This window comes from Pengzhenrongella phosphoraccumulans (assembly GCF_045689905.1).
Classification (GTDB): domain Bacteria; phylum Actinomycetota; class Actinomycetes; order Actinomycetales; family Cellulomonadaceae; genus Pengzhenrongella; species Pengzhenrongella phosphoraccumulans.
This window is the reverse complement of record NZ_CP144210.1, coordinates 338,253-793,607: the sequence shown is the minus strand read 5'-3', so window position 1 is coordinate 793,607 and position 455,355 is coordinate 338,253. Positions and strand designations below refer to the sequence as shown.

At 71.4% G+C, this 455,355-nt stretch carries 425 protein-coding genes, 4 tRNA genes, 1 other RNA gene, 7 pseudogenes and 2 riboswitches (2 of these 439 running past the window's edge); of the genes and pseudogenes, 244 read left to right on the top strand and 193 right to left on the bottom strand.

Going from position 1 to position 455,355, the window contains the following annotated elements; all coding sequences use genetic code 11:
* From rsmD to mutM, 7 genes are all read left to right on the top strand, one after another.
* Nucleotides 1–191: the end of a 16S rRNA (guanine(966)-N(2))-methyltransferase RsmD gene (rsmD, locus tag VTA80_RS03845; RefSeq protein WP_407344091.1), read on the top strand. 475 nt of this gene lie to the left of the window's left edge; 191 of the gene's 666 nt are visible here — the last part of the coding sequence; its start codon lies beyond the left edge, outside the window; its stop codon occupies nt 189–191.
* A 14-nt stretch (nt 192–205) separates the two neighbouring features.
* Nucleotides 206–706 carry a pantetheine-phosphate adenylyltransferase gene (gene coaD, locus VTA80_RS03840; RefSeq protein ID WP_407344090.1) on the top strand — a complete coding sequence of 167 codons (501 nt, stop codon included), beginning with the start codon at nt 206–208 and terminating at the stop codon, nt 704–706.
* On the top strand, nt 706–1,221 hold the full coding sequence (locus VTA80_RS03835; RefSeq protein ID WP_407344089.1) for a hypothetical protein: 516 nt from the start codon (nt 706–708) through the stop codon (nt 1,219–1,221). Before coaD ends, VTA80_RS03835 begins: the two co-directional genes overlap by 1 nt.
* A gap of 123 nt (nt 1,222–1,344) precedes the next feature.
* Nucleotides 1,345–1,923, top strand: a complete 579-nt coding sequence (locus VTA80_RS03830) for a YceD family protein (RefSeq protein WP_407345675.1) — start codon at nt 1,345–1,347, stop codon at nt 1,921–1,923.
* A gap of 2 nt (nt 1,924–1,925) precedes the next feature.
* Nucleotides 1,926–2,120, top strand: a complete 195-nt coding sequence (rpmF, locus tag VTA80_RS03825) for a 50S ribosomal protein L32 (RefSeq protein ID WP_407344088.1) — start codon at nt 1,926–1,928, stop codon at nt 2,118–2,120.
* A gap of 19 nt (nt 2,121–2,139) precedes the next feature.
* The gene (rnc, locus tag VTA80_RS03820) at nt 2,140–2,853 is read left to right on the top strand and encodes a ribonuclease III (RefSeq protein ID WP_407344087.1); all 714 of its coding nucleotides are present in this window, start codon (nt 2,140–2,142) and stop codon (nt 2,851–2,853) included.
* Between the two features lie 10 nt (nt 2,854–2,863).
* The gene (gene mutM, locus VTA80_RS03815) at nt 2,864–3,781 is read left to right on the top strand and encodes a bifunctional DNA-formamidopyrimidine glycosylase/DNA-(apurinic or apyrimidinic site) lyase (protein ID WP_407344086.1); all 918 of its coding nucleotides are present in this window, start codon (nt 2,864–2,866) and stop codon (nt 3,779–3,781) included.
* Nucleotides 3,782–3,799: 18 nt separating this feature from the next.
* On the opposite strand, the gene VTA80_RS03810 is transcribed toward mutM, so the two are convergent.
* A complete protein-coding gene (locus tag VTA80_RS03810) occupies nt 3,800–4,738 on the bottom strand; it encodes an NAD(P)-dependent oxidoreductase (protein WP_407344085.1) in 939 nt (312 codons plus the stop codon).
* Between the two features lie 158 nt (nt 4,739–4,896).
* Here VTA80_RS03810 and VTA80_RS03805 point away from each other — a divergent pair, with 158 nt between their 5' ends.
* Complete coding sequence (locus VTA80_RS03805) at nt 4,897–5,526, top strand: response regulator (RefSeq protein WP_407345674.1); 630 nt, start codon at nt 4,897–4,899, stop codon at nt 5,524–5,526.
* Between the two features lie 69 nt (nt 5,527–5,595).
* Nucleotides 5,596–6,069 carry a hypothetical protein gene (locus VTA80_RS03800; protein ID WP_407344084.1) on the top strand — a complete coding sequence of 158 codons (474 nt, stop codon included), beginning with the start codon at nt 5,596–5,598 and terminating at the stop codon, nt 6,067–6,069.
* On the opposite strand, the gene VTA80_RS03795 is transcribed toward VTA80_RS03800, so the two are convergent.
* The gene (locus VTA80_RS03795) at nt 6,070–7,761 is read right to left on the bottom strand and encodes a GAF domain-containing sensor histidine kinase (protein ID WP_407344083.1); all 1,692 of its coding nucleotides are present in this window, start codon (nt 7,759–7,761) and stop codon (nt 6,070–6,072) included.
* Nucleotides 7,762–7,946: 185 nt separating this feature from the next.
* Between VTA80_RS03795 and VTA80_RS03790 the strand changes: the two genes are divergently transcribed.
* From VTA80_RS03790 to nadD, 10 genes are all read left to right on the top strand, one after another.
* Nucleotides 7,947–9,527: a stealth family protein gene (locus VTA80_RS03790; protein WP_407344082.1), complete on the top strand. Its 1,581-nt coding sequence runs from the start codon at nt 7,947–7,949 to the stop codon at nt 9,525–9,527.
* 340 nt (nt 9,528–9,867) lie between these two features.
* Entirely contained in the window at nt 9,868–13,131 is a 3,264-nt protein-coding gene (locus VTA80_RS03785; RefSeq protein ID WP_407344081.1) for an Rne/Rng family ribonuclease, read from the top strand.
* A 200-nt stretch (nt 13,132–13,331) separates the two neighbouring features.
* Complete coding sequence (rplU, locus tag VTA80_RS03780; protein ID WP_407345673.1) at nt 13,332–13,640, top strand: 50S ribosomal protein L21; 309 nt, start codon at nt 13,332–13,334, stop codon at nt 13,638–13,640.
* A gap of 69 nt (nt 13,641–13,709) precedes the next feature.
* On the top strand, nt 13,710–13,964 hold the full coding sequence (rpmA, locus tag VTA80_RS03775; protein ID WP_407344080.1) for a 50S ribosomal protein L27: 255 nt from the start codon (nt 13,710–13,712) through the stop codon (nt 13,962–13,964).
* Between the two features lie 106 nt (nt 13,965–14,070).
* A complete protein-coding gene (gene obgE, locus VTA80_RS03770) occupies nt 14,071–15,672 on the top strand; it encodes a GTPase ObgE (protein WP_407344079.1) in 1,602 nt (533 codons plus the stop codon).
* A 29-nt stretch (nt 15,673–15,701) separates the two neighbouring features.
* A complete protein-coding gene (gene proB, locus VTA80_RS03765; protein WP_407345671.1) occupies nt 15,702–16,811 on the top strand; it encodes a glutamate 5-kinase in 1,110 nt (369 codons plus the stop codon).
* Nucleotides 16,808–17,857 carry a GNAT family N-acetyltransferase gene (locus VTA80_RS03760; RefSeq protein WP_407344078.1) on the top strand — a complete coding sequence of 350 codons (1,050 nt, stop codon included), beginning with the start codon at nt 16,808–16,810 and terminating at the stop codon, nt 17,855–17,857. The genes proB and VTA80_RS03760 overlap by 4 nt, the downstream gene beginning before the upstream one ends.
* Nucleotides 17,858–17,910: 53 nt before the next feature.
* A complete protein-coding gene (locus tag VTA80_RS03755) occupies nt 17,911–19,242 on the top strand; it encodes a glutamate-5-semialdehyde dehydrogenase (RefSeq protein ID WP_407344077.1) in 1,332 nt (443 codons plus the stop codon).
* A 120-nt stretch (nt 19,243–19,362) separates the two neighbouring features.
* Nucleotides 19,363–19,515, top strand: coding sequence for a hypothetical protein (locus VTA80_RS03750; protein WP_407344076.1), 153 nt, complete (start codon nt 19,363–19,365; stop codon nt 19,513–19,515).
* A gap of 20 nt (nt 19,516–19,535) precedes the next feature.
* On the top strand, nt 19,536–20,153 hold the full coding sequence (gene nadD / locus VTA80_RS03745) for a nicotinate-nucleotide adenylyltransferase (protein ID WP_407344075.1): 618 nt from the start codon (nt 19,536–19,538) through the stop codon (nt 20,151–20,153).
* A gap of 172 nt (nt 20,154–20,325) precedes the next feature.
* On the opposite strand, the gene VTA80_RS03740 is transcribed toward nadD, so the two are convergent.
* Entirely contained in the window at nt 20,326–21,114 is a 789-nt protein-coding gene (locus tag VTA80_RS03740; protein ID WP_407344074.1) for a hypothetical protein, read from the bottom strand.
* Nucleotides 21,115–21,582: 468 nt separating this feature from the next.
* On the opposite strand from VTA80_RS03740, the gene rsfS reads away from it, so the two are divergent.
* From rsfS to VTA80_RS03725, 3 genes are all read left to right on the top strand, one after another.
* The gene (gene rsfS, locus VTA80_RS03735) at nt 21,583–21,978 is read left to right on the top strand and encodes a ribosome silencing factor (protein WP_407344073.1); all 396 of its coding nucleotides are present in this window, start codon (nt 21,583–21,585) and stop codon (nt 21,976–21,978) included.
* Nucleotides 21,975–22,637 (top strand): histidine phosphatase family protein, encoded by a 663-nt coding sequence (locus VTA80_RS03730; RefSeq protein ID WP_407344072.1) that lies wholly within the window; start codon nt 21,975–21,977, stop codon nt 22,635–22,637. The genes rsfS and VTA80_RS03730 overlap by 4 nt, the downstream gene beginning before the upstream one ends.
* Nucleotides 22,638–22,735: 98 nt before the next feature.
* A tRNA-Ala gene (locus tag VTA80_RS03725) sits at nt 22,736–22,808 on the top strand.
* Between the two features lie 74 nt (nt 22,809–22,882).
* Here VTA80_RS03725 and VTA80_RS03720 read toward each other — a convergent pair.
* Complete coding sequence (locus VTA80_RS03720; RefSeq protein WP_407344071.1) at nt 22,883–24,658, bottom strand: bifunctional metallophosphatase/5'-nucleotidase; 1,776 nt, start codon at nt 24,656–24,658, stop codon at nt 22,883–22,885.
* A 162-nt stretch (nt 24,659–24,820) separates the two neighbouring features.
* Here VTA80_RS03720 and VTA80_RS03715 point away from each other — a divergent pair, with 162 nt between their 5' ends.
* Together VTA80_RS03715 and VTA80_RS03710 are read left to right on the top strand one after the other, a co-directional pair.
* A complete protein-coding gene (locus VTA80_RS03715; RefSeq protein WP_407344070.1) occupies nt 24,821–25,735 on the top strand; it encodes a VOC family protein in 915 nt (304 codons plus the stop codon).
* Nucleotides 25,736–25,784: 49 nt separating this feature from the next.
* Entirely contained in the window at nt 25,785–26,363 is a 579-nt protein-coding gene (locus VTA80_RS03710) for a YdeI/OmpD-associated family protein (RefSeq protein WP_407344069.1), read from the top strand.
* 5 nt (nt 26,364–26,368) lie between these two features.
* Here the strand turns inward: VTA80_RS03710 and VTA80_RS03705 are convergent, their stop codons facing one another.
* Nucleotides 26,369–27,949: a CHAD domain-containing protein gene (locus VTA80_RS03705; RefSeq protein ID WP_407344068.1), complete on the bottom strand. Its 1,581-nt coding sequence runs from the start codon at nt 27,947–27,949 to the stop codon at nt 26,369–26,371.
* Nucleotides 27,950–27,967: 18 nt separating this feature from the next.
* On the bottom strand, nt 27,968–29,050 hold the full coding sequence (locus VTA80_RS03700; RefSeq protein ID WP_407344067.1) for a glutathione S-transferase family protein: 1,083 nt from the start codon (nt 29,048–29,050) through the stop codon (nt 27,968–27,970).
* 154 nt (nt 29,051–29,204) lie between these two features.
* Here VTA80_RS03700 and VTA80_RS03695 point away from each other — a divergent pair, with 154 nt between their 5' ends.
* The 4 genes from VTA80_RS03695 (at nt 29,205) to VTA80_RS03680 (ending at nt 33,872) form a co-directional block, all read left to right on the top strand.
* Nucleotides 29,205–29,978: an LLM class F420-dependent oxidoreductase gene (locus VTA80_RS03695; protein ID WP_407344066.1), complete on the top strand. Its 774-nt coding sequence runs from the start codon at nt 29,205–29,207 to the stop codon at nt 29,976–29,978.
* A gap of 48 nt (nt 29,979–30,026) precedes the next feature.
* Nucleotides 30,027–31,703, top strand: coding sequence for a metallophosphoesterase (locus VTA80_RS03690; RefSeq protein ID WP_407344065.1), 1,677 nt, complete (start codon nt 30,027–30,029; stop codon nt 31,701–31,703).
* A 53-nt stretch (nt 31,704–31,756) separates the two neighbouring features.
* On the top strand, nt 31,757–32,434 hold the full coding sequence (locus VTA80_RS03685) for a metal-dependent transcriptional regulator (protein WP_407344064.1): 678 nt from the start codon (nt 31,757–31,759) through the stop codon (nt 32,432–32,434).
* 178 nt (nt 32,435–32,612) lie between these two features.
* Nucleotides 32,613–33,872 (top strand): MFS transporter, encoded by a 1,260-nt coding sequence (locus VTA80_RS03680; protein WP_407344063.1) that lies wholly within the window; start codon nt 32,613–32,615, stop codon nt 33,870–33,872.
* On the opposite strand, the gene VTA80_RS03675 is transcribed toward VTA80_RS03680, so the two are convergent.
* Nucleotides 33,838–35,448: a helicase HerA-like domain-containing protein gene (locus VTA80_RS03675; protein ID WP_407344062.1), complete on the bottom strand. Its 1,611-nt coding sequence runs from the start codon at nt 35,446–35,448 to the stop codon at nt 33,838–33,840. The two genes, VTA80_RS03680 and VTA80_RS03675, sit on opposite strands and share 35 nt — an antisense overlap.
* Before the next feature lie 193 nt (nt 35,449–35,641).
* On the opposite strand from VTA80_RS03675, the gene VTA80_RS03670 reads away from it, so the two are divergent.
* The 6 genes from VTA80_RS03670 (at nt 35,642) to holA (ending at nt 44,533) form a co-directional block, all read left to right on the top strand.
* On the top strand, nt 35,642–36,742 hold the full coding sequence (locus VTA80_RS03670; protein WP_407344061.1) for a fatty acid desaturase family protein: 1,101 nt from the start codon (nt 35,642–35,644) through the stop codon (nt 36,740–36,742).
* 19 nt (nt 36,743–36,761) lie between these two features.
* Complete coding sequence (gene leuS / locus VTA80_RS03665; protein WP_407344060.1) at nt 36,762–39,683, top strand: leucine--tRNA ligase; 2,922 nt, start codon at nt 36,762–36,764, stop codon at nt 39,681–39,683.
* The gene (locus tag VTA80_RS03660; RefSeq protein WP_407345670.1) at nt 39,680–40,678 is read left to right on the top strand and encodes a DegV family protein; all 999 of its coding nucleotides are present in this window, start codon (nt 39,680–39,682) and stop codon (nt 40,676–40,678) included. Before leuS ends, VTA80_RS03660 begins: the two co-directional genes overlap by 4 nt.
* Nucleotides 40,679–40,831: 153 nt before the next feature.
* Nucleotides 40,832–41,857, top strand: a complete 1,026-nt coding sequence (locus tag VTA80_RS03655) for a helix-hairpin-helix domain-containing protein (protein ID WP_407344059.1) — start codon at nt 40,832–40,834, stop codon at nt 41,855–41,857.
* A gap of 2 nt (nt 41,858–41,859) precedes the next feature.
* A complete protein-coding gene (locus VTA80_RS03650) occupies nt 41,860–43,434 on the top strand; it encodes a ComEC/Rec2 family competence protein (protein WP_407344058.1) in 1,575 nt (524 codons plus the stop codon).
* Between the two features lie 148 nt (nt 43,435–43,582).
* On the top strand, nt 43,583–44,533 hold the full coding sequence (gene holA / locus VTA80_RS03645) for a DNA polymerase III subunit delta (RefSeq protein WP_407345669.1): 951 nt from the start codon (nt 43,583–43,585) through the stop codon (nt 44,531–44,533).
* On the opposite strand, the gene VTA80_RS03640 is transcribed toward holA, so the two are convergent.
* A complete protein-coding gene (locus VTA80_RS03640; RefSeq protein ID WP_407344057.1) occupies nt 44,516–45,253 on the bottom strand; it encodes an EAL and HDOD domain-containing protein in 738 nt (245 codons plus the stop codon). The genes holA and VTA80_RS03640 overlap by 18 nt on opposite strands.
* A gap of 242 nt (nt 45,254–45,495) precedes the next feature.
* On the opposite strand from VTA80_RS03640, the gene VTA80_RS03635 reads away from it, so the two are divergent.
* Nucleotides 45,496–45,636, top strand: coding sequence for a hypothetical protein (locus VTA80_RS03635; RefSeq protein ID WP_407344056.1), 141 nt, complete (start codon nt 45,496–45,498; stop codon nt 45,634–45,636).
* A 159-nt stretch (nt 45,637–45,795) separates the two neighbouring features.
* Nucleotides 45,796–47,127, top strand: coding sequence for a helix-turn-helix domain-containing protein (locus VTA80_RS03630; RefSeq protein ID WP_407344055.1), 1,332 nt, complete (start codon nt 45,796–45,798; stop codon nt 47,125–47,127).
* 104 nt (nt 47,128–47,231) lie between these two features.
* Here VTA80_RS03630 and rpsT read toward each other — a convergent pair whose 3' ends face one another.
* Nucleotides 47,232–47,492 carry a 30S ribosomal protein S20 gene (rpsT, locus tag VTA80_RS03625; protein ID WP_407344054.1) on the bottom strand — a complete coding sequence of 87 codons (261 nt, stop codon included), beginning with the start codon at nt 47,490–47,492 and terminating at the stop codon, nt 47,232–47,234.
* Between the two features lie 331 nt (nt 47,493–47,823).
* On the opposite strand from rpsT, the gene VTA80_RS03620 reads away from it, so the two are divergent.
* The 5 genes from VTA80_RS03620 (at nt 47,824) to hemW (ending at nt 54,445) form a co-directional block, all read left to right on the top strand.
* Complete coding sequence (locus tag VTA80_RS03620) at nt 47,824–49,419, top strand: circularly permuted type 2 ATP-grasp protein (RefSeq protein WP_407344053.1); 1,596 nt, start codon at nt 47,824–47,826, stop codon at nt 49,417–49,419.
* Nucleotides 49,413–50,339, top strand: a complete 927-nt coding sequence (locus tag VTA80_RS03615; protein WP_407344052.1) for an alpha-E domain-containing protein — start codon at nt 49,413–49,415, stop codon at nt 50,337–50,339. The genes VTA80_RS03620 and VTA80_RS03615 overlap by 7 nt, the downstream gene beginning before the upstream one ends.
* Nucleotides 50,336–51,178: a transglutaminase domain-containing protein gene (locus VTA80_RS03610; RefSeq protein ID WP_407344051.1), complete on the top strand. Its 843-nt coding sequence runs from the start codon at nt 50,336–50,338 to the stop codon at nt 51,176–51,178. The genes VTA80_RS03615 and VTA80_RS03610 overlap by 4 nt, the downstream gene beginning before the upstream one ends.
* Nucleotides 51,179–51,300: 122 nt before the next feature.
* Entirely contained in the window at nt 51,301–53,166 is a 1,866-nt protein-coding gene (gene lepA / locus VTA80_RS03605) for a translation elongation factor 4 (RefSeq protein WP_407344050.1), read from the top strand.
* A gap of 7 nt (nt 53,167–53,173) precedes the next feature.
* On the top strand, nt 53,174–54,445 hold the full coding sequence (gene hemW / locus VTA80_RS03600) for a radical SAM family heme chaperone HemW (protein ID WP_407344049.1): 1,272 nt from the start codon (nt 53,174–53,176) through the stop codon (nt 54,443–54,445).
* Between the two features lie 233 nt (nt 54,446–54,678).
* Here hemW and VTA80_RS03595 read toward each other — a convergent pair whose 3' ends face one another.
* The 3 genes from VTA80_RS03595 to VTA80_RS03585 all read right to left on the bottom strand — a co-directional run bounded on the left by VTA80_RS03595 (nt 54,679) and on the right by VTA80_RS03585 (nt 56,792).
* Nucleotides 54,679–55,260, bottom strand: a complete 582-nt coding sequence (locus VTA80_RS03595; RefSeq protein ID WP_407344048.1) for a DUF4870 domain-containing protein — start codon at nt 55,258–55,260, stop codon at nt 54,679–54,681.
* Entirely contained in the window at nt 55,257–55,787 is a 531-nt protein-coding gene (locus VTA80_RS03590) for a DUF4870 domain-containing protein (protein WP_407344047.1), read from the bottom strand. Before VTA80_RS03590 ends, VTA80_RS03595 begins: the two co-directional genes overlap by 4 nt.
* A gap of 141 nt (nt 55,788–55,928) precedes the next feature.
* Nucleotides 55,929–56,792, bottom strand: a complete 864-nt coding sequence (locus tag VTA80_RS03585) for a DUF3097 domain-containing protein (RefSeq protein ID WP_407344046.1) — start codon at nt 56,790–56,792, stop codon at nt 55,929–55,931.
* Nucleotides 56,793–57,047: 255 nt separating this feature from the next.
* Here VTA80_RS03585 and hrcA point away from each other — a divergent pair, with 255 nt between their 5' ends.
* The 3 genes from hrcA to VTA80_RS03570 all read left to right on the top strand — a co-directional run bounded on the left by hrcA (nt 57,048) and on the right by VTA80_RS03570 (nt 60,142).
* A complete protein-coding gene (gene hrcA / locus VTA80_RS03580) occupies nt 57,048–58,073 on the top strand; it encodes a heat-inducible transcriptional repressor HrcA (protein ID WP_407344045.1) in 1,026 nt (341 codons plus the stop codon).
* A 58-nt stretch (nt 58,074–58,131) separates the two neighbouring features.
* Nucleotides 58,132–59,262: a molecular chaperone DnaJ gene (gene dnaJ / locus VTA80_RS03575; protein ID WP_407344044.1), complete on the top strand. Its 1,131-nt coding sequence runs from the start codon at nt 58,132–58,134 to the stop codon at nt 59,260–59,262.
* 91 nt (nt 59,263–59,353) lie between these two features.
* Nucleotides 59,354–60,142, top strand: a complete 789-nt coding sequence (locus tag VTA80_RS03570; protein WP_407344043.1) for a 16S rRNA (uracil(1498)-N(3))-methyltransferase — start codon at nt 59,354–59,356, stop codon at nt 60,140–60,142.
* Nucleotides 60,143–60,180: 38 nt separating this feature from the next.
* Here VTA80_RS03570 and VTA80_RS03565 read toward each other — a convergent pair whose 3' ends face one another.
* Nucleotides 60,181–60,735, bottom strand: a complete 555-nt coding sequence (locus tag VTA80_RS03565; protein WP_407344042.1) for a Gmad2 immunoglobulin-like domain-containing protein — start codon at nt 60,733–60,735, stop codon at nt 60,181–60,183.
* 126 nt (nt 60,736–60,861) lie between these two features.
* On the opposite strand from VTA80_RS03565, the gene VTA80_RS03560 reads away from it, so the two are divergent.
* The 11 genes from VTA80_RS03560 to VTA80_RS03510 all read left to right on the top strand — a co-directional run bounded on the left by VTA80_RS03560 (nt 60,862) and on the right by VTA80_RS03510 (nt 73,512).
* Entirely contained in the window at nt 60,862–61,209 is a 348-nt protein-coding gene (locus VTA80_RS03560; protein ID WP_407344041.1) for an HIT domain-containing protein, read from the top strand.
* Nucleotides 61,210–61,333: 124 nt separating this feature from the next.
* A complete protein-coding gene (locus tag VTA80_RS03555) occupies nt 61,334–62,443 on the top strand; it encodes a PhoH family protein (protein WP_407344040.1) in 1,110 nt (369 codons plus the stop codon).
* The gene (gene ybeY / locus VTA80_RS03550) at nt 62,440–62,892 is read left to right on the top strand and encodes an rRNA maturation RNase YbeY (RefSeq protein WP_407344039.1); all 453 of its coding nucleotides are present in this window, start codon (nt 62,440–62,442) and stop codon (nt 62,890–62,892) included. Before VTA80_RS03555 ends, ybeY begins: the two co-directional genes overlap by 4 nt.
* 7 nt (nt 62,893–62,899) lie before the next feature.
* Nucleotides 62,900–64,237: a hemolysin family protein gene (locus tag VTA80_RS03545; protein ID WP_407344038.1), complete on the top strand. Its 1,338-nt coding sequence runs from the start codon at nt 62,900–62,902 to the stop codon at nt 64,235–64,237.
* The gene (gene era / locus VTA80_RS03540) at nt 64,234–65,124 is read left to right on the top strand and encodes a GTPase Era (RefSeq protein WP_407344037.1); all 891 of its coding nucleotides are present in this window, start codon (nt 64,234–64,236) and stop codon (nt 65,122–65,124) included. The genes VTA80_RS03545 and era overlap by 4 nt, the downstream gene beginning before the upstream one ends.
* A 35-nt stretch (nt 65,125–65,159) precedes the next feature.
* Nucleotides 65,160–66,653, top strand: a complete 1,494-nt coding sequence (locus VTA80_RS03535) for an alpha/beta hydrolase family protein (RefSeq protein ID WP_407344036.1) — start codon at nt 65,160–65,162, stop codon at nt 66,651–66,653.
* 65 nt (nt 66,654–66,718) lie between these two features.
* Nucleotides 66,719–68,254 (top strand): PQQ-binding-like beta-propeller repeat protein, encoded by a 1,536-nt coding sequence (locus VTA80_RS03530; RefSeq protein ID WP_407344035.1) that lies wholly within the window; start codon nt 66,719–66,721, stop codon nt 68,252–68,254.
* Between the two features lie 159 nt (nt 68,255–68,413).
* On the top strand, nt 68,414–70,171 hold the full coding sequence (gene leuA / locus VTA80_RS03525; RefSeq protein ID WP_407344034.1) for a 2-isopropylmalate synthase: 1,758 nt from the start codon (nt 68,414–68,416) through the stop codon (nt 70,169–70,171).
* Between the two features lie 98 nt (nt 70,172–70,269).
* Nucleotides 70,270–71,895 carry a diguanylate cyclase gene (locus tag VTA80_RS03520; protein ID WP_407344033.1) on the top strand — a complete coding sequence of 542 codons (1,626 nt, stop codon included), beginning with the start codon at nt 70,270–70,272 and terminating at the stop codon, nt 71,893–71,895.
* A gap of 58 nt (nt 71,896–71,953) precedes the next feature.
* Complete coding sequence (recO, locus tag VTA80_RS03515; protein ID WP_407344032.1) at nt 71,954–72,685, top strand: DNA repair protein RecO; 732 nt, start codon at nt 71,954–71,956, stop codon at nt 72,683–72,685.
* The gene (locus tag VTA80_RS03510; RefSeq protein ID WP_407344031.1) at nt 72,685–73,512 is read left to right on the top strand and encodes an isoprenyl transferase; all 828 of its coding nucleotides are present in this window, start codon (nt 72,685–72,687) and stop codon (nt 73,510–73,512) included. Before recO ends, VTA80_RS03510 begins: the two co-directional genes overlap by 1 nt.
* 22 nt (nt 73,513–73,534) lie before the next feature.
* Here the strand turns inward: VTA80_RS03510 and VTA80_RS03505 are convergent, their stop codons facing one another.
* From VTA80_RS03505 to VTA80_RS03490, 4 genes are read right to left on the bottom strand one after another with little or no spacing between them, the layout of a single operon-like run.
* The gene (locus VTA80_RS03505; RefSeq protein ID WP_407344030.1) at nt 73,535–74,113 is read right to left on the bottom strand and encodes a DedA family protein; all 579 of its coding nucleotides are present in this window, start codon (nt 74,111–74,113) and stop codon (nt 73,535–73,537) included.
* 39 nt (nt 74,114–74,152) lie between these two features.
* Nucleotides 74,153–75,031: a metal ABC transporter permease gene (locus tag VTA80_RS03500; protein WP_407345667.1), complete on the bottom strand. Its 879-nt coding sequence runs from the start codon at nt 75,029–75,031 to the stop codon at nt 74,153–74,155.
* A gap of 20 nt (nt 75,032–75,051) precedes the next feature.
* Nucleotides 75,052–75,831: a metal ABC transporter ATP-binding protein gene (locus VTA80_RS03495; RefSeq protein ID WP_407344029.1), complete on the bottom strand. Its 780-nt coding sequence runs from the start codon at nt 75,829–75,831 to the stop codon at nt 75,052–75,054.
* A complete protein-coding gene (locus VTA80_RS03490) occupies nt 75,822–76,727 on the bottom strand; it encodes a metal ABC transporter substrate-binding protein (protein WP_407344028.1) in 906 nt (301 codons plus the stop codon). The genes VTA80_RS03495 and VTA80_RS03490 overlap by 10 nt, the downstream gene beginning before the upstream one ends.
* Nucleotides 76,728–76,876: 149 nt before the next feature.
* Here VTA80_RS03490 and VTA80_RS03485 point away from each other — a divergent pair, with 149 nt between their 5' ends.
* Nucleotides 76,877–78,262, top strand: a complete 1,386-nt coding sequence (locus tag VTA80_RS03485) for a glycine--tRNA ligase (protein WP_407344027.1) — start codon at nt 76,877–76,879, stop codon at nt 78,260–78,262.
* A 160-nt stretch (nt 78,263–78,422) separates the two neighbouring features.
* Nucleotides 78,423–79,583, top strand: coding sequence for a tRNA dihydrouridine synthase DusB (gene dusB / locus VTA80_RS03480; protein WP_407344026.1), 1,161 nt, complete (start codon nt 78,423–78,425; stop codon nt 79,581–79,583).
* Here dusB and VTA80_RS03475 read toward each other — a convergent pair.
* Together VTA80_RS03475 and VTA80_RS03470 are read right to left on the bottom strand one after the other, a co-directional pair.
* Nucleotides 79,572–81,353, bottom strand: coding sequence for a glycoside hydrolase family 13 protein (locus tag VTA80_RS03475; protein WP_407344025.1), 1,782 nt, complete (start codon nt 81,351–81,353; stop codon nt 79,572–79,574). The two genes, dusB and VTA80_RS03475, sit on opposite strands and share 12 nt — an antisense overlap.
* Before the next feature lie 29 nt (nt 81,354–81,382).
* The gene (locus VTA80_RS03470) at nt 81,383–82,399 is read right to left on the bottom strand and encodes a LacI family DNA-binding transcriptional regulator (protein WP_407344024.1); all 1,017 of its coding nucleotides are present in this window, start codon (nt 82,397–82,399) and stop codon (nt 81,383–81,385) included.
* Between the two features lie 200 nt (nt 82,400–82,599).
* Here VTA80_RS03470 and VTA80_RS03465 point away from each other — a divergent pair, with 200 nt between their 5' ends.
* From VTA80_RS03465 to dnaG, 6 genes are all read left to right on the top strand, one after another.
* Nucleotides 82,600–83,826, top strand: a complete 1,227-nt coding sequence (locus tag VTA80_RS03465) for an extracellular solute-binding protein (protein ID WP_407344023.1) — start codon at nt 82,600–82,602, stop codon at nt 83,824–83,826.
* Between the two features lie 178 nt (nt 83,827–84,004).
* Entirely contained in the window at nt 84,005–85,657 is a 1,653-nt protein-coding gene (locus VTA80_RS03460; protein WP_407344022.1) for an ABC transporter permease subunit, read from the top strand.
* Between the two features lies 1 nt (nt 85,658).
* Complete coding sequence (locus VTA80_RS03455; protein ID WP_407344021.1) at nt 85,659–86,567, top strand: sugar ABC transporter permease; 909 nt, start codon at nt 85,659–85,661, stop codon at nt 86,565–86,567.
* 2 nt (nt 86,568–86,569) lie between these two features.
* The gene (locus VTA80_RS03450) at nt 86,570–88,447 is read left to right on the top strand and encodes a glycoside hydrolase family 13 protein (protein ID WP_407344020.1); all 1,878 of its coding nucleotides are present in this window, start codon (nt 86,570–86,572) and stop codon (nt 88,445–88,447) included.
* A gap of 110 nt (nt 88,448–88,557) precedes the next feature.
* A complete protein-coding gene (locus tag VTA80_RS03445) occupies nt 88,558–89,823 on the top strand; it encodes a deoxyguanosinetriphosphate triphosphohydrolase (protein ID WP_407345665.1) in 1,266 nt (421 codons plus the stop codon).
* A gap of 66 nt (nt 89,824–89,889) precedes the next feature.
* Nucleotides 89,890–91,869 (top strand): DNA primase, encoded by a 1,980-nt coding sequence (dnaG, locus tag VTA80_RS03440; protein WP_407344019.1) that lies wholly within the window; start codon nt 89,890–89,892, stop codon nt 91,867–91,869.
* 12 nt (nt 91,870–91,881) lie between these two features.
* On the opposite strand, the gene VTA80_RS03435 is transcribed toward dnaG, so the two are convergent.
* From VTA80_RS03435 to VTA80_RS03415, 5 genes are all read right to left on the bottom strand, one after another.
* A complete protein-coding gene (locus tag VTA80_RS03435; RefSeq protein WP_407344018.1) occupies nt 91,882–92,418 on the bottom strand; it encodes a YcxB family protein in 537 nt (178 codons plus the stop codon).
* Nucleotides 92,419–92,501: 83 nt separating this feature from the next.
* On the bottom strand, nt 92,502–92,900 hold the full coding sequence (locus VTA80_RS03430) for a PPOX class F420-dependent oxidoreductase (RefSeq protein WP_407344017.1): 399 nt from the start codon (nt 92,898–92,900) through the stop codon (nt 92,502–92,504).
* Between the two features lie 180 nt (nt 92,901–93,080).
* Nucleotides 93,081–93,156, bottom strand: a tRNA-Asn gene (locus VTA80_RS03425).
* Nucleotides 93,157–93,180: 24 nt separating this feature from the next.
* On the bottom strand, nt 93,181–93,705 hold the full coding sequence (locus tag VTA80_RS03420) for a hypothetical protein (RefSeq protein WP_407344016.1): 525 nt from the start codon (nt 93,703–93,705) through the stop codon (nt 93,181–93,183).
* 54 nt (nt 93,706–93,759) lie between these two features.
* Nucleotides 93,760–94,644, bottom strand: coding sequence for a carbohydrate kinase family protein (locus VTA80_RS03415; RefSeq protein WP_407344015.1), 885 nt, complete (start codon nt 94,642–94,644; stop codon nt 93,760–93,762).
* 34 nt (nt 94,645–94,678) lie between these two features.
* On the opposite strand from VTA80_RS03415, the gene VTA80_RS03410 reads away from it, so the two are divergent.
* The 7 genes from VTA80_RS03410 to VTA80_RS03380 all read left to right on the top strand — a co-directional run bounded on the left by VTA80_RS03410 (nt 94,679) and on the right by VTA80_RS03380 (nt 99,286).
* Nucleotides 94,679–94,752, top strand: a tRNA-Ile gene (locus tag VTA80_RS03410).
* Nucleotides 94,753–94,921: 169 nt separating this feature from the next.
* Nucleotides 94,922–96,286: a glutamate decarboxylase gene (locus VTA80_RS03405; protein WP_407344014.1), complete on the top strand. Its 1,365-nt coding sequence runs from the start codon at nt 94,922–94,924 to the stop codon at nt 96,284–96,286.
* Between the two features lie 38 nt (nt 96,287–96,324).
* Nucleotides 96,325–96,921 carry a hypothetical protein gene (locus VTA80_RS03400; RefSeq protein ID WP_407344013.1) on the top strand — a complete coding sequence of 199 codons (597 nt, stop codon included), beginning with the start codon at nt 96,325–96,327 and terminating at the stop codon, nt 96,919–96,921.
* A gap of 137 nt (nt 96,922–97,058) precedes the next feature.
* Complete coding sequence (locus VTA80_RS03395) at nt 97,059–97,265, top strand: three-helix bundle dimerization domain-containing protein (protein WP_407344012.1); 207 nt, start codon at nt 97,059–97,061, stop codon at nt 97,263–97,265.
* A gap of 428 nt (nt 97,266–97,693) precedes the next feature.
* Nucleotides 97,694–97,767, top strand: a riboswitch (cyclic di-GMP riboswitch).
* A 16-nt stretch (nt 97,768–97,783) separates the two neighbouring features.
* Complete coding sequence (locus tag VTA80_RS03390) at nt 97,784–98,023, top strand: BldC family transcriptional regulator (protein ID WP_407344011.1); 240 nt, start codon at nt 97,784–97,786, stop codon at nt 98,021–98,023.
* Between the two features lie 160 nt (nt 98,024–98,183).
* Nucleotides 98,184–98,672: a peptide deformylase gene (gene def, locus VTA80_RS03385; protein ID WP_407344010.1), complete on the top strand. Its 489-nt coding sequence runs from the start codon at nt 98,184–98,186 to the stop codon at nt 98,670–98,672.
* A 113-nt stretch (nt 98,673–98,785) separates the two neighbouring features.
* A complete protein-coding gene (locus VTA80_RS03380; protein ID WP_407344009.1) occupies nt 98,786–99,286 on the top strand; it encodes a DUF3145 domain-containing protein in 501 nt (166 codons plus the stop codon).
* Nucleotides 99,287–99,298: 12 nt separating this feature from the next.
* Here VTA80_RS03380 and VTA80_RS03375 read toward each other — a convergent pair whose 3' ends face one another.
* From VTA80_RS03375 to VTA80_RS03355, 5 genes are all read right to left on the bottom strand, one after another.
* Entirely contained in the window at nt 99,299–100,543 is a 1,245-nt protein-coding gene (locus tag VTA80_RS03375; RefSeq protein ID WP_407344008.1) for a beta-ketoacyl-[acyl-carrier-protein] synthase family protein, read from the bottom strand.
* A gap of 93 nt (nt 100,544–100,636) precedes the next feature.
* Nucleotides 100,637–100,885 carry an acyl carrier protein gene (locus VTA80_RS03370; RefSeq protein WP_130101090.1) on the bottom strand — a complete coding sequence of 83 codons (249 nt, stop codon included), beginning with the start codon at nt 100,883–100,885 and terminating at the stop codon, nt 100,637–100,639.
* Nucleotides 100,886–100,940: 55 nt separating this feature from the next.
* Nucleotides 100,941–101,945: a beta-ketoacyl-ACP synthase III gene (locus VTA80_RS03365; protein WP_407344007.1), complete on the bottom strand. Its 1,005-nt coding sequence runs from the start codon at nt 101,943–101,945 to the stop codon at nt 100,941–100,943.
* Nucleotides 101,942–102,919, bottom strand: coding sequence for an ACP S-malonyltransferase (locus VTA80_RS03360; protein WP_407344006.1), 978 nt, complete (start codon nt 102,917–102,919; stop codon nt 101,942–101,944). The genes VTA80_RS03365 and VTA80_RS03360 overlap by 4 nt, the downstream gene beginning before the upstream one ends.
* 78 nt (nt 102,920–102,997) lie before the next feature.
* On the bottom strand, nt 102,998–104,164 hold the full coding sequence (locus VTA80_RS03355; RefSeq protein ID WP_407344005.1) for a PucR family transcriptional regulator: 1,167 nt from the start codon (nt 104,162–104,164) through the stop codon (nt 102,998–103,000).
* Between the two features lie 124 nt (nt 104,165–104,288).
* Between VTA80_RS03355 and VTA80_RS03350 the strand changes: the two genes are divergently transcribed.
* A complete protein-coding gene (locus VTA80_RS03350; RefSeq protein ID WP_407344004.1) occupies nt 104,289–104,975 on the top strand; it encodes a hypothetical protein in 687 nt (228 codons plus the stop codon).
* Nucleotides 104,976–105,061: 86 nt separating this feature from the next.
* On the opposite strand, the gene aceE is transcribed toward VTA80_RS03350, so the two are convergent.
* Nucleotides 105,062–107,806, bottom strand: a complete 2,745-nt coding sequence (aceE, locus tag VTA80_RS03345) for a pyruvate dehydrogenase (acetyl-transferring), homodimeric type (RefSeq protein WP_407344003.1) — start codon at nt 107,804–107,806, stop codon at nt 105,062–105,064.
* Between the two features lie 286 nt (nt 107,807–108,092).
* On the opposite strand from aceE, the gene VTA80_RS03340 reads away from it, so the two are divergent.
* The 3 genes from VTA80_RS03340 to VTA80_RS03330 all read left to right on the top strand — a co-directional run bounded on the left by VTA80_RS03340 (nt 108,093) and on the right by VTA80_RS03330 (nt 109,198).
* Nucleotides 108,093–108,527 (top strand): DUF3052 domain-containing protein, encoded by a 435-nt coding sequence (locus VTA80_RS03340; RefSeq protein WP_407344002.1) that lies wholly within the window; start codon nt 108,093–108,095, stop codon nt 108,525–108,527.
* Nucleotides 108,528–109,004, top strand: coding sequence for a peroxiredoxin (locus tag VTA80_RS03335; RefSeq protein WP_407344001.1), 477 nt, complete (start codon nt 108,528–108,530; stop codon nt 109,002–109,004).
* 120 nt (nt 109,005–109,124) lie between these two features.
* Nucleotides 109,125–109,198: transfer RNA gene (locus tag VTA80_RS03330), tRNA-Val, on the top strand.
* Nucleotides 109,199–109,231: 33 nt separating this feature from the next.
* Here VTA80_RS03330 and VTA80_RS03325 read toward each other — a convergent pair.
* Together VTA80_RS03325 and VTA80_RS03320 are read right to left on the bottom strand one after the other, a co-directional pair.
* A complete protein-coding gene (locus tag VTA80_RS03325) occupies nt 109,232–109,705 on the bottom strand; it encodes a hypothetical protein (protein WP_407344000.1) in 474 nt (157 codons plus the stop codon).
* The gene (locus VTA80_RS03320; protein WP_407343999.1) at nt 109,702–110,994 is read right to left on the bottom strand and encodes a protein kinase domain-containing protein; all 1,293 of its coding nucleotides are present in this window, start codon (nt 110,992–110,994) and stop codon (nt 109,702–109,704) included. Before VTA80_RS03320 ends, VTA80_RS03325 begins: the two co-directional genes overlap by 4 nt.
* Nucleotides 110,995–111,205: 211 nt before the next feature.
* On the opposite strand from VTA80_RS03320, the gene VTA80_RS03315 reads away from it, so the two are divergent.
* The 3 genes from VTA80_RS03315 to VTA80_RS03305 are packed head-to-tail and all read left to right on the top strand — an operon-like array spanning nt 111,206 to nt 114,297.
* Entirely contained in the window at nt 111,206–112,387 is a 1,182-nt protein-coding gene (locus tag VTA80_RS03315) for a Nif3-like dinuclear metal center hexameric protein (protein WP_407345663.1), read from the top strand.
* A complete protein-coding gene (locus tag VTA80_RS03310; protein ID WP_407343998.1) occupies nt 112,384–113,130 on the top strand; it encodes a zinc ribbon domain-containing protein in 747 nt (248 codons plus the stop codon). Before VTA80_RS03315 ends, VTA80_RS03310 begins: the two co-directional genes overlap by 4 nt.
* A gap of 3 nt (nt 113,131–113,133) precedes the next feature.
* The gene (locus VTA80_RS03305) at nt 113,134–114,297 is read left to right on the top strand and encodes a bifunctional RNase H/acid phosphatase (protein ID WP_407343997.1); all 1,164 of its coding nucleotides are present in this window, start codon (nt 113,134–113,136) and stop codon (nt 114,295–114,297) included.
* 22 nt (nt 114,298–114,319) lie between these two features.
* Here VTA80_RS03305 and VTA80_RS03300 read toward each other — a convergent pair whose 3' ends face one another.
* Nucleotides 114,320–115,141, bottom strand: coding sequence for a YaaA family protein (locus VTA80_RS03300; protein ID WP_407343996.1), 822 nt, complete (start codon nt 115,139–115,141; stop codon nt 114,320–114,322).
* Between the two features lie 64 nt (nt 115,142–115,205).
* Between VTA80_RS03300 and rnpB the strand changes: the two genes are divergently transcribed.
* Nucleotides 115,206–115,598, top strand: an RNA gene (rnpB, locus tag VTA80_RS03295) — RNase P RNA component class A.
* A gap of 82 nt (nt 115,599–115,680) precedes the next feature.
* On the opposite strand, the gene VTA80_RS03290 is transcribed toward rnpB, so the two are convergent.
* Complete coding sequence (locus VTA80_RS03290; protein ID WP_407343995.1) at nt 115,681–116,022, bottom strand: hypothetical protein; 342 nt, start codon at nt 116,020–116,022, stop codon at nt 115,681–115,683.
* Nucleotides 116,019–116,912 (bottom strand): radical SAM protein, encoded by an 894-nt coding sequence (locus tag VTA80_RS03285; protein WP_407343994.1) that lies wholly within the window; start codon nt 116,910–116,912, stop codon nt 116,019–116,021. Before VTA80_RS03285 ends, VTA80_RS03290 begins: the two co-directional genes overlap by 4 nt.
* A gap of 179 nt (nt 116,913–117,091) precedes the next feature.
* Between VTA80_RS03285 and VTA80_RS03280 the strand changes: the two genes are divergently transcribed.
* Nucleotides 117,092–117,787 (top strand): helix-turn-helix transcriptional regulator, encoded by a 696-nt coding sequence (locus tag VTA80_RS03280; protein WP_407343993.1) that lies wholly within the window; start codon nt 117,092–117,094, stop codon nt 117,785–117,787.
* The gene (moaA, locus tag VTA80_RS03275; RefSeq protein WP_407343992.1) at nt 117,784–118,848 is read left to right on the top strand and encodes a GTP 3',8-cyclase MoaA; all 1,065 of its coding nucleotides are present in this window, start codon (nt 117,784–117,786) and stop codon (nt 118,846–118,848) included. The genes VTA80_RS03280 and moaA overlap by 4 nt, the downstream gene beginning before the upstream one ends.
* Here the strand turns inward: moaA and VTA80_RS03270 are convergent.
* Nucleotides 118,845–119,360 carry a DUF2249 domain-containing protein gene (locus VTA80_RS03270; RefSeq protein WP_407343991.1) on the bottom strand — a complete coding sequence of 172 codons (516 nt, stop codon included), beginning with the start codon at nt 119,358–119,360 and terminating at the stop codon, nt 118,845–118,847. The two genes, moaA and VTA80_RS03270, sit on opposite strands and share 4 nt — an antisense overlap.
* Nucleotides 119,350–120,105, bottom strand: a complete 756-nt coding sequence (locus tag VTA80_RS03265) for a DUF2249 domain-containing protein (RefSeq protein ID WP_407343990.1) — start codon at nt 120,103–120,105, stop codon at nt 119,350–119,352. Before VTA80_RS03265 ends, VTA80_RS03270 begins: the two co-directional genes overlap by 11 nt.
* Nucleotides 120,106–120,246: 141 nt before the next feature.
* Here VTA80_RS03265 and VTA80_RS03260 point away from each other — a divergent pair, with 141 nt between their 5' ends.
* The 3 genes from VTA80_RS03260 to VTA80_RS03250 are packed head-to-tail and all read left to right on the top strand — an operon-like array spanning nt 120,247 to nt 123,115.
* A complete protein-coding gene (locus tag VTA80_RS03260) occupies nt 120,247–120,585 on the top strand; it encodes a metal-sulfur cluster assembly factor (protein ID WP_407343989.1) in 339 nt (112 codons plus the stop codon).
* Nucleotides 120,582–121,709 (top strand): hypothetical protein, encoded by a 1,128-nt coding sequence (locus VTA80_RS03255; RefSeq protein ID WP_407343988.1) that lies wholly within the window; start codon nt 120,582–120,584, stop codon nt 121,707–121,709. Before VTA80_RS03260 ends, VTA80_RS03255 begins: the two co-directional genes overlap by 4 nt.
* Nucleotides 121,706–123,115 (top strand): multicopper oxidase domain-containing protein, encoded by a 1,410-nt coding sequence (locus VTA80_RS03250; RefSeq protein WP_407343987.1) that lies wholly within the window; start codon nt 121,706–121,708, stop codon nt 123,113–123,115. Before VTA80_RS03255 ends, VTA80_RS03250 begins: the two co-directional genes overlap by 4 nt.
* 26 nt (nt 123,116–123,141) lie before the next feature.
* On the opposite strand, the gene narI is transcribed toward VTA80_RS03250, so the two are convergent.
* The 5 genes from narI to VTA80_RS03225 form a co-directional block, all read right to left on the bottom strand.
* On the bottom strand, nt 123,142–123,894 hold the full coding sequence (gene narI, locus VTA80_RS03245; RefSeq protein WP_407343986.1) for a respiratory nitrate reductase subunit gamma: 753 nt from the start codon (nt 123,892–123,894) through the stop codon (nt 123,142–123,144).
* Nucleotides 123,891–124,559, bottom strand: a complete 669-nt coding sequence (gene narJ, locus VTA80_RS03240) for a nitrate reductase molybdenum cofactor assembly chaperone (RefSeq protein WP_407343985.1) — start codon at nt 124,557–124,559, stop codon at nt 123,891–123,893. The genes narI and narJ overlap by 4 nt, the downstream gene beginning before the upstream one ends.
* Complete coding sequence (gene narH, locus VTA80_RS03235) at nt 124,556–126,241, bottom strand: nitrate reductase subunit beta (RefSeq protein WP_407343984.1); 1,686 nt, start codon at nt 126,239–126,241, stop codon at nt 124,556–124,558. The genes narJ and narH overlap by 4 nt, the downstream gene beginning before the upstream one ends.
* Nucleotides 126,242–126,243: 2 nt before the next feature.
* Complete coding sequence (locus VTA80_RS03230; RefSeq protein WP_407345661.1) at nt 126,244–129,906, bottom strand: nitrate reductase subunit alpha; 3,663 nt, start codon at nt 129,904–129,906, stop codon at nt 126,244–126,246.
* 100 nt (nt 129,907–130,006) lie between these two features.
* A complete protein-coding gene (locus VTA80_RS03225; RefSeq protein WP_407343983.1) occupies nt 130,007–131,227 on the bottom strand; it encodes an MFS transporter in 1,221 nt (406 codons plus the stop codon).
* Nucleotides 131,228–131,394: 167 nt separating this feature from the next.
* Here VTA80_RS03225 and VTA80_RS03220 point away from each other — a divergent pair, with 167 nt between their 5' ends.
* Nucleotides 131,395–131,859, top strand: a complete 465-nt coding sequence (locus VTA80_RS03220) for an RrF2 family transcriptional regulator (RefSeq protein WP_407343982.1) — start codon at nt 131,395–131,397, stop codon at nt 131,857–131,859.
* Between the two features lie 7 nt (nt 131,860–131,866).
* Here the strand turns inward: VTA80_RS03220 and VTA80_RS03215 are convergent, their stop codons facing one another.
* The 5 genes from VTA80_RS03215 to VTA80_RS03195 all read right to left on the bottom strand — a co-directional run bounded on the left by VTA80_RS03215 (nt 131,867) and on the right by VTA80_RS03195 (nt 137,247).
* Nucleotides 131,867–132,142 (bottom strand): hypothetical protein, encoded by a 276-nt coding sequence (locus VTA80_RS03215; RefSeq protein WP_407343981.1) that lies wholly within the window; start codon nt 132,140–132,142, stop codon nt 131,867–131,869.
* On the bottom strand, nt 132,135–132,998 hold the full coding sequence (locus VTA80_RS03210) for a slipin family protein (protein WP_407343980.1): 864 nt from the start codon (nt 132,996–132,998) through the stop codon (nt 132,135–132,137). The genes VTA80_RS03215 and VTA80_RS03210 overlap by 8 nt, the downstream gene beginning before the upstream one ends.
* Nucleotides 132,995–133,804 (bottom strand): hypothetical protein, encoded by an 810-nt coding sequence (locus VTA80_RS03205; protein WP_407343979.1) that lies wholly within the window; start codon nt 133,802–133,804, stop codon nt 132,995–132,997. The genes VTA80_RS03210 and VTA80_RS03205 overlap by 4 nt, the downstream gene beginning before the upstream one ends.
* Nucleotides 133,804–136,200: a nitric-oxide reductase large subunit gene (locus VTA80_RS03200; protein ID WP_407343978.1), complete on the bottom strand. Its 2,397-nt coding sequence runs from the start codon at nt 136,198–136,200 to the stop codon at nt 133,804–133,806. Before VTA80_RS03200 ends, VTA80_RS03205 begins: the two co-directional genes overlap by 1 nt.
* Before the next feature lie 345 nt (nt 136,201–136,545).
* Nucleotides 136,546–137,247, bottom strand: a complete 702-nt coding sequence (locus tag VTA80_RS03195) for a helix-turn-helix transcriptional regulator (RefSeq protein ID WP_407343977.1) — start codon at nt 137,245–137,247, stop codon at nt 136,546–136,548.
* Nucleotides 137,248–137,300: 53 nt separating this feature from the next.
* On the opposite strand from VTA80_RS03195, the gene VTA80_RS03190 reads away from it, so the two are divergent.
* Nucleotides 137,301–137,672 (top strand): cupin, encoded by a 372-nt coding sequence (locus tag VTA80_RS03190; protein ID WP_407343976.1) that lies wholly within the window; start codon nt 137,301–137,303, stop codon nt 137,670–137,672.
* A 9-nt stretch (nt 137,673–137,681) separates the two neighbouring features.
* On the opposite strand, the gene VTA80_RS03185 is transcribed toward VTA80_RS03190, so the two are convergent.
* Nucleotides 137,682–138,386: a Crp/Fnr family transcriptional regulator gene (locus VTA80_RS03185; RefSeq protein WP_407343975.1), complete on the bottom strand. Its 705-nt coding sequence runs from the start codon at nt 138,384–138,386 to the stop codon at nt 137,682–137,684.
* A 325-nt stretch (nt 138,387–138,711) separates the two neighbouring features.
* On the opposite strand from VTA80_RS03185, the gene VTA80_RS03180 reads away from it, so the two are divergent.
* The gene (locus tag VTA80_RS03180) at nt 138,712–138,975 is read left to right on the top strand and encodes a cation transporter (RefSeq protein ID WP_407343974.1); all 264 of its coding nucleotides are present in this window, start codon (nt 138,712–138,714) and stop codon (nt 138,973–138,975) included.
* A 50-nt stretch (nt 138,976–139,025) separates the two neighbouring features.
* Nucleotides 139,026–140,987: a heavy metal translocating P-type ATPase gene (locus VTA80_RS03175; protein ID WP_407343973.1), complete on the top strand. Its 1,962-nt coding sequence runs from the start codon at nt 139,026–139,028 to the stop codon at nt 140,985–140,987.
* A 58-nt stretch (nt 140,988–141,045) separates the two neighbouring features.
* Here the strand turns inward: VTA80_RS03175 and VTA80_RS03170 are convergent, their stop codons facing one another.
* Complete coding sequence (locus VTA80_RS03170) at nt 141,046–141,825, bottom strand: YwiC-like family protein (protein ID WP_407343972.1); 780 nt, start codon at nt 141,823–141,825, stop codon at nt 141,046–141,048.
* Complete coding sequence (locus tag VTA80_RS03165) at nt 141,822–142,559, bottom strand: helix-turn-helix transcriptional regulator (RefSeq protein WP_407343971.1); 738 nt, start codon at nt 142,557–142,559, stop codon at nt 141,822–141,824. Before VTA80_RS03165 ends, VTA80_RS03170 begins: the two co-directional genes overlap by 4 nt.
* Nucleotides 142,560–142,648: 89 nt before the next feature.
* Here VTA80_RS03165 and VTA80_RS03160 point away from each other — a divergent pair, with 89 nt between their 5' ends.
* The 25 genes from VTA80_RS03160 (at nt 142,649) to VTA80_RS03040 (ending at nt 168,602) form a co-directional block, all read left to right on the top strand.
* The gene (locus tag VTA80_RS03160; protein ID WP_407343969.1) at nt 142,649–142,999 is read left to right on the top strand and encodes a DUF2249 domain-containing protein; all 351 of its coding nucleotides are present in this window, start codon (nt 142,649–142,651) and stop codon (nt 142,997–142,999) included.
* 96 nt (nt 143,000–143,095) lie between these two features.
* Nucleotides 143,096–145,681 carry a multicopper oxidase domain-containing protein gene (locus VTA80_RS03155; RefSeq protein WP_407343968.1) on the top strand — a complete coding sequence of 862 codons (2,586 nt, stop codon included), beginning with the start codon at nt 143,096–143,098 and terminating at the stop codon, nt 145,679–145,681.
* Between the two features lie 203 nt (nt 145,682–145,884).
* On the top strand, nt 145,885–146,247 hold the full coding sequence (gene fdxA, locus VTA80_RS03150) for a ferredoxin (RefSeq protein WP_407343967.1): 363 nt from the start codon (nt 145,885–145,887) through the stop codon (nt 146,245–146,247).
* Between the two features lie 608 nt (nt 146,248–146,855).
* Nucleotides 146,856–147,884 carry an amidohydrolase family protein gene (locus VTA80_RS03145; RefSeq protein ID WP_407343966.1) on the top strand — a complete coding sequence of 343 codons (1,029 nt, stop codon included), beginning with the start codon at nt 146,856–146,858 and terminating at the stop codon, nt 147,882–147,884.
* A 41-nt stretch (nt 147,885–147,925) separates the two neighbouring features.
* Entirely contained in the window at nt 147,926–148,609 is a 684-nt protein-coding gene (gene ligK / locus VTA80_RS03140) for a 4-carboxy-4-hydroxy-2-oxoadipate aldolase/oxaloacetate decarboxylase (protein ID WP_407345659.1), read from the top strand.
* Nucleotides 148,610–148,622: 13 nt separating this feature from the next.
* Nucleotides 148,623–149,588: a DUF1932 domain-containing protein gene (locus tag VTA80_RS03135; protein WP_407343965.1), complete on the top strand. Its 966-nt coding sequence runs from the start codon at nt 148,623–148,625 to the stop codon at nt 149,586–149,588.
* A gap of 1 nt (nt 149,589) precedes the next feature.
* Nucleotides 149,590–150,540, top strand: a complete 951-nt coding sequence (locus VTA80_RS03130; RefSeq protein ID WP_407343964.1) for an amidohydrolase family protein — start codon at nt 149,590–149,592, stop codon at nt 150,538–150,540.
* Between the two features lie 48 nt (nt 150,541–150,588).
* Nucleotides 150,589–151,884, top strand: coding sequence for a protocatechuate 4,5-dioxygenase subunit alpha (gene ligA, locus VTA80_RS03125; protein ID WP_407343963.1), 1,296 nt, complete (start codon nt 150,589–150,591; stop codon nt 151,882–151,884).
* A gap of 2 nt (nt 151,885–151,886) precedes the next feature.
* Nucleotides 151,887–152,849 (top strand): Gfo/Idh/MocA family oxidoreductase, encoded by a 963-nt coding sequence (locus VTA80_RS03120; protein WP_407343962.1) that lies wholly within the window; start codon nt 151,887–151,889, stop codon nt 152,847–152,849.
* Nucleotides 152,850–152,868: 19 nt separating this feature from the next.
* Nucleotides 152,869–153,891: an aldo/keto reductase gene (locus tag VTA80_RS03115; RefSeq protein WP_407343961.1), complete on the top strand. Its 1,023-nt coding sequence runs from the start codon at nt 152,869–152,871 to the stop codon at nt 153,889–153,891.
* Entirely contained in the window at nt 153,888–155,072 is a 1,185-nt protein-coding gene (locus VTA80_RS03110) for a 4-oxalomesaconate tautomerase (protein ID WP_407343960.1), read from the top strand. Before VTA80_RS03115 ends, VTA80_RS03110 begins: the two co-directional genes overlap by 4 nt.
* 50 nt (nt 155,073–155,122) lie before the next feature.
* On the top strand, nt 155,123–156,328 hold the full coding sequence (locus VTA80_RS03105) for a 4-hydroxybenzoate 3-monooxygenase (RefSeq protein ID WP_407343959.1): 1,206 nt from the start codon (nt 155,123–155,125) through the stop codon (nt 156,326–156,328).
* A 160-nt stretch (nt 156,329–156,488) separates the two neighbouring features.
* The gene (locus VTA80_RS03100) at nt 156,489–157,760 is read left to right on the top strand and encodes a cytochrome P450 (RefSeq protein WP_407343958.1); all 1,272 of its coding nucleotides are present in this window, start codon (nt 156,489–156,491) and stop codon (nt 157,758–157,760) included.
* A 2-nt stretch (nt 157,761–157,762) separates the two neighbouring features.
* The gene (locus tag VTA80_RS03095) at nt 157,763–158,878 is read left to right on the top strand and encodes a PEP/pyruvate-binding domain-containing protein (RefSeq protein ID WP_407343957.1); all 1,116 of its coding nucleotides are present in this window, start codon (nt 157,763–157,765) and stop codon (nt 158,876–158,878) included.
* A gap of 118 nt (nt 158,879–158,996) precedes the next feature.
* Nucleotides 158,997–160,301, top strand: coding sequence for a hypothetical protein (locus VTA80_RS03090; protein ID WP_407343956.1), 1,305 nt, complete (start codon nt 158,997–158,999; stop codon nt 160,299–160,301).
* The gene (locus VTA80_RS03085) at nt 160,262–160,768 is read left to right on the top strand and encodes a PEP-utilizing enzyme (RefSeq protein WP_407343955.1); all 507 of its coding nucleotides are present in this window, start codon (nt 160,262–160,264) and stop codon (nt 160,766–160,768) included. Before VTA80_RS03090 ends, VTA80_RS03085 begins: the two co-directional genes overlap by 40 nt.
* Nucleotides 160,761–161,516, top strand: coding sequence for an SDR family NAD(P)-dependent oxidoreductase (locus tag VTA80_RS03080; RefSeq protein ID WP_407343954.1), 756 nt, complete (start codon nt 160,761–160,763; stop codon nt 161,514–161,516). Before VTA80_RS03085 ends, VTA80_RS03080 begins: the two co-directional genes overlap by 8 nt.
* Before the next feature lie 28 nt (nt 161,517–161,544).
* The gene (locus VTA80_RS03075) at nt 161,545–161,865 is read left to right on the top strand and encodes a 2Fe-2S iron-sulfur cluster-binding protein (RefSeq protein ID WP_407343953.1); all 321 of its coding nucleotides are present in this window, start codon (nt 161,545–161,547) and stop codon (nt 161,863–161,865) included.
* 1 nt (nt 161,866) lies between these two features.
* Nucleotides 161,867–163,123, top strand: coding sequence for an NAD(P)/FAD-dependent oxidoreductase (locus tag VTA80_RS03070; protein WP_407343952.1), 1,257 nt, complete (start codon nt 161,867–161,869; stop codon nt 163,121–163,123).
* Between the two features lie 2 nt (nt 163,124–163,125).
* On the top strand, nt 163,126–163,794 hold the full coding sequence (locus tag VTA80_RS03065; protein ID WP_407343951.1) for an HD domain-containing protein: 669 nt from the start codon (nt 163,126–163,128) through the stop codon (nt 163,792–163,794).
* Nucleotides 163,791–165,251 (top strand): aldehyde dehydrogenase family protein, encoded by a 1,461-nt coding sequence (locus VTA80_RS03060; protein ID WP_407343950.1) that lies wholly within the window; start codon nt 163,791–163,793, stop codon nt 165,249–165,251. The genes VTA80_RS03065 and VTA80_RS03060 overlap by 4 nt, the downstream gene beginning before the upstream one ends.
* Before the next feature lie 160 nt (nt 165,252–165,411).
* On the top strand, nt 165,412–166,851 hold the full coding sequence (locus VTA80_RS03055; RefSeq protein WP_407343949.1) for an ABC1 kinase family protein: 1,440 nt from the start codon (nt 165,412–165,414) through the stop codon (nt 166,849–166,851).
* 6 nt (nt 166,852–166,857) lie between these two features.
* On the top strand, nt 166,858–167,112 hold the full coding sequence (locus tag VTA80_RS03050; protein ID WP_407343948.1) for a hypothetical protein: 255 nt from the start codon (nt 166,858–166,860) through the stop codon (nt 167,110–167,112).
* A gap of 109 nt (nt 167,113–167,221) precedes the next feature.
* Nucleotides 167,222–167,788 carry a DUF1269 domain-containing protein gene (locus VTA80_RS03045; protein ID WP_407343947.1) on the top strand — a complete coding sequence of 189 codons (567 nt, stop codon included), beginning with the start codon at nt 167,222–167,224 and terminating at the stop codon, nt 167,786–167,788.
* 211 nt (nt 167,789–167,999) lie between these two features.
* Nucleotides 168,000–168,602, top strand: coding sequence for a GAF domain-containing protein (locus tag VTA80_RS03040; protein WP_407343946.1), 603 nt, complete (start codon nt 168,000–168,002; stop codon nt 168,600–168,602).
* 242 nt (nt 168,603–168,844) lie between these two features.
* Here VTA80_RS03040 and VTA80_RS03035 read toward each other — a convergent pair whose 3' ends face one another.
* The 4 genes from VTA80_RS03035 to VTA80_RS03020 all read right to left on the bottom strand — a co-directional run bounded on the left by VTA80_RS03035 (nt 168,845) and on the right by VTA80_RS03020 (nt 171,732).
* A complete protein-coding gene (locus VTA80_RS03035; RefSeq protein WP_407343945.1) occupies nt 168,845–169,741 on the bottom strand; it encodes a dioxygenase in 897 nt (298 codons plus the stop codon).
* Nucleotides 169,742–169,781: 40 nt separating this feature from the next.
* The gene (locus tag VTA80_RS03030; RefSeq protein ID WP_407343944.1) at nt 169,782–170,357 is read right to left on the bottom strand and encodes an NADPH-dependent F420 reductase; all 576 of its coding nucleotides are present in this window, start codon (nt 170,355–170,357) and stop codon (nt 169,782–169,784) included.
* 314 nt (nt 170,358–170,671) lie between these two features.
* Complete coding sequence (locus tag VTA80_RS03025; RefSeq protein WP_407343943.1) at nt 170,672–171,106, bottom strand: DUF2809 domain-containing protein; 435 nt, start codon at nt 171,104–171,106, stop codon at nt 170,672–170,674.
* Nucleotides 171,022–171,732, bottom strand: coding sequence for a GNAT family N-acetyltransferase (locus VTA80_RS03020; protein WP_407345658.1), 711 nt, complete (start codon nt 171,730–171,732; stop codon nt 171,022–171,024). Before VTA80_RS03020 ends, VTA80_RS03025 begins: the two co-directional genes overlap by 85 nt.
* Before the next feature lie 218 nt (nt 171,733–171,950).
* Here VTA80_RS03020 and VTA80_RS03015 point away from each other — a divergent pair, with 218 nt between their 5' ends.
* Nucleotides 171,951–172,730: an SDR family NAD(P)-dependent oxidoreductase gene (locus VTA80_RS03015; protein WP_407343942.1), complete on the top strand. Its 780-nt coding sequence runs from the start codon at nt 171,951–171,953 to the stop codon at nt 172,728–172,730.
* A gap of 36 nt (nt 172,731–172,766) precedes the next feature.
* On the opposite strand, the gene VTA80_RS03010 is transcribed toward VTA80_RS03015, so the two are convergent.
* On the bottom strand, nt 172,767–173,906 hold the full coding sequence (locus tag VTA80_RS03010) for a glycosyltransferase (protein ID WP_407343941.1): 1,140 nt from the start codon (nt 173,904–173,906) through the stop codon (nt 172,767–172,769).
* 97 nt (nt 173,907–174,003) lie between these two features.
* Between VTA80_RS03010 and VTA80_RS03005 the strand changes: the two genes are divergently transcribed.
* Nucleotides 174,004–174,939, top strand: a complete 936-nt coding sequence (locus VTA80_RS03005; protein WP_407343940.1) for a DMT family transporter — start codon at nt 174,004–174,006, stop codon at nt 174,937–174,939.
* Here the strand turns inward: VTA80_RS03005 and VTA80_RS03000 are convergent.
* From VTA80_RS03000 to VTA80_RS02990, 3 genes and pseudogenes are all read right to left on the bottom strand, one after another.
* On the bottom strand, nt 174,893–175,309 hold the full coding sequence (locus tag VTA80_RS03000) for a cupin domain-containing protein (RefSeq protein ID WP_407343939.1): 417 nt from the start codon (nt 175,307–175,309) through the stop codon (nt 174,893–174,895). The two genes, VTA80_RS03005 and VTA80_RS03000, sit on opposite strands and share 47 nt — an antisense overlap.
* A 55-nt stretch (nt 175,310–175,364) precedes the next feature.
* Complete coding sequence (locus VTA80_RS02995) at nt 175,365–175,946, bottom strand: carboxymuconolactone decarboxylase family protein (RefSeq protein ID WP_407345657.1); 582 nt, start codon at nt 175,944–175,946, stop codon at nt 175,365–175,367.
* Nucleotides 175,862–176,131 (bottom strand): annotated as a pseudogene (locus VTA80_RS02990) (carboxymuconolactone decarboxylase family protein); the annotation flags it as partial. The gene VTA80_RS02995 and the pseudogene VTA80_RS02990, both read right to left, overlap by 85 nt.
* A gap of 172 nt (nt 176,132–176,303) precedes the next feature.
* Here VTA80_RS02990 and VTA80_RS02985 point away from each other — a divergent pair.
* The 3 genes and pseudogenes from VTA80_RS02985 to VTA80_RS02975 form a co-directional block, all read left to right on the top strand.
* Complete coding sequence (locus VTA80_RS02985; RefSeq protein WP_407343938.1) at nt 176,304–177,191, top strand: helix-turn-helix transcriptional regulator; 888 nt, start codon at nt 176,304–176,306, stop codon at nt 177,189–177,191.
* A 62-nt stretch (nt 177,192–177,253) separates the two neighbouring features.
* A complete protein-coding gene (locus VTA80_RS02980; protein WP_407345655.1) occupies nt 177,254–178,270 on the top strand; it encodes an aldo/keto reductase in 1,017 nt (338 codons plus the stop codon).
* A gap of 179 nt (nt 178,271–178,449) precedes the next feature.
* Nucleotides 178,450–178,731: pseudogene (locus VTA80_RS02975) on the top strand (hypothetical protein); the annotation flags it as partial.
* 70 nt (nt 178,732–178,801) lie between these two features.
* Here VTA80_RS02975 and VTA80_RS02970 read toward each other — a convergent pair.
* The 7 genes from VTA80_RS02970 to map form a co-directional block, all read right to left on the bottom strand.
* On the bottom strand, nt 178,802–179,206 hold the full coding sequence (locus VTA80_RS02970) for a hypothetical protein (protein ID WP_407345853.1): 405 nt from the start codon (nt 179,204–179,206) through the stop codon (nt 178,802–178,804).
* Nucleotides 179,207–179,215: 9 nt separating this feature from the next.
* The gene (locus VTA80_RS02965; protein ID WP_407343937.1) at nt 179,216–179,557 is read right to left on the bottom strand and encodes a hypothetical protein; all 342 of its coding nucleotides are present in this window, start codon (nt 179,555–179,557) and stop codon (nt 179,216–179,218) included.
* 194 nt (nt 179,558–179,751) lie between these two features.
* Complete coding sequence (locus tag VTA80_RS02960) at nt 179,752–180,624, bottom strand: SDR family oxidoreductase (protein WP_407343936.1); 873 nt, start codon at nt 180,622–180,624, stop codon at nt 179,752–179,754.
* Nucleotides 180,625–180,693: 69 nt separating this feature from the next.
* Nucleotides 180,694–181,506, bottom strand: coding sequence for a DUF6191 domain-containing protein (locus tag VTA80_RS02955; protein WP_407343935.1), 813 nt, complete (start codon nt 181,504–181,506; stop codon nt 180,694–180,696).
* 60 nt (nt 181,507–181,566) lie between these two features.
* A complete protein-coding gene (locus VTA80_RS02950; RefSeq protein ID WP_407343934.1) occupies nt 181,567–182,337 on the bottom strand; it encodes an MBL fold metallo-hydrolase in 771 nt (256 codons plus the stop codon).
* 23 nt (nt 182,338–182,360) lie between these two features.
* A complete protein-coding gene (ppgK, locus tag VTA80_RS02945) occupies nt 182,361–183,149 on the bottom strand; it encodes a polyphosphate--glucose phosphotransferase (protein WP_407343933.1) in 789 nt (262 codons plus the stop codon).
* On the bottom strand, nt 183,146–184,027 hold the full coding sequence (map, locus tag VTA80_RS02940) for a type I methionyl aminopeptidase (RefSeq protein ID WP_407343932.1): 882 nt from the start codon (nt 184,025–184,027) through the stop codon (nt 183,146–183,148). The genes ppgK and map overlap by 4 nt, the downstream gene beginning before the upstream one ends.
* Before the next feature lie 48 nt (nt 184,028–184,075).
* Here map and VTA80_RS02935 point away from each other — a divergent pair, with 48 nt between their 5' ends.
* A complete protein-coding gene (locus VTA80_RS02935) occupies nt 184,076–184,258 on the top strand; it encodes an SPOR domain-containing protein (RefSeq protein ID WP_407343931.1) in 183 nt (60 codons plus the stop codon).
* A 55-nt stretch (nt 184,259–184,313) separates the two neighbouring features.
* On the opposite strand, the gene VTA80_RS02930 is transcribed toward VTA80_RS02935, so the two are convergent.
* From VTA80_RS02930 to VTA80_RS02920, 3 genes are read right to left on the bottom strand one after another with little or no spacing between them, the layout of a single operon-like run.
* Nucleotides 184,314–185,360, bottom strand: coding sequence for an endonuclease/exonuclease/phosphatase family protein (locus VTA80_RS02930; RefSeq protein WP_407343930.1), 1,047 nt, complete (start codon nt 185,358–185,360; stop codon nt 184,314–184,316).
* Nucleotides 185,357–186,217 (bottom strand): 3-methyl-2-oxobutanoate hydroxymethyltransferase, encoded by an 861-nt coding sequence (gene panB / locus VTA80_RS02925; protein WP_407343929.1) that lies wholly within the window; start codon nt 186,215–186,217, stop codon nt 185,357–185,359. The genes VTA80_RS02930 and panB overlap by 4 nt, the downstream gene beginning before the upstream one ends.
* Nucleotides 186,218–186,239: 22 nt before the next feature.
* Nucleotides 186,240–187,916: an NAD+ synthase gene (locus tag VTA80_RS02920; RefSeq protein WP_407343928.1), complete on the bottom strand. Its 1,677-nt coding sequence runs from the start codon at nt 187,914–187,916 to the stop codon at nt 186,240–186,242.
* A gap of 85 nt (nt 187,917–188,001) precedes the next feature.
* Here VTA80_RS02920 and glnA (VTA80_RS02915) point away from each other — a divergent pair, with 85 nt between their 5' ends.
* Together glnA (VTA80_RS02915) and VTA80_RS02910 are read left to right on the top strand one after the other, a co-directional pair.
* On the top strand, nt 188,002–189,339 hold the full coding sequence (gene glnA / locus VTA80_RS02915) for a type I glutamate--ammonia ligase (RefSeq protein ID WP_407343927.1): 1,338 nt from the start codon (nt 188,002–188,004) through the stop codon (nt 189,337–189,339).
* Between the two features lie 103 nt (nt 189,340–189,442).
* Nucleotides 189,443–192,484 carry a bifunctional [glutamine synthetase] adenylyltransferase/[glutamine synthetase]-adenylyl-L-tyrosine phosphorylase gene (locus VTA80_RS02910; RefSeq protein WP_407343926.1) on the top strand — a complete coding sequence of 1,014 codons (3,042 nt, stop codon included), beginning with the start codon at nt 189,443–189,445 and terminating at the stop codon, nt 192,482–192,484.
* 144 nt (nt 192,485–192,628) lie between these two features.
* Here VTA80_RS02910 and VTA80_RS02905 read toward each other — a convergent pair whose 3' ends face one another.
* Nucleotides 192,629–193,354 carry a hypothetical protein gene (locus tag VTA80_RS02905; RefSeq protein WP_407343925.1) on the bottom strand — a complete coding sequence of 242 codons (726 nt, stop codon included), beginning with the start codon at nt 193,352–193,354 and terminating at the stop codon, nt 192,629–192,631.
* Nucleotides 193,355–193,754: 400 nt separating this feature from the next.
* Between VTA80_RS02905 and VTA80_RS02900 the strand changes: the two genes are divergently transcribed.
* From VTA80_RS02900 to VTA80_RS02865, 8 genes are all read left to right on the top strand, one after another.
* Complete coding sequence (locus tag VTA80_RS02900) at nt 193,755–195,047, top strand: FHA domain-containing protein (protein WP_407343924.1); 1,293 nt, start codon at nt 193,755–193,757, stop codon at nt 195,045–195,047.
* Nucleotides 195,044–196,561: a serine/threonine-protein kinase gene (locus VTA80_RS02895; RefSeq protein ID WP_407343922.1), complete on the top strand. Its 1,518-nt coding sequence runs from the start codon at nt 195,044–195,046 to the stop codon at nt 196,559–196,561. The genes VTA80_RS02900 and VTA80_RS02895 overlap by 4 nt, the downstream gene beginning before the upstream one ends.
* Nucleotides 196,549–202,443: an Ig-like domain-containing protein gene (locus VTA80_RS02890; protein WP_407343921.1), complete on the top strand. Its 5,895-nt coding sequence runs from the start codon at nt 196,549–196,551 to the stop codon at nt 202,441–202,443. Before VTA80_RS02895 ends, VTA80_RS02890 begins: the two co-directional genes overlap by 13 nt.
* A gap of 119 nt (nt 202,444–202,562) precedes the next feature.
* Nucleotides 202,563–203,525, top strand: coding sequence for an AAA family ATPase (locus VTA80_RS02885; protein ID WP_407345654.1), 963 nt, complete (start codon nt 202,563–202,565; stop codon nt 203,523–203,525).
* A gap of 1 nt (nt 203,526) precedes the next feature.
* Nucleotides 203,527–204,717: a DUF58 domain-containing protein gene (locus VTA80_RS02880; protein ID WP_407343920.1), complete on the top strand. Its 1,191-nt coding sequence runs from the start codon at nt 203,527–203,529 to the stop codon at nt 204,715–204,717.
* Nucleotides 204,714–207,062, top strand: a complete 2,349-nt coding sequence (locus tag VTA80_RS02875) for a transglutaminase family protein (protein ID WP_407343919.1) — start codon at nt 204,714–204,716, stop codon at nt 207,060–207,062. Before VTA80_RS02880 ends, VTA80_RS02875 begins: the two co-directional genes overlap by 4 nt.
* 93 nt (nt 207,063–207,155) lie before the next feature.
* Nucleotides 207,156–208,301: an RDD family protein gene (locus VTA80_RS02870; RefSeq protein WP_407343918.1), complete on the top strand. Its 1,146-nt coding sequence runs from the start codon at nt 207,156–207,158 to the stop codon at nt 208,299–208,301.
* Nucleotides 208,302–208,425: 124 nt separating this feature from the next.
* Nucleotides 208,426–208,938 (top strand): gamma carbonic anhydrase family protein, encoded by a 513-nt coding sequence (locus tag VTA80_RS02865; RefSeq protein WP_407343917.1) that lies wholly within the window; start codon nt 208,426–208,428, stop codon nt 208,936–208,938.
* 314 nt (nt 208,939–209,252) lie between these two features.
* Here the strand turns inward: VTA80_RS02865 and VTA80_RS02860 are convergent, their stop codons facing one another.
* Nucleotides 209,253–210,116: a hypothetical protein gene (locus VTA80_RS02860; RefSeq protein ID WP_407343916.1), complete on the bottom strand. Its 864-nt coding sequence runs from the start codon at nt 210,114–210,116 to the stop codon at nt 209,253–209,255.
* Between the two features lie 101 nt (nt 210,117–210,217).
* Here VTA80_RS02860 and VTA80_RS02855 point away from each other — a divergent pair, with 101 nt between their 5' ends.
* Nucleotides 210,218–210,973 (top strand): transcriptional regulator, encoded by a 756-nt coding sequence (locus VTA80_RS02855; RefSeq protein ID WP_407343915.1) that lies wholly within the window; start codon nt 210,218–210,220, stop codon nt 210,971–210,973.
* A gap of 13 nt (nt 210,974–210,986) precedes the next feature.
* On the opposite strand, the gene VTA80_RS02850 is transcribed toward VTA80_RS02855, so the two are convergent.
* Nucleotides 210,987–211,394, bottom strand: coding sequence for a toxin-antitoxin system YwqK family antitoxin (locus tag VTA80_RS02850; protein ID WP_407343914.1), 408 nt, complete (start codon nt 211,392–211,394; stop codon nt 210,987–210,989).
* Nucleotides 211,395–211,552: 158 nt separating this feature from the next.
* Here VTA80_RS02850 and VTA80_RS02845 point away from each other — a divergent pair, with 158 nt between their 5' ends.
* Nucleotides 211,553–211,996 carry a hypothetical protein gene (locus VTA80_RS02845; protein WP_407343913.1) on the top strand — a complete coding sequence of 148 codons (444 nt, stop codon included), beginning with the start codon at nt 211,553–211,555 and terminating at the stop codon, nt 211,994–211,996.
* Nucleotides 211,997–212,817: 821 nt separating this feature from the next.
* Here VTA80_RS02845 and VTA80_RS02840 read toward each other — a convergent pair.
* A complete protein-coding gene (locus VTA80_RS02840; RefSeq protein WP_407343912.1) occupies nt 212,818–213,162 on the bottom strand; it encodes a transcriptional regulator in 345 nt (114 codons plus the stop codon).
* The gene (locus tag VTA80_RS02835) at nt 213,155–213,733 is read right to left on the bottom strand and encodes a hypothetical protein (RefSeq protein WP_407343910.1); all 579 of its coding nucleotides are present in this window, start codon (nt 213,731–213,733) and stop codon (nt 213,155–213,157) included. The genes VTA80_RS02840 and VTA80_RS02835 overlap by 8 nt, the downstream gene beginning before the upstream one ends.
* Nucleotides 213,734–213,904: 171 nt before the next feature.
* Between VTA80_RS02835 and VTA80_RS02830 the strand changes: the two genes are divergently transcribed.
* The 3 genes from VTA80_RS02830 (at nt 213,905) to VTA80_RS02820 (ending at nt 216,637) form a co-directional block, all read left to right on the top strand.
* Complete coding sequence (locus tag VTA80_RS02830; protein WP_407343909.1) at nt 213,905–214,456, top strand: GNAT family N-acetyltransferase; 552 nt, start codon at nt 213,905–213,907, stop codon at nt 214,454–214,456.
* A gap of 441 nt (nt 214,457–214,897) precedes the next feature.
* Complete coding sequence (locus VTA80_RS02825; RefSeq protein WP_407343908.1) at nt 214,898–215,698, top strand: FadR/GntR family transcriptional regulator; 801 nt, start codon at nt 214,898–214,900, stop codon at nt 215,696–215,698.
* Between the two features lie 321 nt (nt 215,699–216,019).
* Entirely contained in the window at nt 216,020–216,637 is a 618-nt protein-coding gene (locus tag VTA80_RS02820) for a TetR/AcrR family transcriptional regulator (RefSeq protein ID WP_407345653.1), read from the top strand.
* A gap of 125 nt (nt 216,638–216,762) precedes the next feature.
* Here VTA80_RS02820 and VTA80_RS02815 read toward each other — a convergent pair whose 3' ends face one another.
* The 3 genes from VTA80_RS02815 to VTA80_RS02805 form a co-directional block, all read right to left on the bottom strand.
* Nucleotides 216,763–217,365, bottom strand: coding sequence for a hypothetical protein (locus tag VTA80_RS02815; RefSeq protein WP_407343907.1), 603 nt, complete (start codon nt 217,363–217,365; stop codon nt 216,763–216,765).
* Nucleotides 217,366–217,428: 63 nt separating this feature from the next.
* Nucleotides 217,429–217,899 (bottom strand): cytidine deaminase family protein, encoded by a 471-nt coding sequence (locus VTA80_RS02810; protein ID WP_407343906.1) that lies wholly within the window; start codon nt 217,897–217,899, stop codon nt 217,429–217,431.
* A gap of 388 nt (nt 217,900–218,287) precedes the next feature.
* Entirely contained in the window at nt 218,288–219,985 is a 1,698-nt protein-coding gene (locus VTA80_RS02805) for a diguanylate cyclase (RefSeq protein WP_407343905.1), read from the bottom strand.
* A gap of 6 nt (nt 219,986–219,991) precedes the next feature.
* Here VTA80_RS02805 and VTA80_RS02800 point away from each other — a divergent pair, with 6 nt between their 5' ends.
* Nucleotides 219,992–220,309: a hypothetical protein gene (locus VTA80_RS02800; RefSeq protein ID WP_407343904.1), complete on the top strand. Its 318-nt coding sequence runs from the start codon at nt 219,992–219,994 to the stop codon at nt 220,307–220,309.
* A 164-nt stretch (nt 220,310–220,473) separates the two neighbouring features.
* Here VTA80_RS02800 and whiG read toward each other — a convergent pair whose 3' ends face one another.
* Nucleotides 220,474–221,316 carry an RNA polymerase sigma factor WhiG gene (whiG, locus tag VTA80_RS02795; protein WP_407343903.1) on the bottom strand — a complete coding sequence of 281 codons (843 nt, stop codon included), beginning with the start codon at nt 221,314–221,316 and terminating at the stop codon, nt 220,474–220,476.
* Between the two features lie 728 nt (nt 221,317–222,044).
* On the opposite strand from whiG, the gene VTA80_RS02790 reads away from it, so the two are divergent.
* Entirely contained in the window at nt 222,045–222,530 is a 486-nt protein-coding gene (locus VTA80_RS02790; RefSeq protein ID WP_407343902.1) for a hypothetical protein, read from the top strand.
* Nucleotides 222,531–222,818: 288 nt separating this feature from the next.
* On the opposite strand, the gene VTA80_RS02785 is transcribed toward VTA80_RS02790, so the two are convergent.
* Nucleotides 222,819–223,856, bottom strand: a complete 1,038-nt coding sequence (locus VTA80_RS02785; RefSeq protein ID WP_407343901.1) for a LacI family DNA-binding transcriptional regulator — start codon at nt 223,854–223,856, stop codon at nt 222,819–222,821.
* A 291-nt stretch (nt 223,857–224,147) separates the two neighbouring features.
* On the opposite strand from VTA80_RS02785, the gene VTA80_RS02780 reads away from it, so the two are divergent.
* The 5 genes from VTA80_RS02780 to gtfA all read left to right on the top strand — a co-directional run bounded on the left by VTA80_RS02780 (nt 224,148) and on the right by gtfA (nt 229,740).
* Nucleotides 224,148–225,455 carry an ABC transporter substrate-binding protein gene (locus VTA80_RS02780; protein WP_407343900.1) on the top strand — a complete coding sequence of 436 codons (1,308 nt, stop codon included), beginning with the start codon at nt 224,148–224,150 and terminating at the stop codon, nt 225,453–225,455.
* A gap of 1 nt (nt 225,456) precedes the next feature.
* Nucleotides 225,457–226,416: a carbohydrate ABC transporter permease gene (locus tag VTA80_RS02775; RefSeq protein ID WP_407343899.1), complete on the top strand. Its 960-nt coding sequence runs from the start codon at nt 225,457–225,459 to the stop codon at nt 226,414–226,416.
* Entirely contained in the window at nt 226,416–227,240 is an 825-nt protein-coding gene (locus VTA80_RS02770) for a carbohydrate ABC transporter permease (protein WP_407343898.1), read from the top strand. The genes VTA80_RS02775 and VTA80_RS02770 overlap by 1 nt, the downstream gene beginning before the upstream one ends.
* A 158-nt stretch (nt 227,241–227,398) precedes the next feature.
* Nucleotides 227,399–228,196, top strand: coding sequence for an alpha/beta hydrolase (locus VTA80_RS02765; RefSeq protein WP_407343897.1), 798 nt, complete (start codon nt 227,399–227,401; stop codon nt 228,194–228,196).
* A 62-nt stretch (nt 228,197–228,258) separates the two neighbouring features.
* Nucleotides 228,259–229,740 (top strand): sucrose phosphorylase, encoded by a 1,482-nt coding sequence (gtfA, locus tag VTA80_RS02760; protein ID WP_407343896.1) that lies wholly within the window; start codon nt 228,259–228,261, stop codon nt 229,738–229,740.
* 285 nt (nt 229,741–230,025) lie between these two features.
* On the opposite strand, the gene glnA (VTA80_RS02755) is transcribed toward gtfA, so the two are convergent.
* Nucleotides 230,026–231,450 carry a type I glutamate--ammonia ligase gene (gene glnA, locus VTA80_RS02755; protein ID WP_407343895.1) on the bottom strand — a complete coding sequence of 475 codons (1,425 nt, stop codon included), beginning with the start codon at nt 231,448–231,450 and terminating at the stop codon, nt 230,026–230,028.
* A 139-nt stretch (nt 231,451–231,589) separates the two neighbouring features.
* On the opposite strand from glnA (VTA80_RS02755), the gene VTA80_RS02750 reads away from it, so the two are divergent.
* Nucleotides 231,590–232,072 carry an RDD family protein gene (locus tag VTA80_RS02750; RefSeq protein ID WP_407343894.1) on the top strand — a complete coding sequence of 161 codons (483 nt, stop codon included), beginning with the start codon at nt 231,590–231,592 and terminating at the stop codon, nt 232,070–232,072.
* Nucleotide 232,073: 1 nt separating this feature from the next.
* Here VTA80_RS02750 and VTA80_RS02745 read toward each other — a convergent pair whose 3' ends face one another.
* From VTA80_RS02745 to VTA80_RS02735, 3 genes are read right to left on the bottom strand one after another with little or no spacing between them, the layout of a single operon-like run.
* Entirely contained in the window at nt 232,074–232,799 is a 726-nt protein-coding gene (locus VTA80_RS02745; RefSeq protein WP_407343893.1) for a DUF4191 domain-containing protein, read from the bottom strand.
* Nucleotides 232,800–232,831: 32 nt separating this feature from the next.
* Nucleotides 232,832–233,833, bottom strand: coding sequence for a lipoyl synthase (gene lipA, locus VTA80_RS02740; RefSeq protein WP_407343892.1), 1,002 nt, complete (start codon nt 233,831–233,833; stop codon nt 232,832–232,834).
* Nucleotides 233,834–233,843: 10 nt separating this feature from the next.
* Nucleotides 233,844–235,124 (bottom strand): MFS transporter, encoded by a 1,281-nt coding sequence (locus VTA80_RS02735; protein ID WP_407343891.1) that lies wholly within the window; start codon nt 235,122–235,124, stop codon nt 233,844–233,846.
* Nucleotides 235,125–235,353: 229 nt separating this feature from the next.
* Between VTA80_RS02735 and VTA80_RS02730 the strand changes: the two genes are divergently transcribed.
* Nucleotides 235,354–235,902 carry a flavodoxin domain-containing protein gene (locus VTA80_RS02730; protein ID WP_407343890.1) on the top strand — a complete coding sequence of 183 codons (549 nt, stop codon included), beginning with the start codon at nt 235,354–235,356 and terminating at the stop codon, nt 235,900–235,902.
* A gap of 20 nt (nt 235,903–235,922) precedes the next feature.
* Here the strand turns inward: VTA80_RS02730 and lipB are convergent, their stop codons facing one another.
* A complete protein-coding gene (gene lipB, locus VTA80_RS02725) occupies nt 235,923–236,582 on the bottom strand; it encodes a lipoyl(octanoyl) transferase LipB (RefSeq protein ID WP_407343889.1) in 660 nt (219 codons plus the stop codon).
* A 9-nt stretch (nt 236,583–236,591) separates the two neighbouring features.
* Complete coding sequence (locus VTA80_RS02720; RefSeq protein ID WP_407343888.1) at nt 236,592–237,050, bottom strand: MarR family winged helix-turn-helix transcriptional regulator; 459 nt, start codon at nt 237,048–237,050, stop codon at nt 236,592–236,594.
* Between the two features lie 56 nt (nt 237,051–237,106).
* On the opposite strand from VTA80_RS02720, the gene VTA80_RS02715 reads away from it, so the two are divergent.
* The 4 genes from VTA80_RS02715 (at nt 237,107) to VTA80_RS02700 (ending at nt 241,878) form a co-directional block, all read left to right on the top strand.
* Nucleotides 237,107–239,413: an MMPL family transporter gene (locus tag VTA80_RS02715; RefSeq protein ID WP_407343887.1), complete on the top strand. Its 2,307-nt coding sequence runs from the start codon at nt 237,107–237,109 to the stop codon at nt 239,411–239,413.
* Between the two features lie 57 nt (nt 239,414–239,470).
* Complete coding sequence (locus VTA80_RS02710; protein ID WP_407343886.1) at nt 239,471–240,514, top strand: Gfo/Idh/MocA family protein; 1,044 nt, start codon at nt 239,471–239,473, stop codon at nt 240,512–240,514.
* Between the two features lie 77 nt (nt 240,515–240,591).
* Nucleotides 240,592–241,233 (top strand): dihydrofolate reductase family protein, encoded by a 642-nt coding sequence (locus VTA80_RS02705; RefSeq protein ID WP_407343884.1) that lies wholly within the window; start codon nt 240,592–240,594, stop codon nt 241,231–241,233.
* Between the two features lie 81 nt (nt 241,234–241,314).
* Entirely contained in the window at nt 241,315–241,878 is a 564-nt protein-coding gene (locus tag VTA80_RS02700; protein WP_407343882.1) for a hypothetical protein, read from the top strand.
* Between the two features lie 13 nt (nt 241,879–241,891).
* On the opposite strand, the gene VTA80_RS02695 is transcribed toward VTA80_RS02700, so the two are convergent.
* The 5 genes and pseudogenes from VTA80_RS02695 to VTA80_RS02675 all read right to left on the bottom strand — a co-directional run bounded on the left by VTA80_RS02695 (nt 241,892) and on the right by VTA80_RS02675 (nt 244,627).
* Nucleotides 241,892–242,257, bottom strand: coding sequence for a VOC family protein (locus VTA80_RS02695; protein WP_407343881.1), 366 nt, complete (start codon nt 242,255–242,257; stop codon nt 241,892–241,894).
* A 51-nt stretch (nt 242,258–242,308) separates the two neighbouring features.
* Entirely contained in the window at nt 242,309–242,848 is a 540-nt protein-coding gene (locus tag VTA80_RS02690; RefSeq protein WP_407343880.1) for a DUF6596 domain-containing protein, read from the bottom strand.
* A gap of 353 nt (nt 242,849–243,201) precedes the next feature.
* A pseudogene (locus tag VTA80_RS02685) lies at nt 243,202–243,387 on the bottom strand (RNA polymerase subunit sigma-70); the annotation flags it as partial.
* Entirely contained in the window at nt 243,387–243,770 is a 384-nt protein-coding gene (locus tag VTA80_RS02680; RefSeq protein WP_407343879.1) for a YciI family protein, read from the bottom strand. The pseudogene VTA80_RS02685 and the gene VTA80_RS02680, both read right to left, overlap by 1 nt.
* A gap of 98 nt (nt 243,771–243,868) precedes the next feature.
* The gene (locus tag VTA80_RS02675) at nt 243,869–244,627 is read right to left on the bottom strand and encodes an MBL fold metallo-hydrolase (protein ID WP_407343878.1); all 759 of its coding nucleotides are present in this window, start codon (nt 244,625–244,627) and stop codon (nt 243,869–243,871) included.
* A 149-nt stretch (nt 244,628–244,776) separates the two neighbouring features.
* On the opposite strand from VTA80_RS02675, the gene VTA80_RS02670 reads away from it, so the two are divergent.
* Entirely contained in the window at nt 244,777–246,270 is a 1,494-nt protein-coding gene (locus VTA80_RS02670; RefSeq protein ID WP_407343877.1) for a protein kinase domain-containing protein, read from the top strand.
* Here VTA80_RS02670 and VTA80_RS02665 read toward each other — a convergent pair.
* The 3 genes from VTA80_RS02665 to lpdA form a co-directional block, all read right to left on the bottom strand.
* Nucleotides 246,257–247,156 (bottom strand): TIGR01777 family oxidoreductase, encoded by a 900-nt coding sequence (locus VTA80_RS02665; protein ID WP_407343876.1) that lies wholly within the window; start codon nt 247,154–247,156, stop codon nt 246,257–246,259. The two genes, VTA80_RS02670 and VTA80_RS02665, sit on opposite strands and share 14 nt — an antisense overlap.
* Nucleotides 247,157–247,266: 110 nt before the next feature.
* Entirely contained in the window at nt 247,267–249,042 is a 1,776-nt protein-coding gene (gene sucB, locus VTA80_RS02660) for a 2-oxoglutarate dehydrogenase, E2 component, dihydrolipoamide succinyltransferase (protein WP_407343875.1), read from the bottom strand.
* Nucleotides 249,043–249,071: 29 nt separating this feature from the next.
* Complete coding sequence (gene lpdA / locus VTA80_RS02655; protein ID WP_407343874.1) at nt 249,072–250,457, bottom strand: dihydrolipoyl dehydrogenase; 1,386 nt, start codon at nt 250,455–250,457, stop codon at nt 249,072–249,074.
* A 187-nt stretch (nt 250,458–250,644) separates the two neighbouring features.
* Here lpdA and VTA80_RS02650 point away from each other — a divergent pair, with 187 nt between their 5' ends.
* Nucleotides 250,645–251,076, top strand: a complete 432-nt coding sequence (locus VTA80_RS02650; protein WP_407343873.1) for an oxidoreductase — start codon at nt 250,645–250,647, stop codon at nt 251,074–251,076.
* 25 nt (nt 251,077–251,101) lie between these two features.
* On the opposite strand, the gene VTA80_RS02645 is transcribed toward VTA80_RS02650, so the two are convergent.
* Nucleotides 251,102–252,589 (bottom strand): leucyl aminopeptidase, encoded by a 1,488-nt coding sequence (locus VTA80_RS02645; RefSeq protein ID WP_407343872.1) that lies wholly within the window; start codon nt 252,587–252,589, stop codon nt 251,102–251,104.
* A gap of 91 nt (nt 252,590–252,680) precedes the next feature.
* Between VTA80_RS02645 and VTA80_RS02640 the strand changes: the two genes are divergently transcribed.
* Genes VTA80_RS02640 through VTA80_RS02620 form a run of 5 tightly spaced genes read left to right on the top strand, consistent with a single transcriptional unit; the run spans nt 252,681 to nt 255,469 of the window.
* Nucleotides 252,681–253,040, top strand: coding sequence for a hypothetical protein (locus VTA80_RS02640; RefSeq protein WP_407343871.1), 360 nt, complete (start codon nt 252,681–252,683; stop codon nt 253,038–253,040).
* Nucleotides 253,037–253,465 carry a hypothetical protein gene (locus VTA80_RS02635; protein WP_407343870.1) on the top strand — a complete coding sequence of 143 codons (429 nt, stop codon included), beginning with the start codon at nt 253,037–253,039 and terminating at the stop codon, nt 253,463–253,465. Before VTA80_RS02640 ends, VTA80_RS02635 begins: the two co-directional genes overlap by 4 nt.
* 17 nt (nt 253,466–253,482) lie before the next feature.
* Nucleotides 253,483–254,544 (top strand): quinone-dependent dihydroorotate dehydrogenase, encoded by a 1,062-nt coding sequence (locus VTA80_RS02630; protein ID WP_407343869.1) that lies wholly within the window; start codon nt 253,483–253,485, stop codon nt 254,542–254,544.
* Complete coding sequence (locus VTA80_RS02625; protein WP_407343868.1) at nt 254,541–254,750, top strand: hypothetical protein; 210 nt, start codon at nt 254,541–254,543, stop codon at nt 254,748–254,750. The genes VTA80_RS02630 and VTA80_RS02625 overlap by 4 nt, the downstream gene beginning before the upstream one ends.
* Nucleotides 254,747–255,469, top strand: a complete 723-nt coding sequence (locus VTA80_RS02620; protein WP_407343867.1) for a YczE/YyaS/YitT family protein — start codon at nt 254,747–254,749, stop codon at nt 255,467–255,469. The genes VTA80_RS02625 and VTA80_RS02620 overlap by 4 nt, the downstream gene beginning before the upstream one ends.
* A 140-nt stretch (nt 255,470–255,609) precedes the next feature.
* Here the strand turns inward: VTA80_RS02620 and VTA80_RS02615 are convergent, their stop codons facing one another.
* Nucleotides 255,610–256,623 (bottom strand): aldo/keto reductase family protein, encoded by a 1,014-nt coding sequence (locus VTA80_RS02615; protein WP_407343866.1) that lies wholly within the window; start codon nt 256,621–256,623, stop codon nt 255,610–255,612.
* Nucleotides 256,624–256,668: 45 nt separating this feature from the next.
* Nucleotides 256,669–257,274, bottom strand: a complete 606-nt coding sequence (locus tag VTA80_RS02610; protein WP_407343865.1) for a DUF3043 domain-containing protein — start codon at nt 257,272–257,274, stop codon at nt 256,669–256,671.
* A gap of 41 nt (nt 257,275–257,315) precedes the next feature.
* Here VTA80_RS02610 and VTA80_RS02605 point away from each other — a divergent pair, with 41 nt between their 5' ends.
* Complete coding sequence (locus VTA80_RS02605) at nt 257,316–258,689, top strand: dipeptidase (protein WP_407343864.1); 1,374 nt, start codon at nt 257,316–257,318, stop codon at nt 258,687–258,689.
* A gap of 196 nt (nt 258,690–258,885) precedes the next feature.
* Here VTA80_RS02605 and VTA80_RS02600 read toward each other — a convergent pair whose 3' ends face one another.
* From VTA80_RS02600 to nadA, 3 genes are all read right to left on the bottom strand, one after another.
* Nucleotides 258,886–259,434, bottom strand: a complete 549-nt coding sequence (locus tag VTA80_RS02600) for an acyl-CoA thioesterase (RefSeq protein WP_407343863.1) — start codon at nt 259,432–259,434, stop codon at nt 258,886–258,888.
* 76 nt (nt 259,435–259,510) lie between these two features.
* Entirely contained in the window at nt 259,511–260,110 is a 600-nt protein-coding gene (locus tag VTA80_RS02595) for a DJ-1/PfpI family protein (protein WP_407343862.1), read from the bottom strand.
* Nucleotides 260,111–260,164: 54 nt separating this feature from the next.
* Entirely contained in the window at nt 260,165–261,364 is a 1,200-nt protein-coding gene (gene nadA / locus VTA80_RS02590) for a quinolinate synthase NadA (RefSeq protein WP_407343861.1), read from the bottom strand.
* Nucleotides 261,365–261,495: 131 nt separating this feature from the next.
* Here nadA and VTA80_RS02585 point away from each other — a divergent pair, with 131 nt between their 5' ends.
* The gene (locus tag VTA80_RS02585; protein WP_407343860.1) at nt 261,496–262,698 is read left to right on the top strand and encodes a glycerate kinase; all 1,203 of its coding nucleotides are present in this window, start codon (nt 261,496–261,498) and stop codon (nt 262,696–262,698) included.
* 144 nt (nt 262,699–262,842) lie between these two features.
* Nucleotides 262,843–263,205, top strand: a complete 363-nt coding sequence (locus tag VTA80_RS02580; RefSeq protein WP_130103384.1) for an iron-sulfur cluster assembly accessory protein — start codon at nt 262,843–262,845, stop codon at nt 263,203–263,205.
* Between the two features lie 82 nt (nt 263,206–263,287).
* On the opposite strand, the gene VTA80_RS02575 is transcribed toward VTA80_RS02580, so the two are convergent.
* The gene (locus tag VTA80_RS02575; protein ID WP_407343859.1) at nt 263,288–263,584 is read right to left on the bottom strand and encodes a sulfurtransferase TusA family protein; all 297 of its coding nucleotides are present in this window, start codon (nt 263,582–263,584) and stop codon (nt 263,288–263,290) included.
* Nucleotides 263,581–264,756 carry an aminotransferase class V-fold PLP-dependent enzyme gene (locus VTA80_RS02570; RefSeq protein WP_407343858.1) on the bottom strand — a complete coding sequence of 392 codons (1,176 nt, stop codon included), beginning with the start codon at nt 264,754–264,756 and terminating at the stop codon, nt 263,581–263,583. The genes VTA80_RS02575 and VTA80_RS02570 overlap by 4 nt, the downstream gene beginning before the upstream one ends.
* A gap of 251 nt (nt 264,757–265,007) precedes the next feature.
* Here VTA80_RS02570 and coxB point away from each other — a divergent pair, with 251 nt between their 5' ends.
* From coxB to VTA80_RS02555, 3 genes are read left to right on the top strand one after another with little or no spacing between them, the layout of a single operon-like run.
* Nucleotides 265,008–265,892, top strand: coding sequence for a cytochrome c oxidase subunit II (gene coxB / locus VTA80_RS02565; protein ID WP_407343857.1), 885 nt, complete (start codon nt 265,008–265,010; stop codon nt 265,890–265,892).
* Nucleotides 265,892–267,625, top strand: coding sequence for a cytochrome c oxidase subunit I (gene ctaD, locus VTA80_RS02560; RefSeq protein ID WP_407343856.1), 1,734 nt, complete (start codon nt 265,892–265,894; stop codon nt 267,623–267,625). The genes coxB and ctaD overlap by 1 nt, the downstream gene beginning before the upstream one ends.
* The gene (locus VTA80_RS02555) at nt 267,622–268,020 is read left to right on the top strand and encodes a cytochrome c oxidase subunit 4 (RefSeq protein WP_407343855.1); all 399 of its coding nucleotides are present in this window, start codon (nt 267,622–267,624) and stop codon (nt 268,018–268,020) included. The genes ctaD and VTA80_RS02555 overlap by 4 nt, the downstream gene beginning before the upstream one ends.
* A 70-nt stretch (nt 268,021–268,090) precedes the next feature.
* On the opposite strand, the gene VTA80_RS02550 is transcribed toward VTA80_RS02555, so the two are convergent.
* From VTA80_RS02550 to VTA80_RS02530, 5 genes are all read right to left on the bottom strand, one after another.
* Nucleotides 268,091–268,717 carry a superoxide dismutase gene (locus tag VTA80_RS02550; protein ID WP_407343854.1) on the bottom strand — a complete coding sequence of 209 codons (627 nt, stop codon included), beginning with the start codon at nt 268,715–268,717 and terminating at the stop codon, nt 268,091–268,093.
* 144 nt (nt 268,718–268,861) lie between these two features.
* Complete coding sequence (locus tag VTA80_RS02545) at nt 268,862–270,610, bottom strand: cytochrome bc complex cytochrome b subunit (RefSeq protein WP_407343853.1); 1,749 nt, start codon at nt 270,608–270,610, stop codon at nt 268,862–268,864.
* The gene (locus tag VTA80_RS02540; protein ID WP_407343852.1) at nt 270,607–271,653 is read right to left on the bottom strand and encodes a Rieske 2Fe-2S domain-containing protein; all 1,047 of its coding nucleotides are present in this window, start codon (nt 271,651–271,653) and stop codon (nt 270,607–270,609) included. The genes VTA80_RS02545 and VTA80_RS02540 overlap by 4 nt, the downstream gene beginning before the upstream one ends.
* Nucleotides 271,650–272,429: a c-type cytochrome gene (locus VTA80_RS02535; RefSeq protein WP_407343851.1), complete on the bottom strand. Its 780-nt coding sequence runs from the start codon at nt 272,427–272,429 to the stop codon at nt 271,650–271,652. Before VTA80_RS02535 ends, VTA80_RS02540 begins: the two co-directional genes overlap by 4 nt.
* Nucleotides 272,430–272,493: 64 nt before the next feature.
* Complete coding sequence (locus VTA80_RS02530) at nt 272,494–273,141, bottom strand: heme-copper oxidase subunit III (RefSeq protein WP_407343850.1); 648 nt, start codon at nt 273,139–273,141, stop codon at nt 272,494–272,496.
* Between the two features lie 232 nt (nt 273,142–273,373).
* Between VTA80_RS02530 and VTA80_RS02525 the strand changes: the two genes are divergently transcribed.
* Both VTA80_RS02525 and trpD read left to right on the top strand, forming a co-directional pair.
* The gene (locus tag VTA80_RS02525) at nt 273,374–273,808 is read left to right on the top strand and encodes a hypothetical protein (RefSeq protein ID WP_407343849.1); all 435 of its coding nucleotides are present in this window, start codon (nt 273,374–273,376) and stop codon (nt 273,806–273,808) included.
* Entirely contained in the window at nt 273,805–274,848 is a 1,044-nt protein-coding gene (trpD, locus tag VTA80_RS02520) for an anthranilate phosphoribosyltransferase (RefSeq protein ID WP_407343848.1), read from the top strand. The genes VTA80_RS02525 and trpD overlap by 4 nt, the downstream gene beginning before the upstream one ends.
* 25 nt (nt 274,849–274,873) lie before the next feature.
* Here trpD and VTA80_RS02515 read toward each other — a convergent pair whose 3' ends face one another.
* Both VTA80_RS02515 and VTA80_RS02510 read right to left on the bottom strand, forming a co-directional pair.
* Complete coding sequence (locus VTA80_RS02515; protein WP_407343847.1) at nt 274,874–275,155, bottom strand: Lrp/AsnC family transcriptional regulator; 282 nt, start codon at nt 275,153–275,155, stop codon at nt 274,874–274,876.
* A 41-nt stretch (nt 275,156–275,196) separates the two neighbouring features.
* Nucleotides 275,197–276,975, bottom strand: coding sequence for a DEDD exonuclease domain-containing protein (locus VTA80_RS02510; protein WP_407343846.1), 1,779 nt, complete (start codon nt 276,973–276,975; stop codon nt 275,197–275,199).
* A 159-nt stretch (nt 276,976–277,134) separates the two neighbouring features.
* Here VTA80_RS02510 and VTA80_RS02505 point away from each other — a divergent pair, with 159 nt between their 5' ends.
* Both VTA80_RS02505 and VTA80_RS02500 read left to right on the top strand, forming a co-directional pair.
* Complete coding sequence (locus VTA80_RS02505; protein ID WP_407343845.1) at nt 277,135–277,605, top strand: hypothetical protein; 471 nt, start codon at nt 277,135–277,137, stop codon at nt 277,603–277,605.
* Nucleotides 277,606–277,764: 159 nt separating this feature from the next.
* A complete protein-coding gene (locus VTA80_RS02500; protein WP_407343844.1) occupies nt 277,765–277,956 on the top strand; it encodes a hypothetical protein in 192 nt (63 codons plus the stop codon).
* Between the two features lie 15 nt (nt 277,957–277,971).
* Here the strand turns inward: VTA80_RS02500 and VTA80_RS02495 are convergent, their stop codons facing one another.
* Nucleotides 277,972–279,792: an AMP-dependent synthetase/ligase gene (locus VTA80_RS02495; RefSeq protein ID WP_407343843.1), complete on the bottom strand. Its 1,821-nt coding sequence runs from the start codon at nt 279,790–279,792 to the stop codon at nt 277,972–277,974.
* Nucleotides 279,793–279,938: 146 nt separating this feature from the next.
* On the opposite strand from VTA80_RS02495, the gene VTA80_RS02490 reads away from it, so the two are divergent.
* Nucleotides 279,939–280,883 carry an ROK family glucokinase gene (locus VTA80_RS02490; protein ID WP_407343842.1) on the top strand — a complete coding sequence of 315 codons (945 nt, stop codon included), beginning with the start codon at nt 279,939–279,941 and terminating at the stop codon, nt 280,881–280,883.
* Between the two features lie 33 nt (nt 280,884–280,916).
* On the opposite strand, the gene VTA80_RS02485 is transcribed toward VTA80_RS02490, so the two are convergent.
* Nucleotides 280,917–281,453, bottom strand: a complete 537-nt coding sequence (locus VTA80_RS02485; protein WP_407343841.1) for a hypothetical protein — start codon at nt 281,451–281,453, stop codon at nt 280,917–280,919.
* Nucleotides 281,454–281,520: 67 nt separating this feature from the next.
* Here VTA80_RS02485 and VTA80_RS02480 point away from each other — a divergent pair, with 67 nt between their 5' ends.
* The 3 genes from VTA80_RS02480 (at nt 281,521) to VTA80_RS02470 (ending at nt 284,974) form a co-directional block, all read left to right on the top strand.
* Nucleotides 281,521–282,312 (top strand): lysophospholipid acyltransferase family protein, encoded by a 792-nt coding sequence (locus tag VTA80_RS02480; protein ID WP_407343840.1) that lies wholly within the window; start codon nt 281,521–281,523, stop codon nt 282,310–282,312.
* A gap of 77 nt (nt 282,313–282,389) precedes the next feature.
* A complete protein-coding gene (locus VTA80_RS02475) occupies nt 282,390–283,607 on the top strand; it encodes a pyrophosphate--fructose-6-phosphate 1-phosphotransferase (protein WP_407343839.1) in 1,218 nt (405 codons plus the stop codon).
* Nucleotides 283,604–284,974 carry a class II 3-deoxy-7-phosphoheptulonate synthase gene (locus VTA80_RS02470; RefSeq protein WP_407343838.1) on the top strand — a complete coding sequence of 457 codons (1,371 nt, stop codon included), beginning with the start codon at nt 283,604–283,606 and terminating at the stop codon, nt 284,972–284,974. Before VTA80_RS02475 ends, VTA80_RS02470 begins: the two co-directional genes overlap by 4 nt.
* An 88-nt stretch (nt 284,975–285,062) precedes the next feature.
* Here the strand turns inward: VTA80_RS02470 and pknB are convergent, their stop codons facing one another.
* Together pknB and VTA80_RS02460 are read right to left on the bottom strand one after the other, a co-directional pair.
* Nucleotides 285,063–287,081: a Stk1 family PASTA domain-containing Ser/Thr kinase gene (gene pknB / locus VTA80_RS02465; protein WP_407343837.1), complete on the bottom strand. Its 2,019-nt coding sequence runs from the start codon at nt 287,079–287,081 to the stop codon at nt 285,063–285,065.
* 27 nt (nt 287,082–287,108) lie between these two features.
* On the bottom strand, nt 287,109–288,536 hold the full coding sequence (locus VTA80_RS02460; RefSeq protein ID WP_407343836.1) for a LysM peptidoglycan-binding domain-containing protein: 1,428 nt from the start codon (nt 288,534–288,536) through the stop codon (nt 287,109–287,111).
* Between the two features lie 167 nt (nt 288,537–288,703).
* On the opposite strand from VTA80_RS02460, the gene VTA80_RS02455 reads away from it, so the two are divergent.
* Nucleotides 288,704–289,144, top strand: coding sequence for an Rv2175c family DNA-binding protein (locus VTA80_RS02455; protein ID WP_407343835.1), 441 nt, complete (start codon nt 288,704–288,706; stop codon nt 289,142–289,144).
* A gap of 61 nt (nt 289,145–289,205) precedes the next feature.
* On the opposite strand, the gene VTA80_RS02450 is transcribed toward VTA80_RS02455, so the two are convergent.
* Entirely contained in the window at nt 289,206–290,315 is a 1,110-nt protein-coding gene (locus tag VTA80_RS02450; RefSeq protein WP_407343834.1) for a polyprenyl synthetase family protein, read from the bottom strand.
* Between the two features lie 20 nt (nt 290,316–290,335).
* Nucleotides 290,336–290,887, bottom strand: a complete 552-nt coding sequence (locus tag VTA80_RS02445; RefSeq protein WP_407343833.1) for a hypothetical protein — start codon at nt 290,885–290,887, stop codon at nt 290,336–290,338.
* A gap of 122 nt (nt 290,888–291,009) precedes the next feature.
* Between VTA80_RS02445 and VTA80_RS02440 the strand changes: the two genes are divergently transcribed.
* From VTA80_RS02440 to VTA80_RS02430, 3 genes are all read left to right on the top strand, one after another.
* On the top strand, nt 291,010–292,269 hold the full coding sequence (locus tag VTA80_RS02440; RefSeq protein WP_407343832.1) for a DUF4192 domain-containing protein: 1,260 nt from the start codon (nt 291,010–291,012) through the stop codon (nt 292,267–292,269).
* A gap of 118 nt (nt 292,270–292,387) precedes the next feature.
* A complete protein-coding gene (locus tag VTA80_RS02435; protein ID WP_407343831.1) occupies nt 292,388–292,804 on the top strand; it encodes a universal stress protein in 417 nt (138 codons plus the stop codon).
* A gap of 134 nt (nt 292,805–292,938) precedes the next feature.
* Nucleotides 292,939–294,519 (top strand): RNA polymerase sigma factor, encoded by a 1,581-nt coding sequence (locus VTA80_RS02430; RefSeq protein ID WP_407343830.1) that lies wholly within the window; start codon nt 292,939–292,941, stop codon nt 294,517–294,519.
* A 93-nt stretch (nt 294,520–294,612) separates the two neighbouring features.
* On the opposite strand, the gene VTA80_RS02425 is transcribed toward VTA80_RS02430, so the two are convergent.
* The gene (locus VTA80_RS02425) at nt 294,613–295,839 is read right to left on the bottom strand and encodes a right-handed parallel beta-helix repeat-containing protein (protein WP_407343829.1); all 1,227 of its coding nucleotides are present in this window, start codon (nt 295,837–295,839) and stop codon (nt 294,613–294,615) included.
* Between the two features lie 230 nt (nt 295,840–296,069).
* A riboswitch (cyclic di-GMP riboswitch) is annotated at nt 296,070–296,145 on the top strand.
* Nucleotides 296,146–296,160: 15 nt separating this feature from the next.
* Here VTA80_RS02425 and VTA80_RS02420 point away from each other — a divergent pair.
* The gene (locus tag VTA80_RS02420) at nt 296,161–296,361 is read left to right on the top strand and encodes a hypothetical protein (protein WP_407343828.1); all 201 of its coding nucleotides are present in this window, start codon (nt 296,161–296,163) and stop codon (nt 296,359–296,361) included.
* Nucleotides 296,362–296,479: 118 nt separating this feature from the next.
* Here VTA80_RS02420 and VTA80_RS02415 read toward each other — a convergent pair whose 3' ends face one another.
* A complete protein-coding gene (locus VTA80_RS02415) occupies nt 296,480–296,689 on the bottom strand; it encodes a hypothetical protein (RefSeq protein ID WP_407345652.1) in 210 nt (69 codons plus the stop codon).
* Nucleotides 296,690–296,819: 130 nt separating this feature from the next.
* On the opposite strand from VTA80_RS02415, the gene VTA80_RS02410 reads away from it, so the two are divergent.
* Both VTA80_RS02410 and VTA80_RS02405 read left to right on the top strand, forming a co-directional pair.
* Entirely contained in the window at nt 296,820–298,994 is a 2,175-nt protein-coding gene (locus VTA80_RS02410) for a type IIA DNA topoisomerase subunit B (RefSeq protein WP_407343827.1), read from the top strand.
* Between the two features lie 59 nt (nt 298,995–299,053).
* Complete coding sequence (locus VTA80_RS02405; protein WP_407343826.1) at nt 299,054–299,995, top strand: hypothetical protein; 942 nt, start codon at nt 299,054–299,056, stop codon at nt 299,993–299,995.
* A gap of 35 nt (nt 299,996–300,030) precedes the next feature.
* Here VTA80_RS02405 and VTA80_RS02400 read toward each other — a convergent pair whose 3' ends face one another.
* Entirely contained in the window at nt 300,031–302,916 is a 2,886-nt protein-coding gene (locus tag VTA80_RS02400) for a hypothetical protein (protein ID WP_407343825.1), read from the bottom strand.
* Nucleotides 302,917–303,082: 166 nt separating this feature from the next.
* Between VTA80_RS02400 and VTA80_RS02395 the strand changes: the two genes are divergently transcribed.
* On the top strand, nt 303,083–303,853 hold the full coding sequence (locus VTA80_RS02395; protein WP_407343824.1) for a lysoplasmalogenase: 771 nt from the start codon (nt 303,083–303,085) through the stop codon (nt 303,851–303,853).
* On the opposite strand, the gene VTA80_RS02390 is transcribed toward VTA80_RS02395, so the two are convergent.
* Nucleotides 303,819–306,323: a DNA topoisomerase (ATP-hydrolyzing) subunit A gene (locus VTA80_RS02390; RefSeq protein ID WP_407343823.1), complete on the bottom strand. Its 2,505-nt coding sequence runs from the start codon at nt 306,321–306,323 to the stop codon at nt 303,819–303,821. The two genes, VTA80_RS02395 and VTA80_RS02390, sit on opposite strands and share 35 nt — an antisense overlap.
* Nucleotides 306,324–306,435: 112 nt before the next feature.
* Here VTA80_RS02390 and VTA80_RS02385 point away from each other — a divergent pair, with 112 nt between their 5' ends.
* The 4 genes from VTA80_RS02385 to VTA80_RS02370 are packed head-to-tail and all read left to right on the top strand — an operon-like array spanning nt 306,436 to nt 311,811.
* Nucleotides 306,436–309,288: a GNAT family N-acetyltransferase gene (locus VTA80_RS02385; protein WP_407343822.1), complete on the top strand. Its 2,853-nt coding sequence runs from the start codon at nt 306,436–306,438 to the stop codon at nt 309,286–309,288.
* A gap of 40 nt (nt 309,289–309,328) precedes the next feature.
* Nucleotides 309,329–309,904, top strand: coding sequence for a DUF5998 family protein (locus tag VTA80_RS02380; RefSeq protein ID WP_407343821.1), 576 nt, complete (start codon nt 309,329–309,331; stop codon nt 309,902–309,904).
* Nucleotides 309,905–309,924: 20 nt separating this feature from the next.
* Complete coding sequence (locus VTA80_RS02375) at nt 309,925–311,151, top strand: alkaline phosphatase family protein (protein WP_407343820.1); 1,227 nt, start codon at nt 309,925–309,927, stop codon at nt 311,149–311,151.
* A 15-nt stretch (nt 311,152–311,166) separates the two neighbouring features.
* Nucleotides 311,167–311,811, top strand: coding sequence for a thymidine kinase (locus VTA80_RS02370; RefSeq protein WP_407343819.1), 645 nt, complete (start codon nt 311,167–311,169; stop codon nt 311,809–311,811).
* 29 nt (nt 311,812–311,840) lie between these two features.
* On the opposite strand, the gene sepH is transcribed toward VTA80_RS02370, so the two are convergent.
* A complete protein-coding gene (sepH, locus tag VTA80_RS02365; protein ID WP_407343818.1) occupies nt 311,841–312,953 on the bottom strand; it encodes a septation protein SepH in 1,113 nt (370 codons plus the stop codon).
* 145 nt (nt 312,954–313,098) lie between these two features.
* On the opposite strand from sepH, the gene VTA80_RS02360 reads away from it, so the two are divergent.
* From VTA80_RS02360 to VTA80_RS02350, 3 genes are all read left to right on the top strand, one after another.
* Nucleotides 313,099–313,770, top strand: coding sequence for a trimeric intracellular cation channel family protein (locus tag VTA80_RS02360; protein ID WP_407343817.1), 672 nt, complete (start codon nt 313,099–313,101; stop codon nt 313,768–313,770).
* A gap of 98 nt (nt 313,771–313,868) precedes the next feature.
* Nucleotides 313,869–314,663: an inositol monophosphatase family protein gene (locus tag VTA80_RS02355; RefSeq protein WP_407345651.1), complete on the top strand. Its 795-nt coding sequence runs from the start codon at nt 313,869–313,871 to the stop codon at nt 314,661–314,663.
* Between the two features lie 202 nt (nt 314,664–314,865).
* A complete protein-coding gene (locus VTA80_RS02350; RefSeq protein WP_407343816.1) occupies nt 314,866–315,165 on the top strand; it encodes a DUF4193 domain-containing protein in 300 nt (99 codons plus the stop codon).
* 102 nt (nt 315,166–315,267) lie between these two features.
* Here VTA80_RS02350 and VTA80_RS02345 read toward each other — a convergent pair whose 3' ends face one another.
* Complete coding sequence (locus tag VTA80_RS02345; RefSeq protein ID WP_407343815.1) at nt 315,268–315,795, bottom strand: DUF3093 domain-containing protein; 528 nt, start codon at nt 315,793–315,795, stop codon at nt 315,268–315,270.
* 88 nt (nt 315,796–315,883) lie between these two features.
* On the opposite strand from VTA80_RS02345, the gene dut reads away from it, so the two are divergent.
* From dut to VTA80_RS02325, 4 genes are all read left to right on the top strand, one after another.
* Complete coding sequence (gene dut, locus VTA80_RS02340; RefSeq protein WP_407343814.1) at nt 315,884–316,354, top strand: dUTP diphosphatase; 471 nt, start codon at nt 315,884–315,886, stop codon at nt 316,352–316,354.
* 114 nt (nt 316,355–316,468) lie between these two features.
* Nucleotides 316,469–317,257 (top strand): DUF3710 domain-containing protein, encoded by a 789-nt coding sequence (locus tag VTA80_RS02335; protein ID WP_407343813.1) that lies wholly within the window; start codon nt 316,469–316,471, stop codon nt 317,255–317,257.
* Nucleotides 317,258–317,358: 101 nt separating this feature from the next.
* Nucleotides 317,359–317,724 carry an OB-fold nucleic acid binding domain-containing protein gene (locus VTA80_RS02330; protein ID WP_407343812.1) on the top strand — a complete coding sequence of 122 codons (366 nt, stop codon included), beginning with the start codon at nt 317,359–317,361 and terminating at the stop codon, nt 317,722–317,724.
* On the top strand, nt 317,717–318,430 hold the full coding sequence (locus VTA80_RS02325; RefSeq protein ID WP_407343811.1) for a DUF3159 domain-containing protein: 714 nt from the start codon (nt 317,717–317,719) through the stop codon (nt 318,428–318,430). Before VTA80_RS02330 ends, VTA80_RS02325 begins: the two co-directional genes overlap by 8 nt.
* Here VTA80_RS02325 and VTA80_RS02320 read toward each other — a convergent pair.
* Together VTA80_RS02320 and VTA80_RS02315 are read right to left on the bottom strand one after the other, a co-directional pair.
* Nucleotides 318,363–319,036: pseudogene (locus VTA80_RS02320) on the bottom strand (potassium channel family protein). The gene VTA80_RS02325 and the pseudogene VTA80_RS02320 overlap by 68 nt on opposite strands.
* Nucleotides 319,036–319,683: a potassium channel family protein gene (locus VTA80_RS02315; RefSeq protein WP_407345650.1), complete on the bottom strand. Its 648-nt coding sequence runs from the start codon at nt 319,681–319,683 to the stop codon at nt 319,036–319,038. The pseudogene VTA80_RS02320 and the gene VTA80_RS02315 overlap by 1 nt, the downstream one beginning before the upstream one ends.
* A 118-nt stretch (nt 319,684–319,801) precedes the next feature.
* Between VTA80_RS02315 and VTA80_RS02310 the strand changes: the two genes are divergently transcribed.
* From VTA80_RS02310 to VTA80_RS02295, 4 genes are all read left to right on the top strand, one after another.
* Nucleotides 319,802–321,802, top strand: coding sequence for an APC family permease (locus tag VTA80_RS02310; protein WP_407343810.1), 2,001 nt, complete (start codon nt 319,802–319,804; stop codon nt 321,800–321,802).
* The gene (locus VTA80_RS02305) at nt 321,792–323,174 is read left to right on the top strand and encodes a class I SAM-dependent RNA methyltransferase (protein ID WP_407343809.1); all 1,383 of its coding nucleotides are present in this window, start codon (nt 321,792–321,794) and stop codon (nt 323,172–323,174) included. Before VTA80_RS02310 ends, VTA80_RS02305 begins: the two co-directional genes overlap by 11 nt.
* A 93-nt stretch (nt 323,175–323,267) precedes the next feature.
* Nucleotides 323,268–323,450: a translation initiation factor 2 gene (locus VTA80_RS02300; RefSeq protein WP_407343808.1), complete on the top strand. Its 183-nt coding sequence runs from the start codon at nt 323,268–323,270 to the stop codon at nt 323,448–323,450.
* 189 nt (nt 323,451–323,639) lie between these two features.
* Nucleotides 323,640–326,474, top strand: coding sequence for an aconitate hydratase (locus VTA80_RS02295; protein WP_407343807.1), 2,835 nt, complete (start codon nt 323,640–323,642; stop codon nt 326,472–326,474).
* A gap of 86 nt (nt 326,475–326,560) precedes the next feature.
* Here the strand turns inward: VTA80_RS02295 and VTA80_RS02290 are convergent, their stop codons facing one another.
* From VTA80_RS02290 to VTA80_RS02275, 4 genes are all read right to left on the bottom strand, one after another.
* Nucleotides 326,561–327,739 (bottom strand): acetyl-CoA C-acetyltransferase, encoded by a 1,179-nt coding sequence (locus VTA80_RS02290; protein WP_407343806.1) that lies wholly within the window; start codon nt 327,737–327,739, stop codon nt 326,561–326,563.
* A gap of 25 nt (nt 327,740–327,764) precedes the next feature.
* Nucleotides 327,765–328,511 carry an SDR family NAD(P)-dependent oxidoreductase gene (locus tag VTA80_RS02285; RefSeq protein ID WP_407343805.1) on the bottom strand — a complete coding sequence of 249 codons (747 nt, stop codon included), beginning with the start codon at nt 328,509–328,511 and terminating at the stop codon, nt 327,765–327,767.
* Nucleotides 328,512–328,576: 65 nt separating this feature from the next.
* Nucleotides 328,577–330,088, bottom strand: a complete 1,512-nt coding sequence (gene glpK, locus VTA80_RS02280) for a glycerol kinase GlpK (RefSeq protein WP_407345649.1) — start codon at nt 330,086–330,088, stop codon at nt 328,577–328,579.
* 187 nt (nt 330,089–330,275) lie between these two features.
* Nucleotides 330,276–332,024, bottom strand: a complete 1,749-nt coding sequence (locus tag VTA80_RS02275; protein ID WP_407343804.1) for an FAD-dependent oxidoreductase — start codon at nt 332,022–332,024, stop codon at nt 330,276–330,278.
* Between the two features lie 339 nt (nt 332,025–332,363).
* Between VTA80_RS02275 and VTA80_RS02270 the strand changes: the two genes are divergently transcribed.
* Nucleotides 332,364–332,792 (top strand): hypothetical protein, encoded by a 429-nt coding sequence (locus VTA80_RS02270; protein WP_407343803.1) that lies wholly within the window; start codon nt 332,364–332,366, stop codon nt 332,790–332,792.
* 320 nt (nt 332,793–333,112) lie between these two features.
* Here the strand turns inward: VTA80_RS02270 and VTA80_RS02265 are convergent, their stop codons facing one another.
* The 7 genes from VTA80_RS02265 to VTA80_RS02235 all read right to left on the bottom strand — a co-directional run bounded on the left by VTA80_RS02265 (nt 333,113) and on the right by VTA80_RS02235 (nt 340,436).
* Entirely contained in the window at nt 333,113–333,526 is a 414-nt protein-coding gene (locus tag VTA80_RS02265; RefSeq protein ID WP_407343802.1) for a hypothetical protein, read from the bottom strand.
* A 141-nt stretch (nt 333,527–333,667) separates the two neighbouring features.
* Nucleotides 333,668–334,381 carry an NUDIX hydrolase gene (locus VTA80_RS02260; protein WP_407345648.1) on the bottom strand — a complete coding sequence of 238 codons (714 nt, stop codon included), beginning with the start codon at nt 334,379–334,381 and terminating at the stop codon, nt 333,668–333,670.
* Between the two features lie 13 nt (nt 334,382–334,394).
* Nucleotides 334,395–335,840: a GuaB1 family IMP dehydrogenase-related protein gene (locus VTA80_RS02255; protein WP_407343801.1), complete on the bottom strand. Its 1,446-nt coding sequence runs from the start codon at nt 335,838–335,840 to the stop codon at nt 334,395–334,397.
* Nucleotides 335,841–335,901: 61 nt separating this feature from the next.
* Nucleotides 335,902–336,813 carry a carbohydrate ABC transporter permease gene (locus VTA80_RS02250; RefSeq protein WP_407343800.1) on the bottom strand — a complete coding sequence of 304 codons (912 nt, stop codon included), beginning with the start codon at nt 336,811–336,813 and terminating at the stop codon, nt 335,902–335,904.
* On the bottom strand, nt 336,810–338,027 hold the full coding sequence (locus VTA80_RS02245; RefSeq protein ID WP_407343799.1) for a carbohydrate ABC transporter permease: 1,218 nt from the start codon (nt 338,025–338,027) through the stop codon (nt 336,810–336,812). Before VTA80_RS02245 ends, VTA80_RS02250 begins: the two co-directional genes overlap by 4 nt.
* A gap of 2 nt (nt 338,028–338,029) precedes the next feature.
* Nucleotides 338,030–339,289 carry an extracellular solute-binding protein gene (locus VTA80_RS02240; protein WP_407343798.1) on the bottom strand — a complete coding sequence of 420 codons (1,260 nt, stop codon included), beginning with the start codon at nt 339,287–339,289 and terminating at the stop codon, nt 338,030–338,032.
* Nucleotides 339,290–339,347: 58 nt separating this feature from the next.
* A complete protein-coding gene (locus VTA80_RS02235) occupies nt 339,348–340,436 on the bottom strand; it encodes a LacI family DNA-binding transcriptional regulator (protein WP_407343797.1) in 1,089 nt (362 codons plus the stop codon).
* 197 nt (nt 340,437–340,633) lie between these two features.
* Between VTA80_RS02235 and VTA80_RS02230 the strand changes: the two genes are divergently transcribed.
* The 4 genes from VTA80_RS02230 (at nt 340,634) to pflA (ending at nt 348,226) form a co-directional block, all read left to right on the top strand.
* A complete protein-coding gene (locus tag VTA80_RS02230; RefSeq protein ID WP_407343796.1) occupies nt 340,634–342,709 on the top strand; it encodes a glycogen debranching N-terminal domain-containing protein in 2,076 nt (691 codons plus the stop codon).
* Nucleotides 342,710–342,845: 136 nt separating this feature from the next.
* Complete coding sequence (gene dxs / locus VTA80_RS02225) at nt 342,846–344,738, top strand: 1-deoxy-D-xylulose-5-phosphate synthase (protein ID WP_407343795.1); 1,893 nt, start codon at nt 342,846–342,848, stop codon at nt 344,736–344,738.
* Between the two features lie 226 nt (nt 344,739–344,964).
* A complete protein-coding gene (gene pflB / locus VTA80_RS02220) occupies nt 344,965–347,235 on the top strand; it encodes a formate C-acetyltransferase (RefSeq protein WP_407343794.1) in 2,271 nt (756 codons plus the stop codon).
* 91 nt (nt 347,236–347,326) lie between these two features.
* Entirely contained in the window at nt 347,327–348,226 is a 900-nt protein-coding gene (pflA, locus tag VTA80_RS02215; protein WP_407343793.1) for a pyruvate formate-lyase-activating protein, read from the top strand.
* 22 nt (nt 348,227–348,248) lie between these two features.
* Here pflA and VTA80_RS02210 read toward each other — a convergent pair whose 3' ends face one another.
* From VTA80_RS02210 to VTA80_RS02190, 5 genes are all read right to left on the bottom strand, one after another.
* Complete coding sequence (locus VTA80_RS02210; protein ID WP_407343792.1) at nt 348,249–350,399, bottom strand: 3-hydroxyacyl-CoA dehydrogenase NAD-binding domain-containing protein; 2,151 nt, start codon at nt 350,397–350,399, stop codon at nt 348,249–348,251.
* Nucleotides 350,396–351,676: a thiolase family protein gene (locus VTA80_RS02205; protein ID WP_407343791.1), complete on the bottom strand. Its 1,281-nt coding sequence runs from the start codon at nt 351,674–351,676 to the stop codon at nt 350,396–350,398. Before VTA80_RS02205 ends, VTA80_RS02210 begins: the two co-directional genes overlap by 4 nt.
* A gap of 96 nt (nt 351,677–351,772) precedes the next feature.
* Entirely contained in the window at nt 351,773–353,110 is a 1,338-nt protein-coding gene (locus tag VTA80_RS02200) for an HRDC domain-containing protein (RefSeq protein ID WP_407343790.1), read from the bottom strand.
* A 127-nt stretch (nt 353,111–353,237) separates the two neighbouring features.
* Nucleotides 353,238–353,798 carry a response regulator transcription factor gene (locus VTA80_RS02195; protein WP_407343789.1) on the bottom strand — a complete coding sequence of 187 codons (561 nt, stop codon included), beginning with the start codon at nt 353,796–353,798 and terminating at the stop codon, nt 353,238–353,240.
* 175 nt (nt 353,799–353,973) lie between these two features.
* The gene (locus VTA80_RS02190; protein ID WP_407345646.1) at nt 353,974–354,546 is read right to left on the bottom strand and encodes a DUF3000 domain-containing protein; all 573 of its coding nucleotides are present in this window, start codon (nt 354,544–354,546) and stop codon (nt 353,974–353,976) included.
* A gap of 122 nt (nt 354,547–354,668) precedes the next feature.
* Here VTA80_RS02190 and gndA point away from each other — a divergent pair, with 122 nt between their 5' ends.
* From gndA to VTA80_RS02170, 4 genes are read left to right on the top strand one after another with little or no spacing between them, the layout of a single operon-like run.
* Nucleotides 354,669–356,111 carry an NADP-dependent phosphogluconate dehydrogenase gene (gene gndA, locus VTA80_RS02185; RefSeq protein ID WP_407343788.1) on the top strand — a complete coding sequence of 481 codons (1,443 nt, stop codon included), beginning with the start codon at nt 354,669–354,671 and terminating at the stop codon, nt 356,109–356,111.
* A complete protein-coding gene (locus VTA80_RS02180; RefSeq protein ID WP_407343787.1) occupies nt 356,095–357,174 on the top strand; it encodes a lipid II:glycine glycyltransferase FemX in 1,080 nt (359 codons plus the stop codon). Before gndA ends, VTA80_RS02180 begins: the two co-directional genes overlap by 17 nt.
* A complete protein-coding gene (gene murJ, locus VTA80_RS02175; protein ID WP_407343786.1) occupies nt 357,171–358,829 on the top strand; it encodes a murein biosynthesis integral membrane protein MurJ in 1,659 nt (552 codons plus the stop codon). Before VTA80_RS02180 ends, murJ begins: the two co-directional genes overlap by 4 nt.
* Entirely contained in the window at nt 358,826–360,034 is a 1,209-nt protein-coding gene (locus VTA80_RS02170; protein WP_407343785.1) for a DegT/DnrJ/EryC1/StrS family aminotransferase, read from the top strand. The genes murJ and VTA80_RS02170 overlap by 4 nt, the downstream gene beginning before the upstream one ends.
* Here the strand turns inward: VTA80_RS02170 and VTA80_RS02165 are convergent.
* From VTA80_RS02165 to VTA80_RS02155, 3 genes are read right to left on the bottom strand one after another with little or no spacing between them, the layout of a single operon-like run.
* The gene (locus VTA80_RS02165; protein WP_407345852.1) at nt 360,003–361,235 is read right to left on the bottom strand and encodes a hypothetical protein; all 1,233 of its coding nucleotides are present in this window, start codon (nt 361,233–361,235) and stop codon (nt 360,003–360,005) included. The two genes, VTA80_RS02170 and VTA80_RS02165, sit on opposite strands and share 32 nt — an antisense overlap.
* A gap of 8 nt (nt 361,236–361,243) precedes the next feature.
* The gene (locus VTA80_RS02160) at nt 361,244–361,786 is read right to left on the bottom strand and encodes a hypothetical protein (protein ID WP_407343784.1); all 543 of its coding nucleotides are present in this window, start codon (nt 361,784–361,786) and stop codon (nt 361,244–361,246) included.
* A gap of 9 nt (nt 361,787–361,795) precedes the next feature.
* Nucleotides 361,796–362,584, bottom strand: coding sequence for a dihydrofolate reductase family protein (locus VTA80_RS02155; RefSeq protein WP_407343783.1), 789 nt, complete (start codon nt 362,582–362,584; stop codon nt 361,796–361,798).
* Nucleotides 362,585–362,639: 55 nt separating this feature from the next.
* On the opposite strand from VTA80_RS02155, the gene zapE reads away from it, so the two are divergent.
* Nucleotides 362,640–363,701 (top strand): cell division protein ZapE, encoded by a 1,062-nt coding sequence (gene zapE / locus VTA80_RS02150; protein ID WP_407343782.1) that lies wholly within the window; start codon nt 362,640–362,642, stop codon nt 363,699–363,701.
* Here the strand turns inward: zapE and VTA80_RS02145 are convergent.
* From VTA80_RS02145 to glgX, 5 genes are all read right to left on the bottom strand, one after another.
* The gene (locus VTA80_RS02145; RefSeq protein WP_407343781.1) at nt 363,698–366,379 is read right to left on the bottom strand and encodes a bifunctional YncE family protein/alkaline phosphatase family protein; all 2,682 of its coding nucleotides are present in this window, start codon (nt 366,377–366,379) and stop codon (nt 363,698–363,700) included. The genes zapE and VTA80_RS02145 overlap by 4 nt on opposite strands.
* A gap of 166 nt (nt 366,380–366,545) precedes the next feature.
* Nucleotides 366,546–367,403: a PPK2 family polyphosphate kinase gene (locus tag VTA80_RS02140; RefSeq protein ID WP_407343780.1), complete on the bottom strand. Its 858-nt coding sequence runs from the start codon at nt 367,401–367,403 to the stop codon at nt 366,546–366,548.
* A 32-nt stretch (nt 367,404–367,435) separates the two neighbouring features.
* Complete coding sequence (gene treZ, locus VTA80_RS02135; protein WP_407343779.1) at nt 367,436–369,274, bottom strand: malto-oligosyltrehalose trehalohydrolase; 1,839 nt, start codon at nt 369,272–369,274, stop codon at nt 367,436–367,438.
* Complete coding sequence (treY, locus tag VTA80_RS02130; protein ID WP_407343778.1) at nt 369,271–371,802, bottom strand: malto-oligosyltrehalose synthase; 2,532 nt, start codon at nt 371,800–371,802, stop codon at nt 369,271–369,273. The genes treZ and treY overlap by 4 nt, the downstream gene beginning before the upstream one ends.
* A complete protein-coding gene (glgX, locus tag VTA80_RS02125; RefSeq protein WP_407343777.1) occupies nt 371,799–374,111 on the bottom strand; it encodes a glycogen debranching protein GlgX in 2,313 nt (770 codons plus the stop codon). Before glgX ends, treY begins: the two co-directional genes overlap by 4 nt.
* Before the next feature lie 119 nt (nt 374,112–374,230).
* On the opposite strand from glgX, the gene VTA80_RS02120 reads away from it, so the two are divergent.
* Nucleotides 374,231–374,698: a Fur family transcriptional regulator gene (locus VTA80_RS02120; RefSeq protein WP_407343776.1), complete on the top strand. Its 468-nt coding sequence runs from the start codon at nt 374,231–374,233 to the stop codon at nt 374,696–374,698.
* On the opposite strand, the gene VTA80_RS02115 is transcribed toward VTA80_RS02120, so the two are convergent.
* Nucleotides 374,695–376,779: a thioredoxin domain-containing protein gene (locus tag VTA80_RS02115; protein ID WP_407343775.1), complete on the bottom strand. Its 2,085-nt coding sequence runs from the start codon at nt 376,777–376,779 to the stop codon at nt 374,695–374,697. The genes VTA80_RS02120 and VTA80_RS02115 overlap by 4 nt on opposite strands.
* Before the next feature lie 113 nt (nt 376,780–376,892).
* Here VTA80_RS02115 and VTA80_RS02110 point away from each other — a divergent pair, with 113 nt between their 5' ends.
* Entirely contained in the window at nt 376,893–378,035 is a 1,143-nt protein-coding gene (locus tag VTA80_RS02110; RefSeq protein WP_407343774.1) for a 5'-3' exonuclease H3TH domain-containing protein, read from the top strand.
* A gap of 15 nt (nt 378,036–378,050) precedes the next feature.
* Here the strand turns inward: VTA80_RS02110 and VTA80_RS02105 are convergent, their stop codons facing one another.
* Entirely contained in the window at nt 378,051–378,389 is a 339-nt protein-coding gene (locus VTA80_RS02105; RefSeq protein ID WP_407343773.1) for a hypothetical protein, read from the bottom strand.
* A 165-nt stretch (nt 378,390–378,554) separates the two neighbouring features.
* On the opposite strand from VTA80_RS02105, the gene VTA80_RS02100 reads away from it, so the two are divergent.
* Nucleotides 378,555–379,370, top strand: a complete 816-nt coding sequence (locus tag VTA80_RS02100) for a serine hydrolase domain-containing protein (RefSeq protein ID WP_407343772.1) — start codon at nt 378,555–378,557, stop codon at nt 379,368–379,370.
* 69 nt (nt 379,371–379,439) lie between these two features.
* On the opposite strand, the gene VTA80_RS02095 is transcribed toward VTA80_RS02100, so the two are convergent.
* Nucleotides 379,440–379,634 carry a hypothetical protein gene (locus tag VTA80_RS02095; RefSeq protein WP_407343771.1) on the bottom strand — a complete coding sequence of 65 codons (195 nt, stop codon included), beginning with the start codon at nt 379,632–379,634 and terminating at the stop codon, nt 379,440–379,442.
* A 189-nt stretch (nt 379,635–379,823) separates the two neighbouring features.
* Here VTA80_RS02095 and VTA80_RS02090 point away from each other — a divergent pair, with 189 nt between their 5' ends.
* The 8 genes from VTA80_RS02090 (at nt 379,824) to VTA80_RS02055 (ending at nt 387,636) form a co-directional block, all read left to right on the top strand.
* On the top strand, nt 379,824–380,534 hold the full coding sequence (locus VTA80_RS02090; protein WP_407343770.1) for a hypothetical protein: 711 nt from the start codon (nt 379,824–379,826) through the stop codon (nt 380,532–380,534).
* The gene (locus VTA80_RS02085) at nt 380,531–381,829 is read left to right on the top strand and encodes a sensor histidine kinase (protein WP_407343769.1); all 1,299 of its coding nucleotides are present in this window, start codon (nt 380,531–380,533) and stop codon (nt 381,827–381,829) included. The genes VTA80_RS02090 and VTA80_RS02085 overlap by 4 nt, the downstream gene beginning before the upstream one ends.
* Nucleotides 381,826–382,515 carry a response regulator gene (locus tag VTA80_RS02080; RefSeq protein ID WP_407343768.1) on the top strand — a complete coding sequence of 230 codons (690 nt, stop codon included), beginning with the start codon at nt 381,826–381,828 and terminating at the stop codon, nt 382,513–382,515. Before VTA80_RS02085 ends, VTA80_RS02080 begins: the two co-directional genes overlap by 4 nt.
* A gap of 102 nt (nt 382,516–382,617) precedes the next feature.
* On the top strand, nt 382,618–383,559 hold the full coding sequence (locus VTA80_RS02075) for an ABC transporter ATP-binding protein (RefSeq protein ID WP_407343767.1): 942 nt from the start codon (nt 382,618–382,620) through the stop codon (nt 383,557–383,559).
* Complete coding sequence (locus VTA80_RS02070; protein WP_407343766.1) at nt 383,556–384,425, top strand: ABC transporter permease subunit; 870 nt, start codon at nt 383,556–383,558, stop codon at nt 384,423–384,425. The genes VTA80_RS02075 and VTA80_RS02070 overlap by 4 nt, the downstream gene beginning before the upstream one ends.
* Before the next feature lie 159 nt (nt 384,426–384,584).
* Nucleotides 384,585–385,766: an AI-2E family transporter gene (locus VTA80_RS02065; protein WP_407343765.1), complete on the top strand. Its 1,182-nt coding sequence runs from the start codon at nt 384,585–384,587 to the stop codon at nt 385,764–385,766.
* Nucleotides 385,767–385,946: 180 nt separating this feature from the next.
* On the top strand, nt 385,947–387,143 hold the full coding sequence (locus VTA80_RS02060) for a TerC family protein (RefSeq protein WP_407343764.1): 1,197 nt from the start codon (nt 385,947–385,949) through the stop codon (nt 387,141–387,143).
* A 4-nt stretch (nt 387,144–387,147) separates the two neighbouring features.
* On the top strand, nt 387,148–387,636 hold the full coding sequence (locus VTA80_RS02055; RefSeq protein WP_407343763.1) for a GNAT family N-acetyltransferase: 489 nt from the start codon (nt 387,148–387,150) through the stop codon (nt 387,634–387,636).
* Nucleotides 387,637–387,684: 48 nt separating this feature from the next.
* Here VTA80_RS02055 and VTA80_RS02050 read toward each other — a convergent pair whose 3' ends face one another.
* Genes VTA80_RS02050 through VTA80_RS02035 form a run of 4 tightly spaced genes read right to left on the bottom strand, consistent with a single transcriptional unit; the run spans nt 387,685 to nt 390,561 of the window.
* Nucleotides 387,685–388,116 (bottom strand): arsenate reductase ArsC, encoded by a 432-nt coding sequence (locus tag VTA80_RS02050; protein WP_407343762.1) that lies wholly within the window; start codon nt 388,114–388,116, stop codon nt 387,685–387,687.
* Nucleotides 388,117–388,174: 58 nt separating this feature from the next.
* Nucleotides 388,175–389,152, bottom strand: coding sequence for a thioredoxin-disulfide reductase (trxB, locus tag VTA80_RS02045; protein ID WP_407343761.1), 978 nt, complete (start codon nt 389,150–389,152; stop codon nt 388,175–388,177).
* Nucleotides 389,153–389,200: 48 nt separating this feature from the next.
* Nucleotides 389,201–389,860: an arsenate reductase ArsC gene (locus VTA80_RS02040; RefSeq protein WP_407343760.1), complete on the bottom strand. Its 660-nt coding sequence runs from the start codon at nt 389,858–389,860 to the stop codon at nt 389,201–389,203.
* Nucleotides 389,857–390,561: a helix-turn-helix domain-containing protein gene (locus VTA80_RS02035; RefSeq protein ID WP_407343759.1), complete on the bottom strand. Its 705-nt coding sequence runs from the start codon at nt 390,559–390,561 to the stop codon at nt 389,857–389,859. Before VTA80_RS02035 ends, VTA80_RS02040 begins: the two co-directional genes overlap by 4 nt.
* 69 nt (nt 390,562–390,630) lie before the next feature.
* On the opposite strand from VTA80_RS02035, the gene VTA80_RS02030 reads away from it, so the two are divergent.
* From VTA80_RS02030 to VTA80_RS02015, 4 genes are all read left to right on the top strand, one after another.
* Nucleotides 390,631–391,065, top strand: coding sequence for a PPOX class F420-dependent oxidoreductase (locus VTA80_RS02030; protein WP_407343758.1), 435 nt, complete (start codon nt 390,631–390,633; stop codon nt 391,063–391,065).
* 45 nt (nt 391,066–391,110) lie between these two features.
* Nucleotides 391,111–394,404: an EAL domain-containing protein gene (locus VTA80_RS02025; protein ID WP_407343757.1), complete on the top strand. Its 3,294-nt coding sequence runs from the start codon at nt 391,111–391,113 to the stop codon at nt 394,402–394,404.
* Between the two features lie 67 nt (nt 394,405–394,471).
* On the top strand, nt 394,472–394,735 hold the full coding sequence (locus VTA80_RS02020; protein WP_407343756.1) for a metal-sensitive transcriptional regulator: 264 nt from the start codon (nt 394,472–394,474) through the stop codon (nt 394,733–394,735).
* A gap of 140 nt (nt 394,736–394,875) precedes the next feature.
* Nucleotides 394,876–397,428, top strand: a complete 2,553-nt coding sequence (locus VTA80_RS02015; RefSeq protein ID WP_407343755.1) for an FAD-dependent oxidoreductase — start codon at nt 394,876–394,878, stop codon at nt 397,426–397,428.
* Between the two features lie 43 nt (nt 397,429–397,471).
* On the opposite strand, the gene VTA80_RS02010 is transcribed toward VTA80_RS02015, so the two are convergent.
* Nucleotides 397,472–399,196 carry an aminotransferase class V-fold PLP-dependent enzyme gene (locus tag VTA80_RS02010; protein ID WP_407343754.1) on the bottom strand — a complete coding sequence of 575 codons (1,725 nt, stop codon included), beginning with the start codon at nt 399,194–399,196 and terminating at the stop codon, nt 397,472–397,474.
* Nucleotides 399,193–399,603: a hypothetical protein gene (locus VTA80_RS02005; protein ID WP_407343753.1), complete on the bottom strand. Its 411-nt coding sequence runs from the start codon at nt 399,601–399,603 to the stop codon at nt 399,193–399,195. Before VTA80_RS02005 ends, VTA80_RS02010 begins: the two co-directional genes overlap by 4 nt.
* Nucleotides 399,604–399,874: 271 nt before the next feature.
* Here VTA80_RS02005 and VTA80_RS02000 point away from each other — a divergent pair, with 271 nt between their 5' ends.
* From VTA80_RS02000 to VTA80_RS01980, 5 genes are all read left to right on the top strand, one after another.
* Nucleotides 399,875–400,243 (top strand): YidH family protein, encoded by a 369-nt coding sequence (locus tag VTA80_RS02000; protein WP_407343752.1) that lies wholly within the window; start codon nt 399,875–399,877, stop codon nt 400,241–400,243.
* Nucleotides 400,240–400,572 (top strand): DUF202 domain-containing protein, encoded by a 333-nt coding sequence (locus VTA80_RS01995; protein WP_407343751.1) that lies wholly within the window; start codon nt 400,240–400,242, stop codon nt 400,570–400,572. Before VTA80_RS02000 ends, VTA80_RS01995 begins: the two co-directional genes overlap by 4 nt.
* Before the next feature lie 100 nt (nt 400,573–400,672).
* Nucleotides 400,673–402,130 (top strand): NAD(P)/FAD-dependent oxidoreductase, encoded by a 1,458-nt coding sequence (locus VTA80_RS01990; protein WP_407343750.1) that lies wholly within the window; start codon nt 400,673–400,675, stop codon nt 402,128–402,130.
* 73 nt (nt 402,131–402,203) lie between these two features.
* Nucleotides 402,204–402,350 carry a hypothetical protein gene (locus VTA80_RS01985; protein ID WP_407343749.1) on the top strand — a complete coding sequence of 49 codons (147 nt, stop codon included), beginning with the start codon at nt 402,204–402,206 and terminating at the stop codon, nt 402,348–402,350.
* A gap of 28 nt (nt 402,351–402,378) precedes the next feature.
* Complete coding sequence (locus VTA80_RS01980) at nt 402,379–403,107, top strand: PIG-L family deacetylase (RefSeq protein ID WP_407343748.1); 729 nt, start codon at nt 402,379–402,381, stop codon at nt 403,105–403,107.
* Here the strand turns inward: VTA80_RS01980 and VTA80_RS01975 are convergent.
* Together VTA80_RS01975 and VTA80_RS01970 are read right to left on the bottom strand one after the other, a co-directional pair.
* Nucleotides 403,094–403,864, bottom strand: coding sequence for a sigma-70 family RNA polymerase sigma factor (locus tag VTA80_RS01975; RefSeq protein WP_407343747.1), 771 nt, complete (start codon nt 403,862–403,864; stop codon nt 403,094–403,096). The genes VTA80_RS01980 and VTA80_RS01975 overlap by 14 nt on opposite strands.
* A 9-nt stretch (nt 403,865–403,873) precedes the next feature.
* On the bottom strand, nt 403,874–404,116 hold the full coding sequence (locus VTA80_RS01970; RefSeq protein WP_407343746.1) for a DUF2892 domain-containing protein: 243 nt from the start codon (nt 404,114–404,116) through the stop codon (nt 403,874–403,876).
* Nucleotides 404,117–404,327: 211 nt separating this feature from the next.
* Between VTA80_RS01970 and trxA the strand changes: the two genes are divergently transcribed.
* From trxA to VTA80_RS01950, 4 genes are all read left to right on the top strand, one after another.
* Nucleotides 404,328–404,708: a thioredoxin gene (gene trxA / locus VTA80_RS01965; RefSeq protein WP_407343745.1), complete on the top strand. Its 381-nt coding sequence runs from the start codon at nt 404,328–404,330 to the stop codon at nt 404,706–404,708.
* 78 nt (nt 404,709–404,786) lie between these two features.
* Entirely contained in the window at nt 404,787–405,050 is a 264-nt protein-coding gene (locus VTA80_RS01960; RefSeq protein WP_407345645.1) for a metal-sensitive transcriptional regulator, read from the top strand.
* Between the two features lie 12 nt (nt 405,051–405,062).
* Nucleotides 405,063–405,671 (top strand): class I SAM-dependent methyltransferase, encoded by a 609-nt coding sequence (locus VTA80_RS01955; RefSeq protein ID WP_407343744.1) that lies wholly within the window; start codon nt 405,063–405,065, stop codon nt 405,669–405,671.
* A gap of 10 nt (nt 405,672–405,681) precedes the next feature.
* Nucleotides 405,682–406,611 carry a hypothetical protein gene (locus VTA80_RS01950; protein ID WP_407343743.1) on the top strand — a complete coding sequence of 310 codons (930 nt, stop codon included), beginning with the start codon at nt 405,682–405,684 and terminating at the stop codon, nt 406,609–406,611.
* A gap of 22 nt (nt 406,612–406,633) precedes the next feature.
* On the opposite strand, the gene VTA80_RS01945 is transcribed toward VTA80_RS01950, so the two are convergent.
* The 9 genes and pseudogenes from VTA80_RS01945 to VTA80_RS01905 form a co-directional block, all read right to left on the bottom strand.
* Nucleotides 406,634–407,110, bottom strand: a complete 477-nt coding sequence (locus VTA80_RS01945; protein WP_407343742.1) for a Dps family protein — start codon at nt 407,108–407,110, stop codon at nt 406,634–406,636.
* Between the two features lie 2 nt (nt 407,111–407,112).
* Nucleotides 407,113–407,556, bottom strand: coding sequence for a Fur family transcriptional regulator (locus VTA80_RS01940; protein WP_407343741.1), 444 nt, complete (start codon nt 407,554–407,556; stop codon nt 407,113–407,115).
* Between the two features lie 48 nt (nt 407,557–407,604).
* Nucleotides 407,605–407,892, bottom strand: a complete 288-nt coding sequence (locus VTA80_RS01935) for a rhodanese-like domain-containing protein (RefSeq protein ID WP_407345644.1) — start codon at nt 407,890–407,892, stop codon at nt 407,605–407,607.
* A gap of 156 nt (nt 407,893–408,048) precedes the next feature.
* A pseudogene (locus VTA80_RS01930) lies at nt 408,049–408,816 on the bottom strand (FAD/NAD(P)-binding oxidoreductase); the annotation flags it as partial.
* The gene (locus tag VTA80_RS01925; RefSeq protein ID WP_407345643.1) at nt 408,699–409,298 is read right to left on the bottom strand and encodes an FAD/NAD(P)-binding oxidoreductase; all 600 of its coding nucleotides are present in this window, start codon (nt 409,296–409,298) and stop codon (nt 408,699–408,701) included. The gene VTA80_RS01925 and the pseudogene VTA80_RS01930, both read right to left, overlap by 118 nt.
* A gap of 95 nt (nt 409,299–409,393) precedes the next feature.
* Entirely contained in the window at nt 409,394–409,780 is a 387-nt protein-coding gene (locus VTA80_RS01920) for a rhodanese-like domain-containing protein (protein WP_407343740.1), read from the bottom strand.
* Between the two features lie 175 nt (nt 409,781–409,955).
* On the bottom strand, nt 409,956–410,468 hold the full coding sequence (locus VTA80_RS01915; RefSeq protein ID WP_407343739.1) for a DsrE/DsrF/DrsH-like family protein: 513 nt from the start codon (nt 410,466–410,468) through the stop codon (nt 409,956–409,958).
* A gap of 58 nt (nt 410,469–410,526) precedes the next feature.
* Nucleotides 410,527–410,841 (bottom strand): TusE/DsrC/DsvC family sulfur relay protein, encoded by a 315-nt coding sequence (locus VTA80_RS01910; protein WP_407343738.1) that lies wholly within the window; start codon nt 410,839–410,841, stop codon nt 410,527–410,529.
* Between the two features lie 15 nt (nt 410,842–410,856).
* Nucleotides 410,857–412,122 (bottom strand): NAD(P)/FAD-dependent oxidoreductase, encoded by a 1,266-nt coding sequence (locus VTA80_RS01905; RefSeq protein ID WP_407343737.1) that lies wholly within the window; start codon nt 412,120–412,122, stop codon nt 410,857–410,859.
* Nucleotides 412,123–412,424: 302 nt separating this feature from the next.
* On the opposite strand from VTA80_RS01905, the gene VTA80_RS01900 reads away from it, so the two are divergent.
* Both VTA80_RS01900 and VTA80_RS01895 read left to right on the top strand, forming a co-directional pair.
* Nucleotides 412,425–412,838, top strand: coding sequence for a DUF6855 family protein (locus VTA80_RS01900; protein WP_407343736.1), 414 nt, complete (start codon nt 412,425–412,427; stop codon nt 412,836–412,838).
* 28 nt (nt 412,839–412,866) lie between these two features.
* A complete protein-coding gene (locus tag VTA80_RS01895; protein ID WP_407343735.1) occupies nt 412,867–414,096 on the top strand; it encodes an amidohydrolase in 1,230 nt (409 codons plus the stop codon).
* An 84-nt stretch (nt 414,097–414,180) separates the two neighbouring features.
* Here the strand turns inward: VTA80_RS01895 and VTA80_RS01890 are convergent, their stop codons facing one another.
* Nucleotides 414,181–415,791 carry a DUF222 domain-containing protein gene (locus VTA80_RS01890; protein ID WP_407343734.1) on the bottom strand — a complete coding sequence of 537 codons (1,611 nt, stop codon included), beginning with the start codon at nt 415,789–415,791 and terminating at the stop codon, nt 414,181–414,183.
* 325 nt (nt 415,792–416,116) lie between these two features.
* Here VTA80_RS01890 and VTA80_RS01885 point away from each other — a divergent pair, with 325 nt between their 5' ends.
* The 4 genes and pseudogenes from VTA80_RS01885 to VTA80_RS01870 form a co-directional block, all read left to right on the top strand.
* Nucleotides 416,117–417,268: a 4Fe-4S dicluster domain-containing protein gene (locus tag VTA80_RS01885; RefSeq protein WP_407343733.1), complete on the top strand. Its 1,152-nt coding sequence runs from the start codon at nt 416,117–416,119 to the stop codon at nt 417,266–417,268.
* Nucleotides 417,269–417,298: 30 nt separating this feature from the next.
* Nucleotides 417,299–418,171 carry an FAD/NAD(P)-binding protein gene (locus tag VTA80_RS01880; protein ID WP_407343732.1) on the top strand — a complete coding sequence of 291 codons (873 nt, stop codon included), beginning with the start codon at nt 417,299–417,301 and terminating at the stop codon, nt 418,169–418,171.
* 1 nt (nt 418,172) lies between these two features.
* On the top strand, nt 418,173–418,982 hold the full coding sequence (locus VTA80_RS01875; RefSeq protein ID WP_407343731.1) for a hypothetical protein: 810 nt from the start codon (nt 418,173–418,175) through the stop codon (nt 418,980–418,982).
* Nucleotides 418,979–419,299: pseudogene (locus tag VTA80_RS01870) on the top strand (nickel-dependent hydrogenase large subunit); the annotation flags it as partial. The gene VTA80_RS01875 and the pseudogene VTA80_RS01870, both read left to right, overlap by 4 nt.
* A gap of 512 nt (nt 419,300–419,811) precedes the next feature.
* Here the strand turns inward: VTA80_RS01870 and VTA80_RS01865 are convergent.
* Nucleotides 419,812–420,060, bottom strand: a complete 249-nt coding sequence (locus tag VTA80_RS01865) for a hypothetical protein (RefSeq protein WP_407343730.1) — start codon at nt 420,058–420,060, stop codon at nt 419,812–419,814.
* Here VTA80_RS01865 and VTA80_RS01860 point away from each other — a divergent pair.
* The 6 genes from VTA80_RS01860 (at nt 420,049) to VTA80_RS01835 (ending at nt 423,245) form a co-directional block, all read left to right on the top strand.
* Nucleotides 420,049–420,285 carry a hypothetical protein gene (locus VTA80_RS01860; protein ID WP_407343729.1) on the top strand — a complete coding sequence of 79 codons (237 nt, stop codon included), beginning with the start codon at nt 420,049–420,051 and terminating at the stop codon, nt 420,283–420,285. The two genes, VTA80_RS01865 and VTA80_RS01860, sit on opposite strands and share 12 nt — an antisense overlap.
* Nucleotides 420,282–420,782, top strand: coding sequence for a hydrogenase maturation protease (locus VTA80_RS01855; protein ID WP_407343728.1), 501 nt, complete (start codon nt 420,282–420,284; stop codon nt 420,780–420,782). Before VTA80_RS01860 ends, VTA80_RS01855 begins: the two co-directional genes overlap by 4 nt.
* Complete coding sequence (locus VTA80_RS01850; RefSeq protein WP_407343727.1) at nt 420,769–421,068, top strand: HypC/HybG/HupF family hydrogenase formation chaperone; 300 nt, start codon at nt 420,769–420,771, stop codon at nt 421,066–421,068. Before VTA80_RS01855 ends, VTA80_RS01850 begins: the two co-directional genes overlap by 14 nt.
* On the top strand, nt 421,065–421,982 hold the full coding sequence (locus VTA80_RS01845) for an EamA family transporter (protein ID WP_407343726.1): 918 nt from the start codon (nt 421,065–421,067) through the stop codon (nt 421,980–421,982). The genes VTA80_RS01850 and VTA80_RS01845 overlap by 4 nt, the downstream gene beginning before the upstream one ends.
* Nucleotides 421,983–422,013: 31 nt before the next feature.
* Nucleotides 422,014–422,820, top strand: coding sequence for a DUF6390 family protein (locus VTA80_RS01840; protein ID WP_407343725.1), 807 nt, complete (start codon nt 422,014–422,016; stop codon nt 422,818–422,820).
* Between the two features lie 89 nt (nt 422,821–422,909).
* A complete protein-coding gene (locus VTA80_RS01835) occupies nt 422,910–423,245 on the top strand; it encodes a hypothetical protein (protein ID WP_407343724.1) in 336 nt (111 codons plus the stop codon).
* A 30-nt stretch (nt 423,246–423,275) separates the two neighbouring features.
* Here the strand turns inward: VTA80_RS01835 and VTA80_RS01830 are convergent, their stop codons facing one another.
* The 7 genes from VTA80_RS01830 to VTA80_RS01800 form a co-directional block, all read right to left on the bottom strand.
* Entirely contained in the window at nt 423,276–424,817 is a 1,542-nt protein-coding gene (locus VTA80_RS01830) for an NADH-quinone oxidoreductase subunit C (RefSeq protein WP_407343723.1), read from the bottom strand.
* A complete protein-coding gene (locus VTA80_RS01825; RefSeq protein ID WP_407343722.1) occupies nt 424,814–426,283 on the bottom strand; it encodes a proton-conducting transporter membrane subunit in 1,470 nt (489 codons plus the stop codon). Before VTA80_RS01825 ends, VTA80_RS01830 begins: the two co-directional genes overlap by 4 nt.
* A complete protein-coding gene (locus VTA80_RS01820; protein WP_407343721.1) occupies nt 426,283–426,945 on the bottom strand; it encodes a hypothetical protein in 663 nt (220 codons plus the stop codon). The genes VTA80_RS01825 and VTA80_RS01820 overlap by 1 nt, the downstream gene beginning before the upstream one ends.
* 16 nt (nt 426,946–426,961) lie before the next feature.
* The gene (locus VTA80_RS01815) at nt 426,962–427,924 is read right to left on the bottom strand and encodes a respiratory chain complex I subunit 1 family protein (protein WP_407343720.1); all 963 of its coding nucleotides are present in this window, start codon (nt 427,922–427,924) and stop codon (nt 426,962–426,964) included.
* The gene (locus VTA80_RS01810) at nt 427,921–429,924 is read right to left on the bottom strand and encodes a proton-conducting transporter membrane subunit (RefSeq protein WP_407343719.1); all 2,004 of its coding nucleotides are present in this window, start codon (nt 429,922–429,924) and stop codon (nt 427,921–427,923) included. The genes VTA80_RS01815 and VTA80_RS01810 overlap by 4 nt, the downstream gene beginning before the upstream one ends.
* A complete protein-coding gene (locus VTA80_RS01805; RefSeq protein WP_407343718.1) occupies nt 429,921–430,400 on the bottom strand; it encodes an NADH-quinone oxidoreductase subunit B family protein in 480 nt (159 codons plus the stop codon). Before VTA80_RS01805 ends, VTA80_RS01810 begins: the two co-directional genes overlap by 4 nt.
* 133 nt (nt 430,401–430,533) lie before the next feature.
* Nucleotides 430,534–430,881, bottom strand: coding sequence for an ArsR/SmtB family transcription factor (locus tag VTA80_RS01800; RefSeq protein ID WP_407343717.1), 348 nt, complete (start codon nt 430,879–430,881; stop codon nt 430,534–430,536).
* 228 nt (nt 430,882–431,109) lie between these two features.
* Here VTA80_RS01800 and VTA80_RS01795 point away from each other — a divergent pair, with 228 nt between their 5' ends.
* From VTA80_RS01795 to arr, 5 genes are read left to right on the top strand one after another with little or no spacing between them, the layout of a single operon-like run.
* Nucleotides 431,110–431,436, top strand: coding sequence for an SHOCT domain-containing protein (locus tag VTA80_RS01795; RefSeq protein WP_407343716.1), 327 nt, complete (start codon nt 431,110–431,112; stop codon nt 431,434–431,436).
* Nucleotides 431,437–431,492: 56 nt separating this feature from the next.
* Complete coding sequence (locus tag VTA80_RS01790) at nt 431,493–431,798, top strand: hypothetical protein (RefSeq protein WP_407343715.1); 306 nt, start codon at nt 431,493–431,495, stop codon at nt 431,796–431,798.
* Entirely contained in the window at nt 431,783–432,499 is a 717-nt protein-coding gene (locus tag VTA80_RS01785) for a response regulator (protein WP_407343714.1), read from the top strand. Before VTA80_RS01790 ends, VTA80_RS01785 begins: the two co-directional genes overlap by 16 nt.
* On the top strand, nt 432,496–433,650 hold the full coding sequence (locus tag VTA80_RS01780) for a sensor histidine kinase (RefSeq protein ID WP_407343713.1): 1,155 nt from the start codon (nt 432,496–432,498) through the stop codon (nt 433,648–433,650). The genes VTA80_RS01785 and VTA80_RS01780 overlap by 4 nt, the downstream gene beginning before the upstream one ends.
* A gap of 51 nt (nt 433,651–433,701) precedes the next feature.
* A complete protein-coding gene (arr, locus tag VTA80_RS01775) occupies nt 433,702–434,262 on the top strand; it encodes an NAD(+)--rifampin ADP-ribosyltransferase (protein WP_407343712.1) in 561 nt (186 codons plus the stop codon).
* A gap of 15 nt (nt 434,263–434,277) precedes the next feature.
* Here the strand turns inward: arr and ppk2 are convergent, their stop codons facing one another.
* Nucleotides 434,278–435,207, bottom strand: a complete 930-nt coding sequence (ppk2, locus tag VTA80_RS01770) for a polyphosphate kinase 2 (RefSeq protein WP_407343711.1) — start codon at nt 435,205–435,207, stop codon at nt 434,278–434,280.
* A 135-nt stretch (nt 435,208–435,342) separates the two neighbouring features.
* Between ppk2 and VTA80_RS01765 the strand changes: the two genes are divergently transcribed.
* Entirely contained in the window at nt 435,343–435,777 is a 435-nt protein-coding gene (locus VTA80_RS01765) for a VOC family protein (protein WP_407343710.1), read from the top strand.
* Nucleotides 435,778–435,817: 40 nt separating this feature from the next.
* Here the strand turns inward: VTA80_RS01765 and VTA80_RS01760 are convergent, their stop codons facing one another.
* Nucleotides 435,818–436,189: a DUF2200 domain-containing protein gene (locus VTA80_RS01760; protein ID WP_407343709.1), complete on the bottom strand. Its 372-nt coding sequence runs from the start codon at nt 436,187–436,189 to the stop codon at nt 435,818–435,820.
* A gap of 94 nt (nt 436,190–436,283) precedes the next feature.
* Complete coding sequence (locus VTA80_RS01755) at nt 436,284–436,895, bottom strand: DUF5701 family protein (protein WP_407343708.1); 612 nt, start codon at nt 436,893–436,895, stop codon at nt 436,284–436,286.
* Between the two features lie 100 nt (nt 436,896–436,995).
* On the opposite strand from VTA80_RS01755, the gene VTA80_RS01750 reads away from it, so the two are divergent.
* Nucleotides 436,996–437,733 carry a TetR/AcrR family transcriptional regulator gene (locus VTA80_RS01750; RefSeq protein WP_407343707.1) on the top strand — a complete coding sequence of 246 codons (738 nt, stop codon included), beginning with the start codon at nt 436,996–436,998 and terminating at the stop codon, nt 437,731–437,733.
* Between the two features lie 40 nt (nt 437,734–437,773).
* On the opposite strand, the gene VTA80_RS01745 is transcribed toward VTA80_RS01750, so the two are convergent.
* From VTA80_RS01745 to VTA80_RS01725, 5 genes are all read right to left on the bottom strand, one after another.
* Nucleotides 437,774–438,907 carry a TIGR04053 family radical SAM/SPASM domain-containing protein gene (locus VTA80_RS01745; RefSeq protein WP_407343706.1) on the bottom strand — a complete coding sequence of 378 codons (1,134 nt, stop codon included), beginning with the start codon at nt 438,905–438,907 and terminating at the stop codon, nt 437,774–437,776.
* 318 nt (nt 438,908–439,225) lie between these two features.
* A complete protein-coding gene (locus VTA80_RS01740; RefSeq protein WP_407343705.1) occupies nt 439,226–439,897 on the bottom strand; it encodes a response regulator in 672 nt (223 codons plus the stop codon).
* Nucleotides 439,894–441,318 (bottom strand): DUF4118 domain-containing protein, encoded by a 1,425-nt coding sequence (locus tag VTA80_RS01735; RefSeq protein ID WP_407343704.1) that lies wholly within the window; start codon nt 441,316–441,318, stop codon nt 439,894–439,896. Before VTA80_RS01735 ends, VTA80_RS01740 begins: the two co-directional genes overlap by 4 nt.
* Nucleotides 441,319–441,322: 4 nt before the next feature.
* Nucleotides 441,323–443,395: an APC family permease gene (locus VTA80_RS01730; protein ID WP_407343703.1), complete on the bottom strand. Its 2,073-nt coding sequence runs from the start codon at nt 443,393–443,395 to the stop codon at nt 441,323–441,325.
* 98 nt (nt 443,396–443,493) lie between these two features.
* Nucleotides 443,494–444,408, bottom strand: a complete 915-nt coding sequence (locus tag VTA80_RS01725) for a D-hexose-6-phosphate mutarotase (protein WP_407343702.1) — start codon at nt 444,406–444,408, stop codon at nt 443,494–443,496.
* 242 nt (nt 444,409–444,650) lie between these two features.
* Here VTA80_RS01725 and VTA80_RS01720 point away from each other — a divergent pair, with 242 nt between their 5' ends.
* On the top strand, nt 444,651–445,613 hold the full coding sequence (locus tag VTA80_RS01720) for an ATP-grasp fold amidoligase family protein (RefSeq protein WP_407343701.1): 963 nt from the start codon (nt 444,651–444,653) through the stop codon (nt 445,611–445,613).
* Between the two features lie 23 nt (nt 445,614–445,636).
* Here VTA80_RS01720 and VTA80_RS01715 read toward each other — a convergent pair whose 3' ends face one another.
* From VTA80_RS01715 to VTA80_RS01665, 11 genes and pseudogenes are all read right to left on the bottom strand, one after another.
* Nucleotides 445,637–445,894, bottom strand: coding sequence for an acylphosphatase (locus VTA80_RS01715; RefSeq protein ID WP_407343700.1), 258 nt, complete (start codon nt 445,892–445,894; stop codon nt 445,637–445,639).
* A 68-nt stretch (nt 445,895–445,962) separates the two neighbouring features.
* Nucleotides 445,963–446,352: a D-ribose pyranase gene (gene rbsD, locus VTA80_RS01710; RefSeq protein ID WP_407343699.1), complete on the bottom strand. Its 390-nt coding sequence runs from the start codon at nt 446,350–446,352 to the stop codon at nt 445,963–445,965.
* Nucleotides 446,349–447,281, bottom strand: coding sequence for a ribokinase (locus VTA80_RS01705; RefSeq protein ID WP_407343698.1), 933 nt, complete (start codon nt 447,279–447,281; stop codon nt 446,349–446,351). Before VTA80_RS01705 ends, rbsD begins: the two co-directional genes overlap by 4 nt.
* An 82-nt stretch (nt 447,282–447,363) precedes the next feature.
* A complete protein-coding gene (locus VTA80_RS01700; protein WP_407343697.1) occupies nt 447,364–448,305 on the bottom strand; it encodes a substrate-binding domain-containing protein in 942 nt (313 codons plus the stop codon).
* A gap of 105 nt (nt 448,306–448,410) precedes the next feature.
* The gene (locus tag VTA80_RS01695; protein ID WP_407343696.1) at nt 448,411–449,424 is read right to left on the bottom strand and encodes an ABC transporter permease; all 1,014 of its coding nucleotides are present in this window, start codon (nt 449,422–449,424) and stop codon (nt 448,411–448,413) included.
* Complete coding sequence (locus VTA80_RS01690; protein WP_407343695.1) at nt 449,414–450,931, bottom strand: sugar ABC transporter ATP-binding protein; 1,518 nt, start codon at nt 450,929–450,931, stop codon at nt 449,414–449,416. The genes VTA80_RS01695 and VTA80_RS01690 overlap by 11 nt, the downstream gene beginning before the upstream one ends.
* Nucleotides 450,928–451,938, bottom strand: a complete 1,011-nt coding sequence (locus tag VTA80_RS01685) for a LacI family DNA-binding transcriptional regulator (RefSeq protein ID WP_407343694.1) — start codon at nt 451,936–451,938, stop codon at nt 450,928–450,930. The genes VTA80_RS01690 and VTA80_RS01685 overlap by 4 nt, the downstream gene beginning before the upstream one ends.
* A gap of 252 nt (nt 451,939–452,190) precedes the next feature.
* On the bottom strand, nt 452,191–453,738 hold the full coding sequence (locus VTA80_RS01680) for an alkaline phosphatase PhoX (protein ID WP_407343693.1): 1,548 nt from the start codon (nt 453,736–453,738) through the stop codon (nt 452,191–452,193).
* Nucleotides 453,739–453,882: 144 nt separating this feature from the next.
* Entirely contained in the window at nt 453,883–454,317 is a 435-nt protein-coding gene (locus VTA80_RS01675; RefSeq protein WP_407343692.1) for a YdeI/OmpD-associated family protein, read from the bottom strand.
* A gap of 50 nt (nt 454,318–454,367) precedes the next feature.
* A pseudogene (locus tag VTA80_RS01670) lies at nt 454,368–454,649 on the bottom strand (flavodoxin family protein); the annotation flags it as partial.
* Between the two features lie 112 nt (nt 454,650–454,761).
* Nucleotides 454,762–455,355, bottom strand: partial view of an SDR family NAD(P)-dependent oxidoreductase gene (locus VTA80_RS01665; RefSeq protein ID WP_407343691.1) — the 3' portion only. 246 nt of this gene lie beyond the right edge of the window; only the last 594 of its 840 coding nucleotides appear in the window; the start codon falls outside the window, past its right edge; it ends in the stop codon at nt 454,762–454,764.

Here is a 455,355-nt window from a genome sequence, read left to right as displayed (position 1 = left end):
CGGAGCCGCGCTGGCCCGCGGGGCTCGAGCGCTCCGACCGCCGCACCTACGGCGACACCGTGGTCTGGTTCGCCTCGCCCGTCGAGCCCGAGCCCGAGCCCGAGCCCGAGCCCGAGCCCGCGCCCGAGCCCGCGCCCGATTCCGGTGCCGCGACGCACGGGTCGGGATCATCGGCTCCGTGGTCCGCCTGAACTACCCTGGCGAGGTGACCATCGCCGTCTGCCCCGGGTCCTTCGATCCCGTCACTCTCGGGCATCTCGATGTGGTCCGGCGGGCCCGTGCCCTGTTCGGCGAGGTCGTCGTCGGCGTCGCGCACAACTCGACCAAGCAGGCGCTCCTGCCTGCCGAGGTGCGCCTCGAGCTGGCGCGCACGGCCCTCGCGGGGATCGACGGGGTCCGGGTCGAGCTCGTCGCCGGGCTGCTGACCGACTTCTGCCTCGAGATCGGGGCCGTCGCGGTGGTCAAGGGGCTGCGGGGCGGTGCGGACTTCGACCACGAGCTGCCGATGGCGCTGATGAACCGCCACCAGACGGGTGTCGAGACCGTGTTCGTCGTGGGCGACCCCGCGCTCGGACACATCGCGTCCTCGCTGGTCAAAGATGTCGCCCGCCACGGCGGGTCGATCACGGACCTCGTGCCGGACGGCGTCGAGGCGGTCGTGCTGGCGGCGCTGGGCCTGGGCCCGACGCCCGGAGGGAGCAACTGATGACCGACAACGACGCCGTCGACGGCGAGTTCGACCGAACCCAGCCCGAGGGGTTGACCGGCATCCTCGACGCGCTCGCGGATGCGGTGATCCACGCGCGCGCCATGCCGATGTCGTCGTCGGTCCTGGTCAACCGCGCCGAGCTTCTCGACCTCCTGGAGCAGGCGCGCGACGTGCTGCCGACCCAGCTGAGCCGGGCCGACGAGCTCCTCGCGGACGCCGACGCGGCGCGGGGTCTCGCGCAGGCCGAGGCGGACCTGATCCTCGTGGACGCCCGGACCCGTGCCGCCGCCCTGGTGGACGCCGAGCACGTCACGGTGGCCGCGGAGGAGCGGGCCCGCCAGATCCTCGCCGACGCCGAAGGGGTCGCCGAGGGGCTGCGCCGGGACGCCGACGACTACTGCGACCGCCGGCTGGCCGACTTCGAGATCGATCTCGGCAAGGTGCTCGCCCAGGTCCAGGCGGGCCGCGCCAAGCTTGCCGGGCGGCTCGGCGGGGCCGAGCCGGTGCGCTGAGAGCACGGAAAGCCAGCGCTGAAAGCACCGCGCGTTTGGGCGGGCACCCGCAACCGGGTAACATCCTCCGTTGGCCCTGCAGGTCTTGCACGGGCCGAACGTCTAACCTTGTCTGGAACCGCCGTGGAGCAACCGACTCACCTCGATCCCCGATCACCGCTCGTGCTCGATACCCATGAGCTCGGGCGACGAGCCGGATCGATGCGTCAGCTGCAGCTCACGGTTCCGGCACCGGAAGACCTCGGCACCGACATGATCGGCATCCCCGCCGGTTCGGAGCTTGAGCTGGAACTTCGGCTCGAGTCCGTGATGGAGGGGGTCCTCGTCACCGGTAGCATTCGCGGCCGGGCGGTCGGGGAGTGCGTGCGCTGCCTGGACGAGGTCGTCGACGATGTCGACGTGCCTCTGACGGAGCTGTACGCCTACTCAGAACGTGCCCGGATCGCGGAAGCGGAAGGGGACGACCTCGAGGGCGTGCGTGAGCTTGATGGCGATCTGATCGACTTCGAGCCCGCGTTGCGAGATGCGGTGGTGCCTGCGCTACCGTTCCGACCGTTGTGCCGGCGAGACTGCCCAGGGTTGTGCTCCGAGTGTGGAGCGCACCTGGCGGAGGACCCGGACCATTCGCATGAGATCCTTGACCCTCGGTGGGCCGCGCTCAACCGGCTCCAGGGAACGCAAGACGAGACGAAAGAGAGCTAGCCGTGGCTGTTCCGAAGCGCAAGATGTCGCGCAGCAACACCCGTGCGCGTCGGTCGCAGTGGAAGGCCACTGCCACGACGCTCACCACCTGCACCCAGTGCAAGGGCAACACCCGTCCCCACATCGCTTGCCCGACGTGCGGCAACTACAACGGCCGCCAGTACGCCGAGGCCATGCGCACCGAGCACGCGGGCTGACGAAGCCATCGTGGTGCCGATGCAGACAGGTGACGTGACCGCTGCCTCGGCCGACCAGCTCATCGAGAAGCTCGGGGTCCACCTGGACCCCGAGCTTCTTGTGCTTGCGCTGACCCACCGGTCGTTCGCGCACGAGGCGGGCGGTATCCCGACCAACGAGCGCCTCGAGTTCCTCGGGGACACCGTGCTCGGCCTGGTCGTCACCGAGGCGCTGTACCGCCGTCACCCGGGGCAGTCCGAGGGCGACCTCGCGAAGATGCGCGCGGCCTCGGTGTCGCAGCGTGCATTGTCCGCCATCGCCCGCAAGCTCGGCCTGGGCGCCTACGTGCTGCTCGGCAAGGGTGAGCTGTCGACGGGCGGGCGGGACAAGGACTCGATCCTGGCCGACACGATGGAGGCCGTCTTCGGCGCCGTCTACCTGTCGCACGGTCTCGAGGCCGCCCGGATCCTCGTGGAGCGGCTCGTCGACCCGACGCTCGACATCGCCGCCGATCTCGGTGCGGGCCTCGACTGGAAGACGTCGCTGCAGGAGCTCGCGGCCGAGCTCGGCCTCGGCGGGCCCGTCTACGAGGTCGACGGCACCGGCCCGGACCACGTCCGTTCGTTCACCGCGCGGGCGATCGTGGGCGGTGTGGTGCGCGGGATCGGCACCGGACCCGCCAAGAAGGTCGCCGAGCAGGAGGCCGCCGCGAACGCGTACGGCACCCTGCGGGCCGGCGTCGACGGGGCCTGACTCACCGGCCGTGCCCGAGCTGCCCGAGGTCGAGACCGTTCGTGCGGGCCTGGCCCGGCACGTGCTGGGCCGGGAGGTGGTGCACACCGAGGTGCTGCGCGCGTACTGCGTGCGTCATCACGCGGGCGGCCCGGAGGACTTCGCGGACACGATCACAGGCCGGCGCCTGGACGCAGCGGTCCGGCGGGGGAAGTTCCTGTGGCTGCTGCTCGACGCGCCCGATGCCGCTCTGCCCGATACCGCACTGCTGGTCCACCTCGGCATGAGCGGTCAGCTGCTCGTGCGTGCGCCCGGCGCGACGACGGCGTCCTCCTCGCACCTGCGCGTGCGCCTCGTCCTGGACGACGGCTCGGAGCTGCACTACGTCGACCAGCGCACGTTCGGTCACCTCGCCGTCACCGGCCTCGTCACCGTGCCCGACGGCGCCCCGGGCGGCCTGGGCTCGTCCTCGCTCGTCGTGCCGGAGCCCGTCGCGCACATCGCCCGGGACCTGCTCGACCCCGCGCTCGACCGGACGGCCCTGGTCGCGGCCGTGCGTCGCCGCCGCACGGGCGTCAAGCGCGCGCTGCTCGACCAGCGGCTCGTCTCCGGCATCGGCAACATCTACGCCGACGAGGCGCTCTGGCGCGCTCAGCTGCACTACGCGCGGGCCACGGACACGTTGCGCCGCGCCGACGTCGAGCGGCTGCTCGACTGCGCAGCCGAGGTCATGCAGGAAGCCCTGGTCGCCGGGGGGACGAGCTTCGATGCGCTCTACGTCAACGTGAACGGCCAGTCGGGCTACTTCGACCGGTCCCTGGCGGTGTACGGCCAGGTCGGCCGGCCGTGCCCGCGCTGCGGCACCCTCGTGGTGCGGGACGAGTTCATGAACCGCTCGGCGTTCACCTGCCCCGTGTGCCAGCCCCGCCCGCGCAACGGCCGCTGGTAGCAGGCGGACCACCAGCAGTCAGACGACGTTCCGCAACGGTCGCCCGGCGAGCAGCGCGGCCAGGTTCTCGTTGACCAGCGCGGCCGCCCCGATCGGTCGTCCCCCCGCCGCGTGCGGCGAGACGAGGACGTTCGGCTCGTCCCACAGCGGGGAGTCCATCGGCAGGGGCTCGGTCTCGAACACGTCGAGCGCCGCGCCGCCGAGGCGTCCGGCGCGCAGCGCCCGCACGAGGGCGGATTCGTCGAGCGTGGCCCCCCGGCCGACGTTGACCACCCACGCGTGGCTCGGCAGCAGCGCCAGTCGTTCGCCCGAGACGGCGTGCGCGTTCGCCGCGGTCCCGGGCAGGATCGCGATGAGCAGGTCGGTGCGGGGCAGCGCGGCGTCCAGGTCGGCCGCGGCGATCACGGGGAAGCCCGCGCGCTCCCCGGCCGTGTGTGCCACCCCGGTGACCTCGGCGCCGAGGAGGCGCAGGTGGGGCGCCAGAGTCTGCGCGATCGAGCCGAAGCCCCAGATCAGCACGCGCGCCCCCGCGAGCGTGCGGAACGAGTCGGCCGGGGTCGGCTGCAGGCCGCCCAGCTCGCCGGCCCACCGGTGGGCGACCTGGGCGCGCACGAGCAGGTGCAGGCGCCGCGCCGCCGCGAGCACCAGGGCGAGGGTGTGCTCGGTGACCGGGCCGTCGTGCAACGACCGGCCGGAGGTGATCACGATGCCCGCGGCGAAGCCGGCGTCGACCACGGCGTCAGGCCCGGCGGCGAGCGTCTGCACCCAGCGCACCCGGGTGAGCCGCCGGGCGGCGTCCGCGAGCAGGTCAGCGGGGTTGCCCCACACCACGAGCGCATCGGCGCCGGTGTGTTCCGCGGGGATCGGCGCGTCGGGCGCATAGGCGACTGCGACGACGCCGTCGGGCAGGTCGAGGGCGAGCGGGACGGACGTCGGGACGAGGAGCGTGAAGGGCATCGGGGCCTCTCGGGGCGTGTCTCCGGCGGATCCGAACACAACGAATTGTGGCGGCCGGGTGGCGGATGACGTCGAAGGGTCCCACTCCTCGTTACGATACCGACGTGGTGATCAGCAACTTGACGTCTTCCGCCGACCGAGCGGCCGTAATTACGGTGATGATCGTCGACGATCATGAAATCGTCCGACGGGGTATCGCCGAGGTGGTCGAGCGCGCCGAAGGCATGCATGTCGTCGCCGAGGCAGGCTCGGTGGCCGACGGCGTTCGACGCGCCGGCCTCGTGCATCCCCAGATCATGCTGGTCGACCTGCAGCTGCCGGACGGCACCGGCATCGACCTCATGAAGAAGATCCGCGACACGCAGCCGGACGTCAAAGCCATCGTGCTGACCTCGTTCGACGACGACGACGCGCTCGCCGCGGCGCTCGACGCCGGCGCGGTCGCGTACCTGCTCAAGAGCGTGCGCGGCGCGGAGATCACGGACGTCGTCCGTGCCGTCGCGGCGGGTCGCACGCTGCTCGACGAGCGCACCGTCACGCGGCACAAGGCGGGCCATGACGACCCGACCGAGCACCTCACCCCGAGCGAGCTGCGCGTCCTCGACCTCATCGGTGAGGGCCTGTCCAACCGTGAGATCGCCGAACGCCTCAGCGTCGCGGAGAAGACCGTCAAGAACCACATCACGTCGCTGCTGGCCAAGATGGGACTGCAGCGTCGCACCCAGGTGGCCGCGTGGGTCGCCGCACGCAAGCACAGCGGTTGGCGCGCCGAGCCGGGCGACTCCTGACTCAGCTCTGACCGCGGACCCGTCGCCGCAACCGTGCCCGGCGGTGCACTCCCTCATCGAAGGAGAGCCGTGACCGCCACCGCCGCACCCAGCCCCGCCCCGATCGTGCGAACTGTCGAGGTCGCGGTGCCGCCCGCCCGGGCCTTCGAGGTGTTCACCGCTCGGCTGAGCGACTGGTGGCCGTTGAACACGCACTCGGTGTTCGGGGAACGCGCCCAGACCGTGCAGATGGTGCCCGGTGTCGGCGGCGAGATCGTGGAGCGCAGCCGCACCGGGGAGGTGGCGGTGTGGGGCACGGCGCTGGTCTGGGAGGAGGGTGTCGAGGTGGGCTTCACCTGGCACCCGGGCGCCGGTCCCGAGCACGCGACCCGCGTGCACGTCCGCTTCGAGCCCGTTGATGCGGGGGCACACGGTGCCAGGTCCCACGTCGTGGTGGTGCATGACGGCTGGGAGCACCGCACCGACGACCCGATCGCCTACCGCGTGTACCAGTCGGACTGGGACGCGGTGCTCCGGCTGTACGCCGACGAGGCCGCTGCCTGATCAGGCGAGCGGGACCTGCCAGCTCAAGAGAGTCCCGCGACCCGACGGCGGCGACCCGAGGCTGAACGTGCCGCCGTGCTGGCGCGCGCGAGCGGCGAGGTTCTGCGTGCCGGAGTGCCGGTCGCGCGCGACCGACAGGCCGGCGCCGTCGTCCTCGACCTCGATCCCCACCTTGCCCGTGGGGCCCGACCCGTTGACCGCGATGCGGACCGAGACCGACGAGGAGTGCGCGTGCCGGGCCGCGTTGGCCAGGCCCTCGCGCACCACCGCCACGACGTCGTCGGCCAGGTCGGCGCTCACGACGTCGTCGATCCGGTCCAGGTCGCTCTGGGCGTCGTGGTCCTCCTCCGAGGAGTCGACGACGCGGCCGTCGAGGGAAAACACGAGCGACGGCGCGAAGCCCAGGCCCCGGCGGGCGAGGGAGGACTCCCGGCTCAAGCGTTCGATCAGCGAGGTCGCCGCGTCGGGGTCGCGCAGCGCGTGCACGATCGTGCGGATCTGGCGCACGGTCGAGTCGACGCTGTCGAGCGCCTCCTCGATGATGGCCGTGAGGTTGGCGGGCTCGACCCCGCGCGCCGCGCGTCGGCGCACCGTCTCGAGCTGCATGCCGGTCGCGAACAGCTGCTGGATGGCCAGGTCGTGCAGGTCGCGCGCGATCCGCTCGCGCTCGTCGAGCAGTGCGGCGACGTCCTGCGCGTGCCGGGCCTCGGCGAGGACGAAGGCGAGGGCGGCCTGGGCCGCGAACGACTGCGCGGCGACGAGGTCGCTCCGCGCGAACGGCGGCGTGCCGACGCGACGCAGCAGCACGAGCACGCCGACGCTGTGCCCGGCGGTGCGCAGCGGCGCGTACAGGGCCGGTCCGAACTTGCGCATCGGCGCGAGGCTGAGGCGGTTGGTCGAGGCGAGCGAGGGCACGACCTCGCCGCTGCCGCTCGTGAAGGCCAGCCACGACTTCCCGTCCTGCGGCATGGTCAGCCCGAGCAGCTCTTCCGAGGCGTGCCCGTCGACGATCTCGATGACGAGCTTGCCGCCGAGGCCGGGGAGCACGAGCGCCGAGGTGTCGGCCCCGGCGATCTCGCGCGCGGTGATGGCGATCTGCTGGAGGGCCTCCTCCTCCTCGGCGCCCTCGAGGAGCATCGTCGTGATCTTCTGGCCGGCCTGGAGCCAGTGCTGGCGCCGGTCGGCGTCGGCGTACAGGGTCGCGTTCTGGATCGCGACGGCGACGGCGGCTCCAAGGGCGGTGACGACGGCCTCGTCGTCTTCGTTGAAGCCGCCGAGCTTCTCCGACAGGTACAGGTAGCCGAAGACCTCCTCGCGCACACGCACTGCGGCACCCAGGAACGAGCCCATCGGCGGGTGGTTGCTCGGGAAGCCCTGGAAGGCCGGGTGGTCGGTCAGGTCCTCGAGACGAAGGACGCCATGGGCGGGGATCTGGCCGAGCACGCCGATCGAGTGCGGCGAGTTCGCCAGCTGGGCGACGATCGAGTCGTCCATCCCGGCCTGGACGAACGTCATCGAGACGCCGTTCTCGTCGAGGATGTTGATCGCGCCGTAGCGCGCGCCGGTGAGCTCGGTGCTCGCGTCCACGAACCGCTCGAGCAGGCTCGGCAGGTCGAGGTCGGCCGCGAGCGAGAGGACGGCCCGCAGCAGGTCGGACGTTCCCGCTGGTGCCGGTCGTTGATCGATGGTCATGTCGCTTCTCTCGCTGGCGTGGAACTACCCCCCACGGTACGGGTGATGTGGGCTCGCGACGCCCTGGCCACCACCGTTCGGCCCCGTCGCAGGGCTCTCTGGCGGGCCAGGCGAGCGGCCTATCATGGGCTCAGCCCCCTTTTTCCCTGGTCTGGTCGGAGGACCCCATTACGGATCTGCATGCCTTGCACGACGTCTACTTCGGCGCGCCCGAGCCCGAGGAGCCGGCCCGCGAGGTCGTCGAGGTCACGTCGCCGGACGCCGTCGCGCGGCTGACGGACCGGCCGGACATCGTCAAGGTCAAGGGCCGGTACGCGGTGGTCAACACCGATCGGACCTCGCACGAGGCGATGATCGAGGACCTGCTCTTCATCGGTGCCGCGCTCGACGCCGCCGGCATCCGGTACCTGCTCGTGCGCGGCAACGACCGTCGACCGGTGATCGCGGCCGACTGGAAGGACCGGGTCGAGCTGCGCCGGGTCCTCGCGGTCGCGTGCCGCAACGAGCCGTTCTACTCCATGACCGTGGACGCCAAGAAGAAGACGGCGCTGCTCGTCTCCGACGGGGCGCTGTCCCTCGGGGGCAAGGCGCGCATCTTCCGCCTGTACCGGCCGCGGGTCGAGCCGGTCGGCGGGCTGACCTACGGGTCGTCCGGCGGCGTGCAGCTCGAGCTGTGGTCCTGGGAGGACGGCAACCTCATCCTGCCGATCGAGAACTCGCTCACCCGGCGCACGCTGCCTGCCGTCGAGGCCGTGCGCGGCACGGTCGAGCGGTTCGGTCGCACCTGGCCGACCATCGAGAACATGTTCGCCGACCACGCCACGGACATCGACTTCGACATCGACATGGTGTTCTCGTGGGTCGACGGCAACAGCCCGGCGTACCGCGCGGCGCGCGCGCTGCAGATGGAGGGCGTCGTCGTCGGCGAGGGAGACGACTCCGAAGCCCGGTTCCAGCAGATCAACGAGCTGAAGTACGCCCTGCGCTCGATCTACATGTTCGCCCCGTGGATCCGGCGCATCTTCATCGCGACGGACTCGGACGCCCCGGACTGGCTGGCCGACCACCCGGGGGTCACGCTCGTGCGCAGCGAGGACCACTTCGCGGACACCTCCGTGCTGCCGACCCACAACTCGCAGGCTGTCGAGTCGCAGCTGCAGCACATCAAGGGGCTGTCCGAGCACTTCCTGTACTCGAACGACGACATGTTCCTCGGCCGGCCGCTCGGCCCGGACATGTTCTTCTCGCCGGGCGGGATCACGAAGTTCGTCAAGGCGGGGACCCGGATCGGGCTGGGGGACAACCACCTGGACCGCAGCGGCTTCGAGAACGCTGCCCGGGTCAACCGTCGGCTGCTGCAGGAACGCTTCGGTCGGATCACGACGCGCCACCTCGAGCACTGCGCGACGCCGCTGCGCAAGTCCGTGCTGCTCGAGATGGAGCAGGCGTTCGCCGCGGAGTTCGCCGCGACCGCCGGCAGCCGGTTCCGCGCCAAGGACAACATCTCCGTGACCAACTCGCTCTACCACTACTACGCCCTGCTCACGGGCCGCGCCGTCACGCAGGACAACGCCAAGGTGCTGTACGTCGACACGACGATCCCCTCGGGCCTGGCGTCCCTGGACCAGCTGCTCAAGAAGCGCTCGCACGACTTCTTCTGCCTCAACGACGGCAGCTTCCCGGAGGTCAGCGCGGAGGAGCGCACGCGCCGAGTCACGGACTTCCTGGAGAAGTATTTCCCCATCGCCGCGCCCTGGGAGAAGTAGTCGCGGACGGTGACGGGGCGAGGCCCGGTCACCGCCCCGACGGGCCTGCGGGGGAACGTGTCGTCGGGTGCATCCGCTGTGTGCTGTGTGATACTTGGCATGATCCTGACGGTGTCCACACCGCCTTTGGGACTGATGACCGTGCTCGCCGCAACCGCGATTCGCGGCTCGCCGCGCCGCCGCCGCCCTTCCAGGGCGGACAGGCGGGCGCCGGCGCCGCTCGCCCTTGTAGCCAGTCGCGACCGACTTCCGTCGCCGCGCAACCGCGTGAGTGACGACTGACCGCCCGCGGGTGCCGGGGAGTGTGGACGGCCTCCGGGGGCACACAGGAGCACTGCGAGTGACGCTCGACAACACGTCCGACAACACCCTGAACAACTCGTCGTCCGGCTCGGGCGACAGCCCCGGTCAGACCGCCGCGACGGCACCCGTCGTCAAGGCCCCCCGACGCCGCGCGACCCGCAAGTCCGCGGCGCCCGGCGTCCCGGTGAACATCGTGATCCCGGCACCGGCCGTCGAGGTCGTTCCTGCCGACGTCGCAGCCGATGATGTCGCAGCCGATGACGTCGTCGCCGACGTCGCAGCCGATGACGCCGCCGCGGTTCGTGCCCCGCGCAAGACGGCCGCCAAGCGGGCGCCGGCCAAGCGCGCGTCGCGCGCCAAGAAGCCCGCGACGGACGACGACGCGATCGTGGTCGCCGAGGCCGCTCCCGCCAGTGCGGCCGAGCCCGCGACGCCGGCTGAGGCCCCGGTCGAGGCGCCGGTACGCAAGCACTCCCGCGTCACGCGCGCCACCCTGGACATCTTCGCCGAGCTCGCGCCGGTGATCGCCCCGCGCGCTGCCGACCCGGTTGTCGCGGCCGCGCCGGTGGAAGAGCCGACGAACGACGGACCGGGCTCCTTGACGGCCATCCTCTTCCAGTCGGCAGACGCGACCACCCGGCCGCGTCGCCGTCGTGCGGTCTCCCCGGCCGGACCGCCCAAGGTGGCGGACGAGACCCCGGCCGACGGCGGCCGCGGCACCTTCACGAGCGCGCCCAGCACCCCCACGGGGGCCGCACCGGTCCTCGATCGCCCCGAGGTCGAGGTGGAGCCCGACAGCGACGCCGCGCCGGCGAAGCGCACCTCGCGCCGCCGTGGCTCGTCGCGCGCCACCGCGGCCGTCGAGGAGCTTGCCTCGACGGAGACGACCGCCCCTGAGGCGGACCAGGACGAGCAGCCGGCCCCGCGTCGGGGTGGCCGTCGTGGTGCTGCCGAGCGCAGCGCCCAGGGTCGCGGCAACCAGGACCGCAGCAACGACCGCGCCGAGGAGCCCGTGGCTGACGTCGCGCACGAGCACGCCGAGGACCAGATCGCGCAGGACCAGACCGACGAGGACCAGTCCGACGAGGACGACGAGTCCACCGAGGGCGGCCCGCGTCGCCGTCGTCGTCGTGGCGGGCGCGGCCGTCGTGGCCGTAGCGGCACGGAGGACGGCGACCGCAGCGGCACCGACGCGGCCGAGGGTGACCACGGCGCGCAGGACCGCAGTGGTTCGGACCGCAGTGGTTCGGACCGCAGTGGTTCGGATCGCAGTGGCGCCGATCGCAGTGGCGCCGACAGCGTGATCAACGAGGTCGCCGTCGGGACCGGTGACGACGAGGGCCACAACGGTCCGGACGAGGCCGACGACGACGACCAGTCGGGCGACGGCAGCGGTTCGAGCCGGCGTCGGCGTCGGCGTCGTCGTAGCGGCCGTGGCTCGGACGAGTCCGAGCCGGTCAGCCAGCCGACGCGCTCGCGCAGCGGACGCTCCTCGGCCCAGACCTCGGCCCCGGCCGCCGACGAGGTCACCGCCCTGCGCGGATCGACCCGCCTCGAGGCCAAGCGTCAGCGCCGCCGCGAGGGCCGCGACGCCGGTCGCCGTCGGACGATCATCACGGAGTCAGAGTTCCTCGCTCGCCGCGAGTCCGTCGACCGGTCGATGGTGGTCCGCGAGATCGACGGCGCGACGCAGATCGCCGTGATGGAAGACGGCGTGCTCGTCGAGCACTACGTGTCCCGTCAGGCCCAGGCGTCGATGGCCGGCAACGTGTACCTCGGTCGGGTCCAGAACGTGCTCCCGAGCATGGAGGCCGCGTTCGTCGACGTCGGCAAGGGGCGTAACGCCGTCCTGTACGCCGGCGAGGTCAACTGGGACGCGGCCGGGCTCGAGGGTCAGCCGCGTCGCATCGAGCAGGCGCTCAAGTCTGGCGACTCGGTCCTGGTGCAGGTCACCAAGGACCCGATCGGTCAGAAGGGTGCCCGGCTCACGTCGCAGGTCACGCTGGCCGGCCGCTACCTGGTCTACGTGCCCGGCGGCGGCATGACGGGGATCTCCCGCAAGCTCCCCGACAACGAGCGCGCCCGCCTGAAGAAGCTGCTCCGCGAGATCGTGCCGGACTCGGCGGGCGTCATCGTGCGCACCGCCGCCGAGGGTGCGAGCGAAGAGGAGCTGCGCGCCGACATCGCGCGGCTGCAGGACCAGTGGACGGCCATCGAGAAGAAGGCCAAGACCGCCTCCGCCCCGGCGCTGCTCCAGGGCGAGCCGGACCTTGCGATCCGCGTGGTGCGGGACATCTTCAACGGCGACTTCGGGTCGCTCGTCGTCGAGGGCGACGAGGCGTGGGACACGATCTCGGGGTACATCGGCGCACTGGCGCCGGACCTCGCGCAGAAGGTCACCCGCTGGACCGGGAACGGCGACGTCTTCGCCGCCTACCGGGTCGACGAGCAGCTCGCCAAGGGCATGGACCGCAAGGTCTGGCTGCCTTCCGGTGGCTCGCTGGTGATCGACCGTACGGAGGCCATGACGGTCGTCGACGTCAACACCGGCAAGTTCACCGGTGCCGGCGGCACGCTCGAGGAGACCGTGACCCGGAACAACCTCGAGGCAGCCGAGGAGATCGTTCGCCAGCTCCGGCTGCGCGACATCGGCGGCATCATCGTCATCGACTTCATCGACATGGTGCTCGAGTCGAACCGGGACCTCGTCCTGCGCCGCCTCGTCGAGTGCCTCGGTCGCGACCGGACCAAGCACCAGGTGGCCGAGGTCACCTCGCTCGGGCTCGTGCAGATGACGCGCAAGCGCGTCGGCCAGGGGCTCGTCGAGGCGTTCAGCGAGACCTGCGAGCACTGCAACGGCCGTGGCTTCATCGTGCACACCGAACCGAACGAGAAGGTCGGTCACGCGGGCGACAGCCCCCAGGGCGGGCACTCGCACGGGTCGGCGTCGGGCTCGGGTGACGGCGACGGCGAGTCGAAGGGTTCGCGCCGCAAGCGCGGATCGGCCAAGGACATCACGGTGCCCAACCTGGTGGCGGTCCCGGTCGTCCCGGTCGACACCGAGGCGCGGGCCGCGGTCAAGGCGACGCTGGCGACGATCGCCGCGGCGGCCGCCCACGCGCACGACCACGGCAACGAGGCGGCAGCACGGGTCGACCAGCCCGGGCAGACGGGCCCCACGGACCTTCCTACGGGGTTCGACGCCGACGAGACGCTCGAGCTCTTCCCGGTCGCGCCGGAGGTCTTCGACCTGGGCGAGAACGAGGCTGAGGTCGGGTCGGATCCCGCCAGCAACGAGTGAGCAGTCCCCTCGGGTCACCGGTTCCGACCGGTGGCCCGAGGGCCCACCTGGCGCCGTTTGACCGCGCCCGGTGGATTCCGTACTCTTGACCGTCGGCGCGTCTTAGTGCGCTGACCCTGTGTGCCCGCGCAGCCCGAGGGGCAACGTCGCGATGAGCACGCCGCAGACGCAAGTTTGACCGAGCAGAGATGAGCAGCAACGTGGTGTACGCGATCGTGAAATCGGGTGGCCGCCAGGAGAAGGTGTCGGTCGGCGACATCGTCGTCATGGACCGCCAGTCCGCCAAGACGGGCTCGGTCATCGAGCTCCCGGCCCTGCTGCTCGTTGACGGGGAGAAGGTGACGACCGACGCTGCAGTCCTGGCGAAGGTCAAGGTCACCGCGGAGGTCGTCCGGGACGAAAAGGGCCCGAAGATCGACATCCTCAAGTACAAGAACAAGACCGGTTACCGCCGGCGCCTGGGTCACCGCCAGAAGCTGACCCGCGTCAAGGTCACCAGCATCTCCTGACTCTCCCCGGGCGGCCTCGACGGCTCGCCTCGGATCCCCTTCCACCAGTAGCACGAAAGCAGGTTTGAGATGGCACACAAGAAGGGCGCAAGCTCCTCTCGTAACGGGCGCGACTCCAACGCGCAGCGCCTGGGCGTCAAGCGTTTCGGTGGTCAGCTCGTCAACGCCGGCACGATCATCGTTCGCCAGCGCGGCACGCACTTCCACCCCGGGATCAACGTCGGACGCGGCGGCGACGACACGCTGTTCGCCCTGACCGCCGGTGCGGTCCTGTTCGGGACGCGTCGCGGCCGTAAGGTCATCGACGTCGTCGCAGCTGCGTGACGAGAGTCGAAACCTGTTCGTAGTTCTCACGATGATGGGGTGCACCGGTCCGGTGCGCCCCTTCGTTGTCTCTCACTAGTAGTGCCGAAGCAAGGAGGAGCCAGCCGTGGCGACATTCGTCGACCGGGTCGTGCTGCACGCCACCGGGGGTGACGGCGGAAACGGCTGTGCCTCGATCCACCGCGAGAAGTTCAAGCCGCTCGCCGGCCCTGACGGCGGCACCGGGGGGCGTGGCGGGTCGGTCATCATCGTCGTCGACCCCCAGGTCACGACGCTCCTCGAGTTCCACCACCTGCCGCACTGGCACGCCCAGTCGGGCACCCAGGGCATGGGGAACTACCGCCAGGGCTCCTCGGGCGACGACCTCGTCCTCGGGGTCCCGGACGGCACCGTGGTGAAGTCGACCGACGGCGTGGTGCTCGCGGACCTCATCGGTCTCGGCGCCCAGTACGTCGTCGCGCCCGGCGGGCACGGGGGACTGGGCAACTTCTCGCTCGCGTCGCCGCGTCGCATCGCGCCCGGCTTCGCGCTGCTCGGCGAGCCCGGCGAGGAGAACGACGTCGTCCTCGAGCTCAAGACGATCGCGGACGTCGCGCTCATCGGGTTCCCGAGCGCGGGGAAGTCGAGCCTCATCGCCGCCATCTCGGCCGCTCGGCCGAAGATCGCCGACTACCCGTTCACGACGCTCATCCCGAACCTCGGCGTGGTCCAGGCGGGCTCGTCGCGGTACACCGTGGCGGACGTCCCCGGCCTGATCCCCGGTGCGAGCGAGGGCAAGGGTCTCGGCCTGGAGTTCCTGCGCCACATCGAGCGCTGCTCCGTCCTGGTGCACGTCATCGACTGCGCGACGCTCGAGCCCGACCGGGATCCCGTCAGCGACCTCGACGTGATCGAGTCCGAGCTCGCCAAGTACGGCGGCGACGTCGGCATCGAGGGCGGCCGGGTGCCGCTCACCGAGCGTCTGCGCATGGTCGTGCTCAACAAGATCGACGTGCCCGAGGCACGGGAGCTCGCCGACATGGTGCGCCCCGAGCTCGAGGCGCGCGGCCTGCAGGTGTTCGAGATCTCCGCGGCGAGCCACGAAGGGCTGCGACCGCTCACGTTCGCGCTCGCGCAGCTCGTCGAGCAGTTCCGCAAGGAGTCGGCCGACATCGTCCCGACCCGCACGGTGCTGCGCCCGAAGGCCGTGGACGACGCCGGCTTCACCGTCTCGCGACGCGAGGAGGGTGGGCGGATGTACTTCCAGATCATCGGCACCCGGCCCGAGCGGTGGGTCCGGCAGACCCAGTTCTCGAACGACGAGGCCGTCGGCTACCTCGCCGACCGGCTCGCGCGCCTGGGGGTCGAGGAGTCGCTCTTCGCCGCCGGGGCGGTCGCGGGTGACGAGGTCGTCATCGGTTCGGGTCCGGCTGCCGTCGTGTTCGACTGGGAGCCGACGCTGCTCACCGGCTCCGAGCTGCTCGGCGGCCCGCGCGGCTCGGACCTGCGGCTCGAGCAGCACGCGCGCCCGACCCGGTTGGACAAGCGCAAGGAGTACAAGGACCGGATGGACGCGAAGGCGGAAGCCCGCGCCGAGCTCTGGACCGAGCGCGAGGCCGGGGTCTGGACTGACGACGACCTCTCTGACCCCGCTCAGTCGGAGCAGGACAGCGAGGCTCCTGGCTGGTCGGACGGTACGACCGGGGCAGGCACCTCGATCGGGTCGTGACCATCGATCCCGTCAGCGACCGGCGTCGCATGGTCGACGCCGGTCGGGTCGTGATCAAGATCGGCTCGTCCTCGCTCACGGGTGCGGACGGCCGGCTGGACCACGCGGCGCTGCGTGCCCTGGCGGACGTGCTCGCCGCGCGCCGCACCGCCGGCGTCCAGGTCGTGCTGGTGTCCTCGGGTGCGATCGCCGCCGGCATCGGTCCGCTCGGGCTGCACTCCCGGCCGCAGGACCTCGCCACCGCGCAGGCCGCGGCCTCGGTCGGCCAGGGGCTGCTCGTCGCGGCGTACACCGAGGCCTTCGCGGCGCACGGCCTGCGGGTGGGTCAGGTGCTCCTCACCGCCGAGGACACGATCCGGCGGGTGAACTACCGCAACGCGCGGCGCGCGCTGACCCGGCTGATCGAGCTCGGCGTCGTCCCGATCGTCAACGAGAACGACACCGTCGCGACCGATGAGATCCGCTTCGGCGACAACGACCGGCTCGCCGCGCTCGTCTCCAACCTCGTGCACGCCGATGCGATGGTGCTGCTCACCGACGTGGACGCGCTCTACGACGGACCGCCGTCGCGCCCCGGCACGAGCCAGATCGCCGTGGTCAACGGCCCCGCCGACCTCGTCGGCGTCGAGGTGACCGGTCGCGGCGCCTCCGTCGGCACCGGCGGCATGGTCACCAAGCTCGCCGCGGTCGCGATCGCGACGGGCTCCGGGATCCCGGTGGTCCTCACCTCGGCTGCCCTGGCGGCGGACGCCCTGACTGGGCTCGAGGTCGGCACGTGGTTCGCGGCGACGGGCAAGCGCCGCTCGAACCGGCTGCTGTGGCTCGCGCACGCGGCCCACACCAACGGACGGCTCGTGCTCGACGACGGCGCCGTGCGCGCGGTGCAGGGCGGACTCGCGTCGCTGCTGCCCGCGGGCATCACGGCCGTCGAGGGTGACTTCGACGCGGGTGACCCCGTCGAGCTGGTCAGCTCCGCCGGGGTCGTCGTGGCTCGTGGGCTTGTGGCGTTCGACGCGCAGGAGATGCCCGCGCTGCTGGGCCGGTCGACGTCGTCGCTGCGCGAGGAGTTCGGGCCCGGGTACGACCGCGAGATCGTGCACCGCGACGACCTCGTCCTCGTGCGCCGGCCGCGCCGATGACCCTGGTTTCGCCCGTCCCGGCGCGTCCCGGCAGCGGGCTCCCGGCCGGGATCGCCATCCGGACGGCAGCGGCGGGGGAGCACGAGATCGTCGGCCGGCTGACTGCCGACGGGTTCGCGAGCGGTCCCTACGGTGCGGCGACCGATCCCGATCGCCTGGCGCTGCTGCACGACGCCGCCGGGCGTGCCGCCTCCGGTGACCTCCTGGTCGCCGTCGACTCCGCGACCGGTGCACTGGTCGGTACCGCGAGCCTGCTGCGAGCCGGCACCCGGTACGCGCGTCGCGCCGTCGCGGGCGAGGCCGAGGTCCGGCTGCTCGCGACGTCGTCGGCCGGGCGCGGCCGGGGCATCGGGGCCGCGCTGATGGAAGCCGCGATCGAGCGCTCGCGCGCCTGGGGGCTGGACGGGCTGGTCGTGGACACCGGTGCTGCCAACCTCACGGCCCAGCGTCTGTACCACCGCCTCGGTTTCGAGCGCGTGCCCGCGCGTGAGACCGCGCACATCCCCGGCATCGGGGTCCTCGCCGTCTTCCGGTATGCGCTGCAGGCCGACGGTGGGGTGCTGGTCCGGCTGGTGCACCACGGCGAGGTCGACCGCGTGGCCGAGCTCGCCCTCGGGGCGTACTCCGCCGACTACGACCTGTCGGCCGGCTACCGCTCCTCGATCGTCGACATGGGACCACGGGCGCGGGAGCACGAGGTCTGGGTGGCGCAGGACCGGGCCACCGGCGCGCTCCTCGGGACGGTCGCCACCCCCCGGCCGGGCGCCCACATCTCCGACCTGGGCCGATCGGGTGAGCTCGACTTCCGCCTGCTCGCGGTGGACCCCGCCGCCCGCGGCCGGGGGATCGGCGAGCTCCTGACCCGCCACGTGATTGCGCTCGCACGCCTGCGCGGGCTGAACCGGGTCGTGCTGAACAGCGGCGCCGAGATGGTGGCGGCGCACTGCCTGTACGAGCGGCTCGGCTTCGTGCGCCTGCCGGAGCGGACGACCGTGCTGCCTGACGGGCGGCCGCTGTACGCGTTCGGCCTCGACCTGTCGACCTAGCTCGCTTGAGACGCCTCTGTCCGAGGCGTGGACGGTCGGGCTACTCTCGGGTCATGACCACGCTCAGCCCCCGCCCGGCCGGTGCAGCCCCCACCTCGTCGCTCTCCGTCGCGCCGTCCGACGACGTGCGCGACGACGTGCTCGACGTCGCGCGACGGGCCAAGGTCGCCGCGCGGACGTTGGCGACGGCGACCCGCGGCGTCAAGGACGCGGCCCTGCTGGCCCTGGCCGACGCGCTCGTGGCCGCGACCGAGGAGATCATCGCGGCCAATGCGCAGGACGTCGACCGGGGGGCAGCGAACGGGACCTCTCCCGGGCTGCTCGACCGCCTGACCCTGACCCCCGACCGGATCGCCGGGATCGCCGCGGCGCTGCGCGAGCTCGCCGCGCTCCCGGACCCCGTCGGTGAGGTCGTGCGCGGCTCCACGCTGCCGAACGGGCTGCGGCTGCGGCAGGTCCGCGTCCCGATGGGGGTCGTCGGGATGATCTACGAGGCGCGGCCCAACGTCACGGTCGATGCCGCGGGGCTGGCCCTGAAGAGCGGGAACGCCGTGATCCTGCGCGGCGGGTCGGCGGCGGCCCGTTCGAACGAGGTCATCGTCGGGGTGCTGTCCCGAGCGCTGCAGGCCCAGGGGCTGCCGGCTGACGCCGTGCAGTCGATCGATGCGTACGGCCGCGCGGGCGCGGTCGCGCTCATGCACGCGCGTGGGCTGGTCGACCTGCTCGTGCCGCGCGGCGGCGCGGACCTCATCCAGACGGTCGTGCGCGAGTCGACGGTCCCGGTCGTGGAGACCGGCACCGGCAACTGCCACGTCTATGTGGACGCGAGCGCCGAGACGTCCGTGGCGCTGCCGATCCTGCTCAACTCCAAGACCCAGCGCACCGGGGTGTGCAACGCGGCCGAGACCCTGCTGGTGCACGCGGCCGTCGCCGACGTCTTCTTGCCGACCGCCCTCGCCGCCCTCGCGGCAGCGGGCGTCGTCGTGCACGGAGATGCGCGGACCGCAGCGCTCGCGCCGTCGGGCATCGAGGTCATCCCCGCCACGGACGACGACTGGGCCCGCGAGTACCTCGCACTCGAGATCGCCGTCGGGGTGGTCGACGACCTCGACGCCGCGATCGAGCACATCCGGGCCTGGACGTCGGGGCACACCGAGGCGATCGTCACGCGTGACCTCGCGGCGAGCGAGCGGTTCGTCGCGGAGCTCGACTCCGCGGTGATCATGGTGAACGCCTCGACCCGGTTCACCGACGGGGGCCAGTTCGGGCTCGGCGCCGAGATCGGCATCTCGACCCAGAAGATGCACGCCCGGGGCCCGATGGGGCTCGCCGAGCTGACCACCACCAAGTGGATCGTCAACGGGGAAGGGCAGATTCGGCCCTGATCCTGCCCGCTGGCGGCATCCGTTCGGCCCACGCCCCCACCGGCTCGTGGGCGGGCGTGCGACACTGGACGTTCCGCGCGCGGGTCGGCGCTCGGGTGAGCCCACCCTCTGGAGGATGTCGTGCACGCTGCTCTGCAGATCGCCGAGAAGGTTGCCGAGCACACGAACGAGCTCCCCTTCCCGCCGGCCGTCTTCGGCGTCGCAGGCTTCGGTGGGCTGGTTGCGCTCCTGCTGGTGGCCTACGCGTTCCGGAGCGTCGGAACCCGCCACTGATCGAACGGCACACGAACACGATGACGCAGCGGCGACCTCGGATCGGGGTCATGGGCGGGACGTTCGATCCCGTGCATCACGGTCACCTGGTGGCCGCCAGCGAGGCGGCGGCCCGGTTCGACCTGGATGAGGTGATCTTCGTCCCCACGGGGCAGCCCTCGTTCAAGCAGCATCAGGACGTCACGCCGGCGGAGCACCGCTACCTGATGACCGTCATCGCCACCGCGTCCAACCCGAGGTTCACGGTCAGCCGGGTCGACGTGGACCGTGCGGGCACGACCTACACGGTCGACACGCTGCGGGATCTCGCCGCGTCGCGGCCCGGCGCGGACCTGTACTTCATCTCGGGGGCCGATGCCATCGAGCAGATCCTGCGGTGGAAGGAAGCGGCGCGCCTGTTCACGATGGCGCAGTTCGTCGCGGTGACCCGGCCCGGCCATGTGCTCTCGGTCGCCGGGCTGCCCCCCGATCGAGTGAGCGTGCTCGAGGTCCCGGCGCTGGCGATCTCCTCGACCGACATCCGCTCGCGGGTGCGCGCCGGCCAACCGGTCTGGTACCTGGTGCCGGACGGCGTCGTGCAGTACATCGCCAAGCACGGTCTGTATGACATCCAGTCGCTATCGAGGTCAGGACAATGAGTAACGAACCCGGCGAGCGCCGCCGCCGTCGTGAGCTCGAGCGCGAGCGGGAGCTCGCGGCCCAGCACGCAGCCGAGCAGCAGGCAGGTAACGGGTCTTCCCCGACGCCTCCTCCTGCCACACCGCCCGCGGCGGCGCCTGCACCGGTGCTCTCCCGACGTGAGCTGCGCGATCAGGAACGGGCGCGCGCGGCGGCTGCGTTGGCGGCGACGGCGTCGGCGGACGTGTCAGCGCGACCGATGACGCACGCGCAGGCGCCGATCTCGTCGCCGACCGCCCGGCAGGCTCCGGAGCTCGAGCCGTGGACACCGGCACCGCCCGTCGCTGTCACACCCAAGCCCGTCACACCCAAGCCCGTCACACCCAAGCCCGTCACACCCAAGCCCGTCACACCCAAGCCCGTCGCGCCGACGCCTATTGCGCCGACGCCTGTCGCGCCGACCCCGGTCCGGCGCTCGTACTCGAAGGAGGCCGGGCCGACCGACAGCCGCGCGCAGACGGGTACGCCCCCGGAGCAGGCGCCGGCGGCAGAGCCCGCGAGCCGGCAGTCGCGCCGCTCGATGCGACCGCAGGCGGCCCCGACCGAGACCGCTCGTACCCCGGTCGTGCACCCGCCGGCGACGACGGGCACCATCCGCATGGTCGTGCCCGAGGCCACCGGCAACGTCGATCGTCCGGCCCGTCCCGACGGGTTGTCGACGCCCGGCCGCGGGTACCCGCCGGTCGCACCGCGGCGCTCCGCGCTGTCACCGCTGGTCACGTCCGCCGGCCGGGTCCCGGCCCCGTCGCGCCAGGTGCCGTCGGACGCGGCGTCCTCCGCGACGCCGCCCTCCCCGACGCCGCCGTCCGCCACGCCGCCCCCGCTCTCGGGTGGCGACTTCGCCTGGCCTGCCAACGCTGCCTCGGTCAGCCCGGTCGGCTGGGCTCCCGTGCCGGACCGGACGGCGGCGACCGACCACACCGTCGCGCCTGACCGCAGCCCCGTTTTCGACCAGACCGCGGCACCCGACCTGGGCGCAGCGCGCACGCGACCGGTCGGGCCCGCGCAGCCGGACGCGGACGCCGTCGTCGCCGTTCCGCCGACCCGGAGGCCCGCGACCCCCGGGCGCCCCGGGGGTGCCCCCCTCGCCCCCCGCTGGGGTCATGTCCCGTCGGGCTCCTTCGACGCGATCACGCGCCCGCCCGATGACGAGGAGGACCCGCCCGCCCCGGTAAGATTGACGGCTGAGGCGAAGGACGCCGGTCCCGTACGACGCTCTGCGGCGTACACGTGGTTGCAGATGCTGGCGCTGGCTGCGCTGGCATTCGTCCTCGGGTTCATCGTCTGGCTACTCATCAAGGGTTCGAACGAGCCCGGTGCTACCGGCGCCTCGGCGCCGGTGCCCACCACATCATCATCGGGGACCTCATGGCCCCATCTAGGAGACCTGTGACTGCCACCGACCGTGCCGTTGAACTGGCGATTGCCGCGGCCCGCGCTGCATCCGCCCTCAAGGCGGACGAGATCATCGCCCTCGACGTCAGCGAGCACCTTGTGCTGACCGACGTCTTTCTCATTGCCTCCGGGACCAACGAGCGTCAGGTCGGTGGCATCGTCGACGCCATCGAAGAGGCCCTGCACAAGCTCGGCGCCAAGCCGATCCGCCGCGAGGGCAAGTCCGCCGGACGCTGGGTCCTCATCGACTTCGGCGACATCGTCGTCCACGTCCAGCACGCGGAGGACCGCGTCTACTACGCGCTCGAGCGTCTCTGGAAAGACTGCCCGCTCATCGAGCTGCCCGCGGACGCACGAGGCGGGGACGGCGCGGCGGAGATCTCGGCGTGAGTGCGGGGACCGTGCTGCTCTGGCGGCACGGGCGAACCGCACACAACGCGACCAACCGGCTTCAGGGCCAGGTCGACATCCCGCTCGACGACATCGGCGCGCGCCAGGCCAAGGCCGCTGCGGCGGCCCTGGTGGCAACGACGACGCCCGCGGCGATCGTCGTGTCCGACCTGGGCCGCGCGACGGCGACCGCGGAGTTCCTCGTGGAGCTCACCGGCCTGGCGCCGACGGTCGAGCCTCGGGTGCGCGAACGTAGCTTCGGCGTGTGGGAGGGGCTGACCGGCGAGGAGATCTCGGCCGGCTGGGCCACCGAGTACGCGGCCTGGCGCTCTGGGGGCGAACCCCTGAACGTGGGTGCGGAGAGTCGCGCGGACGTCGCCGGCCGGATGGTCGCGGCGATCACGGAGCATGCCGAGAGGCTGAACCCGGATCAGGCGCTTGTCGTCGTCTCGCACGGCGCGGCGATCACGCTCGCGCTGACGGCCCTGCTCGGTCTGGACATCGCCGGCTGGCGGGGGATCGCGGGGCTGACGAACGCCCACTGGGCCGAGCTGCGCCGCAATCCTGACGGCATGGAGCCCACCTGGCGACTGTTCGGCCACGACCTCGGCCCGTCGACCTCGATCGAGGACTGGAACGCGGGGACCGACCTTGCGTAGGCCGCGGCCGGTGGCTGGCGGTCTGTCGAGGGCGGCCGGAGCCGATTGGCGAATCGGGCCGTTTGTAGCCTAGACTCGCCAAGCCCGCAAGGGTGAACGGGGCTGTGGCGCAGCTGGTAGCGCACCTGCATGGCATGCAGGGGGTCAGGGGTTCGAATCCCCTCAGCTCCACTCGGAACGCAGACAAAGGGCGCCTGACCACTGGTCAGGCGCCCTTTGTCATGGGTTGCGCGGTCCCGTCGCGCCTAGGGGATCGCGACGCTGCGGGCGGCCGGCGGCGCGCTCACCGGTGAGTTCGCCCCGAGGTAGGCGACGAGCGCATCCAGGTCGACCAGCCCCCCCGTCCGCGGCGTGCCGTTGCGGAACGCCAGGTACGAGTCACCGCCGTCGGCCAGGAAGTTGCTGGCCGCGACCCGGTACGTCCCCGCCGGGTCCAGCACCGTGCCGTTGAGCGTGATCGACGCCGGGTCGATCTTGTCGCCGAACGGGGCGCTCGCGGACCACGAGTAGCTGAAGCCGTTCGAGATCCCGAGCCGCAGGACGGGGCGGCCGCCGGGGCGTCCGGTGACCCACTGCTGCTCCAGCACCGCCTCGATCTGGGCCCCCGTCATGTCGAACGACTGCAGGATGTTGCTGAACGGCTGCACGTTGAACGCCTCGCGATAGGTGACCACGCCGTCGCCCTCGCCCAGCGCCGAGCTCGTGTACAGCAGGTCGGAGCGCACCCCGCCGGCGTTCATGAACGCGATCTGGGCCGCGCCGTCGGTCGCGCCGTCGGTGGCCGCCAGCTGGGCGTCGGCGATCAGGTTCGACAGCGACGACTCGCTCGCGCGGTCATCGGCGGTGCTCGGCGGCGGCAGGAAGGCGCGGGTGATGTTCTCGCTCACGGTGCCCACCTGGACGTTCCCGTCGACGTTGGCCTTGGCGGTCCACTTCTGGACGATCGCGTCGACCGTCGGGTCCTTGGGCACGTCGCGCGTCACCAGGTGGTTCACCGCGACGACGGACGAACGAACGACGTCCTTCGTCTTCGGGTCGAGGTTGAAGTTCATCTCGGTGATGAGTCGGCCGTACGACAGCGCACTGACGACCTTGCGCGGCTGGCCACTCGGGTCGTTGATCGTGCAGTTGTACGCCGCGTGCGTGTGGCCCGTGATCAGGGCGTCGATCGACGGGTCGAGCCGGGTGGCGATGTCCACGATGGGGCCGGAGATCCCGGTGCACCCGTCGTAGGTGCCCGTCTGCAGGCCGCCCTCGTGCAGCAGGACGACGATCGCCTGCACACCCTCGTGCTTGAGCTTGCGCGCCGCACGGTTGCCGGCGTCGACCTCGTCCTGGAAGTCCCAGCCGACGATGCCGGACGGTGCGACCAGGGAGTCGGTTCCCTCGAGGGTCATGCCGATGAAGCCGATCTTGGCGTCGCCGACCTTCTTGACCCAGGTGCCCGGGAGCACAGTCCGGCCGGTCTTCTGGTTGACGACGTTCGCCGCGAGCCACCTGAAGTCTGCGCCCGGGTACCGGATGTCCTTGCCCTTGGCGTTCTGCTGGAAGCACCCGTCGACCGGGTGGCAGCCGCCCTTCTGCATCCGGAGGAGCTCGGTGACGCCCTCGTCGAACTCGTGGTTGCCCACGCTGGAGACGTCGAGCTTCATCGCGTTGAGGGTCTCGACCGACGGCTCGTCGTGGAAGAACCCGGAGGTGAACGTCGACCCGCCGATCAGGTCGCCGGCCGCGACGGTGAGGCTGTTCTTGTGGCCGGTGCGCAGCTGCGCGAGGTGCGTCGCAAGGTAGGCGGCCCCGTTGGTGACCACCGGTGCGCCGTTGACCGTGACTGTCGAGTCGGCGCCGACGTCGGGCTCGATGTGGCCGTGGTAGTCGTTGAACGACAGCAGCTGGACCGAGACCGGTGGCTTGGGCGTGTGCGAATGGTCGGAGGCAGCGGCCGGGGCCGCCCCGCCGAGCGCGACGGCGGCGAGGGCCGCGACAGCCAGGGTGATGCGTTGACGCACATAGGGGGACATGACGCTCCTCATTGAGCAACCGTTCCAGATGGGGTCAAACCGTGCCGTCATCAAACCACCGGGCCATCGTTTTGCACACTCCTCTGGATCGCGGAACAGGTCGGCCTTGCAAAGTGTTTGAGCATTCAAGTACATTGACCGAACCACCGACGAAAGGCCCCGATGACCCAGGACACCGCACGCTCGACCACCGACCTGATGGCTGCCGACACCGGCCTGGATGCCGTCACCCTCCACGTCGGCGACCTCGACGCCATGACCGCCTACTACCGCGACGTCGTCGCGCTCCAGGTGCTCGATGTGCCCCCGCCGAGCGTGGGCACGCTCGCGGTGCAGGCGGCCGCGACGGTCACCCTGGGTCGCGGCACCACGCCCCTCATCGTGCTGCGGCACACCCCGGACCTGCCCGTCGCGCGTCGCGGCCAGGCGGGCCTGTTCCACACCGCGATCCTGTTCGACGACCAGGCGGGCCTCGCTGCGACCGTGGCGTCGATCGCGACCCGCGCGCCCGGCACGTACACCGGCAGCGCCGACCACCTCGTGTCGAAGGCGTTCTACTTCACCGATCCCGAGGGCAACGGGATCGAGCTCTACTGGGACCGCAACCGGGACGAGTGGGCCTGGTCCGGCGGCCGCGTCGCGATGGACTCGCTGCGCCTGGACCCGAACGCGTTCCTCGATGAGCACCTCACGCAGGCCGCGCTCGAGCGCCCCGGCGCGGCCGACGCCGTCGTCGGGCACGTCCACCTCCAGGTCGGCGATGTGCCGAGCGCCCGGGCGTTCTACGTCGACACCCTCGGGTTCGAGGTGACGGGCGAGTGGAACGGTGCCCTCTTCGTCGCCGCCGGCGGCTACCACCACCACCTCGCGATGAACACCTGGAACAGCGCCGGCGCCGGTCCGCGGGCGTCGTCCCTGGGACTCGGCGAGGTCGCGATCCGCGTGCCCGCCGCTGACGATCTCGGGGCGCTCGCCGGCCGGCTCGCCCACCACGGCGTCGCCATGGCCGACGACGGCGCCACGCTCAGCTTCGAGGACCCGTGGCGCAACCTCATCCGGGTCGCCGTCGAGGACTGAAGCGTTCGGCGGCCTCGCGCACGGGCACGGTTCGGGGGACGATCGGCGCATGGACGATCCCTCGGACCGGGTTCATCCCGAGACCGCCGACGCGTGGCGGTCCTGGCTCGCCGACAACCACACGCGTGACGTCGGCGTGTGGGTGGTGTCCTGGAAGCAGCACACCGGCCGGCCTCGGGTGTCCTACGAGGATGCGGTGACCGAGGCGCTCGCGTTCGGGTGGGTGGACAGCAAGGCGGTGACGCTCGACGACGACCGGAGCATGCTCTGGTACTCGCCGCGACGGCCGAAGAGCGCGTGGTCGCGCCCGAACAAGCAGCGCGTCGAGCGGTTGCTCGCCGAGGGGCGCATGACCCCGGCCGGGCAGCGGATGGTCGACCTCGCGCGCGCGAGTGGGACCTGGTCGCTGCTGGACGACGTCGAGGACCTGATCGTCCCGGACGACCTGGCGGCGGCCTTCGCGGCGCGGCCCGGCGCCGCGGCCCATTGGGACGCGTTCCCTCGATCGGTGCGCCGCGGCATCCTCGAGTGGATCGTCCAGGCGAAGCGGCCCGAGACCCGCGCCAACCGGGTGCGCGAGACCGCCGAGCGCGCCGCGAAGGGTGAGCGCGCCAACCAGTGGCGGTAGGCGGGCTACCTCAGCCAGCGTCGGCGGCGCCGCGAGGACATGGGGTGCCACACCCGCGGCAGGTCGGCCTCGAGCCGTTCGGCCCGCGCCTGCACCAGTGCATGGAGCCGCCCGTAGGTGAAGGTGTCCTCGCCCGCGAGGCGCGCCTCGTCGGCCACCCGTAGCAGGACGGCGCGAAGCTCGACGCAGTCGTGGTGGTCACCCAGGAGCGTCTGCAGGTCCTTGGCCGCCAGGGCGTAGGACCTGGCGGGTCGGCCGAGCGCCGGCGTCGACGCCTCGGCCGCGTACCGCACGCGCTTGGCTGCCTTGCGGGTCTCGTGCAGGTGCTCGTCGCGGTGCGCCCCGGGCGGAGCCTTGCGGGCGGACCGGTACGCGCGCTCGAGGCGGCGCCAGTCGTGCCTGACCCGGGCGGGCAGGACGTCCGTCGGGCGACCGGCCGCGAGGGTGGTGAGCGCGGGGGCGTCGGCGAGGTCGTCGAGGGCATCGAGGAGCCGGAAGTACCGCGGGGAGTCGAGCTCGACGAGGGCCTGGTCGTGGGCCATGCGGTAGGCGCGCGCCCGGTCGTCGTCCAACCGCTGGGCCACCGGGCCGATGACGGCCTCGGCGGGCTCGGCCGCGACGAGCTCCGCGAGCAGCCCGCGGGCGACCTCGGCGTCGCGGGCCGCGCCGAGCAGCTCGCCCAGCCAGCGCAGCTCCGCGCGTAGGTCCTCCCGCCCGCCGCCTGCGAGCAGGGGGCGGAAGGTGGCGAGCGCGCTGCGCAGCTGGCGGGTGCACACCCGCATCTGGTGCACGGCGTCCGGCTCGTCGCGCCGCACGCGGGGGTCCACCGCGATCAGCCGGTCGCGCTGCGCACGCAGGTGGTCCCGCAGGGCTGCACCCGCCGACCCGGCAGCGGGTGGCTCGCGATCGTCGGTGCGGGCAGCGTGCTGCAGGCGGTCCCCGAGCGCGCGGGCCAGCTTCGACGGGTGGGCCGGGGCGGCGCCGTCGGCCCGGCGCAGGAGCCGCACCGCGGCGGCCAGGAGGTCGCGGTCGCCGTCGACCAGCTCGAACTCCCACTCCCGCCAGGTCGCCGTGACGGCGCCGGCGGTGAGGTCGTTCAAGGTAAGGGCGCCGGCGGCGGGCTCACGGGCGGTGACCTCGTCGTCGGCCAGCTCGGCGAGCACCCGACCCGCGCGGTCGCGCAGGCGGCGCACGGTGCGGCGGGTGTGCAGCACCACGACCGGCTCGAGCGCCCCGTCGCGCACCCGCGCCCGGACGGCGGCCGCGAGCTCGCCGGGGACGTCGTCGCGCACCGCCCCGGCGTCGGACCCGTCGCCCGCGGCCTCGATCGGGGCGCGGAGCTCGATCCGCTCGTCGGCGGAGACGGGGAGCTTGAGGTGCCAGCCGGCGTCCGCGCCGCCGGTGCGTCGGCGCAGGGTCGTCTGGGCACCGGCCAGCCGCAGCTCCGGGGTGTCCAGGTAGACGGCCTCGAGCGTGTGCTCGTGGGCCGGGTCGATCGAGGCGACGCCCGGGAGCCCCGTCAGATCGGGAAGGACCGCATCGGGGCTGACCTCGAGCTTGGCCTCGATCTCCCGGAACATCTTCATGGTCGAGGATCCCACCGGTCAGCGGTCGTCGCTGGGGAATCCGCCGCCGAGCCCCGCCGCGAACCTGGCGGGCCCGTGCTCGGGCGGGACGACCTCGGTCGGACGCGGCGGCCCGGGCGGCGTGCCGTCGCCGAACGGCCGACCGCCGAGCCGCTCGCGGCCGTGCGGCGTCAACCAGCCCGCCAGGTCCGGCCCGCGCGGCACGATCTGCGTCGGGTTCAGGTCCGTCTGGACCACGTAGTAGTGCGCCTTGATGTGCTCGAAGTCGACCGTGTCCCCGAACCCCGGGGTCTGGAACAGGTCGCGCGCGTAGGCCCACAGCACCGGCATCTCGGTGAGCTTGGAGCGGTTGCACTTGAAGTGCCCGTGATAGACCGCGTCGAAGCGCACCAGCGTGGTGAACAGGCGCACGTCGGCCTCGGTGAGGGTGTCGCCGACGAGGAACCGCTGGTCGCGGAGCCGGTCCGTCAGCCAGTCCAGCCGAGCGAACAGCCGCTCGTAGGCCCGGTCGTACGCGTCCTGCGACCCGGCGAAGCCGCACCGGTACACCCCGTTGTTCACGTCCCGGAACACGGCCAGGGCCACCTCGTCGATCTCGCCCCGCAGGTGCTCGGGGTACAGGTCGGGTGCGCCGGCGCGGTGGTGGGCCCGCCACTCGACGTCGAGGTCCAGCGTCAGCTGCGCGTAGTCGTTCGTCACGACCTGACCGGTGGACACCTCGACCAGGGCCGGGACCGTGATCCCGCGCGGGTACCCGGGGCTGCGGGCGAAGTAGGCGTCCTGCAGCCGCGGGATCCCGAGCACCGGGTCGACGCCGCCCGGGTCGAGGTCGAAGGTCCAGCTCCGCCGGTCGTGGGTCGGGCCGCACACCCCCATCGACAGCGCGTCCTCGAGCCCGAGCAGTCGGCGCACGATGATGGCGCGGTGGGCCCACGGGCAGGCGCGGGAGACCACCAGCCGGTACCGACCCGGCTCGACGGGGTACCCGTCCGCACCGTCCGCCGTCACGCGGGTCGTGAGGTAGTTCGCGTCCCGCCGGAACGACTCGCCGGGCGTGACGTACGCCCCGGTGGTCTCGTGCCCCTCGGTGCCTGTGCTCATGCGGTGCTCGCTTCCTGACCTGCCCCCGGGACCTGTCCCGGCATCTGTCCCGGTCGCAACCGGACGGGGAGCCAGCCTAGGCGGGGCGAAACTCGTCCGCTCGGCTCTCACAAGGTGGTCGCGGAGTTCCGCTGGTGCGTGCCACAGTCATGCCATGAACCTCCCCATCCGCATCGGAGTCCAGCTTCAGCCGCAGCACGCCGACTACGCCCAGCTCCGCGACGCGCTCGCGCGCGCCGAGGACGCGGGGGTCGACGTCGTCTTCACGTGGGATCACTTCTTCCCTCTGAGCGGCGACCCGGACGGCAAGCACTTCGAGTGCTGGACGGTGCTCGGGGCCTGGGCCGAGCAGACCTCCCGGGTCGAGATCGGGGCGCTGGTGACGTGCAACAGCTACCGCAACCCGGACCTGCTCGCGGACATGGCACGCACGGTCGACCACATCTCCGGCGGGCGCCTAATCCTGGGGATCGGGGCAGGCTGGTTCGAAAAGGATTACGACACCTACGGCTACGAGTTCGGGACGCCCGGTACGCGGATCGCCGACCTCGGGCAGGCGCTGCCGCGGATCGCCGCACGGCTGGCAGCCGTCAACCCGCCGCCCCTGCGCACGATCCCGGTCCTCATCGGGGGTGGCGGCGAGCGTAAGACGCTGCGGCTCGTCGCCCAGCACGCCGACATCTGGCACAGCTTCGGCAGTGTCGACACCCTGACCCGCAAGAGCGCCATCCTCGACGAGCACTGCGCCGTCGTCGGGCGGGACCCCGGCCAGATCGAGCGATCGGTCGCCGTCGCGAAGTCGCCGGCCGAGGTCGCCGAGCCGCTCGTGGCGGCCGGCGCGACGCTGTTCACCATCGGGATCGACGGTCCCGACTTCGACCTCTCGCTCGTGCGCGAGTGGATCGCCTGGCGCGACGCACGGGGCTGAACGGGTCGGGGTTTGGAGGCCCGCCGCAGATGAGAGACGCTTGAGGGGATGATTGCGACCCCGAGACCGACCGTTTCCGCTTGGCTGACGCACCTGCGTGACGTGCGCTGGGGACGGCTGGCCCTCATGGGGCTGATCGCGTTCGTGGTCGCGGCCGTCTTCGGGATCACGACGGCGTCCGCCCAGCTCACCCTCGGCCCGCACGAGGCGCGCTACGACGTGACGACGGACGACCTCGTCACGCTCGACCTCGGGCCGCTCGGCACGCTCCAGATCGACTCGCCGCTCCCGCTCACCCTCGGCGTGCGGGTGACGCTGGAGGAGATCCCGGCCGACGTCCGCTCAGTCGATGCGGTCAAGACGCTGGCCGCGCTGAGCACCGACCTGCAGAGCTACGTCCAGTTCTTCAACGCGCCCCGCGAGACGGCAGTCAACGCCGCCCAGGCGCTCGCGTTCGATGCGCTGCGGCGCACGGTCCTCGCGCTCGGGGCGCTCCTCGCTCTCGGCCTGGTCGGTCGGGCGGTGATCGGGGGGCCGCGGCGTGCCGAGCTCGCGGCCGAGCTCGCGCCGCGTCGTCGGACCCTGATCGGCACGGGACTGCTCGCGCTCGCGGTCGTGGTCACGTCGGTGAGCAGCCTCAGCCCGAACGAGCGCCGCCCGACCGGGCAGCCGGCATCGAGCGTCTTCGACGGGACAGCGCTCGAGGGGGCGCGGATCACCGGCCGGCTGGCCGGGGTCGTCGACACCTACGGCGGGCAGGTCGTCGAGGCGTACCGTGCGAACCAGGAGTTCTACGCGGGCGCGAACAAGACGCTCGTCGCCGCCTGGAAGCTGCGTGCCGCCGGCACCGCCGCGCGCGCCAAGGCGCAGGAGCGGTTCCTGCAGTACCCGAACGACGCCTCGACCCCGCTCGTGCTGCCCGCCGACCCGGTCAAGCCGGTCGTGATGCTGCTGATCAGCGACCTGCACTGCAACGTCGGGATGGCGAGCCTGATCCGGTCCGTCGCGAAGCTGTCCCAGGCGGATCTCGTGCTCGACGGCGGCGACACCACCATCGACGGCACGGCGGTCGAGCAGTACTGCGTGACCACGTTCGCCGACGCGATCCCGGACGGCGTCCCGATCGTCGTCGCGAACGGCAACCACGACTCGGCCGAGACCGCTGCTCAGGAGCGCAAGGCCGGCATGACCGTGCTGACCGGCGAGGTGGTCACCGCCGCGGGCATCAAGATCCTCGGCGACCGCGACCCGAACGAGACGCGGATCGGTGTCGGGACGGCCCTCGGCGGCGAGGAGACCTCGACCGAGGAGGCCGAGCGGCTTGCCCAGGCCTCGTGCGACACCACCGACGTCGACCTGCTGCTCATCCACGACCCGAAGGTGGGCGACGCCGCCCTCGAGCGAGGGTGCGTTCCGGTGCAGTTCTCCGGGCACCGCCACGTGCGGGCGGGGCCGGCGCCGTTCGGCCTGGGCGTGCGCTACGTCAACGCGAGCACGGCCGGGGCAGCGCCCGGCGAGCCCACCGTGGGTCCGCTGCACGGCACCGCCGAGATGACGATCTTCCGGTTCGACCCCGAGGCTCGTCGGGTCATCGACTACCAGCTCATCGAGGTGCGGCCGGACGGGTCGGCGTCGGTCGGGTACCGGGTCTCGTTCCCGGCAGCGGTGACGCCGCCCGCGGTCGACGACAACGGCAGTCTCGGCGACACCAGCACCGCGCGCTGATCTCCCGCCGCCCCCGGGTCGGCGCCGGGCAGGGCAGGCTCGCCTAGGCTGCTGTGGTGCCCCCCGCCGAGCCCGCCGACCTCACCCCGGTCGCGCAGGACTATCTCAAGATCATCTGGAGCGCGCGCGAGTGGTCGAGCGCCCCGGTGACCACGAAGATGCTCGCCGCGCGGCTCGGGGTCGGCGCCCCCACCGTGTCCGAGACGGTGCGGCGGCTGACCGTGCAGGGACTGGTCGCGCACGCCCCGTACGGCGAGATCACGCTGACCGAGGTCGGCCGCGGGCACGCGGTCGCGATGGTGCGTCGGCACCGGCTGCTCGAGACGTACCTGGTCCAGGAGCTGGGCTACAGCTGGGACGAGGTGCACGACGAGGCCGAGGTGCTCGAGCATGCGGTCTCGGAGCTGATGATCGAACGGATCGACGCCCGGCTCGGGCACCCCGCACGGGACCCGCACGGCGACCCGATCCCGACCCGCGACGGACGCGTCCCCGCGCCGCCCGCCCGGCGGCTGTGGGACCTGGAACCGGGGGAGTGGGTCGTGGCCCGGATCTCCGACACCGATCCGGAGCTGCTGCGATTCTGTGCGGCGGCGGGGCTGGGGCTCGACGCCCGGCTGACCGTGCTCGAGCGGCACCCGGCGGCCACGATGATCGGGCTGCGCATCGGCGAGCGCCATGTCGACCTCGCCGAGGCGGCGGCGTCCGCGCTCTGGGCCGTCCCGGCGTGACCCGACCGGCGTGACCTTGCCAGCGTCACCTGACCGGTTGCGTCCGGCTCGCTTCCTCCCCGTATGATTCGGGACATCCCGGAAGTGTCGACGGCGCCATGCGGGTCAGAATCGAATCGTTTCGATCGGTCGTGACGACCGGTCACGCATGCACCGCCCGGCAGCCGAGGAGCCACCCATGACGATCGACGAGCGCACCAGGGAAGTTCCCGCGACCGGTGCGCAGGTTGCCGACGGGATCCCCGGGATCCGGGTCCGGCCCGCGATGCTGGCACTGGCGCTGGGCGGGTTCAGCATCGGGACGACCGAGTTCGCCACGATGGGCCTGCTCCCGCAGATCGCCGGCGACCTCCAGGTCTCGATCCCGACCGCCGGTCACGTCATCACGGCCTATGCCCTCGGCGTCGTCGTCGGGGCGCCGCTGCTCACGGCGGCGGCAGCACGCGTGGACCGCCGGGTGCTGCTCATCGGCCTGATGATCGCGTTCACCGTGGGCAACGTCCTGTCCGCCTTCGCGCCCTCGGTCGGCTGGCTGGTGGCCGCCCGGTTCGTCGCCGGGCTCCCGCACGGCGCGTTCTTCGGGGTCGGGGCGGCGGTCGGCACGGCGGTCGTCGGGCCGTCGCGGCGCGGGCGTGCGGTCGCGACGATGATGGCGGGGCTGACGATCGCGAACATCGTCGGCGTCCCGCTGTCGACCGTCGTCGGGCAGACCGTGGGCTGGCGGGTCGCCTTCGTCGTCGTCGGGGTGCTCGGACTCGTGACGCTCGCCGCGCTCTGGCGCTGGATCCCCAGCCTCGCGGCCCATCCCGAGGCGACCGTCCGCTCCGAGCTGCGCGCGCTGCGCAGCGCCGGGCTCTGGTTCGCCTTCGCGGCCTCGTCGATCGGGTTCGGCGGCATGTTCGCGGTCTACTCCTACGTCGCACCACTGATCACCGAGGTCACGGGCATGGCGGCCACGACGGTCCCGATCGTGCTGGCGCTGTTCGGCGTGGGCATGACGGTCGGGACCGTGCTCGGCGGGCGGCTGGCTGACCGGTCCGTGCTCGGGGCGGTGCGCCTCGGGTTCGCGAGCACGGCGGCGGTGCTCGTGCTCGTCGCGGTGACCGGACACCAGCCTGCCGGGGCACTGATCTCGATCGTGCTGCTCGGGGTGACGTCGCAGATCCTCGGGCTCGCGCTCCAGACGCGGCTGATGGACCTCACCCCGGCAGCGCCATCCCTCGGCGCGGCGCTGTGCCACTCGGCCCTCAACGTGGGCAATGCCGCCGGCGCGTTCTTCGGCGGCCTCGTCATCGCAGGCGGGTTCGGCTACCTCGCGCCGGCGTGGGTCGGAGTCGGTCTGACCCTGACGGGTCTGGTGATCTTCGTGCTCGCGTCGCGGGGGTCGGTCGGGGCTGTCGCCCTCACCGGCGACGAGTCCCGAACAGCGACCGACTGATCTCGCGGCCGAGCACCGTGCCGGCCGACCGCAGGAACGAGCGCATCGGCGCCGAGGTCACCACCTGCTCGAACCCGCTCTGGTCCGGCGGCGGGGTCCGCGGGGCCCGTTCCCGCGGGGCCGGCTGGTTCGCCTCCGCCGCGCGTTGCGCCTCCTGGGCACGCTCCGCCGAGGCGGCCGACGACGCGGCCGACGACGCCGACGCCGTCGCGCGCGCCGTGAGGAGCTCGTACGCCGACTCGCGGTCCACCGCCGTGGTGTACCTCGACGCGATCGGGGACGCGGCGATGGCGCTCGCCACGGTGGCCGGCGGTGCGGGTGCCATCAACGACTGCGGCGCACGCAACCGGGTCCACGCCACCGGTGTGGGCGCCCCGCTCTCCGACAGCACCGTGACCACGGCCTCGCCGGTGCCGAGCGTGGTCAGCAGCTCCTCCAGGTCGTACGGCGAGTCGGGGAACGTGCGCACCGCCGCCCGCAGCGCACGGGCGTCGTCGGGCGTGTAGGCGCGCAGCGCGTGCTGGACCCGGTTGCCGAGCTGGGCGAGCACGTCCGGCGGCACGTCCTTCGGGCTCTGCGTCACGAAGAACACCCCGATGCCCTTCGAGCGGATCAGGCGGACGGTCTGGGTGACCTGGGTGAGGAAGTCCTTGGACGCGTCCGTGAACAGCAGGTGGGCCTCGTCGAAGAAGAACACGAGCTTGGGCACCTCGAGGTCGCCCACCTCGGGGAGCTCGGAGTAGAGCTCCGCCAGCAGCCACATGAGGAACGTGGAGAACAGCGCGGGCCGGTCCTGCACGGCGGGCAGCTCGAGCGCGGAGATGACGCCACGGCCGTCGTCGGCCGTGCGGAGCAGGTCGAGGACCTCGAACGCGGGCTCGCCGAAGAACACGTCGGCGCCCTGCGACTGGAGCGTGACGATCTCACGCAGGATCACGCCGGCCGTCGCCGCGGACAGCCCGCCGATGCCCTGGAGCTCGGGCTTGCCCTCGTCCGAGACGAGGTAGGCGATCGTCGCCCGCAGGTCCTGCAGGTCGAGAAGCGCGAGCCCCTGGCCGTCGGCCCAGTGGAAGACGAGACCGAGGCTCGACTCCTGGGTCGCGTTCAGCCCGAGCACCTTCGCGAGCAGCAGCGGGCCGAAGTCCGTCACCGTCGTGCGCAGCGGGGTACCGGTGCCCAGCCCGCCCAGGGTGAAGAACTCGACCGGGTGGCCGGCGGCGACCCAGTCCTGGCCGATCGTGGACGTGCGCGCGAGCAGCTTCTCCGACGACTGCCCGGGGGCCGCGAGGCCCGACAGGTCCCCCTTCAGGTCGGCGAGGAACACCGGCACCCCGGCCGCGGACAGGCCCTCGGCCAGCACCTGGAGCGTCTTGGTCTTGCCGGTGCCGGTGGCCCCGGCGACCAGGCCGTGGCGGGTCATCATCGCGAGCGGGAGCCCGACCTGCACCGCCGCGTTCGCGACGCCGTCCTCGACGAGCGCGCCGAGCGGCAGCGTGGCGCCGGTGAACGTGTAGCCCGCGGTCACCTCCGCGGCCCAGCTCGGATCCGGTGGGGACTGGTCCAGTTCGTCTGCCATGTGCCGGATTGTAGGGGTTAGGGCCGTCGCGCGGTACGGCGGTCGCTGCGCCGCGAAGTGTACGAACCGCGGCGGCGCTCATGTGCGTCAAAGGTCCCGGTTCGAGGGGTGCCGGTTACCCTTTTTTGGACCGTTGAGTTCCTGGACCAGGAGATGTGTTGCCCTCGGAAGGCTTCGCGTCACGACACGAAGCATGAGGGCGGGTCACGTGAACACCACCACCTCGGACGCCAAGGCGGGCTCGCCCCGTGAGCGCCAGGTCAGCGACTTCACCGCGCTCACGCGCACCGTGCAGGAGGCGGGTCTGATGACCCGCCGGCGGGGTTACTACTGGACCCGGTTCGTGGTGCTCACGGCGCTGCTCGTCGGGTTCGGCGCCGCCATCGTGCTGCTGGGGGACACCTGGTGGCAGCTCGTGGTCGCGGCCGGGCTCGCGTTCGTCCTGGGGCAGGTGATGTTCCTCGGGCACGACGCCGCGCACCGGCAGATCTTCGCCTCGGGCCGCTGGAACGACTGGTCCAGCCTGGTGATCGCGAACCTCTACGCGGGCATGAGCTACGGCTGGTGGAACCACAAGCACAGCCGGCACCACGCGAAGCCGAACCAGGTCGGCGCCGACCCGGACATCGGGACCGGCGCGATGGTCTTCCACACCCAGGACATCACCGCCGCGAAGTCCGGCTTCCCGGCGTGGTTCGCCAAGCGCCAGGGCTGGCTCTTCTTCCCGCTGCTGCTGCTGGAAGGCCTCAACCTGCACGCGTCCGGGATCAAGACCGTGTTCGGCCGCGGCGAGGTCAAGCGCCGGCCGGTCGAGATCGCCTTCGTGACCGTGCGGCTCGGGGGGTACCTGGGCCTGGTGTTCTGGGCGCTGCCGGTCGGCATGGCCTTCGCGTTCCTCGGGGTCCAGCTCGGGCTCTTCGGGCTGTACATGGGTGCGGTGTTCGCCCCCAACCACAAGGGCATGCCGATCGTGCCGGCCAACTCGCGCATCGACTTCCTCAGCCGTCAGGTGCTCATGAGCCGCAACGTGCGCGGCGGCCGGTTCACCGACCTGTTCATGGGCGGGCTCAACTACCAGGTCGAGCACCACCTGTTCCCGAGCATGCCCCGCCCGTCGCTGCGTCGCGTGCAGCCGATCGTGCGCGAGTTCTGCGCCAGCCGGGGGATCGCCTACACCGAGACGTCGCTGCTGGCCTCGTACGGCATCGTCGTGCGTTACCTCAACACCGTCGGGCTGGCCGCGCGCGACCCGTTCCAGTGCCCCCTGACCGCGGAGTTCCGGTCTGCGCGCTGACCGCCGGTAAACTCCCCGGGTGACCTCGCCCGACGCAGTTCAGCCCGTGCATTCCGATGACGCCCGCAACGACGACGTCCGGTTCCGCTACACCGCCGCGATCGCCTCCGAGCTCGAGCAGCGCTGGCAGGCGAGATGGGACGAGCTCGGCACGTTCCACACGGCGAACCCGACCGGTGCCCTCACCGACGGGCGGGGCCGCGCGGCCGACCCGGACGCGGCGACGTTCTACGTGATGGACATGTTCCCGTACCCGTCGGGCGCGGGGCTGCACGTCGGGCACCCGCTCGGGTACATCGCGACCGACGTCGTCGGCCGCTACCACCGGATGCGCGGCGAGAACGTGCTGCACGCGCTGGGGTACGACGCGTTCGGCCTGCCCGCCGAGCAGTACGCGGTCCAGACCGGCCAGCACCCCCAGGTCACCACCGAGGCGGGCATCGCCAACATGCGCCGCCAGCTGCACCGGCTCGGCCTCGCGCACGACCCGCGGCGCACCTTCGCCACGACCGACGCGGGCTACGTCCGCTGGACGCAGTGGATCTTCCTGCAGATCTTCTCGTCCTGGTACGACGTCGACGCGGTCCGGCCCGACGGCGGCACCGGTCGCGCCCGGCCGATCGCCGAGCTGGTCGCGAAGTTCGAAGCCGGGACCCGGGCCGTTCCCGACGGTAGAGCCTGGGCCGACCTGTCCGACGTCGATCGTCGTCGCCTGGTCGATCGCGAGCGCCTGGCGTACATCACCGAGGCGCCGGTCAACTGGTGCCCCGGGCTGGGCACCGTGCTGGCGAACGAGGAGGTCACCGCCGACGGCCGCAGCGAGCGCGGCAACTTCCCGGTCTTCCAGCGCAGCCTGAGCCAGTGGAACATGCGGATCACGGCCTACGCCGACCGGTTGGCCGATGACCTCGAGCTGATCGACTGGCCCGCCAAGGTCAAGGCCATGCAGCGCAACTGGATCGGCCGCTCCGACGGCGCGAACGTGCTGTTCGACGTGATCGGCGGGCTCGAGGTCGAGGTCTTCACGACCCGCCCGGACACCCTGTTCGGCGCCACGTTCCTCGTGGTGGCGCCCGAGCACGCGCTGCTCGACGAGGTGCCGGCCGCGTGGCCCGACGGGACGCGCAGCGCCTGGACCGGCGGGTTCGACACGCCGATCGAGGCCGTGGCGGCCTACCGCGCGGAGGCCGCGGCGAAGACCGCCGTCGAGCGCCAGGCCGACGCCGGCCGCAAGACCGGCGTATTCAGCGGGCACCTGGCGATCAACCCGGTCAACGGCCTGCCCGTGCCGGTGTTCACCGCCGACTACGTGCTGATGGGCTACGGCACCGGCGCGATCATGGCCGTGCCTGCCGAGGACGAGCGGGACTGGGCCTTTGCCGAGGCGTTCGAGCTGCCGCACGTGCGGACCGTGCAGCCGCCCGCCGGGTTCGACGGCGGCGCGTGGACCGGCTCGGGCGCGATGATCAACTCGGCCAACGACGAGATCAGCCTCAACGGGCTCCAGGTCGCCGAGTCCAAGCCGAAGATCATCGACTGGCTCGAGGCCAAGGGCCTGGGCACCCGAACCACGACCTACCGCCTGCGGGACTGGCTCTTCAGCCGCCAGCGCTACTGGGGCGAGCCGTTCCCGATCGTCTACGACGAGCACGACCTGCCGATCGCGATCCCGGACGCCCTGCTGCCGGTCGAGCTGCCCGACGTCCCGGACTACTCCCCGCGCACCTACGCGCCCGACGACGCGGGCTCCTCGCCCGAGCCGCCGCTGGGCCGCAACGCCGACTGGGTCGCGGTGACCCTCGATCTGGGCGACGGTCCGAAGCAGTACCGCCGCGAGACGAACACCATGCCGAACTGGGCCGGCTCGTGCTGGTACTACCTGCGCTACCTCGACCCGACCGATGCGGACCACCTCGTGTCGGCCGAGCTCGAGCGCTACTGGCTCGGGCCGGAGCACAACCCCGGCATCGGTGCCGCGGGCGGCGTCGACCTGTACGTCGGTGGCGTCGAGCACGCCGTCCTGCACCTGCTGTACGCGCGGTTCTGGCACAAGGTGCTCTACGACCTGGGGCACGTGTCGAGCCTCGAGCCCTTCCACAAGCTCTTCAACCAGGGCTACATCCAGGCGTTCGCCTACGCGCGGGCCGACAACGGCGCGTACGTCGAGGCGACCACCGTGACCGAGCGCGCGCCCGGCGAGTTCGTCGCCCTGGTCGACGGCGCCGAGGTCCCGGTGCTGCAGGAGTACGGGAAGATGGGCAAGTCGCTGAAGAACGTGGTGACGCCCGACGACATGTACGACGCGTACGGCGCCGACACCTTCCGCGTCTACGAGATGTCGATGGGGCCGCTCGACCAGTCCCGGCCCTGGGACACCCGCGCTGTCGTGGGTTCGCAGCGCTTCCTGCAGCGGTTGTGGCGCAACACGCTGGACGAGGCGACGGGTGCGGTCACCGTGGTCGACGACGCCCCTGAGCCCGCGACCCTGCGCCTGCTGCACCACACGATCGCCGATGTGCGCACCGAGATGGAGGCGATGCGGCTCAACACCGCCATCGCCAAGCTCATCGTGCTCAACAACCACCTCACCGCGCTCACGCGGGTGCCGCGCGCGGTGCTCGAGCCCCTCGTGCTCATGACCGCGCCGGTCGCGCCGCACATCGCCGAGGAGCTGTGGCAGCGGCTCGGTCACCCCGACTCGCTCGCGTACGAGGCCTTCCCCGTGGCCGACGACGAGTACCTCGTCGAGGAGGCCGTCACGTGCGTGCTCCAGGTGCAGGGCAAGGTCCGTGGCCGCATCGAGGTGTCGCCGTCGATCGACGAGGACACCTTGCGGGCCCTGGCTCTGGCCGACGCCGGCGTCGTGCGGGCGCTCGACGGTCGCGAGGTGCGCATGGTGATCGTGCGCGCCCCGAAGCTCGTCAACGTGGTGCCGGTCTGACCCCCCTGCTGCGCCGGTTCCGTCCGTCGCCGCGGGGCCCGCGGATCGCGATCGTCACCGACTCGACCGCGTCCCTGCCCGCGGGCGTGGCCGAACGGTGGGGGATCGAGGTGGTGCCGCTCGAGGTCATCGTCGACTCCGAGCGGCACCACGAGGGTCTCGACCTGACCTCCGCCGACCTGCTTGCCGCGCTGACCGCGGGCCGCAAGGTCACCACCTCGCAGCCGTCCCCGGCGGCCTTTGCGCACGCGTACGCGCACGCCGTCGAGCAGGGAGCCCGGGAGATCGTCTCGGTGCACCTGTCCGGCGAGCTCTCCGGGACGGTGCGCGCGGCCGAGCTCGCCGCGCTCGCCGCGCCGGTTCCCGTGCACGTCGTCGACTCGCGGAGCGTGGCGATGGGGCTCGGCTTCGCCGTGATCGCGGCCGCCGAGCTGGTCGCACCCGCGCCCACGCCCGGTGTCGGTCCGGGGCGGCACGGTTGGCTGCATCTGGCCGACCGGGCGAGCGCCGGTGGGACGGGCGCTGACGGCGCGGCGGCCGCCGAGGGCGCCCGTCGGGTCGCCGCCTCGTCGTCGACCCTGTTCCTGCTCGACTCGCTCGACCAGCTCCGGCGCGGCGGACGCATCGGGGCCGGTGCCGCCGCGATGGGCACGTTGCTCGGCCTGCGCCCGCTCCTCGCGCTGCGATCGGGGCGCATCGAGGTCGTGGAGAAGGTGCGCACGCGCCGCGCCGCCCGCGAGCGGCTCGAGGTCCTCGCGGTCAAGGACGCGACCGGGCGCGCCGCCGCGCGGATCGCCGTGCACCACCTTGGGCAGCCGGAGCTCGCCGACCAGCTCGCGCGCGAGCTCGAGGCGCGGCTCGCGGTGGACGTCGCGGCGGGTGCGGGTGCCGAGGGTGACCTCGGCGTGGGCCGGGTCGCCGTCTCCGAGATCAGCGCGGTGGTGGCGGCGCACGTCGGACCCGGCCTGCTCGCCGTGGTGGTCGCGGACCGCTGACCGATCGCCCGAGTGCTCGACCGCCGGGCGCGGTCGGACCCCCAGGTGAACCTGCCGGGTGGGGTCCGCCCCCAGGTGAAACCGCCGAGCGGGCCGTCCCCAGGGATTCATCGCTCGGGCCGCGAGCGACCGTGCGCGATCTAGCGTGCGGGCATGCCTCGTCCTGCCGATCCCGTGGTGCGAGCCGCCCGCGACCGCCTGCAGGGGCTCGTCCCACCCTCGGGTGCGCTCCAGTCGATCCGGGCTCCTGGGTGGGTACCGCGGGCCCCTGAGCCGGGACCCGCCGTCGGCCCCGAGGAGCAGTTCAGCCCGGACGTCCCTCCTGGCCCGGGCACCGTCAAGGGGTTCGGGACCGATCCTGAGGTCGATGCGGGCACCGCACCGCAGGCAGGGGACGTTCGGGACGTCGTGGCACGGATGCGGGCCGGTGCGCTCGGCACGGCGGCGACGGTCTACGCCGCCCGGTATGGGCATCCGCTCGAGCACCCGTCCCCGGACGCACCCAGCGGTGCGCGCAGGTGGGCCTTGGGTCTGCGGCTGGCCGCCGTGGCGGCGATCGCCGTGGCCGTGCTCGGAGCCGGGGTCGTGGCGCGCGCCACCCTCACCTCGCCCGCCGCTCCGGTGACCGCCGAGCCGCAACCGAGGGCGTCGTCGGTCGAGGCGGTGCCCGGCGGCGGTTCGGTGCCGGGGCGCAGCGCCGTGCCCGGTGCTGTCCCGGGTGCGGGGGATCAGTCTGGGGCGGACGTCGTCGCGCACGTGGTCGGGCAGGTGCTGGCTCCCGGGGTGGTGCGGCTCGCGCCTGGATCCCGGGTCGTCGACGCGATCCAGGCCGCCGGTGGCGCCGCACCGGCGGCGGATCTGGCCGGGATCAACCTGGCGCGGGTCGTCGTGGACGGAGAGCAGGTCGTGGTGCCGGCGCCCGGCGAGGCGGCCCCGGCGGCTGTCACCGGCGGTGCGATCGGTGCCGTCCCCGGGCGCGATGCCGAACCGCTCGTCGACCTGAACTCCGCGGACCTGGCCGCGCTCGATGCGCTCCCGGGGATCGGTCCCGTGCTCGCGCAGCGCATCGTCGACTGGCGCACGGAGCACGGGCGGTTCACGGCGGTCGAGGAGCTCGGCGAGGTGGCCGGGATCGGAGACGCGCTCTTCGGCCGGCTGCACGGCCTGGTGCGGGTCTGATCGTGCGGCCGACCCGGACCGATCTGAGGCTCGCGCCAGCAGCGGTGGCGGTGTGGGTCACCGCATTCGTGGTCGTGGTGCTGCCGATCCGGGTCGGGGTCGCGCTCGGCTGCGTGGCCGCGGTGGTCGCCGGCCTCGTCGGGGTCCGGGCGGCGGCCGCGCGCGGAGCCACCGGCGTGCCGAGCGGGCCGTCGCGCCCGCCCCCGGGGCGCCACCGTCGGGACCCCTCGCGTCCGCCGTCGACACGACCGAGCCGTGGGGTGGCGGGCCAGGTGCTGGTGGTGCTGGTCGCCGTCGCGGCCGTCTCGCTGTCCGGTGCCGAGCAGCTCGCGGCCCGCGCGGCGGGGCTGCTCGGCGACCTGGTCGGCGAGCAGGCCACGGCTCAGCTGGTCGGCGTCGTGCGATCCGAGCCGGTGCGGGTGGCCTCCCCGGCCGGTTGGGGAGATCGGCACGAGCGGTACCGGCTCGTGCTGGGCGTCTCCCAGGTGACGGGGCGAGGGCGCACGGGCTCCGCCGCGGCCCAGGTGCTCGTCCTCGGGGGGCCAGCGTGGGCCGAGGTCGGGTTCGGCGCGCGGATCGAGACCACCGGACGGCTGGAGCCCGCGCCCAGCGGCGACGTGGTGCTGGCCGTGCTCGCGGCCCGCGGCCCGCCGCGGGTGGTCGAGCCACCGGGTGCGGTCGATCGGGCGGTTCGAGGGATCCGGGTCGCGCTGCGCGCGGCGACGGACCCGCTCGCGCCGGACCCGCGCGGTCTCGTGCCGGGGATCGCGGTGGGGGACACGTCCCGGCTGCCGCCGGACCTCGCGGACGCGATGCGGGTGGCCGGGCTGACCCACATCACGGCCGTCTCGGGCGCTCACTTCGCGATCATCGGTGCGGCGGTGCTCGCACTGACGGGGCTGGTCGGGATGCCGCGCCGGCTGAGGATCGCCGTCGTGGCCGCCGCGATGGGGGGCTTCGTGCTGCTCGTGCACGCCGAGCCGAGCGTGCTGCGGGCCGCGGTCATGGGGGCGCTCGGGATCGGCGGGATGCTGCTGGGTCGCCCGGCGCGGGCGCTGTCCGCCCTGGGCGCGACCGTGATCGTGCTCCTGGTGGTGGACCCATGGCTCGCCCGGAGCTTCGGCTTCGCGCTGTCGGCGCTCGCGACGGCGGGCATCGTGCTGCTCACGGCGCCGATCGCCCACGGTCCGGGACGACGCCTGCCGCGCGAGGTCGCCCACGCGATCGCGGTGCCGCTCGCGGCGCAGGTGGTGTGCGCCCCGGTCATCGTGCTCCTCAGCCCGGCCGTGGCGACGTACGCCGTCCCGGCCAACCTCGCGGCCGCGCCGGCGCTGGTCCCGGCCACGGTGGCGGGGGCGCTCGCCGCCCTCGTCGCGCCCTGGTGGGCGGCCGGCGGGGCGGTGCTGGCGCGGATCGCGGGCTGGGCCGCGTGGTGGATCGCCGAGGTCGCGCGCCGCAGCGCGGCCTTGCCCGGGGCGCAGCTGCCCTGGCCCGCGGGACCCGGCGGTGCCGTCCTGCTCGCCGTGGTGACCGTCGCGGTCGGGGTGGCGGTGGCGCGTGGCAGCCGCGCTCGGTGAGGCGGGCCGGGTCGCGGGTTCGCCGTGGCAGGCTGGACCCGTGCCACCCGCCGAGCGTCGCCCCTCGTCCGCTCGTCCCGCCTCGTCCCGCCCGTCGCCGGCCCGACCGTCGACCGCCGTCCGGGGCCGGACGACGACCTGGGACGACATCGAGCTGGCGCCCGTCGTGCTCGTGACCGGCCCGGAACAGCTCCTCGGCGAGCGCGCCGTCGCCGCCCTGATCGTCGCGGCGACCGAGCGTGACGCCGATGTCGAGGTGACCCGCCTCGAGGCTGCCGCCTACGTCGCGGGGACGCTCACGATCGCCACGAGCCCGTCGCTGTTCGGCGAGGCTCGAATCGTCGTCGTGCAGGGGGTCGAGCAGGCGACGGACGAGCTGGTCCGCGACGCGCTCGCCTACCTGGATGCACCGGCGGACGACGTGGTGCTGGTGCTCCACCACGGCGGCGGTCAGCGCGGCAAGAAGTTCCTCGAGGCCGTGCGGGAATCGGGCGCCGCGGTCGTGACCTGCGAACCGATCAAGAAGGATGCCGACAAGGTCGCGTTCGCGGCCGCGGAGCTGCGCCGGGCCGGCCGTCGGGCCGACGCCGCGGCGATGCGGGCGCTGGTCGAGGCGGTCGGGGCCGACCTGCGCGAGCTTGCCGCGTCGTGCGCCCAGCTGGTCGCGGACACCTCGGGCGTCATCAGCGCGGACGTCGTGAACCGGTACTACGGGGGCCGCATCGAGGCGACCGGGTTCCGGGTGGCCGACGCCGCCGTGGCCGGTCAGACCGGTCAGGCGGTGACCCTGCTGCGACACGCGCTGGCCACCGGCGCGGACCCCGTGCCCCTCGTCGCGGCGCTCGCCGCGAAGCTGCGGGTGCTCGCGAAGGTGGCCGCCACCCGCGGTCGGGGTGCCGTTGCTGCTCGCGACCTGGGGATCGCCCCGTGGCTGGTCGAGCGTGCGCTCCGCGACCTGGCCCGGTGGACCCCCGAGGCCCTTGCCGCCGCGATCACGGCCGTCGCGCAGGCGGACGCCGAGGTCAAGGGCGGTAGCCGCGACCCGGTGTTCGCCGTCGAGCGTGCGGTGATCCGGGTGGCGTCAGCCGCAACGCCGTGAGGGGACGACGGCGGTGCGGTCGAGCACCTGCGTGACCTCGAGGGCGAAGCCCTGGTAGAGATCGAACCCCAGCGTCTGGCACTCGTCGAGCATGGCGTCGGACTCGACGCACTCGGCCACCAGCTGCGCGCCGCACGACCGCGCGAGGTCGAGGAGCGGCTGGCCCTCGACGTCGAGGTCGCGCACGTCGATCTTCACGTAGTCGGCGAACGGGAGCAGCCGTCGCTGGCTCGGCAGGCCGATGAAGTCGTCGATGGCGATCCGGAAACCGCGCTCGCGCAGCCGCCGCACCCCCGCGATCACCGCGGCGTCGGCGATCACGGACTCGACCACCTCCACCACGAGCTGCTCGGGGAGGTAGGGGACGGCGAGGTCGTCGACCAGGTAGGACCGCGTGAAGTTGACGAAGATGCGCCGGTCGCCCGCCACCGAGGCCACGCCGGGGCCGGCGAACGTCGCGTGCAGCACGTGCGCGGTCGCGTGGTTCTGCTGCTCCGGCGTCCAGAAGTCGACATGGAGCGGGGCGGGGTGGGGTGAGCGGAAGTACAGCTCGTAGCCGAGGACGTCGCCACTACCGGTGAAGATACCCTGGCGCCCGAGCAGCATCTGGTCGCTGCGAAGGAACCGGTCGCAGGTGCGTTGCGAGGGCGGCGCAGGCAGGTCCGAGCCGGTGAACGTGCTCCGCGCGAGCGTCGGAAGGGCGTAGACATCTGTTGTCATGTCTTATGTGACACCAAGACACGGCGTCTATGACGCCGTGTGAGGCAATTACTCCCTGAATTTCCACAAGTTCACCCATCTGGCGGCAGATCGGGGATAAGGTACGTCCGTTCCGTGGATCTTGCCCCATTTTTGCCACTTGACCTGGGATTTCACCCTTGACAGGGTGCTCGATTGCAGGTGACCTTGAAGTCAACGTGACTGTGACTGCGCAGCCATCCTATTTTGACTGGAGCTTCGCCATGAACCGCATCCTCAAGTCGGTCTTCGTTGTTGCACTTGCTGCCGGGATGGCTCTGGTGGGCAGCGCGCCCGCATCCGCCTTCGGCGGTGGTGGCGCCACGACGAACGGCGCCATCGGTTGCTGCCGCGCGTTCCACTAGCAGACCCTGGTTCTGGAGCGGAAGGCACGCACATGAACTGGCTGGTTGTCCGGGTCGCCTGGCACGGATTGGGGCGACCCGGGCCCGGTGCCCACGGCGCGAAAAATCACCTTCGTTTTGTCGGACACCGAGCCTGCGTCACAGATACAGTCAACTTCCATGACTGACATCGGTGACCGGATTCGAGTGCTGCGCACCGCGGCTGCGTTGTCGCAGACCGCGCTCGCAGGCGAGGCCTTCTCGCCCAGCTACATCTCGCTCATCGAGGGCGGACGCCGAGAGCCCACGGATGCTGCTCTGACGGTCCTTGCGGCGAAGCTCGACACCACGACGGAGTACCTCCGGCACGGCGAGAGCGGTCCCAACGAGGCCAAGGCCCGGCTGGAGATCGACTACGCCAAGCTGGCGCTCGAGAACGGCGAACCCGCCTCGTCGCGGGACCGCATGCTCGCGCTCGACCTGGTGGGCGTGGCGCCGGCGCTGCACACCGAGATCCTGCTGACTCTCGCGAGGGCCCATGAGGCCATGGGTGACCTCGAGGCGTCGATCGGCGTGCTCGAGCCGTTGCTGGAGCGCGTGCGCGCCCGGGGCAACCACCTCGACGCGGCAGCCATCGCCACCGACCTGGTGATCTCGTACCTCCAGGCAGGCGACCTGCACCGGAGCGTCGACCTCGGCGAGCAGGTTCTGGCCGAGCTCGAAGCGGCCGAGCTCGCCGGCACGGACGAGCACCTGCGCCTGGGTGCGACCCTGCTCTGGGCGTACGTCGAGCGCGGCGACCTTCTCTTCGCGACCCACCGTGCCTCGCAGCTCATCGCGCAGGCAGACGCCCTCGGGACCCCGCGTGGGCGTGGGAGCGTCTACTGGAACGCGGCGATCGTCGCGGAGGAGCGGCACGACTACGCCCTGGCGCAGCGGTACACCACGCGTGCGCTCGCGCTTGTCGGCGAGACGGGTTCGGGCCGCGACATCGCGCGGCTCCGCGTTCACTACGCGTGGCTGCTCCTGCGGACCGATCCGTCCGAGCCGCTCGCCGCCCTCGAGCAGATCGAGCTGGCCGCACCCGTGCTGGCCGTGCTGGGCTCCGAGGTCGATGTGGCGGTCGGAGACATCGAGAGCTCCCGCGCCTATCTCATGCTGGGCGACAGCAGCCAGGCCGAGGAAGCGGCCCGGCGCGCTATCGAGCGGCTGGGCGAGCGCGTTCGCCTGGACCTCTGCACCGCCTACCTCGTCCTAGGGGACGCGATGCTGGCGCGCGGCGACGAGCGTGGAGCGGCCGACTCCTACCAGTGGGCAGCAGACATGCTCAGCATGATGGCGGCCAGTCGTCAGTCGGCTGCCGCCTGGCGAGAGCTCGGCGATCGGTTCCTGGCTCAGGGCGACGTCGCGGGTGCCGCGCGGTCCTTCGACCGCGCACTGCGCGAGGCGGGACTCCGGCCGACGGTGCCGGCCGCGATTCTCGCAGCACGTCAGAGCGTCGAACGCATCTGACCGGAACGCGGGCGTAGGCCCGTCGATCTGGACATCACGAAGAGGGCGTCACCCCGGCGGGGGTGACGCCCTCTTCGCGTACAGCGACTATCTGGTCGAACGACCTACAGGCCGTTGACGACCTTCGCCAGTGCCGACTTCTTGTTGGCAGCCTGGTTGGCGTGGATGACGCCCTTGGAGACGGCCTTGTCCAGCTTGGTGGACGCAGCCACCAGGGCGACGGACGCGGCGGCCTTGTCGCCACCGGCGACGGCCGTGCGGACCCGGCGGACGTGGGTCCGAAGCTCGGACTTCACAGCCTTGTTGCGCAGGCGCGCCTTCTCGTTGGTACCGATGCGCTTGATCTGGGACTTGATGTTTGCCACGTGTGAACTCTCTTGTGCGCTCGCAGAAACGAAATCTGACAGGTCTAGAGGGCTGCCCAGCTCCGGGACTGGGGCGTGGGGACACCCGCGGGGAGGAACTGGATCTGTGCCCGCCGACCTGGGCGGACACGCGAGGAGAGATACTACCAGCCCTCGCGGCTCCGAAGCCAGGTGGCGACAAGATCGAATGCAGCCGGGTCCATGATCGCACCTCTTGGCCCACGGTCGACGGGTGGGGCGGCCGGACCCGGTCGAGCGGCGCGCGTGGAGCGTGTGATCTGCCGGTAACACAGGGGCGTTCCAGTTAACACGCGGGGATTATCGTCGCGCCATGGCGGACCTCTTCGATGGCTATCCACCGGCTGCTGCGTGGGACGAGATGTTCGACCGGAGCGGTCACGTCCGGTCGGCGTACACGCTCGTGCACCAGGCGCTCGCCCGGATGTCGGCCGGCGAGATCGGCGGCCGCGCCGACCGGTTGGCCCGCACGTACATCAACCAAGGGGTCACGTTCGACTTCGCGGGGGAGGAGCGCCCGTTCCCGCTCGACGTCGCCCCGCGCGTGCTCGACGGCGCCGAGTGGGACCTGGTCTCGCCCGGGGTCGCCCAGCGCGTCCGGGCGCTCGAGGCGTTCCTCACCGACGTCTACGGCCCGCAGCACGCGGTGGCCGACGGCGTGATCCCCCGGTCGCTCATCACCTCCTCCAAGCATTTCCACCGCGCCGTGATGGGGATCGAGCCACCCAACGGGGTGCGCGTGCACGTCTCGGGCATCGACCTGGTGCGCGACGAAGAGGGCAAGTTCCGCGTGCTCGAGGACAACGTCCGGGTGCCCAGCGGGGTGAGCTACGTGCTGGCCAACCGGCGGGCGATGGCGCAGACCTTCCCGGAGCTCTTCGCCGCGTTGCGGGTGCGAACCGTCTCGGACTACCCGCGCCGCCTGCTCGCGGCCCTGACCGCGGCCGCGCCGCACGGGGTCGACGACCCGACCGTCGTGGTGCTCACCCCCGGGGTCTTCAACAGCGCCTACTACGAGCACTCGCTCCTCGCCCGGACGATGGGCGTCGAGCTCGTCGAGGGCCGGGACCTGTACTGCTCGGCGGGACGCGTGTGGATGCGCACCACGAACGGGCGGCGCCGGGTCGACGTCATCTACCGCCGGGTCGACGACGAGTTCCTCGACCCGGTCGCGTTCCGGGACGACTCCGCCCTGGGGAGCCCGGGCCTGCTCACCTGCGCGCGGCTGGGCACGGTCACCATCGCGAACGCCGTGGGCAACGGGGTCGCCGACGACAAGCTCGTCTACACGTACGTGCCGGACCTGATCAGGTATTACCTGGGGGAGGAGCCGATCATCGCCAACGTCGACACCTGGCGGCTCGAGGAGCCCGACGCGCTCGAAGAGGTGCTCGACCGGCTCGACGAGCTCATCGTCAAGCCCGTCGACGGCTCGGGCGGCAAGGGGCTCGTCGTCGGGTCGCGGGCGTCGCGCTCCGAGCTCGACGACCTGCGCACCGTGCTCAGGAACGACCCGCGCGGCTGGATCGCGCAGCCCGTCGTGCAGCTCTCGACCGTGCCGACCCTGATCGGGGACGAGCTCCGGCCACGGCATGTGGACCTGCGACCGTTCGCCGTGAACGACGGCGAGCGGATCTGGGTGCTGCCCGGCGGGCTGACCCGGGTGGCCCTGCCCGAGGGTGAGCTGGTGGTGAACAGCTCGCAGGGCGGGGGGTCGAAGGACACGTGGGTGATCGGCGGCAAGGTGCCGGTCCGGCCACGCACCGCCCAGGTCCCTCGCGCGGTGCCCCAGGCCTCGCAGGTTCCGATCGACGTGAATCCCGACGACGTCCGGCCGCAGGCGATGCAGCAGCAGCAGGGTGCCGCGACCGGGCCGGGCGCCACGTCGAGCGAGGTGGCGCCGTGCTGAGCCGGATCGCCGAGTCGCTGTTCTGGATCGGCCGCTACATAGAGCGGGCCGACGACACCGCACGCCTGCTCGACGTGCACGTCCAGAGCCTGCTCGAGGATCCGTGGGCCGAGGAGGACCTCGCGTGCCGGTCGCTGCTGTCCGTCATGGACTGCGAGGATCCGCCCGCCGGCGAGATCGGCCGCGCCCACGTGCTCGACGTCCTCGCGTACGACCGCGGGTCGCCGTCGGCCATCGCCGGCTCGATCGTGGCGACCCGGGAGAACGCGCGCCGGGCCCGGGAGATCATCTCGACCGAGCTCTGGGAGGCGGTCAACACGACCTGGAACCAGCTGCCGGCCCACCTGCACACCGCTCAGCCGCACGACTTCTTCCACTGGGTGCGCGAGCGGGCCGCCGTCGTGGCCGGGATCGTCGACTCGGCGACCGCGCGCGACGACACCTGGCAGTACCTCGTGCTCGGGCGCTCGATCGAGCGCGCCGACATGACCGCCCGCCTGCTGACCACCCGCGCGCTCGCGGGCGCCGGCGGACCGGACTGGGCCACCCTGCTGCGCTCGTGCGGCGCGCACGAGTCCTACCTGCGGCGCTACCGCGGGCAGGTGTCGGACGAGAGTGCGGCGGGCTTCCTGCTCATCGACCAGCTCTTCCCGCGCTCGATCGTGCACGCGCTCGGTCAGGCGGAGCGGTGCCTCGACGCGCTCGAACCACCGAGCGAGAGCGCCACGGTGAGCTCCGCGCGGCTGTACCTCGGGCACGCGCGCACGAGCCTGGAGTACGCCGCACCGGAGGACGTCCTGCATCGGCTGCCGGCCAAGATGGAGACGGTTCAGCGCGCCTGCTCGGCCGCGAGCGACGCCATCCGCGCGCGGTACTTCCCGTCCGGTGCCCCGACGACCTGGGTGGGTGAGGCGCTGTGAGCCGGCTGGTCATCAAGCACACGACGGCCTTCCAGTACTCGGGCTCCGTGACGGCGTCGTACAACGAGGCCCGGATGATCCCGGTGTCCCAGCCGGGCCAGCGCGTGCTCGAGGCGAGCCTGGAGGTGACCCCGCAGTCCTGGCGGCACGACTTCGTCGACTACTGGGGTACCGCGGTCTCGGCGTTCGAGGTCCGGCTCCCGCACGACCGGCTGGTCATCGTCGCGCGGTCCACCGTCGAGATGGACGGGACGTTCACGGTCCCGGCGGAGGTCACGCCGTGGGACGTCGTGCGCGGCGCACCCGTGCGGGACCGGCTCGCGGAGTTCCTCGCCTCGACGACGACGACGGCGGCGCCCGCCGAGGTGGTCGCGCTGGCGCAGGCCCAGGTGGCCGGCCGCGGGCCGCACGAGGCGGCCGAGGCGATCTGTCGCGCGGTCCGGGACGAGCTCGAGTACGTGCCCGGCGTCACCGCGGTGCACACCCCGGCGTCCGAGGCCTGGGCCACGCGCACGGGCGTGTGCCAGGACATGGCCCACCTGAGCCTCGGTGCGCTGCGCGCCGTCGGGATCCCGGCCCGGTACGTCTCGGGCTACCTGTACCCCCTGAGCGGCGGCGAGCTCGGGCAGACCGTGGTGGGGGAGTCGCACGCCTGGGTCGAGTGGTGGGCCGGGCAGTGGACGGGCTTCGACCCCACAAACCGGATCTTCGCGGACGACGGGCACGTGATCCTCGCGCGCGGCCGGGAGTACCCGGACGTGGCCCCGCTGCGGGGGATCTACGCCGGTACCGGGACCGAGGAGCTCGACGTCGAGGTGCAGATCACCCGGGAGGCGTGAGCCCGGCGGCGCCACCGGACGGGCGAAGGTTCTCGGGGGGCGCTCCGGGCGTGGGACCATGGACGTATCCGCCCGAAGGGCGCCCGCAGTCCTTTTTCTGACGATCCCCGGAGCGCCACCCGTTGTCCCCCATTCCCAGTCCTGCCCTGAGCCAGCGCATCCAGCCCGCGTCGACCCCCGCTGAGCTCCTGCGCAACTTCTGCATCATCGCCCACATCGACCACGGCAAGTCGACGCTCGCGGACCGCATGCTGCAGCTGACCGGCGTCGTCGACGCCCGCGCGATGCGCGCGCAGTACCTCGACCGGATGGACATCGAGCGCGAGCGTGGCATCACGATCAAGAGCCAGGCCGTACGGATGCCATGGGAGGTCGACGGCGTCCCGTACGCCCTGAACATGATCGACACCCCCGGGCACGTCGACTTCACCTACGAGGTCTCGCGCTCGCTCGCCGCGTGCGAGGGCGCCGTCCTCCTGGTCGACGCCGCGCAAGGCATCGAGGCCCAGACGCTCGCGAACCTGTACCTGGCGCTCGAGAACGACCTGCAGATCATCCCGGTGCTCAACAAGATCGACCTGCCCTCGGCCCAGCCCGAGAAGTACGCCGAGGAGCTCGCCAAGCTCATCGGCGTCGAGCCGGAGGACTGCCTGCGGGTCTCGGGCAAGACCGGCGACGGCGTCCTCGAGCTGCTCGATAAGATCGTCGCCACGATCCCGGCCCCGATCGGGGACCCGGCCGCGCCGGCGCGCGCGATCATCTTCGACTCGGTGTATGACACCTACCGCGGCGTGGTCACCTACGTGCGCGTGGTCGACGGCGCGCTGTCGCCGCGCGAGAAGATCGTCATGATGTCCACGCGGGCCACGCACGAGCTGCTCGAGATCGGCGTCATCTCCCCGGAGCCCGTCGTCACCAACGGCCTGGGCGTCGGCGAGGTCGGCTACCTGATCACCGGGGTCAAGGACGTGCGCCTGTCCCGGGTCGGCGACACCGTGACCAACGCGGCCAAGCCCGCCGCCGAGTCGCTCGGCGCGTACCGCGACCCGCGGCCGATGGTCTTCTCGGGCCTGTACCCGATCGACGGCTCGGACTACCCGATCCTGCGCGACGCGCTCGACAAGCTCAAGCTCAACGACGCCGCGCTCGTGTACGAGCCGGAGACGTCGGTCGCGCTCGGGTTCGGGTTCCGCGTCGGGTTCCTCGGCCTGCTGCACCTCGAGATCGTGCGCGAGCGGCTCGAGCGCGAGTTCGACCTCGACCTCATCTCGACCGCGCCGAACGTCGTCTACCAGGTCAGCCTGGAAGACAAGTCGGTCGTCACGGTCACCAACCCGAGCGAGTTCCCGGCCGGCAAGGTCGGCGAGATCCGCGAGCCGATCGTGCGCGCGACCATCCTGTGCCCGGCCGAGTTCATCGGTGCCGTCATGGAGCTGTGCCAGACCCGGCGCGGCGACCTGCTCGGCATGGACTACCTCTCCGAGGACCGCGTTGAGATGCGGTACACGCTGCCACTGGCCGAGATCGTGTTCGACTTCTTCGACAACCTCAAGTCCAAGACGCGCGGGTACGGCTCGCTCGACTACGAGCCCACGGGCGAGGCAGCGGCCGACCTCGTCAAGGTCGACATCCTGCTCCAGGGCGAGGCCGTCGACGCGTTCAGCGCGATCGTGCACAAGGACAAGGCCTACCCGTACGGCGTGATGATGGTCGGCAAGCTGCGCAAGCTCATCCCGCGCCAGCAGTTCGACGTGCCGATCCAGGCCGCCGTCGGCGCCCGGATCATCGCGCGCGAGACGATCAGCGCGATGCGCAAGGACGTGCTCGCCAAGTGCTACGGCGGCGACATCACCCGTAAGCGCAAGCTGCTGGAGAAGCAGAAGGAGGGCAAGAAGCGCATGAAGGTCATCGGCCGCGTCGAGGTCCCCCAGGAAGCGTTCATCGCCGCCCTGAGCAGCGACGCCGAAGTCAAGGACAAGAAGAAGTAGCCGCCCGATGAGTCCTGCGTTGCCGCTCGGGGATCCCTCGCCCGACGACGGGGCGCTGCCCGCGTCCGTCGCTGACGGTGCCGCCGGGCGGGCGTTCGGGCTGTACCTGCACGTGCCGTTCTGCACCGTGCGGTGCGGGTACTGCGACTTCAACACGTACACCTCCGCCGAGCTCGGCGGCGGCGCGAACCAGGACGCCTACGCGGACACCGCGCTGCGGGAGATCGAGCTCGCGGCGGGCGTGCTCGAGCGCGCCGGCCTGCCCGCGCGGCCCCTGTCGACCGTCTTCGTCGGCGGCGGCACCCCGACCGTGCTGCCTCCGGGGGACCTCGCCCGCCTGTTCGACGGCGCCCGGTCCGCGTGGGGCCTGGCACCGGGCGCCGAGGTGACCACGGAGGCGAACCCCGACTCCGTGACGCCGGAGTCGCTCGCCCAGCTGGCCGCGGCCGGGTTCACGCGCGTCTCGTTCGGCATGCAGTCGTCCCAGCCGCACGTGCTCGCCACGCTCGAGCGGACCCACGACCCGCGCCGGATCCCCGACGTCGTGCGCTGGGCGAAGGCCGCGGGGCTCGCGGTGTCGCTGGACCTCATCTACGGCACGCCGGGGGAGTCGATCGACGACTGGCGCGCGAGCCTCGAGGCCGTGCTGGCCACCGGCGTCGACCACGTGTCCGCCTACGCGCTCGTCGTCGAGCAGGGCACCAAGATGGCCGTCCAGGTGCGCCGCGGCGACCTCGCGCTGCCGACGCAGGAGGACCAGGCGGCCAAGTACGAGATCGCCGACGCGCTGCTCTCGGCCGGTGGCCTGCACTGGTACGAGGTGAGCAACTGGGCCCGCACGCCGGCGCAGGCCTGCCGGCACAACCTGGCCTACTGGCGCGGCGACGACTGGTGGGGCATCGGCCCGGGCGCGCACTCGCACGTCGGGGGCGGGAGCGTCGACGGTGAGCGATCCGGCGGGGTGCGGTGGTGGAACGTCAAGCACCCGCGGGCCTACGCGGAGCGGCTCGAGGCGGGGCTCAGCCCGGCGGCAGGACGCGAGACGCTCGACGCGGCCACGACCCAGCTCGAACGCGTGATGCTCGGGGTCCGGCTGTCTGACGGCCTCGCCCTGGACCTGGTCTCGGCGCGCGCCCGGCACGAGGTCGCTGGCCTGGTCGCGGACGGGCTGCTCGAGGGGCGCGCCGCGCTCGGGGCCGACGGCGGCTCCCCGCGCGCCCTGCTCACGCTGCGCGGCCGGCTGCTGGCCGACGCCGTCATCCGCGTCCTGACCGACTGATCCCTCTCCCAGGATCCTGATCGAGCCCGACCCGCTGGTCGACCCCGGTTGTGGTCGGGATCGGGGTGCGGGGGGCACAGAATCCGACCAGAACTCGCTGAATTGCGGGTCCGCGGCCGACCAACCTGGCTGGGCCTGCACGGACGCGACGGAGCCCCGCGGGCCACAGCCGCGCCGGGCTCCGTCGTCGAACCGTGCTGTCGTGCTGCGCCGGAGTCAGGCCCGGCGGGTGCTCAATTGATGAACCGGATGCAGACCGGGTAGCGGTAGAGCACCCCTTGGCTGGACTGGACCGCGGCGATGATCGCGAACACGACCGAGCAGATGGCCGCCGCGATCAGGATGAAGACCCCGACGATGAAGATGGCCGTGATCGCGCCGACGACGTAAGCGATCGCCAGCGTGATCTGGAAGTTGAGCGCCTCCTTCGACTGGTCCTCGACGAACGCTCCGCGGCCCTTGAACACGAGCCAGACGACGAGCGGCACGAGGAACGAGACGAAGACACCGCCGATGTGGGACAGAACCGCCCACAGGCGCTGGTCGGAGTCCGACAGCGGTGCCCCGGCCGCGTACTGGGGCGCGTAGCCCTGCGGGGCGCCGTACTGCGGGCCGCCGTAGCCGGGCGCGGGCGGCGGCGGGGCGTAGCCGGTGGGGGGCGCGTACCCGGCGGGCGGCGGCGGGGCGTAACCCTGCTCCGGCGTTGGGACGGTTCCCTCGGCCTGCGGGGCCGGCTCGGGGGTCACGTCCGCAGGGACACCCGAAGCGGTGTCGGGCGTGTTGTCGGTCGGCGTGTCAGATGTGTTGTCGGTCATTTGATCAGATCCAGTGTGAAGGGGTACGTGTACGCCTGGCCGCGCTGGACGGCCTGGTAGCCCTGCACGGAGAAGATCACCGCGATGATCCAGAGGGGGAAGGCCAGGAGCCCGATGAACGGAACGATGCCGGCGAGGACTGAGCTCGCGACGTAGCCGATCAGGACCGTGAGCTGGAAGTTGAGCGCCTTTCGGGCTTCCTGACCGACGAACGCGCTCCGCTCGCGGTAGACGAGCCAGATGATCAGCGACGGGAGAAAGCCGAGGATGCCGCCCAGGTGCGCCAGGCCGGCCCACTGCCGGGTCTGTGCGTCGTCGAGCGGCGCGGCGGGGGCCCCGTAGGGCGGCGGGGTCGCGCCGTAGGGCGCCTGCGGAGGCGTGCCGTAGGGCGCCTGCGGAGGCGTGCCGTACGGCGGCGGCTGGGTCCCGTACGGCGGCGGCGTCGGCGAGCCGTACTGCGGCGGCACCTGACCTGAGCTCGGCGGAACGTCGTCGGCGGGGGGCTGCGGCGGATTCGGGTCGGACATGGCTGGCCTTTCGCGAATGAGCTCGACGCGGGGCCGGACAGGATGATCTCAGACCCTTGTCAAACACTAGCGAAAACCGGTGGCGCGTGGGCAGCAGCTCACCGAGCCGGCCCACGGCGCGAGCCTCGGGTCCGCGGGCGATCAGGTCGTCACGAAATCGATGAGCTCCTCGACGCGGCCGAGGAACGAGGGCTCGAGGTCGGCGTAGCTGCGCACCGTCCGCAGGATCCGCTTCCACCCCTGGGCGACATCGGCCTGATCGGCGGCCGGCCAGCCGAGCTCGCGCAGGATGCCGTACTTCCACTCGATGCTGCGCTCGATCGTGGGCCAGGTGGTGAGCCCGACGCGTTCGGGGCGGACCGCCTGCCACACGTCGACGTACGGGTGCCCGAGCACCAGCACCGTGCCGGCGGGCACCAGTCGCAGGGCGTCGGACGCGAGCCTGCTCTCCTTCGACCCGCGCACGAGGTGGTCCACGAGCACGCCGACGCGTCGGCCCGGCTCGGGTGCGAAGTCGCGCAGCGCGTCGGCGAGGTTGTCGACGCCGTCGAGCAGCTCGACGACGACGCCCTCCACCCGCAGGTCGTCGCCCCACACCTTCTCCACCAGCTCGGCGTCGTGCTTGCCCTCGACCCAGATCCGGCTGCCGCGCGCGACCCGGGCCGGGGCGTCGTGCACGGCGCGCGAGCCCGACGCCGTCCGGGTCGGGCGGGCAGGCGCCGTCGGGCCGGCGGGTGCGGTCAGGACGACCGGGGCGCCGTCGACCCAGAAGCCCGGGCCGAGCGGGAAGGTCCGGGTGACGCCGCGCCGGTTCTCGACGACGACGACGTGCATCCCGCCGGACTTCTCCACCCGGACGACGGCGCCGACCCAGCCCGAGGTGACGTCCTCCACCACGAGGCCGGTCACCGCTGCCATCGGGATCGAGGTGGGGTTACGGCGCGCATGGCCGCCGACCGACCCGCTGCCCAGGACGTCACGGCCGTACCGATCAGAAGAAGTCACCCGCGCACCCTAACGACCCCCACCACCCCGCGAACTCGGAGGTTCGGTGCGAACTCGGACACCGCAGTGTGCGAGCTCGACGCAAACCTCCGAGTTCGCGGGGCGCGGGGCGCGTGGGGGGTGCGGGTGTGGGGGTGGGGTGGGTGGGGGAGGGCGGTTTGGGAGGGGGCGGCGTAGAATTGGCACTCGGTCGGGGGAGTGCTACCTCGCCGGATCGATGCAGGTGGTTCGGCAGCGCTAGGGGTGGGAGGTGCGATGGCGAGTGAAGACCGCAGGCTGGACGTGCTGCGCGCGATAGTCGAGGACTACGTCGAGACGCGCGAGCCCGTCGGTTCGCGCATGCTCGTCGAGCGGCACCGCCTCGGCGTGTCGCCCGCCACGATCCGCAACGACATGGCAGCCCTCGAGGACGGTGGGTACATCGCCCAGCCGCACACCTCGGCCGGGCGCGTGCCGACCGACAAGGGCTACCGGCTGTTCGTCGACCGGCTCTCCACCGTCAAGGCCCTGTCCACCCCCGAGAAGCGCGCCATCCAGGACTTCCTCGAGAACGCCGTCGACCTCGACGACGTCGTCGACCGCTCGGTCCGGCTGCTCGCGCAGCTGACGCACCAGGTCGCCGTCGTGCAGTACCCGTCGTTGCGGCACTCCGCGATGCGGCACCTCGAGCTGGTGCCGGTGGGTGAGCGCCGGCTGCTCGTGGTGATCATCACCGACACCGGGCGCGTCGAGCAACGGACCCTCGAGCTGGCCGAGCCGACGACCGAGCTCGCCGTCGCCGAGCTGCGCACGCGCCTGAACGCGGTCGCGAGCGGTCAGCGGCTCGCCCAGCTCGTGGGCACGCTCGAGAAGCTGCCCGACACGTTCGCGCCCGACGACCGTCCGCTCGTGCGGTCCGTGATCCAGATCGTCGAGGAGACGCTGGCCGAGGAGAGCGAGGAGCGGATCGTCCTCGCCGGGACGGCCAACCTCGCGCGCGGCGGCGGCATGGACTTCACCCATACCCTCAGCCCGGTCCTGGAGGCCCTCGAGGAACAAGTGGTGCTGCTCCGGCTGTTGACCGAGATGGCCAACGACTCCGTCGGGGTCGCCGTTCGGATCGGGCACGAGACCCAGCACGAAGGGTTCCTCGAGACCAGCTTCGTGACGACCGGGTACGGCAACGACGGGGACGCGGTCGCGCGGATCGGATCGATCGGACCCACCCGGATGGACTACCCCGGAACCATCGCCGCGGTTCGCGCCGTGGCACGCTACTTGTCTCGGATCCTCGCGGCGTGACGCGCGCGGATGGCAAGACCACCGACGAAACTCTCGTAATGCCTGCAGAAAGTGACCAGTGAGCGACTACTACCAGATCCTCGGGGTCGCTCGGGACGCCAGCCCCGAGCAGATCAAGAAGGCCTACCGCAGACTCGCTCGCGAGTTCCACCCCGACGTCAACTCCGGTGACGGCTCGGAAGACCGCTTCAAGGAGGTCTCGCGCGCCTACGAGGTGCTGTCGAACCCCGACAAGCGGCGGCAGTACGACATGGGCTCCGACCCGTCCGCCCCCGGTGGCGGTGGCGCGGCCGGCGGTGGCTTCGGCTTCCAGGACATCTTCGAGACGTTCTTCGGTGCGGCGCAGGGCGCGAGCGCGCAGCGCGGCCCGATCCCGCGGGCCCGTCGCGGCCAGGACGCCCTCGTGCGGCTCGACCTCGACCTCGCCGAGACCGTGTTCGGCGTCCGGCGCGAGATGCAGGTCGACACCGCGGTCGTGTGCGGCACGTGCGAGGGCTCGTGCTGCCGGCCGGGCTCGTCGCCCCGCACCTGCGACGTGTGCGGTGGGCGCGGCGTCGTGCAGCGCGTGGCGCGGTCGTTCCTCGGCCAGGTCATGACGTCCTCCCCGTGCGCGGCCTGCCACGGCTTCGGCACGATGATCCCCGAGCCGTGCCCCGAGTGCTCCGGCGAGGGCCGGGTGCGCTCGCGCAAGACCCTCACCATCGACGTGCCGGCCGGTGTGGACACCGGGACCCGGATCAAGCTCACCGGCCAGGGCGAGGTCGGCCCCGCCGGCGGCCCGTCCGGCGACGTCTACTTCGAGGTCCGCGAGCGGCCGCACGAGACCTTCGTGCGCCGCGGCGACGACCTGCACTGCACGCTCGAGGTGCCGATGACGGCGGCCGCGCTCGGCACGGTGCTCGAGCTCGACACGTTCGACGGTCTCCAAGACGTCGACCTGCGGCCGGGCACCCAGCCGGCGCACGTCGTGACGCTCAAGGGTCTCGGTGTCGGGCACCTGCACATCGGCGGTCGCGGTGACCTGCACGTGCACGTCGACGTCCAGGTCCCTGCGGCGCTCGACGAGGCACAGGAGCAGCTGCTGCGCCAGCTCGCCGCGCTGCGTGGCGAGGAGCGCCCGGAGGCGCGCCTGTCCGCGGCGCACGGCAAGGTCTTCTCCAAGCTGCGCGACAAGCTCGCCGGCAGGTGACCTCGGCCGGTCGCGGCTGGGTCCTTCAAACAGCCCGAGTCCTTCGAGCAGCCCGAGTCCTTCGAGCAGTCCGAGTCTTTCGAGCAGCACAGTGAGCGCACCGGTCTTCCTCGCGGAGCCCGGCTCGCTCGCCGGGTTCGACGCGGGCTCCAGCTATGTGCTCGACGGCGTCGAGGGTCGGCACGCCGCCGTCGTCCAGCGCCGCCGCGCCGGGGAGCGGGTCGACGTCGTCGACGGCGCCGGGGTGCGCCTGGTCGGCACGGTCGAGGAGACCACCCCGGACGGGCTCCGGGTGCTCGTCGTGGACCGGGTGGTCGAACCCGCTCCCGACGTGGTGCTCGTGCTCGTGCAGGCGCTGGCCAAGGGCGATCGCGACGAGCAGGCGATCGAGGCCGCGACCGAGGTCGGGGCCGACGCCGTGCTGCCCTGGCAGGCCGAGCGGTCGATCGTGGTGTGGCGCGCCGACCGTGCCGCGAAGAGCCTCGCGCGCTGGCAGGCCGTGGTCCGCGCGGCGGCCAAGCAGTCCCGGCGTGCGTACGTCCCGCCGGTCCAGCCGGTGGTCGACCACCGCGGCCTCGATGCCCGGGTGCGGGCCGTCGTCGGCGCGGGCGGCGTCGCGCTCGTGCTGCACGAGCAGGCGAGCGTCCCGCTGGCCGAGGTCGCGCTACCCGTGCCGCCGGCCGCCGGTGACCGCGAGGTCGGTACGCGCGAGGTGCTCGTCGTCGTCGGGCCCGAGGGCGGGATCACCGATCGCGAGCTTGCGGGGCTGACCGACGCCGGGGCGCAGGTGGTCCGGCTCGGGCCGCACGTCCTGCGCACCTCCACGGCGGGACCGGTCGCTCTGGCGATCCTGGCGCAACGTCTGGGCCGGTGGTCCTGAGCGCTGCTCAGGACCACCGGCCCTCCCGGCTTTCGTGCTCAGGACACCGTGAACGTGGAGGTCACGAGCCCGCGCCGCGCGTCGGCGGCGCCTTCGCCCGCCGCGTCCGACTCGCCGGGCTCCCAGATCTCGAGCGTGTAGCTGCCCGCCGCGAGCTCGACCGTGAACACGAACGGGCCGACCGTGCCGTTGGCGCCGGCCGTGGTGAAGCCTTCCTGCACGACGTCCGTGGTGCCGGCGGCCAGGGCCTGCCAACGCAGGTTGCCCTCGAACGCCGTGCCCTCGCCGGTGACCTCGACCTGCGGGCCGGTGACCGTCGCGCCGTCGGCCGGGCTGGTGAGGGTGACGGTCCCGGCCGGATCGCCCGTGTCGTCGACGGGGGTGGCACTCGGTGTCGGCGCGCTCGACGCCGACGGCGAGGCGGAGCTGTCCGCGGAGGCCGCCGTGCTGGGCTGGCTGCCGGGCTCGTCGCCCGACGCGCACCCCGTCAGGGTGAGGGCGGCGACGACCGCGACGGCCGCGACCGTCCAACGCGCGCTCGCGGATCGGCTCGTGCGGGGGAGCGCGCGGTGCAGGTTCGTCGTACGCGTCATGCGGCAGCGCTCGTCATGGTGACCTCTCGTGGTGATGACCTCCCAGTCAACCGGGGTGTCGCGGGGAGGGCAACGAGCCACGCCGTGAGCGCCCCGCGGGGCATGGGTCGGGCTAGCCTGAGGCGCATGCCTACCGTTGCGGACTGCCTGTTCTGCCGGATCGTCGCCGGCGAGATCCCTGCCGCCATCGTTGCCCAGAACGCCGACGCCGTCGCCTTCCGGGACATCTCCCCGCAGGCGCCCCTGCACGTGCTGGTCGTACCGCGCGAGCACCACGCCGACGTCGCCCAGCTCGCCGCTGCCGACCCGCGCCTGCTCGCCGCGGTCATCGCGCTGGCGCACCAGGTGGCCGGGACCGAGGCCGACGGCCAGTTCCGCCTGATCTTCAACACCGGCCCGGAGGCCGGCCAGTCGGTCTTCCACGCCCATGGGCACGTCCTCGGCGGCGCGCCCCTCGGCTGGACCCCGGCCTGAGCCGTTCGCTGCCCGGCCGGAACCCGCTCTGCCACGTGTTTCGAGGTCCTCGGTAGGATGGGGGTCAGCGGCGCGCACGAGCGGGCCCGGAACGAGGAGAGCGCAGGCCGCACCGGCCGTCCTTATGGCAGAGACCACACCCGCACGGCGCACCCCTGGTGGGTCGCCCGCGCGCGTCGAGCACCGGATCACCATTCCGTCCACGGTCCCGATGGTCTCCCTGCTGGGGCTCGGCGACGAGGTCCTGCGGGCCATCGAGGACGGCTTCCCCGCCGTCGACGTCCACGTGCGCGGCGACGAGATCACGCTGGCCGGACCGGTCGGCGAGGTCGCGCTGCTCGCGCGCCTGATCGACGAGCTCACCGAGGTCGCGGCCGCCGGGACCCCGCTCACGGCCGACGTCGTCAGCCGCTCGATCGCGATGCTGACCGCGCCGGCGGGCACCCGGCCGGCGGACGTGCTGACCCTCAACATCCTGTCGAACCGCGGTCGCACGATCCGACCCAAGACCACGGGGCAGAAGGAGTACGTCGACGCGATCGACCGGCACACCGTCACGTTCGGGATCGGCCCCGCCGGGACCGGCAAGACCTATCTCGCGATGGCCAAGGCCGTGCAGGCGCTCCAGTCGCGGCAGGTCACGCGCATCGTGCTCACCCGCCCGGCGGTCGAGGCGGGCGAGAAGCTCGGGTTCCTGCCCGGTGGCGTGAGCGAGAAGATCGACCCGTACCTGCGGCCGCTGTACGACGCGCTGCACGACATGGTCGACCCGGACTCGATCCCGCGCCTCATGGAGGCCGGCACGGTCGAGGTCGCCCCGCTCGCGTACATGCGTGGCCGCACTCTCAACGACGCCTTCATCATTCTCGACGAGGCGCAGAACACGTCCGCCGAGCAGATGAAGATGTTCCTCACGCGCCTGGGCTTCGGCTCGAAGGTCGTGGTCACCGGCGACGTCACGCAGGTCGACCTGCCGCACGGGACGGCGTCGGGCCTGCGCGTCGTCGAGGAGATCCTCGAGGATGTCGACGACGTGGCGTTCTGCCGCCTGACCTCGACCGACGTCGTGCGTCACCGGTTGGTCAGCGACATCATCGACGCCTACGCGCGCTGGGACATCGCCGACCTCGGCGCGCAGTCGGGCGACCACCGCGGCCACGGCCGCGACGGCCGCACGGTGCGTCGTCCCGAGATCAGACCTGAGAACCGACCTGAGACGAGAGAAGCCCGATGAGCGTCGAGGTCAACAACGAGTCTGGCTACGTCACCGACGAGGCCGAGTTCGCCGCGCTCGCGCGCTACGTGCTCGATCAGATGCACGTGCACCCGCAGACCGACCTGTCGATCCTCCTGGTCGGCACGGACGTCATGACGGAGCTCCACGTGCAGTGGATGGACGAGCCCGGCCCCACCGACGTCCTGTCGTTCCCCATGGACGAGCTGCGCCCGGGGCTCGACGGCGAGGTCACGCCCGCCGGGCTGCTCGGCGACGTCGTGCTGTGCCCCGAGGTGGCGGCCCGCCAGGCCCGCGAGGCCGGGCACTCGACGATGGAGGAGCTGCTGCTGCTCACCACGCACGGCATCCTGCACCTGCTTGGGTACGACCACGAGGAGCCCGAGGAGGAGAAGGAGATGTTCGGGCTGCAGCGGCAGCTGCTGCTCACGTTCCTCGCCGGCCGATGAGCGACCGATGAGCGCTGCCCCGATCGGTCTGCTGATCGCGGTTGCGGCCGTGGGGATCATCCTCGCGGCGCTGCTGAGCGCGGCGGAGGCGGCCGTGCTGCGCGTGACCCGGTCCGCCGTGAGCGACCTCGTGGTCGAGGGCCGTCCCCATGCCGACCGGATCCGGCGGCTGGTGGCCTCGCCCGCCCGGACCGCGGCGTCGGCCGCCTTCGTGCGGCTCGTCGCCGAGATGACCGCCACGACGTGCATCACGCTCGGGCTCGCCTCGGGCTCGATGGCGTGGTGGCAGGTGCTGCTGCTCTCGGTCCTGGTGTCCGGGCTCGTCGCGCTCGTGCTCGTGCGGATCAGTCCGCGCATGCTCGGGCGCACCCACCCGCTGCAGGTCCTCGTGGTGCTCTCCGGGCTGCTGGCCGTCGTCGTGCGGCTTCCGATCGGCAAGCTGGCCCCCGTCGCGCGCCGGACGGGCGAGGTCGACGAGGACGAGCTGCGCGACATGGTCGACCGCGTCAGCGAGTCCGAGGGGATCGAGGACGACGAGCGCGAGATGTTCCGATCCGTCTTCGAGCTCGGCGACACGCTCACCCGTGAGGTCATGGTGCCGCGCACCGAGATGATCACGACGTCGGCCACCACGCCGCTGCGCAAGGCGCTCGCGCTGCTGGTGCAGTCCGGCTACTCGCGCGTGCCCGTGATCGGGGACTCCGTGGACGACCTGCGCGGCGTCGTGTACCTCAAGGACGTCGTGCGGCGGATGCAGGACACCCCCGCCACCGCCGACGACCCCGTGCTCTCCGCGCTCCGGCCCGCCGTCTTCGTGCCCGAGACCAAGCCCGTGGACGACCTGCTCCGCGAGATGCAGGCCAGCGCCTCCCACATCGCGATCGTCGTCGACGAGTACGGCGGCATCGCGGGACTCGTGACGATCGAGGACGCCCTCGAAGAGATCGTGGGCGAGCTCACGGACGAGCACGACCACTCCGGCCCCGAGGTCGAGGACCTGGGTGCCGGGCTCTTCCGCGTGCCGGCCCGGCTCTCGGTCGACGAGCTCGGCGAGCTCTTCGACCTCGACCTGGACGACGACGACGTCGACACCGCCGGCGGGCTGCTCGCCAAGGCGATCGGCAAGGTCCCGCTGCTGGGCTCGGTCGGCGACATCCACGGGCTGCACCTCGTGGGGGACCGGGTCGAGGGTCGTCGCAAGCAGCTCGCCTCGCTCATCGTCGGCCTCACCACGCCGGACGGGCCGCCCGTGAGCCCGGGCACGACGGCGTCCGCCGCGTCCTCGTCCGCCACCCCCTCGTCCTCTTCCCCCGATCGTCCCGACCTGCATGGAGCCACGAAATGACTGACTTCCGATCCGGATTCGCCTGCTTGGTCGGGCGGCCCAACGCGGGCAAGTCGACCCTGACCAACGCGCTCGTGGGGCAGAAGGTCGCGATCACGTCGGAGCGTCCGCAGACCACGCGGCACACGATCCGCGGCATCGTGCACCGCCCCGACGCCCAGCTCGTGCTCGTCGACACCCCGGGGCTGCACCGCCCGCGCACGCTGCTCGGGGAGCGGCTGAACGCGCTCGTGCGGGACACCCTGACCGAGGTCGACGTCGTCGTGTTCTGCCTGCCCGCCGACCAGAAGATCGGCCCGGGCGACCGCTACATCGCCAACGAGCTCTCGCAGGTCACCTCGCCCGTGATCGCGGTCGCGACGAAGGCCGACCTCATCGGTCGCGCGCGCCTCGCCGAGCACCTGCTGACCATCTCGCGGCTCGGCGAGTTCGCCGACATCGTGCCGGTCTCGGCCGTCGACGGGTACCAGGTGGACGTCCTCACCGACGTGATCGTCGGGCACCTGCAGCCCGGCCCGGCGCTGTACCCCGACGGCGAGCTCACCGACGAGCCCGAGGTGGTCATGGTGGCGGAGCTCGTGCGCGAGGCCGCCCTGGAGGGCGTGCGCGACGAGCTGCCGCACTCGCTCGCCGTCGTCGTCGACGAGATCGTCGCTCGCGAGGGTCCCACCCCGATGCTGGACGTGCGGGTGAACCTGTTCGTCGAGCGCGACAGCCAGAAGGCGATCATCATCGGCAAGGGCGGCGCCCGGCTGCGCGACGTCGGCAGCGAGGCCCGGCGTGGCATCGAGGCGCTGCTGGGCACACGGGTGTTCCTCGACCTGCACGTCAAGGTCGCCAAGGACTGGCAGCGCGACCCGAAGCAGCTCGGCCGGATGGGGTTCTAGGCGGGCGCGCAGGTCAGCGCCCTAGGATCGGGCAGGTGCTCTTCCGAACGATCGCCACCAGCGCCATCGGCGTCATCGTGCTCGCGGTGGCCGGCGCGAGCATGGGTCCGCAGTGGGACCCCGACGTTCTGAGGGACCCGTTGCTGGTGGAGTCGTCCTCCACGCAGATCGGCGGTCCGCCTGACGCGACCCCGGTCGGCACCTACGTCGTGGAGACCAAGATCGTGCAGGTCCAGCTCGACGGCACCCAGGTCGACGCGCAGCTCAGCCTGCCCGTCGGCGCGCCGGACGGGCTGCCCGGGATCGTGTTCGTGCACGGGGCCGGCACGGGGAAGTACACGCAGGCCTTCCGGGCCCAGGCGCACGCGCTCGCGAGCGCCGGGATCGTGGCCATGGTCCCGAACAAGCGGCTCGACACCTACTCCAACCAGCACCGCGACTACGTGCGGATGGCCGGCGACTACGAGCGCTCGGTCGACCTCCTGCGCCAGGTCGAGGAGGTCGACCCGGAGCGGGTCGGGGCGTACGGGGAGAGCGAGGGGGCCTGGATCGTGCCGGTGATGGCGGCCGACGACGCCGCGCTCGCCTTCACGGCGCTCGTCTCGGCGCCGGTCGTGCCGCCGCGGGAGCAGGCCGCGTTCGCCGCGGACTCCTACCTGCGCAACACCGGGGTGCCCCAGGGCGTCTTCCGCGCGATCCCGCGCGCCGTCGGCATGGCGTTCCCCGGGGGCGGGTTCGAGTACGCCGACTTCGAGGTCGCGCCGTTCCAGCAGCAGATGACGCAGCCCACGTTCGTCGCGTACGGCACGGGCGACTCGTCCATGCCGACGGTGCAGGGTGCGCAGCAGATCATCTCCGACCTCGCCGTGGCGGGCAACGATGCCGTCACCGTCCGGTACTACGAGGGCGCCAATCACGGCATCCGGATCGACGGCGAGGTCGCGCCCAGCTTCGTGCGGGACCTCGCGGCGTGGATCGACGGGTTGCCGGGGTCGGCGACCGCTGCGCCGCAGGTCGCCGGCGACCAGCCGCACCAGACGTTCCGCGCGGAGCCGGTGCCGACGCCACGCTGGTTCGGGGACGGCAACACCGTGCTCAACACGGTGCTCGGCTCGTGCGGCGCGATCGTCGCCGGAGGGCTGGTGTGGCTGTTCGCGCGCTGGCTGCGCCGACGCGGGACCGGGTTCGCGCGCGGCCTGAGCACGCCGCTGTTCGTGCTCGCGCTCGGGTCGGTGCTCACGGTGGCGGGCCTGGTCTGGTACCTGTTCGCGATCACCCGGCTGGCGCTGGACTACGACCAGAACGCGTGGGTCGTGCGGGGCGGCTGGATCGGGGTCCGGCTGCTGGGGATCGGCGCCGTCGTCGCCGGTGCGATCCTGGTCAACCGGCTCGATGACATTCGTACGGACCCCGAGCGGCGGGCGGTGAGCGGGGTTCCTGCCGCGGTCTGCCTCGGGCTCGTCAGCGTCGGGTCCCTGATCCTGCTCGTGACCCTGGCGTACTGGGGTGTCTTCCAGCTCGGGATCTGACGAGCTCGGCGCCGCGCGCGCTGCCCGGGATGGGTGATTTGTCGCACGCGAGTAACGTCGAGGGCATGGCGCGGGGCCAGCTCGAGCGCGTGGTTCTCATCGAGGTCGCCGACGCAGACGTCGACGCAGATGTCGACCGCCTCGCGATCGAGCGCGCGGATGACCCGACGGGGCTGAACCCGCCGGGGGTCCCACCGCGCCACCTCGCGCGGGATCTGGGGCGGTGGTGGCCGCTGATCGTGTCCCTGGTGGTGCTGCTCGTCCTCGGCGCCGCCATCCCCGGCCTGCGCGTCCGGCAGCGGGCCGCACGCCTCGCCGACCTGCCCGGGGTGCTCGCCCCGGTGGACGCCTCGCTGCACGAGCGGTGGCGCGCTCCGGCGCTGGGGTGGGGTGAGGTCCTGGGCGTCGGCGACCGCGTCGTGGTGTTCGGGCGGGACGCCGCCGGGACGCTCGGGCTGACCGCCCTCGACGGCGCGACCGGCGAGCAGGTCTGGCGGACCTCGTTCCCGTCCGTCACCGCGGGCGGCAGCGTCACGTGCGTGCCCCCCGACACCGACGACGCCCACCTGGTCTGCCTGGTCGGCAAGGGCGTCGTGCCCGACGGCGCGACCCGCGACCCGCAGGCGACCGCCGCGGCGCACGACGACCCGCAGGGGGCAGCGCCGAACCGGCTGGTCGTGCTGGCGATGGACACCGGCCGGCAGGTGGCGGATCGCGAGCTGCGCAGCGACAACACCGGTGTCGCGTCGTTCGGGTCCGACGCCGTGGTGACCGAGGTGCTGCCCGACGGGCGGGCGGCCGTGACCCGGCAGGACCCGCTGACGGGGGCGGTCCGCTGGGAGTTCCGCAGCCCGGCGCCGCTGCGCACGCCCGGCTCGGGGCCCGCCTGGCTGTACCCGATCGTCAACAACGGGGTCGTCGTGGCGAACGGGCCGGTCACCTGGGCGTTCGCGGCGGATGGTGCTCTCCTCGGCGAGTGGCACCTCCAGGGCGGCGACTGGGCCGTGCGCGGCGGCTGGGGGCTGGAGGTCTCCGTGCTGCCGAACGGGTCGTTCGCGGTGGGGGAGGCGGGCGGAGTCGGCCTGAGCGACGAGGACTACGGGACCGTGTCCACCACCGATGCGCGCGACGGCTTCCCGATCCCCGGACCGGTCCTGGACCCCGTGGTCGACGACGGCTCGGCGCCGAACGTGCTGCTGACCGTCCCCGCCGGCCAGGGTGGCCTGGTCGCGCTCGGCGCCAAGACGGGGCAGTGGCTGTGGTCGGCCGGTGCCGCGTCCTGGGGGAGCGCCCTGGTGCTCGACGGGCGGGTGCTCGAGTTCGCCAATCGCGAGCTGCGGGCGTACGACGCCCAGACCGGCCGGCAGCTGTGGAGCCTGCCGGTCCCGATGGGCAACCATGCCAAGCAGATCCTCACCGACGGCCGCCTGGCGCTCGTGCCGCAGTTCGACGCGGAGCGCGGCGCGGTGATCACCGCCGTCGACCCGGCGGACGGTCGCGTGCAGTGGACGGCCGCGCTGCCGCCGCGGGCGAGCCGGGTCGCCGTCGTCGGCGGTCGGATGCTGGTCTGGACGGACCGGGATCTCGTCTCGATGGGCTGACTCGAGCCTGCGGGCCGAGGTCGGCGTGTATTCTGCGAAATGTGGATGCACCCAGGCAGCGACTCCTTCTTCGTCGCCGCGACGAGGTCTGACCGGCCGGTCCCTCGTCGCGGAGGTCGTCGTGCCCCGGCCGATCCGACGAACTGAAGGAAACCGACGATGAGACACGACTCCCAGGTGCGCACCGCTCAGCAGGCCACCGTGATGCCGATCCGCAAGTACCGCCCGTTCGCCGGGCTCGACGGGTACGACCTGTCGACGCGGACGTGGCCCTCCACCATCATCACGCAGGCCCCGCGGTGGCTGTCGACCGACCTGCGCGACGGCAACCAGGCCCTGATCGAGCCGATGGACCCGCGCCGTAAGCGCCGCATGTTCGACCTGCTCGTCCGGATGGGGTTCAAGGAGATCGAGGTCGGGTTCCCGGCCGCGAGCCAGACCGACTTCGACTTCGTGCGCTCGATCATCGAGGACGGCGCGATCCCCGACGACGTGACCATCTCGGTGCTGACCCAGGCGCGCACGGACCTCATCGAGCGGACCGTGTCCTCGCTGATCGGGACCGCGCGGGGAACGGTGCACGTGTACAACGCGACGGCACCCGTGTTCCGCGAGGTCGTCTTCCGCAACGACCGCGACGCGACGAAGGACCTTGCGATCAAGGGCACCCAGGACGTCGTCGACTTCGCCGAGAAGCTGCTCACCGACGAGACGGTCTTCGGGCTGGAGTACTCGCCCGAGATCTTCACGGATACCGAGCTGGAGTTCGCGCTCGAGGTGTGCGAGGCGGTCATGGACGTGTACCAGCCCGAGGCCGGTCGCGAGATCATCCTCAACCTGCCGGCCACGGTCGAGCGGGCGACGCCGAACACCTACGCGGACCAGATCGAGTGGATGAGCCGCAACCTCACCCGCCGCGAGCACATCGCGATCTCGGTGCACCCGCACAACGACCGCGGGACCGCCGTCGCCGCCGCCGAGCTGGCGATGATGGCCGGCGCCGACCGCGTCGAGGGCTGCCTGTTCGGCCAGGGCGAGCGCACCGGGAACGTCGATCTCGTCACGCTGAGCCTGAACCTGTTCAGCCAGGGGATCGACCCGAAGCTCGACCTGTCGGACATCGACGAGATCCGTCGCACGGTGGAGCACTGCACGCAGATGGACGTCCACCCGCGGCACCCGTACGGCGGGGACCTCGTGTACACGTCGTTCTCCGGATCGCACCAGGACGCGCTCAAGAAGGCGTTCGAGGCGCGCGACGCCGAGGCGGCCGCGGCGGGAATCACGTCCGACGAGCTGATCTGGGCGCTGCCCTACCTGCCGATCGACCCGAAGGACGTCGGCCGCACCTACGAGGCCGTGATCCGGGTCAACTCGCAGTCCGGCAAGGGCGGCATCTCCTACCTCATGAAGAGCGAGCGGAACCTGGACCTGCCGCGTCGGCTGCAGATCGAGTTCTCGCGCGCGGTGCAGGCGTTCACCGACACGTCCGGCAGCGAGGTCACCGCAGACGACCTGTGGACGATCTTCTCCGACGAGTACCTGCCGGTCGGGCCGACCAGCGTGCTCGAGCAGTGGGGCCGGTTCGCGCTCCGCGGCACCCGCGCGTCGAGCGGCGGCGACGGTCCGGACACGCTCAGCGTCGACCTGACCGACGGCGATCGTGAGCTCACGCTCGAAGGTGTCGGGAACGGCCCGATCGCGGCATTCGTGGATGCGCTCACCAAGGTCGGGGTCGAGGTCTCCGTGCTCGACTACGCCGAGCACGCGCTGTCCGAGGGTGGCGACGCCACGGCCGCCGCCTATGTCGAGTGCGCGGTCGGGGACAAGGTGCTCTGGGGCGTGGGGATCGACCCGTCGATCACCACCGCCTCCCTCAAGGCGATCATCTCGGCGGTCAACCGCGCCGAGCGCTGACCCGCTGGTCCACAGGGTGAGACGGCCCTCCCAGGTGACGGATGAAAGATGTCACCTTTCCTCACCTGGGAGTGGCGTCGGCCGATAGACCAGGTGTGATGGGGGCAACGGGCCGGGGGGCCGCACCGGGACACCAGCTCGTGCTCGTGGGCGAGTTCGGGGTCTACGACGCGCTGTGCGACGAGGCTCACTCGGTCTACCAGGACGGCGACACGCCAGGAGCGATCCTGCGCTGCCGCGCGCTGGCGGCGCTGGCCGAAGCGGCCGGGGATGACCAGACCCTGCGCTACGCGCTCTACATCCGGGGCATCGCCGCGAACGAGCTGGGCCGCGGCGACGAGGCGTCGGAGTGCGCCGAGCTGCTGCTCGAGCTCTCGCGGGACGATCTGCGGACGTTCTGGCAGGCCAAGGCGCTGGCGCTGAAGGCGAACGCGCACTCGGGGCGCGGCGACAGCGCGGGCGCGCTCGACCTGCTCGCGCGCGCGTCCGTGATGCTCGGGGTGTTCGACGGTCGCGACTACAACCAGGTCTCCGCGAGCGGCGCCATCGCGCTCTCGCTGCGCCGGGTCGAGCTGTTCGAGGCGAGCGACAAGCAGCTGCGCCGCATGATCGCGCGCCTGAAGCCGTGGGACGCGATCACGATCGTGGCCGACTCGCTGCACACCGTGGCCGAGTGGGGTCTCGCGCTGCAGGTCATCGGTGAGACGGCGGCGGCGTCGCGGCAGTTCGCGGTGTGCGCCTCGCGCGCGGTCTGGCTCCGCCGGCTGGTGGCCCAGACCGGGCGGACGGCGTTCGAGACCTTCGCCCTCGCGGGTGAGGTGTTCGCCTCGACCATGCTCGGCGACACGGACTCCGCCCTCGAGGTCATCCCGGCACTGCTGCTGCGCGACGAGCTGCGCACCGAGCGGGTCGAGCGGCTGCTCGCGCACTTCGCGTTCGCTACCGCGCTGATCGAGGTCGGCCGGTTCGACGAGGCCCAGGACCACCTGCTCCGGCTGCGCAAGATCGCCGTCGGCGAGCGGCGGACGACCTGGATGACCATCGCCGACGCCGCTCTCATGCGGATGTACGTGCGCCAGTTCGGCGACCACCCCGCGGTGAGCCGCTCGTACGCGATGTATCAGCGCCTGGCCATCAGCCAGTGGTCCGAGCGTGAGGCCCGGTTCGACAACCTCCAGAGCCGGATGCGGGTGCACCGGCTCATCGAGGAGGGTGCTCAGATGACGCAGCTCAGCCGCCTGGACGCGCTCACGGGAGCGAGCAACCGCCGCGTGCTCGAGGACGTGCTCGCGGGTCCGCTCGTCCCGCTCTCGGCGGTCTTCGTCGACGTCGACAACTTCAAGGGCGTCAACGACTCCTACTCGCACGTCGTCGGCGACCAGGTGCTGGTCCGGCTGGTCCAGCTCCTGCGGCGCGCCTCGCGCTCCGAGGATCGCCTGGTGCGTTACGGCGGGGACGAGTTCCTCGTGCTCCTCGACCCGCACACCGCGGGCTCGGCGAGGGGAGCGCAGAAGGCCGCGGTGGGGCTCGCCCAGCGGATCCTCGACGTCGTCCGCACGCACGAATGGGCCTCTCTCGCCCCGGGCCTCGCGATCACGGTCTCGGTCGGGGTCGTGTCGGGCGTCGACCCGGCCGACCTGCTCACCTCGGTCAGCGCCGCGCTGCACGACGCCAAGGAGCGGGGTCGGGACCGCCTCGTCGTCGGGGTGCGGATGCCGGTCTGATCCGTCCGGTGGGCGTGGGGCGTGCGCCGATGTGGGCGGCACAGAGAATAATGGCCCAGTGCCCCTCTACCGCGACGAGGCGATCGTGCTCCGCACCCAGAAGCTGGGCGAGGCCGATCGCATCGTCACCCTCCTGACGCACACCCACGGCAAGGTCCGTGCGGTGGGCAAGGGCGTACGCCGAACGACGTCCCGGTTCGGGGCCCGGCTCGAGCCGTTCATGCTCGTCGACCTCCAGCTGCACGCGGGCCGCAGCCTCGACATCGTCACGCAGGTCGAGACGATCGCGGCGTTCGCCCGGCCGGTGTGCCAGGACTACGCGATGTACACCGCCGGGACAGCGATGCTGGAGACGGCCGAGCGCCTCGTCGAGGCGGAGAAGGAGCCCGCGCCGCCGCAGTTCCGGCTGCTGGTGAGCGCAGTGCGCTCGCTCGCCGAGGGTGCCCACGCTCCCGGCCTCGTGCTCAACTCCTACCTGCTGCGGGCCCTGTCGATCGCGGGCTGGGCGCCGAGCTTCACCGACTGCGCCCGGTGCGGGACCCCGGGACCGCACCACTCGTTCGCCGTCGCGCAGGGTGGTGCCGTGTGCGGGGCCTGTCGTGCGCCGGGGGCGGCGGCCCCGGCACCTGAGACGTTCATGCTGCTCGCGGCGCTGCTGAGCGGCGACTGGGGGACTGCGGACGTGAGTGTCGACCGGCACCGCCGTGAGGCGGACGGCCTGGTGGCGGCGTTCCTGCAGTTCCACCTCGAACGCCAGCTGCGCTCGATGCACCTCGTCGAGCGCGTCTGATGGCCCGCGAGCGCACGGGCGAGGGTCGGGCCGGGAAGCTGCCGCAGCACGTCGTCGTCCCGCCACCGCCGCACCCGTCCGGTGCGCGGCCGCCCGAGATCCCGCGTGAGCTCGTCCCGCAGCACGTCGCCATCGTCATGGACGGCAACGGCCGGTGGGCCAACGCCCGCGGCCTGCCGCGGACCGCCGGGCACGCCGCGGGCGAGGCCGCCCTGCTCGACGTCGTCGCCGGGGCCATCGAGATCGGCGTCCGGCACGTGTCCGCGTACGCGTTCTCGACCGAGAACTGGAAGCGCTCACCGGATGAGGTGCGGTTCCTCATGGGGTTCAACCGGGACGTGCTGCGGCGCCAGCGCAACGTGATGCACGACTGGGGCGTGCGGGTCCGCTGGGCGGGCCGCCGGCCGCGGTTGTGGCGCTCGGTGATCACCGAGCTCGAGGAGGCCGAGCGCCTGACGATCGACAACACGGTCTGCACGCTCACCATGTGCGTCAACTACGGCGGCCGCGCGGAGGTGGCCGACGCCGCCAAGGCGATCGCGCGCGAGGTCGCCGCGGGACGGCTCGACCCGGAGAAGGTCACCGAGAAGACCGTGGCCGCGTACCTCGACGAGCCGGACCTGCCCGACGTCGACCTGTTCCTGCGGACGTCCGGGGAGCAGCGCACGTCGAACTTCATGATCTGGCAGGCGGCCTACGCCGAGTACGTGTTCCTCGACGAGCTCTGGCCGGACGTGGACCGGCGTTCGTTGTGGCGCGCGGTGGAGACCTACGCGCGGCGTGACCGCCGGTACGGCGGCGCCGTCGACGCCGCCGGGACGACCTGACCGCGCAACGGGCGAGGCGTCGTCAGGGCGTGTCGTCGCTGACCGCGGCGAGCCGGTCGACCGCGGCGGATTGTTCGACCCGGCGCCGGCGCCGCACCACGAGCGCCGCGATGCCGACGGCCACCGCGACGAGCCCGCCGGCGAGTGCCCAGGGAGAGCGCGCGGCCAGCGCGACCGTGCCGTAGAACGCGGCGAACCCCACGGTCGCGTAGATGAGCGCCCAGGCGAGGCAGCCGGGCAGCATGGCCGTGAGGTAGCGCAGGAACGGCATCCGGGTCAGTCCGGCCGTCCCGTTGACCGCCGTCTGGATCCCGACGGTGAGAAAGCTCAGGGTGACCGCGACCGGTCCCCACCGATGCAGCAGGGCGGTCGCCCGCCGCCCGCCGGGACCGTGCGACCAGCGCTCGACCCGCACCTCGAAGCGGGACCAGCGGCCGTCGTGGCGCTCGTGGCCGGTGCGGAGCCGGCGCGTGCTCGCCGTGACCGCACGCCCCAGCCAGTAGGTCCCCTGCGCGCGCGCGAGGACGATGACGAACAGCGCCGCGACGAGGGCGGGGAACGTCAGCGTGTCCAGCCCGAGGACCGGCGGGATCCCGTCCATGTCAGTGCGACCGCGTCGACGGCCCGGTCGCCGTCGGGCTCACGCCGCGACCTCGACGTCGTCGGGCACCTGGGGGTGCGGGTCGTGCGCCCGGGAGTGCCGGAGCAGGGGCCGGGCGAGCGCGACAAGCGTGTACACGCCGATCGCGAGCACGACGATCGTGGCGCCGGGGGACAGGTCCTGCCAGTAGGTGATCGACAGGCCGGTGACGCACACCGCGACCCCGATCCCCATGGCCAGGCCCATCGTGTGCCGGAACGACGACGCGACGAGCTGGGCCACGGCGACCGGCACGATCATCAGCGCGCTGACCAGCAGCAGCCCGACCACGCGCATCGACACGGTGACCGTGAGGGCCGCGATGACCGCGATCGTGATGTTGAGCACCCGCACGGGCAGCCCGGCGGCGCGCGCGAACTCCTCGTCGTGGCAGACGGCGAACAGCGCGGTCCGCAGGCCGATGCCGACGACCAGGATGATCGCGGTGAGGATCACGGTGAGCCACAGGTCCGCGGTCGACACGGTCGAGATCGACCCGAACAGGTAGGCCATCAGGTTGGCGTTCGTGCCGCCCGCGATCGAGATGAGGAGCACGCCGCCGGCGATCCCGCCGTAGAACAGCAGCGCGAGCGCGACGTCGCCGCTGGTGCGTCCGCGCTCGCGGACCAGCTCGATCACGACGGCGCCGATGATGGCGGTGACGATCGCGCCGGGGACCGCGAGCAGGTCGTGCGGAGCGAGGTTCATCGCGCTGCCCACCAGCCAGCCGAGCGCGACCCCGGTCAGCGCGACGTGGCCGATGCCGTCGCCGAGCAGGCTCAGGCGGCGCTGGACGAGGTAGGTGCCGATGACGGGCGCGGCGAGACCGACGAGCAGCGCGGCGAGCAGGGCGCGCTGCATCAGGGGGTCGCCGAGCATCCCGGCGATCTCGTCGCCGATCACGGCTCCCACCTCAGGCCGGCGATGCCGGTGTCCGCGAAGATCTCGTCGGGGTCGTGCGGGTGCACGTGGTCGTGGTCGGGGGCGCCGTGCTCGCGCGCGGGCGACGGCGGGGCGCCGTCGTGCACGACGGCGCCGTGGCGCAGGACGACGGCGCGCTGCACGAGCGGGGCGATCGCGCCGAGCTCGTGGAGCACGACGATGACGGTCCGGCCGCGGGCGGTCAACTCGCCCAGGGTGTGGGCGAACACCTCCTGGCTCGGCAGGTCGACGCCCGCGACGGGCTCGTCCAGCACCAGCAGGGCGGGGTCCCGCACCAGGGCGCGGGCGATCAGCACGCGTTGCTGCTGCCCGCCGGACAGCTCGCGCACCGGGCGGTCGAGGTGGTGGGTGAGCCCGACGAGCTCGAGGGCGTCGAGCACGAGGCGGCGCGCGTGGCGCGGCGGGCGGAGCTGGTGGCCGTGCAGCAGGCCGGAGGTGACGACCTCGCCGGCCGTGGCCGGGACGCCGGTGGCGGCGCTGACCCGCTGGGGCACGTAGCCGATGCGGTCCCACGCGACCGAGCGGCCGAGCGGCTGGCCGAGCAGCTCGACCTCGCCCGACTCGAGCGGCACGGCGCCGACAAGCGCCCGCACGAGGGTCGACTTGCCCGACCCGTTCGCGCCGAGCAGCGCCACGACCTCGCCGTCGTGCACGAGCAGGTCGATCCCGCGCAGGATCTCGTTCCCGTCGAGCACGACCCGCACTCCGCGGGCCTGGACGGCCGGGATCACTGGCACGCGAGGGCGGCGCGCAGGACGGTGAGGTTCTTCTCCATGACGCCACGGTAGTCGGAGTTGGGGTCCGTCAGGCTCTCGACCGGATCGAGCACGGCGGAGGTGATCCCGAGGTCGGAGGCGAGTGTCTGGGCGACCTTGGGGTTGACGAGCTGCTCGGAGAAGATCGTGGTCACGCCCTCCTTGCGCACGACGTCGCCGATCTCCCGGAGCCGGGCGGGTGACGGTTCGGCCTCGGGGTCGAGGCCCGACATGCCCACGAGCGTGAGGTCGTACCGGTCGGCGAGGTAGCCGAAGGCCTGGTGCGACGTCACGATCACGCGCCGCTCGCACGTGGCGAGGCCCGTCGTGAACTCGGCGTCGAGGGCGGTGAGGTCGGCCGTGAGCGCGGTGGCGTTCGCGGCGTAGCTGTCGCCGCGGGCCGGGTCGGCCGCGGTGAGCGCCGCCGCGACCGGCTCGGCGAGCGACGCCAGGCGTTGCGGATCGAGCCAGAAGTGGGGGTCGAGCGCGCTCTTCTCCTGGCCGACGTGACCCTTGACCAGGTGGACCGTGTCGGCGGCGTCGACCAGGTGTGCGGGCTCACGGGCAGCGATCGCGGCGTCGACCGCGCTCTGGAACCCGGACAGGTACACCACCAGGTCGCTCTCGCCCACGGACCGGACCTCGCGCGGGGAGAGCTCGACGTCGTGCGGCTCGGCGCCGGGCGGCGTCAGCGAGCTGACCGTGACGAGGTCGCCACCCACCTTCTGGGTGACGTACTGCAGCGGGTAGAACGACGCGAGCACCTGGACCTGGCCCGAGGTGCCGGCGCCGCTCGCGGACTGGCTCCCTGCGGTGCACGCGGTGAGCAGGAGGCAGGCGGCGGCGAGGACAGGCAGCGCCCGCAGGGATCTGTTCATGAGGATGATTCTCAATCTTTTGAGAATCATTGTCAAAACGGGCGCCCGTGGCGCGGGTCGATCTCGAGGTGCCGCCGCGGTCCCGGTAGCCTGTGCTGTCCGTCCCGCCCAGCCAGGTCGGGGCCTCGAACGCAAAGGTGATCACTCCCGTGGCTGCGCCCTCTCGTCTTGATTCCGTCATCTCCCTGGCCAAGCGCCGCGGCTTCGTCTTCCCCTCGGGGGAGATCTACGGCGGTACGCGGTCGGCCTGGGACTACGGGCCCCTCGGCGTCGAGCTGAAGGAGAACATCAAGAAGCAGTGGTGGCGCACCATGGTCCAGAGCCGCGACGACATCGTCGGGCTCGACTCCTCGGTGATCCTGCCGCGCAAGGTCTGGGAGGCCTCCGGCCACGTCGGGGTCTTCACCGACCCGCTGACCGAGTGCACCAGCTGCCACAAGCGCTTCCGCGCGGACCACCTCGTCGAGGCCTACGTCGAGAAGAAGGGCCGCGAGCCGGAGAACGGCATCGCCGACCTCGCGTGCCCCAACTGCGGCAACCGCGGCGGCTGGACCGAGCCGCGCGACTTCAACATGATGCTCAAGACGTACCTCGGCCCCGTCGAGGAGGAGTCCGGCCTGCACTACCTGCGGCCCGAGACCGCGCAGGGCATCTTCGTGAACTTCGCCAACGTCGTCACCACGAGCCGCAAGAAGCCGCCGTTCGGCATCGGCCAGATCGGCAAGTCCTTCCGCAACGAGATCACCCCCGGAAACTTCATCTTCCGCACGCGGGAGTTCGAGCAGATGGAGATGGAGTTCTTCGTCGAGCCGGGCACGGACGAGACCTGGCACCAGTACTGGATCGACGCGCGCACCGACTGGTACACGGGCCTGGGCATCTCGCGGGACAACCTGCGCCTGTTCGAGCACCCGACCGAGAAGCTGTCCCACTACTCCAAGCGGACCGTCGACATCGAGTACCGCTTCGGCTTCCAGGGCAGCGAGTGGGGCGAGCTCGAGGGCATCGCGAACCGCACGGACTTCGACCTCAAGACGCACACCGAGCACTCTGGGGTGGACCTGTCGTACTTCGACCAGGCCAAGAACGAGCGCTGGGTGCCGTACGTGATCGAGCCCGCGGCCGGCCTCACCCGGTCGCTGATGGCGTTCCTCGTCGAGGCGTACACCGAGGACGAGGCGCCCAACACCAAGGGCGGCGTCGACGTGCGCACGGTGCTCAAGCTCGACCCGCGGCTGGCGCCGGTCAAGGCCGCCGTCCTGCCCCTGAGCCGCAACGAGGCGCTGTCGCCCAAGGCGCGCGACCTCGCGGCCGAGCTGCGAGGCCTGTGGAACGTCGAGTTCGACGACGCCGGGGCCATCGGGCGCCGCTACCGCCGCCAGGACGAGATCGGCACGCCGTTCTGCATCACTGTCGACTTCGACACCCTGGAAGACCAGGCCGTCACGATCCGCCACCGCGACACGATGGCCCAAGAACGCGTCGCGCTGGACCAGGTGGCCACCTACCTGGCTCCCCGCCTCCTCGGCGCGTAAACCCCCACCTCCCAGAACGCCAACACCCCCGCCGAACTCGGAGGTTTGCGTCGAACTCGGACACCACGGTGTCCGAGTTCACGCCAAACCTCCGAGTTCGGCGGCTGGGGTTGGCGGGTGGGGTTGGCGGCTGCGGTCGGGGGTGGGGGAGGATGGGGGCGTGACTCTTGCGCCTTCCCTCTTGCCGCCCCTGCGGATCGGCGCGCTCACCGTCGATACGCCCGTGGTGCTCGCGCCCATGGCCGGCGTGACCAATGCCGCGTTCCGGCGGCTGTGCCGCGAGAGCGGCGCCGGGCTCTACGTCGCGGAGATGGTGACCTCCCGGGCGCTCGTCGAGCGCGGCGAGGAGTCGCTGCGCATCATCGCGCACGAGCCCGACGAGCGGCCGCGGTCCGTGCAGATCTACGGCGTCGACCCCGCGACGGTCGGCGCAGCGGTGCGGATGATCGCCTCGGAGGACCGCGCCGATCACATCGACCTCAACTTCGGCTGCCCGGTCCCCAAGGTCACCCGCAAGGGCGGCGGCGCCGTGCTGCCGTGGAAGCGGGACCTGTTCGCCTCGATCGTGCGCGCCGCGGTGGACGCGGCGGCCCCGTACGGGGTCCCGGTCACGCTCAAGATGCGCAAGGGCATCGATGAAGACCACCTGACGTACCTCGAGGCGGGGCTCGTCGCGCAGGACGTCGGCGTCGCGGCGGTCGCGCTCCACGCGCGGACCGCGGCGGACTACTACTCCGGCAGCGCCGACTGGGAGGCGATCGCGCGCCTCAAGGAGGCGGTCACCGACATCCCCGTGCTCGGCAACGGCGACATCTGGTCGGCCGAGGACGCGGTCGCCATGGTCACCCAGACCGGGTGCGACGGCGTCGTCGTCGGCCGGGGGTGCCAGGGGCGCCCGTGGCTGTTCGCCGACCTGGCGGCCGCATTCGCCGGCTCGGACGTGCGGGTGCGCCCCAACGTGCGCGAGGTGGCCGTCGTCGTGCGCCGGCACGCCGAGCTGATGGTCGAGACGTTCGGCGAGGAGGGCAAGGCGCTGCGCGAGATGCGCAAGCACATGGCCTGGTACTTCAAGGGCTACATCGTCGGCGGCGACCTGCGGCGCTCGCTCGGGCTCGTCTCGACGCTGATGGAGCTCGACGACCTGCTCGCTTCCCTCGACCTCGACCAGCCCTACCCGGGCGAGCCGGCCGAGGGGCCGCGCGGCCGCGCCGGGTCACCGAAGAAGGTGTCGCTGCCCGAGGGCTGGCTCGCCTCGCGCGACCTCTCCGACGACTTCCGGCGCGCGCTGGAGCAGGCGGAGCTCAGCGTCTCAGGGGGCTAGCCGGACCCAGACCGTCGTGTCGCTCGGCACGAGCGTGACCGCCTCCTGGCCGACGACGACGCCCGCCGTCGCCTTCGCGGTCGCGAGCGGCCCGCTCGAGACGAGCACGGTCGCGCCCGCCGGCAGCGGCACCGGGGTGCTGCCGAGGTTGGCGAGCACGAGCACCCCGGAGTTGACCAGCGCGAGGACCGACGCGTCGACGCCCTGCGGGAGCTCGGCCCACGCGAGCGAGCCCGCGCCGAGGTCGAGGTCACGCCGCAGGGCCAGGGCCGCGCGGTACATCTCGTAGGTCGACCCGGCCGCGCCCTGCTGCGCGTCGAGGGCGTACGCGGACCACGACGCCGGCTGCGGCAGCCAGGTCGCCCCCGTCGCGGAGAAGCCGAAGCCGGGCTCGGCCGTGGCCCACGGCAGCGGCACGCGGCACCCGTCGCGGCCGCGCTCGGAGTGCCCCGACCGCCACCACGCGGGGTCCTGGCGCAGGTCGTCGTCGAGCGCGGTGTGCTCCGGCAGCCCGAGCTCCTCGCCCTGGTAGAGGTAGGCCGATCCGGGCAGCGCCAGCATGATCAGCGTCGCGGCGCGGGCCCGGTGCAGTCCGAGCGCCTCGTCGGGCTGCTCGTCGTCGTGCCCGATGCCGTTCGGGCGCGCGTTGGGCTCGGCCAGCCCGAGCCGCGACGTGTGCCGCACCGTGTCGTGGTTCGACAGCACCCAGGTGGTGGGGGCGCCGACGGCGTCGCTCGCCTCCAGCGAGGCGGTCACCACGGTGCGCAGCGCCGGAGCGTTCCAGCCCGTGGTGAGGAACGAGAAGTTGAACGCCTGGTGCATCTCGTCGGCGCGGACGTAGCGGGCGAGCCGCGCGAGCGGCTCGACCCAGGCCTCGGCGACGAGCGCGCGATCGCCGTCGTACTCCGCGAGCACGCGGTGCCAGGCGCGGTAGATCTCGTGCACGCCCTCCTGGTCGAACATCGGGCCGGGGTCGCGGGCACCGGTGGAGCCGTCCGCGGCATCGTCGGCATCGACGGCACCATCGGCACCGTCGATCATGCTGGTGTCCCCGTCCCAGTCGGGCAGCCCCGCCTCCTTGACCAGACCGTGCGCGACGTCGATCCGGAACCCGTCCACGCCCTTGTCGAGCCAGAACCGCAGCACGTCCTCGAACTCGGCCCGCACCTCGGGGTTGTCCCAGTCGAGGTCCGGCTGCTTGGTGTCGAACAGGTGCAGGTACCACTCGCCGTCGGGGACCCGGGTCCAGGCCCGGCCGCCGAAGATCGACTTCCAGTTGTTCGGCGGCTCGGCGCCGTCGACGCCCGTACCCGGCCGGAAGAGGTACCGCGCGCGCTCCGGGCTGCCCGACGACGACGCCAGGGCGGCGGTGAACCAGTCGTGCTCGTCCGAGGTGTGGTTCGGCACGAGGTCCACGATGACGCGCAGCCCGAGGCCGTGCGCCCGGGCGAGCAGGGCGTCGAAGTCGGCGAGCGTGCCGAAGATCGGGTCGACCGCGCGGTAGTCGGCGACGTCGTAGCCGGCGTCGGCCTGGGGGGAGCGGTAGAACGGCGACAGCCAGATCGCGTCGACACCGAGGGCCACGAGGTGGTCGAGCCGCGCGGTGATCCCGGGCAGGTCGCCGATCCCGTCGCCCGAACCGTCGGCGAACGACCGCGGGTAGACCTGGTAGATGACGGCGTGCCGCCACCACTGCCCGCCGGGCGCCTGCGCGGCGTGGACGAGCGCGGTCGAGGGCGCAGCGGAGCGGACGGTCGTCTGGGGGGTCACGAAAGAGCCAATCGGAGAAAGGGAAAGAATCAGGCTACGACGGGTGCAGCCCCGGTCGAACCCCGCACGATGAGCTCGGGGTGGAACAGCAGCTCGGTCCGCAGCCCGCGCGTGCCGCTGATCTCGGCCACGAGCGTGGCGACCGCCGCCTCACCCATCGCGAGCGCCGGCTGGCGCACCGTGGTGAGCGGCGGATCGGTGAACGCCATCAGCGGGGAGTCGTCGTAGCCGACGACGGAGATGTCCTCCGGGACGCGCAGCCCGCGGGCCCGCGCCGCCCGGATCGCTCCGAGCGCCATGAGGTCCGAGCCGCACACGATCGCGGTGTGGCCGGAGGCGATGAGCTCGCCGGCCGCGGCCTGCCCACCCTCGACGGTGAACAGCGTCGAGACGATGTGGCTCGCGGCGTCGGTGACCCCGAGGTGGCGGCGCAGGTTCTCCGCGAAGCTGACGACCTTGCGTTGGGCCGGCACGAACCGGTCCGGTCCGATCGCCAGCCCGATGGTGCGGTGCCCGAGGGCGACGAGGTGGCGCACGGAGAGATCCATCGCCGCTCCGTCGTCCGAGGAGATCGCAGGGGCGTCGACGCCCTCCGCGTAGCCGTTGATCAGCACGATCGGCAGGCCGCGGCTGCGCAGGCGGTGGTACCGCTCGCGGCTCGCGGAGGTGTCGGCGTGCAGGCCGGAGACGAACACGATCCCGTCGACGTCGTGCTCGAGGAGCATCTCCACGTACTCGTCCTCCGTGGTGCCGCCGGGGGACTGGGTGCACAGCAGCGGCGTGTAGCCGCGCACGGACAGCATCGACTCGATGTACTGCGCGAACGTGGGGAAGACCGGGTTCGTGAGCTCGGGGACGATCAGCCCGACCAGCCCGGCGGCGCGCGCCCGCAGCTTCTCGGGTCGCTCGTAGCCCAGCATGTCGAGGGCGGCGAGCACGGCCTGGCGGGTCTGCGACGAGACGCCCTGCTTGCCGTTCAGGACCCGCGACACCGTGGCGGTGCTGACATTCGCCTGCTCGGCAACATCGGTCAGTCGGGTTCGCACGTGCGGAAGCGTAGAGGACACCGGGCCTTCTCGTCTGGCTGTTGGCCGCCAGGGTCCCCGGCGACTGATGAAAACGTTACCTGAAATTTACCGCAACGGCTTGCAACAAGCCAGCAACGAGATTACCGTCAAGTCCATCAGGGTCAACGGAGCGCTCGCTCACCGTCGGCCAACACACCCCATCGCTTGGAGAACTCACGATGCGACGAAGCATCAGTCTCGTGGCCGTGCTCGCAACCGCGCTGTCGCTTGCGGCCTGCTCGAGCTCGACCGACGCCCCGGCTGCCGACGCGAAGACCACTGCCGCCGCCGCTGGTGGCAGCCTGACGATCTGGGTCGACGAGACCCGGAAGCCGGCCGTCGAGGCCGCCGCCGCCGCCTTCGAGAAGGAGACCGGCAGCACCGTCACGCTGGTCCAGAAGAACTTCGACGACATCCGCGCGGACTTCCTCGCGCAGGTCCCGACCGGCGAGGGCCCCGACATCACCGTCGGTGCGCACGACTGGCTCGGTGAGATGACCAAGAACGGCGTCGTCGCCCCGATCGAGCTCGGCGACAAGGTCAAGGACTTCGAGCCCGTCTCGATCTCGGCCTTCACGCAGGACGGTCAGGTCTACGGCCTGCCGTACGCCGTCGAGAACATCGCGCTCATCCGCAACACGGCGCTCGCCGCCACGGCCCCCGCCACCTGGGACGACGCCATCACCGCCGGCAAGGCAGCCGGCAAGACGTACCCGATCCTCGTGCAGATGGGCGCCGAGGGCGACCCGTACACGATGTACCCGCTGCAGACCTCGTTCGGCGCCCCCGTGTTCACGCAGAACGCGGACGGCTCGTACGCCGCTGAGCTCGCCCTCGGTGGCGAGCCGGGCACCGCATTCGCGTCCTGGCTCGCAGCTCAGGGTGCGGCCAAGGTCCTCGACCCCGCCATCACGTACGACATCGCCGTCGCGGCCTTCGCTGCCGGTGAGTCGCCGTACATCGTCGGTGGCCCGTGGATGATCGACAGCTTCCCCGGCCTTGACCTCGCGATCGACCCGATCCCGAGCGCGGGCGGCCAGCCTGCACAGCCGTTCGTCGGTGTTGCCGGCTTCTACGTGAACGCGAAGAGCAAGAACGTCCTGCTCGCCAACGACTTCCTCGTCAACTTCATGTCGACCGAGGACGCCCAGGGCGCGCTGTACAAGGCTGGCAACCGCCCGCCGGCGCTCATCGCCGCTGCTGACACCGCGTCGGCCGACCCGATCACCGCCGGCTTCCGCGCCGTCGGTGCCGACGCCGTCCCGATGCCGTCCATCCCCGAGATGGGTTCGGTCTGGTCCTTCTGGGGCGTCACCGAGGCCGGGATCGTCAGTGGGGCCCAGGAGCCGGTTGCTTCCTGGACCAAGATGGTCTCGGACATCCAGGGCGCGCTCGACGCCTCCTGATCTCGTTCGCACCGCAACGCTAGTGATTCCCCGTGGCGCGTAGCCGGTCCCACCACCGGCTGCGCGCCACGCGCGTTGGCGAGGCCTCGACGGGTCGCCGCACTGCACGCTTCACAGCACCACCCACGACGACGACGTCGGGCGAGTCCCGGCGTCAGCCCCCCGCACGGAGGTACGGATGAGTTCCCCCCAGCTGCCGCAGCTGCACGATCCTGCGGTCGTTCTGCCGCCCGACGGCCCCGAGTCCAGCAAGGCCGAGCGCCGGGCTGCGCGCCGGGCCGGCGTGTCCCACGCCAAGAACTTCTCCCGCGGCTTCCTGGTGAAGCTGCTGCTGGTCGCCATGGTCGACGCGCTGGGGGTCTACGTCGTCATGGCCGCCTGGGGGCAGGGGTCGTTCGGGATCCTGTGGTCCATGGTCGCGCTGCTCGTCCTGGCGAACTACGTGTACTTCAGCAAGCGCGCGCTGCCGATGAAGTACATCCTTCCCGGCCTGGCGTTCCTGCTCGTCTACCAGATCTTCGTGATCCTCTTCACGGGCTTCGTCGCCTTCACCAACTACGGCGACGGGCACAACTCGACCAAGGGCGACGCGATCGAGGCCCTGCTCATCCAGAACGAGCGTCGCGTCGAGGGGTCGGACGCCTACCCGCTCACGGTCCTGGCCGACGGCGACCAGCTCGCCTTCGCGATCGTCACCACCGAGGGCGACGTCCGCGTCGGCCGCGCCGAGACACCGCTCGACGCCGTGCCGGACGCCCAGGTCAGTGACGGCGTCGTCACCGCCGTGCCCGGCTACGAGATCCTCGGTCGCCAACAGATCCTGGAGCGGCAGAAGGACGTGACGGACCTGCGCGTGCCGGTCTCCAGCGACCCCGCGGACGGCTCGATCCGCACCCAGGACGCCCGCAGCGGCTACGTGTTCATCTCGACCCTGTCCTACGACGAGACGGCCGACACGATGACCGACTCGGTCACCGGCACGGTCTACTCCCCGAACGAGGACGGTCAGTTCGAGGCGGCCGACGGCTCCAAGCTCAGCGTGGGCTGGCGCGTGCTGGTCGGGTTCGACAACTTCATCAAGGCGTTCGGCGACCCGCGGTACTCGACGCCGTTCCTCAAGATCTTCGTCTGGACCATCGCCTTCGCCGGCCTGTCGGTCATCACCACCTTCCTGCTCGGCCTGTTCTTCGCGATCGTGTTCAACGACGAGCGGGTCAAGGGCCGCAAGATCTACCGCACGCTGATGATCGTCCCGTACGCGATCCCCGGGTTCCTGGCGGCGCTGCTGTGGTCGGGGATGCTCAACACCAAGTTCGGCTTCGTCAACCAGATCCTGCTCGGCGGAGCGGAGATCCCGTGGCTGACCGACCCCTGGTTGGCCAAGCTCGCCGTGCTCGGGGTCAACCTGTGGCTCGGCTTCCCGTACATGTTCCTCATCTGCACCGGGGCGCTGCAGTCCATCCCGACCGACGTGATCGAGGCGGCCAAGATCGACGGCGCCGGCCCGCTGCGGACCTGGAAGTCGGTGACGATGCCGCTGCTGCTCATCGCGACCGCGCCGCTGCTGATCTCGTCGTTCGCGTTCAACTTCAACAACTTCACCTTGATCTACATGCTCACCAAGGGTGGGCCGCGGTTCTCGGACGCCTCGGTGCCGCTCGGCAACACGGACATCCTGATCTCGATGGTGTACTCGATCTCCGGGGTCGACGGCAACGCCGCCAAGGACTACGGCCTGGCGAGCGCGCTGTCGATCGTCATCTTCGTGATCGTCGGCACCATCTCGGCGATCGCGTTCCGGCAGACCCGCAAGCTCGAGGAGATCAACTGACATGGCAACTGCGACCGTGCAGGCTCCTCGCACCCCCGTCGTCCTGGCGAACCAGCACAAGATGAGCCGCAAGCGGTGGTTCCGCGAGATCGGCTGGCGCCACGTCGTCGGCGTCATCGCCGTGGTCTACGCCGTCTTCCCGCTCGTCTACCTCTTCTCGGCCTCGCTCGCCGAGAACGGCACGCTCACCGGGTCGAACTCGCTGTTCGCCAAGGTCAGCAGCGCGAACTTCTCGGCTCTGAACGACACCCTGTTCTGGACGTGGATGGGCAACACCCTGGTGGTCGCGATCGTGACCGCCATCGGCACCGTCCTCATGGGGGCCTCCGCCGCCTACGCCTTCAGCCGCTTCCGGTTCACCGGGCGTCGCGGCGGGTTGACCGCGCTGCTCATCATCCAGATGTTCCCGCAGATGCTCGCCTTCGTGGCGGTCTTCCTCATGCTGCTCGGCCTCGGGAACGTCGTGCCGGTCCTCGGCCTGAACAGCAAGCTCGCCCTGATCTGCGTGTACCTCGGCGGCTCGCTCGGCGTGAACACGTTCCTCATGTACGGGTTCTTCAACACCATCCCGCGCGAGCTGGACGAGGCCGCCAAGCTCGACGGCGCCTCGCACGCCCAGATCTACTGGACGATCATCCTGCGGCTGGTCGCCCCGATCCTGGCGGTGGTGGGGCTGCTGTCCTTCATCTTCAGCTTCGGGGAGTTCATCATCGCGCGGATCGTCCTGCAGTCCGAGGGCAACTGGACCCTCGCGGTCGGGCTGTACGGGTGGGTCTCGCAGCAGCTCGACGCCAACTGGGGCCTGTTCGCCGCCGGCGCGGTCATCGCGGCCATCCCGGTGCTGATCCTGTTCCTCTTCCTGCAGAAGTACATCGTCGGCGGCCTCACGGCGGGCTCGGTCAAGGGCTGACCGTGCCTGACCCGAAGGCCCCGGACCCGCTGAACTCGTACCCGCTGAACTCGGCGGGACCGCACCACCTGCTGGGTGGCGCGCACCACGACGGCTCCGAGCTCTACGTCCCCGCGGGCACGCCCGCCCTCGGGGACGTGGTGCCCGTGCGGTTCCGGGTCCCGGCGTCGGCCACCGAGCGGGGCGTGTGGGTCCGCACGGTGCGCGACGGTGAGCCGCGGATGGTCGAGGCCGTCCTCGACTCCGCGGACGACGACGAGCGCTGGTACGTCGCGCAGGTGCCGGTGCACAACCCGGTCACGCAGTACCGCGCGCTGCTCGACGCTCCCGGCGGGTACACCTGGCTGAACGGCCGCGGCACGCACGCGCGCGACGTGCCCGACGCCGCCGACTTCCGCCTCACCGTCTTCCCGCCGGCCCCGGCCTGGCTCAGCGAGACCGTCGTCTACCAGATCTTCCCCGACCGGTTCGCGCGGTCCGACGCCGTCCGGCCGGTGCCCGACTGGGCCGAGCCGGCCCGCTGGGACGACGACGCCATCGGGTCGGGCCCGAGCACGGCGCGGCAGTTCTTCGGTGGTGACCTGGGCGGCATCGAGGCCCACCTGGACCACCTCGAGCGGCTCGGGATCGGGACGGTCTACCTGACGCCGTTCTTCGCCGCCCGCTCCAACCACCGCTACGACGCGAGCTCGTTCGACCATGTCGACCCGTTGCTCGGCGGCGACGCGGCGCTCGCGTCGTTGCGCCGCGCGCTGACCGGCCGCGGCATGCACCTGGTCGGCGACCTCACCACGAACCACACCGGTGCCGCGCACGAGTGGTTCACCCGCGCGCAGGCCGACGCCGCCAGCGAGGAGGCCGGGCTGTACTACTGGTCCGACGTCGCCCCGGGGTACGTCAGCTGGCTCGGGCACGCCTCGCTGCCGAAGCTGGACTACCGCGCCCCGGCCCTGGCCCGGCGCATGATCGACGGCCCCGAGTCCGTCATCGGGGCCTGGCTCAAGCCGCCCTACTCGCTGGACGGTTGGCGGATCGACGTCGCGAACATGACCGGTCGGCACGCCGTGGACGACCTCACCCACGGCGTCGCGCGCACCATCCGGGCGACCATGACGGACCTCAACCCGGACGCCGTCCTGATCAGCGAGCACTTCCACGACGCGGGGCTGGACCTGTCGGGGGATGGCTGGCACGCGAACATGAACTACTCGGCGTTCACGCGGCCGCTGTGGACGTGGCTCGTCGAGGAGGCGACCACCCTCGGGTTCCTCGGGCTGCCGATCACGATCCCGCGCCGCAGCGGCGTACAGGTCGTTCAGACCATGCGCGAGTTCGACTCCGCGATCCCGTGGGCCGTCACCGCCCACCAGTGGAACCTGCTCGGGTCGCACGACACCCCGCGCGTGCGGACCATCACGGGCGACCGGGCCCTGGTCGAGGTGGCCGCCGGGTTGCTGTTCACCTACCCGGGCACACCGACGATCTTCGCCGGCGACGAGATCGGCCTCACGGGCGCCAACGGGGAGTCCGGCCGGCAGCCGATGCCCTGGGACCGGCCGGACCGCTGGGACGAGCGCACGTTCGCGATGTACCGGTCGTTGATCGCCCTGCGCCGGGGCTCGCGCGCGCTGCGCGAGGGCGGCCTGCGCTGGGCCGTGGTGGCCGACGACGCGCTCGCCTACCTGCGCGAGACGGCCGACGAGCGCGTGCTCGTCCTCGTCGCGCGCGCGGGCTGGACCGGCGCCGACCTGCCGCGCCACCTGCTCGCGCCCGGCGCCAGCCCGCAGAACCTGTACGGCGGGGCCGATCTCGGGGTCACCCCGGGTGCGCTGCGCCTGCCCGGCGACGGCCCGGGCGTGCAGGTGTGGCGTCTGGCCTGAGTGTCCGAGTCGTTAGGGTGACGAACGTGCCTCCCGAGAGTTCCCCGCGCAGCCAGCCCCCCGTCCCGCCGTCCAGCGCGCGCGAGGCGGAGTCCAGCACGCGCGCCTCGGTGCCGGTCGAGCTCGGCTACTCGCGCGCCGACCGTGCGCGGTGGGTGCTCGAGGAGCCCAAGTCCCGGTCCCGCACGGCGTTCGAGCGCGACCGCGCACGCATCGTGCACTCGTCGGCCCTGCGCCGGCTGGGGGCCAAGACCCAGGTGCTCGGTCCGGCGAGCGACGACTTCGTGCGCACCCGGCTGACCCACACCCTCGAGGTCGCGCAGGTCGGCCGCGAGCTGGGCAAGTCGCTCGGGTGCGACCCGGACGTGGTCGACACCGCCTGCCTCGCGCACGACCTCGGGCACCCGCCGTTCGGCCACAACGGCGAGCGGGCCCTGGCGGAGGCGTCCTTCGCCGTCGGCGGGTTCGAGGGCAACGCCCAGACGCTGCGGCTGCTCACGCGGCTCGAGCCGAAGGTCGTCGACCCGGCCGGCCGCGCCGTCGGCCTCAACCTCACGCGCGCGAGCCTGGACGCGTCGGTCAAGTACCCCTGGCGGGCGGGCCACGGCCCACGCCGCCCGGACGGGACCACCACGGCGAAGTTCGGGGTCTACGAGGACGACGGCGAGGTGTTCGCCTGGTTGCGCGAGGGCGCGCCCGCCGGCCGCCTCTGCCTCGAGGCGCAGGTGATGGACCTCGCCGACGACATCTCCTACTCGGTGCACGACGTCGAGGACGCCGTCGTCGGTGGGCGGCTCGACCTCGCGGTGCTCGAGCGCGCGGAGGAGCGCCTCCGGATCGTCGCCGCGGTGCACGCCTGGTACGGGCACGCCGTGGACAGCGACGGCTTGCAGGAAGCGATGGACCGGCTCGTGGCGACCAAGCTGTGGGGGCCGGCGTTCGACGGCTCGCGCGGCGCGCTGGCCGGGCTCAAGGACGCGACGAGCCAGCTGATAGGCCGGTTCGCGGGGTCGGCCGAGGAGGCCACCCGGGAGCGGTACGGCCACGGCCCGTTGACCCGGTACGCGGCGTCGCTCGTGGTGCCGCACGGCACGCTCGCGGAGATCCTCGTGCTCAAGGGCCTCGCGGTGGCGTACGTCATGGCCCCCCGCGAGCTCGAGCCGCTCTACCAGCGCCAGCGCGAGATGCTGCTCGACCTGGTCCGCGTGATCAGCGACCGGGCCCCGATCTCGCTCGAGCCGCCGTTCGCGGCGGACTGGGTCGCCGCGGCCGACGACGGCGCTCGGCTGCGGGTCGTCGTCGACCAGGTGGCCTCGCTGACGGACGTGAGCGCCGCGGGGTGGCACGCCCGGCTGGTCGCGCCGCCGCACCGGTGACCGCCTGCCACCGGCTGGCCCGTCGGTGGGCCGGGGGTGTCGTCGTCGCCGCCTAGACTCGCGGTCGTGGCTGGACTGATCCTTCGGGAAGACGTGGAGACGGTTCGCGAGCGCGCCCACATCGAGGACGTCGTCGGCGCGCACGTGACGCTCAAGTCCGGCGGCGTCGGCTCGATGAAGGGCCTGTGCCCGTTCCACGACGAGCGGTCCCCGTCGTTCCACGTCCGGCCGCAGGTCGGCCGCTGGCACTGCTTCGGGTGCGGCGAGGGTGGCGACGTCATCTCGTTCGTGCAGAAGATCGACGGGCTCACCTTCGCCGAGGCCGTGGAGTACCTCGCCGGCCGGGTCGGCGTCCAGCTCCGGTACGAGGAGGGCGGCGGGTCGCGCTCCGGCATCGAGACCGGCAGCCGACGGCGGTTGCTCGAGGCGCACAGCGTCGCGGCGCAGTTCTACACCGAGCAGCTCGCCACGCCCGCGGCGGCGGCGGGCCGGGCGTTCCTCGCCGAGCGGGGGTTCGACCGGTCGCACGCCGAGCAGTTCGGCATCGGCTTCGCGCCGCAGGGCTGGGACTCGCTGCTGCGCCACCTGCGCGGCCGGGGGTTCACCGAGCCCGAGCTCGTCGCGACCGGCCTGATGAGCCAGGGCAACCGCGGGATCTACGACCGGTTCCGGGGTCGGCTGGTGTGGCCCATCCGCGAGGTGACCGGGGACACGATCGGCTTCGGCGCGCGCAAGCTGTTCGAGGAGGACCAGGGCCCCAAGTACCTCAACACCCCCGAGACCGCGCTCTACAAGAAGTCCCAGGTGCTCTACGGCCTGGACCTGGCCAAGCGGGAGATCGCCAAGAGCCACCAGGTCGTGGTCGTCGAGGGCTACACCGACGTCATGGCGGCGCACCTGTCGGGGGTGCCGACCGCGGTCGCGACGTGCGGCACGGCCTTCGGCTCCGACCACGCCCGGATCGTGCGCCGGCTGATCGGCGACGCCTCCGGCGTGGGCGGGATCCAGCTGTCGTCGGGCACCAGCGTGGGCGGGGAGATCATCTTCACGTTCGACGGCGACGCCGCCGGCCAGAAGGCCGCGATGCGCGCGTTCGGGGAGGACCAGAGCTTCTCGGCGCAGACCTTCGTGGCCGTCGAGCCGAGCGGCATGGACCCGTGCGAGCTGCGCCAGGCCCGCGGGCCGGACGCCGTGCGCGCGCTCGTCGCCGGCCGCACCCCCCTGTACGAGTTCGTCATCCGCACCACGCTCGCCACGTTCAACCTCAACACCGTCGAGGGCCGCGTGGGCGCGCTGCGCACCGCCGCCCCCGTGGTCGCCGGGATCCGGGACGCCGGGCTGCGCCCGGAGTACGCCCGCATGCTGGCGGGCTGGATCGGGATGGACTCCGAGACCGTCCTGCGTGCCGTGCAGGGCGCCAACCGCCAGGCCTCGGGGGCGCCTACCTCGGGCACACGTCGGCACTCGGGCCAGGACGACGACGGCTCGCGCGGCCGGGCGTCGTCGGGCACCCAGGCGCCCGGGGCGGGGGCGAGGGGGCAGGCGTCGTCGTCCCCCGATCGCCGCGACCCGGTCGCGCGGCTCGAGGCACAGACGCTCGAGGTCGCTCTGCAGCTCGCGCACCTCGTGCCGCGCGAGTTCGACGCCCTGAGCGCCGACACGTACGCCGTCCCGGCCTTCCGTGCCGTCCACGAGGCGATCCGGGCCGCCGGTGGCATGGCGGTGGCCCGCGGGCTGGTCGAGGGCCAGGGCGGGGCCGGTGCGTGGGTCGAGAAGGTCAGCGAGGAGGCCGCGGCGCCAGTCCGGTCGCTCGTCACCGAGCTGGCGGTGACCCCGTTGCCGGAGGACCGCCCCGACTCGCTCGAGACGTACGTGCGCGGCGTGATCAGCGCCCTGATCGACCTCGGCCTGACCCGCGAGATCGCCGACGCCCGCGGCCGGCTCCAGCGGATGGACCCCGATCGCGAGCCCGAGGCCTACCAGGCGGCGTTCGAGGCGCTCATCGCCAGCGAGAGCCGACGCCGGGCCCTGCGCGCCGACGGCTGACCGGCCGCCTCCTCAGCGCGCGGCGGAGTTCGCGTGCGGGGTGATCTGCTGCTCGAGCAAGGCCCGCAGCGCGGGGAGCTGCTCGGGCGAGGAGAGCCCCCGCTTGGCGAGCAGCAGGATCACCGCGCCCTGCCGCGGTGCGGTCTGCAGCACGAACAGTCGCTCGGTCTCGAGGACCCCGGTGAACATCGCCCACTGATAGGTCCCGGAGAACAGTTCCCGGTCAAGGGCGATCCCCTCGTCGGCCGCGACGCGCACCGAGGTCGCCCCGCGGAGCCGAGCGCCCCGTCGCCACAGCGCGCGCGCCATCAGCGTCGGCATGGCGCCGAGCAGGAGAAGTGCCCCGACGACGATCACGAGCGCGACCACCGCCAGGGCGTCGCTGCCGGTCGCCCACCCGGCACCCCCGATGAGAGCGCCTGCGAGGAGGATCTGGGCGACCTTCCGCGGGAGCTGGCGCCTCTGGACCTGGGCCCGGAGCGCTTCGACGTAGTCCTCGGCCACGGGTGCCCAGGAGAGATCGATCGTCGGGGACTCGACGCTGGTCATGCGGTGACACCTTCCGAGCTGTCGAGGAGCACGCAGGTCATCAGTGTGCCGTGCGCCCGTCGGATCGGGCATGAAACGCGGGGTCAGGTGACGTCGCGGGCGTTCACGCTGAGGCTGTGTGCCTCCGCGTCGGGCTCGTCGATGCCGAAGCTGATGATCCGCTCGGGGTGGATCCGGATCAGCGGGCGCCGACCATCCTCGGCGTGCACGGCTTCGGCGCGGCCACGGATCTCGACGCAGCGCACGCGCCACGGCTCGACGGAGGCGAGGTCGTCGACGACGAACGCGACGCGGCCGTTGTCGACGACGTTGCGGTACTTGCGGCTTGAGTCCAAGCGGTACCCGCCGATGTCGATGGTGCCCTCGGCGGCGTTGTAGCGGAACCCGACCGGGCTGTTCTGCAGGGTCCCGTCCGGCTTCTGGGTGGCGAGGCGTCCGAGTCGCTGGCTCTGGAGGTAGGTCAGCTCGGCATCGGTGAACATGGGTGCTCCTTCGTGGTCGGGGGTTCGGCCAGCGGGGTCGGGCGCCCGGAGGCGACGGGGATCACGACATCCATGGTCGACCGTGTGCACGCGCACGCCAGTTGTGTGCCGTCCGCGTCCGTGCGCCGGATCGGGCATGAAAAAGGGCCTCTGAGCATTGGTGCTGCTCAGAGGCCCTGGTGGCTCCCTCGATTGGACTCGAACCAATAACCGTCCGATTAACAGTCGGATGCTCTGCCAATTGAGCTACGAGGGATCGCGGAAACAAACTCTAACAGCACTACAGGGGCAGTCCCGCCGCGCCCCGCACGCGAGCCTCTGCAGCGTCCACCACAGCGGCCACGACCGGGTCGGCGAGGTTGATGCGGCCCTCGCCGATCACCTGGGAGAACAGCCGTCCGTCTTCGTCGCGACGGAGCGCGACGCGCACCTGCCGGCCGCCGACGACGCGCACCGTCTCGGCGTGCACGACCGACGACTGCACCCGCTCGCGCAGCGCCCGGGCGAACGCCGGCTGGCGGTTGTTCAGCAGGTGCAGCCCCTGCGAGGTGCCGTCGATCCAGCCGACCGTGATGGTCTCGGTCTCCGGGTCCAGGCTTGCCCGGTCGACGTCGGACCACGGGCGGCGCTGAATCGCGGGCTGCTGACCCTGCGGACCGGTCGCCGCCACGTACAGCGCGAGCCGGGAGGCGACCGCCCACCCGCCAGTGATCTCGGCGGACGCGAGCACGGTGTCGCCGTGGCGCAGCTGCAGGGCGGAGCGGACGTCGGGCGGCAGGGCGGTGCGTCGGGAGAACAGAGGCATCCCCCCACGGTACTGGGCGGGCCCCGCCAGGTACACGAGGACCTGGTGCGCGGGTCAGGCGGGAAGCCCTGCGAGCGCGCGGATCGCGTCGGCCGACATGCCGGGGGAGACCAGGTCAGCCGCCGAGACCGCCATCGCGCCGGCGGCCGCACCCAGGCGCAGGCAGTGCCCCAGGGGGCGGCCCTCGAGATGGCCGAGCAGCATGCCCGCCACGAACGCGTCGCCGGCCCCGTTGGTGTCCGCGACCGCCGGCACGGGCACCGCGGGTACCTCGAGCCAGCCCTCGTCCCGCCCGAGCGCCACCGCCCCGCGGGCGCCGCGGGTGCACACCGCCCACCGGGCGCCGGCGGCGATGCGCGCGGCCAGGAACTCGCGTGGGTCGGGCAGGCGGTCGTCGCTGACCACGACGACGTCGGCCGCCGCGGCGAAGTCCCGATGGAACGCCTCCAGCCCGTCCCAGTCGTGCAGGTCGCACCACACGGGCACACCCGCCGCCCGCGCGAGCCCGAGGAACCCCCGCGCATGCTCGGCCAGGTCGACGACGGCGACCGCCGCCTCGCCGAGCGCGGCGAGGACCGGGTCGGGGACGGCGCCCGGGTCGCCGGGGGTGTCCAGGTAGATCGAGACGCGCGAGCCGTCGTCGGCCATGAGGTTGAGGTGCCGTTCGGTCGCACCCGGCACGTCGGTGGCGGCCAGGGTGAGCCGGGGATGGGTGAGGGCCGTGCGGACCCGAGCGGCGGCGGCGTCGTCCCCGAGCACCGTGCGCAGCGTGACGTCGACGCCGAGCTGAGCCAGGCCGAGGGCCTTGCCGGCGGACGTGCCACCGAGGGTGTCCCGGTGACCTGCGGCGAAGAGGGTGGGGGAGCCCGCCTCGGGCAACGCGGCGACGCGGACGATCAGGTTCCAGGTCGCCGGTCCGGCGACGACGACGAGAGGCATGCCTGGACCGTAGCCCCGGTACGCTGGCCCGCACGGGGCAGTAGCTCAGCCGGTCAGAGCAGCGGACTCATAATCCGTCGGTCGTGGGTTCAAGCCCCACCTGCCCCACTGCGTTCGACGTGCAGTTCTTCCGCCGAACTGCGCGTTCGCTGCGGGTTTCGGCCCTGTCGGAGTCGGCGACAAGCCCCGCTCATCCTCGGTGGATGACGCAGGATCGCGGCGGGTCGCGGACCTTCGAGAGATGCCACTCCATGAGCGTGACGAGATCCGTGGGTTGATGTCTGAGTCGGTCTTCGGCAGCGGCGCGCTGCGCGGCCAGATCCCCAAGTACGCCTTTCCTCCTGGGGGCGCGCCGGCCGATGACGCGTTCCAACTGGTGGCCGACGAGCTGATGCTCGATGGCAACAGCCGGCAGAACCTGGCCACGTTCTGCCAGACGTGGGTCGAGCCGGAGGTCCACCGGCTCATGGAGCTCTCGATCGACAAGAACATGATCGACAAGGACGAGTACCCGCAGACGGCAGAGATCGAACGCCGCTGCGTGCACATGATGGCCGATCTGTGGAACGCACCCCCGGGCGCCAACCCGGTCGGGGCGTCCGCGATCGGGTCGTCCGAGGCCTGCATGCTCGGCGGGATGGCCGCCAAGTGGCGCTGGCGCGCCCGACGCAGGGCAGCCGGCAGGCCCACCGACCGGCCCAACATGGTGTGCGGACCAGTGCAGGTCGTGTGGCACAAGTTCGCGCGCTACTGGGACATCGAGATGCGCGAGGTCCCGATGGCACCTGGCTCCTACGCCATGACCGCCGAGCAGGTGCTCGAGCGGGTCGACGAGAACACGATCTTCGTCGTGCCGACGCTCGGCCTGACGTACACGGGGGTCTACGAGCCGGTCAAGGAGATCGCCGAGGCCCTTGACCGGCTCCAGGCGGAGACCGGCCTCGACGTCGACCTCCATATCGACGCCGCCAGCGGTGGCTTCCTGGCCCCGTTCTGCGCGCCGGACCTCGAGTGGGATTTCCGGCTCCCGCGGGTGAAGTCGATCAGCGCCTCCGGCCACAAGTTCGGTCTGGCGCCACTGGGGGTCGGCTGGGTGGTGTGGCGCGACGCGGCCGAGCTGCCCGAGGACCTGATCTTCCACGTGAACTACCTCGGCGGCGACATGCCGGTGTTCCAGATCAACTTCTCCCGGTCCGCCGGGCCGGTGGTCGCGCAGTACTACGACTTCGTGCGGCTCGGCCGGGAGGGCTACCGGCAGATCCACGACTCCTGCTACGACACCGGACAACTGATCGCCGACGCCATCGGGAAGCTCGGTCCGTTCGAGATCCTGTGCGCCAGCGATCCGGCGACGGGGATCCCCACGGTGACCTGGCGGATCCGGGAGGGTGAGGACCCCGGCTACACGCTGTTCGATCTGGCCGACCGCGTGCGCATGCGTGGCTGGCAGGTGCCCGCGTACACCCTCACGGGCACGGCGTCGAACATCGCGGTCCAGCGCATCCTGATCCGCCAAGGCGTGAGCCGAGACATGGCGATGACTCTCCTGGACGACCTCCGCGACGCCATCCAGCACCTGCACGTGCATCCCGTGACTGTGCCGATGACGAAGGAAGAGTCCAGCGGCTTCAACCACCTGTGACCGGTTCGACGGTGCGGGGGAGTGCCTCGGGGCAGGCCGTGCGGTGGATCGCGGCACAGTTCGCGGTGGGTTCCGCCTGCTTCGCGCTCGGTGCGCTGCCTGGGTACGTGGACCTGGTGGGGCCGCAGGCGGCGGGCGTCACGTTCTTCGTCGGTTCGTTGTTCTTCACCTCGGCGGCGGCACTGCAGGTTCGCGACCTCGGCGCGTCGAGCGACCGAGCGACCCGGGCTGCAGGCCTTGTCCAGCTCGCCGGGACACTGCTGTTCAACGTCAGCACGTTCGCGGCGCTGCGGCAGGGGCTCACCGCCACCGAGGCCGACCGCCTGGTCTGGACGCCCGACGTCTGGGGCTCGCTCGCGTTCCTCGTGGCCAGTGGGCTCGCGTTCGCCGACGTCCCCCGACCGTGGCTGCGCTGGCGGCCGCGTGACCGGGCCTGGGCGCTGGCTGCGGCCAACCTGGTGGGTTCGATCGCGTTCGGCGTCTCGGCGGTCGCCTCCCGGGTGGTTCTGAGCACAGACACGTTGCGAGATGCCGAACGGGCAAACCTTGGCACCTTCATCGGGGCGCTGTGCTTCCTCGTGGGCGCCATGTTGCTGATTCCGCGCTCGCCCAGAATCGGCGAGGTGAACCGCTGACGGCGCGGCCCTCGTGGACCGGCCGCTTCCGGGCACCAAACGTCCCATGCTCGAGCAGCGACCTGCCGGCCGGATCGCCCGCGCGCAGGACGATGGTCCATCTTGTGGACGCACCACATTTCGGGCAGGTTGAGCCGATGGTCAAGATGGATGAGCACCGCGCCCTCGAGCACATCTGCGAGCGCCTCGTGGAGCGGTTCCCGGAAGTGTCTGCCGCCACGGTCCGGCACACGGTGCGCGAGATTCACGCCCGGTTCGACGGGCGGGTGCGCGACTACGTGCCGGTGCTGGTCGAGCGCGAGGCCCGGGCGCGCCTGACGACCCTCGTGGCTTCCCTGAACTGAGCGCCGAAGACAGCCCCCACCGGGGCGTCCGGCACGACAGCTGCGAACTCCGGATCGGCTGCCGATCCAAGAACTCTTCAAGTATGACCTTTGTCACATTTGCTGTGACTGAGGTGGTCGCCGTCCCCGGTTTGGCCCCGAAAAGAGATCGGACACCTCGCCTGCACAGGGCGAGGTGCCCGATCTGGAGCAGTGGACCCGCGCCCACCCGTCCCGCTCGCGCCTGGACGTTGACAAGATTTTAGGGCAAGCGGGGCGATCTTGCCCAGTGAAAGTCAAGATCGAGTCATCTATTTTGCTCAACCTTGCCCGGGCGGGCCGACGGCACGAGACCGATGCCACCGCCGGCGACGAGTGGGTCGAGCGAGGTTTGGACGGTCGGCGAAGGTAGTTGCAGAGATGTCCTTTTCGGTGCATGATGTCCCTTGTCAGCGAAACCGCAAACCCGTCGAAAGGCGGGGACGCAAAGCCACGGGGCCTATGGACCAGCCGAGCTACCGAACGACAGGAGAAATCTCATGAACACCCCCTCCACCCCGCGTGCCTTCGGTGCTGCCGACTCGCACATCCCCGGCGGTGCCCTCCTGACCCCGTCCGAGGTCGCCACGATGTTCCGTGTCGACCCGAAGACGGTCACCCGGTGGGCCAAGGCAGGCAAGATCTCCGCGATCCGCACGCTCGGTGGCCACCGCCGCTTCCACGAGGACGAGGTTCGCCAGCTCCTCAGTGGCGTGCCGGAGCAGCGCAACTCGATCTGACGTCGACGCCGCGTGGGCGCGGTCGATTGCGCCCACGCGAACCCGATCTACCTCGTTCGTTGACGACGCCTCCGGCCTGATGTGCCCTGGCGACGAGGGCGCTGACCCCCGTGGACCACGCCTGCGGTGGCAGCGATCCCCGTCGTGGGAGGATTAGGCCATGGCAATGAGAGAGATCCGCACGGTCGGCGACCCGGTCCTGCGCACCCCGTGCGAACCGATCACGACGATCGACGCCCGGGTGCGCTCCTTGGTGGAGGACCTGCTCGAGACCGTGGACCACGAGGGCCGCGCCGGCCTCGCAGCAAACCAGATCGGCGTGAGCCTGCGGGCGTTCTCCTGGAACATCGAGGACGAGGTGGGCTACGTGCTCAACCCGACCATCGTCGAGCTCTCCGCGGAGGACTACCAAGACGGCGACGAGGGCTGCCTGTCGGTCCCCGGCCTCTGGTACCCGACCAAGCGGGCCTGGTACGCGCGGGTCGTCGGCACCGACCTCGACGGCAAGGAGGTCTCGGTCGAAGGGACCGAGCTCATGGCCCGTTGCCTGCAGCACGAGGTGGATCACCTCGACGGCATGCTCTACCTCGACCGCCTCGAGCGGTCCGTCCGGAAGAAGGCGATGCGCGCCATGCGGGAGCAGCTCTAGCCGTCACGTCGCCACATACGGCATGATGTGCCGTAGTTCACTGGTCAGTACACCTCCCGTCACGGGATGCGGTCGTTGGGGAAGACGAACCTCGACCCGTCAGGAGGCCCGACATGACCGGTGTCATCACCCGTGGTGTGCTTTTTGTGCACTCGGCACCCCGTGCGCTCTGCCCGCATATCGAATGGGCAGCGGGCGGGGTATTAGGCGTGCGCATGACACTGGACTGGACCGAGCAGCCAGCGGCTCCCGGCATGTTCCGGGCAGAGCGCTCGTGGCAGGGTGAGCAGGGCACCGGTGCCCGCCTCACCTCGGGGCTGCGCGGCTGGGCCCACCTGCGCTACGAGGTCACCGAGGAAGCCAGTCACGGGGCCGACGGCGCCCGCTGGAGCCACACGCCCGAGCTCGGCATCTTCCACGCCGCGACCGACGTGCACGGCAACATCGTGGTGCCGGAGGACCGGATCCGCGCGGCGCTGGAGCACAGCCGCGACCCCCTGCGGATGCGGTCCGAGCTCGGTCTCGCCCTAGGGCAGGCGTGGGACGACGAGCTCGAACCGTTCCGGTACGCCGGCGCGGGTGCGCCGGTCCGCTGGCTCCACCGCGTGGGCTGACGCCCGCGAGGCTCAGGCGTTGGTGACGACCAGGGCCACGTTGTGGCCACCGAAGCCGAACGAGTTGTTGATCGCCGCGAGCTGACCCGCCGGGAGCTCGCGCGGCGTGTTGCACACGAGGTCGAGACCGAGGTCGGGCTCAGGCTGGGTCACGTTGATCGTCGGGGGAGCCAGCCGGTCGCGCAGCGCGAGGATCGTGAGGATCGTCTCGACCGCGCCGGCCGCCCCGAGCAGGTGGCCCATCAGCGACTTGGTCGCGGAGAGCACGACGTGGTCGGTGTCGGCCCCGAACAGGGACCGGATGGCGCGCGCCTCGATCATGTCGCCGACCGGGGTCGACGTGGCGTGCGCGTTGACGTGCACGATGTCCGTCGTGGTCAGCCCGGCGTCGGCCAGGGCGTCCCGCATGGCCGAGGTCTGGCCCGCGCCGGTGGGCTCGGGAGCGGCGATGTGGTACGCGTCCGAACTGGTGCCCAGGCCGGCGATCCGGGCGAGCACGGTCGCGCCGCGCGCCGCGGCGTGCGCGGCACTCTCCAGGACGACGATGCCGGCGCCCTCACCGAGGACGAAGCCGTCCCGGGTGATGTCGTAGGGGCGCGAGGCGCCCGCGGGGTCCTCGTTGCGGGTCGAGAGGGCCTTCATCGCGGCGAACGAGGAGATGGGCATCGGGTGCACCGCGGCCTCGGTGCCACCGGCGATGACGACGTCGGCCTTGCCGTCGCGGATCATCTGGGTGCCGTAGGCGATGGCCTCGGCGCCGGAGGCGCAGGCGGAGACGGGCGCGTGCGCGCCGGCGCGGGCGCCGAACTCGATCGAGAGGTTCGCGGCGGGGGAGTTGGGCATGAGCATCGGGACCGTCATGGGCAGGGCGCGCCGGGCGCCCTTCTCCTGGATGGTGTCCCACGCGGACAGGATGGTCCACACGCCGCCGATGCCGGAGCCGACCACGGTGGCGAGGCGATCGCCGTCAACCACGGGCGAGCCGGCGTCGGCCCAGGCCTCGCGGGCGGCGATCATGGCGTACTGCGCCGAGGGGTCCATCTTGCGGGTCTCGGGGCGGGTGAGGATCTCGGCGGCCGGGACGGCCAGGGTGCCGGCGAACGAGACCGACATGCCGTACTTCTCGGCCCAGTCGTTCTCCAGGGTGCGCACGCCGGACTTGCCGGCGAGCGCGCCGGCCCACGTGCTTTCAACGTCCCCACCGAGCGGCGTGGTCGCGCCGAGTCCGGTGACGACGACGTCGATTGCGTTGCTCATGACTGCTCCTGGGGGCCGGGGACGGAATCCGGGTCGGGCGCGCGCCAAATGACGGCGAGCGCCCGACCACGGGACGATCGGGGAGCGGGCGAACTACGCCTGCGCGCCCTGGATGAACTTGATGACATCGCCGACGCTCGAGAGGTTCTTGACCTCGTCGTCGGGAATGCGTACGCCGAACTTCTCCTCGGCGAGCGTGACGATCGTCATCATCGACAGCGAGTCGATGTCGAGGTCGTCGGTGAAGGACTTCTCGGGCAGGACGGAGTCGGTGGGAAGACCGGTCTCCTCGCTGACGATCTCGGCCAGTCCGGCCAGGATCTCCTGCTCGGTGTTCGCCATCGTTATCTCCTTGGGGTAGGTCGTGCGGAAACTCGTGCGGACGGTAGAAAGTCTCTCAGGGTAGGACGACGACCTGCGCCGCGTAGACCAGCCCGGCGCCAAAACCGATCTGCAGCGCGATCGCGCCGCTGCTCACCTGGCCCTCGCGCATCAGCCGGTCGGTCGCGATCCCGATCGAGGCGGCCGAGGTGTTCCCGGAGTCGGCGATGTCGCGGGCGACCACGACCGACTCGGGCAGCTTGAGCTGCTTGACCATCAGATCGATGATCCGCATGTTCGCCTGGTGCGGGATGAACGCATCGAGGTCCTCAGGGCCGACGCCGGCCGCGTCCATCGCCTTCTGCGCGACGGGGGTCATCTGCCAGACCGCCCACTTGAAGACGCTCTGCCCCTCCTGGCGCAGGGTCGGCCAACCGGCGTTGTGGTCCCGCATGTCGAGGAACGAGTGGGTCTGGCGGATCGCGTTCGCCTGCGAGCCGTCCGAGCCCCAGATGGTCGGCCCGATGCCGGGCGTGTCGGACGGGCCGACGACGGCCGCGCCGGCGCCGTCGCCGAGCAGGAACGAGATCGTCCGGTCGGTCGGGTCGACGAAGTCGCTCATCTTCTCCGCGCCGACCACGAGGACGTGGCGGGCCAGGCCGGAGCGCACCAGCGCGTCCGCCTGACCGATGGCGTAGCAGTAGCCCGCGCACGCCGCCGAGATGTCCCAGGCGGCGGCCGGGGTCGCCCCGATCCGGTCCGCGATGATCGCGGCCGCGGACGGCGTCTGGGAGTAGTTCGTGACCGTCGAGATGAGCACGGCGTCGATGTCGGCACCGGTGAGCCCGGCCTGCGCGAGCGCGGTCACGGCGGCCTGCTCGGCGAGGTCCAGCACGCTGGTGGTCGGCAGGGCGCGGCGGCGCGTCACGATGCCGGTCCGCTGGCGGATCCACTCGTCGGACGAGTCGATCGGCCCGGCGAGGTCGTCGTTGGTGACGGTCAGCTCGCCGCGAGCGGAGCCGATGCCCATGATGCGTGTGTGGGCGGGTCCGGTCGCTTGGGTCAGGGTCGCTCGAGTCACGAGGGGTGCTCCTGGCTGTGGGGGGTGGGGGGCGTGGCCGTGAAGTGGTGGCGACGAACGAGGTCGCGGGCGGCATCGAGGTCGGCCGGCGTCTTGACCGCCACCGTCTCCACCCCCGGCAGGGTACGCCTGGCCAGTCCGGTGAGGACTCCGGCGGGTGCGAGCTCGAGCAGGCCCGTCACGCCCAGCTCCTGCAGCGCGACCTGGCACAGGTCCCAGCGCACGGGGTTGGCGACCTGGACCACCAGGCGTGCGAGCACCTCGGGTCCGGAGGTCACGCGGGCGCCGTCGGCGTTGGAGAGCAGGGTGATCCGGGGGTCACCGGGGGCGATGGTGGCCGCGCGAGCCGCGAGCTCGTCGACCGCCGGGGCCATGTGGACCGTGTGGAACGCGCCCGCGACCTGGAGCGGGATGACCCGGGCGCGGGTCGGCGGAGCGGCGGTGAGCGCGGCCAGCGCCTCGAACGTGCCGGCGGCCACGACCTGTCCGCCGCCGTTGACGTTCGCGGCCGTCAGGCCCAGCTCGGCGAGCCGCGCGAGCACCTCGTCGGGGTCCCCGCCGAGGACCGCGCTCATGCTCGTCGGGGTGACGGCGGCCGCACGGGCCATGGCGGCACCGCGGACGGCGACCAGCTCGAGGGCCTCGGTCTCGGTTAGCACGCCGGCGATGGCGGCGGCGCCGAGCTCGCCGACCGAGTGACCGGCGACGGCGTCGATCCGCGGGCCGGCCGCGCCGGTGAGGTCGCCGTCGAACACGGCGTGGAAGGTGAGCAGCGCCGACGCGACGAGCAACGGCTGGGCCACGGCGGTGTCCCGGATGGTCGCGGCGTCCGACGTCGTGCCGTGGGCGGCGAGGTCCTGTCCGACAACGCTCGAGTATCCCGCCAGCCGTTCCGTCAGACCTGGCAGCTCGAGCCAGGGCGCAAGCATGCCAGGGGACTGAGCCCCTTGACCGGGGCAGACGACGACGAGCACCTGTCTACTGTGCCGAACCCACCGCCCCGGACCGGCTCACGACCCGCACCAAGGTTTCGGAGCGGCTTTGTGGGATGTCTACAAATCCCCTTCGAGTCGCCCGAGAGCGAGGGCAATCTGCAGGACGTAGGACTCCCGCGGGTCAAGCGGGTCCCAACCGGTCACCTCGGCCACCTTGCGCAGGCGATAGCGCACCGTGTTCGGGTGCACGTAGAGCTGGCGCGCGGCGGCCTCGAGCGATCGGCCGCCGCCCAGGTACGCCGACAGGGTCTCGAGCAACGCCCCGGTGCTGGCCTGCAGCGGGCGGTACGCCTGCTCCACGAGGGTCCGGCGAGCCGAGATGTCGCCGGTCAGGACGCGTTCGGGCAGCAGGTCGTCGGCCGAGACGGGGCGCGGCGCATGCTCCCACGCGGGCGCCGCGGCCAGGCCGGCGAGGGCGGCCCGGGCGGACCGGGCGGAGTCGGCGAGGCTCTGCACGGTCGGCCCGATGACGACCGGGCCCGGGCCGAACCGCGGCAGCAAGGAGGCGGCGGCGGCCTGAAGGTCGCCGGTCCCGCCGAGGAACACGACGAGCCGGTCGCCCTGGATGCCCACGAGGGCGTCGTCGGACGCGCGGCGGGTGGCCCGGCGCAGGTCCGCGGCGCGGGTCTCGTCCAGCGGGGTGCTCGACGTGCCGACCATGACCAGCGTCGCGCCCCGCCCGCTCCAGCCGAGTGCGGCCACGCGCGAGCGGAGGCTGTCGTCGGCCTCGCCGCGGGTCAGGGCGTCGACGACGAGCGCCTCGAGCCGGGCGTCCCACGCGCCGCGCACCTCCGCCGCCCGGGCGTAGACCTCCGCCGCGGAGAACGCCACCTCGCGCGAGTACCGCAGCACCGCCTCGCGCAGGTCGCGCTCGCCCCCGGGTGCGGCGAGCTGGTCGCTGTGCACCTCGACGACGTCGACGATCACGCGGACCAGCTGCAGCGTGTGCTGCAGGGAGATGGAGCGGGTGAGCTCGGGCGGGGCGCCGGCGAAGATCTCGCTCACCCCGTGCGGTGCGGCGGTCGGCTCGGCGTACCAGGAGACGAAGGAGTCGATGCCGGCCTGGGCGACGAGGCCGACCCACGAGCGGTGCTCGGCGGGCAGCGTCCGGTACCAGGCCAGATCCTCGTCCAGGCGGCGCATCGCAGCGGCGCCCAGGATGCCGGTGCCGTCCCGGAGGCGCTGCAGCGTGTCCGTCCCGGTCGGGGGTGGCTGTGCTCTCATTCGTGGAGCATACGGCGCGCGTTGTAGAAGATCGACAAAGTAGGCGCACCAGATGCCGGGTCGGAATGCTCCGACGGCTGGATGCCACGCGGTAGATCGCCGGTCCACCGGCTATGGTCAATTCATGTCTTTGCTGCCCCGACTGCGCCTTCTCATGCGGCGCCCGCTCTCGTCGTCGAAGGTTGGCGCAAGCCGACCGACGAAGACCGCCCGGCGTGGGGACACGCTGCACGAGGACGCGCTGCGCTCGATGCTGAACGACGATCCCAACAACGTCCGGGCCTTTCAGGCGCTCGCGGACATCGTGAGCCGACGGGCTGCCGAGACCGGCCCCGACGGTGATCCGCTGACCGGGGTGGTCGACCCGAGCGAGAAGCAGCGGGCGGCCGATCTTGCAGTCTGGTCTCTCGGCGAGGAGCTCGCGGGCAACCCCCGCGCCTGGCACCCGCTGATCGAGCTCGCGCGTCTGTCGGTGCACAGCGACCACGAAGGCACGCTGCGCCGGCTCGCGATCGCGGCCGAGCGTGACCCGTCCGGAGAGGCGCTCGCCGAGGGGGTCGCCATGCTTCGCGACGCCGGCATGCCGACCGAGGCGATCGGCCTGGGGATCGGTCACTGGCGCCCCAAGGAGCAGACCCCCGAGATCGGCCGGCACATCGTCCAGGCTGCGATCGACGCCGACCGGCCGCTCGAGGCGAAGCAGCACCTGAAGTCGCTCGACCTGTACCCCGACCAGGCCGCGATCGCCGGGCTGCGTGCCGAGCTCGCCCGCGCCGTCGCGCAGGCCGAACAGCACATCGCCGGCACCTGACCCGCCGCAGAACGAGCGGCAACCAACCCGAACGACCAAGGGCCCCCGGCGAGATTCTCGTCGGGGGCCCTTCGTCGTTTAGTGCGTCAGGAGTCGCCGCCGACGGCACCGGAGGTGCCGGCGGTCACGTCGTCCAGGCGGTAGCGCTCGATCGCCTGGGCCGGGGCGTCGGCCGCGACCTTGCCGTCCCGCGCAAGCTGCTGGAGCACGCGCACCGCGGTGGACGGGCCGTCGATCTTGAAGTGGCGCCGAGCGGCCGCGCGCGTGTCGGAGAAGCCGAAGCCGTCCGCCCCGAGCGTGGCGTAGGTGCCCGGGATCCACTGCCGCACCTGGTCGGTGACGAGGTGGTCGAAGTCCGTCGTGGCGACGAACGGACCCTCGGCGCCGGCGAGCTTGGCCGTGAGGTAGGCGACCGGCGGCTCGGCCTCGGGGTGCAGGAACGCCGCCTGCTCGGCGGCGAGCCCGTCACGGCGCAGCTCGTTCCAGCTGGTCACCGACCACACCGCGGCGCGGACGCCCCAGTCCTCGGCGAGGAGCTTCTGCGCCTCGAGCGCCCACAGGATCGCCACCCCGGAGGCCAGGATCTGGGCGCGCGGCCCGTCACCCTCGGCCGGCGAGATCAGGTGGATCCCCTTGAGGATGCCCTCGACGTCGACGTCCTCCGGCTCGACCGGCTGGAGCATCGGCTCGTTGTAGACGGTGAGGTAGTACATGACGTCCGGGTCGCGGTCGTCGTCGGGTCCGTACATCCGCTTCAGGCCGTCGCGGATGATGTGCCGGATCTCGTACCCGTACGCCGGGTCGTAGTGCACGACGTGCGCCATGGTGCCCGCGAGGATCGGCGAGTGGCCGTCGGCGTGCTGCAGGCCCTCGCCGGTCAGCGTGGTGCGACCGGCGGTGGCGCCGATGAGGAACCCGCGTGTCATCTGGTCGCCGGCCGCCCAGAACTGGTCGCCGGTGCGCTGGAACCCGAACATCGAGTAGTAGAAGTAGAACGGGACCATGACCTCGCCGTGCGTGGCGTAGGACGTGCCGACCGCCTGGAACGCCGCCGCGGAGCCTGCCTCGTTGATGCCCGTGTGCATGATCTGCCCGGACTCGGACTCCTTGTAGGACAGCATCATCTCGCGGTCCACCGCGAGGTAGTGCTGGCCCTGGGTGTTGAAGATCTTCGCGCTCGGGAAGATCGAGTCGAGGCCGAACGTGCGGGCCTCGTCCGGGATGATCGGCACGATCCGGTGGCCGAACTCCTTGTCCTTGACCAGGTCCTTGAACAGGCGCACGAGCGCCATGGTCGTGGCGACCTCCTGGTGGCCGGACCCCTTGGCGAGCAGGTCGTAGGTCGAGTCGGCCGGGAGCGTGACCGGGGCGTGCGTGGTGCGACGCTCGGGCACGAAGCCGCCCAGCGCGCGCCGCCGCTCGAGCATGTACTGGATCTCGGGCGTCTCGGGTCCCGGGTTGTAGTACGGCGGCTCGTACGGGTTGGCGTCGATCTGCTCGTCGGTGATCGGGATGTGCAGCGAGTCCCGGAGCGTCTTGAGGTCGTCGGCCTTGAGCTTCTTCATCTGGTGCGTCGAGTTGCGCCCGGCGAAGCCCGAGCCCAGGCCGTAGCCCTTGATGGTGTGCGCCAGGATGACCGTGGGCTGGCCCGTGTGGGCCATCGCGGCCGAGTACGCGGCGTAGATCTTGCGGTAGTCGTGCCCGCCGCGCTTGAGCTCCCAGATCTCGTCGTCGGTCATGTTCGCCACGAGCGCCTTGGTCCGCGGGTCGCGGCCGAAGAAGTGCTCGCGCACGAAGGCGCCGTCGTTCGCCTTGTAGGTCTGGAAGTCCCCGTCGGGGGTGATGTTCATGAGGTTGACCAGCGCGCGGTCCTTGTCGGCGTTCAGCAGCATGTCCCAGCCGCGGCCCCAGACGACCTTGATGACGTTCCAGCCCGCGCCGCGGAACTGGCCCTCGAGCTCCTGGATGATCTTGCCGTTGCCGCGGACCGGGCCGTCGAGGCGCTGCAGGTTGCAGTTGACGACGAACGTGAGGTTGTCCAGGCCCTGCTGGGCGGCGTGCTGGAGCATGCCGCGGCTCTCGGGCTCGTCCATCTCGCCGTCGCCGAGGAAGGCCCAGACGTTCTGGTCGGAGGTGTCCTTGATCCCGCGGTTCTGCAAGTAGCGGTTGGTCCAGGCCTGGTAGATGGCCGACGCCGGGCCGAGGCCCATCGACACCGTCGGGAACTCCCAGAAGTCCGGCATGAGCCGCGGGTGCGGGTAGGACGGCATGCCGCCGCCCGGGTGCGAGAGCTCCTGGCGGAAGCCGTCGAGCTGGTGCTCGGAGAGCCGTCCCTCGAGGAACGCCCGCGCGTAGATGCCGGGGGAGGCGTGGCCCTGGAAGAAGACCTGGTCGCCGCCGCCGGGGTGGTCCTTGCCGCGGAAGAAGTGGTTCATGCCGATCTCGTACAGCGTCGACACGGACGCGTACGACGAGATGTGCCCGCCGACCCCGACGCCCGGACGCTGGGCCCGCGTGACCATGACCGCGGCGTTCCAGCGGATCCAGGAGCGGTAGCGCTGCTCGACGACCTCGTCGCCGGGGAAGTACGGCTCTTCGTGCACACCGATGGTGTTCACATACGGGGTCGAGACCGTGCGGGGGATCGAGACGTTGCGTTCCCGGGCGCGTTTGAGCAGGTTGAGCAGGATGTAGCGCGCGCGCGGTCCACCCCGTTCGTCGATCAGGTCGTTCAGGGATTCGATCCACTCGCCGGTCTCCGCCGGATCGATGTCATCGACCTGACTCAGCAGACCGTTGATCAGGGGACCTGACTCATCGAACGAAGCCACGAGCGCTCCTTGCATGTCCTGTGCGACAAGGGCCGTGTGGCCCTTGTGCATCCTCGGATTGACCCCGTCGGGCGCCGTTGGGCCCCGCGTGCGTCGGAAGTGGCTTCATTGTCCGGTGTTTCGGCGTGGAAGTCACTCGCTCCTCCTGCGAGATGGGCGTGATGTCCACGACACCGGCGGTCGTCCGTGGATGCCACAACAGCCCGGGCCGCGGTGGGCTAGCGTGTGCAAAGAGAGCAAGGGCCCTGCACGGGCCATCAAGGACGAGAAGGGAACGGGTTTTCACGTGTCTTCCAGCGCGACCCCCATCGATGAGGCTGCGGCGTCGCAGGGTGCCAGCCGGCTCGGATTCACCTCCGGTCAGGTAGTCCAGGAGTTCGGCTGGTCCGACGACGTCGACGAGGCGCTCCGCGCTGCCGTCGAGGCGACGACCGGTACCGAGCTCGTCGACGAGGACTACGACGACGTGACCGACGGCGTCCTGCTCTGGTGGCGCGAGGACGACGGCGACCTCACCGACGCCCTCGTCGACGTCCAGACCGTCCTCGACGACGGTGGGCTCATCTGGGTCCTGACGCTCAAGGCGGGCCGGCCCGGACACGTCAACCACGGTGACATCGAGGAGGCGGCCACGACGGCAGGCCTCCACGCGACGAGCACGTTGTCGATCGCGGCCGACTGGTCGGCCACCAAGCTGGGCAACCGCGGCCGCGGCCGCTGAGTGCCGCTCGACACTGAGCTCACCGCGGTGCAGGTGGGCGAGCGCGCCCCCGACTTCGTGCTGCCGGACACGCACGGCACCCCGGTGCGGCTGGCGGACCTGCGCGGGACGACCGTGGTGGTCGTGTTCGTGCCGTTCGCGTTCACGGGCATCTGCACGGGCGAGCTCTGCGAGCTGCGCGACGCGATCGGCGAGTTCGACGCCGCCGGCGTGCGGCTGCTGGTCGTGTCGTGCGACCCGACGCCCTCGCAGCGCGCCTGGGCCGAGCACGAGGGGTTCTCGTTCGACCTGCTCTCGGACTTCTGGCCGCACGGGGCGGCCGCGCAGGCGTTCGGGGTGTTCGACACCTCGAAGGGTCGCGCCGTGCGGGGCAGCTTCCTGATCGACGACGCCGGCATCGTGCGCTGGAGCGTCGTCAACCCGCCCGGCCGGCCGCGCGACCTCGCCGGGTACCGCGCGGCGCTAGCCGCGCTCTGAGGTACGGCGCGGCGCTAGCCGCGCTCTGAGGTACCGCGCGGCGCTAGCCGCGCTCTGAGTTGACAGCCCCGTGCGGAGCGGCGGGACGTGCCCGACGGCTCGGTACGCTGTACACCTTGAGGGCCTGTAGCTCAGTTGGTTAGAGCGCCGCGTTTACACCGCGGAGGTCGCCGGTTCGAGACCGGCCGGGCCCACCCCCTCATCCCTCGGCGACATCCCCGGTGGGGTCAGTCGCCGTTCTTCTTGTTCTTGCCACGGTCGTTCTTGTTGTCCTTGGCTTTCTGCGCGGCGGCGGCGTCCTGCGCGGCCTTGGTCGCTGCGGCCTTGGCGGCCGCCGCCTTGGTGGCGGCGGCCTTCGCGTCGGCTTCGGCCTGCTCGAGCGAGGTCAGGTCGGCTGCGACCAGGACGATCGAGGCCTCGATGAGCTGCCCGCGGTCGGGCGAGACCGCGCCGGACTCCCGGTCGGTCGAGAGCTGCGTCGTCAGGGTCTCGAGCGCCGCGCGGGCGGACGGGAGGTCGTTTGCTGCCGCTGCGCGCGTGACCTCCAGGACGTCGGCCTGCAGCCGGGCACCGGCGTCGTCGGTCAGGTCCGGCGGGGCGCCCGCGCACCCGGTCAGCAAGCCGGTGACGAGCACGGCGATGGCCAGCCGGGCCGCGCCGCGGGACGGGATGCCGCTGCGGGCGATGCGGCGGCGGGTCACGGTGCCACGCTCCCTTGCAGGCTCTTCAGGTGTTCGCCGAGCGCCCCGGGCACGGCCGGGTAGCTCGGGGCGGGATCCGGTGCGGAGCCGCGGCCCGGCAGCCCGATCGCGAGGGCGATCGCCACGCCGACGATGAACGCGACGGTGAGCAGGGCGACCAGCCGGCGGTGGCCGGACCGCAGGAACCGAGGCCGGACCCGCCGGTCGGGGTTGCCGGCCGGGCTCTGCGCCCGGGGGTCGGCAGTGGTGCTGACCGGGGCTCCGGCGAGCGGCAGCGGCAGGATCGCGGTGGCGGTCGGCGCCCCGAGGAGGATCTGGGTGGCGTCGCCCGGTCCGCCGCGGGTGCCGGGACGCGGGGGCGCCGTCGTCCCGCCGTGGACCGGACGCGTGGGCGCCGTCGTCGGGGTCATGGCCCGGGTGGGGTCGGGCACGGTGACGAGGCCGCGCAGGGCCGCGCTGGCCTCGAGCGCGGTCGGGCGTGCGGCCGGGTCGCGCGCCGTCATGCGCACCAGGAGCGCGTGCCAGGCCGGTCCGAGGTCCGCCGGGACGGTGGGGTCGTGGTCCAGGCGGGCAGCGACGGACTCGAGCACTGTCCCCGGGTAGACGCGGTCCCCGGTCAGGCACTCGAGCAGCACGAGGCCGAGCGCGTAGACGTCCGTGGGCGGTCCGGGGAGGCGGCCGGTGGCCTGCTCGGGGCTCAGGTAGCTCGGCGTGCCGAGCAGGGTCCCGGTCGAGGTCAGCCGCGCCTCGTCGACCAGACGCGCGATCCCGAAGTCCGTCAGCTTGGCCCAGGGCTCGGTCGCGGCCGGGTACGCGTCGCCGGGCAGCAGGATGTTCGCGGGCTTCACGTCGCGGTGGATGACGCCGCAGTCGTGGATGTAGGCGAGGGCCTCGGCCACCTGCGTGCCGACGAGCGCCACCTGGGTGGACGGGAGCGGGCCGCCGGCCAGCCGGTCCGCGAGCGACGGACCCCGCACGAGCTCCACGACCAGGAAGGTGCGCGCCGCGCCGTGGAGCTTCCCCGAACCGGCGTCGAAGATCGTGACCAGGCCGGGATGGTTCAGCCGCGCGAGCAGGCCGATCTCCGCCTGCTGGCGCGCGTCGAACGTGCTGTCGGTGGCGGCGTCGCGGAAGACCTTGAGCGCCACGTCTCGGCCGAGCAGCGTGTCGCGCGCGCGGTACACGTCGGCCATCGCACCCGACCCGATCCGTGCGCCCAGCTCGTACCGTCCAGCGAGGAGCGGTGCGTCGTCGGGGGTGGCGTTCCCCGTCGGCGAGTTGGGAACCACGGCACGTCCGTTCGGGGCAGGCACGGCGCGCCCACGGGCGGACCAGGAAGGGCCCGACTGTACCGGCCGTGCGGCCGTGGGCGCCGTGGTGCCGGGTAGCGTTCGACGGGTGAGCTCCTCCGAGGCATCCCCGCACGGTTTCGGCCCGTCGTCCACCCCCACCTCGGGTGCGCCCGCCGGCCCGCCGGGTCGCGACCCGCGGTCGGCGACGCTGGCCGACGCCGTCGCCGTTCTCGACCGGCGCTTCCCGCGCGAGACCGCCGAGTCGTGGGATGCCGTCGGGCTGGTGCTCGGTGACCCGGCCGCGCCGGTGCGCAAGGTGATGTTCGCCGTCGACCCGACCGCGGCCGTCGTCGACGAGGCGATCGGCTGGGGGGCGGACCTGCTGGTCACGCACCACCCCCTGCTGCTCAGGGCGGTGCACTCCGTCGCCGCGACGAGCTTCAAGGGGGCGCTCGTGCACCGGTTGATCCGGGCGGGGGTGGCCCTGCACGTGGCCCACACGAACGCGGACGCGGCGCTGGGCGGGGTCGCGGACGCGCTCGCGGCGGCGGTCGGGCTGGTCGACCTGGTCCCGCTCGAGGCGGCGCCGACCGAGCCGCTGGACAAGCACGTGGTCTTCGTCCCGGTGGCCGACGCCGAGGCGGTGATCGACGCGCTCGCGGCGGTCGGCGCCGGCCAGATCGGCCAGTACAGCCGGGCTGCGTGGACCGTCGCCGGCACCGGGACGTTCACGCCGTCGGCGGCGGCGCACCCCGTGCTCGGGAGCGCGGGCGTCGTCGAGCAGGTGGTCGAGGCGCGGGTCGAGATGGTCGCCCCGCGGCGGCTGCGGGCCGCCGTCATCGAGGCGATGCGCGCGGTCCACCCCTACGAGGAGCCGGCGTTCGACGTGGTCGAGCTGGCGTCGGGGCCGTCGGCGACCGGGATCGGCCGGGTCGGGCGCCTGGACCCGCCCCTGACGTTGCGTGAGTTCGGTGCTCGGGTCGCCGCGTCGCTGCCCGCGACCGCGCAGGGCGTGCGCCTCGCCGGGGACCTCGACGCGATGGTGACGCGGGTCGCCGTCGTCGGCGGCTCGGGGGACTCGCTGTTCGACGCGGTGCGAGCGACCGGCGCCGACGCCTACCTCACCGCCGACCTGCGCCACCACCCGGCGAGCGAGCTGCGCGAGCGCGCCGAGTTCGAGAGCGACCGCTCCGGGGGTGCGGAGCCGGCGCGACCGTTCCTGGTCGACGTCGCGCACTTCGCGAGCGAGTGGCCCTGGCTCGAACGGGCGGCGGCCGACCTCGTGGGGGACCTCGCGGCGTGCGGCACTACGGTGGTCACGCGCGTCAGCACGCTGCGGACGGATCCGTGGACGGCCCGTCTCGCCTCGTTGGAAAGGACCGCTACGTGACCACAGCACCGCTCGAGGACCAGCGCCGGCTGCTCGATGTCCAGGCGTTGGATACGCGCGCTGCCCAGATCGCCCACCGGCGCCGCACGCTGCCCGCGTTGGCCCGGATCGCCGAGCTCGAGGCGCGGCTCGCCGATGTCGACTCGTCGCGGATCGCCTCGCGCACCGCGCTGAGCGACCTCAAGCGTGAGGTGACCAAGGCGGACGCCGACGTGGAGCAGGTGCGCGTGCGGGCCGCTCGCGACCAGGCGCGGCTCGATGCGGGCACCGGCACTGCGAAGGACCTGCAGGCCATCACCAGCGAGCTCACCGCGCTGACTCGCCGGCAGGCGGAGCTGGAAGAGGTCGAGCTCGAGGTGATGGAGCGGCTCGAGGCGCACGAGAGCGTGCTTGCCGAGCTGAACTCCGCCGCGGCCGTGATCGAGGCGCAGAAGGCTGAGGCCGAGGCTGAGCGCGACGCCGACCTCGCCGTGCTGACCACGGAGCTCGCCGCGCTCGAGATCGACCGGGAGACGAAGGCCGAGGGGCTCGACGCCGGCCTGGTGAAGCTGTACGACCGGCTCCGCGCGCAGTCCGGCGGCCTCGGGGCCGCGGCGCTCCGCGGGCGTCGCTGCGACGGTTGCCGGCTCGAGCTCAACCCGATGGACGTCGAGGCGATCCGCAAGGCCGCCCCCGAGCAGGTCGTGCTCTGCGAGGAGTGCGGTCGCATCCTGGTGCGCCTGCCCGAGCCGGCCAAGGGCTGAGCCGTGCCGGTCACCCGGCTGGTGGTGGAGGCCGACGGCGGCTCGCGGGGCAACCCCGGGCCCGCCGGGTACGGCGCGCTCGTGCGCGACCCGGCGACCGGGCAGGTGCTCGCCGAGCGGGCGGAGTACCTCGGCGTCGTGTCGAACAATGTTGCCGAGTACTCGGGGCTGGTCGCCGGGCTCCGCGCCGCCGTCGAGATCGACCCGGACGCGGTGATCGAGGTGCGCCTCGACTCGCGCCTGGTGGTCGAGCAGATGTCCGGGCGCTGGAAGATCAAGCACGAGGACATGCGGCGGCTCGCGGCGCTGGCACGCACCGTGGTGGCACCCGAGCGGGTCACCTACACGTGGGTGCCGCGCGCGGAGAACAGCGCCGCCGACGTGCTGGCGAACGCGGCGATGGACCGGCGGCTGCCGATCGTGCGGGACTTCCCGCGGGCGGGGGCTGGCGCCGGGGCTGGTGCTGAGGCGCATCCGGTCGTGCCGGAGCGGGTCGCGACCGGGGCCCCGATGCGGTTCGACGACGCGCAGCCGGTCACGGTCGTGCTGGTGCGGCACGGCGAGACCCCGCTGACGGTGAGCAAGGCGTACTCCGGGTCGTCGGTCCCCGGGCCGTCGCTCACCGAGCACGGTCGCGAGCAGGCCGCGCGCGCCGCGGAGCTCGTGTACCGGATCGGACGGGACATGTGGGGCGACGTGCCGGACCCCACCGAGCTCATCGCCTCACCGATGGTGCGGACCCAGGAGACGGCTCAGGTGTTCGCCGCTCGGCTCGGGCTGCCGGTCCGGACCGAGCCGCTGTTCGCGGAGTGCGACTTCGGGGACTGGGAAGGGCTCACCGCCGCCGAGATCGACGAGCAGTGGCCCGGCCAGCTCAAGCGCTGGCACGACGACGCCTCGTTCCGCGCCCCCGGTGGCGAGTCGATCGTGGACGTGGGCGCGCGGATGCGGGCCGGGCTCGAGGCTGTCCGCGCGGCCGGGGTGGGCCGCACGGTGGTCGTCGTGACGCACTCGGTCTCGGTGCGGGCCGCCGTCGGGGTCGCGATCGAGGCGAACCCGTCGGCGTGGGCCCGGATCCGGGTCGCCCCGGCGAGCGTCAGCATCGTCCGCTTGTGGCCGGACGGCTCGAGCGAGGTCACGGTCGTCGGCGCCCCGTCGGGCGCCTGAGGCGCGGCGGTGGCTTCGTGGGTCAGGCGACGGTCAGGGTGAGGACGCTTCGGCCGCTCGTGGCGCGGGTCAGCTCGGCGTCCAGCAGGCGGGGGGCCGCTGTGGGGGTCGCGGGGGTGCGCCGGCGGCGGCGGGGGATGAGCTCGCGGGCCGCGTCGAGGAGCTCGGCGGGGGTGGACGGCTCGGCGCCGGGACGCACGATCAGGTGGCGGGTGAGGACCCCTCGGGTGTGTTTGGCGTGGTGCGACACGACGGTGCGGCGACCGTCGAGCTCACGCAGCACGCGCACCGTGACCCAGCCGGGGGAGCCCGATGGCGGTCGCCACGCCGCGAGGTAGGCGGCCGAGCGGCAGTCGACGATCAGCTCTGCGCCGGCGCACGGGTCGAGCTCCGCGGCGAGCAGCGGGCGCCACGAGCGAGCCAGCGGGCCGACGCCGGGCAGGTCGGTGGCCATGGACAACCGGTAGGCCGGGATGCGGTCCACCGGCCGAACCAGGCCCCACAGCGCAGAGATGATCCGGATCGAACGGTCGGCGCGGGACCGGGCCGCGTCGTCGGGCAGGCGCGCGAGGCCCGCCGCGCCGTACAGGACACCGGTGTAGATGGCCGACGACGGCGCCGCGGGCTCGGTGCGCAGGCGCGTGTTGCGCTCGACCTCCGTCGCCAGGCTCGGGCCGACGCCGAGCAGGCGCAGCGCGTCCGGATGCCCGCTGACCTTGATCAGGGCCGCCAGCACGTCGGCGCGGTGCCCGGTGAGGCTCGGCGATCCGAGGGTGGCGAGGTCGACCGGGTCGCCGGCGTCGGGCACGGTCTTGCCTTCGGACGGGGGCAGGAGGACGAGCACGTCGGACACAGTAGGTGACGGCGGCGGGCGGGGGGTCGTCGGCGGGCTAGGCTGGGCGCGCGGATGAGCTGGCTGGGCGGCCGCGTTCCTCGCGACGTGAGTCGCGGGGGCCGAGGAACGTCCGGGCTCCGTAGGGCAGGGTGGTGGGTAACTCCCACCCGGGGTGACTCGCGGGAAAGTGCCACAGAAAACAGACCGCCACGGTCGGCCTTCGGGTCGAGCGGGGTAAGGGTGAAAAGGTGGTGTAAGAGACCACCAGCGTGCCGGGTGACCGGTGCGGCTAGGTAAACCCCACCCGGAGCAAGGTCAGACAGGAAGCGCTTGAGGGCTGCCCGCCCGAGCTTTCGGGTAGACCGCTGGAGGCGTGCGGCAACGTACGTCGTAGATGGATGGTCGCTACCCGCGCGGGGGTAACCGCGCGCGGTGACAGAACCCGGCGTACAGGCCAGCTCATCCGCTTTATGGCTTTCACCTGCTGGTATGGGCTCAGCTTCGCGCCCTGAGTTCGCAGAGAGTCCGCAAGATTCTCGGTCGAGGTTTCAGTTAGGTCCGTAGTGGGCACCGCGCGCCGCCTCGTCGGGAGAGCCACCCAGGGTGGGTGCGCCCGCGGGCTCGTAGAGGCAGCTGGGGTCCTCGGCCAACGGGTCGCCGGTGACGGCGAAGGCGTGCGAGCGGGATCCGCCGCACACGGTGCGGAACTCGCACTGCCCGCACCGACCGCCGAACCCGTCGGGATCACGGAGCTCCCGCAGCAGGGGAGACGTGCGGTAGATCTCGGGGAACGGTGTGCTGCGCACTGATCCGGCTGGCGCGGGCAGGAAACCGCTGGGGTAGACGGTGCCGACGTGGTCGACGAAGGCGAAGCCGCGGCCGGAGTTCACGTCGATCGGGGGCGGGGTCGACGCCGTTGAGGCTCCTGTCCGGCGAGCAGTCGTTCGGTGTCCAGGCGAAGAGCGCTGCGGAGCGGGCCGACGGGAAACGCGTCGTCGACGTCGGCGACGCGGGAGCGCTGGATCGCCAGGCGCCGGTAGTGGGGTGCCTCGGTGGTCTTGACCGCGATGAACGAGGAGACGTCGTGCAGCCAGTGCAGGACCTCTTCCTCGTCCGCGGCGGCGAGGGGTTCGAGAAGCTTCCCGCGCCCGGTGGGGATCAGGAAGAACACGCTCCACAACGACGCGCCCATGTCGATGACGGTCTTGAGGATCTGGGGCAGCTCGCGGACGTTGCTGCTCGTGACGGTGGTGTTGATCTGGAGCCGGAAGCCGACGTCACGCACCATGTGGGCGGCCTCGAGAGTGGCGTCGAAGACTCCGTCGATGCCACGAAAAGCGTCGTGCGTCTGCGCGCTCGCGCCGTCCAGGGACAGGGAGATCGCTTTCGCCCCGGCCTCGCGCAGCTCGACCAGGACCGGCCGGGTGAGTCGGTCGGTGACCGACGGCGACAGCGCCATGCTCAGTCCGAGCTCGGTGCCGTGGGCGACGAGCTCGGGGAGGTCGGGACGCTCGAACGGGTCTCCGCCGGTCAGGACGACCAGGGGGCGTGGGGTCCCGAAGGAGGCGAGCTCATCCAGGAGGCGCTTGCCCTCGGCTGTGGTGAGCTCGAGCGGGTTTCGGGTGCGGATCGCCTCGGCGCGGCAGTGGGTGCAGGCGAGCTGGCAGGCCCGGGTGACCTCCCAGATGACGATGAACGGCCGGTCGGCGGGGTCGTGGTGCATCAGCCGCACGGCGCGCGGGGCCGACGGGGCCAGGTCACGTGACTCGGTGGGACGCACTGCGCTCGGGGCAGGGATGATCGGCCCTCTCGGTGGAGCAATGGCGACGGAGGACTGCGACGCTCACGTACCGTGACGCCGAGCCTGGGCCCTGTTCGGCCCGGTGGCTTGTTTTTACTACACATCCGAGGAAAACTAAAGTCGTGCAACCCCAACGAATCGACGCCCGAACCCATCGAGTGCTCTCTGGTGCAAGCCGGGTTGCCGTTCTCGAGGTCATCCGCGCCGACGGTCCGCTGGACGTCCAGGCGATCGCTGCCAAGGTCGCGCTGCACCCCAACACGGTGCGCTCCCACCTCGACCAGCTCATCGAGGCCGGCCTGGTCGAGAGCTCGGTGAGCTCGCGGGCCACGCCGGGACGACCACGCCTGAGCTTCGCTGCGCCGGCGGGAACCACGCCCGGCACGGAGGACTCCTATCGGACGCTCGCGGGCATCCTCGCTGGGGCCATCGGAGCCGGGGCGGCAGAACCCGGCGCAGCGGCCGCGGACCTCGGTGAACGTTGGGGCCAGGACGCAGCCCGGGCCGGGGGGTACGTGGCCGAGCCTCTGGACGACGCCGGTGTGCTCGACAGTCTGGTCGGGTTGCTCGACGACATCGGTTTCGCGCCCACCGTCGCCGCCGCCACCGACGGGGGAGAGGTCGGGGCCGCGGCGAGTGACTCGACGGTGATCGAGCTGCACCGATGTCCGTTCGCTGAGGTGGCGCGCGAGCATCGCGACGTCGTGTGCGGCGTGCATCTCGGCCTGCTGCGCGGTGCCTTGAGTGAGCTGCGCGCGCCGCACACCGCGGTTCGGCTCGAGCCGTTCGTGCGCCCCGACCTGTGCCTTGCCACCCTCACCCCGGTGGCCGCCGGCGCCCCGGTCGCGCGGTGAGTGCCGCGGACGCCGTCGGGCAGGCGGACGGCCTCGTGCGAGACACCCGGGGTCGCGCGCTGCGGGACTTGCGGATCTCGGTGACGGACCGCTGCAACTTCCGGTGCACGTACTGCATGCCCAAGGAGGCTTTCGGTCGTGACCATGCCTTCCTGCCGCGCGCCGAGCTGCTCACGTTCGAGGAGATCACCCGACTGGCCCGGATCGCCGCCGCGCACGGGGTCGCCAAGGTCCGGCTGACCGGCGGCGAGCCGCTGCTGCGCAAAGACCTGCATGTGCTGGTCGCCGACCTGAGCGCCCTGCGGACGCCGCAGGGGGACCCGCTGGACATCGCCCTGACCACGAACGGCTCGCTGCTCGCCAAGAAGGCGCCCGCGCTGAAGGCCGCCGGCCTGGGCCGGGTCACCGTCTCGCTCGACTCGCTCGACGACGCGACCTTCATGGCGCTGAACGACGTTGCGTTCCCCGTGTCCACGGTGCTGGACGGGATCCGGGCGGCAGCCGAGGCGGGGCTCGGCCCCGTCAAGGTCAACATGGTCGTCAAGCGGGGCCACAACGACCACGACCTCGTGGCGATGGCGCGTCACTTCAAGGGCACGGGCGTGATCCTGCGGTTCATCGAGTACATGGATGTGGGTGCCACGAACGGCTGGCAGATGGACCAGGTCGTGCCCTCGGCCGAGGTGCTCGCGCGGATCGACGCGGAGCTGCCCTTGGAGCAGATCCCGCCGGCGTACCCCGGTGAGACGTCGGTGCGGTGGCGCTACCGGGACGGTGGCGGCGAGATCGGCGTGATCTCCTCCGTCACGGGGGCGTTCTGCGGAGCGTGCACGCGGGCGCGGATCTCGACGGACGGCAAGCTCTTCACGTGCCTGTTCGCCACGCGGGGGCAGGACCTGCGCGCGTTGCTGCGGGCCGGGGCCAGCGACGAGGACCTGGCCGCGGTGATCGGCGGGATCTGGCGCGCGCGCACTGACCGGTACTCCGAGCTGCGTGGGCTGTCCACGACCCGGCCGCCGACGAGCGACGGCCGGGTCGAGATGTCCTACATCGGCGGCTAGGAGCCAGACGCGACGTCGGTCCCCTGCGGGTCGGCGACCCGGCCGATGCGCACCCGCCACACTTCGGGTCCCTCCTCGAGTGCGTCCCAGCTGAACTCGCCGGTGTTCTCCGCGGCGAGCTGGTAGTACAGCGGCTTCGGGTCGTGGTCGTTGACCAGTACGAAGCCGGTCCCGGGCGCCAGCGCGGCGAAGGTCGTGAAGATCAGCTCGTGCCGCACCCGGGGGATCTCGGTCCGGACGTCGAGCAGAAGGTCGGTCGTGGGCATGGTGGGGTCCTCTCGGTGGTGCGGGGGAGCCGCCTCGAGCTGGGTCTCCAGCAGGGCGGCGTGATGCATGGTCCTGTCCAGGCGTTGGGCCTGGGTGGGATGAGACCGGCGGAGCAGCACCCAGCCGTCGGCGGCCAGGCGCCCGGCACGCTCCGGCTGCCCCGCCAGAGCGAGCTGCCGGCACGCGTGCGCCAGGACCCGCGTGAGGCCGTCGACGACGTCGGCGCTCGCGGCGTCAGCCGGCACGGGTGATCTCGACCCGCCAGACCAGCGGGCCGGTCTCGAGGTAGGTCCAGGTGAACCGCCCGGGCCACAGGGCCTCGGTCTGGTAGCGCAGCGGCTTGGGGTCGTGGTCGTTGAGGATGACGAAGCTGCCACCGGGGGCCAGCTCGTCGAGCCGGGCGAAGATGATCTCGTGGCGCCCACCGTGGGGCAGGCTGCGGACGTCGAGCTCGGCTGGCTCGCTCGCGCCAAGGAGTTCGTGCATCCCCACCAGAGCTGCACCCAGGTCGATGCCGCCGGCGTCCAGGGCGGGGAGCAGCAGGTTGTTCTCCTTGGCCAGGTGCACGGTGAACAGGGCCTGAGCGGAGCCGGCGGCCACGGCCACCGCGATGGCGTCGTGGACGCTGTCGAGGTCGGTCACCAGCAGGTCGAGCGCGCGGTGCTCGGCGATCATGGCGTCCACCAGGAGCCGCGTGGCCTCCAGGCGGGAGCCGGCGGCGTAGAGCACGGCCTCCTCGGCGCGGGCATGAGGCATCAGCTCCGTGGCGAACCAGGAGACGAGCGCGGTGCGCGCCTCTTCGAACACCCCGACGCGCGCGCCCGAGATCACGCCGTCAGCCAGCGCGGCCAGCTCGGCGGCGAGCGCGGTGTGGTGGCGGGCGATGGCGCCGATCACCTCGGCGTTCGGCGTCGACGGGACCGGGGTGGCAGGGGTGGCCGGCGTCGGGACAGGCGGAGTGGAGGCGATCTGGTGGAGGTCGAGTGACATCGGGTCTCCTTGAGGAGTCGGGTGCTCGGGGTGGACGACGAGCCGTGAGTTGTTTTTACTAGACTTTCAGTGAAAACTGTATCCCGTGCTCCGCGAACCGAACGACACCCCCGCCCACACCACCCGTCACGGGAGCGCCGCATGAGCCGCGACCTGCTGTCCGTGACCCGGCTGCTGGCGCCCGGCTCCGAGGCGGCACAGCTGCGGGAGGCCCTGACGGACGTCATCGACCCCGAGCTCGGCATCGACATCATCAACCTCGGGCTGGTCTACGGCCTCGAGGTCAACGGCCGCAACGCCGCCGTCCTGATGACCACCACCACGCCGGCATGCCCGCTGGGGGAGTACCTCACCGACGAGGTGCGCCGCGTGCTCGTGACCGGCGGCTGGGTCGACCAGGTCGAGGTCGTCATCACGCACATGCCCGCGTGGACCCCCGAGATGATGTCCGCCGAGACCAAGCAGGCCTTCGGGTGGTGACCTCCACAGCCCCGATCCGGGTGAAGCAGCCCACGGCCCGACGCCGCCTGCCCCTGTTCGCCGCGGCCCTGGCGTGCCTGCTCGCCGGGCTCTGGGGCGGGCTCGTGCTGCTCGGCCTGCCAGTGCCCACCCTGCTTCCGATGGCCGCCGCCGATCACGGCCCCCTGATGGCGCTCGGGTTCCTCGGCACCGTGATCTCGCTCGAACGCGCCGTTGCCCTCGGGCGCAGGTGGGCGTTCGCCGCCCCCGCGCTCGCGGGCGCCGGTGGACTCGCCCTGCTGGTGAGCCTGCCGCCCGTCGTCGGGCGCCTGCTGCTGTGCGCGGCGTCGATCGTGCTCGTGGTCGTCTACGTCGTGGTGCACCGGATCCAGCCCGCGGTGCACCTACGAGTGATGGCCGCTGGAGCGGTGTGCTGGTACGTGGCCACCGTGCTCTGGCTCGCGGGGTGGTCCCTGCCGCGCCTGGTGCCGTGGATCGCGGGCTTTCTCGTGCTGACGATCCTCGGTGAGCGGCTCGAGCTCGCCCGGGTCGCGATGCTCACCCGGCGCTCGATCCGCGAGTTCCTGGTCGCGGCGTCCCTGTTCGGCACCGGGCTGGTCCTGAGCACGACGACGACGATCACCGGGTCGGCCGGGGTCCGCCTCGCGGGGGCGGGCATGGTTGCGCTCGCGGTATGGGGCGCGGCGCACGACGTCGCCCGGCGCACCGTCAAGATCCCCGGGGTCACCCGGTTCATGGCGGTGTGCCTGCTGGCCGGGTACCTGTGGCTGGCGATCGGCGGCGTGATCTGGCTGGGTGCGGAGAACCTCGGGGTGAGCGTCGAGGTCTACGACGCCGCGCTGCACACCGTGTTCCTCGGGTTCGTGATGTCCATGATCTTCGGGCACGCGCCCGTCATCGTGCCGGCCGTGCTGCGGGTCCGGCTGCCGTTCCACCGATGGTTCTACGCGCACGTGGCGCTGCTGCACGCCTCGCTGCTGGTGCGCGTGGTGCTGGGGGACGCCGCCGGGATCGGCTTGTGGTCGCGGATCGGCGGTGTGGGCACCGAGCTGGCCATCCTCGCGTTCCTGGCCGCGTCGGTCACCGCCGTGCGCCTCTCGCGTCGGCAGAAGGTGGCCGCGTGACCACGACCCAGACCCCGGCGGCCGTCCGCTCGACGACCGCTGAGCCTGCGGGCCGCGCGGGGCTGTGGTCGGGGATCGCCCTGGGCGCCGCCATGGTGGTCATCGCGCTGGTCGTGGCCCTGACCAGCGGCGGGGACCGCGCCGGCGAGGCGCGCGCCGTCGTAGGTCCCGGTGGGACCCAGACCGTCGAGGTCACCCTCGTCGGGATGACGATCACGCCGTCGGTCATCGAGGTCCCCGCCGGCACGCGCCTGGTCCTGGCGGTCACCAACACCGACGCGATGCGGCACGACCTGACCCTCGCCACCGGCCAGCGGACCACGCTGCTCGGCGCGGGCCAGTCCGCGACGATCGACGTCGGCCGCGTGGACGCCGACATCGCCGGGTGGTGCACCGTCCCTGGGCACAAGGCGGCCGGGATGACCTTGAGCATCGTGGCCGCCGGGGCCGCCGACGGAGCCGCCGGGGCGGCAGATGCGGCCGGGTCCGGGCACGACATGGGTGCCATGACCGCCGACGCCGGCGTGACACCCGCGTTCGACCTGCATGGCGATCCGGGACCGGACTGGCGCCCGTACGACCCGATCCTGCAACCCGCCCCCGGCGCCACCGAGCACGTCCTGACGATGACGGTCGAGGACACCGACGTCGAGGTCGCCCCCGGCGTGCGCCAGACCCTGTGGACCTTCAACGGCACCGCACCGGGACCCACGCTGCACGGCAAGGTCGGCGACGTCTTCACGATCACGTTCACCAACGCCGCGAGCATGGGGCACGGCATCGACTTCCACGCGGGATCGCTCGCCCCGGACGGGCCGATGCGCACGATCAACTCGGGGGAGTCCCTCACCTACCAGTTCGTCGCCACCAACTCCGGGGCGTGGCTGTATCACTGCAGCACGATGCCCATGGCGCTGCACATCGCCAACGGTATGTTCGGTGCGGTCATCATCGACCCGCCGAACGTGCCCGCCGTGGACACCGAGCTCGTGCTCGTGCACTCCGAGCTGTACCTCGGAGCCGAGGGCGGCACGGCCGACGAGGCGAAGATCGCCGCCGAGCACCCCGACGCGGTCGTGTTCAACGGCTACCCGAACCAGTACGACCACGCCCCGATCGCGGTCGGCGTCGGGACGCGGGTCCGGGTGTGGGTGATCGACGCCGGGCCGCAACGCGCGACCGCGTTCCATGTGGTCGGGGCCCAGTTCGACACCGTGTTCAAGGAGGGCGCCTACCTGTTGCGCCCGGGCAACGCGGAGCACGGCGCCGCCCAGGTGCTCGACCTCGCGGTGGCCCAGGGGGGCTTCGTCGAGTTCGTGCTCCCCGAGGCGGGGCGCTACCCGTTCGTCGACCACGCCATGGTCGACGGCGAGCGTGGCGCCCACGGCTTCTTCGACGCCTCGTAGTTCTCGATGGCGATTCCCCGCGGTGATCAGCGGCGGGTCTTCTCCGACTTCTCCCAGCCGCGGCGCGGGGCGCGGTTGCCGAAGCGTTCGGGCTTGGCGCGGTAGACCACATACGGGCGCCACAGGTAGAACAGCGGGGCGCTGAACACGTGCACGAGGCGGGTGAACGGCCACAGGGCGAACAGCAGCATCGCGGCCATGGAGTGCACCTGGAAGGAGAGCGGCGCGGCGGCCATGAGCTCAGGGTGCAGCTGGAACGTGAAGATGCCCCGGAACCACACCGAGACGCCTTCGCGGTAGTTGTAGCCGTCGTTGAGGTCGAGCACCCCGTTGCCGACGGTGTTGATGAGGCCGAAGCCGATCACGACGGCGAGCATGAGGTACATCGTCTTGTCCATGCGGGTGGTGGCGCCGAACACCGCGCCGTTGGTGCGCCGGCGGTAGATCAGCAGCGACATGCCGACCACGGTCGCCAGCCCGGCCAGCAGCCCGACACTGACAGCCATCGCATGGTAGGCGGACTCTGAGAGCCCGACGGCTTCGGTCCAGGGCTGCGGGATGCCCAGGCCCATGACGTGCCCGGCGAACACCGCGAGGATGCCGAAGTGGAACAGCGGGCTGCCCCAGCGCAGCAGCTTGGACTCGTACAGCTGCGACGAGCGAGTGGTCCAGCCGAACTTGTCGTACCGGTACCGCCACGCGTGGCCGGTGATGAAGATCGCCAGGCACACGTACGGCACCACGGCCCACAGCACGATCTCGAGCGTGGTGGCGCTCATGTCCTGGCTCCTTTGAGGTCCGGAAGTGCGTACGGTTCCAGCCCGACGGACTCGTCCGGTGGCCCCTCGGCGGCCAGCCGGGCTACCGCCTCACGCTCGTCGCCGACCAGCGGCGGGAGCGTGGCGCAGACCGCGACGAGCGCGCCCGCGTACGGCGAGGCGGCGTCGATCAGCGCGAGGCGCAGCACCTCGAGCCCGGCGCGGTGCTCCAAGAGCAGTCGCATGCCGACCTCGGCATCCTGGGTGGCGGAGAACTCGAGCAGCACACACAGGTGGTCCGGGAGCTCCTCGTCGGTGAGCTCGAGGCCGGCCGCGCGGTAGGCCTGCTTGAAGCTGAGCAGGGCGACCCCACGTTGGCGGGTGTCGCCGTGCCCGTAGTACGTCAGGTACAGGCAGGCGCGCCGACGCATGTCGAACGCCTCGACGTAGTTGACCGTCAGCTGGGTCAGTGGGGTGCTCTCGAGGTGGTCCAGCACCCCGGTCAGTGCGGACCGGGCCGGGTCGGGCACCGACGCCAGCGCGGTGCGCAGATCGGGCACCTGGGCGATCAGCTCGGCGGTGGGGTAGTCGAGCACGATCCCGGCCACCCGGTGCACGATGGCGACCTGGCGCGCGGTCGGCGCCTTCGTCCGGCGGGCGGCGCGGGGCAGAGGCAGCGGGCTCATGAGGTGGCCTGCCGATCCGTCGGCTCCGCGCCGGGCGCGTCGCGGCCCGGGAACAGGCCGGGCGGTGTGCCCCGCCCGTCCCAGTTCAGCATGTTGACCCGGGTGGCCGGCCCGCCCGCCGGGGTGGTCGTGTCGGAGGTCTGCCGGTCCTTCAGCGCCCGGAAGTTCTCCACCGCGAGCGGTGTGCCCGCCCCGGAGCCTTCGCCGAACGGGCCGGAGCCGCCCATGCCGGGGCCGCCGTCGTAGTTGAGCGAGCATTCGGTGGCGAGCTCTTCGAGGTTGTGCGCCTGCTCGGCGTGCGCCGGCGGGATGACGTACCGCTCGTCGTACTTGGCGATCGCGAGCAGCCGGAACATGTCCTCCATCTCGCCGGTCGTCATCCCGACGGCCTCGGGGATGGCGGGGTTGCCGGGGCGGCCCATGTTGATGTCGCGCATGTAGGAGCGCATCGCGGCGAGCTTCTTGAGCACGCCGGTGACCGGCTCGGTGTCGCCGGCGGTGAACAGCTCGGCGAGGTACTCCACCGGGATGCGCAGGGTGTCGATCGCGGCGAACAGGTTCCCAGCTTCTTCCGCGTCCTCGCCGGTCTCCTGCACGACGTCGACCACGGGCGACAGCGGGGGGATGTACCAGACCATGGGCATGGTGCGGTACTCGGGGTGCAGCGGCAGGGCGACCTTGAAGGTGCTGATCAGGGCCCAGATCGGGGAGCGCTGCGCGGCGTCGACCCAGTCGCGGGGGATGCCGGCCTTCTCGGCCTCACGGATGACGGTCGGGTCGTTCGGGTCCAGGAACACCCCGCGCTGGGACTCGAGCAGGTCCTTCGGGTCGGTGACGGTGGCCGCCTCGAGCACTTTGTCGGCGTCGTACAGCACGAGTCCGATGTACCGCAGCCGGCCCACGCACGTCTCGGCGCACACGGTCGGCAGGCCGACCTCGATGCGCGGGAAGCAGAAGGTGCACTTCTCGGCCTTGCCGGTCTTGTGGTTGAAGTAGATCTTCTTGTAGGGGCACCCGGTGACGCACTTGCGCCAGCCGCGGCACTTGTCCTGGTCGACCAGCACGATGCCGTCCTCGGCGCGCTTGTAGATCGCGCCCGACGGGCACGACGCGGCGCAGGACGGGTTGAGGCAGTGCTCGCAGATGCGCGGCAGGTAGAACATGAACGTCTGCTCGTAGGCGAGCTTCACTTTGTCCGAGACCTTGGCCAGGATCGGGTCGGCTGTCAGGTTCGGTGACCCGCCCAGGTCGTCGTCCCAGTTGGCGCTCCAGGTGATCTGCATGTCCTTGCCGGTGATGAGCGACTTCGGCCGGGCGACCGGGCTGTGCTCCTGCAGGGGTGCGTTCGTGAGCATCTCGTAGTCGTAGGTCCACGGCTCGTAGTAGTCGTCGATCGAGGGCAGCTTGGGGCTGGAGAAGATGGTGGCGAGGTTCTTGATGCGCCCGCCGGCCTTGAGGCGCAGGCGTCCGCGCTTGGTGAGGGTCCAGCCGCCCTCCCACTTGTCCTGGTCCTCGTAGGTGCGCGGGTAGCCCTGGCCGGGGCGGGTCTCGACGTTGTTGAACCACACGTACTCGGTGCCGGTCCGGTTGGTCCACGCCTGCTTGCAGGTGACCGAGCAGGTGTGGCAGCCGATGCACTTGTCGAGGTTCATCACCATCGACATCTGGGCCATGACGCGCATGTCTAGTACTCCACGTTCTGCGTGCGGCGACGGATCATCGTCACTTCGTCGCGTTGGTTGCCGGTGGGGCCGAGGTAGTTGAACGCGAAGGTCAGCTGGGCGTAGCCGCCGATGAGGTGGCTGGGTTTCATCAGGATCCTCGTCAGCGAGTTGTGGATGCCGCCGCGCTTGCCGGAGGTCTCCGTCTTGGGCACATCGATCAGCCGGTCCTGCGCGTGGTACATGTACACGGTGCCCTCGGGCATCCGGTAGGAGACGATCGCGCGGGCCACCACCACGCCGTTGCGGTTGACCGCCTCGACCCAGTCGTTGTCCTTGACGCCGATCTTGTCCGCGTCCACCTCGCTGATCCAGATCCCCGGCCCGCCGCGGGCCAGGCTGAGCATGAGCAGGTTGTCCTGGTACTCGGAGTGGATGGACCACTTCGAGTGCGGGGTCAGGTAGCGCACGGTGATGCCGAGCTCGCCGGTGTCGCCGAGCTCGGGCTCGTTGAACAACGCGGTCATGTTCAGCGGGGGCCGGAAGATCGGCAGCTGCTCGCCGAGCTCGGTGATCCAGTCGTGGTCGAGGAAGAAGTGCATCCGCCCGGTCAGGGTGTGCCACGGCTTGAGGCGCTCGACGTTGATGGTGAACGGCGAGTACCGCCGTCCGCCCGTCTCCGAGCCGGACCACTCCGGCGAGGTCAGCACCGGCATGGGGGCCGCCTGGGTGTCGGCGAACGTGACCTGCTTGCCCTCGTTCTCGGCGGCCAGGTCGACGAGCGGGCGGCCGGTGCGCTTCTCCAGCGACCGGAACCCGGCGGTGGCGAGGTGGCCGTTCGTGGTGCCGGACTGGGCCAGGATCGCCTCGCACACGTGGATGTCGCGCTGCAGCGAGGGTCGCCCGTCCGCGACGCCGCCGCGGATCCGGCCGTTCTTGTGGCCGAGGTACTCGATCGGCTTGGTCAGGTCGTAGGTGATGCCCTTGGTGGTCGCGCCGAGCTTGTCGGCCAGCGGGCCGAGCGCGCCGAGCTTCTCGGCGACGGCGCCGTAGTCGCGCTCTACGACGACCAGCTTGGGCATGGTCTTGCCCGGGATGGGCTCGCACTCGCCGAACTTCCAGTCCAGGACCCGGCCCGACGGCGTCGCCATCGCGTCCGGGGTGTCGTGCAGCAGCGGCATTGCCACGACGTCCTTGCGGACCCCGAGGTGCTCGGCCGCCAGGGCCGAGAACGCCTTCGCGATCGTGTGGAACGCGTCGAAGTCGGTGCGCGTCTGCCAGGGCGGGGCGATGGCGGGGTTGAACGAGTGCACGAACGGGTGCATGTCGGTGCTGGACAGGTCGTACTTCTCATACCAGGTGGCCGCCGGCAGCACGATGTCGGAGAACAGCGTGGTCGAGGTCATCCGGAAGTCGAGCGTGAGCAGCAGGTCGAGCTTGCCGATCGGGGCGTCGTCGCGCCAGACGACGTCGCGCGGGTGGTTGACGGCTTCCGCTTCCGTGGCGCGCAGCGAGTTGTCGGTGCCGAGCAGATGCTTGAGGAAGTACTCGTTGCCCTTGCCCGAGCTGCCCAGCAGGTTCGAGCGCCACACCGTCAGCAGGCGCGGGTAGTTCGTCGGGGCGTCGGGGTCCTCGCCGGCGAACTTCAGCGAACCGTCCTTCAGCGCCGCGGGGACGTACTGGTCCACCGGGACCCCCGCCGCGTCGGCGTCGTCGGCCAGGGTGAGCGAGCTGCGGTCGAAGGTGGGGTACGACGGCATCCAGCCCAGCCGGGCGGACTTGGCCAGCACGTCGACCATCGCCATGCCGGAGAACATGCCCTTGGCCTTGCCTGAGGCGAGCGCGTCGGCGCTGAACGTGTCGTACCGGTACTGGTCAGAGTGCAGGTACCAGTACGCGGTCTGGATCATGTGCCGGGGCGGGCGCGACCAGTCCAGGGCGTTCGCGTACTGGTTGAACCCGGTCAGCGGGCGGACCTTCTCCTGGCCGACGTAGTGCGCCCAGCCGCCGCCGTTGACGCCCTGCGTCCCGCACAGCGTGGTCAGGGTCAGGAACGCGCGGTAGATCGTGTCGGCGTGGAACCAGTGGTTCACGCCGGCGCCCATGATGATCATGGAGCGGCCCTTGGACTCCTCGGCGTTGGCCGCGAACTCCCGGCCGATCCGTTCGGCCTTGGCCGCCGGGACGCCGGTGATGGTCTCCTGCCATGCGGGGGTGCAGGGGCTGGAGGCGTCGTCGTACCCGGTCGCCCAGGTGCCGGGCAGGCCCGGGCGGCCGACGCCGTATTGGGCCAGGAGCAGGTCGTACACGGTGGTCACTAGGTGCCCGCCGACCATCCGGGTCGGCACGCCGCGGGCGATGACCGCGGCGGAGCCGTCGATGGCGTCGAACCGCGGCAGGTCGATCGCCGCGACCGACGAGCCGGCGCCGTCGGCGCTCAGGCGCGGGACGGTGTCGCCGAGGTCGAGGTTCCACTTGCCCTCACCCTCGGCGCCGTATCGGAAGCCCAGAGAGCCGTTGGGCACGACGGCCTCGCCTGTCGCGTCGTCGAGCAGCACGGTCTTGAACTCGGCGTGCTCGCTGGTGTCGCCCAGGTCGGCCGCGGTGAGGAACTTGGCCGAGACGTAGTGGTCACCCTGCTGCTCGAGCGTGACCAGGAACGGCAGGTCGGTGAACTTGCGCACGTACCCGTCGAAGTACTCGGTGATGCGGTCGACGAAGAACTCCTTGAGCACCACGTGGCCCATGGCCATCGCGAGCGCGCCGTCGGTGCCGGGGGCGGGCGCGAGCCACTCGTCGGCGAACTTGACGTTGTCCGCGTAGTCCGGGGAGACCGCGATGACCTTCTGGCCGCGGTAGCGCGCCTCGACCATCCAGTGCGCGTCGGGGGTGCGGGTGACCGGAACGTTGGAGCCCCACATGATCAGGTACCCGGCGTCCCACCAGTCCCCGGACTCCGGCACGTCGGTCTGGTCGCCGAACACCTGCGGGGAGGCGACCGGCAGGTCCGCGTACCAGTCGTAGAACGACAGCATCGCGCCGCCGATCAGCGAGTAGAACCGGGACCCGACCCCGTGCGACACCATCGACATCGCGGGGATCGGGGAGAACCCGGCGATCCGGTCCGGCCCGTGCTCCTTGATCGTGTGCACGTGGGCCGCGGCGATCATCTCCGTGGCCTCGTCCCAGGTCGCCCGCACCAGGCCACCGTTGCCACGCGCCGCCTTGTACCGGGCCGAGCGGACCGGGTCGGCCATGATGTCCGCCCACGCGGCGACCGGCTCGCCCAGCCGAGCCCGCGCCTCGCGGTACATCTCCAGCAGGACGCCGCGCACGTACGGGTAGCGCACGCGGGTGGGGGAGTAGGTGTACCAGCTGAACGCGGCGCCGCGCGGGCAGCCGCGAGGCTCGTACTCGGGGCGGTCCGGTCCGGTCGAGGGGTAGTCGGTCTGCTGGGTCTCCCAGGTGATGATGCCGTCCTTGACGTACACCTTCCAGGAGCACGACCCGGTGCAGTTGACCCCGTGCGTGGAGCGGACGACCTTGTCGTGGCTCCATCGGTCGCGGTAGAAGGTGTCGGCGTCGCGCCCCCCGATCTGGTGCAGCGTGCGCAGGTCGGGGGACACCTCCTTCTTCTGGAAGAACCGCCGGGTCTTGAGCAGGGCCTCGGTGACGTCGTCGTCCATCCGGGCGCCGGGCTTGGGCGGGTTGTTCTGGAGCGTCACGAGCGGGTCCTCTTTCGAAACGGCGACTGTCGAAGCGGTCCGGCCTGAGCCAGGTGAGGCGTCAGGTGGTGGCGGCGGCCCGGGCGGACCGGCGCAGCGGGCCCCAGGTGAAGAGCGCGGCGCTCACGCAGACCACGGCGAGCAGCACGAGCCCGACGGAGTAGTCGCCGACAGCGCTGAACACGGCCCCCATCACCAGCGGGGGGACGAAGCCGCCGAGCCCACCAGCGGCGCCGACGATGCCCGTGACCGCGCCCACCTTGGACTTGGGTGCGAGGATCGCGACCAGCGCGAACGTCGCCCCGGCAGATGAGCCCAGTGCCGCGGCCAGCCCGAGGAACGCGATCGTGCCGACCGGGACCAGCGGCAGCTCGAGCGCTGCGAGACCAGCCAGGACCGCCGCGGCGGTGAAGTTCACCACCAGGACGCTGACCGGGTTGAACCGGTCGGAGAGCCAACCGCCGACGGGACGCGCCGCGACCGCCAGGACCACGAAGCCGGCGGTGCGCAGCGCGGCGTCCCCGGGGGCCAGCTCGAACGCGTTGATGAGGTAGGTCGGCAGGTAGACGCTGAACGCGACGAACCCACCGAAGCCCACGGCGTACACCAGCGACAGCTGAGCCGTGGCGGGGATCTTGGCGGTCGCCCAGGTCCGGGCGAGGAACGACCCGGTCGGCGGGAACCGGCCGGGCGCGTCCCGCACGAACAGCGCCGCGATGATCGCGTACACCGTCAGCACCCCGGCCACGATGAGGAACGGTGCCTCGGGACTCACGTTGTCGGTGAGGCGGACGGTGGTGAACGCGGAGATCGCCGTGCCGCCCATCCCGATCCCGAAGATCCCCAGTGCCGTGCCGCGCCGCGCCGGCGGGTACCAGGAGTTGACCAGCGGGACGCCGATCGCGAACGCGGTCCCACCGAGCCCGAGGAAGAACCCGCCGACCAGCAACGCGGCGAAGCTCTGCGCGACCAGTCCGACGTAGAGCACCGGCAGCACGGTGAGGATGCTGACGGCCGGGAACATGATCCGCGCCCCGACCCGGTCGGTCAGGGCCCCGACCGGGATCCGGCCCAGCGACCCGACGATCACCGGGACGGCCACCAGGACCGCCTGCTGGAAGACGGTCAGGCCGAGCTGGGTGCGATAGGCCCCACCGAGCGGGCTGATCAGCGCCCAGGCCCAGAAGTTGACCATGAACCCGAACATCGCGAGCACGAGCATCCGGGTCGCGAGCGCGGGGGATGCAGACGGCGATCCACCGCCCGGTCGGGTGCGCGCCACCGGGGACGGACTTGCCGCCGCCACGGATGCGTTCCCGTCACGTCCCTTGAGTCGTCCTTGACTCTCGGCCATTGTCAGCCTCGCTTTGTTGGGGTTTCGCCCGTCGGGTGAGGGCTCTAGGAGAAAACTAGCACTTGAGATGCAAGTTTTGGCGATATCCTCTGACGATGCGGATCAACGCGTTCTCGGATGTAGCCCTGCGGGTCCTGATCCTGCTCGCCGCCACACCGGCCACGCCCGAGGCGGACGTGCTGACGTCGAAGGCGCTTGCGGTGGGGGTCGCGACGCCGTACCACCACGTGGCCAAGATCGTCGCTCGGCTTCGTGAGCTTGAGCTGATCGAGGTGACCAGAGGCCGCGCCGGTGGGGTGCGGATCAGTCCCGCCGGGCGGCTGGCCACGGTGGGCTGGGTGTTGCGTGCGCTCGAGACGCGCACCGATGTGGCCGACTGTGAGACGCCCACCGGCGTGTGTCCTTTGATCGACGGCTGCGGGCTTCGGGGGGCGTTGGGACGTGCCCGCAACGCGTTCTACTCGGAGTTGGATGACGTCACCATCTCGTCGCTGGCCTACGTACCGCGGGGTGTGACGCGGCGGCGCGCCGTCGGCTCGTCGTCGAGTCCCGTCGTCTGAGGTCGCCTCACCGCGGCGGGGAGTAGTTGGCGCGCACCCACAGCAGTCCGCCGCGGATGGCGATCGCCACCCCGATCGCACCGATGGCCATTCCGGCGACGAGCCAGACCACGAGAGGGTCAAGCGTGTCGAGCGAGCCGGCGGTTCCGGCCATGGTGCCGCCGAGGAACCCGAAGAGCGGGGCGAGGACGGCCAGGAGCGACCCGAGGATCACGGATCGGACGCCTCGGCTCGGGTCGGGGTGAGAGGTGGGGTCGACCGATCCGGCCGGGATGTCACTCATGGCGGGTCCCTCCGTTGCTGCTCGCGTTCGAGGGCGTGCCCATGGGGGCTGCGCCGCCGGCGGGATGGGTTGCGGCAGGTTCGGTGAACTTGTCGATGATCTGCGGGAGCTTGCCGAGGAAGGGGCCGATGATGTCGATCGGGATCGGGAAGACCACGGTGGAGTTGTGGTCGGCACCCAGCTCGAGCAGCGTCTGCAGGTAGCGCAGCTGCAGGGAGGCCGGGTTGCGGCTGAGGGTCTCGGCGGCCTGGCTGAGCTCTTCGGAGGCTTGCAGCTCACCGCGGGCGTTGATGATCTTGGCGCGTCGTTCGCGCTCGGCCTCAGCCTCGCGGGCCATCGCGCGCTGCATCGCCTGGGGGATCTCGACGTCCTTGATCTCGACGACCTGGACCTGGACGCCCCACGGCTCGGTCTGGGTGTCGATGGTGCGGGCGAGGTCCTCGTTGATGTCGGCGCGGTGGGCGAGCAGGGTGTCCAGGTCCGCTCGGCCGACCACGGAGCGCAGGGTGGTCTGCGCGATCTGGGAGGTGGCGACGGCGTGGTTCTCGACCGCCATCACGGAGCGGACCGGATCGACGACCTTGAAGAGCACGACGGCGTTGACCCGTGCGGGGACGTTGTCCTTGGTGATGACCTCTTGCGGGGGGATCGTCAGGGTGACCACGCGCAGGTCCACGCGCACCATCTTGTCGATCCCGGGGAAGATCAGGCGAACCCCGGGCTCGAGGGGTTCTCGCAGCCGCCCGAGCCGGAAGGCCACGCCGCGCTGGTACTCCTGGATCACCTTCGTCGAGACCGCCATGATGACGAGGCCGACAAGCCCGATCACCGCGAGAAGCCACAGCCATGCGTTCATGGGTTGTCCGTCCTGTTCGATCGGGAAGGTGGTGGGGCGTCGACCGCCTCGGGGTTCTCGAAGGCTCCCCATCGGGTGGCGAACGCGCTGCGTCCGGCGGCGAAGGGCGCAGCGCCAGCGGTGCCCAAAGGTGCAGCCCCAGCGGGTCCGCGGGTGCCGATAGTGACCGGGACCGGGCCGCCGCCCGCGCCGCGCCGGTCACTGCGGTAGCGGATCGGACGTAGCGCGGCCGCGGCGACGGCCGCGGACTTTGCGTCCATCGTCTGGTCCAGCGTCTCGACCTTGACGTGCTCGGGGAACCGCGCCGGGGTGCGGTGCAGGTGCGACCACAGCGGCCAGCTCGCCGCGGACACCCCCAGTGCCGCCCCGGCCAGCACCGCGAGCTCGGCCGGGGTGCGCGTGCCGATCATGGTCGCCAGCGGCCAGATGACCCCCAGGATCACCACGGCGCACGCGATGCCGCGGTGGAACCGCTCGACCTCGGAGCTCGGCCAGGGGTCCACGTTGCGCGTGACCTCACGTCCGTGCGGCGAGGTCGTGCAGCTGTTCGGGCAGGCGTTGCAGACCGTGGGGCTGGCCCGGTATCGCATGACCCTCGAGTCAGGGTCGAACGACGTCGGCCACAGCCACTGGTTTTCTGAGCACACCCACGCGTCGTGGTCTTCTTGGTAGCTGAACATGCCTGATCGCCAGGCCTGTGTGCGGATCGCCGCGTGCTTCGCACTGAGATCCAACGCGAACGCGACCAGGAGCAGGAAGACCGCATAGCCGGCCGCGAGCCAGACGTTGGCGCCGATGTCGCCCATCAGGGCTCCCGGTCCGACCCTTGCTTGCCGTCGTTGTCGGCCCGAGCATCGGAGCCGTACTGCGACGGCGGGGTCGGTGCCGCTCCGACGGCGACGGGGGCCTCTTCGACGAAGAGGGCCTCTTGCGGCACCGTCTGCGTGGTCGCCTTGATCCGGTACCGCACCCCGAGCCAGGTGATCCACAGGAACGGCAGGACGCCGCCGCCGATGAAGATGAGATCGCCGGGCATGCGCAGCCACTCCAGGACCGCGTTCCCCGGGGTGTTGATGAAGGCGAGCGTGCGTGCTTCGAAGTAGCCGTCGTTGACCGAGTGCCACAGCTGGATGACCCCGAGGGGCAGCAGGGTGGCGAACACCATCCAGGCGAGGCCGATGTTCAGCGACCAGAAGCAGAGCTTCGCGAGTTGGTCGGGCCAGCGGCGGGCGGGGATGAGGTAGCGCAGCGCGAACAGGGACAGGCCGACGCCCATCATCCCGTAGACGCCCATCATCGAGCCGTGGGCGTGGTTGGCTGTCAGGGCCGTGCCGATCTCGTAGTAGGACACGATCGGCAGGTTGAGGAGGAACCCGAACACGCCGGCGCCCAGGAAGTTCCAGAATCCGACGGCGACCAGGAACATCACCGCCCACCGGTGCGGGAAGGGCGCGGTACTGCGCGACTGCTGTCTCGCCCCGAGCTGCAGGAAGCTCCACGCCTCGATGGTCAGGAACGTCAGCGGGATGATCTCCAGCGCCGAGAAGACCGACCCCAGGGCCATGTGCTCGACCGGCGTACCGGAGAAGTACAGGTGGTGCATGGTGCCGATGACGCCGCCGGCGGAGTACAGGATGACGTCGAGGAAGATGATCGTCATGGCGATCTCGCGCCGGATCACGCCGAGCATCACAAAGATGTACGCCACCATCACGGTGGTGAAGAGCTCCAGGAAGTCCTCCACCCACAGGTGCACGACCCAGAACCGCCAGAACTCCGCGACCGTCAGCTGGGTCTCGGTGCCGGCGAGCATGCCCACGGCGTAGAAGCCGGGGATGGCGAGCCCGGAGTAGAAGAACAACCAGGGCAGGTTGGCCCGGTTCTCGGTCTTCAGCCGCGCGCGGATCCCGCGGTAGATGATCGCGATCCACAAGAACATGCCCACGGTCAGCAGGCCCTGCCACACCTTGGGCAGGTCCAGGTACTCCCACTGCTGGTCCCACAGCGGCGAGCCCTTGGCCCACTCGACCCCGAAGATGCTCAACGCCTCGCCGGTCATGGAGCCGACGACAACCAGCGCGATGGCGCCGAGCAGGCCGTACACCAACCAGTGCTGGCGTTTGGGTTCGCGTCCCGAGACGTACGGGGCGATGAAGATCCCGGCGGCGAGGAACGATGCCGCGGTCCAGAACAGCGAGAGCTGGACGTGCCAGGTGCGCGCCAGGTTGAACGGAAGGATGCGCGCGAGATCCAGCCCGAAGAAGCTGGTCAGGTCAGCGCGGTAGTGCTCGGCGGCGGCGCCGAGCAGCGCCTGGCCGAGGAAGAGCAAGGCGACCACGAAGAAGAACCAGGCGGTGGCGCGCTGCGCCGGGGTCACCTCGACCTCGCCGGGCTGCTTGAACGACAGCGGGGGTGCTTCGGCGTTGTGCCAACCGATCTTTTTGCTCCACCGTCCGTACAGGGCGAACAGGACGCCCGTGCCGAGCAGGAGGGCCGCCAGCGACAGGGCGCTCCACAGCAGGAGGTCGGCCGTCGGGGTGTTGTCGACGAGCTTCTCGGGCGGCCAGTTGTTCGTGTAGGAGTAGTCGTGGTTGGGGCGCTCGGCCGCGGCGCCCCAGGCGGTCCAGGCGAAGAACGCGGTCAGCTGGTTGATGTCCGCTGGGTTGCTGATCACGTTCGGGATCAACCCGTACTGCGTGGTCGGCGAGCCGAAGAAGTCCGCGTAGTGGCTCTTGACGTCCTCGAATGCCCGCACCTGCAGGTCGGTCAGGACCAGAGTGCCGGTGTCCGCGTCGTACCGGTTCGTCCGCATGATCTTGACGAGCTCGCCGCGGGGATCCTGGATGCCGGAGGCGGTGAGCTCGTCGAGGATGAACAGCGACGAGCGGCGCAGGTAGTCGGTGGTGTAGTCGGGCCCGAGGTATCCGCCGTGACCCACGATGGAGCCGTACTGCTGCAGGCCGCGGCGCAGGAAGATCTGCTGACCCGCGGTGATGTCTTCGCCGGAGAAGACGACCTCGCCCTGAGAGTCGACCACCTGCTTGGGCTGAGGCATCGAATCGGTGTAGGTGCGCAGAGCCAGCAAGCCCATGATGAAGAACCCGAAGAGGATGACCAGGGCGACTCCCTGGATCCACCCCTTCGAGACCAACAGCTCCGAGCGCTTGCCCGGCCGTTCCAGCGCAGGCGTCGTCCGTACCACGTCGTTCTCCTCGGATTGACCATGAAAAGTCGTTCATGACCAGCCGAAGAACTCGACCCGCCGGTTTGCGACGGACGAATGCGTCCGCGCAGGGCCCCCCGCCCAGGCCTGGCCACAACCGCGGCCGAGCCCACCTCAAAGCAGTTTTCACATCGAAAGTGTGAACAACTGCGCAGGGCGAACCTAGCACCGCTGGAGGGGTTCCTTTGACATGCCTGTGAGGTCCGAGTGACGCACAGGTGGCAGGCGGGCACGAAGCACTGCGTACCGGGTCTGGTGGACCTGGTAGGGCTCTGCGGCCCCCTGAACTCAACTGACCAGGTGACGGGCCATCTCGAGGTGTGGCTACGCTCCCGGGCCGCCGGTGAGGGTCACCAGGCAGAGGTCGGGCTCGATGAAGGGCGCGATCTCGGTGGCCTGGACCGCGGTGCCCAGGCCCTCGAGGGTTCCCTGGATCAGTCCGAGGTGCACCTGGCACACCACCGCCGCGTTGCGTGCGGCGATCTCGCGGAACGGGCAGTGGCGCAGGCGGATGGCTGACCGATCCTCGGCCAGCTCAGGGGAGAATCCCGCGGCGGAGAGCAGCCGCAGCACCGGCGTCAGGTCGTCCTGCGTCTCCCCGGCGAACGGGTCGGGGGGCGCGTCGGCCAGGCCTCCGGGCGACGCGGGGCTCGGTTCGTTCGCCAGCGCCCAGCTGCGGCCGGCGGCAAGAGCGACCTGGCTCGGGTCGGGGGTGGAAGCCGCCAGGTGGTGGGTCAGGACATCCGCGAGCAGCCGGTAGTCCCGGTCGGCGGTCGGTGCTCCGGTGGCCCGGAAGACCTGGCGGGGGCGGCCCGGCACGCCGCGGGCATCGGCGGCCCGCTCGACGTGTCCCGACTGGACCAGCGCCTCGAGATGGGCTCGCACGGTGTTGCCGTGCATCCCGATCTCCGTGGCGATCTCTGCGACACTCAGGGCGTCGTTGCGCTCCCGAAGCACCTGCAGGAGCTCGGCTCGGCGACGGCTCGCCAGGACCCGACGGGGGAGTCCAGACTTCGAGACGGGCATACAAGGAGTTTCCCACGCCTGCTCGAACCGCGGGCTCGCCCCCGCCTGCTCGTATGTCGATCGCACTCGGAGGAACCGTGGCCAATCTCAGCGTTCTCGCCCAGTCGCACCTCGACGCCGCCCGGGCCTCGGACCACGGCCGCAGCGCCGAGATGCTGCTGCACGACGGACCCTTGCGGCAGACCCTGATCGCGCTGGTGGCGGGCACCGAGCTCGCCGAGCACAACTCACCGCACGCAGCGAGCCTGCAGGTCCTGGTGGGCCGGCTGCGGGTCACCGGCGAGGAGACGGCCGCCTTCGTCGCCGGGGAGGTCGTGCTGCTCACGCACCTGCGCCACGCGGTGCTGGCAGAGGAGGACTCGGTCTTCCTACTCACCACGGTGACAGGCGTGGAACCTGCCGCGGAGCCCGCGCGAGCGCGGTAACCGAGCGGGTCAGACCGGGCTCGCCGCTCGGTCGGTGCCCGCTGCGACCTCGACCAGGCGCGGTCGGTCGAGGACGGCCGTCCAGCGGCGCCCCGAGTCGATGGTCCGGTCCTTGCGTAGCTGACTCATGACGCGCGAGACGGACTCAGGGGTCGAGCTGGTCATCCCGGCGAGGTCCGCGCGGGAGAGTGGGATCTGCAGCAGGGTGCCGCCGTCGCCCGCGCGTTCCTGCCCGAGCTTGTCCGCCAGTCGCAGCAGCGTGGCCGCGACGCGTTGCGCCACGGTGTCGGTGGAGTGGTGGCCCAGGTCGGAGCGGGCCCGGGCGAGGCGCGCGGCGACGTCGTCGAGCGCGCGAAGGGCGACCTGGGGGTGCTCGTTGAGCACGGCGCGGAACGCCGTCGGGTCGATCCGCAGGGCGCAGGTGGTGGTGAGCGCCTGCGTGGTCTCGGGGTAGGTCGGCTCCCCGAGCGTGGTCAGGGTGCCGAAGAGGTCGCCCGGGGTGAGGAGGTCGACGACGATCTCGCGCCCGCCCGCGGTCGGACGGGACACCTTCACTCGGCCTGAGGCCAGGACGTAGAGGTGGTCCGCGGGCGCCCCGGCGGTGAACAGGACGTCCCCGGCCGCCCACGACAGCGAGACCATCCGGGCGTCGATGGCGGAGAGTTCCGGGACCGAAAGCCCGGCGAAAAGCGGGACGTGGCCCAGGACGCGCATCCGTACCGGCGCAGGGCATTGGTGGGGCTCTGCGCAGGTCGCCCGCAGCGGGATCAGGCGCCGGGTCGACGGCCGAGCGACCGCTGGCGACTGGTCGTGCTGGGGGCTGGCATGCGGGGGGTTCACATCGTCTCCTGGGCTCGGCGCGAGCGTATCGCCTCGGTCCCGGCTACCCCGGCAAGGTCGCCGGCCGCAGGGCTTCCGCCGGTTCCGAGCCGAGGTGCCGTTGATTGATCTGCGTCATGTTCGCCTCGCCGCGCGGCTTCTAACGTCTGGGTCAGTCGCCTCGAACGGGGCGAACCGCACCATCGAAAGAGGCCCGATCATGAGCACCACCGCTTCCTGCAGCACCGCTGCCAGCACCACGGTCACGACCCGCACGGTCCTGCGGGCCGAGGGCTTCTCGTGCCCGTCGTGCGTGGCGAAGATCGAGAAGCAGGTCGGCCGCGTGGCCGGCGTCGTCGCCGTCGCCGTGCACTTCGCCTCGGGTCGCGTCGAGATCGACCACGACCCGCAGGTCGTCGGGGTCGAGGCGCTGGTGGCCGCGGTCGCCAAGGCTGGGTACACCTCCACCCTCGCCGTGTTCTGACCGCACGGCCCGGCCTGGATCCAGTCGACCCACCGAAGGAGAGCACGAGCATGAGGACGCTGCACGCGAGGTTGCACGCGGGATTGCACGGGAGGTGGGGGATCCCCGCGGTGAGCGCGTTGCTCATCGCGGGGTCGGCCGCCATCACCGGCCTGGTCGGGGCCGGGGTCGCCAGCGACACCGTGATGGTCCTGGCGGCGGTGGTGGCGGGCACGCCGATCGCCGTGCACGCCGTCCGCGCTTTGAGGGCGCGGGTGATCGGCATCGATCTGCTCGTGACCGTGGCGTCGGTCGGGGCGGTGGTGATCGGTCAGTACTGGGAGGCCGCCGCGGTGACGTTCCTGTTCGCCGTCGGGCACGCCCTGGAGCAGGCGACCTTGAGCCGGACCCGGTCGGCGCTGGCCGAGCTGGTCGCCGTCGCGCCGGACGTCGCCGTGGTCCTGCGCGAGGGCGGCCAGGTCGAGGTGGCCGCCGCGAGCGTCGCTGTGGGTGAGACGGTGCTGGTCAAGAACGGCGCGAAGGTGCCGGTCGACGGCGAGGTCAGCTCCGGGACCGGCGCCGTCGACCAGGCCTCCATCACGGGGGAGTCGATCCCGGTGGAGAAGTCGCCCGGGGACCAAGTCTTCGCGGGCACGATCTCGCGCGGCGGGCTGATGCAGGTCACCGCGACCGGGGTGGGCGCCGACACGACGCTGGCGCGGATCATCCATCGCGTCGAGGAGGCCCAGGATGCCAAGGCCCGCACCCAGCGGTTCATGGACCGGTTCTCCGCCTGGTACACGCCCGCGATCATCGTGCTCGCGGTCGTCGCGGGGGTCCTCACCGGTGACGTCGTGCTGGCACTGACCCTGCTCGTGATCGGCTGCCCCGGCGCGATGGTCATCTCCATCCCGGTCTCGATCGTGGCCGGCATCGGCCGCGCCGCCAAGGACGGCATCTTGATCAAGGGCGGGGAGTACCTGGAGAAGTCCGCGAAGATCACCGCGGTCGCCGTGGACAAGACCGGCACTCTCACCCGCGGTCGGCCGCACCTGACCGACGTCGTCGTGCTCGGCCCTGATGCGGACCGCGCCGCGGTCCTGGGCTGGGCCGCGCTGGCCGAGGCGGGCTCCGAGCACCCCCTGGCGCGCCCGGTCCTGGATGCCGCTCGCACCGAGGGGCTGCCCACCGACCGGCTGCCCGAGGTCACCGAGTCCATCCCGGGCAAGGGCATCAGCGCGACCAGCGGCGGGCACTGGCTCCTGGTGGGCAACATCGCCCTGCTGACCCAGTTCGGTGTGGCCGACGACAGGGGGAGCGCCTCGGTGGCGCACGACCTCGCCGTGGCGGGCCGCACCCCGATGATCGTCGCGGTCGACGGCGCCGTGGTCGGCGTGGTGGCTGTGGCCGACGAGGTCCGTACCGACGCCGCCCAGATGGTCACCGAGCTGCACCGCGCCGGCGTGCGCAAGGTCGTCATGCTCACCGGCGACGCCATGCCGGTCGCCGTCGCCGTCGCGGAGGCGACCGGCGTCGACGAGGTGCGGGCCGGGCTGCTGCCGCAGGACAAACTCGACGCCGTCCGTGAGCTGCAGGCCGCGGGCTACGTCGTGGCCATGGTGGGCGACGGTGTCAACGACGCCCCCGCCCTGGCGGTCGCCGACCTCGGGGTCGCCATGGGCGCGGCCGGATCCGCGGTCGCCCTGGAGACGGCGGACATCGCCCTGATGGCCGACAACTTGCTCAAGCTGCCCGAGGCCGTCGCCCTCGCGCGCCGCACGGTGGCGAACATGCACCAGAACATCGCCGTCGCTCTGGCCACGGTCTCGCTGCTCCTGCTCGGGGTCCTGCTCGGCGGGGTGACCATGGCCGCCGGGATGCTCGTGCACGAGGTGTCGGTCCTGGTCGTCATCGGCAACGCCATGCGACTTCTTCGCGCCCGCACGCCGGACCACACACCCGCCACACCCGGGCCTCCCGTGGCCTTCCTGCGCAACAACGCCGGGCGGGCAGCCGAACCCGCCCGCCGCTGACGGAGCCCGCTTCGACGTGGTGCGGTCGGTACGGGGCGCCCCGCACCACGTCGCCGCGTCAGCTCCAGAGCACAGTGGTCATGGCGAGTAGCGCTACGCAGTTGCCGATCTCCACCAGCCCGACGTCCTTCGGGGTCATCGCGTAACGGGGCAGCCAGGCCGCACGCAGGGCGAACCACGCGAACAGGATCGCCCACGGCCAGACGATGAGCCCGGCCAGCACCGTCGCCGCCACGTGGAAGCCGATCGACGCGCGCAGGTAGCTTGCGTCGCCGCGCTCGCGGATCATCGTCTTGACGAAGACCACGGTCCCGATGAAGTACAGCAGCACGATCGCGAACGGCTCGACGACGACCAGCAGCGACACGCCCGCCACGGTGGCGGCCACCGGGACCATCAGGGTTCCCTGGAGCACCGAGGCGAGGTCGTTGGTCAGTGCGCGATCGCGGTGGTGCCAGGCGTACCAGGCGTTCACCGCGAGCAGGGCGGCGTAGGCCGGGGCGAACCACAGGACCTCCGGGCGCAGGACGACCACCACGAGGGCGGCGGGCACCGTGATGGCCGCGTACAGGCGCAGCTGCGCGCGTACCCGCGCGGGACGCCTGGTCTTGAGGGCCAGGAGCGCGTAGTACGACAGCAGGTAGCCGGCGAGCCAGGCGAGGAGCAGTGGGACCTGCAACCAGTTCGCGCCGGCGGTGAGCAGCGCGACCACGAACGGGACGAGAAGCATGGCCCACGCGCCGTGCTGCGGGGGGAGGTACTTGCGAAGCCGGCGCTTGGCGGGGCTCGGCGGCCCGCCGCGGCGGGCGATGCCATGGTTCGGTGGGGCGTGCGTCATCGCGTGATCCTCTCGGAGCTGGCCAGGTCGAGCCGGCAGGCGCCCGGCTCCGAGAACGGGTGCAGCTCCGCGCCCGCAGGATCGGCGCCATATGCGCCGAGCGCACCGCGCACGATGCCGAGGTGGACCGCGCACACCACGTCGGGGTACGCGCGTGCGGTCTCAAGCAGCGGGCACCGGGTGAGCAGCACGCCGGGTGGCCCGTTGGCGGGCTGCGGGGCGAAGCCGAGGTCGGCGAGGAGCTGGACGACCCGGCCGCGCGGATCGACGTCGTCGGCGGGGTCGTGGGTCGGCCCGGTGCGGGCGAGCTCCCGGCCCCACTCGGTCCCGGCGACGGCGGCGTCCCGGCTCGGGGAACTGCTCGTGCGGTGGATCGTCGACGCGAGCGCGGCGGCGAGTCCGGCGTACTCCGCGGCGACCGGGCTCGGCCCGGACCGGACCGCGGTGTAGGTCGACGCGGGGCGCCCTCGCCCACTCGGGGCGGTGCGGCCCCGCTCCACCAGCCCGGCGTCGGTGAGCGCGGCCAGGTGCTCGCGCACGGTGTTGACGTGCAGCCCGGTGGCGATGCTCAGGGCGGTGAGGGTGACGGGGCCCGCTTGCGAGCTCAGGGTCGCCAGGAGCGCGCGACGCGACGTCGACAACGCGGGAGCCGCCCGGGAAGCGGTGACGTCGGCTGCCGGGCGGGGTCCCATGCCGGTGCCGGCGCGGGGCTCGGCCGTCGGGTTATTTTCCACGGAATTGATTGTAGTAATATCAGTTCGAGGTCGCCAGTCCCGGGCCGTCGCCGTGCGGCCGGTCGCGCCGCTGAGCTGGAGGAACCCCCATGAAGGACGTCGTCATCGCCGCGAACGAGGCCGAGGCCGTTGCCGCGAACGAGGCTGAGAGTGCCGTAGATGCCGGCTGCGGCGGGGCCTGCACCTGCGGCGAGGTCGACGGACCGCAGTACCCGGAGCTCGACGCGCGCACGGTCCCGCACGCGATCCGGCACGCGACGATCTTCGGAGCGCTCGACTCGATCGCGCCCGGTGGCGGCCTGATCCTGGTCGCGCCCCACGACCCGCTCCCGCTGCTCGCGCAGATCGAGCAGCGGTGGCCTCACGAGTTCGCGGTGGGCTACCTCGAGCGCGGCCCGGAAGCCTGGCGGCTCACCTTCACGCGCCGCTCCGCGGCCTGACCGCCCCGACGTGACCGGCCCGGCCCGGCGCCACCCGTCGCGCACCGAGCCGTCGTCGACCGAGGTGGCCGCGTGAGATCTCGTTGGCATCTGCGAGTGAACGCGATCGTGCTCGGCTGGCTGGTCGCGAGCGCCGTCGTCGCGATCTCGCATGGCATCCCGGACGCGCGGTGGCTCATGGTCCACCTCCTCCTGCTGGGCGCGGTCAGCTCCGCCATCCTGATCTGGAGCGCCCACTTCGCCGAAGCGGTGCGGCGACGGCCGCTGCGCGGTGGCCATCGCGACCAGGCCATCCGCCTCGCGTCGCACACCCTCGGTGCGACGACCGTGATCGCCGGGGTGGTCAGCGCTCGGTCGGCCGTGGTGATCGTCGGGGCGGTGCTGGTCGCCGGCGTCGCTCTCTGGCACGCCTTCGTGCTCTGGGACCAGAGTCGCCGCGCCCTGGCGTCCATGCTCGGCTGGACGACGTCGTACTTCGTGGCCTCCGCCCTCACCCTGCCGGTCGGGATCGCGCTCGGCGTCCTGCTCTCCCGATCAGACGGCTCGGCGCACGCACGCCTGTACGTCGCGCACCTGGCGACCATGCTGCTCGGCTGGATCGGGCTGACCGTCCTGGGCACCCTCGTCACGCTGTGGCCCACGATGCTCCGCGTGCGGGCGGAACCCGGGGCTGAGCGCGCTGCGCGGCAGGGCCTCGCCGTGCTGGGAGCCGGGCTGTCCGTCGTGGTGACCGGTGCCGCGACCGGCTCGCTCGGGCTGGCTGCGGGGGGCATTGGCCTCTATCTGCTGGGCCTGGTCCGCACGGCTGCGCCACTGGTCGCCGAGGCCCGACGCCGGCCGCCGTCGTCCTTCGCCACCTGGTCCGTCGCCGCCGCCTGGGGGTGGCTGGGCGGCTCCGTGGTTGCGTGGACGGTCATGCTGGCGACCGCGTCGAGCTGGCCCCAGGCGGAGGCCCGGGTCGGAGCACTGCTCGCTCCGCTCGCAGTCGGCTTCGCAGCGCAGGTGCTGCTCGGGTCGCTCAGCTACCTCGTGCCGATGATCCTCGGCGGTGGCCCCGCCGTGGTTCGGGCCACGAACGCGATCGCCGACCGGGGCGCCATGGCCCGGCTCATCCTGGTCAACGGCGGCCTCGCGCTGTGCCTGCTCCCGGGCCCCAGCCTGCTGCTCGTGGGGGCGTCGATGCTGGTTCTCGGTGCCCTGATCTGGACCCCGGTGCTACTCGTGCGGGTGGCCGTGGTCGCACGGCGTCCGCGTCCGGCGGGACCGCTCGCCTCCGGTGGGACCGCCGCGCTACCGGTCGTCGCGGGGCGGCGCCGCCGGGGCCAAGCGATCGCTGCCGGCGCGGCCCTCGCCGTGGTGGTCGTGGCGGGGATCGCGGCCGACCCGGCCAGCATCGGTCTCGGAGCGGCCCCCGCCGGTGGGGTCCAGGCCTCCGGAACGGTGGTCGAGATCGCGGTCGAGGCCCGGGACATGCGGTTCGTGCCATCTTCGGTCGAGGTCAAGGCTGGTGACGAGCTCGTGCTGGTCGTGACCAACACCGATGCAAGCGTCCACGACCTCGTGCTGGACTCCGGAGCAGGCTCGGGCCGCCTCGCGCCGGGCGCGACCACGCGGGTCGAGGTCGGCGTCGTCGGCCGCGACCTGGCCGGGTGGTGCTCCATCGCCGGGCACCGGCAGATGGGGATGGTCTTCGACGTGGTGGTCCTCGGCGGCGCCGAAGGGACGACCGGAAGCGACCACGATGCCGGCCACGCGGGTGACGCCAGTGACGCAGCGGGCGCGGATCCCGCGGGAGACGACCTGGACCTGCAGGCCGTACCCGGCCCGGACGCCGTCCGGCGGGACCCCGTGCTCACCGCCGCGGCGGAGGCGACCGTGCACCGCGAGCGGCTGGTGGTCCAAGAGGTCGAGACCGAGGTTGCGCCGGGGGTTCGTCAGACGATCTGGACGTTCGGTGGCACCGCGCCCGGGCCGGTGCTCCGTGGACGCGTCGGGGACACCTTCGAGATCACACTCGTCAACGACGGCAGCATCGGGCACTCGATCGACTTCCACGCCGGTGCGCTCGCCCCCGACGGCCCGATGCGCACGATCGAGCCGGGGGAGGAGCTGACCTACCGCTTTACCGCGACCCGCTCAGGGATCTGGATGTACCACTGCGCGACCATGCCGATGTCGCTGCACATTGCGAACGGGATGTTCGGTGCGGTCATCATCGATCCGCCCGACCTGCCGGTGGTCGACCGGGAGTACGTCCTGGTGCAGTCCGAGCAGTACTTCGGACCGCAAGGGGGTATCGCCGACTCCGCCCTGATCGCCGCCGAGTCCCCGGACACGGTCGTGTTCAACGGCTACCCGAACCAGTACGACCACCAGCCGCTGATTGCGCGGGTAGGGGAGCGGGTCCGGATCTGGGTGCTCGACGCCGGGCCCAACCGGTCCTCGGCCTTCCACGTGGTGGGAGGTCAGTTCGACACGGTCTTCCTGGAGGGCGCCTACCAGCTCGGCGGCCCGCACGCTCCGGCGTGGGACACCGGCGGGGCGCAGGCTCTCGGGCTGCAACCCGCGCAGGGCGGCTTCGTCGAGCTCGTCCCGCCCGAGGCCGGCCACTACCCCTTCGTCTCGCACCGCATGGTCGACGCCGAACGGGGTGCCCACGGCCTCCTCGTCGTGACCGACTGAGCACGGCCGCCGCCTACCGCGGGCGTCTGCTTCGTCACCTTCACCCGCAGGAAGAGTAAAAACGAGAATAGACGTATAAACTACCGGTGGCGGCGTCGCCTCGACGGGCCCCTGCCCCACTTCGGTCGAGGCGCGCCGCCACTCGGCGCGAGTGGCATCGGATTCCCCCGGTCGTGCACCGCAAGCAAGTGAAGGAGTGTGCGATGACCTACGTGATCGGCGCACCATGCATCGACGTGCTGGACCGAGCCTGTGTCGAGGAGTGCCCGGTCGACTGCATCTACGAGGGCGAACGATCGCTCTACATCAACCCGACGGAGTGCATCGACTGCGGCGCGTGCGAACCCGTCTGCCCGGTCGAGGCCATCTTCTACGAGGACGACCTGCCGAGCGTGTTCGGACCGTTCCTGGCGGACAACGCGATCTTCTTCGACGAGCCGCTGCCCGGGCGCACCGCGCCCCTGGGCGCACCCGGCGGAGCGGCCGCCTTCGGCGTCATCGGCGCCGACACCGACCTCGTCGCGAACTATCCGGCTCGGCTGCCTGCGGAGCCGGCGGGCCCGTAGCGTTCGGGGCGCTTCCGGGCCCGGTCCAGTTCGGGGCTGCCAAGCCCTGATCGTTGGGCTCGCGATCGGTGCGCCCGACGCTCGTCGGGGGCGGGGTCGGTCCTCGACGGAGAGTGCTGGACGCTGACGGTTCTGGCGGCTGAACTGTGCAGATGCAGCCAATGAGTGAGTGTGTCTGGCGGCAGCTGATGGCAGCGACTGGACCTTTTGCGGACTTCTTGCGGACTGGCTGCGGACTTGTAGTGGCCGCCACGATGACTACTGGCGCAAGGCCGGGCACCGGTGGCCGAGCAAGAACTGCGGTGCCCGTGGAGCGGAGGCCCAGGGGACTGGCCTGAGTCAGGCGGGCCGCGACGTCGTCGAGCACGCGCAGGGGGACCGGGGGACGGGTACGTCCGGTCGTGGGCGGCAGCGACTCGTCGACAGGGCGCCGGGGGTGGTGGTGCCGGCATGTCGATGCAGCGATCCCCAACCCGGTGCTATGCCATGCCCGAACGGCCCCGCTTTGGTCTGATCAAGGGCAAGATGCTTGCTAGTACCAGGTCGCTCTCACGGGCTCGTCGCACAGGCCGAGAGGAAGCCAATTCGACGAGGCCGCAGGAGTCCGCATGATCATCGATTGCCACGGTCACTACACGACTGCCCCCCCCGCGCTGGGGCTGTGGCGTGACGAGCAGGTCGCCTTCACCCAGGGCACCGCCGAAGCCCCTCGGGTCGCGGACTTGGCGATCAACGATGACGACATCCGCGAGTCGCTCGAGACCAACCAGCTCAGGCTTATGGACGAGCGTGGCAGCGACCTGACGATCTTCTCCCCACGGGCGTCCTTCATGGCTCACCACGTCGGCGACCTCGAGGTGTCGAAGACCTGGGCCGCGATCTGCAACGAGCTCTGCTACCGCGTGAGCGTGCTGTACCCGGACCGCTTCATCATGGGCGCGATGCTCCCGCAGTCCCCCGGCGCCGCTCCCGAGACGAGCATCCCCGAGCTGGTCCGGTCCGTCGAGGAGTACGGGGCCGTGACCGTGAACCTCAACCCGGATCCCTCCGGTGGCAGGTGGACGTCGCCGCCGCTCACCGACCGATCCTGGTACCCCATCTACGAGAAGCTCGTCGAGTACGAGATCCCGGCAATGATTCACGTGAGCACCTCGTGCAACCCGGCCTTCCACACGACCGGCGCGCACTACTTGAACGCCGACACGACTGCAGTCATGCAGCTGATCCAGGGCGACCTCTTCGCCGACTTCCCGACGCTCAAGTTCGTCATCCCGCACGGTGGTGGCGCGGTGCCCTACCACTGGGGGCGTTTCCGCGGGCTCGCGATGGCGCTGAAGAAGCCCGAGCTGGAGGAGCACATCCTGCGCAACGTCTTCTTTGACACGTGCGTCTACCACCAGCCAGGCATCGATCTGCTCACGACGGTCATCCCGGTCGACAACATCTTGTTCGCGAGCGAGATGGTCGGCGCGGTCCGTGACATCGACCCACGTACCGGGCACTACTTCGACGACACCAAGCGCTACATCGACGCCTCGACCGTCCTCACACCGGAGGGCAAGACGCAGGTCTTCTCGCAGAACACCAGACGCGTCTACCCGCGGGTCGATCGCCTGCTCGCTTCCAAGGGTCTCTAGACCTCGTCCAGCTGCACACCAAGGGGGGACTCAACGTGATCTTGAACCAACTGGGGATCGTCAACCGCAAGGTCGTTCGCGCCGAACCGGGCGCCGTTGCGGAGCTCTCGAAGTACGGCGTGGCCACGATCCATGAGGCGATGGGCCGCGTCGGGCTGATGCGCCCCTACATGCGCCCCGCCTACCGAGGGGCGCGGATCTGCGGGACGGCCGTGACGGTCCTCCTGCAGCCTGGCGACAACTGGATGATGCACGTGGCCGCCGAGCAGATCCAACCGGGCGACGTCGTCGTGGCGGGTTGTACCACCGAGACCGAGGACGGTTTCTTCGGCGACCTCCTCGCCACCTCGATGAAGGCCCGCGGCTGCGTCGGCCTGATCATCGATGGCGGCGTGCGCGACGTCGACACCCTCGAGGAGATGGGCTTCCCGGTCTTCTCGCGGGTCATCAACGCGAAGGGCTGCATCAAGGCGACCCTCGGGTCGGTCAACATTCCCGTGGTCGTGGCGAACGCGGTCGTCAACCCCGGTGACGTCGTCGTCGCGGACACCGACGGCGTCGTCGTGGTCCCGGCCGCCATCGCCGGCCAGGTGGCCGAGGCGGCCGCGAAACGCGAGGCCAACGAGATCGCCAAACGGCAGAAGTTCGAGGACGGCGTGCTCGGCCTCGATCTGTACGACATGCGCGGGGCGCTGGCTGACCTCGGTCTTACCTACGTTGACTGAAAGCAGGGGGATGGTGGGCCACAACGCAGCGGCGCCGCTCAGGACGGTCGGGCTGATCGGGTACGGCGAGGTGGGTCGCATCCTGGCGGCGGATCTCCGTGGCCAGGGCGTGCGGGTCGTCGCCTACGACGTCAAGCTCGACGCCGACGAGGCGACCGGGCGGCCGCTCCGAGCCCACGCTGCGGGTCACGGCGTTGCCCTGCTCGCCGACCACGGTGCAGTTTCCACGGCCGCGGATCTCGTCATCAGCGCGGTCACCGCCGATCAAGACTTCGCGGTCGCGGAGGCGAGCGCTCCCGGGATCAGTGGCGGAACATTCTTCCTCGACCTCAACTCGGCCTCGCCCGGCGCGAAGGGGAAGTCAGCGACCGTGATCGATGCTGCCGGCGGCCGTTACGTGGAGGGCGCGGTGATGACCTCGATCCCGCCCTACCGCAGCGCCGTCCCACTGCTCCTCGGCGGTCCGCATGCCAGGGCCCTCGAGGCCCCGCTGCGCGCCCTGGGGTTCACCGGTGCGAGCTTCTACGACGAACGGCTCGGCGTCGCGTCCGCCACGAAGATGTGTCGCTCGGTGATGATCAAGGGCCTCGAGGCCATGGTCATCGAGAGCTTCACGGCGGCGAGGGCGTACGGCGTGGAGGACGCCGTCCTCGCGTCGCTGAAGGAGACCTTTCCCGGCGTGGACTGGGAAGCCGAGGGCACCTACTTCTTCCAGCGCGCGATCGAGCACGGCCGCCGTCGGTCCGAGGAGGTGCGGGAGGTCGCAGAGACTGTCCGCGATGTGGGTCTCGAGCCCTTCTTAGCCGCCGCGACGGCCAGACGCCAGGCCTGGGTCGCCGACCTCGCCGACGAGGGCGTGTTCGGTCCCCAGGGCAGCGATTTCGCCCGCAGCCCCGACTGGCGCACCGAGGCGGACCGCATCCTCGCCCAGGTCGCGAGCGCCGCACCGGCGCCATCGTCCGCCGAGAAGGAGGAATGACATGACGCAGGCTCCGCACGCGACGACGTCCGGTGGATTCACGAAGACTCCAGGGTGGCTGGACTGGTACGAGAGCCCAAGTACGCCCACGTTCCGGCTTCCGGCCGGAGCCGTCGATGCCCACTGCCACGTCTTCGGCCCGGGCAGCGAGTTCCCCTTTGCGCCGGAACGCAAGTACACGCCCTGTGATGCGTCCAAGGCGCAGCTCTTCGCCCTGCGAGACCAGCTCGGGTTCGCGCGGAACGTCATCGTGCAGGCCACCTGCCATGGTGCCGACAACCGCGCAATGCTGGACGCCGTTCGGGCCTCCGACGGCAGAGCGCGCGGTGTCGCCACGGTTCGGCGTGACGTGACCGAGGACCAGCTGGTCGAGATGCACGACGCGGGCGTCCGGGGCGTCCGCTTCAACTTCGTCAAGCGACTGGTGGACGCCGCCCCGACCGAGGCGCTCATGGAGATCGCCGAGAAGATCGCGCCGTTCGGGTGGCACGTGGTCATCTACTTCGAGGCGCAGGACCTCCCCGGCCTCTACGACTTCTTCAGCTCGATCCCGACGACGGTCGTGGTCGACCACATGGGTCGCCCCGACGTCTCCAAGCCGGTCGACGGACCCGAGTTCGCGCTGTTCCTCAGGTTGCTGCGCGAGCACCCGAACATCTGGTCGAAGGTGACCTGCCCGGAACGCCTCTCTGTGACCGGCCCCGAGGCGCTCGCCGGCGAGCGCGACGCGTACACCGACGTCGTGCCCTTCGCGCGGCGCGTCGTCGAGGAGTTCCCGCGGCGCGTCCTGTGGGGCACGGACTGGCCCCACCCGAACCTGAACGCTCACATGCCCGACGACGGGCTGCTCGTGGACTTCATCTCGCACATCGCACCCACCGAGGAACTGCGGTACCAGCTCCTCGTGGACAACCCGATGCGCCTCTATTGGCCCGAGGAGACCGTCGGCTGACGGACCGCGACACCCCAGGCACTCACCCCGACACAGGAGCAGGACGACATGGCACTCGCTAAGCCCTACAAGGACATCCCGGGGACCACCATCTTCGATGCGGAACAGTCTCGAAAGGGTTACCACCTCAACCAGTTCTGCATGTCCCTCATGAAGCCGGAGAACCGCGAGCGGTTCTTGGCGGATCAACGCGCCTACGTCGACGAATGGCCGATGACCGAGGCGCAGAAGCAGGCAGTGCTCGACGTCGACCTCAACGCGGCCATCGCCGAGGGCGGCAACATCTACTTCCTGTCCAAGATCGGTGCCACGCACGGGATGTCGTTCCAGCAGATGGCCGGCTCCATGACGGGTCTGTCCGAGGCTGCGTACCGGGACATGATGCTCAGCGGCGGGCGCAGTCCCGACGGCAACCGCATCAAGGACAACCCGAACCCGCAGCACCAGGAGCACACCGAGGCGACCGGTCAGGCGCGGATCACCGCGAGCGTCTACACCTCGCACGTCCCGGCGCTCGGGCAGGCCGTCGACGGGGGCAAGACCCAGGAGCCGTACTGGAAGAAGGTCTTCGACGGGTACGAGTACTCGAAGGAGTGGATGCGGCAGAACACCCCCGACGTGATCTTCCTCGTCTACAACGACCATGCGACAGCGTTCGACATGACCCTGATCCCGACCTTCGCCATCGGTACCGGTCCCGCGTACGAGGTCGCCGACGAGGGCTACGGCAAGCGTCCGGTGCCCGACATCGAGGGCCACTCCGAGTTCGCGGCCCACATCGCCCAGTCGGTCATCATGGACGACTTCGACCTCACGCTCGTGAACGAGATGGTCATCGACCACGGCCTCACCGTGCCGCTGTCCCTCCTGTTCGGCCAGCCGACCGAGTGGCCGTGCCGAGTGATCCCGTTTGCTGTCAACGTGGTGCAGTACCCCGCGCCGTCCGGGCGGCGCTGTTACGAGCTCGGCAAGGCCATCCGCAAGGCTGTGGAGTCCTGGGACGAGCCCCTCAACGTCCAGATCTGGGGGACCGGTGGGATGAGCCACCAGCTCCAGGGCACCCGCGCGGGGCTGATCAACCCCGAGTGGGACAACGCGTACCTCGACAAGCTCATCGCTGATCCCGCGGAGCTGTCGACCTCGCCGCACCTCGACTATGTCGACGAGGCCGGATCCGAAGGGATCGAACTGGTGATGTGGCTCATTGCGCGCGGCGCGATGGACGACCAGAACGGTGGCGACCCGGTGAAGGTGATGCACCGCTTCTACCACGTGCCGGCGTCGAACACGGCTGTCGGTCACCTGATCCTAGAGAACCCCAGCAAGCCACTCGTGGAGGGATGAACATGGCCAGCGTGAACACGGTCCGCATCGCCCTGGCGGGAGCGGGCGCCTTCGGCCTGAAGCACCTTGATGGGCTCCAGAACATCGCGGGTGCCGAGGTGGTGGCGATCACGAGCGGCAGCATCGAATCCGCCCAGAAGGTTGCGGCTGACTACGGGATCGGCCGGGCGGTGGCGAGCCTCGACGAGGTCCTGGCGATGGACGACGTCGACGCCGTCATTCTCGCCACGCCGACCCAGATGCACGCCGCGCAGATGCAGGCCTGCCTGACGGCGGGCAAGCACTGCCAGGTGGAGATCCCCCTGGCTGACAGCCTCGCGGATGCCGAGGCGACCCTCGCGGTGGCGCAGGTGTCCGGCAAGATCGCGATGGTGGGCCACACCCGGCGGTTCAACCCCAGTCACCAGTGGGTCCACGACAAGGTCACGGCGGGGGAGTTCGCGCTCCAGCAGCTGGACGTGCAGACGTATTTCTTCCGCCGCCGGAACATCAATGCCAAGGGGGAGCCGCGCAGCTGGACCGATCACCTGCTCTGGCACCACGCGGCCCACACCGTGGACCTGTTCGCCTATCAGGCGCAGTCGGAGATCGTGGCGGCCCATGCGATCCAGGGGCCCATCCATCCCGAGCTGGGCATCGCGATGGACATGTCGATCCAGCTCAAGGCCGCCTCGGGTGCGATCTGCACGCTCTCGCTCTCCTTCAACAACGACGGCCCGCTGGGCACCTACTTCCGCTACATCGGTGACACGGGCACATACCTCGCCCGGTACGACGACCTGTTCACCGGCAAGGACGAGCCGATCGACGTGACCAAGGTCGCCGTCTCGATGAATGGGATCGAGCTCCAGGACCGGGAATTCGTGGCGGCCATCCGGGAGAACCGGGAGCCCAACTCGTCCATCCAGCAGGTGATGCCCTGCTACCGCGTCCTCGGTGCGCTGGAGCAGCAGCTTGCTCGCTGACGGGAAGGAGGAGCCCCGTATGTCCACCACCCTGCCGACCCGCAGGATCGGTCCGTTCGAGGTCAGCGCCCTCGGGCTCGGCTGCATGGAGCTGAGCCACGCCTACGGCGTCCCGCCAAGCCCGGATGAGGGCAGCCGGTTGCTGCTCGCCGCCCTGGACCGCGGGGTGACCTTCTTCGACACGGCCGCTCTCTACGGCGGCGGCCGCAACGAGGAGCTCCTCGGTGCTGCTCTGAGTGGTCACCGGGACGAGCTCGTGCTCGCGAGCAAGTGCGGCATGCAGATCGTGGACGGGCGGAAGTCGATCGACGGCCGGCCGGAGGTCCTGAAGGCGACGTGCGATGCCGCCCTGCGGCGGCTCCGGACGGACCGCATCGACCTCTACTACCTCCACCGCTGGGACAGGTCGGTCCCGGTGGAGGAGAGTGTCGGGGCTCTCGCCGAGCTCGAGCAGGCCGGCAAGATCCGCGCCATCGGGCTGTCCGAGGTCTCGGTGTCCACATTGCGCCGTGCGCAGAGCGTGCACGCGATCGCCGCGGTCCAGAACGAGTACTCCCTGTGGACGCGTAACCCCGAGCTGGGGCTGTCGGAAGCCTGTCGCGCCGACGGCGTCGCCCTCGTGCCGTTCTCCCCGCTGGCGCGGGGCTTCCTCACCGGCGCGCTGAGGGACGTGAGCACGCTCGCCATCACGGACATCCGCCGTGCCATGCCCCGCTTCGGCGAGGAGAGCTGGCCGGCGAACGTCGCGCTCCTGGACGGCTACCGGGCGCTCGCGAACGAGGCGGGCTGCACCCCCGCGCAGCTCGGACTGGCGTGGCTCCTGACGCGCGGCGACCACGTGGTCCCGATTCCCGGGACGACCGACCGCGGCCACCTGGCGGAGAACCTGGGCGCCCTCGACGTCGTCCTGGCGCCCGACATCCTGCGCAGGGCCGACGCGCTGATCAACCAGAAGACCGTCTGTGGCCCGCGGTACAACGCGGACCAGTCCGCGGAGGTCGACAGCGACACCTTCCCCGACCCACCAGAGGCAGTCGCATGAGCCCGAGCACCCAGACCGCGATCCCGTGCCACTTCCTGCGCGGCGGCACCTCCCGTGGCCCGTACTTCCGCGCCGAGGACCTCCCGCAGGACCTCGCCACCCGCGACGCCGTCCTCCTCGCTGTCCTGGGCTCACCCGACCGCCGGCAGATAGACGGTCTCGGGGGAGCCCACCCGCTCACGAGCAAGGTCGCGATCGTGGCGCGCAGCAGCCGTGCGGGGCTGGACCTGGAGTTCCTGTTCGCACAGCTCCAGCCGGACAGCGACCTCGTCGACACGACCCCCAACTGCGGGAACATGCTGGCCGGAGTGGTGCCGTTCGCCATCGAGGCGGGGCTGCTGGAGCCGACGGGGGACGTGACCAGCGCGAGGGTACTCACCCTCAACACCGAGATGGTGGCCGAGATCACGGTCCAGACGCCGCTCGTCGACGGCGTGCGGAACGTCGAGTACGCGGGCGGGGCCCGGATCGACGGCGTCCCCGGGACGTCCGCCCCCATCGTCATCAGCTTCCTGGACACGGCAGGCTCGGTGGCCTCCGGTCTCCTGCCGACCGGGAACGTGCGCGACACGGTCGACGTCGTCGGGGTCGGCAGGATCGACGTCACCTGCATCGACAACGGGATGCCGCTGGTCATCCTCGATGCCGCGGTCCTCGGCCGCACCGGGTACGAGAGCGTGGCCGACCTCAACGCGGACGCCGAACTCAAGGGCAAGCTCGAGAAGCTCCGGCTGCATTGCGGTGCCCTGATGGGCCTCGGGGACGTCACCACGAAGAGCTACCCGAAGATGACTCTCGTCGCCCGCCCACGGGACGGCGGCGCCATCTGCACGCGCAGCTTCATCCCCCGGGTCGCGCACGAGGCCATCGGAGTGCTCGCGGCCGTCACGGTCGGGACCGCCTGTGTGCTCGACGGGTCGGTCGCGGCCGACATCGCCGATCGCGGTGCGACGTCGCCGGACGGTTCGCGGACGTTGTCCATCGAGCACCCGACGGGCGAGTTCACGGTCGAGCTGGGCATCGACCCCGACGACCCCCAGAAGGTGACCCGGGCCGCTCTGCTGCGCACGGCCCGCCTCATCATGCGGGGCGAGGTGATGGTGCCTCGCGCGGTGTGGTCACCGGGTGACCGCACGAGTGTGCCGCTGGCACCCCGACCCGCGACCGAGCTCGACCACTAGGGCTTACAAGCACGACCCGACACCAGACGTACGAACATAGGAGTTCGAAGATGGAACGCGAGATCATCAAGACCCGTGTGGGCATCGTCGGGGCAGGTCCGGCTGGACTCATGCTCTCCCACCTCCTCGCCCGCCAGGGCGTGAGCAGCATCGCGATCGACAGCCGCGAGCACGACGTCATCGCCACCACCCACCGGGCCGGCATCCTCGAGGCGGGCAGCGTCCGCATGCTCACCGAGACCGGCGTCGACGGTCGCATCCTGACCAACGGGTATGAGCACAGCGGCATCTACCTGCGCTTCAACGGCGAGAACCACCACATCGACTTCAAGAAGCTGGTCGGCCAGACGGTGTGGCTCTACCCGCAGAACGACGTGTTCGTCGATCTGGCGGCCGCCCGCAAGCGCGACGGTGGTGACGTCCGCTTCGGCACGAGCGACGCCGAGGTCATCGACTTCGAGACCGACGCACCCAAGATCAACTTCACCGACGCCGATGGCAAGGCCAAGCAGATCCAGTGCGAGATCGTCGTCGGAACGGACGGCTCCCGCAGCCGGTGCCGCGACCTCATCCCCGGCCGCGTCAAGCACACCGTCCGCTACCCGTTCGCCTGGTTCGGCATCCTCTGCGAGGCGCCGTTCAGCTCCGACGAGCTGATCTACTCCCATTCCGAGAAGGGCTTCGCCCTGATCAGCCAGCGCACGGACAAGATCCAGCGGATGTACTTCCAGTGCGACCCGGAAGAGAAGGTGGACGACTGGACCGACGAGCAGATCTGGGATCACCTCGACGAGCTCGTCGCCGGCCCCGACGGCTTCACGCTCAAGCGCGGTCCGATCTTCGAGAAGAGCGTTCTCCAGTTCCGCTCCTTCGTGCAGGAACCGATGCAGCACGCGAACCTCTTCCTCGCCGGCGACGCCTGCCACACCGTCCCGCCGACGGGCGCCAAGGGCCTCAACCTGGCGTTCGGTGACGTGGCGCTCCTCGCCCCAGCCCTCATCGCCTGGGCGAAGACGGGTTCGCGGGCTGACCTCGACACCTACGGTGTCCGCGCCGCGAACCGCATCTGGAAGTCCCAGAACTTCTCCTACTGGATGACCCAGATGCTGCACACCCCGGCCGATGACAGCTCGTTCATGCGCAAGCGCCAGATCGGCGAACTCATGGCGGTCACCTCGTCCGACGACAGCATGAAGTATCTCGCCGAGTGCTACACCGGCTGGCCGTACGACCTCCCCGCACTGATGCAGGAGTGATTTAGCCAGCTCCACGAGGGCAAGCCAGCCCCCGCAGAAGGTGACCACCGGATGACGACTTACAAGACGTTTCCCAACTTGACCATGCCCGTTCATGCCGAGAAGTACGCTCAAAAGTAGTACCTGCTCACGTAGGTACGTGCTCACAGAGGAGGGGACAATGACGTTCGCCAATCCCGCAAACGCCACCACCGGTTGCCCGGTACAACACGGCTACGAGCCGTTCGACATGAAGGATCCCTTCCCCGCCTACGCCGAGCTCCGCGCGGAGGAGCCGGTCATGTTCGACGAGCGGACCAACCTGTGGGTCGTCACGCGCTACGACGACGTCAAGGCCGTGTTCGAGGACTGGGAGACCTTTTCCAGCGAGAACGCGCAGAAGCCCGTCCGTGAACGAGGTCCAGAGGCGAAACGGATCATGGACGAGGGCGGCTTCACCGCCTACTCCGGCTTGTCCGCGCGTACGCCCCCGGAGCACACGCGCATCCGCAAGGTCGTCCAGAGGGCGTTCACCCCCCGCCGGTACAAGGCGATGGAACCCCACATCCGCGAGAACGTCGCGGCCCTCATCACGGAGATGGTCGCGCGGCCCGAGCGAGACGGCGACATCGTGCGCGACATCGCCTACGACCTCCCGACCATCACCATCCTGACCCTGTTCGGCCTCTTCGACGAGCAGACCGCGAAGGTACGCATCGCCCAGTTCAAGGGCTGGTCCGAGGCGCGGGCCATGATGACCTGGGGTGACCTCGACGACGCGGCCCAGGTCCCGTACGCCCACCAGCTCGTCGAGTACTGGCAGGAGTGCCAGGCGCTGGTCGCCAAGGCGCACGCCGAGCATGGCGACAACATGCTGGGCGACCTTGTGCGGGCGCAAGACGACGGCGACCCGATCAGCGATCACGAGATCGCGTCAGTCGCCTACAGCCTCCTGTTTGCGGGTCACGAGACCACCACCACCCTGATCAGCAACTGCGTCCGCGTCCTGCTGGCGCACCCGGACCAGTGGGCCGCGCTGGTCGCGGACCCGGACCGCATCCCCGCAGCGATCGAAGAAGTGCTGCGTTACAGCGGCTCGATCGTCGCGTGGCGCCGCAAGGCGCTGACGGACGCGGAGGTGGGCGGGGTGTCCATCCCCGCCGGGGCGGAACTGCTGCTCGTCATGGGCTCGGCCAATCGCGACGAGGCCAAGTTTGCCGACGGCGAGACGTTCGACATCGAACGCCCCAATGCCCGAGAGCACCTCTCGTTCGGCTTCGGCATCCATGTCTGCGTCGGCAACATGCTGGCCAAGCTGCAGGCCCGCATCGCCCTGGAGGAGATCGTCCGGCTAGCCCCGAACCTCACGCTCGTCGAACCCGAGGGGATCGACTTCCTCAAGAACCTGTCCTTCCGCGTCCCCACCGCAGTCCCCGTCACCTGGGAGGCGTGAGCATGACCACCACCGATGTGAAGTACGTGTGGGCGTTCGATGCGGGCATCGAGCCCGAGCACGCCGAGCTGGGCGGAAAGTGCGGCTCGTTGGTGTCGATGACGACGGCCGGCATGCCGGTCCCGCCCGGCTTCGCCGTCACGACGTCGGCGTACAACGAGTTCATCGCGTCCGCCGGGATCGAGCAGGACATCCGCCGCTACCTCGAGAGCATCGACCCCGAGGACACGAAGGCGGTGGACGAGGTGTCGCAGCGGATCCGTGACGAGATCATGAGCTTCCAGATGCCGGCCCACATCCACAACGCCACCCGCGACGCCTACAACGCGCTCATGGAGAAGTGCGGCGGCGAGGTGCCGGTCGCGGTGCGCTCGTCGGCCACCGCCGAGGACCTGCCGGACGCCTCGTTCGCCGGTCAGCAGGACACCTACCTCTGGCTCGTGGGCTCGGCCGCCGTGAAGGAGCACATCCGGCGGTGCTGGGCATCCCTGTACACCACCCGGGCGATCATCTACCGGCTCAAGAACGACATCCCGAACGAGGGGCTCGGGATGGCCGTGGCCGTCCAGAAGATGGTGAACGCCCGCGTGGCGGGTGTCGCGATCACGATGGACCCGACTAACGGGGACCGGTCGAAGATCACGATCGACGCGTCCTACGGGGTCGGCGAGATGGTGGTGTCCGGGCTGGTCACGCCGGACAACATCATGCTCGACAAGGTCACCCTCGTCGTCGTCGGTGAGCACATCGGTGACAAGCACGCCGAGCTGGTCCCCGACGCCTCCACCAAGTCGCTCGTCCAGCGGGAGGTCCCGCGCGAACGCGCCGATGTCCGCTGCCTCACGGACGACGAGCTGAAGGCCGTGGCCCTGATGGCCAAGCGTTGCGAGAAGCACTACAAGTGCCCGCAGGACATCGAGTGGGCCCTCGACGCCGACCTCCCGGACGGCGAGAACCTGCTGCTCTTGCAGTCGCGACCCGAGACCATCCACTCCAACAAGCCGAAGCCCGAGGGCATCCCTGCGGCTCCCGCGCCGAACTTCTCGATGAGCAGCATCACGGCTTCCATGCTTGGCACGAGCAGCGTCCCCAGCACTCCCACCTGGCCGGTCTCCTGACCCGCTGGCCCGTCACCGAAAGGACAATTTCGATGGGCAAGAAGTCCTTCCCTAAGCCGTCCGACCTGGTCACCCCCCCGGTGCCGAGGGCTGGGAGAAGATCTACCCGTACTACCTGGTGTTCCACGACGACCTCCGCGAGGAGGAAGACGCGAAGTTCTGGTTCTGCGACAGCCAGCACTGGCCGACGGTGTTCAAGCCGTTCGAGACCATCGGTGGCGAGTTCGCGGTGAAGTGCCTCGGCCAGGTCAACGCGCGCCACCTGATGATCCCGAACGCCAACGGCATCGAGTTCCGGATCCACCTCGGCTATCTCTACATGTCGCCCGTGTCCGTGGACCCGGCCGAGATCCTCGCCCGCATCCCGCACTTCGAGGAGCGCGTCGGCTACTACTTCCAGAACTGGGAGCCCCTGCTGGAGAAGTGGCACACCAAGGTCAAGGAGACCATCAACGACCTCGAGGCCCTCGAGTTCAAGCCGCTCGCGGCGATGGTCCCGATCGAGGACATCCACAGCGGCAAGGCCATGGACGGCTCGGAGGTGCTGCTCGAGAACTACGACCGGCTCATCCAGCTGACCTACCAGAACTGGCAGTACCACTTCGAGTTCCTCAACCTCGGCTACATCGCCTACCTGGACTTCTTCAACTACTGCAAGCAGGTCTTCCCGAACATCCCCGACCAGTCGATCGCGACGATGGTCCAGGGCGTGGACATGGAGCTCTTCAAGCCCGACGACGAGCTGAAGAAGCTGGCCCTGCTCGCCCAGAAGCTGGACCTGCACGCCTGCTTCGATGACGTCACTGATCCCGAGGTCGTCTTCGCCAAGCTGCGCAACCTCCCGGGCGGTGACGTGTGGCTCGAGATGTGGAAGAAGGCGCACGACCCGTGGTTCAACTTCACGGTCGGGAACGGCTTCTACGGCCACGACAAGTACTGGAACGCCCACCCCGAGATCCCGCTCGACTACATCAAGGACTACCTGCGCCGCATCGAGGACGGACAGCAGATCATGCGCCCGGTCGCCGAGCTGATCGTGGAGAAGGACCGCATCGTCGAGGAGTACCGCGATCTGCTCGAGGGCGAGGCGCAGCAGCTGTTCGACATGAAGCGTCAGCTGGCCGTGACCGCCTACCCCTATGTGGAGAACCACAACTTCTACATCGAGCACTGGACCATGGGCGTCTTCTGGCGCAAGGTCAAGGAGCTCTCCCGCGTATTTGTCGAGGCCGGCTTCTGGGAGCACGAGGACGACATCCTCTACCTGAACCGCAACGAGGTCCGGGACGCGCTGTTCGACTACATCACCTGGTGGGGCGTCGGTGCCCCAAGGCGATCGGCCCGCGGCACTGGCCGCCGATCATCGCGGAGCGCGCAGCCATCGTGGCGGCACTCAAGACCCAGCGCCCGCAGCCGGCCCTGAACACCCCGCCCGAGGTGATCACCGAGCCCTTCACGCGGATGCTGTGGGGCATCACCACCGAGCAGGTCGAGTCGTGGTTGTCCGACGACGCCGAGAAGGGTTCCGCGCTGAAGGGCATGGCTGCGTCTCCAGGCATCGCCGAGGGACCCGCCCGCGTCATCATGACGTCGGACGACCTGAGCGAGATCGAGCCCGGCGACATCCTGGTCACCCCGGTGACGGCGCCCAGCTGGGGGCCGATCTTCGGCAAGATCGCGGCGACCGTGACCGACATCGGCGGCATGATGAGTCACGCCGCCATCGTGTGCCGGGAGTACGGGCTGCCCGCGGTGACGGGAACGGGCACGGCCTCCACCACGATCACCACGGGGCAACGGCTTCGCGTGGACGGCACCAAGGGGACCGTGGAGATCCTCGACGACCTGCCGCTCGCCGAGCTCAGCGTCGGTGGGCAATTCAATGCCTGATGCGGTCAACCGCACCGTTCTCGTGACCGGTGCCGCGGGCGGGCTGGGTCGGGCGTTCGCGCTCGGCTTCGCCGCCCGCGGCTACCGCGTCGCGGTGGCCGACCTGAACGTCGAGGGAGCCGACGAGACCGCGGCCCTGCTGGCCGAGCAGGGGACGGACGCCTGGTCGACCCGGGTGGATGTCACGTCCGTGGAGTCCACCGAGCAGCTCGCGCTCGGTGTCTCGGAGTTCGGTGGCGGGCGCATCGACGTGGTCGTGAACAACGCGGCCGTCTACGCCACCGTCACGCGGTCTCCGTTGGAGGACATCGACCCCGCCGAGTGGGACCTCGTGATGAACGTCAACCTCAAGGGCCCGTGGCTGGTGACGCGCGCCTGCAGCCCCTATCTGGTCGACGGCAGCCGGGTCATCAACCTCGCGTCCGCGACGGTGTACAGCGGCTCGGAGCAGTGGGCCCACTACGTCGCCTCCAAGGGTGGCGTGATCGCCCTGAGTCGTGTGATGGCCAAGGAGCTCGGCCGGCGTGGCATCACCGTGAACACGATCGCACCGGGCTTCACCCTCACCGAGGCCAGCTACGGCCTCATGGGGTCCGGCGCGGAGTCCTATGGCATCGACCGCGGCGCGCTGCGCCGCGCCAGCCAGCCGGAGGACATCGTCGGCGCGGCACTCTTCCTCGCCGGCCCGGACTCGTCGTACATCAGCGGCCAGACGCTCGTCGTCGACGGCGGCCGCCAGTTCATCTGACCTAGCAATCGCCACCAAGGAGACCTGCATGCCGACAATCACCACCACAGATTCCTCCGGCGTCTCTCGCACAATCGAGGCGAGCGTCGGGGACTCGGTCATGGAGACTGCCGTCCGGAACGGCGTTCCCGGAATCGTCGCCGAGTGCGGCGGCTCGCTCTCCTGCGCGACGTGTCACGTGGTCGTCGATCCCGACGACTTCGCAGGTCTGCCTGCGATGGAGGAGATGGAGGACGAGATGCTCTACGGCACCGCCGTCGAGCGCGAGGACTGCTCGCGCCTGTCATGCCAGATCAAGGTCACGGAGGGCATGAACCTCCACGTGACCACGCCCGCAAGGCAGGTCTGAGATGGCCGCAGGACTGCTCATCATCGGCTCCTCGCAGGCCGGCGTCCAACTCGCGGTTGCTCTGAGGGCACTCGGTTTCACCGAACCGATCACCCTGCTCGGCGACGAGAACCACCGGCCCTACCAACGGCCGGCGCTCAGCAAGGAGTACCTGCAGGACAAGGTCAGCAAGGAATCGCTGATCTTCCGCACTCAGGAGTACTGGGACACGCACGAGATCCGCGTCGTCCGTAACGAGCGGATCATCCGGATCGAGAAGGACGCCGATGGTTCCGGCGTCGCGCACAGCATGTCGGGCGCGGAGTTCTCGTTCGACCGGCTCGCGCTCGCTGTGGGGGCCCGCGCCCGCAAGCTTCTCGTCGAGGGGATCGACAGCAACGGGGTGCTGTACCTCCGCAACGCCGACGACGCCCTCGAGCTGAAGGCTCGCGTGCCCGACGTGCGCGACGTCGTCGTCATCGGCGGCGGCTTCATCGGCATCGAAGCGGCCGCGAGCCTGCACTCGATGGGGCGCACCATCACGCTGCTGGAGGCCGGATCGCGCCTGGTCGGCCGGGCCGTGGGCGAGGAGACGTCGCACTACCTGCTCGAGCACCACCGGTCTCACGGCATCGACATCGTCCTGGACGCCCGGCTGCGCCGGATCATCGCAAAGGGTGACCGTGTTGCCGCGGTCGAGCTGGAGGATGGGCGGATCATCAAGGCCGACCTCGTCCTGATCGGTGTCGGCGTGATCCCGAACACCGAGCTGGCCGAGCGCATCGGGCTGGAGTGCGACAACGGCATCCTGGTCGATGCGTACTCGATCGCCTCCGACGGCGTCACCATCGCCCTCGGGGACGTCGCCAATCTGCCCAACCCCGTCCCGGGTGCGCCGGAAGGAAGCCGGGTCCGCTTCGAGAGCGTCAACAACGCCGTCGAGCAGGCCAAGATGGCCGCCTACTCGATCGCGGGACGCGCCGAGGAGTACCGGCTCATCCCATGGTTCTGGTCCAACCAGGGCGTCCTCAAGCTGCAGATCGCCGGGCTGTCGACCGGTGCCGACTCCACCGTCGTGCGCCACGACCCCGACAAGGGCCGGTTCAGCGTCCTCTACTACCGGGGCGACCGGCTCCTGGCGGCCGACTGCGTGAACGCTCCGCTGGACTTCATGGCAGTCAAGGCCGCCCTCGGCCAGCACGTCACGTTCCCGGCCGACGAGGTCGCCGATCCTGCGATCCCGCTCAAGTCGCTGCTACCGACCACCACGAAAGGTTGACCATGGTCCTCCCGCTGCCGGCGCTACCCGTCGCCGCCACTGGCCCGATCGACACGTCGCCGATCGTGCTCCTCGGCGCACAGCCGACGGACCTCGACCCGATCTGGAAGTCCGTCGTGCCGGAGCTCCGTGTCCGGGGCAACGACATCCACCTGCCGATGTCCATGGCCTACGCAGACCGGCTCTGCGCCGCCAACCCCGAGGCCGACAGCCTGGTCGTTCGTGTCGCGGTACTCCTGCACGACACGGGGTGGGCGCGCGTCGACGAGAGCAAGATCATCTCCGAGGGATTCTCCAAGGACTGGCGCAAGGCGCAGATCCGCTTCGAGCACGAGGTGGCCGGCTGCGCGATCGCCCGCGAGGTGTTGCCGCCGCTCGGATACGGGGAGCGGTTCATCGACGAGGTCTGCGCGATCATCGACGGCCACGACACCCGTCCGGAAGTTCGCTCCCTGGAGGATGCCATGATGCGGGACGCCGACCGCTTGTGGCGCTTCACCACCGCCGGCATCGCGCTGATCTCGGGATGGTTCGGCATCACCCCGGCCACCAACATGGACCGCCTGAGATCCGAGATCATCCCCGAGCTGCTCACCGAGGCCGGGATCGCCATGGGCACAGCCGAGCTGGATCGGACCGAAGCCATCCTGAAGTCGCCGGTGCTGCGGTGATCACTCGCCAGACCCCGCTGCGATGGTCGGACACCACCGACCTCTTCATCGGTGGTTCCTGGGTCACGGCGAACGGCGACGAGGCCATGGACGTCGTCGACCCGGCCACCGGGGAGCGCTGGGGATCGGTGCCCAATGCCTCCCCGGCGGACGTGGACGCCGCCGTGGCGGCCGCCCGTGAGGCGTTCGATCACGGTCCGTGGCCGCGGATGAGCGCGTCCGAGCGTGCGGACATCCTGCTCACGATGGCGGACGAGCTCCTTGCCGATACCGAGCCCCTCGCCGCCACGAACACCCGCGAGAACGGCTCTCCGGTCATGGAGACGCTGGGAGCCGCCGCCAACGCGGCCAGCCTCCTGCGGTACTTCGCCTCGCTCGCTCCGCACCTCGAGCGCGACGACGTGCGGCCGTTCCCCACGGGCGGTGCCGAGTCGGTGGTGCGCCGCGACCCAGTGGGGGTCTGCGCGCTGATCGCGCCCTGGAACTTCCCGATCAACCTTGTGGTCATCAAGCTGGCCCCGGCGCTGCTGGCCGGCTGCACCGTCATCATCAAGCCCGCTCCGACGACGCCCCTGTCCATCCGATTCGTCGTCGAGGCTGCCCAGCGGGCCGGGGTGCCCGCCGGCGTCATCAACCTTGTCACCGGCGACGGTGCGGTCGGCGACAGGCTCGTGCGCCATCCCGACGTCGACAAGGTCGCCTTCACCGGGTCCACGCCCGTCGGACGTCGCATCGCCGCAGCCTGTGGCGAGCTGCTGCGGCCGGTCACCCTGGAGCTCGGCGGCAAGTCGTCAGCCATCGTCCTGCCGGACGCGGACCTGGCAGCCATGGGTTCGGTGCTGGTGCGGTCCTGCCTGCGCAACACCGGCCAGACCTGCTACATCTCGACCCGCATCCTGGCGCCGGCCGAGCGATACGACGAGGTCGTGCGGATGGTCACCGACGAGATCGCGCGCAGCAAACACGGCGACCCGTTCGACCCCGACACGGTGTTCGGGCCGGTGGCGTCCGCAGCGCAGTTCGCGGTGGTGATGGGCTTCCTCGACTCGGCGCGCGCTGAGGGCGCGCGCTTCATGACGGGCGGCCACTCCGTGGACGGGCCCGGCTACTTCATCGAACCGACGGTGCTGGCCGACGTCACGCCAGCGATGCGGGTTGCCCGGGAGGAGATCTTCGGGCCCGTGATCACGATCATTCGCTACGACACGGTGGACGAGGCGATCGGGATTGCCAACTCGACCCCGTTCGGGCTCGGCGGGATCGTGTTCTCGGCCGACGCGGACCACGCGCTCGCGGTCGCGGAGCGCGTGGACTCCGGTTCGGTCGGGATCAACTTCTTCGCCTCGAACCACTCCGCACCATTCGGCGGACGCCACGATTCCGGACTAGGAGTCGAGTACGGGCTCGAGGGACTGGGCGCCTACCTGACCTACAAGTCGATCCACAGGCGCACCTGACTTCGTCGCGCACCCGTCGAAGTCCAGCGGGGCGCGGGGCCCGCGCTGATTGTTCGTGTTGGGCGGCTCGGTCAGGATCGGGATGGCTCACTGCCGCCTCGCCCGGTGGCTAGAGCGCTGCCATGCTGGCAGCCAGTCACCCTTGCGAGCGAAGGTTGCCATGAGTCAAGACTTTGCCGGAGTGCTCTTTCGTCACCGGGAGCGGATCGCGGAGATTGTGGATGTCCTGGCTCGGTATGGCTTTGCTGGCCTGGCGAGCAGGGTCGGTGATCTGCCTGAGGCCGGCCTTGCTGCTCGGGCTCTAGCTCGCAAGGCGGACGCGGAGCTCGCGGCGGGGACGGCGGGTCAGCGGTTGCGGGGAGCCCTCGCCGAGCTCGGCACCTCGTGGATCAAGCTTGGTCAGATGCTCAGCTTGCGCCCTGACCTGGTCGGCCCGGATGTGGCCGCGGAATTGGCGCAGCTGCAGGCGAACGTGCCGCCCGACCCGGCGGGTTCGGTTGAAGCCACGATCCTCGCCGGGCTGGGTCGTCCGGTCGAGGAGGCCTACGGGTCGTTCGAGTCGGTGCCGTTGGCGTCAGCTTCGGTAGCCCAGGCCCACCGCGCCACTCTCGTGGACGGCACAGCGGTCGTGGTCAAGGTGGTGCACGCCGGTGCCCGGCAGCGGGTGCTGGAAGACCTTGAGCTGATGCGGGCGCTGGCCGGGGTGCTGGCGAGGGATGAGGAGATCGCCCGCTACTCCCCGACGTCGCTGGTTGCTGAGTTCGACACCATGATGCGGTCCGCCATGGACCTGCGCCAGGAGCTGGTCAACCTCCAGCAGGTCACCGTGAACTTCTCAGGCGAGCCCGATGTGGTCGTCCCGGCCCCGTTCCCGGAGCTGTCTGGCCGCGACTTCCTGACCATGTCGTTGCTCTCAGGTCAGCAGATGAGCGGCCGAGACTCCGTGATCGCCAGCGGGTGGGAGGTCGACGCCCTGGTCCGGCGGGCGTCCGACGTGTACCTGGAGATGGTGTTCCGCGACGGGCTCTACCACGCGGACCCGCACCCGGGAAACTTCCTGCTGCCCGACGGGGGCCACCTGGCCATCCTCGACTTCGGCGACGTCGGTCATCTGACCGGCCCCCGCCGCGATCAGCTCGAGGCGCTTCTGGTGGCCGTGGCCGCACGCGACGTCGAGGAACTGGTCGACGTCGTCGTCGAGCTGACCCACCCGCCGCGCGACTTCGATCGCGACCGGCTGGCCGGGCAGATCGAGACCTGGCTCAACCGCTACCTCAGCGGCGGGGTCGGCGACCTCGACATGACCGCGATGGTCGCTGCCGGGATGCAGATCATGCACGACAACACGTTGACCTTCCCCGCCGACCTCGCGCTGCTCTTTCGCGTGCTGCTGCGCCTGCAGGGGCTCGGCAGCGCGATCGGGGCCAATGTGTCGCTCACTGAGCTCCTGCGGCCGTACCTGAACCAGATGGTGGCCGATCGTCTCGACCCGGCCAAGGTGCTGCGCCAGGTGCGCCGCACGGTGCGCGGCTGGGAACGGCTGGTTGCCTCGGCCCCGGCCGATCTGCGCTCGATCATGGACCAGCTCACCTCCGGTTAGGTGGGGGTGGACTTCCGCATCCACGACCCCGACGGCGTCACCGACCGGCTGGTGGACGGGCTGCTGGGCGCCGCATCCCTGCTGGCGGCCGCCCAGCTCGTGGGCCGACGATCCGGGCCCACGATCGCGGGCGTCTCTGTTCCGGGACTGGCCGCGCTGGCTGTGGGCGTGGGCACCTGGCAGCGGCTGGCGTGGCGCCGCAACCCGCACGCCAGCGGGCTGAGCCGCGTGCGGGAATTGGTCGTGTCACGGCGGCGATAGCCGACCGGGCCGGTTGGCTCTCGGGTCGCGCGAGTGGCTGGGGCGCGCCATGATCGCTGAACCGACGCCGGGCGAGCAGCCGGGATGACCTACCGATCAGGAGATCACCATGTCAGAGGACCAAGCCGTCACTGAGCAGGGCGACAACGTCGTGGCCGCCGCCGCGGTCACCGACGGCGCTTACACGCTTTTCGCGGCGGACTTCGCCGACACCGACACGGCCTGGGAGGCCTACGAGTTTCTCAAGGAGATCGAGAACGGTCACACGCTCGAGATCGAGGGCGTCGTGGTCGTCAAACGGGAGGCCGACGGCACTTTGGAGGTCCAGAAGGCCACGGACCGCAGCACCCGGCGCGGGCTGCGGTGGGGCCTGGTGGGAGGAGTCGTGCTCGGGGTGATCTTCCCGCCCTCGATCCTGGGCAGTGCTGCGGTGCTCGGTGCGGCGGGGGCGGCCGCGGGCAAAGCTCGTGAGGTCCGCAACCGCAAGGAGCTGGCCGAGGAACTCCAGGACGCGATCGCGCCGGGACACTCCGGAATCCTCGCGTTGGTCTCCGACCCGGGCGCAGTCGAGATCCGCAAGGCGCTGGAGAAGGCCGACGCCATCGTGGAGAAGGCGATCGACAAGGCCGACGCCGCCCAGATCAAAGCGGCCGCGGCCGCGGCCGACCCCGCATAAGCCGGACTCACGCGGACGGCCCAGTGCCTTTGGGGGTTCGAACCCGGCCGCGCGGTGTGACTGCGCGGGCTCACGTCTAGCCCCTGCGACATCACGGCTTCGGTGGGAGGGTGGAGTAGTCGGGGGCTCGTTGAGCACGCCACGTCGAGACGCGCCGTCTCCGGTGCGCAAAGCACGCGGGGCTCGCCCCCTCGGGACCGGTTGGCCATCCATGTCCGACGTCGATCCGGTGGTGCGCTCGAACGGGGCCACCCACCACCCGGCCAGCGAGCTGCAGAACCTCATGCTCACGACCGAGGTCGTGGAGTCCTTCCTGCAGGAGATCGCCGACGCTGCCGCGACCGCGCTCGGTGGTGCGATCTCGGCCAGTGTCACGATCTCCCGCGAGGGCCGACCGGTCACCGTCGCGAGCAGCGACGCCTACGCCGCTCAGTTCGATGAGGTCCAGTACAGCCACCTCGAGGGACCATGCCTGACGGCCCTGCGCACGGGGCAGACGATCCTCATGGACGACCTCGCCGTGGACAGCCGGTTCCGGCAGTACAGCCCCCGGGCCCTGGCGCTCGGGGTGTGCTCATCGCTGTCGCTCCCGCTCACCGGTGGGGACAGCACCGTGGGCGCGCTGAACCTCTACGCACGGCACATCCACGGGTTCGGCGCAGCCGAGCAAGCCAGCGCCGCGCAGTTCGCACGTGATGTCTCGCGGGCTCTGGGCCTCGCCATTCGCCTGGCCGAAAAGGTGGAGCTGACCGAGGAGCTGCGTGCTGCGCTCAGATCGCGCACCCTGATCGACCAGAGCCTGGGATCATCATGAGCCAAAGGTCATGCGACGCCGACGCGGCAATGGCGATCCTCAGCGCCGACTCCCTCCACCTTGACGTCGAACTCCTGGTTCGCGCTGCCCAGATCCTCCGTGCGGTGAGCACGTCCCGGGGCAGCGACGGGGTACCAACCCAGAACTGACGGGCACAACGCCCCCTGCCGCTGGGCTGCCGTTGCCGACCGTGGCGGCCGATTCGCGTGCGGTCTTCGGCAAGCCCTTCGGCTGCGGGGTCGTCAGGCCGTCTGGAAGGAGCGCTTGGCGAGGCCGATGGCGTAGCCGTCGATGGTCGTCGTCGGCGCCGCGGTGGGGTCGGCGGAGGCGCCCAGGGTGACGAACAAGGGGGTGAAGTGCTCGACGGTCGGGTGGGCGTAGGGCATGCCCGGTGCCTTGGCGCGGAAGTCGGCGAGCTCGTCGAGATCTCCTCGGCGCAGGGCGTCGGCGGCCCAGGTGTCGAAGTCCGAGGACCAGCCCGGCACGTTCTCGGGGTGGGACCAGTCGAGGTACGGCAGACCATGGGTCATGTAGCCGGAGCCGATGACGAGCACCCCGGCCTCGCGCAGCGACCGCAGGCGTCGTCCGAGGTCGAGGAGCCGCTCGGGGTCGTGCGTGGGCATGCTCAGCTGCAGCACCGGGATGTCGGCGTCGGGATACATGATCTTGAGCGGGACCCAGGCGCCGTGGTCGAGGCCGCGGCTGCGGTGCTCGTGGACGGGCTCGGTGTCGGGCATGAGCGCCGCGACCTGCTGCGCGAGCTGGGTCGCGGCCGGGGTGTCGTAGCGCATCTGGGAGTACATCGGGGCGAAGCCGCCGAAGTCGTAGACCAGCTCGGTGGGCCGGGTGGTGCTCAGGCTGGGCGGGGCGGACTCCCAGTGGGCCGAGACGATGAGGATGGCCTTGGGCTTGGGCAGGGCGCGCGCCCAGGTGTGCAGCTGGGTCATCCAGTCCGTCATCTCGAACAGCATCGGGGCGCCGTGGCTGAGGTAGAGGCTGGGCAGCGGCCCGTCGTCGGGGGTCCACAGCGCATGCGCTCCCGCCCGCTCGATGGCAGCGGCGCGACGCAGGTGGGCAGAGAACGGGTGATCAGCGCGGATGCGGGCGTCGGCTGCGGCGGTCGTGCTCGTGGCGGTCATGCGACTCCTCTGAACGGTCGAGGTGGCGACTGCGGTCCGGTCAGGCGATGGTGGCGAAGCCGCCGGTCCAGGAGATCTTCTCGGTGGCGGCGAGGGTGAGCTGCAGGAAGCCGAGGGCTTCGAGCTCGCGGGCCCGCTTGAGGGAGCCCGCATCGACGGCGCGCAGGCCGCCGGCGGTGACGACGGCGGCGAGCGCGGACTTGGCGTCCGCGTCGTCCCCCGCGATGAGCACGGTCGTGGGCAGGCCACCGACGGTGCCCGAGGCGAGCGTGCCGGCGAAGGTCGTGTTGAACGCCTTCAGCACACGCGAGTGGGGGAGCGCGGCCGCGATCTCGTGGGCGGCCGAGCCGTCGGCCGGCACGACCAGCGAGTCGAAGGTCTCGAAGTCCAGCGGGTTGGTGATGTCGACGACGACCTTCCCTGCGAGCTGGTCGCCACGCTTCGCCAGGACGTCGGCAACGGCGGGGTAGGGGACGGCCAGGACGACGATCTCGCCGCTGATCTGCTTGTCCGCGTCGCTCTGGCCGAACAGCTCGACGGTGCTGCCGCCGGCGGTGACGACGCTCGCGATGGCCTGTCCCATGTTGCCGGTGCCGATGATGGTGACGTGCGCCATGATGTGCTCCCTGAAGTGGTTGGTTGTTGCTACAAGTAGAACCTACTCCAGAAAAGTTGTCTCGACAACTATTTCCTGAGGATGGGTTCCTGGACGCAACCGAGCTGCTGCCGGGGGCGTCACCAGTTCGGGGGTGTCCTTCGTTCGGAGATGGTGTTCAAGGGCGGCCGACGCGACACGGTGATGTTCTCGCTTCTGCCCGGCGAGCTGCGGTAGCACCGTGGCTCGCAGCGACGCTGGCCGGGCCGAGCCCAGGGTTGTCGCCATAAGCGTCAGGCGACAGCGGAGGACACCTCGTGACAGGCGTTTTGTTGTTACCCGACGTGGCGCTTGGCGCCGGCGTCCTCGCTCGTCGTGGTGAGTGCCAGTGTGGAGCCTCCGCGGTCGACGAGCGCCGTGACAACGACTCCAGCTGTGTACGCCGCGAGGTCCACGGGCTCGAAGGTGGTCCCGAGCAGGTAGCGCGCTGGCCCCCACCACTCGACCACGGCGGCGGAAGCTCCGGTGAGCTGCGTGAGCTCGACGGCGACGCACAGTCCAAGCGCGATCGCTGCGACTAACCGGGTGCGCGAGCGTGGTGTTGCGAACGCGACGAGCAAATAGATCAGTGCCGCGTACATGCCGTCCCCGATCGCGCTTGAGATCGAGCCGTGACCGAGGTTGGTCACCAGCAGGCCCGCGACGACGACCATCGCGGCCGCGGCGCTGAGTTGGTATCGGCGTGGCGACTCGACGAGTGCAAGGGACACGGGGCCAGGGTAGGCCGAGGGTGAGCGTCCCGACCTTCAGTTCGCGCTCGAGCTCGAGCCGGCACCGCCGACGGTCTCGTATTTTCGGGGCCTGTCGATCCTGTAGACGAAGTGCAGAGGGTCGTCGATCGGGTTGTTGGGCTCCGTCGGGCCTTCCGCGATCCGCTGCATGCCCGCCTTCTCCAGCGCGCGTTACGATGCGGCGTTTGCGGCAACGACAGCGACCAGCACCACGGGAACGCGCGGATGGTCGGTCCAGGTTTCTCGATCGCCGCGGCAATCATCCTCGAGCCCAGTCCGCGACCGCGCAGAGTCCGGTCGGCGATGAGGTAGTCAAGCTCGACGGCGCCGTCGGGCACGTCAACGAGCGCCGAGAATTCGGCGAGGTCACTCGGGTAGTCGGCGATGAATGACCGCTGCACCAGCCCAATCGGACGACCACCGATCGACACGACGAGATCCTCGCCGGCTTCCTCACCCCGAACGCTCGGTCCAAAGTCACGCTCAACAGCCTCTGCACTGCTCTCGTGATTCCACCAGCGCGCGACCTGAGGCTCCTGCAGCCACTCGGCGAGCAGAGGTAGGTCCGAAGACGTCAACGGCCGCCAGGCCAACTCGGCAGACATCCAGGCATCCACCCCAGACACGCTATCCATCGCTGCCGCTGATCGACAGCTCAGCGACGAACGGTCATGCTGACGCGGATTGCGACCTCGAGCTTGGCCACACTTTCGTTCGGGCGAGGCCCTGTTGTCGATGCTGCCTCACCCCTCGCCCGGTGCGTAGATGCCGGTCAGCACGAGCTAGCCCGTGCTCGAAGGTCCCCGCCGTCTAGGGTGCGGGCATGACCACGCAGGCCTACCTGTCCGAGCTGTTCTCGCTGGATGGCCGTGTCGCAGTGGTGACCGGCGGCAGTTCCGGCATCGGCCGCGCCATCGCCACGGCCTTGGCGCGGGCAGGTGCGAGTGTCGTGGTGGTGGCGCGCAGGGAAGCGAAGCTGGTCGCCACGGTCGGCGAGCTGGCGGCCCACGGCTGCCGGGCGGACTGGGTCAGCGCCGATCTGAGCACCCGTACCGGAGTGCGCGCCGCCGCCCAGGATGCGGCCGAGGTGTTCGGGGAGCCCGACATCCTCGTCAACTGCGCCGGGGTCAACCTGCGGCCACCGATGGGCGAACTGGGCGACGACGTCTGGGACACCACGATGGCCGTGAACCTGGAGGCGCCCTACCTGCTGGGGCAGCGGTTCGGGCCAGGCATGGCCGAACGGGGCTTCGGGCGGATCATCCACGTCACCTCCCAGCAGGGGCATCGGGCGTTTGCTGACAGCGGCGCCTACGGCGTCTCCAAGGGTGCGCTGGAGTCGCTCGCCCGTTCCCAGGCCGAGGCGTGGTCGCCGTACGGCGTCACCTGCAACACGCTCGTGCCGGGTTTCGTGATGACGCCGCTGAACGAGCGACTGTCGTCCGACCCCGAGACGGTGGCGGCGCTGGCTGCTCGCACCATGGTGGGCCGCAACGGTCTCGCCGAGGACTTCGCGGGTGCAGCGGTGTTCCTGGCGAGCCGTGCGTCTGCGTACGTCACGGGTCGGGCGGTCTTCGTCGACGGTGGGTTCTCCGTTCACTGACCCCAAGGCGTCCGCTTTCCGGTGGCGGCGTGGGTCTCAGTGTCGTCGGGCGGGGAGTTCCTCGAGCAGGGCGAGTGCGTCCTGAGTTGAGGGCATTGCGGCGATCTCCGCCTGGAGGCGTTCGGCGGATTGGCGGTAAGGCTTTTCGGTGAGCGCCGCGGAGGTCGCGGCGAGGACGTCGTCGGGCGTGAGTGTGAGCGCGTCGAGGCCGAGCCCCACGCCGAGCGCACTGCAACGCTCGGCGTTCAGCGGCTGGTCGGCGCCGAACCGGATGCACACCATCGGCAGTCCGTGGGTGAGCGCGCCCAGCACGCTGCCCGAGCCAGCGTGGCTGAGGACCGCGGTGCAGTGCGGAAGCAGCGCGGCCTGTGGCACGTACCGCTCGACGTGCACGCGGCCCGGCTGGGGTCCGAGCTCGGCTGGATCCATGCCACGGCCGACCGTGACGACGACGTCGAGGTCGAGCCCCCGCACGCCGTCGAGGACACGGGAGAACAGGTCGCCGGACTCGGTGTTGAAGATGGTCCCGAGGGTCAGGTAAAGGGTCGGTCGACCGGCGAGCCGCTCGAGAAGGCGTCGTGCGGCCCGGGGTTGACCGAGGGCCTCGGGCCCGAAGTAGTGCGCCCCCGGCCGCAGCGGATCAGAGGGGTCGCGAAACGCGCGGGGGAACGGGCAGAGCACCAGGTCACGGGTCAACATCCCGAGATCAGGGTCGGCAGGAAGCCCGTGGTCGGCGCGCAGCCGGCTCAACGGTTCCGCGACCAGGGCGGGCTTCACGAAGGAGCCCGCTGCAATCACCACGACGCTGGCGTGCGGGATCCCGAGCCGCTCAGCGGCCACGGCAGAGCCGAAGTCCATCTCGTCGCGGACGATCACATCGGGGTGGAAGTCCTCGCACAACGAAAGCAGCTCCGCAGCCCGGACAGTGGCGAGCCGGCCGGCGAAGTAATCCGTGACCACCTGGAACTCCATGGCCAGGTCGACCGGCTGCAGGGGGCGTCGCTGGGGTCGGACGTCGGGACCGCTCGAGACGAACCCCAGTCCGGCCCCGCGCGCGGTCGGACCGAGAGATCTGGCGCCGGTGACGGTGACCACGTGACCCGAGGCCGCGGCCCGCCGCGCCAACGGAAGCATCGGCTGCAGGTGACCTTCCCCGCCGGCAAAGGTGAAGAGCATCCGCACCCGATCCACCTCCGCGTCATTGCACGGCGACGCTCACCATGGCCCCCCCTGGGGCGACGTTGACGATACGCGGCAGCAAGCGCAGAACTGCGTGCGGCTTGGCGTGGTGGTCACGTCGTGGGCGAGCGCGTTCCCAGCGATTCGGGTCGCTGCTCCGGAGCTGGGCGTCGTCGGGCTCTCGTCCGTTCGGCTCGTCGTTGCCGCCGTCGTCCTGCTGAGCCTCGCGCCGGTGGTCCGGGTTCGGTTGCCCGCCCGTCGGGACGTTCCGCTGGTCCTGGCGTGCGGCATTTTCGGCATGGCTTCCTACCAGGTCCTGCTGAACTGGGGCGAGCCGTACGTGCCGGCCGGTACGGCGAGCATCATCGTCGCGGCCGCCCCGCTCGTGAGTGTCGCCATCGCCGCCGGTGTGCTCGGTGAACGCCTGACCCTGGCCAAGTTCGTGGGGAGCTTCGTCGCGATCGCCGGCGTCGCGCTGGTGTCGACGTCCCGATCACAGGTGTCGGTCACCTCGACCATCTGGATCGTCATCGCCGCGGCCGTGGTCCAGGGCGTCTACCACCCTCTGACCAAGCCCTTGCTGCGCCGCTACACGGGCCTCGAGGTGGCCACGTACGCCATGGTCGTCGGGGTGGTCCTGATGATCCCGTTCGTCGGCTTCGCGTGGAGCGACCTGACCGCCGCCAGTCCCGGCGCGTGGTGGGCCGCGGTCTACCTCGGGGTGGTGCCCTCGGCGCTCGGCTTCGTGATGTGGGGCTACACCGTGGCCCGGGTGCCGGTGGCCACCTCGACCTCCCTGCTCTACCTGGTGCCGGCGGTCGCCATCGTGATCGCCTACGTCTGGCTCGGCGAAACCCCGGTCCCGGGCGAGCTCGTCGGCGGCGTCGTCGTGATCATCGGCGTCGCGACCCTCACCCTGGGCGACCGACTCCGGTCGCGGATCCGACGGCCGCAGGAGCCCGACGGCGTCGATGAGCGATGCGTCAGCCTTCTGCCGCAGATGAGTGCTGCGCGTACTCGGCGTCGGTGACGTGCTCGCCCCAGGTCGCGTCGGGCTCGTCGCTGTCGGTGCTCTCCCACATCGCCAGGTGGGACATGAAGTGCGCGGGCGCGGCGCCGTGCCAGTGCCATTGGCCGGGCGGGGTGTGGACAGTCTGGCCCGGCCGCATCTCGATGACCTCACCTCCGCGGGCCTGGACCAGGCCGACGCCGTCAGTGACGTGCAGGGTCTGGCCGGTCGCGTGGCGGTGCCAGGCGGTGCGCGCCCCGGGCGCGAACCGCACGATGTTCACGCGTAGCCGGGAGGGGGTCTCGCCGGCGGCGATGACGTCGAACCAGACGTCGCCGGTGAACCACTGCGCCGGTCCGTGGGTCGAGGGCGTCTTCGGGATGACCTGCATGGTGGATCTTCTTCCGGTGGGGTGCTGCGTGAGTGGGTCGTTCGACGGTGGTGGGTCAGGGGGTGACGAGGATCGGGGCGACGTCGTCTATCGCGCGGAGCCCGTTGAGCGTGCGGGGATAGCCGATGTAGGGCAGCAGCTGGGTCAGGACGTCGATCAGGCGGGCGCGGCCGTTGCCGACGCGCAGGTTCGCGGCGATGTGTCCGGCGACCTGCGGCTCGCATCCGCCCAGGGAGACGAGCATCGCGAAGGTGAGCAGCTCGCGCGTCCGCAGGTCGAGGCCCGTGCGCGTGTAGTGGTCTCCGAAGCAGTTCGCGGACAGGTAGCGCTGGAGGTGCAGCAGGTCCGCGGCGCGGTGGCGTACAGCGCCTCGACGGTGTCGGCTCCGATGATCTGCTGCTGGACCGCCAGGCCCCGCTCGCTGCGCGTGTGGGGCGTCGTTGTCGACTGACCAGGCAGTGGGAGCTCGACCCCGCGCTCGACCAGGACGTCGTTGGTGGCGTGCAAGAAGTCGAAGACCCTGGCCATGCCCACGTAGGGCACCGCCTGGTACACGATCTCCTTGACCTCCACGGGGCCGACCCCCACGGTCAGTGCGGCGCCGAGCATCACCGTGAACTCCCCGAGGGCTCCGCACGCGATCATGGACGCGAGCTGAACCATGAGTCTCGTGCGAGGGTCCAGGTCCCCATGGCGCAGGACCTCGTCGAAGGCGAAGTTGTCGAAGTACTCGATCAGCTCCGGATCGGTCGCTGTGAGGGTCGAGACACGACCGGGGAACAGCTCGTCGTGGTTCGCCTGCGCTTGCTCGCTGATAGCCATGCGTTCGTCTCCTCTTGCCGCCACACCCGCCCGGACCGGTCCGGAGCGGACGTGCTTCGGATCGCCAGGCACGGCCCACTGCACCAGAGTCCGAGTGGCTGAAGAAGTCCCTGCGGATGCAGGTACTGGCAGGGCCTGCCTCTTTGATTGCCCCGGACGTAGCCTCGTGGCCATGAGCACCAACGACGAGGTCCGGGACTTCTTGGCCACCCGACGCGCCAGGATCACCCCGGCCCAGGCCGGGCTCCCGGTCTACGGCACCCACCGGCGGGTCCTCGGGCTGCGCCGCGAAGAGGTCGCCATGCTCGCCGGGGTCAGCGTCGACTACTACACCCGGCTCGAACGCGGCAATCTCGCCGGGGTGTCCGAGAGCGTCCTGGACGCTCTGGCCAGGGCCCTGCAGCTCGACGAGGCCGAGCAGGCCCACCTGTACGACCTGGCCCGTGCGGCGCGAACGACGCCGGCCAGCCGCGCGCGTCGGCGCCCGGCCGCAGCACGCATCCGCCCGAGCGTGCAAGCCATGCTCGACGCCATGGTCGGCGCACCGGCGCTGGTACGCAACGACCGTCTGGACATCCTGGCCACGAACGCTCTCGGCCGGGCCCTGTACTCCGAGCTCTACCGCGACCCGGTCCGGCCGGCCAACCATGCGCGGTTCGCGTTCCTCGACCCTCGGGCCCACGACTTCTGGATCGACTGGGAGCGCGCCGCCGACGACACCGTCGGCATCCTGCGCGCCCAGGCCGGCCACAACCCCTACGACCGGAGCCTGTCGGACCTCGTCGGGGAGCTGTCCACCCGCAGCGAGGAGTTCCGGACCCGCTGGGCCGCGCACAACGTCCGCCTGCACCGCACCGGGAACAAGCTCATCAACCACCCCGTCGTCGGCCTTCTCGAGCTGATGTACGACACCCTGCCGCTACCGGCCGATCCCGGCTTGACGATGCTCGTCTACACCGCCGCGCCGGGCACCACCGCCTCGGACGCACTCCAGCTGCTGGCCAGCTGGGCCGCGACGAATGCCCAGACCGAGGCCGCTGCGGCCGTCGAACGGACCTGACCGCGCGCGGCCGCCCCTAGTCGGAGGGTCACGAAGCCATGCGCACCGCTGAGGAGCACACCATGAACTACCGCCACCTGGGACGGACCGGAGTAGAGGTCAGCCCCCTGTGCCTGGGCACGATGATGTTCGGCGCGTGGGGAAACACCGACGTGGACGATTCGATCCGCGTCATCCACCACGCCCTGGATGCCGGCATCAACTTCGTCGACACCGCGGATGTCTACTCGGACGGCGGGTCCGAGGAGATCGTCGGCAAGGCGTTGAAGGGACGCCGAGACGACGTCGTGCTGGCCACGAAGTTCTTCATGCCGATGGGCAAGGGGCCGAACCGCAGCGGTGGGTCGCGCAAGTGGATCATTCAGGAGGTGGAGGCCTCGCTGCGGCGGCTGGGGACGGACTACCTCGACCTGTATCAGGTGCATCGTCCGAGCGCCCTGATGGACGTCGAGGAGACCCTCGGCGCGCTCACCGACCTGGTGCGCCAGGGCAAGGTCCGCTACATCGGCTCGTCGTCGTACTCCGGCAGCCAGATCGTCGAGGCCCAGGTCGCCTCGCGGGACCGCACCCTGGCCCGGTTCGTCACCGAGCAGCCGCCCTACTCGATCCTCGTGCGGGGGATCGAGCAAGACGTGCTGCCCACGACGCAGCGGCACGGCATGGGGACGCTGACCTACAGCCCGCTGGCCGGCGGCTGGCTCTCGGGCAAGTGGCGCAAGGAGTCGGCGCCGACGCCGACCTCGGCGGCCCGCCCCACGGCGCGCTTCGACATGACGAGTGTCGCCAACCAGCGCAAGCTCGAGGTGGTGGACGCCCTCGCGAAGGTCGCCGACGAGGCCGGGATCACGCTGATCGAGCTCGCGATCGCCTTCGTGATCAACCACCCGGGAGTCACCTCGGCGATCATCGGCCCCCGCACGATGGAGCAGCTCGTCTCTCAGCTCCCCGCGGCCGACGTGACCCTGGCCACCGAGGTGCTGGACCGCATCGACGAGCTCGTCGCCCCGGGGGTCACGATGAATCCCGACGACAACAGCTACGGGGCGAACGAGCTCACGCGATCGGCACGCCGCCGGTAGGAACGAAGTAGGGACTCGGGTCCCTGGTTGCTGCCCGTTCCCGCGGAGAAGGCTCGATCTGTGCGGGGCTCGCGTTGGGCCGGCCGCCCACGGTCGGCGAGACGCGCCCGGCTCCCACAGGGGTTTGCCATCAACCGGGGAGGCAGTGATGAGCGTTCTTCACAGCAGCAGCAGACCCAGTGGCTTTCGCGCCGGTGAGCGGCGCGGATGATCCACTCGCTGCCAGCGCGCAGCATCCCGACGCGGTCGTGACGGCCTGCTACGTGGTGTCCGCGATCTTCTTGCTGCTGCTCCTGCCCGTGGGTGAGGCCATGTCGGCAGGACCGGGCACGGCGTCACCGGGAGGCACGCGTCTCTGCAGCCTGCTGGTCGACCATGGTGATGTCGGCGCCGTGACGGCACTCGTGTTCTGCCTCGGTGGCGTGATGTTCTACCTCTTGCTCTACCGGTCGCGCATCGTCCCCCGTTGGATCGTGCCGTGGGCCAGGCTTGACGCACCGACCGGGTTGGCGCTCCCGCGTCAGCCCGCCGCTACGCGGTCCGCGGCGGCGGGACGCGATGCGTCGTGGCCACCGCGACGAGTCCCCGCAGCTCCGGGTTTTCGAGGTCCGCTGCCGTGCGGATCTTCACGTGCCGCATCACGCGTCCGGTGCCCTCCAGCAGGCCGACGGGCGCCGGCAGCTCAGCACCGTAGTAGAACCCGAGAACCACGTGCTTCGAGTGCGGCGCCAGCCAGATGAATTGCTCGGTCATCTTCTTCGGGCCGATGCCGAAACCGGCGATCCGCTGGTGGGGCCACACCACCTCGACGGTCTGGGGAAGAACGTCGATGACGAGGCGGCGGGCCTGCATCGCCAGCCGGGCGATCAGTTCTGGGCTCGCGGTAAGCATCGCCCGAAACTCCGCGTCGCTCGATGTCACGATGCCCTCCGCCATGCCCCGACTCTACGAGTGCGGTTGGAGTCCCGTCTCGGCCGGGGCAACAGTCCCAGCGACGTGCCGGAACCCAGCTGCCAGGATCGCGTCCGCCCGGTCGAGGTACCGGCTGCGCAGGTAGCGCTCGGTGCTCGTGCCCCAAGCCGTCCCCTGTGGCGCGTCAGGGTCGGAGCCACCTGCCCAGAAGCCCTGGTCCGCGAGGAAGAGCACCTGCGCGAGCGCCTCGCGCTGGTCCTCGTCCGAGTCGCCAGCGGGAGGTGTCCCGGCCGGTGATCGAGACGGCCCCGCCCAGGTCGGGCCGTGGCGTCGGAACGCGTCGACGACGACCCGCAGTGCGCTGACCTGGCTCACGACGCCCCCTGACGTGGACACTGCCCGGCCCGGGCCGTTCGAGCGCGGACCGCTGTGCGGTCGATAGTGCCCCGCCGACACCTGCCTGGGGGCGTTTTGACCGATCTGCACCGGGCGGAATCCGGCGCACCGGGTGATCGGTGCCGTGACAGGCCCCGACCTCACGGGTCAGGGACCGGCCCCGGCAGAACCCGTCAGCCGGTGACCCAGGGCAGCGTCATGCCGGTCACGGCGGACCCGTCGAGGTCGGCGAGCTTCGACGAGACGAACTGCGTCGCACCGGGGGAGGTCTGCGACCGGAACGGCGGGTGAGCTGCTCCCAGCAGCTCGGCGACCTGGCGGCCGACCTCCTCGGCGGACTGGGCGGCCGTCCCGAACTGTGCCCGCGTGCGCTGGAGGTAGGCGCTCAGGGCGGGCGCGTAGGGCCCGGCGGCGGCGAGCGCCTGCTCGGGGTCGATCCCGGCGTTGGCGACGAACTCGCTCGCGACCGCGCCCGGCTCGACGAGACAGACGTCGACCCCGACCGTGCGCGCCACCGGCTGCAGGCTCTCCATGAACCCCTCGACCGCGAACTTCGCCGCGCAGTAGGCCTCGTTGAACGGCTGGCCGACGACCCCGCCCACGCTGCTGATCGTCAGCACCCGCCCGCCCGACGCCCGGAGGTGGGGGAGGGCCGCCTGCGTCAGGCGCACGACGCCGAAGAAGTTGACCTCCATCGCCGCCCGGAACTCGTCCAGCCCCATCAGCTCGGCGGTGCCCAGCTGGGCGGCGCCCGCGTTGTTGACGACCGCGTCGAGGTGCCCGAAGCGCTCGACGACGGCGGCGACCGCGGCCAGGGCGGACGCGTCGCTGGTGACGTCGAGCTGGTCGATCGTGATCTCGACGCCGGCCTCGGCGGCGGCGTGCCGCAGCAGGTCGGCGCGTTCGAGGTTGCGCATCGTGGCGATCGTCGTCCAGCCGGCGCGGGCGCAGGCGATCGCGGTCGCCAGGCCGATCCCGGTCGAGGTGCCGGTGATCAGGACGGTGCGTGCGGCCGCGGCGGGGGTGGAGCCGGACGGAGTCGACATGTCGATCCTTTCGAGCGGGTGGAGGTGCACGCCTGGTCGCGCACGGGGCGGCCTCGCTCCACCGTAGGTCTAGACGGCGGCGGTCCAGAGGTAGACCGAGCGCCCGGACTCGACGGCACCGGTCAGGAGCACGACGATCGCGGTCACGAGCATCAGGGCCGTGGTCGGCGTCAGCCCGAGATCCTCGTCCGTGGCCCACTCGGCGGCGACCTCGGCCGGGAGCTCGGGGTCCTCCGCGGTGCCCAGCTCGACCAGGACCTCCCGCAGGAACGACGGCAGCTCGAGCAGCGACTCGTGATCGAGGTCGACCTCCTCGAGCTCGAGCGGTCCGGTGCCGAACTGGACCCCGCGCGCGGCGATCTCGCCGAGGAGCTCGAGGTCGATGGCGCCCACCCCGGGGAGCTCGAGCGCCGCTGCTCCGGGCTTCGGCTCGCGGCCGGCATCGCGGGCCTCCACCCGGGCCAGGGCGCCGGTGTGATCGGCCACGAACAGCTCGGAACGGACGGTCATGGTGGGGCTCCCCAGAGATGGACGGGATGGATGTCGGCGCGCGACCTGGCGACGCGCGGGCAGTTTATCGGCCACGTGCAGCACGGCGACGCCGGCCTCGAGATCGATGTCGAACGGCGGCGCGGCCGAGCCCGCCTCTCGGACCTCCGTGCGCTGCCGTTCCTGCTCGGCCACGAGGTGCTGGTGGTTCGGCTGGAAGAGCTCGATCAGGTCGCCGAGCATCCCGGAGCCGGCACCCGGGTGCCGGGCGCGCGCCGTCGTGCGCCACCCGGCGCGTGGGGCTCGGCCCGGTCGACCGCTCCAGCGCGCCATCGCCCGGTCGACCGCGACGAGTGCCACCGCCACGCCCGTTGCGACGATCACCCATTCCACGGCTCCAGTATCGATCCGTCCCACCCTGGTCGGCGAGTACGGCGCGACAGCGGCCACGGCTCAGCGGAGGCGGGCGACGTGCTTGGCGTGCTCCTCGGCGAGCCAGGGCGTTTCCAGGCGCGCGTCGTCGCTCGGGCGGCCCGCCTCGAGCGCGTCGAGATACGCGCGGTCCAGCCCGAGGCGCCGCGTCAGCTCGGCGGCGTCGCCGACGTGCCCGTGCCCGGGCACCAGCACCGAGACCCGGTGCTCGTGGGCGGCCGCCTCGAGCGCGTGCAGCCCGGCCCGGTAGTCGGTGACCGGGTCCGTCGCCGCGAGGTCGAGCAGCGGGATCTCCAGGTCGGAGAGCATGTCGCCGGCGAGCAGCACGCCGGCCGCCGGCAGGACGAGGCCCGCGTGCCCCGGGCAGTGCGCCGCATGGGGCACGACGACGGCACGCGGACCGTCCCAGCCGAGCGTGCGGACGCCGTCGGGCAGGGGGGTGAGCTGTCCGATCAGGTCGGGGTCGTGGCCCGGCGCCGCCGCGCCCGACTCCGCGAGGTTGTGCGCCCTGACGGCGTGCGCGTGCGCGGCGCCCGCGGCGGTCGCCCACCGGGGGACCGCCGCCCAGGTGGGGGACCACAGCACGTGGTCCCAGTGCGGATGGGTGGCGAAGCCGGCCGTGACGGACCAGCCGTGGTCAACGATCTCCTCGGCGATCCGCGCGATCTCGGCCACGGTGATCCCGGGGTCGACGACGAGGCACGAGCTGTCCGCGGCCACGACCACCGTGGTGAGCGATGTCCAGATCTCGGCCGTCGCCGTCCACACCCCCGGTGCGACCTGAGTCAGCACCCCGGGCATGGTCGGCGGTCGGGTCAGCGGGTCTCGGTCGCGCGGGCGGCGAGCGCCGCGGCACCGACGATCCCGGCCGCGTTGCGCAGCTGGGCGGGCACGATCGGGGCGCGCAGGTGCAGCAGCGGCAGGAACTTCGCGTGGCTCTTGCTGACCCCGCCGCCCACGACGATGAGGTCGGGCCACAACAGGTCCTCGAGCACGCCGTAGTAGCGCTGCAGGCGCTTGGCCCAGTCCTCCCAGCTCAGCTTCTCGCGATCGCGCGCGCCGTCGGACGCCTGGGACTCGGCATCCAGCCCGTCGATCTCGAGGTGGCCCAGCTCGAGGTTGGGGACCAGGACGCCGTCGACCACCATCGCGGTGCCGATGCCGGTGCCGAGCGTGGTCACGAGCGTGACGCCGCGGGTGCCGCGCGCGGCGCCGTAGACGGACTCGGCGTAGCCGGCCGCGTCGGCGTCGTTGAAGGCCACGACCCGGCGACCGAGGGCCTTGCCGAGCACGGCCTCGATGTTGGTCCCGATCCAGGACGAGTCGACGTTCGCGGCGCTGCGGGCGATCCCGTGCTGGACGACGGCGGGGAACGTCACCCCGACGGGCACGGACGCGGGCAGGTGGAACGACTCGACCACCTTCGCGACGACGGCGGCCACGGCGGCCGGCGTCGAGACGTCGGGGGTCGGGATCCGGACGCGGTCCGCGGCGAACTCGCCGGTGACCAGGTCGACCGGGGCGCCCTTGATGCCGCTCCCGCCGATGTCGATGCCGAACGCGAGGGCGGGGGTGGACTTCTTCGTCCCAGTGGGCTGGCTCATGGCAGGGTCAGGATCTCCGCTCCGGTATCAGTGACGAGCAGGGTGTGCTCGAACTGGGCTGTCAGGGAGCCGTCCGCAGTCAGGACGGTCCAGTCGTCGTCCCACATGATGCACTGCTCCGTGCCCAGCGTCAGCATCGGTTCGATGGTGAACACCATGCCGGGCTCGATCACGGTCGCGTAGTCGGGCGCCGAGTCGTAGTGCGGGATGATCAGGCCGGAGTGGAAGGCCCGCCCGACGCCGTGGCCGGTGTAGTCCCGCACGACGCCGTAGTCGAACCGCCGGGCGTACTTCTCGATCACGCGGCCGAGCACGTTGACCTCGCGGCCCGGCACGACGGCCTTGATCGCGCGGGCGAGCGACTCGCGGGTGCGCTCGATGAGCAGGGCGGCGGGCTCGGAGATCTCCCCGACGCCGAAGGTCGCGCAGTTGTCCCCGTGCACGCCGTCCAGGTAGGCGGTGATGTCGACCTTGACGATGTCGCCGTCGCGCAGCACGGTCGAGTCGGGGATCCCGTGGCAGATGACCTCGTTGACCGAGGTGCACAGCGACTTCGGGAACCCGCGGTAGCCGAGCGTGGACGGGTACGCGCCGTTGTCGAGCATGTACTCGTGGCCGATCCGGTCCAGCTCGTCGGTCGTGACGCCGGGGGCCACCGCCTTGCCGCACTCGACGAGCGCGCGCGCGGCGATGCGGGCCGCGACCCGGATCGCCTCGATCGTCTCGGCGTCGTTGACGTCGCTGCCCCGGATCTCGGTGGGCGAGGCCTTCCCGACGTACTCGGGCCGAGCGATCGAGCTGGGCACCTTGCGGCGGGGGCTGATCACCCCGGGGGTCACGCGTCGGCTTGTTGTGCTCGCAGTCGCCATGGCTGGCATTCTACGGACCACAGACGCCCGGTTCCGGGCGGGGAGTGGAGGTTCGCGATGGCGCAGGGCGACGGGTCCGGCGAGTTCTGGTTCAACATCGTCACGAAGCAGGTCGAGGAGGGGCGCCAGAGCGGTTGGCAGGACGTGATGGGTCCGTACCCGACCCGCGCGGCCGCTGAGCACGCCCTGGAACAGGCGGTCGCGCGCAACAAGGCCTGGGACGCGCAGGACGAGCGCTGAGCCACCGGCTGCGTCGAACCGGCACGTCGAAACCGGCCCCCGTGCGGCACCGCCGCTAGCGCGCCGACAGGTGCGCGACGACGGGCCGATGGTCGCTGCCCGGCAGCACGTCGAGGACGGCGAACGACCGCACGCGCCACGACCGACCGTCGACGAGCACGTGGTCGATCGGCGCGGCGAGCCAGCGCGGCACCGACGAGGGCCAGCTCCCGAGCGCGGCCGCCCCGGCCACCTCGGCCGCATCCACGCACGGGTCGAGGTCCTTGAACGCGGGGTGGTCGAGGGTGGCGTTGAAGTCGCCCGCGACGACGGCGCCGTCGGTTCGCCGACAGGTCGCGGTCGCCCAACCGGTGGTCTGCCGCCAGTACGCCATGGACGCGAGCGTCGTGGGGGCGGTCGTGTGGATCGCGACCAGCGTCGGGCCGGCGCCGGCGCCGTCGACGGGGACGGCGGTGAACGTCCCGCGGCCTGGCGTCGGGGCGCTGTCGATGCGGTACTCGCCGAGCCGGGCAGCCACGAGCATCGCCGTCGAGGAGAGCGGGGACGCGCTGGAGCGCCGGACCAGCACCTGCATCGGCATGCCCGACGTCGCAAGGCGCGCGGCGAGGTCGTCGGCCACGACGCGCGTGGTCTCGGGGAGCATCACGACGTCGGCGCGCGCGGAGCGCACGAGGCTCGCGAGGTCGGACGCTGTGGTGCTGGCGTGCGTGTTGGCGGCGAGCACGACGAGGTCGTCAGGCGCGGCGGGCTCTGCCGGCCCGCCGGCCGACGACGCGTCGTCCGCCCCCGGGGCGTTCGCGTACCCGCGCGACGCGAGCACGCCGACCTGCAGCGCGGCGCCGAGCACCACGACCCCGACCAGTGCGAGCCGCGCGGGCCGGGCCCGGCCCGGCAGGAGGACCAGGAGCGTCGCGAGTGCCGTCAGCCCGAGTGCCGCGACCGCGCGGAACGCGACGGACTGTGCGACGAGCCAGAGCCCGGCCAGGCCGGTGGCACGCGGGAACGCGAGCACGACGGCGAGCGGGACCCCGAGGGCGACGACCCCGCCGACGGCGGTCGCCCGACCGGCCCGCGGCGTGCGCGGGCCAGCGCTCGGGCTCACTCGAGGAACGAGTGCGCCCGATCGGGGAACGTGCGCGCGCGGACCTCGTCGGCGTAGGCGCGGGCTGCGTCGCGCAGCGCCGTTCCGACCTGTCCGAACTGCTTGGAGAAGCTCGGGGCCCAGTCGCCCATCCCCGCCATGTCGAGCCAGACGAGCACCTGCCCGTCGCACTCCACCCCGGCACCGATGCCGATGGTCGGGATCTGCAGGATCTCGGTGACCCTCGCGGCCAGCGGGGCCGGGACCATCTCGAGCACGACGGCGACCGCGCCTGCGTCCTGCAGTGCGATCGCGTCCTCGCACAGGCGCTCGGCGTCTTCGTCGCCGCGACCCTGCACGCGCTTGCCGCCGAGCAGGTTCTCCGACTGCGGGGTGAAGCCGAGGTGCCCGACGACCGGGATGCCGGCGTCAGTGAGCTTGCGGACCTGGGCCGCGACGCGCTTGCCACCCTCGAACTTGACGGCGTGCGCGCCGCCCTCCTTGAGCATGCGGACCGCGGTGTGGAAGGCCTGCTCCGGCGAGGCCTCGTACGACCCGAACGGCAGGTCGGCGACGACGAACGCGCGCTTGCACGCGGCACTGACGGCGCGCACGGCCGGGATGAGCTCGTCCACGGTCACGGGGAGCGTGGAGTCGGCGCCGAGCATGGTGTTGCCGATCGAATCGCCGATGAGCAGCATGTCGATGCCAGCCTCGTCGAAGATGCGAGCGGTGGGGTAGTCGTAGGCCGTGAGCATCGTCAAGCGCTCACCACGCTTCTTGGCCTCGCGCAGGTGGTGCACCCGGAACCGCTTGGGCTGGGGGGTGACGACAGGCTGGGGGGCAGACGCCGGCGAACCGGCGGCGGACTCGATCATGGGTGAAGCTCCTTGTGGGTGCTCACGGCTCGCGCCATAGCGATGTGATGGGAAGCCTACGGTCCCGGCCGAAGGCGAGACCTGTGACCTTCGGGCCGAGGGGGTACTGGCGCCGTTTCCACTCGGCGCGGTCGACGAGCGACAGCACCTTGTCGACGATCGCCGGGTCGAAGCCGCGGGCGAGCAGCTCGGCGCGGCCCTCTGCGTTCTCGACGTACGCGTCCAGGACCTCGTCGAGCAGGTCGTAGGGCGGCAGCGAGTCCTGATCCGTCTGGTCCGGGCGCAGCTCGGCCGACGGCGGCTTGGTGATCGAGCTCTCGGGGATCGGGGGGAGCTCGCCGGCGTCGAGCGCGGCGTTGTTGCGCCACCGGGCCAGGGCCCAGACCCGCGACTTGTCGACGTCCTTGAGCGGCGCGTAGCCGCCGACGGCGTCGCCGTAGATCGTGGAGTAGCCGACGGCGAGCTCGGACTTGTTCCCGGTGGCGAGCACGAGGTGGCCCTCGGCGTTCGACAGGCCCATCAGGATCACGCCGCGCACCCGGGCCTGCAGGTTCTCCGCGGCGACGCCCTCGAGCCCCAGCTGGGCCTCGAACACGTCGACCATCGGCTTGATCGGTTGGATGCGGTAGTCGGCGCCGAGGCGCTTGGCCAGGTCGGCGGCGTCGTCCTTGGAGTGGTCCGACGAGTACCGCGACGGCATCGACACCCCGACGATGTTCTCGCCGCCGATCGCGTCCGCGCTGATCGCCGCGACGAGTGCCGAGTCGATGCCGCCCGACAGGCCGAGCACGACCGAGCGGAAGCCGTTCTTGCGGACGTACCCGGCGAGCCCGGTCTGGACCGCGCGGTAGATCTCCTCGTCGGTCTCGAGCAGCGGGGCGATCTCGGCCCGGGGGCCGGCGGGGTCGGTGGCGTCGGAACCGGTCTCGTCGGCGAGGTCCCACAGGAGCAGGTGCTCGACGAACTGCGGCGCGCGGGCCAGCAGCGTGCCGTCGGCGTCGACCACGAAGGAGCCGCCGTCGAAGACCAGGTCGTCCTGGCCGCCGACCATGTTGACGTAGGCGACCGGTGCGCCCAGCTCGCGGGCACGGCGCGCGGCGAGCTCGGTGCGCAGGTGGCCCTTGCCCTGCTCGAACGGCGAGCCGTTGATCACCACGAGCAGCGCGATCCCGGCGTCGTCCATGGCGGCGACGGGACCGCCGTCCTGCCAGATGTCCTCGCAGATCACCAGGCCGATGCGGCGCGAGCGGACCTCGAGCACGCAGGCCTGCTCGCCGGAGGCGAAGATGCGGAACTCGTCGAACACGCCGTAGTTGGGCAGGTGGTGCTTGTCGTAGCGGGCCTGGACCTGACCGCGGTGGAGCACGACGGCCTGGTTCGTGGGCCGGGCCGGGCTGCCGTCCGGCGCAGCCTGCAGCTGCTCGCCGACGCTCCCGACGATGACGACGATCCCGCCGAGCCCCTCCGCGTCGAGCAGCGCGGCCGTGGCCTGCAGCGCCGTCTCGGCGCCGCGGCGGAACGACGCCCGGAGCGCGAGGTCCTCGATCGGGTAGCCCGTGACGGTCATCTCGGGGAACGCGACGAGGTCCGCGCCGGCCTTCGCCGCGCGGCGGGTCCACTCGAGCACGGCGGCGGTGTTCGCCTCGAGATCACCGACGCAGGTGTCGATCTGAGCCAGCGCGATGCGCACGTTTCCCATGCCCGCGAGCCTAGGCCCGCGCGCGCCCACCCTTTGTTGGCCCGTCTGTCACGAAGCCGAAACATCTATCGGGCAGGATGGTGCCATGGACAGGCAGCAAGAGTTTGTGCTCCGCACCGTCGAGGAGCGGGACATTCGCTTCATTCGTCTCTGGTTCACCGATGTGCTCGGGATTCTCAAGTCCGTGGCCATCGCTCCGGCCGAGCTCGAATCGGCGTTTTCCGAGGGCATCGGGTTCGACGGCAGCTCGATCGAGGGTCTGACGCGGGTGTACGAGGCGGACATGATCGCCAAGCCCGACCCGACGACCTTCCAGATCCTGCCGTGGCGCGGCGAGCGCCAGGGCACCGCGCGGATGTTCTGCGACATCCTCACGCCCGACGGCGAGCCCTCGCTCGCCGACTCGCGCAACGTCCTCAAGCGCGCGCTCGCCAAGGCGAGCGACCAGGGGTTCACCTTCTACACGCACCCCGAGGTCGAGTTCTACCTGTTCGAGGACCCGAAGGACCCGGCTGCCCAGCTCGTGCCCGTCGACCAGGGCGGGTACTTCGACCACGTGCCGCGCGGCACGACCCACGACTTCCGGCGCGCCGCCATCCAGATGCTCGAGTCGATGGGGATCTCCGTCGAGTTCTCGCACCACGAGGCGGGCCCCGGGCAAAACGAGATCGACCTGCGGTACGCCGACGCGCTGACCACGGCCGACAACCTCATGACCTTCCGCACCGTCGTCAAGGAGGTGGCGCTCGAGCAGGGCGTGTTCGCCTCCTTCATGCCGAAGCCGATGGCGGACCACCCCGGTTCCGGGATGCACACCCACCTGTCCCTGTTCGAGGGGGACCGCAACGCGTTCAACGAGGTCGGCGGCCAGTACGAGCTGTCCAAGGTGGCCCGCAGCTTCATCGCCGGCCTGCTCAAGCACGCGCCGGAGATCACCGCGGTGACGAACCAGTACGTGAACTCCTACAAGCGGCTGTGGGGCGGCGCGGAGGCGCCGAGCTACGTCTGCTGGGGCCACAACAACCGGTCCGCGCTGGTGCGCGTGCCGATGTACAAGCCCGGCAAGGGCAACTCGAGCCGCGTGGAGTACCGCGCGCTCGACTCGGCCGCGAACCCGTACCTCGCGTTCGCTGTGCTGCTGGCCGCCGGTCTCAAGGGCATCGAGGAGGGCTACGAGCTCCCCGAGGGTGCCGAGGACGACGTGTGGGAGCTCACCGACTCCGAGCGCCGCGCCCTCGGGATCGAGCCGCTGCCCCAGTCGCTTGACCAGGCGATCGCGGTGATGGAGCGCTCCGAGCTCGTCGCCGAGACGCTCGGTGAGCACGTGTTCGACTTCGTGCTCCGCAACAAGCGCCAGGAGTGGGACGAGTACCGCGGCCAGGTCACCCCGTACGAGCTCCGCCGCTTCCTCCCGATCCTCTAACCCGCCCTCCCCGCCCGCCGAGCGGGCCGTTGCGGGCCGGGTGGGAGGGGCGCTGGGCTGGACGGATGGTCGGGCGGGTGGGCGAAGTCGATAGCGTGGGCGCGTGAGCACCCGTGGTGGAACCCTGGCCGGTCGGCTGACGCGGCTCGGGTTTGCCGACGCGCGCCGGGCGACGAGCATGCTGGCCGACGACGCCCTGGTCGCCGTCGTGGGCGATGTCACCGAGTCGGATCCCTCCGGGCTGCTCACCGCGATCGCTGACGTGGCCGACCCCGACCAGGCCCTGCTCGCGCTCGCCCGGATCGCCGGCGTGGTGGGTCCGCACCCCGACCGGCGCGCGATGCTGGCCAACCTCCTCGCGCAGGGCGCCGGTCGCGACCGGCTGCTCGCCGTCGTCGGCGCGTCGGTCGCGCTCGGCGACACCCTGGCCGCCCACCCCGATCAGCTCGCGGAGCTCCTCGACCTCACGCCCGGGACGGCCGTCCCGGTGCAGGACGTACGCGCCGAGCTGCTGGTCGCCGTCGGCGCCGACCCCGAGGCCGACGTCCCGGTGGCCGAGCTGACCGGCCCTGCCGGGTGGGACGCGATGCGCCGGGCGTACCGGCGGCGGCTCCTGCGTATCGCCGCGACCGACCTCACCTCGCCGGACCCGCTGAGCCGGATGCCGGGGGTCGCGGCGGCGCTCGCCGATCTTGCGGCCGCCGCGCTCGAGTCCGCGCTCTCGCTCGCGCGCGCCGAGCTGGACGACCACGGTGCCGGGGTCCGGCTCGCGGTCCTCGGCATGGGCAAGTGCGGCGGGCGCGAGCTCAACTACGTCAGCGACGTCGACGTCATCTACGTCGCGGAGCCGGCCGACGGTGTCGACGAGAGCCATGCGCTCGCGGTCGGTGCGCGGCTCGCGACCGGACTGGCGCGGGCCTGCGCCAACCCGTCCGGCGAGCCAGCCCTCTGGCCGGTCGACGCCGCGCTGCGTCCCGAGGGCAAGAACGGTCCGCTCGTGCGCACGCTCGCGAGCCACCAGGCGTACTACGAGCGGTGGGCCCGCACGTGGGAGTACCAGGCGCTGCTCAAGGCGCGCCCCGTCGCGGGGGACCGCGCGCTCGGGGACGCCTACGTCGCCGCGATGAACCCGATGGTGTGGGCCGCCGTCAGCCGCGAGAACTTCGTGGCCGACTCCCAGGCGATGCGCCGCCGGGTCGAGCAGCACGTTCCCGCGGCCGAGGCCGACCGTCAGCTCAAGCTCGGCGTGGGCGGGCTGCGGGACGTCGAGTTCACGGTTCAGCTGCTCCAGCTCGTGCACGGGCGCGCCGACGAGTCGATCCGCAGCCCGAGCACGCTCACGGCGCTGGCCGCGCTCGCGGCCGGGGGGTACGTCGGACGCGAGGACGCCGCTCGGCTCGCGGTCTGCTACCGGCTGCTGCGCGCGCTCGAGCACCGCATCCAGCTGTACCGGCTGACGCGCACCCACCTCATGCCGACCGCCGACGCCGATCTGCGCCGTCTGGCCCGCTCGGTCGGGATGCGCGCCGAGGGTGCCGAGGGGCTGACGGAGCGGTGGCGCAGCGTGCGCCGCGAGGTCCGCGGGCTGCACGAGGCGCTCTTCTACCGTCCGCTGCTGCCGGCGACCGCGCAGCTCTCCACGGAGGAGGCCAGCCTCGCGCCCGACGCCGCCCGCGCGCGCCTGGCCGCCATCGGGTACCGCGACCCGGCCGGCGCGATGCGGCACATCGCGGCGCTGACCGCCGGGGTCTCGCGCCGCGCGGCGATCCAACGTCAGCTCCTGCCGGTCATGCTCGGCTGGTTCGCGGAGGGGGCCGACGCCGACGCGGGCCTGCTCAACTTCCGCCGCCTGTCCGACACGCTCGGGACCACGCACTGGTACCTGCGGCTGCTGCGTGATTCGGGCACGGCGGCGGCGCGGCTCGCCCGCGTGCTGTCCACGTCGAAGTACGTCGCCGAGGCGCTGGCCCGCTCGCCGGAGTCCGTGGCGTGGCTGGCCGACGACTCCGAGCTCACCCCCCGCACGCCCGCGAGGCTCCAGAGCGAGGCGGACGCTCTCCTGACCCGGGCCGTGGAACCGGTCTCGGCTGCGACCGCGCTGCGCGCGATGCGCCGCCGCGAGCTCGCCCGCACCGGCGCAGCCGACGTCCTCGGCGTCGTGACCAGCACCTCGGCGGCCGAGAGCCTGACGGCGGCGGCCGACGTCCTGCTCGCCGGAGCCTTGCGGATCGCGCTGCACGAGACCCTCGCTGAACGCGGGCTGGCCACGACGCCGACCCGGATGCTCATCGTCGCGATGGGTCGCCTCGGGGGCCGCGAGATGGGCTACTCGTCCGACGCGGACGTGATGTTCGTGCACGACCCGCTGCCCGGTGTGGACCAGCTCGTCGCGCAGCAGGTCGCGCTCTCCGTCGCGACCCGGGTGCGCCAGCTGCTCGGGGAGGTCGGCACCGAGCCGCCCCTGGACGTCGACGCGGACCTGCGGCCCGAGGGGCGCAACGGTCCGCTCGCCCGGTCGTTCGCCTCCTACGTCGAGTACTACCAGCGCTGGTCCTCGCCGTGGGAGAGCCAGGCGCTGCTGCGCGCCCGGCCGGTCGCCGGCGACACCGGGCTGGGGGAGCGGTTCGTCGCCCTCGTGGACCCGATGCGGTACCCGTCGGGCGGGCTCGAACCCGCAGTCGTCCGTGAGGTCCGCCGGATCAAGGCGCGGGTGGAGGCTGAGCGGCTGCCGCGCGGCGTCGAGCCGGCCCGGCACCTCAAGCTCGGCCGCGGCGGCCTGTCCGACGTCGAGTGGACCGTCCAGCTCATCCAGCTCCGGCACGCCTTCGAGGTCCCCGGCCTGCGCACGACGGCGACACTCGACGCGCTGAACGCTGCCGTGGACGCGGGGCTCGTCGCGGCCGACGACGCCCGCACGCTCACCGAGGCCTGGGTGCTCGCGTCTCGGCTGCGCGACGCGATCGTGCTCTGGTCCGGCCGGTCGGGCGGTGCCCACGCCGACCAGCTGCCGCACGACCGTCAGGCTCTGGCCGGGCTCGCCCGCGTCATGGGCTACCCGGCGGGCTCGGGTGCGGAGCTCGAGGAGGACTACCTCCGCGCCGCCCGCCGTGCCCGCGCCGTCGTGGAACGCGTCTTCTACGAGTAGACCGCTCAGCGCGGGCAGCAGTGCCTTTTCGCGCGGGCAGCAGTGCCTTTTTGCGCGGGCAGCAGTGCCTTTTCGCGCAGGCAGCAGTGAGGCGCAGCGCCTCGTGGCGCCACGCCTCGCCGCAGCTGCTGCCCGGATGGTGCCCTACGACTGGTAGGCCCGGTCCGGGTTCATCTGGTGGGTCTTGGCCGGGTTCGACCGGGAGCCGACCGCCACCTGGGCGGCCTGGGCGGCCTTCTGGGCCGCAGCGGCACGCTGGACGAGGGCGATCCCGCTGGTGAGCAGGTCGAGCAGGCGCTCATCGCGGTCCGACGTGCACGCGACCGCGATCCCCATGACCGAGCAGCACACGATGCTTGGGGCGCCGGAGGTGTGGAACCCGGACTCCGACGGCTCGATCGCGGCGGCGAAGTCCCGGGCCCAGGCCGCAGCCTGCGGCACCTCGGCGAGCGCCGCGGCACTCGCCGGGGTCAGCACGCCGTCGTCCCGGCCATGGAGCACCGCGAGCTGCCGTTCGGAGGACAGGATGCCGACGGCCAGGACGCGTTGGGTGTCCGCCGCCACGACCGGCAGCGCGGCGGTGGCCGAGAGCAGGGCGAGGCGCACGTCGATCAGCGGATCGTCGCACGTGAGGCCGACGACCGACGGCACGAGGCTGAGGAGCTTCTGGCGCCCGGCGTCGCTCATCTGATCGTTGACGTTCCGGGCAAGCGTGGCGAGCAGCGGGTGCGTGCACGCGGGGTGGTCGCTCCACTTCTCGCCGGCGAGGAAGGAGGCGAACTCCATGAAGCACGCGCCGCGCGACGGTCGGCGGTGGCGGCCTCGCGAGAGGACCGGCATGTAGTCGGGTGGAAGGTTCTGACGTGCCATCTGACACCCCCGGGGAAGACGAACTGTGGCGAACGAGACAAACGGGACAACACAGACGACCACTGTGCGCCGATCTCGGAGGTTGCGCCAGCCCTCGCGAGCGACCGATCGTCTCGGGGTGGATCGCGGACCGATGAACCGCGCCCGGGCTGCCGTGCCTCGGCCCGTGGACCGGATAGTCTCCGCCGGGGGTCGGGGTCCGACGGGTCCCGGTCGCGGGTGTTCCTTGTATGACATCGCGACCGTTGTGCGCCAAGTCCTCATCTCGGACAGACCCCGCGTCGATGGGTACCTCGTCGGGTGTTCCTCGCGGGACGACGGCATCCGAGCCACGACAACAGCGGGGGGATACGTGCGCACGACATCGGGTTCGGCGACAGGTCATGCCAGGAGCGAGCCCGTGTACGTCGTGGGTGACTGGTTCGCCGTCGTCGCCGACGGAGGCGTGGGGCTGCTGCCGGCCGGCGCTCGCGTCGACCTCGTGCACGAGCTGTGGGCATCGCTGTGCCGCGGGGCCCAGCTGGCAGATCAGCTGCAGGTGCTGCTCGGCGGGGGCATCGGGTCGTTGCCGCCGTTCGCGCTGGTGTCCGTCGAGGGCCGGAGCGTGCGGGTCGCTGTGCGCGGCGAGGTCGAGGTGACCGTCGCGACCGCGGCCGGCCCGCGCGTGGTCAGCGCGCCGAACGTCTCGACGTGGTCGGAGGAGGTCGTCGCCGACGCGACGAGCGTGACCGTCCGGACGCCCGGCTGGGACGGGGCGGTGAGCGGAGCGCTCCCGATCGGGTCGGGGATCGTGCGCACGGGTGGCCTGTTCCTCGAGCTGTCGGTGGGCGTGCTCGCCACCCCGGTCGAGCGGGTGGTCCAGGCGGAGCCCGTGCCCGTGCCTGTGCTCGAGCTCGCGCCGGTGCTGGTCGCTGTGCCGGCGCCCGTCAAGGTGCACGTGCCGGAGCCGGTGCACGTGCCTGCGCCCGTGCCTGAGCCGGAGCCGGTGCACGTGCCGGAACCTGAGCTTGCGCCCGTGCCTGAGCCCGTGCCTGAGCCCGAGCCGGTGCTGGTGCCGTTGCTGCAGCCGGATTCGCTCCTCGCGGTCGAACCCGCACCGCTCCTGGCGGTCGTGCCCCGACCCATGGACCCGCCGGTGCTCGCCCCCGTCGCACCGCTCGTCTCGGTGAGCGCAGCCGCTGCTCCCTCCGCGAGCGCGCCGCTGACCGGCGCGGTGGACAGGGCCGCCCCGGAGGACCACGACGGGATGACCGTGCTGAGCTCGGACGTCGTCGCGCTGCGACGCCAGATGCCCGCGTGGGTGGGTGACGCGATGCCCGGACCGCTCGTCGTCCCGGTGTCGCACGCCTCGCCCCCGGCCAGGCTGCAGCTGTCCACGGGGATCGTCGTCACGCTCGACCGTCCCGTGCTGATCGGGCGCGCGCCGCAGGTGTCGCGCGTCGCGAACAGCGAGATCCCGCGCCTGGTGACCGTCGCGAGCCCGAACCAGGACATCTCGCGGACCCATGCCGAGGTCCGGATGGACCGGGACGACGTCGTGGTGACCGACCTGCACTCGACCAACGGCGTGATCCTGCACGTGGACGGGCGGAGCCCGCGCCGGTTGCACCCGGGGGAGCCCGCCGTCGTCGACCCCGGGGTGATGGTCGACCTCGGTGAGGGCATCACGTTCACGGTCGAGCGGGGCGCGTGAGCTTGCGCCGAGAGCCGTCGACCCCGCCGCACATCCACGGGTTCGAGTATTCGCGCCTGCTCGGCATGGGCGGCTTCGCTGACGTCTTCCTCTACACGCAGCAGCAGCCGCACCGGTCGGTCGCCGTCAAGGTGCTGCTCGCGAGCTCGCTGAGCGACGACGTCCGGAGCAGGTTCCGGACCGAGGCCGACCTCATGGCCCGGCTGTCGCACCACCCGTCGATCGTCACGATCTACCACGCCGACGTCGCCCCCGACGGTCGGCCCTTCCTGGTGATGGAGTACTGCGCCCGGGCCGGGCTCGGGCAGCGGTACCGCACCGAGCGCATGGGCGTGCCCGAGGTGCTGCGGATCGGGGTGCGGCTCGCGTGCGCGGTCGAGACGGCGCACCAGGCCGGGATCCTGCACCGGGACATCAAACCGGCGAACGTCCTGGTGACCGACTTCGGCTGGCCCGCGCTGACGGACTTCGGGATCGCGGCCGCGACCGGCTGGAGCTCCGCGGCGGTCGGCATGTCGATCCCGTGGTCGCCGCCCGAGCTGCTCGCTCAGGACCCCGTCGGGGACGTCCGCTCGGACGTGTACTCGTTGGCCGCGACCATCTACTCGCTCCTCGCCGGCCGCTCGCCGTTCGAGGTGCCGCAGGCCCGGAACGGTGCCGCCGACCTGATCGGCCGGATCGAGAACGCCACGCTCACCTCGACCGGCCGCGGCGACGTGCCCGCGAGCTTCCAGGCGGTGCTCGCGCGCGCCATGGACCGGGTGCCCGAGCGTCGGCACCACTCGGCCCTCGCGCTGGCGCACGCGCTGCAGCAGGTGGAGGTCGAGCTCCTGCTCCCGCCCACCCCGCTGGACCTGCCGACCGCGCTGGACGTGCAGGCCCCGCGGGACGTGCGGACGCCGTCGGACCGGCCGCCCGCCGGTGCGGTGCCGGAGTCGGACCAGGCCACGCGGCTGCGTCCGATCCTGAGCGTGTCTGCCTCCGACGACCCTCGCGCGGCGGCTGCGCGGCCGTCGTCCGCTCCTGCCGCTGCCCTGGCTGGGCCCGGGCGGCCGCCGTCGGCCGATGGGCGGCGCCGTGGGCGCTCGCGCGCCGTCGCGGGAGTCGTCGGCAGCCTGGTCGTGGTCGGTGCCCTGGTCGGGGTCGCGTGGGGGGTCCGCGGCGCCGCCGACGACGCGACCGGGGGCACGCCGGGTGGCGCGGCCGGGCCGAGCGGGACCGGGGCGCCGTCGGCCATCGCGCTGGTCGCCGTGCCGGCGCCGACCGACCTCGCCGGGCGAGTGGCCGACGACGGTCGGGCCGTGTTCACCTGGTCGAACCCCGCGCCGCAGACCGGCGACAGCTACCTGTGGGGGGTGGCGGTGGCCGGGGAGGCGACCGTGCTCGCCGTCGTCCACGAGCCCACCGTCTCGGTCGCGCCCGAGGTCCCCGGCGCAGCGGTCTGCCTCGAGGTGTCGATCGTCCGGGTCGACCGGCGCGCCTCGACCGAGCCCACCGTGGGGTGCACGAGCTAGTGCGAGGTCGGTGGAGCGCGCTGCGCACCCGGGTCCGGCGCGCCCGCACGGAGCGGGCCGGGAACCGGCGGTCCTGGGTGACCGTCGGTGCGGCGGTGACCGTTCCGGCGGTCGTGGCGACCTTCGCGGTGCTCTACCCCGGGGTGCCCGTGGCCCAGGTCGACCTGAACGACGGCGCCGCGTGGCTGACGAACACGTCGGCGCTGCGGCTCGGCCGGTTCAACTCCCAGATCGACGAGCTCAACGCCGGGCTGGTGTCCACGGCCGCCGAGTTCGACGTGCTGCAGGACGCGGGCGACGTGCTGCTGGTCGAGCCGGGCACGGTCTCGGTGGTGGACCCGGCGAGCGTCATGCTCGGGTCCTCCACCGCCGTCCCGTTCGGCGCGACGGTCTCGATGGCCCACGGTGTGGTCGCCGTCGTCGACCCGTCCCGCGGCGCGGTCTGGGTACGCACCACGGCCACGCTCGGCTCGCTGAGCGTGGCGTCCCAGGAGCCCGATCTCGACCTCGGCCGCGGCGGTGCGGCTGTGGTCGCGCGCAGCGGCGTGGTGCTCGGCGTCGACGCGGACGGCGGGTTGCACCGCGCGGTGGTCACGGATGCCGGGGTCACAGCGACGGTCGACGGCGCGCTCGCAGCCGGCCCCGGGGGCACGAGCGGACCCGTCGACCAGCTCACCGCCGTGGGCGAGGTGCTCGTGGCGCTGTCCGGGCAGATCCTGCGCACCCCGGCGGGGTCCGTCGACCTCACCCGGTTCGGCGACGACCTCACGCTGCAGCAGCCCGGCCCGGACGCCGCGGTGGTCCTGGTCGCGAGCCGGACAGCTCTCCTCGAGATCCCGCTCGACGGCGGCGGTGACGGCAGCGGCGGCCTCGGCGACGTCGTGGACCATGCGACGGGCGGCTCGGGCCGGCCCGCCGCCCCCGTCCGGGTCGGCGCGTGCGCGCACGGGGCGTGGTCGTCCGCCGTCGGCAGCTACCTCCAGCTGTGCGACGGCGCCGAGCCGGTGGTCAGCGGGCTCGAGGCCATGTCGACCGCCGACGTCCTGGTGTTCCGGGTCAACCGCGACGTCGTCGTCCTCAACGACACGCTGCGCGGGCGGCTGTGGGTGCCGCTCGAGGACCCCGAGCTGCGAGAGCCGAACTGGCAGGACATCCTGCCGGACGAGGACACCCAGGAGGCCGAGCAGAAGTCTGAGAGCCAGGCCTCCACCCAGAACATCCGAGCGGAGTGCACGGCGCAGTCCGCCGCGCCGGCCGCCGCGGACGACGACTACGGCGTGCGCGCCGGGCGCACCGCGATCCTGTCCGTGATCGACAACGACGCGTCGTCGGACTGCGGGATCCTGGTGATCTCGGAGCACGACCCGCTGCCCGCCGAGTTCGGCACGGTCACGGCGGTCTACGGCGGCCGCGCCCTGCAGCTCACCACGCCGCCCGGCGCCACCGGGACGGCGGAGCTCACCTACACGATCACCGACGGCCGCGGCACGAGCGCACCCTCGACCGCGACGGTCCGGCTCACGGTCCGCGACCCGGGCGTGAACTCCCCGCCGGCGCAGGTCCGGACCGGGACGCTCGCCGTCGAGCAGGGCGCGCAGGGCACCTACGACGCGCTGCCCGACTTCCGCGACCCGGACGGCGACCCGCTCCTCCTGGTCGGGGCGACAGCTGCCGGCGGCACCGTCCGCACGCGGCAGGACGGGTCGCTGACCTTCCAGTCCGACGGCTCGCTCGGTCGCCAGGCCGTGCGCGTGCTCGTCTCGGACGGGGTCGAGACGGTCACGGGTTCGCTCACCGTGGACGTGGTGCCCACCGGTTCGCTCGCACCGGTCATCGACCCGGTGCACGCAGTGACCTACGTCGACGAGGCCGTCGTCATGCGCCCGCTCGACAGCGTCCGGAGCGCGTCGCGCGAGCCCGTCCGCCTCGCGGGGGTCGACGACGTGGCCGGGGCCACAGTCAGCACCGACCTCGAAGCCGGGACCTTCACGTTCACCGCGGCCCGCGCCGGCACCTACTACGTGTCGTTCCTCGTCACCGCGTCACCGCAGCAGGCGACGGGCGTGGCCCGGATCGACGTCGTCGAGCGCCCCGCGCAGGTGCCGCCGCCGGTCGCGGTGCTCGACCGCGCGCTGCTCCCGCCGGGCGGCGAGGTCTCGGTCGACCCGCTGGCGAACGACGTCGACCCCGCCGGCGGCATCCTCGTGCTGCAGTCCGTCGAGGCGCCCGCCGAGTCCGGGCTGCGTCTCGCGGTGCTGGGCCACCAGCTGGTGCGGATCACCTCGACCCGCGTCCTCGAGGCGCCGGTGCGGTGCACCTACACGATCTCCAACGGCGGCGCGTCGGCCACGGGCGAGATCCTCGTCCAGCCGATCCCCGCATCGGCGACCCAGCAGGCACCCGTCGTGCCGAACGTCACGGTCTCGGTGCGCACCGGCGGCGTGGTCACCATCCCCGTGCTGGCCGGCGCCTACGACCCCGACGGGGACGTGATGCACGTCGCGCGCGAGCTGGTCGAGCCGCTCGGCCCGGGGCAGGGGCTGTTGTTCGTGTCCGGCGACGTGCTGCGCTACCAGGCGCCCGCCACCGCCGTCCAGGCGCACGCGACGTTCGCCGTGGCCGACCCCGCCGGGAACCTCACGGCCGCCACGCTCACGGTCGACGTCCGGCCGTCGGACGCGGCCACGAAGTCGCCGCCCCGGCCTCGCCCCCTGGTCGCGCGCGTGTTCGAGGGCGAGACGATCCGGATCCCGGTGCCGCTGATCGGTATCGACCCCGACGGCGACGGGGTGTCGCTGCTCGGCCAGGACCAGGCGCCCACGAAGGGTCGCATCACCGAGGTCGGCGCCGACTGGATCGAGTACGAGGCCCTGCCCGGTGAGCTCGGCACCGACACGTTCACCTACGCCGTCGAGGACTGGGTCGGTCAGCGCGCGGTCGCCACGATCCGGGTCGGGATCGCGGCCCGGCCGACGACGGCGGCCCAGGTCGTGAGCCGGAACGACGACGTGAGCGTGCGCTCGGGGCAGGCCGTGGAGGTCCGCGTGCTCGCCAACGACGTGGACACCGGTGGCGGCGTGCTGACCCTGTCGCCCGAGCTCGGCCTCGCCGCCGGCACCGACGCGCACGTCGAGGGCAACCGCATCGCCGTGCAGACCCCCACCAGCGCGACCGTGCTGCAGATCTCCTACACCGCGACCAACGAGCGCGGCGGGCGGGACACCGCCGTGCTCACGGTCACCGTGACCGACGACGCGCCGATCCTCGCCCCCGTGGCGCGCGACGTCGTCGTCCCGGCGACCGAGACGATCAACCGCACGAGCGTCGAGGTCGACGTGCTCGCCGTCGCGCAGAACCCCAGCGGGCCCCTGAGCGACCTCAAGGTCTCGGTGGACGCCTCGGTGGCCGACGTCGCGACCGTCACCTCGCGGGGCACGGTGGTGGTCACGCTCGTCGACCGCGCGCAGACGCTGCCCTACCTCCTGACGAACTCCAGCCCGCAGGCCGGCGGGCTGAGCGCGTACGCCTTCATCACCGTGCCCGCGCTCGGCGACTTCCCGCCGATGCCCCGGCCGCACGCCCCGGCGCTCGTGGTCATGGCCGGCGACGAGCTCGTCATCGCGCTCGACGAGCAGGTCCAGGTCGCCCCCGGCCGGACCGCCCGCGTGCTCGACCCCGCCCGGGTCACCGCGACCAAGGCCGACGGGTCGCCGCTCGTGCGCGACGACCGCACGCTCGTCTACCGCGCACAGAGCGGGTACGCCGGACCTTCGTCGATCTCCGTGGCCGTGACCGACGGCACTGCGTCCGACACGTCCGCGCGCACCAAGGTCCTCACCCTGCCGATCACGGTGCTCGCCACGCAGGACTACCCGCCGACCTTCTCGCCGTCGGTCATCTCCGTCTCGCCGGGCGAGGTCGCGGCCCAGGTGGACCTGACGAAGTTCACCTCGGCCCCCGTGGGGACGGCGACCGGCTCGGGGCGATACACGTTCGCGATCACCTCGGCGGTACCCGCGGGGTTCCACGTGTCCATCGACGGCACGGTCCTCGCCGTGAGCGCCGACGCGTCGGTCCCGCGCGGGACCGCGGGCGGGATCTCGCTCGCGATCGGGTACGGCGTGGCCGGCACGCTGCCCGCCCAGGTCGACTTCCGGGTGGTCGCCAGCATCCGGCCGCTCGCCCGCGTGATCGACCACACCGTGCCCGACGGCGTCGAGGGCACCTCGTCGACCGTCGCCGCGCTGGACGGCGCGTTCAACCCGTTCCCGTCGACCCCGCTCACCGTCGTCGACGCCACCGTGGAGACGCCCGGGGCGGGCACGGCCGGGGTGTCCGGCGGCTCGGTCACCGTGCGCCCCGCCCTGGGCTTCATCGGGCCGATGGTCACGCGGTACCGCGTCCAGGACGCCACCGGCGACCCGGGCCGGGAGGTCGAGGGCCGCATCACCGTCGTGGTCCGTGGGCGGCCGACCGCACCGACCGCCCCGCGTGTGGTCGAGGTCCGCGACCGCACGGTCGTGCTCGCCTGGGATGCCCCGGTCAACAACGGCGCCCCGATCACCGGCTACCGGGTGACGACGCAGCCCGGAGGTGCGGTGCGCGAGTGCGCAGGCACCACGTGCACGATCGACTCCCTAACCAACGCGGTCGAGTACACGTTCACGGTCACGGCCAAGAACGCGGTCGACTGGTCTGACCCCAGCCCCCGGTCCGCGCCCGCGCGGCCGGACGCCAAGCCGTTCGCACCGGCCGCGCCGCTGGTCGCGCGCGGCGACGCCCAGGTCCAGGCCCGCTGGACGGAACCCGCGACCCCCGGCTCGCCGGTCGTGAAGTACCTCGTCGAGATCAGCCCGGCGCCCCGTAGCGGGCCGTCGTCGGTCGAGACGACGTCGACGGGCTACGCGTTCGGCGGGCTCCGCAACGGCACCGCGTACACGGTGCGTGTCCGGGCGTTGAACAACGCCCCCGACCCGGGGGACTGGAGCCCGTCGTCGGTCGCCGTCGTGCCTGCGCGCGAGCCCGACGCCCCGGCGGGCGTGAGCGCCTCGTTCGGCCGGTTCGGCGACGGCACCATCACCGCGCGCTGGGACCTGCCTGCGGACGACGGCGGCGACCCCGTCACCGAGTTCCAGGTGAGCCTCGACGGCGCGTGGCAACAGGCTCTCGACGCGAGCGTGCGCAGCTTCAGCTTCCCTGCGCGTGCGGGCCGGCCGTATGCGATCGCCGTGCGGGCACGCAACACGATCGGGTGGTCGCCGTCCGCGGGCACCTCCGGGGAGATCTGGGGGGTGCCCGGTCAGGTCGTGCGCCTGACCGCGGTCGACGACGCGGCGCGGAACACGCCGTGGGCGCGGGGCACGGTGACGCTGGGCTGGGAGGTGCCGACGGAGACCGGTGGCGAGCAGGTGAGCATCGACCTGTACCGGGTCCAGGTGGACGGGAACCTGCTCACCGAGACCACGAAGACCACCGCCACGGTCTCGAACCTGACGGGCGGCGTCGGGCACAGCGTCACGGTCACGGCGCGCAACTCCAAGCAGGAGTGGGGCGACCCGGTCACCGTCTCGGCCACCGCGACGACCGTGCCGCAGGCTCCGACGCTCGCCTCGACGACCCCCGCAGCCGGGTCCGCGGCGTTCACCGCCTCGGGCGGCTCGGGCGGGTCGGCGATCAGCTCGTGGACGTTCACCGTGACGGCCACCGGCGCGGGCACGATCGAGGTGCGGCAGGACGGCAATGCCGGCTACACGTTCGTCAACTCGAAGAACGTCCCCGTGACGGTGACCGTGCGCGCCGTGGCCACCAACTCGCTGGGGTCGAGCGAGGTGGGGCCACCGGTGACGGTCGAGGTCGCCGCCGCGCCGGTGACCGCCCCATGACGCCCACCCGCCCGATCGCCCCCAGGGCGACCCCCGCCATGACCCAGCTCGCGACCCAGCTCACGACCCAGGAGAACGCAGTGCCTCAAGAGAACGTGCTCGCCCCGACCGCGGCCCCGATGACCCCCGAGCAGGGGGTGTGGTTCGCCGGGATCTTCAACGAGCTCGTGGCGAACGTGGGCCTTGCGGTGCTCGGCAAGGAGCACGTGGTCCGGCTCGCGCTGACGGCGATGCTCGCCGAGGGACACCTACTGCTCGAGGACGCCCCCGGTACGGGCAAGACCTCGCTCGCGAAGGCGATCGCGGCGACGGTCCAGGGCACGCACAGCCGGATCCAGTTCACGCCCGACCTGCTGCCGTCCGACGTCACCGGGGTCACGATCTACGACCAGGGCACGCGCACGTTCGACTTCCACGAGGGCCCGATCTTCGCGTCCGTCGTGCTCGCGGACGAGATCAACCGGGCCTCGCCCAAAACCCAGTCGGCGCTCCTGGAGGTCATGGAGGAGTCGCGGGTCACCGTCGACAAGGTCTCGCACCCCGTGGGTCGGCCGTTCATGGTGATCGCGACGCAGAACCCGATCGAGCAGGCGGGCACCTACCGGCTGCCCGAGGCGCAGCTCGACCGGTTCCTCATCAAGACCTCGCTCGGGTACCCGGACCACGCCTCGATGGTGCGGATCTTCGCCGGTTCCGCCGAGCGTGACCGCACGAGCCACCTCACCGCGAAGATCACCACGGCCGCGGTCGCGGCGATGGCCGACCTCGCCGCCACGGTGCACACCGACGACGCCGTCCTCGACTACGTCGCGCGGCTCGCGGAGGCCACCCGGCTCGACCCGCAGACCGCGCTCGGGGTGAGCGTGCGCGGCGGCCTGTCCCTCGTGCGCAGCGCCAAGGTTTGGGCTGCCTCGCAGGGCCGCACCTACGTGATCCCGGACGACATCAAGCTCCTCGCCGAGCCCGTGCTCGCGCACCGCATCATGCTCGAGACCGAGGCGGAGTTCGCCGGCGTGACGCCGCGCCAGGTGCTCAGCCGCATCCTCGCCGCCACCGAGCCGCCGGCCGCGCGGATCGGCTGACGTGCCTGTCCTGCGGGGCCTGGCCCGCGCCCTGGGCCGGGCGGTGAGCCCGGTCTCCGGGCTCGGGTGGGCCGTCGTCGCGGCCGCGCTGGCGACCGGCGGGGCGGGGTGGCGCCTCGGGTGGCTGGAGCTGACGGTCGTCGCGGCCGGCCTCGGCGCGCTCGTGGTGGTGGCCGTCGCGTTCACGATCGGCCGGTCCACCTACGCGGTGGACCTCGACCTGTCGACGAACCGCGTCAGCGTGGGCCAGCGCGCCGTCGGCCGCCTCGAGGTCCGCAACACGTCGCGCCGGCGTCTGCTGCCCGCGCAGATCGAGCTGCCCGTCGGGCTGGGCGCGGCCGACTTCGCGCTGCCGTCGCTCGCGCCCGGAGCGGTGCACGAGGACGTCTTCGCGATCCCGACGACGCGCCGCGCCGTCATCGTCGTCGGCCCGGTGTGGTCGGTGCGCGGCGACCCGGTCGGCCTGCTGCGCCGCCGCGTGCGCTGGACCGACGCGGTCGACCTGTACGTCCACCCGGAGGTCGTCTCGCTCGGGGGCGCGTCCGCCGGGGTGCTGCGGGACCTCGAGGGGCAGGCCACCCGCGTGATCTCCGACTCGGACATGTCCTTCCATGCGCTGCGCGCGTACGTCGCCGGCGACGACCGGCGGCACATCCACTGGAAGACCAGCGCCCGCATCGGTGCGCTCATGGTCCGCCAGTTCGAGGACACCCGCCGGACGCACACGGCGATCGCGCTGTCGACGGCGGCCGGCGACTACGCGAGCGCCGACGAGTTCGAGCTCGCGGTCGCGGCCACCGCGTCGATCGGCGTCCAGGCGCTGCGCGACGAGCGCGACCTGACCGTGCTGGCCGGCGCCGGACCGCTGCGCACCGCGTCGCCGCCGCGGCTGCTCGACGACTGCTCCGGGCTCGAGGCCACCCCCTCCGGGCGCCCGAGCGAGCACCTCGCGCGCTGGGTCGCGCGCGAGGCTCCGGACGCGTCCGTGGCGATCCTGGTGACCGGGTCGGTGCCGAGCCGCGCGGCGCTGCGCACGCACGCCGTGCGGCTGCCGGTGGGGGTTCGCGCGCTGATCCTGCTGTGCGCGCAGGGTGCGCCCGTGGAGGTCGCGCAGCACGGTTCGCTGACGTTCGCCCAGGTCGGGTCGCTGTCCGACCTGCCGCGCGTGCTCCGCCAGGTGGTGACGGGATGACCGCCCCGACCGCGGCCGGTCCCCGCGCGCGACGGCTTCGGGCCGCGGGCGCGCGACCCGGCGTCGACGCCGTCGTCCTCGGGGCGAGCCTGCTGATCGCGCTGCTGCCGCTCGTGCCGGTCTACGGGCTGGACGCGGTCTGGCGGCCGGTCGTCGGTGGGCTCGTGCTCGGCACGGCGGTGGCGCTCGTCGCCGCGAGGCGGCACTGGTCCGGCGTGGTGACGCTCGCGGTCGGGATCGTGACCTACCTGGTCGCCGGTGCGGCGCTCGCGGTGCCCACCACGACGATCTACGCGGTCGTGCCGACGCAGGCGTCCCTCGCCCCGCTCCTCGCGGGGGTGGTGACCGTGTGGAAGCAGGTCCTCACGCTCGAGCCCGTGCTCGGGGCGAGCGGCAGCCTGCTCGTCGCGCCCTACCAGCTGGCGTTCGGCGGTGCCTGGGGCTCGGTGAGCCTCGCGCGCCGCGCGGCCGGCCGGCCGGCCGGGGCCTGGGCGGCAGCCGTCGCCCCCGCCGTGCTCGCGATCGCGGTGCTGCTCGGGACCAAACAGACGGTGCAGCCGGTGGCCGCCGGCGTCGGGCTCGCGGTGCTGCTCGTGGTCTGGCTCGCCTGGCGCCGGGGGAGCCTGGTGCCCCGGCGCGTCGTCTCGCTGGTGCTGATGGGCGCCGTCGTCGCGGCGAGCGGCGCGATCGTCGGGCCCCTGCTCGCCGCGCAGCCGCGGGTCGTGCTGCGTGACGACCTCGTGCCGCCGTTCGACCCGACGGACCACGCGAGCCCGCTGTCGGGGTTCCGGCAGTTCGTCAAGGACTGGGACGAGACCGACCTGATGACCGTCCGCGGCCTCCCGGCGGGCGCGACGGTCCGGCTGGCCACGCTCGACGCGTTCGACGGCGTGGTGTGGAACGTCGCCGGCGCGGAGGCCGCGCAGGGCTCCGGCGAGTTCCGGCGCGTCGGGTCGAGCCTGTCGACGTCGGTGCGCGGCGACGAGGCGCACGTCGAGTTCGAGGTGCACGACCTCCCGCTCGTGTGGCTACCGACCGTCGGCTACGCCGAGCGGTTCGTGTTCTCCGGACCGGGGTCGGGCGCCCGCACCGACGACCTGCGCTACAACGACGCCACCGGCACCGCGGTGCTCACCTCGGGCGTTCCCGCGGGAACGCGCTGGGTGGAGGACGCCGTCGTGCCCGCCACGCCCGACGACGCCCAGATCGGCGCGGCCACCGCCGCCGCCGTGAGTCTGCCCGAGCCCCGGCACGTCCCCGACGCGGTCCCGCTGTTCGCGGGGGAGCTCGCGGGCACGGCGACGTCGCCGGTGCTGATCGCGCGCAGCCTCGAGGCGGGGCTCGCCGACCGCGGGTGGTTCAGCCACGGGCTGACCGCCGCGGGCGACTACCCCTCCCTGTCCGGGCACGGCGCCGACCGCCTGACGACCCTGCTGGCCGGGGATCTCATGGTCGGCGACGGCGAGCAGTACGCCTCGGCGATGGCGCTCATGGCGCGCGGGATGGGCCTGCCCGCGCGGGTGGTCCTCGGCTTCGTGCCCGACGAGAAGCAGTCCGGGGCGGCGCAGATCACGCTGCGCGGCGCGGACATCCAGGCCTGGGTCGAGATCGCCTTCGCCGGTCACGGGTGGGTGCCGTTCTTCCCGACGCCGCCCGACACGAAGACGCCGCAGGCCGACACCCCCCTGGATCAGTCCCAGCCGCAGCCGCAGGTCATGCAGCAGCCCCCGCCGCCGGCGGCCCCCGTGACGCCGCCCGACGACGACACCGAGCAGCCGCGGACCGAGGACACCCGGCAGGAGGCCCGGGCTGACCAGGCCTGGCGCACGACCGCGATGATCGCCGCGGCGGCGACCGTGCCGCTGGTCGTTGTCCTCCTGCCGCTGCTGCTCATCGTCGCGGCGAAGCGACGGCGGCGCCGACGACGGCGATCGGCCGGCGACGGCGCGACCCGGGTGGTCGGCGGCTGGGACGAGGTCCTGGACCACGCGCGCGACCTGCGCCGCGCCGCGCCGCCGTGCGCGACGCGCCGGGAGATCGCCGTCGGCTTCGCCGAGGTGTTCGCCGCGGCGGACGACCATCGGCGTCGCGGGGCCCACATCGAGGGCGTGAGCATCGCCGGCGCGATGGCCGGGCTCGCGGTCCGCGCGGACACCCTGGTGTTCGGCCGGGGCGAACCGGGCGCACCCGACGTCGAGAGCTTCTGGGCGCAGGTCGACGCGGTCACCCGGGCCATGCGCACCGCGGTGCCGCGGCGGCACCGCTGGCGCGCTCGGTGGTCGACGGCGTCCTTGCGTGCGCGGCGCCGCGCACGCCGGGCGGCCCGGCGGGCCGACCGCCGGTAGGAACCCCTCACGAACCTCCGCCGCGCTGCCGATGTACCGGGCGGGCGGCCGTGACCCGGACCCCACCCCACGACCAGGAAGTGACGACACCTCATGTCAACGCCAGGAGCGCTCTCCGCGACGATGGGCAAGCGGTTGCTCGCCTTCGTCATCGACCAGGTGGCGTACCTGATCGTCGGTGGCGGGTTCATCGCGGCGAGCGTGCTCGACCAGGTCCACGGTGGTGAAGCGGTGCCGGCCGCGCTCGTGCCCAGCACGCCGCTCGCCTACGCCGGCTGCACGCTGCTGGTGGGGCTGACGCTGTTCCAGTGGTGGTTCCAGGGGGCGCGCGGCTTCACCCTCGGCAAGCGCGCCGTCGGGCTGCGGACCCTGTCGGCGGCGACCGGCCAGCCGGCCGGGATGGGTGCGATCCTGCTCCGCCAGCTGGTCGTGGCGGCGGGTGCGCTCGTCGGGTTCGGTCTCGGGCAGTTCGTGGTCTACGCGTCGGCGTTCTTCGACGCGAGCGGGTGGCGCCAGGGGTGGCACGACCGGGCCGCCGGAACGATCGTCTACGACATCCAGGTCGGGATCGACCCGGCCACGGCCGACGCCGGGGTCGGCGCGCCCCGCAGCACGTGGCGCGACCTCGACGAGTTGCCCGAGACCTCGGCGCGGTCGCGGGAGCCCGGCCGCACGCCTGTGCCGGCCGCGAGCGTCATCACCGGCATGCCCGGGGCGGCGTACCCGCGGACGGCGCCGCAGCGGACGGTGCCGATGGCGGTGCCGATGCTGGCGGTGCCGCCGTGGGCCGCAGCCCGGGCCGTCCTCGCCCCGCTCGCCGACGACGTCGAGATGACTCGAATGACCGCCACCCCGGCGGCCTTCACCCCGCTGCTCGGATCGCACGCCGAGCGGGTCGGCCTGCGTCAGCTGCAGGCGACCCTGCAGTTGTGGGACGGGCGCAGGGTGCTCCTCGCGGGCACCGCTCTCGTGGGGCGCAGCCCGGCGCCACGCGCGGGCGAGTTGCCCCCCAGCCTGCTGCTCGAGGCGATCGACCAGTCCGTCTCGAAGACGCACCTCGCGATCGGCATCGACGCCGACGGTCTGTGGGTGCAGGACCGCAGCTCGACCAACGGCACGGTCGTCACGCTGCCCGACGGTTCGCAGATCCTCTGCGCCCCCGAGCAGCGGGTGCGGATCCCCGCCGGGTCCTCGGTCGCCTTCGGTGACTGCTGGTTCGAGGTCGTGGACGAGGCCTGACCCCAGTCGGCCACCCGCCCCGCCGATGCGGCCGCGAAGCGACCTGGTCGCGACGTCGTTCGTCGCGGAGCTCCTGAGGCTCAAGGGGGCAGTTGCCGCCCTCGCGGCGACGTAGTCTCGGCGCATGACGAGCCTGCCCTTCGAGGGCCACACACCCGAGGTCCACGCGAGCGCCTGGATCGCCCCGAACGCCACCTTGATCGGCAAGGTCCGCATCCACGCCGAAGCGAGCGTCTGGTTCGGGGCGGTGCTGCGCGGCGACATCGACGAGATCGTTCTCGGCGCGGGGTCGAACCTCCAGGACAACGCCGTGGTGCACACCGAGCTGGGCTCGCCGGCGGTCATCGGCGAGGGCGTCAGCGTGGGGCACGGCGCCGTGGTGCACGGCTGCACGATCGAGGACGGCTGTCTGATCGGGATGAACGCCACGGTCCTGACCGGCGCCGTCGTCGGCCGGGACTCGCTGGTCGCGGCAGGTTCCGTGGTCCTCGAGGGGGCCACGATCCCGCCGCGCTCGCTGGTCGCGGGCATCCCCGGGAAGGTGCGTCGCCCGCTGACCGACGACGAGATCGAGGGCATGCACGGCAACTCGGCGCGCTACGTCACGCGTGCGGTGGCGTACGGTCCGCTGACCTGACGGTCCGACTCCGACCGACGCGCCGATGCCGACCGGGAACGTTGTGCTCTGGCGGCAACGCCGCGCGACGCGGCTGGTGACGAGCGCAGTCGTCTCGTTGCTGGGCGCGGGTCTCGCCGGGTGCTCCACGGGTGACTCGGAGGCGGGTTTCGGGCTCCCCACCCAGCCCGTCCGGTCTCCCTTCCCGGGTGAACGTCAGTCGGTGCGGGGAATGGCACGCCGGGTGGTCCTAATGGACGACGTCGCGCTCGGCTGACGGGTCGCGGGGTGTGTCGCGGGGGAGTGCAGACGCCGACGAGCGCGGGGCGGTGCGCTCAGCCGCTGATGTCGGCCGGCTGCAGCACGGACAGCAGCGTGTCCGGCAGGACGTCACCCAGCAGCCGGGCGACCGTGAGCGCGTGCAGCGTGGCGAGCGCAGATCGCATCGTGACGGGATCTGCGGCCGGCTGGGCACGCACGAGGGCTGAAGTGACGTCGAGGACCGCGACGAGCTGCGCGCGCAGGCGACCCGTCGTGTAGGCAACCCAGGCCGCGGAGTGCATCGCGGCGGCCCAGCCGCCGGCGGACCACTGCACCGCCGCGAGCGCGTCCAGCGTCAGCACGCCCGCCCCGACCCGGCCCTGGAGGTCGACTACCGCGTCGCCGCCGGGCCCGTACAGCTGCGTCGCCTCGACGAGCGCGCGTTCCTGGGACTGGAGCGCGGCCTGCCACGGCTGGGTGAGGACCTCGAAGGGCGCGGCGGCGAGGTGGGGGCGCGCCCACCAGCCGGCGACCACGCCCGCGGCCGCTGCGGCCGACCCCGGTGACAGCCCGGCCCCCGGGATCCCCAGGCGTGCGCCGTCCGGCCATGGTCCTGCCTCGGCCACGACGAGCTGGGTCACGTCGCCCAGGTGCCCGAACCGGGCCCGGGAGAGCTCACCGGCCGCGCCGGCGTCGCTGCAGCTGACCGTCCGCAGCACGTGCGCGGTGGTCAGCGCGGACGCGTCGGCGAGCTCCGCCAGCTGCCACGCGCGCACGGTCGAGCCTGGCTCGCAGTCCAGGGCGCACAGCCCGAGCGCGGTGACGCCCTGCTCCGTGAGCCGAAAGACGGCGCTGAGCGCAGCGAGCAGCTGATTCGCGCACGGGTGGGTCGCCGCGTCCCCGGCCAGGACAGTGGGCGACGAGAGGGTGTAGGGCACGGGTGACCTCCTCCCCGCCCAGCGGGCGGTGACCGCGGAGAGAACCGCGTGGACCGGATTCTGCCCCCGCGAGGGGGCGCAAGGCTGCTATCACATCACTGTTGTCCGGTTTGTCCCGCATCGGTGACGCATCCGGTCGAGCGAGGCCTGCGCCGAGATCGAGCCGCCGCCCGAATCGAGCCGTTCGATCGCCTCTCGGGTTCGACGAGAATGACGGCGTGACTGCTGCCGTTTCCGCACCCGAACTGCTGGCCCTTCATGCCGTGCGGCTGTTGGGGTCCGCAGGTGATCTGAAGGCCGCGGCCCGGTTCGGGCTCGATGCCCGGGAGGTCGGCGAGTTCTTGGAGGACTTCGAGGCCGTGGGGTGGGTGTCGCGCTTCGAATTCGCAGGGAGCAGAGGTTGGTCTCTGACCGAAGCGGGCAGGGCACAGGACGAGCGCCTCCTCGCTGTCGAGCTGGCCGCGCGCGGTGCAGTGGACGAGGTGGTCCGGGTCCATGCCGCGTTCCTCCCGCTCAACGCGCGCTTCCAGGAGGCGGCGACCCGCTGGCAGCTCCGCCCGATTCCCGGCGATCCGATGGCGCTGAACGACCACACGGACTTCCGGTGGGATGACCGAGTCCTCGATGAGCTCGGCGCCCTCGGTCGCCGGCTCGCTTCGTTGGATGCGGAGCTCAGCGCGGTGCTGTCTCGCTTTGACGGCTACGCCGAGCGGTACCAGGCCGCATTCGCTCGAGTGGAGCAGGGCGAGCGACGGTGGGTCGATGCGGTGGGTGTCGACTCGTGCCATGTCGTCTGGATGCAGCTGCACGAGGACCTTCTCGCCACCCTCGGAATCGAACGTGGTCAGGAGCAGTGACCCAAGAACGGGGTTACTGCGTTCTTGGCCGGTGATTTGTCGTCTTCTTGATGGTGCCGTCGGGGTTGAAGGCCGTCCATTCGCCGGTCTTTGCGCCCCGATCCCAGCTTCCGCTGTCGATCTGATTCCCGTGTGCGTCCCAGCGCTGCCAGATGCCGTGCTTCTCGTCGTCGAGGAAGCCCCCTCGCTGGAGCAGTCCGCCAGTGGAGCGATACCAGGTCCAGTTGCCCTGCAGGCGGCCGTGGTCGAACTCACCCTCGGATCGAAGCGACCCGTCAACGAAGAAGTGTCGCCATACTCCGCAGCGTTCACCGTCGACGTATTCACCCGTCATCGTCCCGCCGTGCGAGTCGGTTTCGGTCCATCGGCCGACCTTGCGGCCGCGGTCGTCGACCACGTTCGGGGCGGGGTCGACGCTCATGCGGGACTCGCGAGTTGGATCAGGTTGCCGCAGGTGTCGTCCAGCACCGCGGTGACGTAGATCAGCGCGGCCTTGTACCTTGTCAGGTTGATCCAGGGCACGGTCTGCTCCTTGGCTGTTGAGGGGTCAATTCTTCAGTCGGTTGCCCGGCACGCACGATGGGCGAGGAGACCACTGAGTGCAGCGCTTCGATTCCCCTTCATCGGGTCACGCGTCGGTCGATTCGGAATCTGACGAACAATACGGGGGCGGTCATGACGGACATCAGGATCAGCGCGGCGTCAACAAGATTGTCGGGCATCGTGGCGGGACCTGCAGGTTCGGGCTCGGCAGCGCAGCAGGTGTACGACAGAGCCGTCAAGCGTCTGACCGAAGCGCAGAAGCAGCTCGCCCAGGATGCCGTGAACAAGGCGCCGGAGGAGACGCTCAAGGTCGACGAGGCGCTGGTCGAGATGGCGGCGGCGGCCGTCGCCGCGGCCGCCGCCGCGCTCGCGCGCGAGCAGGACCGCAGCCAAGGCACCCGTGCGCTTCCCTCGGCAGCACCGGAAACCGAGCGCACCCCCGATCAACGTCGCAAGGGTGAGGTCGACGTCTACGCCTGACCTTCACTCGGCGGATGGTCAGTCTTGGTTGACGTCACGCTGCGACCACCGGCCCGCCAACCTTGCCGGAGTGGAGTTGGCGTTCCTTCGACTCGTGCACTGGATCGCCCGTTTCGTTACCCGGCGCAAAGGTGCCTGAGCGACCTGATCGGTGCCACACAGACAAGCGCCAGCTGCACGGCTCGAGCCATCGGACCCGATGAGCATCGAGTCCACTAGCGATTCCGTGGTGTCGCTCGACGTGTCGAGGTAATCGACTGGTCGCACACCATGGCCGCGGGCCCGAGGTCAGGGGCGTTCTTGCCGGCCTGACGGGCTCGCGAACGATATCGTCGAGACCGTATATCCCACGGGAAAGGGCGCGATGCGTATTCGTCGGTGGTGGCTCGGCTACACGGTGGTAGTCGTGTTTGGGCTGCTGACGTGGTCATCCTGGAACCGGAGCCCGGTCGGGGCTTGGATCGTCTTCGGCTTCTGGGGGGTGGTGTTCATCTCGATCGTGGTGCGGGCGATGCGCCCGAGGGCACAAGGACGTCGGCTGCAGTCGGGTGCGGGCCCGGCGGTACAGGGAATGGACGAGGTCCAGAACATGTACCTCGGGCGCCCCGACGTCGGCCCGACGGTTTACGGCTCGACGGGCCCGCCCACGACAGAACTCACTCTCGATCGAACTGAGCCAGATCCGGGCGACCTTCGTGGCTTGCCCCGCAAGGGCTAGCCCGAGATCGACTCCTCCGGCTGGCAGTGAGCGCAATGAAAGCCGACGACGCCAGCGACAACTACCTGGTGCCGTTGCGACCGCCCCACGCGCGGCGATCCGGCTAGCGCTCAGTAGTCCCGTCGCCTGCATCCAACTGCGCGACCAGTGTTCGCAGGACGGTCAGCTCGGCGAGCAGCGCCTGACGACCGCGCGACGTGATCGAGGCCCAGGTCCGGTTCCGTCGGCCGTCGTAGCCCTTGCGGAGGTTGACGTAGCCAGCGTCGACGAGCACCTCGAGGTGTCGCCCGAGATTGCCGTCGGTGAGGCCCAGCGTGCGGCGCAGGTAGGTGAAGTCGGCGTCGTCCGCCTCGGCAAGGATGCTCAAGACCCCGAGCCGGGCCCGTTGGTGGACGACCTCGTCGAGCGCGGCCGCGGGGTGGATCGCGCCGTCGGTCGCTTCACTCATCGTCAGTCATGGGGCTTGGCGCTGTCAGTGCCCGTTCCGCGATGAAGGCACGCACGCCGAGCCCGATCAGGATGACGGCACCGGCAACGAGGACGACGACACTGGGTTGCGGGCCGAGAAATCGAAGGTGGTTGTCGAGCACGAAGAAGGTCACAAGTGGCGAGGCTGCCGCGAGAACCGCACCCGGGATCCACAGCATGCGGTCCTGACCGCGCCAACCCAGAATCACCAAGCCACCGCCGAGGAAGAACAACGCACCCACCAAGCGGGCGATCGGGAAAACCATCGCCGTGAGCGCACTGATCACCAGGACCACACCGTAACCATCCGTGCTCGTCCCGAGCCCCGTCACCAAACGGCGCGCGACCATGAACAGATAGAGCACCAGAAATACCGCGAGCGGCACGAAGATCTCAACGAGGAACGCCATGCTCACGGCAGCCCGGAGCCAGGCCAGGACGAGCAGTCCACATGCGACGAAAACCAGCGGCAACGACCGGGCGTGCCGCGCGGCCCTGGTGCGCTCGCGTGCGTGCTCGGCGAGCTCCAGGACGGTGCCATCGGTGGACATGGCCGTCACTCTGCTCCGCAGAGTGACGTACGTCAAGGGTCGACGCATCCTCGCACCGGTTTCTGGAGCACCTTGGCGACAGCCAAGTACCGAGGGCGCTGCGCTGGATCGTTTCGGTCGGCCGGCCCGCGTCGCGGCTCGCGAGAGGCCCACGCTCGCCAGACTGTTCAGATGACGGATTCCCGAGTTCCCCCGATGGTGCGGATCGAGCCCTGGGGGGAAGGGGATCTCGAGCTACTCCGTGCCGGGAATGCGGCCGAGATGACGCAGCACCTTGGCGGTCCGGAGATCGCGGAGAAGGTCCTGGCCCGGCATCACCGCTACGTCGCTCTCAACGAAGGCGACACGGGTCGGATGTTCCGGATCGTCGCAAGCGCCGACGGAGCATCGGTCGGCTCGGTCGGGTACTGGGATCACGAGTGGAACGGCGCCACCGTCGCCGAGGTCGGCTGGATGGTCTTGCGGCCGTTCCAGGGCCGCGGCATCGCAGTGGCGGCGATGCGGCTGCTCATCGACGTCGTACGCGCCAAAGGTCGGTACAAGCGCATCCACGCATTTCCGAACGTTGAGAATGCTGCGTCCAACGCGGTCTGTCGCCGCCTTGGCTTCACGCAACTCGGAGAAGTCGACTTCGAGTACCCCCAAGGCAATCCCATCCGCAGCCGGGACTGGTGCCTGGATCTTGCGCAGGCACCGACGCCCCCTCCGCTGATCGACAGTTGACGACCGCCATTCGACGAAAACCGCTGTTCGCGGGCGAGGGCTACCCCGCTAGGTTTCGCCACTCCTGGGCGTGAGTCTGCACGTTGCCCGCGCTGGTCGTCCTGGTCTGGCCGGCGATCGCGTTGAAGATGGCGACGTCACCGCTTACCGCCAATTAAGTCCCGGTATGGGGAGCATCCATCAGATGGCGAAGATCGCTGACTTCTACCCGCGCCTCAAGGTCGACACGGCCGCGTTCGTGGGGTTTGGACAGGCCGGTGGCGTGGTCTTGACCGAGGCGATCGCCAGAACGGGCGTGGGCGAGGAACTGTCGGCGGCGTTGGCGCTGTGGTTCCAGCGATTGTCCTGGATGGGCACGGAAGCGCGGTCTGAAGAGGATCCGATGCGGCGTGCGTCGGGTACCTGCCGGCCATCGCTGAGCAAGATCTGCTGGAGCCGGCCATGGCCACGGCCACGGAGGATTTCAGCGCCGAGCCCTACCGCAGCAAACCGGACAGGTCGTACATTTGTGGATATCCTCAGATTGGGAACTACAAGGGGCTGAAGATGCCTGAGCGGCTGCACACCTCGGTACTGGACACTCTCGGACGCGAGATTACGGCGGGTGAGATTGCGGCAGGCGACGTTCTTACTCTCGAGCGGCTGCAGCAGAGGTTCGGGGTTTCGCGCACGGTGGCCCGAGAGTCCATGCGACTTCTCGAGCAGCTTCAACTGGTGACCGCGCGGCGTCGGGTCGGGATTGTGGTGAGGCCTGCGCAGGAGTGGGACGTCCTTGATCCGCTGATCATTCGGTGGCGACTGAGTGGCCCAGGTCGTCCGGGCCAGATCCGCTCGTTGAACGAGTTGCGGGTGGCTGTCGAGCCGCTCGCGGCGCACGCTGCCGCCCTGCACGCCTCCACCACTGAACGCTCGGACCTGGTCGAGATTGCGAGGATGATGCGCGGCGCAGATGAGGCCCATCACGATCAGGAGTACCTCGAGCTCGACATCGCGTTCCACACGGAGGTCCTGCGCGCCAGCCGGAATGAGATGTTCGCCGCGCTGACCGACGTGTTCGCGGAGGTACTGGTGGGCCGAACGCTCGAAGGCCTGTCCCAGCGTGAACCGGGAGCCGTGTCCCTTGATGGGCATGACGCGGTCGCCGAAGCGATCCTGACAGGGGACGGCGACAAGGCCGAAAGCGTGATCCGCGAGATCATGACCGCGGCTCGCGCGCAGATTCGGGAGCTCAATGTCTTCTAGTTCAAACTGAGGCCTACCACGGTGTCGGTTGCGAGAGGCGTGCAACGCACGAGGGATGCTCGGTCGACGCCAGCGGCTGTCTCGCCCCGGGTCTGATGGAGGCTCTCAATCCGAGACAGGATGAGGTCCCGCACCGCCATCACTTCGGGGCACGCGTGTATCGAGCAGAACCGAACGACGCGGGTAAGAGATCGCTGAGCGCCTGGCTCAGATGTGTTGGAGCGTCGACCACCCCTCGCGCACCTCACCCAGCAGCCCCGCGGACACAACACGGAGACCCAACGCCCGGTCGCGTCAGACGCGGGGCTGAGCAAGCAGCGGGTGGTGGTCGAGGCGGTCCGGCTCGCCGACCGCGAGGGGGTCGCCGGGCTGAGCATGCGCCGGCTGGCTGTCGCACTCGGCGCGGGCGCGATGTCGCTCTACCACTACGTGGCGAGCAAGGAGGAGTTGCTGGACGCCATGATCGACGTCGTGTTCGAGGAGATCGAGCTCCCGCCCGACGAGACCGACTGGCAGTCGGCGATGCGACGGACGGCGGTATCCGCCCGACAGGTTCTCGCATACCACCCGTGGGCGATCGGCCTGATGGAGTCGCGGACGTCGCCGGGGCCCGCGAACCTCCGCCACCGCGAGGCGGTCACCGCCTGCCTGCGAAGGGCTGGCTTCTCGGTTCTGATGGCGACGCACGCCAACTGGCTGCTCGACTGCTACGTCTACGGGTTCGCCCTGCAGGAAGCCAGCCTGCCGTTCGACAACGCCGATGAGTTCGCGGACATGGCCGAGGACGTCTACCTGCCCCAGCTTCCTCCTGACGAGTTCCCCTACCTCAATGAGTCCGCTGCGGTTCTGGTCGCTGCCGGCTACGACCCGGCAGACGAGTTCATCTTCGGCCTCGACCTCGTCCTAGCCGCTCTCGAGCCCCTGAGAGTCTCCGCATAGCGACGCTCACGGACCGTCGCGCGGCCCTCTGCACCGCAGCCCCGATCCACAACCGCCACACCCGGTGTTCCTACGGGCATGACGACAGTGAAGCGGCGGTCCCGACCGAGCTGCCCGATCCCGACTCAGAGGCCGAAAGCCTCCGCGACTCGGTCCGTGAGGCCTCCTTCAGCCATCGCGGTGTCGACCTCGATGATGCGCAGTCCGAGACTCGTCGCATCCTCGCGGAGGCGATCGGTGAACATTCGGTCACGCTCGAGCAAGTTCCCCAGAGCCTTGGCCGGATCGCTGGTCTTGCCTGCGATCTCCCACGAAGTGCCCCGACTCGAGAAAGCGTCCCGACGGAATTCCGGTGTCGGGAGCAGCCAGATAGCGTGATCCGGTGAGGCGAGCAAAGGCTGCACGAGGCGAGGGAGCAGGCGGAATCCCTCGGCGATCACCGGTGGTCCCGCGGGAAGGCGCAGCAGATCGTCAATGACCTCACCGAAGCCCTCGCCCTGAAACCAGTGGAACGTCTCGAGCATCGTCTGGGGCGATCGGTTCACCCAACGCTCGTCCATGCCCATGGCGAGGAACTTGCTCAAGAACGGCGCGTCTTCGGGCTCGCTCCGGCGAGCATGATCAGACATCACGTCATCGGTCACGTACAGCCGCAGGCCGAACCGCGCCGCGACGCGGCGGGCGACGGTCGACTTGCCGGCGCCACTGCCGCCACCGATCCAGTACACGTCGCACAGCCGCGCACGTAGCGCTGCGCCGTCGTCATCCTGGCCGCGCCGTCCACCAAACATTCAGTCGAGCCCGTCTGCGGCACCCGGTACGACGGGCGGGGCCGCGTCGTCGATGCGGTGAGGATGATCGAGCGCCTCGGGCCACTGATGCTCGGGCAGGAGCTCGCGAAGCGGCGCAGACCGATGCCGCCCCAGGACGATCTCGGTGTCGAGGTTGGCAGGGTCGATCTGGCGGATGAACTCGCGGCACCGTCCGCAGGGCGGCAACACGAATAGGTCACCTGTCTCATTGCGCCATACCGCGACGATCCTGGTGATCTGGTATTCCCCTGCCGTCACCATCGCGGCGATCGCACTGTGCTCGGCGCAGAAGCCGGTGCCAGAGCCCGTGTCGATGCAGACCCCTGAGTAGGGGTTGCCGGCCTCGGTGACGAGAGTGGCGCCCACGTCTCCGAAGAGGCGGTCACCGACGCGGTGGGGGCGAATCATCTGCTCAGCTGCCGCGATCAACTCATCGTGTCGGTTTGCCACACCGCGACGCTATCGCGGAGCTGGTAGCGCGCCGCTCTCAAGTTGCACGCCCACCCCGCCCCGAGCGACGGCCGTGCTTCTCAACGGCGCCGAGGAAGGACGTCGATCACCACAAAGCGACAGCAAAGCGACGTTCGGTACGGCAGATCGGGCAGTGGTTGTGCAGGCCCGCACCATGAGCAGGTGGCGCCCGCTCGAAGCAACGTTGATCGCGCTTGGCTGCCCGAGGTAGTTCGGGTCTGCGGACACCGCTAGCCTCGGGCCGCCTCGCCGCCAGAGGAACCGCGCCCTATGTGGAGAGACCACGACCACCGCAATGCCACGCAGGGTCTGGCGCGATCGATGCTCACCGACAGGTATGCGTGGGCAGAACGAAGCAGTTGATCTTTCAGGATGCAGGTATCCGGGGGTGTTCGACGACTCGGTCACGGCCAGTGCGTTTGGCCGTGTAGAGGGCAGCATCGGCTGCCGAGACGAGGTCACTGAGATCGCTCATGCTTGTGGCTCGTTCAGCCAAGCCGAGGGACGCGGTCACGGTGAGGTCGCTATCCGGTACGGTCACGGCCGCGATAGCGGCCCGGAGTCGCTCGGCCACGGCTGCGCCGTCGTCGAGGTCCGTCTCTCGGAGCAGGACCGCGAACTCTTCGCCGCCGTAGCGATACGCGGTGTCGGTGGCCCGCAACCCTGTTTTGAGCGCCATCGCAACTGCGTTGAGCGCGGCGTCTCCTGCGGGGTGGCCGTAGGTGTCGTTGAGTTGCTTGAAGTGGTCGAGGTCGACCATGACGAAGCTGAGCGGTCGGTCGAAGCGTCGGGACCTGTCCCATTCGGCGAGCAGGTCGCTCTCCATTCGTCGTCTGTTCGGAAGTTGTGTGATGGCGTCGATCTCCGCGCGTTCGTGCGCCGCGCTGTTGAGGCGGGCCGACTCGAGAGCGGCCGCCGCTGTGGAGAGCAGTGCCTCGAGCACTTGTTCGGTGTCCGGATCCGCTGCCGGGGTTGTTGCGTGCAGCACGCCGACCACCATGCCGGCCAAGACCAGCGGATACGCGCGGAAGGTCGCGTCACTGAGCGGTCGGGCGGCCGCGGCGCTTTCGGAGACGAGCGAGGGGGCAACCAGGTCCGATGGCGGCATGCGCCCGTGCCGGTCCTCGCTTCGGCGGGCAGCGGCGAACTGCCCCGCCTCGGTCCGCACCCACAGCGTCGCCGGGGCGCCCAGAAGATCGGCGGCGGCCGCGGTGACCGTCTCCGCGACGTAGCGGATGCTCAAGCTCCCGGAGACCTCGCGCGCGACCTCTATCACCGTCTCGAGTCGCCCGGCGAGGACGGCGAGCCGCTTTTCGCGGGCCACCGCGAGGTCCTGCGCGGCCATCAGGTCGCCCGCGAGAGCCCGAAGCGCGGCTCCCACTGCATCCAGTTCGGCAACGCCCGCGTCTGGGGCACGTGCGGTCAGGTCGCCCGCCCCGAGGCGTTCGATGGTCCCAAGGAGACGGTCGATCGGCTCCAGGAGCGTTCTGGCGAGTTGGCGACGTCGCAACTGTGCTCGCGCCCCGGCGATAACGGTCGCGAGGAGGAACACCGACGGTAGGACGATCAGAGCCGTGCGCTGGTCTCCCACGGCGCGATCGCGCTGACCCACGATGAGGTTCGTGGCGCGGGCGCTGGCCTGGCGGTAGTCGTCGAACAAGCCCTTGCCTTCGAGGAGGAACTGCGTCAGCTCGCCGGTCGAACGGTCGGGCTCCGTGACCTCCATCACGGCGGCCCGCTCCGCCCAGGACTGCCACGCTTGGCGCTTGAGCATGGTGTCGACGACTAGTTCGGTAGTGGCCGGGTCGCTCGATGCCAGATCCAACATCGGACCGCTCGTAGGTGCCACCGCCCGCCTGCCATCGGCGTAGGAGTTCAAGAACTCAGGATCACCCGACGCGAGCCAGCCGCGCAGCCCCGTCTCCTCGTCAAGCATCCCCTCGTGCGAGACGCGTGACAGGCGAGTGAGATCGGTGAAATGGGCGAGTCGCGGTTGGCTCACCAGCAGCAGATAACCTGAGGTTAGGACGTTCAGCGCCAGCATCGCGCTGATCGTGATGACCATCGCACGATGACTGCGTTGCAGTTCGTCGACGAGGTTCTTGCGGCCGTGGGCCTGAAACAGATGCACGTAGACCCCATCGACTGGACACGACCAGAAGTAAACCTCGATCCACCGATGATTTTGGGGGACGCGTTCTCGGATGAGTCGGAGAAGGCGTTGTTCTTGGCGATCCGCGCCGCGTTTTGCGATTGTCGCGCGAAGGAGCACGACAAAATGAGCGCCGCGTCGGGCACGACAGGCCTCATCGGGCGGGCGACGGGCATCGTGATAGCGCTACAAGATCACCAACGAGCGGGCTTTCGAGGTCACGCGAGTCAGCCATGACAGCAACCGCATTCTGCATGTCAGCGCATTCTGCATGTCATAGCTGGAGACTGGTTGCCCACGGTGAACGTCCCAGGTCTCCGGTCGACGGGTAGGCCGACGCCTAGGTGAGTGGCCGCGTGCAAGACACCAGGAAACCGACCACTGCAAATCACTTCGAGAGGTCAGCCGCGCTGGGCCTCCCGGAGTTTGGTCCGCAAGCGGAGCATCGCGGCCGTGTGCATCTGCGAGATCCGGGACTCGGTCACCCCGAGCACCCGACCGATCTCCGCGAGTGTCATGCCCTCGTAGTAGTACAGGACGAGGACGATCTTCTCGCGCTCGCCGAGCTGCTCGATGGCGCGCGCGAGCAGGAACTTGGTCTCCTGAGCCTCGAACGACTGCGCGGGATCCGGGGTGCGGTGGTCCTCTAGCGTGTCGAGCAGCGAGCCCTTGTCGGTCCGCTCGGCACCCGCACTGAGCAGCTCGTCGAGCGCCACGACGTTGACGTTCGACAGCTGCGCGAAGACCATGCGGAGCTCGCCCACGCCCACCTCGAGCCGTCCGGCGATCTCGGAGTCGCTCGGTGTCCGGTGCAGCTCCCCCTCGAGGTCGCAGTACGCCCGGTCCACCGCGCGTGCCCTGGTCCGGACCGAGCGTGGGATCCAATCGATCGCGCGAAGCTCGTCGATGATGGCCCCGCGGATGCGCGAGCTCGCGTAGGTCTCGAACTTGATGGCCCGGTCGGGCTCGTACTTCTCGATCGCGTCGATCAGGCCGAACATGCCGTACGAGACGAGGTCCGCCTGCTCGACGCTGCTCGGCAACCGCATCCCGAGGCGGCTCGCCGCGGCGGTGACCAGCGGCGCGTAGTGCAAGATCAGGCGCTCGCGCAAGGCGCGGTCGCCCGTGAGCTTGAACTCTCGCCACGCCACGGCGATCAGGTCGGCGACCGAGGCGTCGTCGACGTCGACCACGAGGCCGGATCGGCCGTCGAGGGCCGCCCCGGCCGCGAGCACACCATTCATGATCGAGAGCTCACCAGATCAGTTGAGATCGTTACCGGTTCCGTGGAACTCGGGTGTGGGCAAGTCCCCGCGTCTGGGCGTACGTCGATGGGCGAATCGTGCTCTCTGAGCAGGACGGCCTCAGCGGCCTGAGCGGTGATCCGTGTCTCAAGGAACTCGAGGTGCTCCCGACGGGAGTCCTCCAGCACCACGTCATTGAGATGGTCATCGGACCGACGGCCGCTGGCCCTGACCGACTTGTGCACCGGAACAAAGCCCGCAATACCTCGTGTCACATCGCGAACTACCGCCATGCTTTCCTGCGCCCCCCAGCGAATGACCGTGCGTCGCCGCACGGAATCCAACAATTCTAGTGCACGACGGCGACACCGAGTCATGAATTGCGCCAGCCACAGGATCTCGTCCATCACGTCTGCGGCCGCGACCATGTCGGTCAGCGTGCGAAGTCGCCTCAATCGGTCAAACCACACGCAACGCTGTGGCACGAAAAGCCCATTTCGCCGTCGCCTCGCCACCAGGCGACTTCTTCACCTGCGACAGGCACACGGCGGCGCCGCCAACCATCCACCAAAGGACGGGCGCGAAGTTGGAGCGACAGACCTCGAAGCCCAACCACTCGCGGTTCATAATGTCCCGACCCCCGAAGCCGGGTAGTTCACGAGCTCCCGTTTCGTCCGGCATTTCTCCTTTTTGACCACCTCGACACATCCATCGGGCTGGGCACCCCGGTGCACCTTCACGCCAAGGTTGACGTCGATGATGTGTGGGCGACGATGGGCTCGGACAACCTCAACCACCGTTCGTGGACCCATGACAGGGAGCTGCCGATCGGGGTGCTCGGTGCTGACCTCGACCCGAAATCGCCGAGTGACCCGGCCGGCCTCGGCGACGGCGCACGGGTGTTCGCTCAAGATCTGCGCCTGAGGCTGTGGCGGGAGCACCTCGACCGTGACCCCATCGATGTCGCCGACCTGCTGGAACCCCTAGAGGCGTTCGAGGCGTTCCGCCGCCGGCAGGCCGGGCAGCTGGCGGCCCGGCACGATGGCGGTGGGCCGGGCGAGCGGCCACCAGGACGGGTGCTGGTCCACGAGCCGGGGAGCATCGGTCCGTTCCAGTGCGTGTGGGCGGAGCCGGTATGCCGGACGATCTTCGATCTGGACGACCGCCCCTGGCGAGACCGGCTCCGCGGCCGGCCTGACCGTGGTGGTCCCTGAACTTGGCCAGAATCGGCTCAGACCTGTGCCACGCTCGTCGCGAGCGACAGCATTGCAGTGAGTTTTGTGTTTCGAACTGCGCCGATTCGACTCACGGAAGCTTCAGAACACCCCTTGATGCCACCTATGCGGTGTCCGCCAGCCCGAAACGCCTGGCCTGTGGAGGAGTCCCGATGGGCGGGCTTGCCGCTGGTGCGGTCACCAGTCCATTTTTAGGGGCGTCCGCGGGCCGCGTTGTGGATGCGTAGTCTCCGCTTTGCTCGCGTCAACCCGCTTTGGGAGTGTGACTTACGCCGGTCGCGCCGCCACGGACCCCCGGGAGTGCAGCGGCAGCGGGTAGCGGTGAACATGGCCGGGCTCCGTGCTGACGCCGTCGTGAACGGCTTGGAGGAGCAGCTCGATTGCGCGCCGGCCGAGCTGCTCGTGGGGGATCGCAAAAGACGAAAGCCCGGGTCGAAGCCACCCGGCCAGCGCGTAGTTGTCGAAGGACACGACGGATACATCGTCGGGAATCGTGAGGCCTGCCTCTTGTAGTGCCTGATAGCTGCCGAAGGCGAGGCGGTCGTTGAAGCAGATGATCGCGCGGGGTTGCGGACACTTCTCGAGTAGTTCGCGGGTCGCTCGCCAGCCGTCCGGTGGCAGCCAACTGTCGAGGCGATGGCCGGACGCCGGCTTGAGGCCGGCTTCCCCGAGGACCTCACGGATGCCGGCGAGGCGCTCGATTCCAGCGACGGTGCCGGGTGGCATGTCGTGGGGCTCTGGGCCAGCACCGATCAGGTGGATCTCTCGGTGTCCGGCCTCTAGTAGCAGTCGCGCGGCAGATCGACCAGCCTCGATCTCGTCGGGAATGACCGAGGCTGCGGTGGTCGGGCCAGTCGGCAGCGCATTGAGCAGGACCGTAGGGACTCGGTCAAGCAGCGTTGGCACGGCTCGCATCCGAGTGAACATCGAGGTCAGGATGATGCCGTCGACCTGGCGGTCGTGCATCGCCTCCAGCAGTGCGTTCTCGACCTCGGGATCTCCCTCGGTTTCACCGATAAAGAGCATGAAACCGTGCTCGCGGGCAGCTTCGATGGCGCCTTTGATCATGTCCCCGGCAAGCTGTGAGGTAGCCACCGTGTCGGAGACGAGCCCAAGGGTTCGCGTCTCACCCTTGCGTAGCCCGATCGACACGATGTTCGGCCGGTACGAGAGCTCGGATGCTGTGCCGCGCACGCGCTCCTGGACGGCCTGGGAGATGCGCAACTCGTCGCCACGTCCGGACAGCACCAGCGAGGCGGTAGGCGACGACACGCCAGCGGCGCGCGCGACGTCTGCCAAGGTCACGCGTCTGCGGGCCACCTGGTTCCTCTCGTCGGATACGGATCTTAGACGTGCGGTGACGGTGCCACGCGCGGTTCGGAGGACTGCCACAGATCGGGCGTGACCGTTTCGTTACCTCGGCTCGCTTGACACGATGCCCGTTCGATCCCCAGTATTTACCTTGCTAAGCCGATTTAGCAACCGTGTCCGGCTCCCCGCTGGATTCGCTTCGATGAGAGGGAGACACCGTTGTCTCGAGCCAGTGAGAGGAACCGGCGCACCGCAATTGCGGCGTCCCTGTGCCTCGCGAGCATCATGACTGCTGCCGCGTGCAGCACCCCCGGCGGCACTGCGAGCGCCGACAAGACACCGACGGCCGACAGTACGAACGCCAGCGATGTCGTGACCACCTGCGGCACGGATCCCGTCGTGCTGAGCACGTACATCGAGACCGGCTTCCCGCTGCCGAAGTCTCTCACCGAAGAGTTCACCAAGCAGTTCGCGAACGTGACGTTTGACATCCGCGAGGACCAATTCGCGGTCATCACGCAGAACGCACCACGCGTCCTCGCCGACAACCCGCCGGACCTGATGCGCCTGCCGCAGGTGTCCGACCTCGCCACCGACGGTCTCCTGCTGAACCTCGACCCGTACGCGGCGGCGTACGGGTGGGACAAGTGGCCCGCCTCGCAGCTTCTGCAGATGCGCGTCGATGCCGATGGTCGCCGCGGCAACGGCCCGCTGTACGCGATGGGTCTGAACCAGTCGATGACCGGCATCTTCTACAACAAGAAGCTCGCCGCGCAGATCGGCATGACCGAGGCACCCAAGACCCTCGCCGAGCTCGACGGGTTCCTGCAGAAGGCGAAGGACGCGGGAATCACGCCGATGGCGCAGTTCAACGGTGGAGCCACGGGCGGTCTCGCGTTCCCTTTGCAGGCCCTCATGGCCTCCTACGGCGACCCGTCCGCGATCAACTCGTGGACGTTCCAGCAGCCCGACGCGACGATCGACACGGCCGACAACCTCAAGGCCGCCGAGCACCTGGACAAGTGGATCAAGGCCGGCTTCTTCGCCGACGACGTCAACTCTCTTGACTACTCCACGATGATGAGTCGCTTCATCGGCGGCGAGTCCCTGCTCATGTTCGACGGCGACTGGGAGTCGGGCAACCTCGATACCCAGATGTCGGGGAACGCCGGCTTCTTCCTACTTCCGCCAGTCGACGCCGGCGGCAAGGTCGGCGCGATGTCAGCGCCACTGACCTACGGCATCGCGGCCACGGCCAAGAACCCCGACTGCGCCGCGTTCTTCCTGGACTGGATCGCGACCAATGATCAGGCCCGCACCATCGGGGTCGAGGTCGGTGGCTCGCGACCGATGGGTCCGGCGGACGCATTCATGCCTGAGATCGACGCCACCTCCGTCACCGCCCAGACGCTCGCAGGCGGGACGACCATCGGCGAGGACGACGGTGCGATGGAGTTCATCGCCAACGCGACCGGGGAGATCTACGCAAAAAGCTGGACACCGGAGCTGCAGAAACTTGTCGCCGGCCAGCAGACGCCCCAGGGCCTCCTGACCGCCGTGCAGGCCGACTACGAAGCCCAGATCGGCGGTTGAGATGACAGCGACGATCGGAACTTCCGGTCGCCGCGAGACGGTCGAGAACTCGACGACCAACCTTCAGGCCAGGCGCCGCGCCCTCAGGGCGCGGCGCCTGCGCCGAGGCTGGGTCGCCCTCGCTCTCGTGGTGCCCGCGGCCTCGTTCTACGGCGTGTTCGTCCTGCGGCCGCTCGCACTGACGTTCCAGTACTCGTTCTACGACTGGAACGGCGTGAGCGCGGCGACGTGGGTCGGGTGGGACAACTACACCCGGCTCCTGCACGACGACGAGATGCTGGGGTCGATCTTCAACGCGCTCGAGCTCATCATCTACTTCTCTTTCGTACCGGTGATTCTCGGGTTGTTCACCGCGGCGACGATCCGCAAGTTCGCGACGAGCCGCCTGGCCGTCGTCTCGCGCACGGTGCTCTTCCTTCCTCAGGTCATCCCGCTTGTCGCCGCAGGCATCATGTGGACCTGGCTCATGGCCTCGGACGGCGTCATCAACCAGACCCTGCGCGCCGTCGGGCTGGGCGCTTTAGCGCGCCCGTGGCTCGGGGACTTCGATGCTGCCTTGCCGGCGGTCGGCGTCATCGGCGCGTGGGTCGCACTCGGGCTGTGCATGCTCCTGCTGCTGGCCGGCATGACCAAGATCGACCCCGCGCTGTTCGAGGCGGCGCGCATCGATGGCGCCGGGGCGATCCGTGAGTTCTTCTCCATCACGTTGCCGAGCCTGCGACAGGAGATCGGCGTCTGCGTCTCGGTCACGGTGATCGCCGCGCTCGCCAGCTTCGACATCATCTACATCTCCACTCAGGGCGGCCCCGGCAACAGCACGCTCGTGCCCGGCCTCGAGATCTACTACCTCGCGTTCTTCAGTCGCGAGATCGGGCAGGCCTCGGCGCTCGCCGTGGCGTTCATGGTTCTCGTGCTCGCCATCATCCTGCCCATCCAGCGACTTACTAGGGACGGAGACTGATGATCATCTCTCGCCGCGAGAAATGGGTGGGTAACTCCCTTCTCGTCCTGCTTATGACGGTGACGATCATCCCGTTCATCACGCTCTTCGTGACCGCGTTGCACCCGGCCGGCTCCTACCCGTCCGGTCTGGAGCTGCCCGAGAAGCTGCACTGGGAGAACTTCGCCGCCGCCTTCCAGTCCGCGAACATGGGCAAGCTCCTGTGGTCGAGCGTACTGATCGTGATCGGAGTCGTGCCGATCTCGCTACTCATCTCGACGCTCGCCGGTTTTGCCCTCGGACACCTGCGGCCCCCGGGAGGTCGCGTGATCTTCGTGGTGTTCCTGGTGGGTCTGACCTTGCCGTTCCAGGGCGTCATCGTCCCGCTCTACTTCCAGATGCGTGACTTCGGCCTGCTCAACACCCGGTGGGCGATCATCCTGCCGCTGATCGGCCTGTACATGCCGTTCGCCGTGATGTGGATGCGAGCGCACTTCGTCAACATGCCGCAGGACCTCTCCGAGGCCGCGCGGATGGACGGAGCCAACACCTGGAAGCTGTTCACGAAGATCCACCTGCCGCTGTCGATGCCGGCCCTGTCGTCGCTCGCGATCCTGCTGTTCCTGTGGACGTGGAACCAGTTCCTCCTGGCGGTGGTGCTCGTGGACGACGCGACGATGCGAACGATGGCTGGCGCCCTGGGTGCCTTCCAGGGCCAGTACGGCACCGACATCCCGCTGCTCTGTGCGGGGTCGCTGCTCATCCTCACGCCCACCCTGATCGTGTTCCTGATCTTCCAGCGGAAGTTCGTCTCCGCGCTGCTGCAGGGCGCGGTCAAGGGATGAGGGTGCGGGTGCCTCCGTTCGACGCCGAGATCGCCGCGGCGCTTGTCGACCAGTCAGAGATCGTCGTCACTTCGCTCCAACCTCACGACATCCCGGCGCTGCGGGCTCGTGTCGATCCGCCCGACATTGGGCCCGTCGCCGCGAGTGCGGGATGCACCGTGAGCGAGCACGTTGCACTCGGGCCAGCAGGGGAGGTGCGGGTCGTGATCGTCCGGCCCGAACGCGCCGTCGGGCCGGTCCCCGTCCTGCTGCACCTGCATGGCGGCGGTTTCATCGTCGGAGCGGTCGCCGACAACGTCGATGCGGCCTTAGACGTCGCGCCCGGTTGGGCCGTCGCGTCGGTCGAGTACCGGCTCGCGCCCGAGGACCCCTACCCGGCGGCCATCGAGGACGCGTACGCCGCGCTGGCCTGGCTCGTCGTCCATGCGGCTGAGCTGGGGATCGATTCCCGCCGGGTTGTCGTGACCGGTGTCAGCGCGGGCGGAGGTCTCGCGGCCTCGCTTGCCCTGCTCGCCCGTGATCGTGGCGGCCCGCGCCTGTGCGGCCAGCTGCTCGTCTATCCGATGCTCGACGACCGGAACGACAGCTTCTCCGGGCGCCAGATGGTCGGCATCGGGTCCTGGGACCGCGACGCCAACGCCACGGGTTGGGACGCGTACCTCGGCGCGCGGGCGGGGGGTCTGGACACGACGGGGTATGCGGCCGCGGCGCGTGCTGATTCGCTGGCTGGTCTGCCGCCCGCGTTCATCGACGTCGGCTCTGCTGAGACGTTCCGCGATGAGTGCATGCAGTACGCGGCTCGGCTGTGGGCCGATGGCGGCGATGCCGAGCTGCACGTCTGGCCCGGCGGGTGCCACGGATTCGACGGACTCGCGCCAGCAGCCCAGCTCTCGGTCGCGGCCCGGGTCGCGCGAGCCAGCTGGCTCGAGCGACTGCTGTCGCGCACCCACGATTGACCCCGGGTTCGTTGCTTCCGCGCGGACCACCTGCAGTTCCCCACTTTGACGGAGTACCGCACGTGAACAACCGCAGCCCCCAGCTGATCACCTACGCCGACCGCCTGGCCGGGAACGTCTCCGGCTTGGCGGACCTGCTCGACGGACCCCTTGCAGGAGCATTCGGCGGCGTCCATGTCCTGCCCTTCTTCACGCCGCACGACGGCGTGGACGCCGGGTTCGACCCCCGCGACCACACCGTCGTGGACCCCCGGTTGGGGACCTGGGACGACGTCCGCCACCTGGCCCAGGGGCGAACGGTCATGGCCGACGTGATCGTGAACCACATCTCGGCGCAGTTCCTCGACGTCCGTGCACGCGGAGACGCGTCACCGTGGGCGCCGATGTTCCTCACGCTCTCGTCGGTGTTTCCCGAGGGTGCGACCGAGGTCGACCTGGCCCGCATCTACCGTCCCCGACCGGGCCTACCGTTCACCCAGATGACGCTCGGCGGTGAGCGCCGTCTCGTCTGGACGACCTTTACCGCCGATCAGGTCGACATCGACCTGCGCACGGCCGAGGCCTGGGAGTACCTGGACTCGGTGGTCGACGCTCTGACGTCCGGGGGAGTCAGCCAGTTGCGGCTCGACGCGGTCGGGTACACCGGCAAGGAGCCCGGCACGGACTGCTTCATGACGCCCGCGACCGACGAGTACACCGAGCGAATCGTGCGGCGCGCACACGCACATGGTGCCTCCGTGCTCGTCGAGGTGCACGGTCATCACACCCAGCAGATCGAGATCGCACGCAAGGTCGATCTCGTGTACGACTTCGCCCTTCCGCCGCTCGTGCTGCACGCGCTGACCATGGGTGACCTCGCGCCCCTGGACCACTGGTTGCAGATCCGACCGACCAACACGGTCACAGTCCTCGACACACACGACGGAATCGGCATCGTCGACGTCGGGCCCTCGGACCTGCGGCCCGGTGAGCCCGGCCTGCTCACACCCGACCAGATCGACGACCTCGTCGAGGCTATCCACCACAACAGCGGCGGCACCTCGCGCCTGGCCACCGGAGCGGCCGCGTCGAACCTGGACCTGTACCAGGTCAACTGCACGTTCTACGACGCGCTCGCCCGGGACGACCGTCGGTACGTCCTCGCGCGCCTGATCCAGCTCTTCGTACCGGGCATTCCACAGATCTACTACGTCGGTCTGCTCGCCGGAGCCAACGACATGGAACTGCTCGAACGCACGGGCGTTGGTCGGGACGTCAACCGCCACTTCTTCACACCTCAAGAGATCGTCAGCGACCTCGACCGGCCCGTGGTTAGGGCACAGCTCGATGCGCTGCGTGTGCGCGCCGCACATCCTGCGTTCGACGGATCGTTCTCGTGGGAAATCCAGAACACTCGCGCGCGTCTCACGTGGACCGCGGACACCGAACGCGCCGAGCTCGTTCTTGACGTCGCCGATGCCTCCTACGCGGTGACGGTCACCGACGGCGACGGCGCCGCCCGTTGCGTCGTCTCTGCGGGCGGGCGCACAGCCGGCGCGCGCTAGCCGCGGACTGGCGGCCGTCCCGGAAGGGGAACGCTCCACGGGAACGGATTCGCCACACTTCTACGCCTCGTTGCGGATCGCCTCCGGCGCCGACGTGAAGGTCGTCCAGGCGCGGCCGCGGCACGCGTCGGCGACGGGGACTCTCGACACCTACGCCCGCCTGTGGGCCGATACAGAAAAGTCCACACGCGCCGCCGTTGGTGCAGCGATGGCGGCGCGTGTGGACTCTGTGCGGACTAGACCGACCTCGTGACTGCGTTTGTGCGAGTCACAGGCCTATTTTCGTCAGCAGTCGTAGTACAGCTCGAACTCGTGCGGGTGCGGCCGCAGCCGGATGGGGTCGATCTCCTGGGTGCGCTTGTAGTCGATCCACGTCGAGATCAGGTCGGGGGTGAAGACGTTCCCGGCCGTGAGGTAGTCGTGGTCGGCCTCGAGCGCGTCGAGGACCTCGCCGAGGCTGCCCGGAACCTGGGCGATCGCGGCGTGCTCCTCGGGGGGCAGCTCGTACAGGTCCTTGTCGACCGGCTCGGGCGGCTCGATGCGGTTCTGGATGCCGTCGAGGCCGGCCATGAGCATGGCCGCGAAGGCCAGGTACGGGTTGGACGACGGGTCGGGGACGCGGAACTCGATGCGCTTGGCCTTCGGGTTCGAACCGGTGACCGGGATGCGGATGCACGCGGAGCGGTTGCGGGCCGAGTAGACCAGGTTGACCGGCGCCTCGAAGCCCGGGACCAGGCGGTGGTAGGAGTTCACCGTCGGGTTCGTGAACGCGAGCAGCGACGGCGCGTGCTTGAGCAGGCCACCGATGTACCAGCGAGCCATGTCGGACAGGCCGCCGTAGCCCTTCTCGTCGAAGAACAGCGGCACGCCGTCCTTCCACAGGGACTGGTGGACGTGCATGCCCGAGCCGTTGTCGCCGAAGAGCGGCTTCGGCATGAAGGTTGCCGTGCGGCCGGCCTCGTGCGCGACGTTCTTCACGACGTACTTGAACAGCTGGACCTTGTCGGCCGAGATGGCGAGCTTGTCGAAGCGGTAGTTGATCTCCGCCTGGCCACCGGTGCCGACCTCGTGGTGCGAGCGCTCGATCTGCAGACCGAGGGCGTCGAGCTCGAGGCAGATCCGGTCGCGGATGTCGATGAACGAGTCGACCGGCGCGACGGGGAAGTAGCCACCCTTGTACGGGATCTTGTGGCCGAGGTTGCCACCCTCCTCGACGCGGGCCGAGTTCCAGGCCCCTTCGATGGAGTCGACGACGTACGACGCTGAGTTGGACTTCGTCTCGAAGCGGACGTCGTCGAAGATGTAGAACTCGGCCTCGGGGGCGAAGAACGCCGTGTCCGCGATGCCGGTCGACTGCAGGTACGCCTCGGCCTTGGCGGCGACCTGGCGCGGGTCGCGGCTGTACGGCTCGTTGGTGTACGGGTCGACGATCGCGAAGTTGATGTTGAGGGTCTTCTCCTTGCGGAAAGGATCCAGGTAGGCCGTGGTGACGTCCGGGATGAGCTTCATGTCGGACTCGTGGATCGCCTGGAAGCCGCGGATCGAGGATCCGTCGAACATCTGACCCTCGGTGAAGAAGTCCTCGGGGAGCGAATAGGCCGGCACGTTGAAGTGCTGCATCACACCTGGAAGGTCACAGAACCGGACGTCGACGAACTTCACGTCGTTGTCCTTGATGAACTTCAGGACTTCCTCGGGATTACTGAACATCCGTTGCTCCTCGGTTCGGTGTGCCCGGTACGGGCCGACCTCGACGGTAGGCGAGTGTCGTTACCCGTCCATGTACCTCGTGTTTCCGCCGTGTTACGTCAGCCGGATCACGCGGGGTGCACGTCGCTAGGCTACGGGGGTGGCAGCGCGGGAGGACCTCGGGTCGTGGTTGGACGGAGCGGGCGCCGGCGACGACGGCGCGCGCTCCGGAAGTCGTCTGGGTCTCCCGGAGAGCGGGCCGGGCTCGTTGGCCTCGCTCGTGCGCCGGGTCGCGGCGCTGTGCGTCGACTGGGCGGTGTGCCTGCTCATCTCGGCCGCGTTCTTCGGCGGCGATCCGACGGCGACGCTCGCCATCTTCGCCGTCGAGAACGTGCTGCTGGTCGCCACGATCGGGCACACGCTCGGCCACCGGCTGCTCGGCATCCACGTGCGGCGCGCCGCCGGCGTGGGTCCGGTCGGCCTCGGGCGCGCGGCCCTGCGGACCGCACTGGTGTGCCTGGTGATCCCGGCCGTTGTCTGGGACGGTGACGGCCGCGGCCTGCACGACCGGTCCGCGGGCACGCTCATCGTCCGGCTCTGTCGCCACCGCCCTCCGGGCGATCAGCGCCCGGCGAGCGGGTAGGTCAGCGCCCGCGCATGCCCTTGCGGTCGGGGCGCGCCCGCGTCGGGTCGATGCCCTTCGGGACGGGGAGCCGGACGGTGCCCAGCGCGTTGAGGCGCTTCGAGATCTCGGCGGTCTCCTGCTTGGTCAGGGTCGGACGCAGCTTCTGCACCCGCCGCGGCAGCTTGCGCAGCGGCACCTGGCCCTCGTCGTTGCCGGACTGCACCAGGGTGATCGGGACGTTCGGCAGCACGCGCGCCGTCTTCTTGCGCTCGGTGTCGAGCAGCTTGGTGACGCGGCCCTTCGGACCCTCGCTCACCAGCACGACGCCGGCGCGGCCGATGCCACGGAAGATCAGGTCCTGCGTGCGGGCGTCGACCGCCACGGGCTCCTCGGCGAAGGTCCAGCCGCGGCGGATCGTGCCCAGCGCGGCGCGCGAGGCACCCGGCTGACCCTCGATCTGCGAGTACGCGGCGGTCTCAGCGCGCCGGGCGAGGATGAACATCGCCGCCAGGGCGCCGAACGGCAGCCCCAGGAACAGCGTGTAGACGACGTGGCCCCACAACAGGCCGATCACCAGTGCGACGGCGACGATGCCGAAGAACGCGGCAAGCATCAACCAGGTGACCGCAGGGTCCTGCTTGCGGGTCATCTGGTACGCCTGCCACACCTGGGTGTACCAGCGGATCTTCTTCTGTTTTGCCGGCTTGGCGGCGGATGCGCTCGCCCCGGTGCTCTGACGGGCCATGGGGCCAGAGTCTAGTGCGCGGCTCGCGGTCGTCAGCGCGCGAGCAGGCTCGCGGCCTCCTGGCGGGACGTGCGGGCCTCACCCAGGTGGGCGAGTGCCGCCGGGATCTCCTGGCCGCGACGACGCATCGCCTGGCCCCAGAGCCGTCCGGCGCGGTACGACGAGCGCACGAGGGGGCCAGCCATGACGCCCAGGAACCCGATCCGCTCGGCCTCGTCGGACAGCTCGACGAACTCCTCGGGGCGCACCCAGCGGTCCACGGGGTGGTGGCGCACCGACGGGCGCAGGTACTGGTTGATCGTCACCAGGTCGCACCCGGCCGCGTGCAGGTCGACCAGTGCCTCGCGGGCCTCGTCGATCGTCTCGCCCATCCCCAGGATGAGGTTCGATTTGGTCACCAGGCCGTCCGCGCGCGCCGCGGTGAGCACCGACAGGGAGCGGTCGTAGCGGAACGCCGGGCGAATCTGCTTGAAGATGCGCGGCACGGTCTCGAGGTTGTGCGCGAGCACCTCGGGTCGCGAGGAGAACACCTCGGCGAGCAGGTCCGGCACGGCGTTGAAGTCGGGGATCAGCAGCTCGACGCCGGTGCCGGGGTTCAGGGCGTGGATCTGGCGCACGGTCTCGGCGTAGAGCCAGGCGCCGCCGTCGGGCAGGTCGTCGCGGGCGACGCCCGTGATCGTGGAGTACTTCAGGCCCATCGCCTGGACCGACTCCGCGACGCGGCGGGGCTCGTCGAGATCGAGGTCGGCGGGTCGGCCGGTGTCGATCTGGCAGAAGTCGCACCGGCGGGTGCACTGGTCGCCCCCGATGAGGAACGTCGCCTCGCGGTCCTCCCAGCACTCGAAGATGTTGGGGCAGCCCGCCTCCTCGCACACCGTGTGCAGGCCCTCGCGTTTGACCAGGCCCTTGAGCTCGGAGTACTCGGGACCCATCGTCGCGCGCGTCTTGATCCACGCGGGCTTTCTCTCGATGGGCGTCTCGGCGTTGCGGGCCTCGACCCGCAGCATGCGGCGTCCTTCGGGTGCGATCGTCACCCTCGTCACCCTACGTGAGGGTGGCCTTGCCTGGTCCGGTGGTCTCGCGCGGGGCTCCGCGGGCCAGCAGGCCGATCCCCGCGAGCACGGCCGCCGCGGTCACCGGCACCGCGAACGCCGGGTGCACGCCGGCCGCCTCGGCGAGGAGTCCCGCCCCGGCCACGCCCAGCGCCCCGCCGATCACGTTCGCGCTCACGAGCAGCGTCATCACGGTGCCCGCGCGCCCCGGGGGCGACAGGTGCCCGCCGACCGTGAAGATCGTGACCATCGCCGGACCGATGAACAGGCCGGTGATCCCCAGCACCGCCACGATCGGGCCGATGCCGGTGACCACGAGCGTCGCCGCGCTCGCCGCGGTCATGCCGATCGCTGACCCGACCCACCGGCGGCGGTGGTCGATCCGGTCGGGCAGTGCGACGACCGCGAGCGCGGTGGCCGCCGAGCCGACGCCCATCGCGGCGTAGAGCAGGCCGGCGAGGCCGGGGCGGCCGGCCTCGGTCGCGAAGGCGGTGACCGCCGCCTGCATCCCGCCGAAGAACACTCCCATCGCGGCCATCCCGAGCAGCGGGGCGAGCACCCGGGGGGCCAGGCGGCGCACGGGCCACCGGGCCGCCAGCGCGCGCCCCGCGTCCCGGTTGCCGTCGTCGGGCCGGGTGACGCGCGCGGTGGGGTGAAACGCGAACGCGAGCCCGAACGCCGCGGTCAGGAACGCCGCCGCCAGGAGGGTGAGCTCGGGGCGGCCCGTCGCGCTGATCAGCCCGACCAGGGCCGGACCGAGCACGAACGTGAGCTCGTCGACGGTGCTCTCGTACCCCATCGCGGCCGCGAGGGCGGCCGGGTCGTCCCGGGTCAGCGCGATCCAGCGCACCCGCGCGAACGCGCCCACCTGGGGCGAGGTGGCACCGGTCGCGAAGCACGCGGCCAGCGTCGCGGCGAGCGGGGCACCCTGGCTCGCCGCGAGCACGACGGCGACCATCGCGCTCGCGTTGGCCGTCACGGCCACCGCGACGACGGGACGCTGGCCGAACCGGTCGGCGAGGCCGCCGTGCACGGCGCCGAACAGCGCCGTGCCGAGCGAGGAGGCGCCGGTGGCGAGCCCGCCGATCGCGACCGAATCGGTGGCCGACGTCACCAGCAGCATGATGCCCAGCGCGGTCATCGAGAACGGGAGCCGGGCGAGCAGGGCGACGGGAAGGAAGGAGCGCCCGGCGAGCCGGGGGAGCTCGCGGTACGTCGCGAGCAGGCCGCCGTGCGGCCGGGTGGGGTGGGGCGGGGCTGGTGTGCGGGTCATGGCCTCGGGGTACAGCGAAGAGCGCGCGCCAACCCACCCAATTCCAGACGCGCACCTGACCCTTGTGCGTCGCCCAGGCTACCCGATCGCGTCGATCGAGCCCCATTTGCGCAGGTCTGGGCTCTGAACCCGGGACCTCCGACCCAGGCGAAACGGCCGCTTGTTCGTGATTGTGGGGGCCAGGCGGTGTGCACCGAGGCGGGTCGCTGACGATTCTCGAGGAGGCGTCATGCATGTGCTCGTGACCACCGGATCACGCCACGGCTCGACCCGGGAGATCGGCGAGGCCATCGCGCAGGTGCTCGAGCGCGGCGGGCACTCGGTCGAGCAGGTCGACCCCGACGACGTGACCTCGCTGACAGGGTTCGACGCCGTGGTGCTCGGCTCGGCGGTCTACGTCGGCCAGTTCGCCGAGTCGGTCCGCGCGCTTGTGCGGCGGCTCGAGGGGGCCCTGGCCGAACGCCCCCTCTGGCTGTTCTGGTCGGGCCCGATCGGCACTCCGGCCCGCCCCATCGGGGAGCCCGACGACGTCGCCCTGCTGGTCCGCCATCTGAGCCCGCGCGGCGTGCGCATGTTCGGTGGCCGACTCGCGACCGCCGAGCTGGCGATGGCCGAGCGGGCCCGGATCGCTGAGGTCGACGTCGTCCCCGGGGACTACCGCGACTTCGACGCGATCGACGACTGGGCGCAGATCATCTCGGTCGCCCTGGCGCCCAAGGCGACGCCCGGCACGGAGGTTCCGCCCTCGGGCGCGTGGAGCGCTCTGACGCAGGCGTAGGCAGGCGCCCACGCCGGGGGTCAGGGCGTCAGCAGACCCGCGGCACGGAGCGGGGCGAGCGCATCGGCAACGTGGACCTGCACGAGCGGCAGGACGTCGGCGATCGACACACGCCGGCCGGCCTCGGCCGACAGTGAGGTGACGTCCGCGTCCGGGAGGCCGCACGGGACGATCCGGCCGAACTCGGCGAGGTCCGGTTCGCAGTTGAGCGCGAAGCCGTGCATCGTCACGCCGCGAGCGACGCGCACCCCGATCGCGGCGACCTTGCGGTCGCGGCGTTCACCCTTGGCCGGGAACCACACGCCGCTGCGGCCGTCGATGCCGATCGCGTCGAGCCCGACGGCGGCGCACACCGCGATCAGGGCGGACTCGAGCGCGCGGACGTAGGCGACGACGTCGACCGGGTCGCGCAGTCGCACGATCGGGTACCCGACGAGCTGCCCCGGGCCGTGCCAGGTGATCTTGCCGCCGCGGTCGACGTCGACCACGGGCGTGCCGTCGACGGGTCGGTCCGTGGTCGCGGTGCGCCGGCCCGCGGTGTAGACGCTCGCGTGCTCGCAGAGCAGGACGGTGTCCGGGCGGGTGCCGTCGGCGACCTCCGCGTGCACCGCGCGCTGCAGGTCCCAGGTCTCGCGGTAGTCGGCGTGGACGGTTCCGAGGTCGAGCTCGACGAACTGCATCGGGTCAGGCTAACCGGGGTCAGCCGGGGCGCCGTCGTCCCCGGGCTCGGGCCGGGCCAGGATCATCAGTGTGAGGAGCTCACGCATCTGGACGACCTGGTCGGGGGTCAGCCCCCGCGTGGACATCTCCTCGGCCGGGCCCGGCGCCGCGGCCTCGCGCATGACGGCGATGCCGGTCGGGCTGAGCGAGATCACGTGCCGGCGCTTGTCGTCCCCGTGCGGCGTGCGGGTGAGGTAACCGGTGCGCTCCATCCGCGCGAGGATGCGGCTCATCGTCTGTTCCGTCACACCCACGGCCGTGGCGAGCTCGCGCTGGGAGTGGTCTCGCTGGGCCAGCAGCACGAGCACCGGCAGGCTCGCGTGGTTGAGGTCCCAGGCGGCGAGGTGGAGATTCCACTCGCGTTCGACATGGCGTGCGGCGCTCGAGAGCATGCGCCCGGTCGACCACCGCATCAGGTCCTGCGACACGCCCACTTCACCGCCTCTACTTGCCCTGAAGCGGGCATGGGCTCATGATACTCAGCATGCTGAGTAATTCCAGGTCTGCCGCCGCGCTCCGGGCCCTCGTCATCGTCCTGTCACTCGCAGTGTGGCTGGGGGTGGGGGCGTTCGGGGGGATGGCACAGGGAAAGCTCTCCCAGGTCCAGAGCAACGACGCCGCCTCGTTCCTGCCGGCCTCGTCCGAGTCGACGAAGGCGGCTGAAGCGAACCGGGGGTTCGTCGACACCAAGACTTTACCTGCCCTTGTGGTGTTTACCGCCCCCACGGGTGAGGCGATCAGCCCCGCGCAGCTCGCCGCGGTCCAGAAGTTCGCCGACGGGATCGGTGCGCTTCCGATCGACGGGGCCGACCCCGCCGCCGGGGACCCCGCCACGATCGGCGACGTGCTCACCGCCGACCCGGTCGTCGTCCCCTCGCAGGACGGCAAGGCGCTGCTCATCCCGATCTCCCTGGACGCCACGGCCGCCGAGGGCACCCTGGCGAACGACAAGAGCGTCATCGGCGGCGTCGTCAGCTCGACGCGCGACGCGCTGAGCACCGAGCTGGGCGCGACCGCCGACTCGGTCGACGACGTCGGGCTGAACGCCTGGGTGACCGGCCCCGCAGGTTTCGTCGCCGACCTGGTCACGGCCTTCGGCGGGATCGACGCCGTCCTGCTGCTCGTCGCGCTCGGTGCCGTCCTGCTCATCCTCATCGTGGTGTACCGCTCGCCGTTCCTGCCGCTCCTCGTCATCTTCACCGCGGTCTTCGCGCTGTCGGCGGCCGCGCTCGTCGTGTACAACCTCGCCAAGAACGACATCCTGACGCTGAACGGTCAGACGCAGGGGATCCTGTCGATCCTCGTGGTCGGGGCGTCGGTCGACTACGCGTTGCTGCTGGTGGCGCGCTACCGCGAGGAGCTGCGGCACGTCGAGAGCCCGTTCGTCGCGATGGGTCGAGCGATGCGGCTGTCGGTCGCCCCGATCGCGGCGAGCGCGGGCACGGTCATCGCCGGTCTGCTCTGCCTGACGCTGTCGGACCTCGCCTCGAATAAGAGCCTCGGCCCGGTCGGCTCGCTCGGCATCGCCGCGGCTTTCGTCGCCGTCATGACGCTGCTCCCGGCGTTCCTGCTCATCCTCGGCAAGCGCTCGCGAGCGCTGTTCTGGCCGCGGGTGCCGCGCCAGGTCGACGCCGTCACGCACGCCACCGTCCCCGGCACGCTGTCCACCGCCGAGATCCTCACGGGCGGGTGGGGTCGGCTGGCCGGTTTCGTCGGTCGCCACCCGCGGCGCGTCTGGGTCGTGACCGCGCTCGCCCTGGCCGCCGGCGCGGCGTTCCTGCCGACGCTCCAGGCGAGCGGCACGAGCCAGACGGACATCTTCCTCACCCCCGTCGACGCCGTGTCGGGCCAGAAGGAGCTCGCCGAGCACTTCCCGGCCGGTGCGGTCCAGCCCGCCGTCGTCATCACCCCGGAAGGCGACGCGGACGCCGTCGTGGAGGCCGCCCAGGGGGTCCCGGGGGTCGACTCGGTGTCGGTCTACACCGGGGCCGCCGCCGGGCCGCCCGGAGCCGCCGCGACGCCCCCGCTGGTCGTGGACGGGCAGGTGCGCGTCGACGTCGTCACGACGGCGTCGGCCGACTCCCAGGCCGCTGTGCGCACGATCGAGGACGTCCGCACCGCGGTGCACGCGGTCTCCCCGGACACGCTCGTCGGTGGTGCCAGCGCCGAGTCGCTCGACACGCAGAACGCCAGCGCTCGGGACCTGCGGGTCATCGTGCCGACCGTCCTGCTCGTGATCCTGCTGATCCTGGGCCTGCTGCTCCGGTCCGCGCTCGCGGCGCTGCTGCTGATCGGCGCGAACGTGCTCTCGTTCGCCGCCGCCCTGGGGATCTCGGCCGTGGTGTTCAACCACGTGCTCGACTTCCCGAGCGCCGACCCGTCGGTGCCGCTGTACGCCTTCACGTTCCTCATCGCGCTCGGGGTGGACTACTCGATCTTCCTGATGACCCGGGTGCGGGAGGAATCGGTGCTCTACGGGACCCGGGAAGGTGTGGTGCGCGGGCTCGCGGTGACCGGTGGGGTGATCACTTCCGCCGGGGTCGTGCTGGCCGCGACGTTCGCGGCGCTCGGGATCATCCCGTTGCTGTTCCTCGCGCAGCTCGCCCTGATCGTCGCGTTCGGCGTGCTGATCGACACCCTGATCGTGCGCAGCCTGCTCGTGCCTGCGCTGGTGCATGACATCGGCCCGCGGATCTGGTGGCCCAGCAAGCTCAGCCACCAGGCTCCGCTCGTGCACGCCCAGGCCGCCCCGTCGGCGCAGGACCAGCCGGTCGGGCGCTCCGCCGGGTAACCCCGGGCCTGCTGGACCGCGGGCCCGCCCGGTCGGACCGTTGCATAGGGTGACGGCATGACTGAGCAGGACGCGGCCCGGCAGCTCCGGGTGGGAATCATCGGGTACGGCGACGCTGGACGGGGGATCCACGCGCGCCTGGTGCGCGCGGCCGGGCACGTGGTGACGCACGTCGTCGTCCGCAACCCGGAGCGGGTGGAAGCGGCGCGGGCCGACTGGCCGGGCGTCGTCGTCATGCCCGACGTCGCGGCGTTGGTCGAGCGGGCCGCCAACCTCGATCTGGTGGTCGTGGCGAGCCCGACCGGCCACCACGTCGAGAACGCGCTGGCCGTGATCGCCGCGGGGCTCCCGCTGGTGGTCGACAAGCCGCTCGCGCCGGACTCCGCCGGGTGCAGCGCCCTCGTGCGGGCCGCCGCGGAGGCGGGCGTGCCCCTGACCGTGTTCCAGAACCGTCGCTGGGACTCCGAGCAGCTCACGCTGCGCGCGCTGCTCGCCGACGGCACGCTCGGGACCGTGCACCGCTTCGAGCGCCGGTGGGAACGCTGGCGCCCGGTCCCGAAGAACCGCTGGAAGGAGAACGACCCCGTCGCGGGCGGGCTGCTGCTCGACCTCGGCGCGCACCTGGTGGATTCGGCGGTCCAGCTCTTCGGGCCCGTCGCCAGCGTCTATGCGGAGATCCGGTCGATCACCACGCCGACGCCCGACGACGTCTTCCTCTCGCTGCACCACGCGGGCGGAGTCGTGAGCCACCTGTGGGCCGGCGCGCTGACCGGTGCGCCGGGCCCCCGCACGCGCGTGCTCGGCAGCGCCGGTGCCTACCTCGTGACGGCGTTCGAGGGCGAGCCCAGCCCGTTCACCGCGCTCGACGAGGCCGCGGCGGGTGGAATCGACGGGCATGAGGGCTGGCTGGTCCACGGGGCGGAGCGGGTCCCGGTCCCGCGCGTACCCGGCGGGCACGTCGACTTCTACACCGCCGCCGGGCGCTGGATACTCGAGGGCGGGCCCGTCCCGGTCGACCCCGAGGATGCCGTGCGCACCGCCCGCGTGCTCGAGGCGGCCGTCGTCAGCGCGCGCGAGGTGCGGGTGGTCCAGCTCGACTGATCGCCTGGCAAGGTCGATCGTGAAGTGACGAACGGTTCACCCGGCGGCTGTCACGCAGCCTCAGGAAGGAGACCTCGATGAAGCTCACGCTCAACATCTTCCTCAGCCTGGACGGCGTCATGCAGGGACCCGGCGGGCCGGACGAGGACCGTTCGGGCGGCTTTGACCAAGGCGGGTGGGTCGTGCCGTTCGTCGGCGAGGAGTTCGGGTCGATCGTCGGTGACTGGTTCGCGAAGACCGACGAGATCCTGCTCGGCCGGACGACCTACGACATGATGCATGCCTTCTGGTCTCAGATCACCGACCCCGACGACGTGGTGGCGGCGGTGCTCAACACCCGGCCCAAGCATGTCGTCTCGACGACGCTGCGCGAGCCCGCGTGGCACAACACCTCGGTCATCGCCGACGACGTCGTCGCCACCGTCGAGCGGCTCAAGGCGAGGCCGGGCGGCGAGCTCCAGGTCCACGGCAGCTGCGCGCTCGCTCACACGCTGCACGATGCCGGCCTGGTCGACGAGTACCGCCTGATCATCTTCCCTGTCGTCGTCGGCCACGGAAAACGGCTCTTCAGCGACGGCAGCGTCCCTGGGGCGTTCACGCTCATCACGTCGACGACGACCTCGACCGGATGCGTTTCCCTGACCCTTCAACCCGCCGGGGCGCTCGGCCACGGCGACATCGACGTCGTCGACGGCAAGGAAGCCGTTCGCCAGGAGTGACTCGGGTACCGCGAGGCGGCCGCATCAGACAGCTCGTCGTGCGTCGCCGGTCGCTCGTGACGCACCGGTACGGTGCCTGGGGTGACCAGCACCCGGCGCGCCGCCATCGTCCTCACCGTGCCCGCGATCTTCGCCCTCGGCGCGTGCGCCGGGCCTGATCCGGCGCCGCCGACCACGATCGCCACCTGGTCGAAGCCGGCCGGGATCGCGCCGGAGCTCGTGTACGTCACCGGCATCGAGGGGTTCGAGCTCGCGACCCAGTCCGTGGGCGTCATGGGCGACGACGGCATGTCGGCGATCTACTTCAGGTCCGGCGGCGGGGCGGCCGTCGGTACTGTCACGCTCACCACCTCGCGGGGCCGCGCCGCGGACATCGTCTCGTGCGCCACGCTGCCCGACTCCTCGGAGCCCGAGCCGACGCTGCGATGCGCCGTCGAACGCGGAGACGCGCACGTCGCGCTCGAGGGCGTGGACGTCGAGGCGGCGACCCTGCGTGCGGCAGCCGAGGGGGTCCGGGTACCGGGGGAGGACGAGCTTCGCCACCTTTTTGCCGACATCCCGATGGCTCAGAACCCGGTCGACCGGGGAGACCTACCGCCCAACGGCGACGGCGCCCCGCTCGACCCGCCCGGCGTCGGCGGCTGATCTGCTGTCGGGCTCAGCTCTCTTGGAGGACGGAGAGGATGTTGCCCGCCGGGTCCTTGAACCAGGCGATCAGCGGACCGCCCTGCCGGTTGATCCCCTTCGGGTCGACCCAGGGGTACTTCTCGAACTCGACGCCGCGGGCCGTCAGCTCGTCCACCGTGGACTCGAGGTCGTCGACCGGGAAGTTGAGGATCGTGAAGGTCGCCGGGACGTGGTCGTCCTTCGGGTAGATCAGGGTCTCGTGGTCGCCGGCCGTGTGCAGCCGGAGCATGCCGTTCGCCTCGGACACCCGGACCCCGAGGACGGAGCCGTAGAACTCCTTGGCCCGGGCGAGGTCGTCCACCGAGAACCCGCTGAAAGCGATCGTGAGCGCGAACATGGTTCCTCCACGTCGTCGTGGCCCCCGCGGTACGGGGTGCTGAATTCGGCCTCAGCGTAGGTGCTGCACGGCCGGGCGGCGCGGGGCGACGTCCGACTGCCTGCTCGCGGATCGTGCCAGGGCGGCGGCAAGGCCCTCCTCGGCGCCGCGGGTCGGGGCGATCGCGACCAGCCCGCGGTACAGCGTGACGAGTGCATCGGCGTCGACGTGGCCGCTGCGCGCTCGGTCGCAGTGCACCGACTGGATGGCGGCCTCGAGCTGGAACCGGCCCAGCGGCCGCCGGAACGACGCGGCGCGCTTGAGCAGGGCCTCGCCCTCGCGGATGAGCTCGGGCGACCACAGCGCCGGATCCTGATCGTCGAGGCGCGGCCACGGGTCGCCGACGCGCGCCGGAGCGCGGGACTGCGCGAGGGTGAGCAGTGCCGCGAGACCCCAGGCCTCCGGCTCGGTCTGGAGCAGGGATGCGGTGAGGACGGCGAGCCAGCGCGCCTCGTCGGCGATCGACTGCCGCACGTCGTCTGGCTGCGACAGCCAGTCGATCGCATACGCGCCGTAGATCGCCTCGAGCACCGACGCCAGCCGATCGGGCATGTCGGCACGACGAACGGGATGCCGGTGTCGCGGATGCGGCGCTTCGCCCGCACCAGCCGCTGAGCCATCGCGGTGGGCTCGACGTCGAAGATCCGCGCGATCTGCACGGCATCGAAGCCGAGCACCGTCTGCAGCATGAGCGGCGTGCGGATATGGGCGTCGATCGCCGGGTGCGCGCACACGAAGAGCAGTTCGAGGCGCTTGTCGCCGATCGCATCGGCGTCCTCGGCGAGCGCTGCGACGTCGAGCGGGTCGGCCACCTCGACGTCGTCGGACAGGGGTGTCGAGGTGCGACGGGCGGCCGAGCCGAAGACGTCGCGCAGACGATTGCGGGCCACGGTGAGCAGCCACCCTTCGGGGTTGTCGGGGATGCCGGACTGTGGCCACGTCGCGAGCGCGCGCTCGAAGGCATCCGCGAGCACGTCCTCGGCGAGGGCGACATCACGCGTCGAAGCGGCGAGCAGCGCGACGAGCCGGCCATAGCCCGCCCGCGCCGCACGCTCGGCGGCGGCGTGGACGGACGCGGCGTCGGCGGCCATCAGATTCCCGGGCCGCCCGTCCACGCGCCGTTGTTGAAGCGCGTCGCCGTCGGGCGGATCTCGATGTGCCCGTAGCGCGCTGAGGGAGCTTGCTGCGCCCAGGCGAGGGCGGCGTCCAGGTCGGCGACGTCGATGACGAACGTGCCGCCGAGCTGCTCCTTGGTGTCGGCGAACGGGCCGTCCTGCACGACCAGCCCGCCCGTCGCGAGGCTGATCGTCGTCGTCGCGGCCGACGGCATGAGCACCTCGGCCGAAGCGAGCACGCCCGCGGCGTCGAGCGCCTTGGCGTAGTCGTCGAACGCCTTCATCCCCTCGGCGAGTGCCTCGGCGCCGAGGTCCTCGGCGGACATCTCGGGGTAGTGGAGCAGAAGCGAGTAGCGCATGGTCGGTTCCTTCCGGAGGTCTTTTCGATACTGACACCCAGATGACGAACGAGTCGCGCCCAGATCGACACCCGACGTGGTGCCAGCAGGTCGGGTGCTCATCCGGCTGAGCGGCGGGCCTGCTCCAGGTTCGACTGGTGGGGGCCCGAGAGCCAGTCCTGATCCAGGCGTGCGTCGACCGGTTCTGTTCCACCGCGCAGCGCGTCGAGGTAGGCGCGGTCAGCGGCCAGGCGGGCCGCGACCTCGGGCCCGGTGGCGACGGTGCCATGGCCGGGGACGATGACGTCGACGTGCCGGGCGGCCACGCCCAGCAGGTCGAGCGCCGTCTCGTAGGCCTCGACCTGATCGGGGCGGCGAGGGTCGAGGAGCGGGATCAGGACGTCGGAGAGCATGTCGCCGGCGAGCAGGACGCCACGGTCCGCGAGGAGGACAGCGGCATGCCCGACGGCATGCGCCTGATGCTCGACGATCTCGCCCGGCACGGGGCCCCCGTCAGTGGGCAGCGGGGTCAGGAGCCCGATCAGCTCGAGCGGGATGCCCGTGGCGCTCTGGGTCGCCATCTCCTGCGCCCGCTCGCGGGCGGCGCCGGCTGCCTGCGCGCCGGCGGCGGTGGCGTAGCGCGGCACGTCGCCGAACCGGGGGTGCCAGAGCAGGTGGTCCCAGTGGGGATGGGTGGAGAAACCGGCGACCACAGGCAGGCCGAGCTGGTCGACGTCATCGGCGAGCTGGTTCAGATCGGATCCGTCGATGCCGGGATCGACCAGGATCAACCCGCGCTCACCGCGCACCACGATGGCATTGCTCCAGACCCACTCGCTCTGCCGGACCCACACGCCGTCGGCCACCTGAGTCAGCATCGGTTCACTGTGTCAGGCGTCTTCGTCCCGCGCGAGCCGCGACGCCACGCTGGTGCGACCCCGGTCGAGACGATCGTCGCCAGGGCGACGTCGGCGATCGGCGCTGTGGACAACGGTCGACGCCCGCCCGCTGGCGGTTTGCTGGGCGCATGGATCCCGACGCCGTCCCGTCCGACCTGGCCGCCGCGTTGCGTGCGGCCGGGTACCGCGTGGCCGGGCCGGTCGGGGTCGGCTCGCACGGGCCGGCGTGGGCCGCCGTCGGGCTCCCGGACGGCCCTGCACCGGGGACCAGGGTGGTGGTCACCGAGCTGGCGATCCCGCCCGGCGCTGCGGGCGTGCGGTGGCGCGAGCGCCTCGACGTCCTCGCCGCGCTGGATCATGACCACCTCGCGGAGATCGTCGACGTGGTGGCGCTGGAAGAATCCGATCCGGGCACGGTCGTGCCCGGGTCGGACCGCGAGCTCCGGCGCTGCGCGGTCCTGCTCGCGGAGGTGCCCGGCGTCAACCTGGCGACCCTGCTCGCGGCCCGTGCGCGGCTGTCCGACGGCGAGTCGGTGACGCTCGTGGTCCCGCTCGCCCAGGCGTTGGCGACGCTGCACGCCGCGGGCCTCGTGCACGGCGACGTGTCACCGGCGAACGTCGTGGTGCGACCCGACGGCCGCCCCGTGCTGGTCGACCTGCTCGGCGCGGTGACCGCGCAGGCGGGATCCCGGGACCGGCGGGGTTCGCGGGGCACGCCCGGCTTCGCCGCCCCCGAGACGGAGCGCGGCGACCGGCCCGAGCCGCCCGCCGACGTGCACGCGGTGGCCCGGACGGTGCTGGCGGCCCTGGCCGGTGGCGGCGCGTCGGAGCTGCGGGAGGTGCTCGAGGGCGCGTGCTCCCCGGATCCGGCGGCGCGTCCGTCCGCGAACGAGCTCGCCGCGTGGTGCTACGCCGCGGTGGCCCCAGAGCCGCTCAGCGTGCCCGACGCCGCCGTGCTCGCCCGGACCACGCTCGCCCAGCTTGCGAGCGAGCCGAGCCCGCGGTCGGCGATGACGGTGCGGCCGTCCCGCTCGCGGCACCGGGAGTCGCGCCGCCGCTGGCGAGCGGCCGCCGCGGGTCTTGTGGTCGTCGTGACCCTGGTGGCGGGCGGCGTGGTCGTGGCGAGCATGAGGTCACCCAGTGCGGGAAAGGTCCGCGCTGCGGCGGCGGCGGGATCGCCCGGGCTCGCCGACCCGGTCGCCGCCGCCGTGGTGCTCACCGAGCGGCGGGCCGTGCTGCTCGCCGCCGGTGATCCGGCCGCGCTGGCCGAGGTCGAGGTGGTCGGGGAGGCGGCGCAGGTCGCCGACCTGGCGCTGCTCGCCGGGCTGGACGAGGCGGGCGTGCGGATCCAGGGCCTCGCGGCCGACGTCGTCTCGGCGCGCCTGGTCGATGCGGGCGCGGGAGCGCCGGCCTCGCGGGCACGCGTCGAGATCACCTCGGCCCTGACCGCCCATCGGCGGCTGACGGCAGACGGCACGGTCAGCACCGAGATGCCCGCTCAGCCCGCCCGATCGGTGGTGCTCACGCTGGCGTGGACCTCTGCGGGCTGGCGGGTCGCCGATGTGGCCGGCGCCGTCGCAGTGGCGGTCAGCGACCCGGGTGGGGCACCTACCGCTTCGTGACCCAGGCGGCGACGTCGGGCAGGTCGGGGTGGGTCCAGGTGAAGCCGCTGTCGACGAGGGCCTGGGGCAGCGCGCGGACCGAACCGAGCACCTCCTGGGCGAATTCGCCGAGAAGCAGGCGCACCGCGAACGCCGGGACGGGGATCACCGCGGGCCGGTGGGCGGCACGCGCGAGCGCGCGGGTGAGCTCGAGGTTGGTGGCCGGGTGGGGCGTGGTGAGGTTCACCGGACCCGCCACCGGCGCCTGCAGCAGGTGCACGATCGCGCGCACCTCGTCCACCAGCGAGATCCAGCTCCAGTACTGGCGGCCGGAGCCGAGAGGCCCCGCGATGCCGAGGCGAACGATCGGCAGCAGCCTGCCGAGCGCCCCGCCGGACGGCGCCATCACGATGCCGGTGCGCAGGTGCGCCACCCGGATCCCGGCGTCCTGGGCGGGCGCGGTGGCACCCTCCCAGGCTCGCACGATCCCGGCGAAGAAGGTGTCTCCGAGCGTGGAGGTCTCGTCGAGCACCTCGGCGCCGCGGTCGGCGTAGGTGCCGTACGCGCCGATCCCGGACGCCTGGAGCAGCACGGCGGGCGGCGTCGCCATGCCGGCCATGGTGCGCGCCAGCACGGACGTGGTGCGGGTGCGCGAGGTGAGCACGACCTGCTTGTACTTGTCGGTCAGGCGGTGGTCGGCCACGCCGGCGCCCGCGAGGTTGATGACCGCGTCGGTGCCGTCGAGGTCGCGCGCGTCGAGCCGACCGGCGTCGGGGTCCCACCGGATCTCGTTCGGGCCCGACGGCGGTCGGCGCACCAGGCGCCGCACGTCGTGGCCCCCGCGCGTGAGCTCCGCGACGAGCGCGTTCCCGATCAGTCCGGACGAGCCGGCGACGACGATCTGCATGGCGTTCCTTCAGGGATCGGGCCGTGAACGAGGGCCGTCCGCGCTCCGCCCGGCCTGAGCCGGGCAGAACGCGGACGGACGTCGCGCGCGACGTGCGGTGGTGGCGAGCGTCAGAGCCCGACTTCGGACTCGAACGCCCCTTCTTCGAGACGGTTCTTCACGGCCATCAGGTACCGCGCGGCGTCGGCGCCGTCGACCAGGCGGTGGTCGTACGACAGCGACAGGTAGACCATCGAGCGGATCGCGATGATGTCGGACCCGTCCGCGTCCTTGGCGATGACCGGGCGCTTGACGATCGTGCCGGTGCCGAGGATCGCGACCTGGGGCAGCGCCACGATCGGCGTGTCGATGAGCGCGCCGCCCGAGCCGGTGTTGGTGATGGTGAACGTGCCGCCGGCGAGGTCGTCCGGGCCCACCTTGTTGGCGCGGGTGCGCGAGGCGAGGTCGGCGATCTTGCGGGCGATGCCGGCGAGGTTGAGGTCACCGGCGTCCTTGATCACCGGGACGACGAGGCCCCGTTCGGTGTCGACCGCGATGCCGAGGTTCTCGGACCCGTGGTAGACGACCTGGTTGCCGTCGATGCTGGCGTTGATCTTCGGGTACGTCTTGAGCGCCTCGACGGCTGCCAGGGCGAAGAACGGCAGGAACGTGAGGTTCACGCCCTCCCGCGCCTGGAAGTCGGTCTTGGCCTTGGCCCGCAGGCGCGCCACCTTGGAGACGTCCACCTCGACCACGGTCGTGAGCTGAGCGGACGTCTGCAGGGACTCGACCAACCGGTCGGCGACGAGCTTGCGGAGCCGGGACATCTTCTCGGTCGTGCCGCGCAGGGGCGAGATGGCCACCGGTGCTGCCTTGGCCGGAGCTGCCTTGGTGGGTGCCGCAGGAGAGGGTGCGGTTGCGGCCTGGGCTGCGGCGGCTGCCGCTGCGGCGGCCGCCTCGGCCTGGGCTGCGGCCGCGAGCACGTCTTCCTTGCGTACGCGCCCACCGACGCCGGTGCCCGTCACGAGCGACAGGTCGACGCGCTTCTCCGTGGCGAGCTTGCGCACGAGCGGGGTGAGGTAGCTGCCCGACGCCGTGGCCGCGGTGGCCGGGACGGCGGGGGCCACGTGCTGCGCCGGAGCGGCTGCCACGGGAGCGGCTGCCGCGGGAGCTGCCACCGGAGCGGCTGCTACGGGAGCAGCGGCGACCGGTGCTGCCACGGGAGCAGGCGAGATGGGTGCCGGTGCGGCCGCGACCGGGCTGGCCGGGGCCGCCGTCGGCGCTGCCCCGGTGCCGAGCACCGCGAGCGCGGTGCCGACCGCTACGGTCTCGTCCTCCTGGACGAGGATCTGCAGCAGCGTCCCCGCGAACGGGGACGGGATCTCGGTGTCGACCTTGTCGGTGGAGACCTCGAGGAGGGGCTCGTCGACCGCGACGGCCTCGCCTACGGCCTTGAGCCACCGGGTGACGGTGCCCTCGGTCACAGACTCGCCGAGCGCCGGCATCGTCACCCGGGCACCCTCGGCGCCCGCGGCCTCGGCCGGCGCGGCCTGGGGTGCGACGGGCTCGGGTGCGACGGCGACCGGGGCCGCCTCGACCGGCGCGGCGGCCACGGGGGCTGCCTCGGCCGGCGCCTGTTCGGCGGGAGCGGCCGCGGCGGGGGCGTTCGCGCCGGTGCCGATCACCGCGAGCGCGGTGCCGACCTCGACGGTCTCGTCCTCCTGGACCAGGATCTGCTCGAGCACGCCCGCGAAGGGCGACGGGATCTCGGTGTCGACCTTGTCGGTCGACACCTCAAGCAGGGGCTCGTCGAGGGCGACGGTGTCGCCGACTGCCTTGAGCCAACGGGTGACGGTTCCCTCGGTGACGCTCTCACCGAGCGCCGGCATCTGCACGGAGTCAGCCATGACCGCTCGTGTCTCCTTCGATCGTGGGGTCAGTTGTGGGCGTGCAGCGGCTTGCCGGCGAGGGCCAGGTGGGCCTCGCCGAGCGCTTCGTTCTGGGTGGGGTGGGCGTGGACCAGGGTGGCGACGTCTTCCGGGTACGCCTCCCAGTTCACGATCAGCTGTCCTTCTCCGATGAGCTCACCGACGCGCGAACCGATCATGTGCACGCCGATCACGGGCCCGTCCTTCTGGCGGACGAGCTTGACGAACCCCGTGGTGCCGAGGATCTGGCTCTTGCCGTTGCCGCCGAGGTTGTACTCGAGCGTCTCGACGCCGTCGTCCCCGTGGATCTCCTTGGCCTTGGCCTCGGTCAGCCCTACCGAGGCGACCTCGGGCTCGGAGTAGGTGACGCGCGGGATGCCGGACTCGACGATGGTGACCGGCGCGAGGCCGGCGATCTCCTCCGCGACGAAGATCCCCTGGGCGAACCCGCGGTGCGCGAGCTGCAGGCCCGGGACGATGTCTCCGACGGCGTAGATGTTGCCGACGCCGGTGTGCAGGCGGTCGTTCGTGATGACGAACCCGCGGTCCAGGGTCAGGCCCTGCTCCTCGTACCCGAGGCCGGCGGTGTTCGGGCCGCGGCCGACGGCGACCAGCAGCAGGTCGGCGTCGAACGTCTTGCCGTCCTCGAGCGAGACGTGCACGCCCGAGTCGTCCTGGGTGACGCCGGCGAACCGCACGCCGAGGTTGAAGTTGATGCCGCGCTTGCGGAACGCGCGCTCGAACGCCTTGCACAGGGCGAGGTCCTCGTTCGGCACGAGGTGGGGGAGCGCCTCGACGATCGTGACGTCGGTCCCGAAGGACTTCCAGACGCTCGCGAACTCGGAGCCGATCACGCCCCCGCCGAGCACCACCACGGACTTGGGCACCCAGTCGAGCTGGAGCGCCTGGTCGGACGTGATGACGCGGCCGCCGATCTCGAGACCGGGCAGCGACCGGGCGTAGGAGCCGGTACCGAGCACGATGTTGCGCCCGACGATGCGCTCGCCGTTCACCTCGACGGCGTCGGGGGCGACGAGCTTGCCCCAGCCTTCGATGACGGTCACGGCGCGGGACTTGACCAGTCCCTGCAGCCCCTTGTAGAGCCGGGCGACGACGCCGTCCTTGTACGCGTTGACGCCGAACATGTCGATGTGGTCCAGCGTGGTGTGGACGCCGAACTGCGCGCCCTCCCGAGCGTTGTCGGCCAGCTCGGCCGCGTGCAGCAGGGCCTTGGTCGGGATGCACCCGTTGTGCAGGCAGGTCCCGCCGAGCTTGCCGCCCTCGACGAGGGCGACCTTGAGGCCCAGCTGCGCGCCGCGCAGGGCGGTGGCGTACCCGCCGCTGCCTCCGCCCAGGATGACGATGTCAAAAACAGTGCCGTTCGTGTCCGCCACGTGAAACTCCTCCGACGCAGGCTGCGGGTCTGATGTCGATGCTCGCGGCCCATCTTGTCACCGCCGATGCCTCGCCCCTAACCAGATGGGGGACCAGTTTGTGTGAGGCTCAGAACATTCATCCCATGTCTTGATCTGTTCGGGCAACCCTCAGCGTTTCCCCAGACACGGCGGTTATTCTGTGCCGATGCGCCTGTTCTTCCGTCGAAAGCGCGCCAGCGGCGCGACCGCCCAGCCCTCCGCCCGCGAGGCGCAGCACGCCACGGTCGAGCACTTCCGGGAGTTCGTGCGCACGCAGGTCGGCGTCGAGGCCTACATCGAGCCGGTGACGAGCTCGACCCCGATGACGCTCATGCTCATCGCCACGACCGGCGAGTGGACCCGTCGCAGGGTGCCGGACGCGCGCGCCGCCCGCGGGCTCGCCCACGACCTGGGCATCCCGATCTACGAGGTCAACCGCACCGGCTACCCCCAGCGCATGCGGGACTGGTCCAGCCGCCAGCGGATCCTGGCCAAGCGCGCCAAGCAGCAGAAGTTGACGCAGCAGCAAACGACGACGTCGCCAGGTTCGCGCCCCGGTCGGGCGGATCCTGGCGACGTCGGCCGCGCGATGTTCTGACCGCGGCGTACCGCGGGTCGGGCTCCTACTTCTTGGTGGCCCGCGACTCGATGACCGCGAGCATGGTCCGCACGCCGACACCGGTCCCGCCGACAGGCGTGTACCCGTGCGGGGCCTTCTCGTTGTAGGCCGGCCCGGCGATGTCGAGGTGCGCCCACGGCGTCGTCCCGACGAACTCCCGCAGGAACAGCGCCGCGGTGAGCATGCCGCCCCAGCGGTCGGAGATGTTCGCGAGGTCGGCGAACTTCGAGTTGAGCCCCGGGCGCAGGTCCTCGGGCAGCGGCATCGGCCAGAACAGCTCGCCAGCGGTCTCGGCTGCCGTCACGACCTCGGCGCGCACGTCGTCGGTCCCCATCACGCCCGAGACCCGGGTGCCGAGGGCGACCATCTGGGCGCCGGTGAGCGTCGCGATGTCGAGCACGACGTCGGGCTTCTCCTCGACCGCGGCCACGAGGCCGTCGGCCAGGACCAGGCGGCCCTCGGCGTCGGTGTTGAGCACCTCGACGGTCTTGCCCCCGCGGATCGTGATGACGTCGGAGGGGCGCTGGGCCGAGCCCGATGGCATGTTCTCCGCGATGCAGAGCCAGCCCGTCACGGCGACCGGCAGCTCGAGACGCGCCGCGGCGATCACGGTGTGCAGCACGGCGGCGGCCCCGGACATGTCCGACTTCATGGCTTCCATGCCGGCGGCCGGCTTGATCGAGATGCCGCCCGAGTCGAACGTGATGCCCTTGCCGACCAGCGCGACCTTCGCCGTCGGGCGCGAGGGGGAGTAGGTGAGCTTGACCAGGCGCGGCCCGCGCGCGGACCCCTGCCCGACGGCGAGGATGCCGCCGAAGCCGCCCGCGGCGAGCGCCTTCTCGTCGAGCACCGTGATCTTCACGCTCGTGCCCTTGACCGCAGCCTTGGCGAGGTCGGCGAACGCCTCGGGGTACAGGTCGTTCGGCGCGGCGTTGATCAGGTCGCGCGTGCCGTGGACCGCGGCGGCGATCGCCTCGGCGCGGGCGACGGCGGCCTTGGCCCCGGCGTCCCCGGCGAGCGGCGTGACGATCTCGATCGCCGCGACCGGGGCGGCCTTGGCGGTCGCCTTCGCGTCGCGGTACCGCGTGAAGCCGTAGGCCCCGAGCAGGGCGCCCTCGGCTACGGCGGCGAGGTTCTCGGCGTCGTCGGCCGGGAGGGCCACGGCGACCGACGCTGCGCCGGCGAGCGAGCGCGTCGCGGCACCGGCCGCGCGGCGCAGGGTCTCGGGGGAGTAGTGGTCGGCCCGGGCGCCGAGGCCCGTGAGCACGAGGACGGGGGCGGCGAGCTCCCCGGCGCTGGGGAGCTTGCACACCTCGTCGGCGGCGCCGGAGATTCCCAGCGTCACCGCCGCGCGCAGGATCTGGTTGCGCAGCGCGGCGGGGAGCAGGTCGGCTCCCACGAGCACGACGCCGTCGTCGGTCGAGGCCGTCGCGACGACGAGAGCGTCGGCCGCGAGGCGGGCGGGGTCTTTGGAGGTCAGGGTCAGGGGCACTCGTCGATCGTAGTCGCCGCGCCCGACGGCGTCCTTGGGCGCGCTCGCCGAGTGCCTGTGCTCGCGCGATGCCCGCACTACTGTGGCGTCCGTGCTCACCCCCCTCGCGCTCATCGTCGTGCTGCTGGCGGCCCTCCTCGCGGTCTGGGCGGCCGTGTTCGCCGTGCAGGACCGTGCCGTGGTGCTGCGCCAGCTGTGGGGAGCCGCGGTGGTCGAGGGCGTCCTGGCGGTGCAGGCGGTCGTCGCGATCGTCGTCGTGCTGCGCGGCGCGGAGGTCGCCGAGCTGGCCACGTTCTGGGGGTACGTCGCGTGCTCGCTGATCATCCTGCCGCTCGCGGCCGCCTGGGCCTTCGCGGAGCGCACCCGCTGGAGCTCGGTCGTGCTGCTCGTTGCATCCCTGACGATCGCCTTCATGCAGTGGCGGCTGCTCCAGGTGTGGGGCGCGCAGTGAACGTGCAGCCCGTCCCCACCCCGTCGACCGCGACCGGGCCCGGTCGCGTCCTGGTGGCCGTCTACGCGGTCTTCGCGCTGGCTGCGACCGGGCGGGCGGGGTTCCAGCTCGTGAGCAACTGGCACCAGGCGCCGCTCGCCTACGGTCTGTCGGCGCTGGCCGCCGTCATCTACATCGTCGCGACGCTCGCGCTGGCCCGCGGCCGGCACCGGCTCGCGACCGTGGCCGTGAGCATCGAGCTGGTCGGTGTGCTCGTGGTCGGCGCGTTCTCGCTGGCCGATCCGGCCGCGTTCCAGCGAGCCACGGTGTGGTCGGCATTCGGTCAGGGCTACGGGTTCGTGCCGCTCGTGCTGCCCGTGCTCGGGCTGCTCTGGCTCCGGCGGACGAAACCACCACGAACACCGACCCCCGACCCGGCGTCCTGACGGCTAGGTTGGGCGGCGTGTACCCGCTCCTGTTCAACCTCCTGTTCCGACGGATGGACCCCGAACGCGCCCACCGGCTCGGCTTCGGCGCGATCCGGGCCGTAGCCGCGGTCCCGCCGCTCGCCGCGGTGGTCCGGCGTGCCCTGGCCGCCGGTCCCGCCGCTCAGGTCCACGCGATGGGGATCGACTTCCCCGCCCCGTTCGGGCTGGCAGCCGGCTTCGACAAGAACGCCGTCGCCGTACACGGCCTGACGATGCTCGGCTTCGGGTTCGTCGAGGTGGGGACCATCACCGCGCACGGCCAGCCGGGCAACCCGCAGCCGCGGCTGTGGCGCGTGCTCGACTCGCACGCGATCCGCAACCGGATGGGCTTCAACAACGAGGGTGCGGCCGCCGTCGCCACCCGCCTGCGGCGCCTGCGCGCGACTCCCGCCGGCCGGGCGCTCGTCGTCGGCGTGAACATCGGCAAGACCAAGGTCACGCCCGCCGCCGAGGCCGCCGCCGACTACGCCACGTCCGCCCGGCTGCTGACGCCGTACGCGGACTACCTCGTCGTGAACGTCTCCTCGCCCAACACCCCCGGGCTGCGCGACCTCCAGTCCGTCGAGGCGCTGCGCCCGATCCTCGTGGCGGTGCGGGCCGCCGCCGACGACGCGCCGTCGCCGCGCGGGCCCGGCGTCCGGGTCCCGCTGCTGGTCAAGATCGCGCCTGACCTGTCCGACGACGACGTCGACGCGATCGCCGACCTCGTGACAGAGCTCGGCCTCGATGGGGTGGTGGCGGTGAACACGACGATCGCGCACACGTACGGCGAGGGCGGCCTGTCCGGGCCGCCGCTGCTCTCCCGCGGGCTGGACGTCGTCGCGCGGCTGCGCACCCGGCTCGGGGCCGAGCCGGTCATCATCGGCGTCGGTGGCATCACGGCGTCGGCGGACGCGCGGGAGTACCTCGCGGTCGGCGCCACGCTCGTGCAGGGCTACACCGGGTTCATCTACCGCGGTCCGCTGTGGGCCTCCCGGATCAACCGGGCGCTCGCGGCCGACGCCCACCGCCTGCACACCGCGGCGGTGGCGGCATGATCCGCGCACAGTGGGAATGGGTGCTCGAGGACACCTCCGGCCGGATCCTCGACCGTCCGATCAGCCCGGTCTTCGGCAACCAGTTCGACGCGGAGCAGTGGCTGGGGGAGAACTGGCGCGACCTCGCCCGCCAGTCCGTCACCGTCGCGCGTCTGATGCACGACGGCGCGGCGGCCGCGGCCCCGGTGGCGCTGCGGCTCCCATGAGCGCGGCGGACGGCCCGACGCGTGCGAGTGCTGCCGACGCCCGGTCGGGCGGCGAGGCGGACGACATCGCCGTCGACGCTCGCATCCCCTCTGCCGCCGCGACGCCGACGTCGGTGACCGGCCCGCGGGTGGGGTGGGTGCGCCGCGGGTCTCAGCTGTTCGCCGGCCTCGTGCTGTACGCGGTGTCCATCGCGCTGATCGTGCACGCCCAGACGGGCAACATGCCCTGGGACGTGCTGAGCCAGGGCGTCGCGCGCCAGCTCGGCTGGAGCTTCGGGACGGCGGTGATCGTCCTGAGCGTGGCGGTGCTGGCGTGCTGGATCCCGCTGCGGCAGCGGCCCGGGTTCGGGACCGTGGCGAACGTGCTGGTCATCGGGCTGCTCGTGGACCCGTTCCTCGCCGTCCTCGCACGGCTGCCTGAGCTCGCCTGGCCCGCCCTGGTCGGGCTGACCGCCGCCGGGATCATCCTCAACGGGCTCGCGACCGCGCTGTACATCGGCGCGCGGATGGGCCCCGGGCCCCGCGACGGGCTCATGACCGGCCTCGTGGCCCGCACCGGCCGACCGGTGGGGCTGGTCCGCGTGGTGATCGAGGTCGTGGTGGTCGCGTTCGGCTGGCTGCTCGGCGGCACGGTGGGCTGGGCGACGATCGTCTACGCCCTCGCGATCGGCCCGATAGTCCACGCCCTCCTGCCGCGCCTGACGCTCCCGCCCCGCTGATCCCGGACGGCCCGAACCGGCTGAGTTCGCTGGTCCGGATCGACGTCGTCCGTCCCAAGCTGCTGAGTTCGCTGATTTGTGGCGAGTTCGCCGGTCCGGATCAGCGAACTCGACCCGGACCAGCGAACTCGAACGTCGACTCAGACCGGGCGGGTCTTCGGAGCCGTGCGGGTCGTCATGCCGGGATCGCGCACGACGACGTCGCCGAGCACCTCGTCGATGCGCGCGAGCAGCTCGGCCGGGATCGTGACGCCGGACGCCTTGGCGTTCTCGACGACCTGCTCGGGCCGCGAGGCGCCGATCAGGGCGGCCGCGACGTTGTCGTTCTGGAGCACCCAGGCGACCGCGAGCTGCGCGAGCGACAGGTCGAGCTCCGCGGCGATCGGACGCAGACCCTGGACCCGGGTCAGGACGTCGTCGTTCATGAACCGCTTGATCATGTCGGCGCCGCCCTTCGTGTCGGTGGCGCGCGAGCCGGCGGGCAGCGGCTGACCGGGAACGTACTTGCCGGTCAGCACGCCCTGCGCCACCGGCGACCAGACGATCTGGGACATGCCGAGCTCGCGCGAGGTCGGGACGACCTCGGGCTCGATCACGCGCCACAGCATCGAGTACTGCGGCTGGCTCGAGATGAGCTGGAAGCCGAGCTCCTTGCTCAGGGCGTGGCCGGCGCGGATCTGGTCGGCGGTCCACTCGCTGACGCCGATATAGAGGGCCTTGCCCTGGCGGACGATGTCGGCGAACGCCTGCATCGTCTCTTCGAGGGGGGTCTCGGTGTCGTACCGGTGGGCCTGGTACAGGTCGACGTAGTCGGTGCGCAGGCGGGTCAGCGAGCCGTTGATCGACTCCATGATGTGCTTGCGCGAGAGCCCGCAGTCGTTGGGGCCGCCGGGACCGGTCGGCCAGTACACCTTCGTGAACACCTCGACCGATTCGCGTCGCTCGCCCCGGAGCGCGTCGCCGAGCACGGTCTCGGCGGCGGTGTTCGCGTAGACGTCCGCGGTGTCGAAGGTCGTGATGCCGACGTCGAGCGCCGCCCGCACGCACGCCGTGGCGGCGTCGTTCTCGACCTGCGAGCCGTGCGTGAGCCAGTTGCCGTACGTGATCTCCGAGATCTTCAGCCCGGAGTTGCCCAGATAGCGATGGTTGACCATGCCACCGACCCTACGGCCCGCAGCATGCGCCGACGGCGCGTGGGCTCAGGCCGGGTACTCGCCGTGCTTGACCATGGGCTTGGGCAGCCGCGCCCGGCGGATCTGGAAGCCGCGCATGATCGCGTACATCGCCAAGCCCTTGAGGTAGGAGTCCGCGCCGAACTTCGCGTACAGCTTCTTCTTGAGGCCCCGCCACATGACGAACGCGTCGATCATCGTCACGATCACCACGAAGTACAGCGCGAAAATGATGATGACGGACAGGAGCCGGTCCTTCGCGAACGCGAAGGTCGCGAGGACGAAGATCATCGCGATCGGCAGGAAGAACTCGCCGAGGTTCCAGCGGGCGTCGACGTGGTCGCGCACGTAGCGCCGCACGGGACCCTTGTCCTTGGCCGGCAGGTAGCGCTCGTCGCCGGTCTGCATCGCCTGGTACTCGCGGTCGCGCTGCGCGCGGTTCGCCACCCGCGCCGACTTGCCGGCAGCCTTGCGGTCGGCCGGGACCAGCGGGCGCTTGTTCAGCGCCTCGGAGGTCTTGCGCTTCGGCGTGGGGTGTCCCTTGCCCGCCTGCTCGGCGCGCTCGGAACCCGCCGCGCCGTTGAGGGTCGCGGTGGACTTGTCGGGTGTCGTCGGCTTGCTACGGAAGAGCACGCACCCAGGATAGTCGAGGCCCGGGGGTAGCGTGGTCGCCCGTGACCGAGCCGAGCACGACCCCCACCGAACTCCTGCGCCAGCGCGTCGCGGCCGCCTTCCCCGGGCTGCGCGCCGACCTCGAGGCGCTGGTGCGCATCCCGAGCGTCTCGAGCGCCGCCTTCGACCAGGCGCACGTCGCCGCGAGCGCGACGGCGGTCGCCGCGCTGCTGCGCGGCGTGGGCATGCCCGAGGTGCAGATCCTCACCGCGACGATGCCCGACGGGCGCCAGGGTGCGCCCGCGGTGATCGCGCGCCGGCCGGCGCCCGCCGGTGCCCCGACCGTGCTGCTCTACGCGCACCACGACGTCCAGCCGCCCGGCCCGGACGAGACCTGGGACACCGTCCCGTTCGAGCCGACCGAGCGCGACGGTCGCCTGTACGGACGCGGCGCGGCGGACGACAAGGCCGGCGTGATCGCCCACGTCGGAGCCCTGCGGGTGCTCGCCGACGAGCTCGAGATCGGCGTGAGCGTGTTCGTGGAGGGTGAGGAGGAGGTCGGCTCGCCGTCCTTCGGCCCGTTCCTCGCGCAGTACGCCCACCTGCTCGCCGCCGACGTCATCGTCGTGGCCGACTCGGCCAACTGGAAGGTCGGCGTCCCCGGCCTGACCACCTCGCTGCGCGGGCTCGTGGACCTCACCGTCGAGGTCGCCGTCCTCGACCACGCGGTGCACTCCGGGATGTTCGGCGGGCCGGTGCTCGACGCCCTGACGCTGCTCTCCCGCCTGATCGCGACCCTGCACGACGACGCCGGCAACGTCGCCATCGCGGGCCTGGTCAGCGCGCCGGACCCGGTCGTCGACTATGACGAGGCCGAGCTGCGCGCCGACGCCCACCTGATCGACGGCGCCCACCTGGCCGGGACCGGGCCGCTCACCGCCCGCCTGTGGACGCGCCCGGCGCTGGCCGTGATCGGCATCGACGCGCCCAGCATCGCGATGTCGTCGAACACGGTCGTGCCGCGCGCGAGCGCCAAGCTCTCGCTGCGGATCGCGCCCGGTCAGGACCCGGCCGCGGCGTTCGAGGCGCTGCGCACCCACCTGGTCGAGCACGCGCCGTTCGGCTCGCGGGTCACCGTGACGCCGGGCGACCTCGGCCGCCCGTTCAAGGCGCCGTCGGACTCCGAGGCCATGCGGGTCGCCCGCTGGGCCTTCGAGGAGGCCTGGGGCACCGCTCCGGTCGACATCGGCATCGGCGGTTCGATCCCGTTCATCGCGGACCTGCTCGAGACGTTCCCGAACGCCGCGATCCTGGTCACCGGCGTCGAGGACCCCGACTCCCGCGCCCACGGCGCGAACGAGTCCGTCCACCTGGCGGAGCTGGAAAAGGTCATCCTGGCCGAAACCCTCCTCCTCAAAAAGCTGGCCCAGCCCTAACCCCCACCCCACTCCCGGCAAACCCCGACCCGCGAACTCGGAGGATTCCTCCGAACTAGGACACTGCAGTGTCCGAGTTCGAGGCAAACCTCCGAGTTCGCGGGCCGTCTTTTGGCCCACCCCGGCACCGGCCCGGCCCACGCCTGCCCGGCACCTGTCCGGCCTGGCCCGACTCTGGTGGGGTGCGGTGGGTCGGTTACCTGCGGTGGAGGGAGCTGTTCCAGGCCGTGACCTCTTCGGGGAGGATCGGGCTCTCGCGGTCCGCGCCGAAGGCCTCGGCGACGTCCGGGGCCGGGACGCCGCCGCCGGTGCGGGCGAGGAACCGGGCTGCAACGATCGCCTCCGCGACGACCTCCGGCTCGCCGGCGGCGCTGCGGCGCTCGAATACCTGCTCGAGGTAGACCACCCGGTCGTCCCAGCCGAGCACGCGGGTGATGATCTCGAACCGCTCCCAGAGCTGCAGCGAGCGCCGGAAGCGGATGGACTCGCCGACCACCACGGGGTACCACCCGCGGGCGGACACCGCGTCGTGCACGCCGGTGCGGACCAGCATGTCGACGCGGCCGAGGTCCATCAGGGACAGGTACACGCCGTTGTTCATGTGCCGCAGCAGGTCGAGGTCGTTCGGCAGCACGCGCAGCGCGGTGCGCTGGTCGGCCAGGGGCTCGCCCTGCGGCCCGCCGTGCCGCCGCGCGTCCGAGCGGGCGCGGGCAACGATCCAGGCAAGGCGCAGCAGCCGATTCATGAGCGCGATCGTGCCATGTGAACTCGCCGCCGGGGCGGTATCGGTGCGAGCAGCCGGCGCGTGGGGATCGGGTCGGTCAGACCGGCGGGCCGGGCTCGTACTGGATCGCGCGGCGCACCTGCGCGGCCACAGTGCGGTTGTCCAGCCGGGCCACGAGGTGCAGCGCCATGTCGATCCCGGCGGAGACGCCCGCGGAGGTGATCACATCGCCGTCGTCCACGAAGCGCGCCTCGGTGTCGGGCAGCACGCTCGGATCGATCTCCGCGAGCTCGTCGAACGCGCCCCAGTGGGTCGTCGCCGGCCGCCCGGCGAGCAGGCCGGCCGCCGCGAGCACGAGCGCGCCCGTGCACACGCTCGTCATCAGGGGCACCTCGGTGCGCAGGCCCCGGACCCAGTCGAGGTGGACGGGGTCCTTGACCATCGCCCGGGTGCCCCGCCCGCCGGGGTAGACCACGACGTGCAGGGGGCCGATGTCGTAGGCGGCCCGGTCGGGCACGATCCGCAGGCCTTTGGCCAGGCGGACGCCCGCGCCGTCGGACGAGAACGTGAGCACCTCGGGCCGCAGGTCCGACAGCGCGGCCCACGCGGTCAGCACCTCGTAGGGCCCGACGACGTCGAGCTCCTCCGCGTCGTCGAACACGAAGATGCCTACCCGCAACGTGCTGCCGGTGCTCATCGGGCCACCTCCAGTGCGTCGGCGTCGGCGCAGTCTGTGCGTTCGCTGCGACCGTCAGTGGCCGGGCAGCGCGAGCATCTGATCGAGGGCCACCTTGGCCCAGTGCGCATCGTCGGCGTCGACGACGATGCGGTTCACCGTGCGCCCGGCGACGAGGGACTCCATCATCCAGACGAGGTGTGGCAGGTCGATGCGGTTCATGGTCGAGCAGAAGCACACGGTCGAGTCCAAGTAGTGCACGCGCTTGTCCGGGTGCGCCAGCGCGAGGCGGCGCACGAGGTTGAGCTCGGTGCCCAGCGCCCAGGCGGTCCCGGGCTCGGCCGCGTCGAGGGTCTTGATGATGTACTCCGTCGAGCCCACGTAGTCGGCCGCCTCGACGACCTCGTGCGTGCACTCGGGGTGCACCAGGACGTTGACGTCCGGCACGGCAGCGCGGATGTCGCGCACGTTGCGCTCGGAGAACCGGCCGTGCACCGAGCAGTGCCCGCGCCACAGGATCATCCGGGCCGCGGCCAGCTCGTCGGCGCTCAGCCCGCCGTTCGGCTTGCGCGGGTCGAACACCACGCAGTCGGCGAGCGAGAGCCCGAGCTCGCGCACCGCGGTGTTGCGGCCCAGGTGCTGGTCGGGCATGAAGAGCACCTTCCCGGTGCCGCCCACGCCGCCGACCTTGTCGAACGCCCACTTCAGCGCCACGTGCGCGTTCGACGACGTGCACACCGTCCCGCCGTGCCGACCGGTGAACGCCTTGATGGCCGCGGAGGAGTTCATGTACGTCACGGGCACGCACTGCTCGGCGATCCCGGCATCGGTGAGCACGTCCCATGCGTCCTCGACCTGGTTGATCGCGGCCATGTCGGCCATCGAGCAGCCCGCGGCGAGGTCGGGCAGGAGCACCTGCTGCGCGTCGGACGTGAGGATGTCGGCCGACTCCGCCATGAAGTGCACGCCGCAGAAGATGATGGACTCGGCCTCCGGGCGGGCCGCTGCCTCGCGGGCGAGCTTGAACGAGTCGCCCGTGACGTCGGCGAAGTCGATCACCTCGTCGCGCTGGTAGTGGTGGCCGAGCACGAACACCCGGGTACCGAGGGCGGCGCGGGCCGCGCGCGCCCGCTCGACGAGGTCGGGGTCGCTGGCGGCGGGAAGCGCGCCCACGCACTCCACCCCGCGCTCGGAGGCGAGGTCGACGCCGCGCCCGAGCAGCAGCAGGGCCGACGGGGCGGGCTCGATGAAGGGGGTGGTGGCGGTGGGGCTCACAGGTCCAATCTTCCCACAACAGCCCCGAACAATCCGAGCCGCGGTGCCGCGAGATGCCCGGACGGCTCCCGGCCCGAGGCTCCGGACCCGGCGGCACCGGCCCGCGAGCGGCCTGTGCCAGGATCCAGCGCATGCGCGTAGTGATCGCCCCTGACTGCTTCGGCGGAACCCTCACGGCCCACGAGGCCGCCATCGCCCTGCGAGACGGCTGGCTCCGGTCCGCCCCCCACGACGAGCTCGACCTGTGCCCGCTGGCCGACGGCGGCCCCGGTTTCCTGGACGCCGTGCGCGCGAGCCTGGGCGGTGAGCTGCTGGCCGCCACGGTGCGCTCGCCGCTGCACGACGCCGTCCCGGCCGCCGTCCTGGTCGTCGACGGGCCCGACGGCGTGCGCACCGCGTACCTGGAGTCCGCGCAGGCCGCCGGGCTCGCGCTCGTGGCCCCCGACCGGCGTGACCCCACCGTCACCACGACGTACGGCGTCGGCGAGCTGCTCCGGGTGGCGCTCGAGGCGGGCGCCACCCGGATCGTCGTCGGCCTGGGTGGCTCGGCCACGAACGACGCCGGTGCGGGCATGCTCGCCGCGCTCGGCGTGGGCGCCGCGCCGGACGGGAACCCCTCCGACCTGCTGACCCACGGGGGCGGGCCGCTCGGGCTGGTCACGGCGAGCGACCTGACCGGGCTCGGCGCGCTGCGCGAGTCGCTGGCCGGGATCGAGCTGCTGGTCGCGACCGACGTGGACGTGCCGCTGCTCGGCCTGCACGGCGCGAGCGCCGGCTTCGCCCCGCAGAAGGGCGCGACGCCCGAGCAGGCCCAGGAGCTCGAGCGCGCGCTCGGGCACTTCGCGCACACCGCCGTCACGGCGCTCGGCCCCGACGCCGTGCGACCCGACCTGCTCGCGTCGGCCCGCACCGCGTCGCCGGCCGCGCGGCTCACGGGGCTGCCGGGCGCGGGTGCGGCCGGTGGGCTGGGCTTCGCGCTCGCCCTGCTGGGCGGCCGGATCGTGTCCGGCTCGGGCCTCGTGGCCGACGGCGTCGGCCTGGCCGCACGCATCGCCGTCGCCGACCTCGTGGTGACGGGGGAGGGCAGGCTCGACTGGCAGTCCTTGCACGGCAAGGTGGTCGCCGCCGTCGCGCAGGCCGCGCTCGCGAGCGGGGTGCCGACGGTCGTGATCGCCGGCCAGGTCGAGGTCGGACGGCGGGAGTGGGGCGCGGCCGGGATCGCCGGTGCCTACGCCGTCGCCGAGACCCCCGACCAGGTCGCCGCCGCGTTCGCCGATCCCGCGGGAACGCTGGCCGACCGGTCCGAGCGTGTGGCCCGGACCTGGTCGCACTGACCACGCGGATCCGGCTACTGCCGGGTTCGGGGAAGTCGACGTAGTCTGATCGGGAACATTCGGGCGCGTGCGTGCTGTTGACCCGATAACGAGCGCTCCGGGAGTAACTGCGTCCTGGGGACCGTCGAGACCTTCGGAGTGATGATGAGCGAGACCACCGAGACCACCACCGAGACCGCGACGCACGGCGTCAAGCTCAGCGACGTGGCGGCGGCCAAGATCCGCAGCCTGCTGGAGCAGGAGGGTCGTGACGACCTCCGCCTGCGTGTCGCGGTGCAGCCTGGCGGCTGCTCCGGCCTGATCTACCAGCTGTACTTCGACGAGCGCGTGCTCGACGGCGACGCCCTGCGCGACTACGACGGCGTCGAGGTCGTCGTGGACCGCATGAGCGTGCCGTACCTCGACGGCGCGACGATCGACTTCGCGGACACGATTGAGAAGCAGGGCTTCACGATCGACAACCCGAACGCGGGCAGCTCGTGCGCCTGCGGCGGCTCGTTCGGCTGATCCAGCCCGAATCAGCTCAGCACCACCCACCACGTCCGAGCGCTGACGTCCGACAGGACCTCAGCGCTCGGACGTTGTGCTGTCAGGGGTGGGTGCGCACGGTGATGGCGAGCGTCTCGCCGGTGCCCGGCCGGTCGCCGTCGGGCACCGCGACGATCGAGACCAGCGTGTGGCCCCGCATGCGCGCCCAGGCGGGCACGTCGTGCCGGGCCGCCGGGTCCGTGGTGAGCACCGTCAGCACGGTGCCCGTCGCGACGTCGCGGGCCGCCTTGGCGAGCTCGATCACGGGCAGCGGGCAGCGCAGCCGACGCGCGTCCACGACGATCGGCTCCGGCGCTGCTGCGGGACCGGTTCCCGGCTCCGGCGCTCGGTCCGTCACAGGTCGCGCACCCCGAGCACGTCGCGCACCCGGGCGACCGCCGCGGGCAGCACGGCCAGGAAGCGGTCGACGTCGTCGTCGGTCACGTCGGGCGGCAGCGTGAGCCGCACGTTGCCGTGGGTCAGCACGCCCATCGCGGCCAGCACGTGGCTCGGCTCGAGCGCGCTCGACGTGCACGCCGAGCCCGAGCCGACCGCGAAGCCCGCCCGGTCGAGCTCGCCCAGGAGCGCCTCGCCGTCGACGAAGAGGCACGAGAACGTGACCACGTGGGGCAGCCTTCCGTCCGGGTCGCCCACGACCGCGACGTCGGGCACCGTCGACGCGACCGTCGCCCGGATCCGGTCGACGAGCCGGCGCTGGGTCGCTGCGACGGCGGCGCGGTCGGCGATGGCGTGCTCGAGCGCCACGGCCGCCGCGAGAGCCGCCGGGACACTCACGCCGCCGGGGAACCACGCGTCCTCGTCGGACGGCCAGCTCGGCGCCCACCGCACCCCCGCGCGCACCGCGAGCACTCCCAGCCCACCGGGACCGCCCCAGTCCCCAGGATCGGCCGCGAGGGCGTCCCAGTCGGCCGGGAGGTCCGCATGCCCGACGGCGGCGCCCGCGTCGACCAGCAGCGGCACCCGGGCGCTACGGGCAGCGGCCGCGACCGACGCGACGGGCTGCAGGGTGCCGACCTCACCGTTGGCGACCTGGAGCGCGGCGAGCCCGACGCCGGGAGTCGCGACGGCGCGAGCCATCGCCTCGGCGTCCACCCGGCCGAGGGCATCGACCCCGACCGTGACCCGGCGGCCCGGCGCGGCACCGGGGGTGGCCGGACCCCAGGCCTCGGCCACGGCGAGGTCGGCGGCGGCCAGGACGGCCGCCCGCTCGACCGCACCAACCACGATGTCGCGACCCGTCCGCCGTCGTCCGCGCGCGATGCCGACCACGGCCGCGTGCAGCGACGCGGTGTGCGACCCGGACAGGAAGACCTCTTCGGTCCGGGCGCCCAGCGAGGAGGCCAGGGCGGCCCGTGCCCCGTCGAGCAGGGCCCGTGCGCGGCGCCCCTCGGAGTGCAGCCGGCGAGGGTCGGCCCACCCCTCGTCCAGGGCCGCGTCGAAGGCGGCGCGAGCCGCCGGCTGCAGCGGCGCGCGGCCGGCAGCGTCCAGGAATACCCGTCGGATCGTCATGGCGTGCGTCACACCCCTCGGGGCTTGCGGGGGGACGAAATGGTGCCTTCGCTGCTCACCCCCGCACGCTAGCGCCCGCGCCGGCCGGCAGCGGGCCCGGGGTCCGTCGGCGAGCCGCTACAAAGGCCCGGAATCTGCCCGCGCACCGAGCCAGATGCACGCTACTATGCGCGAGACGAGGACCAAGGTCCCGCATCAGCGACGCTGTCGATCCGGCCGCCGCTCTGGGACGTGACGCGAGAGGTCGTACCTTGCACTCGGATTCTCCCCGCAGACACCGGCGCCCCGCTCTGAGGCTGGCGACGGTCGTCGCGCTGGCCGCGATCGTGCTCACTGGCTGCTCTGCGGAAGCCCAGCGTGGCTTCCTGCCGGGGTACAGCGATGGCCAGGTGACCAACCAGACGGGCCGGATCACGAGCCTGTGGGTCGGGTCCTGGGAGGCCGCGCTCGCGGTGGGTGTCCTCACCTGGGGGCTCATCCTGTGGAGCGTCGTCGTCTACCGCAAGCGCAAGAACGACGACACCCTGCCGGTCCAGCTGCGCTACCACGTGCCCCTCGAGATCATGTACGTGATCCTGCCGGTCCTCATGATCGGGGTCCTGTACTTCTACACGGCGCGTGACATGAACGCGATCACCGACGTCACCACGCACACGCCCGACCACACGGTCCAGGTGATCGGCAAGCAGTGGAGCTGGGACTTCAACTACGTGGACGAGGACGTCTACGAGACCGGCGTGCAGTCCGAGGACGTCTCCGCCGACGGGAGCCTGAAGAAGGTCCCGACGCTCTACCTGCCGGTCGACGAGCGGGTCGAGTTCGTGCTCAACTCCCGTGACGTCATCCACTCGTTCTGGGTGCCCGCGTTCCTGTACAAGCTCGACGTGATCCCCAACCGGACCAACAAGTTCCAGATCGTGCCCACCCGCGAGGGTGTGTACGCGGGCAAGTGCGCCGAGCTGTGCGGCGAGGAGCACTCGTCGATGCTGTTCAACGTCGCGGTGGTCTCGCGCGCCGAGTACGACAAGCAGATGGCGGCCCTGAAGGCGAAGGGCCAGACCGGTCAGCTCGGGCTCGAGTACAGCCGCCTGCAAGATGCCGGGTCCACGCTCCAGACGCCGAAGGTGGGCAACTGATGGCCGCCACGTCCGTATCGATCCCCGGTCTGACGCCGCAGCGTCAGAGCCTGGGTCGCCAGGTGATCAAGGTGATCACCTCGACCGACCACAAGACGATCGGGTACATGTACCTGGTCACGTCGTTCATCTTCTTCGCGATCGGCGGCCTGATGGCCCTGCTGATCCGCGCCGAGCTCTTCCAGCCCGGGCTGCAGTTCGTGTCGAGCAAGGAGCAGTACAACCAGCTCTTCACCATGCACGGCACGATCATGCTGCTGCTGTTCGCGACGCCGCTGTTCGCGGGCTTCGCGAACGTGATCATGCCCCTGCAGATCGGGGCGCCCGACGTCGCCTTCCCGCGGCTGAACATGTTCGCGTACTGGCTGTACCTGTTCGGCGGGCTCATCGCCAGCGCCGGCTTCTTCACCCCGCAGGGAGCCGCATCGTTCGGCTGGTTCGCCTACGCCCCCTTGTCGAACGCCGCGTTCTCCCCGGGGCTCGGTGGTGACCTGTGGGTGTTCGGCCTGGCCCTGACGGGTTTCGGCACGATCCTCGGTGCGGTCAACTTCATCACCACGGTCGTCACCATGCGCGCGCCGGGCATGACCATGTTCCGGATGCCGATCTTCACCTGGAACATACTGGTCACGAGCATGCTCGTGCTGATGGCGTTCCCGCCGCTCGCCGCCGCGCTCTTCGCCCTCGGCGCTGACCGCCGGCTCGGCGCCCAGGTGTTCAACCCCGAGAACGGGGGCGCGATCCTCTGGCAGCACCTGTTCTGGTTCTTCGGGCACCCCGAGGTCTACATCATCGCGCTGCCGTTCTTCGGCATCGTCTCGGAGATCTTCCCGGTCTTCAGCCGCAAGCCGATCTTCGGCTACAAGGGCCTGATCTACGCGACGATCGCGATCGCCGCACTGTCCGTGACCGTCTGGGCGCACCACATGTACGCGACCGGTGCAGTCCTGCTCCCGTTCTTCGCGCTGATGACGATGCTCATCGCGGTGCCGACCGGAGTGAAGTTCTTCAACTGGATCGGCACGATGTGGCGAGGCAAGCTCACCTTCGAGACCCCGATGCTCTGGTCGCTGGGGTTCATGGTGACCTTCCTGTTCGGCGGGCTCACCGGCGTGATCCTCTCGGCGCCGCCGCTCGACTTCCACGTCACCGACACGTACTTCGTGGTCGCGCACTTCCACTACGTCATCTTCGGCACCGTGGTGTTCGCGATGTTCGCCGGGTTCTACTTCTGGTGGCCGAAGTTCACCGGGCGGATGCTCAACGAGAGCCTCGGCAAGGTGCACTTCTGGCTGACCTTCATCGGCTTCCACACCACGTTCCTGGTCCAGCACTGGCTCGGGGTCGAGGGCATGCCGCGCCGGTACGCGGACTACTCGCCGCAGGACGGCTTCACCTGGATGAACCAGCTGTCGACCGTCGGCTCGATCATTCTGGCCGCCTCGACCCTGCCGTTCCTGTGGAACGTCTACATCACCTGGCGCAACGCGCCGCTGGTGACCGTGGACGACCCGTGGGGCTACGGCGGCTCGCTCGAGTGGGCCACGAGCTGCCCCCCGCCGCGGCACAACTTCACCTCGCTGCCCCGGATCCGGTCCGAGCGTCCTGCCTTCGACCTGCACCACCCCGAGGTCGCCGCGATGGACCACGCCGAACCGGACGCGGGTGTCCTAGAGCTGCTCGGCCAGGGTGCCGGCGCCAGCTCCGATCGCCGTGAGGGAGACAACCGATGAAGGTCGAGACCAGGCTCTTCCTCTGGATGGCGCCGTTCTTCTCGCTCTGCGCCGTCGTGTACGGCTTCTGGAGCGGGTGGGAGCCCGTGGGCTCCGCCGCGCTCGTGATGGTGGCGCTGCTCGTCGCCATGGTCGGGGCGTACTTCACCCTCCTGACCAAGCGCATCGACGCGCGGCCCGAGGACGACCCGCTCGCGGAGATCGAGCAGGGCGCGGGCGACCAGGGCGTGTTCAGCCCGTGGAGCTGGTGGCCGCTGGTCATCGCGTTTGCCGCGGCCATGGCGTTCCTCGCTTTGGCGATCGGCTGGTGGCTGCTCTACATCGCCGTCGCGATCGGCGTCGTCGGCCTGTGCGGCTGGGTCTTCGAGTTCTCCACCGGGCAGCACGCCCACTGACACCCACCGCAGACAAACAAGACGCCGGCGACCTCGTAGGTCACCGGCGTCTTGTCGCTCTAGGGTGTTGTCAGGCGGGGACGATCAGGCCCGACGTCTGGGCCGTGGCCTTGGCGAAGCGCTCGGCCGCGTCGGCCCAGTTGACGATGTTCCACCACGCCTTGACGTAGTCGCCCTTGACGTTGACGTAGTCCAGGTAGAAGGCGTGCTCCCACATGTCGAGCACGACGATCGGGATGAGGCCGAGGGCGATGTTGCCCTGCTGGTCGTGCAGCTGCACGATCACGAGCCGCTGGCCGATGGAGTCCCAGGCGAGGACGGACCAGCCGGAGCCCTGGATGCCCAGCGCGTTGGCCGTGAAGTGCTTCTGGAAGCCGTCGAACGAGCCGAAGTTCTCGACGATCGCGGCGCTCAGCTCACCCGTGGGCTGGTCGCCACCGTTGGGGGACAGGTTCTTCCAGAAGACCGAGTGGTTGACGTGCCCGCCGAGGTTGAACACGAGGTTCTTCTCGAGGAAGGTCACGGTCGCGAACGAGCCGGTCGTGCGTGCCTCAGCGAGCTGCTCAAGCGCGGTGTTCGCACCGGCGACGTACGCCGCGTGGTGCTTGTCGTGGTGCAGCTCCATGATCCGGCCCGAGATGTGCGGCTCCAGGGCCGAGTAGTCGTAGGGCAGTTCCGGAAGGGTATAGACAGCCATGGGTGCGAGCCTCTCCAGCGTCATGCCGCAGTTGGGTGCGGCGGGGGGACGGCCTTGCGGTGTCCCCCAAGCGGGCGGCGCTCAGGATCGAGCGCCTTCGACAGTTCCAACCTATTGGTCAGATCAATAATTCCGAAAATCCGGCTAAATCTCCTCGTCAGGGGTGGTCAGACGGCGTCCGCCACCGGTCACGGCGCCGCCCAGGGCCTTCGTCTCGGGGACCGCGGCCGGAGTGACGGCGGCGGCCTCGTCGTGCGCCTGCGCGCCTTCCAGGGCGTCGTGGGCACCGTGCGAGTGCGCAGCCGCGAGCTCGGCCGGGGTGACCGGCTCGACGCGGTCCTCGAAGAACGCGCGGGACACGCGCTGGCGCAGGCGATCGCGACCGTACCCCTTGCGGCGTACCCCACGGGAGTCCTGTGCCGGCGCGATCTCGAGCGGGGCGTGCGCGTCGTAGTTGACCCGCAGCCAGCGCTCCTCGTCGTCGAGCGGGCGGTGGACCTCGAGGTACTCGCCGTTCGCGAAGCGCACGATCCGGCCGGTCTCGTGGCCGTGCAGCACGAGCTCGCGGTCCTTGCGCTGGAGCCCGAGGCACAGCCGCTTGGTGATCCAGAAGGTCACCGCGGGCAGCACGAACAGCAGGATGCGCAGGGTCCAGGTGATGTCGTTGATCGACAGGCTGAAGTGGTCCGCGAGGATGTCGTTCGCACCCGAGACGATCAGCACGACGAAGGCCGTGAGGAGCGAGACCCCGGTGGCGGTGCGGAAAGGCACGTTGCGCGGGCGGTCGAGCACGTGGTGGACGCGCTTGTCGCCGGTCGCCATCGCCTCGATGAATGGGTACAGCGCGAGTGCGGTGAACAGCACTCCCGGCACGACCATCGCGGGGACGATCACGTTGAACGGGATCGTGAACCCAGCGATGACCACCTCGGCCTGCCCGGGCATGAGCCGGACGGCCCCGTCGAGGAACAGCATGTACCAGTCGGGCTGGGCGCCGGAGGAAACCGGGGACGGGTCGTAGGGCCCGTAGTTCCACACCGGGTTGATCGTCATGGTCGCGGCCATGAGCGCGATCACGCCGAAGACGATGAAGAAGAACCCGCCGGCCTTGGCCACGTAGATCGGGAAGAGCGGGAAGCCGACGACGTTCTTGTCGGTGCGTCCGGCGCCCGGGAACTGCGTGTGCTTCTGCAGGAACACCAGGAACAGGTGCGCGCCGATGAGCGCGAGGATCAGCCCCGGCACGAGCAGTACGTGGATGGTGAACAGCCGCGGGATCAGGTCCTGGCCGGGGAACTGGCCGCCGAAGATCCAGTACGAGATGTACGTGCCGAGGATCGGCAGCGCCTTCGTGATGCCGTCGGTGATGCGCAGGCCGTTGCCGGACAGGACGTCGTCGGGCAGGGAGTAACCGGTGAAGCCGGCGACGAGGCCCAGGATCATCAGCGTGAAGCCGATCAGCCAGTTGAGCTCACGGGGCTTGCGGAACGCGCCCGTGAAGAAGACCCGCATCATGTGCGTGACGATCGCGGCCATGAACAGCAGCGCCGCCCAGTGGTGGATCTGGCGCATGAGCAGCCCGCCGCGGACCTCGAACGACAGCCGCAGGGTCGAGGCGAACGCCTCGGACATCGTGACGCCGTTCATCGCGGCCCAGGGGCCGTCGTAGGTGGTCTCGGCCATGCTCGGCACGAAGAAGGCGGTGAGGAACACGCCCGAGATGAGCAGCACGATGAACGAGTAGAGCGCGATCTCGCCGAGCAGGAAGGACCAGTGGTCCGGGAAGATCTTGCGGGCGAGGAACTTCACCGCGCTGGCGACACCAGTGCGCTGGTCCAGGTAGTCCGCGGTGCCGCCTGCCGCACGGGTCACGCCTGAGGTCTCCGTCGTCATTTCAACCGTTCCCAGAAGCTCGGGCCAATTGGCTCGGTGAAGTCGCTCTGCGCGATCAGGTAGCCCTCGTCGTCGACCTCGATCGGCAACTGGGGGAGCGGACGCTTGGCCGGGCCGAACAGGACCTTGGCGCCGTCCGCGACGTCGAACGTGGACTGGTGGCACGGGCAAAGCAGGTGATGCGTCTGCTGCTCGTAAAGGGCCACGGGGCAGCCGACATGGGTGCAGATCTTGGAGTAGGCCACGATGCCGTCGTACGACCAGCCCTTGCGGTCCTCGGACTCGGTGAGGTCGCGCGGGTCGAGGCGGATGAGCAGGACGACGGCCTTGGCCTTCTCGTCCAGCGGGTGCTTCTCCTCTTCGAGGCCCTCGGGGATGACGTGGAACACGGAGCCGATCGTGAGGTCGGACGCCTTGATCGGGCGCCCGGACGGGTCGATCGTCAGCTTCGTGCCCTTGCGCCACATCGTGTGCTTGAGCTGGGAGACGTCCCAGTCCTCACCGACGTTGCCGACGAGCGGGACGACGACGGTCAGCGGTGCGAGCAGCAGGGCCGAGACCATCGCGCCCTGCAGCACCCCGCGGCGCCCGATCGACGAGTCCGCGGCGCCCTCGCGCAGCATCTCGACGGCCTCCGCGCGGGTCGCGTCGCTGCTGCGCAGCGTGTGCCGGTCCTCGGACTTCTCCTCGGAGTTCATCAGCGACTTGGCCCAGTGGACCGCCGCGACGCCGATGCTGAACATCCCGAGGAACAGCCCGAGCCCGAGCAGCAGGTTCGACAGCCGCATGCTCTCGACGGTCTCGCCCGGCGGGACGGCGAAGTAGGCGACCAGGAAGCCGATCGTCCCGACCACGGACAGCCCGAACAGGAACACGACCTGGCGCTCGGCGCGCTTGTTAGCCGCCGGGTTGATGTCCGACTGCCGCGGCTGGTGCTCCGGGTGGCCCGGATCGGTGAAGTGGTCCGGCAGGCTCGCGGCCGCACCGGGAGCGGTGAGCTCCTGGGAGGGGCCGTGGTCCTTGGACGGGTTGAGCTGGTTCATGAGGATTTCGCTCCGATCCACACGGCACTGCCGATGAGCAGGCCCATGCCGACGACCCAGACCCAGATGCCCTCGCTCACCGGGCCGAGCGAACCGAGGTCCGACCCGCCCGGGGAGCCGTTGCGCTGCGCCTCGACGTACGCGATGACGTCGCGCTTCTCTTCGGACGTGAGGTTGTTGTCGTTGAAGACCGGCATCGACTGCGGGCCGGTCAGCATGGCCTGGTAGATGTTGCGCGCGCTGGTGTTCCACAGCGCGGGGGCGTACTTGCCGCCCGAGAGGGCCCCACCGGCGCCGACGGCGTTGTGGCACATCGCGCAGTTGGTGCGGAACAGTGCCATGCCGGTAGCGGCATCTCCCTTGGAGCCGTCGACCTGCTCATCGGTGGGGATCGCCGGTCCGGCGCCGAGCGAGGCGACATAGGCCGCGAGCTGGGCGGTCTGCTCCTCGTTGAACTGAGGCGTCTTGGCCGGGGCCTGCGGGCCGCTGGCCTGCATCGGCATGCGGCCGGTGCTCACCTGGAAGTCGACCGCCGCGGCGCCGACGCCGATCAGGGACGGGGCGGCCTTGGTTCCCTGCGCGTTCATGCCGTGGCACGTGGCGCAGTTGGCCTGGAACAGCTTCATACCGGTGTCTACGTCACTGGCGCTCGCGACGGATGCAGTGGCGGTGCTGGGAACGAAGGCGGCGTACACGCCACCGGTGATCAGCAACGCCAGCAGCAGAAGAGCCGTCGGGGCGAACCGGCTGTGCCTGCGGGCGGCGAGAGCCTTCACGGTTGAATCCTCGTCTCGCAAGTGGGGAGGGGCTGGAGGTAGGAGGCCATGTCTGTGCGACCGGTCAACGGATCAGGTAGATCACAGAGAACAGCGCGATCCAGACGACGTCGACGAAGTGCCAGTAGTACGACACCACGATCGCCGTGGTCGCCTCGTGGTGACCGAACCGCTTCGCGGTGAACGAGCGGCCCAGCAGGAACAGGAACGCGATCAGGCCACCGACCACGTGCAGGCCGTGGAACCCGGTCGTGAGGAAGAAGACCGAGCCGTACGGGCTCGAGGAGATCGTCAGGCCCTCGCCGATGAGGCCGGCGTACTCGAAGATCTGCCCGCCGATGAAGAAGGCACCCATGAGGTAGGTGAGGGTCATCCACTCGTTCATGCCCCACCGGTTCAGGGCGAACAGCGAACCGCTGCGCCGCGGCTGGAACCGCTCGGCCGCCCACACCCCCATCTGGCACGTGACCGACGACAGCACCAGCACCGTGGTGTTCACCACGGCGAAGGGCAGGTTGAGCAGCGGCGTCTGCGCCGCCCACTCGTCGGGAACCGTCGACCGGAGGGTGAAGTACATCGCGAAGAGGCCAGCGAAGAACATGAGTTCGCTGGCCAGCCACACGATGGTGCCCACCGACACCGGGTTCGGGCGGTTGACGCTCACGTGGAGGGAGGCGCTCGAGGCAGCCGTTGCGGTCGTCACGTTGGCCATTATGAAGGAAACCGACGGCGAATGGGTCATTAGACCTAGGTGGACTGCCGTCAGGTGTGTCACAGATAGATCACAACTGCGCACGGACCCGCACAGACGCCGTCAGAGTGCACGGCCAGGCCAGGGCACAGACTTCGGGACCGGCCCGACGGCGCGGTCGGTGGCGCTCCCCGGGCCCATAGCGTGCCAAGATGCCAGGACCAGTGCACGGCAAGCACCAGCGAGGGCGAGCATGACCACGGAACTGCACGACCAGGCAGACACGACGGCGCACGTCAGCGGACCCCGGGTCCTGCTCTACAGCGACGACAGCGAGACCCGCTCGCAGGTGCTGCTCGCCGTCGGGCCGCGCCTGTCGCGCGGCGCCCCCGAGATCGACTGGGTGCAGACCGCGACGCACGCGGGCGTGCTCAAGAACGCGGACGCGGGCGGCTTCGACCTCCTGGTGCTCGACGGCGAGGCGGCCAAGTCGGGCGGCATGGGCCTGTGCCGGCAGCTCAAGGACGAGCTGTTCCAGTGCCCGCCCATCGTCGTGCTGACCGGGCGCCCCGAGGACGCGTGGCTCGCCTCGTGGTCGCTCGCGGACGGCGTGGTCGCCCGGCCGTTCGACCCGATCGAGCTGCAGAGCGTCATCGCGCGCCTGCTGGCGGCCCCCGTCACCCCATGACGGACCTGACCTGGCCTGAGCTGCTGACCTGCCTGGTCGCCGGGCAGGACCTGTCGGAGCGGCAGACCTCGTGGGCGATGGACGAGATCATGTCGGGCGAGGTGCCACCGGCACGGCTCGCCGGGTTCCTCGTCGGGTTGCGCTGCAAGGGCGAGACGGTCGAGGAGCTGACCGCGCTCGCCAACACGATGCTCGCCCACTCGGTGCGGTTCTCCGTCCCCGGGCGCACCGTCGACCTCGTCGGCACGGGCGGTGACCGCGCGCACACCGTGAACATCTCGACCATGGCGGCGCTCGTGGTGGCCGGGACCGGGACGACCGTCGTCAAGCACGGGAACCGGGCGTCGTCGTCCTCCTCCGGATCGGCCGACGTGCTCGAGGTGCTCGGGATCCGGCTCGACCAGTCGGTCGAGCGGGTCGCGGCGCTCGCGGGCGAGGTCGGCATCACGTTCTGTTTCGCGCAGGTGTTCCACCCCTCGATGCGGCACGTCGGGGTCGCCCGGCGCGAGCTGGGCATCGCGACCTCGTTCAACTTCCTCGGCCCGCTCACCAACCCCGCCCAGCCTGGCGCGACGGCGGTCGGGGTCGCCGACGCCCGGATGGCGCCGCTCGTGGCGGGCGTGTTCGCGTCCCGGGGGACCGACGCCCTCGTGTTCCGCGGGGAGGACGGGCTCGACGAGCTCGCACCCACGGCGCGGTCGCACATCTGGGAGGTCCGCGACGGTCAGGTGACGGCGTCGGTGCTCGACGCGGTCGCGGACCTCGGCCTCGCGCCCACGACGATCGCGGACCTGCGGGGGGCCGACGCCGCCTACAACGCCGGCATCGCCCGCCGCGTCCTGGCCGGCGAGCCGGGCCCTGTGCGCGACACGGTGCTGCTCAACGCCGCCGCCGCCCTGGTGGCCGACGGCGTCCTGGCCGGCACCGCCGGCGGGTCGCTCGCCGAGCGCCTGCGCGCCGGCATCGAGCACGCGGCCCGCGCGGTCGACGACGGCGCGGCGTCCGACGTGCTGAACCGCTGGGTCACGGCCTCGTCCTGACGCCGGGGACTCCGACCGATCGGGGTCAGTCCTCGATGCCCAGGGCGAACGCCTGCTCCAGGTCGTGCTTGGAGTAGGTGCGGAACGCGATGTACGTCTGGGTGCGCACCACGCCCTCGACCTTGCTGACCTGGTCGGCGATGACGTCAGCCAGCTCTTCGTGCTCGCGGACGCGGACCATGGCGATGAGGTCCACCTCGCCGGTGACCGAGTAGACCTCGCTCACCCCGGGGAGCTCGGCGATCGCGGCCGCGACCTCCGGGATCCGGCTGGCGTCGACGTCGATCAGGACGATGGCAGTGAGCATGGGGGTTCCTCTGGCGGCGGCTCGGCGGGTGTGTGCTCCCATCATGCCGCTCCGCTGGCCGGCGGGATCGTCGCCCCGACCAGCGCAGCTCCGGCGGGCGGAGCGGGCCGAAGCCGTGCGACCATCGCGGCGGTGCGCGCCGGGTCGGCGTACGCACCCGCCCCGCGCACCGGGCAGCACCGTCCCGGCAGCACCTCGTCGAGCTCCGTCGCGTCGTCGTCCGCGGTCCGCGAGGCGATGTCGACGAGCCGGACGCCGGGGCCGTCGAGCCACGCGAGCAGCAGGTCGGTCTCCTCCGGGTGTGCTGCGGGCGCCGGGGCAACCGGAGCGGCGACCTGCTCGCCCGTGAGGCGCAGCGCGACGATGCCCGCGCGCGGATCGGTGCGCCGGTCGACCGCCGTCGTGCCCGCCAGGCGCCCGTACCGCACCAGGATGATCTCCCAGCCGCCGACGTCGGTCCGGCGCGCGGCGACCAGCTCCGCGCAGGTGGCGAGCGGCCGCAGGCGCTGGGCGCGGGCCGCGCCGCGCAGGAACGCGTCCAGCCGGTTGCGGACGTCGCCGGCCTCCTCGAACCGCTCCTGCTCGATGTAGGCCGCGATCCGCGTGGCGTGCGCGAGCACCACCGGCTCGGGATCGACCAGCATCGCCCGCCGTGCGGCCAGGGCGCCGTCGGCGTCGAGCAGGACCGCCGAGCGCGTCCCGGGCGTGCGGGCCGCGAACGTCGCGTGCAGCGCGTCGACCGCGAGCTGCGCGGTGGACCGGGAGGAGTACGGGCCGATGTGCGCCTGGCCGGCGGTGACCTCGCGGACGATCTGCAGGCGGGGCCGGGTCCCCTCGACCAGGCGGATCCAGGGCATCCGTTCCGGGAACCGGGAGCGGCGGTTGTAGCGAGGGGAGTGCTCGGCGATCAGGCGCAGCTCGCGCACCCGCGCTTCGAGCGTCGTGGCGCACACCACCGGGGTCACCCGCTGCGCGAGGCGGATCATCTCGGTCATGCGGCCGCGCTTCTCGGCGGCGGTGAAGTAGCTGCGCACGCGGGTGCGGATCGACGTCGAGGTGCCGACGTACAGCACCTCGTCGCCCGGGCCGCGGAACAGGTACACCCCGGGGGCGTCCGGCAGCCCGTCCGCGAGGGTCCGTTTGCGGCGGACGTCGGCCGGGACGGGGTCCGTCGCGGTCGCCAGGTCCTCGAGATGCGTGATCCCGAGCGGTGCGAGCCGGGACAGGAGCGCGTGCAGCACGTCGACGGTGGCGCGCGCGTCCGACAGGGCGCGGTGGTCGGGTGTCACCGAGGCGCCGAAGAGCGCGGCCAGCGTGCCGAGCTTGTGGTTGGGTGCCTCGTCGCGCAGCACCACGCGCCGGGCCAGGCGCACCGTGTCGAGCACCTGGTTGCCCGGCCACGGATAGTCGCAGCGCGCGGCGGCGGCCTTGAGGAACCCGATGTCGAACGGCGCGTTGTGCGCCACGAGCACCGAGCCGCGCGCGAATTCGAGGAACGACGGCAGCACCTGCTCGATGGGCGGGGCCGTGGCGACCATCGACGTCGTGATCCCGGTGAGCGTCTGGATGAACGCCGGCACTGGGGTGCCAGGGTTGACGAGCGTCTGGAACTCGCCGAGCACCTCCCCGCCGCGCACCTTGACCGCGCCGATCTCCGTGATCGCGCAGCTGGCCGGCGTGCCGCCCGTGGTCTCGAGGTCGACCACGACGAACGTGACGTCATGCAAGGGCGTGCCGAGCTCGTCGAGCCCGAGCTGGACCGGTCGGCCGGTCGTCGCGGGGGTCAGGTCCTCGCGGCGCAGCGGGCGGACGGAGGGCATGCACGGACCGTAGCCGCAGCCACCGACGCTCCCCGCATCGGCACCCAGGTGAGCCGCCACCGTCCGCCTCATAACGCCGCGGCGTTGTCCGATGAGAAGGCGAACGCGCACATCAGTGCGCCGGACGCGGGTGGGGGCAGCGTGTCAGGAGGTGTCGTGATGACGGTGATCGAGCCCGGCAGGCTGCCGGACCCGCGAGGCGCGGGCGTTCAGCCGCTGCGCATGACCCTGCGGCCCCAGCGCGCCCCGAACCTGGGCCGGTGGCTCGCCCGGATACCTGGCTCCTTCGGCATACCGGGCTGGCGCCGCGCGTTCGCGTGCTGGGCCCTGTTCGGTGCGCTGCTCGACATGGCGACCACGATGATGCTCGGCCGGGTCGACGGCATCTACGAGGCGAACCCGCTCTCGGCGGCCGGTCAGTCCTTCGTGGGGTCCGTGCCTGCGTACATGGTGGCGACCACGCTTCTGGTGTGCGCCATCCTGACGGTGCTCGCGGTCAAGCCGGCCGGGTTCGCGACGCACCTGGTCTGGTGGGCCGTGGCAGTCCTCGGCTCGGCCAAGATCGGGGTGGCCGTGCTCAACCTCGTCGTGCTCCAGGCGGCGCTCACGGCGTCCATCGACCGCCTGTGACGCGGTGCCCGGCCGACGGCGACCGTCGCGCCTGAGCGGTGCCGTCGCGCCTGAGCGGCATCGTCGCGGGGCGTGTGGGTGGGGCTGGCTAGCGTCATTCGCATGATGATCGACTGTGAACGGTGCGCCGTCAGGGGCGATGCCTGCGCCGGTTGTGTGATGACGTTCCTGACCATCGAGGTCCGGGACGCCGGCGAGGAGCGGGACACCCACGGATTCCGGGACGCACCTGCCGAGCGGCCCGTGTCGGCCGTGGAGCTGGACGATGCCGAACGGGCCGCGCTCGCGGTGCTGGCCTCCTCCGGCCTGGTGCCACCGCTTCGGCTGGTGCCCCGCGAGCGCGCCGGGTGAGCCCCGCTGCGGGTGCTACTCGCGCGGCCCGCTGGACGGCGGTCCGCCGTAGAGCGCGTCGACCTCGCCGGCGAAGTCCTTGAGGACCTGCATCCGGCGCACGCTGAGCTTCGGGGTCAGGTAGCCGTTCGCGATCGTCAGGTCCTCCGGCAGGATCCGGTACTTCCGGATCGACTCGGCACGCGAGACCGCCTGGTTGGTCCGCTCGACGGCCTTGTCCAGCGAGGCGAGCACCGCCGGATCCTTCGCCGCGTCCGCGACGCTCATCTCGGGGTGCCCGTGCGCCGCCAGCCAGCCCGGCAGGCTGTCGACGTCGAGCGTCACCAGGGCCGCGATGAACGGTCGCTGGTCGCCGACGACGACGACCTGGCTTACCAGCGGGTGCCCCCGCAGCCGGTCCTCGAGCACGGCGGGTGCGACGTTCTTGCCGCCGGCGGTCACGATGATCTCCTTCTTGCGCCCGGTGATGCGCAGGCAGCCGTCCTCGTCGAGCGTCCCGAGGTCGCCGGTGCGGAACCAGCCGTCGTGGAACGCCTCCTGCGTCGCGGTGGGGTGGGCGTGGTAGCGGGCGAAGACCTGGGGGCCCTGCACCTCCACCTCGCCGTCGGCGGCGATGCGCACCGCGGCGCCGGGCAGCGGGGTGCCGACCGTCCCGATCTTCGTCAGCGACGGGGTGTTCACGGTGAGCGGCGCGGTCGTCTCGGTGAGCCCGTAGCCCTCGAGCACGCGCAGCCCCAGACCGCGGTAGAAGTGGCCGAGGCGCTCGCCGAGCGGCGCACCGCCCGAGACCGCCCAGACCGCCTCGCCGCCCAGCGCCTTGCGCATCTTCGACAGCACGAGCACGTCGGCGACCCGGTGCTGCAGCTTGAGCCAGAGGCTCGGGCCCTTCGGCTCGTCCAGCGCCCTCGAGTAGACGATCGCGGTCTTGGCGGCGCGCTCGAAGATGCCCACCTTGCCCCCCGCGACGGCCTTCTGCTCGGCCGAGTTGTAGATCTTCTCGAACACCCGCGGGACCGACAGGATGAACGTCGGCTGGAAGGTCGCGAGGTCCGCGAGCAGGTTCTTCGTGTCGGCCGTGTGGCCCAGCACGGCGCCCCCGGGGATCACCAGCACCTCGATGAACCGCGCGAAGACGTGCGCGAGCGGCATGAAGAGCAGGGTCCGCGGGTTCGGGGTGTCGAACACCTCGTGCAGGCTCTTGACCGCGTTGACCGTCAGCACGTAGAAGTTCGCGTGCGACAGCTCGACCCCCTTGGGGCGGCCGGTCGTGCCGGAGGTGTAGATGATCGTCGCGACGTCGTCGAGGACCGCGAGCGCGCGCCGCCGCTCGATCTCCGCGTCGGTGACCGCGGCGCCGTCTGCCACGAGCTCCTTCATCGCGCCGTCGTCGAGGACCATGACCTCGCGCAGGTGCGGCACCCCGGCGCGCACCTCGGCGACCGTCGCGGCGTGCCCGGCGCTCTCGACCACCAGGAAGCTGACGCCGGCGTCGGTGAGGATCCAGTTCACCTGCTCGGCCGACGACGTCTCGTACACCGGCACCGAGATCGCGCCGGCGGCCCAGATGGCCCAGTCGAGCAGCGTCCACTCGTATCGCGTGTGGGACATGATCGCCACGTGGTCACCCGGCGCGACGCCGTGGGCGGCGAGGCCCTTGGCCACCGCGACCACCTCGGCGTCGAACTGCCGCGCTGTGAGCGGGATCCAGGGTCCGTCGGCATCCTTGTGCTCGACCACCGTCCGGTCCGGAGTCGCCGTGACGCGCGCGGCGAGCAGGTCGTTGAGGTTGCTCGTCGGGGAGACCTCCACGAGCAACGGCGAACGGAACTCATCCATGCTGACTCCAGTGGCAGGCGTTGGCGTCCCGCGATGATAGGGGACCTTCGGGATGCGATGGGAGCGTTTGGGGTGCGTACCCTTCGTCGGGGCACATGTATGCGTGTTTCGGCCCAGTCAGCAGCCCCGGCACAGTGAGGACGGACATGCACGCCATCGGTGTGGACATCGGCGGGACCAAGATCGCGGCCGGAGTCGTCGACGAGGACGGGAACATCCTCGCCCAGACCCGGCGCGTGACCGACCCCCACGATGCCGGAAGCATCGACCGTGCGGTGTGCGACGTCTACGACGAGCTCTCCCAGAAGTACGAGGTCGGGGCGATCGGCGTCGCTGCCGCGGGCTTCGTCAACTCGGACCGCTCGACCGTGCTGTTCGCGCCGAACATCGCCTGGCGCGACTACCCGCTGCAGCGCAACGTGGCGGCGCTACTGAGCAAGGACGTCCGCATCGTCGTCGAGAACGACGCGAACGCCGCCGGGTGGGCCGAGTTCCGCTTCGGTGCGGGCCGCGACGTGCAGGACATGCTGCTGCTCACCGTCGGCACGGGCCTGGGCGGGGCCGTCGTCGTCGGCGGCAACCTGGTGCGCGGGGCGTGGGGCGTGGCGGCCGAGGTCGGCCACATGCGCGTGGTCCCGAACGGGCACCTGTGCGGCTGCGGCAACGAGGGCTGCTGGGAGCAGTACGCCTCCGGCAGCGCGCTGGTGCGCGACGCCCAGGCCGCGATCATCACGCAGCCGGCTCGCGCGGTGCGCCTGCTCGAGCTTGCGGGCGGCGACGGCAGCCGCCTCGAGGGCCCGCACGTGACCCTCGCCGCGCAGGAGGGCGACCCGTTGGCCATCGAGCTGCTCGCCGAGCTCGGCCGGTGGATCGGGGAGGGGTCCGCCACGGCGGCCGCGATCCTTGATCCCGCCCTGGTCGTCATCGGCGGGGGAGTGGGTGCCGCCGGCGAGCTGCTGCTCGACCCGGCACGGCACGCCTTTGAGAACAGCCTCTCGGCCCGCGGCTTCCGGCCGCTCGCCGCGTTCACGCTCGCCGCGATGGGCAACGAGGCCGGCATCGTGGGCGCCGCGGACCTCGCGCGCATCTGACCGCTGGGCTACACCACTGCTACACCACCGCGGCTACACCACCGCGCCCGGGTCGTCGTCGGCCCCGTCTCGGTGGTGCGGCAGCCGCCACACGAGCAGCAGGCAGGCGAGCGCGAAGACGACCCCGGCACCCTGGAGCAGGATCACGGGGGCGTTGCGCCACAGGACGATCACCAGGACAAGGGCGATCGGGATGCCTGCGGCGCACACCCAGGCCATCGTGAGCAGCGGGTCGCCGCCGAAGATCGGGCCGGGGTCCGATGGGACGAAGTGGTCGATGTCGTCCACCGCGGCCTCGGCGGCGTCGATCTGATCGGTACCTTCCCAGTCGCGTCCGGACAGCTCGCGCGGGGGTGTCACGGGCGTCGGCGCGGGCACCCATGGCGCAACCGGGTAAGTTACGGCGGGGCCGGTGCCAGTGGCGGGGTCGGCTTTTTCGGTCACTTCTTCGGTGATGTCCGATTTGCCGAGCTCGGCAACGATCTCGGCCCAGCGCTCGGCGAAGTCGTCTTCCGACGCCTGATCGCCGTCGTCGGGTGCATTCCCGGTGTCGTCGTGACGTGGCGCCATACGGAGCACTCTAGAGTCGGATGAGTCGGCGCGCGGATTGCCCGTTGCGCTGTGGCAAGGAGGCACGTTGTTTTACTGGTTCTTGAAGCGGGTGCTCTTCGGCCCGATTCTCAAGGTGTTGTTCCGCCCATGGGTGCGGGGGATCGAGAACGTCCCCGCCGAGGGTGGGGCGATCTTCGCCTCCAACCACCTCGCCGTCGTCGACTCGTTCTTCCTTCCGCTCGAGCTCAACCGCGAGATCGTGTTCATCGGCAAGGCCGACTACTTCACCGGGTCGGGCCTCAAGGGCCGGATGATCGCGGGCTTCATGCGCGGCGTGGGCACGATCCCCGTCGACCGCGCGGGTGGCCGGGCGTCCGAGGCCGCCCTCAAGACCGGCCTGCGCCGGCTCGAGGAGGGCAAGCTCTTCGGGATCTACCCCGAGGGCACGCGCAGCCCCGACGGCCGGCTCTACCGCGGCAAGACCGGCGTGGCCCGGCTCGCGCTCGAGTCCGGCGCCCCGGTGATCCCGGTCGCGATGATCGACACCGAGAAGGCCCAGCCGATCGGGCAGCGCCTGCCGCGCCCGATGCGGATCGGCATCGTGATCGGTGAGCCCCTCGACTTCAGCCGGTACAAGGGTATGGAGAACGACCGGTTCATCCTGCGCTCGGTCACCGACGAGATCATGTACTCCCTGATGAGCCTGTCCGGCCAGGAGTACGTCGACGTGTACGCCGCGACCCAGAAGGCCCGCATCGCGGCCGGCAACGCCGAGCAGCCCGTGCCCGGCGCCGTCAGCCCGCAGGCCCCCGGCGGTCGGCCCGCACCCGAGGTCCACGTGCCGGTCCCCCGGAGGAGACCCCCGAGCCGTCGGTAGAATGACCCCCGCACCACCCGTATGCGCTTGACCAGCATTCACCTGCCCAGCACACAGTTCTACGAGAGGCGTGTCCCATGTCGGTTCGTCGCGTTGCCCTCCTCACCGCAGGAGGCTTCGCTCCGTGCCTCTCCTCCGCCGTCGGCGGACTGATCGAGCGGTACACCGAGCTGGCACCCGAGATCGAGATCATCGCCTACCAGCACGGCTACCACGGCCTGCTGACCGGCAACAAGATCGTGGTCGACGCCGAGACCCGCGCCAAGGCCGGCCTGCTGCACAAGTTCGGCGGGTCACCGATCGGCAACTCGCGCGTCAAGCTCTCGAACGCGGCCGACCTGGTCAAGCGCGGGCTCGTCGCCGAGGGGCAGAACCCCCTGCAGGTCGCGGCCGAGCAGCTCAAGGCCGACGGCGTCGACGTGCTCCACACCATCGGTGGGGACGACACCAACATCACGGCCGCCGAGCTCGCGGCCTACCTCGAGGAGCACGGCTACCACCTCACGGTGGTCGGCCTGCCCAAGACGATCGACAACGACGTCGTGCCGATCAAGCAGTCCCTCGGGGCCTGGACCGCGGCCGAGCAGAGCGCGATCTTCGCGGAGAACATCATCGGCGAGCACCGCTCGGGCCCGCGCATGCTGATCGTGCACGAGGTCATGGGCCGGCACTGCGGCTGGCTGACGGCGGCTGCGGCCGCGGCGTACCGCAAGCGGCTCGACGCGAAGGAATGGGTGCCCGGAATCGGCCTGTCCCGCGAGCGCTGGGACATCCACGCGGTCTTCGTGCCCGAGCTCGCGCTCGACATCGCGACCGAGGCGGCGCGCCTGCGCGGCGTGATGGACGAGATCGGCAACGTCAACATCTTCCTGTCCGAGGGCGCCGGCACGCACGAGATCATCGCGCAGCTCGAGGCCTCGGGCGCCGAGGTCCCGCGCGACGCCTTCGGGCACGTGCGTCTCGACACGATCAACCCGGGCGCCTGGTTCGCCAAGCAGTTCGCGGAGCTGCTCGGCGCCGAGAAGGTCATGGTCCAGAAGAGCGGGTACTTCTCCCGCGCCGCCGCCGCCAACGCGGAGGACCTGCGCCTCATCAAGTCCATGACCGACCTCGCGGTCGAGTGCGCGCTCAAGGGCGAGTCCGGCGTCGTCGGGCACGACGAGGAGGACGACGACCGGCTCAAGGCCATCGCGTTCCCGCGGATCGCCGGCGGCAAGGCGTTCGACGTGTCCCAGCCCTGGTTCGGCCAGCTGCTCGGCGAGATCGGCCAGCAGCTGGTCCCGGCAGTGCAGTGACCTACTCGTCGGACGCCGCCGTGGTCCCCGACCCCCAGGTCATCGCGGGGTTGGACCACTGGCGCACGCTGCCCGTCGCCCAGCAGCCGACCTGGCCGGACGCGGAGCACGTCACGCGGGTGACGACGCGGCTGGCGACCCTGCCGCCGCTCGTCTTCGCGGGCGAGGCCGACGTGCTCAAGAGCAGGCTGGCCGCCGCCGGGCGCGGCGAGGCCTTCCTGCTCCAGGGCGGTGACTGCGCCGAGACGTTCGCCGAGGCGACCGCCGACAACATTCGCAACAAGATCAAGACGATCCTGCAGATGGCGGTCGTGCTGACGTACGGCGCGAGCCTGCCGGTCATCAAGATGGGGCGGATGGCGGGCCAGTACGCCAAGCCGCGCAGCTCGAACGACGAGACGCGCGACGGCGTGACGCTCCCCGCGTTCCGCGGCGACACGATCAACGGCTACGACTTCACGCCCGAGTCGCGCATCCCCGACCCCGAGCGGCTGCTGCAGGCGTACAACACCTCCGCGGCGACGCTGAACCTGCTGCGCGCGTTCACCACCGGCGGGTTCGCGGACCTGCGCCGCGTGCACGAGTGGAACCGCGGGTTCATGGCGAACCCGTCCTACGCGCGCTACGAGGAGACCGCGGCCGAGATCGACCGCGCGATCCGGTTCATGGCGGCCTGCGGGGCCGACTTCGACGCGCTGCGCACGGTCGAGTTCTTCTCGAGCCACGAAGCGCTGCTGCTCGACTACGAGCGGCCGCTCACGCGGATCGACTCGCGCACCGGCCTGCCGTACGACTGCTCCGCGCACTTCCTGTGGATCGGGGAGCGCACGCGCCAGATCGACGGCGCGCACGTCGACTTCCTGTCCCGGGTGCGCAACCCGATCGGCGTCAAGCTCGGTCCGACGACGACGGCGGACGAGGCGCTCGCCCTGATGGACCGCCTCAACCCCGCGGGCGAGCCCGGTCGGCTCGCGTTCATCACGCGCATGGGTGCGGGCACGGTGCGTAAGGCGCTGCCCGCGCTCGTCGAGAAGGTCACCGCGGTCGGGTCACCGGTCACGTGGGTCTGCGACCCGATGCACGGCAACACGATCAACTCCGAGAGCGGCTACAAGACGCGGCGCCTGACCGACGTGCTCGACGAGGTCCGCGGGTTCTTCGAGGTCCACCGCGCGCTGGGGACCGTGCCCGGCGGCCTGCACATCGAGCTCACCGGCGACGACGTCACCGAGGTGATGGGCGGCAGCGAGGAGATCGACGACGCCGGCCTCGCGCTGCGGTACGAGACGCTGGTCGACCCGCGCCTGAACCACCAGCAGAGCCTGGAGATGGCCTTCCAGGTCGTCGAGCTGATGCGCGGCGCCTGACCCTTCCAACCCCGTGACGGTTCACCACCCCTAACAAACGAGCGCTGACGTCCTCAGGGACGCCGGCGCTCGTTCGTTGCGAGGAGTGTTAGACGACGGTGAGCACGATCGTTGATCCGTGCGCCGCCGTGTCGCCTGCCTTGACGCTCTGAGAGCGCACTGTGTTGAAAAGGCCGCCGATGATGTTCTCCCGCTTCGGAACGAAGCCGAGGTCCGTGAGCGCTTGGGCGGCATCCTTGTACTGCTTGCCAAACAGGTCCGGCACCACAATCAGCTCCGGCCCCTGCGACACCGTGATCGTCACCGTGTCCATGCGGTGGCCCGCGACTCCCTGCTTCGGGTCCTGGTCGATGACACGCCCGGCGTCGATGGTGTCGCTGAACGCCGGGACGGCCGTGGTCTTCAGGCCCTCCTTCTCGAGGTCCTTCGCCGCCTGCTCCTGGGTCGCGCCGATCACCGAGATGATCGTCAGCGGCTCGCGGCCCTGCGACACGGTCAGGACGATCTCCGTGCCGACCTCGAGGCTCGCCTTCGGATCGGCGGAGACGGCCATGACCGACCCGACGGGCGCGACGTCGTCGTACGGGGCGATCGAAGTGCCGAGCTTGAGGCGAGCGGCCTCGAGCGCTGCCTTGGCGTCGTCAAAGCTCATGCCGACCAGCCCCTCGGGCACGGTCGTCATCTCCGGTCCCTGCGAGACGGCGAGCTCGACCGACCCGTCCTTGCGGATCCGGCTGTCCGGCACGGGCCTCGTCGAGACGATGGTGCCGGGCGCCGCTTGGTCGAAGACCTTGACCGCCGTCGAGTCCAGACCGGAGCGCGTGAGAACGGAGCTGGCATTGTCCTGCGTCCGGCCGATGACGTCCGGCACCGACGTGAACGCGCCCGGGCCGATGGACATGAACGCCCACACGCCGGCGGCAAGCAGCCCGCTGATCAGCAGCGCGATCCCCGAGATACGGATCGCGCGGCGGCGTCGGGCGGGGGCGGTGGCGGCCCTCTGCTCGGCCCTCAGCTCGGCCGGGGTGCGGATGCCGGTGCCGATGGCCAGCGCGATCGTGCCCCCGGCCGACGGGACGTCCAGGCGCGCGGTCTCGCTCGCGTCCGCGTCGTCGTCGGGCAGGGAGTGTGCGGAGGTGCCGTTCGAGGCTGCCGCCGCCGCGCCCGCCAGCGCGCCGTCGGCGGTCGCGGGGTGCAGCGCGATCGTGGGGGCGACGTCCGCGCGGCGCGCGAGGGTCTCGTCGTCGAGCTCGGCATGGATGCGGCGGACGAGCGTGAGCGCTGCGCCGGCGTCGATCGGGCGGTTCTCGGGGTCGCGCGCGGCGAGCGCGCTGACGAGCTCGTCGATCTCGGGCGGGAGCCAGTCGACGACGTCGGAGGGCACCGGGATGTCGGAGTTGACGTGCAGGTAGGCCACCTGGATCGGCGTCTCGCCGACGTACGGCTGGGCGCCCGTGAGCATCTCGTACAGCAGGATGCCGGCGGCGTAGACGTCGGTGCGCGCGTCGGAGACGCCTTTCGCGACGAGCTCGGGCCCGAGGTACGCGACGGTGCCGAACACCGTGCCCGTCGTGGTCGAGGTGACCTCGGTGACCGCGCGCGCGAGCCCGAAGTCCGCGAGCTTGATGCGCCCGTCGGTGGCCAGCAGCACGTTCTCGGGCTTGATGTCGCGGTGCACGAGCCCGGTGCGGTGCGCGGCGGCGAGGCCGTCCAGCACCCGCTCGAGGATCAAGAACGACTCGGCGACGGTCAGCGAGCCGCGCTCGCTGATGTGGCGGCGCAGGTTCACGCCGTCCACGTACTCCATGGTCAGGTAGCTGGTCTCGCCGTCGACGCCCTGGTCGAGGACCCCGACCAGCGCGGGGTGGGTCAGGCGGGCGGCGGCGCGGGCCTCGCGCCGGAACCGCGCGATGAACGCGGCGCCCGCGGCCCCCTCCGCGAGGTGGGGGTGCATGACCTTGAGGGCGACCTCACGGTCGAGCCGACGGTCGATCGCGAGATAGACGGTCGCCATCCCGCCCCGAGCGATGCGGGAGACGACTTCATAGCGCCCGTCGACTAGGCGGCCGACGAGCGGGTCGGTGACGGTGGCTCCCACGGGTGTCATCCTACGGTCGGGGCGAGCCCAGGCTCGTCAGCGAAACCGCACCATGTGGGTCTGGATGTTGGCGACGTACACGCGGGTGTCCGCGAACATGCCGTTGCGCCGGACCGAGGTGGACCCCTGGTAGTAGCCCGCGATGGCGGTCGGCAGGTCGGTGCTCGTGCCCACGAGCTGGCGCAGCATGGCGACCCCGGCGGTGACGTTGTCGTCCGGGTCGAGGAGGTTGAGGTGCCGGCCCACCAGCAGCGAGGCCCACTCGCCCGAGGACGGGATGACCTGCATGGTGCCGATCGCGTTCGCGGGGGAGACCGCCGTGTGGTTGAACCCGGACTCCTGGAACGCGATCGCCTGCGCGAGGGCCGGGTCGACGCCCATGGCGCGCGCGGTCGCGGCGACCTTGGCCTGCATCTGCGCCTTGGTCGGCACGCCGAGGCTCAGGAGGGTCGCCTTGTTGAGGTTCGCCGAGGCCACGACGGCCTCCGGGTACCTGCGCCCCGCGAAGGTGTTGCCGACGAGCGGCGTCTTCGGGGTCGACGCGATGGCGCCCGGGATGGTGAGCTGCTGGCCGATCCGGATCAGCGACCGGTTGCCGAGGGCGTTCGCGCTCGAGATCGCGGCGACCGTGGTGCCGTAGCGGGTGGCGATGCCGGAGACCGTGTCACCGGACACGACGCGGTGCGTGGCCGCGGTCGGGGCGGTCGCGGTCGGGACGACGGACACGGGGTTCGAGACGGCGACGGCGGTGGCGCCCGGGGCGCCCCCGATGGACAGCTGCTGGCCGACGCGGATGTACGCGCGGGCATCCAGTCCGTTCGCGGTGACGATCGCGGCGACCGAGGTGCCGAAGCGGTGGGCGATCCCGGACACGGTGTCGCCCGAGACGACCCGGTACGAGGACGCGGCGGGGGCGGCCGCGGCCACCGGGATCGGCGCAGCGGGGGCCGCCGCACCGGGGATGGACAGGTGCTGGCCGACGCGGATGAAGGCGCGGGCGTCGAGTCCGTTCGCGGTGACGATCGCGGCGACCGTGGTGCCGAAGCGGGCGGCCACGTGGGACACGGTGTCGCCGGAGGCGACCGTGTAGCCGGCGGACGTCGCGACGGGGGCGGCTGCGGGGGCGGCGACGGCGGGCGCGCCGGCGGAGGGGATCGTCAGCTGCTGACCGATCCGGATCTTCGCCACGTTGGCGAGGCTGTTGGCGCGGGCGATCGCGGCGACCGAGGAACCGGTGCGCGCCGCGATGTGACTGACCGTGTCGCCGGTGCGCACCACATAGGTGTCGTCCGCCTGCGCGGCGCCGCCGACGGCGACCGAGGCGACGGCCAGCACGAGGGACGCCCCCGTGCCCGTCGCGACCCGGCGTCGGGTCCGTCCCGCGGGGGCCGGCCGGGCGCCCGCGGGCAGCGCGTCGTCGAGGTGCCCGCGGGCTCCTGGGCGGACGTTGCCGGTCTGCGTCATGGTCTGACCTCTGTGACGTGAGTGATGGATGGTGCCAATGTGACTGGAGTGATACCAGTGAACGTACTTGGTTCGCGCGGCGGGCGAAAGGCAAGGGGCGAGTTCTGGGGGGAATTCTTTTTGTCCCCGCCGTTCGGCGCAACGCCGCGGTGCGTACGCTGTCCTTCGTGACGGACAACTCAGCTCTTGACACCCTGGTCGATGAATGGCTCACCGTGCCCGACGTGGCCGAGCGGCTCGCTATCGACGCCGGCAAGGTTCGTCGGCTGGTCCATGAGGGCCGGCTCGTGGTCGTGCGCCGCGGCGCATCGTCCGTCGTGTCGATCCCGGCGGCGTTCCTCGTTCCCGAGCACCTCGAGAACCCGGCCAACTCGACCCTGAACAAGCCGGAACCGGCCCCGGACGAGGACGGCAACCCGGCCCCGCGCTGGGCCGTGCTCGCCTCGCTCTACGGCACGCTGACGCTGCTGCGCGACTCGGGGTTCGAGGACGCCGAGGCGATCGAGTGGCTCTTCAGCCCGGACGCGACCCTCGGGATGCCGCCGATCGAGGCGCTGCGGACGGGCCGCAAGACGGCCGTGCGCCGGATCGCCCAGACGCTGCTCTGATCCGGATCCTGCACTGATCCCGCGCTGAACCGCGTGGCCCCGCGCTGAGCGCTGCGCAGGGTCAGGCGTGGCGTGCGACGGCGGCGTGGCCGAGCCGCGCGAGCATCGTGGCACCCGGCTCGTCGAGGGTCGCGATCGCCAACGCGCCGAAGGCCTGCGCCGAGAGCCCCGCGATGAGCTCTTCCACCTTGTCCGGTGCGCCGGTGGCGGCGATGGCCGAGGCGAGGGTCGCGACGTCGTCGTCGGCCAGGTCACGGACCCCGAGTCGGGTGCGCAGCAGCTCGCGCTGGGCGCCGTCGCCGGCGGCCATCGCCCGCGCGACCAGGACGGTCCGCTTGCCCTCGCGCAGGTCGTCGCCCGCGGGCTTGCCGGTGGCCGCGGGGTCGCCGAACACGCCCAGCAGGTCGTCGCGCAGCTGGAACGCCTCGCCGAGGGGGAGCCCGAACGCGGACGACGCCGCGCGGGCGCCGTCGTCGGCCCCGGCGAGCGCCGCACCGAGGCCGAGCGGGTGCTCCACGCTGTACCGGGCGGACTTGGCCCGGATCACTTCGCGGGCGCGCGCCTCGTCGGCGACCGGGTCCACGCCCCACGGCAGGACCTGCGCCAGCATGTCGAGGTACTGGCCGACCGTGACCTCGGTACGCATCCGGTCGAAGATCTGGCGCGCGACCGGCTCGATCTCGGCCGGGAACTCGGCCAGGGCCCGGTTGAACTCGGCGTCGCTCGCGACGAGCGCGAGGTCGCCGAGCAGGATCGCGGCCGCGTCGCCGAACCGGCGCGAGTCCCCGGTCCAGCCGGAGCGTTGGTGCAGCGCCTCGAAGGTCCGGTGGGCGGCGGGGTGCCCGCGGCGGGTGTCGGAGTCGTCCATCACGTCGTCGTGGAAGAGCGCGGCGGCCTGGAACAGCTCGAGCGCGGCGCCGACGCGCAGCACGGCCGCAGCGAGCGGGGAGTCGGGTTGGCCGCCATGCGCGCGCCAGGACCAGTAGCAGAACGCGGCGCGCAGCCGCTTGCCGCCCGACAGCATCTCGGCGACGGCGTCGGCCAGGACCGAGCTGTCGGCCCCCAGGCCCGCGAGCAGGGGGCGCTGCTCGGCGATGTGCTCGGCGAGCAGCGCATCGACCCGCTGGCGGACGGCCTCGACGTCGACGGGGGAGGGGAGAGTCGGGATCACGGGGGGCAGCCTAGGTCCGGTCAGGTCGCACTGCGGAGCCTGCCGCCGATCGTGACGGTGCGAACCCCGTCACGGTCGAGCACGCCGATGACCAGGAGCTCGTCGCCGCCGGAGCGGGTGAAGGTCGACTGGGCCGCCAGGGCGGCGTCGGGGGTCGTCTGCTCGGCCTCGGTGAATCCGGCGGTCGTCAGGCTCTTGCGGTAGACGTCGACGACGTCGGCCGCGGAGAGCACGGTGCGCAGGTTGAGGCTGACCTGGTAGGCGTTCGAGCTACCGACCGGGTCGACCGACGACACGAGCACCTCCACCCCGCCCGGCACGGGCAGCAGGTCGCTCGGGAAGCCCGGCGCGAGCCCGCCCACGGTGGAGTTCGGATCCGGCGCATCGTTGAGCAGGGGCGTCGCCGAGTCGGTGGGGTCCGCGGTCCGCGCGAGGCTGCTCGCACCGGACGGCGTCGGGGAGGGGTCGCCGTCGGCCGCCGTGCCGCCGAGATCGCACCCTCCCAGCAGCACGCCGACCAGGGCCGCCAGGGCGACGGCGCGCGCTCGTCGATTGCCGGGCGGGAGAACCATGGGGCAGGCTTTGCCCCACTCTGGGTTCCCGTTGATCTGCACCCTTCCACCGTAGCCGCGCGCGACCACGGACCGCGGTAAATGGTGCGCCCACCCGCCCACAGCCGGAGATATTTGCACGCTTGACCACAGCGCGGCCGAATGCGGCTGGCCCGGGTGGGTCCGGCGCGGTCCCCTACGTCATGGATGCCACCACGATCCGGGTGAGCGAGCCCCGTGAACTGCTCGCACTGCTGCCCCACCAGCTGGGATTCCGTCCGCAGGAGAGCGCGGTCGCCGTCTCGCTGCGGGCCCCTCGCGGCCGGGTCGGGCTGATCGCCCGGGTCGACCTGACCGACCTGGCCGATGTCGTCCAGGGTCCCCAGCTCGCTCGCGGCCTCGTCTCGCACCTCGTGGCCGACGGCGGGCGTCGGGCGGTGCTGGTGATCTACACCGAGCTGGACCCGCGCTTCGCCGTCGACCTCGAGAGCGCCGGTGCGGGCGGCGAGCTCGACCCGGGGGAGCGGTCGGCCCCCGGCAACGCGGCGTTCGTGCGGGTGGCCGCGGAGCAGTTCCGGGAGGCCGCCGAGCCCTTCCTGCCGGAGGTCGCCGTCTGGGTGGTCGCCCGCTCGGGCTACCTCTCGTTGGACTGCGTGGATCCGGGCTGCTGCCCGCCGGGCGGACGGCCGCTGCGCGACCTGGACGGCACCGCGGTCGGGGCGCACATGGTGCTGGCCGGCTCGATGGTCGCCGACTCGCGGGATGAGCTCGCCCGGATCGAACCCGCCGGTGCGCGGGCGCGCCGGAACGCGGTCCGGGTTGCGGAACGAGCGCGGGCGCGGCGCGAGGCGGCGCTGGTGGTCGGCGACTGGGCGCTGCATCGGTGGCGCGCCGACGGCATGGCCGCCTGGCGCGAGGCGGTGGAGCGGAGCCGCACGGGGGGACCGGGTGCGCCGCCCGCGCTGCTGGGGCGGATCGAGGCCGCCCTCATCGACGTGCGGGTCCGGGACGCGGTGCTTCTCGCGCTCGTGCCCGGGACCGGGGACCTGCCCGAGCGGACCCTGGTCGGCTCGCCGGGCCGACCCGTCGGCGAGATCGCGCACAGCACGTCGGACGCGCTCGACGCGATCATGGACGTCCGCCGGGGCATCGCGCCCGACGAGGAGCTCGCGCGGGCCGGTGTGGAGGTGCTCGAAGCGGTCGTCGCGCACACGCGGACCGCGGATCAGGCGGCGGCACTGACGCTGCTCGCCCTGATCGCCTGGTGGCAGGCGGATGGCGCCCGGGCGGGCGTGCTGCTCGGTCGAGCGCTCGACGGCGACCCGGACCACCGGCTCGCCCTGCTCCTGACCGAGGCGCTGGCGCGAGGGCTGTCGCCGGGGTGGATCCGCCGCCCGGCGTAGGCGCCCGGGCGCCCCTGCCGCCGGCCCGAAAGTCGGACTTCGGTCCTCGGCGAGAGCCGACTTGCTCAGGTACCGTCGGATGAGCGGCTCGGGCCGGCAGGAGTGCAACGGAGGACACATGAGCATCGTGGTCGGCTACCTCGCCACTCCTGAAGGTCGATCGGCGCTGGAGGCGGCGGCACTCGAGGCTCAGAGTCGCTCGACCCGCCTCGTCGTGGTCACCAGCTGCCAGAAAGGCCGGGACGAGCGCGGTCGGCTCGCGGAGGAGCAGGAGCTCGACGAGGTCCGCCTCGATCTCGACAAACGGGGCATCGCGCACGAGATCCGGCTGGTGGCGAGCAGCCGCGACGTGGCCGAGGACCTCATCACCGCCGCGGAGCAGAACGACGGCTCGCTCATCGTCATCGGGCTGCGCCGACGCAGCCCGGTCGGCAAGCTGATCTTGGGCGCGAACGCGCAGCGCATCCTGCTCGGTGCGCCCTGCCCGGTTCTCGCAGTGAAACCGGCACTTGTGGCAAATATGGCCATGGAATGATCCGCGAGGCCCACTCGTTGGGCAGGTCGAGCCCCTCTGAGGCGGTCATCGGCGAGGCGTAACACGACCCGGCCGGTACAATATCGAAGTACCCGGACCACGATTCCGGGCTAAGCGCTGCCGAAAGGTCGTTCGTGTCGTCCCTCCCCACAAGTCCTTCACTTCCGCGCGAGTTCGAGCACCCTGCTTTGCAGGACCTCGTCGTGCGCGGCCGCACCCACGGCACCGTGGACGCAGAGTCGTTCCGCACCGCATGTGAGTCCGCCGAGGTCAACGACGCGAAGCGGCTCAAAGCCGTCTACCGCGGCCTGTCCTCAGCCGGCATCGCGGTCTCCGAGCCCATCGTCGCCAAGACCACCAAGGTCAAGGCGCGGGTGGCGGCTGCCACCACCACCGCACGCAAGACCACCAAGGCCACCGTGAACCCCGAGGGCGACGACTCGGTCGAGTCCACCGTCGCGGCCAAGAAGCCGGCCGCCGCGAAGAAGGTCCCCGCCGTCAAGCGGGTGCCCGGAGCGAAGAAGGCTGCCGCGCCGTCGGCCGCCGTCGAGACGAGCCCGGCCCCGGCCGTGCGAAAGCCGGCCGCCAAGAAGGCCGTCTCCGCGCGCGCCGCCAAGCTGGCCGCGAGCCGCGAGGCCAAGGCGGACGCCGAGTCCCGCGAGCAGGACTCCGAGCGTGCGACCGACAACCACACCGAAGAGACCCCGGTCAAGGCCAAGCCCGAGGACGAGTCCGAGGACGCGGGTTACACGTACTCCGACGCCGACGACGACGACGCGCCTGCCCAGCAGGTCGTCACTGCTGGCGCCACGGCCGACCCGGTCAAGGACTACCTCAAGCAGATCGGCAAGGTCGCCCTGCTGAACGCCGAGCAGGAGGTCGACCTCGCCAAGCGGATCGAGGCCGGTCTGTTCGCCGAGGAGCGCCTCAACTCAGGCATCAAGCTCGAGCCGAAGGTCAAGCGCGAGTTCGAATGGATCGCGTCGGACGGTAGGCGTGCGAAGAATCACCTGCTCGAGGCGAACCTGCGACTCGTCGTCTCGCTCGCCAAGCGGTACACCGGGCGCGGCATGCTCTTCCTGGACCTGATCCAGGAGGGCAACCTCGGCCTGATCCGCGCGGTCGAGAAGTTCGACTACACCAAGGGCTACAAGTTCTCCACGTACGCGACGTGGTGGATCCGCCAGGCGATCACCCGCGCCATGGCCGACCAGGCCCGCACCATCCGTATCCCGGTGCACATGGTCGAGGTCATCAACAAGCTGGCGCGCGTGCAGCGGCAGATGCTCCAGGACCTGGGCCGCGAGCCCACCCCGGAGGAGCTCGCCAAGGAGCTCGACATGACGCCCGAGAAGGTCGTCGAGGTCCAGAAGTACGGCCGCGAGCCCATCTCGCTGCACACCCCGCTCGGCGAGGACGGTGACAGCGAGTTCGGAGACCTCATCGAGGACTCCGAGGCCGTCGTCCCCGCGGATGCCGTCAGCTTCACGCTCTTGCAGGAGCAGCTGCACCAGGTGCTCGACACGCTCTCGGAGCGCGAGGCCGGCGTGGTGTCGATGCGGTTCGGCCTGACCGACGGTCAGCCCAAGACGCTCGACGAGATCGGCAAGGTCTACGGGGTGACGCGCGAGCGGATCCGGCAGATCGAGTCCAAGACGATGTCGAAGCTGCGCCACCCGAGCCGTTCGCAGGTGCTGCGCGACTACCTCGACTGAGTCGAGACCGACACTGCGGTGTCATCCAGGCCTGACCGCGCTTTCCGCGCCTCCGGCCGAGGATGACACCGCATCGTTGTGTCAGCCCTCAGGTCACCTGTCGGAACGGCAGACCACCCCGACGCAGGGGTTCGGGTTGGATCGGCTGGTGTTGCCGCCGCGGTCGGTGACCCCGGCGGCGTCGATGCCGCGGTCGGCGTTCTTGGACGTCGAGTTCTTCGCCACCCGGACGAAGGCGAGCAGGGCCGGGGTCGGGACGTCGGTGTCACCGCCGATGAGGAAGGCTCGCGCGGTGAGCCCGTCGTTGCTGCTGGTGTAGTCGCCCAGCCCAGCGTTCCCGTTCCCGCCGCGCTTGAGTGCGGCCCCCGCGTCGGTCGAGGCGCTTGGCGCGGTCTCTCGGGCAGCTGCGGCGCGCGCGCGATCCGCGTCGGTGTGGGCGAGGAGCCCGGCGTCCCGGCCGGTCGGCCCGGCGGTCCTGGCGGAGCTCGCGCCCGGGGTGGAGCCGTTGCGCGACAGGTCGTTGTGCTCCACGAAGATCGGGGGGCCGCCGGCCGGGCAGGGCAGCGACAGGTCGCACGTGACCGTCAGATCGATGCCCGATCCGCCGCTCCGGCTGATGTCGTTGTGGGTGATGCGCACGTTGTCAAAGGTGGGCGACTCACTCTCCCCATCTCGGACGAGGACACCCGCGGTGCTGGAGTAGGTGATCGTGTTCCGGGTGATCGTGGTGTTGTTGAGTCCGAGGAGGTCCTCGTTCCAGAGATTGACGGCGATGGCGTTCGACCTGAACCGGTTGTCTCGGATCGTCACGTTGCTGTTCTGCGTGATGCTCACGGCGGTCTGGGTACGGGTGAAGGACGAGTCGGAGACCGTGCCGCCGTCACCGAAGTAGAAGGAGAGCGCGACCGACGAGGACAGGTCGTGGAACGTGCTCCGCTTGACCGTGAAGTCGCTCCCGGCCTCGATGTAGAAGTCGGGGACCGGATCGAGACCGAGCGCGGTGACGTCGAGGTTCTCCATCCGGCCGTGGTTCCCGAGCCAGAAGATCCCGTCGGTGCGCAGCTTGCCGTCGTGAAGGGCGACCCCGTCGACTTCGATGGGAACAGCGGGGCTGCTCAGCGTGTGGTGGGCGAGGTTCACGTCGGCACCGGCGCCGAGCAGTGTCAGGTCGCACTCCGCGTCTTTCGTCAGCCTGTAGTGCCCGTGCCCCCGGTCCGAGACTCCGGGACAGTCGCCGAAGCCGGTGGCGTGGGCGGCGGTGGCACCCGAGAGCAGAAGTGCCGTGGCGGCGCAGGCCGTGGCAAACGTTCTTAGTTTCATGGTGGGGCTCCTCTGAGGGCGGCGTCTGTGGTTCCGGCCAAGTCAGACGTGTGCCCCCAATATGGGCGCATCGAGCCGGATCCGCCCGATGTGGCGATCAGCTCACGGCGACGGTGCGTGGCGACCGGTGGTTGCGCTCTCATCGGGCGAAGGGGTCGGCTTAGACCAAATGGGGCAAACGTGAGCGCACGGTATCCGTGGCGGCCGTCGTTGGGCTACCTTTACGTCGTCAGCGAGAAGTGCAAACCCGCCGCGAGGCGGGGACGCAAAGCCACGGGGCCCAACGGGGTCAGCCGGGTTACCGAACGACAGGAGCAGAAGATGAGCAGCCTCAGCGGTGCCCGCCCCGAGAACGCCGCAGGCGGTCCTTCCTCCCACGCCGAGACGATCCGTGCCGACATGGCCGCCAGCATGCCTGCGCGGCCCATGGCCGGCTCGTCGCTCGATGCCCTCGTCCGGCGTCAGAACCCCACCGTCAACCCCGGTCAGCGACTCGGCTTCGTCCCGGCCCAGGTTCGCTGACGCAGACCGGCTCGCACCAGTCTTCACGCAGAAGGGCCCCGTCCTCGCGGACGGGGCCCTTCTGCGTGTGTGGTCGGATCCGGTCAGTTCAGATCGGTCCTTCAGGCAAGCGCGAAGATCAGTGCGCGCTTCCGAGACCGGCGCCGTGCTCCTCCAGGAGTCGCGCGCTCTCATCTTGCACATGGGTAGCCAGCGTCGAGAACTTCGGCGCGTGCTCGCGAGCGTGGTGGGCACAGAAGAGCAGCTCGCCGCTCGTCATGAGGACGCGCACATACGCCTGCGCGCCACAGCGGTCGCAGCGGTCGGCTGCGGTCAAGGGCTGAGTCATTGTCGCGTTCACAAATACATGTAACCATCCGCCCGCCGATCCGATGCCACCCAACTGGGTGAGTTCGCTACCCGCGAAGTGAAAAGAGTGATTTTCACCCCAAAAGTGGACATTCTGCGGGCCTTGCGGCATGGCGACACGGTGGAGTCGGTGCCAGCGATTACGCTCGGACATCGTGTCGACCGTATCCACGCAGTCCAGCTACACCGCCCGGCATCTCTCCGTGCTCGGGGGTCTCGAGGCGGTCCGCAAACGCCCGGGGATGTACATCGGGTCCACCGACTCGCGCGGGCTCATGCACTGCATGTGGGAGATCATCGACAACGCGGTCGACGAGGCGCTGGCCGGCTACTGCGGCCGCATCGAGATCGTGCTGCACGCCGACTCCTCGGTCGAGGTCCTCGACGACGGCCGCGGCATCCCGGTCGACATCGAGCCGAAGACCGGCCTGACGGGGGTCGAGGTCGTCTTCACCAAGCTGCACGCCGGTGGCAAGTTCGGCGGCGGCTCGTACGGGGCCTCGGGTGGGCTGCACGGGGTCGGTGCGAGCGTCGTCAATGCGCTCTCGTCGCGCCTCGACGTCGACGTCGAGCGTGGCGGCAAGGTCCACCGCATGACGTTCCACCGCGGCGTGCCCGGGGTGTTCACCGATCCGGCGTCAGGCCCGTCGCCCGAGTCGCCGTTCGCGCCGTTCGTGTCGGGTTCCGAGCTCGTCGTCGTCGGCAAGGCGCCCAAGGCCCGCACCAGCACCCGCGTGCGCTACTGGGCCGATCGCCAGGTGTTCCCGGCGAACGCCGTGTTCTCGCTCGACGAGCTCGTGACCCGGGTCCGCCAGACGACGTTCCTGGTGCCCGGCCTCGCGATCACGGTGCGGGACGAGCGCCGGCTCGCGGGCACCCCGGGCGCCGACGCCTCGCACACCGAGACCTTCCAGCACTCGGGCGGGACGGTCGACTTCGTCGACTTCCTCGCTCCGGACGCGCCGCTGACCGGCACGTGGCACCTGATCGGCGCGGGCAGCTTCGTGGAGACGGTGCCCGTACTCGACGAGAAGGGCCATCTCACCCCGCAGGCGGTCACCCGCGAGTGCCAGGTCGACATCGCGCTGCGCTGGGGCACCGGCTACGAGACCGAGATGCGGACGTTCGTCAACATCATCGCGACGCCCAAGGGCGGCTCGCACCTCGCCGGGTTCGAGGCCGGGCTGCTGCGCACGCTGCGCAAGGCGGTCGAGACGAACGCCCGTCGCCTGAAGATCACCGCCCGGGGCGACGCCGAGCGGATCGAGAAGGACGACGTGCTGGCCGGCCTCACGGCGGTACTCACCGTGCGGCTCGCCGAGCCTCAGTTCGAGGGCCAGACCAAGGAGCTGCTCGGCACCGCGCCGGTGCGCGCGATCGTCGCCAAGGTCGTCGACACCGAGCTCGCCAAGCTCCTCAACGCCACGACGCGGGACCAGAAGACCCAGGCGACGATCCTGCTGGACAAGGTCGTCGCCGAGATGCGCGCGCGGCTCAGCGCACGCAAGCAAAAGGAGATCTCGCGCCGCAAGAACGCGCTCGAGACGTCGTCCCTGCCGGCCAAGCTCGCCGACTGCCGCAGCGACGACGTCGACCGTAGCGAGCTGTTCATCGTCGAGGGTGACAGCGCGCTCGGCACGGCCAAGCTGGCACGCAGCTCCGACTTCCAGGCGTTGCTGCCGATCCGCGGCAAGATCCTCAACGTCCAGAAGGCCTCGATCACCGACATGCTCAAGAACGTCGAGTGCGCGGCGATCATCCAGGTGCTCGGCGCCGGGTCGGGCCGCTCGTTCGAGCTCGAGGCGGCCCGCTACGGCAAGATCGTGCTGATGACCGACGCCGACGTCGATGGCGCCCACATCCGCACCCTGCTGCTCACGCTGTTCTTCCGGTACATGAAGCCGATGGTCACCGCCGGGCGCGTGTACGCGGCGGTGCCGCCGCTGCACCGGATCGAGGTGATCGGTGCCGGTTCGCGCAAGAACGAGTTCATCTACACGTACTCCGAGTCCGAGCTCGCCTCGACGCTGAAGAAGCTCGAACGGTCCGGCAAGCGCTACAAGGAAGACATCCAGCGGTACAAGGGCCTCGGCGAGATGGATGCCGACCAGCTGGCCGAGACGACCATGGACCCGCGGCACCGCACCCTGCGCCGCGTCACGATGCAGCACGCGGTGGACGCCGAGCGGGTCTTCGAGCTGCTCATGGGGAGCGACGTCGCCCCGCGCAAGGACTTCATCGTCGCCGGCGCGCTCGAGATGGACCGCAGCAAGATCGACGCGTAGGCGAGGCGTGGCGGTACCGAGCTCTCAGGTGATCGAGTCCGCGTGCCGATGATGGGGAGATGAGCACGTCCGCGCCCGAGCCCGCCACCCCGTGGTACGCCCTCATCCGTGGGTTGAGGCAGCAGGTGCGCGACGGGACTCTGTCGTGGTGGCGGGGGCTCAGCGTGATGGGTGCCCTGCTGCTCGTGCCTGCCGGGACGTTGGCGGTGGTGAGCTACCTCGCATCACTCTTCGTCGTGGGTTTCGCCCGAGGCGGGACCGGGCAGGACTTCCAAGCGGAACCCGGCGTGGCCGTCGTCGTCGTCGCGGCCGCGCTCGGGCTGATGACGGTGGTCGTCGTCGCGGTCGGCGCGCGGTGGTTCCGGCGGCGTCTGACACGGCACCGTGCCCGGATGCAGGGTTGGGCCGACGCGCACGGCTGGGCCTACACACCGAGCTCGAGCCTCCTGTCCAGCCGTTGGAGCGCGCCGGGTTTCCGTGGCCGCACCCGGGCGACCGACGTGCTGACCCGTGCCACGCCACGCGGTGAGGTCACGTCCCTGACCCTCGGGCCGGGCGCGGGCGAGGGCGGCTGGAGCAGGCATGCTGTGATGGCCGTGGGCCCCCGCTGGTTCCCCGCGCTGATCCTCACCCCGACGACTGGCCGGGACCGCGCCGCGCAGGCCTTCGGCGGTCAAGACATCACGGTGGAGTCGTACGACATCAACGCTCGCTGGCGCATGCGGTGCGCGGACGAGCGGTTCGCCCACGAAGTGCTCCACCCGCGGCTGCTCGAGCGGCTCGACCGCGCGGACGTGTCCGGGCTGTGCCTTCTGGTGCAGGGGCGCGACGTCGTCGTGCACGCGCCCGGGCCGACAGCGTTCGCCGCCATCGAGCCCATGGTGGACCTGGTTCTCGACCTCGTCTCGCTGTTGCCCGCGTACCTCGCGGACGACTTCCCGCCGCTCTCGCCGGAGGTTCCGCGGCGCGAGCGTCGGCGGGACCCTCACCGCATGCGCTGACGCCCCCCCTGCGACCGAGCACGTGGGTCGTCGCCTCACGGGCGCAGCCGGGAGCGAACCTCGGTCATGGCCCGCCGGTACGCGCTCGTGCGCGGGTAGCCGCTGTGGCCGGCCACAGTCGCGACGAAGGCCGTCGCGTCGATCGCCTCCGCCCCGCGATCGATCAGGTTGGGCGAGTAGCCACCGACCGGGAAGCCGATGGGGTCGGTGCGCCGCCACAGGTTGACCCAGGCCGGGTCGTGCCCGTCGCGCGCGCCGAGCCGATGCACGAGGGTGTCCGACGGGGGCGAGGCCTCCGTGGGGTCCGCGCTGGTGTCGGCGATCTCCTGGGCCTGCCACGGGTCCCAGTTGAGGTCGGTCGGACCGCAGCCGATCGTGCCGATGATGTGCGGCCCGAACAGCTCGGGCAGGATCCGCCCGAAGTACGGTCGGATCTGCGAGCCGTATGAGACCAGCGCGACCCGCCCTGACCTCCCGGGGTTGTCCTTCTCGCCCGTGAACAGAGCGGCGACGGCCAGCACGACCCCCATGCTGTGGGCGGACAGGACCACCTGACGGCCTTCGGGCGCAGTCGGCGCCGTCGGCGCCGTCTGCACGGTCGCGCTCGCGGCCGCCGGCTCGCGCAGCCAGGCGTCCATCCGGGCCGCGATCTCCGGGACGGCGCGCTCGGCGTAGCAGGGCGGGCCGAGCGGGTGCGCGGAGCGGGGGAGGAAGCAGACGATGTCCCAGACGATCGCCAGCGGTCGGTTGGGGGCCGATCCGTCGGTCGTGACGACGCGCGCGAGCACTCCCGCCCACAGCAGGGCCGTCGCCCAGAGGCCGAGGCTGACGAGCGCGCTGGGGGGTTGCCACCGCACCGTGATGAGGAGCGCGAGGGCGACCGCGGCGGCGAGGCCGACGGCGATGAGCGCCAGGAACAGCTCCACGCGGTGGCTCAGCGCGGCGATCCCCTTCGCTCGACCGACCGCAGCTCGGAGGTCGGCCCGATGCTGGAGCGTGGCGAGGGTGCCGGCCGGCCGCGGCACCTCCGCGTCCCGTGCCACCTCGGCCTGGTCCTCGGACCGTCCGAACCTCGGCTCCGGGATCAGCGCCGGCCGGTGCCGCCAGGCCCGGAAGGCCGGAACGAGCACGCCGAACCCCACCACCAGCAGGGCCACCAGGACGAGTCCCATCGCCGTGGCGACGGCGAACTCGGCGTACGTCTGCGGGATCTGGATCTGCGCCAGCGGTGCGCCGCAGCCGTCGGGGTGGAGCCGGGCGTAGTCGGGGTTCAGGCACTGGGGCTTTGCGCCACCGTTGAGCCAGTCGCCGACCGCGACGACGAGCAGGCCGGTGAGCATCATCATCGAGCCGAGCGAGAGCAGCAGGAACACGCCCGGTCCGCGGCCCGACCACGCCTGCTGGCGCAGGGGAGGGGTCGTCCCCGCCCTCGTGCCGGCGCTCGCGGCCCCCGCAGCGCGAGGCCACAGCCCCACCACCGCGAACAGCAGCACGAAGACCGTGCAGGCCAGTGCGAGCGGGCCGTTCGCGGGCAGCCCGGTGACCGGGTCCCGGGTCACCGTCACCCACGCGAGCGCGGCGAGCGCACCGATGGCGAGCACGCTGGCCACCACCGTCAGCCCCACCGCGCCGCGCCAGGTCAGGCCGACGAGGGCGATCAGGAACAGTGCCGTGACCAGGAGCGCCGGCACGACCCGCAGCCCGAGCAGCTGGGCCGCGTCGAGGTTTCGCTCGTCGTGCAGGCACAGTGCCACCACGTTCGCGCCGAACAGCACGACCGCCACGAGAAACAACCCCACGGCGGTCCTGCCCTTGCGGGTGCTCGCCGGGTTGATCGCATCCGCCTGGGCCACCGCGATGAGCCACGTGGAGCCGGCGAGGACCAGCATCGCGACGGCCACGAAGGCGGCGAACAGCGGACTGCCCCCGATCGCGTCGCCGCCCAGGCCGCACGCGGGGCTGTCGAAGAAGCTGGCCGGCGAGACGCAGGAGGGGTAGCCCGCGTACACCTGGCTCCACGAGAGGGTCAGGACGACGAGCGCGAGCCCGCCCGCGAAGTGCACGAGGGCCATCGACTGGGTCAGTCCCCAGCGTCCCCACAGGCCGGGCATGGCGAGGATCCGCGTCCGGGCCCCGGCCCCGGCGGACGTGGCCGGGGGCTTGGCTCCGGACTCTTTCACCGGGGAGGACGTCGGGACCTCGTATTTGGTCCGGGAGCCCGAGGCCAGCCAGTACAGCAGCAGCAGCGCCCCGACGGGCACGAGCGACAGCAGGGCAAGCCGCTGGGGCCAGGGATAGCTCCCGAGCCAGGTGAGCCAGCCGGGGAGCGCGGCGCAGGCCGTCGCGGCCGAGTTCGGGTTGTCGATGATGCACTGCGTGCCGACGAGGTCGAGGCTCACGTCCGCGACCGCGGCGACCAGCAGCAGGCTCAGTCCGAACCCGAAGATGCGGATCCACCGCGCCCCTCGGGCGTACTTCGCCGTCTCGTCTAGCTCGCGGGACCAGTACGCGACGTTGACCAGACCCAGCGGTAGGAGCAGCATCCAGCCGGCGCGGCTGGCGGCCGACACGGCTCCCTTGCCGACGTTGCCCGGCAACGACGGGGAGGTCCGCGTCATCTGCCCCCACGAGTACGCCTCGCGATGCACGTCCGCCGGGATGTGGTCCTGGTGGGTATCGGGCACCTGCCGTGCATGGGCGAGGGCGGCCGCCGTCGGGACCCAGAAGCTCCCGAGGCTGTCGCCCCGGGCCTTCTCCGCATCGGCCGGCAGGACCTCGAGCATGCCGTACGGCGGGGTGTTGTTCACCCCGTGGATCCGCAGCTCGAGAACGTGCGGATCGGGCGGGGGAGCGGGCCGCTCCGCGGTGCCGGCGGTCGAGGGACCGCCGATGTGGAGCCGGGCGAGGATTCCACGTCCCATAGCTCTCGATGCCTCCCCAGGTCGCGCCGTCGCGCCCCAGCACGCCGGCAGGACGAGTCTGATCGCTTCGGACCGCCGCCGCCTGCGGGGAGATGCCCCTGGTCAACCCCCTGTTCGTGGTGTAGAAGTTCCAGTTCGGGCGCGACCACCAGGCAAGGGGCACAGCATGACCGGAGCGGCGCGGATCGGCCTGCCGATCGAGGAGTCGGGCGACGCCGGGCCGGGGTGGTCGGCCTCGAGCGGGTCCGGGACGCGACGGGTCGTGATCGGGCTCGGACTGGCAGTCGCCGTCGTGCACCTGGCGTCGCTCCTGGCGGGCGCGGACCCGCTCGCCGCGGCCACCAAGGCGGCCCTCGTGCCGCTCCTGGCGGCCTACCTGCTCGTCTCCACGCCGCGCCACCGCTCGCCGATCGTTCGGCTCACCGTGGTGGCGCTCGGCTTCTCCTGGCTCGGGGACGTCGTGCCGAACCTGGTGGCCGACGACGTCTCGTTCCTCGTGATGGTCGGGTTCTTCCTCCTGGCGCAGGTCGCCTACATCGCCGCGTTCGCACCCCGGTTCCGGGGCGGCCCGCTCCGCCGTCGGCCGGTGCTCGGGCTGCCGTACGTCGCAGCGTTCGTGCTCCTGCTGGTCGCCTGCGTCCCCGGTGCCGGTGGGCTGGTCGCGCCCGCCGTCCTGTATGGCGCGTGCCTGGTCACCATGGCGGCGCTGACGACCGGGGTGAACCGGGTGGCGGCGATCGGCGGCGCGGTCTTCCTGGTCTCGGACACGCTGATCGCGCTCGGCGCATTCGCACCCTGGTTCGACCTGCCCCAGGCCGGCTTCTGGGTGATGCTCACCTACATCGCCGGTCAGACCCTGCTCGTCACCGGGGTGCTGGCCGCCGACCGCACCGATCGGCAGCTCAGCCGATCGCGTGCACCGGGGCGGGCAGGGTGATCCCGGAGCCGTCCCGACGCGGGTCGACCGGCGGCAGGTCCAGCGGCTGACCCGCCGAGCCGCTGGCCTTCGGCGGCGCGATCCCGACCCACGCGAGCTGGAGCACGTCTTCGCCCTTGAGGAATCGGTGCGCCCGCACGCCCATGCCGCCGCGGTTCTTGGCCGGGTAGGCGGCGAACGGGGTGGTCTTGGCCGAGCCGGGGACGGTGCCGGGCAGCGCCGAGCGCGAGCCGGCGATCGTCACGACCGCGTACTCGTGCCCGCCGGGCGACAGCAGGTCGAGCAGGTCGCCACCCTCGTCGCCGTCGGCCGCCGAGGTCGTGGCGCCGAAGAAGACGACGCGCTGGTCGTCGCCGAGCTTGATGCCGAGCATCCCCCCGGCCGAGCGGCCCTGGGGTCGGACCGCGGCGGCGGAGAACCGGAGCAGGGACGCGTCCGAGCTGATCAGGACCAGCTCGTCGTCGTCGGTCACCGCGACGGCGCCGACCACCTCGTCGCCGTTCTTGAGGGCGATGACCTCCCAGGCGTCCTTGTTGTTCGGCGGGTCACCGGCCGCGACCCGCTTCACGACGCCCGACGCCGTCCCGAGCGCGAGCGTGGGTGCGTCGGCGTCGAGGGAGGCGAGCGCGAGCACGGTCTCCCCGGGCAGCAGCGCCACGACCTCGCTCACGGGCACGCCGCCCGACAGGCTCGGTGCACCGTCGGTGCCGGGCAGCGCCGGCAGGTGGAGCACGGGGACGCGCACGATGCGCCCGCGAGACGTCACCGCCCCGATCTCGCCGCGCGTGCTGGCGGGGATCGCGGTGCGCACGACGTCGTGCTTGTGCCGGCTGCCCTGGCGCACGGGCGTGTGCTCGTCGCCGGTCCGGGCGAGGAGCCCGGTGCCGGACAGCAGCGCCCAGCACGGCGAGTCCTCGATCTGCAGCGGGGTCGCGTTCTTGAGCGAGGCCGTCGTCGTGCCTGAGCCGTCCGAGTCGAGCAGGATCGTGCGCCGCGGCGTGCCGTGCACGCGGGCGACCTCGGTCATCTCGTCCGAGACGATGCCCCGCAGACGACGGTCGTCGGCCAGGATCGCGGTGAGCTCGGCGATCTCCTGGGCGAGCTGGGACTGCTCCTTCTCGAGCTCGATGCGGGAGAACTTGGTCAGGCGGCGCAGCCGCAGCTCGAGGATGTACTCCGCCTGCGGCTCGGACAGGTCGAACACGTCGCGCAGCCGGGTGCGGGCGGTGTCGGCGTCGTCGGAGGTGCGGATGACCTGGATGACCTCGTCGATGTCCGTGATCGCGAGCAGCAGCCCCTCGACCAGGTGCAGGCGCTCGGAGCGCTTGGCCAGCCGGTAGGTGCTGCGCCGACGCACGACGTCGATGCGGTGGTTGACCCACACCTCGATCAGCTCGCGCAGCCCGAGCGTGCGCGGTTGGCCGTCGACGAGCGCGACGTTGTTGATGTTGAACGAGTCCTCGAGCGGGGTGTACCGGTAGAGCTGCTCGAGCACGGCCTCGGGGTTGAAGCCCGTCTTGATCTCGATGACCAGGCGCAGGCCGTGCTCGCGGTCGGTGAGGTCGACCACGTTGGTGATGCCGGTGAGCTTCTTGGCCTGCACGCCCTCCTTGATCTTCTCGATCACCCGCTCAGGCCCGACGAGGTAGGGCAGCTCGGTGACGACGATGCCCTTGCGCTTGGCGGTGACGTTCTCGATCCGGCTCGTCGCGCGGGTGCGGAACTGGCCGCGACCGGTGCGGTACGCGTCCCGCACGCCGTCCAGGCCGACGATCTTGCCGCCCGTGGGCAGGTCCGGCCCGGGCACGAACCGCATCAGGTCGTCGAGGGTCGCCTGCGGGTGGTCGACGAGGTGGCGCGCCGCCGCGATGACCTCGATCAGGTTGTGCGGGGCCATGTTGGTGGCCATGCCGACGGCGATCCCGGCGGCGCCGTTGACCAGCAGGTTCGGGATGGCGGCCGGGAGGATCTCGGGCTGGACCAGCTTGTTGTCGTAGTTCGGGACGAAGTTGACGACGTCCTCGTCGAGCCCGGCGGTCATGGCGAGCGCGGCGGGGGACTGGCGGGCCTCGGTGTACCGGGCCGCGGCCGGGCCGTCGTCGAGCGACCCGAAGTTCCCGTGCCCGTCGACCAGGGGCAGGCGGAGCGTGAAGGCCTGCGAGAGGCGCACGAGCGTGTCGTAGATCGAGGCGTCGCCGTGCGGGTGCAGCTTGCCCATCACGTCGCCGACGACGCGCGCCGACTTCACGTGGGCGCGGTCCGGGCGCAGCCCCATCTCGGACATCTGGTACAGGATCCGGCGCTGGACCGGCTTGAGGCCGTCCCGCGCGTCCGGCAGGGCCCGGGCGTAGATCACCGAGTACGCGTACTGCAGGAAGGAGCCCTGCATCTCGTCGGCCACGTCGATGTCGACGATGTTCTCGGTGTAGTCCTCGGGTACCCCCGGCGGGGTGGCGGTACGGCGCGCCATGGTGATCCGGCTCCTTGAGGTGTGCGTGCGATCGTGCGTAGGCCCAGACATTCTCCCCCGTGGGGGGCTCAACGCCGTCCGGCGCGCGCCGAGCACCCCCTAACCTGGCAACATGTCCGATCCCGATGTCGCGAGCACCACTCCGGGCGAGGCCTACCCGAGCGACTGGGAGGCGGACGTGGTCCTGCGCGACGGCGCGACGGCGCACCTGCGACCGATCGCCCCGACCGACGCCGACGCGCTCCAGGCGTTCCACATCGGGCAGTCCGAGCGGTCGACCTACCTGCGGTTCTTCGCCCCGTTGCAGCGGCTCTCCGAACGAGACCTGGCGCGGTTCACCACGGTCGACCACCGCGACCGGGTCGCGCTGATCGTGGTCCAGGGCATCGACCCCGAACCCGGTGCCGAGGGAGTGGAGCCGCGCGAGCAGATCATCGGCGTCGGCCGCTACGACCGGGTCAGTCCTGACGAGGCCGAGGTCGCCTTCAACATCGCCGACGCGCACCACGGTCGCGGGCTCGGTTCCGTGCTGCTCGAGCACCTGGCCGCGGCGGCCCGCGAGCGCGGTGTCGGACGGTTCACGGCCGAGGTCCTCCCGCAGAACGGGCGCATGATCGCGGTGTTCCGCGAGGCGGGGTACGAGGTCTCGCAGACGGTCGAGGACGGCGTCGTGACCGTCTCGTTCGACATCGACCCCACCGACCGCTCCCTCGCCGTGATGGCCGACCGGGAGCACCGCGCCGAGGCGCTCAGCGTCGAGGGCCTGCTCGGGGCGCGCTCGGTGCTGCTGGTCGGCCAGAGCTACGCCGCGGCCGGCTCGGCCATCGACCTGCTGTTCCAGCGTGGGTTCGCCAGCGTCACGAGCGGGGGGTTCGACGCCGTCCACGTGCTCGGTGCGACGCCCCGCACCGCGCGCACGCAGGCCGGCGGTGCCGGCAGCGTCTCGTTCTGGGACCGGCTCGAGGACGTCCCCGGTCCTGTCCATCTCGCGGTCGTCGCCCTGCCGGCGCGCGACGTCGTCGCGCTCGTGCGTCATCTCTCGCCGCTCGGCGTGCGCGGCATGGTCGTGCTCTCGACCGGGTTCGCCGAGACCGGCGAGGAGGGGCTCGCGCTCCAGCGGGCCCTGGTGCGGCGGGCGCACGCGGGCGGCATGCGGCTCGTGGGGCCGGCGTCGTACGGGTTCTTCTCGGCCGCCGAGCCGGCCTTCAACGCCTCGCTCGCCGAGCGCCTGCCGCGGGGCGGGACCATCGGGCTGTTCTGCCAGTCGGCGCCCATGGCCGTCCCGATCCTCGCGTCGGTCGAGAACCGCTCGCTCGGGGTCTCGTCGTTCTTCTCGTCCGGCCATCGGGCGGACGTCTCCGGCAACGACCTCATGCAGTTCTGGCACGAGGACCCCGCGACGAAGGTCGTCGGGATGGTCCTCGAGTCGATCGGCAACCCGCGCAAGTTCTCGCGGATCGCCCGCCGGCTCGCGGCGACCAAGCCCGTCGTGGTGGTGACCGCGGGCCAGTCCGGGCACGTCGTCCCGCCGGGGCACGCGGTCCGGGCGACCCGCTCGCCGCGCCGCACGCTCGAGGAGATGTTCCGGCAGTCCGGGGTCATCCGCGCCCAGAACACGCACCGCATGCTCGACATCGTCCAGCTCGTGGCCCACCAGCCGCTGCCGACCGGCAACCGGGTCGGGATCGTCGCGGGGTCGTCGTCCCTGGCTGCGCTCGCGGCCGAGGCCGCCGCGTCTGCGGGGCTCGAGCACGAGGGGCGCGTGGTGATGGTCCTGGATGACACCGACGACGCCGACATGCGCACCGCCGTCCAGACGCTCTACCGCGACGGGAGCTGCGACGTGGTCGTCGTCGTGCACGTGCCCACGGTCGGCGGGGCGTCGCCGCGGCTCGCGCGCGCCGTCGCCGAGGCGGCCGCCGGTTCGGGGGTGGCCACCGTGGCGTGCGTGCTCGGCCTGCACGGCGTGACCGCAGAGCTCTCCGCCGTGGGCCTGGCGGAGCCAACCCCCGACGCCGTCGTGCCGCCCGCTGAGCCGCCCGCTGAGCCGCCCGCTGACCCGCCCGCCGAGACGTCCACCGAACCGACCCCGGAGCGCGTCTGGACGGTCCCGGCGTACTCGACCCCGGAGGAGGCGGTCGCCGCTCTTGGTGCCGTGGTCCAGTACGCGGCCTGGCGCGCGGTCGATCGGGGCCGGCCGGTCCGCCCGCTGGGCATGGACCGTCCGCGGGCGCGTGCCCTGGTCCGGCAGCACCTGCCGGCGGCGGTCGGCGGGGGCCCGGTGGAGCTCGACGCGGACGTCGCCGCGGAGCTCCTCGCGTGCTACGGCATCGAGGTCTGGGCGGGTCGCACCGTGACCACTGTCGACGAGGCGGTCGCTGCGGCCACCGAGCTCGGGTGGCCCGTCGCGCTCAAGAGCACCTCGCCGCTGCTGCGTCACCGGGCGGATCTCGGGGGAGTGCGGCTCGACCTCGGTGACCCGGACGACCTGCGGGTCGCCGTCGCGCACCTCAACGAGCGCGCCCGCCAGGTCGGGGCCGCCGGGGTGCCGCTCGAGGTCCAGCGGATGGCGCCCGCCGGGGTGGCCTGCGTCGTGCGGTCGGCCGAAGACCCCCTCTTCGGCCCCGTCGTGTCGTTCGGGCTCGCAGGGGACGCTGTCGACCTCCTGGGGGACATCGCGTACGGGATCCCGCCCCTGACCACGGTCGACGTCGCCGACCTGGTGCGCTCCGCGCGCGCTGCCCCGCGCCTCTTCGGCTACCGTGGGCTGCCGTCGGCCGACGTCGCGGCGCTCGAAGAGATCATCGCCCGCGTCTCGGTGATGTCCGCCGACCTGCCCGAGCTGCGCAGCCTGGAGCTGCACCCCGTGGTCGTCGCCGAGAGCGGCGCAGCGGTCCTCGCGGGCAGGATCCAGATCGAGGACGTGACCCGGGCGGACGGCACGCGCCGGGCGTTGCCGGCGTGAGGCGTGAGGACCGGCCCACCAGGGATGGGAGAATGCACCTGTGACTGGAGCAACCACTGACCTGCGACAGGACCTGCATCGCGCCGGCTACTACCCCGAGCTCGTCTCTGACGTGCTCGATGTGGCTATCGCAGACGAGGTCGTCATGGCGCACCTCGTGCACCCTGAGACCACCTTCGACGCCAACGAGGTCCGGCGGCACGTGACGGTCCTGGTGCTCACCCCGACCCGGCTCGTCGTCGCGCACGTGGACGACCACCCGGCCGACAGCGAGCACCCCGCCTCGAGCGCCTCGGCGACCACGGAGTCCGTCCCGCTGACCGAGCTGCGCTCGGTCGCACTGACCCACGTGATCGCATCCCCTGCCACCCACAAGGCCGGCACGGTGCCGCTCGAGCTGACGCTCGCCGTGGGCTGGGGCGCCGTCTCGCGGATCGACCTCGAGCCGGCGACCTGCCCGGACCCGGCCTGCGAGGCCGACCACGGGCTCACCGGGACGATCACGCCCGACGACATAGTCGTGCGGATCAGCGCGCAGGCTGAGGGCCCCGGCGCGGTGCGCGCCGCGGCCGACTTCGCCCGCCGGCTGTCAGCCGCCTCCGCCCGGACGCGATGAGCGCGAACGGGACGCACAGCATGGCGACCGGACCACTCCCGCCGCACGAGCAGCAGCCGCCGCGGACCGTCCAGGTGGCCGGCTTCGACCGCGCCGGCTTCGTGTCGCCGCAGTACGACGGCGCCGGGCTCGGCGCCGTCCTGCCCGCGGTGGCCGACGCGCTAGGGGTCGAGGTGACCATCGACGGGCGGACCGGCGCGCGGGCGCGGTCCACCCTCGCGCTGCCCACCGCGAAACGCGCCTGCGTGGTGCTCATCGACGGTCTCGGGCATGCCAACCTGTCGGAGCGATCCGGGCACGCCACCTTCCTGCGCTCGCTGCTCGCCGAGGGGCAGGTCCTCACCGCGGGCTTCCCCTCGACGACCGCGGCGTCGATCGGGCTGTTCGGCACGGGCACCGGGCCGGGCCGGACCGCGATGGTCGGCTACACCGCGCGCAACCCGGACACCGGCGCGCTGGCGAACCTCGTGTCGTGGCAGGGCGCCGGCGACCCGCGGGACTGGCAGCGGGAGCCGACCGTCTTCGAGCAGGTCGCCGCCGCGGGCATCCCCGTGACCACCGTCGGCCCGGCGAAGTTCGCCGGCTCGGGCCTGACCGAGGCCGCGCTGCGCGGCGGGGGGTACCGCCGGGCCGAGCGGCTCGACGACCGCATCGACGCGACGATCTACGAGCTCATGGGCCCCGCGCTGGTGTACCTGTACTGGGGTGACGTCGACAAGATCGGGCACCACCACGGCTGGGGCTCGTGGCAGTGGGGGGAGGAGCTCGCCGCGATCGACCGCGAGCTCGCCCGGCTCGCCAAGGCGCTGCCTCCGGACACGATGCTGCTCGTGACGGCCGACCACGGCATGGTCGACGTCGACCGCTCGCAGCGCTGGGACGTCGCCCGCACGCCCGCACTGGCCGACGGCGTCGAGATCATCGCCGGCGAGCCGCGGGCCCTGCACGTGCACACGTCGTCCGACAGCCCCGGCGGGGCCGAGTCGGTCGCGGCGCGCTGGCGGTCGACACTCGGTGACAGCGCCGTCGTGGCGACCCGCGCGGAGGCGATCGGTGCCGGGTGGTTCGGGCCGGTCTCCGAGCACGTCCGGCCCGTGATCGGCGACGTCGTGGTCGCCATGACGGGCCGCGCCACCGTGGTCGACTCCCGCACGCAGACGTCCGCCTCGATGGACCTCGTCGGGGTGCACGGCTCGTTCACGCCCGAGGAGATGCACGTGCCGCTCCTCGTGGTCAACCGACGCTAAGGACGGACACTTCTCGTGGCTGAGCTGGCATTCTTCTCCGGCACCATGGACAGCGGGAAGTCCACGCTCGCGCTGCAGATGGACCACAACCACCGGGCCCGCGGGCGCGGCGGGGTCATCTTCACGCGCAACGACCGCGCCGGCACGCACACGCTGTCCTCCCGCCTCGGGCTGCAGACCGCGGCCCACGAGGTCACCGACGACACCGACTTCTGGTCCGAGGTGGTCACGCGGCGCATCCGCGGCGAGCGCGTCGACTACCTGATCTGCGACGAGGCCCAGTTCTACTCGGCCACGCAGGTCGAGCAGCTCGCGCGGCTCGTCGACGAGATGGGCGTGGACGTGTTTGCGTTCGGGATCACGGCCGACTTCCGCACGAGCCTGTTCCCCGGGTCGCAGCGGCTCATCGAGCTGGCCGACCGCGTCGAGGTGCTCCAGGTCCAGGCGCTGTGCTGGTGCGGGGCCCGGGCCACCCACAACGCCCGCACGGTGAACGGCATCATGGTCGTCGAGGGCGCCCAGGTCGTCGTCGGCGACACGGCCGGCGCACCGGAGATCGCCTACGAGGTGCTCTGTCGCCGCCACCACATGCGCCGCATGACGTCGATCGCGGCGCGCGCGGCCTCCCCGTCGCCGGACACGCTCACGCTCGACCTGTAGGGCGGCGCAGGCAGGCGAACCGCGCCGGGCTACTCCGGCTTGGCGCCGAAGACGATCTCGTCCCAGCTGGGCACGCTCGCGCGTCCCTTGCGGCCGCTGCGCGGACGCTCGGTCAGCGTGACCGCAGGCTCGCGCTCGTCGGGATGGGGCTCGCCGGGCTCGAGGGCGACCGGCGTCTCGTGCTCGAACCGGCGCAGCCCCGAGGGGCGGGCCGGAGCGTTCGCGGGTCGCGGCAGCACGCGGGCGTCGTTCGCCGCACCCGCGTCCGAGTGCGCCGGGTGGGCAGCCGGGGACTCGTTGTTCGGGCTCAGGTCGAACGCGCGCGGCGGTCCGAAGCCTTCGAACTCCTCGCCGTCGTCGTCCTCGGGCAGGTCGAGCTGCTGGCGCACGCCGCGCTTGGTGCGTAGGTCGTCCAGCAGGGCAGCGGTGGCGTCCTGCGGATCGGGCTCCTGGATCGGGAAGGAACTGACAGGGGAGTCGACGGACGCGAGGATCGGGCGGACCGAACCGTCTGCCTGCACGTCGAAGACGGCATCGCGTACTGCCGCGAGGTGGCGGCGAGGGATCGGTTCGTCGGCGAGCTCGGTCTCGGACAGCCAGCGGGCCTCGTCGTCGAGCGCGAGCACGGACCGTGCCTGGGTGTCGAACGTCCAGAGCGCCTCGCGGGGGTCCTCGCCGGCCTGGAAGCGCACGACGACGGTCCACGGACCGGCACCCTCACGGTAGGAGTCCCACTCGATCGAGTCGACCTCCACCCCGCGCGCGGCCAGGCGGTCCGTGACGAGATCGCCGAGCACCGGCGCCCCCGTCTCGCGGCCGACCCGGGTGACGCGGGCCTGACCCGCGATGAACTCACGCTCGGCGAGCACCGGGCCCTCGTAGCGGCGCACGTGCTCGACGGCGATCCCGGCCGAGTCCGCGACGTCCTGCGCCGAGCGCCCCGACCGGATGCGCGTCTGGATCTCGCGCGGCGACGGCGTGCCCGCCCGCTCTGCGCGCAGCTGCTCCAGCTGCGGACGGTCGCGGCGCACAGCAGCGCGCAGCGGCTCGTCGATCCGCAGACGGAACCGCTGACCGTCCGGGCCCATCAGGACAAGGTGCTCCCCGTCCTCGTGCAGACCCACCAGCTCCAGCTCGCCCATGCGACCTCCTCCTACTTCAACCACGAGGGTGCCACCTCGGGCCCGCAATCGTCGGTAGGCACGCGGTGAGCCTGTCTGTGCGCGTCGGGGGCGCCGAGCCCCCCTGCGCGTCGGGGGCGCCGAGCCCCCCTGCGCGTCGGGGACAATGGCTCGTGTGACGCCCGACATCCCGATCGCCCCGGTGATCGAGCTCAGCGGCGTCTTCGTCGGTGCGCTCTCCGGCGGCCTCGCCGCGGTCCGCAAGCAGTTCGACATCTTCGGCGTGCTCGTGCTCGCCTGGGCGGCAGGGCTCGGCGGCGGGCTGCTGCGTGACCTGCTCATCGGCGCGACCCCGCCCGTCGGCATCTCCGACTGGCGCTTCATCTCGGTCGCGTGCCTCGCCGGCGTCGTCATGTACTTCTTCAACCCGCGGCTCGAGCGCGCCCGGCGGATGATCCTGGTGCTCGACGCCGGGGCGCTCGCCCTGTTCGCCGTCTCCGGCACGCTCAAGGCCCTCGAGCTCGGCCTCAACGGCGTCGCGGCCGTGTCCGCCGGCATCATCACGGGAATCGGTGGCGGCGTCCTGCGCGACCTGCTGATCGGGGAGGTCCCGGTCGTGCTGCACGAGCGTCAACTGTACGCCGTGCCGGCCGTCGTCGGGGCGGTCCTGACCGCCGTGCTGTGGGCGACCGGGGTGCTGACCGTGCTGACCGCGCTGGGGTCGGTCCTGGTCGTGTTCGCACTCCGGATCGCCGCGCTGCGGTTCCGGCTCCAGGCGCCCGGCCCCTGGGTCGCCGGGTCCAGGCAGCGGAGGGCGTCGGGCAGGATGGAGCGGTGAGCCACTCCGCTGCTGAGCCCGAGACCACTGCTGTATCCGACATCACTGCCGTCACCGAGATCGCCGTCCTGCCCGACGCCGCCGCGACGACGGCGCTCATGGAGCTCGCCGCGCGCCTCGCCCGCGCTGCGGGTGACCTCGTCCGGGAAGGTCGCCCGGACCGCGTCCTGGTCGCCGCGACGAAGTCCAGCCCGGTCGACCCCGTGACCGAGATGGACATGGCATCCGAGGCGCTCCTACGCGAGGCGCTCGCCCGGATCCGGCCCGACGACGCGATCCTCGGCGAGGAGGACGACTTCCACCCGGGCACGTCCGGGCTGACCTGGGTGCTCGACCCCATCGACGGCACCGTCAACTACCTCTACGGCATCCCCGCGTACGCGGTGTCGGTCGCCGTCGTCGCGGGCGGGCCCGACCCGGCCACGTGGACCGCGGTGGCCGGCGCCGTCCACGCGGTGCCGGACGGGCGGACCTGGACCGCCGGCCGCGGGCTCGGCGCGTTCCTCGACGGTCGGCGGCTGACGGTGAACGCCGCTCGGCCGCTGGCTGACTCGCTGGTCGGCACGGGATTCGCCTACACCCAGCAACGCCGCACGGAGCAGGGCGCCCTGGTCGCCCAGGTGCTGCCGCTCGTGCGCGACATCCGCCGGATCGGATCGGCCGCGCTCGACCTGTGCTCGATCGCCACGGGCAGCCTCGACCTCTACTACGAGCGCGGGCTGCGGCCGTGGGACCACGCAGCCGGAGCCCTCGTGGCGACGGAGGCCGGCGCGGTCGTGACGGGGCTGCACGGTGCCGTCGCGGGCGAGCAGATGACGGTGGCCGGGCCCGCCGCGAGCGTCGGCGACCTGGTCGCTCTCCTCGAGCTGCACGGGGCCGCAAGCGGCGCGTGAGTCCTGGCGAACCGGCCTGGGGTGGCGGTTTTCGGGGGTGGCGTGGGGGTCGGGAGCGCGCTGTGACGTGCGCCTCACCCTCTTAGCGTGCAACCGGCGCAAAAATGGTGCACAATCCCTCCGCCTGGGGAACATCTCGGGCCAGCTGCGCATTGAGCACCCAGGCCCCCGACCGCAATACGACACGGAGTGTGACCAACAGATGGCAACCGACTACGACGCCCCGCGTAAGACCGAGGAGGACCTCAGCGAGGACTCCCTCGAAGAGCTCAAGGCGCGACGTTCGGACAAGAGCTCCGGGGTCGTGGACGAGGACGAGACCGAAGCTGCCGAAGGGTTCGAGCTCCCGGGCGCGGACCTCTCCGGCGAGGAGCTCTCGGTCCGCGTCCTCCCGCGTCAGGCAGACGAGTTCACGTGCTCGAGCTGCTTCCTCGTGCACCACCGCAGCCAGCTCGCGTTCGAGAAGAACGGCAAGCCGGTCTGCACCGAGTGCGCCGCCTGAGCGAACCGCTCAGGCACGACCAGTACGTGGCACGACCCTCTTGAGGCACGACCAGCCCCGGGCACGTCCCGGGGCTGAGGACGACGGCGATCGGCCAGAGACTCAGTCTCGGCCGGTCGCTGCTGTGCGCCCCCGGGCGATCGCGGTCGCCAGCTCGTGGGGGTGGCGCGTGGAGATCAGCCAGTACGGGGTCGGGTCGACGGGATCCGCGACCTCGACCCGCACAGCCGTGTGGGCGCCGGCGCGCAGGCACACGTAGGCGCGCGCGTCGAGACCGGTGCCGAGCTCGACCCGGGTCTCCTCGGCGCTCAGCGCGCGGACGGCCCCCAGCAGCCCGAGCGGGATGTGCGCGTCGGACGCGCGGAGCTCGCCATCGGACACCGTCACGCGCGGCGCCGTGACCACGGCCACGACGACGCCTGTGGCGAGCACGGCCGACCCGGCCACGACGGCGAGGGTGAGGTTGATCGGGTACAGCGCGAGCCCCATGAACAGCCCGAACACGACGACGGCGGTCCAGCCGAGCGGACCCGACCACAGCCGCTCCGCGTACGCCGGGCTCCCGGCCGCGGCGCCGGCGCGGCCACTGGCGGCGATGGGGTGCTCGGCGGCAGAGGGTGAGGTGGTCATCGGACCAGCATCCCAGGTTCGCCGTCCGGCGAGGTCGGCACGCGAGGTGAGATGTCCACCGGGGAGGCCGGCACTAGAGTCCTGCGCCATGGCTGACCGTGATGCGGACCTCGAAGTCCTCCTGCTCATGCTCGACGACGACCTGCCCGAGCCCGCGTACTCCCATCCGGGCGACGCGGGCGCCGATCTGGTCACCCGGATCGACGTCGTGATCCCGGCCCAGGGGCGGGTCACCGTGCCGACCGGCGTGGCGATCGCGCTGCCCGACGGGTACGCGGCGTTCGTGCACCCCCGCTCGGGCCTGGCCCGCCGGCACGGGCTGACGATCGTCAACGCCCCCGGGACCGTCGACGCGGGCTACCGCGGTGAGATCGAGGTCACGTTGCTCAACACCGACCCGGACGAGGCCCTCACCCTCCACCGGGGCGACCGGATCGCGCAGCTGGTGGTGCAGCGCGTCGAGCGGGCACGGTTCATCCGGGCGGAGCGGCTCCCTGGTTCGCACCGCGGCGAGGGCGGGTTCGGGTCCAGCGGGGGATGGCAGGCGGCCCGGGTCTAGCGGGGCACGTTCGCCGGAACGGCTCTTGCCGGATTACTGTCGTCCTATGTGCTGCGTCCCAGCGCGCCCGAATGGGTGTGCGCTGGAGGGTGCGGCTCGAGAAGGAGAACACACGTGGGTCTGTTCCGACGGGGCGCGAGCAGTCGCGCCACGGATGATGCGGTCGTCGACGGCGAAGCCGCCGAGCTGACCGAAGCGGTCGACGGCGTCGGTGCGGGTCTGACCGACGAATCGGGCGACGTCGACGAGTCCGGCGCGGTCGAGACCGGCGAACCGCTGACGCGTCCGGGAGCGGGCGGGCCCTGGGACGAGAGCGAGGTCGACGGCATCGGCCGCCGGGTCGACCTCGGTGCCCTCTGGCTCCCGGGAGTCCCCGGCATGGAGCTCCGGATGGAGATCGACAAGGCCAGCAACCAGGTGACGGCGGTCGCGCTCAACCTGCACGGGTCGGCGCTGCAGGTGCAGGCGTTCGCCGCTCCCCGCACCGAGGGCATCTGGTCCGAGATCCGCGCCGAGATCGCCGAGTCGGTCACCAAGCAGGGTGGATCGGCCGACGACCTGCCCGGGCCGTTCGGTCGCGAGCTGCTCGCACGCCTGCCCGTGCGTACCGCCGAGGGGCGCACCGGCCACCGGCCGGCACGGTTCATCGGCCACGACGGGCCGCGCTGGTTCCTGCGCGGCGTGCTGACGGGCAAGGCCGCCGTCGACCCCGAGGCGGCCCGTGCCCTCGAGGAGATCTTCGCGGACATCGTGGTGATCCGCGGGTCCCAGGCCCGTGCACCGCGGGACCTGCTCGCACTGACCCTGCCCGGACAGGCCGCCCCGCCGGTCCTGGCCGAGGTCCCCGGTGCGCCCGCGCTCGACCCGATGCACCGCGGCCCCGAGATCACCGAGATCCACTGACCAATTGTCCCGATTCGGCCACCGACGAGAACTAGCGTGAGCGAGCACGGCGTGGCTGAGTCCGCTTCCCTGAACCGAACCCTTGTGAGACGAGATTTCCCATGAGCCTTCGCACTGCGCTCCACCACGTCTTTGCGTCCCAGGCCGAGCTCGAGGCCGACGACGAGCGGCTCGAGTCGACCAAGATCGGCTGCACCTCCGTCGAGCTCCTGGCCGACCGCAAGCGCGCCACGGTCAACGGCGTGCTCCGGTCCGTCACGCTGCGCCCGCGGCAGGGCGTCGCCGCGCTCGAGGCCGAGCTGTACGACGGCACCGGCACGGTGGACCTCGTCTGGCTCGGCCGGCGCGAGATCAGCGGGATCGAGCCGGGTCGCCGGGGCTCGTTCGAGGGCCTGGTCTGCGCGATCGACGGACGCGCGACGATCTACAACCCCCGCTACGAGCTACTCCCGCGTCCCGGTGAGTGAGCTGGTGCCGGGGGAGACCCCCGAGGTGAGCCCTGGAGCGGCCGCGGAAGGCCCCTCAGAGGGTCGTGGGCTGCGTGCGCTGGCCGGGACGGAGTTCTCCCTGGCCGAGGCGACCGGGGGCGTCCGTGGCCTCGTGGAGTCGCTCGCGCCCGGGCTGCTCTTCGTGATCGTGTATCTCGCGACCCGCGAGCTGACGCCGGCCCTCGTGGCCGCGTCCGCGATCACCGCGGTGGCCATCGTCGCGCGGCTCGCGCAGCGCACGCCGCTGACCCAGGCGCTCTCGGGCGCTCTCGGCGTCGGGATCGGCGTCTTCTGGGCCGCGCGGTCGGGCCAGGCGCAGGACTACTTCGTGGTCGGGCTGTGGACCAACGCCGCGTACCTCGTCGCGTTCCTCGTGTCGATCGTGATCGGCTGGCCGCTCATCGGCCTCGTCGTCGGGCTCCTGCGGAGCGAGGGCCTCTCGTGGCGCCGGGACCGCGCCCTGCGGCGGCGCTACGCGGCCGCGTCGTGGCTCTGGGTCGCGCTGTTCGGGGTGCGCCTCGTGGTCCAGGTCCCGTTGTACCTCGGGGCCGACGTCGGCTGGCTCGGCACGGCCCGGCTCGCGATGGGGGTCCCGCTGTGGGCGCTGACCCTCTGGCTCACCTGGTTGTTGGTCCGGACCCCAGCAGTCGTTCCAGATCCTTCTCGTCCGCATCCCGACCGGTGACCAGCAGGAGCTCGTCACCCTCCTCGAGGGTGTCGTCCGGGCTCGGGGCGATCGGCTGATCGCCCCGCACGATGCACGCGAGCACGGTGTCGTGCGGCCAGACGACCTGACCCACCCGGACGCCGGCCAGGGGTGAGCCGACCGGCAGCGTGAGCTCGAGGATGTCGGCCCCGACTGGTGGAACGTGAAGATCCGGACGAGGTCGCCGACGGCGACCGCCTCCTCGACCATCGCCGTCATGATCCGCGGGGTCGACACTGCGACGTCGACGCCCCAGGCCTCGTCGAACATCCACTCGTTCTTGGGGTTGTTGACGCGCGCCACCGTGCGCGGCACACCGAACTCGGTCTTCGCGAGCAACGAGATGACCAGGTTGGCCTTGTCGTCACCGGTCGCGGCGACGACGACGTCGCACTCGTCGACCTTGGCTTCGGTCAGCGTGGGGAGCTCGCACGCGTCGGCGAGCAGCCACTCCGCATCGGCGACCTGCGCGATGCGCATGGCGCTCGGCTGGCGGTCGATCAGGGTGACCTCGTGGCCGTGGGCGAGGAGCTCACGGGCGATGGATCTGCCGACGGATCCGGCACCGGCAATGACGACGCGCATCAGGAGACCTCCGGGGCCCGGGTGAGGGTGCGCTCGACGGCGTCGGAGTCGACGGTCCGCACGAGCATGTGGAGCAGGTCGTTCTCCTGCAGGACCCCACCGGCGGTCGGCAGGATGCCGTCGCCGTAGCGCAGCACGTACGCGACGCGGGCACCGGTCGCCTCCTCGATGGCGCGCAGGGGGCGACCGATCCAGCCGGGGTGCACGTCGATCTGGATGAGCCGGATCTGGCCGGAGGGGTCGCGGTACTCGTCCGTCGCCCCCATCGGGAGCAGCCGGCGCATGACCTGGTCGGCGGTCCAGCGCACGGTCGCGACCGTGGGGATGCCGAGGCGTTGGTAGATCTCCGCGCGCCGGGGGTCGTAGATGCGCGCCACGACGTGGTCCACGCCGAACGTCTCCCGGACCACGCGTGCCGCGAGGATGTTCGAGTTGTCGCCGTCGGACACCGCCGCGAAGGCGTAGGCGTCGTCGATGCCCGCCTGGGCGAGCGTGTCGCGGTCGAAACCCAGGCCCGTGACCTTGCGCCCCGAGAACGAGGCGTCCAGTCGCCGGAAGGCCTCCGGGTTCTGATCGATCATGGCGACCGAGTGGCCCTGGCGTTCGAGGTTCTGCGCGAGCGTCGCACCGACGCGGCCGCAACCCATGATGACGAAGTGCACAGCCGGAGACGCTATACCGTCCGGGGGCTCAGAACAGCACGCTGGGCCCCGTTCGAGTCAGTGTGCACTCCGGATCGCGAACGAGTGCCTAGCATTGACTCTCGTGCCAGACATCCAAGATGCCGCCAAACGCCTGCTGCTCGGCCGTCCGGTCCGCAGCGACCGGCTGGGGCACACGCTGCTCCCGAAGCGCATCGCGCTGCCGGTGTTCGCCTCGGACGCGCTCTCGTCCGTCGCCTACTCCCCGGACGAGATCATGCTCACCCTGTCGCTCGCGGGGGTCAGCGCGCTGGCCATCTCCCCGTGGGTCGGGCTCGTCGTGGCGATCGTCATGCTCACGGTGGTGGCGTCCTACCGGCAGAACGTGCACGCCTACCCGTCGGGCGGTGGTGACTACGAGGTCGCGACCGTCAACCTCGGGAAGAACGCCGGCGTCACGGTGGCCAGCGCGCTGCTGGTCGACTACGTGCTCACGGTCGCCGTGTCGATCTCGTCGGGCGCGCAGTACGCGGCGAGCGCCCTGCCGGCGCTGCGCGGGCACGAGACCACCTTCGCCGTCGTCCTGGTGATCCTGCTGACCTTGGCGAACCTGCGCGGGGTCAAGGAGTCGGGCACGGCGTTCGCGATCCCGGTGTACCTGTTCATGCTGGCGATCGGGACGACCGCCGTGGTGGGCTTCGTGCGGTACGCGCTCGGCAACCTGCCGATGGCCGAGAGCTCGCACTTCGCCCTGACGGCCGGGCCCGGCTTCGAGCAGGGTCTGACCGGGTTGGCAGGCGGGTTCCTCGTGCTCCGGGCCTTCGCCTCGGGCAGCGCGGCCCTGACCGGGATCGAGGCCATCAGCAACGGCGTCCCGGCGTTCAAGAAGCCGAAGAGCCGGAACGCGGCCACGACGCTCGCCCTGCTCGGGAGCATCTCGGTCTCCATGATCCTGTCGATCCTCGTGCTCGCGAACCTCACCGGGGTCCGGTACGCCGCGGACCTGTCCCAGCTCACGCTCGACGGCGTGCCCGTGGGGCCCGACTACGTGCAGCACCCCGTGATCGGGCAGCTCGCCGAGACGGTGTTCCAGGGCTTCCCGGCCGCGTTCATCTTCGTCTCAGCCGTCACGGGCTTGATCCTGGTGCTCGCCGCCAACACCGCGTTCAACGGGTTCCCGGTGCTCGGCTCGATCCTCGCCAAGGACGGCTTCCTGCCGCGCCAGCTGCACACCCGCGGCGACCGGCTCGCGTTCTCGAACGGCATCCTGACGTTGGCGCTGGCAGCGATCGCGCTGATCCTGGCGTTCGACGCCCAGGTCACCCGGCTGATCCAGCTGTACATCGTCGGGGTGTTCGTGTCGTTCACGCTGAGCCAGCTCGGGATGGTCCGGCACTGGGGGCGGTTCCTGCGCACCGAGCCGGACCCCACGGCCCGCCGCCGGATGAAGCGGTCCCGCGTGATCAACGCGATCGGGCTCGGCATGACCGGCACGGTCCTCGTCGTCGTGCTGGTGACGAAGTTCCTGCTCGGCGCCTACATCGCCATCCTTGCGATGATCGCCGTGTTCGCGATCATGAAGGCGATCCGCAGGCACTACGACCTGGTGCGCGCGGAGCTGGCGCTGGGCGACGACCCGGTGTCCTCGCGGGCGCTGCCGAGCCGCGTGCACGCGATCGTGCTGGTCTCGCGCCTGCACAAGCCGACGATGCGGGCGATCGCGTACGCCCGCGCCTCGCGCCCGCAACTGCTCGAGGCCGTCACCGTCGGCGTCGACCGGGAAGACGTCGAGGCGCTGCGCATCGGCTGGGAGGCGCTCGAGCTGCCGGTGCCGCTCAAGGTGCTCGACTCGCCGTTCCGCGAGGTCACGCGCCCGATCATCAACTACGTCCGCTCGATCCGCCGCGACAGCCCGCGGGATCTCGTCGTGGTCTACATCCCGGAGTACGTCGTCGGGCACTGGTGGGAGCAGCTTCTGCACAACCAGAGCGCCCTGCGGCTCAAGGGTCGGTTGCTGTTCACCCCGGGGGTCGTGGTCGCCTCCGTGCCGTGGCAGCTGGCCTCGACCGAGGGGCAGACGGGGCTCGAGGACAACGTACGGGGTACCGTACCGCGTGGACTCTGACCGTTTTTCCCCCGAATCTCCCGCACAATCCTCCGCCGGATCGTCGGCTGAGCGCCGTCGCGCCCCCGCCCGCCAGAGCGCTGGTGCCGGCCTGGGAGCACCCGGTGCGCTGGTCGAGCTCGAGATCGGCCCGATCGCGCACGGCGGGCACTGCGTGGCCCGGCTCGCGACCGACGGCCCCGTCGCCGCAGGTGAGCGGCCCGGTGGCCGCGTCGTGTTCGTCCGGCACACGCTGCCGGGCGAGCGCGTCCTCGCGCGGCTGACCGACTCCGGCGACGACGCCACGTTCTGGCGTGCCGACGCCATCGAGATCCTCGAGGCCTCGCCCGACCGCGTGCCCTCGGCCTGGCCGGCGGCCGGACCCGACGGCGTCGGCGGCGGCGAGCTCGCGCACGTGGCCCTGCCCGCGCAGCGCGCCTGGAAGGCGACCGTGGTCGCCGAGCAGCTCCAGCGGCTCGCGAAGATCGAGCGGGAGGTCGTCGTCGAGGCGGCCCCCGGCGACGACGAGCGCGGCGGGCTGGGCTGGCGGACGCGGATCGATCTCGTGGTCGACGACGCCGGGCGCGCAGGCATGCGGGGGATCCGCTCGCACGACGTGCACGCGCTCACCGACATGCCGCTGGCGAGCGAGGCCATCGCCAACCACGGGCTGTTCGCGCGCAAGTGGCGCCCGGGATCGCACGTCGAGGCGGTCGCCCCGGCCAATGGGCAGACCCCGATCGTCATGGTCGACGGCATCCCGTTCGCCGGCGGGAGCACGGACACCCGCCCGAACGCCCGCACGAGCGTGCGCGAGACCTTCACGGTCGACGGGCGCGAGTACACCTACCGCGTGACGGCGGACGGCTTCTGGCAGGTCCACCGCGAGGCCCCGAGCGTCCTGACCGCCGCGGTCCTGGCCGGGCTCGGCGACGTCGACGGCGCCACGGTGCTCGACCTGTACTCCGGCGCGGGCCTGTTCACGCTGCCGCTGGCCGACGCCGTCGGGCTCACCGGTGAGGTCGTCTCGGTCGAGGGGGACGCCCGCGCGGTGCACGACGCCCGGCGCAACTCGCACGACCGGCCGAACATCGAGCTGCACCACGGCGAGGTGGCGCGCGTGCTGGCCGGCACCATCGATGCGGACTCCGACGTGATCCACGCCGACGCCGTCGTGCTCGACCCGCCGCGTTCCGGTGCAGGGCGCAAGGTGATCGCCTCGATCGCCGAGCTGCGCCCCGAGCGGATCGTCTACGTGGCGTGCGACCCGGCGGCGCTCGCGCGCGACATCTCCTACCTGGCCGAGTCCGGGTATGGGCTGTCCGGCCTGCGGGCGTTCGACCTGTTCCCCATGACGCACCACGTCGAGTGCATCGCGGTCCTCACCCGCTGACGGCAGGTCACTGGCCCTCGTCCTCCCGGCGGCATACGGTCGTGAGTGCGGCGGTCTCGACCGGGACCGCGCAGCGGACTGAAGGGGTGCATCGTGACTGACGAGCGCGAGACTGAGGCCGCCCGGCGGTACGTCGAGGCGGGGCGCGTGGCCGCCGCCGAGGCCCGCAAGACGGGCACGCCCGAGTACGACCCGCGCGCGCACGAGCGCGCCGTCGAGCACGAGCGCAAGATGGCCGACGAGCTCGCGCAGGTCAAGGCCGGCAAGGTCACGTAGGTCGCCTCGCGCCCGCCCGGCGGGCGTGTGATTTCTCTCCGGTGAACCGTGCCGCACGGGAGCGCCCGGCACGCTAGGATGTATGTTGACGTCGAGATACTTGGTGGCGCCCCGCCCGCACGCAGGGGAGCCCCGTCGCCGTCCGACGGCCTGCCAGTCGTCGGCATCCGCCAGCCGAAGGAGTCACCTGTGAGCAACGTCGACACGTTCGGGTCCAAGGGGATCCTGGAGGTCGGCGCGACCTCCTACGAGATCTATCGCCTGGCCGCGGTCCCGGGCCTCGAGCGCCTGCCGTACAGCCTCAAGATCCTCGCCGAGAACCTCCTGCGGACCGAGGACGGCGCGAACATCACCGCCGAGCACGTGAACGCGTTCGCCACCTGGGATCCGGCCGCGGAGCCCGACACGGAGATCCAGTTCACGCCCGGCCGCGTCGTCATGCAGGACTTCACCGGGGTCCCGTGCGTCGTCGACCTCGCCACGATGCGCGAGGCCGTCGTCGAGCTCGGTGGTGACCCCGACCGGATCAACCCGCTCGCACCCGCGGAGCTCGTGATCGACCACTCCGTCCAGATCGACGTCGCCGGGCGCGCGGACGCGTTCGAGCGCAACGTCGCCATGGAGTACGAGCGCAACCACGAGCGCTACCAGTTCCTGCGGTGGGGCCAGACGGCGTTCGCCGACTTCAAGGTCGTGCCCCCGGGCACCGGCATCGTGCACCAGGTCAACATCGAGTACCTGGCGCGCGTCGTGATGACCCGCGAGGCGCCGGGCGCGGTCGGCGCCGACGGTTCGCCCGTGCTGCGCGCCTACCCGGACACCTGCGTCGGCACCGACTCGCACACCACGATGGTGAACGGGCTCGGCGTGCTCGGCTGGGGCGTCGGCGGCATCGAGGCCGAGGCCGCGATGCTCGGGCAGCCGGTGTCCATGCTGATCCCGCGCGTGGTCGGCTTCAAGCTCTCGGGCGCGATCCCCTCCGGGGTGACGGCGACCGACATCGTCCTGACGATCACGCAGCAGCTGCGGGCGCACGGCGTCGTGGGCAAGTTCGTGGAGTTCTACGGAGAGGGCGTCGCGCAGGTACCGCTCGCCAACCGCGCCACGATCGGCAACATGTCGCCGGAGTTCGGGTCGACGTGCGCGATCTTCCCGATCGACGAGGTGACCCTCGGCTACCTGCGCCTGACCGGGCGCAGCGACGCTCAGGTGGCGCTGGTCGAGGCGTACGCCAAGGAGCAAGGGATGTGGCACGACCCGAGCGTCGAGCCGGTCTACTCCGAGTACCTCGGGCTCGACCTGTCGACCGTCGTCCCGTCGATCGCCGGACCGAAGCGGCCCCAGGACCGGATCGAGCTGTCGAAGTCGAAGGAGTCGTTCGCCACGACGATCCTCGACTATGTCGACGCCGTGTCGGCGGCCCCGTTCGTCGGGCTGGACGAGGCGGTCGAGGAGACGTTCCCGGCCTCGGACCCGATCGCCCCCGGCGAGCACGTCGACACCTCGACCGAGCCGGCGGACGTCTCCGGTGGCGACACCGCGCACCGTCCGCATCGCCGCATCCCGGTGACCCTCGCCGACGGAACGGTGACCGAGCTGGACCACGGCTCGGTGGTCATCGCCTCGATCACGAGCTGCACCAACACCTCGAACCCGTCGGTCATGCTCGCCGCGGGCCTGCTCGCGCGCAACGCCGTCGAGAAGGGTCTGGCGGCCAAGCCTTGGGTCAAGACGTCGATGGCGCCCGGCTCGAAGGTCGTCACGGACTACTACGAGAAGGCCGGCCTGTGGCCGTACCTCGAGAAGCTCGGGTTCCACCTCGTCGGCTACGGCTGCGGCACCTGCATCGGCAACTCCGGCCCGCTGCCCGAGGAGATCACCGCGGTGGTCAACGAGCACGACCTGTCGGTCGTCTCGGTGCTCTCCGGGAACCGGAACTTCGAGGGCCGGATCAGCCCGGACATCAAGATGAACTACCTGGCCTCGCCGCCGCTGGTGATCGCCTACGCGCTGGCCGGCACGATGGACTTCGACTTCGAGACCCAGCCGCTGGGCACCTCCGACGCTGGCGAGCCCGTGTTCCTGCGGGACATCTGGCCTGCGCCTGAGCTCGTCCAGTCCACGATGGACTCGGCGATCGACCGGGGGATGTTCACGAAGGACTACGCGGACGTCTTCGCCGGCGACGACCGGTGGCGCGCGCTGCAGACGCCGGCCGGCTCCACGTTCGAGTGGGACCCGCAGTCGACCTACGTGCGCAAGCCCCCGTACTTCGACGGCATGGGGGCCACGCCGGACCCGGTCACCGACATCTCCGGGGCCCGCGTGCTCGCCAAGCTCGGCGACTCGGTCACCACCGACCACATCAGCCCGGCCGGGTCGATCGGGGGCGACAGCCCCGCGGGGGTCTACCTCGCCGAGCACGGCGTGCAGCGTCGCGACTTCAACTCCTACGGCTCGCGCCGCGGTAACCACGAGATCATGATCCGCGGGACGTTCGCCAACATCCGGCTGCGCAACCAGCTGGTGCCCGGGCTCGAGGGCGGCTTCACGCTCAACCAGCTCACCGGCGCGCCGTCGACCATCTACGACGCCGCCCAGGCCTACGCGGCCGCGGGCGTCCCGCTCGTGGTGCTCGGTGGCAAGGAGTACGGCTCCGGCTCGTCGCGCGACTGGGCGGCCAAGGGCACGGCGCTGCTGGGGATCCGCGCGGTCATCACGCAGAGCTTCGAGCGGATCCACCGCTCGAACCTCATCGGGATGGGCGTGCTGCCACTGCAGTTCCCGGCGGGGGAGTCGGCCGACTCGCTCGGCCTGGACGGCACCGAGACCTACGACATCTCCGGGGTGACGGTGCTCAACGAGGGGTCGACGCCCAAGACGGTGGCGGTGCGTGCCACCCGGGCCGACGGCTCGGTCGTGGCGTTCGACGCCGACCTGCGGATCGACACCCCCGGTGAGGCGGACTACTACCGCAACGGCGGGATCCTGCAGTACGTGCTGCGCTCGCTGGTCGCCTCCTAGGGCTAGCCGCACGAAGGCCCGTGACCTCGGTACGTACCGAGGTCACGGGCCTTCGTCATGCGAACTGCTCAGGTGGTGCGATCTACCTAGCGCTTGACGATGAGCGCGGTGCCCTGCCCGCCGCCGATGCAGAGGGTGGCCAGTCCGAGCTTGGCGTCCTGACGCTTCATCTCGTGCAGGAGCGTCACGAGGATCCGGGCGCCGCTCGCGCCGACCGGGTGCCCGATGGCGATCGCGCCGCCGTTGACGTTCGTCTTGGCCATGTCGAGCTTGAGCTCACGGGCCACGGCGAGGGTCTGCGAGGCGAACGCCTCGTTGGCCTCGACGACGTCCATGTCCTCGATCGTGAGCCCGGCCTTGGCGAGCGCCTTGCGGCTGGCCGGGATCGGACCGGTGCCCATGATCTTCGGGTCGACTCCGGCCGACGCCCAGGAGACGAGCGTCGCCATCGGGGTGAGCCCGAGTTCGAGCGCCTTGGCCTTGGACATCACGACGAGGGCCGCGGCGCCGTCGTTGATGCCGGAGGCGTTCCCGGCGGTGACGACGCCGTCCTTCTTGAACGCGGGGCGGAGCTTGCTCAGGCCCTCGTAGGTCGTGCCGAAGCGCGGGAACTCGTCCTGCGCGAACACGATCGGGTCGCCCTTGCGGCGCGGGATGACGACGGGGACGATCTCCTCGACGAACTTGCCGGCCGTGATGGCTGCCTCGGCGCGGTTCTGGCTCTCGGTCGAGTAGCGGTCCAGCTCCTCACGCGTGAGGTTGAAGTCGTCGGCCACGTTCTCGGCCGTGATGCCCATGTGGACGTCGTCGAACGCGTCCTGGAGCCCGTCCTGGATCATCGAGTCGACCATGGTGGCGTTGCCCATGCGGTACCCGGTGCGCGCCTTGTTGAGCAGGTACGGGGCCCGCGACATGTTCTCCATGCCACCGGTGACGATGATGTCCGCGTCGCCCGCGAGGATGGCCTGCGCGGCCAGCTCGAGGGTCTTCAGGCCGGAACCGCAGACCATGTTCAGCGTCCAGGCGGACGCCTCCTGCGGAATCCCGGACTTGATCGCGGCCTGGCGGGCCGGGTTCTGACCGAGCCCCGCCTGGATGACGTTTCCGAAGATGACCTGGTCGACCTGCTCGGGCGTGATTCCGGCGCGAGCAATGGCCTCCTTGATGACAAGGGCACCCAGCTCGACTGCCGGGACCTCTGCAAGGGCGCCGCCGAAGGATCCGACGGCCGTGCGTACTGCACTGACGATGACAACGTCGCTCATGTGTGTATCTCCCTAGTCAGTAGAATTAGATAAAGCTTCCACCATTGATGTCGAGCACGGCCCCGGTAATGTAGCTCGAGGAATCCGACGCCAAGAACAGCGCCGCGTCGGCCACTTCCGTCGGCTCGGCGAATCGACCCATCGGAATTTTCGCGATCAGCGCCGCCGTCTGCTCCGCCGGGTACTTGTTCATCATATCCGTGTTGATGTAGCCCGGCGCCAAGGCGTTGCAGGTAATCCCCTTGGTGACGTTCTCCACCGCTGTGACCTTGGTGAGGCCGATCAGACCGGCCTTCGAGGTGGCGTAGTAGCCGGTCCCGAACACGCCGATCCGCGCGGTGAGGGACGAGAGGTTGACGATCCGGCCGTACCCCTGGGTGCGCATGCCGGGCAGCACTGCCTTGGTGCAGTTGAACGGACCGGTGAGGTTGACCGCCATGACGGCCTCCCAGTTGTCCAGGTTCGCCTTGTGGAGCAGGCCGTCCCGGTTGATGCCCGCGTTGTTCACGAGGATGTCGAGGTGACCGAATCGCGCCTGCACGGCGGCGACCATCGCATCGACCTCGTCCTCGCGGCTGACGTCGGCGAGGAAGAGCTCCGCCTCGACGCCCAGCAGCCGGAGCTCGGCGACCGTCTCGTGCGCTTTCGCCTCATTGAATGGAATGTCATTGACGGCAATCGAGGCGCCTTCGCGTGCAAAAGTGAGCGCGATGGCTTTTCCGATTCCCTGACCACTGCCGGTGATCAGAGCGACTCTGTTCTCGATCTTCATGGTGGCGGCGCTTCTCTCGTCGGTGTCGGTGCTGCAACGGTGGATTAGTCCGAAAATAGACCAGTTCAGGGGGTCTCTACCCAGTCGAAGGTCCTAGTGACGGCCTTCTTCCACAGCCGGTACTGCCGGGCCCGCTCGTCGGGCTCCATCGCCGGGGTCCAGCACTGGTCCTCGTCCCAGTGGTCGACGACGTCCTTGCGCCCCGCCCAGAAGCCGACGGCGATGCCGGCGACGTACGCGGCGCCGCGGGCCGCCTGATCGGTGGCGCGGGAGTGGACCACGGGCACGCCGAGGATGTCGGCCTGGAACTGCATGAGCCTGTCGTTGCCCACCATGCCGCCGTCGACCGTGAGCTCGGTGAGCTCGAGGCCGGAGTCGGCGTTCATGGCGTCGAGGACCTCGCGCGTCTGGAAGGCCGTGGCCTCGAGGGCTGCGCGGGCCAGGTGGCCCTTGTTCACGTACCGGGTGAGCCCGACGAGGGCGCCGCGGGCATCGGTGCGGTCGTACGGGGCGTGCAGCCCGGTGAAGGCGGGCACGAAGTACGCGCCACCGTTGTCCTCGACCGTGGCCGCGAGCTGCTCGATCTCGGGGGCCGAGGAGATCATCCCGAGGTTGTCACGCAGCCACTGCACGAGGGCACCCGTCACGGCGATCGTGCCCTCGAGCGCGTACACCGCCGGGTCGGTGCCGAGCTGGAAGGCGACCGTGGTGAGCAGGCCGCGCTCGGACGCGACGGGTTCGGTACCGGTCGTCAGGAGCAGGTAGTTGCCGGTGCCGTAGGTGCTCGTCACGTCGCCGATGCCCGAGCGCCCCTGGCCGAACGTGGCGGCCTGCTGGTGCCCGAGGATGCCCGAGATCGGCACACCGGCCAGCAGCCCGCCCGCGCGGCCGTGGCCGTAGACCTCGGAGGACGAGCGGATCTCGGGGAGCATCGACAGCGGGATGGTCATCTCCGCCGCGATCTGTTGGTTCCACGTGAGCGTGTCGAGGTTCATCAGCATGGTGCGCGAGGCGTTGGTCGGGTCGGTGGCGTGCACGCCGCCGTCGACGCCGCCGGTCATGTTCCACAGGACCCACGAGTCGGTGGTGCCGAAGAGCAGGTCGCCCTTGTCCGCCTTGGCCCGGGCGCCGGCGACGTTGTCGAGGATCCACGTGATCTTCGGGCCCGAGAAGTACGTGGCCAGGGGCAGGCCGACGCGTGCCTTGTAGCGGTCCGCGCCGCCGCCCAGGGCACCGAGGTCCTCGGCGATCGTGGCGGTACGGGTGTCCTGCCAGACGATCGCGTTGTAGACGGGCTTGCCGGTCGTCTTGTCCCACACGACCGCGGTCTCGCGCTGGTTGGTGATGCCGACCGCAGCGATGTTGCGGAAGTTGACGTCGGCGCGCGCGAGCACCGATCCGACGACCTCACGCGTGTTGGTCCAGATCTCCTCGGCGTCGTGCTCGACCCAGCCCGGCTGCGGGTGGAGCTGGGCGTGGGCGAGCTCGCTGGACGCGACCACCGCGCCGGCGTCGTCGAAGATGACGGCCCGGGATCGCGCGGTCCCCTGGTCGATGGCGAGTACGTAGTTGGCCATGATGCGTCGTGCCATGATGCGTCGTCCTCCTGGTCACGGGCTGCGCTGGGGTGGCGACGCGGGTGACCGCGCCCACCGGGCAGCGCGCATCGCAACGGTGCGATTGCCCTCGAGGAAGTGCCTGGCACCGCTCTGGTCCGTCTGCGCCGTCAGGGGTGGCGACGCGGACGGACCAGAGCGGCAGCTCTCAGGGAGTGACCAGGTCGTGCAGAGGTGCGATCTCGGTGGCCTCGAGGCGGATCTTCTCGGCCGACTCGTCGGTGGCCTCGAGCTCGGCGGCGGCCTCGGCCTCGGCGCGCTCGCGGTACACGGTGACCTCGCGGGTGCGGGTCTTCTTGTCCCAGCCGAGCAGCGGGGCCATGATGTCGGCGATCTCCTCGAGCGCGCCCACGCCACGGTCGGCCTGCTCGTAGTTGAGCCGCGTCCGGTGCATCAGCACGTCGTCGAGGTGCAGGGCACCTTCGTGCGTAACGGCGTAGGCGATCTCGGCCCGCAGGTAGGCCGGTGCCCCGGCCAGCGCCTTGCCCAGACCGGGCTCGGCGTCGACCGACGCGGTCAGCTCGCTGATGAGCGAGCCGTACCGGTGCAGCAGGTGGTCGAGAACCGCGGCGGTCCAGCCGTACCGGCTGGCGATCGTCGCGGCGCGGCGGCGGACCTCGGCGAGGCCCTCCGCCCCGGCCAACCGGACGGTCTTCGTGACGCACGGCTGGGCGCTCGCCTTGCCGCCCAGGGCGAAGTCGACGGCGTCCTTGGCCATGACCCGGTAGGTCGTGAGCTTGCCGCCGGCGATCACGGTCAGGCCCGGGGTGGGGGAGGCCACGGTGTGCTCGCGGGAGACCTTCGCCGACGAGGTGCCCTCCTTGGTGCCCGGCTGGAGCAGCGGCCGCAGGCCCGCCCACGTGCCGATGATGTCCTTGCGGGAGATCGGTCGCGCCAGCACGGCGTTGGCGTGCTCGATGACGTAGTCGATGTCTGCCGAGGTGGCCACGGGGTGCGTGAGCTGGAGCTTCCACGGGGTGTCGGTGGTGCCGATCACCCAGTAGCGCGACCACGGGATCACGAACAGGACGCTCTTCTCGGTCTGCAGGAGCAGGCCGGTCTCCCCGGCGATGCACTCGCGCGGCACCACGATGTGGATGCCCTTCGAGGCGAGGACCTTCAGGCCGCCGTCGGTGTTGGCGAGCGACTCGGTCTCCTCGGTCCAGACCCCGGTCGCGTTGATGACCTGGTGCGCGTGCACCTCGATCGCCCGGCCGGTCTCCAGGTCCTGGACCGTGGCGCCGGTGACCCGCCCGGTGTCGTTGGTCGTCAGCCCGACCACCTGGGTGCGCGACGCGGCGGCTGCCCCGTGCGAGACGGCGGTGCGGATCAGGGTGGAGACGAGGCGGGCGTCGTCGACCGTGGCGTCCCAGTACCGGATCGCGCCGATCGCGGCCTCGTGGCGCAGGTCGGGGAACAGCTTCTCGAGCCCGTGACGGGTCACGTGGCTGTGCAGGGGCAGCGCGCGGCGCCGACCGTTGATGCTCGCGAGCGTGTCGTACAGCGCGACGCCGGCGCCGAAGTACGCGCGCTGCCACACGCGGTGCTCGAGCGGCAGGAGGAACGAGGCCGGCCGGACCAGGTGGGGTGCGATCTCGGTGAGGAGCAGGTCGCGCTCGGTGAGGGCCTCACGCACGAGGTGGAAGTCGAGCATCTGCAGGTAGCGCAGCCCGCCGTGGACGAGCTTGCTCGACCGGCTGGACGTGCCGCTGGACCAGTCCTGGCCCTCGACGATGGCGACCTTCAGCCCGCGGGTCGCCGCATCGAGCGCGATCCCAGCACCGGTCACCCCGCCGCCGATGACGAGGATGTCGAGCTCCTGGCCCGCCGTGGCGGTCGCCTGGAGAGTGTCGAGAGCGGCAGTGCGCGTCTGTGCTGTCAGTGGCGCCGTGTTCACGTTTTCCTCCTTGCCCGTGATCTCGCACGAGCTGCGCGCCGCTGGTGGCCCTGACGGCATCGTCGGGGTGTCGACCGGGCGGCACGTCCCATGCTCGCCCGCTGTGCACGGATGAGCAAATTCCCTGCACATACGTGCACGGTCGCGCCGTTTTGACCGAAAACGGAGCCTTTTGACCATCGCTTGACGCTCAGGGGTCGCCGGAAGTGCACCGCGTGCGACTGGGGCGCGGCGGTACGTGCACCCCGGTCGCACCTCAAGCGGGGCGGCGTCCGGGCCGATGGTCGAAACATGAGGCCCGCTGCGGACCAGATGTCTCGACCAGCGACAACCCGATCGGTGCTGCCTCGACGCCCCTTCCTCATCGTGGGAGCCGTCGTGCTGGTCGCGGGCGTGGCGGCGGTAGCCGCGCCTCGCTTCCTCGAGGCCCGGCACCAGGACGACCTGGTCGCGGTCCGGCTGCTCATTGAGTCCATCGACCTGCCGGCGCCTGCCGTCGAAGGGTGCGAGGACGGCTCGGGTCAGCGCTGCTGGACGACTCCTCGCGAGGGACTTGCGTCGATCGAGGGGTTCGTCGGTGTTCTTGGCGCCGCGGGAGTGACGGACCTGACCGAGTGGTGCGTCGCACCGGTCCCGCAGCTCACCGTGCCGAGCTGCTACGTGACGGGCTGGTATCGGGGTGAGGTGGTCATGATCGCGAGTGACCCCACTGTGTTCATCGGCCCGCCGCTGCACTCGCAGGGCGCGACCATCTCGCTCACCGCGTAGGCGGCGACTGGCTCTCGGGCGATCCCGGCCGGACCCGCCTCACCGCGGTCGCGGCGACGGGCTCCGACGATGCCTGCGGTGCGACCGGTGGACGATCCGCGCGTCGCTGCGCGGTCGGGGGCGCTGGACGGGTGCCAGGGCTCGCTCGTAGGCGGGGGCCCGCGTCCCGCGCCTGGCGCGCGCGACGAACGGCGTCGTCGTGCGGGCGGAGCGACGGCTCGCAGCCCGGACCATGGCGAGGAGCCACCGAGGCAGCCGACGCACCGCGGGGGTCGCGTGAGCGCACGGCGGGACGACGGCGATCGCCTGCCGCCGGGCGGTCAGCGCCGCGGCCACGGGAACAACGGGCCGAGGAACCTGCCGGTCAACGGGTCCCGGTCGTTCTGGGACCCGTTCGCGTGGGACACCGCCGCCAGGACCAGGGCGGTGAGCCTGCGGTCCAGGCCGTGGATCGCCTTGCCGAGCTCCACCTTGCGGTGACCACTGTTCGCCGCCAAGGACGCCGCGACGGTGACGAACTTCTGCTCGCCGACCGGCAGGTGCCCCTTGTTGTCGGCGATGGCACCGAAGTCGATCCAGAGGCGAGCGGCGCTGTCCTCGTCGGTCCGGATCCACGGCTCGCCCGGGCTGGCGAACCCGCCGCGGATCAGCATCTCGGTGGCTGCTTCGAGCGGCGCCAGGCCCTTGGCCCAGGCCCGCAGGTTGTCGTCGACGTCTGCGACGTGGGATGCCATGAGGACAAACCTAGAGAGAAAATCCCGATGTCCTTAAACTCACGATTCGACCATCGGAAAACAATTGGGCGAAACCGGTACGCACCACTCATCTCGTCGTCGGGCGGGGCTCGACCCGATGGTGAGGTGCAGTCGGGCGACCTAGGTCGGGTCCGACCCGGCGACGTCGATCGTGCGCGTCTGGTCCCACGGCTCGGTCCACCCGAGCTCGCCGAACAGCACGTCGAGGACGATCGCGGTGAACCCCCACACGACGTGCGCGCCGACCAGGAAGGCCGGCGTCCGGTGCACGAGCCCACCGCGTCGAAGCGTGGCGGTACGGCGGAGCTCGGGGTCCAGCAGGTCGGCGACCGGGGCGCGGAACACGGTCGCGGACTCACCGACGTCGACGACGTCGACGGGCGACGGCGTGGCCCACCAGGCCAGGACCGGCGTCACGAGGTGGTTGCTCACGGGGACGGGTAGCTCGCCGAGAGTACCGAGCACCTCGACGCCGTCGGCGCGGAGCCCCGTCTCCTCGACCGCCTCGCGCACCGCCGCCGCGACGGGTCCTGAGTCCGTCGGGTCGATCCGTCCGCCCGGAAAGGCGATCTGACCGGAGTGGTGGGTCAGGGTCGAGGCCCGCCCGACGAGCAGCACGTCCAGGTCGGCCGGCACGACGTCGCCCGTGCGCTGCGCGGGGAACGCGTCGAGAGCTCCGAAGAGCACGAGGACGGCCGCGGGCCGCCCGGCGTGCCTGCCCAGCGGGACCCGGGAGCGGTACGCGTCCCAGGAGACCCCGCGCTCGACGAGCGCCGCGAGCTGGGCGCGGACCGCGCTCGGCCCAGCGGCCCCCCGCCCCCCGCTCGCGACCATCACCGGGTGCTCGTCACCAGCCGATCGGGAGCGGCTGGCCCTCGTCGTAGCCGGCGGCCGACTGGATGCCGACGACAGCGCGTTCGGTGAACTCCTCGAGCGTGGTCGCACCGACGTAGGTGCAGGCCGACCGCAGGCCGGACGTGATCTTGTCGAGCAGGTCCTCGACGCCGGGACGTTCGGGGTCGAGGTACATGCGGGAGCTCGAGATGCCCTCCTCGTACAGCGCCTTGCGGGCCCGTTCGAACGCCGTACCGCCGCTGTTGCGGGCGGCTACGGCGCGGGCCGAGGCCATGCCGAAGCTCTCCTTGTAGACCCGACCGTCGGAGCCGGTGTGCAGGTCGCCAGGGCTCTCGTGCGTCCCGGCGAACCAGGACCCGACCATGACCTGCGACGCGCCCGCCGCCAGGGCCAGCGCGACGTCGCGCGGGTGACGCACGCCGCCGTCGGCCCAGACGTGCTTGCCCAGCCGACGGGCCTCTGCCGCGCACTCGAGGACCGCGGAGAACTGCGGGCGCCCGACGGCGGTCATCATGCGCGTCGTGCACATCGCGCCCGGGCCGACCCCGACCTTGACGATGTCCGCGCCGGCCTCGATCAGGGCACGCGTCCCGGCCGCGGTGACCACGTTGCCGGCGACGATCGGGACGCCTGGCGCGAGCGCGCGCACCAGCGCCAGCGCCTCGAGCATCTTGCGCTGGTGGCCGTGCGCCGTGTCCACGACGAGCACGTCGACGTCGGCCGCGAGCAGAGCCTCGGCCCGGGCGGCGACGTCCCCGTTGATGCCGATGGCGGCCGCGACCCGCAGCCGCCCCGCGCCGTCGACGGCCGGGGAGTAGATGGACGACCGCAGGGCCCCGATCCGCGTGAGCACGCCGATCAGGGCGCCGTCGGACACCACGGGGGAGAACTTGCGGCGCGAGAGGTGCAGCGTCTCGAAGGCGGCCTGCAGCCCGCCGCGCGTCAGCACGTCGAGCTCGACGACGCTCGGGTTCGGCGTCATGACGGCGGAGATCGCGGTGAACTGGTCGACGCCCTGGCAGTCGGCCTCGCTCACGACGCCGACCGGTCGCCCGTCCACGACGACGACGACGGCTCCGTGCGAGCGCTTGCCGATCAGGGTGAGCGCGGTGTTGACCGTGTCCGTCGGAGACACGACGACGGCGCTCTCGATCACGGTGTGGCGCGCCTTGACGGAGGCCACGACGTCGGCGACGACCTCGGTCGGCACGTCCTGGGGGATGACCGCGATCCCGCCGCGACGCGCGATCGTCTCGGCCATGCGGCGGCCGGAGACGGCCGTCATGTTGGCGACCACGATCGGGATCGTGGTGCCGGTCCCGTCGGTCGACGCGAGGTCCACGTCGAAGCGCGAGGCGACCTCGCTGGCGGAGGGCACCAGGAAGACGTCGCCGTAGGTCAGGTCACAGGACGGCACGTGGCCGGGGAGAAACTGCATGGGCACAAGTTTACGGTCGCGTCCCTGCAGTCCCTCCCCGCAGTCCTTCCCCGCAGGCGGGTCAGCCCTTCTCTGCGCCGTCGCTGGTGTTCATGATCCGTTTCTGGAACACGAAGAACATGATCGCGACGGGGATCGTCATGACGGCCGCCGCGGCGAGCTTGAGCGGGAACTGGTTGCCCGACGACAGTGAGCCGGAGGCCAGCTGTGCGACCCCCTTCGTCAGCGTCATCAGGTCGGGGCTCTGGGTCGAGACGATGAAGTGCGACAGCTCGTTCCATGACCCCTGGAAGGAGAGGATCACGAGCGTGACCAGCGCGGGCCGCGCCATCGGCAGCACCACCGACCAGAACGTGCGGAACGTGCTGGCGCCGTCGAGCTTGGCGGCCTCCTCCACGCTGCGCGGGATCGACTCGAAGAAGTTCTTCATGATGAAGACCCCGGCGGCGTCGCACAGGAGCGGGATGATCATCCCGGCGTAGGTGTCGTACATCCCGAGCTGTTTGATGACGAGGAACTTCGGGATGAGGAGCACGACTCCGGGCACGGCCATGACCGCGATCAGACCCGCGAACACCACGCCGCGACCCCGGAAGTCGACCCGCGCCAGCGCGTACCCGGCGAGTGAGTTGAAGAACACCCGCCCGCTCGTGACGAACACCGTGACGATGAGCGAGTTCGTGAACCACAACGGGAAGTCGGAGCGCAGGAACAGCGTGGTGTAGGCCTCGAGCGACCACGACGGGACGAGCGTGAGCGGGTTCGCCGTCGCCTCGGCGTTGGTCTTGAACGACGTCGCGACGTTGATGAGGAACGGGTAGATGTAGACGCACGCGATGGCGACGAGCACCGCGTAGACGAGCGAGCTGGAGATCCGGCGGCGCAGGTGCGACCGGTCCGTGCGCGGCCGGCCGGGGGCCGGGGGAGCCGCGCGCCGGGGCGCCGCGACGGGGGCGGCACTGGTGGTGGTCATGAGGGCCTCCCGGTGGGCGTCGTCACTGTGGGTGGATTGCTCGCGGGGGGTGGGTTGCCAGTGGGGGGTGGGTTGCCCGTGGAGGAGCCCCCGCCGGGGGTGCCCCGGCCCAGGCCGCGGCGCGACGCCGGCGGGTAGAACCGCTTGCGGCGCGGCACCGTGTCGCTCTCGTGCAGCACGTTGCGCTGGAAGATGGTCAGCACCACGATGAGCGCGAACAGGATGAACGCGATCGCGGCGCCCTGGCCCCAGCGACCGTTGGTGAACGACGCCGCGTAGGACAGATAGGCGGGCGTCAGCGTCGTCTTCGACGGCGCGCCCTTGGTGCCGGTGTAGATCTGGTCGAAGACCTGCCAGGCCCCGATCAGCCCGAGCGTGAGCACCGTGAACAGCGTGGGGCGGAGCATCGGCAGGGTGACGAGGCGGAACCGCTGCCAGGCCGTCGTGCCGTCCACCATGGCGGCCTCCTCGACCTCGCCCGAGATGTTCTGCAGCGCGGCGATGAACAGCAGCATCAGCGTCCCGGACGTGGTGAAGATGGCCATGATGATGAACGCCGACATGGCAAAGCTGGGGCCGGCGAGCCATTCCCACCAGCTGATGCCGAGGAAGCCGTGCGCAGCGAGCGGGCCAGAGGTGGGTGGATCGACCCCGAGCCCGGCGAGGCCGACGTGCAGGATGCCGCGCGGGTCGTTGAACCAGTTCGGTCCCGCGATGCCGACGTACGACAGGATCTTGTTGACGGCGCCCGACCCGGAGAACAGGAAGAGCCACAGCACGGTGATCGCCACCGAGCTGGTCACGGACGGGAAGTAGAACGCGGTCCGGAAGAACCCTCGCCCACGCAGGATCTTGCGGTTGACCATGACGGCCAGAAAGAGGGCGACAGCGGTCTGGATCGGGACGACGAGCAGCACGTACCAGAGGTTGTTCCGCATGGCGGTGCCGAAGTCCTGCGCGTTCAGGCCGCCGTCGGTCAGCAGGCTCTGGTAGTTCTTCGCCCCGACGAACCCGACGCTGCTCGCGAACGGGCTGCCCCGCCCGGTCCAGTCCGAGACGCTGACCCAGGCGGCCATGATCACGGGCAGGACCAGGAAGACCCCGAGGATCACGAGTACGGGGGCGACGAAGAGCCAGCCCGCCACGGCCTCGCGGCCCCGGATTCCGGAGCCGCGAGGCCGACGGCTGCGCGCCGCCGCGGTGGTGGTCGACATCGTCAGGACTTCGCGTCCAGCACGGTCTGCAGGTTGGTCTGGACGGCGTCCAGGATCGTCTTCGGCTCCGAGCTCGAGAGGGCCTCGAGCTTGGCGTTGAAGTCCGCGATCACGTCGGCGGCGCCCTGGGCGTTGACGACGCCCACGGCGAAGTCGGCGCTGTCCAGGAACGCGGCCTGCTCCGGGTACTTGACCTTCCAGTCCGCGGCGGCGGACTGGACCGACGGCATGACGCCGAACGCGTCCGCGAAGGCCATCTGCTGGTCGCTCGACGTCAGGGCCTCGACGAGCTTCTTGGCGGCCTCCGTGTTGGTGCTGTCAGCGGCGATGCCCCAGCAGTTCGTGAACTGCATGGTGCCCTTGGCAGCCGGGCCGGCGGGCAGCTCGACGACCTTGTACTGCAGGGTCGGGTAGTCCTTCTTGAGGGCACCGGTGATCCAGTTGCCCTCGATCGTCATCGCGGCCTTCTCGGTACCGAACGCCTCGCCGCCCCAGCCGGCGCCGAGGTCCTTCGGGTACTTGAGCACACCGTCGGTCAGCAGGCCCTTGACGTAGGTGAGCGCCTCGAGGTTCTCGGGGCTGTTCACGGTCGCCTTGGCGCCGTCCTTGCTCGTCATCGCGCCACCCGCCTGCGGGAAGAACGCGCCGATCCGCTCGTACTGCGGGCCGAACGTGAGCCCGACCTGCGTGGCCGTGGTCAGCTTCGCCGAGACGGTTTTGAGCTGGTCCCAGGTGGTGGGGATGTCGGCGTCGGTCAGGCCGGCCGCGGTCCACGCCGCGGTGTTGATGATCAGGGCGAGCGTCGAGAAGTCCTTCGGCGCGCACGTGAACGTGCCGTCGAACGTGAAGGAGTCCTTCAGGGTCGGGTAGAAGTCGTCCGCGTTGGCGAGGTCGCCCGCGTAGGGGAGCAGCGACCCGTTGGCCGCGTAGCCCGCGAAGGTGCCCGTGTCGAGGTAGAAGACGTCGGCGGGCTTGCCGCCCGCGAAGCCCTGGCTGAGCTGCTGGACGAGGTCGGACGCGGCGCTCACGGTCGCCTTGGTGCCCGAGTCCTTGGACCAGGCGGCGACGGCGGCGTTGACCGCGTCGGTCTCGGCGGCACCGCTCGAGCCGATGAGGATCGAGAGGTCAGAACCCGGGCCGGCGGCGGTGCCGCTGGCGGCGGGCTTCGCGTCGAAGTTCGAGCCGCCGCACGCGGTGAGGGCGAGCGTCCCCGAGGCGAGCAGGGCGGTGAGGACGATCGTGCGAGATGGGCGATGCATCATGTCTCCTTGTGGGTGGTGCGCGGGCTGAGCAGGGAGGTACGGACGAGGACCGGCTGACTCAGCCGAGACTCGCGGGCAGGGGGACCGGCCGGGCGCTCGAGTCGCGGGCGACGAGGGTCGGGGTCAGCAGGATCTGCTGACTCGCGAACGACGTCGTTCGCGGCTGGGGGCTGCGGATCTCGGCGAGGAGCAGGGCGAAGGCCCGCTCGGCCGCCTCGGTCAGGGGCTGAGCGATGGAGCTCAACCCGATCGCCCGGGCGACGGGGGTGTCGTCGAAGCCGACGACCGCGGGGACCTCGCCGGACTCGGTGGATCGCCCGAGGGCACGCGAGGTGACCAGCGCCCCGAGGGCGAGCGAGTCGCTCGCGCAGACGAACGCGGTCGGTGCCGCCGAGGCCAGCAGCGCCTCGGCGGCCGCGGCGCCGGACCCGACCCCGTCGAGCACCTTGGCGCTCAGCGACTCGAGCTCGTGCGGTGCCACGGCGTCGGCCGCGAGCATGGCGCGCTGCCAGCCCGCCCGGCGGTCGTCACCCGAGTCCGACCCCTCGGGCCAGCCGATGAAGCCGATCCGCCGGTGGCCGCGTTCGAGCAGGTGCTCGACGGCGGCCTGCGTCCCGGCCGCGCCGTCGACGTCGACCCACGCGTGCTCGGCCGTCGCGGTCTCGTCCGCGGCGCGCCACGAGCGGCCGAACGTCACGAACGGGACGGTGTGCTCGGAGAGCCAGCGCGTGCGCGGGTCGCCGTGGTGCGTCGAGGTGAGCACGAACGCGTCGAGCTGGAGCACGTCGAGCAGCTCGTTGTACTGGTCGATCTCGGCGTTGTCGTCGGCGGCGGTGAAGAGCATCACGCGGTAGCCGCGCAGCTGGGCCTGCTCGGTGAGGGCGTGCAGGAAGCGGTCGAGGAGGGCGCCGCTGATCCCGTCGATCGTCGGCTCCAGGCGCAGCCCGATCACGTGGGACCGGTTGGTGCGCAGCTGGCGCGCGGCGCCGTGCGGGTGGTAGTCGAGCTCGCCGATCACCGCCAGGACGCGTTCGAGGGTGTCGGCGCGGACCAGGTGCGGTGCGTTGAGCGCATTGGAGACGGTCTGTCGTGAGACGGAGGCGCGTGCCGCCACGGTCTCCAGGGTGGGCCTACGAACTGCGTTCACGCCGCCTCCTCGCGTCGCTCGAACCGGGGCGATCGTCGCGCCGGGCCAAGATTTGAGCGATCCAATCCAACCGACGATGGCCAATTGGATCGTTCAAAGTATTGTGCCTAGACTGATGCCGCGATCGAGCGATGTCAAGCCGATCCCCCCGATCTAGATCACAAGATGGTCACGAAATCCCCACGGAAGAGGCACCCATGGAGCTGCAGCCGCTCTTGCACGACTTGCTCGTAGCGACCATGGCGCCCACCCAGGCGTGGTCGGCACCGGACGGTCAGGTGCGGACGGCGGGAGCCCAGGGGTTCTTCCACGGTGACGTGCGCGTGCTCTCGCGCGCCGTCGTCACGGTCGACGGGCTCGAGCCCGAGGCCATCGCCGCGGCGCCCGGGGGACCGGGCGTCGTCGAGATCGTGGCCCTGCTGCGCGGCGCCGACGAGCCCGGACCCGACCCGACCGTGCAGCTGAGGCGGCGGCGCGAGGTCCGCCCGGGAGTCGTGCGTGAGCGCCTGGAGCTGACGTGCGCCACCCGAGCGCCGGTCGAGGTGCTCGTCGTGGTGGAGGTCGCGTGCGATCTCGCGGAGATGGAGCAGGTGAAGAGGGGTCGTCGGTTCGTCGCGCTGGCGGGCGAGAGCGTCGGAACCGACTCTTGGCGTTGGGCCGACGACACCGGCACGACGGCGACCGTGCGTGGCGCGGGCGCCCGGCTCGACGCCGGCGACCCGTGCGCGCCGCGCCTGAGCTGGCACGCGACCGTCACTCCGGGGCTGCCGACCGTCCTGGAGTGGGAGCTCGCCGCCACGGCCACGGCGGGCGTCGTCGGGCCGCCGTCGTCGTCCCGGCCCGAATGGTCGATCCCGGTGCTCGAGAGCGACGACCGCCGGCTGGCCCGGCTGCTCGAGCGCGCGCTGGACGACCTGGCCGGCCTGCGGATGAGCGCGAGCTTCGCGCCCGACGACACGTTCCTCTCCGCGGGCGCGCCCTGGTTCTTCACCTTGTTCGGCCGCGACTCGCTGTGGGCCGCGCGCATGCTGCTGCCGCTCGGGACCGACCTCGCGGCGGGGACGCTGCGCGTGCTCGCGGCTCGCCAGGGCACCGTCGTCGACGAGGAGACCGCGGAGCAGCCCGGCAAGATCCTGCACGAGATCCGCAGCAAGCCGCTCGACCTCGGCGACGGCCTGCACGTGCTGCCCCCCGTCTACTACGGCACCGTGGACGCCACCCCGCTGTGGATCTGCCTGCTGCACGACGCGTGGCGCTGGGGACTGGCGGCCGACCAGGTCGAGGCGCTGCTCCCGGCCATGGAGCGCGCGCTGGCCTGGATGGTCGACGACGGCGACTCCGACGGCGACGGCTTCCTCGAGTACGCCGACGTCGGCGGTCGCGGCCTGGCGAACCAGGGGTGGAAGGACTCCGGGGACTCGGTGCAGTGGCGGGACGGGACGCTCGCCACCGGACCGATCGCGCTGTGCGAGGTCCAGGGCTACGCGCACGAGGCCGCCCTGGCCGGCGCCGCGCTGCTCGAGGCGTTCGGCCGCCCCGGCGCGCCGCAGTGGCGCGCGTGGGCCGCCGACCTGGCCGAGCGGTTCCGGGCCAGCTTCTGGGTCGAGGACGCCCAGGGCAGGTACCCCGCGATCGCCCTGGACGCGGACAAACGACCCGTGGACACCCTGACTAGCAACATCGGCCACCTCCTGGGCTGCGGCCTGCTCACCGCGGACGAGGAACGGCTGGTCGCCGAGCGGCTGGTCGCCCCGGACATGAACTCGGGCTACGGGCTGCGGACCATGTCCTCGACCTCCGGCGGCTACTGGCCGCTGCGCTACCACGGCGGCTCGGTGTGGGCCCACGACACGGCGATCGCGATCTCGGGACTGGCCCGCAGCGGCAACACCGCGGTGGCGGCCCAGCTGGCCGAGGGGCTGCTCGCGGCCGGCGAGGCGACCGGCTACCGGCTGCCCGAGCTGTACTCCGGAGCCGCCCGCGGCACGGTCCCCACGGTCGTGCCGTACCCCTCGGCGTGCCGCCCGCAGGCCTGGTCCGCGGCGTCCGCCGTCTCGGTCCTGGCCGCCGCGCTCGGCCTCCAGCCCGACGTGCCGAACGGGGTCCTGCGCCTCGACCCGCCGTCGCCGTCGCCGTTCGGCGCCGTCAGTGCGCTCGGTCTCACTCTCGCCGGCCTGCCGCTGTCGGTGCAGATCGACGCGAATGGCGCTGTGGTCAGCGTCGACGCCGCGGCCGCCGTCACCGTGGAGCTGGCCGGGCACGTCGCCGTGTGAGGCGATCGCGCGGTTCCGGGACACGGAAGTGAGGCTCCACTTAGCGTGATCCAGCCGCGCAAACTACAGTGGAGTCCGCTCACCGGCGCCCGCGCCTCGCGCGACGACGCCGTCACCTGGAGGAAGAAGACAGTCCATGGGCCTGCTCGCCCGCATCGAGTCGCCGGCCGACCTTCGGCGACTCACCGGCCGGCAGGTCGACGAGCTGGCCGCCGAGATCCGCGAGTTCCTCGTGCAGTCCGTGTCTCGCACGGGTGGTCACCTGGGCCCGAACCTCGGCGTCGTGGAGCTCACGCTCGCGCTGCACCGCGTCTTCGAGTCGCCGCGCGACTCCATCGTCTTCGACACCGGCCACCAGTCCTACGTGCACAAGCTGCTCACGGGTCGCAAGGACTTCTCCCAGCTGCGCAAGCGCGGGGGACTGTCCGGGTACCCGAGCCGAGCCGAGTCGGTGCACGACATCGTCGAGAACTCGCACGCCTCGACGGCGCTGAGCTGGGCCGACGGCATCGCCAAGGCCAACCAGGTCCAGGGCCGCACGGACCGCCACGTCGTGGCCGTGATCGGTGACGGCGCGCTCACGGGCGGCATGGCCTGGGAGGCGCTCAACAACATCGCCGGGGGCTCCGACCGGCGCCTGGTCATCGTCGTCAACGACAACGGCCGCTCCTACGCCCCCACGATCGGCGGGCTCGCGCACCACCTCGACACGCTGCGCACGACGCGCGGGTACGAGAACTTCCTCTCGTGGGGCAAGCGCACCCTGCGCCGCTCCGGGATCCCGGGCCAGATGGCCTACGACGCGCTGCACGGCCTGAAGAAGGGCATCAAGGACGTCGTCGCGCCCCAGGGCATGTTCGAGGACCTCGGGCTGAAGTACGTGGGACCGGTCGACGGCCACGACACGGCCGCCGTCGAGCACGCGCTGCGCCGGGCCAAGGCCTACGGCGGGCCCGTCATCGTGCACGTCATCACCGAGAAGGGCCGGGGATACAGCCCGGCCGAGCAGGACTCCCTCGACCGTTTTCATGCCGTCGGGCAGATCCACCCGGAGACCGGGCTGCCCGTCGCGCCGTCCCGGTTCGGCTGGACGTCGGTCTTCGCCGACGAGATGGTCCAGATCGGCCGACGCCGGCCCGACGTCGTGGCGGTCACCGCCGCGATGCTCGCACCCGTGGGCCTCGCGCCGTTCGCGGCCGAGTTCCCGCGCCGGACCTTCGACGTCGGCATCGCGGAGCAGCACGCGGCGACGTCGGCGGCGGGGCTCGCGTTCGGCGGGCTGCACCCCGTCGTGGCCGTCTACGCCACGTTCCTCAACCGCGCGTTCGACCAGGTGCTCATGGATGTCGCGCTGCACCACGCCGGGGTCACGTTCGTGCTGGACCGCGCCGGCATCACGGGCGACGACGGCGCGAGCCACAACGGCATGTGGGACATGGCGATGCTCACGTCCGTCCCGGGCCTGCGCCTGGCGGCGCCGCGCGACGAGCCGACCCTGCGTTCGGCGCTGCGTGCGGCCGTCGACATCGATGACGCCCCGAGCGTGCTCCGCTACCCGAAGGGTGCGCTGGTCGGACCCATCGAGGCGCTCGACACGGTCGACGGCGTCGACCTCCTCGCCCGCCACGATGCCGGTGACGGACGCGACGTCCTCGTCGTCGGCATCGGCTCGTTCGTGCCGACCGCGCTCGCGGTCGGCGAGCTGCTCGCGGCCCACGGCCTGCGGGTCAGCGTCGTCGACCCGTGCTGGGTCCTGCCGATCCCGGCCGCGCTCGTCAAGCTGGCCGGCGAGCACGACCACGTGGTGACGATCGAGGACGGTCTCGCCACCGGCGGCATCGGGTCGCTGCTCGCGCAGCGCTCGGCCGAGGCCGGCGTCCGCACCGCGGTCCAGTCGATCGGCATCCCGCTCGGGTTCCTCGAGCACTCGACCCGGGACCAGATCCTCGGCGACCTCCGGCTGCGGCCCGAGGACATCGCCCGGGACGTCCTGACGGTCCTGGCGACGACGGCCCCGGCCGGCAGCTGATCGGCCGGCTCGGTCGGCGCGCGCGTATCGCGGTGGTATTCGCGCGCGGCAACCGCGCGTAGCCTGGGCTGCACCCCGAAAACGCCCATGAAGCGTACTGGTGTGACGCAGATCGCACCGTGAGATGTCCGGTTCTGGGGCCACCGAGGCCCTTGGTCCCATGTCATCCCATGACTTTCCTCGTACGGTCGAGGTAATTAGGAAGCAACCCTGAGGAGCACACCTGATGACGACCACCGCAGTCCCCCAGCCGGCCACCGCCGACGGCACCTCCGGAGCCTGGAAGGGCTTCGTCGTAGGACCGTGGAGCGATGGCATTGACGTCCGCGACTTCATTCAGAAGAACTACCTCCCGTACGCGGGAGACGCGACGTTCCTCGCGGGCGCGACGGAGCGCACCACGGGCATCTGGGCGAAGATCGCCGCGATGTTCCCCGCCGAGCGTGAGAAGGGCGTCTATGACGTCGACCCCCTCACCCCGTCGAGCATCACCTCGCACGCCCCGGGCTACATCGACCAGGGCCACGAGCTCATCGTCGGCCTGCAGACCGACGCGCCGCTGAAGCGCGCGATCATGCCGTACGGCGGCTGGAAGATGGTCGAGAAGTCCCTCAAGACCTACGGCTTCCCGGTTGACCCGCAGCTCGAGAAGATCTTCACCGAGTACCGCAAGACCCACAACGCCGGCGTCTTCGACGTCTACCCGCCCAACGTCCGCAAGGCCCGCAGCTCGCACATCATCACCGGCCTGCCGGACGCGTACGGCCGCGGCCGCATCATCGGTGACTACCGCCGCGTCGCCCTGTACGGCGTCGACGCCCTCATCGAAGCCAAGAAGGTCGAGCGTCACCAGCTCGACATGGAGCGCTCGGTCGAGGACATCATCCGCGACCGCGAGGAGAACGCGGAGCAGATCCGCGCGCTCGGCGACCTCAAGAAGATGGCACTGTCCTACGGCAGCGACATCTCCGGTCCCGCCACGAACGGCCGCGAGGCCGTGCAGTGGGTCTACTTCGGTTACCTGGGTGCGGTCAAGGACCAGAACGGTGCGGCCATGTCTTTGGGCCGCGTCTCGACGTTCCTCGACGTCTACCTGCAGCGCGACCTCGAGTCGGGCGTGCTCACCGAGTCCGGTGCGCAGGAGCTCATCGACGACCTCGTCATCAAGCTGCGGATCGTGCGCTTCCTGCGCACCACCGAGTACGACGAGATCTTCGCGGGTGACCCGGTCTGGGTCACCGAGGCGATCGGTGGCATCGGCGAGGACGGGCGCCCGCTCGTCACCAAGAACTCGTTCCGGTTCCTCCAGACGCTCTACAACCTCGGCCCGGCCCCCGAGCCGAACCTCACGATCCTGTGGAGCAGCCGCCTGCCGGAGGGCTTCAAGCGCTTCTGCGCCCAGGTCTCCATCGACACCTCGGCCATCCAGTACGAGTCGGACGAGCTCATCCGTCCGGCGTGGGGCGACGACGCGTCGATCGCCTGCTGCGTCTCCGCCATGCGGACCGGCAAGCAGATGCAGTTCTTCGGTGCTCGCATCAACCTCGCCAAGACGATGCTCTACTCGCTCAACGGCGGGCGCGACGAGGTCTCGGGCAAGCAGATCGCCCCGGCCACGATGCCCGTCACCGGCGACACGCTCGACTACGACGACGTGATGGCCAAGTTCGACATCGAGATGGACTGGCTCGCCGAGACGTACATCGACGCGCTGAACTGCGTGCACTACATGCACGACAAGTACGCGTACGAGCGCCTCGAGATGGCCCTGCACGATGGCAACATCCTGCGGACCATGGCGTGCGGCATCGCCGGCCTTTCCGTGGTCGCCGACTCGCTGTCCGCGATCAAGTACGCCAAGGTGCACCCGGTGCGCGACGAGACCGGCCTCATCACGGACTACACGATCGAGGGCGACTTCCCGAAGTACGGCAACGACGACGACCGTGCCGACGTCATCGCGATGGACATGGTCGCGACGTTCATGGCCAAGCTTCGCCGCCAGCAGACGTACCGCGGCGCGCTGCACACGCAGTCGGTGCTGACGATCACGTCCAACGTGGTCTACGGCAAGGCCACGGGCAACACGCCCGACGGTCGCCGCAAGGGCGAGCCGTTCGCACCGGGTGCCAACCCGATGAACGGCCGCGACACGCACGGGATGCTCGCCAGCGCGCTCAGCGTTGCCAAGCTCTCGTACGCCGAGTCGGCTGACGGCATCTCGCTCACGTCGACGGTCGTCCCGTCCGGCCTGGGCCGTAACCTCGAGGAGCAGGTCTCCAACCTGGTCGGGCTGCTCGATGGCTACAACGTCTCCAGCGGATACCACCTCAACGTCAACGTGCTCAACCGCGAGACGCTCGAGGACGCCATGGAGCACCCGGAGAACTACCCGCAGCTCACCATCCGGGTCTCCGGGTACGCGGTGAACTTCGTCCGCCTCACGCGCGACCAGCAGCTCGACGTGCTGTCGCGTACGTTCCACGGCAGCCTGTAACACCAGCAGCCGGCATTGCCGCGGGCCCGGGGACGAGAAATCGTCGCCGGGCCCGCGGTACATCACACGTGATATCAGACGGGAACCACGCATGAGCGACTCCATGAGCGACACGGCCTCCGCCGAGCGCGCTACGGGCGCGCCCGTGGTCCAGCTCGGTGTGCCGCTGGTCGGCGGCTCGCACCACCGCGCGTCGGCCGGCACGGCCGGGCTCGACGCGAGCGAGGCCGAACGGTCCGAACGTTTCTCCCAGGTGCGCGCCGGCGAGCTCGGCTCGCTGCACTCGTGGGAGCTCGTGACGGCGGTGGACGGCCCCGGCACGCGCATGACCACCTTCCTGTCGGGCTGCCCGCTGCGCTGCCTGTACTGCCACAACCCGGACACGATGGAGATGCGCCGCGGCGAGCCCATCGAGTCCACCGAGCTGCTCGGGCGGATCGCGCGCTACAAGAAGATCTTCGACGTCACCGGCGGCGGCATCACGATCTCCGGGGGCGAGCCCCTCATGCAGCCCGCGTTCGTCGCACACATCCTGCGCGGCGCCAAGGAGCTGGGGATCCACACCGCGATCGACACCTCCGGCTACCTCGGCGCGCACTGCACCGACGAGATGCTCGACGACATCGACCTCGTGCTGCTGGACGTCAAGTCCGGCGACCCCGACACGTACAAGCGCGTCACGGGCCAGGCGCTGCAGCCCACGCTCGACTTCGGCCGGCGGCTCGCCGCCCATGGCATCGAGATCTGGATCCGGTTCGTGCTCGTACCGGGCCTGACCGACGACTACGCGAACGTCGAGGCGGTCGCCGACTTCGCCGAGTCGCTCCCGACGGTCAGCCGGCTCGAGGTGCTGCCGTTCCACCAGATGGGCCGCGACAAGTGGGAGAGCCTTGGGATGAAGTACGAGCTCACCGACACCCCGCCGCCGACCCTCGAGCTGGTCGAGCGCGTGCGCGGCCAGTTCCGCGCCCGGGGCCTGACGGTCTTCTAGACCCCGAGCGCGGCGCGGTGGGTCAGCGGGCCGGGAGGCTCGCCACGCCCGCCGGGTGCAGGTGGTGGCCGAGCAGCCGGGCGGAGTAGCCGGTGCGGTCGAGGTACGGCGAGATACCACCGAGGTGCAGCGGCCAGCCGGCACCGAGGATCATGCACAGGTCGATCTGATCGGGGGAGCCGACGACGCCCTCGGCGAGCATGAGGCCGATCTCCTGCGTCAGGCCGGCCAGGACGGCGTCGAGCACGCCGGCCTCGTCGCGCGCCGACAGGCCGCCGGGCGTGCCGAAGACGTCCTGGATCGCCGGGTCGACGGACAGTTCCGCGCCGTGCCCGTCGGGTGCGCCGGCGACGCGGCGTCCCTCGCTGAGCAGCCGGGTCAGCCCGGGGGACAGCGGGTAGCGGTCGCCGAGCTGCGCGTGCAGCAGGTCGAGCACGTGCAGCGCCACCTGCGGGCCGACGAGCTGGATGAGGGCGAACGGGGACATGGGCAGGCCGAGCGGGCGCAGGGCGGCGTCGGCCACCGTGACGGGCGTGCCGTTCTCGACCGTGGCCACGACCTCGGCGAGCATCCGCAGCAGCAGCCGGTTGACCACGAAGCCGGGGTGGTCCGCGACCCCGACGGCGGTCTTGCGCAGCTTCTTGACCAGCGCGAACGCCGTCGCCACCGCCTGCTCGCTCGAGACGGGCGTGCGCACGATCTCGACGAGCGGCATCTGAGCCACGGGGTTGAAGAAGTGCAGCCCGACGACCCGCTCGGGGTGCCGCAGGTGCGCGGCCATCTCGGTGACCGACAGGGCCGAGGTGTTGGTGGCGAGGATCGCGTCGTCGGCGATCACGTCCTCGAGCTCGGCGAAGACCCTCTGCTTGATCTCGAGGACCTCCGTGACGGCCTCGATCACGAGGTCGGCACCGGCCAGGGTGCTCAGGTCGGTCGAGACGCTGATGGACTCGGTGAGCCGGGTCGCCTCGTCGGCAGACAGCCCGCGCTTGACCAGCCCGGCGACGATCCGCCCGACGCCCGCCAGGCCGGCGGCGACGCGCTCGTCGTCGATCTCGCGCATGACGACCGGCACCTTGAGGCGCTGGGCGAGCAGGACGGCGAGCTGACCGGCCATGAGGCCCGCCCCGACGATGCCGACCGTGCGCACCGGACGGGCGAGATCCTCCGACGGCGCCCCGGCCGGCTTGCGGGCCTTGCGCGTGGTCAGGTCGAACGCGTACAGGCTCGCGCGCAGGCCGTCCGACATGATCAGGTCGGTCAGCGCGTCCTCCTCGGCGACGAACGCCGTGTCCCGATCCGTGGTGCGCGCGGCGGCGACGAGGTCGAGCGCACGGTAGGGCGCAGGCCGCGAACCGTGCAGGCGCTGGTCGAGCATCTGGCGCGTCGAGGCGACGGCGGCGTCCCACTCGCTCGCGCTCTCGATCTCGGCTCGGACCACGCGCACGCGACCGGCGAGGACCTCCGCGGTCCACACGATGGACTGCTCGAGGAAGTCGGCGGGGTGGAACAGCGCGTCGGCGCACCCGAGCTCGAGGATCCCCGCCGCGTTGGTCATGCGGTTGCCGGCGAGCGGCCGGTTCACGATGAGCTCCAGCGCCCGCCGGACCCCGACGAGCTGCGGCAGCAGGTAGCAGCCGCCCCAGCCGGGGACCAGCCCGAGGTAGGTCTCCGGCGTCCCGACCGCCGTGACGTCACCGGCGATCGTGCGGTAGGTGCAGTTCAGCGCGATCTCGAAGCCGCCGCCGAGTGCGACGCCGTTGATGTAGGCGAAGGTCGGCACGGCCATCTCGCCGAGCAGCCGGAACGCCGCGTGCCCGACCTCGCCGAGCTCGCGGGCCTGCGCCGCGTCGGTCATCCGCGCGGCGGCTGTGAGGTCAGCGCCCGCGGCCAGGAAGCGCGGCTTGCCGGTGACGCCGACCGCGACGATCTCGCCCTCGGCGGCGCGCTGCTGCAGCGTGAGCAGGACGCTGCCGAGCTCGCGCAGCCCGATCGGCCCGAACGACGTCGGGACGGCCGCGTCGAGGTCGTTGTCGAGCGTGATCAGGGCGAGGATCCCCGCGCCGTCGGGCAGGGTGACGTCCCGCACGTGCGCGTGGGTGACGCGCTCCGGCGGCGCCCCGCGGCCCGGGCCGTCGGTCGTCGCGGCGGTCGGGGTGGTGGTGCTGGTCATGGCTGCGCTCCAGGAGGGGTGGTGGTGCGGGTGGGGATGCCGTGCCGTGGCGGCGGGTAGCCGTCGTACTCGGGGTGGTGGGGGTTCTCCCAGATGACGGTGCCGCCCTGGCCGAGGCCCACGCACATCGTCGTCAGGCCGAACCGGACGTCCGGTCGCTCGGCGAACTGCCGCGCCAGCTGGGTCATGAGCCGCACGCCGGAGCTCGCGAGCGGGTGCCCGACGGCGATCGCGCCGCCGTAGGGGTTCACGCGCGGGTCGTCGTCGGCGATGCCGAACGCGTCGAGGAACGCGAGCACCTGGACGGCGAACGCCTCGTTGATCTCGAACAGGCCGATGTCCGACGCCGACAGCCCGGCGTTGCCGAGGGCCCGCAGGGTGGCCGGTACGGGACCGAGGCCCATGACGTCGGGCGCGACCCCGGCGTAGGCGAAGGAGACCAGGCGCATGCGCGCCGGCAGGCCGAGCTCGTGGGCGACGTCCTGCGTCGCCAGCAGGCAGGCAGCGGCGCCGTCGGTCAGTGGCGCCGAGGAGGCCGCGGTGACCCGACCGCCCGGCCGGAACGGGGTGCGCAGGTCCTGGATGGAGGCGAGGGTCGTGCCGGGTCGGGGCAGCTCGTCGGCGGTGGCCAGGCCCCAGCCGCGGCCCGGGTCGAGCACCGCGACCGGCACGAGGTCGCCCGAGATCTGCCCCGCGGCCAGCGCGGCGGCGTACTTGGCCTGGCTGGCCACGCTGTAGGCGTCGGCGCGCGCGCGGGTGAGGGCACCGAAGCGGTCGTGGAGGTTCTCCGCGGTGCGGCCCATGTCGAGCGCATCGGGGGAGACGAGCCGCTCGGTCGCGAACCGCGGGTTCGGGTCGGCGCCGGCCCCCATCGGGTGGTGGCCCATGTGCTCGATCCCGCCCGCGAGCGCGACGTCCTGCGCACCCATCGCGATGCCCGACGCCGTCACGGTCACCGCGGTCATCCCACCCGCGCACATCCGGTCGACCGCGAAGCCCGGGACCGAGCTGGGCAGGCCGGAGAGCAGGCCGACCGTCCGCCCGAGCGTCAGGCCCTGGTCACCGGTCTGGGTGGTGGCGGCGAACGCGACCTCGTCGATCCGGTCGAGCGGCAGCCCCGGGTGGCGGCGCAGCACCTCGCGGATCGCCTTGACGGCCAGGTCGTCCGCCCGGGTGTGCGCGTACAGGCCGTCCGGTCGCGCCCGGCCGAACGGGGTGCGAACCCCCTCGACGAACACGACGGAACGCAGGGCGCGGTGGGCGGTGGGGCTCGTCATCGAGTCTCCTGGGATGGACGGCTATGTCCGGGCGTGCGTCGACCTGCTCGACGCACCCATCGGTCGGCCCGGGGCCGCTCGTGGGGTGCGTCGATGTTACTCCGCGGTAGCGAAAGCCTCGGCGAGTTGGGCCGACACCAGGTCCACCTGCCAGGGGCGCGCGCCGCCGGCCGTGAGCACCTCGGTGATCGAGGCGACGTCCAGCGTCGAGGGCGGCGTCCAGCACAGGCGGCGCAGCAGGTCGGGCTGCAGGAGGTTCTCGATCGGGATGTGGTGATCGACCGACAGTGCCGTCACGGCCTGGCGCGCGACGGCGAGCCGCGCGGCGGCGGCCGGGTCGCGGTCGGCCCACGCGCGCGGCGGCGGCGGGGCGTCGGTCCGGGGCCCGCGCACCGACGGGAGCTCCTCGTCTGGAAGGGTCAGCCCGCGGTCGATGGCCTGCTGCCACAGGGCGGCGCGTCGTCGGGCACCCTTGCCGGAGAACGCGGCGAGCGCGGTGAGCTGGTCGACGGTGCGCGGCATCGCCTGGGCGGCGGCGACGATCGCGTAGTCGGGCAGGACCCGGCCGGGGGAGATGTCGCGGTGCCGCGCGTTCGCGTCCCGCGTGAGCCACAGCTCGCGGACGATGGCGAGCTTGCGGGCGTCCCGGACGACGTGCAGCCCGGAGACGCGGCGCCAGGGGTCGACGCGCGGCGCGGCCGGCGGGGCGGTGCGCACCGCCTCGAACTCCTGGGCGGCCCACTCGGCCTTGCCCGCCTCGGCGAGGCGGTCAGCCATGACGGCGCGGAGCTCGACGAGAACCTCGACGTCGAGCGCGGCGTACCGCAGCCAGTCGATCGGCAGGGGACGGGTCGACCAGTCGACCGCCGAGTGCTCCTTCGCGAGCCCGAGCCCGAGCAGCTCGGCCACGACGGCGCCGAGCCCGACCCGGTCCAGACCGAGCAGGCGTGCGCCGACCTCGGTGTCGAAGACCCGGCTCGGGAACAGGCCCTGCTCGGACAGCCCGGGCAGGTCCTGGGAGGACGCGTGCAGCACCCACTCGACGCCGACGAGCGCCTCGGAGAGCGTCGACAGGTCGGGCAGCGCGATCGGGTCGATCAGAGCGGTGCCGGCGCCTTCGCGGCGCAGCTGCACCAGGTAGGTCGCCTGCCCGTAGCGGTACCCGGACGCCCGTTCGGCGTCGACCGCGACGGGCCCGGTGCCGGCGGCGAAGGCCGCTACGACCTCGGCGAGCGCTTCGGCGGTGACGGTGACGGGGGGAATGCCGTCGGCGGGCTCGACGAGCGGCACAACCTCGAGCGCGGCCGGTGCACCGTCAGGTGCAGCCTCGGGCGCAGCGTCAGGAGAGGCCGTGGACGGGTCCGGGACCACGTTCACGACCCGGGCCGGCTCGTCGAGGGGGCCGACCGGACAGGTCGGTGTCTCGAGATCCATAGGGTCAACGGTAAGCCGTCCGACGGTGAGGTCGGCGCAGCGCGCGCCGGTGACCGGGTCCCGGGGACGTGTCGTGCACCACCGCGCGGCCGTCAGGCGCGTCGCGGCAACCGGATCGTGGCCGGTCTCAGGGCATCAGGCCGGAGCGGATCACCGTGGCCACGAGCTCCGCCCGGTCACCGGTGCCGAGCTTGCGCGAGATGCGCGCCAGGTGGCTCTTCACCGTGAGCGCCGAGAGACCGAGGTCTTCGCCGATCTTGCGGTTGCTGCGGCCGTCCGCGACGAGCTTGAGCACCCCGAGCTCGCGCGCGGTGAGCTCCGGGTGCGGCGGGACGGGTGCTGCGACGGGTGCCGGCTCGGGGGTCGGTGCGATGGGGCGGCTCAGCCCGGGCACCAGCTGCATCCGGCGCGGATCGGCCGCGACGGCGCCCCGAAGCCCGCCCGAGAGCAGCTGGACGAGCTCGCGGCGCGCGGCGCGCCGGGCGAGGAGCACGACGCGCGTCGTACCGCGACGACCCAGGTTGCGGACCAGGGCGGTGCCTTCGCCCTCGCCGAGCTCGTTGACGACGATGCACATCTGGCCCGCGGGGACGGGACGCCGCAGCGGCGTGCCCTGGGTGCGGACGGGATTGGTCGGCGCGACCGCACGCGTCAGCGTCGACGTGGTGTGCAGTGATTCGATGCTCACAACGACTCTCCGGCTCAGACGAGGATGATGTACTTCACCCATATCGGCCAGAAGAGTGAATGACTTGAGGCGGATGCAGACTCTAGCCCCGACTCGCGCGGATTGTCCTATTGTGTCCGCCCACTGAGTCTGCGCCCCCTGCGCCGCCTGGAGAGCCGGTGCCCAAAGGCCACCGCTACCGGCGCGATCCCATCGCTGTCACCCCGGGAGGCAGGGGCGGTAGCCCGGCGGCCTGGCACAGCAGCTCTGCCCAGGCGCGCAGGTGCGGTTCCAGCTCGCCGTCGGGAGCCGTCCAGGACGCACGGATCTCGACCTCGACCTCGGGCGGGCGGTCCGCGAGCGAGCCGAAGCTCCTCGACAGCACGCGGGTGACCGTGCCCCCGGCGGCGTGCGGGACCACTCCGCAATCGGCGAGCGCGTCGTCGAACCAGGTCCAGGCGACCTCCGCCAGCAGGTCGTCGGCACCGAGCTCGGCCTCGAGGTGGGCGCGCACCATGGTCACGAGGCGGAACGTGCCGTCCCAGCCCTCGTGCCCGGCGGGGTCGTGCAGCACCACGAAGCGGCCCGACGCGAGCTCGGTGTCCGCCGGTGGCACCCGGACGTCTGCCGTGAGCGCCACAGTGAAGGGGGCGATCCGAGCCGGGCCAGGGACCTCGGCCAGGTGGATCTCCGGTCGCAGCCTGGTCGCCCGCAGCGATCGCAGCGCGCGGATGAACTCCGCAGGCGCGTCGGCCGGACCAGAGTTGATCACACCGGTGAGCGTAGGCGCGCGCGGTACCGCGAGACCGGCATTGGGCGCTCGAGGGGGTCGCGGCGTGTCGCCGTTAGGCTGGCAGCTCAGTAGGTCACCGCGACGTAAGGATCCCCCGCATGTCCGCAACAGCGCAGATCGGTGTCACCGGCCTGGCCGTGATGGGCCGGAACCTGGCCCGAAACTTCGCTCGGCACGGGTACACGGTGGCGGTGCACAACCGCTCCTACGCCAAGACTGCGTCGCTCGTCGCCGACCACGCCGCGGACGGCACCTTCGTGCCGTCGGAGTCGATGGCCGACTTCGTGGCGTCGCTCGAGGTTCCGCGCAAGATCGTCATCATGGTCAAAGCGGGCGGGCCGACCGATGCGGTCATCGCCGAGCTGATCCCGCTGCTGGCGACGGGCGACATCGTCATCGACGCCGGCAACGCGCACTTCCCGGACACGATCCGGCGCGAGGCCGAGCTCGCGGCGCACGGCCTGCACTTCGTCGGCACCGGCGTCTCGGGCGGCGAGGAGGGCGCGCTCAACGGCCCGAGCATCATGCCGGGCGGCTCCGAGGAGTCGTACGGCGTGCTGGGCCCGATCCTCGAGAACATCTCCGCCAAGGTCGACGGGGTCCCGTGTTGCACCTATGTCGGCGCCAACGGCGCGGGGCACTTCGTCAAGATGGTCCACAACGGCATCGAGTACGCCGACATGCAGCTCATCGCGGAGGCGTATGACCTGCTGCGCCACGGCCTGAACGCCTCGGCAGCCGAGATCAGCGCGATCTTCGCCGAGTGGAACACGGGTGACCTCGAGTCCTTCCTGATCGAGATCTCGGCGGACGTCCTTGCGCACGTCGACCCTGTCACCGGTGCGGCGTTCGTCGACGTCGTCCTCGACCAGGCCGAGCAGAAGGGCACCGGGCGCTGGACCGTCCAGAACGCGCTCGACCTCGGTGTGCCGATCACCGGCATCGCCGAGGCCACGTTCGCGCGTGCGCTGTCCGGCTCGGTTCCCCAGCGCACCGCGGCGCGCGGCGTGCTCCCGGCGCACGCCGAGGCCTGGGACATCCCCGCCGCCGACCGGGCCGCGTTCATCGAGGACGTGCGCCTGGCGCTGTACGCCTCGAAGGTCGTCGCGTACTCGCAGGGATTCGACCAGATCGCCGCGGCGTCCGCCGAATTCGGCTGGGACGTGGACCGCGGCGCGATGGCGCGCATCTGGCGTGGCGGGTGCATCATCCGGGCGCGGTTCCTCAACCGCATCACCGAGGCCTACGAGCGTGACGCGCACCTGCCGCTGCTGCTCGCGGACGAGTACTTCACCGGTGTGATGGGTGCGGGCGTGGCGGCCTGGCGCCGGATCGTCTCCGCCGCGGCACTGCACGGCGTGCCCACCCCGGGCTTCTCGTCGTCGCTGGCCTACTACGACGGTGTGCGGGCCGAGCGGCTGCCCGCGGCGCTCATCCAGGCGCAGCGCGACTTCTTCGGGGCCCACACCTACCGCCGGGTCGACCGCGAGGGCACGTTCCACACCGACTGGTCGGGTGACCGGAGTGAGCGGACCGTCTGAGATGGTGCAGACCGCACTGACGACCGAGCCGGCCACGTCCCGCGACGACTGGGACGCCGACGTCCTCGCGCTGGGCGGCCACCCCCTGCAGCTCTGGGGATGGGGCCAGGTCAAGGATGCCGGCGCATGGACACCGCACCGACTGAGGTTCCGTGACGGCGAGAGGCTCGTCGGCGTCGCGCAGGTCCTCGTCCGCCACCTCCCGACGCCGTTCGGTCGCCTGTCGTACGTGCCGCGCGGGCCGGTCGTCCTGGGCGACGACGGCACCGAGGCCACCGGTGATCTGCAGGAGCGACGCGCAGCTGTCACGACGGCGCTGGTGGAGTGGTGCCGGGCGGAGATCGGCGGCATCGGGGTCTCGCTGGAACCCGATTGGCCCGCCGGTGCCGACCCCGCGGTGCCGGGATCCCGGCCCGGACGCTGGACCGTGCTCGTCCCGAAGACACTCGTTCTCGACCTGACCCGGTCGTCCGACGATCTGCTCGCCGACATGGACCGCTCTCCGCGCCGGGACGTCCGCAAGGCGGCGCGCGACGGGCTCGACATCCGCCGCGTGGAGACGGCCGACCAGATCCGGGCCGTGCTCGACGTGTACCGGGAGACGGCCGACCGGGCAGATTTCGCGATCCACGACGACGACTACTACCTGTCGGTGCACCGGGAGCTGGGGCCGCGCTCGGTGCTGGTGGCCGCGTACTCCGACGACAAGCCGGTGTGCTTCTCGTGGTGCGTGAACTCGTCCCGGACGTCGTTCCAGCTCTACGGCGGAGGGAACGCGGCCGGGCGCCGCCTGCGCGCGACGACGCCCGTCTACTGGCGGACGGTCGAGATCGCCCAGCAGGACGGACTGACGCGCTTCGACTTCAACGGGCTGCTCAACGACGGCATCAGCCACTTCAAACGGACCCTGGCCCAGCACGAAGACGAGATGGTCGGCACCATCGATGTGCCCTTCAGCCCGCTGTACGGCGTGTGGGATCGGATGCTGCCGGTCGGCAAGCGTGCGGTCCGGTGGCTGCGCGCGCCGCGCCGGGGCGCAGGCACACCGACTGAAGCGTCGTGACGGACCTCGATCCTCAGTCCGGCGAGAGCCTGCGCCGCGGCTCCCTCCTCATGGCGACCGGGACGTTCGCGTCCCGCGGCACCGGCCTCATCCGGACCATGCTGCTCGTGGCCGCGGTGGGGACGGTCGGTGGTGTCGCAGACGCCTTCGACATCGCGAACACGCTGCCCAACATGCTCTTCGCGCTGCTGTCCGCGGGCGCCATCCAGGCCGTCCTCATGCCGCAGATCATGGCGGCGATCGCGTCGGACGACGCCCAGGAGCGCCTGGACAAGCTGCTGACCCTCGCCACCGTCTTCCTGGCTGTGCTGACAGTCATTCTCGTGGCGGCGGTGCCGGTACTCATCCACCTGTTCACGCTCGTCGGGGACTGGCCGGCGGGGCAGATCGCGCTCGCGGTGGGCTTTGCCTACTGGTGCGTGCCTCAGGTGTTCTTCTACGGGCTCTTCGCGGTGCTCGGCGACGCTTTGACCGCACGCGGCCAGTTCGCCGCGTTCGGGTGGGCCCCCGCTGCCAACAACATCGTCTCGATCCTCGGTTTCGGCGCGTTCATCGCAATCTGGGGTACCACGCGGACCGGGCTCACCGACATCGGAGCGTGGTTCAACGCCCAGACCGCGGTGCTCGCCGGCACGGCCACGCTGGGGATCGTCGTGCAAGCGCTCCTGCTCGTCGTCGCCCTGCGGCGCGGGGGGTTCCACTGGCACCTGCGCCTAGGACTGCACGGCCTCGGGCTCCGCGGCGCCAGCACGGTCGTGGGCTGGACTCTCGGGGCGGTGGCGCTCGAGCAGGTCGGCGTGATCTATCTCAAGAACGTCACGTCGGCCGCCGGAAACACGGTGACGGCGTCGGGCGCGATCGCCGCCGGCAACGCCACGTTCACCAATGTCTTGATGATCTACCTGCTGCCGCACTCGCTGCTCATCGTCTCGATCGTGACGGCCCTCTTCCCGCGGATGACCGCTGCGGCCACGGCCGGAGACGTCGACAGCGTCCGGGCCGACATGTCGACCGGACTGCGACTGATCGGCGTCTTCTCGGTGTTCTCGGCCGCCGCGCTGGTCGTCCTTGCAACGCCGCTGATGAAGGCGCTGTTGCCCAGCATCAGCGAGTCGATGGTCGAGGTCGGTGCCCCCGTGCTGCGGGCGCTGGCGCCGGGCCTGATCGCCCTCGGCGCGACCGTCCTGGTGAAGCGGATGTATTACGCGTTCGGTGACGGTCGCAGCATCTTCTTCATCCAGATCCTCGCGACGGCGACCATGACTGCCGGGATCTGGGTCGCGACGCTGACGCTCAGGCCGAGCCAGTGGACCGTGGCGGCGGCCGCGATGACGGCCGTCGCGACCTGGATCTCCGTCCTCGCGCGCGTGCGCGGGATGCGGCGCAAGCTCGGGGGGATCGACGGCCATCGGGTGCTGCAGATGTACGTGAAGGCAGGAGTCGCGGCCCTGCTCGCCGCCGGGATCGGATGGGCGCTGCTCGTGGCGTTCGACGCCGCCCTCGGAACCGCCGGTTGGTGGCAGGCGGTGCTCGCCTGCACCGTCGTCGGTCTGGCGATGGGCGCGGTGTACGGGGCGATGTTGCACGTGATGCGCGTCCAGGAGCTGGACGCAGCCTTCGGGGTGCTTCGACGCCTGAAGAGGAAGGCACGATGACGACCGATTCCGACGACGTGGTCGTGACTGAGGCCCTTGCCGCCCGGACGGGTACCGACCCGGGGGACTGGTTCCTCGTCTTCAAGGCGCGCTACGGGATGGAGATTGTCTTTCGCGCGCTGCGGGACGTGCGTGGACCGGGTGACGTCGCCACCCAGGCTTTCACGTGCTCCACCGCGATCGACCCCATCCTGGTGGCGGGACTGACCCCGGTGTACGGCGACGTGTCGCCGGCCTCGATCTCGCTCGACCCGGAGCGCCTGGTGCTCTCAGCCGGGACCCGCGCCGTCGTCATCCAGCACACGTTCGGCATCATCGACACTCCTGCCGCCGGGCGGCTGGGTGACGCCGCGCACCGGGCCGGGTCCCTCGTGGTGGAGGACAGCGCGCACTGCGCCGGTCGGATGGCGCGCGACAGTGCTGGGGCGCCGCTGGCCGATGTGTCGATCCACTCCTTCGGTGTCGAGAAGATGCTGCCGACCCGGTTCGGCGGCGCGGTCTGGGTCAACCCCCGGCTCGGTGACGGCGCCCGGCTCGGTGACAGCGCGCTGCGCGCGCGCATCGTCGAGGGCCTGCGCGGCGCCCCGGTCGTGGGCAGACGGCTGGACCTGGTGACCCGGGCCTACCGCGGGGAGGTGGCGCTCCTCAACCGGCTCCCCGGTGTGCTCTCCCGGCCGGCGCGGGGGATGCTCACGTCCTTGCGCGCCTTCGAGCCGGCCGTCGGAGCGGTCGAAGGACGGGGCAGCCTGCCCTACCGGTCGATGCGGCCGACGGCGTGGATGACGAGGCGGATCGCCGCGGCGCTGCCCCAGCTGGACGAGATCGAGCACCGTCGCGGCGCGGCCGTCACCGAGTACCAGTCGGCGCTGGCCTCGGTGGTCGAGGTGCCCTCGGCGATCCGCGCCGGGGATCCTCTCGTGCGGTGGCCGTTCTTCGCCACAGACGCCGCGGCGGCCCTGCGGACCCTCGCCGCCCTGCGGTCAGCCGGGGTCTACGCGGGGACCTGGTACCGACCCCTGCTGTTCCCAGGGGTCGAGGACCCGTCCGCCTATGGCTACGTGCCCGGCGACGGCCGACTGGCGACGTCCGAGGACCTCTCGGCGAGGGTGGTCAACCTGCCGACGATGGGTGGTGCGACGCAGGCACGTCGGGTCGCCGAGGTCGTGCGCGCAGCTACGGCTGCGGGCGGTTCTTCGCAAACTTGACGTAGTCGAGCGACCGACGCGCGTCGAGCCGGGCGATCTCCACCCGGCGGCGCAGCGACCGGTCCGGGCCATAGCGCAGCGTGTGGTCGCGATTGCGCCGCCGGAAGGCGCGCACCCGGGCACGCAGGGACCCCGGGACGAACCAGACGACGACCGGGTACGGAGCGTTGAGCCACAGCCGCTCCTCGGTCGTGACGGTCTCGTCCACCGCGCGCCCGTACACGTACTCCTCGATGGTGCTCCGCGCGATGTTGGCGCCGGCCGCCGTCGCGTAATAGCTCGTCGCGCCGGGCCGGAGATTGACCTCCAGGAGCTTGTCGACGCCCGTGCGGCGGTCACGCATGACGTCGAAGTTCGCCGCACCGACGTATCCGATGCCGTCGAGGAACCCGCGCAGGGAGGCGACCAGCTCGTCATCGTGCACGGAGACGATCGCGTTGTTGTTCCCGACCAGCCGGGGGTGGTACTCGGTGAGCACCACCTGCCCGAGGGACGCGAGGCGCATCCGTCCCTGGCGGTCGGAGTAGGTGTTCGCGACGCGCATCACCGACTCGTCGCCCGCCAAGAACTCCTGGACGATCAGGTCCCCGGTGTAGCCCGCGCGGGTGATCCTCGCTGCCACGGCACGCAGCTCGCGCGCATCGCTGATCCGGTAGACCTTCTCCTTGCCCTCGAACTGCAGGCGAGGATAGGTGTCGGTGTCGGACGGCTTGAGGATGACGGGGTAGCCGAAGGGCAGGTCGTCCCCGAGGTGCGGGTCGGAAGCCGTTCCCGGTGTGACGACGACGGTCTCGGGGTGGGGGACGCCCAGCTCGGCGCAGGTGCGATAGAAGTCGGACTTGTCGATGACCCGCCGCTTGATCGCCTCGCCGACCAGCGGTATCGCGTAGTCCGCCTCGAGCTCGGCGCGGTGGTCGATCACGACGTTCGTGTAGTACTCGATGGTCGCGAAGATGACCCGCGTGCGGCCGGGGAACTCGGCGGCGAGGTCGCGGAGCACCGCCACGACCGTCTCCGGAGCATCGAGGCCCGGGTACACGCGCACGTCGACGATCGCCGAGTGCATCGTCTCGCCGAGCGCGGCACGCCCGATGGCGAGGGACCGCACGCCGAAGGCCTCGTGCAGCGCCCGCGCGGTGGCGTACGCGCCGAGACCGGTACCGAGGATGATGGGGACGAAGTCCTGGTTTCCGTAAAGCATGTGTGCGCTCAGCCCAGCTCGCTGGTCTCGGCGTAGAGGTGCAGGACGGGAACCTGGAGCGTCTCGCGGGCACGCGAGGCCCAGTCGCGGTGGAACGTGTCCTCGACGGCGTGCGGATACGTCACCACGACGATCTCGCGCACGATGCCCGCGGCGACCTCGGCGCGCAGGGACGGGAGCGGGTCGTCGTCGACGATCTGACCTTTGGTGCTCGCGCCGGCGGCCGTGAACGCCGCCATGCTCTGCGCGAGCTGGTCCGCCGCCTCGGCCTTGGCCTCGGTCGCCTTCGGCTCGCGCCGCAGGACGTCCGAGAGCGCCTCGCGCAGCTGCCCCATGCCGAGGTGGTCGACGAACGAGACGAGCATGTTGCGCTCGGTGTCGGCCGGGACCAGGACCCGGTAGACCAGCGTCGGGTCGTCGTGCAGCTCGAGGATGTGCGCCACGTCCGCGCCGACCAGCGTGTCCTCGGTGAGCACGACGATCGTGTTCGCCTCGGCCGGGGGTTCCGGGATGGCGGGGAGTTCAGGGGACTGGCTGCGGGGATCGGTCACCTGTTGAGCCTAGAGGAGCCACCGACCGAGCAGGACCGCGTCGGCGTGCAGCAGGTGCGCAGGCGAGGCGGCCAGGGCGGGGGAGAACCAGCCGTCGTGGTTCACGATGCGCGGGGCGGGACCGCCGACGAGGAACGGGCTCCACGTCAGGCAGAGCTCGTTCACCAGCCCGGCGTCGAGGAGATCCCCGAACAGCCGGGGTCCGCCCTCGGCGAGCACGCGCGGCAGGCCCCGCGCGGCGAGCGCGGCGAGCGCCGCGACGAGGTCCACGCGACCGGTGCCGGCCACGATCACGCGATCGGCACCGATGCGTTCCCGCAGAGCGTCGAGGTCGGGCCGGTCCGCGATCGTGACGACCAGCGGCGGCTGCGCGGAGTCGAGGAGCGCCGCCGGCAGCGCCCCGGTGCCGCTGACCACCGCGAGCTGGAGGTCGTCGCGCTGGCCGCGCGCGGCCCGGGCGGAAGCGAGGTTGGCCGGGACGCCGATCCCCGTGTATCCCTCGGCCCGCGCCGTGCCTGCGCCGATCAGGACGACGTCGGCGGCGGCGCGCAGCACCGTGAAGACCCGCAGGTCGGCGGCTCCGTTGATCGTCCCGGAGCGGTCGTCGGCGCCGGTCGCACCGCCGTCGAGGCTCGAGATCATGTTCACCCGCACCCAGCACGCCGCGCCGGCCGGGGCGGGCGGATGGGCGTACAGCGCGGCCAGGGTGTGCTCGTCCGCCTCGGGCGGGATCGGTTCCCCGGCCCGGGACAGCGGCAGCAGGACGTCGAGGGTGGGGCGGCGCGGGTCGGAGGGCATCCCCCCAGGCTAGGGGTGGTCGCCGCTCGGCAGGGCGGGCTTAGGCTCGATCATCGTGAGCCTCATCGATCTCGGCAGCCCGGCGCCCGCCAGCCTCGCGGAGCGGCGACCCCGGGTCCCGACGGCGCGGCTGCTCGGCGAGCTCGTCCCGCCCCGCCACTTCGCGGGGGAGTCGTTCGACACCTACCGGCCGGACCCCGCGTTCGACAGCCAGTTCGTGGCCGTGACCCGGCTGCGGACCGTGGCCGAGACGATCAGCGTCGCGGCCGGCGGGTCCTGGCGCACGCGCCGACGCCGCGCGGCCCCGCCCGCGGTCTACCTGGACGGCGGGTTCGGCGTCGGCAAGACCCACCTGCTCGCCGCCCTCGCCCACGCCGTCGGACCGGTCGACGCCGCGTTCGGGACGTTCGTGGAGTACACCAACCTCGTCGGGGCCCTCGGGTTCGTGGCGACCGTCGAGGCGCTCGCGACCAACCGGCTGGTCGCGATCGACGAGTTCGAGCTCGACGACCCGGGGGACACGGTGCTCATGTCGCGGCTCCTGCGCGAGCTTGCGGACCGGGGCGTCGCGCTGGCCGCGTCCTCGAACACGCTGCCCGACTCGCTCGGCGAGGGGCGCTTCGCCGCCGAGGACTTCCTGCGCGAGATCCAGGCGATGGCCGCGCGGTTCGAGGTCCTGCGGATCGACGGCGAGGACTACCGTCACCGTGCGACCGTGACCGACGCCCAGCCCGTGCTCGACGACGTCGTGCGGGCGGTCGTGGCACGCAACCCGGCGGCGACGCTCGACGACTTCGAGACCCTGCTCGGCCATCTCGCCCTGGTGCACCCGAGCCGGTACGGCGCCCTGCTGGACGACGTCGAGCTCGTCGGGCTCACCGCGGTCGGGCCGATCACCGACCAGAATGCCGCGCTGCGGCTGGTGGTGCTGGTCGACCGGCTGTACGACCGCGACGTGCCCGTCGTGCTCGGGGGGACCGGCGAGCACGGCCTGTTCACGCCGACGATGCTGAGCGGCGGCTACCGCAAGAAGTACTACCGCGCGCTGTCCCGGCTGGGTGCCCTGGCCGAGCAGGGTCGCCAGGTCGTCCAGCCGCACCCCGAGCCGGCCAGCTAGTCGGCTTCGTCCTCGCCCTCGGCTCCTGGTCCCGGCGGCGGCGGGCTGCTGTCCGCGCCGTGCACGGAGTGCCACAGGATCGCGTCCAGCACCCGTTGCGGGACCTCGTCGGTCTGCCCGAGCGGGAGCGCGCTCGACCACTGCGAGTCGGGGCTGGCGGGGTCGTTGCGGGTGAGCAGGTCGACCCGGGCGGGCAGCGCCGCCACCGGGGCCGCGTTGTCCGGGGTGGCCGTGAACGCGTCGTACATCGGGGTGGCCAGCGCGTCGTTGAGGGTCAACGGGTCCATGCCGATGATGAGCTCGATCGAGCGGACGACGGACACCAGGTCGTAGCGGGTGTGCAGCACGGCACCCGCCTTCGCGTACGGGCTGATCACCAGCGCCGGGATCCGGTGCGCGTTGACGTGGTCGGCACCGTCCTGCGAGTCGTCCTCGACCACGAAGATCGCCGAGGAGGACCAGATCGGCGAGTTCGACACGGTCTCGACGAGCTGGCCGAGGCCGAGGTCGGCGTCCGCCTGCATGGCGGTCGGCGTGGGGAACCCGGGCTGGGTCCCGCGCGTGTGGTCGCTGGTCATCGTCAGGTAGCTCAGGGCGGGGACGTCGTTCGCGGCGACCTGGGCGGCGAACCGCTCCGCGAAGCAGTCCAGGTGGGAGTAGCTGCCCGCGGGAGCCCCGGCGGGCATGCTCGAGTCGAAGATCTCGCCGTTGTCCATGGCCACGCCGATGGTCACGTCCGACGGGTAGCACCCGGTCGTCGGGGGCCCGAGGTCGGACTTGGCCTCCACCTTCTGCAGCTCGGCGAGCTGCGCGGGCGTGCGGTCCCGGTCCGGCACCTCGCTGGACCCGCCGATGAAGCCCTCGCCGTAGTTGAAGTAGGAGATGTGCTGGCGCTCGGCCTGGTTGAACAGGACGCCGTTGCCCGGCCAGGACACGGCAAACATGCCGAAGTCGTTCGGGCGGCCGCGGGCCGCGTACTGCTGGACCCAGTTGCGGGCGACGTAGTCGGGCACCATCGTCGAGGCCGTCCAGTAGTGCCCCTGGATCGACGCCTCGGAGTTGGCGTACACGTTGTCCAGGAGCGGGAAACGCCGGGCCAGCGCGTGCATGTTCGGGGTCACGTCCTCGCCGAACACGGTGAGTTTGGGATCGCCGTTCCCGCGGGCGTCGTCGCCCAGCAGCTGGTCGTAGCTGCGGTTCTCGCGCACGACGAAGAAGACGTGCTTGATCGGCCCGTCGGCGCGCAGCGGGGTGTCGGCCGGGGCCGGTGTGGCGCCGATGGGCTGCAGCTGCTGCGACGCTGCAGGGGTCAGGCTCTGCACCTCGGCATCGGTAGGCAGGGTCATCAGGCCCGCGCGACCGGTGACGAGCAGGGGCGGGTACTCGAACCCCGCGAACACGTCGGTCGTGGGCGCGATCGGGTTGAACGCCCAGAAGATGGGATCCGTGGGCAGCGCGGGATTCGTGCCCCGGGGGTTCGGTCCGATCCCGACGCCCTCCGCGGCCACGTACAGGAGCTGCGCCGGCCGGTCGCCCTGGGCCGCCACGGTCACGACCGCCTGGGGCTGCTGCGCGGTCGGGATCCGCCCCAGGACCGTCCAGTCGGCCGCGGCCGATCCCGACCCGCCGGCGAGCTGGATGACGGCGATCTCGTCGGCACCCGACTCGGCCACGAACAACCGCTCGCCCTGCGGGTCGAGGGAAAGGGCCACCGGGATCGTGCCCAGGCCCTCGGGCCGCCCTACCGAGATCGTGCGCTCCACGGTCCGCTCGGTCAGGTCGACGACGACGACCTGGTCGCTCGCCGAGAGCGCGACGTACGCCCGCTTCCCGGCGGGGTCGACGATCACGCCCTGCGGGTGGGACAGCGGGGGTCCGACCTGGATGTCGGCGAGCTTGGTGCCGCCCTGCAGGTCGATCACGGACAGGGTGCCGGCGGCCTCGTTGGTCACCAGGCCGACCGTGCCGCCGGGAACGATCGCCGCGCCGAACGGGTAGCCCCCGGTCGGCACGTACCGCACCTGGTCGTTGTCGAGATCGATGAGAGCGGCACTGTCGGCGAGGTTGAGCGCCACGAGCAGCGAGGCGCCGTCGGGCGAGACCGCGAGCTTCAGCGGCCACGAGCCGACCGGGCCCGCCAGCCCCGCGCGCGGCGGGGGGAAGACCTGCTCGGTCGGGGCGCCGGGCTGCGGGGGCACCGGGATGACCCGGTCCAGGCTCGCCTGCCCGCAGGTCTCGCCCCAGCTGTAGACCAGGATGTTGTTGCCGGTCGCACCCGGGAGGTCGTTCTTCGTCGGCTGCCACCGGGAGTTGACCAGCCCGGAGACGTACGCGAGCCGGTGGGCGGAGTCCAGGGCGATCCCCCCGGTCGCGCCGGGCAGGTCCAGCACCTGGCACACGCTCTGCTCGGCGGTGTCGACGATGCGGATGTCGTTGTCGTAGATGCCGGCCGAGACCGTCCACAGGTACTTCCCGTCGGCGGTCACCGCGCCCCCCATGGGGAGGTTGCCGAGACTCACCTGCGCGCCCTGCGGGGTGAGCTGGCGGCCGCTCGGCAGCAGGCCGGACGTCGGCCCGGGGATGCCGGACGCGGCCGACGGCTCGGGGCCGGACCGCGCGAGGGCGACGACGCCGGCAACCATCGCGATCAGCAGCGCGACGACCGCGACGGTGGCCACGGCCTGACGCCGAAGCGTTCGGCGGACCTGGTCTGCGGAGCTCGACGGTGTCGACATCGGGGACCCTCGCTCCCGTTCGAAGGCGCACCTGTGGTTCAGCAACCCACGCTGGCACCCACCGCACGCGCCCGGGAGAGCCCAACGTCCCGAATCGGCCCCGCGCCGGTCAGGCGCCCTCGGCGTCGAGGCGGGCCCTCTCGGCCTCGACGTCGAAGGTGGCGGTCGGCCACCCGAGGTCCTGCTCGCGCAAGGCCCGGGCGAGCAGCTCGGACACGGCGAGCCGGGCGTACCACTTGTGGTCGGCGGGCACGACGTACCAGGGTGCACGCACGGTCGAGGTGCGGTCGAACACGGCCTGGTAGGCCTCCGTGTACTTCGACCAGAACGCACGCTCGTCGAGGTCGCCCGGCTTGTACTTCCAGTGCTTCTCCGGGCGGTCGAGCCGCTCGCGCAGCCGGGCCAGCTGCTCGGCGCGCGAGATGACCAGCGCCACCTTGACCACGCTGGTGCCCGAGGTGACCACGTCCTTCTCGAACTGGTTGATCTCGTCGTACCGTGCGGCCCAGACGTCCGGGTGCACCAGGTCGTGCACGCGCACCACGAGCACGTCCTCGTAGTGCGAGCGGTCGAAGACGCCGATCCGGCCCGGCTCGGGCAGCGCCCGCCCGATCCGCCAGAGGTAGTGGTGCGTGCGCTCCAGGTCGGTCGGGACCCCGAACGCGTGGTGCTGCACGCCCTGCGGGTCGACGTAGCCGATGACGTGCCGGACGATCCCGCCCTTGCCGGCGGTGTCCATGCCCTGCAGCACCAGCAGCACGGCGCGGCTGCCCCCGGTACGGCTCTGGGCGAACAGGCGTTCCTGCAGCTCGGAGAGCTCGCGGCCCACCTCGTCGAGGCGGTCCTCCGCGTCGTGCTCGCCGTCCTTCCAGCCCGGGGTGGACGACGGGTTCAGCCCTGCCAGCCGAAAGCCCGGACCCGGTCGGAGTACTTCGTGAGCGGGAGTGGTCCAGCTGTTCGTGGCCATGAGTCCTCCTCGATGCACGCTATGCAACGAGCCTAGGCTCGGGACCCCTCCTCCTGCCCGACGACGGCGACCGAACGGCCCGAGAGCACGGCGTCGCCGCCGGTGAGAGTGACGTCGCCCCAGGACGCGAGGGTCCGGAGGTCACCGACGAGCTCGAGCGGGATCCGGCGCTCGGTCGCGGCGAGGTTGACCACCACGCGCGTATCGCCGCGGCGGATCACGATCCACGAGGCGTCGTCGGTGCCGACCCACCCGGCCTCGTCGTCCCAGCGCACGGTCGTCCGGCTGCGGTCGCCCCCGCCGAGGTCCGGGGTGCTGCGGCGCAGCGCGATGAGCTCGCGGTACCAGCCCAGGAGCGCGGCGTGGGGAGGCAGGACCTGCTCGTCCCAGTCGAGCCGGCTCGCGACGGCGGTGGCCGGGTCCTGCGGGTCCGGCACGTGCGCGTCACCGGCGGCGAGCAGGGGGTACAGCTCGGCCCACCCGTGGCTCGCGAACTCGGCGAGCCGGCCGGCGCGAACCGCCTCGGCGAGGTCGGGATCGCCGTGGTCGGTGAAGTACAGCCAGGGCGTGCGCGCCCCCCACTCCTCGCCCATGAAGAGCATCGGGGTGTACGGCGAGGTCAGCACGAGCGCCGCCGAGATCGCCAGGGCGCCCGGGTCGAGTCGCGCCGAGGGGCGGTCGCCGAGCGCACGGTTGCCGATCTGGTCGTGGTCGGAGCCGAACACGACGAACCGGTGGCCGTCCATGGCCGCCGGGACGCGCGCGCCCCAGGGCTTGTCCCGGAAGCCGGACCAGCCGCCGTCGGGCACGAAGACGCGGGTGAGGGCGGCGGCGAGCGTCGCGGGCGTGCCGGTGTCGGCGAAGTAGCCCTGCCGCTCGCCGGTGAGCAGGGCGTGGATCGCGTGGTGGACGTCGTCGGCCCACTGCGCGGTCATGCCCAGGCCTGCTTCGGCGACCGCGGTCACGGTGAGCGGGTCGTTGCGGTCCGACTCCGCGATGAGCGACAGCGGGCGGCCGAGGTCGGTCGCGAGCGCGGCGACCTCGTCGGCGAGCTGGGCCAGGACGTGGTGGGCGGAGTCGTCCACGAGGGCGTGCACCGCATCGAGCCGGAGCGCGTCGACGTGGAACTCGCGCAGCCAGCGCAGGGCGTTGTCGCAGATCCAGCGCCGGACCTCGGTCGAGCCGCGGCCGTCGAGGTTGACCGCGCGCCCCCACGGGGTGTGGTGGGCCTCGGTGAAGTAGGGGCCGAACGTGTCGAGGTAGTTCCCAGACGGGCCGAGGTGGTTGTAGACCACATCGAGGCACACCGCGAGGCCGCGAGTGTGGGCTGCGTCGACGAACCGCTGGAGCGCCGCCGGCCCGCCGTACGACTCGTGGACGGCGTACAGGTCGACGCCGTCGTACCCCCAGCCGCGCGTGCCCTCGAAGGCCGCGAGCGGCATGAGCTCGACCATGTCGACGCCGAGCGCCACGAGGTGGTCGAGCCGTTCGATGGCGCTGTCCAGCGTCCCGACGGGCGTGAACGTGCCCACGTGCAGCTCGTAGACGACGGCGTTGCGCACGTCGCGGCCCGCCCACGAGCCGTCGGTCCACGCGAACTCGTCGGTGGCAAAGACGCGGCTCGGCCCGTGCACGCCGACCGGCTGCCAGCCGGAGCGCGGGTCCGGTCGGGGCGGCCCACCGTCGACGACGAACGCGTAGTCCGCGCCGGGCGTGAGGCCCGGGGCGTCGTCGGGCAGGTGCCAGTGGTCGACGGCGTCGCGCACGAGCGCCGTCGTGCCGTCGTCCGCGGGCGAGGTGTGCCCGGGTAGTACGAGCGCGACCGAGGTCGCGTCCGGGGCCCAGACGACCGGGCGGAAACCGCGCGTCACAGGCCGGCTCGCACGAGGAGAGCTACGGGGAGGCGCTCGAGGAGCGGTGCGATGGGCTGCACCCCGCCGGTCACGATCCGGTCGGACAGCACGTCGAGCCACTCTCCTTCGGGCAGGGCGATGGTGTGTCCCGACCAGCCGCGCAGCCGTTCGAGCCCGATCGCGAGCCGGGTCGCGAGCGTCACGACCTGGGGCGCGCCGTCCACGGTGCGGGCGAACGCGAACGCGTGCCCGGTCGAGGTCGCGAGCGGGGTGTAGCCGGCGTGCGCCCCGATGAACGCCTCCGGCAGGTCGCGGCGCAGGCGCAGCGCGCGGGACGTCACCAGCAGCTTCTCGTCGGCCAGGTCCTTCGGGGTCGCGCCGGTGTCCAGCTTCGCGAGCCGGGCGGCGAGGGCCTCGTGGTCGACCGGGCGCCGGTTGTCGGGGTCGACCAGCGTGAGGGCCGGCACCTCCGTGCCTTGGTAGACGTCGGCCACGCCAGGCAGGGTCAGCTGGACGAGCTTGGTGCCCAGCGTGGCGGCCTGGACCCCGGGCGCGGTGCGTGTGACCCAGTCGTTGAAGAGCTCGCCCACCTGCGGGTCGGCCAGCGCGCGGGTGGCCATCTCGACCAGCGCGGTCTCGTACGCCTCGTCGGGGGCCGTCCAACGGGTCTGGGACTTGGCCTCGCGCGAAGCCTTGATCAGGTACTCGGTGAGCCGGTCGGTCGCGATCGGTCCGTCCTCGGACCACGTGCCCGCGAGCGTCTGCCAGAGCAGGTTCTCGGTGCGGCCGTCCAGGAGCGCCGTGCGGTAGCCCGCGCTCGCGGCCCGGAGTTGGTAAACCATCGTGACCCACTCGGTGGACAGCTCGGTGAGCACGCCGAGCCGGTTGCGAGTGTCCTCACCGCGTTTGGTGTCATGCGTCGAGAGCGTGGTCATGCCGAGCGGCGTCTGCCACTGGGCTCGTGCGGCCCACGCGTGCAGCTCTTCGAGCCGGAACGAGAACCGGGCCGGATCGCCGCCGACCTCGCACAGCCCGACCTCGTGGGTCCACCGGTAGAACGCGGTGTCTTCGACGCCTTTGGCCATCACCGCGCCGCAGGTCTGCTGGAACCGGACCACGAGCTCGTCGCGGCGGGCACCGCGCGTGCGGCCGGCGCTGCCGGCCTCGCGCCCCATCAGCAGGTCCATGACCACATCCATCGTGGTGGACCGCTCGGGACCGAGCCTGCGCCGGGCGATCTCCGCGGCTGCGCCCAGTGCCTCGGCGCTCGCGGGGTGCATCACCTCTCCTGGCACGACATAGGCGCGGTACCGGTCGAACGCGACCAGCAGCTCGATCAGGCAGTCCTGCAGGGCGCGCCACGTGTGGTCCCGCAGCCGCAGGTCATCGCGGCAGATGCTGGCCGCGAGCTCGGTGAGCCGGTGGACCTCCGCGTACAGTGCGCCGTCGACGATCTCGCGCTTGGCGTCGTCGATGATGTGCGGCAGGTCGGCCGGGCTGTCGCCGGTGATCCGGTGCATCATCGAGCCGAGGGTGGTCGAGCCGCCCGGGTCGATGAACGTCGACTGCAGGCGCCACAGGCCCTCGTAGCCGGTGGTCCCGACGGTCGCCCAGTCCGCAGGGAGCTCCTCGTCGCTGGCGAGGATCTTCTCGACCGCGACCCAGGCCCCGTCGGTCACCTCTGCGAGCCGGGCGAGATAGCCGCCCGGGTCGGCCAGACCGTCCGGGTGGTCGATGCGCAGGCCGTCGATGACCCCGGCCTCGAGCAGCTCGAGCACGAGCGCGTGGGACGCGTCGAAGACGTCCGGGTCCTCCACGCGGATCGCGGCGAGCGTGCCGACGTCGAAGAACCGGCGGTAGTTGAGCTCCTCGTCGGCGACGCGCCAGTAGGCGAGGCGGTAGTGCTGCCGGTCGACAAGCTCGCCGAGCGGGAGCGCGGCCGTGCCCTCCCGGACGGGGAAGACGTGCTCGTGGTAGCGGAGCACGTCGATCTCACCGTCTGCCTCGAACCCGGGGATGACCTCGCGGCCCAGGACCAGCTCGCCCGAGGCGAGGACGGCGCCGATCCGGTCGCCCAGGACGGGCATGAGCAGGGCGCCCTCGCCGGCCGACCAGTCGACGTCGAACCAGGCGGCGTAGTCGGACTCGGGGCCGTCGCGCAGGACCGACCACAGGGCGCGGTTGTGCCACACCGGGGTCGGCACGGCCATGTGGTTGGGCACGATGTCGAGGATCAGGCCGAGCCCGTGACCGTGAGCCGCGGCCGCGAGCCGGTCGAGCGCGGGACGCCCGCCGAGCCGGGGCGCGATCTCGGTGTGGTCGACGACGTCGTACCCGTGGGTGGAGCCGGGGGCGGCGCGCAGGACGGGGGACAGGTAGACGTGCGTCACGCCCAGGTCGGCGAGATACGGGACGAGCGCGGCGGCGTCGTCCAGGGTGAGGTCGTCGCCGAGCTGGAGGCGGTAGGTCGACACGGGGACGGGCTTCCCGGGTGCCGGTCGTCGTCGCGTCGAGCCGGCCTGGGACCCTTCCGGTGCGTCGCTCATGCCACGTCCGTGGGGGTCGTCGGGTCCGGTGTGGTCGCCTCGGGGGTGGCGCCGCTCTTCGGCTTGGGTCGACGCGGTGCCCGCTTCGCCTTCGGCTTCGACGGTTCGGCCGACGACAGCTCTCCGGCCGACAGCTCCGTCGGTGCCGACTCGGGCTCCGAGACGCTGACGACCGGGACCTCGACGGACGGCGGGACGACGCCGGCCGGTCGCGTGAGCACGACCGTGCTGCGGGCCGAGACCACGACTGCCGAGCCGGCCGCCACCGTCTCGTCGTTGACGAGGTTGTGGTCCGTGTCCAGGACGCAGGTCCAGGTCGCACCGAAGTCCGCCGTCGGGATGGTGAACTCCAGGTTCTGCTCGCTCGCGTTGAACATGACCAGGAAGCTGTCGTCGATGATCTCGGCGCCGCGCAGGTCGGGCTCGCTGATCGCGTCGCCGTTGAGGAACACCATCACGGCCTTGGCGTGGAACAGCTGCCAGCCCTCGCGCTGCATCGGCTCGCCCGTCGGGGTCAGCCAGGCGATGTCCCGCAGGTCGGACGCGTCGTGCCGGTCGGGCTGGCCGGCGAAGAACCGCCGCCGGCGCAGCACGGGGTGGTCACGGCGCAGGTGCACCACGCGGCGGGTGAACTCCAGCAGGGCCTGCTGGGTCTCGTCGAGGTCCCAGTTCACCCAGGAGAGCTCGTTGTCCTGCGCGTAGACGTTGTTGTTGCCTTGCTGGGTGCGTCCCATCTCGTCGCCGTGCGCCATCATCGGCACGCCCTGCGAGATCAGGAGCGTGGTGAGGAAGTTGCGCTGCTGGCGGTCGCGCAGGGTGTTGATCGCCGGGTCGTCGGTGGGGCCCTCGGTGCCGCAGTTCCAGGACCGGTTGTGGCTCTCGCCGTCGTTGCCGTTCTCGCCGTTCGCGTCGTTGTGCTTGTCGTTGTAGGAGACCTGGTCGCGCAGGGTGAACCCGTCGTGCGCGGTGATGAAGTTCACCGAGGCGATCGGCTTGCGGCCGGTGTGCTCGTACAGGTCCGAGGAGCCGGTGACGCGGCTCGCGAACTTGCCCAGCGTGGACGGCTCGCCGCGCCAGAAGTCGCGCACGGTGTCCCGGTAGTCGCCGTTCCACTCGCTCCACAGGGGCGGGAAGCCGCCGACCTGGTAGCCGCCGTCGCCCAGGTCCCAGGGCTCGGCGATCAGCTTGACCTGGCTGATGACCGGGTCCTGCTGGACCATGTCGAAGAACGCGGACAGCCGGTCGACCTCGTGGAACTGGCGGGCCAGCGTGGAGGCCAGGTCGAACCGGAAGCCGTCGACGTGCATCTCGGTGACCCAGTACCGCAGCGAGTCCATGATGAGCTGCAGCACGTGCGGGTGGCGCATGAGCAGCGAGTTCCCGGTGCCGGTGGTGTCGAAGTAGTGCGCCTTGTCGGCGTCGACGAGCCGGTAGTACGCCGCGTTGTCGATGCCGCGCATCGACAGCGTCGGGCCGAGGTGGTTGCCCTCGGCGGTGTGGTTGTAGACGACGTCGAGGATCACCTCGATGTTGGCCTCGTGCAGGGTTTTGACCATCGACTTGAACTCCTGCACCTGCTGCCCGGGCAGCAGCGAGGCCGCGAACCCGTTGTGCGGGGCGAAGAACCCGATCGTGTTGTAGCCCCAGTAGTTGCTCAGCCCCTTCTCCACGAGGTGCGGGTCGTTCACGAACTGGTGCACCGGCATGAGCTCGATGGCGGTGATCCCGAGCTTGGTGAGGTGCTCGATGATGGCCGGGTGGGCCATGCCCGCGTAGGTGCCGCGCAGCCGCTCGGGCACGTCGGGGTGCAGCTGGGTCAAGCCCTTGACGTGGGCCTCGTAGATGACGCTCACGTGGTAGTCGTGCTTCGGGGGGTGGTCGTAGCCCCAGTCGAAGTACGGGTTGACCACGACGGACGTCATGGTGTGCCCCGCGGAGTCGTCGTCGTTGCGCTCGTCCGGGGCGTCGAACCGGTAGGAGAACAACGACGGGTCGCCGTCGATCTGGCCGTCGATCGCCTTGGCGTACGGGTCCAGGAGCAGCTTGTTCGGGTTGCACCGGTTGCCGTTGGGCAGGTCGTACGGGCCGCTCACGCGGTAGCCGTAGCGCTGGCCCGGGGCGAGCTCGGGCAGGTAGCAGTGCCACACGAACGCGTCGACCTCACGCAGCTCGATGCGGGTCTCGGTGCCGTCGTCGGCGATCAAGCACAGCTCGACGGAGTCGGCAGCCTCGGAGAACAACGCGAAGTTCGTGCCGGCGCCGTCGTACGTCGCGCCGAGCGGGTAAGGGTGTCCAGGCCAGATCTGCATGCGCACAGAATGCCAGTCGTAGCGCAAGGACGTGTTTTTGGCTCCGACTATGGGGATCGCAGACCCGCGGGCGCCGCGGTCTCGGGGGTCATGGTCCCGCGGCGGGACCGGGAGCTAGCATGACCCTCCGACGATCCGGATGGACGACGGCGACACGCGAGGGAGCTGGGTACGTGGCGGTGCAGCAGCGGAACACCCGTCAACGGACCGAGATCATCGAGCTGCTGGACGGCGTCGAAGAGTTCCGCAGCGCCCAGCAGCTGCACGACCTGCTGACGTCGAAGGGCTCGACCATCTCGCTGGCGACCGTCTACCGCGCGATGCAGGCCCTCAGCGAGACAGGTGACGTCGACGTGCTGCGGTCCGGCGAGGGCGAGGCGCTCTACCGTCGCTGCGACAAGCGCGCGCACCACCATCACCTGGTCTGCCGTTCGTGCGGGACGGCGGTCGAGATCGACGGTCCGAGCGTGGAGGCCTGGGCCACCAAGGTAGGCGCCGCGCACGGGTTCGCCGACATCTCGCACACGATGGAGCTCTTCGGCACGTGCGCGGCCTGCCGCGCGCGGATCGCGGCCGCGAACAGCTAGCTCGGCTCGCTCGGCGCGGTCGTGGCGTCCGCTCGGGCGCCCAGGGTCCGCGCGAGCGACCCGGCGTCGACGATCGGCAGGTCGCACACGCTCCCGCGGCAGACGTACGCGGCGGGCCGACCGTCGACCAGCGGTCGGTCGACGAAGAGGGCAGCGGGGACGCCGACGGCGATCACCGCCCCGGGTGCGGTGCCGCGCAGGGCCGCACGGTGCAGCGCGCGGGTCGCCGGGTCTGAGGGACCCCCGACGACGGCGACCGTGCGTGGCCCATCCGCCACCGCCTCCGCCACGGCGAGGGCCCAGCCGGCGGCGCGCGGATACTGCGCGGCGAGGTCGAGCAGCCCCGTCAGGGCGCGTTCGGCGGCGAGCCGGTGCCCGGTCGACCCCGTCAGGGCGGCGTAGGTCACCAGCGCGCCGGCGGCGGCGGCAGCGCCCGACGGCGTCGGCCCGTCGGCCGGGTCGCGCGGTCGCCGGATCAGGGCCAGCACCGGGTCGGTCTCGTCGGCGGACGTGTCGAAGAAGCCGCCGTCGTGGTCCGCGAAGGAGGCGAGCACGGTGTCCAGGAGCGTGCCGGCGACGGACCGCCACCGGTCGTCGGACGTGACAGCCGTGAGCGCGAGCAGCCCCTCGGCGACGTTCGCGTAGTCCTCCAGGACGGCGGGCGACGTGCCCGCGTGGCCCGCCCGGGACGTCCGCACGAGGCGAGCGGGGGTCGAGGCGCTCGCGGCGCCGGGGGTCGCGGCGGGACGCAGGTGCAGCCGCACGATCAGCTCGGCGGCCTCGGTCGCCGCCGCGATCCACTCAGGCCGGTCCAGCAGCGCGCCCGCCTCGGCGAGCGCGGCGATCGCGAGCCCGTTCCACGCGGCCACGACCTTGTCGTCGCGGGCCGGTCGCTCCCGGACGTCCCGCGCGGCGCGGAGCCGGTCGCGGACAGCGGCGTAGCGCGCGGGGTCCGGCGGGTCGACGGGCAGCTGGAGCACCGAGGTCCCGCGCTCGAACGTGCCCGCGCCGGTGACTGACCACAGGTCCGCCGCCCATGTCGCGTCGTCGGGCCCGAGGACCTCGCGCAGCTGCTCGGGCGTCCAGACGTAGTAGGACCCCTCGTGCCCCTCGCTGTCGGCGTCGAGTGACGAGGCGAAGCCGCCCTCGGGCGTGCGCAGGTCGGTCAGCAGCCACGTGGCCGTCTCCTCGACGACGCGACGGGCCAGCGGCGAACCGGTCGCGCGGAACCAGTGCGCGTAGACCCGCAGCAGGAGGGCGTTGTCGTAGAGCATCTTCTCGAAGTGGGGCACGGTCCAGCGGTGATCGACGGCGTAGCGCGCGAAGCCGCCGCCGAGCTGGTCGAACAGGCCGCCGCGCGCCATCGCCTCGAGCGTGCGGTCGGCCATCTCGAGCGGGTCCGGGTCGCCGGTGCGGGCGTGGTGGCGCAGCAGCCACTCGAGCACCATCGACGGCGGGAACTTGGGCGCGCGGCCGAAGCCGCCGTGGACCGGGTCGAACTGGTTGCCGATCACGGCGACCGAGTCCGCGAGGCGGGCCGCCAGCGTGGTGGACCCCGGGAAGCTCCCGGCGACGGCCGCCGGAGCCTCGGTGAGCGCGACGCGCAGCTCGGCGGCGCCGGCGACGAGCTCGCCGCGGCGGCCGTGCCACGCGTCGGCGATCGCCTCGAGCACCTGGCCGAAGGACGGGAGCCCGCTCATCGGCTGCGGAGGGAAGTACGTGCCGCAGAAGAACGGTTCACCGCTCGGCAGCGCGAAGACGGTCATCGGCCAGCCGCCGGAGCCCGTCATGGCCTGGGTCGCGGCGAGGTAGACGGCGTCGACGTCCGGGCGTTCCTCGCGGTCGACCTTGATACTGACGAAGTGGGTGTTGAGGTAGGCCGCGGTCGCGTCGTTCTCGAACGACTCGTGGGCCATGACGTGGCACCAGTGGCACGCGGCGTAGCCCACGGAGAGCAGCAGCGGTCGGTCCAGCCGCTCCGCCTCGGCGAAGGCCGCCGGGCCCCACTCCCACCAGTCGACCGGGTTGTGGGCGTGCTGGAGCAGGTAGGGACTCGTGGACGCGGCCAGCCGGTTCACCATGCGCCCCACCTTTTCATCACGCGGTCGCGCGCGGCGAATGCCGACGCGGGGATTGCCCGCCGTTGGCGTACGGTCACCGGCGGGAACCCGACCACTCAGAGGGCGAGACCGGAATGACACGACCGACGCTCCTGGCGGTGGACGGCAACAGCCTCCTGCACCGGAACTATCACGCCATGGAGCACTCGCAGCTGTCCACCAGCGACGGGCGGCCCCTGTGGGCGGTCAAGGGCTTCCTTTCCCAGCTGTTCGCCGCGATCGAGCGCGCCGACGCCAGCGCCGTCGTGGTGGGGTTCGACGACCACACCAGCAGCGTGCGCAAGGAGGGCCACCCGCAGTACAAGGCCAACCGCTCGCCGAAGGCACCGGAGCTCGGTCAGCAGATCGCCTCGACCATCGAGCTCTTGCGCGCGGCCGGAGTCCCCGTCGTCATCCCCGCGGGGCTGGAGGCCGACGACGTCCTGGCATCGGCCGCCGCCTACGCCCCGACGGTCGGCTGGCGCACGGTCGTCGTCACCTCCGACCGCGACTCGTTCGCCCTCATCGATGAGCACACCGACGTGCTCCGCGTGCTGAACGGCGGCATCGAGGGCTCACCGATCCTGACCCCCGAACGACTGTTCTCGATGGTCGGCGTCCGGCCATCCCAGTACCAGGAGTACGCCGCGATGCGCGGGGACCCGTCGGACAACCTGCTGGGGATCCCGGGGCTGGGGGAGAAGCGGGCCGCCAAGCTCCTGCGCACCTTCGGATCGGTCAGTGCGGCCTTCTCCGACTCCGACAGCGGCGGGTCGCTCGTCGGCAAGCGCCTGGGAAAGTCCTTCGTCGCCACCCTGTCCTCGCCCGCCACCCGAGACGTGTTCTGGCGCAACGTGGCGATCATGACCATGCGCCGTGACCTGCCCCTGGGGCTGGACCTCTCGGAGACCGGCGCGAGCCGCCTCCCGTTGGACGCCGTCCTCGTCCTCGCGGCGCTGGAGTCGTTCGAGCTGCACTCGCTGCGAAACTCGGCGCGACGAGTCCTCTGCGTGAGCGGGCCCACGTCCCCGGCTGATTTCCGCGGACAGCCGCAGCCGGAGGACGACGTCCCCCTGCCTCCGCTCGAGGAACCCCTGTGGTCCCGCGATCGCGATCAGGGTCCGGCCGGCACACCCGCAACCGCGCCGGCCACCGTGGCCGCCACGAAGGCGCCAACCGGGACCCTGAGCGCCTCAGTCGACCCTGAGGACGACCACTTCGACGAGACCCTCTGGTAGGCCCGTCGGGTCGCCTCAGACCAGCGCGGCGAGTGGCGCGCCCGCCAGGACCACCGAACCGGCCAGGGCCGCGGAACCGGGGCACTCCTGCCACCGGCCCTGCGAGAGGATCGCCAGCGTGATCAGCCCGAGCGGGATGTTCGTCGACACCGAGACCGCGAGCCACACCGAGTCGGTCAGGCTGGCGTACACGGTCCAGACCACTCCGCTGAGCACCAGCAGGAGCTGACCCAGCCTCGAGATGCCCGCCAGCTGCTCAGGGTTGTTCCGGAATTTCCAGACCCGCGCGGCCTGCGGCCACCACAGGATCAGCGACACCATCGACGCGAAAAACCCGACCAGCTCCGTACCCACGACTTGCTTCTCCCACGCTTGCACACGACGCCACAACGGGAGCACGAGCGTGCTCCCGCAGACCTACATCGGCTTCGCCCGCCAGGACTTGAGGTCGCGGTGCCGATCGGGCGAGAACTCGTCGTCCGGCGCGGTCCGCGGCCCGTCCTCGCCTATCGTCAGCGCATGCAGAGCGTGCGCACCATCGAGCAGTGGCCCGTCGAGAACGCCGCCACGGTCGTGGTCGCCGCGGAGGGCGAGATCGTCGGTGCGCACGGCGACCTGGACCGTCCGTTCGCCCTCGCGTCGGTCACGAAGCTGCTCACCGCGTTCGCCGTGCACGTCGCGGTCGAGGAGGGCGTCCTCGAGCTGGACGACGACGCCGGGCCCGCCGGGTCCACCGTGCGGCACCTGCTCGCGCACGCCTCGGGGCTCGACGCCGCGCAACGCACGGTGCGCGCCGCGCCAGGTGCGCGGCGGATCTACTCGAACGCCGGGTTCGAGGTGCTCGCCGAGACCGTCGAGCAACGCTCGGGCATCCCGTTCGCCGACTACGTCCGCGACGCGCTGCTGGTGCCGCTCGGGATGACCTCGACGACGGCGACAGGCTCGCCCGCCGCGGGCGCCGTCTCGACCGCTGCGGATCTGGCGAAGTTCGCAGCCGAGCTCCAGCGGCCCACGCTGCTCGACCCGTCGACGCTCGCCGCGGCGACAGTCGTCGCGTACCCCGGGCTGGAGGGTGTGCTGCCGGGGTTCGGCCGTCAGCGTCCGAACGACTGGGGCCTGGGTTTCGAGGTGCGCGACGGCAAGCACCCGCACTGGACCGGTACCACCAGCGCCCCTGCGACCTACGGGCACTTCGGCCAGGCGGGCACCTTCGTGTGGGTGGACCCCGCGGCGCAGCTCGCTTGCGTCGCGCTCACGGACCGCGACTTCGGTCCGTGGGCCGCGCAGGTGTGGCCGGAGTACACCGACGCGGTGCTCGCGGAGCGGCGCGCCTGACGGCTGGCGCGGACAGGCCGCGATCAGGCCTGTGGGGTGCCGGTCAGCGAGACTCTGGCCCCGGTGGCGTCAGTCGGTGCGTCTGGCGCGCGCCGTGCGGACCAGCAGCACGATGCCCACCACCGCGAGGATCGGGCCGATGACCGCCCACAACGTGACCCCGGTCATCGGGCTGCCGGCGAGGTAGCCCAAGCCCTGCAACGTGAAGATCGCACCGAGGACGACGAGGATCGCGCCGAGCACGTTGATCGAGGACTTCTTCACGGTGACCTTTCGGTACGGGAGACGGGCGGGCCGGCCGAGGAGGCACCGGCTGTGGGGAGGAACCCCGCGCGCTCGCGGGCAATTCCCGCCGGGTCGCCTTGCGCCCACCCGGGGCTGTACCACGACGGCGGTAGCGCCCTACCCGCTCCGGGCGATGACAGGGCGGTCCGCAACTGGGAGACTCGTCCCATGGTGATCGCAATTCCCGTGCCCCTGGACGCCGACGCTCAGACACCGCTCGCCGAGGGGCCCCGTTCCGTTCCCAGCCAGAGCGCAGACGGCGTACCTGGCGTACCGGGCGAGAACCGGGTCGAGATCCGCCTGGCACGCCTGGCCGACATCCCCGCGATCGCCCGCATCACCCAGGAGGGCCCGCCGCCGGAGGACATCGAGCCGGAGGTCATGTCGCAGGCCACGCGGATGCTGCTCACGCTCGTGGCCTACGAGCACGGCGCGCTGTGGATCGAAGAGGTGGTGGACGGCCCGATCCTGCGTGCGGTCATCGCCATCCCGGCGTGCGAGCTGCCGCCGCGGCCGGCCGTCATGCGGGACCTGGCCACCGAGATGGGGATCCTGGCGGCGCCGCACAAGGCGGCGGCCGGCCTCGGCAAGGCGTTTCTCGCCGAGCTCGCCGCGATCGCCCCCGCGTGGGTGCTCATCGAGATCTCGAAGGCGGCGCCGCGCCGGACCGCCGACCCGGCGCTCCTCGGTGCCGCGCTGGCGTGGACGCGAGCCCAGCCGACCCCCGACGCCACCCGCGCCCCCGTGATCGTGCTGGCCGACTCGTTCCTCGAGCGCGAGGTCGCCGTCCAGCTCGGCTTCCTCGAGCACCGCACCTGGGGGCACGGCTGGCCGTGGTGGCTCGGCGTCGCACCGGCGGCGACGCCCGTATCGGCGTGAAGACCCGGGCGACCTTCGCCGACGCCGAGGGCGTCGGGGTGCTGCCCTGGGCGGTCGGTCCGGACGGTCCGGGTCGAGGTCGGCTCATCGGCAACCTCGTGCTCAGTGCCGCCGTCCCCGTCCTGACGCTCGGCGGGGTCCTGCGCGGCGACGCACCTGCGGCGCTGGCGGTCGGGATGATGGTCGTCGCCGTGGTCGTCGGCGCAGGGCTCTTCTTCCGGACCCGGTGGCCGCTCGCGCTGCTCGCGGTGTCGCTGCTCGGAGCGGTCGCCGCACTGGCCATCCCCGAGACGGGTGCGCCGATGATCGTCGCGAGCGAGATCGCGGTGTTCACCGTCGCGTGCGTGCGTCCGCGGCGCGTGGCTGCGCTCGCCGCGCTGGCGGCCGCCGTCGTGCTCTTCGGGGTGGCCTCGACCGATGCCACCGGCCCGATGACCGAGCCCCGGATGCTGATCGTGCTGGTGTGGACTGCACTGGCGTTCGCCCTCGGGGTGGCGGTGCGCACCCAGCGGGCCTATGTCGACGCGCTCGCCGAGCGGTCGCGGCGGGCGGAGGAGACCCGCGAGCAGGAGGCCCGCGCCCGGGTCGCGGAGGAGCGCGTGCGGATCGCGCGCGAGCTGCATGACGTCGTCGCGCACCACATCGCGGTGATCAACGTGCACGCGGGTCTCGCCCGCCGCGCGGTCGGGCGGGACGCCGACGTCGTCGACGCCTCCCTCGCCCACGTCCAGGCCGCGGCGAGCACCGTGCTGGACGAGCTCGGTGCCGTGCTGCAGGTGTTGCGCTCGGGGGACTCGACCGAAGCGGGCACGGAGCCCGCGCCGGGCCTCGACCGCCTCGACGCGCTGCTGGCGACCTTCGCCGCGACCGGGTTCGCGGTCCGCACCTGGGCCACCGGTCGGCCCCGGGCGATGGACCGCGCGTGCGACCTGGCGGCCTTCCGGATCGTGCAGGAGTCGCTGACGAACGCGTCGAAGCACGGCGTGGGTGCCCGCGCCGATCTCAGCCTCACGTACGCCGCCGATGCGCTCACCATCGCGGTCACCAACCCGATCGAGGCCGAAGCGGACCGGCCGGGACAGGGGGAGTCGGCCGCGCAAGAGCACCTGGGCCACGGGCTGATCGGCATGCGGGAGCGCGCCACCGCCTCCGGAGGTTCGCTCACAGCGGCCCCGGACGGCCACGGGGCGTTTCGGCTGGTCGCCGTCATCCCCTACCGTCCGACGGCGCCGCCGGTTGCGCCGGAGCCAGCGGGACAGGGCGCCGTCGGCCCCCCGACCGGGGGTGTGCGGTGATCCGGGTCGTGATCGCCGACGACCAGCCGTTGATCCGCGCGGGCCTGCGCGGCATCCTCGAGCTCGAGAGCGACTTCGAGGTGGTCGGCGAGGCCGCGACCGGCCGGCAGGCCGTCGACCTCGTCCTGGCGCAGCCGGTCGACGTCGTGCTGATGGACATCCGGATGCCCGAGATGGACGGCATCGAGGCGACCGCCGCGATCTGCGCAGATCCGCGCTTGGCCGAGGTGCGCGTGCTGGTGCTCACCACGTTCGAGACCGATGAGCACGTGCTGGCGGCCCTGCGTGCCGGCGCCAGCGGCTTCATGGGCAAGGGCGCGGAGCCGCAGGGGTTCGTCGACGCCATCCGCGTGATCGCCCGGGGCGAGGCGCTGCTGTCCCCGGTGGCGACCCGGTCGTTGATCGAGCGCGTCCTGGGCCTGCCCGGGGTCGCCTCGGGCTCCAGCGGCGGGGGGCCCGACGACGCCCGGCCCGTGGTCTCCCTCGAGGCGCTCACCGAGCGCGAGCGCGAGGTGCTGGCGCTCGTCGGCGAGGGGCTGTCCAACGACGACATCGCGGACCACCTGGTCATCTCGATCCACACCGTCAAGACCCACGTGAACCGCGCCATGACCAAGCTGGATGCGCACGACCGGGCGCAGCTCGTGGTCATCGCGTATGAGAGCGGGCTACTGCGCGCGCGGTAGCCCGACGCGCGCAAGACACCACGGCAGGGCGACGACCCGTCGCCGTCGCCGCGGCAGGGTGGATGCCATGACCAATCCACTGCACGAAGCGAAGCCGACGCGATGATCGTCGTCGAGCACGTCACCAAGAACTACGGCAAGAAGACCGCCGTGAACGACCTCAGCTTCGTCGTGAAGCCCGGCGTCGTGACCGGCTTCCTCGGCCCGAACGGGGCCGGCAAGTCGACCACGATGCGCATGATCGTCGGCCTGGACCGGCCCGACTCCGGGACGGTGACCATCGGCGGCAAGCCCTACCGCGACCACGTCGCCCCGCTGCACGAGGTCGGCGCGCTGCTCGAGGCCCGCGCGATCCACCCGGGGCGGTCGGCGTACAACCACCTGCTCGCCCTGGCGACCACGACCGGGATCCCGCGGCGGCGCATCACCGAGGTGCTCGACCTCGTCGGGCTGTCGACCGTGGGGCGCAAGCGTGCGGGGGCGTTCTCGCTCGGCATGGGCCAGCGGCTGGGGATCGCCGCGGCACTGCTCGGCGACCCCGACGTCGTCATCCTCGACGAGCCGGTCAACGGTCTCGATCCCGAGGGGATCGTGTGGATCCGCAACCTGCTCACGTCCCTGGCGGAGGAGGGGCGGACGGTGTTCATCTCGTCGCACCTGATCTCCGAGATCGCGCTGGTCGCCGACCACCTCATCGTCGTCGGGCGTGGTGAGCTCATCGCCGACACGTCGGTGAGCGACATGCAGCGCGCGGCGTCGGGCCTCGTGGTCCGGGTGCGCTCGCCACGGGCGAGCGACCTCGCGCGCCTCCTGCTGGACGACGGCGTCACCGTCGAGACCTCGGGCGAGCCCGGCGAGCTACGGGTCACCGGGCTCCAGGCCGCCGTCATCGGCGACCGGGCGCTCGAGGCCGGCCTGCCGATCCACGCGCTGATCCCGACCGAGGTGTCGCTCGAAGAGGCGTTCATGAAACTGACCCACGACTCGATCGAGTACGAACCGACCGTGCCCACGCATGTCCTTCAGGAGGTGACGTCCCGATGAGCACCCTCGTCGCCGAGGTCCAGACCGTCGCCGCGCCCGTCACCGGGCTCCGCACCCGGGCCGACGTGGCCCGGCTCAAGGTGACCCTGCCGCGCGTGGTGCGGTCGGAGTGGTTCAAGTTCGCGAGCCTGCGCTCGTCGTGGATCACGATCGCGGTCGCGCTCGCGGTCGTGATCGGGTTCGGCGCCCTCGCCGCGGCGGTGGCTTCGGGGGATGTCCAGCCCGCCCGGGGCGGCGGGCCCGCCGACGGCGCCCTCGGGATCGATCCGACCAGCCTGAGCCTCGCGGGCGTCGGGCTCGCGCAGATCATTCTCGGGATCCTCGGGGTCCTGGCGATCTCGGGGGAGTACTCGAGCGGCATGATCCGGGCCACGCTGGCCGCGGTGCCCCGCCGGATCCCCGTGCTGTCGGCCAAGGCGATCGTGATCGGCGCCGTCAGCCTCGTCGTGGCCGTGCCGGGGGCCCTCGCCGCGTTCTTCGTCGGCCAGGCGATCTTCGGTGCAGACGCGAACGCGTCGTTGTCCGACGCCGGCGTGACCCAGGCGGTGCTCGGCACGGGCGTCTACCTCGCGGCCATCGCGCTGCTCGGCCTCGCGCTCGGCGCGTTGCTGCGGCACGCGGCGGGGGCGATCGGGACCCTGTTCGCGCTGCTGCTCCTGGCGCCGAACCTGCTGCCCCTGGTGCTCCCCGACAGCTGGGCGACCACCATCGTGCCGTACCTGCCTTCGAACGCGGGGGCGGCGTTCACCTCGGTGGTCCCGGCGGACGGGCTGCTGTCGGCCGGTGCCGGTGCGGCCGTGCTCGCGGGCTGGATCGTCGTGCTCCTGGTCGCTGCCGCCGTGCTGCTCAAGCGACGCGACGCCTGACCCTGCCGGCCTGCCGTCGCCCCCCGGCGCGGCAGCCCGGCAACCCGCGGCCCGACCCCTCGGCGGTCGTGCCCGCGGTCGGTTCAGGCGGCGGCGGGGTGGCGCGGGTCGGAATCCGGTCCGGGTGCGACATCATCGGGGTCGAACCCCGGAGGCAGCATGCGCACGAACGGACGACCCCACGGTCGGGAACCAGCTCAGACGGTCCGGATTGTCCTCGACCCCGGCAACGTCTGGCGCATCGGGTTCGTCGTGCTCGGGGTGCTCCTCGTCGCCCTGACCGCACGGTTCATCCTCACGGGCGGCAGCTCGCTGCTGTTCACGGTCCTGATGGCGTGGTTCGCCTCGCTCGCCATGGAACCCCTCGTGGGCCGGTTGGCGCACCGGATGAAGCGGGGAGCTGCGACGGCGCTCGTGATGCTCAGCGTCGCCGTCTTCCTGATCGTGTTCGTGGTGCTCTTCGGCCAGCTGTTCGTCGAGCAGGTCGGCCAGCTCGTTGAGGCCATGCCGAGCCTCATCCGCGGCACCGTCGACTGGGTGAACGGCACGCTCGGGACCGAGTACGACCTGGCGGAGATCCTCGCGAACCTCAACCTGACCCCGGAGAAGGCGGCCGGCTATGCCGCGACCCTTGCCGGGGGAGTGCTTTCCATCCTGGGCTCGGTCGCGGGAGCAGTGGCGAGCCTGTTCATGTTCCTGCTGTTCGCGTTCTACCTGTCGGCGGACGGTCCGAAGCTGCGGCGGTGGATCGCGTCCCTCTTCCCGCAGCGGATCCAGGAGCTCACGGTCGCGGTCTGGGACACCACGGCCGAGAAGACCGGTCGGTACGTCAGCGTGCGCGTCGTGCTCGCGTTGATCAACGGCACGACGAGCGGGATCTTCTTCCTGATCATCGGGCTGCCGTCGTGGCTCGCGCTCGGGATCTGGACCGGCCTCGTCGCGCAGTTCGTGCCCGCCATCGGGACGTACATCTCGATCGTCCTGCCCGTCATCGTCGGGCTGCTCAGCCCGAACCCGTGGCTCGGGGTCATCGTGCTCGGCTGGGCGATCGCTTACCAGCAGGTCGAAAACCTCACCATCGAGCCGCGCCTGAGCGCGCGCGCGGTCAACGTGCACCCGGCTGTGAGCTTCGCGTCAGCGATCCTGGGGCTGGCGCTGTTCGGCATCGCCGGCGCCCTGCTGGCCATCCCGGTCGTGGCGATGCTGCTCACGCTCATGGACATCTACCGCACGCGTTACGAGCTGCTCCCGGGGCTGCGCGACGCCGCACCGGGCGAGCGCGAGCGGCAGCCCGACCCGGTGACCAGCGAGGCTTCCCCGGCAGATCCCGGCACGGACTGAGCCCAGGTGTGGGGGCAAAACCCGATTCCCTTGCTAACCTGACCGTCGCATAGGGGAGTATCCATTGCGCTGCAGACGTCAACACGCCGGGATTCGATGCCCGGCCGGGTGCAGCGGTCGGCCGATCGTTCGGGCCGGCGGAGAGACTTATGGTGCCCACCCATCGAAAGCAGAACCCTCGTGGACATTTCCGCCCTGGTCTGGTCCCTGACGATCTCCGGGATCGTCGGCCTGCTCGTGTTCGACTTCTTCTTCCACGTGCGCAAGGCGCACAGCCCCACCCTCGCCGAGGCCGGTCTGTGGTCGGGCCTGTACATCGGCATCGCGATCCTGTTCGGCATCGGCGTGTGGGTGTTCGGCGGCTCGACGATGGGCACCGAGTACTTCGCGGGCTACGTGACCGAGAAGGCGCTGTCGGTCGACAACCTCTTCGTGTTCCTCATCATCATGTCGAGCTTCCGGGTGCCCCGGCAGGACCAGCAGAAGGTCCTGCTGTTCGGCATCGTGTTCTCACTCATCGCGCGCAGCGGCTTCATCCTGCTCGGCGCAGCGCTGATCAACTCGTTCGCGTGGGTGTTCTACATCTTCGGCCTGATCCTGCTGGTCACGGCCGGGAACCTGCTCAAGCCGGAGAGCGAGGACAGCCACTCCGCCGACAACCTGATCATCCGGTTGGCCCGGAAGGTCTTCCACACCTCCGACCGGTTCGACGGCGACCGGCTGTTCACCGTAGAGAACGGCAAGCGGGTCATGACCCCGATGCTGCTGGTCATGGTGGCGATCGGTGGCACGGACATCCTGTTCGCGCTCGACTCGATCCCCGCCATCTTCGGCCTGACGCAGAACGTGTACGTCGTGTTCACCGCGACCGCGTTCTCGCTCCTCGGCCTGCGCCAGCTGTACTTCCTCATCGACGGTCTCCTCGACCGCCTGATCTACCTGTCCTACGGCCTCGCGGCGATCCTCGGGTTCATCGGCGTCAAGCTCGTGCTGCACGCGCTGCACGAGAACAACCTCCCGTTCATCAACGAGGGCCAGCCCGTCTCGGTCGTCGAGATCACCACGACGGCGTCCCTCACGGTGATCATCGGGGTGCTGGTCGTGACGGTCATCGCCTCGCTGGTGAGCCCGAAGGGCAAGGCGCAGGCCGCGATCTCCGGTGCACGCCGCCACGCCGCGGAGTACCTCGACCTCGACTACGAGGCCGACCCGGCCCAGCGCGAGAAGATCTACGGCCGTCTGCTCGTCGACGAGGCCGCGACCCAGGCCCTCGACGGGAAGTACCGCGCCGGGATCAAGGACCCCGAGGAGCTCTCGGCGTTGCTCCGCCGGGCCCACGAGAGCCACGACGCGTACCTGACGCGGTCGGGATCCTGAGCGGATGACCGTCGTCGTCACTCGCGCGCTGACCGACGAGTGGCGCGACGTCAAGGCTGTTCGCCTGCTCGCGCTCACCCTGGACCCGTCCGCCTTCGGGTCGGCCGTCGAGCGCGAGCAGGGTTTCGACGACGACGTCTGGCGCACCCGCATCTCGGCGGGTCGCACCTTCCTTGCACGCTCGGCCGGGCGCGTCGTGGGGATCGTCGCGTACACGGCCGACGACGCTCGGCGCCCGACCGAGCGCCAGCTGCAGTCGATGTGGGTCGCTCCGGAGGCCCGCGGCGCCGGAGTGGGCGCCCTGCTGGTGCAGGCCGTCCGCGACTCAGCCGCGGCGGAAGGCGCCAGGGCGCTGACCCTGTTCGTCACGGAGGGCAATGGGGCGGCGCGCCGGCTCTATGAGCTGTTGGGCTTTCGCCCGACGGGCGAGCGCCGGCCGCTTGCCTCCGACCCGGGCGTGGGTACCGTCCAGTACGCCGTGACCCTCGCGTAGAGCCCGTCCCCGGCGACTGCCGGGGACGGGGCGGACGGCGCCCGGTGGTCAGGCGGTGAGGGCCACGGGGGTTACGCCGAGCTCGGCCAGCAGCGTGAGCACGCGCGCCCGGATCTCGTCGCGGATCGGGCGGACGGACTCGATGCCCTGGCCGGCGGGGTCCTCGAGCTTCCAGTCCTCGTAGCGCTTGCCGGGGAAGATCGGGCACACGTCGCCGCAACCCATCGTGATGACGACATCGGACGCCTGCACGGCCTGCGTCGTGAGGACCTTGGGCCGTTCGGTGCGCAGGTCGATGCCGACCTCGAGCATCGCGTCGACGGCCGCGGGGTTGATCTGGTCAGCGGGCATGGACCCGGCCGACCGGACCTCCACGGCGCCGCCGGACAGGGCGGTCAGGAAACCGGCGGCCATCTGCGAGCGGCCGGCGTTGTGCACGCACACGAACAGGGCGCTGGGGCGAGCGGTGGACTCGGTCATGGGAGTTCCTCGTTTCATGGGGTGAGGCTGTGGTGGGTGGGTAGGTCGTGGGGGTGGGTCAGTCGGTGAGGAAGCGCTGGGCGTCCAGGGCGGCGGCGCAGCCGGAGCCGGCGGCGGTGATGGCCTGGCGGTAGGTGTGGTCGACGGCGTCGCCGCACGCGAACACTCCCGGGAGGTTGGTCAGCGTGCTGCGGCCGATGACCTCGATGTAGCCCTCGGCGTCGAGGTCGACCTGCCCGACGACGAGCTCTGTGCGCGGGACGTGCCCGATCGCGACGAACACGCCGCCCACGGCGATCTCCCGCTCGGTGCCCGTGACGGTGTCGCGCAACGTGGCACCGGTGACCTTGGCGTCGCCGTGGATCGCCACGACCTGCGAGTTCCACGCGAAGTCGATCTTCGGGTCCGCCGACGCGCGGTCGGCCATGATCTTCGAGGCCCGCAGCTCGTCGCGGCGCACCACCATGGTGACCTTGGACGCGAACCGGGTCAGGAACGTGGCCTCCTCCACCGCGGAGTCCCCACCACCGACCACGAGGATCTCCTGGTTGCGGAAGAAGAAGCCGTCGCACGTCGCGCACCACGACACCCCGCGCCCGGACAGGCGCTTCTCGTCGTCGATGCCCAGCTCGCGGTAGGCGGACCCGGTCGCGAGGATCACGGCGCGCGCGGAGTAGCTCTCGCCGTTGCCCGTGGTCACGGTCTTGACGTCCCCGGTCAGGTCCAGCTGGGTGGCGTCGTCGAAGACGACCTGCGCGCCGAACTTCTCGGCCTGCTTCTGCATCGACTCCATCAGCTCCGGGCCGATGATCCCGTCGGGGAAGCCGGGGAAGTTCTCCACGTCGGTCGTGTTCATCAACGCGCCGCCAGCGGTCACCGAGCCCGCGAGCACCAACGGGGCGAACCCCGCTCGCGCCGCGTACAAGGCCGCGGTGTACCCGGCCGGACCCGACCCCACGACGATCAGGTCACGAATCACGTCATCGATCTGGTCAGATCCCGTGGACGGCGGTGTGAGTGGGGAGGGGTTGCTCATGGTCTTCTCGGGCTCCGGTGCGGGTGCGGTTGCGGTTGGCGGTCAGGGTCACAGGGGGCGGACGGGCACGGAGAGCTCCTGGAGAAGGTGCCGGACCCGGAGCTCGATCGCGTCTCGTACCGGCCGGATGTGCTCGGTGTCCATCCCCTGCGGGTCGTCGAGGGTCCACTCCTCGTAGCGCTTGCCCGGGAAGATCGGGCAGGCGTCACCGCAGCCCATCGTGATCACGACGTCGGCGGCGCGGACGACGTCGTCGGTCCAGGGCTTGGGGAACTCTGTCGAGATGTCGATGCCCCGCTCCCGCATCGCGGCGATCGCCGCGGGGTTCACCTCGGTGCCGGGCTCTGAGCCGCCGGACCAGGCGATCGCCGCCGCGCCGGCGAGCCGGTGGAAGAAGCCCATCGCCATCTGCGAGCGACCGGCGTTGTGCGTGCACAGGAAGAGGACGACCGGCAGGCCGTCGTGCGTGAGTCCCTCGACCTTGGCGAGGGCGTGCAGCTGTTGCCGGGCGAACCGTTCCGCCAGCAGCGGCAAGAAGGTGAGGACCGTCGCGCGGCCCGCGAACTGGTCGTAGGAGGAGTGCAGGAACCTGTCGATCGTCTCGGCGCCGAAGACACCGTCGAAGTCGCCCGCGAGCTGGGCCGCGGCGGTCTTCAGTGCCAGCCGCTGGTCGAGCGCGATGTCAGGACGGTGGTGGCTGTCGCTCATGGGGTGCTCCTGTCCGGGGTGGGTGCGGGGCCGGGTGCGGTCACTCGTGCGGCGAGGTCGCCGACCCGGCGGGTGAGCTCGTCGACGGCGTCGTCGAAGGACTGGTCGCTGCCGACGCGGACCGGGTCGGGGATGGACCAGTGCAATCGCGCCGCGGCGCCGAGCTCCTCGTGCGCGGAGTCGCAGACGGTGACCACGAAGTCCTCCGGGCGGACGACCTCCGTCACGGCGCGGGGGAGCGCACTGTGCAGCGGTAGCCCGTGCCGCTCCGCGGTGGCCAGCGCGCCGGGATGGACCCGGGCAGCCGGGTGGGTGCCGGCCGAGGCGACCGGAACGACGCTCCGCCGGCGCCACAGGGCGACCGCGAGCTGGGACCGCGCGGAGTTGTGCGTGCAGACGAAGACGACCCGTGGCACCGCGAACGCCGTCCGCAGCACGAGCTCGAGCGCCTCCGGGACGAGCCGGAGGTACGTGCGCCGGCGGTCGCCCTCCGAGTGCAGGCGGGTGACGAGGCCCGCGTGCTCCAGGACCTTGACGTGGTGCGCCACAAGGTTCGAGGGCAGGCCCACCAGTGCCTGCAGCTCCGACGGTGAGGCGTCGCTGAGGCTCAGAGCACCGACCATCGCGAGGCGCGCCGGCTCACCCAGGGCGGCGTGCACCGCCGCGCGCCGGAGGAGCTCCTCAGATCGGTCCGTAGTCATTGACTCAATAATTACTGAGTTTTCTTCGGAAGTCAATGCGGAGACCGATCGGCGCGATACCGTCGGCGCATGACGGAGACCGGGACCGGGTGGCTCGATGTGTGCGGCCGCGCGACGTACGTCCGGCTCACGACGTTCCGGCGGGACGGCACTCCGGTTCCCACCCCCGTCTGGGTGGTCCGCGACGGGGGCTCGCTCTTGGTGATCACGGGCGCCGCTGCGGGCAAGACGAAGCGGCTGCGGCACACCCCGCGGGTGTTGATCGCGCCGAGCGACATGCGCGGCCGGGTGGCCGCGGACGTCGAGGACGTCGAGGCGACGGCGACCGTCTCCTCGAGCCCTGCCGAACTCGAGCGGCTCTCGACGCTTCTCAAGGCGAAGTACGGCGTTCAGTACGCGGTGATGAGGCTTGCTGACCGGGTGCGCGCGCGCGGGGCGGACGCGTCGGTCCAGATTCGGATCCTTCCGGTCGACGGCGTGATGGACGAGACCGCCGCGGGGTGATTGTCTAGAATCATCTGCTGCCGCTAGAGGGCCAGGTGGGGATCGATGCACGACGACGCGGGGCGGCCCGAGCGGGAACGTGCCGCGTGCCCGGCGGGCGTGCCGTCCCGGGCGCCGGGGGCCGAGGCGGTGGCGGCACTGACTGCGCTGCCCGACCCGGTATTCATCCTGCACGTGGTGCAAGACGACAACGGGGCTGTCACGGAGCTCGTCGATGCCTACCGCAACGATGCCGCCGACCGGCTCTGTCGCGAATCGGTCTTGCCGTCCGCCGGAGGCACGTCGGGGGAGATGCTGCCCTGGGTCACGGCCGCCTTCGACCAGCTCGTCGCTGCGTTCGAGGCAGATTCCCCCAAGTCCTTTGATGTGCCTTGCCCCCTCCAGCGCGACCCGGGTTGCGTCTACTCGATGACGGCGACCAGGCTCGGCGCGAGCCTGCTGGTCTCGGCCGCGGAGATCACCGAACAGCGGCGGGCTGAGGCTGGGCTCGCGGAGGTTGCCTGGCGGTTTCAGATGCTCGCAGAGAACTCTTCCGACTTTGTGATCCAAGTCGGCAGGGAGGGTGAGGTTCTCTGGGCATCGCCGTCCGTCACGGGAGCCCTCGGATGGCGACCCGACGAGCTAGTTGGCCAGAACCGGATGGACTTTGTTCATCCCGACGATCGGTCCGGCCAGATCGAGGCCGCAGAGCGGATCGCCACGGGTGAGCGGGACGCCCGGAGTGTGCGCGTCCGCCGCCAGGACGGCTCGTACCGCTGGTTTGCGAGGACCTGGCGCCCGATCCTCGATTCGTTCGGGGCGGCGGATGGAAGTGTGGCCGGCTTCCGCGACGTCCAGGCGGAGATCGAGTCCGAGCAGGCGCTTAGCGCGTCCGAGGAGCGGTACCGGTTGGTCGCCGAGAACGCCTCGGACTTCGTGGCGTTGGCCCAGTCAGACGGGGCGATGATCTGGGTGTCGCCCGCCGTGACCCGGTCGACCGGGTGGGCGCCCGAGGACCTTGTCGGCAGGTCGATGGACTATCTGATCCATCCCGATGACCTCGCCGCGACAACAGCCGAGCGCGGTGCGTTGCTCATGGGGCACGAGGTCACGCACCCCTCGGGTGGATTCTTGACGCGGGTGCGGACAAAGTCGGGCGGCTGGCGGTGGATGTCCGGGTCGGGCACCCCGGTGTCGGAGGGTGCGAGCTTCGCGGGCGTGGTCGCCAGCATCAAGGATGTCGACGACCTCGTGCGCGCCCGCGAGGAGGCGGTCGCTGACCGGGCCCACCTGCGCGCGACCGTGGATTCCCTGCTCGACCCGCACGTGCTGCTCACGGCCGTGCGCGACGACTCCGGTCTCATCGTGGACTTCGAGTACGCCGACGCGAACCCTGCCGCGTGCGAGTACAACCAAATCGCGTACGCCGACCTGATCGGTGCTCACCTGCTCGACGTGTTCACCGCTCATGCCGGCACGGAGCTGCTGGAGTCCTATCGGCAGGTTGTCGAGACCGGCGAGCCGTTGGCGCTCGACGAGGTCAGCTATGTTCACGAGATCCTCGGGACCGAGCGGCGGTATGACATCCGCGCGTCGCAGGTCGGGGACGGGATCTCCCTGACCTGGCGGGACGTCACCGACCGCCACGCCGCTGTCGAGGCCCTGGCTCGTTCGGAGGAGCTGTACCGGGTGCTCGCCGAGAACGCCTCGGACGTCGTGCTGCGGCTGGAGCCGGACGGGACCTTCGCGTGGGTGTCTGACCCGATCACCGAGCTCCTCGGGTGGCAACGGGCGGACGTCGTCGGGCACGAGATCGACGACTTCATCCATCCCGACGACCTGGCGCGGTTCCGGGAGATCGACGCCGAGACCCCCCGGGGTCGGACCACGAGCGTGGACGTCCGGTTCCGGTGCGCCGACTCGAGCTACCGGTGGATGGCCTGCCGGATCCGCGTCGAGCTCACCCCCGAGGGAGTGTCGTCGGGGTTCGTGGGTGCGCTCGTCGACATCGCGGACCGCAAGTCCGCGGAGGAACTGCTCTCCTTCTCAGCGAGCCACGATGCGCTCACCGGACTCGCCAATCGGGCCCTGCTGCTCGAGGAGATTGATCGCGCCCTCGCGGTCGGGCGTCGATCGGGTCGGGCGACGGGCCTGCTCCTCGTCGACCTCGACCACTTCAAGAACGTCAACGACGCCTTGGGGCACACGGTCGGCGACGAGCTGCTCCGCGCGGTGGCGGCGCGCATCGCGGCGACGGTGCGAGCGGGGGACCTGGTTGCGAGGCACGGGGGCGATGAGTTCGTCGTGCTGCAACGGGAGCTGCGCGATGTCGGCGACGCACGGCAGCTGGCTGAGCGGCTCGTGCTCGAGTCGCGCAAGTCGCTCACGATCGGTGACATGGAGCTGTTCGCGACCGCGTCGGTCGGCGTGGCGGTGGTGGTCCCGGGGATCGACCCGGTGCGCGACGCGGTCGACCTCATCCGGGAGGCGGACACCGCGATGTACGCGGCCAAGGTGGCCGGCCGGGACCGGGTCGCCCAGTTCAACGACGACCTGCAGCGGAGCGTCGACGACCGCTTGCACCTCGAGGGTGAGCTTCGCCATGCCCTGGCCCGGGACCAGCTGGCTGTCTGGTACCAGCCCGAGGTCGACCTGCACGACGGCACGGTGCGGGCCGCCGAGGCGTTGCTGCGGTGGCACCATCCCGACGGCAACGTTCGCCCGGCGGCGCAGTTCATCGAGGTCGCCGAAGACAGCGGTCTCATCCTCGACATCGGCGCCTGGGTCCTACGGGAGGCCTGCGCCGCGGCTGCCCTCTGGACGAAGAGGGATCCGTCGCACCGCGTGGTGCTCCGGGTCAACCTGTCACCGCTCGAGCTGGGCCAGCCGGAGCTGATCGAGAACCTCGACGCGGCGCTCGCCGCGAGCGGGCTCGGGGCGGACCTGCTCTGCGTCGAGATCACCGAGATGGCGATGCTCAGCGACAGCGCGACCGTGCGGGCCAACCTGGAGGCGATCCGGGAGCGAGGGATCGACCTCGCGATCGACGACTTCGGGACGGGTTACGGGTCACTGTCCTACCTGCGTCGCTACTCGGTCGACGTCATGAAGGTCGACCGCAGCTTCGTCACGGGTATCACGACCGATACCCAGGACCGCATGCTGGTCGCCGGCGTCATCGCGCTCGCGGACCGGCTGGGGATCTCGGTGACGGCTGAGGGTGTCGAGTCCCTGGCGCAGGCGCGCGTCCTGGCCTCGATCGGTTGCGCCGGGGCACAGGGCTACCTGTACTCACCTGCCCTGGAGATCGGGGCGTTCGCGGAATTCCTCCGGGCGCGTGAACCGGTCGAGCCCGCCTGAGCCGGTCCCTCCGGACGTGGTACCCGCCGGGGTATCCTCGGAGGACACCGAGGCGGAGGAACCAGTCATGGAGCTCGACCCGAACGAGATGGTCAAGGTCATCAACCGTCTCAAGCGCGCCCAGGGCCAGCTGGCCGGGGTGCTGAAGATGCTGGAGGAAGGCCGGGACTGCGAGGACATCGTCATGCAGCTCTCCGCCGTCAGCAAGGCCCTGGATCGGGCCGGGTTCGCGATCATCGCGACCGGCATGCGGCAGTGCCTCGTCCAGACCGATGGCAAGGACACGCTCGACGTCCTGAAGCTCGAGAAGCTGTTCCTCTCGCTCGCCTGAGCCGAGGTCCCGGTCTCCGGGACTGATGTGATCAATCGCACATTGATACCCCCTAGGGTATGCGACGTTGGTCCCCCTGGTGGAGGTGTTGCCCCTCGTACGGTCGTGGAAACGGCCCCTACGTGAGGAAACGCATCACCATGAAGATCGTCGTCGTCGGCGGAGTAGCGGCCGGAATGTCCATCGCGGCCCGGGCCCGCCGGCTGGACGAGTTCGCCGAGATCGTCGTGTTCGAGCGTGGGCACCATGTGTCGTTCGCGAACTGCGGGCTGCCCTACCACATCGGCGAGGTGATCACGGAGCGCAGCCGGCTCATGCTGCAGACGCCGCAGAGCCTGAGCGAGTCGCTCGACCTGGACGTGCGGATCGGCGTCGAGGTGCTCTCGATCGACCGCGTGGCGAAGACCGTCCGGGCGCGCGACGTCGACTCCGGCGTCGAGTACGACGAGACGTACGACGTGCTCGCGCTCGCCCCAGGGGCCAACCCAGTACGGCCGAACCTGCCGGGCATCGACCTTCCCCAGATCCAGGTGCTCCGCCGGATCGGTGACATGGACGCGATCAAGGCCATGATCGACGGCGCCCCGGGCGCGATGGTCGACGGCGCCCTGGGCGCGATGGTCGACGGCGCGGGCGGCAAGGATCGCCAGGGCGGCATCAAGCACGCCGTCGTCATCGGCGCGGGCTACATCGGCCTGGAGATGGCCGAGAACCTGCACGACCGCGGCGTCGCGGTCGAGATCGTGGAGATGGCCGACCAGATCGTGCCGCCGCTGGACCGCGAGATGACGACCCCGCTCGAGAACTACCTGCGGGCGCACGGCATCGTGCTGCACCTGTTGACCGCGGCCGCGGCGTTCGCCCCGGGCAAGGCGGGGCAGGTCAAGGTCGAGCTGAAGAACAACACGTTCATCGACACCGATCTGGTGATCCTCGCTGCGGGCGTCCGGCCGAGCACCGAGCTCGCCGTGGCCGCCGGCCTGGACCTGGGTCCGCGTGGGGGCATCCTCGTGGACAAGCACATGCGGACGTCCGACCCGTTCATCTTCGCCGCGGGCGACGCGGTCGAGGTCGAGCACACCGTGCTCCCCGGTACGTGGCTGATCCCGCTCGCCGGACCGGCGAACCGGCAGGGGCGGGTCGCGGCGGAGAACATCTGCGGCCGGGGCACGGTGTACGAGTCCACCCAGGGCACCTCGGTCGTGAAGGTCTTCGACATGGTCGCGGGCGGGACCGGCGCCACCGAGAAGCAGCTGATCGCGGCCGATCTGCCGTTCTCGGCCGTGTCGACCCATCCCAACGGGCATGCCGGGTACTACCCCGGCACGGCGATGATGACGGTCAAGGTGCTCTACGCCCCCGACTCGGGTCGCATCCTGGGTGCGCAGGTTGCGGGGTTCGACGGCGTCGACAAGCGACTGGACGTGCTCGCCACCGCGCTGCGGGCCGGGATGACGGTGTACGACCTGGAGACCCTCGAGCTGTCCTACGCCCCGCCGTTCGGCGCGGCCAAGGACCCGGTCAACATGGTCGGGTTCGTCGCGTCCAACGTGCTGCGCGGCGACCTGGCGCTGTGGCGCGCGAGCGACTATCCCGAGGCGACCGAGGGCGCCCGGATCATCGACGTGCGCGGTCCGGACGAGTTCGACGTGTGGCACCTGCCGGGTGCCGAGAACGTACCGCTGAAGGACCTGCGCGCAGCCCAGGTGGACTGGGACCGCGCGACCCCGATCCGGCTGTACTGCTCGGTGGGCTTCCGCAGCTACCTCGCCTACCGGTCGCTGGTCCAGCGCGGGTTCCTCGACGTCAAGACCCTCTCGGGCGGCATGCGCACGTTCCGGGCGTTCCACGACGTCGCCCCGAGCGAGATCGATGCGCCGCTGCCGGTGACGTCGTACGCGGAGCACCTGCGTGACGCGCCTGCCCCGGTGGCCACGGGCGTGTTCATCGACCTCGACTGCACGGGGCTCGCCTGCCCCGGGCCGATCATGAAGCTGCAGGAACGCATCGGGACGCTCGCCCCGGGCGACGAGATCCTCGCGCACGTGTCCGACGCCGGGTTCCGGCTCGACGCCCCCGCGTGGGCGGCCAAGAACGGCCACGAGATCCTCGCGCTGACCCCGGAGGGTCCGGGCTACGCAGCGCGGATCCGCAAGGGCCGCCCGGCCGCCGCGGCCGGTCCCGGGGGAGCGGCCGCGTTCACCGGACCCGCCGCGCGCATCAAGGACAAGAAGTCCTTCGTGGTGTTCTCGGGCGAGCTCGACAAGGTCCTGGCGGCGTTCATCCTGGCCAACGGGGCCGTGGCGATGGGTGACGAGGTGTCAATGTTCTTCACCTTCTGGGGCTTGAACGCCCTGCGGCGCGACAACCCGCCGGTGCGCGAGCGGTCCGCGCTCGACCGGATGTTCGGTGCTGTCCTGCCCTCGGGCGCGTCGAAGCTCAAGCTCTCCACGCTGAACATGCTGGGTGGCGGGACCTTGCTCATGAAGAAGGTCATGAAGGACAACAAGGTGCCCACGCTGCCCGAGCTCATCGCCTCGGCCCAGGGCGCCGGCGTCCGACTGGTCGGCTGCACCATGACGATGGACCTGCTCGGCATCGCCCCGGCGGACCTCATCGACGGCGTCGAGCTGGGTGGGGTTGCGACCTTCCTGGGCGAGGCCAACGAGTCGAACGGGGCGTTCTTCATCTGAGGGCGCGGTCCGGCCCGGGGTCTGCCCTGATTCTCGTCGGCCCCTACCGGGCGGGCAGCTCGAACCAGTTCAGCCCCGGGTCGGTCAGCGCGGGGCAGCACGCTGGGGGATCGGTCGGCCGGTCCGACGTCGGCGCAGGAGTCGAGGGCCGCGCATCGGTCAGGATGCGGCGGGCCTGGGCCAGGTAGCCGGGCAGATCGCTGACCGGCGCCCGGCGCTCGTCGTGCGGGTAGGTCATCGAGCCGTCGGCGGCGTACGCGACGTCGGTCAGGCGCAGCGGCGGGTCGATCGGACCGGAGCTGTGCTGCCACAGCCCGGTCGTGGGCTCGAACCGGTACTCGTCGAGCAGTCGCCACGCGTGCGACCCGACCAGGTCCACCGCCTCGATCAGGAAGTCGGCGACGTCGTCGGTGAGGAAGTAGTTGAGGTTCAGGCGCGCCCAGCCGGGCTTGAGCCCGCTGCAGCCCGCGCCGATCGCCGCCTGGAACGCGTCCGAGTGCCGGTCGTCGATGCCGAGCAGCCGATGTCCGTACGGCCCCGCGCACGCGCAGCCGCCGCGAGCCTGGATCCCGAACAGGTCGTTGAGCACCGCGACGAGGAAGTTGTGGTGCAGCAGCAGGCCGGACGGCGCCCGCACCGTGAAGCTCACGATCGCGAGCCGGTCGGCCCCGGTGTCGCCGAGGATCTCGATCGCGGGGTTGGCCCGCCACCGCGTCAGCGCGCGATCGAGCAGCACCCGCTCGCGCCGCCGGATCGCCGTCGTGCCGACGGCCTCCTTGAGCTGCAGCACCAGGCCCGCGCGGATCGACTCGACGATCGCGGGGGTGCCGCCCTCCTCGCGGAGCTCGACGTCGTCCAGGTAGGCGTGCGAGTGGGGCGTGACGAAGGCGACCGTGCCGCCGCCCGGCACGACGGGGACGCGGTTGCGGGCAAGGGTGCGGCGCAGCAGGAGGACGCCGGGAGTACCGGGCCCGCCGATGAACTTGTGCGGGCTGAGGAACACGGCGTCCTTGGCGGTCGCCGGGTCGGGCGGGGTCCCGTCCGGCCCGGGCGGCCCGTCCATCTCGATGTCGACGTACGGCGCCGCCGCCGCGAAGTCGAAGAACGCCAGCGCGCCGTGGCGGTGCAGCAGCGTCGCGACGGCCGCGGTGTCGGTGAGGATGCCGGTCACGTTGCTCGCGGCGGAGAACGCCCCGATCAGCAGCGGTCGGTCGGCGGCCCGGGTGAGCTCGGCCTCGAGCTGGACCAGGTCGACGTGGCCGACGGCGTCGGCGCCGATCGCGACCACGTCGGCGATGGTCTCGCGCCAGGCCAGCTCGTTCGAGTGGTGCTCGTAGGGCCCGATGAAGACGACGGGGCGTTGCTCGGGAGGGATGTGGGCGCCGAGGTCGAATGCCTCCTCGAGGCCGGGCGGCAGGCGGAGCTGCAAGATGCCGACGAGCTTGTCGATGGCCGCGGTGCAGCCCGCGCCGCAGAAGATCACCGCGGTGTCCTCGCCGGCCCCGGCCGCCTTGCGGACGATCGCCCGCGCGTCCTGCCGGAGCACGCTCGTGGCCAGACCGGTGGCGCTCGACTCCGTGTGGGTGTTCGCGTACCGCGGCAGCACCTCGGTGCGGATGAAGTCCTCGATGAACGTCAGCGACCGGCCCGACGCCGTGTAGTCCGCGTACGTGATTCGGCGCGGCCCGAACGGGCCGGACAGGACAGCGTCGTCCCCAATGACGGCGGCGGCGACGGTGGCGATCAGGGCGTCGGCGCTCTCGGTCATGAGGATCGTCTTTCTGCAGACAGGGAGACTCGGCCGCTGTCGACCGGGCGGCGGGCGATCCGCCAGCAGACGTACGCCAGGGGCAGCTCGACGACCAGCGCCATGGCGAGTGCGATGAGCTGCTCGGTGCGGGTCGCGGAGTTGAGCACGTCGAACCAGGCGTCCACGACGAGCATCGCGGCGGCCACGGCCGCGAACCGGCTCGCCGAGCCGTCGTCGCGCAGCAGCGCGCGGCCCGTGACGGCCAGGACGATGAGCAGCGCGACGTCGAACCCGAACCACCCGAGCCAGTAGTGGTGGGCGGTGTAGTGCCGGGGGAGGGTGACGGCCAGGTAGACCGTCCATGGGGCGGCGATGGCGGCAGCGACGAAGAACGCGCGCGCGAGATGGGCCGAACGGATGGGCACACGTCGATGATACGGACCCGGGTATAGGGGCGTGCGCCGCGTGACATCGAGATACCCCCTGGGGTATAGTTGCAATTCCACGTCGACCTACCCGAGGAGTCACTCATGTGCAGTCCTGCCCGTTGCGCCCGTTGCGGCAAGATCACCTGGTCCGGCTGCGGCATGCACGTCGACTCCGTGATGGCGAACGTCCAGCCAGCCGAGCGCTGCACCTGCCGCTAGCCTGACGCCGTCCCGGATCGGGGATCGAGGCGAACGGACGGGGTGCGCAATGGCGGAGGACGACCGGCGCTTCCCGCGCAGCGTCTATGGCACCGGTGCCGAGCCCGACGTCCGCTTCTCCCTGGCGAACGAGCGCACGTTCCTCGCCTGGATCCGCACGTCGCTGGCGTTCCTGGCCGCGGGGATCGCCCTCGAGGCGCTCGAGCTGCCGATCGAGCCGCGCCTGCGGACCGCCGCGGCGCTGGTCTTCGTCGTGCTCGGCACGGCCGCACCGATCCAGGCCTGGCTCGGCTGGGTGCGGGTCGAGCGGGCCATCCGCATGGGGCGGCCACTGCCTGCACCGGCGCTCGCCGGCCCGATCGGAGCCGGCACCCTGCTGGCGGGGGTTCTGCTGCTGATCGGGCTGCTGCTCCCGTGAGCTCCGCGCGCGGCCCGCGACCCGACCCGGGCCTGCAGCCCGAGCGGACCGCGCTCGCCTGGCGCCGGACCGCGCTCGCGCTCATGGTCGGTCCGGTGGTGGCCGCGCGGCTGCTCGTCCCCGAGCTCGGCGTCGTCGCGGCCGTGGCGGCCGCTGGTGGGCTTGCGCTCGCGATCTACGTCGCGGTCTCGTCGTCGGCCCGGTACCGCGATGCGGCGCGGGCCGACGACCCAGATCGGCCGGCCGGCGCCGCGCTCCTCCTGGTCACCGCACTCGTTCCTGTGGTCGGCGGGCTGCTCGTGCTCGCCTTGGTGCTCGTCCGGATCTAGCTCCCGTTTCACCCTCCTTCTTGATACCCCTGGGGGTATGCTTCCGACGTAGCTCGACGTCGAGCTAGCGGCTTGAACCCCAGTGGTCAGGAGAGTGGTCATGGCGCGTGTGGTGATTCTTGGTGCGGGAGTTTCGGGGCATACGGCGGCGTTGCATCTGCGGCGTCTGCTGGGCCGGGAGCACGAGGTCGTGGTGGTCTCGCCGAAGGCGGACTGGAACTGGATCCCGTCGAACATCTGGGTCGGGGTCGGGCGGATGCCCGTGCGCAAGGTCGTGTTCCCGCTGGCCCCGATCTACCGCCGGCAGCGGATCGACTTCCGGCAGGCCAAGGCCGTGGCGATCCGGCCGGAGGGCGACGGCGCGAGCGACCGGGGCGCCGTCGACATCGTGTACACCGACAGCACCCGGGACGGTCAGACCGAGAAGCTGACCTACGACTACCTGATCAACGCGACGGGGCCGAAGCTCAACTTCGCGGCCACCCCGGGCCTCGGCCCGGACGGCCACTCGTGGTCGGTGTGCACACCGGAGCACGCGGTCGAGGCCGCGCGCGCCTTCGAGGCGGTCAAGGACAAGCTGCGGGCCGGTCAGCGCCAGCGCCTGGTCGTCGGCGTCGGGCACGGGATGTGCACGTGCGAGGGGGCGGCGTTCGAGTACGCGTTCAACGTGGAGCACGAGCTGCGCGAGGCGGGGCTGCGGGACTTGGCCGAGGTGGTGTACCTGACCAACGAGCACGAGCTCGGGGACTTCGGGGTCGGGGGCATGACGTTCACCCAGAACGGCTTCGTGACCTCGAGCCAGCTGTGGACCGAGTCGTTGTTCCGCGAGCGGTCCGTCAAGGCGATCGTCGGGGCGCACGTCGAGCGGGTCGAGGAGGGCAAGCTCTCCTACGAGACGTTGGACGGGGCGCAGGAGACCCTCGAGTTCGACTTCGCGATGCTGCTGCCACCGTTCCGCGGCGCGGACCTGCAGGCGTTCGACCGCGCAGGCGAGGAGATCACGAGCGATCTCTTCGCGCCCAACGGTTTCCTCCGGGTCGACGCCGACTATGCCCCGAAGCCGTACGAGGACTGGCGCGCGGCCGACTGGCCGAGCACCTACCAGAGCCCCCGCTACGCGAACCTGTTCGGTATCGGGATCGCGTTCGCCCCGCCGCACGCCATCTCCCGCCCCCGGACCAGCCCCCGCGGGACCGTGATCGCGCCCGCCCCGCCCCGGACCGGGATGCCGTCCGGCGTCATGGGCCGCGAGGTCGCGATGTCGATCGCGGACATGATCAACCACGGCGCGTCGGCGCCGACCCACACGGCCTCGATGAGCTCGATGGGTGCCGCGTGCGTCGCGTCCGCCGGTGCGGGCCTGCGCTCGGGAAGCGCGGCCGCAATGACGATGTACCCGGTGGTCCCCGATCACGCCCGGTTCCCCGGGAGCGGGCGGAGCGGGACGGACACGTATGGGGAGATCGGGCTCGCAGGGCACTGGATCAAGCACATGCTGCACTACCTGTTCATCTACAAGGCCAAGGCTCGACCCGGCTGGCGCTTCATCCCGGAGTGAGGACCGATCCGGTCCGCCGCTCCAGCCCGACCTCCAGCCCACTCGTGAATGCCTGACCGAAGGGAAGACGACGATGGACAACGTCGACGATCGGATCGCCCTGGCACCTCTGCCCACCGCGCGCACCGTGCGGCGCCGGAAGTCGCTGCCGGTGCAGCTCGTGCGGTTCGCGCTGATCAACCTGCGCATGATCACGATGGTGCGCCGGGGTCACCACTAGACGAAGACCCCTCGTCGAAAGGTCGGCCATGCCTGGCTCGGTGGAACCCGCAACGCCCTCGTCTGTCCCCGCGTGGACGTCGATCCTCGTGGTGGTCGCCCACCCCGACGACGAGTCGTTCGGCCTGGGCGCGGTGCTCAGCGACCTGTTGGCGCGCGGCACGTCGGTCGAGGTGCTGTGCCTGACTCGCGGGGAGGCGTCCACCCTGCACGGCGTGGCCGGGGACCTGTCGGCGCTCCGGCAGGCGGAGCTGCAGGAAGCGGCAGCTGCCCTCGGGGGCGCCGGGACCGTGCTGCGCGACTATCCGGACGGCGGATTGGCTGACGTGCCCGTCCGGCTCCTGGTCGACGACGTCCTGGCGGCGGCCCGTGCGGGTGCGGCCGAGGCGATGCTCGTGTTCGACGTCGATGGCGTCACGGGTCATCCTGATCACGCGGCCGCTTCGCGCGCGGCCGTCGAGGCCGCCGCTCACCTCGGGGTCCCGGTCCTCGCGTGGGTGCTGCCCCATGACGTCGCCGACCAGCTCAACGTCGAGTTCGGTGCGTCGTTCACGGGTCGTTGGCCGCAGGAGATCGACGTCGTGCGCCGGATCGACCGCACCCGGCAGCGCGCGGCGATCGCCGCGCACGCGAGCCAGGCGGTGCCCTCGAGCGTCCTGTGGCGACGCCTCGAGCTGCTCGGCGAGACCGAGCACTTGCGTTGGTTGGTGGGGTCGCCGACGCCGGCGCTCGCCTCGGGCGCGGTCACTGATCGGTGAGAAGTAGCCCGGCGATCCGGTCGGCCAGCGGCGGGGGGATCACGGTGTCGGCGTCGCGAAGGGCGCCCAGGGCGTCCCGGGTGCCGACGAGGCTCGCGTAGAGGGGCGGGCAGGTCGGGCACACCTGGAGGTGTCGCTCGACGAGCGCCCGGTCCGGAACGCCGAGCTCGTCGTCGAGGTAGTTCGAGACCTTGCTCCGCGCATCCCAGCACGGCAGCGGCACGCCCTGGAGCGCGCTGCGGCGCTCGCTGCCCTGGGCCAGGGCGCTGACGAGCATCATCCGGCCGCGCCGCAGGCGTTGCTTGGCGGCCGGCAGCCCGATGCCCTGGATGTCGGCGATCTCGGCCACCGTCATGCCCTCGGCGTCGTGCAGCACGACGGCCGTGCGGTAGATGACCGGCAGTCGGACCAGGGCGTCCTGCAGTTCTGCGCGGGTCTCGGACCGCTCGATCACGACCGCGGCGTCCACGGTGTAGTCGTTGGCGTGCCACTTCTCCTCCACCGCACGCTCGACGTCGCCGGTCGCGTCTTCGCGGTCCTGACGGAACTGGTCCACCGCCAGGTTGTGCAGGATCCGGTGCAACCACGTGGTCAAGGACGCCTCGCCGCGGAACGAGCCGGCTCGTTGCAGGCCGCGGAGCAGGGTCTCCTGGACGAGGTCCTCGGCCAGCGGGGCGGTGCGCACGATCGTGCGGGCGTACCGGAGCAGGCCGGGGACCTCATCGGAGAGCAGAGCGGCGATGTCGGCGGTGACCACACCCGGAGGCTACCGAGCGGAGGAACGCTCCGGGTGGGATGCCGTCGTCGGCAGGGGGCAGGTGTGCAGCCCGAACATCGAGTAGATCGGGCAGGTGCTGGCCAGCGAGGTCGCGAGCATCACGGCCGCCAGGGCGTAGGCGACGACGGCGAGCCAGCCGAGCGGGCCGACGAGCAGGCCGAGGACGACGAGCACCGGCGCGACCACGAAGGCACGCAGCTTGCGGTCGGTCGAGCCGAGGTTCTTGTTCATGATGTTCCTCCGAGGTGGGCCGGGGTGGATCGCTCACGCTTCATCGACGGTCAAGACCCCGTCAGGGATACCGGCGCAGACAGTGACGCGCATCACTCCCGGGTCGGGTGGTCGAGGCTGCGGGGGACTCCGGTCGGAATAGATCTCGCGATTCGTTGTTATACCCCCTAGGGTATACACATCAGGTATCCGCCCAGCGTGAGGAGACACCATGTCCACCGTCAATCTGACCGGCGCCACGTTCGAGCAGGCGATCCGGGGCAACGACATCGTCCTGGTCGACTTCTGGGCCGCGTGGTGCGGCCCGTGCCGCCAGTTCGCGCCCATCTTCGACAAGGCGTCCGAGGAGCACGCGGACATCGTGTTCGGCAAGGTCGACACCGAGGCCGAGCAGGTCCTGGCCGGCCAGGCCGGCATCACGTCGATCCCGACACTGATGGTGTTCCGCGAGAACGTGCTCGTGTTCTCCCAGCCCGGTGCGCTGCCCGCTGTCGCGCTCGAGCAGGTCATCAGCGGGGTCAAGGGCCTGGACATGGACGACGTCCGCGCCCAGATCGCCGCGCAGGACGCCGCCCGCCAGTCCGTGTCCTGAGACGTCGTCATGGCGACCGGAGGGGATGAGCTGTCGCCCGGGGTGTCCTGGATCGCGGGCGAGGACCAGGGCGCGCCGATGGAGCTGGACCCGGACGAGATGGGCAAGGTCATCAACCGGCTCAAGCGCGCGCAGGGCCAGCTGGCGGGCGTCCTGCGCATGCTCGAGGCCGGCCGCGACTGCGAGGACATCGTCACCCAGCTGTCCGCCGTCAGCCGCGCGCTCGACCGCGCGGGATTCGCCATCATCGCCACGGGCATGCGGCAGTGCTTGATCGAGGCTGACGGGAGTGAGACGTTGCACGTGCAGAAGCTCGAGAAGCTCTTCCTCTCTCTCGCCTGAAAGGTCACGACCATGGATGCAGCCGCCTGGGACGTGCGCTACGCGACGGATGAACTCATCTGGACCCCAGAGCCCAACCGATGGTTGGTCGAGGCCCTGGCGGATCGGCCACCCGGGGTAGCGCTCGACCTCGGGGCGGGGGAGGGGCGCAACACCCTGTGGCTCGCCCGCCGGGGCTGGGACGTCACGGCGGTCGACTTCTCCCGCGAAGCGATCCGCAAGGGTCAGGCGGTCCAGGCGGCGCACGCCCCCGAGACGGTCGGGCGCGTGACGTGGGTGCGCGCGGACCTGCTGCACCACGTCCCGGAGCCGCGCTCCAGCGGCGCCGTGGTCGTGATGTACGTCCACCTCCCGGCGGCCCAGCGGCGCGAGCTCGTGCGGGTTGCCGCTGCCGCGGTGGCGGTCGGCGGCCTCCTGCTCGTCGTCGGGCACGACTCCACCAACCCCGCCGAGGGCGTAGGCGGCCCGACCGACCCCGCCATCCTCTTCACCGCGGCGGACGTCGTAGCCGACCTCGCCGGGCTCGGCGGGCTCGAGGTCCGTCGGGCCGAACGGCGCGAACGCCCTGTCGGGTCGGCCACGGCGCTCGATGCTGTCGTCGAGGTGTACCGCACTGACTAGGACCGAGCGGGTGGCAATCGAGCCGGTGTTGACCGTGCGTACCGTGGCGATCGAGTCGTGCCGGGCACGCGAGGGCGCCGCGCTCGAGCGTTGGGGGGTCGTCACCGCCGGGCGTTCGTTGTGCTCGCTGTCCCGCGCGGGGGAGTCCGTCCCGGCAGCCAAATACCACGAAGGGGCGGTTGCTGCTCTGTTCGAGGCCCGCCAGGCCGTGGTGTCGATCCCGGGGGACGTCGCGGCGGACGACGTCCGCGCCGCCCTCCTCGGCGTCGGCGCGCGCTGGCGCGGTGAGTCCGGCACAGCCGGTCGATCCGGGCCGGACTGGGCCGGCTACCTCGCCGGGGGGATGGATGCGCTCGACCAGTTGATCCGCGACCAGTCGAACGACGACAACGAAGGTCCGCACGACGACGAAGGATGTGATGTGGTGCCTCGGACCGATCGAGAGCTCGATGGTGTCGTGGTGGTCCGGCCGGACCTTCCCGTCCTGGACGCGCTCGCAGCAGCGGGTGCCGCGCGCCCCGAGGACGACCTCGGCAGCGGCCCAGCCTCGTCGGGCCGGCGGTTCGCCCGAGCGCGCGCGCTGTGGCCGGTGCGCCGGATCGCGGCCGTCGTCGCGCTGACCCCGGCGCTGATGGTCGTGCTTGTGGCGGTCTCGGGCGGGCGGGCGACGGCGATCCCGGGCGGGTGGACCGCGCTCGTCGCGCTGATCGCCGCGACGTCGGCGACGACGCTCGCGACCTACCTGCCGCTCCCGGGAGCCGGTCGCCGGCTCGACCTTGGCTGCACGCCCTGCGCGTCGGTCGCGGCGCTGAGCGTGGTCATCGCCGCCGCCGTCCTGACCTCGACCCCCCACGACGTGCCGACCGCGATCCTGGCGGTCGGCGTCGCGGGGTTCGGGCTGCGTCAGCGACTGACGAACGCGAGCACCTGCGCTGCGTAGCGCTCAGACGAGGATGTAGCGCTCAGGCGAGGATGCTGCGGAGCATCCAGGCGGTCTTCTCGTGGACGTCGAGGCGTCGGACGAGCAGGTCGACGGTGACCTGGTCCGGTGCCCCCTCGGCGAGCGGCATCAGCGTACGGATGGTCCGCGCCGTGGCTTCGTGCGCCGACACCAGGCGGCGCACCATCTCCTGCGCGTCGGGGAGGTCGGTGTCCTCGGGCACGACGGTCAGTGCGGCGAACTGGTGATAGCTCGCCGGGGCCGGGGCGCCCAGCGCGCGGATGCGCTCGGCAATTTCGTCGACCGCCAGGGCCAGCTCGGTGTACTCGACCTCGAACATCGCGTGCAGCGACAGGAACATCGGGCCGACGACGTTCCAGTGGTAGTTGTGGGTCTTCAGGTACAGCGTGTACGAGTCGGCGAGCACCTTCGACAGGCCCGCCACGATGTCCGTGAGCTTGGCGGCGGGGATCCCGATGTCGATCGTCTGCTGGGTCATGTCTAGCTCCTGGTGGTGATAGGGGTGGGGGCCGACGGCGTCTGGCAGCGGGGGCAGGTGCCCCAGAAGACGACCTCGGCCTCGTCGATCTCGTAACCCGCGGGCGCGGTGGTGGTGAGGCACGGGCCCGACGCGGTCGCGCAATCGACGTCGGACACCTCGCCGCACGAGCGGCACACGAGGTGATGGTGGTTGTCTCCGACGCGACGCTCGTACCGCGCCGCGCTGCCGGCCACCTCGATGCGGCGCACCAGACCGGCGGCGGCGAGGGTGTCGAGCACGTGATAGCTCGCCTGCGTCGAGACGGAGCCGATCCGGGCGCGTACCCCGGTGGCCACCTGGTCGGTGGTGAGGTGGCTCCGTTCGGCAAGCACCTCGAGCACGGCCACCCGCGCGGCCGTCACCCGAAGGTGCCGGTCGCGCAGGAGGTCGGCCGAGGTGATCATGCGCCTACGATAACTCCGTTAATGGAACCGATCAAATGTAGGAGTTACTCACACGACGGCCACGAGGGATCGCGATGCGGCGAGGACCGCCTGAAGGGTGAACCACCCGCCGGAGAGGTTGCGGGCGTCGAAGCCCTCGCCGATCAGGATGCGAGTCGCGAGGTAGGACCGCACGCCGCTCGCGCAGTGCACGCTGATCTCTCGACCGTCGGCTGCGGCCCGGACCTCCTCGAGCCGCTCGCGCAGCTCGAGGTGGGGGATGTTGAGGGCGCCGTCGAGGTGCCCCTCGGCGTACTCGGCGCGCGAACGCACGTCGAGCACCAGCGAGTTCGCCATGACCTTGTCCAGGTCCCAGGCCTGCCACTGCGGCATCGTCCCGTCCAGGACGTTCTGGGCCACGAACCCGAGCATGTTCACCACGTCCTTCGCGGAACCGTACGGCGGGGCGTAGGCGAGCTCGAGCTCGGCGAGGTCATCGGCGGTCATCCCCGCCCGGATCGCGGTCGCGAGCACGTCGATGCGCTTGTCCACCCCCGCCCGGCCGACCGCCTGGGCACCGAGCAGCGTGCCGTCGGGCGCGAAGCTCGCGACCAGGTGCACGGTCTCGGCGCCGGGGAAGTACCCCGCGTGATGACCCGCGTGCAGGTGCACGACCTCGTGGGCGATGCCCGCGCGGTGCAGCGTGACCTGGTTGGCGCCGGTGGTCGCCGCGGTGAGGTCGAACACCCGCACGATCGCGGTGCCCAGTACGGCGGCCTGAGGAGTGGTGGCGTGCCCGCAGATGGAGTCGGCGGCGCGTCGGCCCTGGCGGTTGGCCGGACCGGCCAACGGCACCGGTCCCGTCGTGCCCGTGATTGCGTGGGTGACCTCGACCGCGTCGCCGACGGCCCAGATGCGCCAGTCGGAGGTGCGCTGGTCGCCGTCGACGACGATCGCGCCCGTGGCCCCGAGGTCGAGACCGGCCTCCCGGGCGAGGGTGCTCGCCGGGCGGACCCCGACGTTGACGATGACGAGGTCGGCGGTGAGGGACACGCCGTCGGACAGGGTGACCGTGACGACGCCGGTCGGGCCGGTCTCGCTCGACTCGGTGGCCGCAGGCTCGACGGGGGACACGGACTGGGCCGAGACGCCCAGGCGCAGGTCTACCCCGTGGTGGGCGAGCTCGGCCGCGAGCAGCGGGGCCAGCTCCGCATCGAGGGGAGGCAGGACGTGATCGGCGAGCTCCACCAGGTGGACCTGGAGCCCGCGCGAGGCCAGCGCCTCGACGGCCTCGAGCCCGATGAAGCCGGCGCCGACGACGACCGCGCGCGGGGCGGGGGCCCGGCGGGACGATCCGCGAGCAGGCCGTCGACGGTTCCTCGCAGGGCATCGACGTCGGGAACCGTGCGCAGCGAGTGCACCGAGGGGTGGTCCAGGCCGGTGATCGGCGGCCGCACCGGGACCGCGCCGGGCGCGAGCAGCAGTGCGTCGTAGGCGAGGCGGTAGGTGCGCTCGGCCGTCTGGACGACGACCTCCTGCGCCCCGCGCGCGATCTCGACGACCCGGTTTCCGGTGCGGACGTCCAGGTTCAAGGAGGCGGCCAGGGAGGCGGGGGTGTGCAGCAGCAGCGCATCGCGCCGGGTGATCTCCCCGGATAGGTGGTACGGCAGGCCGCAGTTCGCGAAGGACACGTAGTCGCCCTGCTCGAGCACGATGATCTCGGCGTGCTCGTCGAGCCGGCGGGCCCGCGCCGCGGCGCTCATGCCCCCGGCGACGCCTCCGACGATGACGATCCGGCGTCGGCCCTCCTCGATCGAGGGGTCGGTCTCGGTGATGATCGTGGTCTCGGTCGGCGTGGTCATCGCTTGACCTCCCCGCCGGCGCGCTGCCACGCGGGCATGCCGCCCGACAGGCTCGCGGCCTCGAAACCGAGACCCCGCAGGTGCTTGGCCGCGGTGCGCGACCGCATCCCGCTCGCGCACACCACGACGACCGGGCGGTCCTTCTTCAGCCGGCGGGCGGCCTGGTCGATCTGGCCCAGCGGGATGTGCAGGGCGCGCGGGGCGTGACCCGACTTCCACTCGCTCGACTCGCGCACGTCCAGCAGGCTCGCGCCGTCCTTCACCAGCTCGAGCGCGCGTGCGGCGTTGACCGACGAGCCGAGACGGCCGTCGCTCGGCGTGCCGCCGAACAGGCGGCGGAGCCGATCGAGGAGGGTGGATTCGGGGGCGGATGCGTTGGTCAAGGTGTGCTCCATTCGTCGCCGTCACTATACCCCGGGGGGTATCTATCTGGCGAGTTGATGACGAACCTGCTTCCGTGCAGCCCCGCCCGGGGTGTGACCCGGCACGCGGTGCGCGCCCGGTCCCCGGCGGTGTGCTGTGCCGGGGGCCGGGCGCGGGTGCGCGGAGGTCGAGGACCTAGATGAACATCAGCTGGGCGCCGTCGGTCTTCTCGATGAAGTCGCTCGCGCTGATGATCCCCTCGACGTCGTCGTAGAGGTCGGCCGCCTCCAGGTGGTTCATGTCGGCCGAGAGCCGGCAGGCCCACAGGTGCCCGCCCGAGGCCACGATCTGGTCGAGGAACTCGGGCACCTCCGGGACGTCGAGGTCGGCGATGGACTTCTTCAGCCGCGAGGTCGCCATGGCAGTCATGCCCGGCAGCCCGCCCAGGCCCTGGGGCATGTGCGTGGCGGTGTTGCCGAGCATCGTGAACTTCAGATCGCCCATCGTCTTCTTGTTGATCATGTCGAAGCCCCAGAAGGTGAAGAACAGGTGGGTCTCCACGCCCTCGCCGAGGGCCGCGTTCGCCAGGATCAGGGCCGGGTAGGCCATGTCCAGGTTCCCCTTGGAGCAGATGATGGCGAGCTTGCGACCCTCGCTCGCGCTCGTGTCGAAGCTGGGGACGATGGCCGGTTCCGTGTTGGTGGTCATGACGAGCGTTTCCTCTCAGAAGGACTGGCGGGGCAGGCGGGGTGGCGGGCGGGGGTGGTCAGACGCAGCCCACCGGCTTGGGCAGGCCCGCGATGTAGGCCATCTTCTTGGCGGGCTTCTGCGGGAACAGCGCGAAGAGCTCCTTGACCGGGATGCCGCCGTTGGTGGACACACGGCGCAGGGTGGCCGTCTCGCCCTGGGTCTCGAAGTCCGCGCGCAGGTAGTGCACGACCTTCCAGTGCTCGTCGGTCATGGTGATGCCGATCTGAGCGGCGAGCACGTCGCCCAGCTCCTCGTCCCACTCCTTCGGGTCGGTGAGGAAGCCCTCGTCGTTGACGTGGATCTGGTGGCCGTTGAGCGTGGTCACGGGCATGGTGGTCTTACTCCTCTACTTGGTGGCGAGCTTCTTGGCGGTGCCGTTCGCCGGCGTCTTGCCGACCATGGACATGTGCGCGGGCAGCGGGATCGGACGGCCGGGGAGCAGCATGTTCCAGTACATCCAGCGGAACGCGACCTTCCCGAGGTGGTTCGCCCGGGTCTCCTTGAGGAGGTCGAACGGCCCGGCGACCGGCAACGGGTACTTGCCCGTCAAGGGCTCGGTCTCGTAGTTGAAGTCGATCAGCAGGCCCTTGCCGTTCCCCGTCTCGATGAAGCAGTTCGCGTGCCCGTCGAATGAGCCCGTCATCGGCTTGCCGGCGATGAGCTGCAGGAAGTTGTCGACGAAGATCTCGACCGAGAAGTGCGCGACCGAGCCCGCCTTGGATGCCGGGATGTCCGACGCGTCACCGACCGCGAAGATGTTCGGGTGGGCGGTGGACTGCAGCGTCTGCTTGTCGACCGGGACGTAGTTGAGCTCGTTGCCCAGCCCGGACCGGGCCACGAAGTCGGCCCCCATGTTGAGCGGGATCGTGATCAGCAGGTCGAACGGCACCTCGCGCTCGTCGTACGAGACCAGGGTCTTGCGCTCGTTGTCGATGTGCTCGACGAGGAAGTCGGGCTCGACCACGATCTTGCGCTCGTCGAGCATCGACCCCAGAGCCTCGGAGGCGATCGGCTTGGTGAACGCGCCGGGCAGCGGGGTCACGTAGACCATCTCGACGCGGTCCCGCAGGCCCCGCTCCCGCAGCCACGCGTCCGCGAGGAACGTCAGCTCGAGCGGGGCGACCGGGCACTTGATCGGCATGTCGGTGATGTGCACGACGAGCCGGCCGTGGTCGAACGACTTGAGCGCCGCGGACAGCTTCTGGGCCCCCTCGAACGTGTAGAAGTCGAAGATGCTGCGCTGCCACTCGTCCCCGAGCATCCCGGGGGTCTGGTCGGGCCGGGGCGTCGTGCCCGACGCGATCACGAGGTAGTCGTACTCCAGCGTGCGCCCGTCAGTGAGGGTCACCGTGCTCGCCGGGCCGTCCACGCGGTCGACGTCGGCGATGACGAAGTCCACCCCGTCGGGCAGGAACGTGTGCCGTGAGCGCGTGATCTGTTCGGGGGCGAGCATGCCGAACGGCAGGAACAGGTAGCCCGGCTGGTAGGGGTGGACGTCGTCGCGGTCGACGACCGTGATGCTCCATTCGGCGGAGCTCAGGCGGTGTCGCAGCTTGTTGACGATCATCGTGCCGGCGGTGCCGGCTCCCAGCACCAGTAGTCGCTTCTTCACGGCTTGCTCCTTCGCATCTGCGGTGATGTGTCGAATGCAGTTTTGTGATGAACCCATCGGTGACTTGACCTCGCACTCCACGCTAGGAACCTCGGATCCGGTTGGTGAGTGACCAAGGTCCCATGTACCCCGTGGGGTATTTAGTCCGGTGTCCCGGTGGGCCGTGGACCGGCCGCTCACGGACCGGATCCGAGCTCGCCAAACACTGTCCGGCCGCGTCCGGGATCGGTAATGTCGAGGCACCCCTGCACGAGACGGTGGCAGGCGGGCGAACTCACGGACCACGCGAGAGGAACCACAAGATGGCTCAGGGAAGTGGTACCAAGGCCGATCCGTGGGCGCTCACGACGGCACCGGGCACGTCCGGCTACACGATGTACGTCGATGACCAGGCCGATCCGCCCGCGCTCGTGTGCCAGGTCGGATCGACGACGCTGAAGTACCACGCCCGAGCCATCGAGGACCTGACTGCGTGGCTGCGCGAGCAGGGTGACTGGGTTGATCTGGGTGCGGCCGACGAGAAGAAGCCCGTCGCGGACGGAACCGTCGAGGCGTGGGGCCGGTCGTCGGACAACCCCGTGGGCGGGTGGTACGGGCTGCGCAACGGCTATCGCGGCCGGTTCGGCATGTACCTGCCTCCGCTGCTCGAGGCGCTCGGTCTCGTGGAGCTCACGCACGACGCGCGCAACAACCGCGTTCGGGCGTTGCCGAAGTGAGCTCGGACTCGAGCGTCAGCGCGGTCGCGTGACCGCCACGACCGACCTCGGTGAGGTCTACCGCGACCTGCACGCGCACCCCGAGCTCGCGTTCACCGAGACCCGCACCGCTGCGATCGTCGCGGCCTGGCTGACGCGTTGCGGCTACGAGGTCACGACCGGCGTCGGGGTGACCGGGGTCGTCGGGGTGCTGCACAACGGCGCCGGTCCGACAGCGCTGCTGCGCGCCGACATGGACGGCCTGCCGGTGGGCGAACGGACGGGGCTGGCGTACGCGAGCACGGCGTCGGGCACGGACGAGACCGGGGCCGAGGTACCGGTGATGCACGCCTGCGGGCACGACGTGCACGTGACCTGCCTGCTCGGTGCCGCCGAGCGGCTGGCCGCCGAGCGTTCGACGTGGGCGGGGACCCTGCTGGTGGTCTTCCAGCCCGCAGAGGAGAACGTGCTCGGCGCGCGCGCCATGCTCGACGACGGCCTGTACGACCGGGTCGGGCGGCCGGACGTCATCCTCGGTCAGCACGTCGCCCCGCTCCCGGCCGGTGTGATCGGGCTGCGGTCCGGGGCGGCGTTCGCCGCGGCGGACTCGCTGCGCATCACGATGTTCGGTCGTGGTGCGCACGCCTCGCGCCCCGAGGCGTCGGTGGACCCGGTGGTGATGGCGGCTGCGACGGTCCTGCGGCTGCAAGGGGTGGTTGCGCGCGAGGTGGCCGCCACCGAGACCGTCGTGCTGACCATCGGCGCGCTGCGGTCGGGCACCACAGCCAACGTCATCCCTGACGATGCCGAGCTGCTCGTCAACGTGCGCACCTACGACGTCGACGTCCGCGCGCGGGTGCTCGCGGCGATCACGAGGATCGTCCGGGCAGAGGCCGCCGCATCCGGGGCCCCGCGCGAGCCCGAGATCGAACTGTTCCTCACGGCGCCGGCCGTGGTGAACGATCCTGGGGCCGTCGTGCGTACCGAGCCCGCGCTCGCGGGGGTGGCCAAGGTCATCGACCCGGGTTTCGTCACGGGAAGCGAGGATGTCGGCCTGCTCGCGGATGCGGCGGACGCGCCGTGCGTGTACTGGCTGCTCGGCGGCGCCGACCCGGCCGAGTTCGCCGGGGCGACGACGTTCGCTGAACTTGCCGCCCGGTCCGTGGCGCTGCCGTCCAACCACTCGCCGTTGTTCGCGCCCGTGATCGAACCGACGCTCACGATCGGGGTGGCCGCACTTGTCGCGGCAGCCCGGGAATGGCTCCCACTCGCGACCTGAGTTGGTCGATCCGCGCTTGTCAGCCGGTATCTGGCGTCAGCCAACGCGCCGGGTTCGCCGTCATGCGACGCGCTGGGTCGGCCGTCAGGCAACGCGAGCGTCTGACGTCTGGAAGAGGTCGTCGGGGTAGATCTCGCGCGCGTCGATCGGCGCATCGACCTGAGTGAGGTCGAGCTCGTTCGGTGGTTCGGGTGGTCGTGGTGGTGCGGGTGGTTGGATCCCGGGTGGTTCGGTCTGTCGGAGTTGTCGTCCGGTGGGGTCGGTGAATTGGTACCAGACGCGGGCGATGCCGGTGATGGCGTTGTAGTCGCGTGTGGTGTGGCGGGTCAGGGTGAGGTCGAGTCGGTGGACTTCGTGGTGGTGGAAGTTGCACAGCAACGCACCGTTTTCCACGGAGGTGGCTCCGCCGTCGCGTTGCCACCAGGCGAGGTGGTGGATGTGGCACCAGCGGGCGTGGGCGTGGCAGTCGGGCCAGGCGCATTCGCGGTCGCGGGCGATGACGGCTTTGCGTTGGGGTCCGGTGAACAGTCGTTCGGTGCGCCCGAGGTCTAGGGGGACTCCGTCGGCGTTGATGACGATGCGGGTCAGTTCGCAGTCGCACATGATCACGCCGAGCTCACTGGCGGGCACGGGTGTGCCGTCCTCGAGGGTCGCCGGCGCGTACCCCAGGACGGGGAGCACCGCAGGTCCCGCCCCGCACCGCGAGTCGTTCGTCGTGTCGCTGCGCCCGGAAACCTCGCCGTCGTCGTCGGTGGTGAAGCCGAAGGTGGCTAGGGCGGTGCGGCGGCGGTCGCGGTCGGCTTGGGCGGCGGCCCAGGTCGCTTCGGTGAGGATGACGGAGACCTGGGGTGGTACGTGCGCGCCGGGTTTGGTGTCCACCGACGCCAGGATGCGGTCGGCGATGGTGGCCAGGGCGTCGGCGTTGCGTTGGCCGAAGTCGCGGTCGTCGTCGGCGGCCGGTCGCGGGGTGGCCGCTTCCAGGGCGAGGGCGACCTGGTGGCCCGTGATCGAGTCGAGCAGCCCTTTGAGGTGGGTGCCGTGCGGGGTGTGGGTCAGGTGCAGGAACCTCGCGCGGCGTTGGGCCTGGTGGTCGCGTTCCAGGCCGGCGGGGTCCACGTGGGCGGCCCACCGGTCCGCGGTGCGCGCGAACGTGCCCGCGTCCTGCCCGGCAGCCAACCCCAACAACGTCTCCTGCCCGGCGGGAGAGGTGGCGGCTTCGCGTTGGGCGGGGGTGCCGGTGGCGGCGACCTTGGCGATGATCCCGGCGTGCTCCAGCGGGATACGCCCCTCGGTCACGGCCTCGCGCACGTCGGGGACGGTGTCGAGCTCGGCGGCCTGGCGCACCCGCGCGGCCCCGCCGCGCTTGCCGAGGCGGGTCTTGCGTCCGACCCACGCTTCGAAGGTCGGGTCCCCGGACCCGCGCCACGTCTCGGCGTCGCGTTCGGCGATGAGCACGCTCGACCGGATCGCCTGCAGGGTGTCGATGGTCAGGTTCAGCTCGGTGAGGATGCTCTGCCGCTCGGGCCCGGCCCACTGGGGCGCCCCCGCGGCAGCGGCGGCCAACGCCGCAGCGGCCGCGCGCAACGCGGCCACCTCGCCGCCCACCCCGCACGCGAGTCGCGCGACCGAACCGCCGTCGGCCACCCCAGGACCGTGGGTGGCGGCCACCATGCTGGCGAGAGGCGCACCGGTCACGTCCACAGCCGCCCCCTCGCCATCGAGTCGCCAGAACCGAGTCAGAAGATCGAACACCCGTGCTAATCGTACCGAACCAGGACGAAACGGTCAAGGGTTCCGATGCAATGATCTGGCGCGATTCCCGGGGCATCGTGCGCACAGCTGCAGCACGGCAGCGAACCGCGCGCCGCCCACATGCAAGGCCGATGCAGGCGCGGGACTCGAGTCCCCGCCGTCATCCCGCCTCTCCCTCGCCGATCGCGGGAGGTATGCGACAAAGGTCCCTTTATCGGACTCACCACCGCGTGCAAGCGTGGGTAGGGACTCGACGGGGAGGCATCTCATGGTGCACGAGGAGCGGTTGCTGGATCTTGCCGGGCTCCAGGGCTTGATCGATGCCCTCAGTGCTCGCGGCTACGGCGTGATGGGACCGACCGTTCGGGACGGCGCCATCGTGCACGCACCCATCGCCACGATCGACGACCTGCCTCGCGGATGGGGTGACGAGCAGGATGCCGCGCACTACCGGCTCCGGCGCCGCAACGATGACGCGCTCTTCGGGTACGCCGCGGGCGCGCAGTCACCCAAGCCGGTGCTGTTCCCGGCCGAGGAGCTCATCTGGCGCGGTCGGCGCACGGGCGAGGAGTTCACGGTCAACGAGGTCGAACCGGGCGACCCGGCTGCCGGCGACGGCAGGCCGTACGCGCTCTTCGGTGTCCGCTCGTGCGACCTGCACGCCCTGGCCATCCACGACGTCGTGCTGCTCGGTCGCGACCACACGGACGTCCGCTACGCGGCGAGGCGGTCCGGGGCGTTCGTCGTGGCGGTGACCTGCACCGATCCTGGCGGCACCTGCTTCTGCGCCTCGATGGGGACCGGTCCGCGGCCGGACGCCGGCTACGACCTTGCGCTGACAGAGCTGCTCGACGACGGCCCACACCGGTTCCTCGTCGATGTCGGCACCGAGCGAGGCGCGGAGGTCCTCGCAGAGGTCCCGACGGCTGAGGCGCCCGACGAGGACGTCCAGGCGGCCGACGACGTCGTCGCCTGGTCCGTCGCGCACATGGGGCGAACGCTCGACACCGACGGGATCAAGGACCTGCTGTACGCCAGCGTCGACAGCCCGCGCTGGGACGACGTCGCGTCGCGCTGCCTCGCGTGCACCAACTGCACGTTGGTGTGCCCGACCTGCTTCTGCACCTCGGTCGAGGACGTGGCCGATCTCACCGGCGAGGTGGCCGAGCGTCATCGCGTGTGGGACTCGTGCTTCTCGGAGGACTTCTCCTACATCCACGGCGGCAGCATCCGACCCGAGATCCGGTCGCGCTACCGGCAGTGGATCACGCACAAGCTCGGGGCCTGGCAGGACCAGTTCGGCATGTCGGGCTGCGTGGGTTGTGGCCGGTGCATCACCTGGTGCCCGGCCGCGATCGACATCACCGCGGAGGCCGCAGCGCTGCGCTGGACCCCGCAACCGGCTGCGGGCCGCAGCTAGAGGGAACGTCGGACGGGCGGGAGCTTCGCGATGAGCATGCTCGACAGTCACCACCGAACCGGGGCGGCCGCCGCGGCGGCCATCGACCCGATGCGCCCGCGGCGGTACCGCATCGGGCACACCCGGCAGGACACGCGGGACACCTTCACGCTCAAGCTCGACCCCGTGGACGCGCCCCCGATGCAGTACGCGGCGGGTCAGTTCACGATGCTCGACGCCTTCGGGGTCGGCGAGGTGCCGATCTCGATCAGCGGTGACCCGGCCCTCGGTGGGCCGCTCGAGCACACGATCCGCGACGTCGGCGTCGTCACGCACGCGCTCATCGCCGCCCCGGTCGGCTCGCTGCTCGGGGTCCGCGGACCGTACGGGACCTCGTGGGACATGGCCTCGGCCGCGGGCGGCGACGTCGTGTTCGTCGTCGGCGGGATCGGCCTCGCGCCGCTGCGGCCGGCGATCTGCGAGCTGATCGCCCACCGCGACCGGTACGACCGGGTCCTGCTGCTCTACGGCGTGCGCACCCCGGAGGACATCCTGTTCGGCGACGAGCTGCGCACCTGGGCCCACGACCACGGCATCGTCGTCGAGGTCACGGTCGACAACGGCCAGCACGCCTGGCGCGGCAAGGTCGGGCTCGTCACCCAGCTGATCCCGCGGGCGGGTTTCGACCCGCGCCACACGACCGCGTTCGTGTGTGGGCCCGAGGTGATGATGCGGTTCTCCGCCGCAGCCCTCGTGGACCGGGGCGTTCGGGAGCATCGGATCCGAATGTCCATGGAGCGCAACATGAAGTGCGGCGTCGGGTTGTGCGGGCACTGCCAGCTCCGGGAGCTGTTCGTCTGCGTCGACGGGCCGGTGCTCACCTACGACCGCCTCGCGCCGCTGCTGTCGAGTCGGGAGCTGTGACATGACCACCCAGTCGTCGACCCTGCCCAAGCTGGCCGTGTGGAAGTTCGCCTCGTGCGACGGCTGCCAGCTGACCCTGCTCAACTGCGAGGACGAGCTCATGGCCCTCGCGGGGGAGGTGGAGATCGCCTACTTCCCGGAGGCGACGCGCGCCGTCGTGGACGGGCCCTACGACGTGTCCCTCGTCGAGGGATCGGTCACGACCCCCGAGGAGATCGAACGCATCGGCCAGGTCCGCGAGATGTCGAAGCACGTCGTGACCATCGGCGCGTGCGCGACGAGCGGCGGGATCCAGGCGCTGCGCAACTTCGGGGACATCGCGGAGTTCCGGTCGATCGTGTACGCGCACCCGGAGTACCTGTCGACCCTGGCGCGGTCGACGCCGATCTCGGCGCACGTCAGCGTGGACTTCGAGCTGCGCGGGTGCCCCATCAACAAGAACCAGCTGCTCGAGGTCCTCGCGGCCTACATCCAGCGTCGCGTGCCGCGCATCCCGACCTACAGCGTGTGCGTCGAGTGCAAGCGGCGCGGTGCGGTGTGCGTCGCGGTCGCGAACGGCACGCCGTGCCTCGGACCGGTCACGCAGGCGGGCTGCGGCGCGCTCTGCCCGGCGTTCGCGCGCGGCTGCTACGGCTGCTTCGGGCCGCAGGACTCCCCGAACACCGTCGCGCTCTCGGACCGCCTGATCGCGCTCGGCATGGCCGACGACGAGGTCATGCGCATCTATCGGACGTTCAATGCCGCGTCCGAGCCGTTCCGCCGCGAGAGCGAACGACATGAGCCCGCGCGCGACGAGGGGGCGATGACATGAGCCACAAGCTGACCGACGGCGGTCAGGTGCTGCACGTCGGCACGCTGTCGCGCGTCGAGGGCGAGGGGGGCATGCACCTCGAGATCAAGGACGGTCACGTCGGCGCGGTCGAGCTGCGGATCTTCGAGCCGCCCCGCTTCTACGAGGCGTTCCTGCGGGGTCGGGCGTGGACCGAGCCGCCGGACATCACCGCCCGCATCTGCGGGATCTGCCCGGTCGCCTACCAGTTCAGCGCGTGCTTCGCGCTCGAGGACGCGTGCGGTGTCAGCGTGCCCGACACGATCCGGACCATGCGGCGGCTGCTGTACTGCGGCGAGTGGATCGAGAGCCACGCGCTGCACATCTACCTGCTGCACACCCCCGACTTCCTCGGGTACCCCGGCGCGATCGAGATGGCGAAGGACTTCCCGGACGCCGTCGAACGTGGCCTGCGGCTGAAGAAGGTCGGCAACCAGCTGATGACCCTGGTCGGGGGCCGCTCGGTGCACCCGATCAACGTCAAGCTCGGCGGCTTCTACCGGATGCCCACGGTGGCCGAGCTCATGGGACTTCGGCCGGCCCTCGAGCGAGCGCTCGAGGATGCGCTCGAGACGGTGCGTCTGGTGTCGACGTTCGACTTCCCCGACTTCGAGCAGCCGTACACCTACCTCTCGCTGCGCCCCGAGAGCGGGTACCCGATCGAGTCGGGCAACGTCGTGACGACCGCCGGGACCGCGTTCGACGTGCGCGAGTTCACCGAGCACATCACCGAGTTCCACGTCGCGCACTCGAACTCGCTGCACGCGCGGCTCGACGGCGGCGGCCCCTACGTCGTCGGCCCCCTGGCCCGCTACACGCTGAACTTCGACCGCTTGTCGCCGCTCGCCCAGCAGGCGGCCCGGGAGGCGGGGCTCGGCGAGACGTGCCGCAACCCGTTCCGGTCGATCATCGTGCGCGCGGTCGAGCTGGTCGAGATCTTCCACGAGGCGCTGGCGATCATCGACGCCTGGCGCGACGGCGTGCCGCCCTCGGTCCCCGTGCCCGCGCGCGCCGGGGAGGGCTTCGGTGCGACCGAGGCCCCCGCGGGGTGCTCTTCCACCGGTACCGCCTGGACGCGGCCGGCACGATCCTGGACGCGCAGATCGTGCCGCCGACCTCGCAGAACCAGCCGAGCATCGAGGCGGACATGCGCACTCTTGCCGAGCGCTGGGTCGAGCTGTCCGACCACGACCTATCCCACCGGTGCGAGGCGGCCATCCGCAACTACGACCCGTGCATCTCGTGCGCGACGCACTTCCTCGACCTCACGGTGGAGCGGTCGTGACGGCCACCCTCGTGATCGGGCTCGGCAGCCCCGACGGCGGCGACGACGCCGTCGGGCTCTGGGTCGCGCGCCGGGTCGCCGAGCTCGCGCCGCCGGACGTCGTCGTCGTCGAGCACGAGGACCCGACCGGCCTGATCGACCTGTGGCGCGGGTCGGAGCTCGCCGTCGTGGTCGACGCCGTGACATCGGGCGCTCCGCCCGGGACGCTGCTCGTGCTCGAGGCCGGGACCGAAGCCGCGCCGCTCACCGCGGACGCCTGGGCCAGTACCGGCCGGGGCGGCACGCACGCCTTCGGGCTCGCCGCCGCCGTCGAGCTGGGTCGCGCGCTGCACTCGCTCCCGCGCCGCCTCGTGCTCGTCGGGGTTGAGGCCGCCACGGTCGAGCACGGTGCGGCGCTGTCGCCCGGGGTTCGGTCGGCGCTGGACGGTGCGGTCGCCGCGGTCCTGGGTGCGTGCCACGTTGCCGCGCAGGGGGTGGTCGCCGATGTGTCTCGGTGAGATCGGCCGACTCGTCGAGGTCCGCCCCGGGGCCACCGGGATCGTCGCGACCGCGGACCGCACGGTCGCCGTGTCGCTGGTGACCCTGGATGACGCCGTCGCCGTGGGCGACTGGGTCGTGGTCCACTCCGGCTTCGCGCTCGAGCGGCTCGGCGCGCAGGAGGCCGCCGAGGCCCTCGCGCTGCGCGCCGGCGCGTCCCAACCCCCCGTTCTGCCAGCGCCCGTGCGCGCTGGGCGCTCGGCAGCCACCGCTGCACACCGCACCCCCTGGGAGGGATCGGCATGACCAGCACCCGACGGACAGGGCTACTTCTCGCGCTCGCCACGGCCTGCATCAGCGGGTTCGCGGTCTTCCTCAACGGCTACGGCGTCAAGGCGTTCGGCAACGCCTCCGTCTACACCACCGCCAAGAACCTCGTGGCGGCCGCCGTCCTGCTCGCCGTCGTGACCCTCGGGCGCGGCGCCGGCGCGCGGGTCACCCGGCCGGAGGGCACCCGGCAGTGGCTCGGCCTGGTGACCGTCGGGGTGATCGGTGGTTCCGTGCCGTTCCTGCTTTTCTTCGAGGGGCTCGCGCGGGCGTCGTCGGTGCAGTCCGCATTCATCCACAAGACCCTGGTGGTCTGGGTCGCGGTGCTCGCGGTCGCGCTGCTCGGGGAGCGGATGTCCGCCTTCCACTGGGTCGCGATAGGGCTGCTGGTGATCGGCCAGATCGGGCTCGTCGGCGGCGTCTCGACCGACCTCGGCTCGGGCGAGCTCATGATCCTCGCCGCGACCCTGTTCTGGTCCGTCGAGGTGATCGTCGCCAAGCGGCTGCTTGCCGGGGTGTCGTCGTGGACCGTCGGGCTGGCCCGGATGGGGATCGGGTCGATCCTGCTCGTCGCGTGGGTCGTGGTGCGCGGGCAGGCCTCGATGCTGCTGTCGATGGATGCCACCCAGTGGGGCTGGGTGCTCCTGACCGGGGTGATCCTCGCGGCGTACGTCGCGACGTGGTTCGCCGCGCTGGCCCGTGCGCAGGCGCTCGACGTGACAGCGGTGCTCGTGCTCGGCGCTCTCGTGACGGCGGCTCTGCAGGCGACGGTGCAGGGCGTCGGGGTCGCGCCCCAGCTCGTCTGGCTCGCGATGCTGCTCTCCGGCGGGATGCTCGTGTCCTGGCGCGTGTGGAGCGCCCCGGAGACGCTGCCGCGCGAGGTCGGCGTCTAGCGGGACCGGGTCGGGCGGGGGGAGAGGGACGATGGTGGCTGACGGCGTCGGCGGCATGGGCCGGGCGGCCGCCGGCGCGCGGACGAGCGGGCCTCTGCTGTTCGCCCGGTACGCCTACCCGCCCAACGAGCTGGGCTTCTGCGGCCCGGACGCCGCCGGTCAGCTGCTCGAGCAGGCCAGCAGTGGGGTGGACGACGGCGATCTGCGTCACCTCGCGCGCGGGTTCACGGGCGCGTGGCCGTACCTCGAGCTGATCGCCGCGGCGAACGGCATCGCCGATCCCCTCGACGCGCGCGTGGTCGAGGCGTACTGGGTGGGCAACGTGCTGCTCGACCGGGTGCCGTTGTCGATGATGGGCGGGTCGATCGAGGACCGGTTCCGCGCGCGCGCCGGGCGGTCGTGGTCGCTGCTCGCCGCGGCCGTGCCGGGCGCGCAGCCCCATCACAGCTTCCACGTGTTCGGTGTCTACCCCTGGCTCGGGCTGCTGCGTGGCGGCCGGGTCGACGAGCCGCTCCGGGTGCTCGACCGGTGCCGGATCCGGTGGGGCCGCGTGATCGAGGTCGTCGACGACCGCGCCCTCGTGCGCAGCCGCCCCCTGCAGTGGGACGGCCGCGCGCTGCGGGAGGGGCCGGTCGTCGTCGAGCAGGTGGTCACGGCGGTGGACGGGCTCGGGCTGGCCGGTCCGTTGCTCCCGGGCGACTGGTGCTCGCTGCACTGGGACTGGGTGTGCGAGCGGTTGAGCCCGCAGCGGCTGGCCGCGCTGCGTTACCGGTCGGGCCGGCAGCTCGCGGCGATCAACTCGCTCGCCGTGCCGTCGCCCGCGGTCGTGCTCGGCTGACGCTGCGTCCTGCTGACGCGTCCTGCTGACGCTGCATCCTGCTGACGCTGCGTCCTGCTGACTACGTGCTCGGCTGACAGACTGCGGGGATGGCGCAACTGAGGCGGACCCGGCGGGTGCGGACGGTGCTGCTCGTCGCAGTGATGGTGGTGGTCGGCGTGCTCGGGCTCGCCGCGTGCGCGGCGGGGCCGAACGAGGCGGCCGGGGTCGGCGACCCCGACGTCGCGGGCTTCTGGCTCGGCCTGTGGCAGGGCCTGATCAGCCCGATCACGTTCATCGTGTCGCTGTTCAACCCGGACGTGGGCATCTACGAGATCCACAACAACGGCAACTGGTACAACTTCGGCTTCATGCTCGGCGTGAGCATGATCTTCTCGGGCGGCGCCGGTGGTGGCGTCGCGAGCGGCCGGCGCCGGCACGGCTGACCCTCCCGCCCCAGCCCGGGGCGACGCCCGCTACAGGTCGTTGCCGGCGTAGGACAGGTTGAAGCTCTTGTTGGTGACGGGGAAGTCCGGCACGATCGTGTCGGCCATCGCCAGCGGCAGGGCCGGCCAGTTGAACCACGACGGGTCGACGATCTTCGCGCGCGTCAGGCGCCCGTCGGGGGCCACCTCGACGCGGTGCACGATCGTCCCGCGCCAGCCCTCGACGATGCCGACGCCGCTGCGGACCGCAGCGGTCTCCTCGGTCGGGTCGGTCGTTCCGGTCCCGTCCGGCGCAGCCAGGAAACGGAGCGGTCCGGCCGACCGGATGAGCGCCTTGACGATCCGGATCGACGTGGCGAACTCGTCGCGTCGGATCAGGTAGCGCGCGAGCACGTCGCCGTCGGCCCCGGTCGCGGGGGTCACCGCGAGCGGGACCGTCGGGTGATCGATCCGCGCATCGGTGGCCACCCCGCTCGCGCGGGCGACGTAGCCGAGGCAGCCGAGGTCGTGCGCCTGCGTGCGGGTGAGCCTGGCCGTGCCGGTGAACCGCTCGCGGATCACCGAGTTCTCGAGCGAGAGCTCGACGACCTCCGCGAGGTCCGCGGCGATCCGGTCGAGCTCGGCGGGGTCCGGCAAACTGAGGAGCTCGACCGCGCCGGGGCGGATCGCGCCGCGCAGCAGCCGGTGGCCCGTGACCGCGAGGTTGATCCGCAGGAGCTGCTCCCGGATCCGTTGGGCGTGCGCGTTGGCGAGCGAGAAGCCGACGTCGTTGGCCAGCGCCCCCAGGTCGGCGGCGTGGTTGTAGAGGCGCTCGAGCTCGACCAAGAGCGCGCGCAGCCGCTGCGCCGGCTCGGTCATCGTGATGCCGAGCGCATCCTCGACGGCGAGCGTGTGGGCGAGCGCGTGCGCGGCGGACGTGTCCCCGCTGATGCGCTCGGCCAGGTGGATCGCCTCGGTGGCCTCGAGCCCCTCGAAGAGCTTCTCGACGCCGCGGTGGGTGAACCACAGTCGGGCCTTGAGCTTGAGCACGGACTCCCCGACGACGGAGAAGCGGAAGTGGCCCGGCTCGATGACACCGGCGTGCACCGGGCCGACGGGGATCTCGTAGACGCCGTCACCCTCGACCGCGATGAACGGGTAGGCGTCGGCGCCGGTCTCGTGGAACGGCGGCGGGTCGCCGGCGTCGTGGCGCATCGGGTACCAGCCCGCCGGCCAGTGCGCGTGGCGCACCATGCGGCGGGGGAGCGGGTGGTTCACCGGCACGATGCCGTAGAGGTCGTGCATCTCGCGCTCGAACCGGGAGGCCGCGAACGACAGCGGGGCGAGCGAGCCGATCCGCGGGTCGTCGGCGGGCAGCCGGACCTGCAGCTCGACGCGGCGGTCGGGGCTGCCGGCGAGGAACAGGTAGACGACCCGCAGCGTCGCGCCGTCGTCGTGCGCGGCGACGAGGCCGAGGCGGAATCCGGCCGCGAGCAGCCAGGCGGACTGGTCGGCGATCTCCTCCGGCAGCAGCGTCCGGCTGGTGCGGTGGACGCCGACGGGAACGCCGGTCGGGGCGAAGGGGACGGTCATGAGCTTGCTCCGAGCTGGGTGGCAGCGGACTGGAAGAGCTGGGTGAGGGGGCCCGCGCTCAGCCCGAGGGCCAGGCTGAGGATCATCCCCGTGACGAGCGCTGCGGCGATCGTGCCCGGCAGGGCGATCACCGGGGCGTTCGGCTGCGGCGTGCCGAGCAGCATGCGGCTGCCGTTGCGGACCAGGGCGGTGAACGCGACGGTCATGAGGAGCAGCGTCGCGCCGAGCACCCAGGCGAGGTTGGCCCCCGCGAGGGCGCGCGAGATGGACAGCTCGCTCGCGAACATCGCGAACGGGGGCAGCCCGATCAGGACCGCGAGTCCGACGGCGAACGACACGCCGACGAGACGTGAGCGCGAGAGGACGGCGGTGACCGCGCTGATCGCGGTCGACTCGTGGGCGGCCTGCAGCTGACCGGAGGCGAGGAACACGAGCGACTTGCCGATACCGTGCGCCAGCACGTGCAGCAGCAGCGCGGCGATCGCGAGCTCGGTGCCCGCAGCCGCGGCGATCGCGACGAGGCCCATGTTCTCCATCGAGGAGTAGGCGAGCATGCGCTTGAAGTCCGTCTGGACCACGAGCAACGACGCGGCGATCAGCAGCGTCAGCAGCCCGACGATGAGCAGCCCGGTCCGCAGGAACCCGGTGCCGAGCGTGAGGTCGACGACCGACTTCACGCGTAGCAGGCACGCGAACGCGACCGAGAGCAGCACCCCGCTCATCAGCGCGGAGACCGGCGCGGGAGCCTGGCTGTGGGCGTCGGCGAGCCAGGTGTGGAAGGGCACGAGCCCCGCCTTGGCGCCGTACCCGAGCAGCAGGAGCCCTGCCGCGAGGCGGGTGACGTCCGGGTCGAGCTGGGCCGCGTTGTTGAGTAGTGTGTCGATGTCCAGCGCGTGCGCGCTCGAGGCGCCGGCGTGCAGGCTCGCGAAGTAGAGCAGCACGGTGCCGAGGAACGCCAGCGCGATCCCGACCGAGCAGATCACGACGTACTTCCAGGTCGCCTCGAGCGCGGACCGGGTGCGGCGGTGGCCGACGAGGAACGCCGTCGCCACGGTGGTGGCCTCGATGGCCACCCACATGACGCCGATGTTGTTCGCCAGCACGGCCAGGGCCATCGCGGCGAGGAAGAGCGGAAGCAGCACGCCGTACAGGTGCGCGCCGCGGCGGTCGGTGTGCCCGTCGCGCAGCTCGGCGTCGATGTAGCCGACGCTGGCCCAGGTCGCGAGCGTGCCCACCGTCCCCATGACCAGCAGCATGGTGACGCTGAGCGAGTCGGCCCGCAGCAGGTGGTCGACGGCGAAGCGCGCCCCGGACTCGACCCGGGTGGCGAGCAGGATGCCCGTGACCAGCACGCTCAGGGCGGCGGCGAGGGTCACGTAGGCGGTCAGTCGGCGCCACCCGAGCGCTGCGGCGAGGCCGGCGGCGACGAGCGGGGCAAGGATCGGTACGAGCAGGACAAGGCCCATCAGTCGCGCAACTCCCGTAGCTGGTCGAGGTCGGTGCCACCGAAGGCGCGACGCATGTGGCCGGTGAGCAGTCCCAGCACGAAGACCGCGAACAGCACGTCGAGGGACGCGCCGAGCTCGACGATCAGCGGGACGCCGCCGGTGATGAGGAAGGCCGTGGCCGTGATGCCGTTGTCGAGCATGAGGAACCCGACCGCCTGCGAGAGCGCGCGCCGCCGGCTGACCATCACGAAGAGCGCGATGAGGATCACGGCGAACGCGGCCGGGACCGCGCGGGTGGCCGGTGTCGGGTCGAGCGCGATGATCGGCCGGGTGACCGCGTACGCCAGGACGGTGAGCGCGGCCGTGATCAGCAGGGAGGACGTCGTGTTGACCAGCGGCGTGCTCTCGCGACGTTCGTTGTCGGCGGTGCCCACCGCACGCAGGAGCAGGACCGGCAGCACCCCGGCGCGCAGCGCGAGCACGACGAGCCCGACGATCACCGGGCCGGGGTCGCGCTGGTAGAGCCCCTCGGTGAGCGGGATCGCGGCGAGGGCCGCGCCCTGCCAGGCCAGCAGGTGCACGATGGAGCGGAGCTCGCGGCGCCACACGATGAGCACCGCGGTGAGCAGGAAAGCTCCCGCGGTGAGGTCGAGCACGCCGGTATAGGTCGCGAGGGACATCAGCGAATCCGTCCGGTCATTGGGTCGGGGTGGCGAGGAAGTAGGACGCGGTCACCGCGAGCAGCGCGAGCAGGAACGAACCCGCGAGCAGCTCGGGCACCCGGAAGTACCGCAGCTTGGCGATGAAGACCTCGCCCGCCGCGAGCAGTCCGGCCAGCACCGCGACCTTGACGGCGATCGCGACGGCGCCGAGCAGCACCGCCAGCAGCGAGGGGTCGGCGCCCGCGATGCCCCAGGGCAGGAACAGGTTCGCGAGCAGGGCGAGCAGCACGGTCAGGCGCATGCCGCTCGCCCATTCGATGAGCGCGAGCTTCGGGCCCGAGTACTCCAGGACCATCGCCTCGTGGATCATCGTCAGCTCGAGGTGCGTCGACGGGTTGTCGACGGGCAGCCGGCCGGTCTCGGCGATGATGACGATGACCAGCGCGACGAAGGCGAGCACGCTGCCGAGCGAGAGCACCTGACCGGGATCGTCCAGGGTGGCCGAGACGATGGCCGACAGGTTGGCCGACTGGCCCGGGATCGACAGGGCGAACACGGCGAGCAGGATCGTCGGCTCGACGAGCGCGGCGATCGTGATCTCGCGGCTCGACCCCATCCCGCCGAACGCGGTGCCCGTGTCGAGGCCGGCGAGCGTGAGGGCGACCGTCCCGAGGAAGAGCAGGCCGACGACGCCGAACAGGTCCGCGACCGAGTCCAGCGGCGAGCCGAGCGCGAAGATCGGCAGGATCGCCGCGATGAGCAGTGTCGTGCCGGCCGCGACCGCCGGTGCGATCGCGAACACGATCGTCGTGCCGCGCGGGGTGATCTGCTGCTTGCGGAGCTGCTTGCGCAGGTCGCGCCAGGGCTGCCCGACGCCGCCCCCGGCGCGGCCTTCGAGGCGCGCGCGCACCTGGCGCATCCCGCCGACCACGAAGGGCGCGCCGACGAGGACGACGACGACCTGCAGGGCCGCCGCGACGATCGACAGGGCGCTCACTGCGCGGCCAGCAGCACGACGAGCAGCCCGAGGGCGCCGTACGTGAGGTAGAGGTGGACGCTGCCGTTGTGGGCGCGCCGGATCGTCTGGGCCAGCGCCGTCACGGCGTGCACCACCGGGGTGTAGAGCCGTTGCTCCACCGGATCGGCGAGCCGGGTGTGGAACGTGACCTTCTCGACCAGGTACTGGGACTCGGCGAAATGAGTGACCTCCACGTCGGTATCGGGCGACAGCACGTTGTCGAACACGCGCTGCAGCGGTTCGGCGAACGAGGTCGCGGTGTACTGCATGCGGGGGCTGAGCGAGTCGCCGCCGCAGGCCCACAGCGGGGCGACGCGCGGCGCCGGCCGGTGCCGAGCGCCCCAGCGCGACAGCGCCAGTGCGACAAGCACGCCGACCACGAGGGCGATCGCGAGCAGGGCCGGGGACATCGAACCGGTGACGCCCGGCAGGCGCAGGAACGTGCCCAGCCGCGGGCCGGCCGCCTCGCCGGTGATGCTCGGCAGCTCGGCGAGGACCTGGCCCAGGGCGGGGCCGAGCAGGGCGGGCGAGAAGGCGAAGACCGCGCAGGCCGTGGCCGCGACGCCCATCCCGAGGAGCATGCTCGACGACGCCTCGTGCGCGTCCTCGGCGGCGACCGACCGGGGTCGGGCCAGGAAGCCGACCCCGAACGCCTTGACCATCGCAGCGATGCCGAGCCCGGTGGTGAGCGCGACAGCGCCCACCGACAACGGCATGGCCAGCGCGAGCAGCGTGTTGCCGTCGTGCGGGGAGTGGATCAGGCTCTGGAGCAGCAGCCACTCGCTGACGAACCCGGCGCCGAGCGGGAGCCCGGACGCGCCGAGCGCGCCGATCCCGAACATCACCGTGGTCACCGGCATGCGGCGGGCGAGCCCGCCGAGCTTGTCGAGGTCACGCAGGCCCGTCTGGGCCAGGACCGAGCCGGCAGCGAGGAAGGCCAACGTCTTGAACGCGGCGTGCGCGAGCACGTGCAGGAGCGCCGCTGTCATGGCGATCGTGGCCACCCCCGGCGCACCGGACGCGCTCAGCAGCGCTGCGGCGCCGAGCGCGAGCGTCACGAGACCCATGTTCTCGGTGGTCGAGTAGGCCAGGAGCCGCTTCAGGTCGGTGGCCACCGAGGCTTGGAGCACGCCGAAGACCGCCGAGACGGCGCCGAGGATCATCAGCGTCAGGCCCCACCAGTGCGGGCCCGGCCCGAGGATCTGCAGGTCGATGCGGATGATGCCGTAGATGCCCATGTTGACCATCGCGGCACTCATCAGCGCCGAGACCGGGCTCGGGGCCTCGGGGTGCGCCTTCGGCAGCCAGGCGTGCAGCGGAAGGAGCCCGGCCTTCGAGCCGAACCCCAGGACCGTCAGCAGGAAGACCGCGGTGCGGGTGCCCGGCGACATGCCCGCCGCGTGGGCCGCGATCATCGTGAACGCGTCACCCCCGGCAGCCGCCGACAGGAGCACGAGCGCGAGCAGGATCATCGCGAAGCCGAGCTGGGTCATGACCGCGTAGAAGACCCCGGCGAACCGGACGGCCCCGCGCTGGTGCTCGGTGAGCACCAGGACGAGCGACGCTGCGGCCATCAGCTCCCAGGCGAGCAGGAACGTCGTGACCGATCCCGCTGCCGGGACGAGCAGCATGCCGCCCACGAACAGCGGCAGCACCACCATCGGGAACCGCGCCCAGTGCTCGCGTTGGGCGTAGCCGATGGCGTAGATCCCGACGGCGATCGCCACGGCGCCGGTCGCGGCGACGAAGATCCCGCTGAGCGGGTCGAGGTCGAACCGGACCCCGACGAGCGGGAGGAGCCACGCGATGCGCAGGTGCCGGGTGGGTCCGAAGATCACAGTCAGGCCGAGGACCAGGCCGGCGGCGCCAAGGAATGTCGTCACGGCACCCGACAGCAGGGCCTCGCGGGCGCGGCGGGCCGTGCGGGGCCCTTCGCCGAGCTCCTCGACGGGCGCGGGCAGGTGCAGGGTGGTGCTCACCGGCCGGTCACCGTCCGTAGGGCGGCGACGATCTGGTCGGGCGTGGGCGGGCAACCCGGAACCTGCACGTCGACGTCCACCACGTCCGCGACGGAGCCGACGACGCCGTAGCCCTTGCGGAACACCCCGCCGTTGCACGCGCAGTCCCCGACGGCGATCACGACGCGCGGCTCGGGCACGGAATCCAGGGTGTTGAGCAACGGCTGGAGCATGTTGTGGGTCACGACCCCGGTCGCGAGGATGCCGTCGGCGTGGCGCGGGGAGGCGATCAGCCGTGCCCCGAACCGCTCGGCGTCGTACACGGGGGAGAAGGCGCCCGTGATCTCGAGCTCGCACCCGTTGCACGACCCGGCGTCGACGTGCCGCAGCTGGAGCGACCCGGTCACCCCGGTCGGCGGCGTGATCGTGTCCGCGGGGGCGTCGTTCGCGGGTTCGACGACGCGCCCGACTCGGCGGATCTTGCCGATCCAGGTCATGAGTGCCTCTTTCGTCTGCGACGTGCTCTTCGGGTGCGAGGTGCGGGCCCAGTTCGCCCGCAAGGGTGGGGCCGATCGTGTGGATGGTGCGGGTCGTGCGCGGTGGTGCGGGCCGTGCGCAGTGGCGCCGGACTCAGCTGCTGGCGGCCGGTTGCCCGGTCGCCTGGATGTCGGACAGGTGGTCCATCTGCTCGGCGAGCAGACCCGTCAGCACCTTCCTGGCGAGCTGCAGCAGTGCGGCGATGTCCGCGGAGGCCATCGAATAGATCACGGTGTTGCCCTGCTTGCGGGCCACGACGACGCCGGCCCGGCGCAGCACCGCGAGCTGCTGGGACAGGTGGGAGGCCTCGAGACCGAGCTCGGGCATCAGCTCGCCGACCGACCGTTCGCCGGTCGAGAGCAGCTCGAGGATGCGGATCCGGGCAGGGTGCCCGAGCGTCTTGAAGAACTCGGCCTTCAGCCTGTCGATCGGTTCCGGCATGGCGGGGTTCGTCCTTCTGCGTCGGGTCCAGGAGGACTCAAAGTTCTTGAATTAATCAGTTGATGATTTCATCATACGCTCTGCTGGTGGCGGCCCGGTCAACCGTGGAACTTCGTCGGATCTTCATGCTTCCTCGTCGCGATCCTCGTCGAGGCGCGCAAGGCTGGACGCAGTACCCGTGGGGACGGTCCACCCGCGGGACGTTTCACACGAGTGAAGGAGATCGACATGGTGCTGGACAGGATGCCGCTGGACATGATGCGGCTGTACGGCGGCGGGATGGGCGGGGGACTGTGGATCCTCATGGTCCTGTTCTGGGTCGCTCTGATCGCGGCGATCGTCTGGCTCGTGATCCGCCTCGTTCCATCGAACGGGCGGTCGACCGGCCCGGCGATGGCGCAGCAGCCGACGTCGGCCCTGCCGCTCGCGCCCGGGCACGGCGCGCTCGAGTCGCCCGTGGAGATCCTCGACCGCAGGTTCGCGCAGGGTGAGATCGACCTGGAGACCTACCAGGCTCACCGTGCGGCCCTGATCGCGGCCCGAGGCGGTGTCTGATGGCCGCGACCCCGATGGAACCGGCTGCAACCACGCCCGACCCGCAGTCCCCGACCATGCAGTCTCCGACCCCGCCGCCAGTGGCGCCCCAGCCCCGAAACCATCGCCGCGGCTGGCTGGTCACGGCGCTGGTCGCCGCCGTGGCGCTCCTGCTCGGCTCGTTCGTCGCCGTCGCCGCCCTGACCGGCGCGGTGGGTCCTGGGTCGGGTTACTCAGACCGGATGGGTCCCGGCGACGGCACCCATCAGTTCTGGCGCGGCGGCGACCGCGGTCCGGGGATGATGGGCGACGGTGACCGCACGGAGCGGCCCGGGCCGCGGACTGATCGCCGAGACCACATGCGTGGGTGGGAGAACCCCTGAGTACCGAGCAACGCATCCGCGCCCTCGTCGTCGACGACGAGCCGGCGCTGGTCCGGGTCGTCGCGGCCTATCTCGAACGCGAGGGCTTCGAGGTGGTGGCCGCGGCCGACGGCGCCTCGGCCCTCGCCTCGGCGCGCGCGAGTGCACCGGACGTCGTCGTCCTCGATGTGATGATGCCCGGGATCGACGGGATCGAGGTGTGTCGGCAGCTGCGCACGTTCAGCGACGCCTACGTGATCATGCTCACGGCCCGGGTGGACGAGATCGACACCCTCATCGGGCTGTCGGTGGGCGCGGACGACTACCTGACCAAGCCGTTCTCGTCGCGCGTGCTCGTCGCGCGGATCCGCAGCCTGCTGCGCCGGCCGCGCACGGGGGTCGAACCCGCGGGGGCGACGACCGTGCGCCGGGTGGGCGCGGTCTCGATCGACCCCGAGGCGCGCGAGGTGCGGCTCGACGGGCAGCTGGTCGACCTGACCCGCACGGAGTTCGACCTGCTCGACGCCCTGTCGTCGAGACCCCGCACCGCGTTCACCCGCACCCAGCTCATCGAGCGCGTCTGGGGCCCGGGCTGGGTCGGCGACGAGCGGCTCGTCGACATCCACATCGGGCACGTGCGACACAAACTGGACGACGACGTCGCGGCGCCGCGCTACATCCGCACCGTCCGTGGCGTCGGCTACCGCATCGGTCCGGGATGACCGGCGCGCGGGCACGCCTGCCGCGGGCCCCGCTCGGGTTCGCCTGGCGCCTCATGGTCGCGCTCGGGCTGGTCGTGCTCGCGGGCGCGCTGACCCTGCTCGGCGTCGCGCTGGCGATCGCGCCGCAGATCTTCCACTCGCACCTGCTCGACGTGCCCGGCGGGGCGATCGAGCCCGGGCTGCAGGCCCACATCGACGACGCCTTCGCGAACGCTGTCCTGGTCGCGCTCGCGGTGGCGCTGCCCGTCGCGCTGATCACGGCGTTCGCGATCACGTGGGTCGTGGCGCAGCGCCTGGGCCGGTCGGTCGCCGCGGTCGCCGCCGCCGCCGAGGGCATCGCGGCGGGTGACCTCCAGGCCCGGGTCGAGGTCCCGGCCATCGGACCGGAGTTCGTCCAGCTCGCCGACGCGTTCAACGCGATGGCCGGACGGCTGGCCGAGACGGAGACCACCCGGCGGCGCCTCATCGGCGACCTCGCGCACGAGCTGCGCACGCCGCTGGCGTCGCTCGAGGCCACCGTCGAGGCCGTGGTTGACGGCGTCCTGCCCGCCGACGGCGCCACGCTGGCCACCTTGAGCGAGCAGACGACCCGCCTGCAGCACCTCGTCGCCGACATGGCGGCGGTGTCGCGCGCCGAGGAGCGCCAGCTCGACCTGCGCCCGCGGGTGCTGCCCGCGGCCGGCCTGGCAACGGGGGCGGTGGGTGCGGCGGGTGCCCGGTTCGCGGCGGCGCACGTGCGCCTCGAGGTCGAGATCGACGACGAGGCTCCGCTCGTGCGGGTCGACCCGGAGCGGCTCGCCGAGGTCGTGGCGAATCTCCTCGACAACGCGCTGCGGCATACCGCCGCCGGTGGCGAGGTGCGCGTCGTCGTGCGGGCAGGCGAGGGCGAGACGCCACCGGCGACCGCCGTGCTCGAGGTGATCGACTCCGGCGAGGGCTTCGACCCGGCGGACGCCGAGCGGATCTTCGAACGGTTCTACCGCACCGACGCGTCCCGGACCCGCACGTCGGCGGGGAGCGGGATCGGTCTGACGATCGCCCGCGCGATCGTCGAGGCGCACGGGGGGACGCTCACCGCCACGAGCGGGGTCGGTTCCGGTGCGGTGTTCCGGATCACGCTGCCTGCGGCCGGTGGACCACCGCGTCCCTGATCGAGCACCGGTGGGGCAGCGGAGGGTGGAGGTGGTCACTACGATCACGCCATGTCATCCGAAGCCTTCGGAACGAAGCGCCCGGCCGCCTGGCAGGACGAGCAGTCGGCCTCCCAGCCGGTCACCTACGACAGCTGCGCCCACGTCGAGGGCCCGTTCTTCCATGGCACGAAGTCGGCGCTCGCGGTCGGTACCGAGCTCGTCCCCGGCTTCGGCTCCAACTTCCAGGCGGGCCGGGTGTCCCACAACATCTACTTCACGGCGCTCGTGGACACGGCCGCCTGGGGAGCGGAGCTGGCGACCGCGCTGGCTGGCACGGCGGAGCTGGCGACCGCGCAGGCTGGCACGGCGGAGCTGGCGACCGCGCAGGCTGGCACAGCGGAGCGGGGGCACATCTACGTCGTCGAGCCCCTGGGGCCGTTCGAGGACGACCCGAACGTGACCAACAAGCGGTTCCCCGGCAACCCCACGCAGTCCTACCGGACGCGCCACCCGCTTCGCGTCGTCGCCGAGCTGGAGACGTGGCAGGGCCACGCCCCCGAGGTGCTCAAAGGAATGCTCGACCATCTCGCCCAGCTCCGGGAGCAGGGGCTCGACGTCATCGAGGACTAGCGAGGTCGAGCGGAATCAGTCGCCGACGGCGTCGCGGGCGCGCATCACGATCAGCGGGTCCGGCGCGGCGACGGTCGCGTGGTCCTTGCCCTCGTAGTCGAACTGGCTCAGGAAGTAGCGCATCGCGTCGAGCCGCGCCCGCTTCTTGTCGTTACTGCGGATCGTGATCCAGGGAGCGTAGTCGGTGTCGGTGCCCGCGATCATCTCCCGCTTCGCGTCGGTGTAGGCGTCCCACCGGCCCAGCGACTCCAGATCCATCGGGGACAGCTTCCAGCGACGCACGGGGTCGATCTGGCGGATGGCGAACCGGGTGCGTTGCTCGCGGCGGGTCACGGAGAACCAGAACTTCGTCAGGTGGATGCCGGCGTCGACGATCAGCCGCTCGAACTCCGGCGTCTGCTTCATGAAGACCTCGTACTGCTCGTCGGTGCAGAAGCCCATCACGCGCTCCACCCCGGCCCGGTTGTACCAGGACCGGTCGAACAGCACGATCTCGCCCGACGTGGGGAAGTTCTGCACGTAGCGCTGGAAGTACCACTGGCCGGCCTCGGTGGTGGTGGGCTTGGTCAATGCGACCACACGCGCGGCCCGGGGGTTGAGGTGCTCCATGAAGCGCTTGATCGTGCCGCCCTTGCCGGCGGCGTCGCGCCCCTCGAACACGATGATGTGGCGCTCGCCGTGATCTTCCGCCCAGTACTGGAGCTTGAGCAGCTCGATCTGCAGGAGGTACTTCTGCTCCTCGTAGAGGTCCCGATCGAGCGGCTCGTCGTACGGGTAGTCCTCGCGCCAGGTCTCCACCGCCTTGCCACCCGGGTCGATGAGCAACGGGTCCGCGCCCTGGCCGCCCGCCACCGAGTACCCCTCGGCGATCAGGCGGTCGATGTACTCCCGCAGGTTGTCCTCGACGTCGACCTGAAGGTGCTCGATGTCCCTGGGCGAGCTCATAGCGTCCTCAATCGTTGGTTCCGCTCGTCGGCGCCTCGATCGGTCGGCGTCGCTCCAGCCTGTCCCTGCGGGCTCCCGGTTACCAGCGGAGCCCCGCCGGTGGCCCACATTCACCCGGACATCTAGGGTGGCCCGATGGCATCGGTCAGGCAGATCCAGGTCACCTTTGACTGCGCGGTACCTGAGCGCGTCGCCCGATTCTGGTGCGAGGTGCTGGGGTACGTCGTACCGCCACCACCCCCGGGGTTTGCCACCTGGGACGAGTTCGATCGCGCGCTGCCGCCGGAGCGTCAAGGTTCGGCGTTCGCGTGCGTCGATCCCACGGGTGTGGGCCCGCGGCTGTTCTTCCAGCGCGTTCCCGAAGGCAAGGTCGTTAAGAACCGGGTGCACCTCGACGTCCGGGTCGGCACCGGACTGGTGGGCGAGGAGCGACTGGCCGCGCTCGAGGCCGAATGCGCACGATTGCTCGCGCTCGGCGCGGCACGCGTGCGACTGATGCTGGCCGACGGCGTCAACGAGTCCTGCCTCGTGATGCAGGACATCGAAGGCAACGAGTTCTGCCTCGACTGAAGAGGCTGCGACCGCGCTGCCGGATCGGCGGCGTGCCGCTTCACGTCACGCGCTGGGTGTCGTCCTCCCGCAGGATCGACGTCATCTTCTTGCCCCTGGCCAGTTCGTCGACGAGCTTGTCCAGGTAGCGGATCTTCTGCATCAGCGGATCCTCGATCTCCTCGACGCGGTACCCGCAGATCACGCCGGTGATCAGGGCGGCACGCGGGTTGAGCCGAGGAGCCTGGGCGAAAAAGGTCTCCAGGTCGACCCCGTCGGCGATGGTTCGCTGCAGGCCCGCCGCGTCGTAGCCGGTGAGCCAGGAGATGACCTGGTCGACCTCAGCCGCGCTGCGGTTCTTCCGCTGTGCCTTGAGCACGTAGAGCGGGTAGATGCTGGCGAAGCTGGTGGTGAAGATCCGGTGCTGCGTCATGATCTGGCTCCCCGGGCGTCGTACGGCTGGGCGCTGGCCAGCCCTGAGGGAAGGCTAACGCGTCGGGCGTGGACGGACGCGGGCCGGATCACGGTCAGGCGGTGCGCGCCCGGGCGGAGGCGAACCCGAGCCACGTGTGACGGTTGCCCGCCCAGCACCAGCCCACCTTGGGTGCGCCCGCGTTCTCCTTGCCGTCGTGGCCCGTGCCGCCGCTGATCCAGATCGCGGGGGTGCGGGAGTCGAGCCCCTTCGCCTTGATTTTGCGGGATCCGATGGTCATGAAGCAGTGGTTCGGCTCGAGCGTCGCGGGCTCCTGGAGGAGCCAGCTGATGCCCTCGCTGATGGTCAGCGGGGTGCGCCCTCGCCCGGTGATGGCAGGCAGGGCCTCGTGGGGGCTCCAGTTGCGCAGGTCGTCACCGCGGTCGATGTCGTGGACGAGGTAGAGCGGGGAGTCGGGGATCTCGAGGCCTTCGATGCTCTCGAACTGCTCGAGGTCCGTCAGGTCGCCGACGACGAAGCCCCGCTTCTGGGCGCGGCGCAGGAGCGGGGCGAGCTCTCGGGCGGTCGCGAGGCAGGGGTGAACCGCCAGCACGGCGCCCGGGAGGTCGGGCAGCGCGTCGGCGTGGCGGGCGAGCGTCGACTCGCTGATGCCGGCGATGTCGGCCAGCCCGAGCTCGCTTAGGCGGTTGAGCTGTGCGGAGATCATGACAACACCTGCCTTATCTTTGTACGCCGTACGGATCTACAACGCGCGACTACCGTACTCTGTTCCCGTACGCCGTACGCAGTGGATAAGGAGCGTGAGGATGGGCACGGACGAGCTGGAGGTGACCCTTCGCCTGCTGTGGCGCCACGAGAGGCCCGGCCCGGCGCGTGCGAAGCCAGGGCCCCGTCAGCGTCTCGACCTCGACGCGGTCGTCGCCGCGGCGATCGACCTGGCGGATGACCGCGGTCTGGCGGGGGTGTCGATCCGCGCGCTGGCGACCCGGCTAGGGATCGGTGCGATGTCCGTCTACACCTACGTCACCAGCCGCGACCAGCTTCTCGCCCTGATGGTCGACGACGCGCTCGGCGGGCTCGCCCTGCCCCCGCACGTCCCCGACCTCGGCGCCCGGCTCGAGGCGGTGGCGGATGTCACCTACCGTGCGCACCGACGCCACCCGTGGCTGGCCGAGGCGAGCGGCCCCCGGCCGGGGCTCGGACCCCATGCCTTCGCGCTCTACGAGTGGCAGCTCGAAGCGGTCCAGCCGCTCGGGGTGGACGACCTCGAGCTCGATCAGGCGGTGAGCCTGCTCACCGGGTTCGCGCTCAACGCTGCCGTCCTCGCCGGTCAGTGGGTCGACGAGCCGCAGGACGACCTCGACTGGTGGACGACCGCGGCGCCGGTCCTCGAAGAGCTGACCGACGCCCGGCGACACCCCCTCGCGCACCGGGTGGGAACCGCCGTCGGTGAGGCCTACGGCGCGGGCCGCGACACCGGGCGGGAGTACGCGTTCGGACTCCTGGCCATCGTGCACGGCCTCCGCCAGCTCAGCCGCGGCTGAGCGAGGCGACCGAACCCCGGTCCGGGGCTCGCGCTCGTGCCTAGGCGACCGGACCGGCGACCAGCACCTCGCCCGTGGGCTGGTACGGGCACGCGGGGTCCTCGCCGAGCGGGTCACCGCTCGCCGCGTAGGCCCGGGCACGCGAGCCGCCGCACAGGTCGGCGTACTCGCACCGCCCGCAGCGGCCGGTGAAGTCGGCGGCGCGGATCCGACGCAGCAGCGGGTTGTCCTGGTAGATCTCCGCGATCGGCGTGGTCTTCACGTTGCCGAGCGGTTCTGGCAGGAAGCCGGCCGGGTAGACCTCGCCGTCGTAGGCGACGAAGACGATGCCCTTGCCGTCGCGGGTGGCCGCGGTGTGCGCCCGGGCCCGCCCGATCGACGGTCCCATCAGCCCGGCCAGGCGAGCGGACAGCCGCCGGTACAGCTCCGTGGTCGGGGCGGGCTCGCCGGCGAGCCGGCTCTTCACCACGCGGCGGAAGAACGGGGCCTCGACGGTCCGCACGATGAACCCGTGCTGCGAGGCGTCGAACAGGAAGTGGCAGATGTCCTCGTGCTCGTCGGGGCTGACCGCCTCGGTGGCCACACCGCGGCCGACCTGGACGAGGAAGAAGACCTCCCAGATGTTGGCCCCCGCAGCCGAGATCAGGGCCGCGATGTCGGCAAGCTCGTCGACGTTCGCCCGCATGACGGTGGTGTTGACCTGCACCGTCAGCCCGGCCGCGGCCAGCGTCCGGATCGCGTGCACGGTGTCCTGGAAGTGCCCGGCGATGCCGCGTACCCCCTCGTGGGTGGCTGCGACGGCGCCGTCGAGACTGATCGAGACCGCCTTGACGCCGCTCGCGACGATGCGGTCGATCATCGCCGGCGTGAGCGACGGGGTGACCGATGGCGACAGTGCGACCGGCATCCCGAGGTCGCGGGCGCGGGCGACGAGCTCGAACAGGTCGGGGCGCAAGAGGCAGTCGCCGCCGGTCAGGACTAGGATCGGGAACGGCCGTCCGAAGCCGGCGACCTGATCGATGAGGTCGAACCCCTCGGTGGTGGTGAGCTCCCCGGGCAGCGCCTCGGACGTCGCGCTCGCGCGGCAGTGTTTGCACGCGAGCTGGCACGCGCGGGTCGTCTCCCAGAAGACCAGCATCGGCCGCCGACCGTAGTCCAACCGGGTGCCCCCCATGACTCCCGTTGTCGCGGTTGGCTGGGCCGTCATCTCTGGTCGCGGCTGCACGGTGCTCCTCTGGTCGCCCCCAGGTGGATCCCCGAGTGCCTGGCAAGTCTGCGCGTCGACGTATTCGGCGCCGGGGACGTAGGTCCCTTCTACGAGGTCCCCAGCCCGTTCAGCGGGGCAGCGGTTCGGGGCCGCGGCCGCGACGTGAGAGAGTGGGGACTGTCAGATGCCCTCTCGGTCTGGTCGATCTGTCCGTCGCAAGGCACATCGTCCCAGGTGAGAGGGCATTTGATTGCCCGGATCCGGTCGCTGGTCCCGGCGGGCGCGTCAGGGTTCGAACCGGTACCCGAAGCCCGGCTCCGTCAGCAGGTGCCGCGGGCGCGACGGCTGGTGCTCGAGCTTGCGCCGCAGCTGGGCCATGTAGACCCGCAGGTAGTTGGCCTGGTCGAGGTAGGCCGGCCCCCAGATCTCGGTGAGCAGCTGCTGGTGGTCGATGATCTTGCCCGGGTTGCGCACGAGGATGTCGAGGAAGTGCCACTCGGTCGGGGTCAGTCGGACGTCTTCGCCGTCCCGCGTCACCCGCCGCGCTGCGAGGTCGACCGTGAACATGTCCGTCTCGACGATCGGGGCCGTGGTGTCGGGCGTCGCGCGCCGCAGCGCCGCGCGGATCCGAGCGAGCAGCTCGTCCATCCCGAACGGCTTGGTGATGTAGTCGTCCGCGCCCGCGTCGAGCGCGTCGACCTTCGCCGACTCGGTGTCCCGTGCCGACAGCACGATGATCGGTACCGCGCTCCACCCGCGCACGCCCCGCACGACGTCGAGGCCGTCGAGGTCGGGCAGACCGAGGTCGAGCACGACGACGTCGGGCCGGGACGTGGCCAGGTGCAGCGCGTCGGTGCCGTTCCGGGCCACCTCGACCTCGAAGTGGCGTGCCCGCAGGTTGATCGTCAGGGCACGCAGCAGCGTGGGGTCGTCGTCGACCAGCAGGATCCTGGTCACGAGTCCGCCAGCGGCAGACTGATCGTCATGGTCAGGCCGCCGTGCGCGCTCGGGGCGGGGTGCAGCGTCGCGCCGATCGCCTCCGTGAACCCGAGCGCGATCGCCAGGCCGAGCCCGACCCCGGAATCCGTCGACTTGTCGTCGAGGCGCTGGAACGGGGTGAACAGGCGGGCCAGGTCCTCGTCGCGCACGCCGGGACCGTCGTCGACGACGGCGAGCTCCAGCCGGTCGTCGACCTCGCGGGCGGAGATCTGCACGCCGTGGGTCGCATAGCGCCGCGCGTTCTCGACGACGTTGGCGACCACCCGCTCGAGCAGCCCGGCGTCGCTGAGGATCAGGGGGAGGTCGTCGGGGATGTCGATCGTCACCTCGGTGGACGCCACGTGCAGCAGGGCACGCGCAACGACCTCGTCGACCGCCACCGGCGCGAGCCGGACCGTGACGGCGCCGGCCTCGAGCCGACTCATGTCGAGCAGGTTGGCGATCAAGGAAGTGAGGCGGTCGGCGCCCTGCTCGATCGCCTCCAGGAGCTCGCGCCGCTCCTCGGCAGTCCAGTCGACGTCCTCCTGGCGCAGGCTGCTGACGGCGGCCTTGATGCCCGAGAGCGGGGTGCGCAGGTCGTGCCCGACGGCGGCCAGGAGTGCGGTCCGCGCGCGGTCCAGCGAGGCCAGCTGATCCGCACGGGCCGCCTGCTCGGTGAGCACGCGCCCCTCCCAGGCGCGGGCCGCCGTCGCGGCGAGCCGGGTCAGCACGCGTTGGTCCTCGGCGAACAGGGTCGGGCCGTGCGCGATGAGCAGCAGGGTGTCGCTCGCCGGGACCGAGATGCTCGGCCGGCCGGTCTCGGGTGGCCCGACCCGGGCCACCTCCGTGCCCGGACCGTCGCGCAGGACGAGAGCCGCAGACGTCATGCCGAACGTCGCGCGCACCTCGTTCAGGACGCCGTCGAGCGTGACCTGCGAGACCGGGGCCGAGGTGAACCGCGCGAGCATCTGGGACTCGAGCCGGCTGCGTGCGGCGTTCGCCTGCTCGCGCGCCGCGAGGTGCACCGTGGCGCTCACGACGCCCGCCACGACGGCGAACACCACGAGCTCGACGATGCTGTCGCGGCGGCTGACCGAGAAGGTGTGGAACGGCGGGACGAGGAACCAGTTCGCGAGCAGCAACGACGCGACGACGGCGACCGCACCGGGGCCGATCCCGCCCACGGCTGCGGTGAGGACCACGACCAGCAGGTAGAGCAGCAGGACGGCTCCGAGGGAGAGCTCGCCCCCGACGGCGGACAGGACGCCCGTGAGCAGGGGGAGCCCGACGACGGCGATCGCGAGACCGGTCCAGCGCCTGCCCGCCGCCAGGCGCGTCCCCGACCGCGGCAGCGTCCGGGAGAGCTCGATCCCCGACGTCTGCGGGCCAGCGGTGGTCATGGGGTCAGCGTCGCACAGCCGGGTGCCTGGTCGGGCTCGACGCGGTCGACGTGCCGGTGCCTGTCACTGCCGGCGGCACGGCCCGCGCACGGGACGGTCCGAACGATGGCTCCGGCGCCGCGTGCGCTGTGGTGGCCTCGTCGAAGACGGCGGCGTCCGCGACCTGTTCCGGGTGGAACCGCCACGGCACGCTGGTGACCATCACCCCGGGCTGGAACAGCAGGGCGGCCTTCAGACGCAGCGCGCTCTGGTTGTGCAGGGCCTGCTCCCACCAGTGCTCGACGATGTACTCCGGGATGAAGACGGCGACGACGTCCCGCGGACTCTCCTTGCGCAGCCGTGCGATGTGCTCGAGCGCGGGCCGCGTGATGTCCCGGTAGGGCGAGTCAAGGACGGTGAGCGGGACCGGGATGCCCCGCGCGTTCCACTCGTCCATGAGCTGCGCGGTCTCGACCGGGTTGGTGCGCACGGTGAGGGCTACCAGGGTCGACGGCCGCGTGGCGCGGGCGTACGCGAGGGCGCGCAGGGCCGGCGTCGTGAGGCCGGAGATGAGGACGAAGGCGTGCACCCGGCTCGGCAGCGGGACGCCGTCGACCGGGGGGACCTGCTCGAGGGCCACGCGGTCGTAGTGACCCTTGACCCAGAGCATCACGGCGACCATCACCGGGATCGCGATGACGACGATGTACGCGCCGTGCGTGAACTTCGTCGCCAGGACGATGACCAGCACGAGCGAGGTCACGCACGCGCCGAGCGCGTTGATGGCGCGCGAGCGCCGCATCGTCCCGCGCTTCGCCGAGGAGACGGAGATCGCCAGGTCGTGCGTCCAGTGCCGGACCATCCCAGCCTGGCTCAGCGTGAAGGAGACGAAGACCCCGATGATGTACAGCTGGATCAGATGGGTCGTGCTCGCGTTGAACGCGATGATCAGGGCGCTCGCGAGCACCGCGAGGATCACGACGCCGTTGCTGAACACCAGCCGGTCGCCTCGGCGGGCGAACTGACGCGGCAGGTAGCCGTCCCGCCCGAGGATCGACGCGAGGATCGGGAAGCCGTTGAACGCCGTGTTGGCGGCGAGCACGAGGACCGCGGCGGTGACGACCTGCACGGCGAAGAACGCGATGCTGCCGGGGCCGAAGACCGCGCCCGCGAGCTGGGCGATCACGGTCTTCTGGACGTAGCCGGCCGGCGCACCGGTCAGCTGGGCCGCATCCGCGGCGACGTGCACGTGCGTCGCGAGCGCGAGGGACGCGATCCCGATCAGCATGGCGACGGTGATCGTCCCCATGATCGCGAGGGTCGCGGCCGCGTTGTGGCTCTTGGGCTCCTTGAAGCTCGGCACGCCGTTGCTGACGGCCTCGACGCCGGTCAGGGCGGTGCAGCCGGAGGCGAACGAGCGCAGCACGATCGCGATGAGGAACAACGGACCGAGCGATGCGGGCGCCTGGATGCCGATGGTCGCCGACTCCGCGACGGGGGCGTGACCGGTGAGGAACTGGAAGGCGCCGAGCGCGATCATGGCGAACATCGCCACGATGAAGGCGTAGGTGGGGATCGCGAAGAAGGTGCCGGACTCGCGCGTCCCGCGCAGGTTCATCACGGCGAGCAGGGCGATGAGGACGAGGGACATGAGGACCGCGTGCGGCGCGAGCGCCGGGACCGCGGAGATGATGTTCGCGACGCCGGCGGCCACCGAGACGGCGACCGTGAGCACGTAGTCCACGAGGAGCGCCGCGGCCGCCACCAGCGCGACCTTGGGCCCGAGGTTGGCCCGGCTCACGGCGTAGGCGCCGCCGCCGCCGGGATACGCGCGGCAGGTCTGCCGGTAGGAGGCCACCACCACGACGAGGAGCATCGCGACAGCGGCGGCGATCCACGGCACGAAGTGGAAGAGCCCGAGACCGCCCACGCTCAGCATGAGCATGATCTCCTCGGTCGCGTACGCGTTCGAGGACAGCGGGTCGCTGCAGAACACCGGCAGCGCGATCCGCTTCGGCAGCAGGGTCTCGCCCATCCGTTCCGAGTGCATCGGACGGCCGACCAACAATCGCTTGGGCATCCCCAGCACGTGACTCATAGCTTCAGCGAACCGTCGCCGCGCCGGCCCTGGCGCCATCTTGATGCGTTCTTAAGGTCGCGGACCCGCTTCCTGACGCGATCTTGATACGGCGGCAGTCACTCGTGCCCGCTGGGGGATCCCGCGGACAGGACAGCCGTCATGGTGTGACTCTGCCCGGGATGCAGGCGCACGGCAGTGCCGCGGAGGTTGCACGTCTCGACGCAGACCATGGTCGTCCACTCGTCGTCGCCGAAGTCCGCCATCGCCGCGGCCTTGCCGGCCCACGGGTTCCAGACGACGGTGGCGTCTGAACCTTCCGTGGCGATCGTCACCGCACGCGGCGAGTCGTCGTCGGCCACGGCCACGGTCGCCCGGGTTCCGAGGTAGATGCGGTCGGTCTCGCCGGTGAACCGCACCGGACCGGCCTCGCCGGGCACGGGATCCGGTCCGCCGAGGCGGTCGAGGTACGGGGCGCGCTCGAGCCCGCGCACCTGCACCCGGCCGATGTCGCTCACGCGCAGGTAGGTGTGCAGCGCCTCCTCGAACGTCACGTCGTCGCTGTCCAGATTGGTGACCTCGAGTGCGAGGGTGAGTCGCGCGCCGACGGTCACGGTGTACCGGGCCTCGAACCGGTGCGGCCAGGCGGACGACCGGGTGGCGCTCGAGTCGACGAGCCGGAACGTCACGACGACGTCGTCGGCGTCCTCGTGGGCCCCGACTAGCTCCCACTCGGCCAGCCGGGCGAAGCCGTGCGCCGGCGCGGTGGGGTCGGAGGCGTGCGCGCCGAACCACGGGAAGCAGATCGGCACCCCGCCGCGCAGGGGCGACTCGGGCACGTAACGACTGGCCGCGCTCATCCAGAGGACCGGCGCGTCACCCTGCGGTGCCCACCGGGTGACGTGGGCGCCGTGCAGATAGATCTCGGCGGACGCGGCCCGCCCGTGGATGCGGACCAGGGGGAGGCCGCCCTCGCCCCGGCCGAGCTGCACGGTCGGCGGCAGGGACACGGGTACGGGCACGGCGGATGGCATCGGGTCTCCGGGTTCGGTCGGTGGGGACGATGATCCCACCGTCCACGTGGTCGGGAGCGTGCTGCCCGTCGATCGGCGTCGCCCGGGGTCACCCCGCCCGATCTCGCCGCCCGGCTCGTCGGTTGGGGCGATACCATTCCAAGAGCCAGCAAAAGCCACCGAACCGGGCAGTCCGGACTCCGGCCGCGACCCGCGACGTTGCGTGTGTGGTTCGGTGCGGTGACGACCGACCAGGGGGCCTGATGCCGACCTACCTTCAGCGAGCACGAAATCGCGCGATCCGCGAGTACCGGCTCCTGCGAAGCCGCGAGCTGCGCGCACCGTCGTACACGTACAAGCGCCTCGAGTCCGCGCGCACCCTCCGTCTGATGCACGAGTACGACTGCACCGACCCGGTGTTCTCGATCAACGGGAAGGACAAGACCCACGACTGGGCACGCGAGCTGGGGGTGCGCACCCCCGAGCTCGTCGGCATCTATGCGGACATCGCGGACCTGCCGTGGGACAGCGTTCCGGAGCGGTTCGTGCTCAAGCCGTTCCGCGGGTCGACCAGCATGGGGGTGTTCCTGCTCGAGCGGGTGGACGGCGGCTGGCGGGATCTCAACTCGGGTCGGGTCGTGGCGAGCCATGACGTGGAGCAGGAGTACCGCGCGCTCGTGACGAGCGGGGCGATCTCGGCGGACGTGCTGGTCGAGAGGCTGATCGTCGATCCGCGGTTCCCGGGGCTGCCCCCGATCGACTACAAGATCTACACGTTCTACGGGCGGGTCGGCCTGATCGCCGCGAAGGCGCACGGGTGGGACGGCCGGGGAGGCAGCGTCGCCGCGTTCAAGATCTTCGACTCCGAGTGGCGCGACCTCGGTGATGCCTTCGCAGGGATCCCGTTGGACCCGCTGATCCCCGCGCCCGTGCGCGCCGCCGAGACGCTCGAGCTCGCGAGCCTGATCGGGTCGGCCGTCCCGCGCGGGCTCCTGCGGGTCGACCTGTTCGAGGACGAGCACGGGCCGGTCCTGGGGGAAGTGACGCCCGAGCCTGGCGGCCCCGTGCTCGTCCGGTCCGACGTCGATCAGATGCTCGGCCGGATGTGGGAGGAGGCCGAGGCGAGGCTCCGCGTCCGGCTCGCGCGTGCCGGCCAGCTCTCGCCCGGGCGGGCACCGCAGGCGGAGGCGTCCCTCCGGCGGGTCGGGCCCCCGTCCATGAGCTGAGCGGCGCGCGGGCTCTGGGCGGGCTAGGCCCGGTGGCCGCTGCGGGTCACGTCGACGGACTCGACCCGGCCCGGCGCGTGCGGTCCGCGGACCGCGGCGAGCAGCGCCTCGATCGCGACGGCCTCGCCACGCGCGACGATCTCCACGCTGCCGTCATCGAGGTTGCGGGCCGAGCCGGTGAGCCCCAACCGGGAAAGCTGATCGCGGACCCACCACCGGAAGCCCACGCCTTGGACGCGGCCGTGCACGTACGCGATGCAGACGGAAACCGGCTCGGGCACGCCCCGACATTACTGCCGCCACCCTGCGCGAGGGGTGGAACAGATCAGCCGATTGCACCGCAATCCAGTCAGAACGGCACGCCGCACTGCAGGATCACGTTGGCGTAGGGGGTCGCCTCGCCCGTGCGGACGAAGAGCTGCGCCTGGCGCGACTCCGCCTTGAGCTCGTCGTGACTGATCCACTCGGGTTCACCGAAGTGCCCGACGAGCAGCGCGAGCGCCGCGGGGTTCTCCTCGCGGGTCTGTCGCGCGACGACGATCTTCTCGACCTCGATCTCCGCCGCGAGAGCGTCGATGACCGCGGCGAAGCTCGGCACGCCGAACGTGAGGGCCAGGTCGACCACGCGGACCCCGGTCGGCCGCGGGAGGCCGCAGTCGCCGACGACGATCCGGTCGGTGTGTCCGAGCCGCGCGAGCGCGCCGGCGAGGGCCTCGTTGAGGATCCCGCGCTTCTTCATCGACTCGCCAGCTCGGCGAGGGTCGGGTAGGAGGCTTGGGCGCCCCGTCGTCCGACGGCGAACGCGGCGACCTCGGTGGCGCGACGCACAGCCGCCTCGAGGCCGGCCCCGGCGGCGAGCTCGACCGCGAGCGCGCCCACGAACGCGTCGCCCGCTCCGGTGGTGTCGAGCGCGCTCACCGTCTTGGCGGGAACGGCCACGGCGGCGCGGGGCGCGCCGGCGTCGTCGCGCTCGAGGAGGACGGCGCCCTCGGAGCCGAGCGTGAGGACGACCGACCTCGGACCGAGGGCGAGCAGGTCCGCGGCGACGTCGCTCGGCGCAGACCCGGCGTTCGCCAGCGGCGCGCGGCCCAGCAGGAACTCCGCCTCGGACTCGTTCACCACGAGCGGGTCGCTGGCGACGAGGACCTCGGCGGGCAGTGCGGCGGCGGGCGCGGCGTTGACCACGATGCGCCCACCCCGGGCGCGCGCCCGCGGCACGAGGTGCGTCACGGTCTCGATCGGGATCTCCAGCTGCACCACGAGCACCGGGACGCCGGCCCACACCGACTCGAGCTCATCGAGCATCTGCGGGCTGACCTGTCGGTTCGCCGCCGGCGAGACGATGATCGAGTTCTCCCCGTCGGGCGTGACGATGATGATCGCGTTGCCCGTCGGCGCGGCCACGGTGCGCAGCCCGGTCAGGTCCACCCCGGCGCCCGCGAGCGAGGCGCGCAGCAGGGCGCCGTGGTCGTCGTCCCCGACGCAGCCGATGAACGCGACCTGGCCGCCGATCCGACCGGCCGCGACGGCCTGGTTCGCGCCCTTGCCCCCAGCGGTGGTGACGACGTCGGAGCCCAAGATGGTCTCCCCGGCCGCGGGCCGGTGGTGGACGTCCAGGACGAGGTCGGCATTGGCCGAGCCGACGACGACGACCGTGTGCGTGCTCATGCGCGGTTCCTTAGCTTCAGTCAGCGTGACGGTGCCCGGCCGCCGGGGGTCCAGCGGCCGGGCACCGTGCCGGGCGTGGGTGCTACAGGGTGTCCTTGGTGACGACGACGACCGGGACCGAGATCATCTTCTCGGTGGACTCGCCGTTGATCAGCGCGAGCGCGGTCAGGACGGCGGACTTGCCGAGCTCCTCGGGCTGCTGGGCGATCGAGGCATACATCGTGCCGGCCTTGATCGCGGTGAGGCCGTCGGCGGTGCCGTCGAACCCGACCACGAAGACCTCGGTCCCGGCACGGCTGCCCAGGGCCTGGACGGCGCCGAGTGCCATCTCGTCGTTCTCGGCGAAGATGCCGACCGCGTCGGGCTTGGACTGCAGGAGGTTCGTCGCGACGTCGAGGCCCTTGGCCCGGTCGAAGTCGGCCGGCTGCGTGGCGACGACCTCGATGTTCGGGTAGGCGGCGATGCCGGTGGCGAAGCCCTCGCCGCGCTCGCGGGAGGCCGACGTGCCGGCGACGCCCTGGAGGACGATGACCTGGCCCTTCTCGCCGATGGCCTTCGCGAGCGCATCGGCCGCGAGGCGGCCGCCCTCGACGTTGTCGGACGCGACCATCGAGCTGACCTCGGCACCGTTGACGGCGCGGTCGACGGCCACGACGGGGGTCTTGGCAGTGATCAGCGGGGCGACGATCGGCCCGGCGGCGTCGGAGTCGACCGCGTTGATGATCACGGCGTCGAGCTGCTGGGTCTGGAAGTTCAGCACCTGGTCGGCCTGCTGCGTCGCGTCGTTGCGCGCGTCAGTGACGGTCAGCTTGACGCCGGCCTCGTCGGCCGCCGCCTGCGCGCCGTCGCGCAGTGAGACGAAGAACGGGTTGTTCAGCGTGGAGACCGACAGTCCGATGGAGAGATCGGCTTTCGCGCTGCCTCCGCTGTTGGTGCCGCTACCGGCGTCCGCGGTGCCGCAGGCGGCCAGGGCGAGCACGCCGACGGCGGCGAGTGCGGCGATCTTGAAGACGGGCTTCGTCATCGAAACCATTCCTGCTTTCTTGTGGGGCGTGGTGCTGGTGGATCGTGCTGGTCGGCCCGGGAGGGTCCCGGACCGTCGTGCGGAAAGGCGTTGTGCGTCGCCGAATCAGGTGCGGCGGCGGCGCAGGGTGTCGGTGAGGACCGCCAGGGCGATCACGACGCCGATGACGACCTGCTGCCAGAACGAGGAGACGTTGAGCAGGTTGAGCCCGTTGCGGATGACGGCCAGCACGAGCGCACCGATCAGGGTGCCGAACGCGCGCCCCGAGCCACCGGCCAGGCTCGCGCCGCCGATCACGACGGCGGCGATCGCGTCGAGCTCGTAGCCCGCCGCGGCCTGCGGCTGCCCGGAGACCAACCGGCCGGCGATCACGAGGCCGGCGATCGAGGCGAACAGGCCGGCGAGCGCGTAGATGATGAGCTGCTGGCGGCGGACGTTGATCCCGGAGAGCCGGGCTGCCTCCTCGTTGCCGCCGATGGCGTACATCGCCCGGCCCGTGTAGGTGCGGTTGAGGATGAACGACGCGATCACGCCGAGGACGACCATGATCACCACGGGCATCGGGAGCCAGCCGCCGACCGTGCGGCCGAACCAGGCGACGGCGTCCGGCTGGGGCACCGGGATGCCGTCCGAGAGCACGAGCGCCAACCCGCGGGCGATCGACAGCATGGCCATCGTCGCGATGAAGGCGGGCAGCCGGCCGTAGGCGACCAGGGCGCCGCTGACCAGGCCGGCGGCGATCCCGGTCACCATGCCCAGCAGGACGGCCAGGATCGGGTTCACCCCGAGCGTGCTCGCCCCGTAGCCCGTCACGATCGCCGACAGGGCTGCGACCGAGCCGACCGAGAGGTCGATGCCCGAAGAGACGATCACGAACGTCTGCCCGAACGCGAGGATCGCCACGACCGAGGCCTGGACCCCGACGTTGAGCAGGTTCTGCGTGTTGAGGAACACGGGGCTGAGGATGGCCAGGACCACGCACAGCAGCAGGAGCGCGACGAGCGCGCCGTTCTGCCCGAGCACGTTCTGGGCACGCGCACGCAGGGCGTGGGCGCCGTTTTCGGGTGCGCCGGGCTCGCGGGTGCGGCCGGGTTGCGGGAGGGCTGTCTCAACGGGCACGGGTGGACTCGACTTCCTTCACGGCCAGGGCCATCACGGCGTCCTGGGTGGCTTCTTCGTGGGTGAGCTCGCCAACAAGGCGACCGTGCGCCATGACGAGGATGCGGTCGCACATGCCGAGGACCTCGGGCAGGTCGGAGGAGACCAGGAGGACCCCGCGGCCGGCGGCGGTGAGCTTGTTGATGAGCTGGTAGATCTCGACCCGGGCGCCGACGTCGACCCCGCGGGTCGGTTCGTCGAGCAGCAGGACGGCCGGGTCGGCCGCGAGCCACTTGCCCATGACGACCTTCTGCTGGTTGCCACCGGAGAGGTTCTTGACGGGTGCGGTGATGCCCGGGGTGCGGATGCCGAGGTCGGTCACGGCCTTGCGCGCGAGCTCCCGCAGCCGGCCGCGGTCGACGAGCCCGGCGCGCGAGGCTCGGCCCAGCGAGACGAGGCCGAGGTTCTCCGACACCGAGGCCCCGAGCACGAGGCCGTGGGCCTTGCGGTCCTCGGGCACGAGGCCCAGACCCGCACCGATCGCCCCCGGCACGTCGTGGCGCGGCACGCGGGTGCCCCGCACGGTGACGCTGCCGGAGTCGTAGCGGTCCGCGCCGAACACCGCCCGCAGCACCTCGGTGCGCCCGGCGCCGACGAGCCCGGCCAGGCCGACCACCTCGCCGGCATGCACCCGCAGGCACACGTCCTCGAACGTGCCCCGGGAGGTGAGGTTCTCGACCCGGAGCAGCTCGTCGCCGACCGGGGTGCGCACGCGGGGGTACTGGGAACCGATCGAGCGACCGACCATCAGCCGGACGAGCTCGTCGGTGGAGGTGCTGGCAGGGACCGTCGCGATCGAACGGCCGTCCCGCAGCACCGTCACGCGCTGGCCGATGCGGCGGATCTCGTCGAGGTGGTGGGAGATGAAGACCATGCCGACGCCGTCGTTGCGCAGCTCGGCCATGAGCTCGAGGAGCCGGTCGACCTCGTCGTCGGCCAGGGCAGCGGTGGGTTCGTCCAGGATGAGCACGCGGGCATCCAGGCTCAGCGCCTTGGCGATCTCCACGAGCTGCTGACGAGCCACGCCGAGCCGGGCGACCGGCGTGCGCGGGTCGACGGTGAGGCCGACGCGCTCGAGCGAGCGGCGGGCGGCGGCCTGCAGGGCGCGTCGGTTCACGATCCCGAAGCGACGCGGCTGGCGCCCGAGCATCACGTTCTCGGCGACGCTCAGCTGCGGGACGAGGTTGAACTCCTGGTGGATGGTCGCGATGCCGAGGGCCTCGGCCTGCGCCGTGGTGCTCAGGTGCACCGGGACGCCGTCGACGAAGATCTGCCCGCCGTTGGGCTGGTAGACCCCGGCGAGGCACTTGATCAGGGTCGACTTGCCGGCACCGTTCTCGCCGAGCAGCACGTGCACCTCGCCGGCGTGCAGGTCGAACGAGACGCCGTCGAGCGCGCGGACGCCGGGGAAGTCCTTGACCAGGCCTTCGACGCGCAGCAGCTCGGGTCCGGCCGCGGGCTCGGTCATGCGGTCCTCCTCGGGTTGGTCGACTCGCGCAGGACGAGCCGGCAGGGGATGTGCTCGTCGGCGACGTGGTCACCGGCGATGAGGGCGAGCAGCATCTGCATGGCCCGGTCGCCCAGCCGGGCGGTGGGCTGCTCGATGGCGGTGAGAGTGGGCCGGAGCAGGGTGAACCAGGGCAGGTCGTCGAACACCGCGACGGCGAGCTCGCCGGGGACCAGCGCGGGGGAGTCGGACCGCTCCGTCAGGAACCGCAGGGCTCCCAGGGCCATCGGGCCGTTCGCGACCAGGACGGCGTCGGGCGCCTCGGCGGCGCCGAGCAGCGCGGCCAGCGCGGTGTACCCGGACTCGGCCCGGAAGTCGCCGTGGCGGATCCGGTCCTCCGGGAGACCGAGGCCGTGCCGGGCGATGGCGGCGCGGAACGCGCCGAGCCGCTCGCGGGACGTCCCCGCCTGGTCGGGACCGGTGACGATCGCGAGGCGGCGGCGACCGGTCCGCACCAGGTGGTCGACGAGCTCGTCGATCGCCCCGGTCCCGTCGGCCGCGACGATCGGCGCCTCGACGTCGGCCGCCGGCCGGTCGACCAGCACCAGGTGCAGGCCGCGCTCGGCCGCCTCGCGCAGCAGCGGCGACGTCTCGACGGTGGGGACGACGATGAGCCCGTCCACCTGGCGCTCGAGCAGGATGCGGATGTAGTGGTCCTGCTGGGCCGGGTCCTCGTCGGCGTTGCCGACGATGACCGAGTAGCCAGCTGTCCGCGCCGTGTCTTCTACGGCGCGCGCCAGCTCGGTGAAGAACGGGTTGAGCAGGTCCGAGATGACCAGCCCGACGGTGCGGGTGCCGGTCGTGCGCAGCGACCGGGCGACGGCGTTGGGGCGAAAGCTGAGGTCTGCGGCGACGGCGAGCACGCGTTCGCGCATCTCGGGGGACACCGCAGGGTGACCCGCGAGCACGCGGGAGACCGAGGCGGTCGAGACGTTCGCCGCTCGGGCCACATCCTTGATCGTCGTCATCGACGTCCCTCGTGTTCGGCTGTCCCCTGCTCGTCGGCGAGTCAGGGTGTGAAGCATGTAATCGATTCCATGGAATCGATTACATGAGTATGTCCATCCTGGGGCGATGGCACAAACTGCCTGCTCAACGTGGCGTGTCGGGGGTCCGGTCCTGCGTCCGGAGACCGAGAAGCCCGCGGCGGGGGCCGACGCGACGTGCGCGCCGACCCCCGCCGCGGGCTCGGGTGCTGCGGGGTGGTTCAGTGGTTTCCGTCAGTGGCTGGAGTGATCATCCGCGGCGTCGCCGTAGACGCCGTCCCAGTCGACGGACAGGGTGAGGAGCTGGCCCATCTCGACCGTCTCCGGATCGCCGCTCGGCGCGTGCACCTGAGCGTCGAAGAGGAACTTCCCATCCGGCAGCTCGATGATCCCGCTGGACTCCTCATCCGCCGTGATGAAGCCCGGCAGGCCGCTCGTGAACTGTGCGCGGTCGAACTGCGCGAGCACGGCGAGCGCGCCGTCCTTGATCCGGTAGGACACGATCCGGGCGACGTGGGCGTTGCCGCCCGGGTCCTCCTGGACGAGCAGGTGGCCCTCGCCGTCGATCGTGATGTTGTCGGGCTTGTTCAGGTACGGCGCCTCGGTGCCGTCGAGCAGCAGCGTGAGCGTGCCGCCGAGCTCCGGGCGGTCGATGTCCGTGAACGACAGGCGCCACAGCCCGCCGCCGTCGCGCACCGAGTTCGCCGGGTCGGTCGGGTCGGGCGTCTTGCTGCCGCCCTCCGTGGTGACGAAGTAGTAGTCGTTGCGGTGCTTCGGGTCGAAGCTCCCGTCCTCGATCCGGTTCAGGGTCGTGCCGACGGCGGCCGCGTCGACGTTCTGCGCGGCGCCGGCCTTGTTCCAGTCGATCGGGGCGAGCGTGAACGGCTTGCTGGTGCCCTTGACGTACGCGGCCGACGACGTCGCGTCGGGCACGCCGGCGACGGAGATGACGTTCAGCGCGCCGTTGGTCAGACCCGCCTGGTCGACCGGCGACCCGGCCCGCTGCTTCGTGCCGACGTAGGCGCGGAGCTGCCCCTTGCCGCCGTCCTCGTTGCCCAGCACCAGCGTGGTGTCCGAGCGGTTGTGGGCGGCCTGCGTGTTCTCCCAGGAGAACAGCCCCAGGCGCGGCAGCTGGTACGCCTGACCGTCGAGGGTGACCCCGAACGCGCGCCCCTCGTCGCCGGTCTCCTCGTTGGCGAAGTAGATCTGGCCCGCGTAGCCGCGTGCGCCGTGCTTGAGCTGGCCCGCCTCGGTCAGCGAGCTCGAGCAGAAGCGGCCGAAGGCGGCGGTGTGCCCCGTCGTGGCGCCGGCGGGGATGCCAGGCGCTGCGGCGTAGGCCCCGGCGGGGTAGTCCCAGTACTTGACCCCGGGGTTGATGAGGTCGGAGCCGGCCTTGACTCGGCCGGTCTTCGGGTCGAGCACGAGCCGCGAGACGAAGGCGCCCGGCTGACCGTGCCGACGCGGGATCCCGGCGGTCAGCTCCTGGTTCTCCAGGACCACGAGGTCCTTGCCCTGGCGGTAGGCACCGAGGCCGTCAGGCACCCCGACCATCCGGTACCCGTTGTCCGCGGCCCGGTCGCCGACGGTGAAGAGCGAGCGCGTGCGCACCCCGGCGGCAACGGGCAGCACGTACGGCGCGACGGTGGTCGACGGACCGGTGGTCGACGGACCGGTGGTCGACCCGCCGGCGCCGGACGACGCCTGGGCTGAGCCGGCGGTGAGTGCGGATGCGACGACTGCGGTCACAGCGATCGCGACGGTCGTTCCTCGACGAGCTCTCATCAGGTCTCCTAGCACGCGTCCACGCGCCCGGTGCGGTGGCTCACCCGGGACGCTAGGAGCGGCAGACGACCTCGCGGCGGCGATCCGGTGTCCCCGGTGTGAACACGCTGTGAACCGCGACTGCCCGCCTCGGGACGGCGACAACTAGCGCTGTCGACGGCCCGCGCGCAACATCTCCACCGCTTCGCCGACCCGGCGCTGCCGGGTCTCGTCCTTCTTCGCCGCCTCGATCCAGAGCACGTAGGCGGACTGGTGGCTGAAGGAGAGCTGGTCGAAGAACGTCTTCGCGGCCGCGTCGCCCGCCAGCGCGGCGGCGAGGTCGCCGGGCACGCTCACCTCGCGGGGCTCGGTGTCCAGCTCGACGTCGACCTCGATCTCGTCGCCCGCCGCCACCCCGGCCGCCGCCCGGACCGCGGCGCTGATGCTGAGCATCGCCACGCCGTTGACCGTGCCGACCGACGTCCGGTACGCGTAGTCGCCGATCGTGACCCGGACCTTCGGGCGGCGCCCCGCACCGAGCGCGGCCAGGACGTCGTCGGGCACGGCGATCCCCGTGACGGTCGCGCGGGGGCTGAGCACCGTCGTGCTGTATCGCGTCTGAGCTCCTTGGGGGATCCGGTCGGTCGGGGTCAGCGGTACTCGGGATTGGGGTGGTCGAAGCGCGCGCCCGCGTCCCAGGCGCTGCGCTGGTTCCCGTACGCGGTGAAGCCGCCGGCACGCTTGAGCATGGCGGCGACGTGCATGAGGTTCCACGACATGAAGGTCGTGTTGCGCTGGGTGAACTCGTTGCGGCCCGCCCGAGCCCGGGTCGAGGTACGAGGGTCCCGGTCCCGCCGCGCCGATCCAGCCGGCGTCGGCCTGCGGGGGATCGTGTAGCCGAGGCGCTGCAGCGAGTACAGGACGTTCATCGCGACCGCACGAAGGTCGGAGAAGTCGAGGGGATCCATGGGGCGCTCCGTCGTCCTCGGCAGTCACGCGGGTCGTGCGCAACCTATCGCCGTCGACGGCCGGTCGCGCGGCAGCTCAGATGCTCGGTGCCGGCGAGCCGACCATCTCGGCGCTGCGGTCCCACAGCCCGCGCGCGAGATCGGCGTCGTCGGCCTGCTTGTTCGTGCGGGTGAGTTGCTTCTTGGCGTAGTACCCGCCGCTGACCCAGTCGGTCCCGGGGGTCGCGGTCGCGAGCCAGACGAGGTCCTCGGCGCCCCGCTCGGGGGAGATGAGCACGAGGCGCTTGAGCGGCGTGTGGTAGACGAACCGCAGCACGCTCGTCGTGTCCGAGGCGAAGCTCGTCGCGACGTTCCCCGGGTGGAACGCGGCCGTCGAGATGCCCGCATCGTGGAAGCGGTGGTGCAGCTCGCGGGTGAACAGGACGTTGGCCAGCTTGCCGTCGCCGTAGGCCTTGGTGGGGGAGTAGCCCCGCGCGTTGCCGAGGTCCTCGAGGTCCAGGTGCCCGAACCGCTGGGCCGCCACGCTCGACGTGTTGAGCACCGTCGCGTGGCTCGCCGTGAGGATGTCCAGCAGCAGGTTCGTGAGCAGGAACGGCGCGAGGTGGTTCACCTGGAGCGTCTTCTCGAACCCGTCGGCCGTGACCTCGCGATCACCCATGAGGCCACCGGC

Bases quoted from the DNA above. Each gene is read 5' to 3' on its own strand.
- glnA (WP_407343927.1), top strand. From the start codon at position 188,002: ATGGACAGGCAGCAAGAGTTTGTGCTCCGCACCGTCGAGGAGCGGGAC.
- VTA80_RS03690 (WP_407344065.1), top strand. From the start codon at position 30,027: ATGATTGCGACCCCGAGACCGACCGTTTCCGCTTGGCTGACGCACCTG.
- VTA80_RS02065 (WP_407343765.1), top strand. From the start codon at position 384,585: ATGCGCACGAACGGACGACCCCACGGTCGGGAACCAGCTCAGACGGTC.
- VTA80_RS02495 (WP_407343843.1), bottom strand. From the start codon at position 279,792: ATGGATGAGTTCCGTTCGCCGTTGCTCGTGGAGGTCTCCCCGACGAGC.
- VTA80_RS03095 (WP_407343957.1), top strand. From the start codon at position 157,763: ATGACCACCACCGATGTGAAGTACGTGTGGGCGTTCGATGCGGGCATC.
- VTA80_RS02840 (WP_407343912.1), bottom strand. From the start codon at position 213,162: ATGAGTGAAGCGACCGACGGCGCGATCCACCCCGCGGCCGCGCTCGAC.
- VTA80_RS03075 (WP_407343953.1), top strand. From the start codon at position 161,545: ATGCCGACAATCACCACCACAGATTCCTCCGGCGTCTCTCGCACAATC.
- VTA80_RS02570 (WP_407343858.1), bottom strand. From the start codon at position 264,756: ATGACGATCCGACGGGTATTCCTGGACGCTGCCGGCCGCGCGCCGCTG.
- VTA80_RS02850 (WP_407343914.1), bottom strand. From the start codon at position 211,394: ATGAGCGTCGACCCCGCCCCGAACGTGGTCGACGACCGCGGCCGCAAG.
- VTA80_RS03010 (WP_407343941.1), bottom strand. From the start codon at position 173,906: ATGCTCTTCACCTTTGCCGGCGGGGAAGGTCACCTGCAGCCGATGCTT.
- VTA80_RS01735 (WP_407343704.1), bottom strand. From the start codon at position 441,318: ATGACCACCGCTGGCCCGCAGACGTCGGGGATCGAGCTCTCCCGGACG.
- VTA80_RS03195 (WP_407343977.1), bottom strand. From the start codon at position 137,247: ATGCCCGTCTCGAAGTCTGGACTCCCCCGTCGGGTCCTGGCGAGCCGT.
- VTA80_RS03020 (WP_407345658.1), bottom strand. From the start codon at position 171,732: ATGTCTGCCGAGTTGGCCTGGCGGCCGTTGACGTCTTCGGACCTACCT.
- VTA80_RS02035 (WP_407343759.1), bottom strand. From the start codon at position 390,561: ATGACTACGGACCGATCTGAGGAGCTCCTCCGGCGCGCGGCGGTGCAC.
- VTA80_RS02710 (WP_407343886.1), top strand. From the start codon at position 239,471: ATGACTGAGCAGGACGCGGCCCGGCAGCTCCGGGTGGGAATCATCGGG.
- VTA80_RS03720 (WP_407344071.1), bottom strand. From the start codon at position 24,658: ATGTCCCCCTATGTGCGTCAACGCATCACCCTGGCTGTCGCGGCCCTC.
- VTA80_RS02555 (WP_407343855.1), top strand. From the start codon at position 267,622: ATGAAGGTCGAGACCAGGCTCTTCCTCTGGATGGCGCCGTTCTTCTCG.
- VTA80_RS03105 (WP_407343959.1), top strand. From the start codon at position 155,123: ATGGAACGCGAGATCATCAAGACCCGTGTGGGCATCGTCGGGGCAGGT.
- VTA80_RS03805 (WP_407345674.1), top strand. From the start codon at position 4,897: ATGATCGTCGACGATCATGAAATCGTCCGACGGGGTATCGCCGAGGTG.
- VTA80_RS01690 (WP_407343695.1), bottom strand. From the start codon at position 450,931: ATGACCGAGCCCGCGGCCGGACCCGAGCTGCTGCGCGTCGAAGGCCTG.
- VTA80_RS02665 (WP_407343876.1), bottom strand. From the start codon at position 247,156: ATGCAGATCGTCGTCGCCGGCTCGTCCGGACTGATCGGGAACGCGCTC.
- VTA80_RS03655 (WP_407344059.1), top strand. From the start codon at position 40,832: ATGCCTCGTCCTGCCGATCCCGTGGTGCGAGCCGCCCGCGACCGCCTG.
- VTA80_RS01935 (WP_407345644.1), bottom strand. From the start codon at position 407,892: ATGGCGAACTCGCTGGTGCTCGACGTGCGTTCGCGCGCCGAGTACGCC.
- VTA80_RS01805 (WP_407343718.1), bottom strand. From the start codon at position 430,400: ATGACCTGGATCGGCAAGATCCGCCGAGTCGGGCGCGTCGTCGAACCC.
- VTA80_RS02515 (WP_407343847.1), bottom strand. From the start codon at position 275,155: ATGCTCACTGCCATCGTCCTGATCGACGTCGACGCCAGCCGGATCCCG.
- VTA80_RS02485 (WP_407343841.1), bottom strand. From the start codon at position 281,453: ATGGCGCCACGTCACGACGACACCGGGAATGCACCCGACGACGGCGAT.
- VTA80_RS03835 (WP_407344089.1), top strand. From the start codon at position 706: ATGACCGACAACGACGCCGTCGACGGCGAGTTCGACCGAACCCAGCCC.
- VTA80_RS02675 (WP_407343878.1), bottom strand. From the start codon at position 244,627: ATGCTGACTCAGGTGGCCGACGGCGTGTGGGTCCGGCAGAGCGAGTGG.
- VTA80_RS01795 (WP_407343716.1), top strand. From the start codon at position 431,110: ATGGTGCTGGACAGGATGCCGCTGGACATGATGCGGCTGTACGGCGGC.
- rnc (WP_407344087.1), top strand. From the start codon at position 2,140: ATGCAGACAGGTGACGTGACCGCTGCCTCGGCCGACCAGCTCATCGAG.
- VTA80_RS02615 (WP_407343866.1), bottom strand. From the start codon at position 256,623: ATGGTCAACCATCGCTATCTGGGCAACTCCGGGCTGAAGATCTCGGAG.
- VTA80_RS01790 (WP_407343715.1), top strand. From the start codon at position 431,493: ATGCAGTCTCCGACCCCGCCGCCAGTGGCGCCCCAGCCCCGAAACCAT.
- VTA80_RS02550 (WP_407343854.1), bottom strand. From the start codon at position 268,717: ATGGCTGTCTATACCCTTCCGGAACTGCCCTACGACTACTCGGCCCTG.
- VTA80_RS03680 (WP_407344063.1), top strand. From the start codon at position 32,613: ATGACGATCGACGAGCGCACCAGGGAAGTTCCCGCGACCGGTGCGCAG.
- VTA80_RS01840 (WP_407343725.1), top strand. From the start codon at position 422,014: ATGGTGGCTGACGGCGTCGGCGGCATGGGCCGGGCGGCCGCCGGCGCG.
- VTA80_RS02825 (WP_407343908.1), top strand. From the start codon at position 214,898: ATGGCCACGGCCACGGAGGATTTCAGCGCCGAGCCCTACCGCAGCAAA.
- VTA80_RS02500 (WP_407343844.1), top strand. From the start codon at position 277,765: ATGACGTTCCTGACCATCGAGGTCCGGGACGCCGGCGAGGAGCGGGAC.
- VTA80_RS03420 (WP_407344016.1), bottom strand. From the start codon at position 93,705: ATGCCTCTGTTCTCCCGACGCACCGCCCTGCCGCCCGACGTCCGCTCC.
- VTA80_RS02025 (WP_407343757.1), top strand. From the start codon at position 391,111: ATGCACGACGACGCGGGGCGGCCCGAGCGGGAACGTGCCGCGTGCCCG.
- VTA80_RS02315 (WP_407345650.1), bottom strand. From the start codon at position 319,683: ATGGGTTGCGGCCGCGTCGGTGCGACGCTCGCGCAGAACCTCGAACGC.
- dut (WP_407343814.1), top strand. From the start codon at position 315,884: ATGGCTGACCGTGATGCGGACCTCGAAGTCCTCCTGCTCATGCTCGAC.
- ligA (WP_407343963.1), top strand. From the start codon at position 150,589: ATGGCACTCGCTAAGCCCTACAAGGACATCCCGGGGACCACCATCTTC.
- VTA80_RS01760 (WP_407343709.1), bottom strand. From the start codon at position 436,189: ATGACGCAGCACCGGATCTTCACCACCAGCTTCGCCAGCATCTACCCG.
- VTA80_RS02680 (WP_407343879.1), bottom strand. From the start codon at position 243,770: ATGCGCTACTCGCTTCTGCTCCACTACCCCGAGATGTCCGCCGAGGAC.
- VTA80_RS01780 (WP_407343713.1), top strand. From the start codon at position 432,496: ATGACCGGCGCGCGGGCACGCCTGCCGCGGGCCCCGCTCGGGTTCGCC.
- VTA80_RS01875 (WP_407343731.1), top strand. From the start codon at position 418,173: ATGACCACCCAGTCGTCGACCCTGCCCAAGCTGGCCGTGTGGAAGTTC.
- VTA80_RS03120 (WP_407343962.1), top strand. From the start codon at position 151,887: ATGGCCAGCGTGAACACGGTCCGCATCGCCCTGGCGGGAGCGGGCGCC.
- VTA80_RS02200 (WP_407343790.1), bottom strand. From the start codon at position 353,110: ATGGATCTCGAGACACCGACCTGTCCGGTCGGCCCCCTCGACGAGCCG.
- VTA80_RS03710 (WP_407344069.1), top strand. From the start codon at position 25,785: ATGGACGATCCCTCGGACCGGGTTCATCCCGAGACCGCCGACGCGTGG.
- VTA80_RS01765 (WP_407343710.1), top strand. From the start codon at position 435,343: ATGGCATCGGTCAGGCAGATCCAGGTCACCTTTGACTGCGCGGTACCT.
- VTA80_RS02290 (WP_407343806.1), bottom strand. From the start codon at position 327,739: ATGAGCGACGTTGTCATCGTCAGTGCAGTACGCACGGCCGTCGGATCC.
- VTA80_RS03100 (WP_407343958.1), top strand. From the start codon at position 156,489: ATGACGTTCGCCAATCCCGCAAACGCCACCACCGGTTGCCCGGTACAA.
- VTA80_RS03185 (WP_407343975.1), bottom strand. From the start codon at position 138,386: ATGCGCGTCCTGGGCCACGTCCCGCTTTTCGCCGGGCTTTCGGTCCCG.
- VTA80_RS03210 (WP_407343980.1), bottom strand. From the start codon at position 132,998: ATGAACGCATGGCTGTGGCTTCTCGCGGTGATCGGGCTTGTCGGCCTC.
- hemW (WP_407344049.1), top strand. From the start codon at position 53,174: ATGAGTCCTGCGTTGCCGCTCGGGGATCCCTCGCCCGACGACGGGGCG.
- VTA80_RS02475 (WP_407343839.1), top strand. From the start codon at position 282,390: ATGTCGGTTCGTCGCGTTGCCCTCCTCACCGCAGGAGGCTTCGCTCCG.
- VTA80_RS02055 (WP_407343763.1), top strand. From the start codon at position 387,148: ATGACCGTCGTCGTCACTCGCGCGCTGACCGACGAGTGGCGCGACGTC.
- VTA80_RS03510 (WP_407344031.1), top strand. From the start codon at position 72,685: ATGGCCCGCGAGCGCACGGGCGAGGGTCGGGCCGGGAAGCTGCCGCAG.
- narI (WP_407343986.1), bottom strand. From the start codon at position 123,894: ATGAGCGCCACCACGCTCGAGATCGTGCTGTGGGCCGTGGTGCCGTAC.
- VTA80_RS02780 (WP_407343900.1), top strand. From the start codon at position 224,148: ATGACTGCTGCCGCGTGCAGCACCCCCGGCGGCACTGCGAGCGCCGAC.
- VTA80_RS02580 (WP_130103384.1), top strand. From the start codon at position 262,843: ATGAGCGAGACCACCGAGACCACCACCGAGACCGCGACGCACGGCGTC.
- VTA80_RS01705 (WP_407343698.1), bottom strand. From the start codon at position 447,281: ATGAGCACGCACACGGTCGTCGTCGTCGGCTCGGCCAATGCCGACCTC.
- VTA80_RS02155 (WP_407343783.1), bottom strand. From the start codon at position 362,584: ATGCCCTCCGACCCGCGCCGCCCCACCCTCGACGTCCTGCTGCCGCTG.
- VTA80_RS02110 (WP_407343774.1), top strand. From the start codon at position 376,893: ATGACACGACCGACGCTCCTGGCGGTGGACGGCAACAGCCTCCTGCAC.
- VTA80_RS01720 (WP_407343701.1), top strand. From the start codon at position 444,651: ATGCCGACCTACCTTCAGCGAGCACGAAATCGCGCGATCCGCGAGTAC.
- VTA80_RS03205 (WP_407343979.1), bottom strand. From the start codon at position 133,804: ATGGGCGACATCGGCGCCAACGTCTGGCTCGCGGCCGGCTATGCGGTC.
- VTA80_RS03620 (WP_407344053.1), top strand. From the start codon at position 47,824: ATGGCGGACCTCTTCGATGGCTATCCACCGGCTGCTGCGTGGGACGAG.
- VTA80_RS01830 (WP_407343723.1), bottom strand. From the start codon at position 424,817: ATGACCGTCCCCTTCGCCCCGACCGGCGTTCCCGTCGGCGTCCACCGC.
- VTA80_RS02735 (WP_407343891.1), bottom strand. From the start codon at position 235,124: ATGACCCGCACACCAGCCCCGCCCCACCCCACCCGGCCGCACGGCGGC.
- VTA80_RS03180 (WP_407343974.1), top strand. From the start codon at position 138,712: ATGAGCACCACCGCTTCCTGCAGCACCGCTGCCAGCACCACGGTCACG.
- VTA80_RS03070 (WP_407343952.1), top strand. From the start codon at position 161,867: ATGGCCGCAGGACTGCTCATCATCGGCTCCTCGCAGGCCGGCGTCCAA.
- VTA80_RS02670 (WP_407343877.1), top strand. From the start codon at position 244,777: ATGGATCCCGACGCCGTCCCGTCCGACCTGGCCGCCGCGTTGCGTGCG.
- narJ (WP_407343985.1), bottom strand. From the start codon at position 124,559: ATGAGCCCGCTGCCTCTGCCCCGCGCCGCCCGCCGGACGAAGGCGCCG.
- VTA80_RS02770 (WP_407343898.1), top strand. From the start codon at position 226,416: ATGATCATCTCTCGCCGCGAGAAATGGGTGGGTAACTCCCTTCTCGTC.
- VTA80_RS02075 (WP_407343767.1), top strand. From the start codon at position 382,618: ATGATCGTCGTCGAGCACGTCACCAAGAACTACGGCAAGAAGACCGCC.
- VTA80_RS03220 (WP_407343982.1), top strand. From the start codon at position 131,395: ATGCGGATCAACGCGTTCTCGGATGTAGCCCTGCGGGTCCTGATCCTG.
- VTA80_RS02415 (WP_407345652.1), bottom strand. From the start codon at position 296,689: ATGACTCAGCCCTTGACCGCAGCCGACCGCTGCGACCGCTGTGGCGCG.
- VTA80_RS02545 (WP_407343853.1), bottom strand. From the start codon at position 270,610: ATGACGACGGAGACCTCAGGCGTGACCCGTGCGGCAGGCGGCACCGCG.
- VTA80_RS03160 (WP_407343969.1), top strand. From the start codon at position 142,649: ATGAAGGACGTCGTCATCGCCGCGAACGAGGCCGAGGCCGTTGCCGCG.
- VTA80_RS02705 (WP_407343884.1), top strand. From the start codon at position 240,592: ATGAAGCTCACGCTCAACATCTTCCTCAGCCTGGACGGCGTCATGCAG.
- trxB (WP_407343761.1), bottom strand. From the start codon at position 389,152: ATGAGCAACCCCTCCCCACTCACACCGCCGTCCACGGGATCTGACCAG.
- VTA80_RS03670 (WP_407344061.1), top strand. From the start codon at position 35,642: ATGAGGGCGGGTCACGTGAACACCACCACCTCGGACGCCAAGGCGGGC.
- VTA80_RS02435 (WP_407343831.1), top strand. From the start codon at position 292,388: ATGAGCATCGTGGTCGGCTACCTCGCCACTCCTGAAGGTCGATCGGCG.
- VTA80_RS02050 (WP_407343762.1), bottom strand. From the start codon at position 388,116: ATGACCGAGTCCACCGCTCGCCCCAGCGCCCTGTTCGTGTGCGTGCAC.
- VTA80_RS01745 (WP_407343706.1), bottom strand. From the start codon at position 438,907: ATGGGGGGCACCCGGTTGGACTACGGTCGGCGGCCGATGCTGGTCTTC.
- VTA80_RS02985 (WP_407343938.1), top strand. From the start codon at position 176,304: ATGAGCACCAACGACGAGGTCCGGGACTTCTTGGCCACCCGACGCGCC.
- VTA80_RS02625 (WP_407343868.1), top strand. From the start codon at position 254,541: ATGATCCGCGCACAGTGGGAATGGGTGCTCGAGGACACCTCCGGCCGG.
- VTA80_RS02540 (WP_407343852.1), bottom strand. From the start codon at position 271,653: ATGAACCAGCTCAACCCGTCCAAGGACCACGGCCCCTCCCAGGAGCTC.
- dxs (WP_407343795.1), top strand. From the start codon at position 342,846: ATGGGCCTGCTCGCCCGCATCGAGTCGCCGGCCGACCTTCGGCGACTC.
- VTA80_RS02405 (WP_407343826.1), top strand. From the start codon at position 299,054: ATGAGCACGTCCGCGCCCGAGCCCGCCACCCCGTGGTACGCCCTCATC.
- VTA80_RS03465 (WP_407344023.1), top strand. From the start codon at position 82,600: ATGCGACGAAGCATCAGTCTCGTGGCCGTGCTCGCAACCGCGCTGTCG.
- fdxA (WP_407343967.1), top strand. From the start codon at position 145,885: ATGACCTACGTGATCGGCGCACCATGCATCGACGTGCTGGACCGAGCC.
- VTA80_RS03715 (WP_407344070.1), top strand. From the start codon at position 24,821: ATGACCCAGGACACCGCACGCTCGACCACCGACCTGATGGCTGCCGAC.
- VTA80_RS01880 (WP_407343732.1), top strand. From the start codon at position 417,299: ATGAGCATGCTCGACAGTCACCACCGAACCGGGGCGGCCGCCGCGGCG.
- VTA80_RS03230 (WP_407345661.1), bottom strand. From the start codon at position 129,906: ATGGACGACGACGTCACCGAGGCCCTGCTCAAGACCCGGCGGTTCTTC.
- VTA80_RS01915 (WP_407343739.1), bottom strand. From the start codon at position 410,468: ATGACCACCAACACGGAACCGGCCATCGTCCCCAGCTTCGACACGAGC.
- VTA80_RS03215 (WP_407343981.1), bottom strand. From the start codon at position 132,142: ATGAGTGACATCCCGGCCGGATCGGTCGACCCCACCTCTCACCCCGAC.
- VTA80_RS02775 (WP_407343899.1), top strand. From the start codon at position 225,457: ATGACAGCGACGATCGGAACTTCCGGTCGCCGCGAGACGGTCGAGAAC.
- VTA80_RS01800 (WP_407343717.1), bottom strand. From the start codon at position 430,881: ATGCCGGAACCGATCGACAGGCTGAAGGCCGAGTTCTTCAAGACGCTC.
- VTA80_RS01700 (WP_407343697.1), bottom strand. From the start codon at position 448,305: ATGACGAAGCCCGTCTTCAAGATCGCCGCACTCGCCGCCGTCGGCGTG.
- pflA (WP_407343793.1), top strand. From the start codon at position 347,327: ATGAGCGACTCCATGAGCGACACGGCCTCCGCCGAGCGCGCTACGGGC.
- VTA80_RS01835 (WP_407343724.1), top strand. From the start codon at position 422,910: ATGGCGCAACTGAGGCGGACCCGGCGGGTGCGGACGGTGCTGCTCGTC.
- VTA80_RS03045 (WP_407343947.1), top strand. From the start codon at position 167,222: ATGTCAGAGGACCAAGCCGTCACTGAGCAGGGCGACAACGTCGTGGCC.
- ppk2 (WP_407343711.1), bottom strand. From the start codon at position 435,207: ATGAGCTCGCCCAGGGACATCGAGCACCTTCAGGTCGACGTCGAGGAC.
- VTA80_RS03545 (WP_407344038.1), top strand. From the start codon at position 62,900: ATGAGCGCTGCCCCGATCGGTCTGCTGATCGCGGTTGCGGCCGTGGGG.
- VTA80_RS02230 (WP_407343796.1), top strand. From the start codon at position 340,634: ATGGAGCTGCAGCCGCTCTTGCACGACTTGCTCGTAGCGACCATGGCG.
- VTA80_RS03375 (WP_407344008.1), bottom strand. From the start codon at position 100,543: ATGAGCAACGCAATCGACGTCGTCGTCACCGGACTCGGCGCGACCACG.
- ppgK (WP_407343933.1), bottom strand. From the start codon at position 183,149: ATGAGCCAGCCCACTGGGACGAAGAAGTCCACCCCCGCCCTCGCGTTC.
- VTA80_RS02090 (WP_407343770.1), top strand. From the start codon at position 379,824: ATGGTGATCGCAATTCCCGTGCCCCTGGACGCCGACGCTCAGACACCG.
- VTA80_RS02730 (WP_407343890.1), top strand. From the start codon at position 235,354: ATGCATGTGCTCGTGACCACCGGATCACGCCACGGCTCGACCCGGGAG.
- whiG (WP_407343903.1), bottom strand. From the start codon at position 221,316: ATGAATGGTGTGCTCGCGGCCGGGGCGGCCCTCGACGGCCGATCCGGC.
- VTA80_RS02835 (WP_407343910.1), bottom strand. From the start codon at position 213,733: ATGTCCACCGATGGCACCGTCCTGGAGCTCGCCGAGCACGCACGCGAG.
- VTA80_RS02490 (WP_407343842.1), top strand. From the start codon at position 279,939: ATGCACGCCATCGGTGTGGACATCGGCGGGACCAAGATCGCGGCCGGA.
- VTA80_RS03080 (WP_407343954.1), top strand. From the start codon at position 160,761: ATGCCTGATGCGGTCAACCGCACCGTTCTCGTGACCGGTGCCGCGGGC.
- VTA80_RS02100 (WP_407343772.1), top strand. From the start codon at position 378,555: ATGCAGAGCGTGCGCACCATCGAGCAGTGGCCCGTCGAGAACGCCGCC.
- sepH (WP_407343818.1), bottom strand. From the start codon at position 312,953: ATGGGCGAGCTGGAGCTGGTGGGTCTGCACGAGGACGGGGAGCACCTT.
- hrcA (WP_407344045.1), top strand. From the start codon at position 57,048: ATGGCGAGTGAAGACCGCAGGCTGGACGTGCTGCGCGCGATAGTCGAG.
- VTA80_RS02595 (WP_407343862.1), bottom strand. From the start codon at position 260,110: ATGAGCACCGGCAGCACGTTGCGGGTAGGCATCTTCGTGTTCGACGAC.
- VTA80_RS03265 (WP_407343990.1), bottom strand. From the start codon at position 120,105: ATGTCACTCGACCTCCACCAGATCGCCTCCACTCCGCCTGTCCCGACG.
- VTA80_RS02390 (WP_407343823.1), bottom strand. From the start codon at position 306,323: ATGGCGCGCCGTACCGCCACCCCGCCGGGGGTACCCGAGGACTACACC.
- VTA80_RS03635 (WP_407344056.1), top strand. From the start codon at position 45,496: ATGAACCGCATCCTCAAGTCGGTCTTCGTTGTTGCACTTGCTGCCGGG.
- VTA80_RS01850 (WP_407343727.1), top strand. From the start codon at position 420,769: ATGTGTCTCGGTGAGATCGGCCGACTCGTCGAGGTCCGCCCCGGGGCC.
- VTA80_RS01940 (WP_407343741.1), bottom strand. From the start codon at position 407,556: ATGATCACCTCGGCCGACCTCCTGCGCGACCGGCACCTTCGGGTGACG.
- VTA80_RS02875 (WP_407343919.1), top strand. From the start codon at position 204,714: ATGACCGCCCCGACCGCGGCCGGTCCCCGCGCGCGACGGCTTCGGGCC.
- VTA80_RS01960 (WP_407345645.1), top strand. From the start codon at position 404,787: ATGGAGCTGGACCCGGACGAGATGGGCAAGGTCATCAACCGGCTCAAG.
- VTA80_RS03130 (WP_407343964.1), top strand. From the start codon at position 149,590: ATGACGCAGGCTCCGCACGCGACGACGTCCGGTGGATTCACGAAGACT.
- arr (WP_407343712.1), top strand. From the start codon at position 433,702: ATGTCATCCGAAGCCTTCGGAACGAAGCGCCCGGCCGCCTGGCAGGAC.
- trpD (WP_407343848.1), top strand. From the start codon at position 273,805: ATGACGGACCTGACCTGGCCTGAGCTGCTGACCTGCCTGGTCGCCGGG.
- VTA80_RS03370 (WP_130101090.1), bottom strand. From the start codon at position 100,885: ATGGCGAACACCGAGCAGGAGATCCTGGCCGGACTGGCCGAGATCGTC.
- VTA80_RS02115 (WP_407343775.1), bottom strand. From the start codon at position 376,779: ATGGTGAACCGGCTGGCCGCGTCCACGAGTCCCTACCTGCTCCAGCAC.
- VTA80_RS02525 (WP_407343849.1), top strand. From the start codon at position 273,374: ATGACCACGGAACTGCACGACCAGGCAGACACGACGGCGCACGTCAGC.
- VTA80_RS03520 (WP_407344033.1), top strand. From the start codon at position 70,270: ATGGGGGCAACGGGCCGGGGGGCCGCACCGGGACACCAGCTCGTGCTC.
- VTA80_RS03415 (WP_407344015.1), bottom strand. From the start codon at position 94,644: ATGCCTCTCGTCGTCGTCGCCGGACCGGCGACCTGGAACCTGATCGTC.
- VTA80_RS03030 (WP_407343944.1), bottom strand. From the start codon at position 170,357: ATGGCGCACGTCACCATCATCGGCACCGGCAACATGGGACAGGCCATC.
- VTA80_RS03455 (WP_407344021.1), top strand. From the start codon at position 85,659: ATGGCAACTGCGACCGTGCAGGCTCCTCGCACCCCCGTCGTCCTGGCG.
- VTA80_RS02690 (WP_407343880.1), bottom strand. From the start codon at position 242,848: ATGCCCGATCGGCTGGCGTCGGTGCTCGAGGCGATCTACGGCGCGTAT.
- VTA80_RS02250 (WP_407343800.1), bottom strand. From the start codon at position 336,813: ATGACCACCACCAGTGCCGCCCCCGTCGCGGCGCCCCGGCGCGCGGCT.
- VTA80_RS01955 (WP_407343744.1), top strand. From the start codon at position 405,063: ATGGATGCAGCCGCCTGGGACGTGCGCTACGCGACGGATGAACTCATC.
- VTA80_RS02205 (WP_407343791.1), bottom strand. From the start codon at position 351,676: ATGACGAGCCCCACCGCCCACCGCGCCCTGCGTTCCGTCGTGTTCGTC.
- VTA80_RS02255 (WP_407343801.1), bottom strand. From the start codon at position 335,840: ATGCAGTTTCTCCCCGGCCACGTGCCGTCCTGTGACCTGACCTACGGC.
- VTA80_RS02800 (WP_407343904.1), top strand. From the start codon at position 219,992: ATGACTGCGTTGCAGTTCGTCGACGAGGTTCTTGCGGCCGTGGGCCTG.
- VTA80_RS02745 (WP_407343893.1), bottom strand. From the start codon at position 232,799: ATGGCCCGTCAGAGCACCGGGGCGAGCGCATCCGCCGCCAAGCCGGCA.
- VTA80_RS03380 (WP_407344009.1), top strand. From the start codon at position 98,786: ATGACCGGTGTCATCACCCGTGGTGTGCTTTTTGTGCACTCGGCACCC.
- VTA80_RS02360 (WP_407343817.1), top strand. From the start codon at position 313,099: ATGGCTCGTGTGACGCCCGACATCCCGATCGCCCCGGTGATCGAGCTC.
- VTA80_RS01985 (WP_407343749.1), top strand. From the start codon at position 402,204: ATGGACAACGTCGACGATCGGATCGCCCTGGCACCTCTGCCCACCGCG.
- VTA80_RS03590 (WP_407344047.1), bottom strand. From the start codon at position 55,787: ATGTCCGACCCGAATCCGCCGCAGCCCCCCGCCGACGACGTTCCGCCG.
- VTA80_RS03460 (WP_407344022.1), top strand. From the start codon at position 84,005: ATGAGTTCCCCCCAGCTGCCGCAGCTGCACGATCCTGCGGTCGTTCTG.
- VTA80_RS03490 (WP_407344028.1), bottom strand. From the start codon at position 76,727: ATGAACAGATCCCTGCGGGCGCTGCCTGTCCTCGCCGCCGCCTGCCTC.
- VTA80_RS03700 (WP_407344067.1), bottom strand. From the start codon at position 29,050: ATGAGCACAGGCACCGAGGGGCACGAGACCACCGGGGCGTACGTCACG.
- sucB (WP_407343875.1), bottom strand. From the start codon at position 249,042: ATGGCTGACTCCGTGCAGATGCCGGCGCTCGGTGAGAGCGTCACCGAG.
- VTA80_RS03500 (WP_407345667.1), bottom strand. From the start codon at position 75,031: ATGCTCGGCGACCCCCTGATGCAGCGCGCCCTGCTCGCCGCGCTGCTC.
- VTA80_RS03755 (WP_407344077.1), top strand. From the start codon at position 17,911: ATGACCACGCTCAGCCCCCGCCCGGCCGGTGCAGCCCCCACCTCGTCG.
- gndA (WP_407343788.1), top strand. From the start codon at position 354,669: ATGTCCGCAACAGCGCAGATCGGTGTCACCGGCCTGGCCGTGATGGGC.
- era (WP_407344037.1), top strand. From the start codon at position 64,234: ATGACTGACTTCCGATCCGGATTCGCCTGCTTGGTCGGGCGGCCCAAC.
- VTA80_RS02210 (WP_407343792.1), bottom strand. From the start codon at position 350,399: ATGACCAGCACCACCACCCCGACCGCCGCGACGACCGACGGCCCGGGC.
- VTA80_RS03145 (WP_407343966.1), top strand. From the start codon at position 146,856: ATGATCATCGATTGCCACGGTCACTACACGACTGCCCCCCCCGCGCTG.
- VTA80_RS01825 (WP_407343722.1), bottom strand. From the start codon at position 426,283: ATGGGCCTTGTCCTGCTCGTACCGATCCTTGCCCCGCTCGTCGCCGCC.
- VTA80_RS01755 (WP_407343708.1), bottom strand. From the start codon at position 436,895: ATGATCTCCGCACAGCTCAACCGCCTAAGCGAGCTCGGGCTGGCCGAC.
- VTA80_RS03355 (WP_407344005.1), bottom strand. From the start codon at position 104,164: ATGAGAGCACAGCCACCCCCGACCGGGACGGACACGCTGCAGCGCCTC.
- VTA80_RS03035 (WP_407343945.1), bottom strand. From the start codon at position 169,741: ATGACCGCCACGAGCACGACCGCCGCAGCCGACGCCCGCATCCGCGCT.
- VTA80_RS03565 (WP_407344042.1), bottom strand. From the start codon at position 60,735: ATGACGCGTACGACGAACCTGCACCGCGCGCTCCCCCGCACGAGCCGA.
- VTA80_RS02960 (WP_407343936.1), bottom strand. From the start codon at position 180,624: ATGTCGACTCCGTCCGGCTCCACCCCCGCCGCGGCCGCACGCACCGTC.
- VTA80_RS02425 (WP_407343829.1), bottom strand. From the start codon at position 295,839: ATGAAACTAAGAACGTTTGCCACGGCCTGCGCCGCCACGGCACTTCTG.
- pflB (WP_407343794.1), top strand. From the start codon at position 344,965: ATGACGACCACCGCAGTCCCCCAGCCGGCCACCGCCGACGGCACCTCC.
- VTA80_RS02265 (WP_407343802.1), bottom strand. From the start codon at position 333,526: ATGGCATCCCACGTCGCAGACGTCGACGACAACCTGCGGGCCTGGGCC.
- VTA80_RS02600 (WP_407343863.1), bottom strand. From the start codon at position 259,434: ATGAATCGGCTGCTGCGCCTTGCCTGGATCGTTGCCCGCGCCCGCTCG.
- map (WP_407343932.1), bottom strand. From the start codon at position 184,027: ATGCCAGCCATGGCGACTGCGAGCACAACAAGCCGACGCGTGACCCCC.
- VTA80_RS02375 (WP_407343820.1), top strand. From the start codon at position 309,925: ATGGCGACCGGACCACTCCCGCCGCACGAGCAGCAGCCGCCGCGGACC.
- VTA80_RS03555 (WP_407344040.1), top strand. From the start codon at position 61,334: ATGGCAGAGACCACACCCGCACGGCGCACCCCTGGTGGGTCGCCCGCG.
- VTA80_RS03350 (WP_407344004.1), top strand. From the start codon at position 104,289: ATGTCTTTGCTGCCCCGACTGCGCCTTCTCATGCGGCGCCCGCTCTCG.
- glpK (WP_407345649.1), bottom strand. From the start codon at position 330,088: ATGGCCAACTACGTACTCGCCATCGACCAGGGGACCGCGCGATCCCGG.
- VTA80_RS02345 (WP_407343815.1), bottom strand. From the start codon at position 315,795: ATGACCACCTCACCCTCTGCCGCCGAGCACCCCATCGCCGCCAGTGGC.
- VTA80_RS02120 (WP_407343776.1), top strand. From the start codon at position 374,231: ATGACCCTCCGACGATCCGGATGGACGACGGCGACACGCGAGGGAGCT.
- VTA80_RS02420 (WP_407343828.1), top strand. From the start codon at position 296,161: ATGAGCAGCCTCAGCGGTGCCCGCCCCGAGAACGCCGCAGGCGGTCCT.
- VTA80_RS01990 (WP_407343750.1), top strand. From the start codon at position 400,673: ATGGCGCGTGTGGTGATTCTTGGTGCGGGAGTTTCGGGGCATACGGCG.
- VTA80_RS03260 (WP_407343989.1), top strand. From the start codon at position 120,247: ATGAGCCGCGACCTGCTGTCCGTGACCCGGCTGCTGGCGCCCGGCTCC.
- VTA80_RS02015 (WP_407343755.1), top strand. From the start codon at position 394,876: ATGAAGATCGTCGTCGTCGGCGGAGTAGCGGCCGGAATGTCCATCGCG.
- VTA80_RS02715 (WP_407343887.1), top strand. From the start codon at position 237,107: ATGCTGAGTAATTCCAGGTCTGCCGCCGCGCTCCGGGCCCTCGTCATC.
- VTA80_RS01910 (WP_407343738.1), bottom strand. From the start codon at position 410,841: ATGCCCGTGACCACGCTCAACGGCCACCAGATCCACGTCAACGACGAG.
- VTA80_RS02070 (WP_407343766.1), top strand. From the start codon at position 383,556: ATGAGCACCCTCGTCGCCGAGGTCCAGACCGTCGCCGCGCCCGTCACC.
- VTA80_RS01980 (WP_407343748.1), top strand. From the start codon at position 402,379: ATGCCTGGCTCGGTGGAACCCGCAACGCCCTCGTCTGTCCCCGCGTGG.
- VTA80_RS02505 (WP_407343845.1), top strand. From the start codon at position 277,135: ATGACGGTGATCGAGCCCGGCAGGCTGCCGGACCCGCGAGGCGCGGGC.
- VTA80_RS03630 (WP_407344055.1), top strand. From the start codon at position 45,796: ATGACTGACATCGGTGACCGGATTCGAGTGCTGCGCACCGCGGCTGCG.
- proB (WP_407345671.1), top strand. From the start codon at position 15,702: ATGGTCGACGCCGGTCGGGTCGTGATCAAGATCGGCTCGTCCTCGCTC.
- VTA80_RS02245 (WP_407343799.1), bottom strand. From the start codon at position 338,027: ATGTCGACCACCACCGCGGCGGCGCGCAGCCGTCGGCCTCGCGGCTCC.
- VTA80_RS03170 (WP_407343972.1), bottom strand. From the start codon at position 141,825: ATGACGCACGCCCCACCGAACCATGGCATCGCCCGCCGCGGCGGGCCG.
- VTA80_RS03560 (WP_407344041.1), top strand. From the start codon at position 60,862: ATGCCTACCGTTGCGGACTGCCTGTTCTGCCGGATCGTCGCCGGCGAG.
- VTA80_RS03695 (WP_407344066.1), top strand. From the start codon at position 29,205: ATGAACCTCCCCATCCGCATCGGAGTCCAGCTTCAGCCGCAGCACGCC.
- VTA80_RS01680 (WP_407343693.1), bottom strand. From the start codon at position 453,738: ATGAGAGCTCGTCGAGGAACGACCGTCGCGATCGCTGTGACCGCAGTC.
- VTA80_RS03110 (WP_407343960.1), top strand. From the start codon at position 153,888: ATGAGCCCGAGCACCCAGACCGCGATCCCGTGCCACTTCCTGCGCGGC.
- VTA80_RS02805 (WP_407343905.1), bottom strand. From the start codon at position 219,985: ATGGTCATCACGATCAGCGCGATGCTGGCGCTGAACGTCCTAACCTCA.
- VTA80_RS02010 (WP_407343754.1), bottom strand. From the start codon at position 399,196: ATGACCGAGAGCGCCGACGCCCTGATCGCCACCGTCGCCGCCGCCGTC.
- VTA80_RS03175 (WP_407343973.1), top strand. From the start codon at position 139,026: ATGAGGACGCTGCACGCGAGGTTGCACGCGGGATTGCACGGGAGGTGG.
- VTA80_RS02460 (WP_407343836.1), bottom strand. From the start codon at position 288,536: ATGACGCAGACCGGCAACGTCCGCCCAGGAGCCCGCGGGCACCTCGAC.
- VTA80_RS03760 (WP_407344078.1), top strand. From the start codon at position 16,808: ATGACCCTGGTTTCGCCCGTCCCGGCGCGTCCCGGCAGCGGGCTCCCG.
- glgX (WP_407343777.1), bottom strand. From the start codon at position 374,111: ATGCAGATCTGGCCTGGACACCCTTACCCGCTCGGCGCGACGTACGAC.
- VTA80_RS02845 (WP_407343913.1), top strand. From the start codon at position 211,553: ATGGGCGAGGAGACCACTGAGTGCAGCGCTTCGATTCCCCTTCATCGG.
- VTA80_RS03055 (WP_407343949.1), top strand. From the start codon at position 165,412: ATGAGTCAAGACTTTGCCGGAGTGCTCTTTCGTCACCGGGAGCGGATC.
- VTA80_RS03065 (WP_407343951.1), top strand. From the start codon at position 163,126: ATGGTCCTCCCGCTGCCGGCGCTACCCGTCGCCGCCACTGGCCCGATC.
- VTA80_RS03435 (WP_407344018.1), bottom strand. From the start codon at position 92,418: ATGACCAGCGTCGAGTCCCCGACGATCGATCTCTCCTGGGCACCCGTG.
- VTA80_RS02240 (WP_407343798.1), bottom strand. From the start codon at position 339,289: ATGATGCATCGCCCATCTCGCACGATCGTCCTCACCGCCCTGCTCGCC.
- VTA80_RS02170 (WP_407343785.1), top strand. From the start codon at position 358,826: ATGACGACCGATTCCGACGACGTGGTCGTGACTGAGGCCCTTGCCGCC.
- VTA80_RS02400 (WP_407343825.1), bottom strand. From the start codon at position 302,916: ATGGGACGTGGAATCCTCGCCCGGCTCCACATCGGCGGTCCCTCGACC.
- VTA80_RS02695 (WP_407343881.1), bottom strand. From the start codon at position 242,257: ATGTTCGCGCTCACGATCGCTTTCAGCGGGTTCTCGGTGGACGACCTC.
- VTA80_RS03795 (WP_407344083.1), bottom strand. From the start codon at position 7,761: ATGACCATCGATCAACGACCGGCACCAGCGGGAACGTCCGACCTGCTG.
- VTA80_RS01730 (WP_407343703.1), bottom strand. From the start codon at position 443,395: ATGAGTCACGTGCTGGGGATGCCCAAGCGATTGTTGGTCGGCCGTCCG.
- VTA80_RS02350 (WP_407343816.1), top strand. From the start codon at position 314,866: ATGGCAACCGACTACGACGCCCCGCGTAAGACCGAGGAGGACCTCAGC.
- VTA80_RS03115 (WP_407343961.1), top strand. From the start codon at position 152,869: ATGTCCACCACCCTGCCGACCCGCAGGATCGGTCCGTTCGAGGTCAGC.
- VTA80_RS02020 (WP_407343756.1), top strand. From the start codon at position 394,472: ATGGAGCTCGACCCGAACGAGATGGTCAAGGTCATCAACCGTCTCAAG.
- VTA80_RS02870 (WP_407343918.1), top strand. From the start codon at position 207,156: ATGTCAACGCCAGGAGCGCTCTCCGCGACGATGGGCAAGCGGTTGCTC.
- nadD (WP_407344075.1), top strand. From the start codon at position 19,536: ATGACGCAGCGGCGACCTCGGATCGGGGTCATGGGCGGGACGTTCGAT.
- leuA (WP_407344034.1), top strand. From the start codon at position 68,414: ATGAGACACGACTCCCAGGTGCGCACCGCTCAGCAGGCCACCGTGATG.
- panB (WP_407343929.1), bottom strand. From the start codon at position 186,217: ATGATCGAGTCCGCCGCCGGTTCGCCGGCGTCTGCCCCCCAGCCTGTC.
- VTA80_RS02285 (WP_407343805.1), bottom strand. From the start codon at position 328,511: ATGAAGATCGAGAACAGAGTCGCTCTGATCACCGGCAGTGGTCAGGGA.
- VTA80_RS01900 (WP_407343736.1), top strand. From the start codon at position 412,425: ATGGCTCAGGGAAGTGGTACCAAGGCCGATCCGTGGGCGCTCACGACG.
- VTA80_RS02970 (WP_407345853.1), bottom strand. From the start codon at position 179,206: ATGGCGGAGGGCATCGTGACATCGAGCGACGCGGAGTTTCGGGCGATG.
- narH (WP_407343984.1), bottom strand. From the start codon at position 126,241: ATGCGCGTCATGGCCCAGATGTCGATGGTGATGAACCTCGACAAGTGC.
- VTA80_RS02510 (WP_407343846.1), bottom strand. From the start codon at position 276,975: ATGCCCTCCGTCCGCCCGCTGCGCCGCGAGGACCTGACCCCCGCGACG.
- VTA80_RS03395 (WP_407344012.1), top strand. From the start codon at position 97,059: ATGGTCAAGATGGATGAGCACCGCGCCCTCGAGCACATCTGCGAGCGC.
- VTA80_RS03190 (WP_407343976.1), top strand. From the start codon at position 137,301: ATGTCGATCGCACTCGGAGGAACCGTGGCCAATCTCAGCGTTCTCGCC.
- VTA80_RS03595 (WP_407344048.1), bottom strand. From the start codon at position 55,260: ATGACCGACAACACATCTGACACGCCGACCGACAACACGCCCGACACC.
- rpmA (WP_407344080.1), top strand. From the start codon at position 13,710: ATGGCACACAAGAAGGGCGCAAGCTCCTCTCGTAACGGGCGCGACTCC.
- VTA80_RS03705 (WP_407344068.1), bottom strand. From the start codon at position 27,949: ATGAAGATGTTCCGGGAGATCGAGGCCAAGCTCGAGGTCAGCCCCGAT.
- VTA80_RS02865 (WP_407343917.1), top strand. From the start codon at position 208,426: ATGACGAGCCTGCCCTTCGAGGGCCACACACCCGAGGTCCACGCGAGC.
- VTA80_RS03405 (WP_407344014.1), top strand. From the start codon at position 94,922: ATGTCTGAGTCGGTCTTCGGCAGCGGCGCGCTGCGCGGCCAGATCCCC.
- VTA80_RS01685 (WP_407343694.1), bottom strand. From the start codon at position 451,938: ATGACGACGATCAAGGATGTGGCCCGAGCGGCGAACGTCTCGACCGCC.
- VTA80_RS03000 (WP_407343939.1), bottom strand. From the start codon at position 175,309: ATGCAGGTCATCCCGAAGACGCCCTCGACCCACGGACCGGCGCAGTGG.
- VTA80_RS03040 (WP_407343946.1), top strand. From the start codon at position 168,000: ATGTCCGACGTCGATCCGGTGGTGCGCTCGAACGGGGCCACCCACCAC.
- VTA80_RS01725 (WP_407343702.1), bottom strand. From the start codon at position 444,408: ATGCCATCCGCCGTGCCCGTACCCGTGTCCCTGCCGCCGACCGTGCAG.
- VTA80_RS02620 (WP_407343867.1), top strand. From the start codon at position 254,747: ATGAGCGCGGCGGACGGCCCGACGCGTGCGAGTGCTGCCGACGCCCGG.
- VTA80_RS02650 (WP_407343873.1), top strand. From the start codon at position 250,645: ATGCGCCTGTTCTTCCGTCGAAAGCGCGCCAGCGGCGCGACCGCCCAG.
- VTA80_RS02980 (WP_407345655.1), top strand. From the start codon at position 177,254: ATGAACTACCGCCACCTGGGACGGACCGGAGTAGAGGTCAGCCCCCTG.
- VTA80_RS03530 (WP_407344035.1), top strand. From the start codon at position 66,719: ATGGCGCGGGGCCAGCTCGAGCGCGTGGTTCTCATCGAGGTCGCCGAC.
- VTA80_RS02905 (WP_407343925.1), bottom strand. From the start codon at position 193,354: ATGGCACGTCAGAACCTTCCACCCGACTACATGCCGGTCCTCTCGCGA.
- VTA80_RS02410 (WP_407343827.1), top strand. From the start codon at position 296,820: ATGGCGACACGGTGGAGTCGGTGCCAGCGATTACGCTCGGACATCGTG.
- rbsD (WP_407343699.1), bottom strand. From the start codon at position 446,352: ATGAAGAAGCGCGGGATCCTCAACGAGGCCCTCGCCGGCGCGCTCGCG.
- VTA80_RS02830 (WP_407343909.1), top strand. From the start codon at position 213,905: ATGACGGATTCCCGAGTTCCCCCGATGGTGCGGATCGAGCCCTGGGGG.
- VTA80_RS02355 (WP_407345651.1), top strand. From the start codon at position 313,869: ATGGAGCTCGCCGCGCGCCTCGCCCGCGCTGCGGGTGACCTCGTCCGG.
- VTA80_RS02040 (WP_407343760.1), bottom strand. From the start codon at position 389,860: ATGAGCGACAGCCACCACCGTCCTGACATCGCGCTCGACCAGCGGCTG.
- glnA (WP_407343895.1), bottom strand. From the start codon at position 231,450: ATGTTCAGTAATCCCGAGGAAGTCCTGAAGTTCATCAAGGACAACGAC.
- ybeY (WP_407344039.1), top strand. From the start codon at position 62,440: ATGAGCGTCGAGGTCAACAACGAGTCTGGCTACGTCACCGACGAGGCC.
- VTA80_RS02260 (WP_407345648.1), bottom strand. From the start codon at position 334,381: ATGGTCGCGAGCGGGGGGCGGGGGGCCGCTGGGCCGAGCGCGGTCCGC.
- VTA80_RS02920 (WP_407343928.1), bottom strand. From the start codon at position 187,916: ATGGGAAACGTGCGCATCGCGCTGGCTCAGATCGACACCTGCGTCGGT.
- VTA80_RS01845 (WP_407343726.1), top strand. From the start codon at position 421,065: ATGACCAGCACCCGACGGACAGGGCTACTTCTCGCGCTCGCCACGGCC.
- lipB (WP_407343889.1), bottom strand. From the start codon at position 236,582: ATGCAGTTCGTCGAGCTCGACCTCGGAACCGTCCACGCCGACTACCGC.
- VTA80_RS03675 (WP_407344062.1), bottom strand. From the start codon at position 35,448: ATGGCAGACGAACTGGACCAGTCCCCACCGGATCCGAGCTGGGCCGCG.
- ctaD (WP_407343856.1), top strand. From the start codon at position 265,892: ATGGCCGCCACGTCCGTATCGATCCCCGGTCTGACGCCGCAGCGTCAG.
- VTA80_RS01750 (WP_407343707.1), top strand. From the start codon at position 436,996: ATGGGCACGGACGAGCTGGAGGTGACCCTTCGCCTGCTGTGGCGCCAC.
- VTA80_RS01970 (WP_407343746.1), bottom strand. From the start codon at position 404,116: ATGAACAAGAACCTCGGCTCGACCGACCGCAAGCTGCGTGCCTTCGTG.
- VTA80_RS01820 (WP_407343721.1), bottom strand. From the start codon at position 426,945: ATGTCCCTCGCGACCTATACCGGCGTGCTCGACCTCACCGCGGGAGCT.
- VTA80_RS01885 (WP_407343733.1), top strand. From the start codon at position 416,117: ATGGTGCACGAGGAGCGGTTGCTGGATCTTGCCGGGCTCCAGGGCTTG.
- VTA80_RS01925 (WP_407345643.1), bottom strand. From the start codon at position 409,298: ATGAGCGCCGCGGCGCGGGCCCGCCGGCTCGACGAGCACGCCGAGATC.
- trxA (WP_407343745.1), top strand. From the start codon at position 404,328: ATGTCCACCGTCAATCTGACCGGCGCCACGTTCGAGCAGGCGATCCGG.
- VTA80_RS02000 (WP_407343752.1), top strand. From the start codon at position 399,875: ATGGCGGAGGACGACCGGCGCTTCCCGCGCAGCGTCTATGGCACCGGT.
- pknB (WP_407343837.1), bottom strand. From the start codon at position 287,081: ATGACACCCGTGGGAGCCACCGTCACCGACCCGCTCGTCGGCCGCCTA.
- VTA80_RS02935 (WP_407343931.1), top strand. From the start codon at position 184,076: ATGGCGCAGGGCGACGGGTCCGGCGAGTTCTGGTTCAACATCGTCACG.
- treY (WP_407343778.1), bottom strand. From the start codon at position 371,802: ATGAGCGACGCACCGGAAGGGTCCCAGGCCGGCTCGACGCGACGACGA.
- VTA80_RS02585 (WP_407343860.1), top strand. From the start codon at position 261,496: ATGCGCGTAGTGATCGCCCCTGACTGCTTCGGCGGAACCCTCACGGCC.
- VTA80_RS02165 (WP_407345852.1), bottom strand. From the start codon at position 361,235: ATGCTTTACGGAAACCAGGACTTCGTCCCCATCATCCTCGGTACCGGT.
- VTA80_RS02030 (WP_407343758.1), top strand. From the start codon at position 390,631: ATGACGGAGACCGGGACCGGGTGGCTCGATGTGTGCGGCCGCGCGACG.
- VTA80_RS03810 (WP_407344085.1), bottom strand. From the start codon at position 4,738: ATGCCCTTCACGCTCCTCGTCCCGACGTCCGTCCCGCTCGCCCTCGAC.
- VTA80_RS03505 (WP_407344030.1), bottom strand. From the start codon at position 74,113: ATGGACGGGATCCCGCCGGTCCTCGGGCTGGACACGCTGACGTTCCCC.
- VTA80_RS02395 (WP_407343824.1), top strand. From the start codon at position 303,083: ATGACCGGAGCGGCGCGGATCGGCCTGCCGATCGAGGAGTCGGGCGAC.
- VTA80_RS03015 (WP_407343942.1), top strand. From the start codon at position 171,951: ATGACCACGCAGGCCTACCTGTCCGAGCTGTTCTCGCTGGATGGCCGT.
- VTA80_RS01945 (WP_407343742.1), bottom strand. From the start codon at position 407,110: ATGACCCAGCAGACGATCGACATCGGGATCCCCGCCGCCAAGCTCACG.
- VTA80_RS02530 (WP_407343850.1), bottom strand. From the start codon at position 273,141: ATGGCCAACGTGACGACCGCAACGGCTGCCTCGAGCGCCTCCCTCCAC.
- VTA80_RS02140 (WP_407343780.1), bottom strand. From the start codon at position 367,403: ATGGCCACGAACAGCTGGACCACTCCCGCTCACGAAGTACTCCGACCG.
- VTA80_RS02330 (WP_407343812.1), top strand. From the start codon at position 317,359: ATGAGCCTTCGCACTGCGCTCCACCACGTCTTTGCGTCCCAGGCCGAG.
- VTA80_RS03390 (WP_407344011.1), top strand. From the start codon at position 97,784: ATGAACACCCCCTCCACCCCGCGTGCCTTCGGTGCTGCCGACTCGCAC.
- VTA80_RS02885 (WP_407345654.1), top strand. From the start codon at position 202,563: ATGACCCCCGAGCAGGGGGTGTGGTTCGCCGGGATCTTCAACGAGCTC.
- VTA80_RS03640 (WP_407344057.1), bottom strand. From the start codon at position 45,253: ATGACAACAGATGTCTACGCCCTTCCGACGCTCGCGCGGAGCACGTTC.
- def (WP_407344010.1), top strand. From the start codon at position 98,184: ATGGCAATGAGAGAGATCCGCACGGTCGGCGACCCGGTCCTGCGCACC.
- VTA80_RS02385 (WP_407343822.1), top strand. From the start codon at position 306,436: ATGTCCGATCCCGATGTCGCGAGCACCACTCCGGGCGAGGCCTACCCG.
- VTA80_RS03430 (WP_407344017.1), bottom strand. From the start codon at position 92,900: ATGTTCACCGATGCCGAGCTGACCTACCTCCAGAGCCAGCGACTCGGA.
- VTA80_RS02445 (WP_407343833.1), bottom strand. From the start codon at position 290,887: ATGGTTCTCCCGCCCGGCAATCGACGAGCGCGCGCCGTCGCCCTGGCG.